Source organism: Chitinophagaceae bacterium, assembly GCA_016717285.1.
In the GTDB taxonomy this organism is placed as follows: Bacteria; Bacteroidota; Bacteroidia; order Chitinophagales; family UBA10324; genus JACCZZ01.
This window is the reverse complement of record JADKFU010000004.1, coordinates 346,030-807,402: the sequence shown is the minus strand read 5'-3', so window position 1 is coordinate 807,402 and position 461,373 is coordinate 346,030. Positions and strand designations below refer to the sequence as shown.

The following is a 461,373-nucleotide window of genomic DNA, read 5'->3' as shown; positions in this document are numbered from 1 at the left end:
AACCCATACCTATTCACAGATAGGTACTTACCAGGTGTGTTACACTTTCGGAGGAAATGGGCCTTGTGATCCGGGAGCAACAGCATGTACTAGTATTACAGTGCCTGTAGCTGCTAACTTCAGCACTTTGGTGAATTGTAACATGGTACAATTTACCGATCTCACCAACTTCTTTTCCGGCTCTATCAGTGGTTGGCTCTGGCAATTCGGAGATCCGGCAAACAGCACTTCAACCTTACAAAATCCTTCCTTCACGTATTTAAATGGTGGCACTTACAATGTTACACTTACTGCAACTGTTGGTCTGTGTCAGGCAAAAATTACAATTCCCGTAACCGTTGTAGGACCAATTATCACAACAAGCATAGTAACAAGTGCCTGCAATGCGCCTGTGCAATTTACCGCGGCTGACAACGGTTCAAATCCACCTGTGGTAAGCTGGAGCTGGAATTTCGGTGACGGAACATTTTCAACCGATTCAAGTCCATCACACACCTTCCCTCCTCCCGGCCCGCTTTCTTACACTGTAACAGTAACAGCAACAAGCGGAGCAGGATGCAGCACAACTGCTTCCGGAACGGTGACTATTAATCCGCCACCAGCACCCTTCAACCTCATTTACACTTCACCGGGTTGTGGTAATGTACTGCTTGATGCAGGTGCAGGATATACTTCCTATCAATGGTACATGAGCGGAACAGCGATCAGTGGACAAACCAATCAAACATACACTGCTATTGCTTCAGGAAATTACTATTGCGTGGTAACAGACCTCAATGGTTGTATCATACAAAGCAATACGGCAAGTATTGTCGTGAATCCACTACCCGTTATTGTTCTTACGGCAAGTCCACAGCCCTTATGTACGGGCCAGGTAATTACACTCAACTCGGGACTTGGTGCTGGTTACAATGTTAAGTGGTTTGATAATTTGTTTGCACTTCTGTTTACCGGTTCCACTTATTCACCTGGCATGCTGCCTGCGGGAACCTATACTTACAATGTTATTGCCGTGGACAATGCAACAGGATGCCAGTCAAATGCTGCAATAACTATCACCATCAATCCTGCACCTACAGTTACCATTTCCAATTCAAATCCAGCCGGCATTTGCGCGCCGAGTGCGGTAACACTTACCGCTACAGGTCTTCCGGCATCTGTAACTTATGCTTGGAGCAATGGAGCGATCACACCGGTGATCAATGTGTACAGCAGCGGTCTTTATACGGTCGTTGTTACCGATCCTGCCAGCGGTTGTACTGCATCAGCAGTTGATAATGTGATCATCTTCCCATTGCCTGATCTTAGCTTGTTGCCCATTGGTTGCGACTCAGGTTGTATCAATCCGTTAGCTGATACGATTCATGGTCCTCCCGGAATGAGCATGTATGACTGGCAAATCAACGGCGTGAATGTCAGCAATCTTCAGGATCTTGGATTGAATCCAGGCAACTTGCCCAACTACGGAGTGGCTTACGTAATAAAACTGATTGCCACTACCGTGAATGGATGTGTAGACAGCACCACCTTTGAATACACGCCGAGAAGCTGCGACTCCTCAGATTGTTATACCATGACGGATACCATCTGGTGTAATCTGGATGGCACCTATTCCTTTCAGATTTCAGTTGAGAATATGAATGCAGTACAGTCAGCATCCATCATGCTCAATAATTTTACTTCACCCTTCATGGTAAATGGGTTGAGCTATTATTACCAGTTTCTTAACCTTCCACCAAATAGCTCGAGTGGATGGTTCCCGGCAACACCATTGATATTAAGTTTACCACCAAACACACCGGTGCCAACTGAATTCTGTTTGCATTCGATTGTAATCTATGGCGATACCTGTTGCTATGATTCCATCTGCATACCTATTCCGAATTGTGTGCCATGCGATAACATCAGCATCAGTTCTACAGCAGAAGATTCTTCCTGTTGCAAAACTGTTTCGTTGTACAACAATTACAATGGCGGTTATTTTTCAGGAATACAGGTTACTCCTATTACGGTGGGTGCAACCATCGGTTCTACTTACTTAGGTGGTGCCTATACAGGATCATGGAATTCACCGCTGAACAATGCATCAACGGTAATTTATAAACCCAATGCAGGATTCATTCCTACCGGGAATACTACCGGACTCTTTACGATGTGTCTTTCCCTTGCACCGGGAACTCCATCACCACAGATTGTTGTGTTGAACTGGCTGACGCCAAATGCTCTGGGAGATGACAGCATCGCCTGTACTGACACGTTGAAATTCTACTGCATATCAGAACCAATTAATCCATGTGGTACGGTAGAAGACACCATTATCTGCCTTGGTAATGGTACGTATCAATATAGTTTCACGCTTACTAATAACAGTGCGAATGCAATCAGCCAGGCAGTGATTGATTATCTGAATCCAACAGGAGTACTCAACAGCTTCCCATTGGTATTCAACTATCCGCCACTTGCACCAGGCGGCACTTACACGCAAACATTTACATTCAACACAGCGTTGCCTGCAGGTTCTGTTGTTTGCTTTCATATCACATTGCTTGATAGCATAGGATGTTGCTGCCACGCCGTAGATACTGTGTGCTTCACTATTCCCGATTGCGAAGTTACCTGTGCCTGTGGCCATTGGGATGATATTTTTGATATCCATCTGTCTCCTGTTCCTGCAGGTTCTCCAAGTGATTTACTCATTGAATGTGGTGCTGCACTCACCAACCTCGAACCGGGAGTTACCATCAGCTTTACTTCACCAATGTATTTCTGCACTGGAAATGACGCGACGTGTACTTCCAATATCACCTGGAACATTCCAGGCGCATCTCCTTCTTCGGGAACAGGATTGCCTGTCTTCACATTAAATACTGCAGGCACTTATACACTAAAATTGTATGCGTCCTGCGGTGGAAGTGTTTGCGATTCCTGTACCATCAGTTTTGTTGTAACTAATCCTTGTTCTTGCGGTCAATGGCTGCCATTTACTTCTGACGTTACCGTAAATGGAAGCACCAGCACAGGATTGAGCATGGCTTGCGGTGCTCACTTTGATGGAGTGCTTACTGGAAGCACTTATAACTTCACCTCAGGTGGATTTAGTTGTAATGGTGTGGCGGCAGTTTGCCAATCGCAAGTTACCTGGAGTATGCCGGGAGCCTCACCTTCTTCGGGAACCGGACTTCCTGTATTCACATTTAACACTGCAGGCACTTACACGCTTACGATGTATGGTTATTGCGGCGGTAATTTGTGCGACAGTTGCTCGATGACTTTCTTTGTATCTGAAAATTGCAACTGCGGTTCGTGGAATCCGTTTACAATCACCACCAGCAATGTTTCCTATATCAACCAGCCGTGCGGTGGCATCTACAATTCCAAGTTAGGATTTCCAATTACTGTCAATGGCAATTACGCCTGTCAGGGTGGAGCCGATTGTTCCGCAACATACAGTTGGGTAATAAACAAAGGAGCAGTGTTTTTCATGAGTGGCACTTCAATGCCAATCGTATTTAATCCATCTGCCGCAGGAAGTTACACTGTTACGATCAACGCAACGTGCAATGGTGTGAGTTGTGGAAGTTGCACATTTACGTTTAAATTGAAGAGTCCGGCGCCTTCACCTCAAATCGGTGCTCTATCGAACAGTGAAAAAGAGGCTCCCGCGATTGTGCAGTTGAAAGCAACGCCTAATCCGACAAGAGGGGCAGTCACTTTACATTTTGTCTCACCTGCCTCTGAAAGTGGCACTATTAGCTGGTTCGATGAATTGGGAAATATCCGGAAGCAATTGATCACATCATGGGAAGGTACCGAAACGGATATTGAGATGAACGTGAGTGATCTTGCAGAAGGAATTTATTTAGTGCGGTTCAACGGAACCAGTAGCAGCGGATTTACCAAGGTGGTAGTCTTCCGTTGAAATAAGTGATTGGCTTTTTTGAAACCCTCCTGTTGATTTTCGGCAGGAGGGTTTTTTTGTATCGCGACTTTTAAGTTTCACTAAAAAACCCACCGTCGACAAATGGGTTTCTTTACCGATTCATCATGGATCAAGTTCCTTATCAAAAAAAGGGCGCGCAAAAAACTCGCCCCCAATGTCGGGCTACATTGATTATCCATACAATTCAACCCGAACTGATTTGCTATCGTAACCCATTGCTGTTATGCGTTCGCGTGCTTCATCCACCATGTTTCTCCAACCACATAAATAAAATTTCGCTGGTCGTTTGTCGGCAAACAGTTCTTCGTACAAAGGATGTACATATCCTTTATGTCCGTTGAATTCCGGTGATGTTTCCCTGCTAAGGGAAAAAAGGAATTTGAATCGGGGCAATTTATTTTCCATCGCTGCAAGTTCTTCGTGGTAAAGTAAATCTTTCAGATAACGTGATCCGAAGATCAAATAGATATTTCTATAAGGACGAGGATTACGTACAAGATCCAGTAACATAGAACGATACGGTGCTATGCCAGTACCTGTTGCGATCAAACAAATTTCTTCTGTAATTTCATTGGGAAGTATGAAACTTCCTGATGGGCCTTTGAATAATAAAGCAGAGCCTGCACGCAGTTCTTTCCAAATATAATTGGTACCAAGGCCATGTGGCGCATGTACGATTACCAATTCAAATTGATTTGTGCCATCCGGTGCTGATGCAATGGAATAACTGCGCCAGCGATGATTCTTCTTGTGGTGAATCGGCAAATCAACAGTAATAAACTGACCGGGAATAAAATGGAAAATTTCCAATTCAGGAACCTTGAAAAAAAACCGTTTGGTATTTTCCGTCACATCGATAATATCTGTCACTACAGCGGTGAACCATTTTTCCAATGCCATACACACTCAATTTTAAAACAATACCTGATAACTCTTACTGGCGAAAGAATGTTCAGAATTTATAAAAAACATGTTTGCCGAACCTGCTAATGCAATTTGTTTTCATAGTAAGGAATCTCATCATGAGGCTGATCGTCTTGTTGTTCCCAATAAGCAAGCGTAACAATATGTCCGCTTTTTGTCTTTAACTGTCTTCCGAAAATTGCATTGGTGGAATTGAACATGACATCCGTAACACCAATCGTGTAAGTTTCAGGCGGTGGAGGAGTTTCGACAATTGCCTGAGTTGATGCAACGGGAGTTTCTGCTGTTGTTGCAGTTACCGGAATCACTTTGGGAGCAACAACTTTTGGTGGCGGTGATTTTACCACCATAACAGTATAACCATTGAACTCCAATATTTTTTGCAGGAAATCTGCACGGGCAGGAGTTACATTCTTTTCTACTATCGCACACTTCACACCTTCAAGATCTTCAAACTCATGATTTTTGTTGATCGCCATTTTTAATTGAATTTAAAATGAAGGGCTCAGGGAGAAAATATAATCATACAACAGTGAAGTAAAACCGATAATGATTATTCCTGCCATGCAGGCAAGCAGCGATATTTTTGGGAAAAGCGTGATACTAATTTTTTCCATCGGTGTATCCTGTTGATCCATAAACATCACTTTCACAATGCGCAGGTAATAATACAATGATACTACCATGTTGAGCGCTGCAATCGTGATCAAGAGAAAGTTCCCTTTTCCCGCACCCGACATCAAGAGAAAAAATTTTCCGAAGAACCCTGCTGTTGGTGGAATGCCTGCAAGAGAAAACAAAGAAAGCGTAAATAGGAGTGCAAGCATTGGATTTGATTGATAAAACCCTTTGTAATCATCTACGTCTTCTTTTCCTGTTCGGGAACTTACCAAAGCAACTACCCCAAACGCTCCAAGATTGGAGAAGATGTAAATCAGTACAAAATAAATGATGGATGCTGTGGCAACCGGTGAACTGCCTGACATACCAATCAGGATAAAGCCAACCTGCGCAATGGAAGAAAATGCAAGAAATCGCTTCAGGTTATTCTGCCGGATGGCGAAAAGATTTCCGATCACCATTGTTAAAACCGAAAGCAGGAAGAGCATGTTGTACCATGCATCCGCTAAAGGCTTGAAAACAGTAAATAACACAGAAGCCATCACAAACAGAATCGCGCCCTTTGAAATTACGGAGAGATAGGAAGTAACCGCAACAGGCGAACCTTCATATACATCGGCCGTCCACAAGTGAAATGGAACGGCTGATATTTTAAAACCAAACCCGGCGATCAATAAAATGAATGAAAAAATCTCTAAGGGACTTCCTGTTAATAATGGAGTCAATTCAGAAAAACTCAGCGTGCCGGTAGTTCCATACAGCATTGAAATACCAAAGAGTAATAAACCGGAAGAGAAGGCCGACGACATGATAAACTTCATCGCTGCTTCAGAAGAACGCCGCTTTTCTAAATCAAAATTGGAAAGTGCTGCGAGCGGAATAGTAGAGAGTTCCAACCCAAGATAAAACATAAGCAGGTTGTGGCTGGAGATCATAAAATACATTCCCAACAGGGTTGATAACAACAACAGATAAAATTCTATTGCATGTAAATGCTTCTTCAGCCAGTCATAAGCCTGTAGTGAAATGAGTAAAGTGCCCAGGTTGATTATATTTTTTTCAAGCGCAATTAATGAATTGGTAACGAACATATCTCCGAACAATGTCCCTTCCCGGTTGAAAAAAAATCCTGCAGCGAAGTTTAGGAGCAACAGAAAGTTCACAAGGTTGAGCATGCTTTCCTGCTTCACTTCTTCCCATCCAATTTTCAGAAAGAGCAATATAAAGATGATGACCGTTAAGATCAGCTCTGATTTCATCAAAAGAAAAATCTCATTCATCAATTGGATTTCTTTAAACTTTTTAACTGCCTGTTTTTTATGACGCAAATAAAAAAGGAACGCGGATTTTTATGATTGTCAGGATTTACACGGATTATTTTTTATTGCAAAAAAATTATGATCAGTATTCTTTCCATTTCATTTCAAATTTAAGTGCTGGTTTCAATGACTATTAAAATTTACACAAATTCTCTTTGATCATAAAAATCTGCGCTCCCATCACTTCAACATCACCGTTCGTCCCAAACTATTCATTATAGCTTCGGCTCCAGGATGAATCAAATCATTCAACCAAAACGGCGCAACACCAATCGCCACAATTCCGGCAAGTAACACTACTGCTGCCAGCTTTTCATTCCAGCTTGCATCGTTCAATGTTAAAAATTCTTTATTGACTACAGGACCCATGATGGCTGATCCTACGGCTCGCAAAATGTACACAGCAGTTACAACGATGGAAGCACAGGCAAGTATCGTTGCAATCCTGTAAAACGTTTCTGCACGCTGCCATGATCCCATGAATACTGTCATCTCCGCTACAAATCCGCTGAAACCGGGCAATCCGAGTGAACACAATCCTGTTAACACAAAAACTGTAGAAATGAAAGGCATGATTTTCATCACGCCGCCCAATTGCGAAACCATCCTGGTATGTGTTCTTGAATAGATCATGCCGATAGCAGCAAAGAAAAGTGCTGTCATTAATCCGTGAGAAACCATCTGCATTACTGCCCCGGTGATGGATGTTTGCGTAAGCATTCCGATGCCTAACAAAACAAAACCGCAGTGACTCACCGAAGAATACGCATTGATATATTTAAGATCAGTTTGCATCATAGTGGCAAATGCTCCGTAAATAATAGCAATAGTTGCAAGCAGTACAATAAGCCATGAATATTCCTGTGCGGCCTGAGGCATCAGATAGGTAGCCATTCTTAAACACCCGTATCCGCCCAGCTTCATAGAAATACCCGCGAGAAACATGGAAGCGGCAGTAGGTGCTGAAGAGTGACCATCTGGCACCCATGTGTGAAATGGAAACAAGGCCGTGAAGATTCCAAAACCGACAAATGCAAACGGAAAGAAAATCCTTTGGGCTTCCATTGGAATATTCATCTGTGAAATCTGCAGGAGATCGAAAGTATGTGCTCCGTTTCCTGTATCTGTATTAAAATATAAGCCCAACAAACCGACCAGCACTAATGCTGAACCGCCCATGAGCATGAGTGCCAGTTTCATGGCGCTGTATTCCTTTTTGCCGCTGCCCCAGATACCGATCAATAAAAATTTAGGAATCACAGCAACCTCCAGGAAGAAAAACATGGTGAAGAGATCAAGCGAAATAAAAAATCCATACGCGCCGAGTGCAAGAAAAGTAAGCAGGAAAAAGAATTCTTTGCTCATGCGTTCTTCTTTCCAGGAAACAAGAATGCCGGCAAACACAACGAATGCGGTGAGCAAAATCATGGCGATAGAAATTCCATCTACGCCAAGATGAAAATTGATATTGAGTGGTGCGAACCAGGAATAGCTTGACTGAAAAAGCATTTGATCTGTGTTGCCTGAGGCTCTTTCTTGCCAATAGAAAAACAATAAGATTTTTGCGGCAGCAAGTTGTAAGGTGGCACCTGTTAAAGCAATGATGCGAACTTGATTCAGTCCTTTGGAAAACAGGATTCCAAGACAGGTGAGCAGGGGAAATAGGATCAGCAGTGAAAGGTTCATTGGAAGAGCATCGAAATTGCTCTGGCAAAATAAGAAAGGTGGGTTGAATTTGAGGGATTAATTTCTGAAGCGTTAGCTGTGAATGATCCTTAGTATGTCAGGTTTGTTCAAGCATCTTCATACTCCACTTTTATCGGTGACGACATTTTGGTGGAAGCATTGAGGATTTCAATACCAACAATGTGTTGCGCCGCAGAATAGTCAATGATGATTCCCGGTTTTCCTTCATCACTCTCTACAATAGGTTCATTGCTGAGTTTGATGTAAAGAACATCCACTTCTTTATCGTATTTCACCTTCATAATATTTCCTGATTTTTGAGGTCTTATAAACTGTTATGATGTTATTAGGTTCCACTAAGAGATTTACGAAGATACGGATTAAGTAATGTTTATTATTTTCAAAAGTCAATCCATGAAAAATTGAATGCTCTTCCTCGTAAACTATTTCCAATGGATACTCAAGAATTTTTTCAACTGACTCTTTCGAAATACTTCGCTCCTGCATCTGCTCAATCGCGTGTTTTGAAAAAGTAAAGTCCATCCCATTTTTATTTCCACCAATAAACAAAAATCAAAACCATCATCATTATTCCTCCGAAAAAGTAAATAGCGTAGCCCTGTACTTTTCCAGATTGCAATCCTTTGATAGTGGCTGAAACCTGACCGGTAGTCCATGCAATGCCATTCATCGTTCCATCTACAATGTTGCGGTCGAACCATGCAGCAGGCATTGCAACTAAATTGAAAACAATTTTTTTGGTGATGAAAATATAGACCTCATCAATATAAAATTTTGAATAGACAGCTTTGTAAATGCCTCCGAGTGAAGAAGCAATTTTTTCTGAACGCCCATTTTGTTTTTGATACAGCAGAAAAGCAATGGCAATTCCTGATAAGGCAAATAGCACAGGCAGGATGGAGAAATTCAGATTGAAGTGCGTTTGAAACGGAGTTCCATCTGATGTTACAAATTCTGAGAACGGAGTAAAGCCAACGATCAAAGTACAAACGGTCAGGATGATCAATGGAATTTTCATAGACCAGGTTCCTTCACCATGTGTCGCTTCCTGATTATCGTCCTGATGTGATGATGGCATAGCATGCGCATCAGACTTATTCCAGAAAATGGAAAAATACAACCGGAACATATAAAATGCCGTGATGCCTGAAGTGATGAGCGCAATCCAGTAAACAGGCAAACTCGAATTGAATGCAGCATGCAGAATTTCTTCTTTGCTGAAAAAACCTGCAAATGGAGGAACACCTGAAATTGCGAGACAGGCAATCAAAAAGCTAAAATGAGTGACAGGCATTGATTTTCTCAAGCCTCCCATATCATTCATTTCATTGCTGTGGACCATGTGGATCACCGCACCAGCACCCAGAAACAACAACGACTTGAAGAATGCGTGTGTAAACAAATGAAACATGGAAGCCATAAAACCTAATCCGTGTTCGCCACCGTAACTTGCCACTCCCAGTGCAAACATCATGTAGCCGATCTGTGACATGGTTGAATAAGCCAATACTCTTTTGATATCGGTTTGTGTGCAGGCAATTACCGCTGCAAACAAAGCGGAAAATACACCCACGTCTGCAACAAGATGTAATGCTACAGGATCTGACATGGCAAATACAGGAAATAACCTGGCCACTAAAAACACACCAGCAACCACCATGGTTGCAGCATGTATCAAAGCAGAAACAGGAGTCGGGCCTTCCATGGCATCAGGCAACCAGATGTGCAATGGAAACATCGCTGACTTTCCTGCACCGCCAATAAACACCAAAACCAAACCCCAGCTAAGTGCGGAAATACCCATGAATGACGCAGAGATAATTGAAGACAGTTGCGCCGTTGGCGTCGTAAGTCTTTGAATGAGTGTGTTGAAATCCAACGTCTCCGAATAAAATGCAAGAATGAGAATCCCGACCAGAAATCCGAAATCTGCAAAACGTGTTACAATGAATGCTTTTTTTGAAGCAGCCACTGCAGACGGACGATCGTAATAATATCCAATAAGTAAGTAAGAAGAAACACCAACGAGCTCCCAAAAAATGTAGATCTGGAATATATTGCCGGCCATCACCAGTCCAAGCATAGAGAAAGTAAACAGTTGCAGGAATGAATAATACGTGCTGAAACGCTCTTCGCCTTTCATATAACCAAGCGAATAAATGTGCACCATCAGTGAAACAAACGTAACCACTACAAGCATCATCACCGCAATGGGATCGAGGTTGATACCCATATTGATGCTGAGTGAATCTGAAAATTTAAGCCACGTTATGTCAACCGGAATAACTGTTTGATAAACTCCATCTGCTTTCCCATTCACAAAAAAATAAGTGTAAGCTGTTTGCAGGGAAAGCGCCGCTGAAACAAACAGCAGGAGACTCGCGATGATACCGGACACATTCCCGATGTATCTTCTTCCAAACAAACCGAGCACAAGAAACCCAGCGAGCGGCAAGAGCGGAATCAGTGCTGTGTATTGATAGTTCATTGTTGTTTCAGATTTCAGCATTCGGGTTGACTTCACAAACATTTCAAACCCGAGACCCTTCAAACATTTTAACTTTTTAAAACTTCATCTCTGATGCATCCTCTACATCAATCGAATGATGACTTCTGTAAAGGTTGATGATGATGGCAATGGCAACAGCCGCTTCAGCAGCGGCAATGGCAATGATGAAAATTGTAAAGAAAACGCCTGTCATCTTTTCCGGATACAGGTATTTGTTGAAGGCAACGAAATTGATGTTGACACTGTTAAGGATCAGTTCGATAGCCATCAGCATGGTAATCATGTTGCGGCGCGTAAAAAATCCGTAGACACCAATGAAAAACAATGCCGTGCTTACAAACAGAATATGATTCAAGGGAACACTGCTCATACTGAAATCTTTTTTCTACACATCATGATTCAATCATTTTTTCACTTTCAATGCTGCCTTTGCTCTTTATTGCAATCACTATACAACCGACCATGGCTGCCAGTAGCAAAATGCTGATAACTTCAAAAGGGAGTGCATAACCATTGACTCCGGTATTCAGCAATTGTGAACCGATCATTCCCATGTTCCATTCAAACTTCTTTTCTGTCGCTTGAAAACCGTGCTGATAGATGAGCAGGTATGTTAGCGCAAACCCAAACAGCGCTGCAAAAGCTGAAGCAACAGTCCTGGTGAAACCGGGTTTGGGCATTTCGCTGCCTGCATGCTGTGTAAGGAAAATGGAAAAGATGATCAGCACTACAATGCCGCCTACGTAAACAACGATTTGAACGGCTGCAACAAATTCCACTTCCATCCAGAAATACAATGCTGCAATGCCTATCAGTGAAAACAATAAAAAGATGGCTGCGCGAAATACTTTCAGCGAAGTAACTGCAAGCAGTCCTGAACCGAGGATGAAAGCTGCGATGAGATAAAAAATAATTTGCGATGCGGTCATTTACATTCTTGTTACGGTCCTTAACTAAAAAAAGTACTCATTCAACTCCTTCCCTGATCTTAGATCCGGGATTATTAAGTTTCTTGATTAAAAGATTTCTGTCAAAAACACTGTGCTCAAAAGTCTGCGCCATTTTAATGGCATCAGTCGGACAAGCTACAATGCACAAATTACACATCGTGCACAATTCAAGGTGATAAACAAATGTGTCGAGTGCCTTTTTCTTTTTGCCGTCTGCACCTACTTCCTGCTTCGTAATGATCTTGATCGTTCCGTTCGGGCAAGCCAACTCACAGGCAGTACAACCGGTACAGGCGTGTTCATTATTTTCATCATGTGTCAACACCACTTCGCCTTTAAAACGCTCGGGCAATTGCGGTCGTTCTTCAGGATATTGCTGTGTGATAATTTCCTTGTGGTGTGTGAAGTAATACCCTGTACGGCGCATTCCTTTCAGCAAGGATTTTACTGCGGAGAAAACTTCCTTTATGTAATTGAGTAGAAACATTTTTTTCTTTAGTACTTCTGCCTGAACTTTCTAAGCTATTTATTAATTTTTTCTCAATCAACGCTCTTCAAAAAATTTCATCCTTGTATTTCCAAATCTTGTTTTAAGTTATGCTCCTGCGTTAACACTTCAAACAACCTGAACTTTACAAACAATTCAAACGCTCTTTTAAAAATACCAACCCATTATTGCTATCAGTGTAGTCAATAAGAGGTTGAACATACTAATCGGCAATAAATATTTCCATTCAAGATTCAGCAACTGATCGATCCGCAATCTTGGAAATGTCCAACGGAACCACATGATCAGGAAAATCAGGAAAAATGTTTTTCCAAAAAACCACAACGAGGATGGAATATAATCCATCACGTGATTAAACGCTGCCCAGTTGCCGATGTGAAAGGGCATCCATCCTCCGAAAAACAAAGTAGCACCGATAGCACAGACAATGAAAATATTCACATATTCAGCCAGGAAAAACAGAGCGAACTTCATTCCTGAATACTCTGTATGAAAACCGGCGGTCAGCTCTGATTCCGCTTCTGCCATATCAAAAGGCGCCCTGTTGGTTTCTGCTGTTACGGCAATGATAAATATGACGAATGATATAACGACAGGAATATGTCCTTTAAAAATCCACCAGCCATTTTGTTGTGATGCAATGATATCCGAAATGCTGAGACTTCCTGAAAGAATCACAATTGAAAGCACTGCCAGTCCTGCCGATAATTCATAGCTCACAATCTGAGCGCCGCTTCGCATGGCGCCCAGCAATGAATATTTGTTATTGCTTGCCCAGCCCGCCATCAAAACACCGATTACAGAAATGGAGGAAACGGCAGACAAATAAAGCACACCGATATTGATGTCCCACATCTGGAATCCTTTGGCAAAGGCGATGGGAGCAAGAATCAACATGGCCACAATCATTACTACATAAGGGGCAAGATTGAAAAGAAATTTATCAGCGCCATCAGGAGTCAGTCCTTCTTTCATCACCAGTTTTAAAGTATCGGCAAGGGTTTGAAAAATACCCTGCGGTCCCACTCTATTCGGACCTAAGCGAATCTGCATGTAGGCAGAAACTTTTCTTTCCATAAAAACCAATACCAATCCCAGTACCGCAAACAAGGCGATGGCAAGCACACCAACAATTACGAATTGAAACAATAATGCAAGCACCGGATTAAAGGTTGCATTCAACCAGTTACTCACCCAATTAGTAATCCCTTCTAAACTCAACATACTCGATTCCTGTATTAAGTACAATCGGGTTAAACCCAAAACCATTAAACTTTTCAAACCCCATAAACTTTCTAAACCTTAGCTTTTGACATGTTTCAGGTTTGAAGAGTTTAGCTCGCCAACCGGAAACACTTCAAACACATCAAACATTTCAAACATTTCAAACATTTCAAACCCTTCATCTGTCTATATCCGGAATTACCAGATCCAATGTTCCCATTGTCGCAACCAGATCACCAATCTTGCTTCCCCTCACCATATGATCCAATGCAGAAAGATTAGAGAAGCCCGGTGAACGGAATTTGATCCTGTAAGGCGTTGTGCCGCCTTCACTCACAATGTATACACCGAATTCTCCACGGGCAGTTTCCACTCTTGAATAAAATTCACCTTTCGGCAATTTCAAAACCGCTTTTGTCTTTGCCTGGAAATCTCCTTCAGGAATGTTATCAATCAACTGTTCAACTATGCTGATGGACTGATTCATTTCCTTCAACCGTACAAGATATCTTGCAAAAGAATCGCCGGCTGTTTCAATCACTTCTTCAAATTGAACTTTATCATACACTTCATAAGGATAAAGTTTCCGGATATCACAACTTACACCGCTGCCTCTTGCCACGGGCCCGCTGCAACCATAAGAGATGGCATCTTCTTTTGAAAGCACACCCACATTCTTCATCCTGTTTTGAAAAATGATATTGCCCGTAATCAGGTCGTCATACTCTCCGATTTTCAACTTGTACAATTTCATAAAGTCCTTCACGCGCTTTTGAAAATCCGGATGAAGGTCATACATCACACCGCCGGGCACCACGTAATTCATGGTGAGTCGTGCGCCGCAGGTTTCTTCCATGATGTCATTTATGGTTTCGCGTTCGCGGAAAGCATGAAAGAAAGGTGTGAAGGCGCCGAGATCCATCGACATCGCGCCCCACCACAATTCATGAGAAGCAATGCGTGTGAGTTCATCCATTAATACGCGGATAACCTGTGCGCGGGACGGAATTTCAAGTTGCAACCCTTTCTCCACACACAAAGCACAACCGTGATTATTGATGTGTGCAGAGAGATAATCCATTCTGCTCGTTACATAAATAAACTGTCGATACGTAAGCGACTCGCACATTTTTTCAATGGAGCGATGAATATAGCCCAGGTGCGGTTCTACTTTCTTAATCGTTTCACCTTTCAGCGTTACTACCAAATGAAGCACACCATGGGTAGAAGGATGTTGCGGGCCAATATTTATTACCAGATCGCCTTCTGCTGTGGTGCCTATTTCTTCAATCATTTTTTTTGTTTCGGGTTTGAAATGTTTTGTGTTTGAAGGGTTAGTTCGCCAACCCGAAACTCTTCAAACGGTATCAACTTTTCAAACTATAAACGAATCATGTTTACCGTATCTTCAAAATCTTTGCGCAATGGAAATCCTTCAAAATCATCGGTAAGTATCAGTTTACGCAAATCAGGATGATTCAGAAATGTGACACCAAACAATTCAAACACTTCGCGTTCGTGAAACTCTGCCGTCCGCCAGATATCGCATACTGTTTCAATCACCGGTATGCTGCGATCCATCTTGGCTTTCACTACGAGATTGTGACGAAAAGCAGTGGAAGAAAGATGATACACCATCGTGAGGTGTGTTTTCCAGTCGATGCACGTGAGGCAAAAAAGATAATTGCATTGAAGTGCATCATCGAAACGAATTTGTTGTGCAAACGGCTTCCATTCTTTTGGATCCATCAGCACCGTCAGCCATTCACCACCTTCCTCGAAAGTTGCAGATGGGAGCAGCGCAGTGATATTCGTTTTAAGTTCTTCGTTGGTCATATTTGTTATTAGCGTTTGAAATGCTTCGGGTTTGTAGGGTTAGTTCACCAACCAGAAACTCTTCAAACAATATAAACTCTTCAAATTTTTAAACTCCACTCTTGATTTGTTCTCTCGTTTTTCCACTCTTAATCTTTTCCTGCAAAGTGATGAGTGCATTGAGCAATGCTTCCGGACGTGGCGGACAACCGGCAATGTAAACATCCACGGGAATTACATGATCGGCACCTTTCACCACTGAATACGTATTGTAAAAAAAAGGACCGCCACTGATGGCACAGGCACCCATGGCAATCACGTATTTTGGATCCGCCATCTGATCATACAGTCTTTTTAAAACAGGTGCCATTTTATTCACGATGGTTCCTGCAATAATGATTACATCCGCTTGCCTTGGTGTAGCTCGGGCCACTTCAAATCCGAACCTGGAGAAATCATATTTGGCACCTGCCACGGACATCATTTCTATGCCACAACAACTGGTTGCAAAGGTGAGTGGCCACAATGAATTGGAACGGGCCCAGTTGATTACATCTTCCAGCTTACTCAAAACAATTCCACCTCCCGGGGTTTCGTGAATTTGGCCGGGAAACGTTTCTTCTTTTGGCTGCACTTTAACTTGTTCCAACTGTCGGGTTACTATTAAATGTTTGAAATGTTTAGGGTTAAAGGGGTTTGCCTTGTTATCAGTTCTGAAAAAGTGAACTGATTACATCCACTTCAGCGCTCCTTTTTTATGTGCGTAAAGAAATCCCATGAAGAGTATGAAAAGAAAAATTACAATTTCAACAAATGCCGGCCATCCGATTTGCTTCACCACTACAGCCCACGGATAAAGAAAAATTAACTCCACATCAAAAATCAAAAAGATGAGTGCAAAAAGATAGTAACCAACGTTGAACTGATCCCATGGCGTTCCTTTTGAAGGAATACCGCATTCATAGGCTTCTCCTTTTGCAGCATTCTTTGTTCCCTTCACCATAAATTTTGCAACGGCCATTCCACCTGCTGAAAAAGCTATAGCCGCACAAACAAGAACGATCAATGAAGAAGCACCCATAAGAAAGAATTAGCGATGGACGAATATAGTGTGTTGGAACAATATCGGACCACTACGGAGAAGTTTATTTGCAAATTACTTCCGGCAGCACTCCGATGCATTTTGTAAAAATGAATCAGGCGATTGATTTCGTGAGCCATATTCCGGCAAACGTGGCTGCAATTCCTGCTGCAACACTTACGGAAGCGTAAATAGCGAGGTACAGATAATCCTTGTTGTTAATCAATTGTACACTTTCATACGTAAACGCGGAAAAAGTGGTGAATCCGCCACAAAATCCTGTGGTTAGAAACATGCGCCAATCGGGTGATAGCACGTTTCCTCTTTCAGACAATGCATAAAAAATACCAATGAGAAAGCAACCCGTGATGTTCACAACCAACGTTCCATAAGGAAACACCACCGGGTAAAGTTTATAGACAAGTTGTTGCGAAAGAAATCTTGCAACCGTTCCAAGGAAACCACCCAGACCAACAATGATTAGAAGTTTGTTCAATTACAAATTACTGATTAGTGCTTTGTGATGAAGAGCCATCCCGATACTTTGAAAATTCTGATGATGCTGCAATTCAGACAGGTGTTTCAATGAGGTCTAATCCAAATCGTTCAGCGAAAAAAATTCACCTTCCATGTCTTTGCGAAAATCGGCACGCACGAGCTCTCCGTTTTTGAGCACAGGCACCACATCGGTAAGATCCGGGCGAAGACAATACTTGATATCGTTGATGACGCCCAAATGTGCCAGCCTTCGGTAGTGTGAAGATTGCTTCATGAAATGAAACATGTTGCGACGTGAATTGAGGTACAGTTTTTCAGCAGCAAATGCAGAATCAGAATCCACGAGAAAAAATTCTTTGATGTGATGAATTAATGCGCCGGCAAATACCGTGTCTTCTAAATTAAACTTATCGCGCCAGCCTGAACACAACAGTAAGGTGTCCTTTCCTTCGCTGATGAGCCATTTTGCGAGAGCTGAGAAATTCAAAAACCCACCAATCACCACCTGGTGTGAATTTTCGGCCATTTTAATAGCGCGTGTTCCGTTAGTAGTGGTAAGCACAAGAATCTTTCCTTTCACCACGCCATTCATAAACTCGAATGGCGAATTTCCAAAATGAAATCCTTCCACCTTTCTCCCATTGCGTTCCCCGGCGAGTATGTATCCTTCTCTTCCTTTGTAGCTCAGGCATTCATCAATGGTTTCCACCGGAATAACTTTATCAGCACCCTGATCAAGCGCTACGCACATGGTAGTAGTTGCCCGCAAAACATCAATCACCACTACCACTTTTCCGGTAATGGGATAGAGTGGCAGAAGACCGGGCGTAAGGCAAACTTCAAGTGTGGATTTGTCGGGCAAAATTCTTTGATTTAAGTTGTCGAAAGGTAGAGAGTTTTTTTATCTTTACGAATCACATAATTGAACAATTATGAAGAAGTCATTATGTGTCTGTGCTCTTTTATTATGTTGCGCTTGCGGTATTGCTCAATTGGTTCCCAACAATGGTTTTTATAACTCAATGATGGTTCCATGTCCGGGAAATCCATCTGTTCAGGTGCAGGGTTACCAGGAATGGGAATTCTACCAGACTTATAACGATGAATGGGATGGCGTGAAAGATTCAGATAATTGTATCAGTATTATTCCGGGAAACCTGGGCTGTAAAATTCCACTTGTTCAAATCGATACTTTAAGGCGATTTTTTATTGCCAGCAAACCTATTAATAATTCCTACCTGGCTCCTCATGTGGTTTACAATTTACCACTCGATGTTGGTTTTATTGGAACATTCAACATTCAAGGAGGATTGGATAGCGCCGGTCAAACCAAGTCATTCATTTTGTCTGTTACAAGAATTCCTGATGTGACTGGTCTTGACACTACTTATCTATTACAGAAAGTCGCATTGGATCCTGTAGATACGCCTTCATGGGAATATTTTACTTACAACACCTGCATGGCTTCAACAAAATTTGATGATCAATATTTAAAGCGTGTGGTTTCAGGCATTAAGTTTTCTCAAGCTAATACTGGCGATACGCTTGTCCTTAAAACTTTCGGATCTTATTTCTATACCTATGCAGAGACATACTCTGAAATTCAGGTACCTCAATTCTCCGGAAATTTTGAAACAACTATCGGAGGTGGCTTTGATCCTTCCCTAATCATTTATGATGCTTCAGGGTACCCGTCGGTAACAAATATTGATGCTGCCTTGGTCACGCCTTTTCCTGATCCCGGCATTCCTGTTAATATGGTTATACAGGTGAATGCGGTTGGTGAGCTGATTTTTGAACCCTATACGAAGCTGCAAGCCGCAGAAGTAAGTGGACAGCCTGGCGTATTTCACACATTCACCCTGATTAATTCGGGTGGCGAGGTTTGCGCAAATTTTGTGGAACTGATTTTTCAACATGGCGATGAATTCCGGTATCAATCGGGTGGCATCAATTTAAATGGAAGTCCTTCCTGCTTTCGTTTTATGAATGGCGCGAAAATGCATGTGATGTCAGGCAGTGAATTGAATTATGGAACAGCCAATCAATCGGGAATTCTCCTTATGAATGACGCAGCAGAACTGATTATTGATCCCGGAGGAACATTGAATATCTGGAACAGGATGATGTTGCGCGAGGAGCATCCGGAATACGGTGCCAAACAGTTATATATGACTTTGAATACCGGTGCTACGCTTCGTTTCATGCCGGGTTCGCACCTGCTCAACCTTTATTCCGCAGATAATTCTATCCACTTAAACGTATTTATGCGTGGTGGAATATTGGATGACAGCGGTTTGCCTGAATCGGAAAAATTATTGATCAACAGAATTTATGACGAGACTGTAAATGCTGCCAATCCAATGCAGCTTTTTCCCAATCCTGCTCGTGATTACGTAGATGTACATTGTATGGGATCACTGATTAACGATATCATCATTTCGGATATAATGGGTCGCACGGTATATGAATCAGATGAAAGCGGATACCAGATTCATATTAAGATAAATAACCCGGAAGCGGGTACCTATTTTATTAAGTGCATTACCAATGAAGGGACTTACATAAAGCAATTGGCAATTCAATAAATTGCAATTACTTTTTCAAAAAAGGCATCTTCACCACTTTCGCTTCTAAATTCTTTTCCCGGATGGAAATATGAATGGTATTTCCTTCTGAAGCCAGTGCTGTGGGAACGTATCCCATTCCTATTGCCTTTTGCAAAGTGGGTGATTGTGTTCCGCTCGTAACCACACCAATTATTTTTCCATCCGCATCCACAATACTATGTCCGTGACGGGCTATTCCTTTATCCATCATTTCGAAGCCCACCAGTTTGCGTGTTACACCCTTCTTCTTTTGAGTTTCAATAATATCCTTCGCAACAAAATCCTTGGTGAATTTAGTGATCCAACCCAAGCCTGCTTCGATAGGTGATGTGGAATCGTCAATATCATTTCCATACAAGCAAAATCCCATTTCAAGACGCAGCGTATCTCTTGCGCCTAATCCGATTGGTTGAATACCAAATTCTTTTCCCGCTTCAAAAATTTTGTACCATAAATCGCCTGCATCAGCCGTATCAAAATAAATTTCAAAACCGCCGGCACCTGTATAACCGGTGTTCGACATCAATACATTTTTTACCCCACCAAAAACACCGCGTGCGAATTTGTAATACGGAATAGCCGACAGATCAGTATCCGTTAATTTTTGCAGTACCCTAATGGCATTGGGTCCCTGGATGGCGAGCAATCCTGCACGGTCACTTATATTGTTCATCTCCACGTCAAAAGTATTGTGCTTCGATATCCAGTCCCAGTCTTTCTCGATATTAGAAGCATTTACCACCAGCATGTAAGAATTTTCCTGCAGGTGATAAACCAACAGGTCATCAATAATTCCTCCTTTGTCATTCGGCAAACAGGAATACTGCACATCGCCTACTTTTAATTTTGATGCATCGTTTGAAGTGACCAGTTGAACCAGATCAAGCGCTCTTGAACCTTTGATAACAAATTCGCCCATGTGCGAAACATCAAACACGCCTACATTTTCACGCACGCACTGATGCTCTGCATTGATGCCTGCATAGGAAATCGGCATGTTGTAACCTGCAAACTCAGCCATCTTCGCACCGAGTTTTATATGTGTATCTGTTAAGAGTGTAGTTTTCATGGGTGGAAGTACAATAACATTGCGTTTGCGCAAAGATAGATTTTATAGTATCATTTTGTTTTTTGTGTGGCGACATTTAAGTCGCGTGGATCACGCCTTTTAGGTCATGATACATCAAGCAACAGCATTCCTTATTTTTACAGCCTTTTAATTCTTAATCCGGTTTACACCCGGTTTACTGCTATGAAACCATTCAGCACACTGCTTTATTACAAGTATGTCCGCATTCCTGACGCGGAACAATTCGCGCATACGCACCTTCAATACTGCAAATCAATAGGCATCAAAGGTCGGATCCTTGTTGCAGATGAAGGGTTGAACGGAACTGCTTCCGGCACTGTAGAACAATGCAGGCAGTACATGGATCATTTACACGCAGATCCTCGATTTGCTGATATGGCTTTTAAAATAGATGAAGAGGATGCTCCTTCATTCGCCAAAATTTTTGTGCGTTATAAAAAGGAGATCGTCAATTTTAACAGGCCGGAAGTAAATGTATGGGAGCATTCAGGAAAATACCTTGAACCCGAAGCGTTTCGAAAAGCCAAAGATGATCCGGACACAGTAGTAATCGATGTACGTAACAAGGTAGAATGGGAAGTGGGAAAGTTTAAAAATGCCATTGCGCTGCCAATAGATCACTTCCGCGATCTTCCGCATTTTTTACCGGAACTCGAACAATACAAAGACAAAAAAATACTCGCTTATTGTACCGGAGGTATCCGTTGTGAGAAAGCAACAGCGTTTTTACTGGAGAATGGTTTTAAAGATGTCTATCATCTTCATGGTGGCATTATCGAATACGGCAAACAAACAGGAGGCGAAGATTTCGACGGTAAGTGTTATGTTTTTGACGAACGCATAACTGTTGATGTGAACGAAGTGAATCCAACCATCATATCTCATTGTCTTCGTTGCGGAACTTCGTCAGCACGAATGGTAAACTGCGCCAATCCTGAATGCAACAATCATTTTGCGATGTGTGAAGCCTGCGGATGGAAATATGAGGGTACCTGCAGCGAAACATGTCAGCAACATCCACGCAAACGTATGTATGATGGAACGGGATATTATGTGAAAGGAAAACAGGTAGTGAATAACGCATAGTAACAGATCTGTTTCTTCCTCCTGAAATTTCTGAACTCACATTTATAATGAAAATGGTTAATGCTATTTTAGAAACAGGCTTTCTGTTTTGAATTTTTTAATCGTTCGATAAAAACCGGACAGACGGATCAGTGATTAATGAACATGAAGCGAAAAACTAATTTCCCGACATTGCCGGTTTGGGAATTCAACAGTATTTTTCTATTGCTGAGCTATCCGATCTATCGCAGCAAGCAGGTTACGAACTGTCTCATTTTTCAGAAAACATTCCACTTGTTCAGGAGTCATGTTTTTAGTGAGCTGTGCCCGTGCTTTAAAAAGGTAATCAACACCCCATAGTTCCTTTTCAGCAGTGGACATTTTAGCAACTGATTTTAATAATTTAATTAAGTTAATATTTAAACTATTGATAAAATCATCGGTTACATCACTTGATTCATAGAGCGTCCAACGTTTAACAGCGTTGAAATAATTAGGAAAGGAAACATAGAAGCTTCCAAAGCCAATGTATTTTTCAAGTGTAATAACCCGGTGAGCGAAATTTCCGGGCATAAATAAAGTCCTGTTTTCCGATACAATAAACCAGTGCGCGCTGCTGAGGGATAAAAATTTATCAATGCTGAATTTCGCCTGCTCATCAACCGGATCATACGTACAATCTTCAAGGCCCATTTTTCTTCCCTCCTCTCTGTCCCAGGCAAACCATAATTTTTTTCCTGTAAAACAATGGTTGCTTCCATCACCGTCATCAGAATGTGAATCGCTGAATATGCCTTTTGCACTGATTACCAATGTAAGCATTTCAAGAAATGAAACTTCTGCGGAAAATCGCGGCAACAAATTAAAATGACTGATTGCATCTGCATCAATTTTATCAAATAAACGGGTGCCTCTGAAATGCAGATCGGTAACACCAAATCTCGATCGTCCTCTTGTCCAGCGCGCCAATGTTTCCCTTACCGTTACTTTAATTATTCGATGCTTTGTGCCGGTTCTGATTTTTATAATTTCTTTTTGAGGTATATAAGCCTGTAGCAGTCCTGACAGAAAACTAATCTTATCTGCACCCTGGGGCACTTTTAACGATATGGGATAGTCAGTGAAGACAATTGTTTTGCCTTCAAACATGCTCTGGTAGAGTTTATTTCTTGTGTAGCGCCGCGGCGCAAGGTATTTTTCAGCCAACCCCTTTTCTGTCGCTTTAGTAAGCAGCAAGGTATTGTCATAAGGCATCGCTTCTCTTATTGCATGAATGGGTACCATATTCCTTCAATCGTAGGTAAATATAATCGTAACTAATAATAACATGGTTGTTCATTGATCATTTTTATCAGGTGTTTTTGTTTTAATGAAGTGGTCATCAGTTATTGTTTCATGGCATTTCATTTTTACGCTCCTTCAGAAATTAGCCACCATTATGATATTTAATTAGATTTACAAACCATCCCGAAAAATCTATTACAATGAGAAACATTTTCCTCTTATGCATGTTCCTGATTTCATTTGCTGCCGGCGCACAAACCCCGGCACAACCACCAATAAATTTCTACACACTGCAGGCGCAGTTTTATGCAACGCATCCGGAAGTATCACGATTGCACCGGCAAAACACTGAGGAAAGTAACACAGCGGAAGAAGAAAACAATGAGGAGGAGAAATACAAAGACGATGAAGTGGCCCGCTTTAAACGGTGGGAAGCTTTTATGGAACCACGTGTATATCCGTCAGGTAATTTTATTGATCCGGGAATTCTGTTGCGTGAATTCAAAAAATATCAGCAAGTACATCCTTCAGCCGTACGCACTGCCAACTGGCAGGGAATCGGTCCTGATCTGGTACCAACCGGTGTTCCGTTAGCAGGCATCGGCCGGATCAATACCATTGCCATCAATCCGGTGGACACCAATATTATTTTTGCCGGCACACCTTGCGGTGGTCTTTGGAAGTCAACAAATGGTGGTCTGAACTGGAACACCAATAATTCTGATTTGCTTCCGAACATCAGCATCGGTGATATTGCGATTAATCCGATTCATCCCGATACCATGTACGCCGCAACCGGTGATAGTTATGGGTATGAAATTTACGCCTTCGCGATAGGTTACTTTTGGGGCGGAACGTATTCGGCAGGTTTGATGAAGTCGACAGATGGCGGACAAAGCTGGAATTCCACCGGATTAAGTTATGATCAAACAGACGGGCAGTTAATTTATCGTGTTGTTGTGAGTCCGGCAAACCCAAATTTATTGTTCGCTGCAACACGTGGCGGATTGTATAAGTCCGCCGATGCTGCTGCTACCTGGACAAAAGTTGTTAACGGTTTCTTTTTCGATGTTGAATTCAATGCCGCTAATCCAAACACCGTGTATGCTGTTGACGATCATCATTGTTTTGTAAGCACGAATGGAGGCAGCACCTGGACACAGTCAATCGCGATGCTTCAGGATGCAGGCACCGGCTCCAGGATTTCTATAGCCGTAACACCTGCCAATTCAAACCTGATTTATGTGTGGACACAAGCCGGAAGTTTCTATGTTTCTCCGGATGGTGGAATTTCATTTAACGAAATGAGTACACCTACTTCTTTGGCTTCTTCTCAGGGAGTATATGATATTGTGCTCGCCGCTTCACCCACTAATGCAAATATGGTAGTGGCTGGTGGTGTTAATCTTGTACGCTCTGTTAATGGCGGACAAAGCTGGGACATTATCGGTGGCGGTTATTCTTTTGGAGCAGATAAAATTCACCCTGATTTTCATGCCGCGGTGTATTATCCGAATGATGGCACACGACTGCTGGCAGGAAATGATGGCGGTATATTCCGGAGCACGCAGGGAAGTTTTCCATGGACAGACATCAGTAAAGGAATGGCCATCAAACAATATTACCGCATTGGCAATTCTGTAGTTGATCATGATTATATTCTTGCCGGCGCTCAGGATAATGGAACAGATAAATTTGACGGCGTCAGTTGGACACATGTCTATAGCGGAGATGGTATGCAACCGCTTGTGGATTATGAAAACGACCAGGTTAATTACGCGAGCGCTCAATATGGTTCAGTGGGAAGAAGCAGCAATGGCTCAGCCGGTTATTCTTCGATCTATCCTGTTGATCCGGGCGGCGAATATTATTATTATGGCGACTGGGTTACACCTTATGTTCTTGATCCGCTGAATCATCATGTAATCTACTACGGCGGCGCGGCGTATTCGACGAGCAATAACGCTTATTTCGGTACGATCTTAAAATCAGAAAATGATGGCGCCTCCTGGGCGCAGATACTGACGGCAGACGTCGGCGTGCAAAGCATCATTTATCGTGTTCGCATAGCGCCATCCGATCCCAATACTATTTATGCTACCACTATCAACCAGGTTTTTTATACCTCAAATGGTGGCAACACCTGGTCAGAAATTACGGGTTCGTTGCCTGCAATAACAGGTGGCATTACCGACCTTGTTATCAGTAATGATGATCCGAAAAAAATCTGGCTGACATTTTCAGGTTATACTGCAGGAGAAAAAATTTATCACAGCACAAATGCAGGAGCCAACTGGTCTAACCTATCGGGAAGTTTACCCAACATTCCGGCAAATTGTATTGCTTATCAGCGAAATGCCAATGATATGCTGTATGCCGGTACTGATTTTGGTGTTTTCTATCGCGACAATAATATGAGTGACTGGGAACCCTTTAATGATGGATTGCCTAATGTAATTGTAACACAGCTTGACGTATTATACTCTTTCAATAAGTTACGTGCAGCCACTTATGGCAGAGGAATCTGGGAGAGTGATCTTGCAGTTTCGGCTGTAACAGCTAACGATGCCGGTATTCTAACACTCTTGACTCCAGCAGGATTTAGCTGCGAAACAGAAGGCGACATCACTGCAAGAATTAAAAACTTCGGCACCACGACTCTCACGAGTGTAACGCTGCACATGAGCGTTGACAATGGCGCTGAACAAACCGTTGACTGGACAGGAAACCTGGCATCAGGAGATACACTGACTATTGATTTCGGCATGGTAAACTTTGCTGATGGGAACCATGAGATTGTTGTTTATACTTCCAATCCGAATGGAGCAGCGGATGAAAATACTGACAACGACCGGAGGTCTGGATTTTATCAGGTTACCATTTCAGCATCAACCTTGCCGATAGCAGAAGGATTTGAATCGGGTTTCCCGCCAGCATTGTGGCATCAGAACGGAAGCATGTGGACATTAGCCAATGTGGGCGGACTAATGCTTTCAGCACATTCAACAGTGGTGCCTTTCTTTGACATACCTGCCGGCACAAGCGAATTGGTTACACCACAACTGAGCCTGTTCACCTCACTGCCAGCACTTGCCATGACCTTTTACCGTTCCTATGCGCCGTATACCGATCCCGGATATATTGATACCATGAGAATACTGATCACCACTGATTGCTTTAGTACTTACACGATTGCTTATGAGAAAACTACGCCTGATCTTAAAACTGCTTCACCCACGCAGAATCCGTTTGTACCACAAAATCAGGCACAATGGAAAAAAGATTCCATTGACCTCACTGCATATATTGGCATGACGGATGTTCAGATCGCTATGCAGGCATTGAGTGGTTATGGAAATAATTTGTACATCGATGACATTAATATCAACCCGATTTTTACAGGCACTATTGATCCCGAATCCGTACAGTTTGAAATGTTTCCCAATCCGACCCATGGTGTGTGTAACATCATTCTTCCGTCCAATCATGAGGTACATTCCATTCAGATTACCAATGCAATCGGAAGTTTGATCTGGCAGGTAAATGAAAAGGTTACGCATGCCTCCACAATTGCGGTTGATCTTTCCGGATACGCAGCAGGAGTTTATTTTGTAAAGCTGGATACTAAAAACGGACCGGTGATAAAGCCGTTGGTGTTGGAGTGAGTAGTGAGTAGTGACTAACGAGTAGATAGTCGTGAGTCGATAGTCCTTAGTAGGCTGTCTTTTAACTTCTATTGGTAGAAAAGAAACAGACTTGATACAGGAGCGTTTGACCTTGATTTTTCCAAAGAAAAAATCCACTACGCTGCGGCATAGAAATGCAAGGGGTTGCAAATGATTTTCAACAAGAAATGTTTTGCAAACCTGAGCAGTGGCTGCCTATGATCCCATTCTTGATTTAAGTTCTTCCACTTTACCGGTTATTTTATTTACTACTGCCTTCTTAACAAAAGCAAGAATAACCATTACAATTCCTGAAAGAAGTACCTGGAATCCTAACAGTGCGCTGATGCCGATTGCCCCGGCTCCGATGTTAGTGATCATCACTACTCCTGCAATAAATGAAAGTATGCCCACGATCACGAGCAGCCAGCCAAGCCAGCCTTCGTTGCGAATCGGCCAGCCGGAAGAAAAAAGATTGTAACCTGTCAATAACATCCAGATGCCAAAAATGATGGTGAGCATTTTCATAGTGGCAAAAAGGTGCATCAGCATTAATACGCCAAACAAGCCTGTAAGCAGACTCCAGATGAGTGATCCTGTTTCACGTTCAGATGATGTGGATGCAAGCCATGAGATAACACCCACCACGCCGGTAAGCAGTACAATAACACCAAACCATATAGAGATGCCGGCCAGTACTGCATCAGCATTGTTAAAAATGAAGATGCTCAGGATAATCATGAGAATGCCTTGCACTAAAATCAGCCACCATTTTTTCAGCATTGTTTGTAACATGTTTATTGGGTTTGGGTTTGTGGAAAAATTATCAAAATTATCATCAGATATCATTTAAAAAGATTCATGCGGGAATAAGGATTTTATTAAGATAAAAAAATGAAGACAGCGAGCTATCAAATGTAATTAAATTGTAATCTTCTTGTTATAATTCCTTATATCTTTAATAAGCATTGCAAACAATAGTGTTGCGTTAAATTCATTTAGAACATAGGCGCCCACAATATTTTCTGCTCTTTAAACTGGTTTAACGACTTGATGCGTAATCCCGATTTCAAGCACACCGTAGTGGAATTTGCTCCTTCGCTTGTTATTCACTATGATTGTGATCCAGGTAATTCCCTTGCTATTCGAAAAATCATCAGCGGACATTCCAACATTAATTTTTGCGCATCTCATGAACAATGGTTAGCGGTTGACGAAAATTACCCGTCTGCAATTGTTGTTGCTTCATTGCCTGTTAATCAAATTACAATATGAAAAATTTCGTAATCAGCATCCTGAAATTACTAGGCCTGTACAAAACATTTATCATTCCTCCGGAAGTAGTTGCAAATTATATTGAATTGAATACTGAAGAAAGCTCAGTGATGAAACAAATCATTACCGGCTTCTGCAAAGAAGAAAAATATGATTCCAAAGAGTCGAGGTTATTTGATATTGATGCGCTGTTCAGCGGACGCCTCCTGGAGTTCAGGCAAACCCATATTCCCTTCCTGACTGAAAAGACAGGATTAAAGAATAAAAAAGTATTGGAAATAGGTTGCGGCACCGGCGCATCAACAATTGCATTGAGTGAACAAGGTGCGCTGGTTACAGGAATTGATATTGATGAAAGCGCTATAGAAATTGCGCAAAAGAGAGCGGATATTTATAGATTACATCCTTCCTTTCTGAAGCTTAATGCAACACAGATCGAAACGCTTGGTGATTCAGATTGGGATATTATCATGTTCGTAGCGTCACTTGAACACATGACTCCCAAAGAAAGGCAGGCATCTTTGAAGCAGGCTTTTTCATTACTAAAACCAGGTGGCCATCTTTGTGTGTTTGGAACACCGAACCGATTGTGGCCTTATGATTTGCATACTTCCCTTTTGCCGTTTTATATGTGGCTTCAGGATGAATTAGCTATGGATTACGCAAGGTTCAGTCCGAGAACAGAATTTAGCCAAATACATACTGGCAATTTTGAAAATAAATATGAAGAGCTCTATCGTTGGGGAAGAGGTGTTAGTTTTCATGAAATCGAATTAGCGCTGGGAAGAATCACGGATTTAAAAGTTACAGGCAGTTTACCGATTTACCTGAGAAAATATGGCTTCATTCAAAAAATCAGCTACAGAAGATCTGATGAGTTTTTTTTGAAAAGAACATTATCGAGGTTCGGTCCCAAAAATATGCATCCCGGATTTTATGAATGTTATTTAGACATCATAATAGAAAAATAAATACACATTCAACTGCCTGTAATAAGTTATGTTAAAAGGAGTATCCCGGAATGTTAATTTGCTTTAACAGCTATGATGTATTGCCTCCCTCAGCGCTGTTCAGCGTTGGCTCATTCGAAGCAGGTACTTTAGCAGAGCGGAAGGATATCTGATCGGGATTTATTTCATTTAAAAATGCAAACCTGATAACCATGCTAAATCATAATTTTACGAATTGCAAAAGTGCTGAGAGCAACAACTTATACATTAACAATCGCTGAGTAAAAAACCAGATGAATCTAAAATCAAAATACGGCAACACGGCTTTGGTCGCCGGTGCATCGGAAGGCATGGGTGCAGCATTCAGCAGGTATTTGGCCGCTGAGGGAATGGATCTGATAATCGTAGCCAGACGCGGCGGGCCGTTACAACAATTGGCAGATTTAATAATGAAGGAGTTTGCGGTACATGTTACCTGCATCATTTGTGATTTATCGGAAGCAACCGCTGCGCAACAGTTGCAATCGGCTGTATACGGCCGGGAAATTAATTTGCTCGTTTATAACGCGGGGCTTTCTTATATCGGTGCGTTTGAAAAAAACAATCCCGCGCATAACCTTCAGATCACAACAACAAACATTGTTACACCGATAAACCTGATGCAATTATTTAGCGAACAAATGATTCAGAAAAAATTGCGGGCAGTGATCTTTATGTCTTCTTTGGCCGGATTTCAGGGCAGTGGTAACCTGGCAGTCTATGCAGGCACAAAAGCATTTACCCGTGTTTTCGCAGAAAGCCTTTGGTATGAATGGAAAAACCGCGGCGTGGATATTATTGCCTGTTGTGCAGGTGCCACTTCCACACCCAATTTTATAAATACCAACCCGGAAAAATCCAATCTATTTGCACCGAAAGTGCAAACACCAGAGGAAGTGGTGAAAGAATGTTTTAAGAAGTTAGGAAAACAACCTTCTGTAATAACAGGTACAGGTAACAAAGTGGCATCCTTTATCATGCAAAAAATATTACCGCGCAAAATGGCGATCAATATCATGGGTGATGCTACAAAAAAATTGTACCGGCTTTAAGAAGCAGTTTCTGAAAATTGGCATTTCCCTCTCCCTTTGAAGAGGAACTAAGGGTGAGGAAAATGAACTCAATTTTTAAAACAACCAAATTTCAATAGACATAAGGAATAATCCGGTAAGGCACTTTCTCTTTATAAGTGTTCCACAAAGCGCCGTATTTCTGAGCGCAACGTTTATCGTCATCCATTTGCCGGGGAAATAGCAATGCGATATAATAGATGGGATAAAGCCACGGCCAGATCAGTGCCGGATGACCGACGCAAAGAATTATTCCTGTCGCCATCAATATTTCACCTAAATAATTGATGTGTCTGCTGAGTCCCCAAAAACCATTTACCAGCAAAGTTTTGTTGCCATTGGTTATTGCTTCTGGAACAATTCCTAAAAAAGCTTTTTGCGGATTTTTTTTGAAATGATATTTCTGAAGGTTTGCGCCACGTGATAATATCCATCCCGAAAAAAACATCAAAGTATAGAGTGCCAATAACAAGGCTGGTGTACGCTGATCAGGTAAATCAACTGTTGACCATAACGCGATGGAATAAAAGAACGGATAAAAAACAAGACAGCCCCAGCCAAGCTTAAATCCCACTTTTTCCGCGAACAAATCGTACGTGTACAAATGCACTTCTTCAAAAGTGAGATAATCAATCACAAAAAAAGTAAGCAGTGCCGCGGAAAGAAAAATGCCACACGATGCGTCTGACTGATACAACAGCCAGTGATGCGCGGCAAAACTTAGTACATTAAGTTCGAGCATTACCGCACCAAGAAGATACAACCACATTTTTGCATCAATGCGTCCGTTCCAAAGCTGAGGGTTATCCAATCTTCCTAAAAATAAATCTGCCAGTAAAGATTTTTTAACCGGAGGATAAGGCAACACAATCACCATTGTAAAAATTATTCCAATGCAAAATGCTCCTGCAAGTGCATACCATCTGTTCAGGTATAACCAGTTCCATGGCAAGAGGCCGGTATAGCCTAACAAAAACCAGGTTGCCATTACAAGGAGTAAAACATATTTTCCATTCAGATAGTACTTTAGTTTTTCATTCGCACTTACCTTGGTGGCATAACCAATCACCCATCGTCCGGGAAGTATCACATTTAAAACCGAAATGATTACATAGATAATAATTGGAGACAGGAAGCCAATAAAAATTTGCATGTTGGTGTAAGTTTAGGAGACTGATTGATACAGTAATTAATTTTTTCTAAAAATAGGTAAAGGAAAATAGCCTGCATATCAGATGCTCCATTCAAGACAGCGAATCGCCGGATGCCTGTTGAATCGTTAATTGTAGTCTTTGTTAAAACGGATAGTATATCTTTAACAATCACTATTAGTTTCCTGAAGAAAAATTTGCATTAACAAAGCGACTACCCTTTCATCTCAAAAAAAACGAATCATGAAGATTGCAATTTTCACCAATGAATTTCCGCCTAATATTTATGGTGGTGCCGGCGTACACGTTGACTTTCTCTCGCAGGAACTTGCAAAACTGGGTAAAGTGGAAGTTCGGTGTTATGGCGATCAGTTTGAAGACAATGATAACATGCATGTGCGCGGCGTGGAAACAACTCTCATGACTCCTGAGATGAAAGACAGTCAGCGTGATAAGATGTACATGAACCTTTATCGTGATGTGGAGATGGCACGTGCTACTCCGCAGGCAGATATCGTCCATTGTCATACCTGGTACACGCATCTTGCCGGTATCTTTTCACGCGAACTTTTACAAGTGCCACTCATACTCACCACGCACAGTCTCGAAACGCACCGGCCGTGGAAAGTGGAACAATTAGGTAACGGATATTTTCTTTCGCGGTGGATTGAGCGACATGCCTATCAATCAGCTGATGGCATTATCGCAGTAAGTGAACAGATGCGGGATGATGTGATCGAAGCATATGAAGTGAATCCGGATAAAGTGACTGTTATACACAATGGCATCGATCCTGAATTTTACCAGCCTACTTTCGACAATGAAGTGCTTATTGAATACGGTATTGATCCTAAAGTTCCTTTTGTACTTTTTGTTGGACGTATCACCCGGCAGAAAGGTATCTCACAATTGATTGGCGCGGCCCGGCATTTTCACAGAAACTCCCAGGTGGTATTTTGTGCCGGAGCTCCTGATACAAAAGAAATTGCGGAAGAAACAGAAGAGTTGATGGCGAGTCTGCGTGCAGACAGAGAAGGCGTCATTTTAATTTCAGAAATGCTTCCAAGGGAAAAAGTAAAAGTGCTTTACAGTCATGCCCGTGTGTTCGCATGTCCTTCTCTTTATGAACCCTTTGGCATCATCAACCTCGAAGCGATGGCTTGTCAAACGCCGGTGGTGGGTTCTCATGTTGGTGGCATACCGGAAATTATTGTGGATGGAACAACCGGCTATCTGATTCCGCTAAAAAGTGTGAGCAGAACTGATTTTAATCCGGCAGACCCTGAAGCATTTCAGCAAGACTTTGCGGAAAAAATCAACTTGTTTCTGGAAGATGAAGTGATGGCCAATAGCATGGGCAAAGCCGGCCGGGAAAGAGTTTTAGAAAAATTCAGTTGGGAGTCCATTGCCAAGACCACCTTTGAATATTATGAAGAGGTGATTAATAAGTTTGAAAGGGAGAAGGCGTGAAAAGTCGTTAGTCGTTAGTCCTGAGTCGTTAGTAGTGGTTATGGATAATTCAAATATGAATATGTTCAGGAACAAGTAACGCTTTGTCATGCTGACGAAGGAAGCATCTGAATCCACATTGAAGTAATTGTTTTGCAATCAACCCCTTTCAATGTCAGCATTGCAAATAATTCAGCAACACAATTATTTTATTCTTGTCGCTTCCATTTGGTTACCATCACGTTTGATCAGCATTTGGCCTTGCGTAAATTCAATGGTCTTGTCGACATTATCGGCATAAAAAGTATTGGGCGTTTGTTGCTCAAAGATTTTCTCTAAGTCAGCTTGTTGAAACCAGTCATCAATGACTTCCCCTTTCCAGACAAAAATGAAATACCTCGCACCCTTTTCAAAGTTCACCGCAACAAATGTCAGATAAGCATCCATTCTTTTTCTTGCTACACTTCCAATCACTTTTACACCGGTCACTTTTCCTGATTGCTGCTTCATCTTGTTCCATTGAGCGCCGGCATTTTGTGTTACCACTTCCAGGGGTATCCGGCGTGCTGTGGCAAAACCGGTTAAGTCATCCTGCAGGAAAGCCGCTGCAACAATTTTTTCCGTGCTTTCATTGTAATTCTTTGCCTTTGCTGCATCCTCTGTTCCGTCAGAGCTTATAGCCATCAATCCGTTTTGTGAATTGAAAGAAAGATGCAACCGGTCAGTTTCATCAATAGCGGAATGTACAATGTCGCCTGATTGGAGCCTGTAATCTCCTTCAAATTGTGCAATAACTTTTTGATCCAAGGGCTGGTAATTTCCTGATAAGATCTTACGAACGATAACAGCATAATCATCCGCGATCTTCTGATTGTTGTTGCTGGAAATAATGATCGTGTAATCATTTTTCAAACTAAAACCCATATATGTATTGAATGCACCATTGCCTCCATTGTGCCAGATGATGGTATCTCCATCCTGTTGTGGTTCAATCACCCAACCATATCCATAGAAAGAGATGCCTTCAGGTTGCTCCTTCACATGCGGCGTAAGATATTGCTTTACAGAAGCGGCATTCAATACAGTTTTATTGCGCAGGGCTATGTACCACATCTGCATATCATCCAATGTAGAGAGTATTCCGCCGTTGGCTTTCAAATGCCATCCGGGTCCGTCTGCTGCCCAGGGATGTTCGAGCATCGTGCCCCACCGTTCACCGTCGCGATAAGCAACAGCGAGTTGTGCATTATCAAAATGAGGAAGGAGGTAACCGGTGTGCAACATGCCTGCCGGAACAAACAGTTCATCATGAAGATATTGTTCGTAGTTCTTTCCCGATAACTTTTCAACGAGAATACCGAGAATGCTATACCCCACATTGGAGTATTCATATTGCTCGCCCGGTTTAGCATCAAGTGGCGTGTTGAAAGCAAGCTTCATGAAATCAGTAGCTGAAATCAGTTCGTAGTCGTCACCAATTGCACCTGGAAAACCGGCAGTGTGTGTCAGCAACTGATGAATCGTGATGCCGGCTTTATCCTGAGGAACATCTTTAAAATATTTTGTGATTGGATCATTCACTGAAATTTTTTTCTGTTCCTGCAATTTCAAAATCGCCGCTCCGGTGAATTGCTTGGTAACAGAACCGATATCAAAAACTGTTGCCGCTGTTTCCTTCACTTTCTGCTCCGGATCCTGCCAGCCATAGCCATTGCGCAATAATATCTTTCCTTTTTGTGCAACCAACACATTTCCGTTGTAGCCATTCAAAGCTGCACGTTGAAAAAAAAGATCAGCCTGTGTGCCCTGATCAGGAGTTGCTACAGCAACAGCGGTAATGAATAGTATAGCCAGAAAAGTCAATAAATAAAATTTCAATTGCATAACAAGGGATTTAGATTGGAAGATGTGTAAATAAATGCAGTCGTTGCAAAATGAAAAGTTAAACTCAATCTTTTCAATGTAAAGGGAAATTACATTTAAACAATCCTGCTTTGTTAAGGTTTGCAGAAGCTTTGGGTTGGTGAATAAATCTTATTATAATGATTCTGTCTATCGCGGAATTATTTTTGATCGCCTCGCTTCCCAACTGCTTTTAAAAAATTTCCGCTCGATATATTTCCAGGTAAAACGTTCCTTCCAGTTTCCCCATCCATGATGCACACCCAGCGATTGTCCGTTGTTCTTTATTTTCAAATATCCTTTTTTAGTATGCGGACTTGGTGGATGGTACAAAATTCTTTCAGGCACATAAATATCCGGGTAGGAATTGGCGTAATAAACTTTTGTCAGCAATCCGGGACCGGTGGCATCAGCTACATCATATTCATCTCTAACCTTCGGAGGATTACGTATTAACTCCTCAATCACATCACTCCAGAACTTATGTTGTGGCACGGAGGCAAAAAAAGCATTTCCAATCCAGTCATAGCCATCACCAAAAGCTATGCTTCTTTCACGTGGCAGCACCACCGGCGCCTGGTCAACATTAAACGGCACCAGTAATTCATAATCCAAATCGAGGTACAATCCGCCCAATTCATACATCAACAGGTACCGGATAACATCGGCACGCATAATAACATATCTGTAATTTACAAATGAAGTATAAACGTCAGGAAATTTATTCTTTACAAATTCCATCATCATTTCATCAGACCACAATCTGTAGTCAAATCCTGGCGACAATGAAAGATTGTGTTGCTGCATTTTACTCCAGCGCTGAGGAATCGTAGAAGTTTTCCAGGTCTGGTGAATAATTTTCGGAATAGCCATTGTTTACAAATATCTAAAAAATAGAATTTTCCCTGTTACAAACTGATTTCAAATGAAAGACCTGAATGGAGGTACTTTTTTCAGTAACAGATTAACGTTGATTCTTAACGACGCAGGACGAACTGCTTTTTCTTATTCCGACGAAGGAAATAGCTACTTGATTAATAAAAGATGCTTCCTTCGTCATCATGAAACACCGCTACCATTTCTTACTTCCTCAGTAAAGTATTCACAGTAAATACCCACAAGACCAACTAACGACTCAGGACTAACGACTCACTACTCACTACTCAAATTGTTGAAAATTAACGCTAAACTATTCTGCTCCATATTCTAATTTTGAAGCGATGAATTATCTTGATGAATTGAACGATGTACAACGGCAGGCAGTAATGGCTACCGAAGGACCTGTGATGATTGTGGCAGGACCCGGCTCCGGGAAAACACGTGTACTTACTTACAGGATTGCTTACCTGATGGAACTAAAAGTGGATCCATTCCGGATCCTCGCGCTCACCTTCACCAACAAAGCCGCCGCAGCCATGCGCGAACGCATTTCAAAAATTATGGGTAATGAAGCACGCAATCTTTATATCGGTACTTTTCATTCTGTGTTTGCAAGGATTCTACGTTATGAAGCAGGCCGGCTCGGCTATCCTTCCAACTTCACCATTTATGATACGGACGATTCCAAGAGCTTATTGAAAACGATTATCAAAGAACAGGGATTGAACGATTCCCTGTACAAACCCAATATTGTTCTCAACAGAATTTCCGCAGCCAAAAACAGCCTGATCAGTCCCCGGGAATATCAAAGCGATATTAATGTAACAGCCGATGATACTGCTGCCGGCCGTCCGAAAATAGGGATGCTTTATGAGCAATATGCAAAACGCTGTTTCATGTCGGGCGCGATGGATTTCGACGACCTGTTATACAAAATGTATTACCTGCTCGATAAATTTCCGGACGCCTTGCATAAATACCAGCAGCGATTCCGCTATATCATGATTGATGAGTTTCAGGATACCAACGGCGCGCAATATGCTATCGTGAAAAAATTAGGTGATGTGCATCAGAACATTTGTGTGGTAGGAGATGATGCACAAAGCATCTATTCCTTTCGTGGTGCCACGATTGCCAATATTCTGAATTTTGAAAAAGATTATCCGGAGCTACAGGTGTTTAAGCTGGAACAGAATTACCGGTCTACCAAACACATTGTGCATGCAGCCAACAAAGTGATCGGCAACAATACCATGCAAATTACAAAGCAGATATGGACCGATAATCACGTGGGCGAAAAAATAAAATTGCTGAAAGCAGGCAGTGATAACGATGAAGGCAGAATGGTGGTGGATGGAATTTTTGAAGAGAAGATGCGCAACCAGCGCATGAATAAGGATTTTGTGATCCTCTATCGAACACATGCACAATCACGTGCTTTTGAGGAAGCGTTGAGGCGTCTTAATATTCCGTATGTAGTGTATGGTGGCATTTCATTTTATCAGCGTAAGGAAGTCAAGGATCTCGTCGCCTACCTTCGGTTAGCCGTCAATCATTTCGATGAAGAATCATTGAAACGTATCGTTAATTATCCAACGCGCGGCATCGGACAAACCACTATTGAAAAATGTTTACTGGTGGCCAATGAAAAAGGAATGCGTCTTTGGGAAGTGCTCGAACATTATAATGAGCTCATGCCCGGGAACCGCGCTGCAAATGCCATCAGCGAATTTGTAACAAAGATCAAAAGCTTTGCAATCATGCTGAAAACGCACAATGCGTTTGATCTCGCATCACACATTGCAAAGGCTTCCGGTTTGCTGAATGAATTGTACAACGACAAAACGATTGAAGGATTGAGCCGCTATGAAAACATGCAGGGTTTATTAAATGGAATAAAAGAATTTACGGAACGAGCGCCGTTTGAAGAAGGCAAAGATCCAATAGAGCAGGAATGGGTAACCCTTGACGGCGAAATACTGAATGAAAAAAACCTCGACAAAAGCCTGGGCGCTTACCTGCAGGAAATCACCTTGCTTACGGATGCCGACAAAGACAATGGATCGGAAGACCGTGTGAAGCTGATGACCATTCACTCCGCTAAAGGACTGGAATTTTCGTGCGTGTATGTGGTGGGATTGGAAGAGAATCTTTTCCCGAATCAGATGTCGATGGGCAGCCGCGATGAATTGGAAGAAGAGCGGCGTTTGTTTTATGTAGCTATCACACGTGCGGAAGACAAACTGACATTGACCTTTGCCACATCACGATATCGTTATGGCAATCTCACCTATTCTGAACCGAGTCGCTTTATTGAAGAGATTGATCAGCGCTTAATAGAAAAACAATTCTCACACCGCGATATGAATGCTTCTTCTCATGAAGAGAAATTCAGCAAAGCAACGGTGCCTGTTATTAAGCCACCGCAATATGTACATAAAACCACTACAGATTTTGTAGCAGTGGACTTCAATCGTATCCAGGTTGGGATGGAAGTAGAACACCAACGGTTTGGTATCGGCAAGGTATTGCAACTCGAAGGCAATACAAAGGATAAGATGGCCACCATCTTTTTCCAGAACAATGTGGGCCAGAAAAAAATTATGTTGCGGTATGCGAAGCTGCGCATTGTGGAGAAGAACATGATGCAGGAAGGGTGATTTCTGTATCAAAGTTATTGCGACTATCGATGAAATTTATTCAATGTCAACAGTTGTCTGACGCTGTTTGCGATCCAAGATCATTTTTCCCCTTCTCTTACTCATATTTGGCAGTTACGCAAAATTGAAATTTCTTTACGCCCTCGTTTGTACCCATCTGCCTGCCACTGATCATTCCCACAATTTATAATTCCATTCTGAACCCCCAATTAAATTCAAAATCCATGAGAAAAAATCAACTACTTACCTGTATCATGACTGCCTTGTTTTTGATGGTCGGCAGCAACCTGTTGCACGCGCAAAGCCTTCCCGGAAGGCCAATTGCCCAACAGGTGAGCAACCTGAAAAACAGCGGTCTTGCATTCAAGCCCGTTAGTCTTTTCAGCATTAATACAGCGCGTTCAGCTGAATTGCAACCTTCCATTAAGAAAGCAGTGGCCGTTACATTAGACATGAACGCGCTTGCCGCAATGAAGGCCGCCAATGAAGATGTTATCGCTTTCAACTTCCCGTATGATGACAAAACCATCACGCTGGAATTGTACAAAGTGAATATTTTAACGGAGGATTTCACGGTAGTAACTGACCAGTCAAATGGTGAAGCCATTTCTTACAGTCCCGGAATCTATTACCGTGGTATTGTAAAGGGTGATGAGACGTCAGTTGCCGCACTCAGTTTCTTTGATGGTGAAATGATGGGCATTGTTTCTTCTGATCAATACCTGAATATCAATATTGGAAAAAGCATGAAAGCAGAAGCCAAAAATTATGATTATGTAATCTATTCTGATAAAAACCTGCCGCTGAAAGAAACCGGTTGTGCCACAGTTGATGATCCTGATTATGCAACTAAGTTACAGGAGTATGCTACTAATGGAGCCACATTGCGCACTGCCAATTGTGTGAGAATTTATTATGAGATGGATAATAACCTGTATACCAACAATGGAAGTTCAACCACTACTACTACCAATTGGATGACTGCCGTTCATAATAATGTTGCAACACTTTACAGTAATGATGCTGTTACCACCTCCATTTCTGAAATCTTTATCTGGACAACAGGCGATCCCTATAATGGTACCAATTCCTCCTCTCAATTGAGTAAGTTTAAAACGAATCGCCCGACTTTTAATGGCGACCTGGGAGAACTGGTGGGTATTGATCCGGGAGGATTAGGCGGAGTGGCTTCCACCATCAATGGCTTATGTTCTTCCACAAACAAGTATTGTTATTCTGATGTAGATTTTGGATACAATAATGTGCCTACTTACTCCTGGACTGTTATGGTTTGTACACACGAATTGGGTCACCTGATGGGATCTTATCACACGCATAATTGTTCCTGGCCAGGAGGAGCGATTGACAACTGTTACACTACTGAAGGTGGTTGTCCTCAGGGGCCCGCACCAATAGGCGGTGGTACGATCATGAGTTATTGTCATCTCACCTCTTACGGAATCAATTTCACGAAAGGATTCGGACCATTGCCTTCAGCAGCCATTCAAGGCGCTGTAGATGCCGTAGGTTGTCTTTCTTCCGGCTGTACTGGTCCATGTGTAATACCTTTTGGTCTCAGCGCTTCCTCTATAACTGGTTCTTCCGCTACCTTAAACTGGTCTTCCGCCTCTGGTGCCAATAGTTACAATATTCAATACCGTGCTACTGGAAGCGTTACGTGGATTTCAACAACCTCTGCAGTCACTTCACTTGCACTCTCAGGTTTAACAGCGGGAACACAATATGAATTTCAGGTACAGAGCGTGTGCACTGCCGGTTCGAGTGGGTATAGCGCATCAGTTACTTTTATCACTTCCCCTCCTGCCTGCGCTGACAATTATGAACCTAATGAAACCAAGAACACCGCAAAGGCGATAACTGCAAACACTGTGGTGTATGGATTGCTTAATACTTCCACAGACATCGATTTTTTTAGTTTCAGCAATACATCTGCACAGAAAAATATCAAGGTAACACTCACCACGCTGCCTGCTAATTATGATCTTGATTTCTATGATCCGAGCGGAACTAAAATATTGGCCTCCAAATATACCGGTACTACCAGTGAGATCATCACCTACAACACCAGCGTTGTAGGCACTTCACCCCCCCCATTTTCTCCACCCCCCCCACGCCCCCCCGCCTGTTTTGTTTTTTTTTTTTTTTTCCCTTCCCCGGGCGGGGGGTTTTGGTTGTTTTTTTCTGCCCGCAAAACCCCCCCCCCCCCGCCCCCCCTTCCCCCTCCCCGGCTCCCCTTTTTTTTTAAAATTCCCCCATGGTACACCAGCCATCAGCATGTTGTTTGGTCCCGAACATTTCCTCCGGTAATTCTATCTGAATAAAATTGCTGATAGATTCGGGACAACATTTATTCAAATGCACCTGAAATTTATTATTTGTTTTGCTATGGCCGGGCAAAACTCCCGGATAGGATGGCAATTGCGCAGGGTCATTTAAAACCGGATGTCCACCGATTGCATTCAGAATATTACACGCCATAGCAAGATGAAGCATTTCTTCCTGAATTACGGAAAGAAGAATCTTTTTGGCCCGTTCTGCATAGTCGGAGTTACCATGAATACTCCAATAGGCGCACAAATAAGGAGGCAATGTGGAACACTCCAGCAAAATGGCTGTTTGCAGGTGTTTCTTGAGCACGATGAGTACTTCGTGTCTGGTCATTTCAGGTAATTACCAATTAGGTCATTTATTAATGCACAATGGTTAATTTTTGAGAGGTTATTCCGCTGGTGCTTTTCAGATTCACCATATACACTCCAACCGGCCATGATCTGCAATTAATACTGATTGAAAAATTCTGATCTGCAACTTGTTGCGAGTAAACTGATTCACCCAAAACATTTACAATGGTAATTTCTGCTTGCCGCTGATCGCTTTTTGCACATTGCAAATTGAAACTGTTTACAGCCGGATTTGGCAACAGCGTCAACAATGCTGTTGTTAATTCCTGATCAGATGGTGCCGATGCTTTTGCAATCGTAGGATTCAACAAAGAACAACCAATGTTGATGGGCTCATAATCTTCAAAGCTTGTTCTTAAACTGTCGAGCTTTTCACGATAGGTCTGAATCAATCCGCTGTAAACCGGATTGCCGATGAGGTTTTCGTTTTCTGAAGGATCATTCACCAAATCAAAAAATTCTTCAGCAGTACTGTTGCAATAGTAATAGGTGTATTTGTATTGAAGAGTACGCACTGATCGCAGTGCGGGAATCAAATTTCCTGTGCCGCCAAATTCATAGAAAAACTCTTTGCGTGAAACATCGTGGGTAAAAAGTTTGTGCAGTGATGTGCCATCCATTCCAAACGTATCGGGAATGCCCGCCAGTTCAAGCATAGTGGGCGCAATGTCGAAATTAGCAGCGAGTTCATTGGTGATTACAGAACCCGCCGGAAACCATTTCGGATAGCGGATAAACAATGGTAAACGGATCGATTCATCCTGGGCCAGTCCTTTGCCCTGCAACAGGTGCTCACCTTTACTATAACCATTGTCGCTGGTGTACATCAGAAAAGTTTTGTCGAGCATATTCTTTGACTCGAGCCAGTCAGTAAGCGTATCAGTATTGTCTTCCACGCCTGCAACAGCCTGGTATTCGAGCAATTTTGCAGTGTCGGTTTCTAAAGAATCGTAAGGCCATTTGTAAACAGATGAATAAAAGAAGGAAGGATAATCATGGTTGTATTTGTAAAAGTTGGAAGGAAACGGAATGGTATCCGTGGTATAAAGCAAAGCATCTTCAGGGCGTGGAATGGTGGGACCATGTGGCGCACGGTGAAAATAAAACAATGCGAATGGCTGACCTTCCGGAACCTGGTTGAGAAATGTAAGCGCCAGTTGCGGATAAATGTCGGATATGTGTCCGGCAATAAAAGTATCTGCACCATTGATGGTATACACCACATCTACATAGTTGTCGGATTGTGAAATAGCGTACCAGTCGAAGCCCTGCGGCAGGCCCAGGTTTTGACCATACTTACCTACGAAACCTGTATAGTATCCATTGTCTTTCAGAATCTGTTGAATCAGTGGCAATGAATCATTCATGTGATTTCCATTCACGATGCAGCCATGCTTGTGCGGATACAAACCGGTATAGAATGTCGCCCGGCTTGGTGCACATTGTGAAGTGGCCGGAAAAGTTAGCTGAAAGTTCACGCCTTCATTGGCAATGCGGTTGATGGCAGGTGTCTCAAACCAGGAAGGACCTCCATTGGGTTGATAAATATCATAACGTCCGTCATCTACCATGATGGCGAGGATATTCGGTTTGGCTTCAGGCGTTCCCGTTGTAGTAGTAAATGTTTGAATGGCGGTGAATGAAGAGTTGACACTGCTGCAATTGGTCTGTACCTGAAATTCATAAGAAGTGCCCGGAGCAAGTTGAGTAAGTTGAAAACTGGTGGCGGCAATATTTGAAATGGTCGTCCAGACGGTGGTCCCTACAACCCTGTATTGTAGATTAAAAATGGAACCATTGCAAACCGGTTGCCATTGAAGGGTAGCTTTATGTTTGTTGATCGCACTTACTGCCACCGAGATTGGCGCAGCGCAATTCAGTGTCTTACTTTTTATTGAATTTGAATAACCCTTGGTCTGAGCATTTATACAAAAACTTGCAATGCTGAAGGTGTAATTTTTATTGGCAAGTAGTCCATCGATTTGCCAGGTAATATTGGTGCCGGTATTAACGTAAATAAATGCGCCGTTACCTTGCTTGTAACGGATCTGGTAATAAGCGGCCCCACTCACTTTTTTCCACGAAAGCACAGCACTGCAACTCGTAATGGAGTTAACCGCCAGGTTTTTGGGCTTCGCGAGATTGCATTGGCTAAAGGCAGTTGTAACAACCAGGTTGCAAATAAGCAGAACAAATAAAATTGTTTGTATTAAAAATTTTATCATGATGTTAAATGGAGGTTGGAATACATTAATTGCGAAATGTAGGAAGTGCAGCGGTGGGATGCAAACTTATTTTTGGTTGGAAGGTACGGGGGAAGTTCTTCTAACGGGATGGATGACAATTACTATTTATCCGGATGAATAAGCCAGTTTGCTCAACAAGCGATTTTCAATCTTGCCTTTTATTTTGTTTTCTATCTTTAAAATAAAACTGACCCTATAACAACAAGCAGACAGTTTAAATGAATGGATAACAGACTCCCAGATCACATTAACCGGATAAAGGCCATTGCCGATACAGGCCTGCTCTATTCCAATAATGAATTTGATAAAGAACGCTATTCAGAACTAAAGGAAATAAGCCTTCAGCTTATGAGCGAAGTTAGCGGACAAGATATCAATAGCTTAAAGGAATATTTTCCTTTGGTTAAGGATTATCCCACTGCAAAAGTTGATATCAGGGGCATGGTGCTTTCGCCGGATAAAAAAATATTGTTGGTAAAAGAAAGTTTGGATGGCAGGTGGTCATTGCCGGGCGGTTGGGCTGATGTAGGTTACAGCCCGAAAGAAAATATCATCCGGGAATTTAAAGAGGAAACAGGACTGGATATCGTTCCGGAAAAGTTGCTCGCTGTGTTTGACAAAAAAATGCATCCGCATCCGCCACAACCCTTTTACATTTATAAAATGGTTTTTTATTGCACAGTCATTTCATCTAAAATAGAAAAGGGCTTTGATGTGCTGGATGTTCAATATTTTGATATTGCCGATATTCCAACCCTTTCTGAAGACAGGATTTTGAAAAGCCAGATCGAACTGCTGTACAGGAAAATACTTGGTGCTGATTTTACAACGTATGTTGATTGATCATCCGTCACGATCTTTCATTTTACTGCCACCATTCCACTGTGGATCTATGGCAGAAAATGGATCAGGTCAGGTAAACAAACTGACTCCTGATAAGCTACTCAAATTCCACATTTCCGAAATAAAACCTACATTTGCCGCTCTCCTTAAATTTTTTGAATGCAATACAACACACAACGTCCCAAGCTGTTGATCAGCGAATATGGACGTATTATACAGAACATGGCCCGGGAAGCCGCCAAAATTGAAGACCGCGAACAGCGGAATGCCACGGCTAAAGTGATCATCGAACTCATGAGTCAGGCAAGCCCTGCATTTAAAAGCATCGAAGAATACAAACACAAGCTTTGGGATCACCTGATCATGATCAGCGATTTTAAACTGGTCGTGGATTCACCTTATCCGTTTCCTGAACGCACCTCTATCGTGGTGAAATCAGATACTCCTCTTCCTTATCCAAAACATAAAATCCGTCACCGTCACTATGGCAAGAACCTGGAAACGCTGGTGGCAAAGGCAAAAGACATGGATGAAGATAAGCGTCGGGGTCTTGCGCACGTGGTGGCCAATTACATGAAACTTGTGTACGCCAACTGGAACAAAGAAACCGTAAGTGATGAATCTATTCGCCAGGACCTTGAACTGATTTCCGGAGGTTTGTTGCAACTCGATAAAAATATTATGCTTGATAATCCTGTTGCAGCGGCACCGCAACGTCCGATGGGTTATATTCCGCCCCGCAAGCCCTTCAACAAAGGATTCAAGAAGAACCGCCCTTTCAATGCCGGACAGGGAAATGGTAATAACAACAGATTCATTAAACGGAAAAAGAGTTTTTAATAATTCCTTTTTTTTACTTGTGTTTGAACCCTTCCTGTTAAGCCGGGAAGGGTTTTTTTATTGGGAGTAACCAGCCCGTTCGAAAATATACAAGATATTATTACCGAGCTCCATTCCACTGAAAAACATGATGCATGCTATGGCAAGTATTTGTCTGAGGTCAGGTTGCAAAAGGGATTAGCTGTTTCGGTTGGTGGCCTATTTTGTTTGGAATGGACAATATCCAAGTTGTTATTGGTAAAAGAAATTCCAGGGTGAAAAATTATCTTCTAATATGATTCAATTCATGTTCCTTATGGTTAAGGGATATTCGTTTTTGAATTCCCTATTTGCGAACAGGAAACAAATGAAGCCAGCGTGTGTGACTTCTCACACGTTGGCTTCAGGAAAGATTTTCGTGTGTGAAGACACACACGAGGACAATAAAACATTAGATGATTGTTCACTTAAAAACGAAGAGCGGCACCGATCTATAGTGCTCATATTGTAAATTCAGACTTGCACTGATAAACGCAATGATCCGTTTATTCCTTTTTCTTACCTGCAAATATAGAGGAGACAGGTAATCTGATACAGGCTCTTATTCCAATATTTTTCTGATAATTAGTCTGATCAAAGAAAGCTGTTATCACATAGTCGTGATGCTGAGTATTAAAAAGATATCCTGCATAAAAAACTCTTGAAAAGTTGGCATCAGAAACGCCGGTATTAAATGTAAGTCCCAGGCCACCGCTAAAGCCAAGCAGCATTTTAAAATCAAAGAGGTAATAGACATCGGCCATCGCATTGAACAAGCCGAGGTTGTAGTCTTCACCTTCAATGCTTCCCTTTCCAAAGAAGTAAGTGTAGTTCATCCGTCCACCTCCGTAAAGCCGGTCAATAATGCCCCTGTTAGCGGCAACATCTGCCCCTATTCCAAAGACTGTAAAATAATGCATGTAACGTATAGGTACCGAGAGAATCGGTCCTGCTTCAGCATTCCAGTTTGCGTCGACAGTAGTCTTTTGTGCATTGGTAAATGCCGGAATTAAAAGCAAGAGCAGGAGCCAACTATTTTTTTTCATACGACAGGAATTAAATCATGAAGAATTGGAGCTCAGCCAAAAATTATTTTGTTGGTTGAAATCTTCATAAATTTATTAAATAAATCTTTTAAAAAAATCAATGTGATGTATCCCTCTGAAAAAATGGTATTTTCCATTCCAACATTACCCTCGCATGAAACATATAAAACCATTGCTCCTTTTCACAGCGTTGCTGTTGCCTGATGGTATAGCGGCACAATCATCAGCACAGGAACGGAAAATTTGCAAGTCAGTTGACAGCAGAACCGCTGACGCGCTAACCCTTTTAAAAAATGCAGTGAACATCAACAGCGGCACGATGAATTTTGACGGCGTACGGAAAGTGGGCGAGCTGTTTATGGAAGAATTGAAAAAACTTGGTTTTGAAACCAGGTGGTCGTCGGGAGATGCATTCAATCGTGCAGGACATTTAATAGCAGTTCATAAAGGAAAAGGAAAAGGAAAAAAATTTCTGCTGATTGGCCATCTCGATACAGTGTTTGAATCAGACAATACATTTCAAACGGGAACCATGCTGAACGATTCAATCCTGCAGGGTCCTGGCGCTTCTGACATGAAAGGTGGTGATGTGATTATTATTCTTGCCATGCAGGCACTTAATGATGCAGGATTGCTGGATGATCTTTCGATTGAAATCGTCATGACCGGCGATGAAGAGCTGAATGGTGATCCGATTGCATTGTCAAAAAAAGAAATTAAAGACGCCGCACTAAGAGCTGATATTGCATTGGGTTTTGAAGACGGAGACGGCCTTCCGAATAGCGCATTGGTATCGAGAAGAGGTTCTTCAGAATGGACACTGACGGTAAAAGGCACACCTGCACATTCATCACAAATATTTACTGAGGCCGTGGGCAGCGGCGCCATCTTTGAAGCAGCACGGATTCTGCATTCATTTTATGAAGCACTCAGCAAAGAGGAAAACCTGACATTCAATCCGGGCATCATTGCAGGAGGTTCGGAAGTTTCATTCGATGAAAAAACAAATACAGCCACTGCATTCGGGAAAAATAATATTGTGTCAGGCGATGTGATAGTACGAGGTGATTTGCGTGCTGTTTCTACTGAGCAGTTGAAGAAATCGCGGCAAATAATGTCTGACATCATCCAACAAAATTATCCGCACACTTCCGCAACCATAGATTTTGGCGATGATGGTTATCCGCCAATGACTTTAACAGATGGAAATAAAAAGTTGTTGGAGGAATATAGCAAGGTGAGTGTTGATTTAGGGTTTGGCGTTGTTAACGCAGTCCCGCCGCGCAATGCCGGTGCTGCCGATATTTCTTTTGCCTGCGATTACGTGCAAATGGCGCTTGATGGATTAGGTATTGCAGGAACAGGTGGACATACTTCTAATGAAACTGCGAACCTGAATTATTTAGCTATTGATGCGAAACGGGCAGCGGTGTTGATTGCGAGGTTGGGGAGGTGAAAAGTTGAATGGTTGAATGGTTGAATGGTTAAATGGTTAAATGGTTAAATGGTTGCGGCGAAGCCGGAGAATAGTTTACCATCAGGCAACTACTGAATCCAATTAATATAAATTCTTACCTGCTTTGAATCGCAACCGGCACTTCCAGGTTTTCCCAGAATAATGCGATGCCCTTATCATTTACAGTATAAAGAAGACGTTCATTGCTCTTTTCTGATTTGCGTGGTTTTACGGTTACACGCAATGCATCCTGTGATTCATCATATTTAAAAGCGCCCCACTGATCAGGCACTTTGTTGAAAATCACCACCCATTCTTTTTCCCCGGGAATAGTGAAAAATCCATACTTGCCTGCAGGCAGCACTTTTCCTTCCACTTTAATGTCTTTATCTGTTTCAAAGGTGGTGGCTTCGTTTGCGCCGGAACGCCACACTTTTCCATAAGGTACTAACTCACCCCAAATCTTTCGCTCTTTCACTGATGGACTTCCATAATTAATGGTGATGGTTGCTACGCCAACTTTTCCCGTAGCCGTCGCCGGAGGACTGGGCCGATTGGCAGGATCGTCTTGTGCAAAAACCGAAATGGAAAAAAGAACAATGATTACAGGTGTTAATAGTTGCTTCAGAATGGTTGTGGTTTTCATAATTTATTTTTAGTGGAATGGTTGCTGTATGATTAAGTTCATATCATGAATCCTGTTACATCCAAAATAATAACTAATTCTCCGCATCATCATCATCGAAATTTATTTTATCACCATTCATCCGGCAGCATAACTTTAGAATGAGCCAGGTTAAAAAAAGTGACAAACCATTTCTCTGTTTACTTTACAATTACAACCGGATAGGAATAAGTGCGCTGCGCGGAAATGCAGCGCAGATAATAACTTCCGGGAGGTAATCTATGCACATCAATGGAATTTTGAGTACCGGTTAGATAAATGTCAGATACTATTATTCCTGCTACCGAAAAGAGTGTTGCATGAATATCCTCTCCTTGCAAGTTATCCCTGTTAATATGTATTTCATCTTTTGCGGGAACAGGATAAATAAGTGGTACTTCCGAAGTTGGACTTTTTGAAATGCCAGTTGCAATATCTATGCAATCTGAAAAACCTTTCCTTCCGTAAAAAGAAAAATCATCGAGGTAAGTAGTGCCTCCATACGTTGCCGCAGAAATGGAAACCTGGATGGAAGTGTCCATTGCCAGCACCTCATCATTAACAGTTCCGCTGCTTGAATTCACCAGTGATGGAGTCGCTGAACCGTTCATTCCAAGATCAAATACTTCCGCTTTTATTTTTACTTGCAATGAATTAATAAAGATCACCGTCAGCACATAGTGATACCAGTGATTGCTGTGCAAAGCAAGCAATGGATATGGATTGTTGGACCAGGAATACGTAAGCAACTCAATTTTTTTATCTCCCGAAACAGATGCAATCACATAATGGTTGAAATCCGCCTGTGGCTTTAACCAAACGGAAAGAGCGCGCTGATAACTGCCGGGATGAACCAGCGCAGAATCATATTTAAAACCGACAGCAGCAACAAGCGTATCGCCTGCAAGTGGCTTAAAACGCGTGCAATAAATTGCATTGTCATTTCCCCAGGAGATGGAATCAGGAACCGTTAAACAACCACCTGTGATGCCATTGGTTTGTATTTGCGACAACCCATAACCGCCACTGAAATGATTTTTAAAATCATTGTTGGTTGCATCAAGGTAATAGTCAAAGTTTACCTGCTGATTTACTATTTGTGCACGTACGGAGGTGACACTTAGAAGAAATGTAAGGAGAAAAATAATTCTGGATTGCATGGTGGAGAGATTGATTGGGACATTTATCGTTTTGTTAGTTGTAGTGCTGCTATGTCCACGAAGCACAACTATTTCAAGGCTGCACAATAGTTTGTAGAAGCGATGATAAAATTATTCATTTTTTCGATTTCCTTTTATTGTAGTTACCATCATTTCTTCCAGAATCTTGATGTCAATGTCGTCCAGCTTATTGATGTATAAGCAACCAACGGCAGGCTTATGCTTACCTAATTTTTTCAGAGCGGCAGCATGAATCCTGAGATTCATGAGGTAAATGGTGAGGTTCGCTTTACGGGGAGAAAAACCAATTTTGAACCATTCAACTTCCCGACCGCTTGCAGGGCTTTTTATTATTTCCTTTCCAAAACCAATAATTGAACTGCCCCACATTTTGGGTTCTTCCTTGCTTGTCCTTTTCATTAATTTGAGTAAACGAAAACTGTCTTCTCGCTTTTGTTCGTCTTTCACATCATTAATAAAATCTTCTACACTCGATGAGTTTTCTGTCGTTTTTACTTTTGCTAATTTTCCCATATCAGTTTTAAATTAGTTGTTTTCGTTTCTTACGCTTCAAAAAAGCGAAACCTAAAGTAACAATTATGATTGATGCAAGCAGGTTTGAAAAAACCACTTCAATTGGTAGTTCTCAACCAAATTTACTCAACCACATCCTTACATATTCTTATTGCCAACATTTACAAAATTCTATTTCATATGAAAAATCTAATCACATTTTCAATGGCCCTTCTTTGTTTTTCTTTTTCCATTAACTTACTCAACAACATCCTCCCGTTCGCCCGGATTTTGAACATTTGTACTTACAAAAACGGATTTATCCAAAAAGGAAATTCTGAAATTTATTTTTGACCGAATGATAAAAAGGATATTCAGATTTTGATGTCGCTTGATTAGTGCCTGCCTTTTAAGCAGCGCTTCAATTTGATACCTTTGCTCCGGGTTGAGCTGTTTGAATTTGTTTATCGCAACACAAAGTTGAATCTCTCAACTTTTGAATTGGTTGGTTCGCCAACCAATTCTTGGTCACATTGTGTTGCATTTACTACTTGAACTTAGGCAATATTGAATTGTTGAATCAACGAAAAATAATATCTGGCAATCTGCATCAGACAAACCAGCACCGCAAGGGCAATTTCCGGATCTGTAAAGGCAATCCTCACGATCCGTAACTTGATAAAAATTTTAAAGATGAAAAATAAGTTACGGGTCAGTTGTCCAATCCTTTTCATTATCCTGTTTTTGTCCTTTACTGCTTCTGCACAATGGCAATGGCAAAATCCTTTGCCGGATGGCAGCTACTGGAATGCGGTATTTTTTGAATCTGCATCACAAGGATGGATCACCGGAAATACAGGAACAATTTTACATACTACCGATGCCGGAAATTCATGGTCATTTCAAAACAGCAATACCTGTGTATCACTTGATGCTATACAATTTGTGAGTTCTGTGGAAGGATGGATAGCTGGCGGAAATGGAACCATCCTGCATACCACAGACGGCGGTACAAACTGGATCCCTCAAAACAGTGGTGTGACAGCGGAGATTATTTCTATCAGCTTTATCAATCAAAATGAAGGTTGGGCATTAGAGAATAATGGTGTGCTACATACTGTAAATGGTGGCAATACCTGGCTTGTGCAAAGCAACATTACTTCCGGATTCAGCATTCATTTCACGAGTGCATTGAATGGTTGGATATCCAGTTTCTTCGGCACTATCTACCACACAACCAGCGGTGGCTTAACCTGGACACCACAGGAGAGCAGCGTATCTGAAAACCTGTTGGCCATTTCAGCCATCAATGATAATGAAGCCTGGATGGCAGGCGTACCCGGAATTATTCATACATCAGATGGTGGAAATACCTGGGCTTCACAAACAGGAAGCTGTTGTCTTTTTCTGCAATCCGTTTGCTTCATCAACGAACTGATGGGTTGGACTGTGGGAGGAGATTTGTTTATGCGCACTACGGATGGTGGAGTAACATGGACTTCGCAAACGCTGACCAACAGTGTGAGCGCAGTCCATTTTTCTGACGCATCAAATGGCTGGCTGGTAGGAAATGCTGCGGTGCTCAATACGACCGATAGCGGCAATACCCTGATCAATAAAGTGAGCACTGTATCGAATGCATCATTAAAGTCCGTTCATTTTTATGATGCAGCATACGGTTGGACTGTTGGTTCAGAAGGCGCCATCCTGCATACTGAAAACGGCGGAACAATTTGGTCAACGCAAAGCAGTGGAACCATTGCAGATCTTAACGGTGTATTTGCTGTAAGCGCAACCGAAGCGTGGGCAGTTGGTGCTCTGCCTGATAAAATCCTGCATACTAACAATACCGGTAATACATGGACAACAGCATCAAGTGGCACTTCTGAATTTCTTACTTCAGTTTTTTTCGTGGATGCGCTTCACGGTTGGGCTTCAGGTGATAACGGAACTATTATTCATACAGTTGACGGTGGCACGAATTGGAATGTGCAGCCAACAAACAGCCAGATGAATCTCTCCTCGATATCTTTTGCAAACGAAAACACCGGATGGGCAGTTGGATCTGCCGGAACAATTTTATTTACTGAAAACGGAGGCATTTCTTATTCGACTCAAAACAGTAATTCAGGCATTGACCTTTTAAGTGTACAATGTATTTCTCCCGCTGAAGCATGGGCCGTTGGAACCGGGACATTGCTGCACACTACGGATGGTGGCCAAAGCTGGTCCTCACAATTCATCGGTGAACCATTTACTGATGTATTCTTTACAAGTGCTGATACGGGTTGGACAACCGGTCTCTATCAAGGTGTAAGTCTCACAACCGATGGTGGAAATTCATGGACTGTTCAATCGTGTGCTCCGAATATCCAACCTTCCTCCATTCATGTTTCTGAGAGCGGTGATATCTGGGTAGTGGGAATTAATGGCAATATCATTCATTCATCAGGTGATGGATTGACGCTCTCTGCATCTCAGTACTTATTGCCCAAAGAAATTCAGGTGAGTGTTTATCCCAACCCTTCAGCAAATGATTTCAATGTATCCATTCAACCTACCGGGAAAGGCGAGATCTCTTTTCAGGTTTATAACTCAACAGGGCAATTAGTTGAATCCTTTACCAATGAAATTATAAATCAATCATCCATCAAGCTTGGACAAAATTTAAGGCCTGGATGCTATTTTCTGTTAATTCAATCAACCAATATTTCTATCTGCGAAAAGATTTTCAAGCAGTAAAGAATTCATCAGTTGCTGTGACTGTTAGTTCTGACAGAAGCACATGCTGCCAAATATCTTTGTTTTTGTATTTCAATAGCATGAAACATTATTCGTAAATCATAAGCATTGACCCACAGATCCTTTTCGGAAATCCGCGTAAAAAGGAATGAGCATTACTGTGTATTATATTCCTGTTGATTCGGGAGCAGTTCGTGACCGGATTATTATGACCTCTGCTGACTTCTGATAAAATCCATGGCTGCTCTTTGTTCCAACAACAGTTGTTGCTTGGTTATTGCTAACTACCGCTCAAAAAAAATCCCCCGAAAAAGCCGGAGGATTTTTTCAAAACAAAGGAAAATTTTATCGATGCAGCATCAACTTCTTAACAAAGTTTTCTCCGTTACTTGTTTCAAGTCTCAGGAAATAAATTCCCTGCGGAAAGCTGCTTCCATCAAAAGTTAAAGTATACGTTTCGTCACCATTGGCTTTCCCATCGAACAGTACCAACAGTTCTTTTCCGGTGATATCATAAATACTGATAGCAGCATCTTCGTCCTGAGAAGGCATAAATGTTACGGTTGTTTTGTCAGTAAAGGGATTGGGAAAAACATTCAGATCCAAAATAGTTTCTGAGATATCAATACTCTCATCACGACAAGGCATTGCAACTGCAACAGATTTTATTGTTCCAGAACCGCATGCATTAACAGGAGTAACAGTAACATTGCCCGCTGAATTTCCGAAACGGACTTTAATACTGGTTGTACCCTGACCGGTTCTGATGGTAGTTCCTGCCGGAACAGTCCACGTATAAGAAGTGGCACCTGTTACCGCAGCAATGGAATAAACAATATTACTTTGATTGTGACATACAGAAACAGGCCCTGTTATGGTTCCGGGTTGCGCCGGAACTCCTGCCACTGTAATGGCTGATGCACCACTGTTTCCACAGGTATTACCTGCAACTACAGAAATATTTCCGCTGCTGAAACTACTTGTAAAAGATGCACTGAGGTTTACTGTTCCTTGTCCGCTGCTTATGGATGCTCCTGCAGGAACCGACCAGGTATAGCTTGTTGCACCAGCAACTGCGGCAATGGAATAAGATTTTGTGGAAGAACAAACTCCTGACAATTGACCGGTGATGGTTCCAGGGGTTACAGGTATGGTGCAATTGGTAACCGTAGTTTGTTGTGAAGCAGTATTGCTGCAACCATTTCCATTATCATAGAAATAGGTGATGGTGTACGGGCCACCTAATCCCGCAATTGCGGGACTGAAAGTATTTCCGGAAATACCTGTTCCACTGAAAATTCCACCCGCAGGTGAACCAGTTAATGTAACCGGAGCAGCACCGATGTTGTAGCTTGCTGCTAAACCACTGAATGAAACTACAGGAGGAGCAACAGTGATGTTTGCAGCAGCGCTTGTATTGGCGCATCCGTTACCATCAGTAAAAGTATGTGTGTAAGTTGTGCTGGTTCCGGTATAAGGATTTGCAACACTCCACGTTCCACCGGCAGGTGTTCCTGATAAAGCAATGGAATTTCCGGGACAACCACTCACATTGTCCGCTGTAACTACAGGCAATGGATTTATGGTCATTGTTATTCCATTTGATGTTGCAGTTAATGCTGCAGCAGCAGTGAAGGTCATATTAGGTCTTACTGAACCGGTTCCGGGTCCTGTTGCTTGTGAACAGGCTGCTGCACCACCGCTTCCATCGGCCTGATAATAGGTGGTTGAAACGAAAGAACTGGTAGTCTGGTAAGATTGATAAGCGATAGTTCCTGTAACCTGGTTAGAGAAACAAATCTCCACTAAGATATTTGAAGTGCCATTCCAGGAAAAGGGTGTTGAAAAGGAATGCGTGTTTACTGTATTCAGTACAGGAGCATAATTTGAAGGGCCGAAGACGGTTGTAAAGGTTGGTGACTGGAACGTACTTGTTAATGCAGTTACACTTGTTGCAGCCATTTTGATAGTGTAGCCAAACAGTGTAGCAGGATCTCCTGTGGTACCATTAATTTTAAATCCAACAGCAGTAATATTGCCGGCAATCAATCCGAGTGCTGTAAGTTCAGACGCTTTGATCAGATATTGCTGTCTTCCGTTTCCATAGTAAGTCGGATAAGCTGCACCTAAATCGCTGTTAGTTGCATTCGTATTTGTTCCTGTGCCAAGTGATGCAGTTACCGCACAAACAGAACTTGAATTTAAAACACAGGATACAACCTGACCATTAGAGAGACTGGTGCTTGAATAGGTTGGGCTATTCGTTCCACTGTTAACACCATCCACTTTCCATTGATAGACAGGTGTGAGACCTGCATTAACCGGTGTTGCAGTAAATGTTACCTGTGTTCCGGCACATACGAGAGTGGAAGTTGCGGCAATAGTTACAGATGGAGTACTGTTGGTGCTAACTGTTATAGCAACAGCATTGGATGTTGCAATTGATGATGTTACGCAGGTTGAATTAGATATCATATCGCACGTAACTACTTGTCCGTTGGTTAAAGTGGATGTTACAAACGTTGAACTGTTTGTACCTGCATTCACGCCGTCAACTTTCCATTGATAAGATGGTGAGGATCCACCATTGGTTGGAGTGGCAGTGAACGTAACAGCAGTTCCTGAACAAATGGTAGTTGTGCTGGCAGCAATACTTACGCTTGCCGGTGAAGGAGCATTAATAACCATGGTAATGCCTGTTGAGGTAGCAGGGTTTCCTAAAACACCTGCGAGATTCGACGTCATCACACAGGTTACGATTTGTCCATTGGTTAGAGTTGATGTAGAATAAACTGAACTGTTAGTGCCGGCATCAGTGCCATTTACTTTCCATTGATAAGCAGGTAGGGTACCACCATTAATGCTTGTAGCCGTAAACGTTACAGATGAACCATCACATGATGGATTTGAGCCGGAGGTTATTGCAATGGTAACACCGGCAGTTGGAGAAAGTGAGAATGGAAACGCATCAGAAGCAATACCATTCGCAACTACATACAATGAATACGGAACATTGGCCAGGCCTGAGGGAATGGTGAATGTGGCCGTGTCGGCTGCGGTTCCTCTTCTTACGCCTGTGCTGTTCCAGTTAGAGGTGCGTGCATAGTAAACGTTGGTGCCGGAAGTGAGACGTATAATTGGATAATTAGTATTCATCTGCCAGTCATCGCCATAAGTGGAACCCTGCGAAATACCATTAAACTGGGTACCTGTAATTTTATACGTATTCGTACCGGTTTGGACTATGTTGCTGACAACCGGTTTTCCTGCGGCTATCGGTGAACCATCAGACACGTAAACATAATACTGATTGGAACCCTGTTTTGAATAAAGAATATTGCCATCCGGCAAATTGAGGAAGCAGGTTACATAAGTGGAAACATTTAAAGTTGCACCACCACCCGGAGCATTGATGGCGGTAAAAATATTAGTGGTGGGATCGAATTCATAAAAGGTGGTTGGGGTTGGAAAATGATTGGATGAAGTGGGAACCGGCGAAGCATTACACAACACTTTTCCATTCACCATCATGGCGGCAGGAGCATCGGGCGTTCCCTTAGCATTGGGGAAATCGGGAGCAGCCAGCCATGTTCCCGGAGTTGTGCTTCCGGATGGAGTATAATATGCATTGTGTCCGGCGGAGCCGAGAAAGAGCGCGCGTCCATCAGGTAAAAGTAATGCGCCACCGGTTTCATCACCAAAAGCATCATACAATTGAACAGGAACGGTTGCATCTGCAATCCATGTGTTGGTGGCAGGTATATATCTTTCTGAACTGGTGTTGAGTCTGTTTACATACAATATGCTGTTATCAGGTAATTTAACCCATGCCGACTCATTATGAATTCCGAGTGCAGTAGGTCCTGTGATGTAAGTATTGGAAACAGGATCATAAATTTTTGTTCCGGTTAAACTACCGGAAACCAAAGCCTGAAGAATTCTTCCATCTTCAAGAATTTCCGAATTGGCATCACTTACCGTTGATCCGGGCGCCGGCGTACTGGTCCAGGTATTGGTTAAAGGGTTATATACTTCACCCGAAGAACCTCCTGTACCATATTCACCACCGGCAACATACACACGGCCATCCTTAAGCACTTGTGAGGAATAATAAAGACGTGTCTTCGCCATGGACGCAATGGACGACCAGGTACCGTTGATATAACTTCCACTACTGTTCGGTGTTAGTTTATCGTAGGTGCTGCCGATGCCATCCGTGCCTCCTGATGTTGATTTTACCAAAACAGTTCCATCAGAAAGTAACAGCATTCCGCCACCGCTCGAGTGAGGCGCTAAAGCGGTAATAGCGGTCCAGGTGCCCTGTGAAAAAGCAGCACCTGCAAGGAGCACGCCTACCAGAATTGTAAAAAGAGGTTTCATTTTTTTTGTCGGTGATTAATGTGCTGACGCCGCACGTTTTTGGGGGGAATGCAATGTACTTTTTTTCGATATTATTTACAATCAGGGTGATCACCCATACGAATTTCAGTATTCCGGAGGAGCTTCACTTTAAAACCTTTTGCCAGGCAAGTGAAAAATAGCGACGGTTTCAAGCCACCTCCGTTACTATGCTAAATGTATAGATTGAAAATTCAACTTTTCTATATGGTGCTTCTTTTATGCGAAAATTCTTCTTTCGCGAATATGTTTATACCGGGTGACATAGCCGGTTTTCGTTTCAATCATAGTTACGCCTGTCATTGAAGAACCCAATGCATACAATAGATTTCTCATTAGTTCTATCATAAAAAAATCCGCTCCCAAAAATGAGAGCGGATTTACTTCTTTATTAAGAATCCATTTCCTTGCGGGAAGGATAAAAGGAAATACTATTTCACGGAAGCCACAATCGCCTTAAACGCAGGCATATCATTCATGGCCAGATCAGCAAGGGTTTTACGGTTGAGCATCACATTGCCGTTTTTCAACTTAGAGATGAATACGGAATAGCTCATTCCTTCTTCACGAATAGCTGCATTAATGCGGGCAATCCAAAGTGCACGGTAATCGCGTTTTTTCTGCTTTCTTCCCTGATAAGCATACACCATTGATTTTTCAACGGCATTCTTGGCTACAGAGGTTACGTTTTTCCTTTTACCGAAATATCCTTTTGCCTGGGCAAACATCCGCTTACGGCGGGCGCGGGAGGCAACACTATTTACTGAACGGGGCATGTTTCAATTTTTTAAAAAAAGTCAGATAAGGAGCATTTTCTTCACGTTACCCATATTGGTAGAATCAACCAATCCGGATTTTCCGAGTTGCTTCTTCCTGTCATGAGCCTTCTTGGTGAGAATATGGCGCTTGAAAGCTTTCTTACGTTTTACTTTTCCGGTACCTGTAAGCTTAAATCGCTTTTTGGCACTGGAATTTGTCTTCATTTTAGGCATTACTGCAAAATTAGGGACGGCAAAGATAGTAATATTCTCTTCACAAGGAAAAAATCTGCAAATATTCCTTAAAAATGCTTTTGGAAGTCAGGTAGCACAATACTTTAAGAGGGCATCAGGAATAGGTTTGGAAAAGTTTTTAGATAATCAACGCCGGGCCGACAGTTTTACAAATTTTTCCAAACCTTATTAAATGGAATCGTGCTTACTTTCCCTTTTGTGATTTAGGGTTGATGAGGATAGACATCCGGTTGCCTTCCAGCTTAGGAAGTTGCTCCAGGGTGCCTACTTCCGTTAGCCGCTCTACAAATTTGAGCAGCAGCAACTCTCCACGTTCCTTGAAAAAGAATGTTTCTGCCGCGAAATTGCACATACGCCTTCACTTTGGCACCTTCCTGTAGAAACCTTTCAGCATGACGGGTTTTAAACTCAAAATCATGTTCATCGGTATTGGAAGTGAAGCGGATTTCCTTCAGCACGCTTTTCACGGCTTTGGCTTTCATCTCTTTTTCCTTCCGCTTTTTGTCGTAGAGAAATTTGTTGTAGTCAATAATGCGGCAAACAGGCGGACTTGCAGTAGCGGCAATTTCCACAAGGTCAAGACCTTGTTCTTCGGCCATGGTTAATGCTTCGCGGGAAGTGAATACGCCGTTGGGAACATTGTCTCCCACCAGTCTTACCTGTGGGGCGTGCACAAGGCGATTAATGCGGTGTTCGAGTTCTCTGGGTTTTCTTCTGTCTAATGCCAATCGATTAATGTTTATGTTAAAAAATGATGAATACAATATTCATAAGCAACGAAGGTACTAAGTTCCGATTTACTATACACGTTTGCAATGAAATCTTTGGTTATCTAAAAATGATACTTAGCTGAACACCTCTCACTCTTAAAGGTTCCTGCATTAAAGCAGTGATTCATTATACTATTTCTGATTCTCTCTTTACTTGTTCAATAAATGATTCGATAGACATCTCACCTTTGTCACCTTCGCCGTGCCTTCTAACGCTAACCTTGCTTTCCTGTTCTTCTTTGTCGCCGATTACCAGCATGTAAGGAATCTTTTTCATCTCCGCATCCCTGATTTTTCTGCCGATCTTTTCACTCCGCTCATCAAGTTCCATGCGGATGTGTTGCTTTCTGAAAAGACTTTCCAGCCGTTTGGCATAGTCAATATGACGGTCGCTGATGGGTAAAATTGCAACCTGTTTCGGTGCCAGCCATACCGGAAAATTGCCGGCATAATGTTCAATCAGGAAACCGATAAAACGTTCATGTGTTCCTAATGGGGCACGGTGAATTACCAAAGGCGTTTCATCCTGGTTGTTTTTATTTTTGAAAGTCAAGCCAAAACGCAATGGCTGACCAAAGTCAACCTGGTTGGTAGCCAACGTAAATTCCCTGCCAATCACACTCCAGATCTGTACATCAATCTTGGGTCCGTAGAAAGCCGCTTCATCAGGCACTTCGATATAGGGAATCTTTGAATCAATTAAAACCTTGCGCACCATATCTTCGGTCTTCTTCCACAATTCGGGGAGGTCAAGATATTTCTGTCCGCGCTTAGCAGGATCATGCGTAGAAAAACGCATCACGTATTTTTCAATTCCAAAAATTTTGAAATACTTGAGATACATCTCATTCACGGCCTGGAACTCCTGTTCAAATTGTTCTTCCGTGCAATAGATATGCGCATCATTCATGTTCAAGGCACGCACACGCATGAGTCCGAATAATTCACCGGATTGCTCATATCGATAGCATGTCGCATACTCCGCCAGTCGCAACGGAAGGTCTTTATAACTCTTCGGCGAAGCTGAAAATATTTTGTGATGGTGCGGACAATTCATGGCCCTCAGGTAATACTTGGTACCATCCAATTCCATGGGTGGAAACATGGAATCGGCATAATAAGGCAAGTGTCCGCTGGTGATGTATAGGGATTCCTTTGCAATGTGAGGTGACTTTACGCGATAATATCCTGCTTCCTCTTCTGTCTTCTTGGCCAGTGTTTCCAATTGCTCAATGATGGCACCGCCGTTGGGAAGCCAAAGCGCTAATCCCGGACCTACATCATCATCAAAAACAAAGATCTCCATCTCCTTTCCGATCTTACGGTGATCTCTTTTTTTCGCTTCCTCTATTTGTTGCAGGTACTCCTCTAATTCCTTTTGTTTGGGAAAAGTGATACCGTAAATCCTGGTCAGTTGTTTATTTTTTTCATTCCCTTTCCAGTAGGCGCCTGCAATATTCATGAGTTTGGTGGCCTTGATAAACCCTGTGTTCGGTATGTGCGGCCCACGGCAGAGATCTGTAAAATTGCCTTGCTTATAAAAAGTGATTTCACCGTCATTCAACTCCTGAACGGTTTCAATTTTATACTCGTCACCTTTCTCCGTGAAATACTTCAATGCTTCTTCCTTCGGAACTTCAGTGCGTACATACTCGCTGTTTTTCGCAGCCAGCTCCGCCATTTTTTTCTCAATCTTCAGAAGGTCATCAGCACCGATTTCTCTTCCCCCCAAATCAACATCGTAATAAAATCCATTGTCAACCGGTGGTCCGTAACCGAATTTTATTCCCGGATAAGAAGCTTCAAGCGCTTCTGCCATCAGGTGTGCTGATGAATGCCAGAAAGTTTCTTTGCCTTCGCGGTCGTCCCATGTTAACAGCGTCAGGCTTGCATCTTCTTCAATAGGACGAAAAGCATCCACCACTTTTCCGTTCACTTTAGCCGCGAGTACTTTTCTCGCCAATCCTTCACTGATGGATTTAGCGATGCCCAGTGCGCTGGTTCCTTTTTCGAATTGACGGATGGTTCCATCGGGGAAAGAAATATTGATCATAATGTAATTGACGAATTAATCAGTAGCAGAATTTTATATGAATTGAGTAGCCTTTGGCAGGTTTTGTTTCGACCGGTTTGCTTACGGCTATTTCTTTCAAAACAGCCTAAAGATAATGGCATTCGCGTACAGTTTATTTTGATGATTGCGTTAAGGTATTCAATTCTTTTTGAGCCAACTCATAGCCGGGCTTTAAAGTTAACGCCTGACGAAAATCGGAGATGGCTTGTTCCTTATTTCCCTTTTCTTCAGCGCACAATCCACGGTAGTAATAGGCTTCAGCATAAGCGGGTTTCACTTTTATTGCAAAATCAAACATGCGATATGCTTTATCAATTGAATCCTGTTTGATGTAGATATAGCCAAGATTAAAGTACGAAGATTCAAATTGAGGATTCACAGTGATCAGTGCTTCATAAGTTGACTTTGCTTTTTCATTTTCGCCATGTTCCTGGTAATACATGGCCTTGGCATAATACGCTTCAGCCGTTGTACTGTCAATGCGAATGGCATTATCGAAATACTGTGCAGCAGGAGAATTTTTTTTATGGCCGGTGATTAAACCAAGTTGCATATAGCCGTCATAGAAATCAGGTTTTATCTGCACCGATTTCTGAAAAGAAGTAATCGCCCTGCTGGTATCACCTGTCTCTTTAAAATTAAGCCCGCGGATAAACCAGGTTTCAAAATTGTCCTTGTCAAGTTCTTGTACCCTTGCAAGTTGTTGCATGGAATTTTTATAATCTTTTTGATAGAAGTACACCTTACTTAATTTAATCAGTGCTTCCGTATTTTCCGGATCAGTTCGAATGATGTGATTAAAAGCATCAATCGCACCATCGGCGGAACCACCTTTCAGATAAATATCAGCTATCGCGAAATAGTATTTTATGTTAGCGGAATCCAGCGCAATGGCAGCGGACATGTCGCTGAAAGAAGCCGGAATGTTTCCATGTTGGAGGAAAATATTGCTGCGAAGAAAATACAGTTCGGGATTTTTCGGAGTTGATTTAATTTTTTCACTGAGGGCATTGATCTGCGGATCTGTTGAATCTTTTCCAACCAGCGAGTCCATGTTATTTTTCTGCACTGCTTCATTCGGATGATTGCAGGAAGTTGCAACGAATACAGCAATTGAAAACATGGCTATCCATAAAAAGTTCATATGCAGCATTTTGGAAGAAAGAAGTATGGAAGGCGGATTATTATAACGAAGTGAAAAACGCATCAGTTGAATACCATCTTTGGCATCAGCCCGAGTGCATTTTCGAAGATGAAAAGCTGATCAATATCGTACGTATAATAGTCACTGATGGGGAATGATTCAATAATCAGGGTCACTTCATCTTCGTCCTTTGCATTCATGGTGATCCAGCCTTTGGTGCGTTCCATATTTACGCCATAAGTTTCAATCACTTCCCTCAATAAAAAATCATTTACCATTTCGCGGTGCTGCGGTATCATCTTCCAGAATTCTTCATCCAGATCGAGCAGGTAAAATGTGATGAGGTATTTATTCATTCAGCAGTGCTTACTGCAAATATATTTCAGATAATTGTGTTTATGAAATCTAATCACCGTTTGGGAGGGAAGGAAATTTGGCTGATTGTCAATGACATTTAGTTAACGAGATTAGTGTTCGAAATTATTCGGGTTTTTATCTTTAAAAATTCCATTTCTAAAATCAAAACAAAGAAGGCGGTCCCCATTACCGAACTTTTTTAGTTCTCTAATTAAAGTTCGTTTATCGATGTTCGATACGCATTGTAAATCAGTTTACCAACCGGCATTGGGTTGATGGTTAAATCATACTCGGGCCGGTTCCCTATTTTTTAGAAGGCGTTTTATTTTTTGAACGTTTGCTGTCTGTCAATGCCTTCTGCAACAAATATTCAATTTGTCCATTCACACTTCGGAAATCATCTGCAGCCCACTTCTCCAGTTCTTTGAGCGTGTCAGGATTGATACGTAATACAAAAGCTTTTTTATCAGGAGGCATGAGATAATTGTGGATCTGAAATGGAGTATCTGATAAATGGAATGAACTCCTGTTGAGTTCATTCCACGCTATTCCCTGCAATTTTCTAAGCGTAAAGCGTGCCTGTATTTAATATCGGACTTACATTCTTATCACCACACAGTACTACCAACAGGTTGCTTACCATCGCGGCTTTACGCTCTTCATCAAGATGGACGATTTCTTTTTCTGAAAGTTTTGCCAACGCCATTTCCACCATTCCAACGGCACCTTCCACAATCAGCTTGCGGGCGGAAACCACCGCTGAAGCTTGTTGACGTTGCAACATCGCGCCGGCAATTTCCGGCGCATACGCCAAATGGCTGATGCGAGCTTCGCTCACAATTATTCCCGCCTGCGATAAACGTTCATTCAATTCGTTTACCAGCATCTCATTCACTTTGTCGCCACCGCCGCGAAGCGTAACAGTTGCCGTTTCATCTTCTGAAAAGTCATACGGACAGGTGCCTGCCAGATGTCGCACTGCAGCTTCGCTCTGAATGGCAACAAACTGTTCGAAACTATTTACTTCGTACAATGCTTTTGCAGTATCTACTACATTCCATACAATCACGGCTGCAATTTCTATCGGGTTTCCGATTTTGTCGTTCACTTTCAGTGCCTGACCATTCTGGTTACGGGCACGAAGTGAAACGTGCTGGCGCGCATAAAACGGATTCGCCCACATCAACCCGTTCTGTTTTACCGTGCCGGAATATTTTCCGAAAAGCGTGAGGGCCTTCGCTTCATTGGGGTTTACTATAAAAATTCCTCTTACAATAAAGGGAAAAGCGATGGCAAACGGAATTGCCGGGTAAGGCATATCATTTACCATAAAAATAATTACTGCAATAGCGCAAACTATTGCGAGGCCAATCATGAGAAATCCTGAGATGGCGGTAAAATTTTTTTCCTGGATCATGGTTTTTGAGTTTGATATTAAATTGATATCACAAAGATAGCATGTCTTTTTTATTAAATGCAAGTATTTATAAAAAATATTTTTATGTGTATGAAATGCCCGGGATTGAGCAAGAGCGTCAGGAGAACAGATTCTTTATTGCAACTATTGTACAGCTTCGCCGAAACAATTTAATCATTCAACCATTTAACAATCCAACCATTGAATGATCAAATGAAACAGTAAGTTTGATCACGCTTTTGAACAACAATGTTTGCACTCACCGATAAATTGTGGTTTCCCGATCCGGATCAGGCAGAGGAAGATGGCTTGCTTGCTATTGGAGGTGATCTTTCGCCTCACCGTTTATTGCTTGCATATAGAAGCGGCATTTTTCCCTGGTTTATGGATGAGGACGTTATCTTCTGGTTCTCCCCGCCCCAACGGATGGTTTTATTTCCTGAAGAATTACATATCAGCAAAAGCATGAAACAGGTAATACGTTCCAACAGATTTCAGACCACCAAAAATCAGGCATTTGAAAAGGTGATTCAATTGTGCGCTCAAGTTCACCAACAGCAACAATCAGCAACATGGATCAGTAAAGAATTCGTTCAGGCCTACACCAGGCTGCATGAGCTTGGTCATGCTGATTCAATAGAATGCTGGGAACAGCATGAACTGGTGGGTGGATTGTATGGAATTTCTATTGCTAAAATATTTTTCGGAGAAAGCATGTTCTCGATTCGGCCCAATGCTTCAAAAGCTGCGTTGATTGCACTTTGTGAAAGCGAAAATTATTCATTGATTGATTGCCAGGTGAAAACCGATCACCTTGCCAGCATGGGCGCAAAAAATATCACCCGGAATAATTATTTAAAGTTGTTGCAGGAAAATATTTATTGAAACCGTAACGACAAACAAGTAAGTCCGCCATCCATTTTTTCAAATTCAGTCATGTCAAGTTCCACCGGATTATAACCTGCTAGTTGCAAGGCACGGTTTACATTACTGAATCCTGCAGGCATAATCAACGTACCATTGATGAAAAGACAATTGGCAGCGTACAAATCTTTTTCATCCACTGTTATTATTTTGAAATCGCGGAACGCATCATGTACCGCCATCTCTGCTGAAGCAAGCAGGTAATTATTCCCGATATAATTTACCACCGTTTTTAAATGCAATGCTGAACTCATCGGAATAAGTTGGAATGAATATCCGTATCGTTCCAGTATTTCACCAAGTTGTTGAGCACCAGCGCTATTTGTTCTATCAGTAATTCCAATATAGAAGTGCTGATTCACCTGCAACACGTCTCCTCCTTCCAATGTGCCGGGTGATTGAATGAATTCCAGTTTTCTGATATGTTCTAAAGCCGATTGCATCGTTTTTACTTCCTCTCTTCTTGAAGGAGCCCCCGGACGGGTGATGATGGCAGCCTCAGCAATCATCACTGCCGTATCTTCCACAAAACAACTATCTGGAAATGATTCATCGGCATCCAGTACAGTAACCTGAAGTCCACAGTTTTCCAATGCATTAACATACCGCTGATGCTGCTTCAGCGCAAGATGAATATCCGGCTGGCCCAAATTGGCGGTAGTAATTCCGTTGATATAATTAGAACAAGGTGTGCGGGTAATGGCATAGGTAAACATGTGGTAAAGATATACGGAAACGGGTAAGGTTTAAATGTTTACAGCCAGGTGTTCTTTAGAAATCGTCTGCGCTGTTTTTGGTATTAACAATGGTGTTTCCACCATTTATCTTTGTAGTCGAATGGTCATTCAGTCTAAACAACTTAATTCCCCTACTTTCCTGATAAAACAAATAAAGCTTTAAAACCGTATAAAACATTTGCAATTGGAGAGGAGTTCTTTTTTCAGGGCAACCCCTTTCAGACATTCAGCAGTACATTTTTTTAAATACCAAATTATATTAATATGGATACGCCAACAAAATCTTTGCATTGCGATGTCTTTCGTGCGGCCAGCTTTTCAATAAACTGGAGAATGCTTTATATTTGCCGCCTTTTCAATAAACGCTATGAAGCATTAGACATCCGGAAAGTTCTCTGTGACCTGAACCATTCACATCAACATTAGTATAGTCCTCCATTAACCATACACAATAGCAACTTTTTCAATAAATAATAATTCAATGATCAATCAATATACACTTCTTGGAAGGCAGATTGCCGCAATTACCACTTTGCCGTTTTCATCCTATAGTAAAATGACGCTGTTTTTTTGTGCAAGTTTTCTTTCCTCCTTTTCAATTTCTTTTGGTCAGTCGGTACCGGTGAAAGAATGGGACAAAAGTTTCGGTGGTGCAAAGCATGATGAGATGTACACCATCATTCAAACGAACGACGGCGGTTACCTGCTTGGCGGTGATTCCGATTCTCCGATAGGTGGTGAAAAGTCTCAAGGTACGCAGGGACTCAACGATTTTTGGGTCGTAAAGACAGATGCATCAGGCAACAAAGAATGGGATAAACGTTTTGGCGGAAACTCCAAAGAAGAAATGTTTACACTGCTGCAAACCCCTGATAACGGTTACATTCTTGGTGGCTGGTCGATGTCGAATATTAACGGCGATCAGACACAGGCAAGCCGCGGCAGCAGTGACTATTGGATTGTTAAAATTGATGAAAATGGTAACAAGCTCTGGGACAAACGTTATGGCGGACCCGGTGAAGATGAATTAAGGTCTATGGCACCAACAAGCGATGGAGGATTCATCTTTGCGGGAGAATCAACTTCCGGTATCGGAGGCGAGAAGACAGGAACCAATCGCGGAGGATATGATGTATGGATCGTAAAAGCGGACGGTGATGGCAACCTGCAGTGGGAGGCATCTTATGGCGGTGTTTTAGACGACCGGTTAAATGCTATTCAGCAAACGGCAGATGGCGGTTATATTATTGGTTCATGGACTATTTCCCCTGCAGGATTTGATGTAACACAATCGGGCAGAGGTTCCACCGACATGTGGCTTATCAAGACTGATGTAAATGGCGTGAAGCAATGGGACGGCCGATATGGTGGTAACGATAATGAATATTTATATGCATTAGATCAGACAAATGACGGTGGATTTGTATTAGGCGGATATACACGTTCGAATGTAAGCGGGGAAGTTACAATACCTGGTAAGGGTGGTTTTGATTTTTGGATTGTTAAAACGGATGCCAATGGCGTAAAACAATGGGACAAACGTTACGGAGGAACAAAGGATGAAAAAGGAAAATCAATTTACACCACCACTGATGGCGGATTTATTATGGGAGGATGGTCTGAATCAGACATCAATGAAGATAAAACGCAGAACACAAAAGGATCGGTTGATTATTGGGTAATGAAAATGGATATGAATGGCAATAAGCTCTGGGATCTTGATTTTGGCGCCAACAATGAAGAGCGGTTGCATGATATTCCTCAGACCAGTGATGGAGGTTTTATTATTGGTGGTCACTCCTATTCAGGCAAAGGAGGTGATAAAACACAACCAAATTTTGGCATCGATGATTTTTGGATTGTTAAACTTTCCGGTACCGCTGCTAACGACACTTTTTATGCAGATACTGATGGCGACGGATTTGGAAATGTTGCTGCAGATACGATTGCTTTAATTGCACCAGCAGGTTTTGTAAGCAACAGCACGGACTGTAACGATGCTGATGCTGCGATTAATCCTGATGCGATTGAAAAATGTAACGCGAATATCGACGACAACTGTAACGGACTTGCCGATGATTCAGACCTTACTGTAACAGGTCAGATCAGTTATTATATTGACAACGATCTGGATTCCTTTGGGTCAGGTATGGCATTGCATGCCTGCATTCAACCAGAAGGTACCGCTTTGGAAAACGACGATTGTAATAACAACAATGCTGCGATTTATCCTGGTGCAGTTGAAATATGTAATGCCGGTGTGGATGACAACTGTGATGGATTGTCAGATGATGCTGATCCGTCCATTACCGGACAAGGAACTTATTATACTGATAACGATCAGGATGCATATGGAACCGGCGAAATCATTCTTGCTTGTGTGCAACCTGCCGGAACTGCTGTGTCTGCCGGCGACTGCAACGATGGCAATGCAGCTATTAATCCCGGCGCATTTGATCTTTGCAATGGCATTGATGACAATTGTGACACTGTTACCGATGAGAATCCAATGGCTGTACCCATTGTAGAGCCCTCAGGCACTATTAATGCCTGCACCGGCGTGGAGGTGATATTAACCACCGCTTTAAGTTCTTCTTTAACCTATCAATGGTACAGGAATGTTACACCACAGGAAGGTGCAACCAACAATACTTTTTCAACCACTAAGTCAGGCAGTTTCCTCGTGAAGGTAAGCACCATTCCGGGGTGCGAAGCATCCTCAGCATTCACGATTATTAACCGTTTCAATTTCCCTAATGCGAAGATTACAGCACTTGGCAATCTGAATATTTGCGAAACAGGTTCGGTAGATCTGCAGGCAAATTCAGGAACAGGCCTTTCCTATCAATGGATAAAGGGCAGCAAGCTTGTAGATGGTGCCACCAATATAATTTATACCGCTACCGCGAAAGGCAACTATAAAGTTACGGTAACGAATGAAGCAGGCTGTAGTAAGACATCCGGCACTACCAAGGTCACGAAAGCCTGCAAAGAAGCAACACCACTTGATGTTGCCGCTGAAGGTTCCATGTCCATCTATCCGAATCCTGCAGATAATCATATGGTGATTGATCTTAAACTTCAACAGGCACTCAACGAAGAAGCAACTATTGAATTGATAGATCTGTTGGGACGTGTTGTGCAATCAACGAAAACAATGGTGGCTGATGGTAGTTTACAATATGATTTACTGCTCAATAGCAAAATAGTGGCAGGTACATATCTGGTAAAAGTAATCATCAGTGATCAGTTGCTGGTGAAGACGGTGGTGGTAAAGTAGAACAAATTGTTACATTGTTAAATGGCTAAATGGTAGCGGCGAAGCCGGTGAAAATTCCGACTCACGCACCTGATTATTCAGTGGGGCAACTTGCTAAAAGATTGAATACAATTAACCCGCGTATAAAACAGCAATGAATGTATAAGCTGCATTGGCTTTACTAAAGCAGTTCATCACGCTCTTTCTTTAGTGCGCGCATCATTTCTGAAAAACTTTGCTTACGGAGAAAGGCATTGATGGCCTGCGCAATTCGCTTTTCTTTAGTAGGTGCTGCCCTTGCTTCTTCAATCCATTTAGAATAGTAATGCTGATGAGAAGGAGCCAAGGTTTTGAAATAACTCATGGCATCCGGATCATCCGCAAGACAACTCATGAGTGCAGGTGAAAGACGCAAAGGTTTTTCATCCACTTCTAATTGCACCCTCAGCTTTTCACCTTTGCGCACACCGAGTTGCTTTCGCATGGTTCCATTCAACGGCAGAATAAAATTACCGTTGCCCATCGGAAGCAATGCCGCCTGCTTAATAGCATACTCATTCAGCTTGCCTTTTACACGGAATGATTTCTTATTACCGGGTTTCAGTTTGCCTGCTTTGGCAGCAGGAATTTCAATATACGTCCAACCGGTTTTTTCACCTTGCTGATCAAACTTTAATACGATGGCCGTGAATTGAATCATCTTGTTTTGCTGCAAATTTTAGCAATACAATCGGGTCGTGCAAGTGGTGGGGAATTGTTGCATTGTTAAATGGCTAAATGGTTGCGGCGAAGCAGGAGAACAACCTCATCAAACAATCAAAACGTATAAATTTCACATCTTAAATTATTACCTTGTAAAAACATTCTACGTACGCAACATGTCACTAAAAATTATCGGTACCGGCCTTGGGCGCACCGGAACACATTCTCTGAAACTGGCACTCGAAGAACTCGGTTTTTCAAAATGCTATCACATGGAAAACCTGATGGAGCAACCTGATGATATTTATTACTGGGAAGATGCAAGGGCAGGGAAACCTGTGGATTGGGATACACTGTTTACCGGTTATCAGGCAGCAGTAGACATTCCTGCTTTTATTTATCACAAGGAGTTGCTTCAGAAATATCCTGACGCAAAAATGATTCACACCACGCGTGATCCGGAAAGCTGGTATAAAAGTTTCGGTGACACCATCATCAGAGCAACCCGTCCTTCTTTCGGACGCATCCTCGGCATGATGGTGAGAATGCCTTTCTCACCAAAGCTTCGCGGACAACTGCGTGTATTTAAGTTCGCGGGTAAATTTATGAAAACCCTTTTCCCTGCCGGTTTTGATAACAAAGAAAAAACCATTGCAGCATTTCATGAATGGAACCGCAATGTGCTTGCTTCCATTCCGAAAGAAAAAATACTGGTGTTTGATGCCAGGCAGGGTTGGGAGCCGTTGTGTCGGTTTTTAAATGTGCCGGTTCCGGATAAACCTTTTCCGCATTCAAATACTACAGTGGATTTCAATAGCAGGAAGATTTGAACACGTAACAATTCCGGTTATGCTACTCAACCCGGACGTTTTGCTGAGAAAGCATTTTTTTAATTTGAATGACTTCACTATTTCCAAAGTTAATTTTATTTCTTCTCAGCCATGGACTTCGCTTCCATCTTGTCCACTACATTTCCTCCATTTGGTTTTTCCCGCAAAGAAGCAAAACACGCAAAGTTAAATGCCCTTCTTTCCTTTGCGACGCTACGACGCTGCGAGCGTCACTTTTTTAAACATTTTGGTAGTGAATTCAGTCCTGTGATCAGTAAACAAACCGTGGTGATCTGTCTTTGTATTTTGCTAATCGTTAAGATAGCCTGAACAGTTATTTTAATAATGTGTCATGCGCCTCTTCTATCCAAATGTCAGATGCTCCTGATAAAAGAGCGCTTGAAAGCGATTAAAATTTCACCATGCGCAACTCCTCCGGTTTGTTTCCCATCGTATAATGGAGCAAATAAATTCCAGCCTTTAAATCCTCCGCATTAATTATGGTAGCACCCTCCATTGTTTCCTGACGATACACTTCTTTCCCCATTACATCATATACTATCAGCAGCCCACCGGTTTTTGTGCCCTGGATCGTAAGCTCATTATTGAACGGATTGGGATAGGCAGTGATCGCAAGCGGGTCTGTTCTGAAATCAACTGCTTCAATGTTTGAATACGAATGCTGACCATCATAATCAGTTTGTTTCAGCCGGTAATAATTAATGCCTGCACCAGGATGTTCATCGGTGAAGAAATAATTCAGGATCTCTTTTGAAGTGCCCGCGCCGTTTACGTCACCGATGCTTTCGAAGTCAATGGCATTGCTGCTTCTTTCCAGAGAAAAATAATCGTTGTTGACTTCAGAGGCCGTGCTCCATGCTAACAATACTTCTTTGGATTGCTGCTTTGCCGTAAATGAAAAAAGTTCAATCGGCAGTGTGAGGCACGTATTCATGAGAATAGAAACCGTGCTGCCACTGTTGGTAACGGCAATATCAGGACGCCCGTCACCATCAAAATCATCAATGCCCAAATCGTAGGAAATGCCGGCGGATAGGTCAACCCTGGTGGCAAAGGAGATAGCGCCTGACGCACTTGTGTTTTTAAATACACTGGTTTTATTCAGTGTATAATTTCCAACCGCGATATCCGGCTTGCCATCTCCGTCGAGGTCACCAAAGGCAACACCATAGTGCGTCATGGTGCCGGCCATGGTAGCGAAATCCTGTTTGGTGGCGAATGAAATTGTTCCGGGCAATGACGTATTGCGATAAACGGCCAGTGTGGCAACATCACGGTTTACCACTGCAATATCTGCCTTGCCATCACCATCAAGGTCGCCGATGTGCACGAAATACGGAACGGTGCCCGGCGCAAAATCCTGACGTGTTGCAAAAGAAATCGCTCCGGGCGAACTGGTATTCCTGAACACCGACATCGTATTGCTGGTGAAAGCCGTAATCACCACATCAGGTTTTCCATCGCCATCCAAATCACCCACATCAATTTTATGTGGTTGTGAAGTAGTGGTAAAACTTACACCGGCGGCAAAAGAAATATTTCCAACACCGCTACTTGTATTTCTTAAAACCCAAAGACAGTTGCCGGACCAATGCACAGAAAGCAGATCCGGTTTACCATCACCATCAATGTCAATCACTTTGTTTCCGTTTCCCTGTCCGGATGATGCGGTGAAATCAACCCGTGTGGCAAAAGAGATTGCGCCGGGCGTGCTGGTGTTGCGATAGACAGAAACAAAAGTGCCGCCGCCATTGCCTCCCAATGCAACATCCGGTTTGCCGTCGCCATCAAAATCACCGATGGAAACTTCATTAGGTTGTCCGCCCGAAGCCCACGGAAAAGTAACCTTCGCAGCAAACGAAATGGTGCCGGGCGTGCTGGTGTTCCTGGTGACCGCTAGTACATTGTTGAAATAATCAGGAATGATCAGGTCGGGCTTTCCGTCAAGATCCATGTCGCAGATTTCGACATTCTGTGAACCACCTTGTACTACTACCGCCGCCGCAAACGTGGAGGCCGTGCTGCACAGTGTAGTCACATTAAACGGTTTCGCGGAATACGCGGTGAGGTTGGTGCTGAGATTTGTAACCGTGATATACTGATAGTTGACACCGTATGGAACAGTTACCGTAAGCGACGTGGCTGTTGCAGCCGATACACTTGCCATCGTTGCGCCGAAGAATACAATGTTGCTGGTAGTAGTGGTATTGAATCCTGTGCCCGTGATGGTAACGGTGGTGCCCACAGAACCTGACGTTGGGGAAAAGGAACTGATCGTTTGTGCATTCAACCTGAAACCACACAGCATGACAACAAGTAGCAATACCATGCTTTTCAAAAAAGCAGTATGGATTGTTGTCATGATTTTTACTTTAAATACTGCAACAAAATTAATCCGGAGCGTAGTGTGAAATACTGATGAATGTCATGGTTTGAGATAGGGTTGGGGCGATAAGCCGTAAGGACTTTCAATCGGATTGAACGCCATCATTTAATCAATGCTCAAATGCACTTGATTTAATTTCCCCGTTGCTGATGACTACCTGTGAATTTTCGGGAAGGAGATCCCATTCTTCCTGGTAGTTGCCAATGGGTTCGGAGACGAGACAGGAAGCGAAGTCGCCGAGTTTTCTTTCTATGGCCGGATTCAACTGTTTGAGTTCTTCCACGCTGGGGCTTATGTACAAGGTGGGTCCTTTCCCATTGCTTCCATAACGGAATCCCCAGAGTGTTTTACCGTCGGAAATACCGAGCGTCATCCACACGGCTTCTTCCACGCCCTGTTTTTTGGCAGTGGACTCCACCACCCGCACCATTTTTGAAATGGCACCCACAGTATCTGTCTCCAATCCGTAAGTGAGCGCGAGGTGAAACATCAGCTCCGAATCAGTAGTGCCTAAAATGTTTTCAAAATATTTTTCACCCACCATTGCCATCAAAGCCTGCCGGATCTTCCCAAATTCCGCAATCTGACCATTGTGCAAAAACAACCATTGCTTATAGCGGAAAGGATGACAGTTGGTTTCCTGAATAGTGGCGAGTGACGTAGCACGCACATGCGCCATGAACAACGGCGATTCAATGTGCGCTGCCAGATCAAGCAGGTTGGTATCGTTCCAGGCAGGACGAATGCTGCGGAAGAGTCCGGGAAAAGGTTGCTTGTCGTACCAGCCCATGCCAAAGCCATCGCCGTTGGTGGGAGTACGTGGTGCCCGTGCATGCAAACTCTGATGGATGAGATTGTCTTTGGGCTTGATGATCAGATCACCCATCAGTATCGGAGCTCCGGTGTATGCCAGCCATCTGCACATGATTCGGAAAGTTACTGATTAATTTGTCCATTAAGGAATCAGGCATTGCTAAAGCAACCGGCAATTGATGAAAAATAGTTTGAAAAGATAATTTAGCTGTAGGGAACAATGGTAATTTGAAACCACCGCACAGGATCTTTTACTTTTAAAATCACCTTGTGAAATTCAATCTGTCATGCAAGGTATTCTTCGGCGAAACAGGTACTTTTGCTACCCTTTTACAACTATGAACAACTTCTCCTACATTTCCAATGCCGAGCCGGCATATATTGAATCGCTTTACGAGGATTTCAAAAAAGATCCCTCCACTGTTGAGGTGGAATGGAAAAAATTTTTCGAAGGATTTGACTTCGCCGTAAGCAATTTTTCTTCGAATGGAAATACTGCTGTTGCAGAAGTGTTGACAGCGCAACCGTTGGAAAGCAAGACTGCCGCTGAAACTCTTTCTTCAGCGCAAAAAGAAATTCCTGTTCCTGCCGCGTCACCATCAGCAAGTGCCGCCACAGATATGGCCCGTGAGTTCGGTGTGTACCAGCTCATCAATGCCTACCGTGAAAAAGCACATTTGATCAGCAATACCAATCCGATCCGCAAACGGAAAGACCGCCACGCCAACCTTGAACTTCATTTTTTCGGATTGTCTGATGCTGACCTGCAACAGGAATATTTTGCCGGAGAATTTATCGGGCTTGGTAAAACCACCTTGCAAAAGATACTTGATCAATTGCAGAAAATTTACTGCCGCTCCATCGGCATCGAATACACTTACCTCGTTGAACCGGATGAACTCAAGTGGCTGAAAGAAAGATTTGAAAGCGGCTATGCCAACCTGCGTTTTTCACCCGATCAGAAAAAAAGAATCCTGGAGAAACTGAATGATGCCGTGGTGTTTGAAAAATTTCTGGGTACAAAATATGTAGGCCAGAAACGGTTTTCACTGGAAGGTGGTGAAACAACTATTGCGGCATTGGATGCCATCATCAATAAAGCGGCTGCTTCAGGAGTGCATGAAATCACGATGGGAATGGCACATCGCGGAAGACTGAATGTGCTGGCCAACATCATGGGAAAAACGTATGAAAATATTTTTAATGAATTTGAAGGCAATGTAAATCCCGACACTACGATGGGCGACGGTGATGTGAAATATCATCTCGGTTATTCTTCCGAAGTCGACACCACCGCGGGAAAGAAAATTTATTTAAAACTTTCTCCGAATCCATCCCACCTCGAAGCGGTAAATCCGGTGGTGAGCGGATTTACGCGTGCCAAAGCGGATACGCTGTATGGCGGAGAATATGATTCTATCATGCCGGTAATCATTCATGGTGATGCCGCAGTGGCAGGACAAGGGGTGGTGTATGAATGTTTGCAGATGTCGTTACTGAATGGCTATTCTACGGGCGGATCCGTACACTTCGTGATCAACAACCAGATTGGATTCACTACCGACTTCGATGATGCGCGCACTTCAAACTATTGCACCAGTTATGCGGCAACGGTAATGGCGCCGGTGATGCATGTGAATGGCGATGATCCGGAAGCAGTGGTGTTTGCCGTAGAGCTGGCCGTTGAATACCGGCAACGCTTCAACAAAGATATTTTTGTTGACATGGTGTGCTACCGCCGGTATGGACACAATGAAGGTGATGATCCAAAATTCACGCAACCAAAAATGTATGAGGCTATTTCAAAACATCAGAATCCGCGGGAAGTGTATACAAAAATACTGATGGACCGTGGTGATATTGATGCTGAGATGGCGAAGGAAATGGACAAGAGTTTCTGGAAGCAACTGCAGGATCGTTTGGATTTTGTGAAGCAAAACCCATTGCCGTATACTTACCAGGAACCGGAATTGGCCTGGAAAAAACTGCGCAAATCGAAGCCGGAAGATTTTGATGCTTCACCTGAAACTGCTGTAACAGCAGAAACACTTTCGTTGATTGCAAAAAAGATCACACATATTCCGGAAGGATTTGATCCGTTGAAAAAGATTGAACAAATTTTACAACGGGGCAAAGATTTTTTTGACAAGGATCATAAAATTGACTGGGCCTGGGGAGAGCTGATGGCGTACGCTTCTTTATTGCTCGAAGGTCATGATGTACGGCTCAGCGGACAAGATACCATCCGTGGCACGTTTTCACATCGTCATGCAATAATTTATGATGAAACAAATAACAAAGGTTACAACCGGTTAAGTGAATTGAATGAAAAGCAGGGAAAATTCATGATCTATAATTCGCTGCTTTCTGAATTTGCAGTGTTGGGTTTTGAATTCGGTTATGCATTGGCGAATCCGCAAACGCTTACCATCTGGGAAGCACAATTCGGTGATTTCAGCAATGGCGCGCAAACGATTATTGATCAGTTCATTATTGCTTCCGAAAGCAAATGGCAACGCATGAGCGGGCTCACGATGTTGCTGCCACATGGTTATGAAGGGCAGGGACCGGAACACTCGAGCGCACGGCTGGAAAGATTTCTGCAGCAATCGGCAGAATACAACATGGCGGTGGTAAATATTTCAACACCTGCTAATTTCTTTCATGCGTTGCGCCGGCAGTTGTACCGGCCATTCCGCAAGCCGTTGATTGTAATGAGTCCGAAGAGTTTGCTGCGCCATCCGAAATGTGTGAGTGACTGGAGTGAAATGACGAAAGGCGGATTTCGTGAATTGATAGACGATGCAACAATTACCGATGCAGGCAAAGTGCGCCGTGTATTGCTATGCTCCGGAAAAATTTATTACGATTTGCTGGAAAGACAGGAAAAAGAAAAGCGCGATGATATTGCTATTGTGCGCATTGAACAACTGGCGCCGCTACCTCAAAAACAATTAGATGCTATTACTGCAAAATATAAACCGGCCCGTTTCATCTGGGTGCAGGAAGAACCTTACAATATGGGCGCTTATGCATTTCTGAAAATGAACTGGAAGAATACAGAGTTGTTCGGCATCACGCGAAAAGCAAGCGCATCACCCGCCACCGGCTTTTCGAAATTGCATGCAAAGGAGCAGTTGGAAATTATTGATAAGGCGTTTGAAAAGGGATAATGTTATTTATCTCTGCATCCTTTCAAGCAGCTTTACTACTTCCTCCGCGCATCCCCACGAAACAGTAAATCCTGATCCGCCATGTCCGTAATTGTGAATGAGTGATTTATCCTTTTCAATTTCCACACGCATATCTGCACGAAAAGGACGCAAACCGGCCCAGCTATCTATGAGTGTGGCTGATTGCAAGTGCGGTTCGAGGGCCATGCAGCGTTCAAGAACTTTTTGAAGCATTGCCGGTTCAGTAACTTCTTCCGCACAATTCATTTCATAAGTTCCGCCACAGATACAACCATCGTCACGGTACACAATGTAGGTTGGTGAAAAATCTTCCAGTATAATCCGGTGCAGGTTTTCTGTTTTCAATAATGCGATTTGTCCGCGGACAGGAATTAGCTGTTCATCATTTGCCAATTCACGGGATGCCAGGCCCGTGCAATTGATAACAATGGTTGCGTTATCCATCAATTCATTGAGTGATGTAATGGAGTGCTGCATAATTTTTCCGCCACCCGAAATGAATGCATCCAATAAATAAGGCAGATACAGCGGTGTTTCAATCAATGGAACCTGAATGTACCAGCCACTGTCAAAGCCACCACGCAGTTCTTCTTTCCGCAAGGGTCGAAATCTTTCTGCACGCAATGTTGTCCTGATGCGCTGTTCAATGTCATTTACTTCATTTCCAAGTTTAATAATGGGTGCCATATGAACACCACTGCTTTCCACTTCGGCAAGTGCTTCAAATTTTTTATAGGAAAACATGCTCCAGTCAAGTATCTGTTCACTGTCGCGCACATGATAAGGAAACCAGAAAGCAGCGGCTTTGTTAGAAGTAGTTTGTTGCGGTAAATCACGCGTTATGATTTTTACGCGGTATCCTTCTTCCAACAATCGAATGCCGGTTGTTAGTCCGATCACTCCGCAGCCCGCGATGGTGATATTTTTTTTCATGATAAGAAAATCTGTTAAAAATATATTTCGACTTGCCCTTCGACAGGCTCAGGGTACACCTTCGACAGGCTCAGGGTACACCTTCGACAAGTGCAGGGAACGGCCAATGCTCCCTGAGCCATTCGAAGGGCATGATGACCGCTCAGAAATTATCAAACATTCATTTCATTTTTTTTCTTCTACTAAATCATCTCCCAATTCAATCACCTTATTGATCAGCACATCAAAATCTTCTCTTTGTGTTCTGTGATTGGTGTTGGCCACACGCAGTGCATATTTTCCATGCAACACTGTATAAGAAGGAACCGCAACACCACTTTCATGCAATCGAAGCAGCAATTCTTTGTTCAACGCATTCAACTGCTCCTCATTTTTTGAAGCAATGATATAGCGAAAGCAGAGTATGTTCATAGGCGCCGGCGCAAGTAATTCCAGCTTTTTGTTTGCCACTACCAACGCTTTGAGGTATTGCACCTGTTCCACATTCTGCGTCACCAGTCTGCCGAATTTTTTAATGCCATGTTCCTTCATGCTCATCCAGATCTTCAGTGCTTTAAATCCGCGTGAAAGCTCTACTCCATAATCACTGAACCAGATGTCGCCGGCAGCAACACCACGATCTTCATGCGCCAGGTAATCAGCATGCATGGAGAAGGTCTGATAATGCTGCATTCCTTTTCTTACCAATATGCAACCGGCTTCATACGGAATATACATCCACTTGTGTAAATCGAATGCGATGGAATCAGCACGCTCCATTCCTTTTATAACATGATGATATTTTTCGGATAGCGCCAGCATCGCGCCAATGGCACCATCCACATGAAACCATAGATTTTCTTTTTCACAGATGTCAGCAATGGCATTCAGATCATCCACTGCGCCCGTATTAACCGTGACAGCATTTCCAACAATACAAAACGGTTGCATTCCCGACTCACGATCTTTTTTAATTTGAACAGCAAGCGCATCCAGATCCATTTCATACTGATCATTCACCGGAATCAACCGAAGCGAATCACTTCCCAATCCCAATAACTCGACTGCCTTATTTGTACAGTTATGCACTTCTGAAGATGCATACACCAGCATTCTTTTCTTCGAACCATAAACTCCTTCCTTTCTCAAATCAAAATCCGCCTTTACAAACCGTGCTACTGTAATACCAATGAGGTTGGCCATCGATCCGCCGCTGACCACCAGCCCGCTTGCTGCATCTGGAAATCCAAAAAGTTTTTTGAACCAGTTGATCACCTGCGTCTCCACCCGGCCACCCATCTGATTTCCGCCACCCTGATTAAGATTGATCCCAGATGCAAGCATGTCGGCGAGCATTGCAGAAGAAGATCCATTTCCCATCACCCAACCCCAAAAACGCGGGTGAATATTCCCGGTAGGAAACGGAAGGATGTATTGTTTGAATTCATCGTACACCTTTTCAAGTGCCATACCATCGAACGGAATGCCGGCATTAAAATGTTGTTTGGCCCGTTCAGAAGGTGGTTGCCAGGTTGCACGGTCGCGGACTGTTTGCAGAAACTGCATCATATCGTTTACCATTTCAACACCCAGCGCTTTATTGGCCGACCAATCTGAAGGATCGAGTGTTTCTTCAGTGTAAGTTAAAGAGTCGCGTTGCATACCGCTTTATTTTGTGCAACGTAAAAATATTGATATTCAGGAGGAGACAAAAAAAAGGATGCACGTTAACACGCACACCCTTGCAGATTGAAATAAATATTCTGTCAGAAGCCGAAGAGCAAGCCGGCATTCAAGGAAAGATTACCATTGTGGTTTTTGGTATCATCGAATTCACTTTGTGTAACATCTGATAATCCCTGGTAGTAGGTGACGTCAGTATTCAACCAGAGTTTTTCAATCAACCTGATGTTCAAACCTAAACCACCATGCACCCCTGCATCAAAACTATTGGTGAGGTCTTTAACATCGGTGCCTTCGGATTTGGATGCAAGTAATACACCAATGGTGGGGCCGAGAAATATTTTAGGACGAATGGCATGACCATATTCACCAAAGAAATAGATGAGGCGAAAAGGAAGACGGATATAGCTGGTGTTCCAATCAGTCACCGTTTTTACATTGTTAGATTCCGTTTGGATGGAAGTGCCTTCCATCGAATATTTTAAATCTGCGCCCAGGCCCAAATGTGATTCAGTAGAATAAACGAAGGAAGCTCCTATATTAAATCCGCCATGAAAAGTATGCATGGTTGAATCCGGTAAATCGCCACTGATCCAGGAATGCTGAAAACCAACTGAAGGACCTATAGAAATATTTTGCGCATTTGCGCCGGTAATGAAAGCAAGTAAGGCAAAGGTGATGGTGATGATAAATTTCATTTTTGATTTGTTTAGTGAGTAATAACTGCTGCTCACTTTACAAAGCAAGTGCCATCGCTAAAATGATTGTAACTACATTAAATGTTCAGTATTCAGCATTCAGATGCATGATTCGTATAAAAAACACTGAGCAAATTATACTCAGGTTGAGGAGAATTTTGCCCCGTATGAAGGAAATCTGAAAATTATTCTTTCACAATTTTTTTAACTGCTTGCAAAACTCCGTTAGAAGTTATGGTTAAAAAATAAACGCCTTTTGGCAGGAATGAACCCAATTCAATAGTGGTGGGCGGCGATTGAACAAACAACATTTGCTGCCCTAATAAATTAGTGATGCACAGGTCGTATTGGTTTTCCGTTGAAAGCTTAAGCGTAAATGCATTTGTAAAAGGATTGGGGAAAACATCGTATGAAGCGGCTGAATCATTCATAGCAGTTGCCGCCTCTTTACACGTTATGGTCACCGTGGTGGCCGCAGAGGTTTTGAAACAACCCGTTGAATTTTTGGTAACCTTCACTTTATAATTTCCTGAAAGTGTTGCAGCGTAAGTAATATTGGTTGCACCGCTGAGATTGCTTCCATTCCTGGTCCATTGATAAGTGAAACCGCTTCCTGAATTCGCAGTCAACAGTGTGCTACCTCCGGCGCACATAGTCACGGTACCTGCAGGACTGATCGTGGCAACAGGATTTGAATTTTGTGTGACAACAATTGTGTTTGAAGTTGATGTGCCGCATAATCCAACAACTGTTACATTATAATTTCCTGTTGTGGAAGCAATGTATGTGGCCGTTGTTGCACTGCTGATATTCACATTGTTTTTCTTCCACTGGTAGGTTACGCTGCCGACTGAAGATGCAGTTAACACAACGCTTCCTCCTTTACAAAAAGTAACAGGTCCTCCCGCAGAAACGGTTACCGAAGGTGCGACACATGCACTTCCCACCCGCATACCGTGACCAAAACTGGTAACCCATACTTCACCTGTAACAAATGGATTGAAGTAAACACGTTCGGGTTGCCGGAAAGGATAGCTTGCAACCTGACTGAACAATGGTGTGGCATCGTTCACATTGTCGCAAGACCAAAGTCCTTGTGTTTCTGTTGTCATGTAAATACGGTTTGCATTTGCAGGATCGAACGTGATGGAAGTAACACGGTCTGTTGAATTTATTTTTGTCCAGTTGGCTCCTCTGTTGGTGGTTTTATACAAACCGCCTCCTGCATTATTCACCGCAGTGCTGCCCCATCCTTTGAACACCCCGACATACCAGGTGTTTTGATTCGCATCATTCGGATCGAGCACGATGTCCTTGCACCAATAAAACATTCCTGGATTAACGCTCAAATCTGTCCATGAATTTCCATCATACATAAATACACCGGAACTGGGCGTGAAGGCACCGGCAGCATCTCTTCTTGCTGAATACGTACACAACACTTTTCCATCATTCAATGCAATCACCGTGGCAGGATGACCTTCTGTTCTGGGTGGTGCCGGAAGTTGCGTCCAGGTGGAAGCAGCATTGTTTTGCAGGTTGATGCATTTATAAATTCCGCCAAGGTTACTGGCGTGATTGATCACACTTGCATATATCGTATTGGGATTGTTGGGATCCAGCGACAACCAGAAAACAGGATGACTGAAATCATGCAGCAGTAACCACGTCAATCCATTGTCTGTTGAATAAATAATTTTTCCGGAATTCGAAACATCCAATGTTGCATCCTGCAAGCGGGTACTTTGATACATGTCGTGAATAGTGGAAAGTGCTGCATACAAATATCCGTTGGAAGGATTGCGCACAATGCGATAGGTGCTGTTTTGATCATTGCCTGTATAATTGAAATTCCAGGAAGCACCGCCGTCGTTGCTGCGCACACCTTTGATATCAGAAAATCCTGCCCACAAATTATTCTGATCAACCCACATCACCTGCCAGCAGGTTGTGTTTTCCAATCCGATACCATGATAACTTTTCCCTTTGGGCGTGGAAACTCCGGCGGCATTCTGATCGGCGGCATTTACGTAAGCCTGTTTCCAGGTAACACCAGCATCGCCGGATTTATGAACGTAACCGAAATCAGTGCAAATAATTTTAGACGCATCATACTTTGCAACGCTGAGTCCGAAAAATACTTCCGCATAACCCCAATCGCGATCACCGCTGCTGCCACACCAACCTGTGTTGATGCTGATATTTCCTTGTGCATTGAACACATGTGTCCATGCATTTCCGCCGTCAGCGGTTTTTAATACATTGGGATAACCAGAAGTATTGCTTCCCGACAAGTAACAAGTATTGATGTCATTTTCCGCCATGCCCACGACCATCGGAAAGTCCACATTCAGATTGAGGCCTGTTTGCTTTTGAATCCAATTACCAGCACCGTAATCAAGTGCATATACGCCTTTTGCAAACTGCCAGTAGTCATAACCGGGAAATCCTGCATAGATGTTTCCTTTGGTGGCAGTCAATACAAAAAAACGAGTGGTGCTTCCCACTTTTGCTCCTGCGAAAGAATACATCGCATTGGTAGTGGGAATACCGGTGGCTGTATTCAATGAAAAGGAAGTTCCACCATTTGTTGAAACATACAATCCATCATTGGTGCCGATATAAATGTTGTTGCCATCGAAAAATGCACCGGCCAGCACAATCCCGCTTCCACTGTTGTTAGCATTGTGGATGAGTGTGAAGCTGCTTCCTCCATTTAGAGTTATATAAAGTTGGCTGTAATAACTCATCACCATTATGTCAGGGTTATCATAATTTGCATAGAGATAATAGACATATTCGGAGTTGTCCGGATTACCTGACAAAGTATTCCATGTTTGTCCGCCGTCCGTACTTTTCACAGGCACCGCAAGATCATCTGCATCCTGAATGCTATACAGAATGCTTGCATTATTCGTGAAGCGGATCACACCGTTTGGTCCGCTTTGAATTTTTTTATAATCAAGAATAGAATAGCTGTTTCCAAAATCTGTGGTGTGAAAATATTCACTCATGTCGCAGGCTACGTAATATTCATTTGTATTTGCAGGATTGATGGAAGGATTAAAAAGCGCACCACCACCACCCGGACCTACACTGTTCCAGGAAGCAGGAATTTGGGAGAAAGAGGCCGCGGAAAGCAGCATCAGGAGGAGGAGGAGTTGGTTTTTCATAAAATTATTTTTTTGATGAAAGAAGATAAAGTCATACAAAGAATGTTTACGGCAATTTTCGTGGCGTTACGTGCTAAATGGTTGTTGCATGCATTGCCACGGAGGCATGAAAATGCACGGAGATTAACAGGATGCGTAAATTTTGTCGTGGAGCTCACTAGAAACAAAATGCTGAATGCTCTTACGCAAAAGAACAGCCGGTGTTACAACAACGATTGCTGAAGGAAACGGATGATCTGAAGGAAATCGCGGTTGTCAATTCCGTGTGGTTCCGAGCAACCTGAAACATTTGAGGAACAACTCAGCATCGTGCGAGGTGGTATAATCTTTTGCATACAACAGGTTGATGCGGGAAATAGCCGCATCATTGAGGTGTGTTGCTCTCAACTCGTCAAGCGGTGTGAGCACTCCGTCCCGCAAGAGCGGAAGCTGGAACTGTTGGTGTGTTCCGCCGGCATAACCAACCCAGCCTTTTTTTCCGCCAAGCACTTTGAAAATATTACCGATCAATCCAAGTGGATTTTTAATAATAAAAACATTGAGGGGCAAAGTGAGCAGCAGAAAAAGTGCAGTAGCCAGATCAAATAACCGTTTACTTCTTTTGTTAAAAGGGGTTGCGATAGCCAGTTTGATATCAATGGTGTATAATTCTCCCGGCGCATCTTTTGAATTGCTGCCAATGATGCTGAGTGAATCTTCCGGAACAATCTTGTATTCAAGATCAGGTCCGATGTTGGTCATCCATTCAATAATTTTTTGTGAAGAAATATCTTTCGAACAAAAAATCAGTTCTTCAATTTTATAGATGCGTGTAATCTCCGTCAACTGGTGCACCTCACCGAGGTGATGAGGGTTGTGATGATTTTCTGACTGAATAGAAACATAACCAATGTAATCGTTTTTAATTTTTGCCTGATTAAGCAACATTTCAACGCGTGATGTTTCTTCCCTGTTTCCCACAATAATCAGCTTCTTCTCCCGTGCTTCACCTAATCGCAAATTTTTGAACTTCACAAAGTGAATAAGCAACCGCAGTCCGATCATAGAGAACAGACCAAAGATGAATCCGAGGATGATCATGGCACGTGAGAAACGCATGGTCTCCGGCAGAAAGCCGTAGATTGCTGCTATCACAATGGTGCCGAAGAACAGTCCACGGATGATGCGCGCAGGCCTTGCATTTTTTTCATAGCCGCCACTGAAAAATACGGAGAGCTGCCAAATCAAAATATAACCGGGAATAATGAAGTAGATATATTCTTCCGGGTACGTAAGTCCTTCTGCCACCTTAACATTGTATTGCCAGTAGTTCTTGAGCAGTACCATGCCGCCATACATTGTAAGTGCGTCAACAATTGGCAGTACCCATCGTTTTATAAAAGAAGAGACGACAGATAATATAGCCCGAAGGTAAATGGCCACTTTTAACATCAGGATATAAATTCCTGCACCGCTGCTGCTGAAATGCTTCTGTGCAAAAATGATCATGGCCTGGTAAAACATACGGACATAATTCATCGTGCCCTTCTTCGTGCTTTCTCCCTTGTAATGAATGATACGCGTATCGGCGAAGTAATAATTTTTATAGCCTGCTTTCACAATACGATACGAAAGATCAATGTCTTCGCCATACATAAAGAAAGATTCATCGAGCCAGCCTGCTTTATCCAGCGCTGTTTTGCGGATGAACATGAAGGCACCAGCGAGCACATCCACTTCATGCGTTTCATTTTCTGAAAGATAACCGAGGTGATAGCCACCGAATATTTTTGAGTTTGGAAACAACCTTGATAATCCAAAGGCTTTATAAAATCCGACAGACGGCGATGGAAATCCGCGCTTCGATTCGGGAAGAAAATTTCCTTTGCCATCGAGCATCTTCACGCCGAGTGCTCCTGCCTCTTGATGCTCCTCCATAAACTGAAAGCATTTTTCAAAAGTGTCTTCTTCTACAATAGTATCGGGATTCAATAATAAAACATATTGACTTTTTGCTATCGCGATGCCCTGGTTGTTGGCTTTTGCAAACCCGACATTCTCACAGTTTTCTATGTAAATAACATCGGGAAATTTCTCCCGCATCATGTCGCCGGAACCATCAACAGAATTGTTATCGACCACAATAATTTCTGCTGATAAATGTCGCACAGCCTTCTTCACAGACAATAAAGCCTGTTCCAGAAAGAACCGGACATTGTAATTGACAATGATTACGGAAAGCTGAAGCATTGGCGAAAGTTAGCTGTAAACTTTTCCATACCAAAACAGCGCGCTTGAAAAGATATTGTTGCGCTTCTCTTATACTGATTGTTACATCAACGCTGCTTACAAAATGGGGCAATGGCTAAATAGTTAAATGGTTGCGCGAAGCGGGAATAGTCGTACAAAACAACAAACGACTAAGGACTCACGACTAACTACTCGCTACTCTTTACGCACTATTCCCCACTCCTCACCAGATAATTCTCATACGGCATCCTTGTAGCAATAGACCGTGCCAGCGTAATATCATCTACATATTCCAGCTCGCCACCAAATGAAATGCCGCGTGCTATGCTGGTGATCTTAACAGGAAGTGACTGTAGTTTTTTCGAGAGATAGAAAATAGTTGTGTCGCCTTCAATGGTAGGATTCAATGCCATAATTACTTCTTTGATCTCACCTGCTTTGCACCTTTCGCCCAGGGAATCAATATTCAATTCTTCCGGTCCGATTCCTTCCAGCGGACTTATTACACCACCTAAAACATGATACAAGCCATTATATTGATTGGTGGATTCAATCGCAATCACATCGCGGATATTTTCTACTACACATACCAGCGAATGATTACGTTTCGGGCTTTCACAAATGCTGCACAACTCATGATCTGAAATGTTGTGGCAGTTTTTACAGAACCGAATCTCCTTGCGCATGCGCACAATCGCATCACCGAATTGCTCTACAGCAGCTACATCCTGTTTCAACAGGTGCAACACCAATCGTAAGGCCGTCTTTTTTCCAATGCCCGGCAATTTCTCAAATGCGGTAACGGCTTGCTCTATAAGTTTAGAAGGAAAATTCATGGGCTTCAAAAATAGAATTTATCATCAAAAGGTTGGTGTTTCCAACATGCCTTCGTTAAAAGCCCTCAACTCGTTCCTTTATTTCAAGATTTCGTTTTCGCTATTTCAGAGATAAAATTTAGTTTTGAGAAACTAAAATCCAAAATCATGAGAAAAACTTTACTTTTTTTAATTGCCACTTTTTTCCTTGCAGCGAATGTTTCTGCGCAATGGATTGAACAAGTTACCGGCCTCTCTGTAAATAGGGCAGTTAACCAGATTGTAATTACAAGTCAGAATACTGCCTGGGTTTCTGCTTTTGATGCTGCAGCAGGCGCTAATGTGCGTGACTATTCAAGAACGACAGATGGTGGAGCAACATGGACGGCAGGTACAGTTTCTGCAGCACCAACCTCTTACAATTGGTCTTGCCTTGCTGCTGTTGATGCAAATACTGCATGGGCGATGTTCTTCAAAAATACTGCAACCGCGACTGGGCGCATTTATAAAACAACTGACGGAGGAACAACCTGGACGCAGCAAGGTACAGGTGTCATTTTTAACACAAGTGGTGTATCTTTTCCAGACGTATTACATTTTTGGGATGCGAATATCGGTGTCGCAGTTGGTGATCCTGTTAATGGAGAATTTGAAATTTATACTACTACTGATGGTGGAACAACCTGGACTCCAGTGCCCGGAGCAAACATACCTGATCCTACTGCCGGCGAATATGGACTTACCAGATCTTTTGCTGCCAGAGGAAATACCTTTTGGTTTGGTACGAATGCTGGTCGGGTTTTTAGATCCACAGATTACGGTGCTACCTGGACTGTATATTCAACAGGAACCACTAATGCAGTGGTATCACTTGATTTTGCCGACGACATGACAGGTTGGATTGAAATGAGCGATCCCTCTACGTTTGCATTTCTTTCCTTGTACCGTACTTATGATGGAGGCGATACATGGACAGATATTACTCCCTCAGATTATTTCTACAATGCAAGCGGCCCAGGCGATATTTCTTTCGTGCCAAATACAACCAGTACTATCGTTGCGGCTGGTTATGATACCAATAGTGCTTTATTTGGATCTGAATATAGTTTAGATGGTGGAGATACCTGGGTGGAAATTGACAACGATGTAATTCATCTTACTGTTGAATTTTACGATAATATAACCGCATGGAGTGGCGGCCTAAGTGTTGATCAATCTACCGGAGGAATCTCAAAATACGACGGCGGATTTGTAGCAACCGGTATTGCACCCGTTGTTTCTGATTATACTTTTAAACTTTACCCTAACCCTTCCGACGGATTATTTTATATCTCTTTTGACGCGGAAAATAATCTGCCCATCAACCTGCAGATTACAGATGCCATGGGAAAATTGGTGATGCAAACATCTTACAAAGACAAATCACAACTCTGGCTCAAATCTATCGACATGAGAAAATTCCAGAACGGCGTTTACTTTTTGAAAATAGAAAACAATGGAGTTGAAACCATGCGGAAATTGATCGTACAGTAGTTGATCTCATTCAGAAAAGGTAAGAGCGCAATGAATCACCTTTCATTGCGCTCTCTTTTTTTGGTATTGCAATTTTCTCGCAAAGGCGCAAACACGCAAAGAAAAATTACAGCATACCATCTTTGCGAGCTTAGCGCCTTTGCGAGTAGTGAACCTTTTCTGAAGGGAAAAAATAGTAGTGACGTTAATATAAGTACTACCAGTTCTCACTGCAAACTTGTCGATTTTCAATCTTTTTGCAGGACGCCATTGTAAGGTACAAAGCACTCAAAGATATACAGCCTACCATCTTTGCGTGCTTAGCGCCTTTGCGAGTAGTAAACCTTTCGGAAGGAAAAAATAGTGGTGATGTTCAAAGAACTACCAGTTCTCACTACAAACTTGTCAATTTTTAATCTTTTTGCAGGACGCCATTGTAAGTTGCAAAGCACTCAATGATTTACAGCTTACCATCTTTGCGAATTTTGCGCCTTTTCAGTAGTGAACCTTTCGGAAGGAAAAAATAGTAGTGACGTTAATATAAGAACTACCAGTTCTCACTGCAAACTTGTCGATTTTCAATCTTTTTGCAGGTCGCCATTGTAAGGTGCAAAGCACTCAAAGATATACAGCCGACCATCTTTGCGTGCTTAGCGCCTTTGCGAGTAGTGAACCTTTCGGAAGGAAAAAATAGTGGTGATGTTCAAAGAACTACCAGTTCTCACTGCAAACTTGTCGATTTTCAATCTTTTTGCAGGACGCCATTGTAAGGTACAAAGCACTCAAAGATATACAGCCTACCATCTTTGCGTGCTTAGCGCCTTTGCGAGTAGTAAACCTTTCGGAAGGAAAAATAGTGGTGATGTTCAAAGAACTACCAGTTCTCACTACAAACTTGTCAATTTTTAATCTTTTTGCAGGACGCCATTGTAAGTTGCAAAGCACTCAATGATTTACAGCTTACCATCTTTGCGTGCTTAGCGCCTTTGCGAGTAGTGAACCTTTCGGAAGGAAAAAATAGTGGTGATGTTCAAACAACTACCAGTTCTCATTGCAAACTTGTCGATTTTTAATCTTTTTGCAGGACGCCATTGTAAGGTGCAAAGCACTCAATGATCTACAGCCTGCCATCTTTGCGTGCTTAGCGCCTTTGCGAGCACCTTTTTTCGCCGTCCTGTATTAATAACTCCTCTTTATATATTCATTGTATTTTAGCTTTTCGATCCATCACCGCTAATTCTCTTTTTTATTTTTAATTCCTCCGTATGAAAAAGCTTCTCCTCATTTTGATCCTCTTTAATTTGAAAGTTGCGGAAGCACAATTCGAGAACATCAAAATTGACGACAGCGGTGGTCCCGAAGAACCCAGCATCTGCATCAATCCTAAAAACACCAATAATATGGTAGCCGGTGCCAACATCAATTATGTTTATCAATCACTTGATGGTGGACAAACCTGGCAGAAAGATGAACTCGAATCTCCCTATGGTGTTTGGGGCGACCCGTGCATCTTTGCCGATACAGCCGGAAATTTTTATTTCATCCACCTTTCCAATCCTTCCAATGGAAACTGGATCGATCGCATTGTATGTCAGCGTTCCATTAATCAGGGCGCATCGTGGTCTGTAGGAACCTATACCGGTTTGAATGGAACAAAGGCTCAGGATAAAGCGTGGACTACAGTAGATCAGGTCACCAATACGATTTATGTAACATGGACACAATTTGATCAGTACGGGAGCGGCAACCCAAACGACAGCTCTATCATTCTTTTTTCAAAATCTACCGATCATGCATCAACATGGAGCGCTCCGGTTCGCATCAATCGTCTCGCAGGTGATTGTCTTGATGGAGATAATACTACGGAAGGAGCGGTTCCGGCTATTGGTGCGAATGGCGAAGTGTATGTGTGCTGGTCTAATCGTGACACCTTATTCTTTGATAAATCATTTGATGGTGGTGTCACCTGGCTAAATGATGACATCATAGTTTCAGATCAACCCGGTGGTTGGGATTATGATATTCCCGGCATGTTGCGTTGCAATGGTTTGCCGGTTACAAAAACGGATTTGAGTAACGGTCCTAATCATGGAACTATTTATGTAAACTGGACCGACCAGCGCAATGGTTCCGACAATACCGATGTGTGGCTTGCTAAATCCGCTGATGGTGGAACTACCTGGAGCGCTCCTTCAAAAGTGAATGATGATGGATTTGCCAAGCATCAGTTTTTGACGTGGATGGATATTGATCAGACTACCGGTTATATCTACATCCTTTTTTATGACCGGCGTAATTATATTGATCAATCAACCGATGTTTACCTGGCCTATTCCATTGATGGTGGCGTTACTTTTACCAATCAAAAAATAAGCGAACAACCTTTTCAACTCACCACGGATGTATTCTTTGGCGATTATACCAACATTAGTGTATATGATGGAAAAATCGCTCCCATCTGGACAAGGCAGGATGGAACTTCCACTTCCGTCTGGACAGCTTTGGTTGACATTGCAACATTGACTGAAACAACTCCGGGTCCCGGGCCCGAACATTTCACACTGTATCAGAATTATCCGAATCCATTCAGTAATCAAACATCATTCGAAATCAACATTACGCAACCGGGAAATTATTCCCTCACCTTATATGATCTTTTAGGAAAAGAAGTAACAAAAATCATTGCAAACGAATTTCTAAGAAAGGGCTGGCACACATTTACCATTGATGCAAAAAAATTACAGCTTTCCTCCAACACTTATTATTACGCGTTGCAAAATGGAAGTGAAATGCAAAGCAAGAAGTTGTTGGTGTTGTATTGAAATGATATAGCATGATTGGTTGACAGGTTCGTCCGTACACCCGATAATTTATCTGTCATTGCTCAAAGCCAATTTTTTCAGCGCTGAAATCTTCTGAAAGGTTTGGTTCCCTTAAATTCAATATCCTACCCTATTTGTAATTGCATCCAAATGCTCCTGTCAAATACAATAATAAAAGTGATGTTGTCCATCATCGCTTTCTTCCCCATCTTGCTGTCGTTTTCACAAACTCATTCTATGCAAAGCAGCACTAAAGAATATTCCATGTTGTGCCTCGGCGATTCATATACCATCGGTGAGCGGGTAGAGGAAGCAGACAGGTTTCCTAATCAAACCATTTTGCAACTTCATTCCAAAGGAATTTATTTTGAAAATCCGCGCATCATCGCCACTACAGGCTGGACGACAGATGAATTAATGATAGCCATTCAGGATGCTGATATTCATCAAACCTATGATATCGTTACGTTACTAATTGGTGTAAACAATCAGTATCGTGGAAGAAGCGCGGAGGAATACAGGCTACAGTTTGCTGAGTTGCTGGAACTGGCAATTACATTTTCAGGCCATCAAAAAAATAAAGTCATCGTGCTATCCATTCCTGATTGGGGCGCCACACCATTTGCAGAAGGTCGTAACCGGGAAGCAATTGCAAAAGAAATAGACCAATTTAATGACATCAATAAAGAAGAAAGTGAAAAGCGAGGCGTCCATTATCTTGACATCACTGCTATTTCAAGAAAGGGAATGAATGACTCTTCCTTGATAGCTGATGATGGCTTACATCCTTCCGGGAAAATGTATGCGGCCTGGGCGGAGCTGGTAACGCAGGTGATTAAAGATGAAATGAAATAATTTTGAATGGTAGCTCTTCAATGATGAATGATAATGCCGCCCTTACAGGGCTTCCTTTCTGTTTTAATTTAATTTCTACCATAATTTCTCCCCGCTGGGTCTTACAACAAAAATGGCATTATGAGGAATGAATCAACCAGTTAATATAACCCCGGCGGGGTGATTGTATGGTAGAAACAAAATCAGAAGAACAACAAAGCCCCATCATGGCAACATTATGGTAGAAACATGAAGAAGGAAACGATCACAAAGACCTGTAAGGGCGAAATTATCGTAACATAACGCAACAATCCCAACCCAAATAAAATCATGTCCAACACCATTTTCATCACCGGCGGCACCTCAGGATTCGGCCACGCCATTGCCCGCATTTTTGCAAAAAACAAATATCGCATCATCATCACCGGACGCAGAACCGAACGACTAAGAGAAGTCGCTGATGAATTAAGAAATGAATTCAATGCTGAAGTGCTTTCCTTAAATTTCGATGTATGCGACAAGGAGGCAGTAACCAATGCTGTTACATCAATGCCTGATGGATGGAAAAATGAAATTTCCATTCTCGTCAATAATGCCGGACTTGCAGCAGGATTGGATTTAATTCAGGATGGCAACACCGACGACTGGGATCAGATGATTGACACGAATGTGAAAGGATTGTTGTACGTAACAAAAGCAATTGTTCCGTTCCTGATTGCAAAGCAACAGGGACATATTTTTAACATGGGTTCGCTTGCCGCTAAACATGTTTATGAAAAAGGAAACGTGTACTGCGCTTCCAAATTTGCTGTAGATGCACTTTCTCAAAGCATGCGTATTGATTTGCTCAAACATCGCATAAAAGTAACCACCATTCATCCGGGCGCAGTGGAAACGGAATTTTCAAATGTACGTTTCAAGGGAGATAACGAAAGAGCAAAAGCTGTGTACAATGGCTATCAGCCATTGATAGCAGAAGATATCGCAAACGTGGTTTTTTATTGCGCAACCTTACCACCTCATGTTTGCATCAATGAATTGCAGATTTCTCCTACTGCGCAGGCAAGTCCATTTTACCTCGACCGCAAACAATAAAATGCAGTATCTTCAAATTGTATATTCTACAGCACCAACCTTACATGCGCATCCTTCATACTGCTGACTGGCACCTTGGCAAACGTCTTGAAAATTTTTCCCGCTTAGCGGAACAGGAAGAAGTGCTCGAAGAGATCTGCAATATTGCACAAGAACAACAGGTAGATGCAGTTTTGATTGCCGGTGATCTCTTCGATACCTTCAATCCTTCCACAGAAGCCGTTGAATTATTTTACAGGACCGTAAAACGATTGGCCAACAACGGAGCACGTGCAGTAGTTGCTATCGCAGGAAATCACGATTCCCCGGAACGCATCGAAGCACCTGATCCATTGGCACGCGAATGCGGGATCATCTTCGCCGGTTTTCCGAATTCAATAGTTAAGCCTTTTTCATTGCAGGATGGAATAGCAGTAACAAAAAGTGACACAGGTTTTTTAGAACTGAAACTTCCACATATTGATTTCCCGCTTCGGTTATTGCTTACGCCCTATGCAAGTGAATTGCGTTTGAAAACATTTCTCGGATCAGAAGATCAGGATGCAGCATTGCGAACATTGCTGCAACAGCATTGGGAAATTCTTGCCGCGACTTATTGCGATCAACAGGGAGTAAACTTGATGCTTGCACATCTTTACTTCATGAAAAAGGACGGAACACCTCCTGAAGAACCTGAAGATGAAAAACCCATTTTACATTTGGGCGGTGCACAGGCGATCTATTCAGAAAATATTCCTGCACAAATGCAGTATGTCGCACTTGGGCATTTACACCGCAAACAACAAATTGATCCTGTTCCATGTCCGGTCATTTACAGCAGTAGTCCGCTGGCATACAGTTTCAGTGAAGTGAATCAACAGAAGTATGTGATGATTGTTGATGCTTTGCCCGGAAAACCGGTTGTAGTTACTGACGTTCCTTTGCAAAAGGGAAAACGCTTATTGCGCTATCGTGCCGAAAATATTTCTATTGCCATCGAATGGCTGAAAGATCATGCAGAAGCATTGGTGGAAATCACGATGGTTACAGAAGATTTTCTGACTGCCGGAGAAAGAAAACAATTGTCTGCTGCTCATTCATTTATCATCAATATTATTCCTGAAGTGAAGAATAAAAGCAGTTCATCAAATATGTTAACGGTTGGTCCCGACATCACCAAAACCATGAGTGAATTATTTGAAGATTATTTCGAACACCGGCATGGACAACGACCCAATGAAAACGTGCTGAATTTATTTAAAGAGCTGCTGGCAGTGGAGGAACTTTCATGATACCTGTTAGTCTCACCATTGGTGGCATTTATTCCTACCGGGAAAAACAAACCATCGATTTCCAACCGCTCACCAATGCAGGCATCTTCGGCATTTTCGGATCTGTTGGCAGCGGAAAGTCAACGATTCTGGAAGCCATCTCATTTGCATTGTATGGTGAAACCGAACGGCTGAACAAACGGGACGATCGTGCTTATAATATGATGAACCTGAAATCCAAAGAACTGTTTATTGATTTCATTTTTAAAACCGGTGCTGATGAACAGGAATACCGTTTCCTGGTAAAAGGAAAACGCAACAATAAGAATTTTGAAAAAGTAGCAACACTTGATCGCTCAGCTTATAAGAAAGTGAACGAAGCGTGGGAACCGGTTGAGGTAGAAGCCATCACTTCCATTTTGCAATTAAGCTATGAAAATTTCAGGCGCACCATCATTATTCCGCAAGGCAAGTTTCAGGAATTTCTGGAACTCACCGATACTGAACGTACGAGAATGATGAAAGAGCTTTTTCACTTGCAGCGGTTCGAGCTGTACGATAACATATCAGTGCTCGAACAAAAGAACAATGAACAACGCATCAGATTAGAAGAGCGCATTCAGCAAACAGGATTAATTACTGCAGAAGAAATAGCTGCAAAAGAAAATGAATCATTACTGTTGCAGCAACAATTAAAAAGCAATCAGTTATTAATTGCTGAGAAAAAAGCAGCAGAGCAACTGTTTCTTCAATTGAAAAAGCTTTTTATCCGCATTGCCGAACAAAAAGCGTTGCAGCTTGCTCTTCAGCTGCAACAACCTGGTATGAAGCTATTGGAACAACGAATCAAGAGTTATGAATACTGCCTATTGCATTTCAAACCCCTTTTCGATCGCAGAACAGAACTTCAAAAACAACAAGACGATCAGGTCGCAATGTTAAGTCTGCAAACAAAAGAATTGCAGCAAATTGAAAAAACACTCACAGAAAAGGAAAAGCAATTTCCGGAAATAAAAAATGCTTTTGAAAACCGGCAACAGCTGAAAGCGAGAAGTGAGGAGCTTCAAAAAATTATTCAGCTGAATGAACTGCACGCTGCTTTGCAAAAGGTCAACCTGCGACTTGAAAAAGGAAACATCTTTTTACAAACTACAGATGCGGAACTTTTAACCCTTCAACAGCAAAAAGATTCTATTTCGATACAAGTAAAAGAACTGAAAGAAAGCCTGCCCGACTTTTTATTGCTTTCTGAAATCAAAAGCTGGTTCATACACAAGAATTCCTTCGCAACAACAGTTCAAAATACAATCAATGAACAGCAAAGCATATCAATGAAAACAAATGCGCTGTCTGCTGATAAGAATGCTTTGTTTACACCGGTCATAAAAAAAATATTGCCGGGAATAATAATCGATGAAACATCAGGCGAACTCATCGGCCAATTTAAAATCCGGTTGAACGAAATTGCGGAAACACTTCAATCAAATGAAAATGAATTGCAACATCTTTTGCTGCAACAGCAGTTGGAAGAATATGCTACACAAATAAAACCCGGTGAACCTTGTCCTTTGTGCGGAGCCATTGAACATCCACAAATCCTGTCAGCTACGGAAGTTAAAGTATCCATAAAAAAAATTAACCTTGAAAAGGAAATTGCGCAGAAGAATATCGCCTTGCTACAAAAAGATAATTCAGGAACTTGAAATCATCCGGAGCCGCGAAGCGTCAACCGCGGAGCAATTAGCCGCTCTGCAGCAACGACTGAAGAAAGAAAAATCCTTATTGAAGAAGCACGATGATAAATTCATTTGGACATCCTGGCAAAAAGAAGATGAGCAGGAATTGAACAAGCAATTTTCATTGGCGGATCAACAAAAAAAGTCAATTGCTAAAGCGGAAGCAGCGTTTGAAAAAATTGAAAAACAACGAAAGGAAAAAGAAACTCAAAAAGAAACGGGCAGAACTACACTTGAGAATTTAAAAAATGAATCCTCTGCCTTGCAGGCGCAGGTAAGTTTATTGCAAGAACAGTTTAAGCTGTTAAACGCCGATGAGTATACCGAAGCGGAAACAAAAACATCAACCAGGAAATTCTCCAACTGAAGAATGCTTACGACAAAGCGGAAGAAAACTTCCGGTCACTGGAACTGCAACTGCAACAGTTGCGCAAAATTACCGGCGAGTTAACAGGATCGATAACCACCGGAAAAAGCAACCTCGAAACGCTGACGCGTCTATTAAAAGAAACAGCAGACAATTTATTTGATCTCGAAAAGAATTCCGGTATCGACATCCTCACAGCAACCACCTTGCTTGCATCACAATTGAATGTTCCTGCATCCAGAAACTCTCTTCAACAATTCCAACTAAAATTACACACAGCAACCCAACTGCTGGAAGAGAGTGAAAAAAATACAGCAGGAAAAACTTATGATGCAACACTGCATGATCAGCTGCTTCAGGAGCTTACAGCATGTTCTTCTTTGATCGAACAACAGCAACAACAGTCTGCAACGCTTTCAGCATCAATTAACCAGGCGAAGCAACAAGTGGAGCAACGTATTCTTTTAACACAAGAGTTAAATACAGTGCAATTACGAGGCGAAGATATTTCCACGCTGAAGAATTTATTCAAAGCAAGTGGCTTTGTTAATTATGTTTCTTCCGTTCATTTGCAACAGTTGTGCAATGCTGCCAATGATCGTTTTTATAAACTCACGCGACAGAAGCTGAGACTGGAAGTAAGTGAAAGCAATAATTTCCTGGTTCGTGATTTCATGAACAACGGTCAACTGCGCAGCGTGAAAACACTTTCCGGCGGACAGAAATTTCAGGCCGCTTTGTCGCTCGCACTGGCATTGGCAGATAGCATACAAATTCATTCCCAATCAAAGCAGAATTTCTTTTTTCTTGATGAAGGTTTCGGCTCTCTCGATAGTGACTCACTCGACATGGTATTTGAAACGCTTCGCTCGCTAAGAAAGGAAAACCGGATTGTCGGCATCATCTCACACGTAAAAGAAATGCAACAGGAAATTGATACGTGCCTTACCATTGTGAATGATGAAGAGAAAGGCAGCGAGATCGTCGCGAATTGGTAACCCGCATGTACAACGAACTTTAGTTCGTTCATCAACCTCCGCATTCACCCATACGATGCGGTTTTCACTCAATAGCTCAGCAACGCATCGGAGGGGTTAACTTCCAGATATAACGAACTTTAGTCCGTTAAAGCCTTTCACCTTAAGAAACCCTCGTTCCAATTTGCTCACCCTGCAGCAACCGCAGTAAATTTCCCGGCGTATTCACATCAAATACAATTATGGGCAAATTGTTTTCCCGACAAAGCGTAAACGCTGTCATGTCCATCACGCTGAGTTTTCTTTCATATGCTTCATTGAAAGTTAGCGTGTCATATTTGGTAGCGGTGGGATCTTTCTCGGGATCAGCCGTATAAATTCCATCCACACGTGTTCCTTTTAACAATACATCGGCACCGGTTTCAATAGCGCGCAGTGAAGCGGCGGTATCGGTTGTGAAAAAGGGGTTTCCTGTACCTGCACCAAAATTACCACTCTTCCTTTTTCAAGATGTCGCATGGCCCGGCGACGAATGTAAGGCTCGCAGATCTGCTCCATCTTTATAGCTGACATCAGGCGTGTATTGATACCATATTTTTCCAGCACACTTTGTAAAGCCATTCCATTCATTACAGTAGCAAGCATTCCCATATAATCGCCCTGCGCGCGCTCAATGCCAGCTTCCTCTGCATCCATGCCACGGTAAATATTTCCGCCGCCAATTACAATGGCCACCTGTACTCCCGCATCTACAGCCGATTTTATTTCCCGCGCATAGAGGTTAGTCATGTCTGGATCAATTCCGAATTCCTGTTTGCCCATCAGCGATTCGCCGGACAGTTTGAGCATGATGCGTTTAAATTTATTCATGTGGTGGTGGCTTGAAAGCAAAATAATAAGGGAATGGAAAGCAGGTGCTCATTCATTTTACTGATTGAAACCGAAACCGGTAATTCAAGAAAATGTAGTGGTCGGTTTTAATCTTATCTGTATCAAGGGAAGTCGCAATTTTCAATTTTCGTTTTAATTGAAACATACAAACATAAAAAAAGGAGAGAATGAATTTCTCTCCTTTTCTTTTTTAGTTCGAAAGCGACACCCGCTTAAAGGCTATTACTCTCAGTTCTTTATCAATTCCTTTGAGCACATCCGTCACGGTCTTTTTATTATCCTTCACAAATTCCTGGCTCAGCAGTGTGTTCTCTTTAAAATATTTCTGTAAAGCGCCAGCTGCTATTTTATCTATCATTGCATCAGGCTTGCCGTCTGCTTTTGCTTTTTCACGCGCAATGTCCAACTCGCGATCGACTACATTTTGTGGCACCGTAGTTTGATCTACCGAAACAGGATTCATGGCCGCAACCTGCATCGCAAGATCTTTTCCAATAGCTGTTACAGCATCGGAAGCAGGCTGGTTGAAAGCAACCAAAACACCCAATTTATAATTAGAATGAATGTAGGGAACGACGCACTCACCTTCCAGGCGTTCTACACGACGCACTTCAATCTTCTCACCAATCTTGCCTACCATTTCAATTACCTTTTCGCCGATGGTAACACCCTGGTAAGGAAGCGAGGCTATTTGCTCTGCGGATTCAATACCGTTATCCAATGCAAGTTGCGCGGCGGCTCTTGCAAATGCCATGAAATCTTCATTCTTGGCTACAAAATCAGTTTCGCAACTCAGGTTCAGCACAACGCCTTGTGTCATGGAGCCATTCGCGATCGCGATCACTACGCCTTCTTTTGCTTCGCGGTCAGAACGAAGGGCTGAAACCTTCTGTCCTTTCTTACGGAGATAATCGATGGCTTTTTCAAAATCACCTTCAGATTCTACAAGTGCTTTCTTACAATCCATCAGTCCTGCACCGGTTTGCTGACGAAGTTTGTTTACGTCTGCTGCTTTTATTTCTACCATTTTTTTTAATTGAATTGATGATTAAAAATTGTTTCGGTTCCCACCAATAAGGTGTTCGTTCCATCTCACCAGCAACTGAATGTTGAGCCGCTGATCCTTTCCCGATTGGTTTGTTTTGATGAAGGAAGAAATGCTCCTTCCGGTTATTTACTTCGGCCGCTGCTGTGGTCGCTGAGCAGGACGTGCCGGACCACGACGGCGATTCGGACCACCTGCGGGAGTTTTTCCTCCTGCCGGAGTCCTTCCTCCACCACCACCACCGGCAGTTCTACCACCTTTCTTCGGTCCACCACGTTTTTCGCGTTCTTCCTCATCTTCACCCATGTTAAATTCGCGTCTCAATTCTGCACTCTCGTCGTCATCTTGTGCAGCGTCAAGTGCTTCTTTGTCCTTCTGGCGTTCTTCCAATCCTTCGATAAGCGCCTGGGTGAGATAATTGGTTACAATGGCGATGGATTTGGTAGCATCGTCATTGGCGGGAATAGCAAAGTCAACCTGCGTAGGATCGCTGTTGGTGTCTACCATTCCGATGGTTTGAATATTAAGCTTCTTGGCTTCAGCCAGAGAGATATGTTCGTGCATGATATCTACAAGGTAGATGGCAGCAGGCAAACGGTTGAGGCCGGCGATACCACCGAGCACTTTTTCCAGCTTGGCTTTATCGCGCATCAAACGGAGGCGTTCTTTCTTAGTGATATTTTCCAGTGTGCCATCCGTCAGCATCTTTTCGATGCCCTGCATCTTCTTGATAGATTTGCGGATCGTGGAAAAATTGGTCAACATTCCTCCCAACCAACGTTCCGTTACATAAGGCATTCCGGCGCGCTGTGCTGCTTCGGCTACAATTTCCTTTGCCTGCTTTTAGTGGCAACAAAAAGAATTTTCTTACCGCTGCGGGCAATCTGACGCATGGCCGCTGCTGTTTCTTCCAGCGATTCGAGTGTTTTATTCAGGTCGATGATATGAATCCCTTTGCGCTCCATAAAAATGTAGGGCATCATCTTAGGGTTCCATTTTTTCTTCAGGTGACCAAAGTGTACACCTGCTTCAAGCAATTGTTTATATTGAATTTGTTCCATGATGCGGATTCGGAATTTTGTACGGTGATGAGATTAACGTTTGCTGAACTGGAAGCGTTTGCGGGCCTTTTGCGTCCCGGCTTTTGCGTTCCACAGCTCTCGGATCGCGTGTTAGCAATTTCAATGGTTTCAGTGTCGCCTTGTATTCAGGATTTATTTTAACCAGCGATCGGGAGATGCCAAGGCGAATGGCTTCGGCCTGGCCTTTAACACCACCGCCGGCAACATTTACAATTACATCGTACTTGCCGTTAAGGTCAAGCAATTTGAAGGGCTGTTCTACAACCTGCTGAAAGATGCGTTGCGGGAAATAGTCGGTATAATCTTTACCGTTCACCACAATTTTAGAATCACCGGTAGCGGGCATGATGTACACGCGGGCCGACGCTTCTTTTCTTCTGCCTATGGAGTTAATTTTTTCCACTTTGTATGAATGATTATTGATGAGTGAGAATGGGAATTATTTAGAAAGCTTGGGTTTTAGTGCTTCGTGGTCATGTTTTTCACCGGCAAACACATGCAGTTTGCTAAACATGGCGCGACCGAGACGCGTTTTTGGCAGCATGCCGCGAACAGCTTCCTCGAGCAGGTAAGTAGGTTTTAACCAGTAATTGTTCAGGTGTTGTTTCTCTTTTTCCACCAGGATAACCGGTATAGGTAACAAGCACCTTATCAGTCATCTTTTTGCCGGTAAGGCGAACTTTTTCTGCATTGATCACTACTACGTGATCGCCACAATCCACGTGCGTAGTGAAGTAGGGCTTGTGTTTGCCAATTAATAAAGAGGCGATCTTGGTGGATACGCGGCCGAGTGTCTGGCCATTGGCATCAATCAGGATCCAATCGTGCTTCACGGTTTGATCGTTGGCATGTTTGGTACGGTAACTTAACGTATTCACAGAGTCAGGTTTTTATGCGGGTTAAAAATTGGGATCGCAAAGGTAGGTGGTTAAGTGAGAGAAACAAGGAAAAGGGGAGAAATTTTTGAAGGCGGCTGCATAACCTGTTGATAATGAAGGTCACTTTCGCACGCTTATCCCATCAGGACACAAGTGCAGAGAAGTAAAATTAGAAATAATACATAAGTGATTGAGTGAGTTTTAGCCCTCATAAAAAATAGCCATTTCGTTTATTTTTTAAACAAATTGTATATTTCGGTATAACTTTGGGATATGACCAAAAAGGTAAAACGAAAACAGGTAAGGAAGTCAATTGAAGAACTTACCGAGGGCTATGAAAAATATATTAATGGGAAGGAATTAAATCCTAATCACAAAGAAGATTTCGAAAGAATAGCGAAGGGAGAGCGTTCTAAACGAGTTTCTCCAAAAGAATATCGAACATCTCAGTAGGACGTTTGCGGTATGAATATCTGAAGCAAGCTTCATCTGCGGGAACCGTTCCCTAAACTGTGCTATTGTAATTGTATCTTTCATTTCTTCCCTTTTTGAGATTCAACAAGTCTTTCAAGTTGTATTCTTACATAATCACTTAACTTTCTATGGTCTGAAACGGCTAATTTTTGGAGAGATTTTTTTAGATCGTTTGAGATTCTAATAGCTAAGGTTGTTTCCATGTTTACAATGTTAGACAACAAATATACAACGTCAAACATTGGAAAACAAATATTTCGTCGAAAATGCTAAAAATATTTAGCCCAATACTATAAAAACAAAGGGCTGTAATCTTACAGCCCTTTGTTACTATATTTTTTTACTTTTGTTAAAAGGGAATAGTTCCCGCTATTCTCTTTTATTTCTTTTTCTTATCAAGTTTCCTTTGCTTTTTTGCCAGAATAAGCAAATATAGGAATTTTTTGCCTTTATCCAAATAATCTTGAATACTAATCTTTTACCCGTATGTTCCAATTCTCGTTAGATATAAATACATGGAGGAAAAAGCTTGGCTATTTTCCTCAATCCCTTTTTCAAAAAAAACATCAACACGAGAAATATGTTTTATTGAATGGGAAAGGAGGAAATTTTTGCGTTGATTATACAGAAGAAGACCCGATTAACTGTCGCTCATATGCTTGGTCTGCTAATGTTGGACACTACATCTCCATCAAAGGGAGTAAATTGAAACTTTTTCGGTGGGATAAATTTTCAGCGACAGATGAGTTAGAGGTTAGCAGGGTTGTCAATGATATTGAATCGTTCAATGATTACATCGCTAAACAAAGGGTAGATACTACTAAAGACAGCATAAATTTATCGCTTAGCTTATATAGACAAATCAGAGCTTCTCTTAGAGATAAAAAGGGAGAGGAATCATTGAACGCTCTTTTGTGTGTATTTGCCTCTTATGAGGATAATGCTTCTCTCACTAACATCAATAAAATGAAATGGGGATTAAGTGATAAAGCTATAAGTAGTGCCAAAGAACTAAACAGGACTATATGGAACCAAATTATGGATCAAATAGATGAAGGGATACCCTCTCTTAAAATCAAACCGAAGATTGAAATTTTACTTCGTCATGCTGCGGGTCAAATTTTTCAAGAAGCACATTTTGAATCTGTTTTTCCATCACAACTACAATTCCCGGAATTTATGCCATCTGCTATCAAGGGACATAAGTTTTCTCCTACATTTAGTTCTCATTATACTCCGACTTCTATAGTTAGATCAATCGTGGAGGAGGTGCTAAGAGGATTTGAATTAAAGGAAAAACATCAAATAACTATTCTTGACCCCGCTGTAGGCTCTGGAGAATTTCTAAAAGAAATATTGCGTCAACTAAACTTAACAGGATATAGCGGGAAGATAAAACTAATTGGATGGGATATTTCACAGGCGGCAATCGACTTAGCTAACTTTTCTATATGCTTTGAAAAGCAAGCTGCAATAAATCCATCTCGAATCACAGTTGAACTATTCAAAAAAAACGCCCTGACTAAAAGTGATTCTTGGGACGTTTCTTCCGATATTATCTTAATGAATCCACCTTTTATTTCATGGGAAAACATGGGAGAAAGTGAGAAAGAAGCAGTGATCGAAATACTTCAAGATAATTTTAAAGGGCGACCTAATATGGCCGGTGCATTTTTATGGAAGGCTGCAAATAGTTTGAATTACGGTGGCCGGATAGGATGTATTGTACCAAGCTCCATCTTAGAGGCCGATTCATTTATTAAATTAAGAAATGAATTGTCCGTCCGAATGCATATCGATTTCTTAGGAAAATTAGGAGACCACTCTGTATTTGAAGAAGCAATATCAGCGCCATCCATTTTAATATCCACTTCACTAAACACTGATAAACCCATTCAATTGATGTGGAGTGATAATTCGCCAGATGGCTATGCTTCCGGACTGAGGGAACTAAGAAAAATTACTTCAATTTTATCAGCGCCACAACCATTTATTTTACCTGGGAATAATTTCAGTTTTTATTATATACCCCAACTTAATAACAAAAATTGGACTCCGATAGACTTTGCTGCATACCAATTAATTGAAAAGCTAAATGGGATGCCAAAAGTTAAAGATTTATTTGAAATAAAACAAGGAGTCAGGACTGGTCTAAATAAGGCATTTATTATCGATAAAATATTCTACGAATCGCTGCTAAAGCGAGAACAGAAATATTTTCGTCCAGTAATTACTAATGATTCTATTCATTTTGGCTCTCTTAATGATAATGCTTACATTTTTTACGCGGAAGGAAAAAACGCAATCAAAAACGAAAACGAACTAAAAAGTGCAGTACCCACTTTTTATAGTATAAAATTTTCAGAATACGTAGACAGGCTTTCCACGCGTGCTCGTAAATCTATTCTAAATTACTGGCGGTTAAGTGAACATCGAAATTGGCAATTGGATTCTTCTCCCAAAATTGTATCAAAGGAATTTGGATTAGCTGGTTCATTTGCTTTTGATGTAGAGGGTATCTTTGTTGCAGAGCGAAGTCATGCTTGGCTATCCAAAGAGCTCGCTCAATCAATAAATATCGGACACGCCTATATTGCTGTTCTTTCCATGAATATAGTTAATGATCTATTAAAGGGTGTTTCGAAGCAAATTATGAGTGGGAGTTACTATCTATCTTCTAAATTTATCAATGACATGCCATTACCAAATCTTTTTGACAATTCGATTAACCCAAAAGTTAAAGGTGAACTTATAGATATTGGCAAATTGCTTTCTTTAGGAGACTATGGAAATGATGTACGTGGTCGGTTAGAAAAATTAACAGATAAAGTTTTCTATGGCTAATAGGTATCCCACCTTCTTATTAACCGAGTTTGAAAAATTTTTGCGTAATATCTTGTCGGATATTTACGATTCTTCTGAATTAAAATTTGAGGCGTCTGGCAACTTTTATTCAATTGCTCACTCGCAATTTGCTCTTAGATATAATAATGCTGAATGGATAGTTCCCTTTTTCATTAAAAAGTTTGAGCAGCAAACCGATAAGCGATGGATTTATTGGATTGGTGTTACTATGAAATTTTCATCAACAAAAGAGGCAGAACCACATGATGTTTCTTTAAGATTTTTCTTAGGAGAAAGAGAGGATCAAATTACCATGATTTTTCGTGCAGAATATTCCTTGAAAGTCCAAAATCATGGTCAACCGCATTGGCATTTTCACTTAATTGATGAGATTGAAAAAACGCCTGATACATATGAAGCTTTCACTGCAACGACCACAGAATCTTTTGAGGTTAAACCTGAACTTTCATTTTCTTCCAAATTCAAAGATATTCACTTTTCAATGGCATGGAGAATTAAAGAGGGTCAATTTCTTGACTTGTCAGGAAATACAATGAAGTGGATGCAGGAAACGCTTAAATATCTGAAAAAGGAAATTCAAGAGGTCCATTCATGATTTTATAGATTATCGTTTCTTCTATCTATCGCATTTGTGTTCTGATGGTATAAGCACCCACTTTCGCATAATATTTTTTATCGCCTGCGGAGTAAGGAGATTGCGTGGCTATAATCGAATTGTTTTAGGTATTTTGGAAAGGATAGGTCAAGACTTGGTTTGCTGGTAATTCAATACAGCAGACTTGTAGGGTTATCAAATCATCGCTTTCCAAATACTAAGGAATATGCAAATAAATGTAATCAGGCAAGTCACCATCGCTGCCATGATCCAATTTCCAGATTCTTTTTTAAAGTATGCTATGATATCCATCACGATCGCAATGGTTACCCCGATGCCTATTATGTATTTATAAATCTCATTCTCTAATTCTATAATTCCAAACAAGGCTTGTGTCTTACCGTCTGCATTAACATAAACTGATGCTAAGTAGAAATTCAGGGTTAATAGTCCCAAAAGACCAATCAATCCTAAAAGAAGAGAAACCTTAGCATGGAGATTATTGGTTAAGCCTTTCAAAATTATGGGGGATTTGATTGCTTAACATAGAATAATTTAATCAATTAGAATCAACGCTGCCTCCATTTGCTTTCTAAACCCATGAAATCTTCAAGATGATAAATAGAAGGTGATCGAAAATGAATGAACGAAATTACTGCATTTGATGATCAGCACTTTTAAACCGGCTTCGGTAAAATAGAAAAACCGCTGAATCTTCATCAGTCATCAACCTTTTTCTCGCTATCATGTTAACTATCATCCTCTCACTTTCATTTATCTTGCACCCATGAAAAAGTACGACTTCCTCATTATCGGTTCCGGAATCGCCGGACTCACCTATGCGTTAAAAGTTGCGAAGTATGGAACCGTCTGTATCATCACCAAAGCATCGGAAGATGAGTCAAATACCAAATATGCACAGGGTGGTGTGGCGGCAGTCTGGGACTTTGAAGAAGATTCTTATAAAAAACACATCGCCGATACATTGGACGCCGGCGCAGGATTGTGTGATAAAAAGATTGTGGAGATTGTAGTGAAGGAAGGTCCGCTGCGTGTGAAGGAAGTGATTGACTGGGGCGCGCATTTCGATAAGAATGAAGAGGGCGAATATGATTTGGGAAGGGAAGGCGGACACAGCGAGCACCGTGTATTGCACCATAAAGACAACACCGGTTTTGAAATTGAACGCACATTGCTGAAACAGATTCAACGGCATCCGAATATTGAATTGTTCACACATTATTTTGCCATTGACATCATCACGCAACATCACCTCGGCATTGAGGTAACGCGCCGCACTAAAAACATTGAATGCTATGGCGTGTATGTATTGAATACAAAAACTAAAAAAACAGAGACGCTGCTTTCACGCATCACCTTGCTTGCTACCGGTGGTGCCGGACATGTGTACCGGAACACTACGAATCCGATTATTGCAACAGGTGATGGCATCGCCATGCTCTACCGTGCAAAAGGAAAAGTACAGGACATGGAATTCTACCAGTTTCATCCGACGGCTTTGTATCATCCCGGAGAATATCCTTCCTATCTGATCACGGAAGCCATTCGCGGATTTGGTGCGATACTGAGAACGGTAGATGGAAAAGAATTCATGCAGAAATATGACAAGCGTAAATCACTGGCGCCACGCGATATCGTAGCCCGCGCTATCGACAATGAAATGAAAAAGCGCGGCGATGATTATGTGATGCTCGACTGCCGGCATCTTGATAAGAAAAAATTCATTGAGCACTTCCCGAATATTTATGAGAAATGCCTTTCGATCGGCATTGATATTATGAAAGATATGATTCCGGTAGTGCCTGCCGCGCACTATTTATGCGGTGGCATAAAAACGGATGAATGGGGAAGAAGCTCTATCAAAAATTTATATGCCTGCGGTGAATGCGCCTGCACCGGATTGCATGGCGCCAACAGACTTGCTTCCAACTCCTTGCTTGAAGCAATGGTTTTTTCTCATCGTGCCTATTTGGATGCGGTGAAAAAGTTGCTAAAATTCCTTTCAAAGAAAAAATTCCGAAGTGGAATGCGGAAGGCACTTTCAATCCTGAAGAAATGGTATTGATCACTTTCACACGGCAGGAAGTGCAGGACATGATGAGCAATTATGTTGGCATTGTACGTTCGAACTTACGACTGAAGCGTGCCTTTGAAAGATTGGAATTGATCTACCGTGAAACAGAAGAACTCTATCAACGTACGGTGGTATCTCCCGAACTCTGCGAGTTGCGTAACCTGGTTAATATTGGTTACCTGATCATCCGCTCTTCCATTGCACGCAAAGAAAGTCGTGGATTGAATTACAATACAGATTATCCGAAGAAATTGAAGGTAGCGAAGAATACAATGTTATAAATTCATATCCTCACAAATATAGTAGTGTAAATCACTTCACCATTCAGCAAATCCTCGCTGCGGACAATGGCTTTCGGATAAGATCCTGTGCAGAACAAAAGAGAGATGGTAAACCATTCATCGATAAAAAAATTCCTCTACCTTGTTGATATGAAAAACTTCATCTTTCTTTTCACTGCAATTATTTTTCTTGCTTCCTGCACATCAAAAAAATATGACCTCATTATCCGCAATGGAATCATCTATGATGGAAGCGGCGAAGAACCTGTTCGCGCCGACATCGCAGTAAATGCCGACACAATTGCTTTCATCGGCGATCTCAGCAATGCTACGGGAACGAAAGAAATTGATGCCAAAAGCAGAGCAGTTACTCCCGGCTTCATCAACATGCTCAGTTGGGCAAACGAATCCTTGATAAAAAATGGCCATTCAAAAAGTGATATCCTGCAGGGCGTTACGACTGAAATAATGGGAGAAGGTTGGAGCATGGGACCACTCAATGATTCCATGAAGGCGCAAAATCTGAGAGAAGAAGCAGACATCAAATATCCTATTGAATGGACTACGCTCGGTGAATACCTGAATTTTCTGGAGAAGAAAGGTATTGCCTGCAATGTGTCTTCATTTATTGGTGCTACTACTGTCCGAATTCACGAAGTAGGTTTTACCGATCGGGCAGCAACACCTGAAGAACTTAACCGCATGCGCGATCTTGTTCGGGAAGCGATGCGCGAAGGAGCATTGGGTGTCGGTTCATCACTTATTTATTCACCTGCCACTTATGCCAGTACGGAAGAACTGATTGCGCTTTGCAAAGCTGCCGGCGAATACAATGGCATGTATATTTCTCACATGCGCAACGAAGGCAATACGATTGACAGCGCAGTGAATGAATTGATTCGTATTGCGCGCGAAGCGAATGTGCCCGCAGAAATCTATCACTTCAAACAAGCGGGTTATAATAACTGGAATAAATGTGACGCCATAATTAAAAAGGTGGAGGATGCACGTGCTGCAGGATTACAAATCACAGCCGACATGTATAATTATACCGCCGGGGGAACAGGACTTTATGCCTGTCTTCCTCCATGGGTACAATCAGGCGGAGTTGATTCACTGATCCTGCGACTGAAAGACGCCAAACTAAGGTCAAGGGTGATTAAGGAAATGAATACACCCACCAATGAATGGGATAATTTTTATCAGAATGTAAAATCACCTGATTCAATTTTGCTGGCATCGTTTTCAAATGATTCATTAAAAAAATTTCAGGGAAAATCACTCTCCGAAGTGGCACATATCAGAAATAAAACACCGCAGGAAACATTGCTTGACCTGGTTATTGAAGACCGTGATGCAACCGGTGCCATCTTTTTTGTAATGAGTGAAGACAATTTGCGTAAAGAAGCGGTGATGCCCTGGATGAGTTTCGGCAGTGATGAAGCAAGTTATTCTGATGATTCTGTTTTCTTCAAATCAAATTGCCATCCGCGTGCTTACGGGAATTTTACGCGGGTGATCACGAAATGGTCGCGCGATCAAAAATTGTTTTCACTTCAGGAAGCAATACGTAAAATGACTTCATTGCCTGCGCAAAACCTGAAACTGCAAAAGCGTGGAATGCTTGCAGTGGGTTACTACGCCGATATTTTAATCTTCGATCCTAATGCTATTCAGGATCATGCAACCTTTCAAAACCCGCGGCAATATGCAACGGGTATGGACGATGTTTTTGTAAACGGAAAACCCGTATTGGAAGAAGGAAAATTTACCGATGCATTGCCCGGCAGGTTTGTAAAAGGTCCGGGATTCGGAAAGAAGTGATCAGCAAAAGAATTTCTGAAAAGGGAAATCATTGACCCTATAAAATGTATCGTGCAACGCTGTTCGTTTAAGAAATGTCATTAGGCTGAAAAATGATGTATGAAACAACTGCTCCTCATTGTGCCATTACTATTCTTATTGCTTTCCTGCAAGAAAGATGAAGTTATCATGAACGACTCCACCGAACTTCAACAGCAATCCGCCTGGAAATCTGAAAAGTTCAAATGGGATTATACCATTCAGTTTCCCCGTTATTATGATGGTGGATATATGCAGGGTTTTGAAGGTGGAACGTTTGATAAGTTAAGAGACGATACACGCACTCATTTCTTCTATTCCTATACCAACGGACTTCAATATTTTGATTTTGGTGATACTCTTGTTGATGAAACCATTGATTCCATTTCTGTAGGCGATATGCTGACCATTCTTCCCTTTCGTCTTGATTTCACCCAAAACGGACAAACAGTTGGTATTTTATTTTACAATGATGTATGGTCCGTCAGTTCCGGTATTTTGTATTGGAAAGACGACGGCGTTTTTAAAAATGCGCTTCGCGTATCATATGCCAATGATAGGAAGGATGAAATGCTGACCATCCTGAAAACTATACAGCACAATTAGTCCTGTATCTGAGCTCCTTGCATGACAGGCCTTGATTTACTACCGGCAACATAGAAATGGTGCTGTTGCATGAGTTCTTGCGCCTGATAAAAATCATATCAGCTAATTACAAATGTCATTTATCGGAACTTCCCTTTCTCCGAATTTTGCGGGGGAATGCCACTTTCAGGGTGTTCGCAATTATTTCACTAAAAAATGAAAAAATGAAACCGTACCTGTTTCTCCTCCTCCTTTTGCTGCCATTCAATTCAATCAGCCAGGTAACTGTTGCTTGGGAACAGCCTACTCGCGGCAATGCCATCGCAGTGGACGCCAGCAATAATGTTTACACCGTAGATTATGAATCCAACCTCGGTGATGAAATGAAAATCACCAAGCGTGATGCAGATGGTAATTTTATCTGGGTAACCAGTTACAATCAAACCGACAACACCAAGTGGGAGCGTGCTTCCTGGATCACCTGCGACAACAATGGCAACATCATTGTAACAGGCACTTCCATGTCAGGTTTTTCAAATCCGGTTGAAGCAGCGAGTATCGTAATGAAGTTTAACGCTGCCGGCAATTTACTGTGGCGCAATGTGTATGAAAGCAGCTTCGACGGTTCTTCCACCAGGAAATGCCTGGTAGATGCAAACAATAACATCTACGTTTTAGGAATGGGAAGCGGTCCCGCGGGTTATGTAACCAAGGTGAAAAAATTTAAACCCAACGGCACAGCATTATGGTCTTACTTCGACTCAGACGGAATTGGTGTTGCCATCAATTTCAAGTTTTCGCCTGATAATAAAATTGTGATTGCAGGACGTTCCGCCTTTGGAAGTGTAAACGGCTATTCAAAAATTGATCTTGACGGAAATAAAATCTGGAGCCTGCCGCTTGTATTCAGCCTGACAGTGGGCGATGTAGCCGGCGACACATTTGGAAACTCTTATGTGGTGCACACTGAATATGTTTTCAATGGAACTACAGAAATTAAAAAGCTCGACAATGCAGGAAATATACTCTGGGACCATGTTTATGGAATGTCCGGAAACAAGATTGAAGTCGGCACAGATAATAAAGCAGTTATCAGCGGCTACCCGAACGCAGGTGCAGGTGCTGCCTTTTTCAAGATTGATGAAAACGGCAATCAATTGTGGATCAATTTAGATGCTGACGGCCCACAGGCATTATTTCTTCATGCTTTGTTATTGCTGGATAACAACAACAACGCTTATCTCGCAGCAGGAACACTGTTTAACATGGCCGTTTGCAAAGTGAATAATGATGGCACCAACGGCTGGACGGCTCTCACGAATTCCGGTGGTTATGCTAATTCGATGGTATTTGGAAAGAATCTCAACAGCATCTTTGTAGTAGGCGGCATTACAGCCCGATTGAATGATGAAACAGTGCCTGTATGTGAACCTTCCGCAAATATTTTCTTCAATAGTATAACTCCTGCTTCGATTAAAGTAAGCTGGGACGCTGTACCGGGCGCAGTCCAATATGAACTGTGGCGGAAAAAATCATCGGCAGCCAGCAATTGGAAAGTCGTATTTGTAGCCGGTGACAAAACCTCAAAGAATATTAAGAACCTCGCATGCAATACAAGTTTTGATTTTAAGATCAGAACCGTTTGTGATGTTGCAGGAACCGTAGTCTCCGCATTTTCTCCGGTTTTTACAGCAACCACTTCGCCATGCAAACTTGAAAGTGAAATGGTAACGGAAAACCCTTTAAAAGTTTATCCGAATCCGGCAAGCGATCAAATTTCTGTGGAACTGATGCTGCCGGATGCTGTAAGCAATGGAAGAATAGAACTGATGGATGTGAACGGTCGTATAGTAATTTCGCAAGGCATTGCTGATTTGCAAAGCACGGTTGTTAATCTGGATGTAAGATCATTGACGGCTGGCATATATTTCGTCAGAATCATTGGCGGTCAAAACATCCTTACGCAAAAATTGGTGATTGAATAATCTTCATTGATAACAAACACGAAGCCGGCCCTGAGAATGCCGGCTTCGAATTTAATATTTGCTTGAGTAATCAGGCAGGCAAAATGAAAATCCCCTACAAGTTCCATTCCTGCAAAGGATGATTTTGTTTCGCTGATTTTATTTGTTTAAAATCATCTGCCTCGTTTCAAATATTTTTCCATCAATGTACAAGGTGTATTGATAACCGCCCGAAACCAATGAACCCGCATCAATCAAAACATGCGACTGATCGCAACTTACGGGAATAGCTATCGCAATTTTTCCGGTTGCTGATGCGGTAATCACAATCGATGCACTGTTACATCCTTTCGGAATTCTGAATGGAATCACCGTGCTGTTATCAAATGGATTGGGAATATTCTGGCCGAGCAGTGGTGAAGCATTTTCTGTTTCGAATGAAATTTTTGCGGCGCCATCAATTGTTGTTGAAGTGGACGGCAGAGCGGAAAGTAATTGGCCCACCTGGGTTTTTAATTCATCAATTTGTTTTTGCTGTGCATCAATTTTTGAATGGAGATTAGTATTCTCCACCTGTAATCCGTTCTGCACCAAATTCAACTCCTGCACTGCTTTGGTCAAGGGCACAACAAACTCCGCATAACGCAGTCCCATCACCATTCCGCTTTTATCAACGCCACTGAAATCATAACCAATTTTTTGCGCTGCGGCATCTACATCCTGTGCAATAAATCCTGTGAAAGCAATTTTTTCAATATCATTCTTACCTTCCCATTGTGCATCGTCTGTAATGCCCATCAATTTATTTTGCTTAGAAACATTGTAATGAAAGGTAACAGGGCGCAATGCTGCTATGAATGCTAAGCCGGGCACATTTTCCTGTACATTATCCTTTATACGTGCATCGCTTCCGGAAGTCCAGTCAACCTGGCAACTATAACTTGAAACGGACGCATCGCCAATGCGAACTTTGTCACTGGCATCTACAATAGCTCCATTTCCAATTGCTGTTGCATTGGTTAATTCATCAACTCCTACGTCTGCGCCAAAGCCTACTGCGGTGTTCCCGTTTCCGCTTTTGTTGGAACCCAGAGCAGCGTATCCATAAGCTGAATTGTTTTTTCCGGTCGTATTGATTGCCAGCGCATAATATCCTGAAGCGGTAAGTCCAGCTCCGGTGGTATTCGACAGCAATGCATTGTATCCGTTCGCTACATTTGAATTTCCGGTCGTGTTGGAAAAAAGCGCCTTGTATCCAACTGCCGTATTAGAAACTTCGCCATTACCACCCAGTCCAACTGATATTCCGTTAAGGAAACCACTGATTTTTGCATCGCCTGTTACATCCAGTTTAGCAGCAGGAGCAACCGTTCCGATGCCTACATTGCCACCGAAATATCCGTTTCTCCATACAAGTGCAGCAGAACCAAGATCGATAGCATTGTTATTCTTCGGTATCAGCGATTGATTAACGGCGACATTACTTAAGTTATCAAGTTTTTTGGTAGATCCTCCGGTAACCCAACTCAATACACCAACTCCATTGGTGGAAAGTACCTGACCTGACGATCCATCTTTGTTAGGCAATGTCCATATCGCCGTATTGCTGTTACCGATAGCATCCGGTGCTTTAAAGCCCACGTAATTCGTGCCATTGGCAGGTAATTCTGTAAATCGTAATTCACCGGTATTACCTGCTGCGGCTCCATAGTTTCCAATCTGAACAGCATTCGCCTGGCTGGGTTTTATTTGCAGGTTAGCGGATGGTGTAGCAGTTCCAATTCCTACATTACCGTTTGCAGGAAAAGTATTTTGTGCCCTCATCGAAAGTGGCATCGATAAAGTAATGGCAATAAATAATTTTGAAATGTTTCTGCATGGCATCGCAGCTTTAATATTGGACGCTGTCACATTTTGGAGCAGGGTAGTTTTGTTTCTCATTGGATGAGTTTGGGTTTTAATTTGGAAAGTGATTTAGATCTTCCGGGTTCAACCGGATTTGCACGAAAACTATTTTGAAGTTAGGTGGCTTTAGCGAATAAAAAAAACAAATATTCCTGAAAACAAATTAAAGCGTCGGTTGCTATTATTTTGATGGTGAATCAGATGATGTTTGAATAGAAAATAAATTTTAATTCTTTTTCTTCTATTGACTGTTTACAAACTAACCCTCCATAATTTGAAAGCATTTTGTTAGCATGTTAAACAAGTGCTGATGTTGATTTTGGTAATTTCGCCATACGTAAAAACTGTAGTTAACTAAATTTCAAATGCATGCAGCAGCAATTCAATTCACAAAACGAAAACATTTTAATTTCCATCAACGGAAAATTATTGCCGCGCAAGGATGCTAAAGTTTCCGTGTTCGATTCTTCAGTGCAGGGTGGTGATGCGGTATGGGAAGGCATTCGTGTATATGATGGAAAAATTTTCTGTCTGAACGAACATCTTACACGTCTGCAGGAAAGTGCCCATTCGATGTTGTTTCAAAATATTCCTTCCAAAGAACAAATCAAGCAAGCCCTTTTTGAAACCCTGCAGGCAAATGGCATGCGCGATGGAGCACACATCCGGCTTACGCTCACTCGCGGCGAAAAAATTACCAGCGGTATGGATCCCCGGTTAAATCAAAAAGGATGCACGCTGATTGTGCTGGCTGAATGGAAAAAACCGGTGTACGGAAATGAAGCAATCTCGCTTGTTACGGCTTCCATTCGCAGAAATTCACCCATGAATATTGATTCAAAAATTCATCATAATAATCTCATCAATAACATCCTCGCAAAAATTGAAGCGAACATCGCGGGCGCAGATGATGCGTTGATGCTCGACAACTATGGTTTTGTTTCGGAAACTAATTCCTGCAACATTTTCATGATAAAAAATGGCGTGCTGCTTACACCGTGTGCTGATGCCTGTCTTCCGGGAATTACACGCGGAAAAGTGTTGCAGCTTGCTATCCAAATGCAAATTCCTGTTAAGGAGAAAAACATTTCTGTTACTGAATTGTACAATGCAGATATTGTATTCACTTCCGGAACGATGGGAGAACTCACGCTCGTGAATAAGCTGGATGGAAGAATGATCATCAATAAAAGCGCTGACACGCTCTTTGAAAAAATTCTTCAGACATTCAGAAATCTCACGCAGACAGAAGGGGAACAATTGCCTTTTTGATCGACATTGCAGGGTTTATTTGGAAACAAATAGAGCGGAAGTCTTTTATGACTGATCGAAATAATTATGACTGCTATTAAAAAACCATTTCAATAACCGCAATTTCAAAATTATTTTGCCAACCGTTTCTCCAGTATCTTTTTTAACTGATAAGGTAATAGATTACTTCCGATAATCATTCCATCCTGGTCAATCAATATGTTGGCGGGAATCGAACGCACACCAAACCGTTGTGCCACTTCAGAATTCCAGCCTTGCAAAGTGCTTACATGATTCGGCCACAATAAACCATCCTGCTGAATGGCTTGCAGCCAATAACCTCTGTTGTAATCAAGCGAAATGCTATAGATATCAAAGCCATTCGCCTTCGCAAATTTCGCGGTGTGATATTGATGGTACATCTCCACCAGCTCACGGTTCTCCATTCTGCAAGGCCCGCACCATGCCGCCCAAAACTGCACCAGCACAACCTTTCCTTTCAGCGATGAAAGTGCCAATGGTTTTCCATCCGGATCCGGATAAATCAATTCCCCGATCTGATCGCCATTACTGAAATCAAGAATTTTATAATAATCGTAAATCTTGTATACTACTACTGCAATGATGATTAATACAACGGCAGCGATGAGGAGATTTTTATTTTTCAATTGGGTTGAAATGGCTTTATGGTTGTATGTTTAAAGGGATTACCAGCAAGATGATTACATGGCCAAATGGTTCAGTTGCAATTAACTTTTCAATAGCACTTGCTAAATTTCCTGCATAGAAGTAAAAAGCGATCAGTACAGCCATATAACCATCCAGCCATTAAGCAATTTAGCAATGCAACAATTAAACAATGTCTACCCTATTTCACACCCGCTTAATCTTCGCTCCTAAGGCATTCAACCTTTCATCAATGCGCTGATAGCCGCGATCAATCTGGTTGATGTTGTTAATAGTGCTTACACCTTCGGCGCTCATCGCTGCAATCAGCAATGCAACGCCGGCACGAATATCCGGTGAGGTCATCGAGATGCCACGCAAGGATTGTTGACGGTTCAATCCAATCACTGCTGCACGGTGCGGATCACAAAGAATAATCTGCGCGCCCATGTCAATCAGCTTGTCGACAAAAAACAGGCGACTCTCAAACATTTTCTGGTGGATGAGCACAGTACCTTTCGCTTGCGTTGCTACAACGAGTAGCACACTCAGTAAATCCGGTGTTAATCCGGGCCATGTGGCGTCTGCAATGGTGAGCACACTGCCGTCGATGAATGGCTGAATCTTATAAGTAGCCTGTTCCGGTATAAAAATGTCCTCGCCGCGAATCTCCATCTGAATGCCGAGCTTTTCAAAAGTCTGCGGAATGATTCCGAGGTGTTCGGGTTGCGCATTTTTTATCAGCAGTTCTGATTGCGTCATGGCTGCAAGCCCAATGAAACTGCCTACTTCAATCATGTCACTGAGCATGCGGTGTTCACATCCACCCAACGATTCCACACCTCTTATCTTTAACAGGTTGCTTCCTACTCCTGCAATTTTTGCACCCATGCTGATAAGCATTTTGCAGAGTTGCTGCACATATGGTTCACAGGCTGCATTAAAAACGGTGGTCGTTCCTTTCGCAAGACATGCAGCCATCACTACGTTCGCCGTTCCTGTTACGGAAGCTTCATCCAGCACCATATAGGTTCCCTTCAGCTCTGAAGCATCTACCGTAAAGGAATTGTCCTTCACATCAAAATGAAACTTCGCCCCTAACTTTTCAAAACCAAGAAAGTGTGTATCCAATCTTCTTCTTCCAATCTTATCACCGCCGGGACGCGGGATGAACGCCTTCTTAAATCTTGCCAGCAAAGGACCGAGAATCATAATCGATCCGCGTAGCTTCGATGCTTTCTTTGCATATTCTTTCGTGTAAAGAAAATCGAGGTTGATATTTTTTGCACGGAAAGAATATTTTCCTTCACTAATCGATTTCACTTCCACACCAAAATCAGCCAGCAAAGCGATCAGCAGGTTTACATCGCTGATATCAGGAATGTTGGAGATCACTACTTTCTGATCGGTGAGCAGTGTTGCGCATAATATCTGCAACGCTTCATTCTTTGCGCCTTGCGGAACAATCGTGCCGTTTAGCCTGGCACCGCCTTCAATTTTAAATGCGTCCATATTTTATTGTAGAATATTTGGTGTTGATTTTTGTTTGAATAAATAAGAAATGGCGTTCCGATATTTTTAAAAATGAATGGCGGAAAGATACTACTTCGGAAATAATATTAAGGACGCCTGCGATTATAATGCATAAGCGGTTGTTTAAAAAATAGTATTCCGGATTATCATCGCCGTGTAAGGGTTTTTTTAAATGAAAATTCCGGTAAAACAAATGGCACTATTCACCAACCTGATCCTGCATGAATTATCTACCTTTATCATTGCTCTTAAAAAAATAATTCATGTTGAAAAGCACAATGTCTGTCATTACCGGATTCACCATTTATTGCTGCATCATCTTCCTGTTTTTATTTTCATGCAATGCGCCACAAGAAAAGGTGACAACAGATAAATCAGGTTTATCATTCGATGCATTCAGCACTCGCTTTTTAGATGCTTACTGGAAACAAAATCCGGCAGCAGCCATCAGCATCGGCTATGGCAAATATTATGAATTGCTGAAAGTTCCGGATAACGCGGCATTTGCCGGCGATGTGCTGTTTTCAAAACAGTATCTCGATTCATTGAAGCAATTCAACTATGACCGGCTTTCCGATAAAAACAAGATTGATTTCAAGATCATCGAAAACCAGCTCCGCAGCACCATCTGGTACATTGATACTTTCAAAATGCAGCAATGGGATCCTTCATCTTACAATCTCAGCAATGAATGTTATGAAATCATCCACCAGGATTATGCGCCGCTGAATGAACGGATGAAAATATTGTCCCAACACCTGCAACATGCTGATCAATATTTTGATGCTGCTTTACAAATGATCCATCAACCGACCAGAGAATATACGGAACTCGCTATCCATCAGAATTCCGGAGGACAAGATATTTTCGGAGCCTCACTCACCGATTCCATCAATGTATCAACACTTGCACAAACGGAAAAGGATACGCTACAGAAACGCGTTGATCGTACGCTTGCAGCTATTAAAAATTATGTTGCTGCATTGAATGGTATGCTCGCAGATAAAAATATGCAGTTCAGAAGTTTCCGGATTGGGGAGGATTTATTCAACCGAAAATTTAAATACGACATCGTAACTGATTATTCACCGAAGGAAATTTTTCAGCAGGCAATGGCCGCAAAAAACAATTATCACCATGCGATGTTTGACATTGCCAATCAACTCTGGTCAAAATACTGTGGAACGAAAGAGAAACCTGCTGACAGTTTATTGTTGATAAAAACAGTGATTGATGCCGTTTCACTGCACCATGCCGCGCCGGAACATTTTGTAGACACAATCAAAATGCAAATCAATGCGCTCGAACGATTCATTATCCGGCAAGACTTATTCAATTACGATACTGCTTATCCTTTGCAGGTTCGCATCATGCCGGCTTACATGAGCGGCGTTTCATTGGCCAGCGCCAGTCAGACTCCTCCCTATCAAAAAAATGCGGTCACCTACTACAACATTGCTGATCTTACTGCTGTGCCTCGTGAACATGCTGAAAGCCAGTTGCGCGAAAACAATGATTGGATGCTTTCCATTTTATCTATTCACGAAGGAATTCCCGGTCATTGCCTGCAAGGAGTTTACAACAGCAAGTCACCGGATATATTAAAAGCAGTTTTTGCCAATGGCGCCATGGTGGAAGGATGGGCCGTATACACTGAACGCATGATGCTGGACAACGGCTGGAAAAACGACGACCCTGAAATGTGGCTCATGTTTTACAAGTGGAGCTTGCGCGAATGCTGCAACGTGATCATTGACTACAACATGCAATGCACCGATTATTCAAAAGAAGATTTTGTGAACCTGCTTACGAAAGAAGCATTTCAGGAAAGTGCGCAGGTGGAAGAAAAATATCATCGTGCAAAGGTTTCGCAGGTTCAGTTGTGTTCCTATTTTACCGGCAGCACAGAGATCAATGCACTGCGTGAAAAGTACAAACAACAGCAGGGAAGTGCTTATTCATTAAAAGATTTTCACGAAAAATTTCTGAGTTATGGAAGCGCGCCGGTGAAGTTTATCGGCGAGCTGATGATTAAGAAATGAAGGGAGAAAGATTTTCGGAAAATTTCCTTCAACGTTTTTCTTCATTCATGATTTTTTTAAAATTCTGCTTATGAAACCACTTTCCGTTTCCATACTGTTTGTCCTCCTTACCGCATTTTCATTTGCACAATCCTGGACACAAAAATTAGATTTTGGTGGAACCGCCAGAAGATCATCCATGGCATTTTCGATTGGCAGCAAAGGATACATGGGCCTGGGTTATAACAATAACTTTTACAAAGATCTCTGGGAATACGATCCTGCGGCTGATGTATGGACACAGAAAGCAGACTTTGGTGGTACCGCACGATTTGCAGGTGTTGCCTTCGCTGTCGGTGATAAAGGATTTGTCGGAACCGGTTATGATGTAAACAATAATTTCAACACTGCAGATTTCTGGTCTTATGATCCGCAAAACAATTCGTGGACGCAGGTTGCATCAATGCCGGTAGCAAGAAGATACGCTGCGGGCTTTTCCGTTGCCAATACCGGTTACGTTGGAACAGGTGTGGGTGATGCAGGTTACCTGAATGATTTCTGGGCGTATAATCCGATGACAGATACGTGGTCGCAAAAACCAGATTTCCCCGGCGAACCACGCTATGAATGTGTGGCTTTTGCTGTTTCCGGATACGGATATATTGGTGTGGGTTCTTTTGCAGCAACATTGTATTCCGACTTCTACGAATACAATCCTGAGTCGGAAATATGGACGCAGAAAGCAGATTATCCCGGCAATGGCCAGGATGCCTGTTCGGGTTTCGGATTGAAAGACAAAGGATATATTGGCGGAGGAAGTAATCAGCAAACATGGTTCAGTGATTTCTGGGAATGGGATCAACTCAGCGATGTATGGACAGCGAAGGAAGATTTCCCGGGTGCGCCACGCGCATTCGGAACAGGATTGGATATTCTGACGAAGGGCTACATGGGAATGGGTGAAGCCGTTGGCTACTATCACGATTGGTGGGAATATACGCCCGACAGTACTTTCAGCACAGGCACTGCCACTGCTGTTCAAAATGATTGCTTTATTATTCCTGCGTTGATAATGAATGAACCAATAATTATTCAATATCAAATGCAGCAACCTTCTCAACTGATCCTTACAAATCTGAATGGAACCATCAGCCGTTGCTATTCAATATTGAAAGGAAATAACAAACTCATTTTGCCGGTGCGTGATTTTGAAAGTGGTGTTTATTGTTACACAGTAAGAAATTTCAACGCTACCATTGCTTCAGGAAAGGTGGTAGTGATGAGATGATGGTATCAATTTATTTCTCCAACCAATGTTGTTCATCTTTTTTTTAATCGGGCATCTGCTCCATTGCAGCAGCAATCTTTTTGAACATGCTTTCCTTCGGAACAGCTAACTTTACTATCTTATTCCCATTCACTTGAGATCTCCTTCCATCTTTTTACTGCTGTTCCTTGCAGCAATTACCTCACAATCGCAGTCACTGCCATTCAATCCATTATTTGATGAATCAAAAGTGAACAGCATATTCATTACCATGAATACGGATTCGCTTTTGGAATTGTACACCGATGTGGAAAGCAACCATGAATACAATGTGCAATTTATTTATGATGACGGTGTACAACGTGACACTTTGGAAAATACCGGCTTCCGCCTGCGTGGAAATTCATCCCGTTATTCAGCCAAAAAATCTTTCAAAATATCTTTCAACACTTACGATCCGGGCAGAAAATATGAGAATCATGAAAAAATAAACCTGAATGGTTCTCACAATGATCCCAGCATGGTGCGTGAAAAATTGTATTATGATGCCTGGAATAAATTCGACCTTCCGGCCAGAAGAAGTTCATTTGTCCGGCTCTATATCAACAATGATTACTATGGTCTGTACACCAACATCGAAGAGATGGATGAGATCTGGTGTAAAGAACGTTTCGGTGATAACAGCGGCAACCTTTACAAGTGCACCTATCCATCGGATCTCACTTACGAAGGAGCTGATCAGGATGATTATAAATCCATTGAATCTTCAGCAGTAACCGGAGGCAGGGCGTATGACCTGCAAAACAATCCATCAGCCGATGATTATACTGACCTTGTAAACTTCATCACGATTCTCAACCAAACGCCGTTAGCTGATCTGCCTTGTGAATTAGAAAAAGTCTTTGATGTGGAAGCTTTTCTTCGCGCTTATTGCATGGATGTGGCGTCAGGAAACTGGGACGATTATGCTTTCAACAAAAACAATTATTACCTCTATCACAATCCATTTACTGATCAGATGGAATTTATTGCTTACGATTGCGACAACACTTTTGGTGTGGATTGGATTGGCATCGACTGGACGGCACGTTCCATTTACGAATGGGAAAATGCTGCCGAAAGACCATTGGTAACACGGTTGCTTGATGTTCCTGAATATAAAGACCGGTATAGTTATTATCTCAACCTGCTGGTCAATACGGTTTTAAATCCTGTTACTATCGGTCCTCACATCGATAGCATGAAAAATCTTATTACTGATGCTGCATTGGAAGATGAGTTTAAAGTATTCGATTATGGTTATACAGATGAAGATTTTTTGAATTCGTTTAATACCAACGATATTGATGGACATACTCCTTATGGTGTTAAGAATTTTATTACTGCTTTTAAAAGCAATGCACAAACTCAACTGGTATTGAACAACATCGCTCCTGTATTGCGTGAGGAACATCATCTTCCGCAGTTACCTGAAGTGGGTGAAGATATTTTTGTGATGGTTACTTCATTTGATGATGTAGCGATGAGCAATGTAAAAATCTATTCCAGCTTTGATTCGCTGACATTCACACAAGCTACTTTATATGATGACGGATTACATAATGACGGCGAAGCAGACGATGCAATATTCGGCGTGCAATTGCCACCCGCAACAGCCAATGGTTATTTGTACTATCATTTTCAGGCAACGGATAACAATAGTCTTGTTTCACGTTTTCCGGTTTGCGGCGACTTCAGTATGAAAATAGGATTTGAACCTCCTGCTATTTTCATCAATGAATTTCTTGCAGCAAATAACACGGTGATAGGTGATAATGCAGGTGAGTTTGATGATTATGTTGAATTGTATAATGCCGGAACGGAATCAGTTTATCTCGGTAACAAATACATCAGTGATGATCTTCAGAATCCTTCCAAGTGGAGGTTACCGGCAGTTACTCTTGATGGTGATCATTACATCCTGTTATGGACCGACAATGATCCGGAACAGGGAGCTTATCATGCAGATTTCAGTTTGAATGCTGATGGAGAACAAATTGGTTTATTCGCGTCAGCAGAAGAATACTTTGCCGCAATTGATACCTATAGTTTTGGATTGCAGACAGCAGACATTTCTGTTGGCAGATTACCCAACGGAACAGGGCCTTTTGGTATTCTACCCGGGCCAACACCCGGATTCAATAATTATTCGGTGGGAATTGCAGATTCAAATACAGATCATAATTCACTGCTGCTGCTTTCTAATCCTTCATCCGGAACTACTGTAGCTCAGTTGTTTTTGACTGTGCCTTCACCACTTACTACACTTCAATTGTGTTCCATGCAAGGAGTCACGATCAGGGAATTATCTTTTTCCAGCCTTCACGAAGGAACACATACTTTTTCGATCAATACAACAGCTCTTCCTTCCGGACTTTATTTTGTGAAAGTTACTTTCAATGGAACTATGCTTGTGGAAAAATTGGCGGTGCAATAACCTCAGCGGTATCGTTTCAAGTTCCGCTTTGCAGTTTTCTTATCATGAAAATACTTTCGTGATATCGGATCGAACAATACGAATAGCTCTCCATATCTCTCGTTGGCTGTTTAATTTTATACTATTCCTTCTTTTGCTTCTTCTTAATTTTCTTATTTGTAGAATCGTCTTCGTCGGTGGATTCATCCATTGCATTTTTTATGCTGTCAGTTGATAACCCTTTGTCTTTATAATAATGCTTCAACGGATCATAGGCAATCTGAATCTTCCCATCTGAATCTTCACGTGCGCGAAGAAAAATACTGGCGCCTAATTTTGTATCTGCCGCAACATTGGTGGGCTTGTAGTCTTTATCACGCTTCTTCAGGTTGCTCAATGGAATCTGAACGCTGATATCCGTGCCGCCATCAAAACCATAAGTGCCTTCGGTATATAGCGTTGCTACATTAGATTGAATTTGCATGCGCGAATAGGTTAATTGCTGCCCTTTTAACCAGATGGTATCTTTTAGTTGCGCAAATTCGATGTGGTTGAAATCACGGTTTTTAAAAACATATTCTGAAATCCTATCAAGACCGTCGATATTGATGAGTGCTCCGTTTTTGATTGAAAGCACGACTTTTCCATTCATTGATTTCGGATCTATTGAATAATTTTTCTTCAACTGGCTGCTGAAAGTGACGTTGCTCGTAAGCCGTCCTTTCAGATTTTCATGTGTAATAACTTTTTGATTGAAATTGTTGAAGGAATAAAATAAGCTGCTGATATCTGCATTGTCAACAGAAGCAGCGATCGCCATCTGATAGGGTGCCTGTTGCAAACCGGTAATGCTTCCGTTCAAACCAAAAACACCTTCAGATGCAGTCATCTTAATATCTTTGAATTTGAGATAATCATCTGAAAGCAGAATATGACCTCCGAGATTAGTTGCCGTAAATTTTCCTGAAACAATTTTTTCTGCACTCAGAAGAACATCAGCTTCCATCGTGCCTATGATATTATCAATTGATTGGTTTATCTGTTTTTGTGAAGACTTCTTTTGGGCAGTAGTTTTCTTCCGTGTATGCCCCGCCTTTTTGTTCGCGTCCGTGAAATTGCTGAAATCAATCGATCCCGCGTTCACTATCAGATTTGCAAACAGTGATCGTCCGGGAACAAATAAGAAGGGGATAAATTGAATAATCTGCCCCGTTACACTGATTGCATTGTCGTTGATCTTCATTCGAAGCTCGTCGATATTTAACAGCGAATCTCCGAAAGTCATGTTTGCATTCACAGCTGAAAATTCAAACCCATGAGGCACATACAATAAATTTGCATCACTCAACTTTACCCGGCCTTTAACTTTGGCCAGGAAAAGGTGATTCACAGTATCAACATAATCCACCAGCTTGCCATCATAATTAAATGAAACATCAAGCTGTCCGCTGCTAAAAACAAACTTTGATGTATCCACAATTCCGTTTATATCTTCCAACGCCATATTTACCTTTGCTTCCATCAGCAAGTGCGGTTTTATAAGATCTGTAATGGTAACCTGCGATCGTAAGGGAATGCCATATAGAGATGCGTTAAATCTCGACAAAATAACCTGTGAATTATGATCATCATTAATCTGCGTGGAATCCACATGATTCAGAAACCAACCTAAAGCACTCACCTCCGTAAATGTTTTGGTTTTCATAATCAATACATTCTCATCTGTTTTGAAGAATACATCTACGGCAGGTTTACTGCCCGGATATAACCTTCCATTAATTCTGATAGCGGCTGTCAGTGGCTTTTCAAAATTAAATGCAAGCAGCTTAGAAGCTATGTGTTGAGTTACAATAGAATTGGCCTGCTTCACGGTAATACTTGGCGCATCTATTTCAAGGTGCATTTGTGACGTATCGCCGAAAGCAAAACTGCCACGGACTAATAGATTGTTTTTATCAATTTCCAGCGTAGAGGATTTAATCTGCAATTGCTTTTCAGGAATATTAAAGTCAAGGAATAATTTAACGTGAACCGTTTTGTTCGTTAAGTAACTTCCCTTATCTGCATTAAATGCCAGTCCTCCGAAATAGATCGTTCCAATCAACTTTGATTTAACATGTTCCGGCGTTATGTTTAAAGTCTGACCCACATCTTTAAAACCAATCCTGAACCATTTATTCTTTGTGGAATCCACCATGCTGAACTCAACATTTTTCAGAAACACTTTATCAATGGTAGCGGTGAGTGATGACTTAGTATCCGTTTCTTTAGGTGCTGTATTTTTCCTGATAATGCTGGTATTGCTGTAACCATTCTTCATTTTAACCAGCGAAACCGTCGCATTCGTGATAGTGATACTTCGCAGATTCACTTCACCTCTCAGGAGTTTGCTTAACTCGATTTCAAGAACAATTTTTTCTGCATGAAATAATTCCACTCCATGAACAGGATACATAGAGTCACGGAGTACAGCTTCTTCCAGTGTCAGTGAAAAACTGGGAAAGTGATTGAATATGGCGAATTCAATATCCTTAATCTCAAGTTTCCCGCTGATTTTTTCATTCACCGATTTATTTACGGCTTCCAGGATTTCTTTCTTGTAAACCTGTGCAAGCACATACCCTCCTGCAACAGACAATAGCAATAAAGCAATAATCGCCAGCACTACATTTCTGATACGCCGTTTTGTTTTTTTGCTCATGAAATATTATTCTTTGCATAAGATACAAAAGTCCAGGGCAACCTACATCAATTCATAAGAATTGAACGCATGACAAATCTCTTTGGGAATACGACAACGAGAAGTGAATTTATAACCCGATATTAATTCGGGTAAATATCAGGAGACAGAAAATTTGGGCAATTCAATTGCAACGTCTGTTTTGGAAATTGCCTGCCAGCCTCCTGTAATATTTTTCAGTTGATGATAACCCTTCCGTTTGAGCAGCGATGCCGCAATCATAGAACGATAACCACCGAGGCAGTGAACATACAGGGCTTCTTCTTTATCCTCCAGCTTGCTTACCTGTTCGTCCAGTTGTTGGAGCACAACATTCACAGCACCTGCAACATGACCGGACTCATATTCACTTTCTTTACGCACATCAACTACGCGTAAATCATCATGTTTATAGTCGAGGTTAAACTCATCTGCATCTATTGAAATCACCATGTCAAATTCTTTACCCGCGTCCTTCCATGCATCAAACCCGCCTTCCAGAAAGCCAATTACATTGTCGTATCCCACTCTTGCCATGCGAATAATGGTTTCCTCTTCTTTGCCTGTTTCTGTTACCAGTAAAACAGGTTCATCCATACTGATTAAGGTACCTACCCATTCTGCAAACCTTCCATTCAATCCGATAAATATTGAACCGGGAACAAATCCCTTTTCAAAAATATTTTCGTGGCGCGTATCGATCACCAGCGTTCCTTTTTTCATTTCAACGGCAAATTCTTCTGCAGTCATTGGGCGCATGCTTTTTTGTAAAACATCATCCAGCGATGAATAGCCCAGCCTGTTGATCCTGGCATTCAATGGAAAATATTGCGGCGGCTTCGAGAGACCTGAAGTAATTGCTTTTATAAACTCGTCCCTTGACAGATCCTGCAATGCGTAATTCAACTTTTTCTGAACTCCTATTGTGCTCCAGGTTTCTTTTCCAATATTTTTTCCGCAGGACGAGCCTGGCCCGTGAGCCGGATACACAATTACATGATCGGGTAATTTTTTCACTTCATTCAGCGAATCAAACATACGTGAAGCCATCTCTTCTTTGGTAATAGTGGCGCCAAATAAATCCGGCCTTCCTACATCACCAACAAATAATGTGTCTCCTGTAAAAATGCAATGCGGTTCTCCGGATTCATCGCGCAACAAATAGCAGGTAGATTCAGGAGTATGTCCTGGTGTATGCATCACTTCAATTTCAATTGCTCCAATCTTAAAATGTTGGTGATTTGCCGCAACGGTAACCGGATAGTTCGTTACAGTTTCAGGTCCGTATATTATTGGAGCTCCTGTTTTGTTAGCAAGGTCTATATGACCAGAAACGAAGTCGGCATGAAAGTGCGTTTCGAAAATATACTTAATGGTAACTCCCTTTTGAGCGGCCAATGCAATATAAGCCTGATAATCCCTTAAAGGATCAATTACAGCAGCTTCGCCATTTGATTCAATAAAATAAGCCGCTTCAGAAAGGCAATTGGTGTAAAGTTGCTCAACTGTCATGAGATCGCAGGATGACAGGTATTTTAAAGCCTGTTTTCCTGCGCGAAGATATCACTTTTTCTAATCGAACTTTCTGACGATGTTCATGAGTTGCTTAATATTAGCGTAATGAATTGAATAGAAAATACGCTTGCCATCCCTACGATATTTTACAAGTTCAGCAGTACGAAGTATTTTCAGATGTTGCGAAGTAATAGATTGTTCCAGTCTCAGCGAGCGGTAAATCTTATTTACATTGATCTCTCCATTCTTATCGATAAAGGCAATAATGGAAAGTCGTAAAGGATGTGCCAATGCCTTAATCCTGCTCAATCCCTTTTTTGCTAATGCGTAATCAAGCAATAATGTTTCAGCCATTTGTCTTTTTGGTTTTTGAAATTCACACGTATAACGAAAAGAATCATAAATAGTTTAGGTAAAATACTATCAATTTTCAATCGTCGGCTGAAAGGTAGTAAAAAAACATATTTTTTACCTTTTGGTGAGTCATAATAAACAAAATCGGCCGGCCCGAATATGGGGACAGCCGATTTTTGTTAATCCGTTATCAGTTAATTCGCAAGTTCTTCTACAAGATCAGCCAGTTCAGCAATGCGATCCTCATTTAATGAATAGTAGATAAACTTACCGTCGCGTTCTGTTTGAACAACATCAGCATTACGCAGAATGGCAAGATGTTGTGATGCTACTGACTGTTCAAGGCGTAACTTAACATAGATTTCAGTTACCGTCATTTTTCCCTGATCTTCTAACATCTTGATCATCGATTGACGGAGTTTATGATTTACTGCGCGAAGTACGCCAGCGGCCTTTTTCAGGGCGCTATAATCTATTTTTACGGGTGATTTTGAACTTCCGTTTTTTGAAACGAGAGTTAGTTCAGGAACTGCTTTAGCCATGTTTAAAAAAGTTTAATTAGGTTGAGAAAAAATAAAGGCACATATGGTTAACAAATTCAATGCCGAAGGGTTTTAATATTTTCTTTAAAAATGCAAATAACGGTGTTGTGAATATATATTAGATCTGAAATTGATTTAATTAATGTTCAATAGGCAAATTTAGAGGCTGAACAGGCTACAGTTAACGATCATCAAGTGATATGATAATATTATAGTTGTGACAGGATTACAGGTAAAATGGCTATTTGAATTACAGAATAACCCTGGAGCTTGAAATAAATGCTGGTTTTATATAATTCGGTTCAAAGTAAACAGGATCACTGAAATTCCCCATCACAAATTGCTTTTCTGCCAGCCTTATCATCCATGTTGCAGAAGGAGTGGTTGAAAGATCAATTTGAAAAAGACGATCCGTTGCAATCTTCTTGCACTTTATTGCCCCGCTTCCTCCTATTACAATTGTTTTATCTACCAATTGACGCTTCATGAAATCAGCAGTAAGAATAATGTTTGTGGAGGACTGCATTACAGTGCCGTCTTGAAGGTATAAACCATAATATATTTCATCTCTCCTGGCATCTATGGTTGGGCAAAATACCAGTGTTGAATTCTTTTGGATACTGCTCATGCCAACCGCCAGAGACTGTAAAGAATCAACGGCAATTAACGGCTTATCAAGGGCGAAACAAAGTCCCTTTGCTGTGGCAGCTCCAATGCGTAGTCCGGTATAGGAACCGGGACCGGCACTCAAAGCAATACCGTCCAATGCTTTCATTTCAATCTTTGACTCATTCATTAACTGATCTATTATCATGGTAAGCATGGCGGCATGATTGGCATTGCCTGCTAACTCTTTCAATGCAATCAATGTCCCGCTTCTGCTAAGGGCAACAGAACAAACAGGAGACGATGTTTCAATATGTAATAGTAATGTTGATGCCATGATTGTCCGCTAACCTTTGTTAATGGAGAATGATTTTGATTCTTTGAGCCTGATGGATAAACCATAAAGCGACTGAAAAATCAATTTATAAAAAACAGAAAGATAAAATAATACCCACTTGTATAATTATAAACTGAAATTGTGAATGCCCTTAAAAAGTAGCTTTTAATTCCACATTCACATCTCCCCGCTTTACAATAATAGTAGTAATGTCACCTTTTTGAAAAGCAGCAAGCGCTTTCATATATGCCATGATGTCAGCGACCTGATAATCTCCAATTGCGAGAATGATGTCTCCCTTCTTGATTCCTGCCATCGCTGCCGTTTTTCCTTCATCAACTCCATCAACACGCAAGCCTGTTCCATCATAAAGATAGTCAGGAATAATCCCCAGCCTCACCTTAAACTGTGGAATATCGCTGTTGTCTGTTTCCTTTGTTTTTAAAAAAGGAAGTGGCCCTGTATTGTCCAGGTCAAGCACAATAGACTCAATGAGTTGTACAATTGACGCCTCGGCCGTATAATTAATTTTGTCTGCGTCATCTGTGGGTTTATGATAATCTTCATGTGTGCCGGTGAAAAAATTTAACACCGGGATATTTGCATAATAGAAAGAAGTATGATCAGATGGTCCGGTTCCGTTTTCTCCCAATTTGAATTTAAGATCCTTGAACGCAAGCGTTCTGATAAAATTAAATGCATCAGGAGAAGTGCCCAGGCCACTTATCTCCATTCCCTTTTCACCATTGTAACGTCCTATCATATCCATATTTACCATATACGTTATTGATGAGGTATCAATCGTGGAATGTTGCACCCAATACTTAGACCCAACCAATCCCAGTTCCTCTCCTGAAAAATTCAAAAACAAATAATTGCTTTTTTCTTTAACGCCATTGGTTTGAAAATACCTGGCGAGTTCCAATACACCGGCCGTTCCACTTGCGTTATCATCAGCCCCGTTATGAATGGCGGGCTCGCCACGATAAAGTGAATTGCCATATTCTCCATATCCTAAATGATCGAAATGCGCTCCAATCACTACTGTTTGAGGAGCGTCGTTGTCAATAAATGCCGCTACGTTATGACCAGTAATTGTCAGCCTGTCTAAATTTGTTGAAAGTTCAGCAACATTAAATTCCGCGCGCCAGTTGCTTTTAAGCGCTGTTGATTTGATAAAGATCACAGGAAGATCCGCTGTTGGAGAATTGATATCAAGATTGGCTTTCAGATCTTCAGCATTCGAAAGCGTATTCGTCAAGATTACCGCGATTGCGCCTTTGCTCTTCGCATTTTCGATCCTCGTTTTCAAATCTGAAAAAGGACCATATTTTGAATGTGCATCGTCACCATCTGGTGTGCTGCATTCCATCAGATAAATGCTGCCTTTAAGATTGGAGAGATTTTTATAACTGTCATATCCTATAGCAGGAGCAACAATTCCAAACCCGACATCCACAATTTTACCTTCAGCTTTGCCATTACCGGATGCATTAACAGGATAAAAATCTTCATTCAACTTCATGGTTACTCCGTTGATCGCCAATTGATTTTTGCCGCTCATTTTTTCCCATACGTAAAGTTGAATGACTGCAGGTATCCTTGTTCACCTTTGGGCAGCAGACCCCATGATTTGTATTGACGTATCAGATACTTGTACGCTTCCTGCTCTCCTTTGGAACCGGTATTTCGTCCTTCAAGTTTGTCGGAAGCGAGAAAGTAAATGTGTTCTTTAAGATGATTCTCCAATAGGGAGTCTGACGGTCCGGCAAATATTGAATTGAATGAAAAAGATAGTAAAAACAGTAGGATGACCGTGTTTTTTTGCATGGCAATGGATCGTTTATTTTTAGTTAAAAGACAATTATTTTTTCAGGCAAATCAAATAATACAACACAAAATTAAATTATCACTGACAGAACGGGCAGAAATTTAAAAAAACAGTAGTTGCTATCAATAAAAAAGCTGCTGAAAAATTTCAGCAGCTTTTTAAAAAAAACTACTTCTCATTTATTTTTGTGCAGTGAGGGCCTTGTTATATTCATCTTGATTGGTCAGCACTTCAATAGCTTTTTTCACATCAGGATCACTCTTCAGCCCTGCTTCAAGGCGTCCGTTTTTGTAATAATAACGGCTGGCAATTTCTTCTTCCAGCAATTCAATGATTTGTGCTTTGTTTTTTTGCAAATCATGTTCTTTGTCATGCATCATTGAATTTTTCAGCGCTGAAAACTGATCATGAATTCCTTCCCAATAATCTTCCTTTTCCGCTGCCTCCTGCAAGGCTTTCAATTTTTCCTCTGTCTTGGTAGAGTAATCATATTCTTTATCGCTGATATAAGCGATGAATTCATTAAAGTCCGCATCCGTAAGATGAAACTCCATTGGTTTTGCAAGCGTCTGATGCTTTAAACGGTACTGAGTGGCAAAGTCAAACACAAGACCTTTGTCAACAAGACTAAAAGCAATCGGGGCAAGTTTTTCAGCCTCGGTCTTAAAATCAGGATCCACACCGCCACCATCATAAACAGTTCTGCCGCTTTTTGTTTTAAATGCTGTTTTAAGGGAATCCGGTATTTTACCAACACTGCCATCTTCATTCCGGTGCGCATAGTCAAGCGCCTGAATGCAACGTCCGCTGGGAGTGAAATAATGGGCTGTTGTAACTTTTAGCTGTGTTCCATAACTCAGAGGACGCGTTGTTTGAACCAATCCTTTGCCAAATGTTTTTTGTCCTACTATTACGCCGCGATCATAATCCTGAATGGTTCCTGAAACAATTTCTGAAGCTGAAGCAGAACCACTATTGGTGAGAATAGCGAGCGGTATCTTAATATCCACCGCTGCATCTATCGCATAAAATACTTTATCCCACTCCTTCACTTTGCCACGGGTGCTTACGATTTCATTTCCCTTATCAATAAATATGTTGGATACGTTTACTGCTTCATTCAACAAGCCACCCGGATTTCCTCTCAGATCCAGCACGATGGCTTTCAATTGATTTTTTGTTTTAAGTTCCTTTAATGCATTTTCCACTTCCTGGCCACAACCTTCAGTAAACTGATCGAGACGTATATAGCCGATATCGCTATTGAGCATGCCTGAATAAGAAACACTGCTGATTTTGATTTCTTCCCGTTCCAGTGTTTTTAGTATTTCACTTTTTTCTCCCGGACGCTGAATCAACAGTTTAACTTCTGTTCCCGGAGTTCCTTTCAGAATTTTACTGATATCATCCACATCTTTTCCTTTGGTAGTTTTTCCATCTACTTCAATAATCACATCGCCAGCCAGCAGACCTGCTTTGTTGGCCGGATAATTCTGATAGGGTTCTGAAATAACTATCAGGTCACCTGATTTTCGGATCAATGCTCCTATCCCACCGTATTTGCCGGTGGTTTGAAAGCGGTATCCTTCAATATCAGCCTCAGAAATATAATTGGTATAAGGGTCAAGAGTTTCAAGCATGGCGTCGATACCTGTACGCATAAACTTGGCAGGTTCCACATCATCTACATAGTAAGTGTTGACTTCTTTATAAAGTGTGGCGAAAATGTCGAGGTTCTTAGAGATCTCAAAGTAGCTATTGGTAGTTGCCGCAATGGGAACTATTGCGGTTAATGCAATGGCAGCAATCAGCAGTGGTTTTTTCAGTTTCTTTAACATGGTTCCAATTAAATTTGAAATTATAACCGGACATCAGATTACCGGCAAGACACCTAAAAATTTACGAGAAACGAAATTATGCGAAAAATATTTAACCTCCGGCGCATTTAGACGAAAGAGCCCATGTCAACGACAAGTGATATTCATTTATCATAGCAGAAAGTCAGGAGAGGATAATTTTCACGGTACAGGATCATGGCCATGTCCACCCCAGGGATTACAACTTACGATTCGTTTTATCGCCAACCAGCCACCTTTGAACGGGCCATATTTAATGATAGCTTGTACCGCATATTCGGAACAGGTGGGTGTATAACGGCAGACCGGCATCAGCCACGGTGAAATGATACGCTGATAAAACCGCACAACGGCAATTAAAAAACTACTTAGTATTTTTTCCAACAGGTGCATTGCTTTGAGAAAGACGAATAAGTATAGCAGTCATTTTTTGATGAATCAGTTCAAAGGACTCCATTTTCTTACCGGTATAGATAAAGGCCACCAACAGTTTCTTTTGTGGGATATTTTGAGCTTCATGAAGCAGACTTTTATTTAACCGGTATGCCTCTCTGGTAATTCGTTTAAGACGGTTGCGGTCGACTGCCTTTGGAAAATTTTTGGAAGAAACAGCCATCAGCACCTGTACGGGAGAATTAACGGATGCTGAAGTAGTGAGTGAGAGCACTTTGAAAGGGTACAAATAAAAAGACGAACCGCTATTAAACAGTTCGTCGATCAGTTTCTTGCTGGAAAGCCGCTCTTCCTTTTTGAAGGTAAATCGAAGTGGAGATGACGCTTCGTCTTTCACATTGCTGCAGGAAAGATATCTTCCAAAGTTTTGAACTTTAGAAAATCTCCGGGATTATTTCAGGCGTTTTTCGTCGGAAACCGTCAGTTTCTTACGGCCTTGCTTTCTGCGGCTGCTTAATACGGCTCTGCCGTCTTTGCTTTTCATGCGCTCGCGGAAACCGTGTTTGTTTTTGCGCTTGGTGGTGGACGGTTGATACGTTCTCTTCATGACTCGGTTATTTCTTTTAAGGGGTGCGAAAATAGCACCTTATTCTCAAATTATGGAATCAAATTCCGGAAAATTAAACTAAGTGATCATTTAAAAGCTAATCGACCCACTGTTAACTGTCTAAGAATAAAAGACTTAAGACGAAAAGACGAAAGACCAACTACCCGCTACTCACTTCTCACTTCTCTTTAAGCATTCATCGAAATCAGGAACTCTTCATTCGACTTTGTACCTTTCATCCTATCGAGCAGGAATTTCATCGCTTCTTCACTCGTCATATCGGCCAGGTGATTACGAAGGATCCACATGCGCTGCAACATTTCACGATCAAGCAACAAATCTTCGCGCCGTGTGCTGGAAGCAGTAACATCTACCGCAGGGAAAATCCGTTTGTTCGAAAGTTTACGGTCAAGCTGCAGCTCCATGTTACCTGTTCCTTTGAATTCTTCAAAGATCACTTCATCCATTTTTGAACCTGTATCAATAAGGGCTGTTGCCAGAATGGTTAAGGAACCTCCATTCTCAATATTTCTTGCTGCGCCAAAAAACTGCTTGGGCTTGTGCAAAGCATTGGCTTCCACACCACCGGATAATACTTTACCGGAAGCTGGAGAAACGGTATTGTGAGCGCGTGCAAGACGTGTAATGGAATCCAGCAAAATCACCACATCGTTTCCACATTCCACCATTCTCTTGGCTTTTTCCAAAACTATGGCGGCAACTTTTACATGCTTTTCTGCAGGTTCATCGAAGGTGGATGCAATTACTTCAGCACGCACACTCCGTTCCATGTCTGTTACTTCCTCTGGTCGCTCATCTACGAGTAACACGATGAGATACACTTCAGGGTGATTCTTCGCTATGGCATTGGCCACCGCTTTTAACAGCATGGTTTTACCGGTTTTCGGTTGCGAAACAATCAAGCCGCGCTGTCCCTTTCCAATAGGCGTGAAAAGATCAATCACCCTGGTTGAGTAATCGTTTGGTTCAAGAAAGAGGTCTAATTTCTCATTCGGGAAAAGTGGTGTCAGATAATCAAACGGCACTCTGTCGCGAACTTCTTCAGGTTTCTTTCCATTGATGGACTCAACCTTCAGGAGAGCAAAATATTTCTCCCCTTCTTTTGGCGGACGAACAGAACCCGTAACCGTGTCACCGGTTTTGATACCGAATAGTTTTATCTGAGATGGAGAAACATAAATATCATCAGGTGAAGAAAGATAGTTGTAGTCTGATGAACGAAGAAATCCATAGCCATCACTCATGATTTCCAAAACACCTTCACCATCTACCATTCCATCCAGGTCAACATTAAAAGCGGCTTCTTTTCGGAAAGGAAGGCGCTGGAATTGCCCATTCTTTTCATAACGGATCGCTTCTTCCATTTTTTCTTCCTTGGACAATGGCGACTCTTCTGTTTCAGCAACTGTAACAGGAGCTTCCGGTACAGGATCCGGCATCGTAATTACTTCAGGTTCCCGGGAAACAGGTTCCTCTGAAGCAACATTTATTTTTCTTTTACGCACTTTGGGTTTTGCCTCTTCTGATGCTTCTTTGGCAACTTCAGGAGCAATGGCCTGTTTATCCAGGATCTTATAGACAAGTTCCTGCTTGGGGAGCTTGTGATAATTTTCAATCTTCAGACTCTCGGCAACGTCTTTGAGTTCTGGAACGAGCATCTCGTTCAATTGCAGAATGTCGTACATAAATAAAGTTGAATGATGTGAGCGATTACGTTAAATGCAGGGGTTTTGCATTAAGAGCAAGAAAGTCAGCCTTGTCCTGCGTGAATGAATGGTTAAGAAATAAATGTTTGTTTTGATAAATCGAAATCTCGGAACGGAGAAAAACGAAGAGATGGGGCAAATGTAGGTAAAGAATTGTAAACTGCAAATTTGAATCACATTTACAATGATCGCTGATTTACCTGTCACTGATTTTTCATGACCTCTTTTTTTAATGTTGATAGGGTAAGCATAATTCATTTTCACATTGCGGCCATATAAAAACAATTATACATTTACTTGATATAAAAGTACTTCTTTAAATGCGGCAGCAAAGGAAACTTACCAGGAAGGAAAAGAATGCACAGATAAAGCAAGGTGTTGCAATTGCAGGCAGCGGAAAGAAACAATCGATATCAGGCAATGCAATATCATTGAAATTTTTACTCGGATTAATGTGCGCTGCTTTCGGGTTTTTACTTTACCTGCAAACCATCAGTTACGAATACACACTGGACGATGATGCTGTCATTCAAAACAATTACATCGTTCATAAGGGCGTAAATGGAATCGGAACACTATTACAAACTTCTTACCTGTCCGGATCGAATTCGGGTCAGGATGTTTTGTATCGTCCTTTATCACTCATCATGTTTGCAATCGAATGGCAAATCAGTCCCGATTCGCCGGCGCTCAGTCATTTGGTGAACGTATTGCTTTTCGCCATTACAGGATTTCTTTTATTTAACCTGCTCTGCAAACTGTTTAACCGGAACCTTGTCTTTTCTTTTGCTGCCACCTTACTTTTCATGGCCCATCCTGTGCATACTGAAGTAGTCGCTAATATCAAAAGTCGTGATGAGATCCTTTCTTTTCTTTTCTGCATCATTAGCATAAGCTGCCTGGTGGATTACCTTCAGTCAAACAAAACACGGACTTTAATTTTACTTTCTTTTTCATTCTTTCTGGCACTGCTTTCAAAAGAAAGCGCTGTTACATTGTTAGCGGTAGTTCCGTTGTTATTGTTTACCTGCAAGAATACTTCGCTTCGCAAAACCATCTCGTTAGTAGTTCCTTTTTTGATAGCCACATTTGTGTATTTCCTGATAAGATTTTCTGTTCTGAATGGAATCCTGGACAATGGAAAAATTTCCGTGCTGGATAATATCCTGGTTTCGGCTGCTGATTTTTCCAGCCGGCTTGCAACAGAAATTTATGTACTCGGCAGATATATGCTATTGTTGATTTTTCCCCTCAACCTTTCCAATGATTATTCATTTGCCTCCATCAAGCTTCTTGAAATTACTGATTATCGTGTGTTGATTTCATTACTGAGCTTATTACTCATCACCGGCTATGCAATTTTCAGCATACGAAGAAAGGATACAATCGCGGTAGCCATTCTTTACTTCCTGCTTACTATTTCAGTTGCATCAAATATGGTAATTACCATCGGAACGGTTATGGGGGAACGTTTACTTTACGCACCATCTCTTGCGATCTGCATTGTGATTACAACGTTATTGGTTCGGATTTTTAAGAACGGGCAAACAGAACCGAATGACGGGATTGCTGAACAGAATGTTATGGATTTTTTCAGCAGGCATGCCCGTCTTTTCATAGTCCTTGGCTTTATAGTCGCTTTATATTCCTTTAAGACCCTAAACAGAAATCAGGTTTGGAAAAATAATTATTCGCTGGCGCAGGCAGGAGTTCAGGATGCGCCGAACAGTTCAAGGGCTCATTATTTTTTAGGGGGCGAACTCGTGCATGTAGTTGCTAAGAATGAAACCGATTCGGCAAAACGTCACGCACTTTACGAACAAGCCCTTGAAGAACTTACCAAGGCCGTTACCATTGCTCCACAAAATTCCGCTGTTTACACCGACATTGGCCTCACCTACTTTGCAATGAAGGATACGGTAAACGCCATAAAGTATTACGACATCGCTTTGGTGCATGATAAATTTGACAAGCGGGCGATGAACAACAAAGGGATTTTGCTCGTGAAAAAAGATAATAAAGAAGCAATGTCATTATTTACGGAAGCAGTTCGCATTGATCCGCACTATGCTGATGCGCTGAAAAATCTCGGTAACCTCTACGGGTTTTTAGGTGATCTCGATAATGCAATGGTGTATTTCGAAAGATCAATTCCGTATCAGAACGACAAAGCAGCACTGGCGGAAACGTACCGTTTTATGGGAATGATCAGCGATCACCGGAGAGATAAAGTGAAAACGGAATACTATAATGCAAAAGCAAGAGAAAACGCAGGACAATAACTCATGCAATAATATACTTTCCATGCAATTCAAAAACTTACGGTTAGTCTTTTAAATTACTATTTATTTTTGCCCGGCATTTAACATACATGAAACAATATAAACACGTATTCTTCGACCTTGATGAAACCCTGTGGGATTTTAAATCCAATTCGCACGAAACACTTAGTGAAGTATTTGGAATTTACCATTTGGAAGAAAGAGGTATCACCGAAGAGGCGTTTTACAAACACTATTATCATCACAACAATATCTACTGGGACTTATTCAGAAAAGGTGCCATTGGAAGAGAAGACCTGCGGTTGATCCGTTTCATAAAAACTTTATCTGAATTTAATGTAACCGATGAGGTGCTGGCAAAAAACCTTTCGGTATCTTACCTGGAGATTCTTCCGACAAAAACCAGGTTACTCGATCATGCTATTGATGTGCTGACTTACCTGAAGAAAAAATATTCGCTCCACATCATTACCAACGGATTTGAGGAAGTGCAATTCATGAAGTTGCGCCATTCGGGCATTATCTCTTATTTTAAATATGTGATAACCTCCGAAATGGCCGGCAGCCAGAAACCGAACCGTGAAATTTTTAAGTATGCTTTTAACGTGACCAACGCATCCGCAATCGACAGTATTTTTATAGGTGACAGCATTGAAGCAGATATTCACGGTGCAAAATCTATAGGTATGGATCATGTGTTATTCAACCCGGAAAAGCTATCGCACAATGAAATTGTGTTGCATGAGATTGCTGCGTTAAACGAATTGAAGTTATTGCTGTAAATTTCTGCAACAGTGTAATAAGTCCGCGGTCCGGAGTTCTTTGTAGTCATTGGTCATCGTTACCGAAGTGAATTTGCTGCCTAACTTAACTATTCCCTAGTCTTCAAACACTTCGATCTCTTTATGCGCTTTCACCAATTCACCAAACTTACCAATATAACGTGTAGCTCTCACAATGTGGTTATCGATCCAGTGATAGTTTCCGCCACGCGGTTTCCCCAATAAGATTCCATGATATTTGAAACCATGCTTATTCAACCAGTCTTCAGTGATTGCACGCAGACTTTCTGTTCGGGAAGAAAAGAAATAAATAATATGGCCTTCATCATACCATTTGTTGATGGTTTCGAGCGCATCGGCAAAAGGCACTGCGGTAATCATCCGTTCGGGCTCTTCGTTGGGAACATCTTCTGTTATAGTTCCGTCAATGTCAATCAGGAAATTCTTTTTTTCTTCCACTAATACCGGACTTATCTTATGTCCCTGTTCGTCAAATGCCTGCTTCAGGACTTCTGCTGGTTCATTCATGTGCAAGTGTTTTGGCAAAATTATAAACTTTGAGATTGAATAAAGTAAAAGGGAGCAACTTTGCTGTTAATTGATTGTTACCAGCTCGGGTTTTTATAGCAACTAGCGGTTATGAAAATAGCTATTGTTTTTTCGTGAAGGTTGAAAGTGGCAGACGCCTTAATTTAACCTTTTATTGCATTTGAATAATAATTAATATAAAAATAGAAGATTGATTCGATAGGTCAAATAATTCCCGGAATTATCTACGGATGAATAATTTCAATAAAAAAAACTTCGCAATGGAATACCCATTTGTTACTTACCGTAAAGAAATTTTTGATGCTGAAGAGATGCTCAAACGCAGCTTTAATTTTTATAAATTCATGAACAAGCGGCGCACGGTGCGAGAATTTTCAAACCGTAGTGTGCCGCTTGAAGTGATGGAACAACTCATTCTAACAGCATCAACGGCACCTTCCGGCGCTCATAAACAGCCCTGGACATTTTGCCTGGTTGGAAATGCCGAGATTAAAAAGCAAATCCGCATCGCCGCAGAAAAAGAAGAGTATGAAAGCTATCAGCATCGTATGACCGATGAATGGTTGCAGGATCTTGCACCATTGGGCACCGACTGGCACAAACCCTTTTTGGAAATTGCACCATGGTTAGTTATTGTTTTCAAACGTGCCTACGAAGACGTGAATGGGAAGAAAAAAAACAATTACTATGTAACCGAATCTGTGGGATTGGCGACAGGCTTCTTATTGGCTGCCATTCATCATGCAGGCCTTGTAGCGCTCACGCACACACCAAGTCCGATGAATTTTTTGACTACAGTTTTGAACCGGCCCGACAATGAACGTCCCTTTTTGCTGATACCGGTTGGCTATCCTGCGGAAAACTGTACAGTTCCTGATTTGAAAAGAAAACAACAATCAGAGATCATGATACAATATTGAGAACGCTCTGATAGGATCTGTGGCGAAACCGGTTTTCAATGCCTCTCAAATTAGTATTAGTTCTTGGCTACCTTTGGCGCTCAACATTTTCTCATGGACTTAGCTTCTCCTGTACGACTTGCAGTTATCAATGCTCTTATCAGGACAAAATTAAGGGGCGATGAAAACTATGCGTTGAAAGGCATCAATGAAATTCACATGGTACGTGAAGGCGATCTCACGTTTGTTGATCATCCGAAGTATTACGATAAGGCCCTAACCTCTGCAGCGTCTGTTATCCTTATCAATAAAGAAGTTGCTGCACCTAAAGGCAAACACCTTCTTATTTCCGATGATCCTTTTCGCGATTATAATTTGTTAACCAATTATTATAGTCCATTTGAAAAGGCAACGCAAATAATCAGCGAAAGCGCTACAATTGGAGCGGGAACAGTTATTCAACCTGGTTCATTTATTGGCCATCATGTTGCTATCGGAAAAAATTGCCTCATTCATTCCAATGTGAGTATTTATGATCATTGTATAATAGGCGATGATTGTGTGATCCATGCCAATACTGTAATCGGAAGCGATGCTTTTTATTTTAAGAAGTATCCTGAAAGGGGCTATGTAAAGATGCATTCCTGCGGCCGGGTGGTGATTCATGATCGCGTGGAAATTGGCGCTTGTTGCACTATTGATAAAGGTGTTTCCGGCGATACGGTTATTGGTGAAGGCACCAAGCTCGACAATCATGTTCATATCGGTCACGATACGGTTGTTGGTAAACATTGTCTTTTCGCAGCGCAGGTCGGTATTGCCGGAGTTACTAAAATTGAAGACAACGTTATTTTGTGGGGACAGGTTGGCGTGAATAAAGACCTTGTAATCGGCAAAGGCGCTGTTGTATATGCGCAGTCAGGCGTTCCATCGAGCATTGAAGGTGGAAAGATTTACTTCGGTTCGCCGGTGCAGGAAGCGAAAGAAACCATGAAACAGATTGCTTTGCTGAAGCGGCTGAAAGAATTGTTTGTGAACAGGATTGATTGAAAACGTTTAGCATGTAGCCAAATAGATTTCACTTTTCTTATACCAGCAGCATCCATCATACCTCAATCAATAAACTATCAAAATGAAAAAGATAACTGTTCTCGGCGCCGGCATGGTCGGTCGTGCTATGGCTATTGACCTCGCAAAAAATTATGCAGTTACTTCTGTTGACGTAAGTACGTCAAGTCTGGAACTATTGCCTTCCAACATTAAAAAAGTGAAAGCAGATCTTTCTGATCAGAAAAATATCCGTCAGGTTATTGCCCGTGCTGATCTGGTGATAGGTGCGGTTCCGGGATTTATGGGTTTTGAAATGGTGCAGACAGTAATTCGCAGCAATAAAAACATCGTAGACATTTCGTTTTTTCCTGAAGATCCCTTCATCCTTGATAAGCTGGCGAAAGAAAATGGCGTTACTGCAATTGTGGATTGTGGTGTTGCGCCAGGCATGGACAACGTGATTCTTGGTTATCACAACGAGAGGATGGAGGTTGAGAATTTTACTTGCCTGGTCGGCGGACTTCCATTTAAGAGAACATTGCCTTTTCAGTATAAAGCTCCGTTTTCTCCTATTGATGTTTTGGAAGAATACACACGTCCTGCACGCATCGTTGAAAATGGAAAGGTGGTGATAAGAAAAGCACTTTCAGAAATTGAAGAAGTTCAGTTTGAGCAGATCGGAACACTGGAATCATTTAACTCCGATGGATTGCGATCGTTGGTGAAAACGATGAAGCACATCCCGAATATGAAAGAAAAAACACTGCGTTACCCGGGACATGCCAGGCTTATGGAAGCTCTGAGAGAAATGGGATTATTCAATAAAGAAGAGGTAGAAGTGCGTGGAAAAAAAGTGAGTCCGCTGGATGTAGCCGCCTCATTATTATTTCCGAAATGGAAATATGAAAAGGGTGAAGAAGAATTTACCGTGATGCGGGTAGTGGTGGAAGGAAAAGAAAACGGACGGAAGATATCTTATTCATACGACCTTCTTGACAGATACGATTTATCAACCCACACTTCATCGATGGCGCGTACAACCGGATACACCTGTACGGCTGCTGCAGTAATGGTGCTGGAAGATTTGTATAAACGAAAGGGAATTATTCCGCCGGAGTATTTAGGGAAGGACGAAAAATGCTTCTGGTTCCTGCTTTCTTACCTTGAAGAGCGCGGAGTGGTTTACCATAAAAATCCATAGCGACATAGGGAAGATACTGAAATTGAATGTTAGCTTAAACAAGTTACCTTTTCACTTCAGTACTTACTATTTTTTGATTTACCCATGAAACAAAATCAAAAGAATGAAAAAACTGTTTCACGCAAAGGTTATCGCTTGTTGATAGTTTTTTCAGATCAATACTCAGTTTAACCAGCATGATTCTCATGCTTTTTTGCACTGCTGCCTCACTGTTTATTTTCTGAAAGTGTTTAATGAATGTTTTTTCCAAAAGGTATTCTTTCGTATTTCTTTTCCGGATAAATCCATTCAATTGCCGGCACTGATATTCCAGTTCATCAAATTTTCGTGATTCAAACAATACCAGAAGAAACAGAATTCTTGTAAGATCATACAATTCCTTTCTGGGAGCATTTGCACTGCTGTTAAGAATCACACGACAGTAATCCCATGTTGTTAAAAAATCCCCGCGCGAAAAAAACAGGAGCATCAATAAATAATTCAGCGCCCTACCCTCGCCACCTTCATCCAATATCGCCTGATTTTTTTCATAAAACTCCTGTACTTCCTTAATTATCCCTGCTTTGCCTTTGGCCCCGGTTTCCAGATAGTGATGTGCCAGGAACAATGAATAATATTTACCGCCAACCACCGGATTACCTTTGTAGTTGTCTAACCATAATTTCCTGAATTCCGTCAACCATTTCTTGCTTTCAGAAAGTCGCTTCGTATCAATGCAAGCCGCGAGATAAACAATAAAAGCAATCAGGTATTCCTGGGGCCTCCTTTTTGAAAAATCCACTGAGGCATCATTCATCAATATCCAGCACTGTTTCGCTTCTGCATATGCCTTTTCATAGTCCGCTTGTAGTTTGTACAGGTAATAAAGTGAAAGGTGTAAAAAGCCCTTTGATGAAACAGGCAGATGGGTCAAATCCTTATTATATACCGGTGACTCAAGAAGTTCTTTAATACTTTGGACTTCGTGATTCGAACGCATCAGGAAACTATTGCGTGTAATTTTTGCAACCTCTACATACTGGCGATAGATTTCGGCCGTGTGAAGAATATTTTGAGCGTTACTGACCATGCTATCACCTATGGTAGAAAAATTAATATTGTGATTTTTGTAGAGTCCGGTATTCGCGAAAAAAGTCTTGTACTGAAGAATGACACCATGTATATAAGGCTGATTCTGACTTTTTGCCCATTCTTCCACTTCCGTCAACAGGGTAATTGCTTCGGGAAACAGTTTCCGGTAGTGAAGCATGGCCGCCCAGCGCAGCTTCCCAAGCATTAAAACCGCAAGGTTCACCGTTTCTCTGTCGGCCAGGCTGCGGAGAATGGTTTCATACAATTCATTTTTTCGAACAGAAAGATTGGGAATCCTGGCGGCAAGTTTCCTTTCATCATATTCATCCGGCGAGAAGCTCTCTAATAACTTAAATAATTGTACTAATATATTCTTTCCACCTTTACGATAGTGAATTGCAGTTCTCATTATATAGCTGCGTTCTTCTTTTGTAAGTACTTTAATCAGGGTGAATAATGATTTCGAACTTGTTTTCATAAGCAAGTGGATCGCTGCAAATAATATTTGATACTATGTATAAAGGTTTCAATTCCGAAACCTGTGTAAATTAAATATTTCAACCTTAAAAATGCATTTTCGGAGGCTAAAATTTAATTTATGCAAGGCATTGCCAGCAGTTAAAGCAGAGAATTTACGAATGAATAACCAGCACTTAAATTTTAAGTTATTCCTGGAAATGGGCCTTCAATTATAAATTAAGACCTGTATGTTTGAAGTCCTACCTGTTTACCCAGTTAATAAAGGCTATATGATCCCCGGAGATATGGGGATCTTTTTTTTGAACCGTGATAAAAGGGAAGTATGGTGTTTGACAACTCAATTCCCATATAATTTCAAGTTGTCGAATTCGTTTGATGCTCTGTGGAATAATTTATAATTTGACACCTTGCCCTATTAACAAGAAATTGAAATAAAAAAACTTTATCGTGCTGACCGACAATTATCAATTGCTGCTTCAAAAAGTGGATGAGTTTACAAGGAAGTTTTATGTAAACCAGCTCATCCGTGGCGTCATCTACACCGTGGCACTATTACTTGCTGCCTTTTTGGTAATCGACGTACTTGAATATTTCGTTTATTTTCCTTCTTCCATCCGGACCATTTTCTTTTTTGGCTTCCTTGGTGGTGGAACCCTTATTATCCTTCGCTGGATTGCACTTCCGCTGCTACATTATTTTCGTCTTGGTAAAATAATATCGCACGAAAAAGCAGCCGCTATCATCGGCCAGCACTTTAACGAAGTGCAGGACAGGCTGTTGAATATCCTGCAGCTTCGGCGTCAGGCAACAAGTGCAGCAGATGCCTCATTAATAGAGGCCAGCATCAATCAGAAAATTGAGGGGATCAAACCCATTCCTTTTGCCGCAGCCATCAACCTGAAAGTGAACCAAAAGCACCTTCGTTATCTCGTGCTTCCGGTATTAGCATTGGCTTTCATTCTTTTCTCTTCTCCTGATATTATCAAGGACAGTACATTGCGACTGATTCACCACAGCGAATATTTTGAAAGGCAATCGCCGTTTCAGTTTTCTGTTATAAACGCGTCGCTTCAAACTATACAATATCAGGACTTCGAACTTAAGATTAAAGTGGCTGGAAAAATTTTACCTGACCAGGCAACGATAGAGATCAACGGATTTGATTACCCGCTTACCAGGAAATCGCCAACGGAGTATGCTTATAATTTTGTAAAACCTCAAAAAGATATTGACTTCTACTTTGCTGCCGGTGGTTTCAGATCAAAGGATTTTGTGCTGAAAGTTTTGCCTAAGCCTATCATTATTAAATTCAATACCGACCTGAGTTATCCTTCTTACCTCGGGAAAAAAAATGAAACGGTTCAGAATATCGGTGATGTAACCGTTCCTGAAGGAACCAAAATTGACTGGCGATTTTTTTCTCAAAACACTTCTGATATCCGGATTTCATTGGGGGACTCGCTCTATAAAGCACAACCGCAGGGTGAAGATGAATTCACTTTTTCAAAACGATTGAAGCAAGATTCTCATTATACCGTTTTTGTTTCCAGCGAGAATTTGCCAAATGCTGATTCTATCCGTTACTCTGTTACTGTGGTTCCTGACCGTTATCCTGCTATCCAGGTTTCCCAGGTTAATGACAGCGTCGATAAAAAATACCTCTACTTTATTGGTGAAGCTTCCGATGACTATGGATTAAATCACCTGCAATTAAAATATCATCTGAAAAAAGCAGGTGATGAAGACAAGGCAACAAATTTTGAGACTATTCCGGTGAAAATTCCTTCAGGAAAATATACGCAGTTCTCACATTTCTGGGATTTAAATACACTGAATCTTGAGCCTGGCGATCAGCTCATGTACTATTTCGAAGTATGGGACAATGATGGTGTAAACGGAAGTAAATCCACGCATTCTGCCTATCTGACTTATGAAATGCCAACCGCCTCGGAGATGGATCAAAAGACAGAAGAGAACAATGAAAAAATAAAGGAAGATCTTGAATCTTCTATCAAAGAAACCAAACAATTGAAGGATGAATTTGACAAAATGCAACGTGACTTGCTGAATAAAAAGAATCCTACCTGGGAAGACAAAAAGAAAATTGATGACCTCCTGCAGCGTCAAAAAGAATTGAATAATAAAATTGAAAGCATGCAGGAAACGTTTAAGGAAAATCTGCAGAACCAATCTGATTATAAACAATACAGTCCTGAGCTGCAGGAAAAGCAGCAGGACCTGAAAAAATTGTTCGATGATGTTTTAAGTCCTGAAATGAAAGAGATGATTGATAAAATGCAGAAGATGATGGAGCAAATGAACAAGGATAAAACGCTTGACCAGTTGGAGAACAATAAACTTTCAAATCAGGATCTGGAGAAAGAATTGGATAGAATGCTGGCTTTGTTTAAACAGTTGGAATTTGAGCAAAAACTAAATGACACCAAGGAACAGCTTGATAAGTTGGCGGAAAAACAGGAAGATCTTTCGAAAGAAACCACTGGTCAAAAGGATAACGGCAACAATAAAGATTCATTAATGCAAAAACAAGAGGATGTTAAAAAGGAATTTAATGACATTCAAAAGGATCTTGAAAAGCTGGATTCACTTAATAAAGAATTAGAGCAGCCGAATGAGATGCCGAAAATGGACGATGAGCAGCAGCAAGCCGAACAGCAAATGAACGACGCCAGCCAAAACATGCAAAAGAACAGCATGAAGAAAGCCGGTGAAAATCAAAAGAAAGCTGCGGATAAAATGAAGGAAATGTCGCAAAAAATGCAGGAGTCCATGCAAAGCAGCGAGATGCAGCAAATGGAGATGGACATGCAGTCTACCCGGCAAATACTGGAAAACCTGATCAAGGTTTCCTTTGATCAGGAAGACCTGCTCAACAGGTCGAAAGGAGTTAATATTTACAATCCACAGTATTTACAATTGATGAAAGATCAATTCAAGCTGATAGATGATTTAAAAATGGTGGAAGACAGTATTCAGGAATTGAGCAAGCGTGTTTTCCAGATTCAAAGTTTTGTGAATGAACAACTAAGTGATATCAATAAAAACCTTGATCAGGCTGTTACCTCTTTGGAACAACGACAACCTGCTGCGGCAGCCTCAGCTCAGCAATATGTAATGACTTCTGTAAACAATCTAGCCTTGATGTTCCAGGAAATTATGCAACAAATGCAACAACAGATGGCCCAGCAAATGCCGGGAAATCAAAGTTGCCAGAAGCCGGGAGGAAAGAAGCAAAGCATGAATTCGTTGCGGCAAATGCAGCAGCAGCTGAATGATAAAATGTCGGAAATGAGCCAGCAGATGAAAGATGGTAAAAATCCACGTGGCGAAAATGGTATGAGCCAGGAATTAGCTCAGGTGGCAGCAAGACAGGCAGCAGTGCGCGAAGCTTTGAGAAAACTGAATGACGAGTTAAATAAGGATGGAAAGAATTCGTTTGGCAATCTCGATGAGCTTCAAAAACAAATGGAAAAAACGGAAACTGAATTGGTTAATAAGCAATTCACTGACGAAATGCTCAAAAGACAGCAGGAAATTCTTACCCGTTTGTTAGAAGCTGAAAAAGCGGAGCGCCAGCGCGAAATTGATAATAAACGGGAATCGAATACAGGCAATGACATGGTGAAACAAGTTCCTCCTGAAATCGAAGAGTATCTGCGAAAGAAGCAGGCCGAACTAGAACTTTACAAAACTGTGCCTCCTAATTTGAAACCTTTTTACCGTGATTTGGTAGAAGAGTATTTCAAGTCACTTCAGCAATAATAAACACCAATCCTTATTGCTTATGGTTGAGTTAGTAACGCTACGCGATATGGAATTCGCATCGCTGCCCGAGAATATTAATCTTATTGAAGTTTTGGTAGAAGAACTAAAATCAGAACTTGATTTAAGTGAGGAGGCAGAGGCTAATATTCTCGTGTCATTAAGTGAAGCAGTCAATAATGCTATTTTTCACGGAAACAACTCTGATCCCGCAAAGAAAGTACGGGTTTGCGTGGAAAAATTGGATAAAGAAATCGTGTTTTCTATTGAGGACCAAGGATTTGGATTTAATCTTTCTGAAGTAAAAGATCCTACGGCTATCGAAAATCTTGACCGACCTACCGGCCGGGGAATCTTCCTGATGCGAAATCTTTCCGACCGTATGGAGTATGCTGAAGGAGGTAGAAAAGTCGTGATCACATTTTTCAGAAACTGATATGGGAATTTCCTTCAGTTATCAGGTGAGGAAATTCCGTCTTCCCAAACAGAGTAAAGTGGTTGATTGGATCTTGCTTGTTTCCTTTCTTGAAAAGCGGATAGTGGAAGATATTAGTTATATTTTTTGTGATGATCCATTTCTCTTAAAACTTAATAAGCAATACTTATATCATTCCACCTACACAGATATTATAACTTTTGACTATTCTTCCAATAAAAAACTTGCCGGGGAAATTTATATTAGTACAGAACGTGTCCGTAATAATGCTGCAAGTTTCGAATCGACATTCGAAGAGGAACTGCGGCGTGTCATGATTCATGGAGTATTGCATTGCATCGGTTATTCAGATAAAACAAAACGCGACCAATTGAAGATGCGAAAAAAGGAAAGCGAATATCTTACTCTTTTTATTGAAATGGACTGATGTTTCACGGGAAACGGCATCTTTTTATAGCAGGAACTATCACAGATTGCAGAAATATGTTAAACCGTAAAATTGAAGCTAACTTAGAAAGCGCTGTTGAAACAAATTTTATTTTATTCAGGTAAGCACCAGCCAGCTTCGATCAAAGCACTCAACTTTGAGTCGCCATCTCTAAATTCATTGACATTTATTCATTTCTTATCTTTGCATAATAAAAATGCAAATAGTTTCAATAGAATAAATTCCTTTGCTTTCCTAACCTACCATTTTCACTTTGTTTTCTAAGTATAACGTCATTGTAGTTGGTGCAGGACATGCCGGTTGTGAAGCCGCTGCTGCTGCTGCAAACATGGGTTCCAAAGTATTGTTGGTTACCATGAATTTGCAAACCATTGCACAAATGAGTTGTAATCCTGCTATGGGTGGAGTTGCAAAAGGACAAATTGTTAGAGAGATTGATGCTTTGGGAGGTTATTCTGGTATTGTTACCGATAAAAGTGCGATCCAATTTCGAATGCTCAACCGGTCTAAGGGTCCGGCAATGTGGAGCCCCCGAACACAAAATGACCGGATGTTATTTGCACATGAATGGAGAATGATGCTGGAAAAAACTTCCAATGTAGATTTCTTTCAGGATATGGTGAAAGCATTAATTGTAAAAGACGGCCATGTAACAGGAATAATCACAGGAATGGGATTGGAGATTGAATCCGAAGCAGTTGTACTGACAAATGGAACTTTCCTGAATGGAATAATTCATATTGGTGAGAAACAATTTGGTGGGGGAAGAATGGCAGAAAAAGCCTCTTCAGGAATAACTGAACAACTATTAGGATTAGGTTTTGAGAGTGGCAGAATGAAAACAGGTACACCCCCCAGAGTTGATGGAAGATCTCTTGATTATTCCAGAATGGAAGAACAGAAAGGTGATGAAAATCCAGGAAAATTCTCTTATACTGACACTAAGCCTCTTATAAATCAGAAGTCATGCTTTATTACTTACACAGATCAGGTGGTACATGATATTTTGAAAACCGGTTTTGAGCAATCACCTATGTTTTCCGGTCGAATTAAAGGGATAGGTCCAAGATATTGTCCGTCTATTGAAGACAAGATCAATCGCTTTTCGGATAAAGAACGCCACCAACTTTTTGTTGAACCGGAAGGGTGGGAGACCATTGAAATCTACTTGAACGGTTTCTCAACTTCATTACCTGAAGAAGTACAATATAAGGCGTTGACAAGGATTTCCGGATTTGAAAAAGTGAAAATGTTCCGTCCCGGCTATGCCATAGAATACGATTATTTTCCGCCTCATCAATTGAAGCTTAGCTTAGAAACTCAGTTGATAGAAAACCTCTTTTTCGCCGGACAAATCAATGGTACCACCGGTTATGAAGAAGCTGCCTGCCAAGGGCTCATGGCAGGTATCAACGCACATCGCAAAGTCAACCAATTGGATGCCGTAGTTTTAAAAAGGTCGGAAGCTTACATTGGAGTATTGATTGATGACCTTGTAAATAAAGGCACTGATGAGCCGTACAGAATGTTTACCTCGAGGGCAGAATACCGCATTTTATTGCGACAAGACAATGCTGATTTACGGCTAACTGCCTTGGGGCATTCCATTGGATTGGCCAGTGAGCAAAGAATGTTTCGCGTGGAACATAAAACAGATGCCGTTAAGTCTATTATTGAAGAATTCAAAAAAGTAAAGGTGGAACCAACGGAAATTAACGAATATCTGGTTTCACGTGGAACATCAACTTTAAAAGAAAGAAACAATCTGTTTTCGGTATTGAGTCGTCCGCAGGTTGATTTGAATTCATTTGCTCTTGCGTCAGTTAATGTTCAATCAATTCTGAAAAATTTCAATAAAGAGATAACCGAGGAAGCAGAGATACTCATGAAATATGAAGGTTATATTGAAAAGGAAAAGGAAATGGTTTCTAAAATCAGCCGTTTGGAAGATGTTCCCATCATTGCCCATTTCGATTATTCATCTATTAAATCGCTTTCATTAGAAGCAAGACAAAAACTCGCTAAAATAAAGCCGACCTCCCTCGGACAAGCCAGCAGAATAAGTGGGGTCTCTCCCAGCGACATTTCCGTTTTAATGGTTTACTTGGGAAGATAATGTAAAAAGAAAGGCAGATTTTACATTCACAAAATGCAGTATATGAATGTTTTAATTGATTTTGTACAATGTTATGAATTTTTTTTACTATATATTTTACAGCAGTAATTTTCTCATTATAATTCCCCTTCCCTGAAATATGAAAGACTTTAAACTAAAGGTGCCACTTTCAATCCGCTTTGTTGATTTCGATATTTTGGGTCATGTAAACAACGCCAATTATCTTACTTATTTCGAAAATGCCCGCATTCGTTATTTTGAAGAGATCATCGCAGAAGGCAAGGTGAACTGGAAAAAGGAAGGAATTATATTGGCCAAAGCAGTGATTGACTTCCGTCAACCTATCAATAGTTATAATAACTACTATGTTTCCGTGAGGTGTTCACGCATTGGAAAAAAAAGTTTCGACATCAATTACCTTATTACCAAAGAAGAAAATGGAAATGTGACTACCATGGCAGAAGGAACTACCGTAATGGTTTGCTTTAACTATGAAACACAAGAAACGATATCTATGAAAAACGAATGGCGCCAATCCATTTCAAAATTTGAAGGAAAGGAATTAACATGATGGACAAACTTATTAACCAGGATAATCAATATTGACTTTCTATTCTAATTAAATTGCCTCAGAATTTTGGTAATCAAGCGATATGTATTAATATTTGATACAGTTTTAGCGAAGCAAATACTATCTTCAAATTCGATAGTGAATACTTAAATAAAAATGAAAATGAAAACGCTCCTTTCAATCCTTTTTATTACAGCAGCTTTAATTTCAGGTTGTGCAAAAATACCGGTTGAATCGGTTCAATTAAGCGATGCTGTAATGCAGGAAGGAGCCCGCATGCATAACATCAATATCAGTATGATCAATGATATATTCAACGAAAAGAAAAAAAATGTGAGTGATTTCATAGAACAGGATTACATGCCCGAATACGTCAAAAATTTTATGGAAGGTTTAATAATTAAAAATTATAATGCAGACAGTATACAGGAAATTCTGCTTGCTATTATTCCGGAAATCAATCAGCGACGCGATGCCATGATACAGGCATTGGATGAACAGCGTGTAAAACTCATCAATCAATTGGATAGTGAATACGATGCGTATTACACTGCTTCCAGTGCCATTCACAACTTGTTACAATCTGCCGCTAAAGTAGATGCGGAAAGAGCGGCGCTCGAAGACCATATCAAACAACTCAGCAGTGATAAAATTGATTTAAACAAAGTGGAACATTCAGTCGATGTCTTTATTGCCAAAGCCGGAGGCTCAGGTAATATTGACGGCGCTATTAATGAACTTGATAATTCTGTGAACGAGATTCTTAATAAACAAAAATGATATAATGACTGACTTTAAAAAAATAGCGAAAAGTGCTGCTATTAAAACTGACGCACATTTCTCCGATAAAATTGCATCGCTCACGCGTTTGCAGGGTCCTGAACTTCAGGCCATCATGGATAAATCGGGTATCGACAAAGATGCTTTATCCGAACTTCTTAATGTGGTTAATAAATCCTCTCTCTCCAATCAACAAAAAGCTGCAGCAATCGCGAAAGTGAACAATGGACTGGGCTTCTTAATTGGAGTTGCCGAAAAACTACTTATTTAGTTTGTTGTGTTGAAAACATTTAATGTGCGTACCTCCACATAAAAAACTAAACAACTCCGGTAATAATTGGTTTTTTATGGTTGTTTCGTAAACAATCAGCATTTTAACCTGCTATCATCAGGTGATTATGTACATATTGAATAGCAATGCAAAGCGAATTATGTATAAAACAAGCTCAAAGAAATCAAGATGGGAAAAGGGAGAATAGAAGCATTTAGTGATGGTGTAATAGCCATCATCATCACCATCATGGTTTTGGAAATGAAAGTGCCTCACGGTGATGAGTGGCAAAATCTGACACCGCTTCTACCAGTGTTTATCAGTTATATTCTGAGTTTTACAAATGTTGCCATTTACTGGAACAACCACCACCATCTGCTTCATGCTGCACATAAAGTAAATACAAAGGTGTTGTGGGCCAACACTCACCTGCTCTTCTGGCTCTCTCTTTTTCCATTCGTTACAGGTTGGATGGGTGAAAATCATTTTACAACTTTACCTATTATATTGTATGGTGTGGTATTATTAATGGCAGGTACAGCTTATTATATCCTGTCTCAGGCACTCATACAACTACATGGGAAAAACTCTACTTTGGCGATTGCAGTAGGCAGAGATAAAAAAGGAATTGCTTCTGTTGTGATTTATCTGCTGGCAATTCCACTGTCATTTATCAGTGGTTATTTTGGATTGGCGCTGTATGCAATTGTAGCTGCCATCTGGCTGATTCCGGATCAAAGGATTGAGAAGAAGATTGTTGAACAACAGAACAACCAAGCATAAATACTCTTGTGAAATACTTCCAGCTACTCACTGAATTGTTAATTCCTTAAATCCGGTAGCATTATCCCATTCACGCAGAAATTCATACCCGGATAAAACACCCACTATTATTTCTACTGTAGTATTTACCAGTGAACCTTCTTTCAGATGGCCTCCCATTACGTTTCCGCTTTCATCTGCAACAGCAATATGTAAATGACTGCCATGTTTCGAAAGTGTACCACCCAATGAAATGACTTCAAATTTCTGTTTCAGGATGGTGATATCTTCCCTTCCTGCAAAACGGATGCTTAGACATCGCAAACTTCCGACACAAGCAAGAATGCATGCGGCATTTACTTGTTGTTCCTTGGTAAAGCTATCTAACCATTTTTTAATGTCTTCATTTGGTAGTAATCGGAAAGCTTTTACTTCCATTATTTTATTTATTCAATTTAATGATCACAACTACTTTTCTGAATTATGTTAATAAAGGACCAGCATTAACAGACAACTGTCTTAAAACCTTTTTACCTCTCGATATAAAAGCCGGTTTCGAGTATTCCATTTGTTCCTCCAATATAGCTTTTAATTCGTGCCGAAGGTCAGGTTGTTGCAGTGTGATGTTATAAAGCACAGTCATAGAAAAAACTCTGATAGCAACAGGAAGGTCGGGTGCAGCAAGAAAATCAAAACAAATAGTAGCAGCAATTCCCTGAATGTTTTCAGGCAATATTATAAACTGCATGATGTTCATTATGTTTCTTTTCACAGCATCATGAACCGGCTGTTTACAATAAAGCAACATCTTTTTAAGATAAGGTCTGATCCACTCCGGATGTTGTTCAGCAACTTGTTTAACAATCCATGCACTACGCTGAACCACTCTGTATTCTCCATGAAAGAATAGATACATCAGTTTATTAAACCGCACTCTGTTTTTACAAACCCATGCAGCAATTTTATCTGTTTGTTTCTTTGAATGCTCTTTTAATATTTCTTCTTGCAAATGCATCAGATACCAACAGAAATTGGATTTCAATAATCAGTTTTACATATTCCAGGCAATTCAAATAAAAATGCAATTTCAAATTTACAGCCCGTGCTGCGCTGAAATTTCAAGCATACGGTCAATGGATTTTTTAGCTTGCACTCTTATTTCTTCCGGAACAATAATTTCCGGCAATTCATATTTCATGCACAGATACAATTTCTCAAGTGTATTGCGCTTCATATAGGGACAATCATTGCAGGCGCAGCCATTATCCGGAGGAGCCGGAATGAACACTTTATCAGGCGAATCCTTTTGCATCTGGTGAATAATGCCCGATTCCGTAGCCACAATAAATTTTTGCGAAATATTATTTTTTGTGTATTTCAGCAATCCGGTGGTGGATGCGATATAATCAGCTAACTCCAGCACCTGAAATTCACATTCAGGATGTGCAATTACTTTTGCATCCGGATGCCGGCTTTTCAGCTTCCAAATTTTCTCGGCAGAAAAAATTTCATGCACAATACATGCGCCTTCCCACAATACCATATCACGACCTGTTTTCACGATCAGGTACTTGCCGAGATTTTTATCAGGTGCAAAAATTATTTTTTTATCCGCAGGAACAGATTCAATTATTTTTTGAGCATTGGATGACGTGCAGATAATATCACTAAGTGCTTTTATTTCAGCGGAGCAATTGATATAGGTGATTACCATATGATCAGGATGCCGTGCTTTGAAGCGAGCAAACAATTCGGCAGGGCATGCATCTGCCAAAGAACAACCTGCTTTAAGATCAGGCAACAATACTTTCTTTTGGGGCGAAAGTATTTTTGCCGTTTCAGCCATAAAATGCACACCGGCAAAAACAATCATATCTGCATTTGTTTTAGCTGCCTGTTGGGATAAGCCAAGGCTGTCGCCGATGTAGTCTGCCACATCCTGAATATCAGGCTCCTGGTAATAATGTGCAATCACCACGGCATTTTTTTCCTTTTTCAGTTTTTCGATTTCGGAAAATAAATCAAGCGACGGATCAATTTCCAAATCAAGAAACCCGTTTTCATTCAATTTTTCTTCAGCTTCAACAAGTAATGCACTCATATAATTTAATTTAAAAGAAATTGAAAGTTACTATTACAAATTATTAAGGGTGTGGAAAGGTTCACAACTATTCTACAGATTGAAAGCAATTGTGTTTATCCATATTCTGTCAACATACAAAGTTAATGAATTCACATTGGTGTAAGGTGAAGATCAGGGAGTTGAGTGTTTTTCAACATCCTGTTGATTAACTGAGATGGGTAAAGAATTTTTGAAACTTGTTAAGGTTATCACTTTTCTTGCGTTCGTAACCGGCTTAAAATGTTGTGTGCTATAAACATTTTATGGAGGTTATACAGTTAGTCTTAAATATGCCTGTTTGTACACATGTTGTTCACGTCAGGCTAACGTTAATTGAAGGAGGATGTGCGTACTATTTTTTCGAATCCACAATTTACAAGAGTTGTTATTCACAACTGTTAATAGTGATTGCACTGACAGTGATGTTTTGTTTGCAGTTTTATTAGTTCAAACAAAAATGGTCTTTTATTTTTTTCCGCACTTTGTATCGATTGCCAGGTTCTGAAACAATGTTACTTTTGAATAATGCCGGCATTACAGTTTTCTGATAGTATCAATTTACTTTCTAAACTTACTTACTCCAGAGTTGTGAATGGAGGTAAAGTGCTGGGATCTTATTATTATTCACGGCTGACGGGAAATGCAATTCAAATCGGCTTACCCGTTAGCGTTTCCATAGAACCTACTACCTCCTGTAATCTTCGATGTCCTGAGTGTCCGAGCGGATTGCGATCGTTCACCAGGGAGACAGGCATGTTGGAACCGGATTTTTTCAGAAAGACGATAGATGAATTAAGCAACCACTTGTGTTACCTGTTATTTTATTTCCAGGGAGAGCCTTATCTCCATCCTGATTTTTTAAGCATGGTGCATTATGCTTCGGAAAAAGGAATTTATACAGCTACTTCTACCAACGCGCATTTTTTAAATGATGAAAGTGCGCGAAAAACAGTGGAATCGGGACTGGACCGTTTAATCATCTCGATAGACGGCACCACACAGGAAGTTTATGAGTCTTACCGGATTGGTGGCCAATTACAGAAGGTGTTGGAAGGAACCAGAAATATTATTAAATGGAAAAAACAGTTGCAATCAAAAACTCCACACCTGATTTTTCAGTTTTTAGTAGTATCAAAGAATGAACATCAAATTAATGCGGTTAAAAAATTAGCTAAAGAAACCGGTGTAAATGAAGTACGGTTTAAGACCGCACAACTCTATGATTTCAAAAATGGAAATGAGCTGATTCCTGTGAACGAGAAATTTTCAAGGTATAGAAAACAACAGGATGGATCGTTTGCTATCAAGAACAAACTGATGAATCATTGCTGGAAGCTCTGGCATTCAAGTGTGATAACCTGGGATGGAAAAGTAGTACCGTGTTGTTTTGATAAAGATGCAAAGTATCGCCTGGGAGATTTGAACTCGGAATCGTTTGCATCCATTTGGCAAAGTGACGGTTATCAACGGTTCAGAAGTGCAGTGCTTCGTTCACGAAAAGAAATTGATATCTGTGCCAACTGCTCAGAAGGAACAACGGTATGGGGATGAAAAAATACAGTCTCCCCCACTCTAAATCCCTATTCATAGGAGCGGGAAATGCCTGCTTAAAACAAGTAAGCGGCACCCAGCGTGAAAGCTAATTCATTAAAATTATCATTTATCTCTATAGAATTTCCGCCTGTAGTTGAGGTGGCGTAGAGACTGTTGAAAGTGTACTTTGCTGATGTATTAAGTGCGAAATGATCAGACAGTAAATACTGAAAGGTGAGGCCGGAAGCAATATCGAATCCTTTCGGGGACTTTCCGGGTTCATAGTTATATAAATTGGAGGCCTTTATAGCAGCATAACCGGCTGCAAGGCCAATTTGTAGTTTCAATTTCTCTGCAAGATTGATATGATATGCTGAGAGCACTTCCCAATGCGTAAGAATAGAAGTATAGTAATCGTCGCGGACCACCTGGCCATTCTCATCTGTAAACTGAACCTTATCTCCATAAATGTTTGCACGCACTGAAGGGCCCAATGAAATTTTTCCGGATACGGGAAATTGTGCATTCACATCCATAGCAAACAAGGAAGTGGCGTTTTCCAATAAGGTTGAACCAAAGGAAACGGGATAGCCGATCTCAGCGGAAATTGTTACTGGCAATTTAGCTTGCGCATGGAGAGCATTGGAAGAAAGTACACTTGAGAGCACAAGTACAGAGAGCGTTTTTGAAATCATAGTTTTAATTTTTCACATGAACGCAGTCAAAACAGGAAATATTACTTTTTTCCTAAAATAAGTAATCCTGATGCCTGATAGTGATGGTTACTTTCTTACAGTTTATTGCAATCAAGCTATTTAATACGAACTATTTTTAGATGTACCAGATTCAAATTCCGTTATAAAAAAGGTGCAGTAAAGCTTATTTTTGAGACAAATCAATTCAGCTATGAAAAAGTTTTTGCTTATTACTTTGCTAATCGTGGTAGTAGCTGTTGCCGGTTATCTGCTGGCCTGCAACTATACTTATGGTGAAGGCAGCCGCACAGGTTACCTGATCAAGTTTGCGAAAACCGGCTATGTATTTAAAACCTATGAAGGGGAAATGAATTTAGGTGGCATGAATGCAAACAATAACTCAGTTGCAAATTACCTGTGGGATTTTTCGGTGCTGGGCTCTGAAAAGGAGGTATTGAAATCGCTAAGTAACTATGAAGGAAAAATAATTACCGTTTCTTACAAAGAAAAATTAAAAAACATGCCCTGGCAGGGTAACACTAAATATTTTGTTTACAAGGTTGTAGAAGCCAAGCCATAATTAATATTTATACGGTCATAATCTCTTTCTCTTTCAACTCTACGTGTTTATCAACCTGGGCAATAAATTTATTAGTCAGGTTTTGCATATCTGCTTCTGCATCTTTGATCTGATCTTCCGATACATGTTCTTTCCCTAATTTTTTAATCTGATCTACAGCATCCCGGCGGATGTTACGGATACTTACACGTGCGGTTTCCGCAACGGAATACGCTTTTTTCACATATTCCTTGCGTCGTTCTTCGGTAAGTGGCGGCTGGTAAAGTTTGATAGCCACACCATCGTTGTGAGGCGTAATGCCAATATTGGCAGCCAGGATTGCCTTCTCGATTATCTCCAGCATTTTGCGCTCCCATGGTTGAATGCTGAGTGTGCGAGCATCCAGCACTGAAACATTTGCTGCCTGATTAACCGGTATGTGAGAACCATAATAATCCACTGTGATGCCATCAAGCATTCCCGGAGATATTTTTCCCGCCCGAACCTTGGTCAATTCTGCTTCAAGATGCTGAATGGTTTTTTCCATATGGCTCTTGGTTTCATTAATAATTTGTTCAGGCGTCATACCGGTTTTTATTTTCGGAAGCAAACGTACATGTTTGTAAATAAATTTTCAAGTGGTTGAAGGAAGGAAAGTTTAATTGATCAATTAAATGTTGTTAAAAAGCAGTTTAAATGTTTTGAGAATCATTGAAGCACTTAGGCGGTTTGGGGTGTATTGCATAACCGGCGTCTGGCATATTACCGCATCATTTTCGGATCCATCGCATCCCGCAATCCTTCGCCAATCAGGTTGTAAGCGGTTACGGTGATAAAGATGCAAAGTCCGGGAAACACCACAAGCCACCATGCACTGAAGTTTCCATGTCCTGCGCTCAGCAACGAACCCCAGGTAGTTACGTCCTGCGGCACCCCGATTCCCAGAAATGAAAGAGATGATTCAATAAGTATTGCATTGGCAATACCGAACGAAACGGAAATGAGTGCCGGTGCAAGTGCATTTGGCAATGCATGACGAAGCATGATGCGGAACGGACTGTATCCAAGTGCCTGGGCAGATTGAATGAATTCCTGTTGTCGCACCCGCAGCATTTCGGCACGGGTGAGGCGAGCAATGCCGGTCCAATTTGTTAATCCGATAATCACCATCACATTATAGATGGAAGGTTTTGAAATGGCTGCAATGGTAAGTATGAGTATGAACAATGGTAAGGAGACCATAATTTCAATGAGCCTGGAAATGAGTCCATCGATGTGAATGTGTATTTTTCTATTCAGCCATTTGAACATGGTTACATATTTTCCGAGAAAAGAAAAAATTATAACCACTAAAAAGAAGATCAGCATACGCAACAGGAATTCAGATAGTAAACTGTTTGCTGTATTGTCACTTCCTCCACTCACTGTTTCACCCCGTAGTTGAGAGGCGTAAAACCAACCGAAAAAAATTCCGATGATAGTGAATACCAATCTTCCCCGTGTGATAGTTAATGTGTGATCGCCGAAGAAGCCGGCAAACGCACCTAATAAAATCCCAATCAGGGTGGCTATACCCATGGAAAGAAAACCAATTGTAAGTGAAATACGTGAACCATGAATAAGACCTGTTAACAGATCGTCGCCACGATTTCCGGTGCCCAACCAATGCCTGAACCGGCCAGGCATTTCTATTTCACTTCCATTGCTGTCGATAAATTTTTGATCACAGGTGGGGCATTTGTAGTTCGCATTATTGTAATCACTTTTCCCCGGAGAATACACGACCGGCGCCCAGATGATTTTTTCTGCGGGAATTTTTTTCCAGTCCGTTATATCGAGCTGCAGTTTTTCTGACGAACCATCCTGATGTTTTACGATATAGTTTTTCTTCCATGAAAAAGCAGGAAAATAATTTTCGCCTTCGTATTTAATGTACCATGGCAGCTCATTTGCCAGTAAAGGCGCGAACATTGCAAGCACAGCGAGCAGCACCAGCACATACAATGAAATCACAGCCGGTATATTCTTGTGAAACTGTTGCGCTGTATGTGTGCGAAACCGGAATGGTGGCGATTGCTTGCTCTTCATCCCTTATTTTTTCAATAATGAAATACGTGGATCAACAAAGGCGTACAGCATATCAGCAAGAAGGTAACCGATGAGCGTAAGTAGACCGGTAAGGGTGAATACACCGATTATTACCGGGTAATTTTGTGTAAGAATGGCCTGGTAGGTTTCCAATCCCATTCCGGGAATAGAAAAAATTGTTTCAAGGATTACAGAACCGCCGATTGCTGCCGGAAAAATATTTGCGAATACAGTAATGATGGGAAGCAATGCGTTTTTGAAAACATGTTTATAGATGACGGTGTTTTCCGAAAGACCTTTTGCGCGTGCTGTACGAATGTAATCCTGGTTCGCTACTTCAAGCACCGACACACGCATCATCCTGCTAAGAAAGGCAAGGGAGCTATAAGTGTACGCAATTAATGGAAGGATGATATACGGCAACGATAGCTTTATTTTTTCGAAGAAGCCGGCAGTATCAGGATATCCCGTAACCGGTTTTATTCCCGAGGAAGGAAACCACGGCAGCACATCAGAGTTGGCAAAAATCATCAACAATAAAGTGGCCACCCAAAAAGCAGGCATAGAATGAAGCATGAAAAGTAGTACCGATGAGGTCCGATCGAAGAAGGATCCCTGTTTTACCGCAGCTCTAATGCCAATCGGAACGCTGATGAGATAAGCAAGTATTACAGATAACAGCGTAAAGAATAATGACCAGCCAATGCGCTTTGAAATTATTTCATTCACCGGCATTTTTGTGGTGTATGACATTCCAAGGTCACCACGAATCAATCCTTTGGAGAAGGTGCTTCCTTTACCTGTCAGCCAGTTGCCATCTCCAAAAATCCAACGGTGATATTGATTTTGCGGATGAAATTGAATGATGGGAATGTAATTGCGCCATCGTTGCGGAGATGCCCTCATCTCATCATGCGCTTTGATTACCTGTTGCAACGCTGCCTCTTGATTTTTAAAAAACGGATGCTTGTTGTAAAGTATGCTGAGCTCATTCATTTTTGAACGAATCACTTTTTCGTTACTAATATCCAGCAGCGAATGCGAAGTAAATTCAGATTGATTTATTGCCTCCCTGATTTCATTTTGATGGTATGATGACATAAGCACTGAGTCTTTGGACAGTTGCGAATGTGTTGCACAAAGTTGTAACACGCTTGAATGATATGACTCAATCGTAAGCCAGTTGCCATAACTGTTGAGCATGACAGTAAGCGCATGCTGTTCTTTTTTATCAATGATTCTGAACAATGTATCCGGATACGAAAGTGGCGCAATGCTGAAATAAAAAACGGGAAGATCGAGGCCGAGCCGGTGTGTCCAGTATTGCTTCTCCTCCAGCATGGATGAGGTGGCTGTGTTTGCTACGTCACCGGATTCTGCAGCAGTTACCAAACGGTCAACAGGATCGCCGGGTGCATTCACACTGATCACAAATGCCAGCAGGGAGATGACAATGAGTGTGGGAATAAAAAGCAGGATGCGTCGTAAGAGATATCTTATCATTTTCGCCGGGTAGGGGAAAGATAAAAAATTAAATGGACGAGCGGCTTTTGTGGAAGTGTCGGGTATTTGCTGTGGAGGGCAAATTCAGGAAGGTAGAGTAATGACAACAAACAATTGCCGTGATATAAATGTCACAGTACATTGGATGTTGATGGCGACTTGAAAGTCGCGGACATCGGCTATTTCACTTTCATTTGCTTGCCTTCTTTCATAAACATGCGAACGTCTTTCACCGGACGATCGCTGGAAGCAGTGGCAACGTGGGCAATAGAGTCAATAATATTCAAACCTTCATATACTTCACCATATACAGTATATCCCTGATCAAGTTGAGGAGTGCCGCCAATTGTTTTGTAGGCTTCGCGTTGTTCGGGAGTGTACTTTATGCCGCTTCGTTGTTCGATGTTATCGAGTTCGGCATCGGAATATTTTTTTCCTTCTACAATATAAAACTGGCAACCGGAAGAACGTTTTTCAGGATTGTTGTTGCGTGCTGCTGCGAGCGCTCCCTTTTTGTGAAACAGTGCAGGATTAAATTCTGCAGGAATGGTATAACCAATATCACCGCTTCCCAGCATAGCACCTGCTACTGCATGCTTTGAATCAGGGTCTCCGCCCTGGATCATAAAATCCTTAATTATACGGTGAAACAATAAGCTGTCGTAAAAATGTTCGTTCACCAGTTTCAGCATGTTATCGCGGTGCTGTGGTGTTTCATTGTACAGCATCAACTTAATTACGCCATATTCAGTCGTGATTTCAACTGTGTGGCGTTTTTCTTTGGCTTTAAAAGAAAAGAGGATTAGAATGGGAAGGAGGAGCAGTAGTTTCTTCATAGAGAATGTAAAGTTCAAATTTTGGCAAAGTAAATGAAAAGGTATTGGATTGCAAGTAGCAACTTAAAGTATGAAACACGGAACGGTTAGAATAGCAGACTGGAAGAAGCAGGCAAAATAGTGCCGTGCTATCATTAGAATTGTCAGGTTATGAATTGGAGTGCAAAGCAAGCCGGTTGCCTTCACTGTCATTGAAGATAGCCATAAACCCGAACTGAGGAGAAATCTGTCGTTTTGTAATCACTATTTTTCCACCTGCTTTTTCAATCCGATGCTGCATGATTTCAAGATCCGGATTTGCATTCAGATAAATCAGTACACCTTCAGTGGATGATGGCTTGTATGAATTAGTATTCCACACGATGGCACCTCCAACGGCCGCTGCATCCGCAGGCAACAATCCCATTTTGAAGTTTTCTTCATTGATGATGACAGGCATTTGAAATTCAAAAACTGTTTCATAAAAATTTTGAGCCCGTTGAAAATCCAAAGCAGGAATCTCGAACCAGTTTAACGCATTTTTCATGGTAAAGAATTTTATTCGCCGAAATTACCACTCACAGCAATAACAAAGTGCTTCACTAAAAAGGAAATCAGCAATTATTTATGACAGCAATTATTGGTCTGCTGCGCACTCATAGAGAGATCGGGACTCAGATATGGAATACCAAGGTTGAGGCCGCGCAATATTAAAAGCATACCTACCAACATCGCTATGTGCGGCATCAGGCGATTAATGCGGAACCGAAATTTTGGCGTGGCAAATCTCCGGCTGACAGAAAGCAACATCATCATTGGAAATGTTCCTAATCCAAACAACAACATGAAGAGTGCACCATTAATGACGGTTCCGGCGAGAAGTGCGCCTGCAATTCCCATGTAAACAAATCCACAGGGCAGTAATCCATTTAGCAATCCGATGAAATATAAATTGGAAGCGGATGTTTTTAAAAAAAGCGGAGCGAGTAGTTTTTTTAGTTTGCCTGAAAAACCAAACTGCCAACGGTTTTTAAATTCTGTAAAAACAGGAATGGCACTAAAGAGCAACAATAGTCCAATGGTGATACTCATGCCTTGCTGAATGCCGGAAAAATAAAATCCAAATCCAATGAGTCCGAAAAATGCGCCCATCAATGCATAAGAAGTTGCACGTCCGAGGTTGTATAAGATTCTTCCCCAAATAAAGCGGGCATTGGATGCATTTGAATCAGGTAATGCCATCGCAAGTGGTCCACACATGCCCACGCAGTGAAAGCTACCCAATAAACCGAGCATGAAACCGCCCCAAATCATAATATTTTTTTAATTATTTGATTACAATACTTGCTTCCTGGTAGAAACTATTTTCATCCGATTTCCAATCGGCCTTAATGTGCCATAACCCATTCTTCATTTTACCAGCGTCTACGAGTTGACCTAATGATTGGTCAGGATGAACCGGTATCTCAAAATCCAATGCCGCATTGTCGGGTTTGAAAAACTGAAGTGCACCACTTAAAGATTTGCCTTTCATTTCAGGCGGAAATAAAATGATTACCGAGTGCGTTGCAGCATCGTAATTGAACTGGAGCGGTTGCAACAGTTCAAGTGTATTCGAGGTTTTATTGATTTGCTGTTGAAAAGCGATTTCGCGGTTGTAGTAATCAACACTTACAAGATCCTGTGGCTGTTGAACACATAACCAAACGAGTGACAACATGCCTGCAGCAAACAACGAAAATGTAATGGTAATGCCGGTTCCCCAGTTAATTCTCATGTTAATAGATTTTCAGTGTTCCTTTTCCGTTTCATTTTCCAGCTCCTTCTTTTCCGTGTGTTCTTCACTACCAGATTGTTTATAAACAGGACCGATAAATGTAGTTTCCAGCTGATCAATTTTATTTCCATTTGAATAGACAGCAATCTGCACTTTGGTTTTAATGTTGGTAATATCGCTTTGCGGGAGTTGGATAAAAAATGTTCCATCTGTAATTTCTTCACTTTTTGTGAAGAGGTTTTTGCCTACCATTGAAAGCGACGAATGTTCGGGTGACATTACTTTCAGTTCAATGTTGTGATCGTGAAAAGATTTATTTACCAGGTTGACGGTGTATAGGTTCGAAATGAAATCATGTTCCTGTTTTTGAAACAGTTGCCCTGGTGCCCGAAGAATGGTGGTTTGAACTTCCGGCCTTGATACAACAAGATAACCGAGCACTGTAATTAAAACTGTCCAAAGGCAGGCATAGCCGATCATGCGTTGGGTGATGGTGAATTTTTTCTTTGTTAAAATCTGACGGTGCGAAGCTACACGTATCAGTCCTTCGGGACGATGCACTTTTTGCATGATGGAATTGCAGGCATCAATACAGGCAGCACAATTGATGCATTCGAGTTGTGTTCCGTTGCGGATATCAATTCCGGTAGGACAAACAGCCACACACAAATGGCAGTCAATACAATCGCCGGTACCGGCAGTATTTAGTTTACCTCTCGGTTCTCCTCTCACATGATCGTAGGAAACTACCATCGAATCTTTATCGAGCAAAACGCCCTGCAGTCTTCCGTAGGGACAAACACCAATACAAACCTGTTCGCGCAGAAAGGCAAACACCACATAAAACACACCTGAAAAAACGATGATGGCGACAAAGCCGATGAAATGTTCTGTTATCGGTTCGGTCATGATTTTCTGCAACTCATCCATACCGATGATGTAAGCGAGAAAGATATTTGAAATGAGAAATGAGATGAAGAAGAAGAGAATGTGCTTACTGCTCTTCTTCCAGATTTTTTCTGCGTTCCATTCAGCTTTATCAAGCTGTCTCCGTTGTTGCGCATCTCCTTCTATCGCGTACTCAATTCTCCGGAAAATAAATTCCATGAAAATGGTTTGCGGGCAGGCGTAGCCGCACCACCATCTGCCAAAGACAGATGTGAATAGGATAATGAAAACAAAAAAAGTAAGCATGGCAAGGCCGAAAAGAAAAAAGTCCTGCGGGAAGAATGCAATTCCCCAGACAATGAATTTACGTTCGAGCACATTGAAGAGAAATACCGGATGACCATCAATCTTCAAAAAAGGCCCCATCACTAAAAGTGCGAGCATGAGATACGCAAAAATATTTCTGCGGGTAAATACTTTTCCTGCCTGGAATCTTGGATAGATCCACCTGCGCTTTCCTTTCTCATCAAGAATGGAAAGGTGGTCGCGAAAAGATTCGGGTTCTATAATTGCGTGAGTCATTGTATGTTGAAATCATCTTTCATAATCGCAGCACAATTACTGCGTCATTTTATGATTTCACTTTGGTAGTATCTATAACAACGGCCACTGTATCACTCGCCACAATTACCTGCGGTACAAATTTATCACCCTGAGGCGCTTTCGGATTCGGCGGATTGGTTCCATGCAATGACATGATAAAGCTGGAAACTGTTTCCATTTCTTCCGCTTTCAGGATACCACTCCAGCTTACCATTCCTTTGGCAGGAATACCATACTTCACTGTTTTGAATACATCACCAATGGCGCCTCCATGTAACCAATAATCATCCGTGAGATTCGGGCCTACACCACCTTCACCTTTTTGGCCATGGCAAGGAGAGCAGCGTGCGATGAAGATTGTTTTTCCTGCAGCAATTGACGACACATCTGTTAACAGTTTTACTGTCGATTCATCAATGGAAGAACCGGCTGTTTGCAACATCATCGCTTTTTGTGTTTCTGCCTGGTTCAATTCTGCAGCATATTCTTCGAGAGGAAGTTTTCCGATATGGTAAACATGAAAAACAAATAAGTAAGTAATTGCTGTGGCAACAGAAACAATAAAAATGTACTGTAACCACGGAGGCATCCGATTATCCAGTTCACGTATACCGTCATAATTATGGTCAAGCATCACATCTTTCTCAACTCCTTTTGGAACGGAGGCGGTCAGTTTCTTCCAGGCAGTTGTAAACCAGTCTTCCTTTGTTTTTTGAGCAGCCAGTTCCGATGCCGTTTCCATTGGCTTACCATGAATGATATGGTATTGTTGTTCACCAATCAGCTTTGCAAGTTTTAACATCGTGAGCATCATAAAGAACATCACCAGCAACAATCCTGCGATTACGTAATAAAATGATTGATACGTAGCGAAGGAAGAAGCTACTGTGGAAGAAGCGGTTCCGGTCTGCTGTGCCGCCACAGGTAAAGAGAAAAGCAAAGCATAAGCTGCGATGAAGAGGGTGATCTTATTTTTTTTCATGGCGAATTTTTAAAAAGGTCTGCTGCAATTATTAAGCGTTATGATTTTGCTGTTCCGTAATTACATCATCGTGCAATGGCATTTCGCTGATTTTTTTTATTTCCTGCTTATCCTGCATAAAAGCGTAAACACTTACAGCGGCAAAGAACAGGAAGAAAGCCACAAACGAAATCAACGGATAGATAGCAATACCGGTGATGGAAGCGAGATTATTTTGAAACATGGTTAGTTGTTGTTTGCTGTAGGTGATTTTTTAATGTCGGTTCCAAGTCGTTGCAGGTAAGAGATGATGGCAATGATTTCTTCATCACCATTAACCGGCACGCCATTATCGTTGAGGTCTTTGGCAATTATCGCAGCCTGTTTTTTCAAATCAGCTTCAGCCTGTTCTTCATAGCCATCCGGATAAGGAACACCTAATTTTCTCATCGCATGAATTTTATCAGCGGTGTGATAAGTGCTCAGTTTATTTTCTCCGAACCATGCATAAGAAGGCATGATGCTTCCGGGCGACATGCTTCCTGGATCCATCAGGTGATTGTAGTGCCATGCATTAGGATATTTATTGCCTTCACGTTGCAAGTCAGGCCCGGTACGTTTCGATCCCCAGAGAAATGGATGGTCATAAACAAATTCTCCTGCTTTTGAATATTCGCCATAACGTTCTGTTTCTGAGCGGAACGGTCGGATCATTTGGGAATGACAGGTGTTGCAACCTTCACGGATGTAAAGATCGCGGCCTTCCAGTTCCAGCGGCGTATATGGCATCACGCTGGATATGGTTGGAATATTTGACTTAATCATAAATGTTGGAATCATTTCAATCAAGCCACCAATCATAATTACAATGAGTGCGATGAAGGCGAAGCGGATAGGTTTACGTTCCAGTTTGCGGTGCCAGTGGGTTTGACCGGCAGGTAATTCCTGTGATTTTAAAGAGGCGGCTTCAGCAGTTTCATCCCCAATAAATTTTCCTTGCCGTGCTGTCATCCACAGATTATAAATCATCATGAACATTCCAACCAAATATATCAGACCGCCAATGGCACGGGCATCATACATCGGAATAATATTTTTTACTGTTTCCAGGAAATTCGGATAGCGGAGGAAACCTTCAGGTGTAAATTCCTTCCACATAGAACTTTCTGCAAAACCAGCCCAATACATTGGAATAGCATAAAACAGGATGCCGATCGTACCGATCCAGAAATGGTTGTTTGCCAGTTTTTTCGAATAAATGGAAGTGCCATACAATCGTGGAATGAGCCAATACAGCATACCAAAAGTGAGAAAGCCATTCCAACCCAAAGCGCCAACATGCACATGTGCAATCGTCCAATCGGTATAGTGTGAAATAGCGTTCACACTTTTTATGGAGAGCAACGGTCCTTCGAAAGTTGCCATCCCGTAAGCCGTAACGGCAACCACCATAAACTTTAAAACAGGATCTTCACGCACTTTGTCCCATGCTCCGCGTAGTGTAAGTAATCCGTTTACCATTCCGCCCCATGATGGTGCGAGCAACATGATGGAGAAAACAGTTCCCAGCGATTGTGCCCAATCAGGCAAAGCAGTATATAACAAATGATGTGGCCCGGCCCAGATATAAAGAAAGATCAACGCCCAGAAGTGTACAATAGAAAGTCGGTATGAATACACAGGACGGTTAGCGGCTTTCGGTAGAAAATAATACATCAGTCCGAGATATGGAGTAGTAAGAAAGAATGCGACGGCATTGTGTCCGTACCACCATTGTACCAGCGCATCCTGAACACCGGCATATATTGAATAACTCTTCATGAAAGAAACCGGAATCGCGAGAGAATTTACGATGTGCAGGACGGCTACTGTTACCACTGTTGCGATATAAAACCAAATGGCTACATACATGTGTCGTTCGCGACGGCGAATAATAGTTCCGAACATGTTGATAGCAAAGATGACCCAGACCAAAGCGATGAGAATATCAATCGGCCATTCGAGTTCCGCATATTCTTTACTGGTGGTTAAGCCTAATGGAAGTGTGACAGCAGCCAGCACAATAATGAGTTGCCATCCCCAGAAATGCAATTGACTGAGCAGGTCGCTGAACATGCGGGCTTTCAGTAAACGCTGCAATGAATAATAAACACCCATGAAAATGCCGTTCCCGACAAAGGCAAAGATTACAGCATTGGTGTGGAGTGGTCGTATACGACCAAAACTTATCCAGGGAATGCCACCATTAAGCCATGGGAATGGGAGTTCCAGAGCAGCCAGTAATCCCACCAACATTCCTACGGCGCCCCATAAGATTGTAGCGATTAAAAATTTGCGGACAATTTTATTGTCGTATTCAAAGCGCTCCAGTTGAATAGATTGATTCACGGGTGAAGTTGTTTTTTTGTAGGTGATTGACTGTATGATTCGTGATTTTCTTTTGTGGTATCAGGTCTTGCTTCCTGATCATTTTTTAGTTCATTCTCAAAAAGCATTCGAATGGAAGGGGTATAGATATCGTCATACTGGCCACTGCTTACCGACCAGAGAAAACCAATCAGAAAAGCTACCGCAACAATTAAACTACAGGAGATCAGGAGGATGAGTGCAATCATAATCTGGGCATAAAAGTATCTGGGGGCATTGTGCAAAGAACATGACCAATATCAAATGAAATCATGACTTTTATCAGGTATTAAATGATGGAGCATTGCGAATAGAGAGCGGTTGACTGAAAAGAATAAGTTTTTCCTTTTAGAGAATAGTCAGGTCTGACTTCTTATCAGAGTTTAAGTTTTGCCGCTTTCCATTTTGTTGAAACCGTTGTGATCAGTATAACACTGATAGAACTTAAGGGCATCAGAATGGCCGCTACCATTGGCGACAATTCACCTCGTACGGCAAAAGAAATTCCAACTACATTGTATAATAAAGAAATGCCGAAAGTGAGCCAGATAATATGAATAGCTGATTTGCAAAACTGGAGGAAGGAGGAAAGCTTTTTAAATTCACTGCCTTTAAGAATTGCATCGCAGGCAGGAGAAAATTGCAAAAGATCATCACTTACTGCAATGCCGGTGTCGCTTTGTTGCAAAGCGCCGGCATCATTCAATCCATCCCCAATCATCATCACCTTATTTTTCATTTGCCGGAGGTTGTCTATAAAATGTAGTTTATCGGTGGGCGACTGCTGAAAGTACAGTTGTTCTTTATCCGGAAAAATATCTTCCATTAGTTTACGGTCTCCTTCCTTGTCACCACTTAGCAGGAAAAGTTGAAAATCTTTTTGCAGCAGGTGCACCTGTTCCTTTAATCCTTCGCGAAGCATATTGGAAAAACAAAAAGTACCGGCAAATTTGTTATTGATGGAAACATACACACGTGTATCACCATTCAAAAATGAGTGCATAGGACACATCGCCGATGAAATGAAATCCGCGGAACCCACCCGAATCATTGTTTCATTAATTTCTCCCGCAATTCCTGCTCCCGGTGTTTCTGTGAAATGTTCAACTTTCATTGCGTTGAAGCCGGATAAATAGGCCGTAATCTTTTTGCTGAGCGGATGAATGGATTGGGTAGTGAGACTTTTAATCATCCTCCATTCTTCTGAAGTGAGTGCTTCGCCTTCGAACAGGAGCTGTTTTGTCTGCTGTACGGTAACTGTTCCGGTTTTGTCAAAAACAATACTATTTGTTTTGGAAATGGATTCCACCACCGCAGCATTCTTCAGGTAAAAATTATTTCTGCCAAGTATGCGGATCACATTGCCAAAAGTAAAGGGGACGGTTATAGCCAATGCACAAGGACATGCGATGATGAGAATAGCAGTGCAGGCAAGAATACCGCGATGCATATCTTTTGGAAACCAATAGATCGCCGTAAGCAAGGCGATCATTAAAATAGCAAGTGTGAAATACTTGCTGATTTTATCAGAAAGGGTTGAAAGCGTGGCATGTTTGTTTTTTAGAAAGCTATCGTGATTCCACAATTGAGTGAGGTAGCTTTGTTCCACTGTTTTCTGCACCAGCAATTCTATCGCAGGTCCTTTTTGTTTTGCGCCGGCATAAATCAAATCACCGGTATTTTTATTTACCGGCACCGCTTCACCGGTTACGAAACTGTAATCAATGTTTGCTGCACCGTTCAGCAGCACTGCATCGGCAGGAATTAATTCTTCACTGTGAATAATTATTTTATCACCGGGTTTCAGATTGGAAATAGGCGTTGAAATTTCAATTCCGTTTTTTTTCACGGTAGCAGCAATCGGAAAATAGGATTTATAATCGCGCTCAAAAGACAGGTTTTTATAAGTAAGCTCCTGAAAATATCTTCCTGCAAGAAGAAAAAACACGAGTCCGGTCATTGAATCAAAATAGCCGGCACCGTCACCTGAAATTATTTCATAAGTGCTGCGAATCAGCATTGCCGCAAGTCCGAGTGCAATGGGTAAATCAATGCTGAAATATTTCTGTCTGGCCGCTTTCCAGCTATTGATGAAGTAGTCTCCTGCGCTGTAAAAAAAAACCGGTAGCGCAAGCAGGAGGTTAAGAAAACCAAAAAAATGCCGCAGCGCCGGTTCAATACTTGTAACGCCAGTCAGGTATTCCGGAAAACTCAGCATCATGATGTTTCCAAAACAAAAGCCGGCTACTCCAATTTTATAAAGTAATGTTCTGTTAGTGTTTGCTGCATTTTTCCTGTGCAGATCACTTAGCCGAAGGTCCGGTTCATAGCCTATTTCCGCCAGCGTTTCCACCACCTGCCGGAGAGAAATCAGTCGATTGTTAAAAGTAACCGAAGCTTCCTTCTTCAGAAAGTCGGTATGCACATGAATAATTCCGGGTTTAATGTTGTGGAGATTTTCCAGGAGCCAGATGCACGAGGTGCAATGAATCTGAGGCAGCGAAAATTTTACCGCAGCAATATCTTTTTCTGAAAAGGTAAGTAATTGACTCACTACTGTTTCATCATCGAGCCATGCGAACCGTTTGTTCGTTCCACTATAGGGTTTGTGTCCGGGATATTGCTCTAATTGATAGTAAGTGCAAAGATTATTTTCGCTTAGCAATTCATACACGAGCCTGCAGCCGTCGCAGCAAAATATTTTATCACCACTGCTGATGGACTCACCAACACACTCATCTCCGCAGTGAAAGCAGGCCAGTATTGGGGAAGTCTGAGGTATATGCAACTGAACAGGGTTTACTGCAAACATGCAACAGGAGTATTCAACAAATAATGACTTTTGTCATTTTATCATTGAAGATCTTTTGTTCAGACCATAAACTATTAATAAGTCGGTTGATGGGTTATTCCGTTTGAACTGGTTAAAGAATATGATGTATGTTAGGGTAAAACATGATTTAAATCATAAATCACTATTTTGAGACGCAGGATATTTGTCACCAATTAATTCCATCCCTATGAAAAAATACCTTCTCGCGATCTCGGTGCTGGCCTTTGCTTTTTCCTGTTCAAACGATTCACAGAATAGCAATGCAGACCAAAATGAATCAGGTGATACCTATCAGCCGGAAAACAAAACCACAGATCATCCTGAATTAAATGATGAAGCTGAAAACAAAAGAGGCATCGGCAAATTCACGCATGTTGACCTTCCTGCAACACTTGATGTTCCATTGGCAACAGCCGGCAAAACAGTGTTTGAATTGAAATGCTACAGTTGCCATAAACTGACTGATGAACGGCTGGTAGGTCCTGGCTGGAAGGGTGTGACAACAAGAAGAGCACCTGAGTGGATCATGAATTTTGCGACCAATACCGATGAAATGTTGAATAAAGATGCTGCGGCACAAGCGATGCTGGAGACCTGCCTTATCAGAATGCCAAATCAAAACCTTAATGATGATGACGCCAGAAAAGTACTTGAATTTATGCGTCAGAATGATGGTGTTAAATAATATTATAAATACTCTTAAACCTTAAAGTAAATTGACAGATATGAAAACTTCCATTAAATACCTGCTGGTGATAACCACAGTGATAGCCATGGCTTTTTTGCTGAAGTCATGCAAAACTAAAAATGCCGCACAGGCCATTTCAGGTGATGCCGCACAAGAAGTGTATGTAGCACCAGGAAAGTATGATGAATTCTACAACTTTGTTTCGGGTGGTTTCAACGGGCAAATGGGAGTGTATGGATTGCCTTCCGGCAGGTTGCTGCGTATCATTCCGGTATTTACACAATCTGCCGAAAGCGGATATGGCTTCAATGAAAATACTTCCCCAATGCTGAATACTTCTCACGGCTTTGTGCCCTGGGATGATTTGCATCACACTGAGTTATCGCAAACGAATGGTGAAATAGATGGAAGATGGGTTTTTGGAAATGGCAACAACACTCCACGCATCGCGCGCATCAATCTTGCCACTTTCCGTACGGATGAGATCATTGAAATACCCAACAGCGCAGGCAACCACTCTTCACCCTTTATAACAGAAAATACCGAGTATGTAATTGCCGGAACAAGGTTCAGTATTCCCATGGGAAAAGAACGCGATGTGCCAATCAATACCTATAAAAAGAATTTCCATGGCACCGTAAGTTTCATCAGTGTTGATCAGACGAACGGAAGAATGAAGATTGCTTTTCAGTTATTGCTGCCCGGAGTAAATTTTGATTTGAGTCACGCCGGAAAAGGACCGTCGCATGGTTGGTTTTTCTTTTCCTGTTACAATACAGAACAGGCCAATACTTTGCTCGAAGTAAATGCATCGCAAAAAGATAAAGATTTTATCATGGCTGTAAACTGGAAAAAAGCGGAAGAATATCTGAAAGCCGGAAAAGGAAGGGTGGAAAAAGTGCAGTATGCGCACAATGTTTACAGTGACGAAACACATATGGCCACTTCAACTATTGAAAATGAAGTTACCGTGCTTGACCCCACAGGGCTTGAAGGGATTGTATATTTCATCCCATGTCCCAAGTCGCCGCATGGATGCGATGTGGATCCAACCGGCGAATACATTGTCGGCAGCGGAAAGCTCGCCGCAGTAATACCGGTGTTCTCCTTTACAAAGATGATGGATGCCATTGCTAAAAAGGATTTCATTGGCAATTACGACAGCATTCCTGTTCTTAAGTATGAATCAGTATTGTATGGTGAAGTGAAAAAACCCGGCCTTGGTCCGTTACATACTGAGTTTGATGGAAAAGGAAATGCGTACACTTCATTTTTCGTTTCGTCAGAAATAGTGAAATGGAATATCAAAGATCTCACCGTTCTTGACAGGGCTCCGACTTACTATTCCATTGGTCACCTTTGTATTCCCGGTGGCGATTCCCGTAAGCCCAATCCGAAATATGTAATTGCTTATAATAAGATTACAAAAGACCGGTACCTGCCAACCGGACCGGAATTGGCACAGAGCGCACAGTTGTATGATATTTCGGGTGACAAAATGAGATTGATTCTTGATTTTCCAACCGTGGGTGAACCGCATTATGCACAGGCCGTTGCTGCGGATGTGATTTCCAAAAACTCCGTTAAATTTTTCAAGATTGAAGAAAACAAAAACCCTTTTGTTGCAAAAGGTGAAAAGGAAGCGAGGGTAGAGCGCAAGGGAAACAGAATTGACGTGTATGCAACTGCTATTCGCTCACACTTTGTACCCGACAACATTGAAGGAGTAAGATTGGGGGATGAAGTTTATTTCCATGTCACCAATCTCGAACAGGACTGGGATGTGCCGCATGGCTTCGCAATAAAAGGTGCGAATACCGCGGAAATTCTCATTATGCCCGGCGAAACGCAAACACTGAAATTTGTACCAGATCAGGTCGGTATAGTTCCATTCTATTGCACTGACTTTTGCAGCGCTTTGCATCAGGAAATGCAAGGTTACATGAGAGTATCTCCTGCGGGAAGTACGCTTCCGATCAGTTTCAGCACAGGGCAGCAAGCGCCGCCGCTGAATCCGTAATAGACTATTTAGTTCTGTTGTACCGGAGCAGCGAGCTAAGATCCGCTGCTCCTTTTTACGATAGGACTGAACCAAAAAACAGCAGATCAATTTTAATGCGTTGAAACTGAATTTTATGAAGCATAAGTTATCGTTTGTGTTCAGAGTAATTGTTCTCATTGCTTCCCTTGCAATGGCAACGGTACTTTTTCTTCCTATATGGAAAATATCACTGGTAGCACCACAATATCCCGAAGGTTTGACGATGAAGATCTGGGCAACCAAACTCACGGGTGATGTTGCCATCATTAATGGACTGAATCACTACATTGGCATGAAAACACTTCACGATGAGGATTTCATTGAATTTAAAATACTGCCCTTTGTAATCATTGGTTATGCACTGCTTGGCTTGCTGGTTTTATTTCTTAACAGAAGAATCTTTCTTCGGCTATATGCAATACTGTTCGTGATCATTGCGGCTGTTTCACTAACCGATTTCTACTTTTGGGAATACGCCTATGGACACAATCTTGATCCGTCTGCACCGATACAGGTTCCCGGCATGGCTTATCAACCACCTCTTATCGGATATAAGCAATTGTTGAATTTCAGCGCGTTTTCATTTCCTGATATCGGTGGATTTATTTTTGCCATCTGCGGCGCCTTAATTATTGGATCAGCCCTGTGGGATTTTTTTCAGGAGAGAAAGATTGCAAAGAAAAGCAGTAAGCTGACATTGATGTTTGTGATTCCCTTTTTTGCTTTTATTTCACTGTCATTGAGTAGTTGCAGTCAGTCGCCGCAACCCATAAAATACGGTGCGGATAATTGCGACAATTGTAAGATGACTATAATGGATGCAAAGTTTGCCGGTGAACTAATAACTGCAAAAGGGAAAGTGATGCGTTTTGACGATGCACATTGCCTGCTGGCTTATCTGCAGTCTGAAGCATTTAAAAATCAAAAGGCAGCGGCCGCTTATCTCACTGATTTTTCCGGCGATCATAAATTTGTAAACACTGAAAACGCATTTTTTTTGTCAAGCCCAAAGCTGGGTTCGCCCATGAACGGCAATGTGGCAACTTTTGCAGTCACAGACAGTCTGAAAAAAATTCAGCAGCAATTGGGTGGTGAAGTAATAACCTGGAAACAACTTTCGAAGCAGTAAAAAAATCGCGCAATATATCTGCATGAAAATGGTGGCAAAGTTCATCTTGGTAGTTTCCTTTCTGTTTATCAGTCCGGCAATTCATGCAACGGTTTGGAAAGTGGGTGAGCAGGGTAAATTAAAATCAATAAAGGAAGCGCTTCGGATTGCGAAAGCAAAAGATACGATCCTGGTTTCGAAGGGAACCTATCAGGAAAAAAACATCGTAATAGAAAAAGCAATTGTGTTACTCGGCAACAATATGCCGGTGCTGGATGGTGAAGACCGGTTTGAGATCATTTCCGTGAAATCAAATGACGTGGTGATTGATGGATTTCACCTCATCCGTTCCGGGTATTCAGATATTGCGGAAATGTCAGCCATCAAAATTTATTATGTCCATCATGTTGTAATCAGGCATAATTTCTTTGACGACACTTACTTCGGAGTTTACAATCTCAGCGCCACTAAATGTTTTATCATCAACAATCGTTTTCTGGCAAAGGGTGCTGACGAAATGAAGTCAGGCAATGGAATTCACTGCTGGCATTGCGACAGCATGATAATATCAGGCAATACGATTACCGGACACCGTGATGGAATTTATTTCGAGTTTGTATCCAATTCGGTTATATCAGAAAACAGGAGTATACACAACGTGCGTTATGGATTGCATTTCATGTTTTCACACAGTAACATTTTCGATAAGAATTTTTTTACAGGAAATGGCTCCGGCTGCGCCGTAATGTTTTCGCATAATGTTACCATGACCAACAATACGTTTTCTGAAAACTGGGGCAGTGCATCCTACGGAATTCTGATGAAGGAAATTTCTGACAGCTACGTGAAAGGAAACCAATTCAGCCAGAATACGTCAGGCATTTACATGGAAGGAACCAACCGGATTGAAGTTTTGAACAACGACTTTTCAAAAAACGGAACAGCAATGCGTATGCAGGCAAGTTGCAGTGGCAACACGATCCGCGCGAATAATTTTATGTCGAATACCTTTGATGTTGCTACCAACGGATCGTTGGTGCTTAATGTGCTTGCCGGAAATTATTGGGATAAATACCTGGGATATGATCTTGACCGCAACGGCGTGGGAGATGTTCCGTTTCATCCCATTACATTCTACAGCATGTTAACCGAACAGGTGCCTGAAGCCATGATGCTGTTGCATAGTTTTATGGTAACGTTGCTCGACAATGTGGAGAAAATTATTCCGACGATAACACCGGAAAATTTTTTGGATGCAACTCCGGCGATGAAACCATTGACGACATGATTACTGTAAATAATCTTACTAAATCATTTGGAGGATTGAAAGCGCTGGATGGAATTTCCATCTGGTGTAAACGTGGTGAATGCGTTGCACTGATTGGTCCAAACGGTTCAGGCAAAACCACTTTGATCAAATGTATCCTGGGAATGGTGGTTCCTGGCGGAGGAGAGATTTTTTTTGATGAAAAGAATATTGCAAAGGACTGGAAGTACCGGAGAAAAGTAGGTTACATGCCACAAAGCGGTCGCTTTCCAGATAACATGACCATGAAACAGGTATTTGCTATGATGAGAGACTTGCGAAAGGATGATGTGGTTTCCTTTGATGAAGAGTTGATGGAGCAATTCGGGCTGTATGCGCTGATGGAAAAAAGAATGCGGACGCTTTCAGGCGGCACGCGGCAGAAAGTAAGTGCTGCACTTGCGTTTCTCTTTAACCCTGATGTAATGATTCTTGATGAGCCAACTGCAGGTCTTGATCCATTGTCGTCTGAAATACTGAAAGAAAAAATCCGGAAAGAAAAAGAACAGGGCAAACTCATTCTGATTACTTCACATATTCTCAGCGATCTGGATGAGGTGGTGACACAGGTGATTTACCTGCAGGACGGAAAATTAAAATTTCACAAATCAGTAGAAGAGTTGAGAAATGATACTGCTGAAACAAAACTATCTAAAGCCATCGCAGCAGTGATGAGAGAAGAATAATCAAATGCAGAAAATCATCAAATACGTAATTATTGATATCATGCGAAACCGCATCATGATTGCGTACACTTTTTTATTGTTGCTGATCTCCTTCAGTGTTTTTAACCTGGAAGATAATCCGGATAAGGGATTGCTTTCCCTGCTTTATATAATCCTGATCATCGTTCCGCTCATCAGTATCGTGTTTGCCACCATTTACATTTACAATGCTGCGGAGTTTATAGAATTGCTTTTGGCGCAACCTATTCGCAGAACCAATTTGCTCGTGAGTATTTTCTCGGGGTTGTGTTTTTCACTCCTGCTTTCATTTTTTATTGGTGTTGGAATTCCGGTGCTGGTTTTTGATGGAACATTAGCCGGAGTTTTTCTGCTCTTAACAGGAAGTGCGCTTACCGCAATTTTTGTTTCGCTTGCAGTGCTCGCCTCCGTTGTTACCCGTGACAAAGCAAAAGGAATCGGCGTGTCGATCATGCTTTGGTTTTATTTTGCACTCATCTATGATGGCATTCTCTTGTTTTTGCTTTTTCAATTCACTGAGTATCCGCTGGAGCAACCCATGATCATCTTGAGTTCGCTTAATCCAATTGATCTCGGTAGAATTTTAATATTATTGAAACTGGATGTTGCTGCATTGATGGGATATACAGGAGCAGTATTCAAACAGTTCTTTGGCAATGGCTTCGGCATTATTTATTCTGTTTTTATCATGTTGCTTTGGATAGTGATTCCTTTTGGCCTGGCATTGCGAAAATTCAACCATAAAGACTTATGATAATTGTTAGTGCTCTGTTACGTAAACTTTAGCAGGGTTCATATCGGGTAAAATCATTGCAATAGATATTCATAAGTATACCCCTCCAGATAACCGCTGCTAAATTTTATTTCACAAAGGCAACCTAAAATTTCAATCATGACTTTTGTCATTCACTCTTGTGATTGAAGTCATGTTTTCTGGTTTGAGGTGGTTTTAATTTTATCCATTTCAGAATGCGCCAAATAGAAAGGCTGGCGTGAACCGGGCTTTCTAAGAAATCTGGTGAGAGATGTTGCACTTTCCAAATTTTCAGGTTACCCATTTTTCTAACAATCCAACCTTATCTTTGTATATCGGTCAGCCAAATACAAGCAATACTGTGGAGCAGTCTCCTTTTTTACAATCAGCAATGCTGGAAACTATTCTCGACACTGCTCCAAACTTTATTGGAGTGGTAGCGAATGGTTTATTTACCATGGTGAATGATGCAGGCCTGAAGATGTTCGAGACGAAGAACCTCCAGGAATTGTCTACGATTTCACCCTCACCGTTTTCGAAAATAACATCTTTGATACTGGAAAACGGAAGCAGGATGCCGGAACAGAAGCCGGTATTTGCTCAAAGCGAACTAAAGGAATTTTTTACCATGAAAGGCCGGGCTTTTTGGGGAGAAATGAAGATCATTCCTTTCAGGCAGGATGAACAGGAATTATACCTTGTGAGTATTGCTAATATTGACCAATTGGTCCGCAACAGTGAAGTCAGCTTACTTGAAAAGCAAAAGTTTGAAGCATTGTTCAATCATGCAACTGTTGGCGTAGTGGTGGCGCGTGCCAATGGAGAGATTACAATGGTTAATTCCATGGCCGAAAAATTATTCGGGTATTCGGCCGAAAAATTAGTCGGTGAAAAAGTTGAAAAGCTCATCCCTTCAAAGTTCCACGCGCGCCATGTTCACCATCGCCATTCGTTTATGGAACATCCTTCTCCGAGGCCGATGGGTGAAGACCGGAACCTGTTTGCACAAAAAAGTGATGGAACAAAATTTCCTGTTGAAATCAGCCTGAGCAGTTATAAGATAGAGAACGAACTCTTTGTGATTGCTTTTGTAATCGATATCACCATCCGCAAACAAAATGAAGACTCCATTCGGAAACAGCGGGATGAGTTGGAAAAATTTGCCAATGAAATCAGGCAGTTGAATGTTCAGCTTGAAAGAAGAGTGGAAGAGCGTACACTTGCTTTGCGGGAAACATTGCGCCAATTGGAACTAAGCCGCGAGGAGCTTCGCCTGGCATTGGAGAAGGAAAGAGAGTTGGGAGATTTGAAATCCAGGTTTGTTTCCATGGCATCACATGAATTCAGAACACCACTTAGCAGTATCCTGTCTTCCGCGGCGCTCATTGAACGGTATATAAACACAGGAGAACAGGAAAACAGATCGAAACACGTGAACAGAATAAAGGAGAATGTCAGAAACCTCACGGATATACTGGAAGATTTTCTGTCGCTCGGAAAAATTGAGGAAGGAGTGGTGCTCATGAAACGGGAGGAATTGAATATTCCGGATTTCTTTGCAGAAGTTATTCATGAATTTGATAACATTCAAAGAGAAGGGCAGAAAATAGTGTATGTGCATGAGGGCGAACATTTGATGTTAACCGATAAACATTTGCTGAAGAATATCCTGATCAACCTGATTACCAATGCCATCAAATTTTCTGATGAAGACAGCATCGTTACGGTCACCTCTGCATTGAACAAAGAGTATTTCCGCTTTTCAGTAAAAGACAGTGGCATCGGCATTTCAAAAGAAGACCAGGAACATCTTTTCGGCAGGTTTTTCAGGGGGAGAAATGCAGCGAACATAAAAGGAACAGGTCTCGGATTACACATTGTTTCTAAATATCTTGAATTGCTCAATGGAAAAATCAGTTGCAGGAGCCGTCTGAATGAAGGAACAGAATTCATAGTCATCTTAAATTTACCCAGGTCATGAAAACGATTTTGTTAATAGAAGACAACAAGGATGTCCGTGAGAATACGGCAGAAATATTAAGTCTTTCCAACTTTAATGTCATCACCGCTGAGAATGGAAAAACGGGTGTCGACCTTGCCTTGAAAGAACACCCTGATCTTATTATTTGTGACATAATGATGCCCGTGATGGATGGCTACAGTGTTTTACATACACTCAGCAGAAACAAGGAGACTTCCACTATTCCTTTTATTTTTCTTACCGCCAAAACAGAACGCAATGATTTGCGAAAAGGCATGGAGATGGGAGCCGATGACTACATCACCAAACCATTTGATGATATTGAATTGCTGAACGCTGTTGAAGCCCGGCTTCACAAAGCAGAGGCATTGAAAAAAGATTTTGCCACCAGCATTGAAGGATTCAACGAGTTTATTTCCGCAGCAAAAAAAGTACAGCAACTCAACCTTTTATCGGAGGAGCATGAGGTGCGCCACTATAAGAAGAAGCAACTGATTTACGAAGCTGGAGGCAGGCCGATGAGCATGTTTTTCACCGTTCAAGGGAAACTTAAAAATTTCCGGACCAACGATGATGGAAAAGAACTGATCACCACCATTTTTAAAGAAGGGGATTATTTTGGATACACTCCTTTGTTGGAAGAAAGATCATACCAGGATACGGTAGAGGCATTGGAAGATTGTGAAGTGATGCTGATTCCGAAAGAAGAATTTTTTGAACTTATAAGTAATGACTCCACTGTGGCAAGCCGGTTTATCCGCATGCTGGCAGACAATCTTTCAGAGCGGGAAGATCAACTCCTGCAACTCGCTTATAACTCAGTGCGTAAGCGTGTGGCAAACAGCCTGCTTCGTGTGCAAGGCAGTTATCAGAAAGCTGATCAGGCAAATCCTGTTCTTCATTTCACGCGGGAAGACCTTGCTAATGTTGTAGGTACTGCTACAGAGTCACTTATCCGTACGCTGAGCGAATTTAAAAGCGAGCGATTGATTGAAATAAAAGACGGAAAAATATCAATCCTTAATGAAGAGAAACTTAGAAAGATGGTTAATTGATGCTTATCGAATTAAAATGCCGCTAGTGTATTACGATGCAGCAACCATACACCGCCATCTGAGGTTATTTAAAAATAGTTTACAGGATGAAAGGTTTGTGACGACGCAATCAATGGCGCTTCACGGTCTACATGATTTTTCATTTAATAATCCTGCGGTGCTTCCTACTTATTCGCCGGAGTTGGGATCGATATCGAAAAGTGAAAATGATTTTCCGGAGCCCTTGCTTATTTCATATCCTTCGCTATTCTGAAGGGAGAGTGACCATTTATCCGTTAAGCTTGTTTCAATCCATAACGATCCTGATTTACGGAAAACCTGGACGTTAAGACCGAATTTTTTTTCAAACTCCTCTTCAATTTCAAAAACAGTTTTGGAAGCCTCAAGCACCATAGTGCCTGCATTGCGATTTTTACGGAAGGAACCCAATAACCGTTCTTTGGGAAGCATATCCTTCAGCGACGATAGTTGATTTTTATTATGAGCCACCGTAAAGAATTCAATCTTCAGAAAAGGATAGACCTCGTTGAACTCCTTTTGTAAATCAGCTATTTTTCTTCCATCATTAATAATAATTTCCATTGGCTGACCTCATTTTGGGAGTTTGTAAAAATCAAAATGTGTCATTAGTCTATAAGTAACACACCTAACTCCGACAAAACTAACACGCGGCCAGAAGTTTATTTTATGATGAAAATCATGGACTAAATTGAGATAAGTCAATATATCGACCCGGAAATCAACTGCTTTTCTGCCAAATTATTTTTATCAGGCACCTATAATGTTGATTTGAATTCTTCTTTCTCTCCTGATGAGTATGAAAATGAAAGATATTCATCCGGCGATAAATCAATTACTGTTTTGAATTGAAAAATTCAAGGTTAATATTCCATCTCCTGAAAATAACGGAGCACATGATCTTTAAGAAAATCCTCTTGCTCCAACAGGTCCATCACAGGAAGTTTTTTCTTTGGAATCCAATGTGGCCAACCATCCTGATCGAGTCCCTGCAATTCATAATACCCTGAATGACTCAGCAGGCTGCAGGTCGCGATGTGCATGAGATCCTGTTTTTCTTCCTTTGAAAATTTCTTTTTGTATTTACCGAGCTCCCTGATACCTATCAGGAATAAGATCGCATTCAGGTCAGGTGCTTTGCCAAACTGATCTTTGAGCTTGCGGCGCAACTCCAGCCAGTTTTGTTCGCGTGCAAGCAAAAGTTCTTTTTCGTAGGGAGTCATGCGGCCATTTAAATGTTGTAAACGCTATTTTATTATCGACGATTCTGCTGCAGATCATTAAGTAAACGCTGATAACGATCATTTATGAATAGAAGGAGGAAATCATTAGCTGCTGTGTTGTTTTATTTTATCTCAAAAGCATCAGCGTCCTTTAAAAAGGGTAACGATTCGCGAATCTTATAAAGGTGTTGATGCGATAAAGAAAAAGTTTTTACCACTTCATGATGTGATTCGCGGATCAGTACCTCGCCTTTCGGATCAATAACTGAACTTTCGCCGGGATAATAGACTTCAGGACTTTCATTTCCGACTCTGTTTACTCCCACAACATAACACTGATTTTCAATCGCTCTTGCTTCCAGTAAAGTCTTCCAGGCATTGATGCGCCGTTCAGGCCAGTTCGCAACATACAACAGCACATCATAAGCATTATCATTTCTTGCCCACACCGGAAAACGCAAATCATAACAGATAAGCGGGCGAAATTTCCATCCTTTCAGTTCTACCAAGATCTTCTTATCACCAGCAGTATAATGTTGATGTTCCTCTCCTAAACCAAAGAGGTGCCTTTTGTCATAAGATGCATGCGTTCCATCAGGTCGCATCCAGATTAAACGGTTGTAGTATTTATTGCCGTCTTTCATCATGAGGCTTCCACAGATCACTGCATGCTGTGCGGCGGCGATCTGTCTCATCCAGTTAATGGCGTCACCTTCCATGGTTTCAGCAAACAATTCAGGTCGCATTGAAAAACCGGTCGTGAACATTTCAGGCAATAAGATAAGATCCACCTGCTCCCGGATGGAAATGATTTTTTCGGAAAACCCGGCCAGGTTTGCAGCGCTGTTTTCCCAGTGCAGTGCGCTTTGAATGAAAGATATTTTCAGGTCAGGGTTCATGTGCCGGCCTTCAAATATCGTGTAAACAAAATATATCGCTTCCCAAGATTTTCCAGCCGCTGTTTGGCATTCACTTTCTTCTCATCGGCGAGGTTGTATAATTCAGGAAGCAATTTAATTTGCTCAATGTGGTGACGGATTTTGCGCATGTAAGCCTCGCAATCGTAGCCGATGTATTTTTTAAGAAAAGGATTATCACCGGTCATTTCAAGATCGATCTTTCCCTTCTTCATCTTCCTGAAATCAAATCCCTCATCGATGGCTTTTGCCAGTTGTTCAATCTTCAGTTTCTCAATCACTTTCTCGAGTGGAATTTCTTTTTCCAGGTAATGATCAAAGATCAGGTCAATGTTGAATTCAATCTCGGTGAGTATCCTGTTTTTAACTCCACGTGCTTTTGATTTCTCATCCTGAACATCTTTCACCAGGCCGCGTGAGTCCTTGGCAAATCCAAACAGATCTTTTATAAATTCGAGCATGTGATGGGTTCCGTCCTGCTAAAAATAAAATAATAAATGTAAACGCGCGTCTTACTGTGCTTGTGAAGAGACTGAAATGATGAATGGTCAAATTGTTAAATGGCTAAATGGTTGCGGCAATACCGTAGAATAGCCTCAACTGAAAGTAAAAAGTGATATTGGCATTGACAGGTGTAAGTCTGCAAGATCATGATTCGTCGGTTCCGGAATCAGCCGGCGGTTGGTATTTGAAGCAAACGTAATGAAATGTAACTTTATCTTTTTGCTGTCAATAAAAAATGTTCATGCTAAAAATATTCAAACGCCGTCGTACCTGGATGATCATTCTCCTTTTGCTCATCATTTTACCTATTGCGGCATTTAAAATTATGGAAGCGAGCTTTGAAATTACGCCATCAGAAATGACCGACTACTTTAAAGAAAAACCGCAGCAACCTAAATTTATTAATTACACTGCTGAAAATCATGAGATGTTTTATGCTGAAACAGGAAGTGATACCAATCAACTGGTGTTGTTTATTCACGGTGCTCCGGGCTCATGGGATGCCTACATGAAATACCTTGGCGACACTTCTTTGATGCACCGCGCGCAATTGGTTTCCGTTGACCGTCCGGGATATGGTAAATCAGGATTTGGGCAATCGGTAACTTCTATTGAAGCACAGGCGGCGATGATAAAACCGATTTTAGATGCGAACAAATCGGGCAAGCCTGCCATACTTGTTGGCCATTCACTTGGTGGTCCGGTGATTGCGCGACTTGCCATGGATTATCCGGATAAGGTAGGTGCGTTGATTTTTCTGGCACCCGCAATTGATCCGGAACATGAAAAGATTTATGCGATCAGCTATCCTGCCAACTGGAAAATATTCCGTTGGATGGTGCCGGTAGTCTGGCAGGTTACGAACGATGAAAAGCTTTCACACGTAGAAGAGTTAAAAAAGATGGTGCCGTTGTGGGCTAATATCACCATTCCATGTACCTATATGTATGGTTTAAAGGATGGCATTGTGCCACCGGTTAATGTTGAATTTGCGAAGAAGATGCTGGTGAATGCGAATTTAAAGATCACCGCTTTTCCGGAGGAGAATCATTTTATACCGTGGACGCAGGAGGATTCGATTACTAAAGTTATTTTGAACTACCTGAAGCCCCCGCACTGATATTTTTTTGAAAAGCGGGCTATGGGATTGAGCTTCGATCTTTGCTTTTTGCTCCAATTATTTTCGCATAAGATCTGCGTATTTTATATTGCTTTGAATCCTGGTAATTCTTGTCAATACGACTATCGTGCGAACCTCTTCTATAATATTTATAAAAACTTTGCCCCCAGCCACTTCCATGCATTTTCCCACAGCATCTTATTTTTGATTTCTTCAGAAAAACTGCCCGACTCAATTAATCTTCCCGGTTCCAATTCACCTAACGGGAAAGGATAATCGCTTCCCATGCATATTTTATCTTCCCCCATAAGTTTTACAATGAATTGCAACATATCAGCATCATGCACCAATGAATCGAGCCAGAACTTGCCGAGGTAATTTCTTGGATTGATCGCATTGTCTATCGCAACAAGATCGGGCCGTTCATTAAAGCCATGTTCAATTCTTCCAAGTGTTGCAGGAAAGGAACCTCCGCCATGCGCAAAGGCGACACGAAGTTTTGGTAACCTTTCGAGCACACCACCAAAGATCATCGAACAGATTGCACGAGATGTTTCCGCTGGCATTCCCACCAGCCAGGGCAACCAGTATTTTTGCATGTGTTCACGACCCATCATTTCCCATGGATGAATGAAGATGCAGGCACTGAGTTTTTCGGCTTCTTCAAAAAACGGAAAGAACTCCGGCTCACTTAGATTCTTCTGATTTACATTCGAACCAATCTGTACACCGGCCATTCCCAATTCTTTCACACAACGATGCAATTCAGCAATCGCAAGATCAGGATCCTGCAGTGGCACCGTTCCTATTCCCACGAATCGTTGCGGATAATCTTTAGAAATGGCAGCAATGTGATCGTTTAAAAATTTAGCGACCTCCAACCCATCTTTCGGTTGCGCCCAATAGGAAAACATCACAGGGATGGTGCTGAGCACCTGCACATCAACATGATGGTGATCGCATTCCTTCATGCGCACCTTCGGATCCCAGCAGTTGTCCTGTATCTCCCGGAAGAATTTATCATCCACCATCATATTCGCGCAGCAAGGTTTGTGATGTTCGAGGTGAACGAAACCACCATAGCCAAATTTATAAGACCACCGTGGCATTTGTTCAGGAATGATGTGTGTATGAATATCGATCTTACGCATAAAGTCAAAAGTAAGAAGTATATGCAATGTGGCTTATGTTAAAATATTACAACGGCTATGAATGGCAGACGGTTGACATAGCACAGGAATTTTGATTGGCATAATTAGAGGAGAGCACAGCTACGTGAAAGGGTAACCTGCAAGGTTATGGAGTCAAACTGATAGAATTGACTACGTCATCCAGCCAGCTATCATTACTTACTTCAGGAAAGGAACCGGATATGATGATGAAATCATTTTGTCGTTTAATAATATAGAACTTCTCAAAATGTCGATGAACATCTGTTAAAATTTCCATTTTGGAAGTGAAAAATGTAAAACCATTGCGGGTATTGAATGCTGTGGGCACGGTAAATTGCGTCACATTAATTCCTTGTTGCCGCATATATCCGATTCCCTGAAGCAGGTATTCTTTTGTCGACCGGTCTTTCGAATCTTCCGTAAATTTTTCACTTATAACCTGAACTGTATATTCCGGATCCATTCTTTTTTCAAGCGCAATAGCAATAATTGCAATGTCGTCTTCATAAGTTCTTGTGCCGGAGTCAAGATTCACTTCTGATACGGTAAAATTACTGAGCATTGCTATTTCCTTGCTGTTAAGCACCTGCCAGCCAGCGGGAAAATTCAAAGTAATTCCAAAAGGTTTGTTTGAATATACAATAGACTGTCCACGGGCAACAGGTGCAATAATGCTGACCTGAAAAAAAAAGCAGAACATTAAAAAACGCTTTCGCATAGTATAGGAGATTATGAACTTGTGAGATAAGAAAATAAAGAGCTTTGTTTTTCGTGGTAATTTTTCCTCATAATGAGAAATTGACATGCTCTTTTTAACACACTGCCCGGCAAGAAAGGCTATTGCTGCAAACAGTAAATAAACAGTTTGTTGAAGTAGGCTCTCCATGAAATATTTAGGCTTCGCTGAAAGGAACAGGTTGCGACTGGCAGGTGACATTTGTAAGAGTGACATTTGAATAATGGATCCAATAGGAATATAAATCCCGTGCCTCTTTTAATAGCGTGATTTCGTATTCCTGGTCTATGCTTCCTTTGGAAATGGCCGTCTACAGATTTGCCATAGCCCTCCGAAATGAGGGTTAAAAAAATAATTTTTTCATGGAAGACAATCTTACTACGGAAATCGCATTATATTTCTCTGCTATTAAAACCTTCTTCTATGAAACATATTCAAAAAGACCTGGTTACACTGCTAACAGGCATTGTCTTATTCGCCATCATAATGGCCGGATGTACACAAAATGGTAACGTGCTTAAGTTAGAGCACAGCAACTTCACCGGTGAAATTGCCACCGATCAGAACCTCGTTTTCACTTTTGCGGAAAACCTGGTCCCGGATTCATTGCTCAATCAATGGGACTCCACTGCATATCTCACTTTTAATCCCGCTGTGCATGGCAAATTTAAATGGAGCGCACCCAATGAACTCACCTTTTCTCCATCGTTACCGTTTGCGCCAAGTACCGATTTTGAGGCTACGCTTACAGATAACCTAACGAAATATGTGCTGAATAAACCATCGTTGCCCAAAGAGAAAAGTCTGAAATTCCATACGCCCTATCTGTTGCTTTCAACGGCGCAGGTTTTTTATGCTCTTTCGCAGCAATCTGCCGGCGCAGTGGAAGTGAGGATCAACCTGAACTTTAATTGCAAGGTAAACCCTGCGGAACTCAACAAGCGACTGCATCTTTTTGTGAATGAAAAGGAAGTTCCTTTCAATGTGCTGAGTGGTGATGCCGATTTTTCAATCGGTGTTTCCATCGCCGATGTGCGTGGGGATTCAAAAGAAAGCATGCCGTTAAAAATTATTCTTGAGGAAGGCCTTCCATGTGTTGGAAGCACTTATACAACTAAGGAAAAAATGGAGTTCCTTTCAGAAATTCCTGTCAAGGAAAAAATCATGATCACGGAAATGACGGCCAGCTTTATTGATGGGGCAGGACTGGTGACTGTATTTACCAACCAACCCATCGTGAATGAAAACCTGAAGAGCATCATCACCATTTCTCCAGCGCTCACTTTTACGGCAACATTAATTGACAATGGCTTCAACCTGAAAGGAGATTTTGAACCAGGAAAAACTTATGACATAACTATTTCAAAAGAGTTGAAAGGAGTGTTTGGTTACACGCTGGAAGAAAATTATTCGCAAACTGTTTCTTTCGGTGAGCTGGAACCTGCTTTGGCTTTTGCAGGAAATAATTCAATCTACCTCTCTTCAAAAGGAGCGCGCAATGTAGGCATCAATATCGTCAACATCAATAAAGTAAAAGTCTCCATCATCAGGATTTATGAAAACAACATCCTGAATTTTATGCGCGCAGGAAATGAATGGGGATATTATTATGAAGAAGAAGAAGGAGACAATTATGAATATCATAACTATGAATACTATGACTATAACCATTATGGTGACCTGGTAAAGGAAAAGGTGATTGATGTGCAATCACTTCCCAAACAGGGTAATATGAGATTGCTGAATATGAATCTTGAAGAAGTAGGATATAACGATCAGTTCAAAGGATTGTATGTAGTGAAAGTGGAAGATGTGGATCATCAGTATCTGCAGGAATCGAAATTTATTTCGCTCTCCGACATCGGACTGATTGTTCGCGGCAGTGAAGATGAGGTGGTGGTATTTGCCAATTCCATCATGACGGCTGATCCTTTGACAAATGTAAAAGTGAATTTCATCAGTACGAATAATCAAACCATTCAGTCTGTAACTACAGACAGCAAAGGAGTTGCCGTTTTAAAAAATGCGAAAGCCATACTCGGTAAGTTTCATATTGGCATGATCACCTGTACGCAGGGAGACGATTTTAATTTTATGATTCTCGACAACACTTCTGTGCAGACTTCCAGGTTTGAAGTGGGTGGAAAATATAGTAACGATGCGCATCTCGATGCCTTTCTCTATGGTGACCGAGATATTTACCGGCCCGGTGACAGTATACATGTAAATGCCGTGATCAGAACCGCTGATTGGAAAATTCAAAAGGAGGTGCCGATGAAAATAAAATTGTTGTTGCCTTCCGGAAAAGAATATCAGTCGTATAAAAAAACACCGGACGATCAGGGCGCATTTGAGACTTCATTTTATTTGCCAACTTCTATTGTAACAGGATTGTATACTATTGAGTTGTACACCGGCAACGATGTGCTTATTCAATCGCGCAGTATCAGTGTGGAAGAATTCGTTCCCGACAGGATAAAAGTAACCACCACACTGGATAAGCTAACCGCGAAGCCAAAGGATGAAATAAAAGCCGAAGTAGTTGCTGCTAACCTGTTTGGTCCGCCTGCCGCCAACCGGAATTATGAATTACAGATGACATTGAACAGGAAATCTTTCAGTGCAAAAAAATTTAATGATTATAATTTCAGCATTACTACAGGAAATGAAATTTTCTTTGAAAACATTTTGCGCCAGGGAAAAACAGACAATGATGGAAAAGCAATAGAAGTATTCACCATTCCTGAATACAATGATGTCGGCGTGCTGGCAGGAAAAGTAATCACTACTGTATTTGATGAATCAGGACGTCCGGTAAACAGGCTCTCCGAGTTTTCAGTGAATACGCAGGATGTATTTTATGGCATTAAATATTTCGACCGTTGGCTCAGCACAAAACAACCGCTCAGTTTTCAATTCGTCGCATTGAACATCGCCGGTCAACCTGTGAATGCAACGGCCCAGGTTGAAATTTACCGATACACCTGGGAGAATGTGGTTACAAAGCAGGGAGGAAGATATGTGTACGATGCGCAACGCAAAGACCAATTGCTATCGCGACAAGCAATCAACCTTGCTGCTGATGGTGGAAAGATCAACTTTACGCCAATCAATTCGGGGGAATATGAGATCAGGATTCACCGCGCCGGTGCGACAACTTTTGTGCAACAGAATTTTTATGCTTATGGCTGGGGCGATACGCAGAACACTTCTTTCGAGGTAAGTACAGAAGGTGAAGTGGAGATGCAAACAGATAAAGAAAATTATCAGCCCGGTGACAATGCTGAAATTTTATTGAAGGCACCCTTTAACGGAAAGATCCTGGTGACCGTGGAACGCGATCATGTGTTCGACTATTTTTATGTGAATACCGATAAGAAAGCGGCCAGCATTTCCATTCCTGTTAAAGAAGAATACCTGCCGAATGTTTACATCACGGCAACAGCCATCAGAAAGATTGCAGACAACCAGGTGCCACTGACTGTTGCAAGAGGTTATATACCGTTGCAGGTGGAGAAAACAGAGAATAAAATTGCGGTGAATATTTCTGCCAATGAAAAAACAAGATCGAAAACCAATCAAACCATCAGTGTTAAAACAGTTCCCAATGCAGAACTCACCATTGCAGTGGTTGATGAAGGAATTCTTCAATTGAAGAATTTTAAGACGCCGGATCCTTATCAATATTTCTATCAGCAACGCGCATTGGAAGTGCGTTCATATGATTTGTATCCATTCCTGTTTCCCGAATGGCAAACCTCTTATTCATCACTTGGTGGTGATCTGGCGGAAATGGGAAAACGGGTAAATCCATTTACTGCAAAGCGGTTCAATCTCGTTGCTTTATGGAGTGGAATTTTAAAAGCGGATGGAAATGGAAATGCTTCCTTTACTGTAAATGTGCCGCAGTTTTCAGGAGCATTAAGAGTGATGGCCGTTGCTTATAAAGACAATACGTTCGGTGCTTCCGAAAAAATAATTAAAGTGGCCGATCCGATTGTGATCAGCACTTCATTGCCGAGGTTTCTTTCTCCAAAAGATACGATCAGTGTTCCGGTTACACTTACGAACACTACCGCGAAAAATGCGCAGGTGACTGCACAGCTTGCCATTACAGGCGCCATGAAAATTGTAGGAGCTGATCAGCAATCCATCAGTATACCGGCAAACAGTGAAGCGCGTGTTGAATTTGCAGTGGTTACAGAACCTGCAATTGGCGTGGGTTCCGTTGCAGTGAATGTGAGCGGACTTGGTGAAAAATTTTCAGATAAGACTGAAATTTCTATTCGTCCGCCATCTACGCTCACTAAAGTTTCCGGCAATGGCATGGTGAAAGGTGGTGCAGCAGAGTCGGTGGCATTGAAATCAAACATGATTCCAGCCACGGTTGCAGCAAAGCTGATTGTAAGTAAATCACCACTCGTTCAGTTTTCGAGCGACTTGCGCTACCTGTTGCAATATCCTTATGGTTGCATTGAGCAAACAGTGTCTGCTGCTTTTCCGCAATTGTACTATCGTGATCTTGCCAAAGCGATTGGTCAGGATAAAAAAGCGATACGTTACAATCCTGATTACAATGTGAACGAAGCGATTAAAAAAATTGAAAGCATGCAGTTGTACAATGGCGCCATGAGTTACTGGCCCGGCGGCGATTATGAGAGCTGGTGGGGAACTGCTTATGCAACACATTTTTTGTACGAAGCGAAGAAAGCCGGGTTTGAAGTGAATGGAAAATACTCGACAAGATGTATGGCTACCTGCAAACAAAAATGAAGTCGAGAGAAGTGGAAGAATATTATTATTGGGATGAGCAAGGCATTGCGCGTTCAAAGACGATCGTAAAAAGGGAAATTCCCTATTCGATTTTTGTATTGGCACTTGCAGGCAAGTATGATCAGACGGCGATGAATTACTACAAAGCCCATCCGGAGCTGCTTTCAATAGACAGTAAATATTTATTGTCGTGTGCGTATGCGCTGTCGGGTAACCAGGCGGCGTTTACCAATTTATTACCTGCTGCATTCAGTGGCGAGATATCAAAGCGTGCTTTTGGCGGAAGTTTTTATTCGCCGGTGCGTGATGAAGCATTGGCATTGTATGTTTTGATGGAAGTTGCTCCAGACAATCCGCAGGTAGGCATTATGAGCAGGCATTTGTCGGAGAAGCTTAAAAATGAACGATGGCTTTCTACTCAGGATCGTTCCTTTGCATTTCTTGCTTTGGGCAAAGTAGCAAAGCGTGCGCAGCAAAGTAATGTAACAGCGAAAGTGATGGTGAATGGAAAGGAGGTTGGTTCCTTTACAGGTACTGACCTTGTGATTGCACAAGGCATTGCTGATCAATCCATAAATATTCAGGCTGCTGGAACAGGCAACTTGTATTATTTCTGGGAACAGGAAGGCATTCCTGCAGATGGATCTTACAAGCAGGAAGATAGTTATCTGAAAGTGCGGAAAACATTCTATGACCGTTTTGGGCAGCCCATCAACGGCACCTCATTTAAACAGAATGATTTGGTAGTAGTGAAGATTTCATTGCAGGCGTTGGATTATAAGACCAGTGTGGAGAATGTTGCAGTAACCGATATTTTACCTGCAGGACTCGAAATTGAAAATCCGCGCATCGGTTCCATTCCTGAATTATCGTGGATAAAAGATGCTGCGGGCTACGATTATTTAGACGTGCGTGATGACCGCATAACGTTTTTCACAACTGCTACCGGAACGACTAAAAATTATTATTACGTAGTGCGTGCTGTTTCAAAAGGATTGTTTCACATGGGCCCGGTGAGTGCTGATGCGATGTATAATGGAGAATATCATAGCTATTGGGGAGCGGGGAAGGTGGTGGTGAAGTGAGGAAAAAGTCGTTAGTAGTGAGTCCTGAGTCGTTAGTAAAACAGGGGCATTCTAATTAGGTGCGAATAACAATTTTGAAAAATCCTCACAGGTTTTTGGGACCTGTGAGGACTGCGCTTGAATAAAACACTATTTTATCACCGACATCCGAATTGTTTGTGATTGCGTTGATGTTTGCATTTTCAAAAAATAAATTCTTTTAAGCAGTGCTTTCATTTTACCGCACATGTTCCAATGCAATTGATGATCGCCTGCAGTCATTGGCAAATCAGCAAAGACCATTTTTTATTTATCGAAAGGGTTATGAAATCATCAGCCACATTGCCACATTTTTACACCAGGACAGAATATACCACCCGAATTTGCCTCACAATTAATATCAGCGACAGATCCCTCACCTTTCCCCATTGCTGTTATACTGCCATAAACCTTAAGAGAAATATCGGAATCTTTTGACAGGTAAACCGGTTTAACGTCGTTAACAAAAAGGTCTGTAACTAAAGCGAATGTATCCATCCTATTAATATCACTCCCGGTATCATAAAAAGTAAACGCGTTGTTTTCATTCAAATATGACTCTTTCCAGCCACTGTCGGTATTATATAACTGGTAAATTTCCTGTCCACCTAAAAATATTGGATTATTATACTGTTGAGTAATATATCCGTTAGCCCGAGCCGCGCAACTGGCTTCCTTAGAATTACAGTGACCGTTATCAGCAATCAAATAATACTGACCAACAATCATAATAGGAACGTCAATAAGATAAAATCCACTTACGGGAACTCTTAAATTAGGAAACAGAAATTCAGCGCCTGCACTTTTGGTTTGATCGTCATTCCCATAATAATGACTAGTAAGTAATCCGGTTCCATTGCCTTCTGCATGAGCCGAAGCATGCTGCAAAAAATTCTTTTGTTCTACATTAACCAAAGGAGTGTTTCCGGGAGGTGGAAAAGGACACCAAAGAGGCACAATACTATTTGGCCAATCCTTATGTTCAATCATATGATGAAGCATATTTACAATATCCTTATTTCCTTGCTCAGATAACTTTGAATATTTACTTGCCATTGAACGAGTGAACGATAGTGATTTTTTATTAATAGTTTTCAATTCATCTTCCGTAATACCCAGTTTCTTAAAAAATAAATTCATTCCTTCATTGTGTAAAATGCCATGTTTCGAATTAAAGGATGAAATTTTTTTCTTTTTAAATAATATCTTGAATGGATCAGGATTGCGTGAGTTTTTCTTTTCATTTTTGGAGTCTTCCATTTTAGTAAGGTTTAACTGTTAAAAAAATTGACGGATGAAATAACTGAGTGCAATGATCATATTGGAGCTGGGTAATTTTTTTTCATTTGGGTTTTTTGTTTGGATAAGAAAAAATTAATGACGCAAATATGCTGCTCACTCAAAGTCAAATCAACAACATAAACATGCAGGGACTCAATGCGAATTCTTATCCTTTTCCCAGAGCACCCACCCATATATGCAGGTGATATACTTTTGGAAATCCTGAAAAGAAAAATCTGCGCAGCGATTTGATTGGGCTGCGCAATATGAAATTTTATCTCACCACAATCAACCGAACTGTTTCACCTGCAGTTTCGGTTTCCATTCTCAAAAAATAGATTCCCGCATTTTCATCCATTACTTTCCATTCAATTTTATTTTCTCTTTCTGCAAGCATTCCATCTGCAAGGGTTTTTACCAATCTTCCGGTCACATCATAAATTTTGAGAGAAACCTTTTCTGATTGAGGAAGTGAAATTGAAATGGAAGTTGATTCAGAAAATGGATTTGGATAGCAATTCATTGTTGCATTCACTTCCGCTACCGTTAATCGTTCGCCCGAACATTCTCCCAATGAGCCGCCATTTTTCAAAACCCCTTTAATGTTATTATGCGCAATGCAAAGCGACTCTCCGTTGAAACAGATTTGAGTCAGGTCATCACCGCAGGAATAACCAAGTGCAGCTCCGTTGTATTTATAAATTCCACCTTTTGCACTATTGGTATTCAGACCGCCTGTAAAACCTGTGTGATTACCATTGCAAGCGAAAGATGCTCAACACCTGTATCTAAAGTAATCCAGGTATCGCCATCATCAAGACTATATGAAGAACCCGTTCCACGAAGTGCGCCTAGCCATCAAAATCATGTCCGCCAGTGCTTACGAATGTAGCTGCAGTTCCGGGAACATAAGCAAGGTCATTAGTAAACCAATTGCCGGTTGGAGATACTTCATCCCAGGTAATACCGCCGTCAGTTGTTCGGTAAAGTTCGTCATGCACTCCCCATAAGCCATGCAAAGCATCACGCATTTTTAAATTGCTGTAATCTATTAATGTTTCGGATGTTTGATAAGCATTCCAATGCAATCCTTTGTCGGTTGTTTTCCAAACGCGGCCCAATGTACTCACCGTCCAGAAAGTACTGCCTATTCCCTCGGCGGAATAAATGTAACTTGCTTCATCTGCAGAAATTGCGCAGGCATATTTGCCTCGGGTACCCTCGTCCAACTATTGCCACCATCGCTGGTAGTAAAAATTGTAAAGTAACCATCGCTTTGGTCACCATAGGCGAGTCCTTCATTTGCATTGAAGAAATAAATATCAGCGAAGAAACTGAATGATTCCCCGAAATCATAACTGAGTTTTTCCGTCCAGGTTGCTCCTCCATCACTTGTCTTCACAATTTTTGCGATGCTGTTGTCGAGACTAAACATGGTTCCATAACACTTAGTTGCGCTAACCGGAGCAATACCGACTAAAATATAATCAGGAAAGGCAGAGATGCTTCCTGCAATCCAATGTTTGCCGCCATCTGTTGAACGGGTGAACTCATTGAGGGGGAACAATGGATTAGTGGCATCATAAGCTATTGCCACACCACATTGCTGTTTACAGCAATCATCTCTTGAATTCCTCTTCGGGGTGTTTCAAGGCCGCTGGCTTTTGTGAGCCATTGTGCGTTTGACATTTGATTCATTGCGAGAGTGCGAGAATCAGGAAAATTGTTTTGATTGTTTTCATTTGTTTTGTTTATATTGTCCGGTGCAAAGTTGATTCGAATAACAGCGCTTGTCAATAACTGGAACAAGGTGATTTATTATTTAAAACCCCTTATTTAAGGGGGCATAAAACACTTATTATGTTTTCCTTTGCAGTATGAAATACAGGGATGCTGTCTTAATTCTTTTTCCCATATTTTTTTTCTCTTTTGATTGCCTCAGAGCACAGGATTCTTCATTTCACCTGAAACCTGTTCAGCATATCACCACAGACCAGGGGCTTTCAAACAATAAGGTTTTCGGAATTCTGCAGGATAAAAAAGGGTTTATGTGGTTTCTTACCTGGACGGGTTTAGACCGTTATGACGGACACACTTTTAAAACTTACCGATACAGCCCTGAACACACCGATTACATCCGTCCGGGTTTCTTCACGCCAATGGTGCAGGACAGCAGCGGCATTATCTGGATTAACAACACCATGACGGGGGTTTATTCATTCAATCCTGCAACTGAAAAATTTATTTTTTACAATCATAATCCTTCTGATACAAATTCTTTAAGCGATGACCAGAATTTCGGAACGGTTCCGGGCAGCAACGGCATAGTATGGATTCCTACATTCAAAGGTTTGAACAAGCTAGATACCCGCACAGGAAAATTTTCTCATTTCCAGCACCGCGATGGAGACTCCACTACCATCAGCAACAATTTTGTTACTAGCGTTTGCAGTGATGAAGACGGGAATCTTTGGATTGCCACCGCATCTCCGGGAGTTGATTATTTTAATCCTTCAACAGGAAAAGTGATGAAGCATTTTGATTATGGCACAAGGAAATCCGTGACCACCGATGCTAACTCTGGAATATACGAAGTAAGCCGGGGACACAACGGCAATATCTGGATTAACAGCAGCGACAACGGAATCATGTGTTACAATACAAGAGCAAAAAAAATTACGGAACATCTGCATCCTCCACAACTGCCTTTTGCAAACGGAGGCAACGGATTATGTACGTATTTGAAGACAGCAAAAATAATCTGTGGGCAGCATCGAATGATGGCGGCATGATTATTACGACAGGGCTCAGAAAGAAATATTTCATATCACTTCTTTCGGCTCAGAAAACTTCTTAGGCTTAACATCATTTTGCGAAGATAAAAGCGGTGCATTGTGGTTCGCAACTGATAAAGGGGTTTATATGACAGATACAAAAACCAAAAAGTTTCAGTCTTATCGACATGATGCGGCAGACCAAAATTCTATCAGCGACAATTTTGTTTTTCATTTTGCGAGACAGCCGGGGAGACTTTTATATCGGCTCTACAGGAGTGGATATAGAGCCGGAATTTTGAGAAGTTTAACCATCTTCATCTTATGGTTAAAGGAAAGTTGTTTTGAGAACAACATAGTATGGCAGTGCTTGAGGACAGCAAAGGAATATCTGGTTTGCAACCATGAAAGGCTTGGCAGGTTACAATCCCGATACAAAGGAAACTAAGTGGTATCAATATGACCCGCATGATTCAACAACAGTAAGTGCTCAATCGGTAACAGGAATTTTGAGGACAACAAAGAAAGATTCTGGTGTACTACATCCGGAGGCGGATTCAATTCATTTAATCCTGAGAGCGGAACATTTCATGCATTCAAAAAAAATGAGAGTAAAAACGCTGTAAGCGCCAACTCTCTTAATAATTTATTTGAGGACTCGCGCGGAATCATTTACATGGGAAGCTGGAATGGTGGTATGATTACTTTTAATCCTGACAGCGAAACATTCAAAGTTTACAAGCATGATGATAAAAATAGTTTTTCAATCAGTGACGATATTGTACATGACTTTGTGGAAGATAAAAATGGATATATATGGGTTACTACAATGGCAGGAGGGATAAATGCATTTGACCCACGCGCTAAAAAGTTTCGCACCTTCAGCACCAGGGATGGATTAATAAGCAATATGGTCATGAGCATTGTCGCAGATAATAATGGTAATTACTGGCTAGGCGCTGACAACGGCATTAGTTGTTTCACTCCTCCTGAAAATCCGTTTGACGAAAAAATCAAAATCCGTTTCCGTAATTACACACAAAGCGAGGGTGTGCCTGCAAGAGAAACTAACGGGTTCAATGCATTTAAAGATAAAAATGGAGTTCTATTCTTCGCAACAGAGAATTCAGGATTTTTTTCATTTCGACCTGAAGAATTAGTGGATAATAGTTTTATTCCTCCGGTTTACATTACCGGCTTCAAGCTATTTAACAAATCAGTTGAACCGAAGACAAAGGATTCTATACTTAAATTACCAATAGAACTGAGTAAAGAAATTAAACTTGCATACAATCAGAATGTAATTGCATTTGAATTTGCTGCACTTAACCTTTTTCATCCTGAAAGAAACCAATATGCATACATGCTGAAGGTTATGACAAGGACTGGATTTATACAGATGCCGGCAAGGCATTTGCAAATTATACCAACCTGGAGCCGCGGGAATATATTTTCAAGGTAAAAGGAAGCAATAATGATGGTGTATGGAATGATATTCCAGCCACTATCAAATTAATTATTACTCCTCCTTTTTGGCAGACATGGTGGTTCAGAGTTTTAATAGTGTTGGCTGTTGCGGTTGTTGCTTATGGCTTTTACCGCAACCGCATTAACCAGATTCTGTTTCTTCAGAAAATCAGGAATAAAATTGCTGCCGACCTGCACGATGACATCGGCTCAACACTTAACAGCATTTCTGTTTACAGCGAAGTGGCAAAGAAAGACCCGTCACAGCAAAATTTTGCATTGGATATGATTGGAGAGAGTTCACGAAAAGTAATCGAGAGCATGAGTGATATTGTTTGGTCTATCAATCCCGAAAATGACGGGTTTGATAAAATAATTCTGCGCATGCGCTCGCTGAGTTATAACCTGATGAAAGCAAAAAAAATAGAATTCATTTTCCGCACTGATGAAACATTGCACGAAATAAAATTGCCGATGGAAATGCGCAGAAATTTTTATCTGATCTTCAAAGAGGCAATGAATAATCTTGTAAAATATTCCCGTGCGCAACGGGCTTCTGTACTACTTACCCGCAACAACCGCGAGATAACCTGTGTCATCCATGATGACGGAATCGGTTTTGATGTTTCGGCAAAATTCAATGGCAACGGATTAAACAATATCAGGAGACGCGCAATGGAAATTGATGCGCGGCTGAATATTGAATCAAAAAAAGGAATGGGAACCAGCATAGGACTAATAATGAATATATGAAAGATATTCGCGTTGCAATATTTGAAGATAACACACAGCTTCGTCAGGGCTTGTATAAACTGATTGAGGCAAGCAATGGGTTTACCTGTGTCGGTGCGTTTGCAAACGGAGAAGATATTGTACGCATAACGTCTTCTGTGCAGCCGGATGTGATTCTGATGGATATTGAAATGCCCGTGGTGAACGGAATTGAAGCCGTGCGTATGTTGAAAGCGCATTTTCCCGAAATAAAAATCCTGATGGAAACCATTTTTGAAGATGATGAAAAAATATTTCAGTCAATATGCAATGGCGCACAGGGTTATATTTTAAAGAGCATGCCTCCTGAAGAAATACTTACTTCCATCAGGGAAATTTACGAAGGCGGTGCGCCCATGTCTCCTATTGTGGCAACCAAGGTTTTGAAAATGTTTAAAAGCAATCTTACAACAGAAGCGGATGATAGTTTTAATCTTTCTGTGCGTGAAAAAGAAATGCTGAAATGTCTTGTAGAAGGAATGAGTTACAAGCTTATTGCCGACACTTGCTTCGTCAGCGTGGATACGGTAAATGGTCATATCAAGAATATTTACCGCAAGCTACAGGTGCATTCCAAAGGTGAAGCAATTACAAAAGCGCTACGGGGGAAGATTGTTTGAGCAATCGGCGTCATTGCGATGAGCGAAGCAATCCCTTCAACATAGCAGCGTGTTTCGTCGCTTCGCTCTTTGCAATGATGTTAAATTATTCACGCAAATTTTTTCGCGAAGCGGTAGATATTAAAATCACTGTGAGATAGTTCGTGCTTCAATGAATTTAATAATTGCTTCCTGTCAATATTATTCATCCTTTCCATCTGAATGATCCGCCATGCTTTTTCCGCCAGCAACATTAATTTGCGCGTATTGGAAAGCCGTGCATCGTGGTGCAATTGTATTTGCTGAAGCAATTCATCAATACCCTCATCATTGGTCGCTACGGTTTTTAAAACGGGGATCATCCATTCTTTGGTCATGCCAGATGCTGAAAGTGTACGAAGATTTTTAGCGAAGCGATCGGCATCGGCACGGTCGGCTTTATTGACTACGAAGATATCGGCGATTTCCATCAGGCCGGCTTTCATCGTTTGAATTTCATCGCCTGCTTCCGGTACCATCACAACGATTGTTGTATCAGCTAATCCGGCAATCTCTACTTCCGATTGTCCGACGCCAACAGTTTCAATAAAAATATAATCGAATGGAAAAGCCCGCATCACATCTGTTACTTCCATGATCTTCTCTGATAAGCCACCGAGCGAACCGCGTGTGGCCATAGAACGGATATACACATTGGGATGATTAAAATGATCCGCTAAACGGATGCGATCACCCAACAAAGAGCCGAAGTTAAAAGGGGAGGAAGGATCAACGGCCACCACTCCGATCTTACAATTTTTTTTCAGCAAGTGATGAACAAGTGCATTTACTAATGAACTTTTTCCGGCACCTGGCGGTCCTGTGATGCCGATGAGCGGAATTTCGCGGACATGAATTTTTTCAAGAAGCTCGGCACTTCCTTTCATGTCATTTTCAACAAGGGTAATGGCACGGGCAAGTGATTTTATATCGCCGTATTCAAGTTTTTGCAGCAGGGAGGAAGTTGCCATCATGTAAGGGGTCAGTGGTCAGCTTTACCCAGGATACGGGAACGGATCTGATCGACTAATTGACCGGGAATCGGATGACGCGAAATTTTTTCGGTAAGAAATTGTTTGAACGTTTTTTCAATCTCATATTTTTCAAGGCAACGCGAGCAATGATTGATGTGCGAAAGAAATGCTTTCTCTTCATCAGCAGAAAGTTCGCCATCAAGCGCCAACATCACGTGCTTCATGGTCTCTTTACAATTATAAACTTTTGCATTGCTTTTTGCTTTAAGTCCTAAAGCTTCAGCGATTCTCTTTATACCCCATTTTTTTTGCATATTCCCGTAATTTTTCTTTCATGAGGTTGCGTGCACGGTGCAGTCGTGAACGAACAGTGCCGATTGGTATGTCAATTATTTTTGCAATTTCTTCGTATGTAAATCCTTCGACATCGCTCAACAAGATCACCGTTCTGAAATCTACGGGCAATCCATTCACTGCTTTGGTAACTTCATCGCCAATGAGTCCCCGGAAAACATCTTCCCGCAAATCCATGTTGCCAACACCGGCAGCGATATCACTTTCCTGGTAAGCAACAAAATCTTCAAAGTCAACTTCATTTGGCTGGCGTGATTTGCGACGGTATTCGTTGATGAATCCATTCTTGAGAATTTTGAACAACCACGCCTTGCCATTCGTTCCGCGCTCATAGGAATCAATAAAGCGAAAAGCCTTTAAAAAGGTGTCCTGAACAAGATCGTTGGCATCATCTTCATCATAGGTAAGGTGAAAAGCGAAGTTGTACAATGCTTCTGCATGAGGAAGGAATTCCTTTTCAAACAGGTCGCTGTTGCTTTTCATAATGGTATTCAACTCTTCCGCCACGCCTTAAAAATAAGTGAATAAATATTTCTACAAAAGTTATTAGCGTTTACCTTTGAAGCATTGGAGCATCAAAAGCAATATTCAGCGCTTAAAGGCTATCTGCAAATCATTCCGTTTCTTGCGCTCGCCGCAGGTATTGCCGGCATGTTTATGTCGCGTGCGATGGTCAGCATCAGCATGATGGTGATGATCGGTTACGCGGTGGTGCTGGTTGATCCGCGCAAAACATTCCGCACATTTTTTAACGATCGTGTGCTGGTTGCGCTTTCCCTGCTATTTTTTCTTTATGCCTTCAGTTGTTTCAATTCGACGGAAGACCCTGCTTTTTTTCTTGAAAGAGTGCGGCTTAAATTGCCATTCCTCGCCCTTCCGATCGCTTTCGCCGCTTTAAAAAATACGATTACAGAAAGGCGCTTCAGCTTTTTGCTTTATTTCTTTTTTTATATGGTGGTATTCACCACACTCATTATTACCCTCCATTTTGCAGCCGACTTTGAAGAAATCAACAATGCCTATAAGCAGGGCCGGGTAATTGATACGCCCTTCAGCCATATCCGGTATTCACTCATGGTTGCATTCGCCATTTTCACCGGCTATTTTATCATCGTAAAGAAAATGGAGATCCGGTATTCCTGGGAACGATGGCTGATCGCCATTTTTAGCGCCTACCTGATTTTTTTCATCCACCTGTTAGCGGTGCGAAGTGGCCTGGTGGCGTTTTATGCTTGTGTGGTGTACCTGATCTTTAATTTTATTTTTCGTGGCAGACAATTGAAATCGGCATTATTCCTTGCCGCAACGGTAGTACTGTTGCCCGTGTTAGCGTACCTGATTTTACCGTCGGTAAAGGCAAAGGTGAACTACATGAAATATGATCTCCAGCAATTATTTCAATTCAATAATGCTTCGGGCCTGTCAGATGGCGGACGTATTTTATCTATTGAAAAGGGAATGGAATTGTTCAGGGACCATCCAGTCGCAGGTGTTGGAATTGGTGATCTGAAACAAGAGATGACGAGAAGACTGGAGGAAGCACCTGAGCATCCGCGTGAAAACCTGTTGCCTCACAACCAGTTTGTGTTTGTTGCGGCAGGTACCGGCACAATCGGATTGCTTGTCTTTTGCTTAGGTGTTTTGCTGCCGCTCTTTAACAGGAGAAACCTGCAAAATATCCTGTTCATCTGTTTTCATATCATAGTACTTTCTTCGTTTTTAACTGAAGCAACTGTAGAAGAACAAATGGGAACAGCCTTCTACCTCCAGTTTCTTTTGCTGATCTATGTATTCCTTCAATCGGAAAAATCATGACACCGCTTTCTGTGGTCATCATCACGTTTAATGAAGAAAAGAATATTGGAAAGTGTCTGGATTCAGTTACAGCAGTGGCGGATGAAATAGTGGTGGTGGATGGCTTTTCAACGGATCGAACAAAGGAAATTTGTGAAAGCTATTCCGTAAGATTTGTGGAGCATATTTTTGAAGGGCACAAGGAGCAGAAAAATTTTGCGGTGTCGCTTTCCACTCATCAGCTTGTATTGTCACTTGATGCAGATGAATGCTTATCTCCGGAATTGCGTCAATCCATTCTCAGCGTAAAAAACAACGGACGGCATGACGGATATTTCATGAATCGCCTCACCTGTTTTTGCGGTCAATGGGTGCATCACAGTGGTTGGTATCCTGATAGAAAGCTGAGGTTGTTCAACAAATACAAAGGCACATTTGGTGGTACCAATCCGCACGATAAATTTGAATTGCTGCCGAAAACAAGTTCGGGATGGATTAGCGGCGACCTGCTGCATTATACAGCGGAATCAGAAAGTGCCTACCGGGAAAAAATGAAACGGTATGCAGCTATCGCCGCTGATGAAATGTATCTGCAAAAAAGAAAAATAACCCTACTGATGGTGTATGTGAAAACGCTGGCAGCGTTTCTTCGCAATTATATTATACGTTTCGGATTTCTGGATGGTGCTACAGGATGGAAAGTTTGCAGTATCAGCGCCGGATACACTTATCAGAAATATGTGGCGCTAAGGAGTCTGAACAGAAGAAATCGTTCACAATAAAGGCGTGTTACGGAATGCATTATTATTTCGGATCATCATCGTTTCATTCGCCAGCAACGAATTAAAAAAAGCAAAAAATACCACGCCGGCTTCTGTTTCCAGCATGCATTCTGTGATAATGCAAAACAGAAACAACGACAGGAACAAGAGGTAAATATAATACCGTGCAACGATCGCCGACTTTAGGGAAGTAATCAATGAAAAGAGAAAAAGAAGCAAGCCCGGAAGACCCAATCCAATAGTTAACTGAAGATATTGGTTGTGCGCATTCAGGTTTTCGCTCAGCGGCCAAAGCAGATTTTTTTCCAGGTATTTCTCTTTTAATACATCATTTACATCTCCTGTGCCTACACCCAATGGATGTTCGCGTATGATTTCAAGGGCACTTTGCCAAATCACCTTTCTCATCGTTACACTATTGGGTGCAGTATTAGTATAAGGTTCTTCCAACTGCGATTGCATTTTCTGTAGCCGCATTTTTGCTTCAGGCACCAACAGAATTAATAATAGCAGACCTCCGGCCAAAGTGGCACTGATGGCAATACCAGTTAACAATTTTTTTCTTCTGAAAAAATAATACAGGAATGATGCAGGCAATAACAGCAATAGCGCGATGATTTCTTGCCGGGCCGACAACAAAAATATCATCAGCATAAAAAAAGCAATACCTGCCATGGAAAGGAATGCGCTGCCAAAAAGGTGATTTACCTTACTTTCTAAAAAAGGAAGCAGCAGTGAAAAGATGCAAAAGATGAAATACATCGAGATAAATGCCGGATGAATAGTAAGTGGTTCTGTGAGCGACGTGTAGGTAAAGTGGCTTTTGCCGGTTGAAAAATAAACGTAAGCGGCAAGGGAGAGCAGTATGATGGAACATAGCAGACATCCAAGAATAAAAAAACGCAGTACCACTCGAACAGGCGGTAAATGAAGTTTTCCGGGAGCAAAAAAAATCAATGGAAAGACCAACAGCGAAATTTTTAAAACCAGGTTGTGCAGACCATTAGAAAGATTTGCAGTTGGTATCATCCAAAGCAGGCAGGCAATGTAAACGGCAATAAACACCAACGCCAGCGGCTGCCATGCGAGCAGCCGCAATTTTGCAATCAGGTGGCCATCAACCAACCACACCAACGTGAGCAAAGCAATAAAGAAACCAGTGGTACGCGGGAATGCAGGCAACAAAAAGGCAATTGCAATTACCGAGAAGGAAAAGATGTGGTAGAGAATATTTCTTATGGAAGGCATCTTGAAGCCGGTAAATGAAATGCTGGTGTTTCAAACGTAATGAGAGAAAGCGAAATAACTAAAATCAGTTGACAAAATGGGAGATTGTTTGCATGCAGGTGCACCTCAAATTGTCGCGCTGCTTCTGATTATTAAATATTAGCTGATCCTGAATCGTAACCAAAATGAAAAACTTTCGTAATAGATATTTTCGCGCAAAGTTTCGAAATGCAGAAGATCATACGCTTCAGTTTTTCTTTTCGGGCTTTGCGTAATTGCCTGACTGATTTCAAAAGCCACTTTTCGGAAACCATTTTCAATGCTCGTTTGATGGGCATCATTTCGATACCAGCGCGTATAAAATAGAAGCGTTAGTGGTTGAAATAATATTTCTATCCTGGCTTTCAGATTGGTCGTGAAATAAAAATCGATGAAATAAATACTCCATTAATCCATCCATTATTCTTTTTACCGGTTACTACACCAGTTATGCGACATAATTTATTTTACTGTCCGGCCACATTCCTGAGATCTGACAGAAAGCAAGTCGCGCATGTTTGAAATAGCCTTCACTTTTAAGTCGTGTTCAAATACAAATCCAATTCAAAAGGATTTTCTGTTGAATAAAAACCTAATAAGCAACCTGTGCTTTCGAAACCGGTTGCTATTAGCTTGCATGGTAATATTTGCAGTGGTTCCGCAATTACTGTCAGCCAGCCATGTTACAGGCCTGAATGGTTTTTACAGGAATGGACAGGTGTTTTTAACATGGACAAATCAAAGCAATCAGAATAACTACTATAAAGTATACCGCTCCCAATCACCGATAACACATGGCTGGCAATTGTCCGCGTGCGAATACCTCGGCTGGACGGTTCAGAAAAGTGCGTTGGATTTTGATCTCACTGCTCATTACAATCAGAACAATTACCTATGCATTGATTCGGGCGGAACGCCGCTCCCTCCTTCAAAGGGTCTCATGGTAGCTACCACACTTGCCAGTGGAAATTATTATTATGCAGTAACTATTAAATCAAATAACTCAGAAGATACGACCTTGCTGTATGGTGTCAATTCTCTTATGCAGCCAATTGTCGAATTGGTAAAAACACCGCAACCGGTTTTTCAAAAAACAATTCTGATCAGTGGGAGAACCACAGAATTATACACCAGTTTTGTAAGCTTTAAAAGAGAAATCACACAGGCATCCATGATGGCCGCGGGATTTATGGCATCTGATTTCTTATTGTATCGAAATAACAATTCCGGCAATCAACCGCTAACAGTGAAATTTCATGGAGGAGGATCTGATTTATTCTCGGGTATTACGACTGTTAGTTCCAATGAAATGAATTTGAATCTTGAGTTTCTGTTTCCTAACGGAGACAATGGAGGATTCTGGGGAGCCAATTCCACTTATGATATTTACAAAAAGCAAAATACAGTTCCCGCTTCAGGTATCAATAATAATTTTTTTCAACAAATGTATAAAGCTACTATCGACTGGGCCATTCAGCATCTGTCGATTGATTCTAACCGTATTTATCTCTCAGGTTCATCTGCCGGCGCCTGTGGTGCAGTGTTATATGCGCTCACGTATCCTGAAAAAATTGCGGCGGTACATGCATCTGTTCCCTGCTTTAATATTGGATTTCAAAATGATTCTGTAGCGTTTAATTCCTTGAATCCGGGACAGAAAAACCGCAAGGATGTGGATGCATTGTTGGGCAAAATGTCCACCAACTTACCATGTAATCTGGGATACAATACAGTTGATGCTGTAAATTGTGCCTGGCTGCTACACCATTTTAAAAACAGGGACCTGCCACCTATATATGCCATTAATGGAAAATCAGACGTCACGTTGGGCTGGACAGAGAAACCAATGTATTATGACTCTTTAAATGCAAACGATGCCGGTGGCTATTATTTCTGGGATGAGCGCGAACACGACGGCACGGGTGGTTTTTGGACGGACAACAATTTTGATGTGCTCAGGTATAGCAGAAACAAGTCTTACCCTGCCTTCAGCAACTGTAGTCTGAATGAATATTATGGAGTGGGCATTAAAAGCAGTGGAGCACCATATGGATCAGTAAATGGTTCAATGGATTGGGTGGACAATGTTACTGACAGCGCATTTGTCTGGAAAGCGAATTGCCTGATTCGCGGTTTAAATGCCATGAACGATCTGATCGTTGTGTATCCCGACTCCGGAACAGTGGATATTACACCTCGCCGGCGCCAGCAATTTCTTCCACCACCGCATGCGATTATTTATTGGAGTGTGATTCACAAGGGACAGACCATTCAATCCGGGGATCAGGTATTTGAAGACGGTATCATCACGCTTTCTCAAATCAAAATTTTTAAAGACACGAGTCAGTTACAGTTGCGATATTCCACAACAGATACTTTCTATAAAGACAATGATTATGACGGCTTCGGAAATCACAGTGTGTGGGTAATGGGAAGTTCTTCTGTATCAGGTTATGTTTCGAATGATCTGGATTGTAATGATGCAACCGGAACCATTCATCCCGGAGCACAGGAAACCTGCAATAATATCGATGACAACTGCAACGGCGAAACCGATGAAATCGCGGGAACTGCTTTCTACGCCGATGCTGATATGGACGGATTTGGAAATCCAGGTGCCGCTTTAACTGCTTGTGCTGCTCCGTCAGGTTACGTTGCAGACAATAGTGATTGTAATGATGTTGAGTCGCACATTTATCCGGGAGCAACAGAAGTATGCAATGGCTTAGATGATAATTGTGATGCACAAATTGATGATGGCGTGCAATCACTTTTTTATCCGGACGCGGATGGTGACGGATATGGCGATGCTGAAGGTGGCATTTTATCCTGTGTCGAACCTGTTGGTTTTGTGGAAAGTGCTACTGACTGTAATGATGATCCTGCTTCCGGTGGGTTTGCTATTCATCCGGATGCAACAGAAGCCTGTAATGGTATTGATGACGATTGTGACACGCAAACAGACGAAGGAGGAAACTCATTCACTTATTACCGGGATGATGACTCAGACGGTTACGGAAATGCGGCAGTGTACATCAACTCTTGCGATGCAGTATCGCCGTCAGGATATGTTTTAAATTCTTCGGATTGCAATGATGATGAACCCGGCATACATCCGGGCACTGCGGAAGTTTGCAACAGTTTAGATGATGATTGTGATACTCAAATTGATGAAGGTGTGGTAACCGCAACCGTTGTTCCTTCCGGTTCAATTACTATCTGTACAGGTACTTCTATTCTACTGCAGGCCAACACGGGAGCAAATCTTATTTATCAATGGAAAAAAGACGGGATAAATATTTCAGGTGCTACTTTATCCACTTACAATGCGTCAAGTGAAGCGGTCTATTCAGTAGCGGTGGCTATTGGAGTCTGCAGTGTTATTTCAGCTAATACAACAGTTAATACGAAGGCATTGCCAAAATCAAGCATCACTCCATCTGGCACCATTAAAGTTTGTCCGGGCGCAACTGCTACACTTGAGGCAAATACCGGAACCGGCTTACAGTACCAATGGAAGAATGGTGGGGCGAGCATCGCGGGCGCCACAGCGAGCAGCTATAGCACTATGATTGAAGGTAGCTACACCGTAATCGTGACGAATGGCACAGGATGCACCAAATTGTCACCAACTTCCACAATAGAGAATTTTGCCGGCGCTACTGCTAAAATTACAGCAGTCGGCAAATTGAATATCTGTGAAGCTGGCTTCGTGGTGCTGAATGCGAAAGTGACTGCCGGTTATACTTATATATGGTATAAGGATGATCTTGTAATCAGCGGAGTAACCGGAACTGTTTATACGGCTATTATACCGGGAACCTATAAATATCTTGCCACCACACAAAATGGATGCACTCAATTGTCGGGCGGCAAAATCGTAACAGGATGCAAGCTTGAAAATGTTGATGCAGAAAATGACGTGAGCATGAATGTCTATCCCAATCCTTCTGACGGATCATTCCATCTTGATTTTCAAACAGACCCTTCATACGTTGGTGAAGTAACAATTTGTATGATCAATGCGATCGGACAAAAAGTGTACACAGAAAACACGGAAGTTGTTGATGGAATGCTGAGCAAATCCATTTCGTTAAAGTCAGACACTCCAACGGGAATCTATTGGTTGAGAATTATTACAGATGAAGTGGTATTTAACCGTCCGGTTTCAATTGTGAATTGAAGGAAATGAAAAACATGCTTTTGAACGGCAATAATTTTTTTCCTGAAAAGGAGCTCTGCTTTTCATTTCATCTTTTGATTGGGAACTGGTCACCCGGCAAATAAACGGACACATCAATATCTCTTGCTCCCACTAAATGATGTGGGCCCTTTCGAATTTCATCTGGTGTTTCAATTACCATTACTTCACTCACTCCCGCAACAGTTGCAGAATCGTTGTGAATGATAATGGCGGTGGTTTCATCAATACCAATGCACTGATATTCCGGATGTTCAACGATGGCGGAGAATAAACGGTTGTAACGGCTTCGTGCAATAAAGTGCATGTCAACAATCACGCTGTCCAATAAACCCAATCCTTCTTTTAACTCGAGGTTCGAATCGAGCAGTACCGGAAAAGTGGATGCATAAACGGTGTCCATCAGTTGGTTTCCTGTTATCATCAGGCTACTCATAACAGCAGCGCCGGCGCTGGTACCGCCAATGGTTGCGCCTTCCCGGTAGGCTTGCTGAATAATCTTTTTTACTTCACTGCCTTCTATCAATTGCATCATACGCAACTGATCGCCGCCGCCTATAAAAATGATTTTTGACTGAGACAGTGAGTCCAGTTTTTTTTCATCGTGTATGGCCGCTGAATCAAACTTTACACAGGCCTGACCCGTCATCTGTTGCAGTTGATGGTTGATCCAATAGTAGGAGCTGTCATAAGTGCTTGGAAGTGTAATGGCAGTGATGACATCTCCTTTTTTCCATCCCGAAACATCAATCATCTGCTGCATGAGCGTATCATCACGATCTCCACCACCGATTATGAAAAGAGTGCCGGTGTTGCTTTCATTGTGGGTTGGCTGTTGATTGGATGGGTAATTACAAGCGATTATTAAAAACAAGGACGCGGTAATTGCTGTGTAAAACGTTTGTTTCATTTTACTTTCAAAATTAAAGGTGACTGATTTTTATCCGGTACGGGAGCATACCGTTTTAAATGAAGTGCGTTTACGTTGGGATAACGCTAAGGTATCATTCTGCAGACTCCTTCAGAATATTTTTTACATCATCCCATTTTCTTCTTGATACTTCCACTTCTGTATTATCCTCCATCAATAAATGGTGTGTGTTCAGAATACGTCTTACATAGCGCCTGTTGACAAGGTGCGATTTATGAACGCGGATAAAACGTTGCTCATCCAGCAGATCGGCAAAATCTTTAAGCGTACGTGAGGCCAGCAGTTTTTTATTTTCCCGAAGGTGAAATAAGGTATAACTGCCATCGGCCTCCAACCGGATAATCTCCTGTATTGGAAGAAACAAGGTTCCTTGTGTGGTGGAAATAGCCAGCTTAAAATCATCCGGTGTTTTTGCGTTAAGATTACTGATGAAATTTTGCAGCAGCGGAACAGGTGCGGACGATGCGCTTTTTTTTTCTTTGAAACGATCAATCGCAATTTTCAACTCCACGGGATCAATCGGTTTCAGCAAATAATCAAGCGCGCTGTAACGGATGGCTTTAATTGCATAGTGATCGAAGGAAGTGATAAAAATGATTTCAAATTGAATCGGATTGATCTTGTTCAACATCTCAAATCCGCTGAGGCCGGGCATTTCAATATCCAGAAAAACAAGATGGGGCTGATGCTGCTCTATGGCTTTCAATCCTGAAAAAGCATCACTGCAAATGGCGACGATGTTTAATTCCGGAAACGAATATTGCAGGTAATCCTGCAGCGATTTGCGGATGAACGCATCGTCGTCAATAATAATGGATTTATAAATGCTCATAACCAGGTTGCTGCATTCTCCAAACCGGCATGCTGTTAAATGCAGTGTGTTTTAAATCTTGTTTTGGCTGCTCCGTTTTATGATCAGGAAATACGGTGCAGCTCCGTTTCAATTTCCCTTACTGCCAAATTACAACCTTCTTCCAGTTGGTCAATCAACGTTTGTAATTCGATTGCAGAAAGATCCTTTGCCCTGATTTCAATGGCATTGGCAATCAGTTCTTCCTTTTTCATTCCAAAAAATCCCAGTTGTGGTTTTAAGCGGTGAGCTGCCTGGTAGATTCCTTCGTGGTTTTTTTCATCTGCTACCACTTTTAATTGCTGAATTCTCTGCGGTACTATTGCGATGAACTGCCTGAAATATTCCCGTATTTTTTCGCGGTCGTTGTCATACAGGCTCTTTAAGCGGGAGAGATCTGTAACGGTGGAATTTGATTGAGCAGACTGCCTTTCAGCGTTTGCTTCCGCTTTATTTCCTGCTAAGAAATTATTTGTGTGAAGGATAACCTGCTTTTCACTTCGCTGCAATACTTTTCCAATTTCCCGCAGCAATTCCTCTTTACTGAAAGGCTTAACGACATAACTGTTCATACCGGCTTCCATACATTTTTTAAGATCGCTGCGGACAACGCTGGCGGTAAGTGCAATGATGGGTATTTGTGAAATGGGATCCGGAAATTCAGCTCTGATGATGCGCGTTGCTTCAAAGCCATTCATTTCCGGCATTTGAATATCCATCAGGATGAGATCAAAACGAGCACTGGATTTTTCACCTGCATTTTTATCGGGCTGTTCTTTTCTTAAAAGTTCAATCACCCCGGTGCCATTATTCACGACTTCAATCTCCACTTCAGCAATCATTTTTTTCAACGTGTCCACTGCCACCAGTTGATTGTGCTCATTGTCTTCCGCGAGCAGAATTTTTAGTCCGAACAAATCATCCGCGGAATAACCTTCATGCCGGAGTTGAAAATTATTAAGTTGTTCGCTTGTGCCGACTTCCGTTGATAACACAAAAGAAAATACAGATCCCGCATGCAGCTCACTTTCCACTTCTAATTTTCCACCCAGCAATTCCACCAGATTTTTGGAGATGGTGAGTCCCAATCCTGTTCCGCCGAATTTCCGGGTGTCTGAAGCATTTGCCTGCGTAAAACTTTCAAATATTTTGGTAAGCTTTTCCTTTTCAATGCCGATGCCTGTGTCTGAAACGGAGAAGCGCAATGCAATAATTTTATTATTGATATCCTGAATTGTATCCTGCTGTACTGCAGCAATTTCAATGGTTACGCTGCCTTGCTCTGTGAACTTTAAAGCGTTGCCTGCAAGGTTTAATAATACCTGGGAAAGCCGTGAAGGATCGCCCATTACAACAGCAGGAACATTTTTGCCAATGCCTGTAGTGAATATTAAGCCGTTCTCATCCGCCTTCATCTGCAACGTATCACGGACACTCGTTACAACATCCTGCAATGCAAACGGAATTTTTTCAGCTACCATCATGCCTGCTTCGAGTTTCGAGAGATCAAGAATATCATTGATGATTACCAGCAGGTTTTCGGAAGCATGTTTGATGACAGACAGATAACGGGTATTTTTTTCATTCTGCGGTTCGTCCAATAAAAGATTCGTCATGCCCATTACTGCATTCATAGGCGTGCGTATTTCATGACTCATGTTTGCAAGAAACTGCGACTTGAATTGTTCGCTTTTTTCAGCACGTTGCTTTGCCTGTTCTACCAGGATATTTTTTTCTCCGAGTTCTTTGGCTGCACGCTGTTTAATATAGTAACGGTTCCACAACAGTCCGGCAATCAGCAGCAAGAGCACTGCGCCGCCAATAAAAAAATTTTTCAGTTCACGCTGCAGCTTCACTTCTGCCGTTTGAAGCATTTTCTCTTTGTTCAGCAGCACAATGGCTTTGTCTTTTTGTTCCGTTTCAAATTGTGTTTGCAACTCCAGCAGTTTTTTATTCTGCAGGCGGTTATTCACTGAATCTTTCAATACCACATACTTTGACAATGCCTGGTATGCATCCTGGTAATCATTCAGCTTAAAATAAGTTTTAGAGAGTCCTTCATAATTTATTGACTGCTCATATTCCATCTCTTTCATTTCTTTCACCGCATTGATTCCGGTGGAATAAGATTGAAGCGCTTTGTTAAATTCATTGTTGAGGTAATAGGCGTTGCCTAAATTGTAACTCGCAATTGCCAGCAAATTCACATTCTCCATTTGCATGGAGGCTGTCACTGCTTTTTTCAGGTAATTGATGGCGGCTGCATTGTTCCCTGATTCCTGGTAAGCATCTGAAAGTGACATGGAAGCATTTGCGATGATGGAGTTATCTGCCAGACTATCCCCAATGTTTAATGCTTCCAATAATGTTTTTTCCGCTGCAGTATATTTCTTCTGTTTTAAATAGAGGCCACCTAAATTAACCTTGCAAATTGCTATTTGCTGAATATTTCCCAACCCGGTTTGCAGTGCCAATGCCTTCTCCGTCCAGGGAAGTGCCGCCTCCCAGTTTTCCTGGTACATATAGAGCTGCGAAAGAGAGATACTTGCTCTCGCTAAACGATCATTATTATTCGCTTCTTCACTCAATTGCACTGCTTGCTTCAGGTCGGCAAGCGCTGCTTCATATTTGGATGTAATGGTGAGCAGTGTACCTCTGTTGATATAAATCAGTGCGAGGCGATTCTTGTCATTCATTTTCAACGCTGCTTCAAGCGCAAGGTTAGTGTATGCAAATGCACTGTCGAAGCTCGTGCTGTTCTGGTAATAGACGCCCAGATTAAGACTGCATTGTGCAATACCTTTTGACCATCCTGCTTTTTTTGCGGCGGCAAGTGCAAGTTTTGTAAAGATGATAGCACTGTCAGGATTTGAATTCGTGAAGGTGGTGCCCATTTTCCGGAGCGCATTGATACGGCTTGTATCATCGGTAGCATGTTGATATTCCAAACGGTATTTTTCTGCGTCCGTCATCTCCTGCGCGGTTACTGCGGAAAATTTTAGTAAGAGTAGGAATAGAAAAAGGAGTCTGCCCACGAACAGTGTTTGAAATATGAAGGTGTTTTTCTTAAAAAGAAACAGCCGTTTCAGCTCCTGCAACTTAATACATTTCGTTGGTATGGATTCTCCCATGCAAGATTGTTTACAGGGTATTTCCATATGTAAGTCACCCCGTGAAGGGCCACGGGGTGACTCTTCGAACTTGAATATTCACAGCAAAAAAAGGAGTCATCCGGATGACTTCTAATCAGTTTGTTTCATTTTAAAATTTGGTTCAAGTCATCCGATGACTGGCCATTCTTTTCAAATTGAACACAAATTACATGCAACGCCACGGGCCAGAAGGCGGCCCCGGGGGGCCCGCCGCCCCCCGCTCTTAACAAAAAAGGAGAAGGCGGGGACAGGGGAAATATTTTTTTTTTTTTTATTTTTATGTTTTGGGTCGCCCCCCGGCGGGCCGGGCCCCCCCCCCTCCCCGACGTGGCGGCGGCGGCCCCCCCCCTTCCTTCCTGCCTTTTCAAATTGAACACACACTACATTCACTGCCACAGAAAGGCACCGGAGAAAGGTGCCCCTTGAGGGCCACGAGGGTGATGTGATTTTCAATAAACCGCAGCACCTTTCTTATAAAGGATTTATTTCAAACAATCATTGGCCGGAGTTTTTTGAACAATGAAAAATGGCATTGCATAAATCCCATCGCACAGCAGAGGAGTCCTCCTGAATGACTCCATGAAAAATTGCGCCTAAACAAAGAAAAGCAAAGGCGATCAAAAGTCACACCTTGCATCATTTTAATCGGGTGAAACAGCCCATTCAAATTAGCACCCAAACAAGCACAGAAAGGCACCGGAGAAAGGTGCCCCTTGAGGGGCCACGGGGTGACCGTTCAAATCTGAATATTATTCCTTCCCTCAAATTCCCGATCTTTCACCGCATTCAAACAGCACTGCATGAAACTTCACCTACTCTGGCCGCTCTCGTTCATGCTCGCCTGTACTCACCCTTCAAAAGAAATTCCATTGCAGGAAAAAGATTTTTGTTCCGCCATTCACCGCAACGATTCCCTTACACTTTCGAAAGCGCTCGAACCTGTCGCCGACAGTATGAAAAATAAAACCGGCGTGTATGTGCTGGAAGATGGTGATGGTTCTATGGTGGCCCGTGCCTGGCTCACTGAATACGCCGAAAAAACAATCGACATACAATACTTCATCTTTTCCACCGACAATGTGGGACTGATTGCCTGCGATTACCTCGTGCGCGCCGCAGACCGTGGCGTAAAAATCAGGATCATCGTGGACGATATCATGGTGGACGCTGATGTGCATGATATCTTAATGATGGATTCGCATGAAAATATTTCCATCAAAATCTACAACCCGGGCACCAACCTGGGCAAGAACTTTTACAGCAAGCTGAAAAAATTTACCACTGATTTCAGGAGTGCCAACCAACGCATGCACAACAAAACATTTGTGGCAGATCAGCAGGTGGTTATTACCGGCGGCCGCAATATTGCCGATGAATATTTCGACTACGATCATGAATACAATTTCCGCGACCGCGATGTATTGCTCATCGGAAAGGTGGCGGAACAGGTGCAGCATTCATTTGATGCATTCTGGAACAGCCCGTTGTCTGTGCCGGTAGCGGAGATTGTAGAAGAACCATCGGCTGAGTTTGTCAAAGACTCGTTGCATAAACCTGCCGAAGACCCGCACCGTTTCGACCGCCTCCACCAATACGCCTGCAATCCCGAAAACTTCTGGCCGCAGGTGCGCGAGAAAATACAACAACTGCCACAGGCCTTCACCGCCATGCAGCAATCCGGCGACCTGGTGTGGACCGACAGCGTGCAATTTGTTTCCGACGTACCCGGAAAAAATGACGGCACACAGGGATTGGGCGGCGGCGGGGTGAGCACTTCCGCATTAATTGCACTGGTGCAGCAGGCCCGGACATCGCTCGATATTCAGACACCTTACCTGATCACCACTTCGCTGAGCCGGGATCTTTTTCGCGAAGCGGTAAACCGCGGCGTAAAAATCAGGATACTCACCAACAGTCTTGCCTCCACCGATAATGCCGAAGCTTTCAGCGGCTATCAGCGCGACCGGAAAACATTGCTCGAAACGGGCGTAAAGATTTATGAGTTCAGGCCGGATGCGGCCGAGAGGTTCAGGGTGATGACAGGCGCTTTGCAACAAACGCTCGACTTCAAGCCCATCTTCGGGCTGCATGCAAAATCGATGGTGATAGATGGAAACATTACAGTCATCGGCACCTTCAACCTCGATCCGCGCAGTGCCAACCTGAATACGGAATGTGTAACCATCATACATTCCGGAAAAATTGCAGCGGGTGTGCTGCGCGGCATGGAAGAAGAATTCAAACCGGAAAATTCGTGGCAAACCACCCTCACCTTCCATCCCGATTCCATGGCCGGCATTAAAAAGCAGGTGAAGGCGTGGACGAGAAGGGCGATTCCGAAAGAGATATTGTAGCGGTTGAATAGTTCGAAGGGTTTGTATTGTTTGAAATGTTTCGTGGGGTTAACCGCGAATTTTTCAGTTCAAAATATAGAAGAGCATAACGAATACCTGGCCGGATGAAAAATCGTAGCGTGATCTTTATGTATGGGAGCATCTTCCGGCGTTTTTAACCTGCATTGCATTTCCTCTTAATTTAAAATAGTTGCGTACATCTCTATATATTGGTGTGATATACGCAAGATGAGTGCGTATATATAATTGTTATGGGCAACCCTAAATGACGACAGTGAAACAAATATTAATACTCATTGGACTGACACTTTCTCTCTGTGCAACTGGACAACAGTTGACATATAAGGGTGAATTTGTTGACACTATTAAAATAATTTCCAATTCCAGCTATTATCATTTTGACGATAAAGGAACAACAACCGGGGTTTATGACGAGTATATTGTTGTTTTCGACAAGTTAAAAAACAATTACATTTTAAATCCCTATCGAAGAACTGACTATAAATACACATTTAAGCCTGACACTTCCTTCAACAAGGAGAAAGTCCTAAAACAAGGCGAAGTTGTTGACGGACTTCTTATTTCAAACCTATTGAAACAATTTGAAGTATCGTACATCAAACCAGCCTTTGACAATATCGGGATGAGCAATGAACAGTTTCTAAACCTGACAGACGAGAAACATATTGTTCAAGTCGCTAAATGGCATAAAGAAGACTGGCACTTCAAAAAATCATATTCAACTAAGGAACAAAACAAAACTATTTTCAAAGGTTGTCAAAATGTTGACAGTTTAAATTTGTATTTAGCGACAGCTTTTGACACTTCGGGATATATTGTGGTAACTGACGTTGATCAGCATTTTGATGTCGTAATATTGACATCTAAAAGCAAATATCGCTTTGAAGGTAAATATCCAAACTCGTTCAAACAACCCTGGTACAATCATTCGACCACTAACATACATAGTACAAATTCAGTTTTGAATCTTTCAATCAATAGTGCGTTAGTTGCTATCTTGCCAGACAAGTTTTCCAGACTTGAAACATTGAAATTTGAAGCGTTGACAAATGAATATATTGAATGGTACTTAAAAAGACGTGGAATTATATTTTGACAATGGACAGAAGGGCAGCCCATAACAGCACATTTGCAATAGGCGGGGTTTCGTGCTCCGCAGACAGTTTAGTGGTAGCCGAAAGTTTTGTGCTCCGCATAAAGTTCAGTGGTAAAAATCCCGCCCATCGCAAATCTGCAAACCGTTAGTCGGAATTTGTAATCCCGTCCGTTTAAGTTTCGGATTTTTAATTCGATAATAAACCAATGCGCCTGGTTAAACACGGGATTAAAAATCCCTTACGCAATAAGACCGGATTGCAAATCACAAGCGTTCGAAACATTGTGTGACGAGAGTAGTAAAAAAAATGTCATGCTGAGCGGAGTCGAAGCATGGTATTTTTTCTGAAGAACTGACCACGAAAGCAATGTCTCACTTCGACTGAGTTTTTACTGAGCGTAGTCGAAGTGCTGCTAATGACACATAGTTTAATCATTTGATTTTCTGGATGTGAAAAAAGAGGGAGTTTGAAAGAAATCGATTTGCAAAATAGTTTGCACTCGTGATGAGGCGACGATTGGACGATGGTTGATTCTTGATGAAGGGTGATGGAGCGTTTCTCGCTACGGGGCTGTCATGCCGAATTTATTTCGGCATCCCATCCAATTTGAACTTCGTATCCAAAGGCCTGGATTGTTTTTTTTGAGTTGCAGTTTTTAGATTCATAGTGACATCGTTTCTACTTATTGGAGATCCCGAAATAAATTCGGGATGACGCTTTGATTGGACGATGCGTTGATTGGACGATGCATTGCTAATGACATTTGGTTTGATCAATTAATTTTGAAGATGTGTTAAAAGTGTCATTCTCAAAGAACTCGATATAAAATAATTTGCGCTCAGTGTGACATTGCTTTTGTTCCCCTCTCATGGCCGTCGTCCGTGTAAATTTCAAACTTGAATTTCTTTGAATTATTCAGCGAAGCTGAAAGCTAATAAGGTTTCGAACACCTGTGATTGCAAATCCGGACTAACGGAAGAACGATGCAGCATTTTTCCATCTTCAAAGCCCAGGTATACGAATTGGCTGTCACAATAAATTGCAGTGATATTCCATGAACTGTTATCGCGAAATGTGAGATAGCTGAATTCACTGCAAATGAGCAATTCATCGCTGTGCAAAAAAATGCAGTATGTTTTCCTTATTTGTGATTTTATGGAGCGTGAAATTTCCCCTCTTCAAAAACTGTAAAGTGTAGTGTTTACTTCTCACATGCTATTATTATGACCCGAAGCAAAGTGCAGCTTGCTAAGCGGGTATATTTCAACATTGAAAATACTTAATACTTAAAATAAAAGCCACTGCCCGCACTTTCAGGCAATGGCTTACTTTCAATGGCCGGCTTCTTATTGAACGAGAAATTTCCCGGTAGTTAAAGATTGATCTTTGAATATCACCTGATAGATATACATTCCTTTTTCAAAATCTGTAGAGATATGGGCAACAGATTCACCGTTTACATTAAATGAACCGATGAGGGTTCCGGCGAGATCAAAAATCCGGATGCGTTCTGCATTTTTCAGTTGAAAATCAATCGCGCGCTGTTGCTGCAAAACAGGATTAGGAAATACCTGTGCCATATTATTATTTTTTGATGGAGCCGACAGTCCCGTGAAAACAACATTGGATTTAAAATAATCATCAACACAGGCCGCTGCATCAATGATGGTTGAATAGGATGGACATGGATATACCGAGTTATCATCCCACACTACTGAGAAATCAAACGTCTGAACTTCTCCCGCATCAAATCTGAATGGGCCTGAGCTCATGATAAACCTGAAATCAGAGGGCAACCCATTTTCTGTACACAACGACCATCCTGCAGGGTCGGACGGATCACCCGGATAAGCAAAATCAGTTTCAACACCACCCGGATTCACCAAATGAGAACCACCGGAAAAAACAGATTGCAGGTAACCATAGTAATCTTCTTTGTTCTGTGGATTTCCAGCAATACCAAAATCATTTAAGTAGTACATGAAATGATCCATATAATGTAGTATGCCTTCATCATCCTTAATACCTTTTAAAAGATCGATGGCAAGAACAGGTGGATCGTTACCATAATTAAAAGTGCACCCTGAACCAGCATCCACTGAATCTATATTGTACACGATGCCCAGGTTATTCAATGTATCGGATCCGAAGTAATCATTAAAGGCACATCCCAAATCAGGATCAGTCCACAATCCAACAAAGGAGGAATCCAGTGAAAGAGAAGACTTATTAATTATTTTATAATGATAAAATGTCGTGTTGTTCAAACAAGTTCCTGTTCCTTGAAAAGCATATACCATACATTGAACTTCAATACCAAGTGGCAGTGCGCCTGTTTCACTGTGAGTATTTCCTTTGTCATTGAAAACAAACCACAATGCCTGGTCACCCGGAATTTCAGGATAATCTCCATCGGCAGGATTATACATTCCGTTTCCATTTACATCTGCAAACGGTGCGAGGTCTTGATCAGGCAAAAAAGAAAGATTCGGATTTCCTTTTCCTGGCCATTGCGCAATGGATGAAGGAGGCACTGCAAACTGACCAGCAATAAATGAATCGATGGCAGATTTATTGACCTTCCAGATACGGTCAAAATTCTGGCAGGCAGTGGTGGAAACATTTCCAGTTTGATCGAGCGGACCCGGAAAGAAATCATTCCCGGTCTGTCGGTAGGTTTGTGCGGCCACGTGTAGTTCTCCGTTGGCATCAATGCCTCCAATCCACAATCCACCTGCAAACAAAGCGGAAGTATTGCCGGTTTTAGGAACTAAGTATTTGGCATCATGGTCAAGGTCCCACCACATATCGCCTCCATTGTTGATGCGAGCTTTTACATTGTTGATATCAAGGTATTCATACGCTGTTGCCGGTGGGCAATTTTGTGCAAGCGCAGCATTTGCCAGCAAGACAATTGCTGTAGTGTAAAATAAATTTTTCATGGTTGATTGGTTTTATAATATCAAATATAACTATGTACTATACTGAATGCAAGTTTAAAAACACCTATAGATAATGTATTACGAAGCAGTGACAATAGGCATTCGTATTGTCACAGAAGGTTCAGGAAATGTCAGGACCGCTGATGCGCTTGATTAAATGATGTTTATGATTCGGTTTCAACGAGACTAAATTACTATGATTCGCTTTCCGCGAGACTAAATTACTTCAATGTCAGGACCGCTAATGCGCTTGATTAAATGATGTTTATGATTCGGTTTCAACGAGACTAAATTACTAGGATTTGCTTTCCGCGAGACTAAATTACTTCAATGTCAGGACCGCTGATGCGCTTGATTAAATGATGTTTATGATTCGGTTTCAACGAGACTAAATTACTAGGATTTGCTTTCCGCGAGACTAAATTACTTCAATGTCAGGACCGCTGATGCGCTTGATTAAATGATGTTTATGATTCGGTTTCCTTGAAGCAAACTTACTTTCAATAGTATTGTTTATTATTCCATTCGCATCTTAACCTTCTAAATAAACGTGCGTCTGAGGCATATGAGCTTTTTGCAGTTGCATTAAATCTTTCAGATGATACGATTGATAAATTGATAATTATGATTTGTTTTCCTGTGCTAATTTTCTCTGCAAAGTTAATCTTTTGAATTCCAGTCTCGTATTGCCAAAATTGATTAATAATCCAATTTCCATCTTATATGCTTCCAAATAATTGAGTGCCTGAGCCAGATGAACTTTCTCCAATTGCGTTAAAGCTTTCAATTCAACCATAATTTTACTTTCAACAAAAAAATCAACCCGTCTTGTGCCGATTGGTTCGCTTTCATAAAATATGGGCATTTCCATTTCACGAACAAATTCCAAACTTTGTTTACCCATCTCAATAGCCAATGCCCTTTGATAAATTACTTCCTGAAAACCGTTACCCAAAGTGCTGTGCACTTTCATAGCACAACCAATTATCTTTTGAGTAATATCAGAATATTTATACTCTTCCTTAATCATACAATTGATTTTACCTTATACACTGCATATTTACAAAATCATTTATCAAAATAATCATCTTATCAAAGTAATTATTTTATCAAAACAATCATTTTTATCATATCCACCTGCCTATTTGCACAAACATTTATCAAATAATCATTCTATCATATTCATCTGCGGTTCCGACATTTTCAACGCGGTTTGCGGGATGATGCTATTTGTGAATTATAAAAACATTTAGCAACAGCGGAAAAAATTCCATCACACTTCCCGCTTCACAATTACCTACGGGAATTTATATCATCAGGATGCAATCCGGAAACCAATCAGCTACAGTAAAAACGGTGAAGTTGCAATGAAAACAGGTGATGGATCGCCCGGCCCGGCAGTTTTGTGAACAGGCTTTTATTGTTTGAAATGAAGTGCATTTTTTTCAATAATTTTTTTGAATAATTGATAAATACTATTAAGTTTATAGTTACAAATAACCCTTATGAAAAACAAATCAATTATCAATCTCTCCGGATATTCCGCTTTAGCTGCGGCTACATTAAGTATAATTAACGCAAATGCTCAAATTGTATATACTGACATCGATGATATAAAAGTTGATTGGCCGGCTTCACGCCCCGGTTTTATCGATCTAAACAATGATGGCAAATTTGACTATGGTTTTGGGGTAAAGAAAATAGAAGGCATTTACTGGGCTTCGGTGGTGGATGTCTGGAATGACCAGACTATTAATGAAGTAGCAGGGCTGGGTGATGGATTTCAGTTCCATCCGTTCAAGTTAAATGCCATGAGCGACATAGATGAAGATGTGAACTGGATTGAAATAAAACATTTGTTTTATAATCCCCTGGCAGCTTATTCCTGGAGCAGCTTTCATTTCGGTTTCTGGAAGGAAGGAGTCAGAGATGGATTTCTGGGAACACGTTTTATGATTGATGGCCAAAGGCATTATGGATGGGTGCGCCTTGCTGTTGCAAAAGATGCTGCTACTATCGTTGTAAAGGACTATGCTTATAATAGTGTACCGGAAATGCCTTTGGTGGCAGGCCAAGCTTTTAAAGAAGAATTGGATTTCATGAGTGCATCTGATCCATCCATTAATTTATATCCAAATCCGGCCAGCGAATATGTAATGTTGTCTTTTCCAGGTCAGGAGCAAGTAAATTCACAATGCAGCATTTATGATATGTCTGGAGAATTGCTATTGCGGGTTGATAAGTTAGAAGGCAATAAAATTGACATTCGTCAACTAAGCAATGGAAGTTATATTCTGCATTTGCAAAATGAAAATGGAGTATTCATTACTAAACTTAATATTCAAAGGTGACGAATCATTATCGTGTTGCTGGATAAATTATGACTTAATCCGTTGGTCGGGATTTGTAATCCCGTACGTTTAAGTTTCAGATTTTTTATCCGATAATAAACCATTACGTCTTGTTCTAAATGAGATTAAAAATCCCTTACTCAATAAGATCGATTGCAAATCCGGACTAACGGAACTAACGGAAAGAACAAAGAGCCGGTAGCTACAACTGCTATAAATTGGCGGTTCCGTTTTTACTGGTAGCTATTCAATAATAAATTTGTAACCCCTGCCATGTACGTTAATAAATTTAATGGAGTTATCGTCGCTTAATTTCTTACGTAATTTAGACACCAATACATCAACATTTCTACTGATTACAATTATGCCTTTATCTTCCCAAATCTCTTTCATCAGCTTTTCCCTTTCTACGATTTGGTTTATATTTTCTGCAAATATTTTTAGTGCTTTTGTTTCTTTTTCTGAAAGTGTAATATTTTTATTCTCAATGGTAAGAATATTATTAGCTGTATAAAATCTAAAGTTACCTAATGGTATGTGATCATTCTTCTCGCCGATTGATGCTGGCACTTCTTTTTTGCGAAACTTATTTTTCACATAAAAACCAACAAAACTCAAAGGAATAATCAATAGTGTCAACAAAAGGAAATTGAGCTTATTTTTCTTCAAAAACTCAATTTCAATAACATAACAATCAACCTCCAGCGTACGACCTCTGCAAGGTGTTAAATCACCTGCCTGGCTATTTATTTCGAATGCAAAGACAGTTTCATTTTGTTTACAATTCCTCAAATTCACTATATAATCGTTTGCCAGCGCATTTTTCTGAAATGTTCGTTGAACAATATTGATGAGTGTATCTGAAATAAAACTAAAGTTATTTTGAAAGGAAATCTGGTAGGTGGTTTCATTTAATTTCTTAACCGGCAGCACTCTGGAGGTAGAATCTTTAGCTGCAAGCAAAAGCTGGTGTCCTAAATCACGCAATACAATTTCTAAATGATCCTCAGGAGCTTCATTTTTTTTATTGATAGCTGCAACAGCAGCAAGCAAAATAACAATGATCATGATGGAAAATCCGAACAGAATAAATGGCTTCATGCGCGCAAAATAATCTATTAAACCTTCGTTGCCGGTGATTTACAAACGTTTTACATATCCTTTACAGCTTTTTACTATTAAAAAGCTTCCCGGTAGTTGACGCGCAATATCTTTATTTAATTGTTTCACCAAATCAATTACCGTCATGAATAACTATAAACTTGCTTTTTTGTGGTACATCCCGATTATTTCGGGACTCCTTTTTTCATTTCTCTTTTCCTGTAACCAGGCGGTAGAAATTCCAAAGACATCTCTACTCACGGATAATCTGCACACTCAACAAACAGATAGCACCGGAACTGCAAACATCGTTCTTAGATCTGCTGATGGCGGACAAACCTGGCAGGATATAAGCAACGGGTTGCCCCAACCTGTGCAAGATGACTATGGTATGGGCAGAAATGTTTTTTACGCAGATGATAATGGGCTCTATTTAACGGATGCAAATTGGATTTATCACACCAACACAAATTCCACGGCTCCTTTTTGGACCAAAGATATTTTCCCTGACCCACACAGCAACATCGCCCCTGGTAAGACCGGGATATTTGCATACAATTACTATGGTCCCATTTTACAAAAACTTAACGGAACCGATGTATGGTCGCCTGTATTCACAGATTTGCAGAAGAAAAAAGTACGCACTGTTTATGAATCTGCCGGAGGCATCCTTTTCATCGGCACCGACGAGGGCCTTTTCAGATCTGCAAACAATGGAAAAACATGGAATCATATCCATGCCTGGGGCCTGTTAGGGAAATTGGCAGAGTCGGATGGTGTAATAGTGGCTACTTCCACTAGAGGGATAATCAGATCGGCCGATGAAGGTGAACACTGGGAGTTGGTGATCAGTGAGGGCGGCGTGGGCATCGATGTAGCGAAAATCGAAGATGGATTTGCTGCAATCAATTACAGTACAGCGTCCGGGACCAGGAGAATACGGGCATCCTACGACGGCGGAAAAACCTGGCAGCCCATTGATGCAGGAATGCCTGGGCAAGTTATTATGGACGCACCCCTGCGACCCATTATTGCGGACAATCCGGCGCAAGGCAACGCTGACTCAATGTGGCATCCTAATCAAACTTCTCTTTCGGCACCTCTCTATATTACCTCCATTATCCAGGTTGGTGAAAACTTCTTTTGTGGCTGTTCTGACGGCATTTACAGGTCATCAGACAAGGGGAAAACATGGCAATGTATGCGTTGTATTAAAGAGGGAAAGATGTTCAAATTGTCTGTTTCCGGCAACGTGATTTATGCCATACAGATGGAGAATCATTGTTAAACCTGTCCGATAGTAAAAGATAAATGAAGATGAAAAAATTTATAGAATTATTTCCGCTGTTCGAAATGCCTGTTTTTCACACACACAATTATTAAAGGAAGCATGAGCCGGGATATAATTATTGCATATTCTGTCACCACCTTCATCGTTGGACTTGTATTGAAGTTGAAAGAGACTAAAATAAAATCACAAGACAATCAAATTACGACATGAAGAACTGCGTGCAAAATTTTAAAATGAAAGTTTTTGATGGGTTATTGAATGGAATAGCTCTAATGAATAGTTGTGGTAATTCCAGATCATTACATTTTGACAAAACTTCATAAATTTGATAGATGCAAGTACACGTAGAAATTGGCTTTGAACAGTTACTGAAAATTGTGAAAGCACTACCAGCAGGCAAGTTGAGACAGTTGTAAGCTGAAATTGAAAATGGAGTCAAGGATGAAAAATCACTAATAGATTTGAGACTTTACTCTTGAACGGCCTAACTGCGTCTAATAAACAGTTGGAAACCATAAAAAAACACAAAAGCTATCAACCAATGGCGAACAAAGTAAGCAAGAGTAGTTCCTAAACCGCACACGGAAGAAAAGAAAAATTATTACTCAAAATTCTATCGCTATTTTAATAACCCGGAGATAAAACAAGTTCGACCCTGATTATCGACAACTTTTTGCAGTTGCCAAATTTATAGCGATAATTTTCAACCACCTTTTAAATTAACAAAATGATTTCAAGATTACTGTTTAAGGATAGAGATAAGCGAAAGCGGTTTGCTCATATCGGGGCAGGGATTGTCATCCTTATTCATGCATATGAAAAATATGAAAGTGGTCACGAATCCTACATCTTTTTTGGAATTGCGGCACTTGTATTCTTAACCATTGCACTGCTTCATCCCGTTATTGAAAAAAAAGTTCCCTGGGTTGATGGGGTATTTTTAATTATTGAAGGAATTTTATCGGTAATTGTAGCGATTGACTATTATCATTTAGGAAAGAAAGCCTTGCCTTTCACCTATCTGGCTTTAGCAATTTTTCAATTTTTTATGGCATTCAGAAGAGGTAAAAAGGGAATGGAACATCATAAATCAACTCATTAATCCGGCAGTTGGGAAAAGTAACGCAGCATAATTTATCGCAGCATTACTTATGTTGACGTTACTGAATTTGTTGGATGAAGTGAAATTTTTTCATCCGATGCTTTTGAATAAACAGCGGCTTCCCTTCTTTTTAATGGATAAGCAATCAAACCAGTTGGAGTATTTCCATCTGCTAATTTTTCCAATTTTATTTAAGGCGGCTGACGACCACTCTTTACCAGAGTTTTGTAAATTTTTTAGGGTGATATTTATTTAAAGTTGTTTAATATTCTTTGCTTGTCCTCATGCTCTTTATTGTTCTTATGATAAAGTTCAATGAAGGTTATTTTTTGTTCCGCTTCAAAGTGAGCATAAATTAATCTCAACCCAGAATTTACTCCACGACCTTTTAATGCTTTACAGGCAATCTTCTTTACTTTAATGACACAGGTTTCCAAACCCAAATTATCAATACGAAAACTAAACGGTGGTCTTTCTTGTGGTGTTACTTCCAACACTTTTTCACCACTTCCAAATCTTCGTTCAACGTTCTGTATTTTTCAAAAGGTTTTTCAAATCCTTCTTAAATTCTATAAGTTCATCAAAGGTCATTGTTGTTCAATTTCGTCACCATAGTTTCTGACCGAGAAAGGAGCATCTCTATAAAAAACTAATTCGTAATTTATTTCTTCTCCTTCTTTTGAAGCCAACCAAGGCATATCCTTATGAGAATAATTACTGATGGCAGCGGCGCTCCAATCACTCATTTGTTGAATCACTCTATCAATTACTTCCTTCTCACTTGCTTTCAATGCTGTTAAATCGGCTTTTACTAAAGGCAAGTAACGGGTTTGAGGATAACCATGATATTCGGTTTTCACTCTTTGCAACTGACCTTTATCAATCATTTGTAAAACGATTGTATCTAACTTTTGTGGAACCGGACCATAAGGCAACTTGCGATATTTTGCACCAGTCAAATGTTCTTCATACAATTCGTAATAATTGAAGTCGGAGAAATAAAGAAGTTTGTAAAGGACAGTTTCGCCAACATTCGGTTTGCCTGCACAGCGTTCAAGAATATACAACAACACATTTTTAAACTTGCTGACTTGCAATGATGGAACAGAAATCCGTTCATCCGTTTTCTTTGACTTTGTTTCGGCTTTGCCTTCCAGATCTTGATTAGCGAAAAAATCTTTGGACACAAAATCATCCAAAGAAAATCCTAGCACCATTGACAATTTTTGAAATTCAAGAACATCAACAGTTCTGTTTCCCAACTCTATTTGAGCCAAGGACGGTCTTGAAATCTTGATACTTTTCGCCAAATCTTCTTGAGACAACCCCTTCACTTTACGAAGTTCAGTTATCCGCTGACCTATTTGCTTTTGTGACAGATGTATGTTCATATAAATTTTATTACGGTTCAACGAGGCAAAGATAAACATTGTTTCAAAACAAAACAATCAATTGTTCTAATATTATCATCAGCCCGACTTCCAACCTCTGACAACTACCGGACAAAGGAATTTTATTTTTCCAACGCATATACAAACTATCATTAAAACCTATGATTTAACTTCTACGTATCAATATTATATATTTGCACGTATAACATTTTACACATGGACACTAAACTGACATTAAAACTTAACAGCGATGTTATCGAACAGGCAAAGACGTATGCCAAAAGAAAAAATACCAGTCTTTCGAAATTAATAGAATCTTACCTTGGCTTACTCATTAGCCCTGATGACACGCAAGAGGTTACGCCATTAGTTAAAAGCTTATCCGGTGTGATTAATTTAACCAAAGACTTCGACTACAAAAAGGAATATAAGAAGCATTTACTTAACAAATACGCTAAATAGGATGACCAAAGTATTTATCGACACGGATGTTTGTATAGACTTATTGGCCGGGCGCAAGCCATTTAACAAAACGGCGGAAATACTATTTTCACTTGCAGACACAGGTAAAATTAAAGTCTGTGTTTCATCGCTTGCTTTTGCCACTATAGACTATGTTTTACGATCACAATATTCGACCACACATTCAAGACAAATAATTGCCAAATTTAAAACGATTGTCAATGTATTGTCGGTTGACAGCAAAACAATTGATTTGGCTATAGCATCTGATTTCACCGACTTTGAGGATGCTATACAATATTGTTGTGCTATAGAGAACAACCTGACAACAATAATTACCAGAAATATTAAAGATTATAAAAAAGCAACAATTAAAGTTTTAACTCCTGAAACCTTTATTTCCAAACCTAATTAGAAAAGCCCGACTGCATATAACAATCAGCCAGCAAACAGGAAAGCCCACGTTGGTAGGGATGTGTAATCCCGTCCGTTTAAGTTTCGGATTTTTAGCCCGATAATAAACCAATGCGCCTGGTTAAACACGGGATTAAAAATCCCTTACTCAATAAGACCGGATTCCAATCCGCACTAACGGGTTCGGCAGACTGATAACAAACCCTGAATGAAAGCTGAAATTTTGACTTTCAAACTGACATTTTTTTAGCGGTTTGCGACAAAATTTTATTTTCCATAGCTCAGAAATACAGTGGTAAAAAATTTGATTTTCCTCTTTTAAAACAATTTCTTAACCATTAAAAAAAGGAGGTAACCAATGACACACTTAAAAAGAAACGGAAGCCTGCTGCATCAAATGCCAGTGCTTTTTGACGATTTTTTTAACCGGGATTTATTCAATTGGGGCAACCAGAACTTCTCAGACACCAACACCACCGTTCCTGCAGTAAACATTAAAGAAACTGCTGAGCATTACGAGGTGGAAGTGGCTGCACCCGGCATGTCGAAAAAAGATTTTAAAGTGGAACTGGACGGAAATTCCCTCACCATCAGTTCCGAAAGAAGCAGTGAAAAAGTGGAGCATGAGGATGAGCGCTATTCCCGTAAAGAATTCAGCTATCAATCTTTCCAAAGGACTTTTTCGTTGCAGAAAGAGGTAATGGACACAGATAAGATCCAGGCGAAGTATGAGAATGGCTTATTGCACCTGCTGATTCCCAAAAAAGAGGAAGCAAAACAAAAGCCACCAAAGCTGATCCAGATTTCGTAATCAAACAGCTTCCTGATCGCAAGAGTTGCCTCGCAAAAGGAGGCAACTCTTGTTATTTTTAAAGGGTTACCGGATCACTGTTTTCATTCATAAATGTTGAGGAATTACTGAAGCGCATGGTAACAATGCCGCTCACTATTTTATTGGCCTGCGTATAACAATCAGACAGCTAAACGGAAAGCAGGTTAAAAAAAATGCTGGAAGATATACACCCTTTCTTTCCTGATTTTTTTATGGCCACAATAAGAACTTCTAACGGTTATGCTTTGACCAGGCAGCCAGATAATAATTGAGTGTTTTATTTAGAGATTAGAAAAATCAGCCTTTTTGGGTATTGACAAGGTTGCAATCAGCTATTACTTTTGATTAATCAATTGCAATGGACTCGTTACTCCAAAAAAACATATACACGGCATTTTATTAAAAGAGATTTTATCAGCATAGTTTATAGAGTAATAAAGAAGGGCATTTATTTCCGATAGCATACCAGGATACGCCTCATTTCATGGAGATCACCAAGTGAAACATATTTTATGTCAGTATCAACTGTTCACATTAATGAACCAATACTTTTTATCATCACTATTACGTGTTCAATTTTAATTCCTCGCATTGTTATGGGACAAATTTTATTAACGCATGCAGGAATACAAAAAATAACCGATAGTCTTTTGATTGAAAACAGTGATACGATGATCGATTTCGCTTCTAAATCAACAGAAAGATTTATTGCGATCAATAATGCTCCTGATATTCATAAGTCGCCGGTAAAATTTCAAATTAAACCTACAGGATCATTTGACATTTCACAAAGTGTAAATCACGACAGCTATCAGATAGACCCTTTGGCTTTGAATATTAACTGCAATCTTTCGCAGTCTGTTTTATCAGTGCCGATTAATGTTATGGCAGGTATAACTTCTTTTGGACCCTCAATCAACCCACTTCAAACAAACTTTGCTATTTCATTTGACAGAAATCTTTTTCTGGAAGAAATGCAAAAACTATTGCTGCACCATGGCGAGGAAAAGTATAGAAGCGTGTTTGACAGTTTGCAAAAAATAAAAGTTGGACTGCATGCTTTTGATAGCGTAAGAAATCTGTTAAATGACGAAGATTTTCTGGATTCAGTTCATTATGCTTATCAAAGTATGGATCGTTTAGAATCACTAATCACAGACACTGCAACATCAGCGGAATTAAATACTCGTATTGATTCCGCTTTATTTGAATTGTATTCGAAAACTATTGCGCGGTATCAGTCATTACAACATTCTTACAATGATTTATTGTCGTTGAGCAAGGGAATAGCAAATCAATATCAAACACTTGACCTATCTACAATTGCATCCATTTTTGACTTTCCAATATCACCCGATAAACTGAACGAGGAGCAACTTTTAAATGAGGTAAAAAAAGCGGGTGCGAATAAGTTAAATCAAGTACTTGCTGGTTTGAAAGAATTCACTATCGGCCAGGTTTTATTAAATCAATCACCGCTGACGCTCAATAGTAAGATTGCAAACGGTTGTTCATTTTACTATGCACTTAATTTTCTCTACTTCGGTGCTACACTTGCGCGGGAAAAGATGAATGATTTGCCATATGGCGGAAGCAATGATATCATCCAACCACTCTATAATGCCAAACAATTCAATGTGATTACCCAGGCTTTGGTAGGTACGGGATCCCGCGACAAAGAATTTATAGAACTGTCAGTAACCAATTTTAAAACTTCTGATCCTTTTGCGATATCATCAAACACGCCGTTTACGAATACGCTGGTTTCTATGTCGGGTGGCGTTTCTAATGCAAGTGGCCTTCATTCTGCTTTGGAAATTTCGGGGTCCACAAGTTCTTATATGGCTTCCGGTTTGGCAATCGAGACAGGAATTCATTCAAACACTTCCCAGCATTTAGGAATTCATTTTCAACTTGAAAAACAATTTTTGAAATCAGGAAGCGCTTTCAGTGTTGAATATCTTTCAGCAGGACCATTATACAAAACAAACGGCAACAACTATCTTATTAGTGATGCACGTTCCATAAAAGGTGCATTCTCACAAAGCGCGTTTAAACACAAGTTGAATTTTTTAACAAGCATATATTACCTGCAACACAATGTCACCTCTGTTTTCCAATTCCCCTTTTTTCAATTAAATTTTTCAATTGATCTTCGATACGATATCAGGAATGGCTTTTTATTATTCCGCTATACTCCTGTCGTTTCCTCTGCGCCGAATAGCAGCCAAAAAAACAAACAGGAGATGGTACAGTTTCAATTTTCGAAATCCTATGCGATATTCAGTCATTCTGCTTCCAGCATGATTTGTATTTATAGCACATCATTCAGCAACGTAAACACATTGGATACCTTTCATAATAGTATGATGCTGCGAAGCGACTTTCAGCAAAAGATTTCTATTACTCCAAAATTTTCATTGAACGCATTGGTATCTGCGCAAAGTCCGAAAGAAAATCCTGTAAAACCCAATTATTATTTCTTGTCAGTAACGGGGAATTTACAATTGGGAACAAAATTAATGGCAACTGTCAATTTCAATATGAATGGAATCGGAGATGCAGCATATTACGGAGCAGGCGTAGCTGCAGGATGGAAAATTCTAAAAAGGGGAAAGCTCAATATCTACGGCGATGTAAAATTGAAAACCGGAGCAGGCCAGGCATTGCTGCCCACGTTTTATCATAGTTCTATTTCTTATTCACAATCCTTTTAATTATTCATATGAAAAAGGGCATCGTTGTTATACTCCTTGTGACGGCCTTCAGATTGCCGGCAATCAGCCAGGTAATTATTTCCTGGAATACAATGCTTCCGGATCATTTCATGATTGATGATCTATGGAATCTCACAATTTCTAAAACAAGTCCTGGTTCTACAGTATGTTTTCTTGAATTGAAAATTGAGACTAACAATCATATTCCGGTGATTAATTTATCCACGGAATCATTTCTGTTGCACCAAGGCATCACTGATGTGAAAGTGATAAAGACAAATGTTAAATCAACTGTTCAGTATGGCAACAATAACTTTACTTCCACACTTCGCCAAACGGGCTCATTACCCATGGGAAAATATATTTTTTGTGCAACGCTGACTTCTGCCGACAAAAGTATGTTATTGGGATTGTCATGTGAAGAACGCCAACTATCGGGATCGTCTCCTCCCTTTCTAATTTACCCTCATAACACACAAGAGATCTATACTGTCCATCCATTGCTTTCGTGGCATGGCCCGGCACCTGAAGATGAATCTAAGACAAGTTATTCATTAGTCCTCACAAAGATCAAAGACCATCAGGCGCCTGAGCAGGCGATCAGGAATAATGTACCGCTTGTATTTCAAAAAAACATAGCGGGAACTTCGCTTGATTATACTTCCTTATTTCCTTCATTGGAAGAAGGGTCTTCTTATGCGTGGAAAGTGGATGTGTTTTATGACCAGCAATTTCTTGGAAGCACAGAGACCTGGCAATTTGTTATCGCAACACCAGTCTCAGTTCCGCAAGTAAATACTTCAGGCAGTTATAATCTGATCAATAATGTAGCCGCTGATGGTTTTTATCTCTCCAAAGGAGTTTTACGAATAGGCTATGATAACAGAAGCAATGATCCTGAATTGAAGTATAGAATTGTGCAGGCGGATACACGAAAGACGATAAATTTTCATCCGGAAATTTTATTGCAGCATGGCATTAATACGATTGATGTGGACCTGCGCAATGAAGGCTTCAGAGAAGGAATTGCTTATCTGATGCTGATTGAGGATGGAAATGGTAGCAGGTACCAGGCTGTATTTTATTTTATCAAATCATAGAATGATAAACTTTATGTTCAAGAAACTACTATTGTTTTCGTTTACCGGTCTATGCTATTGTTCATTGCAATCCTGCAGAACAAATGCATTAAGTCCACGTGAGTATATAGGTTATGTTACCGACAGCTCAAACGGCTTAAAGAGAACTCTTCAACACGACAGGCTGTATTTCTCTGCACAATATCAACCCATTGATTATGTATGTCTGCTGGAAACATCCGGCCATGTTGAAACCGACGAATTCCATGAACTGCAAAGCAAATTTGAAGGATTAACTCATTTTTCTTTTTCTATCGGCAGCAATGATCATGAAACCGATCCTTTGAAATTGATGATGAATGGAATGAACTATGAAGATGCCATTGTTTATTTTGCGTTTGAAGTCAAAAATGATTTTTTTATTGTTAGCGCTGGAGATACACTACCATGTGTGATCCACCATTTTGAACGAAGCTATGGTTTGCATCCCAGTATTGACCTCGTGCTTGGTTTCAGGCAGCAATCAACAATGAATCTGAAGGAGGATGCTCCCTTGACATTGTATTTTAACGACCGTTTATATGGTAGTGGCTATAATTCATTTGTATTTCATAAAAAAGATCTGGTTAATCTTCCGGAACTTAAGAAGGTATCCTTATGAAAAAATATCTTATACGTCCGTTCGCATTATTCATGGCAACAATAATGTTGTTGGAAACAATACTGCCCTTATCCGCATTTGCACTCACGGGTGGTCCATCACAACCGGAAACGCAAAACTTTATGCCTGTGGGCACAACTGAAATGGTAGATGCATTTACCGGAGATTTCAGCTACAATATTCCTTTGCTTGATGTTGGGGGCTATCCAATTAATCTCAGTTATCATTCAGGTATTACCATGGATGAGGAAGCAACGTGGGTAGGCCTTGGGTGGAACATTAATCCCGGCAGCATTACACGCGACATGCGTGGATTGCCGGACGATTTTAATGGTGATGAAGTAAAGAAAGAATTCAACATTAAAGAAAACACAACATGGGGTGTTAACCTTTCTCCCGGAAATGAAATTGCCGGAGTAGATATCCTGAATCTGCTTAGTGCCGGCATTGGATCAGTAGGCATTTATAATAATAATTACAAAGGACTTGGCTTAACAGTGGGAATATCTTCAGCAATCTCCCTTTCAAAATTGGGAGGCTTTCCGGGAAATCTCCATCTCGGTTTACAACTTAACTCGCAGGAAGGTGTGGATATAGCGCCATCTATTGGTTTCTCTCCACACACCAGTAGTTCAATACTATCAATTTTGAATCAGAACACTTATGTGGGATTAACCATAAACTCAAGAGCAGGTCTGCGATCGTTACAAACCAATCTGATAACAAATTATCTGCGGTCGGTAGCAGGATTAATGCCGGGTTACTTAGGAGCATTGGCATCACATTCATTTGGCGATACACATCTGTCTTTTGTAAATCCTACTTACTTTCCCTCCATCACACTTCCATATGAATCTGAATCTGTTTCATTTCACGCAACTTTAGGTGGTGAGGTAATAGTTGATCATCTGAACGGAACAATTGACGGATACTATTCTAATCAGAAGTTAAGAGTCAACTCTCAAAGCAATCCTGCTTTTGGCTACTTTAATTGTGAAGCAGGGAATAATAATCCGGATGCATTACTGGATTTCAATAGAGAGAAAGATGGTCCTTTCCGTGAAAGTACTGTTGCCCTTGCCATTCCAAATGGAACCTATGATCTCTTCACGCTGAATGGAGAAGGCCTTGGCGGTCAGTTCAGAGCTTATAGAACTGATGTGGGTATTTTTCATGATCCCTATGTTTACAATTCCAGCACAGGCAATTCTTTTGGTGGTGAATTGGGCTTGGGAGAGTTGATTCATGGCGGAGTTGATATTTCGGTAAATACAGGAACATCATCTTCCGGACCATGGACATCCGATAACCTCACGCCATCTGTCTGCACTTTTACAGGAATCAGCAATTACGATAATCATGAAGCTTACAGCTTGCGGAATGCGGGAGAATGGTCGCCCTATGAACATAATTTTTATGGTTATTGGGGAGGTGAATTTCCAGCGAGAACAAATATTGAAGAACTTTCAAAAACGGTTGCGATATCACTGCCAAAATTCAATGTTAAATTAGGCGCAACAGATACAGTTGATACAACACCTTCAGAACTGCAAAAGCCTTTACGTGATCGTCGCACACAGGCTATTTCATTTCTTACAGCTAAAGAAGCAGCATTATTTGGTCTCGATAAGTCAATACTTAATTATCCGCTTAATGTCTTAAGCTATAACGGTTGTCAGAGTAATGCAAATGCAAGCGAGATTTCGCGGAATAATTTTCCATCGCAGCATGTTTCGGAAATCACAACGGTGAATCCCGATGGAAGAAGATATGTCTTTGGGGTTCCCGCTTACAACACCTTACAAAAGCAGGTCACCTTCAATGTAAATCATTCGGATGCAAATCCTGGATCAGGACATGTAGGTTATAAAAGCATCGGAACAGATGCTTACAACAGCATTGGAAATAAAATAGGTATTGACCATTACTTTGAATCAACCACTATTCCACAGTATGCGCATTCATTCCTGCTCACAGCTATCCTTTCACCGGATTATGAAGATGTGGATCAAAATGGCATTTCCGACAATGACCTTGGAGAAGCAATTAAATTTAATTATTCGTTGCTTCCCTTTTCTTATAAATGGCGATTGCCATTTGCAAAAGACAGCGCGCATTATTTAGAAGGATTCAACTCCATAGATAATGATGGAAAGGGAAATTATGAATATGGTGAAAAGCAGATCTGGTACCTGCATTCCATTGAATCAAAAAACTATGTTGCGCAATTTATATTGGAAGACAGGGCGGATGCAATTGGAGTAAAAGATGAAAATGGAGGTGGCGATTTTGATCATGCGCTTAAACGGCTGAAAGAGATTCGGTTGTATTCCAAAGAAGAACTTGTAAAACATGGGAGCGAAGCCATTCCAATAAAAGCGGTGCACTTTGAATACAATTATTCATTATGCAAGGCTTTGCCCAACAGCAATAACGGATCAGGAAAACTGACGCTGAAAAAGGTTTGGTTTTCTTATCAGGATAACGGAAAGGGATTATTGAACAGTTATGCTTTTAATTATAACGCGTACAATCCCAACTACCATCTCAAAAAATATGACCGGTGGGGCAATTATCAAAACAATGATACCGTACCCGGAATGTTGCCCAACAGGGATTTTCCATACACTTTACAGGATACATCACTGGCTAATCTTTTTAGTTCAGCATGGACCTTAACAGATATAACGCTTCCTTCGGGAGCGCGCATCCATGTGAAGTTTGAATCAGATGATTATGCATATGTTCAGGATGAACGTGCTATGCAAATGTTTGTGATCAAGGGATTTGCCAGTGATAAAACAACTGTGACAAAAAATTTTCTTTACGACAAAGACAATGATTACAATTACCTGATGGTTGATTTGCCGGAGAATGTTGCGAACGGCGAGGAGTTTAAGCGGAAATATCTCGAAGGAATAAATGACCTGTATTTTAAATGCAAGATTGATATTGCTAATGACGGAAGGTATGAATGGGTGAGTGGCTATTGTAATTATGATGAAGCGGGAATGGTTACTGACGACAGCAACCATGCTTACCTTAAATTGAAATTGGTGTATGCTGAAAATGTTGATCATTATGTTCATCCGTTTGCGCTCGCTGCCTGGCAATTTTTACGTGTTAACATTCCTGAGAAAGCTTTTCCGGGAAGCGATCCTGATGGCACACCTGTAGGACAATTACTGGATGGATTAGTTGGTATGGCCACGGAGTTTATAAATATCATAGCCGGTTTTAACTCACATGCCAGGCTTAGTTTCTGGGGGAAAATGACATTGAACAATGAGAGTTGGATTCGTTTGCGTAATCCAACCTATAAGAAGTTAGGCGGTGGATGTCGCGTGAAGCAATTGACCATTTCTGATAACTGGAATGAAATGAGTGATGGCGATGCAACTACTTACGGTCAGCAGTACGAATATACAATGCCATTTTTTGATGGAAAAGACACGATTGTAATTAGTTCCGGAGTTGCATCATATGAACCAATGGCCGGAGGAGATGAGATTCCATTACGATTGCCGCTAACCTATGACGAAAAAATAAAGTTGGCGCCCAACAATGAATATTATATAGAAAAACCATTGGGCGAATCTTTGTATCCGGGAGCAACAGTGGGTTACCGCAAGGTGACTGTTTCGAATATTACTCCAGAAGGAATAGAACGAACCAAAACAGGAAAGACCGTTCATGAATATTATACAGCGTATGATTTTCCGGTGATCAATGATTTCACCAATATCAATCCCGTACCTCAAAAACATAAACCTCTCTTCCAGATATTCAATACGAGTTCAGAAGATTTCATGACGGTCTCTCAAGGTTTCACGGTAGAATGCAATGATATGCATGGAAAACTATTTCGAACAAGTTCATATGATGCCAATGATGCAGTAATAACAAGCACGGAATATCAGTATTTCACCCAACAAGGTTTTGGCGTCAATATGTTACGAAATGAAAATTTGCCGGTATTGGATTCAAAAGGCAATACCGGTATTTCTACGATTGGAGAAGATATAGACATCTGGCAGGATATGATGGAACAAGCCACGCTTTCAGAAGAGGAATCCACTTACTTCAACCTCGAAACATTTGCAATTTTGGGTATATTCTCTTTGCCATTTACGTTTCCCGGCGGAAGTTTTGAACGTACCCGTTTCCGCTCTGCAGCCACTACAAAATATGTTTTCAGAAAAGGAATTGTAGATAAAGTAATAACGCAGGAAAATGGATCAACTGTAGTTACTTCTAATGTTTACTTTGATAAGGAAACAGGACAATCCTTAATCAGTGCTACTACTAACGAATTCAGCGATCCGGTTTATACCTATAACATGCCTGCACATTGGGTGTACAATGGAATGGCAGGAGCCTACAAAAATATTTCGATGCAGGTTAAGGATCTGCAGGTTACTAACGGGAAGATTACCAGCCCTGACGCCTATACACAGTTTTTCTTTGCCGGTGACGAGGTAATGATTACGGACAATAACAATCAATTGCTTTCAAAACATTATTGGTTAGCAAAGGAAGGAACTGATTTTTATGTTTTGGATGAAGCCGGTGTTCCGTTTAACAGTGCTGATCCCGTTACTATCAAAGTGCTTCAATCCGGAAGAAAGAATATGACGGATGAAAAAGTGGGACAGGTTGTTTCGCTTTCAGATCCAATTTTTAACAACCGAATCGCTTTTGGATATCCCAACTGTTATTTAAAAAATGGCGAGAAATCAGGAGGAGGAGGGCCTTTACCCGAATGGATTTGTTATGGAGGCAAAGTGATTTCCGCTAACGCAAATGAATATAAAAATAAATGGAAGATTAATTGTCACATGCCTTTATCTGCCCCATCCCTATATAATGGATATGAATGTCAGAACCTTACTAAAAACCAAACTATCAACCCTTATCATCTGGGTATTCTTGGCAACTGGAGAATGTGGAAGAACCTGGTAAATTATAGCGAACGGACCACTGCTCCTGCTATCGTAGCAACCGACACCAGGAATGATGGAATTTTCAGGACGTTTGACTGGTATTGGAAATTTAATACGGGCCTGAATCAATGGGAACGGAATACGGATACGCTTACCTGGATTAGAACAGATGAAAACACTTTATACAATTCAAATGGTACAGCAATTGAAAGCAAGGATGCATTAAATTTATTTACTACAGCAATCTACGGATACCTCGGATCACAACCTGTTGCAGTAGCTGCCAATGCTACGTACAGAAGTATCGCTTATGATGGATTTGAAGAGTATGACTTTGCAAACAGTTGCAGTGATCCATGTTATAAATCGCATTGGAGTTTTATTGATGCACTCAATGGAAATAATGTGAATGTATCCAGCATTGCAGCTCACAGCGGATTGCGTTCTTTGTTCATAAAAGCAAATAAAACGGCTGAGGTAATCAGTCCGTTAAATGTGATTGCAGACACCACGCTATTTTCATTTTCGAATAACATATACTTGATGAAAGAAGGAGGATGTCTTCCCGACTTTGCACCCTTAGCAGGAGAATATCTGATCTCCGCATGGGTGAAGGAAAAGCAGAATTACGATACAGCAACCAACTATTCTAAAAACCTTCTAAAGCTCAACATTGATGGTGGCACAAATGTCAGCACTGTACCTAACGGACCGGTGATTGATGGCTGGCAACGCTATGAAACAAGATTCACCATTTCTGCCACTGCAAGCGCGTTGCATGTAATATTGAAATCAACCGGCGCGGATCTATATGTTGATGATGTGCGTATTCACCCTTTTAATGCAACCATGAAATGCTTTGTCTATCATCCGTTTAATCTTCGGTTGATGGCCACGCTTGATGAAAATAATTACGCCACCTTTTATGAATATGATGATGAAGGCATCCTTGTAAGATTGAAAAAGGAAACAGAACGCGGCATTGTTACAATAAATGAAAACAGGTCATACACTACCAACAAGCTATGAGAAAGTATATCCGGATTTTTGTGCTATTGTGCGTTCATAATTTTTCTGCTGAAGCACAGAATTATCGTACTGAATTGCTCAATTTAATTCAGCAGCTTACAAGTGCTGATAAGTTGATTTCATCAGAGCTGTTCTTCTCCAGCTATCCGCATCACGACAGTAAAACGCTAACTGATACCATGACAATCCGGCTTCATGCGCAGGGTAATAATTTCTGTTATATTCTTGGCGATCATGAGTACATCAACAATGAGCGTTATTCATTAACTATCGATAATACTGGAAAACAGATCTATATCAGCAAGAGCCGGATCCCGAAAGTGTTTTCATTCAGCTTGCCGCAAATGGATTCGATTTTAAAGAATGCCACAACAACGGTTCAATGGCTGGGAATCAAAGCAGGATGTCGCGGCTATAGGATTACGTTTAGCAAAGGAGAAGTAGCATCTGAAGAATGTTGGTTTAACCAGAACAATTCACAACCGGTGAAATTGATTTTATACTATGGCAAAAAAATGGTTGATGGCGAAGCGCAGGAACCAAGGGTGGAAATGCTGTTCAGGCATTTTAGAATGGAAAGCAGAAAAGAAACGGCTTCCGTATTTTCTGAAAATAAATACCTGGTCGTAGATGGAAAGCAACTAAAGCCAATTGATGCATTCAGAAGTTATTCGTTGATCAATAATATTAAATAAGCAGCGTGAAGAGAGCTTTGCTATTAATATTTTCTTTATTAATCTATATGACTACAAGAAATGGTTATTGGTTTCCGCTGTTGCGGTAATCTTGAATGTGTGCCAACTTTGGCAGGATTTGGAGCAGAAAGTAAAAAGAAGGCTAATCGAATTGAACTCTGCAAGTTTACTTAATAACGCAGAACACACCGAAAAAGATAGTAAGCTATTGTAATTGATATTTATTCAGATGACTTATAATTCATCAACTATGAGATTACCTTATATAACACTTGTCATTTTCATACTGGTTTGCAACTTTGCATGCGCTGCAAATGAAGATTATATCAAGAACTTAACCGGAAGTGCTGTGCACATCAACAGTGTTTTGGATGTGGCGGATGAAAAGTTTCAAACTTCCTATTGGGCATTAATTGAAAAGAATATTACTGTAAATGACCTGGTGATTTTTGAGATCAATGATGAAGCAACCATACCGCTCACCCAACCTTTTAACTGTAAAGTAGACTTACAGATCATAGCTTATAACAGCAATAATGTTCCAACTACTCTTCTCAAAACACTTCGATTGTCTTATGACCCTGCAATGGGAAAAACATACCTTTCACGACAGGCATTTGAATTTACAAAGGGACATCACCTGAACATTACTATTCAATCCATTACCTATTCAGTGAACAATATTCCGCAGACTCCTCCTCCCATTTTTAAGCTTACAGCAGAAATACAAATCTCCCGCATCTATAAATTTGACTGTACCCTCGTTCCTGACCCGATGCATACAGATACTGCACAAGGATTTCTGGAAATCAGTTGGATGAAACAAATCGGCGCGGAGGAATACGACCTGGAATGGACTTTTCTTGACGACAGTAGTAAACTGGTGATGGCGAATTCATCTGTATTGTTCAGTGACCTTTTCAAGCTGAATGCTACACGAATAACCACTTCATCAAATTCTTACAGGTTGCGCCGCGCTTATCCGATCGGATATATTTATTACCGCATTAGAGGAGTGCACTATGATAAATACCATCGCCGGCAAAACGGGGCCTGGTCAGGTTATGGAATCAATGGTGCTGTTACTTCTTTCACTGATGCCTGCCGGAATATTGGCTGGAGCAAAACGCTTAATTGGCAGTACAACGCAGCTTTTGCAGAGGATGGAAAGAAAAGTGAAGGACTCTCTTACTTTGATGGCACTTTAAGAAACCGTCAGACACTCGGCTACAACAATTCGAAACGACAGACCATTGTTGGTGAAACGTTCTACGATCATATTGGACGAGCTGCCGTGCAGTCAATGCCCGTTCCGGTTAATGATACCTCGCTGTCACTGAAATATCCTTTCAATACTACTTCCGGCAAGTCTTATAATTTTATGAATTGGGAAACCGGAAGTTGTTCCACCAATCCCATGGCTATGGATACCAGCAATGGCGCGGCCTTTTATTACAGCTCCGGTAACACAGATACACTCACCTTTCAAAAATTCCTGCCGAAGGCATTTGGATATCCTTTTTCCGTAACTGAATATACGCCTGATAACACAGGCAGAATAAGCCGGCAGAGCGGCGTTGGAAGAGATCATCAGCTTGGCCTGCACGACACAAAGTATTATTATGCCAAGCCCGAACAGTCAGACCTCGATCGCCTGTTTGGAAATGAAGCCGGTTACAGCGCGCACTACCTTAAAAATATGGTGGTGGATCCCAACGGACAAATCAGTGTCACTTACATTGATGCACATGGACGAACGATAGCTACTGCATTGGCCGGAGAAGTGCCGCCCAATCTTTCTTCCTTATCATCCAATGCCGGTGCTGCTTCCATCACCTACAACCTGCTTGATAACAATCTTCCTTTCAACTATGGAAAACGGAACTCCCATAAAATTCTCGGCACCAATAGCGGAACGTATAAATTCAATTATGAAGCAACACCGCCGATCTTAAAGCTTACCTGCGAAAATGAGACGCTCTGCTATGATGGATATTATGACCTGAAAATCATGATTACCGATGACTGCATGAACGCAGGAATGCCAAATGATCAGCCTTTTGTTTTTATAGCTTCCAACTATTTGGACAATGGTGTTTTTGTTTTCGACACTTTGTGTTCAACCGGTTCGCCGGAATTTAGCGCAACTTTCGATCTTACAAACCTTCCACCAGGCGGATACAATATCGAAAAGACATTGACGGTGAGTGAAGTCGCAGTAAATTTTTATACCGGTCATTATCTCCGCAACAATCATTGTCTTATAGATTCCGAAACATTTATTCAACAAGCCATCGCCAACATTGATTTTTCCGGTTGCAATATTTCCTGCGAAGAATGTTTTGCATCCATCGGCGAACAGGATACGTTTATTAAAAATTATCTGTCATTACTCGCCATCACCGATAGCGTATTGGATGAAGAGGACATGCAGAAAGCAATTGCTGCTTATAATGCTGCGCTAAAAGGTTGCGAAGAAGCCTGCAACGGAAATGGCGTTTGTAATGCTTTGTTAAGCACTCTGTTGAGTGATGTAATTCCCGGCCATCAATGGGCGCAATATAGCATCGACAACAATGGTAACTATCAGCCTAAGGACAATCTTTCCGCGCTGTATTATTTTCAAAACGTAACGTATTATGATGATGATGGAAGTATTTCTTCTGTGTATTACAATGGCGACATGGTTGCTGCCAACACGTTGCCGTTAAAGAATTTTGTATTGAGCTTTCGACCTTCGTGGGTAAATTCTTTAGTGATTTATCATCCTGAATATTGTTACTATTCCTTTTGCAGTGCGAATGCAACCAGCAATGCTTATGATGATCAGATGATGCGTATCACTTCTTTTGAACAGGCAAATGCTGAAGGTTACTTAGTGCCTGTTCCGGGAAATACGAATCCATATTTTCTGAATGTGAATGAAGATCCTTTCTTTTTATCAGGTGCTTTAGGCGAGCAATACAGCACGCAGATTCAAAATGATTTGCTTCATTACATTAATTTCGGTAGCAACGCGCCTTTTGAAATGTCGGCCTGGGATTTTGCAATGGCTGCTGTAAACAGCATCAATAATCCGGATGGTTTTGCTACAGCAAGCACCAGCTATACTGCCGGCTGCAGCGGAAATAAGGATGCGGCGTGGAGTATTTTCAGATCCATTTATCAATCACTCAAATTCAAATACAAAGATTTCGCACGCGAAACGTATGTGATGGATGATAACAACGGTCCCGGAAATGGTTTGGGTTGTCATTCCAACTTGTGCATGACGCTGAAGTATAATGCTGACTGGCTCGGATCTTTATGGAGCAACAGTATAACTGATGCAAACTGTGCCAATGATCCGTATTATCTGGATGGATACGTGCCACGCGTGCTTCATTATGAAGCAGGCCTTTCTTTTAATTCAACTGCTGATCCTGATTCCCTTCTATATTATGCACAGCAATATGCAACGGAAGGAATGGATTCGCTTTGCAAGCAATCCTGCGAACAGCAGGCCGATTTCTGGATGCAACAACTTTCCGGTTGCATGATGGATGCAACACAACAGGCCGCAGTCCGCTCAGGTTTGATTGAAGTTTGTATAGCAGGTTGCGATCTCAGTCATCCTTATGGCGCGAGCACCACACCGGAAGGCATTGTTTCTTCACCAAACGGATATGATAGTTTTGAAGATGTCTTGCAGCAGGTGTTGAATGTTTCCACCAATGATGAAGGAGCCTGCAATGCCCTGATGATTGGATCGCCGGGACCTTATAATTCTTCCACCCAAAACAATGGATATGTTTTGTACAGTAAGGATGAATGTGTGTGTTCAAAATTTAAAGCACTGGAAGATTCATTTCTGATAATGGGTGGTTTTCCTGATCTCGTTTCATTTATCAATGCACATTATAACAGTAACCTTAGTGAAGATGAATTAACTGCTATTCTTTCCATGTGCTACGATCCGGAATGTAATTTTCTGTCATTGCCGATTACAATTAATATGGCATTGAGCTGCGATACATCAGGTTGTAAAACCTGCGAGGATTATGAGGCCGCGAAATTTATATTCTCCTTACAGTATCCGGAAAATGATTTCAGCAACTACGAAACCTTCTTCACCAATTACATGAATCAGCAGTTTGGATTTCAACTGCTTTACAACGACTATATGACTTTTGAAGCAGCATGCAACGACACTGCCAAGAAAAACTATATGGTGACGGATACTTCTTCCAATATTGTTACCACCGTAACTGCACTTGAAGGATTTAACGGTGGTGTTACTATTTACTTCAGCGGAACACAGGAAAATAGTTTGCTTCTGAATACCATATCAGAAGTTACCGCAACCGGTTCTGTAATAAATCTTGATACTGTTTTTCTCGAGAGCGGAATTAATTATCATGTCATTGATTCGGTAATGATCGATTCTGTATTTATTGATTCAACAGGTAAAGCAATCAGTATAAATATCAGGAATAAAGTTTTTCAGAACGGATTACTCACCGCTAATACGAATATCATAAATGTGGTTCCGTGTAACTGTGATCCCGTGGAACCTTTCCCTTTGTTGCCGGTATATGGTCCTAAATTATGCGGTGATCAGTATTTAACTGTTTCATTAGACACTATAAGTTGTCACGATCAGTTAATCAACATGGCCATTACGTATGCCATCGAATCTTATCATGACTACCGTGATAGTGTTGTGCAATCTTTTGCAACGCTCTACCGGAAAAAGGCGATGGACGCCGTGGAAATTTTCACGATTACAAAACCTTTCAATGAATATCACTACACCTTATACTATTACGATCAGGCAGGAAATTTAGTAAAGACTGTTCCTCCAGCCGGTGTTACGTTTTTGAATGATGCGCAAATTGCTGCGGTGGAAGATCACCGGATTGATCCTGTTAAAGTTGCTGTATATCCGGCGCATACACTTGCATCGCGTTATTGGTACAATACCTTGAATGTTCCCATCAAGCAGTTTACGCCTGATGCTGACAGCGCGCGTTACTGGTACGACCGTCTCGGACGGTTGGTTGTCAGTCAGAGTGCATGGCAGCGACCGCTCACTCAGTACAGTTATACTTTGTATGATGCATTAGGCAGAATTACGGAAGTCGGACAATTAGTGCAGTCAACATCTATTACGAATGCTATCGTGAAAAATCCTGCATCGCTTGCTTCATGGATTTCCGGTAATACACATTTTCAGGTAACGCATACAAGTTACGATGCTTCACCGGTGGTTTTTGAACTGTTCCCGCAATCGAATTTGCGAAACAGGGTTGCCTGCACTACCTATGAAGAAAAGGATGACGGCATCAACAGTACTTATCAATGCGCAACCTATTATGATTACGATATTTCAGGAAATGTAAAATCTATGCGCTACGACATTCAGGAGCTCACTAATTTTAAGGAACGCTTTAAGCGCATTGATTACGATTATGATTTAATAAGCGGTAAAGTAAACCGTGTATATTATCAAAGAGATTCCGCTGATCAGTTCATCTATCAATATCGGTACGATGCTATGAACAGGGTGATTGCCGCATTAACCAGTAAAGATGGTTTCATCTGGGAAACCGATGCCGGTTATCAATACTACGATCACGGACCATTGGCGCGTGTTGAATTGGGCGACCGGCAAGTGCAGGGCGTTGATTACGCTTATACTATTCAGGGTTGGATCAAAGGCATTAATGGCATGGACCTGAACAACAATAAAGACATGGGCACTGATGCATTGAAAGCAGGAAATCACAATCACGTTGCCAAAGATGTCTTCGGCATGGTGCTCAGTTATTTTAGTGGCGACTATTCTCCTATCGGGAAAAGCAACTTCGAACCTGCTTATTCAGGTAGTACATTCAGTAATGGAAGTCCATCATTATACAATGGCAATATCCGCAACATGAGTGTTTCCGTTTCGAACCTGCCGGAACAAACCATTGGTTATGCTTATAAATATGATCAGCTGAACAGGCTAATGGGAATGGATGCTTATAAAGATTTCAATGCAACCGATTACAAATGGAAGGACAATGGAAGCGAATTGAATGACTGGAAAGAAAAAGTGAATTACGATGCAAATGGAAATATTCTTACTTATATTCGGCATGGCAACGGTTCAATAATTCCTATGGACTCCATGACTTATTCCTATAACGCGTTATCCAACCAGTTGAATCATGTTGATGACGGCGTAGCTGCCACTAATTATACCGTTGATATTGATGATCAGGCAACGAATAATTATTCCTACGACAAAAGTGGCAACCTGATTAAGGATTTGCAGGAAGGATTAACCATCAACTGGAATGCGTATGGAAAGATCGCGCAGGTGTACGATGCCGACAGCAAACAAACCATCAACTTCCGGTATGATGCTTCCGGCAACAGGATGGTAAAACAAGTGATCGCTTTTAAGCAGCCTGTCATCAACACCTATTACATCCGCGATGCGCAGGGAAATATCCTCGCCACATATAAATTGAAACATCCCATCAGCAATATCATAGGTCAACCACCGAAAGATACCCTCTGGTGGGGCGAACAACACCTCTATGGATCAAGCCGAATCGGCATCGCACGTCCCGGAAAAGTCACCTTTCCATCGCCAGCTTTGATGAGCGACACTGCTACGTTAACTTACTACTCTGGTTTAAAAAACTACGAGCTCACTAATCACTTAGGTAACGTGATGGCAGTGGTGAATGATAAACGAATTGGAGTTGATAATGGCAGTGGTGAGATTGGGTATTATAAAGCGGAGGTGGTGAGTGCGGGGGATTATTATCCGTTTGGGATGGGGATGGTGGGGAGGAGTTATAGTTTGGGGAGTTATAAATTTGGGTTTAATGGGCAAGAGAAAGATGAAGAGATAAAAGGATTGAGTATTAGCTATGATTTTGAGTTTAGATTTTATGATTCTCGATTAGGAAGGTTTTTGAGTAGGGATCCATTGTCATCAAGCTACCCTGGATGGTCGACTTATGCTTTTGCTCAAAATGATGTCATAAGAGCAATTGATTTAGAAGGGCTAGAGAAATGGATTACAAATAGCGGAACTTTATCACCGTCCTCAACAGAAGATGGGGTGCCATTAAAAGATTTGCAAGGGCCCTATGATCCTAAGTATGCACAAGATTTGGGTTATACGAAAGTGCAAATAGGTAATATTTTTGACCCTAAAAATGAAATTGAATTTAGTAACCTGCATGCAAGCGAGGACCTAAAGTCCTATACAAAAAAGGTTGAAGTCATGAAATTGAATATGTATGATAATGATGGAGGTAGGCAGAGTATTACATATCACTACATTGATAAAGACAAAACTATTAAGCAAGCAACTCTTTGTTGTGGGAATGCGACAATTGGATATGGACATTTAATTCATAATGGCCCAATAGTTCCAGATAATGCTTTAGATCTCCAAAACTTAAAAAATTTCGAATTTATATATAAAAACGGAATTAGCGAAGAAACGGCAGTTTCATTGTTTAATAGAGATTTATTATCGAAAGAAAATGCAATAAAACCATGGATTAAAGTACCAATTAATCAGAATCAGTTTGATGCATTAGCAGATTTTGCATTCAATGCTGGACAAGGAAATGCTAGACCAATTATTAACTTGATAAATGCAAACGATTTTAATGGTGCCGCTCAATATATGCGAACGCACAACTTATCGGGAGGTCAATCGAGGCGAAACTATGAATCGAAACTATTCTTGACACCGGTTATTTTTGATATTTCTCAATTCCTTAACGATTGAATTATGAAAAAAAATAAATTGTTCCTTTTAATTTCGCTATTCTTATTAGGTAATGCCATGGCAAAAGCGCAATTTATCTCTCCTTCTTCCATTGATTTTAGATTATCAAATTTAGATACTCTTGAGAAATATGTCCCTTGCTATTATAGCTTAGACTGGAGTAGAGCAACCTGTGATGAGATAACGGTTGTAGAATTAAATGAGCAATTAAATTTTCTTGATAGTCTCACGATAAGAATGATTGATCAGATTGAAAAATACTATCAGAAGAATGGGCAAAGCGGCAGCGATATTGAGATCAAAGGACTTTACGATCAATGGTTAGTAAGTCGCAAAACAATGTCAAATTTATATATGCGTGAAAATGACGGTTCAGGTAGAGGTGGAACTGAAGTTGCCTATTTGAGAGATATAACTAAGTTATTCCTGATAAGTATACTGCCAATCTTAAGTGCCACTTCTGAATAGGAATAAGGTTTATCACGTCCTGTTAGTCCGGATTAGCAATCACAGGTGTTCGAAACATCATCAAAGCTTTATCCAATATACATCCTAGCTCTTTTCACAGGAACTTATTTTGAAGTAAGTGTTCCGTTCTGATGATGACGCTGATTATTTTGCAGAGTGAAAAACATTTAAAGAACAATTCATGTAATTTAACCTTCAATTTTATTCGTTGAAAGGATCATTGTAATGCAATGCCAGTAAAGGTTTCAAAGGTTTCGAACACTTTTGATTAGCAATCCGGTCTTATTGAGTAAGGGATTTTTAATCCAGTTTTTAACAAAGCGTATTCATTACCGGATTAAAAATCCGAAACTTAAACGGACGGGATTACAAATCCCGACCAACGTGAAATACACAGAGCCAAGAGTTGAACAATACCTGGCATAATGGAATTGGGCCTGATCGAAAAAATTTAAATACTGACCCTAATCAAGAACCATGATTAAAATGAAAACTAAAAGCATTCTCGTGTGCGCTTTATTGATAATTCAAGTGTTAACTTCTTCTGCTCAAGAAAATTTTAACTTGTGTGAAAAGGAGACATGTCTTTCTAATTTGCCTGTTGTACAAAAAAATGCCAAATCACTTTTAAAAAATTCAGAGGATAATTGCGTACTTGGATTTTTAGATACTCTTACAAATGGCTTTATAGTTTGTGGCAGTACCAAATATATCATTACGCTTAACTCGATTTGTCAAGTAAGTGATGGCTATGTTGCAGAATATTTTGAGGAGATAGTTGAGAAGCTCGCAAAAAAATCTTTTAGAAACTTTTCTGAGTATATGGCTGAAAACAAGGCGAGCTGTTTAGAACAATTTTTATTGGAGATTCTCTATACTGAGAAGGACAGAAACGATATTATACAACGTATTGATGATGAACTAAAAGAGAGTATTTCACATTCAAAAAGAATATTTTTGAATGATTTAAGACTCAAACTGGTCCGTTAGTCCGGATTTGCAAACCGGTCTTATTGAGTAGGGGATTTTTAATCCCGTTTTTAACAAAGCGTATTCATTACCGGATTAAAAAATCCGGAACTTAAACGGACGTGATTACAAATCCCGACCAACGTGATTAGATCCGATAATGGCATATTTGCAGATGGTAATACGGGACATTTTGCATTTGTTGTTGGAAAGGTTGGAGGCGGATGGAACATGAAAACGTTACTCCCCAATCCGATTTCATATGCTCAGTTAGGAGGGAACCAAGCCGTTCCAGGTAGTAGCTCAGGTACAACCGTAAATGTGGTTTTGAGAGGACCTGCTTCAAATGTCAAATATTATCATTATACCTTTTTGCCAAAAGTTTCACTAATGGGCTCATTATTTCCAACGGCAACAACAGAAGCTCAACAGCAACTTGGAACAGACAGATAAACCGCTTATCTATGAAAAAAGCTTCTTTTATATTGCTGATTGTTTTTTTAGCAAATTTAGCACGGGCCCAAAGCCCTCTTGAAATCGTTAATGAATTCAAGAAAGGAAACATGTCATTCGTTGCAAATTGCTCAACTGTTCCTTTTACAATTCAATATGTTAGCGCGAAAGCAGATACCTGCCTGGCACGTAATTTAGATATATTAGAAGAAAAACTAAACATAATATTAAACGGGATTGGTTTAGAAAGATTGAATGAAAGTGAAAGTGTAGAACTATCAGATGCGAATGTTATACTAGAATTCAGATCATTTAATAATGATGGAGACCTTGAATCTGAGTCAACATTAAGTTTTGATTTTAAACTTGATAAAAAATCAAAAAAAATGAAACTCTACAAAATTAGCTTAGCCGGGTAGACGATAATGTTATAAAAGTAATTCCGTTAGTCCGGATCTGCAAACCGGCCTTATTGAGTAAGGGACTTTTAATCCCATTTTTAACAAAGCGTATTCATTACCGGATTAAAAATCCCGACCAACGTGAAAATTTTGAAGTAGTTTGTTGAAGAATAATCCACTACTGACAAACCCTCAGGGTTTTTACATAACCACGTCAAAGCAGCCCTGCAAAAGCGATACTCACTACTGTATATTCACAGAGCGCTTGCAAATGTATTTTCAGGTTATTACTTTTAGTTTTTAAATATTCAAGTATGAAGCATATCTCAATGCTGATTCGCATCCTGTTGATCGTTTTTTCTCTGCAATTAGTCTTTACCAATTCAAATGCACAATTATTTGCTCCCGGAAACTATGAGTTTACCATATCGTCGGGGATGCCACTGGAAAATATGAGCGGCAGCACCATGGCCTGTGAATATCCTGATACCGACACACCCACTGCATTGATTGACTTTGGTTCTGCCTTCGAATTTTATTTTGCAGGTAAATATTACGGAGGCTTTTCCGTATCTCTAAACGGGTGGATCAGGCTTGGAAATGAAGGATCAGTGCAAACCTCAGGGGATCTGGCCTTATATCAAAACAATCCTTTTATAGCACCTTATCTGGAGAACTTCGAAGGAATGACTGCGAATGTGAAATATAAAATGACAGGAACAGCGCCCAACAGGAAGTTTGTAATTCAATGGTATGGCTACATTAGTGGTTCCTCTTTCACCTACAGAACATTGCAGCTATGGCTTTATGAAGGAACAGGAAAGATAGAGATGGTGTATGATTATATTGATGGCAATAGTACAGACTACTCGATTGGTTTTACAGATGCTATAAGCGGAATCAATGATGTGGTTAGCATTTCGGCAGCTTTACCTATCGGTGCCAGCACAGTGAACTACGGATATGCAGAAAACGAAAATTTTTATGGAATAAGTGATGGTACCCTGTTTCGCTTCGAACCTGATATCACCCAACCTACGACGCCTTTATCGTTTTCAATCAGCGATGTGCATGCGGCTTGTCTTACACTTAACTGGTTAGATAATTCAACCAATGAAAGCCATTTCGATGTCCTTCGCTCGGAGGATGGCATTGACTATTCAAAAATTTCATCTGTCGTCTCGAACACCGTAGATGCTGCCGGAGCTTCCTACCTCTATACAGATACCAGCCTTACACCAGGTACTCATTACTATTACAAACTAACTGCTAATAACCTTAATAATTCTTCAGCGCCGGAACAAGCTGATGTATCAACTTTATTTCCTGAAGTCTCCGGTATGAAGACCATTCCGGGTGACTATGCTACTATCACTGAGGCACTCAGGGATCTGGAGTGCAGACTACTTGCAGGTGCTGCTTACTTTGAATTGCAACCGGGATACAACAGCACGTCAGAAGAATTTCCCCTGGTATTCAGAAATAAGTTTCTCTCTTCTGCAACGAATACATTAACCATACGACCTGCTACAAATGCAACTGATCTGATTATCAGCTCAGATGATTCTATTGCTACTATCGATTTGAATGGCGCTGCGTATATAACTTTTGATGGGAGGCCAGGAGGTATCGGAAGTACATCAGAACTTACCATTTCCAATACTGATGACTGGGGAAGTGCTGTTCGTTTTGTGAATGATGCCTCACACAACCAGTTGTCGTATTGCTTAATTACCGGAGAAAATGACACCACCACTTCAGGTGTTATTTATTTTGGCGGTACAAACAAAGCTACCGGTAATGATTTCAACACCATCGATCATTGTAATATTCATGAAGGAAATGTTACATCACGGTACATGATTTATGCTTCCGGTTCACCGGGAAAATTCAATGATCACATCACCATATCCGATAATAACATCTATAACTTCTATGCTACAAACCAGACTTCTGCCGGTATTGCAGTAATGAAGGGGAATACGGATTGGAACATTTCGAAAAACAGTTTCTATCAAACAGCTCCCCGTTCTGCGCCGTCTTTCTTCTATGGAATCCAGATCAACGATCCTAATGCTGACAATTTTGTGATCGACAGCAACTATTTTGGAGGAACCGGCCCACAGGCAACGGGATCCATGATGACCATTTCCGGAAACGGTCCCCTGAGAATGATCGATGCAAAATTATCTTCAGCAACAACCAGTCACATTACGGGAAATATTTTTACAAACTACAAGCTGGATGATCTTGATATTTTTTCCAGCGCTGCAATATATATTGATAGCGGAAGAACTGTTGTCTCTAATAACCTTGTTGGCACAAATGATTCTACTTATGGAATTACTGTTTACAATTCCCACTTTACCGGCATCTGGAATGATTCGCACGGAAGTCATGTCATCTCCGGAAATCGGATTGGCGGTCTTTTAATAACGGGAGGTTCAACGCGGGAGATGATTGGTATTTATTCAGATAGGCAGGATACAGTGGTTATTGAAGACAATGTTGTAGGGCACGAGACGCTATACAGCAGCATCTACTGCGATGCACCGGTCAGTTGCAGAGGCATTAGTATTAACTTCAATTACGCCAAAGCAACTATTCGAAATAACATCATTGCAAATTTTACGTGTATTACCAGTTCGGTTACGGATAACAACTGGATAACCGGTATTGAGGTAGCAGTTACCGTTTTACAACCTGATTGTGAAATCACCGGCAATAAAATCTATAACCATGTTACGGGTTCAGATCCGTCTTTAGTAGGTGGTGATGTTATCGGGATAGATTTTGGAAGTAATGGGGGTTCGCATGTAATTTCTGACAATGAAGTATACAATCTTGTAAATATGAATGATGGGTATCCATATGCCGTTGGTATCGGTATGGAAGACAAGGAAAATTCCTCCTCCTATGTACTTGCAGCAAATAACTATGTGCATCATTTATGGTATTCCCATGCGAATTGCTACGGAACAGCTACAGGTATTGGATTTATGATCGATTCGATAGATCTGATCAATAACAGGGTGGCACTGGGCGTTGATTCAGCAGGCAATACATTCAACTCAAATAAACCTTCTGATATCTATGGAATAGGTAGAGGTAGTCAGGATGGTAATGACAAGGGCAACAATATCGTCAATAACTCTGTTTTCATTGGCGGATCGGAAGTAAATGGAACTTCAAATTCAGTTTGCCTTTTAGTTTACAATGAGTATTACGATGATGAATTAATTACTATCACAAACAACATTCTTTCCAATAACCGAATGTATAAGGATAATGTTTTTATATCCGGAGGGCGATACTGTGTTATTTTTTCTGACGATGAATCCACCCCCGAATGTGATTATAATCTTTTTTATGCACCGGGTACCGGTGGCTGGATCTCTGCTTTCGATTCTTCACTTGCTGAATGGAAACAATCTTCAGGCAATGACATCCACAGTCTTTATGGTGATCCCTTGTACATTGCGCCATCAGGCACCGGCAGCACAGTCGATCTGCATGTCGATGTCAATTCACCAATAAAAAAATCAGGACTTTACCTTCCAACAGTAGTACAGGATTTTGAAGGACAGTTGCGGAGTAATTATAAATCTGATATCGGTGCTGATGCAATCTGCCAGTTGCAGCCATTAACCATTACCGCTCAGGATACTACGACCATTATTAATGGTCAGTCTGTAACATTGGTTGCAAGCGGTTCGGCAACTTACACATGGCTTCCCGCAAGCAGCCTCAATACTACAAGCGGCAATACTGTAATCGCTTCTCCTTCAGCAACCACAATATATACTGTGACAGGGACCGATATTAATGGATGTATGGATACTTCCAAAATAAAGATTAATGTAGATTATGCAACAGCAATATTACAGTCCGTATTAACCTGCTTCATTTTTCCGAATCCGTCAACAGATATGTTTACGGTTTCATGTCCGGTAGCATCTCAGTATCATTTATCTGTTTTTGATTTGAATGGTAAGTTATTGGAGGAATATGATGAAATAGTTTCTCCAATAGAAATCGGGAAATCGCTTCATTCAGGAGTATACGTTTTAAGAGCTGAAGATAAATCAGGTCATGCCTTTTATGGTAAGCTGCTGAAAACGGATCGATAAGTTATTAGCGTTAAAAAAATGAATATCGGGTAGTATTTTTTGCACGAACATTACCCTGTATTGAATAATCCCGTTAGTCCGGATTTGCAATTATAAGTGTTCGAAACATTGTGTGACGAGAGTAGTAAAAAAAATGTCATGCTGAGCGGAGTCGAAGCATGGTATTTTTTCTGAAGAACTGACCACGAAAGCAATGTCTCACTTCGACTGAGTTTATTCTGAGCGTAGTCGAAGTGCTGCTAATGACACATAGTTTAATCATTTGATTTTCTGGATGTGAAAAAAGAGGGAGTTTGAAAGAAATCGATTTGCAAAATAGTTTGCACTCGTGATGAGGCGACGATTGGACGATGGTTGATTCTTGATGAAGGGTGATGGAGCGTTTCTCGCTACGGGGCTGTCATGCCGAATTTATTTCGGCATCCCATCCAATTTGAACTTCGTATCCAAAGGCCTGGATTGTTTTTTTTGAGTTGCAGTTTTTAGATTCATAGTGACATCGTTTCTACTTATTGGGGATCCCGAAATAAATTCGGGATGACGCTTTGATTGGACGATGCTTTGATTGGACGATGCATTGCTAATGACATTTGGTTTGATCAATTAATTTTCAAGATGTATTAAAAGTGTCATTCTCGAAGAACTCGATATAAAATAATTTGCGCTCAGTGTGACATTGCTTTTGTTCCCCTCTCATGGCCGTCGTCCGTGTAAATCTCAAAATTGAATTTCTTTGAATTATTTAGCGAAGCTGAAAGCTAGTAAGGTTTCGAACACCTGTGATTTGCAATCCGGTCTTTTTGAGTAAGGGATTTTTAATCCCGTTTTTAACAAAGCGTATTCATTACCGGATTAAAAATCCGGAACTTAAACGGGCGGGATTACAAATCCCGACCAACGTGATGGTAAAAAGAAAAGAAGCCATTTCAGCCAGATGGCTGAAACGGCTTCTCTTAAAACAGTAAGCAGTGATACGATAATTACTGCACGATCAATTTTTGATTGTTTATTCCGGAATCCGAAATCATTTTCACGAAGTACACTCCTTTCGTAAAATGATCCGTATTGATCTGAACTGAATATGCTCCCTGTTCCATATTCTCATCAAGCAATGTTTCCATTTCTCTTCCGCTCACATCAAACACTCTTATTTGCACATGAGATGGCTGATTAACGGTAAACTGAATAGTTGCGTGATCAGCGACAGGGTTGGGGTAAATTTGAAGTATCGCTTGCGAAATTAATTCATCACTGATCTTTAAAGCAACTGTAACGAACTTTTGTTTCGCAGACCAATCAGATGATACAACAGGATTTGATGCGCAAATATTTTTGACCTGCCAGGTATATGTTGTGGTTGGTGAAAGTCCGTTCACAATTAATGATGTACCTGCTGTACTCTTAATGATCCAGGCACCGGTACCGGAAGCTTTATACCTGATTTTATATTTTATGGAACCAGCCGCTGCATCCCAGCTTAAATTTGCGGATGAAGGGGTAATATCAGATGCAGATAAATTTGCAGGAATTGCGCAGGTAGAAATTCCGGGAGTATATGCCCAAAAGCTTTTAGTATAACTCTCTCCAGTACCCATGTATCCACTGCCGCCAATGGAAAAACCAACTGCAGTCCATGTTGCAGAACCGCCGTAGTTAGCTTGCTGCGACCAGTTATCATTAGCAGGATTGTATGCCCAGAAATCATTGGTAAAGTTGGTGCCATCGTAGCCCGTTCCGATATATCCTGTGGTGCCCAATGAAAATCCGGCAGCACTTCTTCTGGCTGTTCCACTGAAGTCAGCTTTCTGAGTCCAGCTATCAGTAGCAGGATCATACTCCCAGAAATCTTTTTTATTTCCCTCAGCAGCATTGTAACCGGTACCAACATATCCTTTGTTGCCGATGGTAAATGCGGTTGCCGCATACCTTCCCGCTGCGCCAAAATTTGCTTTCTGTGTCCACGTGTCGGTAGCAGGATCATATTCCCAGAAATCATATTTATAATAAGGGGAGACGAAAAAATTGGCGCCGCTTCCTACGTACCCTTTGCTGCCGATAGAAAAGCCAACTGCAAGAAATCTTCCCGCTCCGCCAACACTGGCTTTCTGTGTCCAGCTGTTGTTGGCAGGATCATATTCCCAGAAGTCTTTTAAATAAGGTCCTGCAAAGGAATAACCGGTACCGATGTATCCTTTATTTCCAATAGAAAATCCCACTGCATTCCTTCTTACACTTCCCCCGAAGTCAGCTTTCTGCGCCCATGCATTGGTGGTAGCATCATATTCCCAAAAATCATTTACAAGACCTCCAAGCGTATTGCCCGTTCCTATATATCCTTTACTGCCGATTGAAAATCCGGAAGCGCCGCCTCTTGCTGTTCCTCCGAAGTCTGCTTTTTGAGTCCAGGTATCCTGTGCATGGCCATCGGATAATGTTGTTAAAAGAATGATGGTAATAAATCCACATGCTCTTAGACCTCGATTGATAAAAGGGGTAATCTTTTTCATTGTATTTGTTTTTTAATTGAATGATTATTATTTGTTTAACAGCAGCCGCTGCTTATTAATATGGAAAGCAATTAGACTCACGAAGCGAAGGATGCATTTCGTCTGATTTTAAAAATGAATTGATTGTTAGAATTTCAATCAACCATCACTTTCTTAGTCATCACTCCCTGATCGGTATTAAGCTGCACGAAGTAAATCCCGGCAGCAAGTGTTCCTGCCGGAAAATTCACTGTATGATTTCCTTCAGAAAAATTCTCATTCGCTATCTCCATCAATTCTTTTCCTTCAACAGAGAATAATCTGATCAAAACATTTCCGGGTTGATGCAGCGTGAAGGTGATAGTTGCAAATGATGTAACAGGATTGGGATAAACATTAAAGCTGATCTCTTCCTCTGAAGAAAGCCGCAGCGCATTGGTGGTGAAGTTTTGCATGGAACTCCAGGTGGATATTCCGAGTCCCAGCGTATTGCAGATGGATTCAACCTGCCAGTCGTATGGTGTGGCTGCTGAAAGGGCAGTTAGTTTTTTTAAATTGTTGTTTGCTGAAATTTTTGTCCACGTAGTAGTGCCGGTAACTCTGTAGCGAACCTTGTATTTGTTTGCTGCTGTTTTTGCATTCCAGTATAGTTTGGCGGAAGACGAAGTGATGTTGGAAGCTGATTGTCCGTCAGGAACATCACAGGTGAGCGCATTGATTGTGATGTTCTGGCCATTATCTGTTCCGGAAATATTAGGATTAGCACTTACTACCCTGATTCGATATGCAGATCCCGGAGGAGTTGTAAGTGGAATTATCCCATTGATGATTCCTGATAAGGTTGATGAAAGCGATCCGATTGCTGTTGGAGATGAAAAACTTCCTGATGCATCAGAGAGTTGTGCAGTGAAAATATTTCCGGCGTTAAATGTACCGGTCGCGGTGTAGGGAATACTAACGGTACCATTTTGAAAATAATTAAGCGGAGTGATGGCGTTAGTGACAATTGAGTTTAGAGGAGTTGTACCATATAGTTTGACGATCCAGTAATCATTAAAAGCACCACCACCTGTAACAGCTTCAGTTTTATCTCCGGAAATTCCTGAATAGGAATGACCGCCAAGAATAAATCCACCATCCCCTGTTTGTTGAATGGAATTCAGGTAATCGCCGCTGCTGCCGCCAATAGTATTTTGCCATTGTACAATACCAGCAGCATTCAGCTTAAGTACCCAATAGTCATAATTACCCAATGATGCTTCGGACTTATCTCCGGAAATTCCTGAAGTGGAATAACCGCCAATAATATATCCCCCATCCGATGTTTGCCCGATAGCACCAACTGCATCATCACCGATGGCACCAATCGCATTCTGCCATTGCACATTTCCATTGCTGTTTAGTTTCACGACCCAATAATCCTTGAATTCACCGCCATCAAAATTGGCTTCGGTTTTATCACCACCCACACCTGAATAAGATGACCCGCCGAGAATATAACCACCGTCAGAGGTTTGCTGAATGGAGCGCAGGTATTCCGTTGAATTGCCGCCGATGGTATTTTGCCACAGGATACTACCCGTAGCATTTAGTTTTAACACCCAGAAATCATAAACACCAATGGTAGCTTCTGTCTTATCACCTGAAATGGTGGAAATAGAATATCCACCCAATATGTATCCTCCATCTGCTATCTGATGAATTGCAACCAAATAATCCGTATTGCTGCCACCGATTGTATTTTGCCATTCAATGTTTCCGATGTTGTCCAGTTTCACTACCCAGTAATCCGCTGCACCAATGGATGCTTCCGTTTTATCACCTGAAATACCTGACGTAGAATATCCGCCAAGTATGTAGCCACCATCTGCAGTTTCTTCAGCAGACCATAAGTTATCATCACCACTTCCTCCAATGGCATTCTGCCATTCAATGTCACCTGCGCTATTCAACTTCACCACCCAATAATCCCAACCGCCTGCTGACGCTTCCGTTTTATCACCTGATAATCCGGAATAAGATCGTCCACCGAGAATGTATCCATCATCTGATGTTTGTTGAACGGAATACAACTCGTCATAGCTGTTGCCACCGATTGTATTTTGCCATTCGATGTTCCCTGTGGAATTTATCTTCACCACCCAGAAATCATCTGTACCTATTAGCGCTTCTGTTTTATCACCTGAAAGATCTGAATAGGAAAACCCACCCATAATGTAACCGCCATCAGCAGTTTGTTGAATGGTTTGTAAATAATCGTTGTAGTTGCCACCAATCGTATTCTGCCATTCAATTTCCGGTGCCTGTGAAAAAGCTTTTGTGGCAAAAAAAACTGAGATAAATACCGACATGAAGAATGTATAAATCGTTTTCATTTTCTGAATTTTTCCAGGCAAAATTATACGCTATGATTTCTGGCAACTATGACAATACTCATAATAGTCCATGACTTTGAAGTTGCAAGGTTGATTTCTCCGGCATTGTAAGTGTTACACAATTCTGGATTTATATTACAGGATTTATTCTTTTATAGTGAGAGCAAATAAAAAAAGCCGTTTTAGCAAATTAGCTGAAACGGCTTCTCTTCAATACACAGGAAATAAAGTGCTTTGATTGAAAGTCTAAAGAGTGGAATGATTATGATCTGTCATTTTTTTTGACAACTATTCAAGATCTAACGCAAACGATTGCTGTTGTTACCTAATCAAAATGATTTCAACTGAATGATCCGCTACCTGTTACTTCTTTCCATTTGATCATCCTCAGTCCTGGCTCCTGGTTCCTGGAGTACTGAACGTATTGTCCAATAAAGGCTGTGCATTGATTTCAAATGAGAATGTAACTGACAGGGTAATTACCGCTGTGAGTCGCCATAATATTTTTTTCATGTGCAATTATTTTAGTACTTGCAATCAATTATTCCATTGTCCTACCCTTAATTTCTTCCGCGCAAAAAGAAGCAGGTTCAGGAAATGAACAATGATAAGATTGCGATTGATACACTGATTGTTCCTAATACTGGTTCATGCTTCTTTAATTGATCACTGTATCAACATTCGTTTAGTAATCACCTTTTCTCCGTTTCTGATTGTCACAAAATAAATTCCATCTTCCACAGCAACACTTAAAGAAACAGGTTGCTTCATTTGATTTTCCACTGAAGAAAGTTTATTTTCATAGACAACCTGTCCCATCAGATTCGTGATCGTAATGGAAGTGTTATCAAACAGTAGATTTGAAACTTCAACAACAAACTCGCCATTGTTTGGATTTGGATAGATGTTGAATTGGGAGTCCGGATCAACAGGAATTGCTGATTGCTTCGCCAATGCAACAGAATTGGTGTACCTGGCGGTAAGGAAGTAACCATCCATTCCAACATAGCGATAGCCGGCAATCACAATTTTATTGTCGGTTTGTAAGGCAATGTCACTGCACCCTTGAGTAAAGGTTCCGTAAAATGAAGTATCTATGCCATTATCGCCGAAAGAGGCATCCGGCGATCCGTTACTCAATAATTTTACCAATACAATAGCCTGATTGGAAGCCCCTGCATAGATGTAAGCAAGACCTGCCATGATGATATCATCATCAGGTTCAGTCACCATCGCTGAACATCCTGCATTACTTCCATAGATGTCGGAGAAACTCCATCCGCCTGTTCCGAAGGAGGTGTCAAATGAACCATCCGGTAAAAGACACAATGCGGTAAACCTGTTGTTGACCAGATAGTTTGAACTTCCACCAAGAATAATTCTGCCATCAGTCAATACTGAAACTGAAGAAGCAATGTCTGAAGATCCTTTGTCCGCTCTTACGACGCCTCCGGTTCCAAAGGTGTTGTCAAGTGTCCCGTTTATATTGAGTCGCAGAGCGCCGATGTCATACCTGAAAAACGAAAATACAATGAGTGTGTCTATATGTCCGCAGGCGATGATCTTGCCATCCGGTTGAAGAGCGAGTTGATTGCACTCAGAACTTTTATTGCTGGGTAAGAATTTAAATATTCCTGCTGTTGCAAAGCTGTTGTCAAGACTTCCATTTGCTTTTAAACGTGCAATGATCATGTTGTGATGACCGCCAGATCCGTCATCTGCATATCCGGCCAACAATATTTTTCCATCAGGCTGAATGAGCACATCATAGCAGATCATGTTCTTGCCGGGCATATTCACTTTGGCTGAACCGTTATTACCAAAGGTGTTATCAATCACACCGTTTTTTGTCAGCCGGTAAACAATAAAATTGTTCACGTTGGTCGGACCGACACCACTTCCGGCTACAATTATTTTACCACTTGAGGTTAATGCCATGTCACAGAAAAAACCACCGATAATACGGGTGACTCCTGCTGTTCCGAATGTATTGTCAGGACTACCGTTGGCTTTTGTACGAGTGATGGAGATATCTGAATAACCATAATTGCCGAAACTGTTTCCACCGGTGAGAATACGGCCATTACTTTGAATCACTACTGACCTTGCAAAATCGTCTCCACCGGAATTGGTTAATAAATATCCGTCACCACTAAAGGTATTGTCTAATACCGGTTGTGCATTTATTCCAAATGAAATGGCAACTGACAGTGCAATAGTAACTGTAAGTTGAAGTAAAATGTTTTTCATGTTTTTGAGTTGAACGGATTAAAAATTCTCCCGGATTGATTTGGAAGCCTTAACTGTTTTAAAATCTTTAAGCGGGTATTCAATTAATTTCCTTAGTCAAAGTCACGCTGATCACACTTATTAGCAGGTGCCTTTTCCTGATAAGAAAATCCAGGTAGTAAAATTAGGCTGTCTATTAAAGTTGAGCTATGACTGTTGTCATGATTGACGAAGACCTCTTAGTACTGGAACTTTTAATAAGTGCCAAAAAAAAGAAGCTGATTCAACAGATGAATCAGCTTCTCTGATATTAAAATCTCAGATACCTGCTACTCTTTTATCCACTTCGTTGCCGCATTGTTTCCTTTCTCATCCATTACACGAAGAATATACATGCCATTCACGAGGGAATTAATATCAATGTGTGATTGATCCATTGCAACTGCGTTCTGTACATACATCAATTTTCCGGAGAGATCAAACACCTGAATCGTAACTTTTCCTTCAAAGCCCTTTAAGTCAATCGTAAGCAGGTTAGTTGCAGGATTCGGATAGATGTTTAGTTGAAGCGGAGCCGTGTTCTCACTGGTATTATTTCCGGTGTCAGATCCGAGTTTAGGCGGAAGAATATTCACCGAATAATCTTCTACTTCACCTTTAGCGAAAATTTCGCAGGGAGTTTGGGCCGGTCCGCCTTTTTTCAACGAAACACGCATTCGTGTTATTCCGGATAATACATTGTTAGGAATTTTTAAAGTTTTGTTATTCCATCCGCTAAAGCTTGATTTAAAGTCTACTTTCTTTTCACCATTATCAAGAAAATCACCATCATGGTTAAAATCTATCCAGATCCGCCATGTTTGATTATAGGATCCACCTATGATGGAGCTAAGTATGATGCTATTCGTAGAACCTTTAATCAGGTCGGTTGATAAGGCAGTATAGTCGGCATAACCGTCGATATCCAATGTTTGATTCTGTATGCCACCTATCCAGACAAAATTAATCCTGTCATTAGCGGGATTAAGACCATATGATGTACAATAGGGCACTCCCGTAGTAGTGAATTGCTGAATGGCACTGAAACCGGAAGGGCCGTTGTTGCAAACGGCTTCCACTTTAACATCATACATTGCACCCGGTGATAGCCCGCTTATTAAAATTGTGGTTTGGTCTGTTGAAACCTCGGCCCATATAGCTGACGCGGAGGACTTGTATTGAATGTGATAAGTGATTGCATTTGCAATTGGATTCCATGAAATGGTAGCGGCATTATTATTAATTCCACTGACTGTAATATTTGCAGGGATGCCACACGTTCCTCCTGAAGTTATGTTGAGGTAGTGCAGAATGGTCCACCAGTTAAGTCCGACCACGAAAACACTTCCATCACTTGCAATTGCCAATCCCATTCCTCTCGTAGCGGTAGAGTCATACTTTGCAACCCATGATTCATTCCCTGCCGAATCATATTTTATCGTTAAGATGCTTGCAGGATTTCCTGAAATTGAAGTTGTGCCTGTTAAAAATACATCACCTGTAACCGCATTGGTAGTCATAAAATATAACTGAGGGATGTCGGAGAATGGCGTGATATAAAACGCATCCCAAATTAATAATCCTGTTGACGAAAGTTTGAAAGTTTCAAGTCCTGTACTCGGTGAGGTACCTACGCCTGAAATTACCAGATTGCCATCAGGTTGAAGATTGATTCTTGATGGAGCTTCGTGTTGGCTGTTGTTGTCGTAGTAATAAGCAAATAGCAAAGTACCCGTAACACTATATTTGGTCACCACCATATCATCATCTAACCCTGATGCATAACCTTTATTCACAACATAAACATTCCCACCATTATCTACCTCCACATCAATTCCCGCATAGATGCTGTTAGAAACAACTCCCCATAAATAATTTCCATTTGCATCAAACAAAGCTGTTGTCATATTAAAACTAAATCCTTGCACTGAAGTAATACCGGTAATAGCAATATAGCCATTTCGGTAACGCATGTTATTCACACCAAAATAACTTCCGAAATTATGTATAGCTGTAAAAAGTGTATTTCCGTTCGGAGCAAGCTTTATCAAATTAAAACCATAATCTGGCTCCCCTGAAAGAGTTGCCGCTATCCCAATGTAAATATTTCCTGAAGGGTCAAGTTCGCATCGCGACGGAATCCCCACTACACCTTCAATAGTTCTCTTGAATATCAAATTTCCGGTGGGCGAATATTTCAAAACTACAATGGCATTTGGCTGTTGATAGCTTGTTCCGTAATAGCGATAGCCAAGGGTAATAATGTTATTGGAGGCATCCGTAGCAATCCATGTAGGCCGTTCGCGGTAGTTAAAAATTTCTGATGTGTCTTGCTTCTCCCATAGGAAGTTCCCGAATTGATCCCACTTGCGCGTAAACATTCTGTCGTTGATGGTGTAGCCACAGGATACCACATTGTCGAGCGCATCCCTTGCTATCATTGCGCCTTGCCTGGCAGTACTGCCGGTTGTTCGAACCCAATCAAGTTCCTGTGCTGTAGCTTTTTGACTAGCTATGAAGAACAAAAAAGCAAATAAAACTGCGGAGAAGCGGCGAATTTTTTTCATGATTAAAAATTTGGACTTAAAGGTAGCTGTTGGAGGTGCGGATAAATATGACTTGCGTTATGTCGGTTGTTTATTTGAAAGTAACGAAGGTAAGCCCCTCATCTCCTGAACTGTTGCATATTTCCAGAAATGTGTTGCATCATTCATGTTTTTATATGCTGAAATATTCCGTATAAATTTTCGAAGCACTGATTTATTGAGCAATGTTAAAGCGCGCAGCAGACTTCATTAACGCGGCTTATCGCAACTATTAACCGGAGCCTTTCTCTGAAGGGAAACAGCTCCTGGAATTCATTGGAAACTTTGTAAAGCTTTTTTATCCATTTAATCAGCCCTCTTACAAACCGGAAGCTTTTGTTCTAAACTCCCGCTAGTCCGGATTTGCAATCACAAGGTTCGAAACCTTTGAACCCCTTTACTGGCATGGATTACTATGATCCTTTCAACGAATAAAATTGAAGGTTAAATTAAACATGAATTGTTCTTTAAATGTTTTTCACTCTGCAAAATAATCAGCGTCATAATCAGAACGGAACACTTACTTCAAAATAAGTTCCTGTGAAAAGAGCTACGATGTATATTGGATAAGGCTTTGATGATGTTGCGAACACATGTGATTTGCAATCCGGTCTTATTGAGTAAGGGATTTTTAATCCCGTTTTTTAACAAAACGTATTGGTATATTATCGGATTAAAATCCGAAACTCAAACGGACGGAATTACAAATCACAAGTGCTCGGATATTTCAAAACTGGCAAGTGGAATTTATTTTGTGAAAATCTACACGATCAATGATATGGTTATAGAGAAATTTGTAAAGCAGTGATGCAATGAATTTATTCTCAGTTCCCATTCTACCGTGTCGCCGTTGTGTGACATGATGGGATGGGAAAAATTTTCTGGTGGCAACTCCTACATCAGTTTATTACAATGATTGTTTCTTCATATTGGTGCAGTCGTCCTTAATTGAGCGTCCGCTTTTTAAAATGACATCTAAGAATTAAAAGATCCTTTTGTAATCGGACGCCAAATAGGAGGATAATCAAAGCAATCACTATTGTATTTGTCCGTTGGAGAAGGATTAAATTCCAATCCCTTCATCAGCGAGCTATGAAAAACAAAACCTTACTCCTTTTTTGCGTCTTCTTTTTCTATTCTTTTATTACTTATGCTCAGGCAGGTATTTTAGATTCTTCCTTCGCAAATAATGGAATAGCCACTTATTTTGGATTTGAATTTAATAATAGCACTTCCTCAGCAATGCAAACTGATGGTAAAATCATCTTTTCGGGACTTTCGAACCAGGATTGTGCAGTAACACGTTTTCTAAGCTCGGGCATTCCTGATAGCTCTTTTGGCACTAATGGTATAAGCATCCACAAAATGAATCAGATAAATGCTACTGAAACGGTGGCAGAATGTGCTCTTCAACCGGATGGCAAGATAGTGGTTGCGGGTGCAACGAAGCAATGGAATGGTACCGACTATTTCTGGGATGTTGCTGTTCTCCGGTTCAACTCCGATGGGTCAATTGATAATTCTTTTGGCTACAATGGAAAATTTGCAACTGACATTTCAGACAATTTGGACTATGAAACAAAGGCTATGAAAATTCAACCTGATGGTAAGATTCTTATCACCGGATATTTTTCTTCCTCATTTGGCCCGTCAGATGTTTTCTTAATACGGCTAAATACAGAAGGATCGCCGGACTCAGAATTTGGTTTAAATGGAATCGTTAAAACGAATGTTGATCCCATACTCAATGATGTTCCTGAAGAAATTGCGTTACAACCTGGCGGCAAAATTTTAGTAACAGGTGCGCAGAATTATTACTTGTTTAGCATAAGATACCTCAGCAATGGATCGATTGATGGTGCTTTTGGCATTGATGGTATAACAAAAACCGATTTTAGTGATTATACATCAGATTGGTTAAGTGCAAGATCAATAGCGATAACACAAGATGGTAAAGTTCTTATTGGAGTAAATTTCAGTAATGGAGAAGATGTGGACGTAATGATACTTCAGTACACCAGCGAAGGGATTCTGGATTCATCATTTGGAAATGACGGCACTATCATTTATTCATCTCCTGACGCTTTTGAATTTTGTTCCTCAATAATCATTCAACCGGACGGAAGAATTATTTTAGCTGGAGTAAGAGGTGAATCATACAATCAGTATCCCGACCAACTTTTATTATTGCGCTATGAAAATTCAGGTCTTGTGGATGAATCTTTTGGTGTAAACGGAATAACTACTACTTCAATCGGCTTTTCAACCGGCTGTAATGGAGCTATAATAAATAACGAGGGAAAAATCATCCTCACGGGTAGCACACAACTTTCTCAGGGTTCAGAAGTGGGCTGTCTAATAGCACGCTATACGACAGGTCTCAATGTGGGGATTCATGATTTAAACGTCGATAAATTGAATGTTCATGTTTACCCCAATCCGCTATCAGATCATTCGATAATAGAATTTAGTATCCAAAAAAATTCTGAAACCACCATTAATCTAGTCGACCTATATGGCAGGAAAATAAAAATAATAGCAGCAGGAAAATTTTCAGAGGGAAATCATAGCCTACCGATTTCGGGAAACGGACTTGTTTCAGGAATCTATTTTATTGAGTTGGAATGCGGAAGAGAAGTGGCTTTTGAGAAAGTGGTAATTAATAAATAGAATGTAGCTGTTAGAATGGTGATCCCTATTTTATGTAATGCTGAGAATATTCTTGCTCTCCCGCTAGTCCGGATTTGCAACCGGTCTTATTGAGTAAGGGATTTTTAATCCCGTTTTTTAACAAAACGTATTGGTATATCATCGGATTAAAATCCGAAACTTAAACGGACGGGATTACAAATTATAAGTGTTCGAAACATTGTGTGACGAGAGTAATAAAAAAAATGTCATGCTGAGCGGAGTCGAAGCATGGTATTTTTTCTGAAGAACTGACCACGAAAGCAATGTCTCACTTCGACTGAGTTTATACTGAGCGTAGTCGAAGTGCTGCTAATGACACATAGTTTAATCATTTGATTTTCTGGATGTGAAAAAAGAGGGAGTTTGAAAGAAATCGATTTGCAAAATAGTTTGTATTCGTGATGAGGCGACGATTGGACGATGGTTGATTCTTGATGAAGGGTTGATAGAGCGTTTCTCGCTACGGGGCTGTCATGCCGAATTTATTTCGGCATCCCATCCAATTTGAACTTCGTATCCAAAGGCCTGGATTGTTTTTTTTGAGTTGCAGTTTTTAGATACATAGTGACATCGTTTCTACTTATTGGGGATCCCGAAATAAATTCGGGATGACGCTTTGATTGGACGATGCGTTGATTGGACGATGCATTGCTAATGACATTTGGTTTGATCAATTAATTTTCAAGATGTATTAAAAGTGTCATTCTCAAAGAACTCGATATAAAATAATTTGCGCTCAGTGTGACATTGCTTTTGTTCCTCTATCATGGCCGTCGTCCGTGTAAATCTCAAACTTGAATTTCTTTGAATTATTCAGCGAAGCTGAAAGCTAGTAAGGTTTCGAACACTTGTGATTTGCAATCCTGTCTTATTGAGTAAGGGATTTTTAATCCCGTTTTTTAACAAAACGTATTGATATATTATCGGATTAAAATCCGAAACTTAAACGGAAGGGATTACAAATCCCGACCACCGTGAATTTTAGTTTTAGCGTTTTACAACAGCTTGACAAACCAGTATGATTTAATAGAAAGAAGCAATTCATTTATTCTCAACCACGACAACACAACGATGGACGAACTGAAAACTCTCAAATCATTTACAGAACCGTTTACCTATGAAGTGGAAAAGGATTTTTGCCTCTGACACAGTTTCGTGCGGACCTTAAACGAAAACTTTACGCGTCAGCATAAAAGACGACATTGCAAACTTGAAACCGGCTGTAAAAAAATGATTTAGCAAATTTAAAAACGGAGAAAGCTGAAAACCGAATAGAGTAAGCGAACAAATAACGAACGACACAATGAATAAATTTATGATTGACATCCTTTTACAAGGAATAGACAAAGAAACAAGAATGAAATTATTACCCGGAGAGCAAGCAATAATTAAAGAATGGGAGGACAACGGAACACTTTTGGCTTCCTACATAAAAGGCGAAACTGCCGGTATTTACCTGGTATTAATGGCCGATGATAAATCAGACGCGGATAAAAAGCTTTCAACGCTACCATACTATCCGTATATGAAAATTGAAATCATTCCGCTAAGGTAACGGGACCAAATACGTTCTTGGTTGCTTTGCTCTCCGCATCAGGTTTGATGATGGCAGACAGTTTAATGCTTAGATCCAGACAGTTTTCGGGACGCCAGCTTCTTGTAGCGGCCAAGCATTAGCGGTACTTGTAAAAACTACACACGAATTTAGATGAAGAAAAACTTAAAAATATGAGAAAAGTAATTGCAGCAATCAATATGACGCTTGACGGATTTTGCGACCATACAGCAGGAATTCCGGATGAAGAAATACATCAACATTATGCCGAACTATTAAATGAAGGAGATGTAATTCTATACGGTAGAATAACCTATCAACTTATGGAATATTGGCGACCGCTGGTGAAGAATCCTTCAGGTGAAAAAACAATGGACGACTTTGCTGTGGCGATAGATAAAATTCCGAAAATAGTTTTTTCCCACACGTTGAAAAATGTAGCATGGGAAAGTGCAACAGTAGCAAACCGGGCCCTTGATGAAGAAGTTTCAGCACTCAGGCAACAACCAGGTAAAGACATTTTGGTTGGCAGCCGGAGTTTAATTATACAGCTAATGAAACTTAATTTGATTGATGAATACCAGCTTTGTATTCATCCTGTTGTTGCAGGATTTGGTTTGCCATTATTTGAAAATATAAACGACAGAACTATTCTTAAGCTCATAAAGACTAAAACATTTGGTGGTGGTGCTGTAACGCTTTACTATGAGCCGGCAAGCGAAAAAACAACGTTCCGCTAACAAGGTTGTGTGAAACAAAAACGAACAGCATGAACGCAATAAAAAAAGCGATATTTAATTGGAGCGGAGGAAAGGACGCTGCTTTAGCGCTTCATAAGACATTACAAGACCATGAGTTTGACGTTGTTTCATTATTGACGACCATTAATGAAGAAACACTGACATCTTCCATTCATTGTATTCCTGTTGAAATACTATCAAGGCAAGCAGACAGTATTGGTATTCCACTTTACACAGTATTAGTTGCGAAAGACCTGGCAAACTATGACAAAAAAATGCGGGAGACCGTTGACCATTTCAGGAAACAAGGCGTAACTCATTTCATTTTTGGCGACATTTTTTTAGCTGACGTAAAAGCATATAGAGAAAGTAAACTAAACCCATTGGGAATTAAGGTAGTAGAACCGCTTTGGAACAAAACATCGGCTGAAATCATAGACGATTTCATAAAGTCAGGGATTAAATCGAAAATTATTGTGACACAGGCAGACAAATTAGACGCGACCTATATCGGAAAAGACTTAGATCAAAATACTTTAAAATCCTTTCCTCACGACGTTGACATCTGCGGTGAAAACGGAGAATACCACACTTTTGCATATGCAGGTGGTTGTTTCAAAAAGCCAATTGAGTTTTCAATATCTCAGACACATAAAATTTCATACGACATTAAATTGAACGACGGACAAACCAAAACTTTTGAATATTGGCAAGCTGAAATAATTGTATAAAGTCACGAAAACCGAACACATACCATCACTTAAACCGGAGAAAAATGGCAGATGCAGTCCAAAGGATCCTTCGGAAAATAAATTAAACAGGAGGCATGTATTTTTTAAGATGGCTTCTAATCTTAAGCTGAAAAGTGCACACTTAATTCACTGCGTAAAAATCGATCTCCATTCCAAACACAAAACATTAACCGGTAAACGATGTTTTCGAAATGTTCTACGATCAGGAAAAGTATAAGAAAAATGAAATAAGAAATCCACTCTTTTCTGTCTTAACTCTTATTCGCAGCAATTTTTTCTTTTAAAGCTTCAAAGGAAATAGAATCGCGGCTAACCAATTCATTAACATTGAATGTGTCCCTGTCCGGCCATGCATCTTCCTCCTTATTTTCAAGTAAAATATCGCGTAATTTTTTCCCGAAAGGAGAATAGAACAGTCCAAGGATTACACCTGCCGTAAAAGCAGGAAAAAAAGTCTTCATCACTTTATTCATCTCGTGAGGTTTAAGAATTAAAAAACTAAAAAAGAGCCGCCTTGGCAGACGGCTCTTTCAGTTACATTTCTTCCGCTCTGCCTTTGAATTCATCCACTAATTTTTTCCCTTTACTGATTCCATTGCTCACCATGTCGCGTGCCTTGGATGCAGAGTCTTTAATGTTATCTAACAATTCTTCTTTGTCGTCTGTTGCGAGGTAATATCCAATTCCTATTCCAACAGCAATTCCAAAAAATAATGCAGTCGATTTCATACTTGAAAAATTTTAAGAGTTAAGAATAACCAACCTTTGCATCTTTCATGCCTAAGCGATTATAGGAGGAATTACCAGCAAATAGCCTTATCCGGTGTAGAAATTATGACACAATGCGGGTAATGCACCATCGTCGCTTTATTTAATTAATCATCAATCAACTTGCTGCCTTAATTATATATGAGGGATTAAAAAAAACCGCAGGCATTGTATGCCTTGGTAATTACTGAAAAGGTGATGGAGCATAAGGATATGCTTTGATCAATAAAAATTGCAAGACAATACCTTTTCTTTTTTTTGCCGGCACGACGCTGACAAAATAGCGTAACAGAAACAAAATCATTTCTCTTTTAATAACCATCTGTGAATACACAAGCGGCGGCTGCTTCATCCGTTGGCTGTTTCTTTACAGCCAACTCAAGTAACCACGCTCAACTGATCAAATGATGTTAAACAACTTCTTAAACAAAAATCAAAGTTGTTCTATAATTGAGAAATGACAATAACTCCTTCGTCATTTCTTGTCATTATTGCTACCAGGCATTGTCACACTAACTTCCACTTCATTTGATGCACTCACATGAACGCCATCACTGGCCATCACTTTTATTTTGTATAAGCCTGGTTCCAACGACGTTGTTGATAGCAATGTCTTTCTATCGCTTTGCCAATATTCAGCAGGGAACCACCCTTCTTCTTTTGCATTGCGCGCAAGTGTAAAATATTCCAGCTTATCGTGATCCTGATCATGACCGCAATGATCCAGCTCAATCTTTTCGCCTTGAGCAGTGGTAAATGCAGAGCGCAGCTTCAACTTTACCGTGGGTTTGTGAAGACTTATTTTTTTTGTTGCCAGCACCTTTCCTGACATACGGTTTATAATTTCCAGATTTTTTGAAGCAGGAGGATATTCAACATTGAGTGCAAAAAAAGTGACCGGTCTTGGCTGTGAATCAATGTCAGAAGAATTCCAATTGACCGGAAGACCCACTTCCTTCAATGTTTTTCCATACTCATCAAGAAGGCGAATGGCATAGGTGCCGAAGCTGCTATCACGATCAGGGATTCCTTCTCCGATATGTTGCACGGAACCGAGATACATTTGGTCGTTCCAGGCAATGATGCCGGATATATAAATTATTTCAGGATCAGGTTTACTCTGCAGCTTATTCACTAGCTGATCGTAGTCGGCCGCATCAATCCATTTCTTTTTGTTTTCCCAATCCAAATGTGCATTGGCCGGTGATCCTCCCATGAAGCAGAATGAATTGCATTGTTCATGGTTGAGCAATGTGTCAATCTCAACAGGCTCACCACCCTGCGCAATCCAAAAGCCATTGGATGGATTTCCTTTGGGATACGTTGCGCTTTTGTATTCATCAAATCCTCCGGCAAAACCACAAGCGGAATGGCCTAGGACGGGCCAATCAATATCACATACCCACGAATCCTTGAGTGTTGGATCAGTGCTTAATCCGAAGGTGTGACCAACTTCATGTGCAGGCAATGTTATAGCAGGACCTAAATTCGCACCTTCTCCGTATTGCGGTAAAAAAATTACTGCGCGGGGCGCGAACTCACCAAGCGATAGTCCGGTCACATCATCCAACCAGGTGTAATCAAATCTTTCAAACCAATCCTTATTCGGCAACACACCCATTAACCTGTCGCAACCTGCGATGTTAGCTACACCGTTTAATTCAAATACCAAAGCGTAAGGAGTCACATTGTCTAAAGGAATATAGAAGACACTCAAAATCGTGGCGAGAAAATCATACGCTCCTGTAATGGGAGGCAGGATGTCGATAGAAGACTTGTAATGATCAGGACTTGATAAAGGATATACGCCATTAATGTAGGCGCCACCAAGTTGCATATTAGACTTCAGGAGTTCATCACTCGTGAAGTTAAATGCGTCCATCACTGTTCCGACTTTCGCCCACATGAATTCATAATTTCGTGGCGTTTGTACCGTCTTCCATTTGATCTGATTGGAGTTGGCGTTATTGACCACCAGGCAATTCTTGGGATTTATATCCGCATTGCCCGCATCTTCTACAAATACTCTCAGACCAACTTGTTGTCCTGCTTCCGGAAAAATGATCGGATCGTCGAGGTAATAATATTCCTTCTTCACTTCACCGGCTCCAATCGTCATAGGGAAAATATCGTCTTTACTAACGCCTGCTCCCGTTACGATCACGCGTACATTTGTGTTGATGGTGGTCGCATAGTTATTGGCCACGCGTGCCATCACGATAGTTGGTTTTCCCGAGATTAATTTTTGCGTGTGAAAGAGCACCTGCAACATATCTGTTTCTACAAGTGCGAGATCGTTGGTCGTCATTGGTCTGCCATCAGCCGTTTCTATTTTCAGGCGGATGGTACCCTGATTCCAACCGGTACCTGATTTAATCTCAATCACTCCCTGGCTTGAATAGTTGGTGCCATCAATAATAACCGTCATGGCACACAAATCGAATTCAGCATCAAGACCACTCGAACCTGCATTGGGATTGATATCAACGTTATCATTACTGCCCGTTAGTCCGTTATCATTCTCCCACATCTCAATATGTATGTTGACCGGACTTGCAGAAACCTGTTTTTCGAAAGCCACTTCCCAATGCGGGAAATCACTGTCTTCTACTTCCGGAAGATCAAATGATTCACCGTCAATCTTTATTTTACCAAAGATGTCGGCATGGTTATCATAAAAAGGAATGTAGTCGTCATCACCTTCCATGTCAGAGTTTGGTTTGAAGGAAAGTACCTGCACACGTACGATAGAAGCAGGTGGATCAGATGATGGTGCAGTGGCTATGGGGCACTGGGCGAAGGATAACTGCGAAATAATAACACTTAAAGCAAAACTGATGCAAACAAACCGGAGGAAATGTTTCATTGAATAATGATTTAATTAGTTAAAAGATAAAGGAGCATCATTCTCTTTCATTGGAAGGTTATCTATTTTCTTAATGTAATTTTAAAACAAAGTTCTTTACACATAATGTCATTGCCGGTTGTGACAAATAAAATACTTTGCAAAAGTAAGAACCGCCAGGGTGAAGCGCAATCCCAAAAAGGGGGACAAGGGAACTAATACTGGTAACGGTTATTATCTTATTCCAAACCTGCGACTACAGATTGATCTTAAATGAGCATTCGTTGCCAGAATTTGGAAGTTGTTCAAAAATCACTTCCCAAAATTTAAATAGACCACTAAGAAGCTGGCGGATCGGATGAGGGCGCGGTGACTGCAGGACACTGGCTGAATGATAATTCCGATACATTAACACCAAAAGAAAAACTGATATAAAGAAACAGAAGGAAATGTCTCATTGAATAATGATTTAAGTAGTTAAAAAAATTGTTCAGGAAATATAAGAGTCTGTTTAAAAAGAGTTTCCCGGTTTATCATAACCGTTTGTGAAGACACAAACGGCGGCGGCTTTGCCATTGGCTGTGTCTTCACGGCCAACTTTAGAAACCAATCTCCACTTATAAAATCATTTTTAAACAGACCTCTTATATCTAACCTGTATTTTTTAACTCAGGTCAACGATGCTGATAGCTAAGTTCATTAAGTCTGAAATACCCTCCATTAATCCGTGTATTGCAATTAACAGAGAATATTATCTTTGATATCATATGAGAAATATTTGTCTTGTAAATAAAATTGTTGTTGCGCTTGTGCTCTTAACAGGAAAAGTTTTTAGCCAGGGCACTTCGCATCTCGTAATGCATGTGTTTCCTGCAAACGCTATTGTTATTCTTGACACTGCACATGTTCCATTGAAAGGAATTATAGATGTTCCCGCAGGAACACATATCATAAAATCATGGGCACCTCAGAGAATACTCAGCGTGGACACGATTGAAACATTTGCCGACAGCACACAAGTGTATATCAATAACATTCCCTATGATCCGGCTTACCTCGCAGTTTTAAAGGCAAAAAGTGCACAAAAAGCAAAAGCAGTGGTGCCGCTCATTTCCACGGGAGCAGTGCTGCTTGTTTCCAGTGCTTCACTGATTGCGATGAACAGCCAAATCAATAAATATTATGATCAGGCTGAAACCGCGAGAACGAATTATGAAGCAGCCATTACTCCTTCACAACTGCAATATTACCAGGATCAGTATAATGAATATGCGCATCAGTACGAGCAGATGGTGGACGTTAGCAATTTGGCAGCAGCTACTTCCGCAGTATTGGTGGCGGGTGGAATCGCAACAACTTTGTATATATTATTTAAGAACAGGCCGGATTATGTGGAAGAACAACTGCTGTCAAGAATCAACCCGGGATTCATGATCGGTTCAACAGGGATGGTCGGTTCAATCGTTTATAAATTCTGATGCGATGAAACACTGGAGTCTTCTTGTGGTCACAGTAATTCTTACAGTATTTTTTTCCTGTAGAAAAGATAATCTTGAAACACCTCTGTTTGACAGTCCTTATGAAGAAGACTCCGGAATTGAAATCTTCAACATTGATAAATTCTATTTCAGTTTCGACCATAAAATTCTTTATGTCTATTTTATAAATGACAGCATTATGCTCCATGCAAGAGAGCTTGCTGACAGCCTTCTGATTTATCGCGATGGAGAAATTTATATTACTGATGCGCCAAAAGATCATTTTGCTGATCTCAATATTTCACAGGATACTTTTTATACTTATGAATTTGCTTTCCGCGATACTGCAGGTGCCCTCACGAAAATATCAGCGGAGCATGTGATTGACATTCCCTGAATAGTCCTGTTTAATTGGGAATTAGAATAAGGGATAGTGATCGATAGAGGCCTCGCTTCGAAGATTCGGGGTAGTGGGGCTTCCATTTTGCCGGCATGTCTCATCGTCTTTGTTCCGGATTATTACTCATAGCTAAGACTCAATTTCTGGCCCCATTCATAGGTAATTTCAACAGGAAATCCATCTAAGTTGTATTTGTAGGTGACACTGCATGGATTGCAAATCGCATCTATTAAACCGGTATAGTCATTAAAACTTTCTTGAAGCATATTGCTTTCACTCCAATTTACAGGGTCTGTGATGTACGATGGTATTTCCTTTTTATAATTTAATTGATCGTCATAAGCGTAAAAAAATTCGGAATTCAATACTCCGTTTCCGTCATATTTTTCCACTTTTTCAACATTATTTCCATCCCAATAATATTGGTCAATATTTGTATAGGCCTCAATAACCTTGAAATAGGTTAGTCTCTTTGATAACTTACCCTCGCTATCATACTGAAATTCATAAATCCATGTCAGGGGCACCTCTTCCAACTTTTTAGAATATTTATTGATTGTCAGAATTCTTCCCTCTGAATCACGGAGAATGGAATCTCTGAATATTAACGTGTTTCCAATGATATTAAAGGTTTTAATTTCTCTGATGAGGTTGCTATCATATTCAAATTCATACCTTCTCCCCGTTGAGTCGAGGTCTTCAAATGATTTCAAGACACCATATTCATCGTAATTGTATTTCTCCTGCCAGTAGCGGTTATTTTGAGTGTATGCGATTGAAATCAGCTTTGTTCCATGTATGGCAACTATACTATCTTCTTTTGCACAGCTAATGATCAGAACTGTAAGGAGTGTAAATTTTAGATGCTTCATCATTAAGTTTAGATTGGAAACGGAAATGTTCAGGTATTTGCGAAGACAAGGAATTCAATTACTGGTGCTGTGTGGTGATAATGCTAAATAGAAAGTTGAAGTTAACGGCTAAAGTTCAAAATTAAAAGTCCAACCCTGAACCAAAAATAGCAATGTTGCTGATGAACAAGTTTCACGGTCCGTCCCTGATTTTTGTCGGTGAATTGTTGTGCTTTTAGTACTACAGTAACTGCAAATTTGCACGTAGCTTACTATCTCTTATTTATGTAATCTAATTATATTTGTTTGCATGACAAAGCACTGCCTCAATTGTGGAAATATTGTCACTGAAAAATTCTGTCCCAACTGCGGACAGGACACCGGCGTGCGAAAAATTACCTGGAAATCTTTCAGTGAAGAATTTATTCATGCGCTTACGCATGGAGAAAAAAGTATTCTGGGAACAACGGTTCAACTACTTAGTCACCCGGGAAAAGTGCTTGATGAATACATAGCAGGCAAGCGCAGGAAATATCATTCACCTGTTGGTTATTTCCTGATCCTGTTAGCGCTATCGGTAATTTTTCAGCGACTGGCGATCGCCAAACTTGGTTTTCATCCGGTGATTCGGGAAGGGTTGACATTTAGTAATATCGAAAGTATCGAGGTGTTCATAAAACACGGCACCTGGCTTTATATTTTTACTTTCCCATTCAGTGCAGCGGTATTTTATTTTGTTCTTGCCAGGCCGACATACAGCTATATTGAATCACTCGTGATTACGATGTATGCGTTTTCATTCACGTATGTTTTGTTTGTGCTTTGTTACATCATCGGAGGATTAATTTTTTCTATTAATGTGCTTCACTGGAAGTTTTATCTTTTTCAAATTACCCTTGCGTTGTCGTATACCGTATGGGTATGCTTTGATATATATAGGAATAAAAAGAAAAAAATGTTGTGGCTTCGCATTTCCTTTTATTTGATAATTAATACTGTTATAGTTTTAAAACTGCTTGAATTTTTGAGCAATGCATGGGTATTTCTGGAACATTATTTTTCAGTTGCATGATGCACAACCATTTGCGAAATGGTTCATTTTTAATGCATGCTGATAAGTTCCATCAAGCCTTTCATGGGTAACCGGCCCATGGAAATACTGTAACCAATTACAAGCACATCGTTAACTTTTTTTAAGGAATCTTTTTCCGGCAAGAAATTGTGAAAACCCAACCCTGCTTAGTTCCATTTTTTTGTCGTAAAGTGATAAGTTTTTGATGAGACACTGCCCTTCGGAAACAGTTTACAGATTCATTCTATTGAATGTAGCATGTATCGTGTCTGGTGTTGCATTCAACATCAATTCACTAAAACCAAATGTGAGTTCAGCTTTGCCTTCCTTCATTTGCTGAAAGACCGTTTCTACAAAATCACTTACTGATGGTTGTCCATCGTGTAAACCTTTGCCGCCAAGGTCAGTGTTTAGGGCCGGTGGTATCATTTCTATTACCTCAATGTTTCTTGCTTTTAGTAAATGCCTGAGAGAAAGTGTAAAGGAGTGGAAAAACGCTTTTGTCGCGCAATAGACGGGCACTTTTGATAACTGCACAAACGCTAAACCGGAGGTCACGTTAATAATGGTGTCTAAGGATTGTAAGTTGGTGAATAAGGTTGTCAAATGAACCGGTGCCAAAATATTTGTGGTGATTTCGTCCTTTGCTTTCTGATAAAAATCCGTATCTGAAATGTTCATCCAGTTTTGAATTCCGGCATTATTTACAAGCACATTCAGGTCATCATGATTTTCTGAAATCCAGTTAAAAAGCTCAACTCTCTCCGCTTCCTGCGATAAATCACAGACCCTGGTAATTACCCCGGGAAATTTTCCGGATACTTCTTCAAGCACGGACTTTCGTCTTCCGCAAATAATTACCTGGTTGTTCTCTTTGATGAATCGCTCAGTTAAGCCAAGTCCGATTCCGCTTGCGCCACCGGTAATTAGAATTTTATTGCCTGTAAGTTTCATACTGTTTTTTTAATAGTTTATTGAGTTATTTTTCGTCCGTTACCTTGTCCATTGCTGTTTTCGTGTTTTGCGATGCCCGGAAAATCCATTCACAAAGATCAGGGATATACATAAAGTACTTCATCAGCCATAATTTAAAATTTTACGCCATGCCCGCCATAGCTCCTGACATAGAAGCTATAAAATAATTTGAAGCATAGATACCAAGTAAAACAAATAAAATGTCTTGCGGTTTTTTGTCGTAGGTGATGGAGTAATTATAGTCGAATTTGCTCCAATTAAAAGCAGGGTCAAATTGAATCAGTTTTTCTCCGTCTTTGTTTTCAATGATGTATTTATTGAAGAACGTACCTTTTGCTTTTAAAATGAATTCTTGTTCGTCCTGAAAAGTAAACACAATATGTCCGCGCCAGTTCATTTTTAAGTTTGCTATTTCAATTCCCTTTTTTGTCACGCTAATGCTTGTTCGAAAAATACCAACCGGTTTAATTTTATACTCATCACCAATTGCCAACCTGATTTCAGCTTCAAGTACAAACAAACTTTCGTAAATCAGTTCGCCTAACTGTTTTCCGTTTTCTGTGAGTTGCAGTCTCTTTCTATCTGTCGATTTTGCTTCCATTTATATGTTGTACTACAGGGTTTACTTTTCATTTTGATTAGTTCGTGCTTTCAGTTAATGAAAGAGCTAAAGTGTTCATATTACTGTGCCGTTTCAATTATGTTCAACAATTATTTTTTCACAGTATTGCGTTTCTCCGTCAAACACTTTCACAAAATAAATTCCCTCTGAAATATTTATTAGATTGATTTCATTTTTTTCTTCATTTAAAACATTTTTTGTAAAAACGTTTTCTCCGAGGCTATTCAATATTACGATATTGCCTGACTTAATTATTCTTTCAAAGGAAATAGTAAAATTACCTGCCGATGGATTTGGCGAGATAAGAAATAATTCATTTGAAGTTATTTTACTTATGCCGACAGTTGCGCAAGGTGTAGTAATTATTCCTCCACTGCCAACCATTGTTGCGGGAATGGTTACAATAGTGTTTGGAGAAGTAACAATAGTTGGTGGATTTGTTGACTGTGATAAAGGAGTGCTAACAATAGTTGTAGTCTTACCAGTGAAACAACCATCGTTTCCAGAAGCATCGGCCCTGATCAAATAAATATCACTATTGCCTGCACCGAAACTGTTAGTTTTTCCGGCAATAATATATCCTTGATCTGCAGTTTGTTGAACGGAAGAGCTGAAATCATTACTTGCTCCGCCAACAGTTCTTGTCCACAACGTATCTCCGTTGGCATCTGCCCTGATTAAATAAACATCCGTATTACCGGCACCAAAGCTTGAGGTTACTCCACAAACAATAAATCCTCCATCAGCAGTTTGCTGAACAGAGGAATAATAATCCATATTTGTTCCGCCAAATGTTTTTGTCCAAAGTATATTTCCAATGCTATCACTTTTGATTAAATACGCATCTGTATTACCTGCACCGAAACCATCTGTTGCTCCGGCAATGATATAGCCGGCATCAGTGGTTTGTTGAACTGAAACAGCATTATCGTATCCTGAACCACCAAAAGTTTTTGTCCAAAGCGTATCTCCATTGGGATTGGTCCTGATTAAATAAACATCATCGTTACCTGCACCGAAACTTGAAGTTTTTCCTGCAATGATATATCCACCATCTGCAGTTTCCTGAACCGACTTTGCTTCATCATTAGATGCTCCTCCAAAGGTTTTCGTCCAAAGTGGATCTCCGTTGAGGTTGGTCTTCATTAAGTAAATATCATAACTACCCGCACCAAAACTTGTAGTTGTTGCGGCAAGGATAAAGCCGCCATCGGCAGTTTGTTGAACTGAATAAAATTTATCCAGACCTGTTCCTCCAAAAGTTTTTGTCCAAATGGTATCTCCGTCAGCATCTGTACGGATTAAATAAAAATCCAAACTGCCTGCACCGGTTATATAACCCGCAATAATATATCCTCCATCAAAAGTTTGTTGAACGCTATAGCTATAGTCATCTAATCCTTTCCCGAATGTTTTTGTCCAAAGCGTATCACCAGTTGAATTTGTCTTGATTAGATATACATCGAGGTTGCCTGCACCGTAACTGAGGGTATAACCTGAAATAACAAATCCACCATCCTCCGTTTGCGTAACCGCACTGGCAACGTCATCGGACGTTCCGCCAATGGTTTTTTGAAACGTTATCTGCCCGATGGAGTAGTTGATGGAGATAATAAATACAACACCTGCCATAAAAAAGAGTCTTCTCATTTTAGTCATAATCAATGTTGTTTATTTCCTGCGCAAACGCAAGACACTGTATTTAATCAAATGATTCAACTATTCGGGTTTTCACCTCATTTCTAAAAGCGATTGTGACAAATCACTTTTTTTGCTTTTAACACGAGTGATGTACAGCAAAACCTAATCCCGTGTTATCTCCTGGTTATGGTGTTTTTCAAGTTCAGTCATCACTATTGAGGAGTAAGTTTCAGTTTGGTTAAATCAAATTGCTTTTCCTTAAGCCTTAGGAGAATCTGATTATAAATTTCATCACTCATTTTTGAGGTTCTTGAAAGTATCCAGAGGTATTTTCTGTTGGGATGACTTACCACGGCATAGCTATAATCATCAGCCAAATCAATGATCCAATATTTACCCTTTAATGGCCAGAAGAACTGCACTTTCAATTTAGCGTTGCCCGAATTTTTTTCCACAAACGCTTTGCCTTTTATATATGATTGCTTGCCATTCAAACTATCTTTATTACACCTGTTTTCTACAATCACATAGCCTTTGTCGCTTAATGTATATTCGGCTGTTGTGCAATGACAACCTTTCTGAAATCTTTGGGGATATGAGGCAATTTCATACCATTTGCCAGCATATTTATCCAGGTCAACCTTTGAAACTGTTTGCAATGTTTGTGCTTTCATGCTTGACGTTGTTATTAAAATTAACAGAAAAAGGTGGAAACGGATTTGGTTTGTTTTAACATTTCTATTCATAAACTGACTGTTAATAAATGCTGTTAATGTTTGAACTTTGAAAGTGGGCTTTTGAAATTTGCTTCGTTGTCTTTGAAACCTGAATTAGCAGTTCGATGCTTTTGTTTCACTTTTATCTGTTGGAGATTTTCTTTGCTAGTTCATTGCTGGCTGGTGTTGATATTCCGAATAAGCAATAAATGTTTTTCCATCATAAAGGTAGAGACCTGTTCCTCTCGTGCCCACCCAAAGATTTCCGGTTTTATCTTCCAAAATAGACCAAACCCCCGGATTGGCCAATCCGTCTTTAGTTGTAAATCGGGTGAAAGAGTTTCCATTGTAGCGGCTGATTCCGTCACCACCCAACCAAATGGTTCCGTTGTTGTCTTCTATAATTCGCATTACTTCACCGGTCAAGCCATCTTTGTTTGTAAAGCTTGTAAATGACTTGCCATCATACCGGTAAGCTCCTCCCCAATTGCTGAACCAAATATTCCCGTTTTTGTCTTGCACTTGCGGCCAGGCCCAATTATGCGCTTTTGGCTTTGGTCCATTTTGAAATAATTCCTCCAGTTTAAAGTTGGTTATAGATTTACCATCATAACGGAAAACGCCTTCGTTGGTTCTACCACCAAACCAAATGTTACCGGCATCATCTTCTAAAATACGTTCCGCCTTATCGTTAGCGGTCAAAACTCCATTTGCGGCCTTATCAATTATAAACGGTGTAAATGATTTGCCATCGTATATATAAACACCATCTATTGTTGCGAACCATAGTTTTCCGCTTTTCGCCTGTATGATGCTATAAACCCAATGAGAGTCGCGATAGTTTTCATTCTTGTTGGGCGGCAGGTTTTTTGGCAACGGAATCCGCATTTCCGTAAATGTTTTACCATCATACAGACAAAGGCCCGCCACGGTACCTATCCAAATTTTACCATCTTTATCTTCCAAAAGGGAATAAATATTATTACTGTTGAGTCCGTCAGCCGTCAAAAATCGACGGAACGATTTCCCGTCATATTTATAAAGACCATTTTGTGTGGTTCCGAACCAAAGGTTACCTTCTCTGTCTTGCATACTACATTGAACATTGCCATAGCCGGGATCGCCAATAGTTTTTACAAGTTTTGGATGTTCCTTTTCTGTTGGTAAATTTTTTTTAACGGGTCCGTTGCAGGCAGCACTCAAAAGCAGTATTGCCAGGAAAGTAAAACTTGCATTTGCAAGAAATTTTTTCTCATTGTTCAAATTGGAATTGGGGTTTTGATAGCTGTTTGTCGGATGGTTTTGCTGCGATGGGTGTTAACGTTTTGGCGCTTGGTGAAGGTGGCGATTTTCACCACAAATGTTGTTGTGGAGAACCAAACTTTGAACAACTACAAAATTGTCTTCGGGCCTCAAGGAATTAATGTTTTGGAATCCCCGTTCTCACCCTAGTGCGTATATATTTCGAACAACTATCAATTTCTAATTTGAATTCGCAATGCTCATTATTTCACGCCATTGACCGACACATATGCCAAAGCACTCACCAGTTTATCAAGTTCTTTCAACGAAGTGTACACATTTGGTGTAACGCGCACGCATTTGATATTTTCCCATTCAATATTTACAGTGTGGATTTTATAACGGGCAAAAAGAAAATCCGCTAACGCTGCTGTTGTAATTCCGTCTACAGAAACGCCGCAGATGGCACAGGAAAAAGCATCTTTCAGGGAAGTGTGCAGCTTCACTTTGGGAATATCTTTCGCTTTTTCTGCCCAGTAATTTTTAAGGTAGCGAAGCCGTGCTTCTTTGCGTTGTGATCCAATGGCATTGTGAAAATCAAGCGCGTATCCTATTGCCTGTTCAGCGGGAAAAGAACGCGTGCCCTGGGCTTCAAACTTTTTGATGTCAGCACTTTGCGGATCGCCATTCGCAAACAGCGGCCAGATAGAAGGGATTTTTTCTTTCTTCACCCACAACAAACCGGTACCGAAAGGAGCACACAACCACTTGTGCAGACTCGTACCCCAGTAATCGCAGCCGAGTTCAGGAATCTTATAGTCAAAATGCGCGAAGGTGTGAGCAGAGTCGGAGATCACTTCAATCGCCGGATTTTTTTTCTTCACGGCATCTGAAATTTTTTTCACCGGCTGAATCTGTCCCATCCAATTGATCATGTGTGTTACGTGCACTACTTTTGTTTTATCAGTAACCGCATTGGAAAATTGTGAGACGAAATAATCATCGTCTTCTTTTGGCACTTCAAGATTGAGCCATACGAGTTTGATGCCGTCGCGCTTTTCACGTTGTTCCCATGCATGCACCATGTTGGGATAATCCTGTTTGGTGAGAATCACTTCATCGCCGGCTTTCAGGTTAAGTCCGAAAATGACGGTTTCCAATGCTTCCGTTGCATTGCGGTTGATCGCTATTTCTTCAGCGCTGCATCCTGCGAGGTCCGCTAATTTTAGTCGCAAAGGTTCGCGGCCCTGGTCGAGCACATGCCACATATAATAGCTCGGTGCTTCATTGCTCATCTGAATGTATTTGTATTGCATCTCCTGCACGTGCATGGTTTGCGGACTAACGCCGCCATTGTTCAGGTTGATGATGGCCGGAGAAACAGAATATGCCTCGCGGATCATGGACCAGAAATCTTCCTCCATCGCAAATGCAGCAGCGGACAAATGCGCTTTCGGTTTTGCTGCAGCTTCGATTTCGCTGATGGTTACTTTAGATGAAAAGGCCGGAACACTTGCTGTAGCAAGTAATGCAGCACCTGAGTGTTTGATAAAACTACGGCGTGATGGCATATAAAATCGGATAGTTGAGATTAAAAAAGGAATGTCTGTATAAAAATAGACAAAACATCTTTATTTTATTCTTCTGTGCATTTCCGTAATTACATGGCAAATTATTTCTGAATTTATTGTCGCGCAGGTCAGCAGCAAACTGAAATTTATCAGGCCCATTAAACTTTTTACTAACTTTCTATGTTGTCTGCGGTTGTATTTTGCACTGCAATAAAAAGGCAAGCTCATTCGTCATTGTCATACTTTTATTTGCATACTAATTTTTAAACGCTCATTTTTTAAAATATGAAGATCGGAATCGTCTGTTATCCAACGTATGGAGGAAGTGGCGTAGTAGCTACAGAGCTCGGCAAAGCACTTGCACAGAAAGGACATAAAATACATTTCATCACCTACCGTTCACCGGCGCGGCTCGATTCATTTGTAGAAAATGTTTTTTACCATGAGGTAAGTTTTGCCGACTATCCTTTGTTTGAGCGCGCACCTTATGAAACAGCACTTTCGAGCAAGATTGTGGATGTGGCTAAGTTTGAACAGCTTGACCTGTTGCATGTGCACTATGCCATTCCACACGCTGCCACGGCCTACATGGCGAAACAGATTTTAAAGACACAGGGAATTGACCTTCCTTACATCACCACCTTGCATGGAACGGACATCACACTTGTTGGAAAAGATCCAACGTATGCGCCGGTAGTTACATTCTCCATCAATCAATCAGATGGTGTGACGGCAGTTTCAGAAGACCTGAAAAATCAGACCTACCATAATTTTAAGATCACTACCCATATTGAAGTGATTCCCAATTTTGTAGATCTCAACCGTTTTCGCAAAGCGAAGAAAGAGCATTTCAAAAAAGCCATTGCGCCGAATGATGAAAAGATTCTGATTCATACATCCAACTTCCGGAAAGTAAAACGCACTCAGGATGTGGTGATGATCTTTCAGAAAGTGTGCGAATTGATCCCGAGTAAATTGTTGCTTGTAGGTGATGGACCAGAACGTCAGAACCTGGAGATACTTTGTCGCGATCTGAATATAAGTGAAGATGTCCGCTTTCTCGGCAAGCAGGATCCGGTGGAAGAGTTGCTTGCTGTGAGTGATTTGTTTTTGATGCCTTCGGAAACCGAAAGCTTCGGGTTGGCAGCATTAGAAGCAATGGCTTGCCAGGTACCTGTGATTGCCACCAACGGCGGTGGTATTCCCGAAATTATGGTGCAGGGTGTTACGGGATTTATGAGCAATGTAGGTGATATTGAAGACATGGCAAAAAACGCAGTAACTATTTTGTCAGATGATGCAATGCACAATCGATTCAAAATGCAGGCGCTGGAACATGCAAAGAAATATGATCTTGAAAAAATTCTGCCGCTGTATGAATCTTTTTATGAAAGAGTGCTTCAGCAATCAGTTGTTGCAGCGGGATAAATTGCTCATTCGCGACGTACCCTGAGCTTTCCGGAGAAAACGAACAACGCGATCTTTTACTTTCATAAAACTACAAACTCAAAACGGCAAGTCATCCTTCATCTCCGGAGGTGCCTGGCTATAATTTGCTTCGCGATCGGGCGGATAATCACCAGATGAATTTTTTCCGCTTCCACCTGTTACCGGTTCTACCTTCCATGCTTTCACATCGGTGTACCACTTGCCGTTGTATTCGCGCGATTCGATATTGATGGCCACCTTTAATTCATCGCCGGTTTTTAATTGCTTCAAAGCTTCCACTTTATCATTCCAGCAAACGATGCAGACTTTCTTGGGAAATTGCTCCTGTGTTTCAATCACAAAATTTTGTTTGGTCCAGGGGCCGTTTTGTCCCGAGCCGGTTTGTTCGGGAAGTATCTGTACTAATTTTCCGATGATTTCTAATGCCATGTTAGTTATTGTAAAGGGTTAAAATGAGAGTTTTAATTTCCTGATGGAGTCGCTTTTCAGTCTTGATGAAACCTGCTGCTTTTAAGAAGCTACCGTTGACTATTTCTTCCTGCTAAGCGACACAAAACAATTGCCCAAAGATACCGAATATTCGAAGTGATTTTCAGTAGATGAAAATTAACATCCGATTTTAAATTTTTGCGGCGTTTGTAGCTAACTTCGTTTCACGATTTTCAAAACACATTCAGCATGATTACCCGATTGGTTAAGATTACCCTTCAGCCCGATAAGATTGATGCATTCCTGGAAATATTCAAAGATGTAAAGCAAACCATTGCTTCTTTTGATGGCTGTCACCATGTAGAATTGTTGCAGGATTTACATGCTCCTCATATTTTCTTCACCTACAGCACCTGGGAGGATGAACATTTCCTCGATCATTATCGCTTCTCTGACTTCTTTAAATCTACGTGGACAAGATCTAAACTTTTGTTTTCAGAAAAAGCAGAGGCGTGGAGCGTGGGATTGATTGAACGTGCGCAATCAGATCATTTCTAGGCAGGTAATATTGCATTTCAGAAAATTGAACTTGCAAATTATTGAACTATAAACTTCCGCGAATGGCGGATTATTCCATCCTGCGTTAATGTTATTATATAAGTTCCTGCAGAAAGATCATTTGATTGGAGACTAACAGCAGCATCACGAGTGACAATGGAAGATTCCAATATGCCGTATACATTAAAAATGCGAAGCTCAGCGAGTTCATTATTATCATTCTCAAAATAACACATTGAGCTTAGAGTAACCGGATTCGGAAATATCAACAGGCTATTGCCATAATTCACGTAGAAAACTTTGATGTGATCCGTAACTCCTAATTGACCCAAAACCAACCGGTAAAAGTTGTGCTGATTGGTCAGTGGATTTTCATCTGTAAAAGTGTACGTTTCATCTTTATCATTACTTCCGCAAATGCCGGCAATCATGCCAATAGTTTCGAAATGAATACTATCAGGCGATCTTTGAATTTCAGTTCCAAGACAGGTATTTCCACCTTTAATAGTAAAAGACAATTGAATAGTTGCGTCTTGCTGAATTCCGGTGAACTGCGTTAATACAGTGGTTTGCGCACAGGTATTCTGAACGATAAGAAATGTAAGCAATGCAAAAAACCAGTTCTTCAATTCCATTCAATTTGTACTAATTGTACTAAAACTATTGAAAAAGCAGGACATCTGTCAGATAACAGCTGCAGTTAAATGGATTAATAATGCAAAAAGTTCAGGCCATTTGACCCAAACTGTTTTGCAGTAATCTGTTGGAATGAATGTTTTGTTACCTATCCTGAGGTTCTTTCTTTTCGAAGAAGTAACTCGTAATTAATCCCAGGCCTCCGAAGATGGAGATCGAACCGAAGTAGATGGGTACTGCTTCGCCTTGCATGGTGTGAAGCACATAGGAAGTAAGCCAGTATGCGATTACTAATCCGAGGCCAACACCTAATAATACCAGTCCCCATTTAAGTGAGGCCAGCGGACTTACAGGCTTTCTGCGGCGAAGGCCCGGATCCATACCTTTTTCTATCATCGACATGCGCTCTTTGTTGTCAAAATAGCGAAGCCCAAAGATCATTGCGAAAGCGCCAAGCGGAATTAAAATGGGAATCATTACCGGATCCATGATTAAATTGATTTAAGGTTAAAAGAAGTTGTTTACGTTTGTAATACCACATACGACTACCTGTTTTCAAATGAGGTTACACCTGTTTTGAAAAAAAATCATTTCCAGGGGAATTGCTCTTTATATATAGGAGCACGAGCGCCGCAAAATTAATCTCCGGGTTTTACCATGCTCTCTGGTAATTGCTTATCTTCAAATATTAAATGCTTTTAGGATTATTCTGATTCGAGGTGTAACCTGTGAGGTGCATGTGTAGTCTAATCGTTAGCTCATGAGAGATAACCAAACCGATTTAGAGCTTATAGACGAGGTGCTGTCGGGAACGGCAGCGGCGTTTTCTGAATTGGTGAGCCGTCATCAGCGCTATGTTTTTTCATTGGCCCTGCGTTTTACAAAAAGCCGTGAAGACGCGGAAGAAATAGCGCAGGATTGTTTTGTAAAAGCGTACCGTTCATTGGCAGCATTTCAGCGGACTTCGAAGTTTACAACCTGGTTGTATGGCATTGTGTACCATACTTCCATGACTTTTTTGAGGAAGAAGAAACTGGAGGTAAGTTCGATTGATGATGAAACAACTTATTTACAGGTGGAAGACACGGCATCGGATATGAAAGCAAATCTGGTGGAAGAAAAATCAAGATCTGAATACCTTGAAAAGGCTATTGACATGTTATTGCCGGATGATGCCGTTATCATAACTTTGTTTTACAAGGGCGAACAATCGCTGGAAGAAATTGCAACGGCCACCGGTTATGAAGCGAATACCGTTAAAGTTAAATTGCATCGCGCCAGGCAACGGCTGCGCGGCAAGCTGGAATTGATTTTAAAACATGAAGTAAAAGATCTGGTAAGATGATGAACATGGAAGATCGTTTGTGGGATTACATTGATGGCCTTTGTTCGCCGGAAGAGCGCAACACCATCAGCCAGTTGTTGCAATCAGATACAACTATCAGGAGAAAATATGATGAGTTACTCTCCTTGCATCAGCAACTAAAGTCTGTTGAATTGGATGAACCGGGAATGGGTTTTAAGAACCGTGTGATGGAACAGGTGCTCGCCGGGCCACATCCATCCACTTTAAAAACAAAAGTGGACCACCGGATTATTTACTCGATCGCGGCATTTTTCGTACTCACTATCGGAGGAATGCTGGCTTATGCAATCAGCAAAATGGACTGGAGCGCTTCTCAAAGTTTTGAGCTTCCTGAAATGTCCATGCCTGCAGTCAATTGGTCGTTTTTAGAAAATCCTGCATTTACATTATTCTTCTTAGCAGTGAATGTGGTGTTGGGATTGGTGTTGATTGATAAATTGGTGACTGCCAGGAGAAAGAACGCGGCAAAGGTTGATTGACCTGTTTAATTGTTACATGGCTAAACTGCTGAATTGTTGCGGCGAAGCCGGAGTTGATGGGCATCCATCAAAGTCATCTGTTGAATCGCGAAATCGCTCCAATCTACCGTCCTCCTATGTTTGCGAACGCACTTCAAACAATGCTGTCATTGATTGACCTCAATAGCCAAATCCACGGCTTCGCCGCAACAATTAAACAATTAAGTAATGAAGCAATGCAACACTTAGCTCCTCAACCCCAAACACTCCCGAATCACTTCACCCACCGTTTCACATCCTGATAATCCAGATAATATTTGATGCGGATGGAAATATTATTATTGCGCGGAAAATCAAAAGTATGATCGAGGTTTTCGATATAATTTAAGGTGGCCTGATCGTCGAAGCCGATGATGGAATTTTTCCAGACAATATTAATTTCACTTCCCGGAAGGAACCACCACGTGAAATTTAAATCGATGTTCCACGCATTGAAATTGTAATCACTGTTTTCATGATAATTACTTGTTCCGAGTGAACCATCCTGCTCCAGTGTATAGAATTGATCATACGTTCCTTTTTGAGAATAATACCGGAATTTCAATCCGACGGACATATTGCTGTTGAAGATGTAATTGCCAGTAAGGTTGGTATCATATTCTTTGATATCTCTTCTTCCGAAAATAATATTGCCGGCAGAATCAATATCAACAAAGCCAACATCATTGTAATACAAATGTGTTTCGTTTTGCGGAATCAATAAAATTTTATCGCCGATGCGGATACGTGGCGTTACCTGCCAGCGGTATTTGATGCGGCCCGGTTCATTCCCGATCGCAGGGCCACCTTCTATGTCGAGTGCAAAATGTTTCCTGTAATCAGTGCTGATGCCTGCGCCCAATTCATAGATGGAAGGAACAGCGTAATAGCGGTCCTGCACACGAGGTTCATAATAATCGTGCAACCCAAAGGGGGCTAAATAGTAATAAGAGAAAAATCCAAAGTATTTCCTGGTAAGCATGAAATAACTGCCATGGAAGGCTGCTTCCGTATAGGCACCATCGTTGTTCCGGTAGCTGTAGCTCAACTGGTTTTCTGTATGCAATTCAAGAAACTTCCCGAAGGGTTTGTAGATATCGTAATTCAAATAAGCCTCTTCCGCATTCTGATTGCTGATGGCAAGGTAGCCGAGATCGTTGGGATCATACTCCTTGCTGATGGCGATGTGAGAAAGTTCGTAAGTGAAGTTGCCGGAAATTTTTTTGAAGGATAAGCGGTATAAATAGCCATTGGTGAAATCAATATCACTATTGTCTGCATTTTTATTCATCAATGTGCTGACTGCAAGATATCCGAAGCCGGCATAGTGCTGTTTTTTATCAGCGATGTAGGTCATCACATTGGCGACGTTGGCATTTCTTCCTTTTGAGTCACGCAGTACATTGGTATTTGTAAAAGTTAGATAGCTGTTGTTTTTAAGTGCCTGGTCAAAAACCAGCACATTAAAATTAGTGAGCGGGTCATACAAAACATCTTTCGTTTCGCCTTCGATGTTGGTGGCGGGTGCATAGGTATTTCCGGTTACGGCATTGAACACACCAATGCCTAAACCATGATTATTGCGTCCGGAGATTTTGGTTGCATTCAGCAAACGTGAATTAAGGGGAGGATTTTCTACCGTTACGGAAGTGTCTTCATGTGTTGAATAGTAGTCGGAAACAAAACCAATACGCCTGGAGTAAAACAATTCCGCCTTCGCGAACAATTCAGTTCCTTCTGTAAAGAAAGAACGGTTTTCATCATACTGCACTTCCAGGGCAGAGAGGTTATAGATGATATTATCTGATTGCACTTGTCCGAAATCAGGAATCAGCGTGGCATCAAGCGTAAAGCTTTCATTGATGCCCCACTTCAGATCCATGCCTCCTTTGAAGTCGAGGTTGCTTTGCGAAATGTTATTGAGTTTATCTTTGTAAAGATTTGCATACAGTGTTGCATATGGCGATAGTGACAGACGTAATGGCGGCTCAATATCAGCAACGCCGACTAGTGGTTGAAACTGCGATACGATGCCGTTTTCTTCAGGATTAATGCCTGCGGAATGATATTCATACCGGGTGCTGCGGACAATGCGGTAAAAATCTACGGTCCAATCCTGAATATTCACTTTAGGAAAGCGCAATGCTGAATACGGAATTTTCATTTCCGAATACCAACCGTCATCTGCTATATACACCTTGCTGTCCCATACTGCATCCCAGGAAAAATCATCGTCTGAATTCAGGATCAACTTAAAATCTCCCTGCACATTTCGAGGTGTGACGCCAAAGCCAAGGGCATTCTGACCATCATGGTAAGTATCAAAAGCAAAAGCGATGGCGTCGGTGGATTCAAAGATGTCGTCGCGTTGTGTAAGTTGCATCCAGATACTGTCGCGTGGCATAAAACATCTGGCAGCAACGTAGATGGCTTCGTTGTCATACACCACCATTACTTCCGTGCGATTTTTGGCGGGTGCACCGAAAGCGGGAGTGCCCTCAATAAAATCCGAAAACGGGATGGCTTTATCCCAGCATTCATCATGCAATTGTCCGTCGATTTTTGGAGCTGCAGTTATTCGTGTAGCAACAATGGGTTTACGATCCTGTGCCTGTAACAAAGTGATCAACAGTATTGATAAAACTGTGACAAGAAGGAATGTTTTTTTCAGGAGCATTGGAGAAATCGACAAAGTTAATTTTTTGTCAGGAAGCATGATTGCTTCACACCCGTGCTATTATTCTACCGATAAGAATTACAAGATACAATGCACCAAGTACTGCTTCAAGCGCGGCAATATCCCGAATGAAATGACTGACTTCAGAGAAATCGGGAACACCACCGGAAATAGTTACCACGCTGAAATAAAGTGATTCTGAAAAGCTGGGAAAGCCGGGTTCAAGGGCAATGCCGAAACTGCCTGGCTGCAGTATACTAAGGATATCATAGATACTTGCAAATGCAATGGCCATCATGATGAACAAACTGACAGAACCCCAAAGTTTGCCATAGCTGACTTCATCTTTGCGGAAAACATCCCTGAAAGCATGATACATCACAAATATTTCGGTGAGAAACAGCAATGTATGCACTGTAATAAGATAAGATGACGGGTCATTCACAATTTTTCCAAATGGAAATTCCGCTATAAAAAGTGTGAGGAAGCCAAACAGCATTAATAGCAGAATTCCATACACAAGGACGGGTTGTTGCACAAAATTTCTCACAAGGTCCCATAACATATAGTAGTAAACCGCTCCCAACATCAAAAATACGGAATAGAACATCTGACGTTCAGCTCCCATACCGAAAAGGTTCACCATATCTTCCAGCAATAAAGCAATGGATACGAGGATAGCTTGTGTGATCACAACATTGCGATAGTCGCGCTGTTTGGATGATTCGCCGGACTTGTGATAGGCAATGATACTTTTCAAGGAAGGGTTGCGTTTGGAAATCCATCGAAAGATAAAAAAAACAATGTGTTCGTTATCTTTCGACCTTCAACAATGGTGAATGATTTGGTGGTTAAGTCGGTTACAGTAACTTTAGCCCTCCTTTTGAAATTCAAATAATAAAGGGACTCAACTTATTTTTCGATATGATTCCGATGCGTATTTCACTTTTGTTGTTGGTGGTGATGCAACTTTTTGTCGCTCCGGATGCCGGTGCACAGGATGTGATCCGGTGCGCAACTCAGGAAATGCTGGAGCAATATGAAATACAGCAGCCTGGTACCAAACAGGCTATTAAGCAAACAGCTCTTGAAATGCGTGAATGGATCAAAAATAATCCGGGTGGTACGCGATCCATTATTACTATTCCCGTTGTGGTACATGTAATTTATAAAACCAATTCGCAGAATATTTCTGATGAACAGATACAATCGCAGATTGATGTGTTGAATGAAGATTTCCTGCTTGGTAACGCGGATACATCAAATATTCCTGATGATTTTAAACCATTGGCTGCTAACTGTCAGATTCAGTTCTGCCTGGCAGCGTATGATCCGAACGGCGATTCTACGAGCGGCATTGTCCGCACCAACACGACCGTCAGTTTGTTTTCGACAAGCGACAGCATGAAGTTTACCAATAAAGGTGGTGACGATGCCTGGCCCGCGAAACATTATCTCAATATCTGGACTTGTAATTTGGGAGGTGGTGTATTAGGCTATGCTACCCTTCCGCAAGGCAATTCGGGCAACTCAAAAACGGATGGTGTGGTGGTGCTGTACCGGGCTTTTGGACGACAAGGCACTGTTGTTTATCCATACAATGAAGGCCGTACATGTACACATGAGGTCGGTCATTGGCTTGGATTGTCACATATCTGGGGCGATGATGGTGGTGACTGTGGTGGCAGTGATGATATAGATGACACCCCGAACCAGGCAGATGCCAATTATGGCTGCCCTGATTATCCGTTGACGGATATCTGTTCTCCCCTTGCTCCCGGCGTGATGTTTATGAATTACATGGATTATACAGATGACCGTTGCATGTATATGTTTACGAAAGATCAGGCTTCAGTGATGACCGCTTCGCTGAATGGGCCACGCCTGAGTATTCTCACTTCACCGGCTGGTTGTCAGGGTGTTTATTTTGCCAATGATGCTTCCGTTTCGAAAATCAATTATGCGAGTGATACTATTGATTATCTCTCTTTTAAACCCGGCGTTGTGCTTGCCAATCGTGGAACGAACTTACTGACGAGCGCTGATGTGTATTACCAGGTTGACGGCCAGGATCCGGCAGTGTATCATTTTAACGGCAGTCTTCCAACAGGTCAGTCAACTCCGGTTTATTTTGACGACTTATATTTTACCAGTGAAGGTGATCATATTGGAATTGCGTGGAGTTCACTTCCCAATAATCAGCAGGATGAATTTATTTTTAATGATACAGCCGACAATAGTTTTACCGTTATCAGCACTATTACCAAAAATTCATTTACTATTTCACCAATTCCTACAGACGGACCGCTCACAATTCTTATTCAAAATCCTACTGATGGCGATATGGATTTGCGTGTGGTGAATATGCTGGGACAGATCGTGCAGCACCATTTTGTTACTCTTGATTCGCAATCAACTCTTGACATTGATCTTTCTGATTTATCGCCCGGAGTGTATGTTTTGTTTTCAAAAATTGGCTATGATTATGTGCGGGAAAAAATAATGGTAAGAAGGTGATGGGTGTCTTTTCACGGTAGCAGTTTGAGTTCCGAAAGTTTTTTGAAGTGTCATCACTACTCATTTCCTAAAATCTGTATTTTCCAAATCATTTCAAGGGGGATATAAGTCCATGCTTACGAAAGCTTCCTTTATCGCGGATTTTCTCAAAAGAAAAATTCTATTCTGTTTTGATTAGCCTTCACATTGTTCCAATTTGCTCTGCAACAATTTTTTTTCCGCGGGAGCATGCGTAAGTGACAAGGCTTGTAAGAGGTTTTTTTTTGCCTCCTCTTTATTTCCCGCTCTTAGGTATAAATCACCTAATGTGGCCGGCAGCAGGTAATAAGTGCTGAGTTTTTCTTTTCCCGGCAGGTTGTTTATTTCTTCGATCCCACACAGTGGTCCATCAATCTGCGCAAGCACAATTGCACGATTGAGAAAAGCCACCGGCGAAGGAAACAAGCTGCAAATGATAGTGTACAATGCAAGAATGGTTGACCAGTCTGTATGTTCAAAAGAAGGGGCAACAGCATGTTGTAATGCGATGCCTGCCTGTAATTGATAAAAATTATAGGGTTCCTCCTGCATCGACTTTTCAAAATACCGAACGCCCGCTTCAATCAGGTCGCGGTCCCATTGCGTACGATCCTGATCGGCAAGTAAAAGAATGTTGTGCTGATCATCGAGTCTGGTATTGATGCGTGAAGCGTGAAACAACATGAGCGAAAGCAAGGCATTAACTTTTGGCGAATCTGTAATCTTATTTTGAGTCAGCAAAAAACAAAGTCTTGACGCTTCCACCACCAGGTCTTTACGAACCAGTTGGTCATTGCTGGTGGAATTGTAACCTTCATTAAATAAAAGGTACAGCGCAGTGAGCACGTTTTCCAGCCGCGCTTCCAATTGATGCGGTTGTGGAATTTCAAACTTCACTTCCCCTTCGCGAAATTGCTGGCGCGCACGGTACAATCGTTTGTTGATGGTTTCCGGATTGGTGAGAAACGCTTTTGCAATTTCTTCGATGCTGAATCCGCAAAGTGTTTTCAATATCAGCGCTACCTGCGATTCTGACGGAATAGCAGGCTGGCAGCATGCGAACATCATCCGGAGCACATCGTCCTGAACCTCGTTTTCGTTGAACAATTCTTTAATGGTGGGAACGAGCGTATATTCAGATTGAAGCAATGGCGCAACATCTGCAGCAAATTTCCGGTGGCGTTTTTCACGGCGTATTACATCAATGGCTTTGTTTTTTGCCACTTTGTAAAACCATGCAGAAGGATTTTCAGGCATGCCGGAGAAACGCCATTGCTCGAGTGCTTTCAGCAAAGTATCATGCACAATGTCCTCTGCCAGTTCGAGGTTGTGCATGCCGAAGATGCGCGTAAGCACGGAAACAATTTTGCCGTATTCATGGCGGAAAAGGTGATCAATTGTTTCGGTGATCGATAGTGAACCTTTCACGCGGAAAGCTTTGGTGAATTAGAAAAGGAAACAGGCAATATAGCTACAACCTGTCCAGCGTATTGATCCGCTACCGGAATATCACATTTGTATTTCCTGGATTTGACGGATTTCCACCGAACCGTCCAATTCCAAACCCGGACAATCTTTAGAAATTTCAACAGCTTCGTCATAATTATCAGCATGTACGAGCAGGTAACCACCGATCAATTCTTTTCCCTCAGCATATGGGCCATCAGTTATTTTTTTGTTTTTTCCTGTCAGCACTTTGCCATCTGTACTTAATGGCTGTCCGCCAATCATCTTGCCATCAGCAGCTAATTTCTGCATCCAGTTGATCCATTTTTGGGTGTGTTGTTGCATGGCTTCGGGTGAACCTTGCAGTGCACCGGCATCACCGCCGCGAAAAATGAAGAGAAATTCTTTCATGGAAGTTTAAGGATTTAAAATGTTTGAAGGGTTTGAAGTGTTTGGTAACGTTTGACGGAACAGGTATAGGACAAATTTGGGTAAGAATTTTTAAGAATGAATACAATGAACGTATTTATACCGGAACAAGATATTTGTTGCAATTTTTTGCAGCAGTAATTTCTGCTTCGATTTATTTGTATTCAGGATGAGCAACGATAAACTTGTTGAGTGCGGTGGCTGCCTGTTTCCTGATTTTGTTTTGCAGGAATGGGCTCCATCCCAGCAAAATTCCCGGCGTGCCCAATGCCATACGTGACCATTTCCAGAGATCAAAATGATCAGTATGACGAAATATTTTTCCATCTCTGAACTCAAATGCTGCGGTTATCACATTCAATACTTTCCTGCCACTGCCTGAAAATGTATAGGCTGCTTCCCAGTAACAACTTCCAATTTTGTCGTTTGCCAATACATCATGAAAGGAAACTTGCAGGTCTTTGCTATTGAAAAGAAGCATATGCCACATGGCTTTGGCTTCTTTTCCTGCTAAGCTCTGAAACACAGCATCGGAAAAAATAATTTCTTCATGATAACAGGATTGCATAGTCCTGAAGTCTTTATCATTGAACGAGCCGTAAAATTTTTCAATCAGAGAAGCGCTCATGCTGAGAATTGATGGAGTTAACTTTTAGCAAAACAAAATGACACGGTTATTTAAACAATGCTTTCATTATTTGCAGAATGAATTGCGGAAATACAGCTTTTTTATGCAGTGTAAAGTAACATTTCTCTAACGGTATATTAAATGGAGGTACAGGGACAATTGGCGGATGAAAGGTGACCTCCGAAAATCATTTGGCCCGCCTATAAAAACAAAATCCGTCACATTTATATAGTGCCGGATTTTCAGATTGCTTATTCAATGTCAACGGCAACTGATAAGTCCGTCGTCATTCTTCTCCACCACCATCACGGTGATACGATGCACGCCATTCATATCAACAGTCTTCAGCCGGTAATAGACAACCATGCCCGGTTGTAACAGCGTTTCCGAATCAGTCACCTGATAATGTGAACCTACAGTGTATCTGTTTTTAGCAGGAACCATGGCAATCATCATGAAATCATCGCCGTCAAATGAACGCTCCAGGATGAAGCAGTGAATGTTTTTTTCCCGCTCGGTATCCCATTCGATGGTTACTTCATCATCATGAATGGTGGATTGTATTTTTGCAATTACTTCATTGGTAATCGCAGTTTTGTTTCCTTGTGCTGCAGCTGGCAGATACAGTATCAAGCTGATCAGCAAAAGAAAAAAGCAGAATTGAGTTTTCATATCAATAGTTTTTGGTGTTCAATTATCTGCACAAAAGTAGACTGGAGAACAGGTGCTTACAAGTCCACTAATGGGGGACAGCACCGACGGCGGAAATGAATTTTATTATTTCCCTATACAGAAGCGGACTAACAAAACGTGATTAAGTCAGCGCACCGGTTATTCAGCTTTTGGCCAACCTGAATTTTGTTAAAGAAACTGCATCTTAACAGGTTGAAAGCTGAGTGGAAGGAATTTTATCACAAAACCTGATTTGAAAAACTAATCTTCCATTTCACACAAAACTTCCTGTGGAAACCAAAACCTCAGTTTTTGGATGGGTGCTGTCAGTGGAGGATGTTTTATTCATTTTGTATTTTAATAATAACGTTGCCCGTTTTTTGCCCTGACTCAACATATTTGTAGGCCTCCACAATTTCTTCCAATTTATACTGCCGGTCAATAACGGGTCTAAACATTCTTTTTTCAACTAATTCTTTCAGATAAATCACATCCTCCTTATTAATGGTGGGTAGAGGAAATAATACTTTTTTCCGACCCCAAACAGGTGTCGTCAGTGCCAAAAAAACATTCTCTGCGTTCTTGCCGAATTCGGTCGAAATATATATTCCTTTCTTTTTGAGTAATGACTTGCATTTTCCGAATGAACTTTTACCTACGGCGTCAAAAATAAAATCGAATCGCTTTTCTGTTTTTGAAAAGTCTTCTGTTTGATAATCAATTATGATATCTGCACCGAGAGACTTTATCAATTCAATATTCTTTGTATTGCAAATGGCGGTAACATGTGCTCCAAGAACTTTTAATAATTGAACAGCAGCAGATCCAATTGCCCCTGTCGCCCCATACACCATTACGTTTTGTCCGCTTGTTACTTTGGCTGCTCTTAGATCACATAGTGCATAATGAGCACCTTCTGTTATTGCCGCGGCTTCCTCAAAATTTAGATTATCTGGTATTAATGTAAAGGCATCCGTTTCAGCAATGGTAAGATATTCTCCATGACCTCCGCAAGTTTTGTCATTGAATCCAAAAACTTTGTCACCTCTTTTGAAGGTGGTAACACTTTTCCCGGTTTCTTCAATGATACCTGAAAATTCGCAACCCAGAATAGGATGGTTGGGCTTGATAAGTCCGGTCCAAAACCGGGAAATAAAATACTCCGCACTGCGAAAACCGGCGTCTGTTCTATTAACCGTAGAAGCATATACTTTAACTAATACTTCATGGTCTTTGGGCAATGGTTTGTCAACCTCCATTAAATGAGCCACCTCAGGTGGACCATATTTATTACAAACTACTGCTTTCATTATATTATTATTTCTAAAATCATTCTCGTCTTTGATGCATTATCCGCTAACTATGCTATAAATCCTGACACATAACCGGTGCTCAGCAGAATATTAATTCTTTGCAGATGCCACCTTTGCAGACAATTTTTTCTTTGAAAACAGCAGCTAATAAAAGTTTGATGTGCACATCAACTTCTTCGTCACATTCTTTCAATTAATCATTCACTTACTTCAACTCAATGAGCACCTGGTTTTTCTCCACGGCATCCTTTGCTTTTACCTTAATGTTTTTCACGATTCCGGTGCCCGGAGACTTGATAACGTTTTCCATTTTCATGGCTTCCAGTATCAGCACAGAATCGCCGGCATTAATCTCTTGTCCTTCCGTCACGATCACTTTCAGCACCAATCCCGGCATGGGAGCTTTGATCGCATTTATTTTGTGCACGGCAGCTTCTTCCATTCCCAATTGCTTTAACAAAGCATCAAACCGGTCTTTCACCTGCACCTGGTAAACGGTACCATTTACCCGTATGGAAAACGTTTTTTTTTCTTTCACAAACTGCAATACTTCGCAGGTGTAAGAACGATTATCCTTTACAATGTGAAACCGGTGGTTACCGATGGAAATCTTATCCCACGTGCCTTGCCGGCCATTGATGGTGAAGTCGTTTCCGGATAACTCTATTTCCCGTTCCTGATCAGTATTAACTGTTACTTTGAACATGATTAATTTATTTACGCTGTTTGCTTTCACAAAGCAAATGATAAAATTGATAATTGCGAATGATGAATTAACCGGACAACAAAAAGTACTTTACAAATTGAGTCCGGCTTAAATAATAAACCATTCGACAATGGTTCAAACGGAAAAATATTCGCTGTCATGGTTTAATTATATTTTTGTTTGAACAGGAAGTGGCAGCCTGCCATCCAAAAATTTTTCAAGATGAGAAAGCTTTTTATATGTTGTTGTCTGTTTGCTGTATTATCGGTGAGCTGTTCTATGAAGCACAAGCTTGCTGGTTCCGGACAATTGGAAATGGAGTCAACAGCCATGGATGATCCATATGCACTACCGTCATCCGATTCTTTGTCGTATGAATTCGGAGATGATGCCATTGTGGTAACACCGCGGATTTACCGTGCATCTTATACCATCATCAACGATCTTGTGCACACTAAGCTGGAGGTTAGTTTTGACTGGAGTAAAACCTATCTCTACGGCAAAGCTTGGATTACACTTGCGCCTCATTTCTATCCAACAGATTCGCTGCGGCTGGATGCGAAAGGGTTTGATATTCACAAGGTGGAGTTGTCGCGGAAGTCCGGCAACGTAGCGCTGAAATATTCTTATGATTCTTCTACCATTAACATTCAGCTCGACAAAACATACATTGCCGGCGAACAGTACACTGTTTTCATTGATTACACTTCAAAGCCAAATGATCTGAAATTAAAAGGGTCAGCAGCTATCAATGAAGCAAAGGGATTGTATTTCATCAATCCGGATGGAAAAGATCCTGATAAGCCACGGCAGGTATGGACACAAGGCGAAACCGAAAGCAACTCCTGCTGGTTTCCAACCATTGACAAGCCCAATATGAAAATGACCACTGAAATTTCGATGACGGTTGAAAAGGGCTTCGTAACGCTTTCGAATGGATTAATGACTTCCTCAAAAGACAATGGTAACGGAACACATACTGATACCTGGAAGCTCGATCTTCCCTATGCACCTTATCTCGTAATGATGACAGCCGGCCCGTTTGCAATTGTGAAGGATCACTGGAAAAATATGGAAGTGAATTATTATGTAGACAAAAAATATGAGTCGTATGCAAAGGCGATTTTCGGCAATACACCGGAGATGATTGATTTTTTTTCAACGAAGCTCGGTGTTCCCTTTGCATGGCCCAAATATTCACAGGTGGTCGTGCATGATTATGTTTCCGGAGCTATGGAAAATGTAAGTGCATCCTTATTCTATGAAAGACTGCATCAGACGGCAAGGGAAATGATTGATGGAAAAAGAGAGGATATTATTTCGCATGAATTATTTCATCAATGGTTTGGCGACCTGGTAACTTGTGAATCATGGTCGAATATCACAGTGAATGAATCATTTGCTGACTATGGTGAATATTTATGGTATGAGTATAAGTATGGAAGAGATGTTGCAGACAGCCATTTGGATGATGACCTCCAACAATACATTTATATGTCGCGATCGGGAACTGAACCACTGGTAAGGTTTGATTACAGCGATAAGGAAGATGTTTTTGATGCGATCAGCTACCAGAAGGGCGGAAGAATATTGCACATGTTACGGAACTATGTAGGTGATGCTGCTTTCTTCCTGTCTTTAAATAAATACCTGACTGATCATCGTTTTGGAGCTGCTGAAGCGCATGACTTGCGGCTTGCTTTTGAGTCAGTCACCGGACAGGATTTAAACTGGTTTTTCAACCAATGGTACTTTTCAAAAGGTCATCCTGATCTTAACATTAGTTACGATTACGATAGCGATGAAAAAATGGAAATTGTTTCTATTCATCAGCTTCAGGATACGCAAGATGGAACGCCGGTATTCAGACTGCCGGTTAAAATCGATGTGTATGAAGCGGGAAAAGTAACTCGCTATTCAAAAGTAATTACAGATGCATTCCAGGAGTTTAGCTTCCCGTGTTCAGTACCACCTGATCTTGTGAATGTGGATGCTGATAAAATTTTAGTCTGTGAGAAAACGGATAACAAATCAGATTCCGCATTTGCTTTTCAATTGAAGCACGCTCCCTTGTATATGGATAGGTTTGAAGCGTTGAACTTCTTTGCGAAGAACAGTTCCAGCCCGCTTTATGAGCAAGCGATGCTGCAGGGTATGAACGATAAGTTTGCTGATATCAGAAGACTGGCGGTAGAGAGCATTCGCACAGGTGCTGAAGAAGAAAATGGTGTTGCTTTTATGAACCGAATCAAAGAGTTGGCGATGAAAGATTCGAGTTCGTATGTTCGTGCCGCTGCTATGGAGAACATGGCGGCCTGGGGCGATCCTTCTGTAGTTTCCATTCTCGAAAACGGACTGCACGATAGTTCTTACCTGGTTATTTCTACCGCTTTAAAAGCTATGGTGGAAGTGGATTCGGTGAAAGCATATGCGGCAGCAAGCGTGCTTGAAAATGATTCTTCTGAAGATGTAAGAGACGGACTGGAAACAGTTTATGCCCGCATGGCCGGTCCGGAAAAAAATGCTTTTTTTATTTCGCAGTTGACAGGTAATTCAGTTTCTTATTATACCACGGTAAATTACGGACAGTATCTTTCAAGATGGGCGGATAATGTTGAAGTAATACAGGAAGCCTTACCATTGTTGTATACTATTTCAGAAAAAAATGCAAAATGGTATGTTCGCCTTGCCGCCACTAACGCGCTGGAAAATGTATATTCAGCCATGGACGCCAATAAGGAAACATATACCAATGCATTGATGCAGGAAGAAATAAACACCGGTGAAAAACAAAAGCTGATGGAGAAGCTTGACTGGACCAATCACCAGATGACGGAAATTGAAGATAAAGTGGGTGCTATTAAAGCTGCTGAGACGAATGAACATTTGAAGATGATTTATGGAAGATGACGTATTAAGCTGTTCAATTGTTTCACTGTTCAATTGTTACATTGCTGGTGCTGCTTCCAACCATTGAGCCATTTAACCAGTTAACCCTTTTCTACCTTCATGTCTATCATTAAACCCATCAACGGCATTGCGCCTCAATTCGGAAAAAACTGTTTCCTCGCCGATAATGCTGTAGTAGCAGGCGATGTGATTATGGGCGATGATTGCACGGTCTGGTTCAATGCTGTTATACGTGGTGATGTGCATTACATACGGATTGGAAACAGGGTGAATATCCAGGATGGAGCAGTGATCCATTGCACTTATAAAAAAGCATTTACTACCATTGGTAACAATGTTTCAATTGGTCATTGTGCCATCGTTCATGGATGCACACTCGAAGATAATGTGGTGGTGGGCATGGGCGCCATTGTGATGGATCATGCTGTGGTAGAAAAAAATTCGCTCATTGCAGCAGGTTCAGTAGTACTTGAAAACACACGTGTGGAATCAGGAAGCATTTACGCAGGTGTGCCCGCAAAAAAAGTGAAAGAACTTTCACCGGAACATTTTGAACAGATTAATATGCGTATTGCGAATAATTACGTGATGTATGCTGAATGGTATAAATGATCACTTTTTTATAAGGCTTGTGAAGCAATCGGCCCCCGGCTTCCCCCCCCCTCCCCCCCCCCCCCCCCCCCCCCCCGCCGCCCCTTCCCCCCCCCCCCCCCCCCCCCGGGGCCCCCCCCCCTTTCCCCTCGCCGGGGGGGCCGGGGGCGGGGCGGCTTGCCCCGGCCGGCGGGGTTTTGCCCGGAGGCGTGCAATTTTCCTCCTTATTTTTAACATAACTGTCACGTAACTATGAATATGAATTTTGAAAACAGCCTGCCTTTTGCTCTGCAGATGGATGCAGTTGATTCGCTTCGCAAATTCCGTGATCAGTTTCATATTCCCGAAAGCAACGGGAAGCAAGTGATTTATTTAGCAGGCAATTCATTGGGATTGCTGCCTAAAAAAGCACGCGAATATGCGGAACAGGAATTTCTGGACTGGCAGCATCATGGTGTGGAAGCACACTTCGATGCAAAAAATCCATGGCTGTACTATCATCACTTTTGCGGGGAAGCTTTGGCAAGAATTGTAGGAGCCAATAAGGAGGAAGTAGTTGCCATGGGCTCACTTACGGCCAACCTGCATTTATTGATGGTATCATTTTATCGCCCGACGAAACCACGATATAAGATCATGATGGAAGCGAATGCTTTTCCTTCTGATCAGTATGCGATGGAAACACAAGTGCGTTATCATGGTCTTCATCCTGATGATGCAATTATTGAAATGAAACCACGTGAAGGAGAATTCACTTTGCGGACAGAAGATATTTTACAGGCAATCAAAGACAATGCAGATGAGCTTGCTACAATCATGTTGGGCGGTGTTAATTATCTCAGTGGTCAGTTGTTTGATATGAAAACAATTACTGAAGCCGGACACGCTGCAGGTGCGATCGTTGGATTTGACCTCGCACATGCCATTGGAAATGTTCCGGTGAAGCTGCACGACTGGCAGGTTGATTTTGCCTGCTGGTGCAGTTATAAATATATGAACAGTGGTCCTGGTGGAGTGGCCGGAATTTTTGTGCATGAAAAACATGGCAACGATCCGGAATTACCTCGCTTTGCAGGATGGTGGGGAAATGAGGAAGCCACACGTTTCAAAATGGAAAAGGGATTTCATCCGCAAAGAGGAGCTGCAGGCTGGCAGGTGAGCAATGCGCCTGTTTTTCCGATGGCCATTCATTGTGCATCGTTGGAATTGTATGATGAAGCCGGTATGGAAAGACTGCGAAGCAAAAGCATACAGCTAACGGCATATCTCGAATTTGTTATTGAAGACTTCAATAAAAATCATCCTTCAAAAACATTGCAGATCATTACACCAAAAGATGCAGCATGGCGCGGTTGTCAGTTATCATTGATTGCTTCCGCTAATGGAAAAGAGATTTTCAATCGGTTAACTGAAAGCGGAGTTATCACTGACTGGCGTGAACCGAATGTGATTCGTATGGCGCCGGTGCCGTTGTATAACTCTTTTGAGGATGTTTTCCGGGTAGGTGAAATCCTGACCACAATTTGAATCTTTCAGGAAGAGCATGATCTTTGAAATAAAGTTTCTTATATGTATTGAATCATGTAAGCAATGCTCTCCCTTCGACGATTTTTTTTTGTAATCGGGACACTCTTGTTCTTCTCAACTGAAATCACTTTTGGTCAAAGTAATTTGTTGAAACAGTGGGATTACCGGTTTGGAGGAACTCATCATGAAGAATTAACTTCATTCCAGCAAACTTTTGATAATGGGTAAGATTTCCTGAAAAATAAATTCTTGGTAGAAGAAAAAGTTTTTCTAAAATAGCTTTATTAATCTTAACCCATTAACACAATCCTTAAAATCTCCGTTTCTTTATACCATGTCAAAACAAATAACCATCCTCGGCGCCGGGCTCGTCGGTTCACTGTTAGCAGTATTACTCGCAAAGCGCGACCACACCGTTACTATTTATGAACGCCGTGCTGATATGCGCAAAGAAAAAATACAGGCAGGCCGATCTATCAATCTCGCGTTGAGCGATCGTGGCTGGAAGGCGCTGAGAGCCGCCGGACTTGAAGAGGAAATCCGAAAAATTGCGATTCCGATGCACAGCAGGATGATACATGCTGTAGACGGCACGCAAAACGAACAGCCGTATGGAAAAGAAGGGCAGGCTATTTATTCGGTTTCCCGCGGAGCGCTGAATATGGCATTGATGGATCTCGCTGAAAAGCAAACCGGAGTCAACATTCATTTCAATCAGCGTGCAGACACCATCGATCTTGAAAAACCGGAAGTAAAATTTGATGCGCATAGCGTTATACCCTATGCGGAAAGCAACCTTATTTTTGGCGCCGATGGTGCGTATTCTTCTTTGCGGCATACCATGCAGTTTCTCGATCGTTTCAATCTTTCGCAATCCTATATTGAACATGGTTACAAAGAGTTGACCATTCCCGCGGCAAAAGATGGTTCGCACCTGTTGTATAAAAATGCGCTGCATATCTGGCCGCGCAAAAATTTTATGCTGATTGCATTGCCGAATCTTGACGGTAGCTTCACCTGTACATTATTCTTTCAGTTTGATGGGCCGGTTTCTTTTTCCGAAATCAAAACAGAACAGGACACGGAGAATTTTTTCCGGGAATATTTTGCAGATGTAATTCCACTGATGCCCACTTACAAAGAGGATTTTAAAAATAATCCGACTTCTTCCATAGTTACCGTTCGCTGTTTCCCCTGGACGTATCAGGATAAGGCCTGCCTTATCGGAGATGCTGCCCACGCAATCGTTCCTTTTTTCGGACAAGGCATGAATTGCGGTTTTGAAGATTGTACCATTCTGAACGGCTTAATGGAAAAGTATTCGGATGACTGGACTAAGATTTTTCCGGCTTTTGAACAATCTAGAAAACCCAATGCCGATGCAATCGCTGAACTGGCGCTGAACAATTTTATCGAAATGCGTGACCTGGTAGCTGATCCTCATTTTTTGCACAAGAAAAAAATGGAGAAGCTGATTGCTTCCGCGTATCCCGATCGTTTCATATCACCCTACCAAATGGTTTCTTTTTCCAATATTCCATATGCGGAAGCCTTGCGAAATGGAAAAGCCATTAATGAAGTGACTGAAAAAATGACGATGATTGAAAACGTGGAAGAAAAAATTCAAACCTCAGAAATTGTTCAGCTCATTCACCCCATCTTATTTGGATGAAGACGAACAATAAAATCTTTAAATGCAGAAAAAAGTGGTGTCAATTTTCGGAGGGCGAACCAATCACATTATCTGTTGGCTGTTCGAGGTCTCTTAATTTCGGTAGGTCATTTACCGAATTGATACCAAAATAATTCATGAAGAAAGTGCTGACGCCATATAATAACGGCTTGCCGACTTCTTCACTTCTGCCCACAATGGCAATCAGTTCTTTCTCCAGTAATTTTTGAATCGTATAATCGCAGTTAACACCACGGATGCGCTCAATATCAGGCTTCGATATAGGTTGCCTATAAGCAATAATGGCAAGCGTTTCCAATGAGTTAGTAGAAAGCCGCTTATTCAACTTGCTCTTTAAAAACTCGCTTACAGTTGGCTGATAAGCGGGCTTGGTCAGAAACTGATAACCTCCGGCAATGGGTACCAACTCAAATGCAAATTCTCCATCGTGGTATTTCTGAACCAATGCTTCCACATGAGATTCAATTTCTTCCCTGTTCAATTCCAATCCGACTAAACGAATCAGGCATTCCTGTAAATCTTTAATGGAGATGGGTTGCTCTGCAACAAATATTAATGCTTCAATATGTGACTGTATTCCTTCCAAGGTTGATGCTGTTTCGCGCAAATATATGAGTTTAACACCGGTTACAAGAGGCGGCAAAATATTGTTTTCCACGTGGCAAGTCAGAAATAATGCGCTCGATCTGCAAGAAACTTCCATAAAATAATAAGCACTGTAAACCGTCCATCAATCCATTGAACAAGGAATGGTATCTTTGTGTTTACTAAACCAAACTTTTAACCAACTATGCAAATGCTCTTTTTCATTGTCATGATCGGTTTGCTGCTTGTCGGCTTTCTTGTTCAGGCACGATTGCGTTCTAAGATGTCGGAATACAGTAAATACCCTACGCCTAACGGTTGGAGTGGTGCAGACGTAGCTGAGAAAATGCTTCGCGATAATGGCATTTACGATGTTAAAATTACTTCTGTACCCGGGCACCTCACCGACCATTATAATCCTATGGATAAAACCGTGAACCTCAGCCCTGAGGTATTTGAGGGAAGAAGTGTGATGGCTGCCATGATTGCCGCGCATGAATGCGGGCATGCTGTTCAACATGCAACTGCTTATACATGGCTGAACTTACGCTCAAAACTTGTTCCTGTTGTCAGCTTCTCATCGCAGTGGATGCAATGGATTTTACTCGCAGGTATTTTAACCTTGCGTGTATTTCCGCAACTCTTACTCGTAGGCATTGTTTTATTTGCAATGACAACCCTGTTCAGTTTCATCACTTTGCCTGTGGAATTTGATGCCAGCCGTCGTGGTTTGGCCTGGATCAACAAAAGCGGATTTATGGCCGGCGCCGATAGTGAAAAAGCAAAGGATGGTTTGTGGTGGGCAGCAATGACCTATGTGGTGGCTGCGCTTTCCTCACTTGCCACACTGGTGTATTACATCATGATTTTTATGGGTGGGAGAAGAAATTAATTCCCTTTTTCTAACCTAAAAAACCCTGCTGCGAATCAATCACAGCAGGGTTTTTTTTGAAAAACATTTGAAATAAATAGCTTGTGGCAACGCTTTTCTGCTAAGGTGTACGACAAATTTACCATGCAATCACAGAAGAAATTACCGTTCAAATGATTATCAATGAATGAACTTAACCGTGGACCACGGTGTCAAGGTTTGTCCAGCTAATGTGCGCTGAAGCATAGCTTCCTATCAAATTACTTACATTTGACTGCGGGAAAAAAACTATAGTGAAAGAAAACAGATTGCTCAAATTCAGGCTGCCCTTTTTCAGTTTATTGATGGCAGTTTATATGCTGGCATTAGCTTTCATACCGTGTGCGGATTTCCATGACACGCCAACTGCCGTTTCAACAATAATAACTGCAACCAATCAAAGCCCTCATGCAGGAACAGATGCTTGTTCCCCTGTTTGTACCTGTTCCTGCTGTTCCTCTTATGCAGCAGTTGCTTCACTTTATCACGGTTCTCTCCCGTGTTATCATGCAATTGAAAATTTCACTTTCCCACATCAGCCATTTATCCGTGGATATGATGATATACATTGGCAACCGCCACGCATTTAAATTATGTAAAATCGCATAGGAGTTCTCAGATCAGCGAAGTGCCATTGATTCAGTTGTCCATGTATAAAATTGAATACAATAAACTTACAGGATAGAAACCGCCGCTGCATTCCTCATTTCAACCATTCCCCTTCTTCATTCAAATAATCAATGTATGATTCATCGCATCGTCACCTTTAGTGTGAAAAACAAACTCATTACCGGCGCTTTGCTCCTGGTATTTACCGCTTGGGGAATTTATTCAACCACGCAACTTTCCATTGATGCATTGCCCGATGTTACGAACAACCAGGTGCTGGTAAATACCTTCAGCCCCAACCTCGCAACGCAGGAGGTAGAGCAGTTCATTACCTATCCGCTCGAACTTGCTTTTAAAAATATTCCTGATGTAGCAGAGTTGCGGAGCATTTCGCGCAGCGGGCTTTCCATCATCACCATCGTATTTAAGGACAATGTGCCCGTATATCTTGCCCGGCAACTGGTAAGTGAAAAAATAAAATTGGCGGAAAGCAATATTCCTTCCGGCTATGGAACACCTGAAATTTCCCCTCCCACCACCGGATTAGGTGAAATATATCAATACACACTAACCTTGCGGTCTGGATTTGAAAATAAATTTACTGCCATGGATTTACGCACCGTGCAGGATTGGATTGTAAAAAGACAATTACTGGGAGTGCCCGGTGTGGTGGACGTAAGCAGCTTTGGTGGTTACTTAAAACAGTATGAAGTTGCAGTTGATCCGAAGAAACTGCTGAGCATGAATATCTCACTCATCGAAGTATTTGATGCGCTGCAAAACAACAATGAAAATACCGGTGGCAGTTATATTGATAAGGGTCCGAATATCTATTTCATCCGTGGCGAAGGACTTCTTCAATCTCTTGATGATATAAGGAGTGTTGTTGTTAAAAATGTAAACGGAATGCCTGTTCATATCCGCGATCTCGCTACAGTTAATTTTGGATATGCTCCCCGTTATGGTGCACTTACACGCAATGGTAAAGGAGAAACAGTTGGTGGTGTGGTGCTGATGATGAAAGGTGCGAATTCCGTTCAGGTTATTAAAGCAGTGAAAGAGCGAATGAGCCAGGTCGAAAAAAGTCTGCCCGAAGGTGTCGCCATTGATGTATTTGTAGATCGCACAAAGCTCATCAACAACACCATCCACACGGTGGAAGACAATTTACTCAAAGGTGCATTGATTGTGATTCTTGTATTGGTACTCTTACTTGGAAACTGGAGAGCCGGTATGATAGTGGCTTCTGTGATTCCTTTATCTATGCTGTTCGCCATTTCCATGATGAATGTTTTTGGTGTGAGCGCGAACCTGATGAGCATGGGCGCCCTGGACTTCGGATTGATAGTGGACGGCGCAGTGATTATTGTAGAAGGAATGATGTATGTGCTGCATCAGAAATTCAGGAATACGCAGATCACGCAACACCAGATGGACTATCATATAATAAAAAGCACTTCCGGCATCATGAACAGTGCAGTGTTCGGTCAGATCATTATCCTTATTGTGTATGTTCCCATTTTTGCACTGATTGGCATTGAAGGTAAGATGTTCCGTCCTATGGCACAGACAGTAAGCTTTGCTATTATCGGAGCTTTGCTGTTGTCGCTTACGTATGTGCCATTAATGTCTTCATTGTTTCTTTCAAAAAGAATAACCGCGAAAGAAAGCTGGTCAGACAAATTCATTCGCAGGTTACAAATCATCTATGCGCCTTTTTTACAAAAAATGTTGCAGTACCGTAAGTCAGTACTACTCGTTTCCTTGCTGCTGCTTACAGGTGCTTTCCTCGTATTTCAACAATTGGGCGGTGAATTTATTCCAGAGCTGGATGAAGGTGATTTTGCCACAAACGTAACCATCCGGCAAGGTTCTAATCTGCAACAATCCGTTTCCGTGAGCACGCAGCTTGAGAGTATACTGCTGAAAAATTTCCCTGAGGTTAATGAAGTAGTGAGCAAAATCGGAACATCGGAAGTGCCCACTGATCCAATGCCGGTTGAATCAGGAGACTTGATTATTGTGATGAAGGACAAAAAAGAATGGACTTCCACACGTGATCATGAATCGATGGTTGAAATGATGAATGAGAAGATGAGCGTGATTCCGGGTATGAATCTTTCCTTTGAACAACCCATTCAAATGCGGTTTAACGAATTGATTGCCGGCGTAAAGTCTGATATCGCGATTAAAATTTTTGGTGAGAACCTCGATCTGCTTTATAAGAAGGGAAATGAAGTGGCAGCGATCATCGGAAAAGTTCAGGGAACCTCAGATATAAAAGTCGAACAGATTGTTGGCATGCCACAATTAGTGGTGAAGTACAATCGCGATCGCATTGCTCAATACGGATTAAACATTGCGATGGTAAACAGGATACTCAATACAGCACTGGCCGGTGGAACAGCAGGTGTGATTTATGAAGGAGAAAAACGCTTCGATCTTGTAGTACGGCTTGCTGATTATCGTGACGCTGATGAAGAAAAGGTAAATAATATTTATGTGCCGCTGCCGGATGGTTCACAAATTCCTTTAGGACAACTCGCAACGGTTTCTTTTCAATCAGCACCGGCCGAAATTTCCCGTGACAACGGGGAACGAAGGATTGTGGTAGAAACCAATGTGCGCGGACGTGACATTCAATCAACAGCTATGGACATTCAAAAACAATTGTCGGATCAGTTAAAATTACCTGCAGGTTATTACCTCGATTACAGTGGCACTTTTAAAAATCTGCAAGAGGCAAAAGGAAGATTGATGATTGCGATTCCCGCAGCGCTCTTCCTGATTTTCTTCTTGTTGTTTATCACTTTTCGTTCGCTCACGGATGCGCTGATTATTTTTTCTGCTATTCCACTCGCAGCGATCGGCGGTGTGGCAGCTCTTTGGTTGTGCAACATGAATTTCAGCATCAGTGCTGGTATTGGATTTATTGCATTGTTTGGTGTGGCAGTATTAAACGGCATTGTGTTGATCAGTTATTTCAACCGCTTAAAACAGGAAGGAGAAATGGATATTACCATAAGAATTCTGAAAGGAACGGCTGCAAGACTTCGGCCTGTGCTGGCCACTGCGGCAGTTGCTTCACTTGGATTTCTGCCCATGGCTCTTAGCAACAGTACCGGAAGCGAAGTTCAAAAACCTTTGGCAACAGTGGTAATTGGCGGACTGATTTCTTCTACGCTGCTTACGTTAGTAGTGTTGCCGGTGTTGTACAGCTTGTTTCATAAAGAAGGCAAGAGGATGTTCCAACCTAAAAATCTCACGTTAGGGTTGATGATGCTGCTGACCCTTCTCTTTCCTTCGAAATTAAGTGCCCAGCAACTAACAACCGCTTCATCATTACTTCCGGAAAAATCAATCACACTGCAACAGGCCATTGAACTCGCGTTGCAACAACAGCCATCGATCAAAGGTGCGCAGTTGGTTGTGCAGCAGCAGGAAGTATTGCGAAAAACAAATTTTACACTCGACCCTTTGAATATCACGTATCAGGGCGGGCAAATCAACAGCAAGGTAAACGACTATAATGTTTCTGCTGCAACAGGCATTCAGTTTCCAACCGTGTATGCCCGCCAGTCTCAATTGCAAAATCAAAACATACAGTTTTCGCAACAGCAATTGAATGTAGCAGTGAGCGAGGTAAAAAAACAAGTGGCCGCTGTTTATTACCAGGTGTTGTATGGAAAAGAAAAAGTACGGTTGCTCTTGCGGCTCGACAGCGTTTACAGAAATTTTTCCGTGTATGCTGATAAGAAATATACTGTGGGTGAAAGCAATCAGTTGGAGAAAATATCCGCACAGGCGCAACTGAAACAAATTCAAATACAGTTGCAGCAGGCACAATCGGATGTAGTTGCCTTTCAAACCCTATTGCAACAATGGACGGGCAGTACTGAAATGCTTGTTCCTTCCGAAACTTCACTCGAAGCATTGCCTCCACCACTTTTAACTGACACTTTCCAACTCGCGTTAAACCCATTGTTACAAGTCCAACAGCAGCAATTAAATGTGCGTGTGGCACAGTGGAAACTGGAGAAAAGCAAGTGGGCTCCTGCATTGCAGGTTGGCGCATTTAATCAGAGTTTAGATAAAGCAGCTCCATTTTGGGGTTACAGTATCGGCACTTCCATTCCAATTTTTAAAACGGGCCAAAGCGGAAGAACACAGGCAGCACAATTGCAGTCGGAAATTGCTATGAATGATGTAGCACAAATGAAATGGTCGTTGAATACCGCGTATGTTAAAGCACTGCAGGAATATGAAAAATACAGCGCGAATCTTCAGTATTATCAAAACGAAGGCTTGAATCTTTCAGATCGTATTTATGCCGTAGCAGACAAAAGTTATCGCGAAGGAGCGATTGATTATGTAGAATATATTCAAAGCCTTCGACAGGTTTACCAGATGCAAAGTGAATACCTGCAAACGTTGAATGACTATAATCAGTCGGTGATTGATATCAACTATCTTCTTAACCATTAACAGAAAAAAAATGAAACCCGTACTTACGAAATACTTCCTTTATACTTTTTATCTTTTGCTTGCATCAACAACTTTTTTTTCCTGCAAACAGAAAGACAATACTGCTTCTGAAAACGCGAAACAGGAAGAACATGCTGCATCAGAAGTTCATTTAACAATCGAACAAACGAAAGCAATTGGTTTGGCAACAGATACAGTTTCGTTTCGCAATTTAAAAACAACACTCAAGGCCAATGGCAAACTGATGTTGCCTCCGCAAAATAAAGCGCAGGTGAGCGTGCTGGTGGGCGGGATTGTGAAAAACATCCTGGTAAATGAAGGGGATTTCGTAAAAAAAGGTGAATCGCTGGCAACTCTTGAAAACCTGGATTTCCTGCAGTTGCAACAGGATTTTCTCGAGAATCAATTGCAATTGCAATTGATGGAGGAAGATTACAGGCGACAAAAATCATTGCAACAGGACAACATCAATTCTTCTAAAAGCCTGCAGCAGGCAGCATCAGGCTACCAGCTTGCTGTAACAAAAGACAAAATTCTTTCAGAGAAATTAAAAGTGTTTGGAATTAATGCTGCAACACTGTCGCCGGGCAACGTGAAAGTACAGTTTAATGTCACGGCTCCCATCAGCGGGTATATAAAAATGATTGATATCAGCATCGGAAAATTTGCAGAACCAAACAAAGTGCTGTTTGATATTGTCGATAATCATTTTCTGCATATCGACCTTACAATTTTTGAGCAGGACATTGCCAAAGTAAAAGCCGGTCAGCGACTTACTTTTTCTATCGTAAACGATCCGCATCATCCGCATTCGGCAACCATCTTCAGCACAAACAAAGCATTCGAAGACAATCAGCAGGCAATTATCGCGCATGCAAAAATCTCTGAAGCTGATGATGATCTTTTGCCGGGAATGTTCATTGAAGCCCGTATTGATGTGGATGATTATCTAGCCATGTCACTGCCTGCTGAAGCTATTGTGAGCAATGGCAACGATCATTTTATATTTGTAGAAGCAGAACAGCATACCTTCAGACAATTGTCCGTTCGAACAGGCACTTCAGATATGGGATTTACAGAAATCATTCCTTTGGAAACGTTTTCAAAGGATGAACAGGTAGTTGTAAAAGGCGCATATTATCTTTTCAGCGAGTTGACCAAAGGAGAGGGAGAGCATCATGATTAAGAAAGGCGACAAATTTTTTTATGAATAAAGCACTCCTGTTTCTTTTCCTGATGCTCATTCTTGGAAACGGAAAAGTTTATGGACAGAAAACGATCCGGTACGATCTATATGTGAACGACACCATTGTAAACTATTCCGGAAAAAAAGCACATGGCATTGCCATCAACGGACAAATTCCTGCACCCACACTTGAATTTACAGAAGGTGACACCGCGGAAATTTTTGTCCATAACGCGATGAATACAACAACATCCATTCACTGGCATGGAATCATTTTACCCAACAACCAGGATGGTGTTCCCTTTCTTACCTCAGCTCCGATTGCCGCACATTCGGTGTATCGTTATTCATTTCCGATTGTGCAAAACGGAACATATTGGTATCATTCGCATACAGCATTGCAGGAACAGTCAGGATTATATGGTGCGTTCATCATTCATAAAAAAGAAAAGGCAATAATTCCTGAGTTCACCGTATTGTTGAGCGACTGGACCAATGAAAAACCACAAGAAGTATTACGCTCGCTGAAAAGCGCCAATGACTGGTATGCAATAAAAAAACATGCAACACAAAATTGGGGTGAAGCAACTCTCAATGGTCATTTCGGAACCAAGGCGAAACAGGAATGGCTGCGCATGCTTGCGATGGATGTTTCCGATGTGTACTACAATCGTTTCCTGGTGAATGGTAAAACAGAACAACAGTTAACATCATTTAAAGCAGGAGACAAAGTGCGGCTTCGTATCATCAATGGATCAGCATCTACTTACTTCTGGATTCAATTTGCAGGAAGCAAACTAAACGTGGTTGCCTCAGATGGAATGGAAGTAGTACCTGTTGATGTTGACAGGATGATTATCGCCGTAGCTGAAACGTATGATGTAATTGTTACCATTCCGGAAAACATGAGCTATCAATTAAAGGCTACGGCTGAGGACCGTACATCCTTCACGGCGCTTTGGATCGGCGATGGAATGAGAATGACTGCACCGGTGCTTCCTGCATTAAAATATTTTGACGGAATGGAAATGATGAATGGTATGATGAATTTTGATGGCAGCATGGATGATATGGGAATGAAAATGAGTGCGCAGAGCATGGATATGAATGTAGTGATGTATCCGGAAATAACAGGTGATGAAAAGGGGGAAGAAAAAAATAAAGTGGTGGAAGAAATGCAGGAAATGCAGCACAGTCATCATACAATGACCGCCGCGTCAGTTAAAGAAATAGTAACCCTGAGTTATACGATGTTGCGTGCTTCCGGAAAAACAACATTGCCCGATGCACCTTTTACAGAATTGCATTTTGAACTTACCGGCAATATGAACCGCTATCAATGGAGCATCAATAACAAAACGATTTCGGAAACAGATAAGATATTGATCCGTAAAGGTGAAAATGTGAGAATCATCATGTATAACAATTCGATGATGCGGCACCCGATGCATTTGCACGGGCAATTTTTCAGGGTGAAAAACGGGCAGGGAGAATATGCGCCATTAAAAAATGTGCTTGACGTAATGCCGATGGAAACAGATACCATAGAATTCGCGGCGCCTTATGAGGGCGACTGGTTTTTCCATTGTCATATTTTGTATCATATGATGAGTGGCATGGGAAGAGTGTTCAGCGTTGGCAGCGATTCGCCCAACATTCAAATTGATACCATCAGGCACGCCAATAGAAAATTTGAACGCGACGACAACATGATTCATTTTCATGCTGCTGTCGCCGCACATACACAAGGCGTTTTTGCAGAAGCGATGTTGATGAATAAGGATTTTGTCTTAGATGGAATGGGCATGGTAAATTATAACGGGGACTATGAGACTGAAATAACGCTCGGCCGTTATTTTGGTCGCATGCAATACTTCAAAACATATATTGGAACTGACATTCGAAAGTTAAATGATGGACACCTCGATGAAGATAATGCAGATAACCGCACCGTTGCCACGTTAGGTATTCAATATCTGCTGCCGTTTTTTCTTCAAACAGATTTGCGTATTGACCATACCGGCAAAGTTCGTTTCCAAATAAGCAGGCATGATCTTGCACTTACTTCACGGCTTCGCTTCGATGGCATGTGGAATACAGACATGGAATATGAATTAGGACTTCGGTATATACTTACAAAGCGTTGGTCCGCTTCGGCGAACTATGACAGTCATTTTGGAGCAGGGGTTGGCGTCACTTTCACCTACTAAATGTTTCTTATTCTTTTCATCTGCGCATGTATAATTCGTCAAAAGCATATTGCCTTATGACGACTTTCTTTTCCCGATCCATCCAGCAGATTTTTTATTTGCCTCATCCAAGGTCATTAGCTTTGACCGCTCAGCTCTGCGAATCATTGCACGAAAGGCAACAGGATCAATCTCCTCTTCACTCGCAGCCGCGCCAAAAGCAACTAAAAAATTGGAAGTGATGTGGATCTTGCGTTGAAAGAAAAAAGGATGAATTACGATTCAGTAGTGGCCATCAGCTATGAGTTGAATGAAGAAACCTTGATGCCGTATCATTTTAACTTGCTGAACTTTGCAGCCATCACCAATCAGGAATTGCGTGCACACATCAACTGTGTTGGAAAAAAAATTTACTGAGGGTCTGTCGCCCTATTGATGATAAACAACTGTTGCTGTCCATTTTTTGTTTTTCGATGCATCGTGCTCATCTTTCTTCTCTATCGTGAGAAAATATATTCCTTCCGGTACACTCTGATTGAATTTTATTTCTTTCAAAAATAAATTTTTGTTCACCGGCATTTTTTCTTCATATATTTTTTGACCGGTAACATTGCGTATTTCAATCGTTAGTGCTGCTGTTTCTTCCTCATTCAAATCAAGTTGAATAAAAAAACTTTCTTTCGCAGGATTTGGATAAATGCTCAACATTGATTGAACATTTTCTACTTCACTGATGCCTGTCCCAAACTCATCCACCAATCCATCGCAGTCATCATCAATGCCGTTGTTCGGAATTTCTATTGCGCCGGGATTAATGGCAGCATTTAAATCATTGCAATCATCAGGGTTGGAAACATAGCCCGCCGGCTGCACACAACTGATCACTAAATTAATTTCAGGTTGTCCGTATCCGTCATTGTCTGCATCAACGTACCAGGTAAGCGGACCATAAATAGTAGGATCGGCATCATTACAATCCGTGCTGTCACTTACATATCCAACAGGAGCCGAGCATCCGGTAACAGTAACCGCTGCATTTCCATAGCTGTCGTTGTCTGCATCAGCATAATAGACGGTATTGCAATTCGAACTGCCATAGCGCGCGATAAACATATCGGTAGCGCCTGCAAACGTGGTAAGTGTTATGTTACCTAATGTAAGTGTGCTGTTGCCAAATAAACCTGTCACATAAATATTTCCCGCGTCATCAGCTCCACAACCTCTTCCAAAAGTATAATCAGAACTCACTCCGTTGAGTGCCCATTGGGAGGTTCCTGAGGAATTGTATTTCACTACGAAGTAATCGGCATAACCGGTGGTATTGGTAAGATTAATGTTTCCGAAAGCAATATTGGAGGATTGAAAATTGCCTGTGAGGAATACGTTTCCTGCACCATCTACTGATACATCATAACCATAATCATAAGAAATGCCACCTGCTTGTTGCGCCCACAATGCTGTTCCGCTTGGATCGTATTTTACTACATAAATATCATCTCCGCCTGTATTGGTGATGGTGATGCTGCCGAAAGTGAGTTGATAAGAAGAAAAATATCCGGTAACGTAGGCATTGCCATCAGCATCCATTTCCATAGAAAAATTAAAATCATATCCGTTACCGCCTGGGTTTTTTGCCCAGACCAAATTTCCGTTTTGATCATATTTAACAATAAATATATCAAAGCCACCGCTGTTGAAAAGCGTTTGCGTTCCGAAGTTCAGTGTTCCTGAACTAAAATGACCGGTGACCACCACATCTCCCGCAGCATCGGTACCTATTCCAAAAGCTTTGTCGTTGCCTGCGCCGGAAGCATGCCTGGCCCAGATGGCATTTCCGTTGTTGTCGTATTTAGCAATAAAAAAATCTTCAAAATTTGCCTGTGAATTGGCAAGTGTTACCCCGTCAAAACTGATACTGTTAGAAATATAACTGCCGGTGATATAAACATTCCCTGCATCATCCACCGCCACTGCATTGCTCTTGTCTTCATCCGTTCCGATAGCATTCACCGCCCATACTGCATTTCCATCGGCATCATATTTTACCAGGAAAATATCTGCGCTTCCTGAATTGGTGATGGTGCTGCTTCCGAAGGTAACAGTGGAAGACCAGAACTCTCCTGAAACATATACATTTCCCACGTCATCAACTGCAACGGAGTACCCTTCTTCCGCATAATCTCCGCCAGCACTTTTTGCCCATAAAACATTCCCGTTTGTATCCATCTTTACGATGAATAAATCATCACCGCCATTATTGTTGAGCGTGATGCTGCCGAAAGTAATTTGTGGAGCTGAGAAAGTTCCAACCACAATTACATGGCCGTTATTATCAGACACAACCCGCTCACCTCTCACTTCATTAAAAATACCGCCGGCACTTTGTGCCCAAACCCATGTTTCTGTTTGTGCTGTTGCATTTTGCAAAAAAAATAAAATAAGAAAGAATGGGAAGAGCAACAAAAAACGAGACAAGTGAAATGCACATGCATTCCCTAAATTGTTGATCGTATACACAGTATTCTTGTAGAAATCTTGAATTTTCATTTGAATAAGGTTTTTAAGTAAGTGATCTTCAGAGTAGTTTTTATCAGTATGATTTTCCCGGAAGGGATAAATGATTATAGCGCAAAATCAGTTTCCCGCTGATTTTAAATTTACAAAATTGATCTGATCTCTACTATTTATCTATTTCATCTAAACTGACAATAGTAAAGTTGTGAAGCCGCAATCACAAGAAAGTTCCATGCGAAAAATAACTGTCAACAGCGATTAACCCCAGAAGCACAGATAACTAATTGTATAATCAATGCTGATAAATAACAGGCTTAATCCATTGCCTGGTTTTACCAGGGTAATTTTCACTTGAAACTGATACTTCTACAAGATAAATTCCATTGGCAGCATTTTTCCACGGATCGATTTCAGCCAAAAGCACTCCATCTGTAATGGTAAAGATGTGCGAATAAATTTCCTGTCCCATCATGTTTTTTACAGTGATGATTGCATCACACGACAACATTTCTCCAAGGGATATGTCAAGTGAAAATGCATCTTCTGCAGGATTAGGATAGAGTGTAAATATTTCAGGCAAAAGGTCTGTGCCAATCACGCTCTCTTTGCATGAATTGGTCACTTTCGCGCCATCGGATATTTTGTAGCATCCATTCGTTTTAGTTACAATCACTTTATAAGTTCCTTTAGCAGTTGCGGTGTATGTTTTTTTAGTTGCACCGATAATAAGGCTACTGCCCTTCTGCCATTGGTAGGTGAGTTCGGTTCCACTGTTGGCCTGCAATTTTACAGAACCGGTGGAACAAATATTCAGGTCATCGAGCGGAGTGATGGTTGATGCCGGTTTACTCAAAACAGACATGCTCGTTGCAGGTGACGTTGAGATACAATTGAAACTGTTGGATTCCTTCACCTGATAGGTGCCTGCTTTTGCAGTGGTATAAGTATTCTTGGTGGCGCCACTGATAACAGCACTGTTCTTGAGCCATTGATAAGTGATTCCCGAACCGGTATTGGCTGTAAAAACAACATCTGTGCTGGTGCAAACTGAAACGGATCCGACAGGCGTAATGGTCGCTACAATAGCCTGTTCATCAGTTTGCCCGTTACAGTTATCATCGATGCCGTTACAGATGTCAGATGCATTTGGATGAACGGCTGCTCCGCCGGCAGCAGGATTGTCGTTACAATCTGATTTGTCTGTAACATATCCTGCAAGCGAATCAGATGCCTGTGCAATCACTGCCGGATTTCCATAGCCATCCTGGTCGGCATCCTGGTAAAGCAATACCTCATCAATCCAGCCATTGCAGTTGTCATCAATTCCATTCATTAACTCAGGGGCATCAGGATGAATGGTGGCACCACCCATTGCAGCATTATCATTACAGTCTGTATGATCTGCAACGTATCCGGAAGGAGCAACAATTGCCTGGATGGAGACGGATGCATTTCCGAATCCGTCATGATCTGCATCTGCATAATAAGTTGACAGTTCATCAACCAATCCGTCACAATCATCATCGAAGCCATTCGCCAGTTCCGGTACACCCGGATGAATATTTGCCCCACCAGCGGTGGGATTATCATTGCAGTCGCTATTATTCATTACGTAACCCAATGGAATAATTTGTTCCCTTACAAATGATTCCGGGTTTCCAAATCCATCACCATCAGCATCGGCATAGAATTCAGATTCCAGGTTGCAGTTTTGAAGAGCGGGATAAATAGTATCATTGGAAGCATTGCGCAGACTGTCTCTCTTCAGCCTGTATTGTTGAATAACACTGGTATACGCAGGATTGTTGATCAGATTGTTATTCTGATGCGGATCTTCCGTGAGATCAAAAAATTCCTCCGTTACAGAATTGCAATAACTGTATATATAAGCATACTGTTTGGAACGCACCGCTTCCCAGTTGTTTCCATTGGCGGTATAATTCTCCAGAAAAAAATCTTTCCTGTGCACCTGGCCGGTTGCCAATTGATGCAATGACACACCATCCATATTATAGTTGTTGGGAATACCTGCGGCTTCGAGCAACGTGGGAGCAAAATCAATGTTGGCGGCAAACTCATTTTCAATGGTTGTTCCCGGAGCAAACCACGCAGGATAACGGATAAACAGCGGGAGTCTTAATGATTCATCATAGGCAAGCGTTTTCTTCTCAAGATAATGTTCACCTAATAAATATCCATTGTCGCTGGAGAAAATGACAAGTGTATTGTCGAGAGAGTTGCTTGAATCAAGATAATTTAAGATCCTGTTCACGCTGTATTCGGCAGCATGGCAGGTTTCAAAGTAATCACGGATGTTCTGATCAAGCGCTGCTGAATCTCCTTCAAACTCATGATTGGGATATAAATAACCTGGAAAATCTTTATGATAAGTTTCAAAATTATCCGGAAAATTAATGGATGCAAACTGATATAAGCTGTCTTCATTGCTCATGGCCTCATAAGGCAGATGAGGAACCCTGTGAAAAAGAAATAACGCCCAGGGTGCCGCTTCAGGCACTTTGTTCACCAGAAAATCAAGTGCAAGATTGGTATAGATCACTGCATCATGTCCTGTGTAAGTTGTAGTAGTGCCATCATTAAAATGAATGGGTGGATCAAGGTGTTCATCATCATCAGTTACCGCCCAGTAATCGAAACCAACAGGCGTGTCCGGCAGTTTTTTCCCTAAGAGCCATTTGCCCACAAAGCCGGTTGTGTAGCCGGCATCCTGAAGAATGGAGGATACATAAGTAAGGCCGGGTTTAGGCGAAGTGCCATTGTCAAGGGCTCCGTGATGGTGTGCATACAAACCGGTATACATGGAAGCACGGCTGGCAACACATACCGATGTGGTGGCGCCCATGTATTTGAAATTAATTCCTTCATTCGCAATCCTGTTAATAGAAGGTGTATTAAAAAATGCGGGGCCTCCGTTTGGCTGGAACATATCAAACCTTGCATCATCGAGCACTATCACCAGGATGTTTGGTTGTTGCGCTTTTACCATGCTGGTGCTGCATGCGATCAAAATAATGCCGGCAGCGAAAAAAGCAGTCCGGGAAATAAAATGGCAAGTGTTTTTAACAGAGCAGTTGTTCAGGACTGATTTCATGTTCAGCAGTGCTGAATAGCAGTTAGTTAGGGTCATTGAATTAGCAGGGAGTTGGTGTTCGAGTACGGTAGTACGGAATAATGGCAATTTTTGTTGCCTGAATTATAAACAGCTCATTCCACACGTATGAATTAGCTGTTGTGCCGCATTTTTATTTGTTGATGACACACAAAAATTAAAAAGGGCGTTCGCGTTTTGATTGATAGCAGGTCATGGGAAAATCAAAGAGCTCTTTAATTGCCTGCATTAGATTTTACATACATCTGTAATAAATTGAAAACTACACTTGTTATTTTCAATTAAAAAACGAATAGCTGTTACCATGCAATTATAACCTGCCTCACCCATTGCAATTGTGGAGATGGATAATTGTGGGTCATCAGGATTTTTAGCGTATAAATTCCATTTGGAGTTGAAGGTGGTAATGTAACTTCTGCATTCAGTTTTCCATTCGTTAAGGAAATAGTCGTTGCATAAATTACCTGGTTAAGCACATTCGTTACTTTTAATTCGGCTGAAATTTTATCCTGCTCTTTGCTGCCGTCCGTGTATGGTGCCACTGCTAAATTTATTTTAAATATTCCCGGAGCCGGATTCGGATATACACTCAGGGCATCATTGTAATCAACGGCTTCCCCTACAGACTGCCGGCATGATTTAACAACAGACACTGTTGCCGAAACTTTTTTGCATCCATTGTTTTTGGAAACTGTCACTTTATAATTCCCTGCTTCGGTTGCAGTATAATTTTGATTGGTGGCGCCGGCTAATAGGATTCCATCCTTCTTCCATTGGTAGCTTAAGTTATTTCCTCCGTTTGCCTGTAACAAAACAGATCCTGTTGAACAGATGTCAAGATTTCCTGCAGGAGTAATAACGGCATCAGGCTTACTGAGTGTTTTGATTGTAGTTGCCGGTGCAGTTGACAAACAGCTAAACGCATTGGTTTCATTCACCTGGTAGTCACCTTTCTTGCTCGTAGTATAACTATTGCCTGTAGCATTGCTGATGATGGCGCCATCTTTTAACCATTGATAAGAAATTCCGGGAGTAGTATTTGCAGATAAAGTGGCGTCAGTACCTTTGCAAACCTTAACAGTACCCGTTGGTGTAATAGTAGCCGTAAAACTATTTTCATCTGTTATTCCGTTGCAATTATCGTCTATTAGATTACAAATGTCAATTGCGCCGGGATTAATATGAATGTCCTGATCATTACAATCGGAAAAATCACTAACGTAACCTGCAGGTGCAACTGTTGCAAGGGTATCAATCAAAACATTTCCATATCCATCTGCATCCGCATCTGCATAAAATGTTTGTTGTGGTAAGTCCGGAGAAAGTTTCAGAATCCAGTAGTCGCTAAGCCCTTTATTGGCCTGGCTCTTATCGCCATTGTTTCCTGAGTTAGAATGTCCGCCAATTATAAATCCGCCATCAAAAGTTTGCGGAACATCGTGCAATCGTTCGTCTCCATTGCCACCTAAATCTAGATCCCACAGCATATTGCCAAATGCATCGGTTCTGAGCACCCAATAGTCCGTTGCTCCTTTGGTATCCTGCGTTTTATCACCGCTGATACCTGATTCCGACCAACCACCTAATACAAAACCACCATCGCTTGTTTCATAAATAGATTTTCCTTTATCATCTAACAATCCGCCATATCGCTTGTCCCAAAGTTTTAAACCATTCCCGTCTGTTTTCACCAACCAAAAATCATAACCACCCTTGCCGGCAACTGTTACGTCGCCATTCACATCAGATAGTGTATAGCCTCCCAAAATAAATCCACCGTCCTGCGTTTCATCCATTGCATAGAGGTATTCATTATCGTTGCCGCCGAATCGATGGTCCCACAATTTTTGTCCATTCGCATCTGTTTTTATCAACCACATATCTGTAGCACCTTTTCCTGCTTCGCTTACTTCAAAACCGATTGGTGAAATAGTCCATGCTCCTATTATAATATTCCCGCCAGGAGTTTCACGAACAATATTCGCTTGCTCTGCATCTGAGCCACCATAGGAAGCCTCCCACACCAGGTTTCCGCCAGCATTTGTCCTCACCAGCCACAAATCAAAATCGCCATGATTGCTTTGGGTTTTTTCGCCACTTATGCCGGATTTTGATTCTCCGATAAGAAGATATCCTCCATCAGCGGTTTGAAAAGTATTCCGCAATTCATCATCTGCGTCTCCGCCAAAGCGCTTGTCCCAGAGTTTGTTACCCACCGAATCAGTCTTCACAATCCAATAATCCCGGCCACCCCTGCTTACCTGGGTTTGGTCGCCACTCACGGTGGAAGCCGTATGGCCACCTAAAAGATAGCCACCGTCAGTAGTCTGAATCACCGAAAACAATTCTTCCTTCCCGTTTCCGCCATAGCGCTTGTCCCATTGTTTGATGCCAAACGCATCAGTTTTACAAATCCAGTAATCAGTGAATCCCTGCGAGCCCTGTGATTTATCATCACCGATCGGGGAATCGGAGTCACCACCAAGCAGGTATCCCCCGTCAGTAGTTGGAACAACCACAAACAAGTCATCACTTCTGGTACTACCATAACTTCTATCCCATTCCTTAACCGGCGCAACCTGGGCGAATAGATTTGCAGCAATTAAACATTGGAAAAAAAGAAGGACGGTCAGTAATTTTTGGGTATAAATTTTCATAGACAAGAATTAAAGCGGAACAGTATTTAATGAATCGGATCAACAATACAGCAGATCAGATCTTTGCAGGAATCCTCCGGGTTTCATAAATAAAAATAGTCACTTTATTTATTTTATAAGGGAAAAGATTTGGCATCTCCTCCTTGCGGGTACTGCCTTTGGAAGTTATTTTTCATTTGAAAAAATCCGGTCATATTTCATTCCGCAATCAATGAATAACACTTAATATATGATTGCTTACCCCATTATTACTCAGCAGCCGGACCAAATAACAGCCGTTTTCCCAATTGCCAACATCGAAGTGATAACCATCGGAGTCAGCTTTCTCAGCATCAATCATATCGTTATAGACAAGGTGACCAACAAGGTCATAGATGTTTAAATATATTTTATTGAATTCCAGGTTAGAAAAATCAATGTTCACCTCGCCGGAAGCAGGGCAGGGATAAAGCATCCATGAATCGCCCTTTGTCAAATTCGTCTCATTAAATAACTGATCGCGAAATGGAGTATCAATAAGTAAACAGGTCAAGCTGTAGCACATTGCATTATTATAAACATTGGCGGCACTGCTTTTCACCTTCACCAAAAAAGTTCCCACGGTGTTTGTATTGAAATTAATTTGTTCATTCAACAGACCTTTATGTTTTGAATTTGCTATTTCTGCTCCTGAAGCATTCAACAGGTAAAGATTATAATTAGCGGGGAGGTTGGTAAGAACAATACTGATGTTGGGCGACAATGCATTGTTCTCAAAAGAGAAATAATCATTGTCCTTCTTATAACTGATCAGAGCGCTGATTGTAATCGAACCGGTTTCAGCCGGAATAATCAGATGGGCCGCCTGGGATTTCGAGTTGTTGGGTTCATACTTGTCAAAACAACGATCGGCAAACTTTGCTATCATGCAGTCATGAACGGTATCAAGCACGAGGGAGTCACCCTCAACAGGAACAAACGACAATGAATCCTTATACGAACCAACAGTGGCAATGCCCGACAGGCTCGCTGTGTTGCCTGAAATATAAATAAAGTCATCCGCAGTTATCTCCATGCCGTTTCCCCTGTCATAATCCGGGCCACCGTAATAGGTAAACCAATCCAACTGACCCTGATCAAGAAACTTCGCGATAAAAGCATCTTGCTCTCCTGCGTTTTCGGATTGCCATACGCCCGGTGTTCCTAAACCTGTACTATAAGTGGAACCGAATAATAAAACTGAACTGTCAGGCTTAACACGTAAATTAATTCCGTAATCTTCTGCGACTCCTCCAAGATAGGTGCTGTAAATTAATGCGGTTCCTTCTGCGTTCAGCCTGGCAAAAAACACATCGGGCAATGGTATATTATTATAATATCCTGGTGTCCATGCCGGTTGCCATGCATTAAGTGTTGCGATATTATTCTGGCTGGTAGTAAATCCTGTGAAATAAATGCTGCCATCTTCGCCGGTTACCACTTCTCTGCCTTTATCATCACTGCTTCCTCCAAAATAGGTGCCCCATAGCCGACTTCCATTAGCATTAAACTTCACACAAAAAACATCTTCCATTCCTCCACAAACCGGCTGAAAAGATCCTATTGTTGCAATGCCGGTAGTACTTGGCGAAGTGCCTGTCATGATAACGTTGTTGTCTTTATCTACCGTAACAGAATGACCTCTGTCTGCATCTTTGCCACCATAATATGTCGACCAGATCCTTATGCCGCTGCTGTCGAATTTTGCAAGAAATGCATCCATCACCTGTGACTTTTGCGGTTGATAAGAAGTGCTTGTAGCGATCTTGTTTGTGCTCTGTGTCCAGCCGGTGAAATAAATATTTCCACCCTCATCTCCATTTATTGCTGCAATAACATCCGGCTGACTTCCTCCATAATAAGTTGCCCATCTGATAAGTCCGTTGCTGTCCAGTGAAAATAAAAAGCCGTCCTTAACACCGCCGAAAACAGGCTGAAAAGCATTATACACCGGACAATTTGTACTATAGGTAGCACCCGCTGCAAAAATATCCGATGATGCATCGGTATAAATATCAGTAGCATCTTCTGTACTGCTTCCACCGAAGTACGTACACCACATTCTTTGACCTTCAGCATTTAATTTTAAAATAAACGCATCATAGTCAGCGCCGCCATAAACAGACTGATAAGCACCCGAAGTTGTAAAATTAATTTGCGATGCTGTATTGCCAATCACTAACAGATTTCCTTCTGCATCCACCGATAATTCCTGCGGCTTATCTTCTGCATCATTTTCACCATAGTAAGTAGCCCACACAATATCAGGATCAATCACAAGTGCAGCTTCATGATCATATTTTTCAATGTTGAAAGAAACCAAATTTTCCTTCACTTGAAAGGAAGCGTTTACCGGAAGATTCTTATCAACCTGATAAGCAAATAAATTTTCTTCCCGCACTTCGCCGAAACTTCCGGGCAAAACAATTGATCCGTTCTTGATTTGAATGCCTTCCGCTGTATTATATTGCGTTCGTATGTTTTTTACATTACCTCCAGCGTGTACAATGTATTCATATCTCGGAGACACTTTGTTGTCAGCAGGAGCAATAAAAACCAAATCGATTTTTGGATAAATATTCCGGTAATAAATCCTGTTAAAATAATGAACCTGCGTTACCGCTTCTGAAATGTTTCCATGGTAATAATTTAAATAATCAGACGATGCGTCCTCCGCAACTATCAGCATGTTTTTCCCAGGATCAATAAATAAAGCATCAAATCGTTGCGTGGTCACTTTGGTCGCCTGCTGATCCGGCAAATATTCACCGGCGTTAAGATTATTGCATCCATTTGATTCTGAAACAACCGGTTGCTTTTCATATTGAAAAAGTTCGTAGCTGAATCCGTTCCTGGTAAGTGTGAGATTGAAATTCTTTCCTGAAAAAACATACAACACGTCGGGACATGCATTGTTAAACTGATTTCTAACCTGTCCTTTATTTTCAACGAATCCATTTACATTATTGCCGGCTTTAGATTTCCATGCAACACCATCCTGCGCATACGATAGTTCTGCTTTTTCGAAAATCATCAGCATAACTGCCATACTTAACAGGATACCATTGCGGAATGTATTGCTTCTTTCCTTTTTCATGACGCAGCATTTTTTTTTGACAACAGCGAAAATTTTATGGAATGGATAAATCATACGGAACTGCTCTTATCAATTGTGCTGATGAGGTGTATTATTTAGCGAAGCGTTCTTTGCCAGAAGTTGACTCCAACAATGTAGTTGAAATTTTTCTCTTATATAGTACTCGTAATAATTTTCAATGGACGTTACTGGATGGTAAGCGCTCAATAAACGCAGTTGTCTGTTGACAATCTAATTGTTGCCCATGTTGTTAATCATGCGTTGACGCAACTTTGGCAGGGTTAGCAACTATTTAATCACAATAAAGTTGCAGCATAGTAACCCTGCCAAAGTTACTTCACAGGTCAGGAGTGTATTTTTCATTTTTAGTTTTTTCATTGATATTCGTTCTTATAAAAAAATAATTTCGTCCCATGAAAATTCTTTGTGTTGGTGAAGCGCTGATTGACATGTTTTGTACAGAGCGATGCGCATCGCTTTCAGCAGGAGAACATTTTATCAAAAAGGCCGGAGGAGCGCCGACGAATGTAGCGGCTGCTATTGCTTCGCTCGGTGGCGAGGTTGATCTTGCGGCTAAAGTGGGAGCAGATCCTTTTGGGAGGCAATTGATACAGGTGATGAAAGAATTCGGTGTTTCCACAAAATGGATGTGGCAGGATGAACAGCATTTCACAACAATGGCCTATGTTTCATTAAACGAACAGGGCGAACGTGATTTTGTTTTTCACCGTGGTGCTGATCGTGAGCTCACATGCAAAGAAGTAGAAGCGATACAACTGGAAGAATATGGCATTGTGCACTTTGGAAGTGCAACAGCGTTCCTCGAAGGTCCGCTGCGTGAGGCCTATCAATCACTCATGAACCGTGCGCTGCGCCAGGATGTATTCATCAGTTTCGATCCCAATTATCGCGATGCGTTGTTTGGAAACAACCAGCCGTCCTTTATTGAACAGTCGCTGAATTTTTTAGCGAATGCCAGCTTCTTTAAGGTGAGTGAAGAAGAGGCCTTGCTCATTACCGGAAAAGCAACCCTGGAAGATGCCGCAGATTATTTCCGGAATAAATCCAAAGCCGTTTTTGCGATCACGATGGGAAGTGCAGGCACGCTCCTCGGTTTTCATAACAACAACATCACGATTCCGAGTTTGGAGGTAAAATGTGTTGACACTACCGGAGCCGGCGATGCTTTTGTAGGTGCGGTATTGTATCAGTTGAGCCGTTTTTCACAAGGCAAGTCACGCGATCTTTCTATAGAGGAATGGAAAAGCATTGTTCAAAAAGCAAACAAAGCCGGTGCCCGTACCTGCGAATCGATGGGTGCCATGGAAGCTTTCAGAAGATTAAGCAGCGAGTTATTAAATTGAATGCGCGGGAATGAACATGATCGAAGCCTGAAATGCGCATCTTGATGCCGCAATCAATTGTACAATAGCGCACCTAAAATTCAAAATTTCCAAATTCCAACTTAACCATGTACATTTGCGACCTGATTGATTAGAGGGGACCAACGTCCCCTCTTTTATTTTCTGTACCTGAACAATGATGAACCTCGAAGAACGGATCAAAGAATTGCTGGATGCACTGCTGCGGGAGAAGGACAGCTATCTCGTGGACCTGAAAGTAAGGAAGGGACAATTGGTGCAGGTTTTTGTAGACCGCGACCCGCACATTACGATTGAGGATTGTGTCTGGATCAGCCGTGGATTGCAAAAGGAACTGGACAAAGAATTTCCTTTTTCAGAACAGCATACGCTGGAAGTGTCATCACCGGGAATGGGTGAACCACTGAAAGTGCTCCGCCAATACAAAAAGTGTGTGGGACGTGAAGTGGAAGTATTGTTGCTTACAGGAATGAAGAAATCAGGCACCTTGCTGTATGCCGATGAAGAAAAGATCATCCTCGAAGAAATCATTGCCAATAAAATGAAAGATCAGGCACCTGTACAAACAGAGATTCCTTTTTTGAATATCAAATCAACCAACGTAGTGATCAAATTTTAATTTCTTAAACCGATTACCATGAACAGCCAAGGATTAGTTGAGTCATTCTCAGAATTTAAAGATTTCAAAAACATCGATCGTCCCACCATGATGAAGGTGCTGGAGGATGTGTTTCGCACGCTGCTGCGGAAAAAATACGGCACCGACGATAACTTCGACGTGATCGTAAATACCGAAAAGGGAGATCTTGAAATATGGCGCCACCGTACGATTGTGGAGGATGGCACCGTAGAAGATCCCAATGTGCAGATCGCACTCAGCGAAGCGGTTAAACTGGAGCCTGATTATTCTGTGGGGGAAGACACCATTGAAGAAATCACCTTTGAGTCATTTGGCCGCCGCGCCATTCTTACTGCCAAGCAAACGCTGGCCTCAAGGGTATCTGAACTGGAAAAGGAAGAACTCTATAAAAAATACCAGGATCGCGTAGGTGAAATTATCACCGGCGAAGTGTACCAGGTCTGGAAAAAAGAAACACTGTTGCTGGATGATGAGGGCAATGAGCTGGTGCTTTCGAAAAATGAACAGATTCCTTCTGACTTTTTCAAAAAAGGAGATAATGTTCGCGCAGTGGTGAAAGGAGTTGATATGAAGAATAACACTCCGTTGGTTATGCTATCGCGAAGCGACAATGCATTTCTTGCCAAACTTTTGGAACAGGAGGTGCCTGAAATTTTCGATGGATTGATCATGATCAAACGCATTGCGCGCGAACCCGGCGAACGTGCCAAGGTAGCGGTGGAATCATACGATGATCGTATTGATCCTGTTGGCGCCTGTGTCGGAATGAAAGGGTCACGTATACACGGCATTGTGCGCGAACTGCACAATGAAAATATTGACATCATCAATTACACCAACAATACACAACTGTTTATCACCCGTGCATTAACACCATCAAAGATTTCATCAATGGAGATTGATGAGGAAAACAAACGCGCTTATGTGTACCTGAAACCCGACCAGGTTTCATTGGCCATTGGCAAAGGAGGTTTGAATATTAAACTTGCGAGCAGAATCACCGGTTATAACATTGATGTATTCCGTGATGTACAGGACGAAGAGTATGATATTGACCTCGATGAATTTTCAGATGAAATCGATGGCTGGATCATCGATACTTTGAAAGGCATCGGTTGTGATACAGCGAAGAGTGTGCTTGAGCTGAGTCGTGATGAATTGGTGCGCCGCAGCGATCTTGAAGAAGAAACAATCAATGAGCTGCTTCGGATTTTACGTTCGGAGTTTGATCAGGAAGGGAAGAAGTAATAGTGAGTCGTGAATAAGGTAACTTTATTATAGCAGGATAGCAGTAGCATTTAACCCGTGCAAAGTGGTTTTTTAATTCGATCTTTGCCAACTAAATTTTGAGAGGAACAGCAACATAAATGGCTGAAGTAACAACATCAGAAGTACGCATACAGGCCGTAGCCAAAGAACTGAACGTTAGTTGGACGCATCTCATTGAGCACCTTCAGAAAAAAGGTTTTGCGGTGGACAGTAAACCCACCATTAAAATCAGTAAGGAGATGCACAATCTTCTCTTGAAAGATTTTTCGCAGGATCGTGCCGATAAATTACAGGCCGATAAGATCAGCCTGGGCTCAAAGATCTTTGAAAAAGAGAAAGAGAAGGAAGCGATTGCTACTGCGAAGAAAAAACCGGAATCAGAAATCGAAGTACTTGTCAAAAATCTGCCTCCAGCCGGATCTCCCCCAGCCGTTGAAAAAAAGACGCCGGTTCAGGAAGTGGCAGAGGTTGTTGAAGCTCCGGTTAAGAAAGTGGCAGAACCGGTAGCAGAAAAAGAGGTGGTAGAAGTTTCTAAAATGGTGGTGGAACAGCTCGAAGGTCCTAAAGTTGTTGGCACCATCGACCTTGATAAGTTAGATCAGAAGACGAAACCGGAAAAGAAAAAGGCAGCTAAGAAAGGAAAGGAGAAAGAGACAACTGTTGAAGAAAAGGTTGCCGAAATTCCTGTTAAGGAAGAACAACCCTTGCAGGAAGTGAATGCGATTGAAAAAACCCCGGAAGAAATTTCCACTCCCGTAGCTGAAGCACCACCGGAAACACCCACTGTTGAGCCACCTGTAAAAGCAGATGCTCCAATATCAGAAGTAAGAAAAACAGAATACGGAAAGCTGGATGGTCCAAAGGTGATCGGCAAGCTGGACCTTGATGCTATCAAAAGCAAACCGGTTGATTATTCCGATATTATTAAAGCAGGTAAAGAAAAACGCAAACGTAAACGCATTTATACTTCCGATAAACCGGATACTGCCGCAAAACCAGGCACCTCACAAACGCCGCAAGCTCCGCGCGCTGATCGTCCGATGATAAAGCGCGACGATCGCAGCAGGCCACCATTGCGCCGCGACGTAGGCAAGAGAACGCCGCTCGCTCCCAATGAACCGCAGGAAGTCTCCACCAAAGAAATACAGGAAAAGATACGCGAAACTATGGCCCGCCTCAGCGGGACCACTAAGGGAAAAAGCGCGAAGGCAAAATACCGCCGTTTAAAAAGAGAAGAAGCCTCCACAGGAACAGAAGACGTGGTGGATGGAAAGAAAATCATTCATGTTACCGAGTTCATACCGGTTGCGGAATTAGCCAACTTGTTGAATGTTCCGGTTACGGAAGTGATCAAAACCTGTCTGAATCTTGGTATCATCGTTTCCATCAATCAGCGCCTTGACGCTGAAATTATTGAATTGGTATCTCATGAATTCGGAGCTGATGTACAGTTTATCAGTGTAGAAGAACAGGATGAGTTTGATGAAGAGGAAGAAGATGATCCTGAAGATCTGAAACCACGCGCACCTATTGTAACTATCATGGGTCACGTTGATCATGGCAAAACTTCACTGCTCGATTATATCCGCCAAACGAATGTGGTGGCGGGTGAAAAAGGAGGCATCACCCAACACATTGGTGCGTATGAAGTAATTCTTCCAAACGAAAAACGCATCACATTTCTCGATACACCCGGTCACGAAGCATTTACCGCCATGCGGGCACGTGGTGCCAAAATCACTGACGTTGCGGTAATTGTAATTTCTGCTGATGACAGCGTGATGCCGCAAACAAAAGAAGCCATCAGCCATGCGCAGGCTGCCGGTGTACCGATGATTTTTGCTTTCAATAAAATGGATAAGCCGGGCGCTAATGCAGAAAAGATCCGCGAGCAACTGGCAGGCATGAATATTCTCGTGGAAGAGTGGGGTGGTAAATTCCAGTCACAGGAAATATCAGCTAAGCAAGGAACAGGTGTAGAGAGCTTGTTGGAAAAAATCCTGCTGGAAGCAGAATTGCTCGATGTGAAAGCCAATCCTGATAAGTTTTCTATCGGAACTGTAATCGAAGCAACTTTAGATAAAGGACGTGGTTATGTTGCTACGCTGCTCGTACAGGAAGGAACCTTAAATACGGGTGACCTGATTGTTGCAGGCAGTCACTTCGGAAAAATTAAAGCCATGTTCAATGAACGTGGACAAAAAATGAAAACTGCCGGACCGTCTGCGCCGGTTTTAGTACTCGGTCTTGATGGCGCGCCGCAGGCCGGAGAAAAGTTCAAGGAGTTTGATGACGAACAGGAAGCCAAACAAGCTGCATACAAACGCCAGCAGATTTTACGCGAACAAGGTATCCGTACCAAGAAGCATATTACATTGGATGAAATTGGTCGTCGGCTTGCTTTGGGTAATTTCAAAGAACTGAACGTGATTGTGAAGGCTGACTTTGACGGTTCTGTGGAAGCACTTACTGATTCATTGCAAAAATTATCTACCGCGGAAATTGTGGTGAACGTGGTTCATAAAGCCGTGGGACAAATCACAGAATCTGATGTATTGCTTGCATCTGCATCTGATGCGATCATCATCGGCTTCCAGGTACGTCCTTCAATCAGCGCACGCAAGATTGCCGAGAAAGAAAATATTGAAATACGTTTATACTCTATCATCTACGACGCTATTGATGAATTGAAAAGCGCCATGGAAGGTATGCTTGAACCGAAGATTGAAGAAAAAATCGTCGGCAATGCGGAAGTGCGAGATGTATTCAAAGTTACCAAGGTGGGAACAGTGGCGGGTTGCTTTATGACGGAAGGAAAAATCACACGACACACGAAGGTGCGCCTCATCCGCGATGGTATTGTTGTCTACTCCGGCGAACTGGCTTCACTCAAGCGTTTCAAAGATGATGTGAAAGATGTAACCAGCGGGCAGGAATGTGGTATTGCTATCAAGAACTTCAATGATATTAAAGCCGGTGACGTAATCGAAGGATATGAAGAGACAGAAGTTAAGCGGACACTATAAAGGGTTTGAAGGGATTATGTTGTTTATAATGTTTAGGCTGACTTGCTCTAAAAAAGTGGTTTAAGAGTTTGGATGGTTTATGATGTTTAGATTGTTTGGATAGGCTCGTTCGGTTTATAATTGTCTCAACAATTATTTAGCCCTCCATTGCGGATCATTCCGGAGGAAACGTCTTTGATTTCTTCATTTCATTCGATCATAAAATCAGTGTTATCAGCGTTCCATTTTCGATTGAACGCCTGTTACAATGATCATGAGGATTTCCTCAGATCTTTTTTTATCATAAAGATCAGCGTGCTATCATTTGCGCATGCCTGTTATTCAATACTTATCCCGTAATTTTCCTTTTTATACTAACACGAGGTTCAATGCAACACTTCAACTACATTATCATCGGCGGTGGCATGACGGCTGATGCTGCGGCCAAAGGAATCCGCGAAAGAGATGCACATGGCACAATTGCGATTATCAGCAAAGAAGATCATCCGCCATACAACCGGCCGCCGTTAACCAAAGGTTTATGGAAAGGAGATCATGAAGACAGCATCTGGAGAAAAACGAATGACCAAAATGTCACCATCCTGCTTTCACACGAAGCTGCTTCAGTTAACGCACCGGAAAAAACAGTTACCGATCATGCAGGCAATGTTTATGCGTATGATAAATTGTTGCTTGCTACCGGAAGCATAGTCAACCATTTACCTTTTGATATTACGGGCATCATCTATTATAGAACATTGGATGATTACACTATGCTGCGTGCATTATCGATTAAGTCGGATAATATACTCGTGATTGGGGGCGGATTCATTGGTTCAGAGATCGCAGCGGCACTTGCGATGAATGGAAAAAAAGTGACGATGATTTTTCCGGACGCAGCCATTGGTGCAAGGGTTTATCCTGCTGCGCTGGCTTCTTTTCTTAATTCCTATTATGAATCGAAAGGCGTTGCGTTAATCACCAATGATGAAGTAGTTGCGATTGAAAAGAAACTGGCCACTTATTTCGTGCAAACAAAAAGCGGAAAGACGATAAAGGCAGATGTAATTATAGCAGGTATTGGAGTGAAGCCCGATTCTTCATTAGCGTCGTTAGCGTCATTGAAAGTGGAAAACGGAATTATTGTTGATGAGCATTTGCGAACGGACGATACAAATATTTTCGCGGCCGGTGATGTAGCTAACTTTTTTTCACCTGCACTTGAAAAGCGAATACGCGTTGAACATGAAGACAACGCAAACATGATGGGAGCGATGGCGGGAAGAAACATGGCCGGCGCAAATGACAAATATGATTATCTGCCTTTCTTCTATTCCGATCTTTTCGATTTGGGTTATGAAGCAGTTGGTGAACTGAATGCCACCTATGATATTGTAGAAGATTGGAAAGAAGAGTTTAAAGAAGGGGTGATTTATTATCTACAGCAGGGACGTGTTCGCGGTGTATTGTTGTGGAACACCTGGGGACAACTTGATCATGCAAGAGCTTTGATTCAGGAAGAAGGTCCGTTTGATGAATTGAAGCTGAAGGGAAGACTGCCGAAAGTATAATTTAGTCCGCATCATAAAATCAGGCAAGGAAACATACAGGGATTTATTTTACGAAGAAAGCGGAACCAATCTGTTACGACTAATTCCGCTTTCACAATTCAAGAAACCGTAGCTTCCTGTCTTGTGCTGATCTTCGAACCCGTGCTTCATCTTGCGATGTTGCTTCTTCTTCTCTTGCGATCTGAAGGCCATCTATTGCTAAACGACCGGATGTTTTAATCAACAGATCAAACATACATCACGCAACATTCCTTTTGCAAATTTTTGTACATGTTGTTTTACACAAATTTTAAACACCGTTTATGAACAATTGTGGGTAACGTGAATTCTTTCCGAACTGTTTTACAGTAGCTGACTTGTATAGACTATATCAATCGCTGTTATTCAATGATCACTTTCTTCAACAGCACATCTGCATCAATAGTAACTTTGAGAAAATAAAAACCCGCACTCAATCCATCACGCTGTAGTTGTACTGTATGTGTTCCGGCAATCATCTTATCATTAAATATGTTCTGCAGTTTACTTCCCGTGGCGTCATACAATGCAATCATTACGTTTGCATCCTGCGGTATTGAAATCGAAATGATAGCGGAGGTTACAAGTGGATTGGGATAGACCTGCACATCACTTGACTCTTTATTGTTTGCAGACGAACTTGTTTTGCAACCTGAATACACAACAACTGGTTTCGAAGTATTAGAACATCCGAAGCTGTTAGTTACTTTCACTTTGTATTCACCTTCCTGAGTAGCATGAAATATTTGCGCGGTTGCGCCCGTGATATTTGCTCCATTGAGTTTCCATTGATAGGTTAAGTTGTTTACTGTTCCGCCCTGCAGGTTAACGTATCCGGCAGTGCAAATGTCAAGGTCCCCTAATGCTGTGATCTTTGCTTTCGGAGATGGATTTACAGTGACTTTAAAAGGTGAACAATTCTCTGAAAGGGCACAGCCTCCTTCGCCGGTAACAAAATAGGTAGTAGTAACATCAGGCGTTACAGAGATAGAAGTTCCGCTGCCTGCTGTTGTTTCACCACAACTACCGGTATACCAATTCCAACCTGCAGCATCGTTGAGTGCGCCTTCCACTTTGAGTGTGGTACTGTTACCTTTGCAAACAGGGTTAGATGATGCAGACAATGAAGTAATCACCGGAGAAATACATCCGGACGAGAAGTAAACAGACGAAGTATAACCTGATGAATCCGTTTTAGCTGCATTGCAATATTTTTGCAACTGTACTTCATATAGTGTATTTGATACATTATTCGTAAGCTTTTTATAAGTCACTGAGGCGGCAACTGAAACATATATCCAGTCAGAAGTGCCCACCGGTCTTTTCCGGATACGGAAACTGAATGCATTCGCATTTTCGCTCCAGTGAAGAATGGCTGAACCTGCAGTAATATCAGTGAGATAAAGGAAAAGCGGCAACGGACACTGCCCACTGCCTGTACTCAGCTCCGGAGCAAAATCCCAGAAATCTTTTTCAGAAGTCATAGCACTGCGACCGGTACCAATATATCCTTTGCCTGTTATAGAGAAAGCAACAGCGTTGACGCGGGCACTGCCGCCGAAATCAATTTGTTGTTTCCAGGTATTTGATTGCGGGTCATACTCCCATATGTCTTTACAATAGCCAGCCGTTCCATAACCTGTTCCGATGTATCCATTGATGATGGTAAAGCCAACAGCTCCATAACGTGCAGTTCCTTCGAAGTCTGCTTTCTTCATCCATGTATCATTCGCGGTGTCATACTCCCAGAAATCCTTTTTGTAAGTTGACCCTTCGAGCCCTGTGCCTGCATAACCTTTGCCGTTCTTAGAAAATGCTGCTGCCGAATATCTTGCACTGCCACCGAAATCAGCTTTCTGTATCCAGCTATCAGTGAGCGGATCATATTGCCAGAAATCTTTTTTTAAAGCGGCACCATCAGAACCGGTACCAATATATCCTTTACCCTCGGCAGAAAAACCAAAAGCTGCTCCGCGTGCGGTTCCACCGAAGTCAGCTTTCTGTATCCATTTATTAAATGCCGGATCATATTCCCAGAAATCTTTTCTGAAAACATTATCGGAGCCGGTGCCGATGTAGCCTTTGCTTCCGATGGAAAAGCCAACAGCAAGATGTCTTGCGGCGCCACCGAAATCTGCTTTCTGCGTCCACGTATCAGCAGCGGGATCATATTCCCAGAAATCATTGAAATAGTGTTCTGCTCCATCATACAGATAACCGGTGCCGAGATAGCCTTTGTTATTGATGGAAAAAGCAACCGCGCCGAGTCTTGCTGTTCCACCTAAATTATTTTTTTGGTTGGATGTGTTTTGTCCTGGTGCTGCAAAGGTGGTGAGTACGATCAAAAATGTAAATGGAAATTTCATGTGGATGTTTTGTGAGGTGATTAAATTGACGTGCCATGGAATGGTGTTTTTGATGGCGCAATTTTTCTTCACAAAAGTCCGATTGTTACAAGGCGAAGTCAATCCCATAATAGTGGACATAGGGTTGTTCCTTTGAGTAGGGTGTTCATTGCAAAAAATGAGGTGCCAGTATTTCCTGACACAAATTTCACAGTAACATAAAATTTAAGTCATTCACCATTTTTAATATTTGAGCTGATGCTTTCCTCCACTTGATTAATGCTACCGAAAATTTTCACATTTACTTAGTTTGACTTCTTTGTGAATGCCGATTCAAAGCATATAAATTTTGATAGAGGAATTTCTTTTACCAATAACAATTTCGATATTGCCCATTACAAACTCAAAATGCCGCCAGCCGAAACAATTATTCCCGTTCTTACACTTGACCTCATTCAGACACTTGCCATCGCAAGCATCATGTATTTTCTGGGGATGCAGCTCCGGAAAAATATCCGCATGCTCGAACGGTTGAATATTCCTTCCGCGGTAATTGGCGGATTGCTTTTCGCCGCAGTCAATCTTTTTCTTCACGACAGGTATTTGAATCTGAAGTTTGATACTTCGATGCAATCACTGTGCATGGTGCTCTTCTTCACCACCATTGGTATCAGTGCGAGTCTTCCGCTTTTGAAAAAGGGAGGCATGCAGGTGGTAATTTTTCTTTTGATGGCCACCGCTTTTTGTTTCCTGCAGAATTTTGCGGGGATGGGAATTGCCGCGCTGTTTGGTGTGAATCCTTTGTTGGGTGTAATTGCAGGATCAGTAACATTAGTCGGTGGTCCGGCAACAGGACTTGCCTTTGCGCCCGTGTTTGAAAAGGCCGGCGTAACCGGTGCATCAACGCTGGCCATTACCGCAGCTACCATTGGAATTGTATGCGGTGGCATTATAGGTGGCCCTGTGGGAACATACCTGATCAGGCGATTTAAGCTGAAAGCGCCAAAGAATACTTCAGCAGGTGAGCTTAAAGAAGAAGTTACGGATACACCACATACCGTAACGATTGATACTGAGCGCGAGGATTCCGGTTTTGTATTAACCATCATGATCGCGGCATTTGCCATGGGCTTGGGAAGCATTGTGAGCTATTATTTCCAATCTCTTGGCTGGACATTGCCAGCATATATCGGAGCCATGATCATTGGTGCTGTTCTGCGCAATATTGATGACAATACGAAGTGGTTTAAAATCAGTCAGCCCGTAATGGATTTTATCGGCAGCATCGCGCTGAATATTTTTCTGGTGGTGGCATTAATGGATCTTAAGCTCTGGGAGCTTGTGCATCTTGCCGTTCCGCTGGCAGCTATTCTGCTCGCGCAGGTGCTGGTGGTTGTTTTGTTCGCGTTAACGATATCCTTCCGTTTGATGGGCAAAGACTACGAGTCAGCCGTGATGGCCGGCGGATTCATTGGATTCGTGCTTGGCACAACAGCCAATGCAGTGGCCAATATGCGTACACTTGTTCATAAATATGGTGCTGCGCCAAGGGCCTTCCTGGTGGTTCCTATGGTCGGCGCATTTTTTATTGATTTCACCAATGCCATCATTATTACTTTCTTTTTGAATTGGGTGAAATAACTGTCAGAAGGCAAATGTATCGACATGAGGAGAACAATTTTCATTCGCCTCTAACAGGTAAGAATTCTGCCCATAAAATATTAAGAATTGTTTAACTAATCCTATAGCTTTATGCCTTGATTTTTTGCTTCTTTTGCGCCCGAAGGTTTCACTTCAATCATAAGTTACTTCTTTCCTCATTCCTAATTTTTTCACCATGAACAAAGCTTTCCACGCTCCGGTAATCCAAACAACCAAACTTAATCGCCAGACTTTCGGGTTTAACTTCCTGCTAAGAATTGCTGCCATACTGCTTTTACTGCTTTACAGCTTACCAGGGTTGTCGCAATTATCATATACCAGCGGCGTGTATTCGCAAGATTTTAATGGGTTGCCAAGTACAGGTACATTTTCGTTTACTGGTCTGGGACCTATTGATATTACCGCATCTCCATTAAATGTGAGTAGTATGACTGGTTGGCAATTTGCTAGAATTGCACCTTTGAGTGGCAATGCAAACTTCCTCGTGAATAATGGAAGCCTAGGCACCGGAGCTGCTTATAGTTATGGAACAACATCAGCCTCAGATCGTGCATTAGGGTCATTGGCATCAAGTTCCTCAACTTCGGCGGTTGGTTTAGTATTGACCAATAATTCAGGTACGGCCATTGGTTCTTTCACAATCTCTTTTAAAGGTGAGCAATGGAGGAATGGTGGAAGTAATAATGTAAATACGCTTCTTTTCGGATATAAATTTGGCGGGAATATTTCAGGTTCCGGGTTTACTGCGGAACCTCTTCTTGATTTTGCTTCTTTAAAAACATCAACTACTGCAGCTACACTGGATGGAAACGGAGCCGGCAACTTTATTACCATTACAGCCACAGTATCTAATATCGTTTGGCCGGCAGGTTCTACCATGGTTATCAGATGGGCGGATGTAGATAACACCGGAGCAGATGACGGACTAGCCATCGATGATTTCACTTTCCAGGGATTTCCCGCACCTCCAACTGTTTCTGTAGTTACCACTTCATTTACTAATAATTTCGGAAGTGTGTTTGTCGGAAGCAGCAGTGCCTCTTCTACTTTTTCTGTTTCAGGGGCTAATCTCACAGACAGCCTTATTATTACGCCACCTGCCGGCTTTGAAATAAGAACCGGGGCGAATCCATTTTCAACCAGTCATATTGCACTTGCACATACTGGCGGCACCGTAGCGTCCACTAATATTGATGTTCGTTTCACCCCAACTTCAGCCATTGGCTTCAATGGCAATATTTTGTGTGCCAGCACCGGTGCGACCACGCAATTTATACCAGTTAGCGGAACAGGGCTGGCCAGCGACTTTCCAACGAAATTGGTAATAACCAGTGTGAACGGCGGCGTTGATGCAGAGGCAACTTATCCGTTCAGTGTGGTGGTGCAGGCACAGGATAATTTGAATGTTGCTCAGAATGTTACCGCAAATACGGTGGTCACACTTTCATTAATAACAGGTGCAGGAACACTCGGTGGAACTCTTACCGATTCAATACTTGCGGGCACCAACAGCGTAACCTTTACCAATGTTACCTATAGCCAGGAAGAAACGCCGGTGGTTATCAGGGCTACAAGAACCAAGGGTGATACACTTGCCTTCGGAAACAGTGCGCCCTTCAACGTGCTCGCAAAAGCTACCTCGTTGAGATTTGTTGGCGTTCCAGGTTCAGGTGTTACCAATACAAACCTGACAACATTTACAGTAGAAGCAAGAAGGCCGGACAATTCCGTTGATAACCTGTTTACCGATACAGTTACCCTTTCGCTTTTCAGTGGAACTGGAATATTGAGTGGCACATTGAAGAAAAAAGCGGTTGCGGGAATTGCTTCCTTTTCAGATATAAAAATTGATCAGCCGGGCTATTTTGTTTTGCAGGCAACTGCTCCGGGTGTCAGTTTTGACCTAAGCATCAGCATTTATATCAGTATTCCGGCTGTATTTACGGAGCTGGTGATGCCCAAATATTTTGGCAGCAAATCGGCGGGCGGAACCAATGATACCCGTACGCCTTTTGCCGTTTGTTTCAGCATAGATAATCTTGTTCCTTCCACAAGCTACGACCTGAAAGTGGGCCTCGGCGTAACGAATGGTGCAACGCCTGATGCCAATACCAGTTATGGTGCCGGTAACAACTGGAATCAAAATGCCTTCAATGCAAACGATCTCAAAAATTATTTCACCACGGATGCTTCAGGAAGCAGCGGACCGGTTTGGGTATATGTGGAACCTACCGGGAATGCGAGCAGGTTTGATGCCGGACAGACACACAACATCAGGGTCGGATATGTTATAAATGGCAACGGTTTCCCGCCTAACACACCGAACTTTGTGGGATCAAAGTTGATGACAGCACTGGATATTGCAACTACTGCGAGAACGGTTTCCACTGCTGATGACGGTGCTTTTCTGAAAGGTTCTGCCAATGCATGCGTAAGCGGTAAGTATGTTTTGATTTATGATAACACAGCAGGAAGTGGTGACCCGTTATTTTCTTACATGGCCCGCACCGCTATACCAACGCAGCCAACACAATCGCAATTACCAGTTTCCATTAATGATATTTATATGCAGTCGGGAACTTCCGCGGTCGGAGATTTTCCTGCAGTAATTCCTATTGGAGCAAACAATGCGAATGGTGTAAGAAGAATTGAAGCACGATATGCCAATAATACAATTGCTTCGTTTGACACGAGCTCCACCGGTAACTGGAATGCAGGTGGAAACACCACTACCATTACGCGACGGAGTGTTGCCACCATTAGCAATAGCAGTGCAACTTTAAATACCATTAAAGTTTCCGCGAGCCATACGGATGTTACCTGTATGGGTTCTGATGGTGGTGCCAATGGAACAGCGACGGCTGTGGCCATCAGCACTGCAAATCCTGTTTCTTATTCTTGGAATTCAGATCCCGTTCAATCAACTGAGATTGCAACAGGACTTCCTGCCGGCAGCTATACTGTAACGGCCACTGATAATAATACCTGTACCGCAACTGCAAATGTTACCATTATTAAACCAACTCTTTCATCTTCCTATACAGCAACAACATGCGATAGCTTGTCACTACCCTGGGGTGGATCAGTTACAGTATCCGGTGCTTATATCCATACTTATATTAATGGTTTAGGTTGTGACAGTGTTGTAACCGCGAATGTTACCATCCACTATTCAAGTACTCCAACTTCCTACAATGCAACAGCTTGTGATAGTTACACATTGCCGTGGGGTGGAGTTGTAACAGTTAGCGGATCGTACAGTCATACTTATACCAATCCCGCAGGTTGCGACAGTATCGTAACGGCAAATCTTACTGTTAACACCAGTTCAGTTTATTATGCAGACGTTGACGGTGATGGCTATGGCGCAGGTGCTGAGATACATGCCTGCGGTCAACCTGCAAACACATCAACTTTCAATACAGATTGTAATGATACCGTATTCGCGATCAATCCGGGAGTGGCAGAAATTTGCGGTAACGGAATCGACGACAACTGTAACACTCAGGTTGATGAAGATTGTGCATCAGGTGTTGGGTTTGATGTTACTTTATTCATTCAGGGTTACATGGATGAGTTTAATCCGGGCTTCATGAAATCAGTTTTGCAGAATGAAATCGGAAGTTCTGATCCTTCTGAAGTGGATACCATCACCATTATTCTTCATGATGAAGTAACACTTGAACCTGTTGATACTTTCAAAGGATTGCTGCATACTGATGGCCTCATCAGTTGTGCGTTCGATAATGCTTCAGGAAGTGGTTCTTACTACATTTCTGTTCATTATAGGAACACGCTCGAAACCTGGAGTGCGGCGGCTGTTCCCATGAGTCTTGGTCATTATTATTTCAGCGCTGATGTTACACAGGCATTTCCTGATCCGTTTAACCCTAATCCTCAAATGGCATTTGTTGCCGGTGTTTGGGCGATATACAGTGGAGATGTAGATCAGAATGGTTCGATAGATGGCGGCGATTTCAATGCGATGGAACCGGACGTTACCTTTCCAAACTTTGGATATAATGTATCTGACATTACCGGCGATGGCATCCCTGACGGTCAGGATTACAATTTACTTGAGCCTAATGTAAGCTTTGGATTATTTGTAGCGCGTCCTTAAATTTTGTTGGTGGAGGAATGAAATAAAAAAACCACTTCATGTGCTAACCCTCGTTCTTCGGAACGGGGGTTTTGTTTTTGTTGCGTTTTTCTTCCTGTATTTTTTTGATTGATCGTTTCCTCCGGTGGAGATAATAGCTCACTATAAAAAGCACTCCAACGATAATAAATGGCAGGTTGATCATGGCCACTATACCCAAACTGGTTCCAACGGAATGATTCAAGTTGAAATTATGCGTGTAGATAAATGGCGACAACGCAAGGCCGATCAGCAGAAAAATAAGGCCACCGGTGAGTTCTTTTTTCAAGGTAAAAATATAAAGTGACAGCAATACAAAAGATGGAATCAGATGCATCATGAAAGATTTAAGCTGTTGGATGAATGTAAGTGCAGGATCAAAAGCATCCAATGCAAACATGCTGATGAAGAGTATGGCAATCAAACAAATTATGCTGGCAATCCAGTGAATGGCTGTTGCACCTGTTGAGTTGTTGCGTATAGTTTCCATTCTATTTTGATTATTTTGAATAATTGAATCAGGATACGAAAAATAGCAGGGAATTATTTTAATTACAATGATACTGGTCAGTTGGCCAACCATAAAAAGTGAAATTTTTTTGTTAAACATATGATAGCAGGTGCCGGGAAAATGCGGATAGATAAATGGTTGTGGGCAGTGCGACTTTTTAAGACGCGTTCATTGGCTGCTGCTGCCTGCGAGAAAGGGAAAATCCGCATAGATAATATGACGATTAAACCCTCACGGCTTATTCAGAAGGGAGATAAAATCAGTGTAAGAAGTGGTGCTTTCACGTTCCGGTACGAAGTGCTTCAAATGACAGAGAACAGAATGGCGGCAAAAATGGTAGCGGATTTTTGCGGAAACATTACGCCGGAAGAAGAGCTGGAGAAAATAAAATTACATTCTCTTGAAATGCGTGCGCTGCAATATCGTGGTGAAGGAAGACCTACAAAAAAGGACAGGAGAGAACTGGATGACTTTATTAATTCATAAAGTGCATCCGGAAAAATGTTTCCCGTCATAGTCTTCGTAATGCTATTAGATTACCTTCACCGCAAAACCAACCCAAATGAAAATAATTTGCATAATACTCATAGCATTCCTGCTTACAGGATGGCAGCAGGCAAATGCACAGAAACTTTCCATAGAAAAAACCTATGAAATTACAGGAAAAGCCAATCGAGGATACCTGGGAAACATTAACATTGATGAACCTAAAAACCTGCTTGAACTCACTTTTGTTACCAAAGCAAATGACAAACAGGCGAAATTTGAGACGTATCAATTTGATTTGGAATTTAATTTCAAAAACCTTGTAACCGATCAGATTGACTTTGATAAGGCCCATGAAAAATACAGGTGGTTCAAGTACAAGGGCGAGAGTTATGTAGTGGAAGCTGTTTCCGTAGAAAATAACCTGACAGGCACACTCATATTAAAACGGAAGCAGATCAACTATGATTGGAGCTGGTTCTGGGGCGGATATGATAAGGATGTTAAGCTACTCGAAAAACTTAAACCTAAATCAGATGAAGGCAACAAATACTCGCTTATCACGAAAGCGGAAAATGATGCGGATGGATCTGTATTATTAGTAGCAGGTACAAAAACACAAAAGGGAGATGATCCCAATTTGGTGCATAAGAAATACTTAGCCGCTCTTTATAATAACGCTCTGGATCAGGTGCACAAAACAGACTTCGATTTTCAGTACCCGCAAACACTGGTGCAATCGCAACTGGTTTGGAATCCCAACCTTGATTTTGATGCTGACGCTGATGACCTTTCTACCAGTGATCTTGCTTTGTTATTTGCACCTATGGGCGGGCCCGGCATTGGCAAAGCTGCCGACCCTGCGATCAACAATTATACTTTCATTCGTTTCGGAAATGATGCTTCACAGAAGGACAGAATCACCATCAAAAGTCCGAATACCGTTTGGAATATCAACAGCATTGCTACGGTGGACAATAATTATTTCATATTCGGACCATCAAAAGGAGATGATAAATATGTAAATCAGGCAATCACAATAGGTCAGGATCCGGATGAGATGAAATGGGAAAGTTACCAGCTTGCGAAGCTGAGCAATGGGAAAGTGGATTTTGTGAATGCTCCAAGTCTTGATGAGTTTGAATCAAAATTGCAGACACCGCCTTCTCAAAAAAAATCACCTTCCTATAAAGGCAAGAAATTCTATCTCAGCAATTTTGATGTGGATTCAAAAGGAAATATCTTTTTGTTTGGACAGAACTTCACCCTGAAAAGTGATGGATCGCATCAGTACCGTGACTTGTTGTGCTTTCATTTTGCACCTGATGGTTCACTGAAAGCGCAATATGGTTATGACAAGCAGGAAGGAAATAAATTCAGCGAGATGGCACCTGCTTATCAGGAGTTGTTAGAGACTACTGATGGTAACAATATGGATTGGCTGATTGGAGAAGTGGATGGAATGAGAACAGAGAAAGAACTGGGCAATTCTAAATATAAGACGCTCATGTATCCTGTGGTGGCTAAGCTGGATGTGGCAGGAGGAAAGATCGGTGACGCCGCAGTGTTTGGTGTGAGCAAAGAAGGAAAATATTATCTCAACAACAGGTTTCCTTTTCTACCCATTGAATTGAGTACATCAGTTGTGTTTTTCGGAGAATCATCCGGTGGAAAGAAACTGTGGTTTGGAAAAATGTTATTGTAAGAAAACTATGAAACAAATACGCTGTTGAAGAAATTAGCAGCAATTTGTTTTTCGGAGAAATAAAATTCAACGAATAGCTTTTTTTAATCCCTGCAAAACAAGGTGGTTTTGCAGGGATTTTTATTTTAGAAGTTGACAATATTTTACTACGGAAGAAGTGCTCATCACTCCTGTAAAAATCACTTCACTTATTTTCATGCATTATTCCTTTACTATCTTCTTCACAGAAGAATTCAATCCATCATTACATACAATAAGATAGATTCCGGCAGGCCATTCATTTACATTGATGTGCAGCACACCCTGATCCGGATCAAATGAATTATTGAAGTACATCACAGTGCCTACTATATTACTGATGGTAACGGATGAAAAGGTTGCGCCACTCATTTGAATATTGATCTGGTCTGATGCAGGCACCGGGTAAACATAAAAAGAGGGTGCTTGCGTAAAGTTTAAGGAAGCTGTTTTCAATGGAAGCGTTGTGAAAGTATCCAATTCGGAAAAAGCGGATTTATTATCCGGTAGACCGGTGCAATTGGTAGTAACACGCCATTCGTAAGATGTTCCGGGCAACAGGTTATTCAGCTTTAATTTAGTGGCTGAAATGGTTTTTGATTTCCATTTGGTGGTACCCAAAGGGCGCCGTTGAACTTTATAGTTGCTCGCGCCGGTAGCATCACCCCAACTGACAGTGGCTTTGTCCTGACCAATCTTTTTTGCATTCATAGTATAGCCGGTAATTTTACTACAAGGGTTCCACTCATACTTATGAATGCGATAGCATTTTTGTTTGGGTGAATCAAAGGTCATTTCCCAAACAATATTTTTGTTCGCATCCACTTCCGTGTGGTTAGGTATCCCGACATTGGGTATAATCAAACCCCAGTCAATAATGGTATTTCCATTCGGCAGACGTTGTGCATTTCCGGTGGCTCCACCATACACATGAAATCCATTTACATCCGGATGTTCGTAATACCATGCCAGCGTAGCCACTTTGTTCACTTCATCAAGTGCATATTCTTTCGCGCTTGAAATAAGTGGTGACAGATAGTTTCCATTGTTGAACAGTATAATGTGGCCATTTGGGAGGCGGCGCAAATCATGCTGGGAAGAAAAATGCTGGGGAATATTATCGCTTACGAAGGTGAACTGGTTGTTTTCGCCACCCATTCGCCAAATGATTGCTCCTGTTTCATGATTAATCTTTGTAAGTTCATCCATATTGCGTGATGAGATGAGAACATTTCCATCAAAATCGCGCTCCACTGAATTGCAATGCACATAATCTACTGTTGCATTGGTAAGGGGAGTATGCGAATTGGCATCGGTAAAAAGAAAGTGATCCCAGCTTCTCCATTCAAACACCACATCACGATTGGCATCCTGTTCCTGTATCACTAATCCTTGCACTTTCGCATTGGAAATTCCGCCATAAGCCGTCATGTTAATGGTTTGTATATTATATGCCATCAAAAATACATGACCGTCAGGATACATCATCACATCATGTCCCTGCGTTTCCAGTTCATATCCGTTTTTGCATTGCACCGAATCAATAAGATTATAATTCGAATCTAAAACCATCCACTGCGCGGTATCGGCAAAATAAGTCATATAGCCGTTTGCATTCAATTTGAAATCTGAGCCGAATTGTCCGAGATCTCTTGCCCAAAGTATGGTGCCATCGTTTTGTATAATTGTTGCAAAAGAATTGGTGCCGGGAATGTCGGTCGTTTGATCCTCTTTATTGCGGTAAAAAATCTGTCCGGGAGCAGGATTATTATTAACGTTGATCACATAAGTGGGCATTGAATCCAGCGGATAGATGTCGTCCGGATTTTTTGCGTAAGGATCGTATCCGAAATCATCCATAAAGGATTGTTGCCTCATTTCCCTGTACGCAGCTTCATCTTCCTGCGTTGGCTTACTTCTGATTTGAAAAGAGAAAGTGGTTCCTTCAATGGTTTCTCCTGGTATTTTTTTCAGTTTTGAATGAACAGTTACCGTTACTGTTTCTCCAAAATCAAAAACAGGATGGGGTTTAACCACAATGGTTTTATTATCATCCGACAATCGCGCTATCCACGAGTGAGCGCCACTTGATGATCCTGTTATTTCAAACAGGTTTTTATCAGTCACGGAAGCACGGTCGATGAAACTCCCGTTTTTCAGAATAAGTCCTGTTTGCGGGTTATGATATTGTGAACCGGGTTTTGGATTAATGTAGGTAAACTGTGCAGTTGCATATTGCAGTGTAATGCACAATACCAAAAATGTAAAAGTCAGTTTCATGATCGATTTAATGAAGGTTGATGCTGTTAATTTACCCGCTTTTGTTTGCGTTGAAATCCGTTAAATTTTTTATTTAACCACTATTTATTGCCTTAAAAAATTATGTGGGTAAATATAAAATAATTCCAATGGAGCTATTTTCCTTTGCTTTTCTTCAAGTGACATCAATCATATTATTAAATGATAAAAATCATATAATTGAGTTAAAGACCTTGCGATTTTGCGGTCACTAAAATTGAACCTGATGAAACTACTATTTCTTTTTTTACTTTCCGTATGCCTGATGACGTTTAACAGTTGCCAGAACAGTCCGGCCACTAACACTGGAAATTCAACCGAAGTTACAGCCAAAACAACCGGGCAATCAGGCGTGCAGGACGATGTTTCCATGCCCAATGTGGTAAAGGTGGCGGTGGCTTCTAAGGATCATACTACTTTGGTGACGGCGGTAACGGCTGCCGAATTGGTTGACGCTTTGTCGAATGCCGGACCCTTTACCGTGTTTGCTCCTACCAATGATGCTTTCAACCAGTTACCTGCCGGAACGGTGGAGGGTTTGTTGAAACCTGAAAAGAAAGCAGATCTTCAAAACATACTTCAATACCATGTATGGCTTGGCGTATTGAATCAGGATGCAATGCAGGATGGCCAGGTATTAAATATGGTAAATGGCGACAATGTTACATTACACGGAAAAGACGGGAAATTTATGATTGGTGATGCAAACATTGTAGCTACGGTGCATGCTTCAAATGGAATTGTATATGTGATCGATAAAGTTTTGTTACCTCCGCCGGCCGCCAGGTAAGCATTTCATACCTTTTTATCATAACTGGATTTTTCATAAGGCACTTTTGCACGAGTGCCTTTTTTATGATCAGAATAACCCGACAGGCATCTGAAGTCCCAGTGTAAAAATATATTCCGCCGACCACCAGTGCTGGCTTGCTTTACCGTCTCCGTATAAAACCACATTGCCATAATTGGCAAAACAACCCTTCATAGTAGTTTCCAGAAAAAAATGTTTCAGGAAATCATATCTCAACCCTGCTTCCATTCCTGCTACATGATAAGTATCATTCCGATGGTTGCCTGCGATGTATGATTCCGTTCGCGGCAGCACAAAACCAACGCCTGCTTTTGTAATCGCACTTAACCATTGTTTTTCATTGGCAGCATGCCAGATGTTGAAGCGTTTTACCAGATCAATCATGGCATAGTTGGCGCCATTCGTATGTTCGTAGCGGATAAAAGAACTTACGAGCGTCGTGTCCTGATCATAATATTCACCGCGTAAATTACCGGTCATGTGCACACGCTGGTTCTGTATCATCACATATTTCACGTGATCATAGTTGATCTCCAGGGCAAGATCTTTTTTATCGTTGAACCAATAACCGGCACGAAAAGAATATTGCGGAATGGTAATGTCTTCATGCAACAGATCTTCCAGTCCCGGACGGTCTTCCGCTTTTACGTTGTAAAGGATAAAGTCATAGTTATCTGTGGTATGATCCTGAAAATGAATGTCACTATTGGTAAACCAATCCAGGTTATAGCCGGCAGTTATATAAAGTGTTCCTTTTCCCGAAGGTGCCATTCCTGCACAATGGCAGGAAGTTTCCGGTTGTGCATTTGTAAGAAGCGGAAACAAGAAAATAAAAAATAATAACGGCATGCATACATTCCATTGGATATTGCTGGATTCATTTTTCATAGGGTAATTATTAATCAGCGTCCCGAGGCATTTCAAGAGATTGGAAACAATCATGTTCAATGGATGAAACAAAAAATTAAAAATTCATGGTCCTGCAATGAATGACACAAGTTTACTGAATAATCGCGGATACACTTTAAAAGATTGGACGACACAATTTCCGGGATTGATATGCTATTCATTCTAATTCCTTCACAGCAGCTATTTGTTGAATACTATCCTTCCGGTTCTTCCATCAGTTCCTGCGAACCAGGCCACTTTCCCGGTAGGTGAAAACTGAATTGTATTGTAGTTTTCCAGCAATGCTTTTCCATCATCGTCCTTTACTTCCGCCCATTTCTTTCCACCATTGTTTGAAAAATATATTCCGGGATGTGCTGCGATCAACAAAGTTTTAGCATGAGAGAATGGTTGATATTGAACACAGGAACAAAAGCCCGGCATTTCAAAATCTGCAACCGGTTTCCAGCTTTTGCCACCATTGTTGCTTATTGCTTTTGAATGCAGGCTTTCGGTTTTGTTTTCATAATCACCACCCGCGATTATTCCATGTTGCCGGTCATAAAAGTCAATAGAAAAAATTCCGGTCAGTTGCTTTCCAAACAAAAGAGGTGTCGATGTATAATGCCAGGTAGCTCCGTAATCAGTGGATGACAGTACACGTGCTTCAGCACCACCGGTGCCGATCCAGGTATAGTTTTCAATTTGTTCCGCACAAGTGTTGCCGGAAGCGAAACAGGCTTCGCCTGCCATAGCTTGTGGCAAACGGTCGCAGGAAATTTCTTTCCAGTTGTCCCCACCATCATCTGTTGTAAGTATTGTAAAACAACCATCAATGGGATCACCAACTGCCATACCATTTTTCGCATCGCGAAATTTCATGGAGTCAAAAAAGATTTCCTTTTTTTCGTTGGAATAAACAGTCTTCCATGATTCAGCATGATCCGTTGATTTCAATAAATAAGCGGGACTTCCTGCATTCAACAGCAAAACAGTTTGCTGATCTATAACCGACAGGGAGCGAAAATCCGGATAGTGACCTTCGATTTTTATTGAATCAATGTGCCAGTGTTTCCCGTCATCTTCGGTATAACCAAAACATCCGTTCGATCCGGCAAACCACATCGTGGAATCATTAAGTACAGCAATGGCGCGAATGCTTGTGTTTACGGGTAATGAAAACTGACGGAGCGATTGCGAATGACTTACAGAAGACAGCATGAAGGTGCACACGAAAAATAATTTCATCGTCCGGATCATATACCGATTCTTAAAACATTTTATCATATGTATTAATAGGAAGTCTTTTTATATAGCTTCGGATCAAAAGTGAGATTTTTTCCATTTCTAAAATAGTGATGGACTGTTGTTACTTTCTGATTTTTAAATACTCCGGATAATCCTTCATTAATTCAACTCACAGTAGTTACTTTGTAGCAGCGAACCATTTACCACATGACTACATTTGAAACAAAGGCCTTAAAATTTCTCGCAAAAATCTGCATCCCGCTTGCAAGGTTTTCATTTTTTGTTGTGTATTTCGGATTTGGTTTGTTGAAGGTATTGGGCTTAAGTCCGGCGGAAGGTTTGGTACAGGAACTCTGGTCAATGACGGTTTCCTTCATTCCGTTTCATGGCTTCATGCTCTTCTTTGCATTTTATGAAATGGCGATTGGCATTGCGTTTCTTTTTCCGGGACTTGAACGATTGGCATTGTATCTATTACTTCCGCATATGATTACTACTTTCGGGCCGCTCGTATTACTGCCGGAATATACGTGGAAAGCTTTTTTAGTTCCTACTCTTGCAGGTCATTACATCATCAAGAACCTGATATTAATTGCGCTTGGAATTGCACTCGCTGCTTATGTCGGCAACTTCGGTAACAGGAGTGAACAAAAAGAAAATGCAATTCCCCAGTAAGATTATTTGTTGAATGGTTTCTTTTCACCTTTCCTGTTTGGAAGAGGCCTGTAACCAGCCTTCGCGCGTCAGCCTGAATCGATCGAAAAACAAAAAATGAATGGTAACTTTGTGTGATAGTGCAACTTAGTGAAAATAAGATTTTGATGAGGCGATTGAAGCAGCAAAAATGGTCAGAAAGTTTTTGCAGACAGATGATTAAACCCGATAAAAAGAAAAGCAAAAGTTAAATGCAACTCGAAATCAAAGTACCTGCTGTAGGAGAATCCATCAATGAAGTTACATTGGCCAAATGGCTCAAAGCTGATGGCGACACTGTGCAGCAGGATGAGGTGATCTGTGAGCTGGAATCAGAGAAAGCCACGTTTGAATTGACGGCAGAAAAAAGCGGGCAGTTAAAAATAGTTGCGCTTGAAGGATCCCAATTAAAAGTGGGTGATGTTGTTTGCTCAATTGATACAAGTATGGTTGCGGAAGAAAAAGCAACGGTTCCTGCTAAGGAAATAAAGCAGGAAGAAAAAAAGCCTGAAGCAGTGAAAGAAGCCGTAAAGGAAACGGTATCAACAAAAGAAACCTACGCTAAAAATATTCCTTCTCCCGCAGCTGAAAAATTGATGAAAGAAAATTCTGTTGCCGTGCAAAACGGAACAGGAAAAGAGGGACGCATCACCAAGGCAGATGTGTTGAGCGCAATAAAAGACGGCCCAACCTTACCTAAAAAAGCCTTCACCCGTGAGGAGCGCAAAGTCACTTTAAGTACGCTCCGCAAAACTATCAGCAAACATCTGGTGGCGGCAAAGAATACAACTGCCATGCTCACTACCTTTAACGAAGTGGACATGAAACCGATCATGGACATTCGTACAACGTATAAGGACGTGTTCAAAGAAAAGCATGGAGTAGGACTTGGGTTCATGAGCTTCTTCGCGAAAGCAGTGTGTTATGCATTACAGGAATGGCCTTCCGTAAATGCATTTATTGAAGGTGATGACATTATCTATCATGATTTCTGCGACATCTCGATTGCAGTTTCCACGCCTAAAGGATTAGTGGTGCCTGTGATCCGGAATGCTGAATCACTTTCGTTTGCGGAAATCGAAGCGAAAGTAGCTGACCTCGCAAAACGTGGCAGGGAAAATAAATTATCGCTGGAAGAAATGAGTGGTGGCACTTTTACCATTACCAATGGTGGTGTGTTTGGTTCGCTCATGTCAACACCTATTATTAATATTCCTCAATCCGCTATTCTTGGCATGCATAAAATTCAGGAACGGCCGGTCGTGATTGGCGGACAAATTACCATTCGACCAATGATGTACCTGGCGATGAGTTATGATCACCGCACGATTGACGGACGTGAATCAGTGAGCTTCCTGGTGCGCGTTAAAGAACTTTTGGAAAATCCGGAGTTGTTGCTGATGGGCAATGATCCGGTAAAGACCATGCTTCAATTGTAGTTTAAGAATTTATCATACCATAGATTTTTCGTGATCTATCGGATGACATCTGCTATCTTTAATGAATTATTAATTTCCTGAATCCTGAACTGTGGCTTCTGAACTTCTCAAATCATTTAAAACTTCCGGTGCTGTTGCTTTCAGTTCACCGAGGCTGGTAAAAAAGATCATCAGCAATATTGATTTCTCTCATGCTACCCGCATCATCGAACTTGGCCCTGGCAATGGCCGCATTACCGATGATCTGTTGCATTTGATGCGCAAGGATGCGATGCTCTATGCTTTTGAAGTGAATCCTGCTTTTTGTAAAGACCTTGAAAAGCTGAACGATAAAAGGCTGCGTGTTTTCAATGAATCTGCCGCGCATATCAAAGATCATATTGATCATGATCCTCATAACGGGATGACTTATATTGTTTCATCCATTCCGTTTGGCATTCTTCCGGAATCGGAATGTGATAAAATCATGCGGGCCATTCATGAAGTGTCAGACAAGCAAACCATATTTATACAGTATTCCTATTCGATCATACAGTACCGCCGTTATAAAAAATACTTTCCGCATTTAAAGGTGCAGTTTGAGCTCATTAATATTCCGCCCGCATTTGTATTTATTGGCAAACAATAAAAGTTAACGCTGCACAATTGTATTTTTTTATTAGAACTTACCTGTTTTTCAACCTTTAAATGATTCAGGATGGCCGCTAAAAAGAAAATGCAAAAACCAAATGCAGGCAAACTCACAGATGGTTCGTCTTGCAGGGTTATCGGCGGTAGCCATATTGGGAAATCCGGTACAGTAAGAGATATTAATACCAGCAAAACGGGTCATGTTACTATTACTGTAGTTCAGGCCAATGGCGTAAAATTTAAAACGCTCGCTAAAAATGTTGAAACTGCTTAATCTCCGCAGCGCTACTACCCACATGAAACGTAAGAAAGTGCGGTAGTCAATGTGCAAAGGATTGTTTTCGGTAGGAAACTCCCGAAGACCTAACGAACAATAAATGATTGCGTAATCAAATCAAGTCAGCAGTGACACCTGAGCGGTACTATAATTTTTCTCAAAATATTATTTGATTTATAGGTAATAAATGCTTTGCGGTTGAAATCAAATTTGCCGTAAACCATGACTATTATCTCCGTCTCACCTGATCAAAATCATATTTTCAATTTTCTGTGCGTGGATACCTTGCATCATTCATTTAATCAATAGGCATCCATCATGAAAACCTCGGCATTATCAGCAACTGAAACACTCGTTCAACCCAAAAATACATCTGATCAGTTTGTTTACGCTTTCAAAGATGGCGATGGCAAAAACAAACAATTGCTCGGCGGTAAAGGAGCCAACCTCTGCGAAATGACACAGATTGGCCTAAATGTTCCTCCCGGATTCGTGGTAACAACAGCAGCGTGCTTAACCTACCTCGCTGAAAAAAACCATGAGTTGCCCGACGGAATGATGGATGACGTGAGGGAGAACATGTACATTTTGGAAAAAGCTACCGGAAAAAAATTCGGAGCAACGGAAAACCCACTGTTAGTTTCAGTACGGTCAGGTTCGGCGATGTCAATGCCCGGCATGATGGATACCATCCTCAACCTCGGTTTAAATTCCAAAACGCTGAGAGGGCTTATCACCCAAACTAACAATGAACGTTTCTGCTACGATGCATATCGCAGGTTTATACAACTCTTCGGAAAAGTAGCGCTTGGAGTTCCCGATGAAAAATTTGATGTTCATTTTGAAGAAGTAAAAAAGCGGGCAGGCGTATTAGTGGATGTAGGTTTGAATACCACTGATCTGCAGGAAATCACTGACCGATTTCTGGATGTGGTGCATGAACATACCGGCAAACCATTTCCAGAAGATGTATATGAGCAACTGGAAATTGCCATTAAAGCTGTTTTCAATTCATGGATGGGTAAACGTGCGGTGGATTATCGCAGAGAATTTAAAATTACTCCTGCCATGGCCAATGGAACCGCAGTGAATATCGTAACCATGGTTTTTGGAAACATGGGCAACGACTGCGCGACAGGTGTTGGCTTTACAAGAGATCCCGGAACCGGTGAGAACATCATGTTCGGTGAATATCTTACCAACGCACAAGGCGAAGATGTGGTGGCAGGCATTCGCACGCCAAAACCCGTGGCACAATTAGCTGAAGAAATGCCCGATCTGTATCTGCAACTTGAAGAGTTACGTAACAAGTTAGAATCGCATTACAAAGAAATACAGGACTTTGAATATACCATTGAAAAAGGGGTGCTGTTCTGCCTGCAAACGCGGAGTGGTAAAATGAATACGGTTGCCATGGTTCGCACTTCCGTGGAAATGGTGAAAGAAAAACTGATCACGAAAGAGCAGGCGTTATTGCGTGTTAAACCAGACATTTTAGAACAATTGCTGCATCCGCGCCTCGATCCGGCTTTTAAAGCGGAACCATTAGCACAGGGACTTCCCGCTTCGCCCGGTGCAGCATCAGGTCATGTAGTGTTTGACGCGGATCGTGCTGAGTTGCTCGGACGAGCAGGTGATAAAGTGATTCTGGTAAGAGAAGAAACCAAACCGGAAGACATTCATGGATTTTTTGCAGCGCAAGGTATTCTCACCAGTCGTGGTGGCAAAACTTCTCATGCTGCCGTAGTGGCAAGAGGAATGGGAAAACCATGTGTAGCAGGAGCGGAAGGAATTAAAGTGGATGTAAAACTTCGCCAGGCCGAGATCGGTGAAAAGATTTTACATGAAGGCGATTACATCACGATAGATGGTGGCACCGGCTTCGTTTATAAAGGCGTGATTCCAACGGTAGAACCAACTTTCTCTGATGAGCTTAAAACTTTATTGAGCTGGGCAGATGAAGTTGCAAAACTTAAAGTATTTGCCAACGCGGATACGCCTGCCGCTGCTGAAAAGGCCTTGACGTATGGAGCAATGGGAATCGGGTTGTGTCGTACAGAAAGAATGTTTAATGATGTGGATAGGTTACCTATTGTGGTGGAAATGATATTAGCAGCTACTAAAGAAGAACGCGAATCGGCACTCCATCGCCTGAAAGAAATTCAACGCAAAGACTTCCGCGAAATATTTACTGCTATGAAAGGTAAGCCCGTTACTGTTCGCTTGTTAGATCCTCCCATTCATGAATTTCTGCCTACTGCCGATGTGATAAAAGATGAGTTGGAGCATTTAAGAAATCTGAGAGGAACTGTGAGCGGCGTTACTGATTTATTCAGCAGTCTGCGATTGATCAATGCTGATCTTACTTTGGCGAATCGTGCTGCCGAACCTTTTACACTTGCAGGAGTAGAGTTGATTGAAAAAGCCATTGAGAAAAAGGTACAGATGCTTAAAAAAGTGCGCGAGCTGCATGAAGTAAATCCGATGCTCGGACACAGAGGTGTTCGTTTGGGACTGAGCTTTCCTGAAATTTATCGCATGCAGATTCAGGCTATTTTAGAAGCTACCGCTGAATGTCAGTTGGCAGGCATTGATATCAGACCCGAAATTATGGTGCCGCAGGTTTGCACTGTTGAAGAGTTAGAACAGGTAAAAGTATTTGTGGATGAAATCAGGACACAGATAGAAAAAGACAATAAGATCAAACTTCAATTTAAATATGGTACCATGATAGAAGTGGTGCGCGCATGTCTGCAGGCTGATGAACTGGCGAATGTAGCTGAGTTCTTCTCTTTCGGAACGAATGATCTTACACAGGCAGCTTTTTCCTTCTCACGGGAAGATGCCGAGAATAAATTTTTGCCTTTCTACATTTCCAATGCGGTATTGAAAGACAATCCATTTGAAATACTTGACAGGAAAGCAATGGGTAAGTTAATGCGCATGGCGGTGGACGATGGCCGCAAAAATCATAAGGATTTAAAAGTGGGCATCTGCGGTGAACATGGCGGCGAACCTTCTTCCATCATGTTCTGCCATGAAATCGGTTTGAATTATGTCTCCTGTTCCGGACCACGTGTGCCGGTTGCACGCATGGCTGCTGCACATGCGAAGTTGTTGACGAATTGAAACTGCGTGATTATATACGCTAAAAGCCATCTCAAAAGCCTAAAAGAGCAGGGTCATTCCGGACTTGTTTTCCGAAAGATCCTGTGGACGGAATCTCAGAGGAATATGGCAGATGCTGTCCAAAGGATCCTTCGGAAAATAAATTCAGCATGACGTATTAATTTTGAGATGGCTTGTAATTAAAACCAGGCAGTGTTTTAACTGCCTGGTTTTATTTTTCTAACCTCTTTTTTTTGATTAGGGTCCTTGATTATGGCAGTGGAAGAATTACACTTATAAAATCAAAATTCGTTAATCATTATTCGATATGCATGGTTCAATGGAAGTTAACATTGCGCGATTTGTTTGCAGATCCGCCAATAAGAATGAATCAATTTAATTTCTAACAACATCATTTAAAAAGAATTTGCTATGTTGATCTTTCAAAAAAAAATCTATGAATGTTAAAACAACCAATATTCTTTACTGGGTTTTTACCATAATTTTTGGCGGACTCATGCTCTTTTCCGCAATTCCCAATCTGCTGGTGAATGAAGATTCAATAAAATTAATGCATGACCAGCTAGGATACCCTGTATATATTATTTCCTTTCTCGGTATTGCCAAATTGGTGGGTGTAATCATTATTTTAATTCCGGGTTTGAATAAAATAAAAGAGTGGGCTTATGCAGGATTATTTTTTGATCTGGCAGGTGCTATTTACTCAGGTATCGCCGTGTCCGGTAAATTTGATCCCATGATGTTATTCCTGCTGCTATGGATTGTACCCGGCATATTGTCTTATGTTTTATGGAATAAAAGGATGAATGCATAAGTTGCTGCACAAATATGCATTTCAGAGAGCTGCTTAAAGCGGGTAAATATTAATGCGCACTTATTTTTTTGAGGTGTCTTATTTTATTAAAGAGCAATTCACTTAAATACATCATTGCTCACACCTTTGTTCACAGCATAACCGGAGAAGGTGAGGGTGATTCTGCCCTTATTATCACCCTGGGATGTTTTGTTATTTGCAGTATGATTGAGATCTGCTGCTAATGCTTTCGGAATTTTGAATTTTCCAACATCTACCGTGAAAAGCATCTTGTCTGGAAGCGCATACTCCTTCATGCTTCCATAAACATTTTCTACCAGGATGGTGCCCTGTGATTTGGTAGTGAGCTGGCTTTTCAGCACAAGACCTTTAACATTGTCAATCCAGAATTTCCCTAAAATCAGATCACTCGTATCTGCTGATGGTATCACATTAATTACCTGCACCTGAACACCGCCAATCATTTCCTCCCCTGTTTTTACCGCTGTAAAACTATTGGTGTCTGCCAGTGCAGTGAAATAGAAGTTAGCGTTTTGCTTAGGGAGAATCAGAATACCCGTTGACTTCACCCTGAATTTATCCGGCCGTTTATAAAATACTTTTGCATTGATGGGTTCTATCTTGATGAAGGAAATGTTGCAGGACACGTTTACATTGGCGGTATAATCATTCACTTTGCTGAACCGATTATTTACAGAGGTGATCACTTCGTTTGGTGATTGTGCTAACAGGAAATTCGCCGTTAATAAAAGCAACACCAGCATGCTACACCACTTACCATTGAAGTGAACAGCAGGCTTCGATTGACATTGAAGTAATATTTTCATAGTTTCAACTGAGCAGATCTTTCTTTTTAAAATAAGACAGTGCAATTCCCAAAAACAAAAAAATATGCAGCACCATTACCCCAATTGAAATGATTAACTGTTGTATTGGCAAAGGCTCTTCAAACATGCTGCGCCATACTATCATATGAGTGGTAAAAAGAAACGGCCGCACGAGATCGAACAGCGGAATTTCCATGGTGCCAATGATGGTGAAGAGTATTATTATCGCCATGGTAATCATAATCGGTCCGATGGAATTGTCGCTGAAACAGGAAAGCATCAACGACAATGAAGTAACCACACTCAAGCTGATGAATGCGATAAAAAATGCAGCAACAAAACGCCATACCGTATCCGATGATTGGAGTATGGCAATGTGATCACTGTTCACCACAATCAAATCACCTCTTCCAAAAAGGAGCCAGCCCATTCCCAATGCCAGCACACCGAGCCAACAGATCAACAGCATAGTATAAAAGCTGCCGGCTGCGAATTTTGAAAGAATAATATTCGCCCGTGAAACAGGCTTTGCAGCCAACAATCTGATACTACCCGTTGCTGCTTCGCCTGAAAGGAGATCGCCGCCCACCAAAGCAACAAGCAACGGCATTTGAACAATCAATGTTTGAAGAAGAATGTAAGCAACAAGGTTTCCGTTGATGATGTTTCCTTCGATCTGAAAAGATTGTTCCACCTGTTGAATAATAAATTGAACATAAGCCTTTCCATCAAGAAATAATGCCAGCTCAATCAGCAATGCGATCACTGCTATGGCGGCGAATCCGATAAAGCTGCGAGGCTTTCTGCTGATCTTATATAACTCTATTGATACGAGATTAAACATGCTGTATTTTGGAACTGGTGTGCAATTGCAATTTATTTTCTTTGCATTTTTGAAGGTTCCACACGATTTGTTTCATCATGATGATGATGCGTAAGTTTTAAAAAATAATCTTCCAATGCGCGCTTGTAGGAAACACTGTACAGGTGAAATCCTGCTTCCTGCAGAGCCGATGTCAATTGCGGAATTTCATTTTTTGCCAGATTGAAATGCAGTTCCCGGCCGGTCGTTGATTCCATCTTACTCCTCCATGCAGATGAAGTAATCCATTGTGCAGCTTTTTCATTGTCGGAAGTTTCAATAGAAACAACCAGCTCCTGCGTTGATAATAATTCCGCAACATTTCCTTGCGAAACTACTTTGCCTTTGTGAAGAATGGCCATTCTTGAAGCAATAAGTTCGATCTCACTCAAAATGTGTGAAGAGAGAAAAATGGTTTTATTAAGATCCTTTTGCAGATGAAGAATCAGGTTGCGCACATCAATGATGCCTTGTGGATCAAGTCCTGTGGTAGGCTCATCGAGTATGATGAGTTCCGGATCATGGATGAGCGTTTGTGCAATGCCAAGCCGTTGCTTCATGCCATGACTGTAACCTTTCACTTTATCCTTTTCCCGGCCACGCAACCCAACCAGTTCAAGTGTTTCATAGATTTTACTGTTAGAAGGTGTAACTCCGGAAAGCCTTGCAAACAATTCAAGATTTTTTGCAGCAGACAAATACAAATAGAAGTCGGGTTTTTCAATAATGCAACCAATGTTTCTTAAGATTTCATTGCGGTGTTCACGCAGCTTTTTTCCAAAAATAAAAATGTCACCTTCATCGGGTGTTATCAATGACAACATCATCCGGATGGTAGTACTTTTTCCAGCGCCATTCGGACCGAGAAAACCATACACGTCGCCTTGAAATACTTCCAGGTTCAAATCATTTACGGCATTCAGTGCGCCGTAACTTTTTGAGAGGTGATTGATTTGTATGATGGAAGAAAGGCTCAATTATTTAGGATGGCGGGCTTTTAAATTTGTTATGAATGGAGATGAGACCTTTCTTGAAGTTAACGTGTGTGACGACAAACATCGGCTTCAAATATTTCCTCAGTCCCGCCGCATTTGCGCAAGATTTCCTACCCATTTAACATTACCCGGATCATGTCAAATTCTCTTTTGCGAAGTATGCTCCGATAATTCTCTACTGCAATTTGCACCGCTTCACTGCGCGTTTTAAAATTCTCTTCCTTCATTAATTGTTTTAAAAGCCCGCCATCAATTTTTATGTTGTTTCGCATAAAATCAGTTCACGCAAAAGTAGGGCTGTTACGGTGAGAAACAAATCCTTCTTGTTTCTGTTCAAATAAAAAATCCGGATGCTTCTTTCGATTGCATCCGGATTAACAATTAAAACTGAAAAAGGTTATTGCACGGTAAGCGTAATGGATTTAGTGGTGATGTTTCCATCACGATCCGTAATGGTGAACGACCATATTTCCGTGCCATCCTGGTTGCGCGTTACGATGGTGTAATCCGCCGAATAACTTTCTTCCTGTGCAGAAGTCAGTGTAATGGTGGTATCGGTGGTAGTGTTGGTGGCACCGTCGTACGCATACGATACATTAAAGGTCTTTAACTCATCTTCGGTTTTAGTTGCAACAATACCTACCAATACGGAATCTCCTTGACCTACAACTGCATTTGCGGAAGTATAACCTGCACCCGTTTTAAATTCCACATCTGGAGGTGTGCGTGCGTCCTCATCTTTTTTGCAGGAAGCCATTACCGTGATCATCGCGGTAGCAATGAGCAATACTTTAAATTTCTGTTTGAATGATTGCATTGTGTTCATGTTTAATAAATGGTTTTAGTGAATTAATGAATTTAATTAAAGGGTAAATGAAGATTGAAAAAAATGTTTCTGCCCATGTTGTAAATGCCGAAGTATTTAAAACGTGAGAGGTGATCGTAATAAGTTTCATTCAGCAGGTTATTGCAACCGATGCTGAAATCCACTTCCTGCTTTTTAAAATGCAGGTGACTGCCGACGGCAATATCGAACAGGTAATAGGATGGCGTTGACGTTTCAAACTGTCCGGGATCATTTTGGGCAAGCACATAATCTATCCCGGTCTTGATAAATGTCTGTGTCCATTTCACGGAAGATTTTAATAATTCAAATTTTATTTCGCCGCGAATTTTATCAGCAGGTATGAAAGGAAGATTTTCACCTGCATCTGTTTTGCCACGCACCAGTGAATAGGACGCCGTAAAATCCATCCATTCAACTGCTTCAGGATGAAAATCAACGGATGCTTCTCCGCCCCGCAGTCTGGCATTTTCCTGCAGGTACCTGTAAATCTGGTAACCAAAATACTCGTCGTCTGTAGGTGCCAGGTAGACATAATTGAAAAAATGATTGTTGTAAGCTGCTACAGTAGCTGACCATTGCCGGCTTTCATATCCTGCAAAAAGTTCCACATTAAAGTTTTGCTCCACTTTCATCTCAGGATCACCTATTTCATAGCGGTAAGTTCCTTCGTGAACACCGTTGCTGGACAACTCCGCAAGATTTGGTGCCCGGTAACCGCTGGAGAAATTTAACTTGAAGTTCCAGTGGGCTGAAGGATTGAAACTCGCGCCCGCAGCACCATTCAATGTCCCAAACCACTTGTTGAATGGCTGCACTTCGCTGCCAGTGGTGTTGATGGTTCCTGTTTCAAATGTTTGAATATTCTTCACATCATAACGCAGTCCGCCTTCCAGCACGAGCTTATTTAATGTCTCTTTCCAGAAGGCGTACAATCCGTTTTCCCACAAATGCGCATCAGGAACAATCTGCCGTGAACCAAGATTGGTATTCACCTGATACATCGATTGCACGCCTGCATTCCACGAAGCATGATCACTTACATAATGTTCCCATTGCAGGTTGGCATTGAAAGTATTCAACACCATATTCAGACTTATCTTATTCCCGCCTTCCTGTTCCTGCCGGTTATTGATGTGTGCGCCGAGATTGATCCTGATTTTTGAATTGCCTTTAAACAAAGTATTCTCCGACGTAAACATGTTGATCAGCACTGTGTGATGTGGCCCTGAAAAATCACGGCTGAAGCGACGCTGCGAACTGTCCACTTTCATATCTGCTTCCATCAGAAAACCAAAATGATTGAGTGAAAACAAATAGTTATTTACAGAGAGCCAGTTTCCATTTCTCCAGCCCAACGATAACTTAGCCTGGTAACCATCAAAGCGTGAATTGTAAACGCGGTTGTTATTTCCATCGCTGTAATCACCATGTGACTCGGCACCGATGCGTACACGCCAGTTTAATTTTTCAGTGGCGCCTTTCACGCCGGCATCAGTAGCAAATCCAAGAGTGTTGCTGAACAATTGCATGCTCGCATCACCCTGAATTGTTCCAACAACAGCAGGTTTTTCTTCAATAATATTCAGCACACCACCCATCGCTTCTGATCCATATTCCAGCGCGGCAGGACCTTTGATCACTTCTATGCGATCGGTTCCAACATCCGTTAATCCAAGTCCGTGTTCATCCTGCCATTGCTGGTTATCGAATCGAATGCCGAGCAATACTGTCTGAATGCGGTTGCCATATAAGCCACGGATAACAGGTTTGGAAATTCCATTGCCTGTAGAAAGCTGGCTCATGCCCGGAAGTTTTGAGACCGCATCACTCAGACTCAGGGAACCATTGCTGCGCATCGTTTCCTGCGATAACGAAACAATATCCTTTGGCGTTTCTTTGATGTTGCTGTTCCGTGTGCCATATATAACTACCTCTTGTGTTTCAATATCTGTTCTCACCAATGCAACAGGCAATTGAACAATCGTGCTGCCTGCATTTACAGCAACAATTTTTGTTTCATAACCGACAAAGGAAAACTGGATATTGAAATTGCCTTGCGGAAGATGGTCAAGCCGGTAATTTCCACCATCGCCGGTCAGTGTTCCTGTATGCAACTCCGGCAGATAAACAGAAACGCTGTGCAACGCAACATGGGTGGCTGCATCCGTCACGACTCCTTCAACCTGGTATTGTGCATAGCAGGGACGGAACAATATTGACAAAATCAGCATGCAGGATGCAGGCAAATAAAATTTCAAAGCAATTGAATTAATGACAGGAGTTATTACAACTGTTGCACAAACACACGACAGGCATTCATGGGTGCATGAATGCTGTTATCTTAATAAATGATTAGATACAATTGGGAGGCTGTGTAAGAATGATACAATGAATAAGATCCGGTGGCAACTGACTATATTCTTCACAGGAAGAATTGACTTTGTGCTGATGAACATCCATCAACATTTGCATAGTAAAATATTTGTCGGTTTCCCAACGGTTCTTTTTTGATGCATTGCGTGAGGAGCAAGGATCTTTAGTGTTCTTCACATGGTCAACTAATTCTGAAACCGCGTTAGCTTCATTTACATCGTGATAACATGTATAGATGAGCAGGTTGCCGTTTTCTTTAATGGATACAACGTCATACATTTCATTTTTATACTGAAATTCATGATCATCATTCCACGAAAACTGATCTTGTGAATTTTTCGAAATGATAATGGTAACCAATTCATTTTTGCCTTCAGGCCTTTTCATCATTTTCCCGGCATCCGATTTGGCGATCAGCATTTTATTTTCAAACAGAAAATAAAACCCCAGCGAATCGAAGAGGAAAAAACAAATAAGTAATATGATGGTGAAGGTTCTCATTGAACAATGGAAGCAAAGCTATGATAAATATATTTTGTTTTCATGCCAGTGGATGACAGTCCCCATTTGAATAGACGGAGTGCAGGAAGGGATTTAGAGATAGGATCACTTTCATGGGAATTTTTATATTTCATCAACAATTTTTTTGTCGATGTTTCATAGCCTGTGAATGATGTTGCAATAGTGGTTAAAAATACAACCACAGACTAAAAGAAGCCACTTGTTTTTTTATCGGCGGGTTTGCGCTCTGCAAGAAAAAACTGCAGATTAGAAAATGCCGTGCGCCCCATCAAAATTAGCAGTCACCAATCGCTCTCTACTCTTCGCCCATTCTATACTTTTACAATAACTCTAAAGTGGTTATACCTCCAAATGTTTGGTAGCCATTACTGAAAGGATAACTTTGCCCTCACAATTTTTTACCATGAATCAATACGATGTAACAGTTATCGGCTCAGGTCCCGGAGGTTATGTTGCCGCTATACGATGTGCACAATTAGGAATGAAAACCGCCATCATTGAAAGATATCCTGCATTGGGTGGAACATGCACGAATGTGGGTTGTATTCCTTCCAAAGCCCTGTTGGATTCATCAGAGCATTATCACAATGCAGCACATCAATTTAAAGTTCATGGTATCAATCTTGAAAACCTCTCCGTAGATTTTTCGCAGATGATTAAAAGGAAAGAGGATGTGGTGAAAGCGAATACATCAGGTTTGAATTTCCTGATGAAGAAAAATAAGATTGATGTTTATTCCGGCCATGGAAGTTTTCTTTCGAAAAATAAAATCGCGATTAAAAAAGCAGATGGAACGGTAGAAGAAATCGAAACAAAGAAAATAATCATCGCTACCGGTTCCAAACCGTCATCCCTTCCAGGAATTACAATTGATAAGAAACGCATCATCACTTCTACGGAAGCATTGGTGCTGAAAGAAATTCCGAAAGAAATGATCGTGATTGGTGGTGGAGTGATCGGGTGTGAACTGGCTTCTGTTTATGCGCGCCTCGGTACAAAGGTGAAAATTGTAGAGTATTTCGATTCATTAATCGCGAACATGGATCGTGATCTCGGCAAAGAATTACAGCGTTGTCTGAAAAATTTAGGAATGGAATTTTACCTGTCCCATAAAGTAACCGGTGCCACAGCCGATGAAAAATCTGCCACAGTAACTGCTGAAAACAACAAAGGTGAACAAGTCACATTCACAGCAGATTATTGCCTGGTTGCAGTTGGAAGAAAGCCGTATACAGATGCATTGGGTTTGGAAAATGCAGGATTGCAAACGGATGAAAAGGGAAGAATTGCCGTAAATGAAAATCTTGAAACTTCTGTACCTGGAATTTATGCCATTGGCGATGTAATCCGCGGTGCCATGCTTGCACACAAAGCTGAAGAAGAAGGTGTGATGGTGGCAGAAACAATGGCCGGACAAAAACCGCACATCAACTATTTACTCATTCCCGGAGTTGTTTATACCTGGCCTGAAGTAGCTGCTGTTGGTTATACAGAACAGGAACTCACAAAAGACAATCACGCTTTTAAAAAAGGATCTTTCCCATTCAAAGCAAGTGGCCGCGCACGTGCTGCAAACGATATGGATGGCTTTATTAAAGTGCTGGCAGATAAAGAAACGGATGAGATACTTGGCGTACACATGATAGGTCCGCGTGCTGCGGATTTGATTGCTGAAGCAGTTGTTGCCATGGAATTCAGAGCGAGCGCTGAAGACATTGCACGGATCAGTCATGCGCATCCGACTTTTACAGAAGCATTCCGGGAGGCTTGTCTGATGGCTACTGAGAACAGAGCCATTCACCTCTGAGCGGCGAACTTGTTATCAAGAAAAATGGAAGAACCGCGATAACTAATAATCTCCGTGTTCATCCTTGCTTTCGCGGCAATATTTTTTTATTGCCACGGAACTACGAAATACACTGATAAAAAGAGTAGTTAAAATTTGCATTGCCTCTTTTAAATCAATTTCTTTGGTAAGTCTTCCTTACTTTTCACTTCATACTTTTTTCAATGAAAAAATATTTTTTACTCTGGTTGGCTTTGTTGCCATTACAAAGTTTTTCTCAAGAAGCTAATAAGGATTCTGTATGGTTTGCAGCGCACTATACCAAGATTGAACGCAGTATTCCGATGCGTGACGGTGTGAAACTTTTTACCGCCATTTACATTCCGAACGATGTAGCTGAAAAGCATCCGACATTGCTAAACCGCACTCCTTATTCAGTAGCTCCATACGGAGAACATCGTTATACGGAGCGTTATTCATCGCGTGGCGACAGCACTTACTTTCACAGGAACTACATCATGGTGTACCAGGATGTTCGCGGTAGATTTATGAGCGAAGGAGTTTTTGAAGATGTACGTCCTTTTCTTCCTGCTAAGAAATCGAAAACAGAAATTGACGAAGCCAGTGATGCTTATGACACGATTGACTGGCTCATGAAAAATATCAAAAATAACAATGGGAATGTTGGCGCATTCGGAATTTCTTATCCCGGATTTTATGCCACAGAAACAGCGTTGAGCAATCATCCTGCATTGAAGGCCGTGAGTCCGCAGGCGCCGGTAACAGATTGGTTTATTGGTGATGACTTTCACCACAACGGAGCTACCTTCCTCATGGACAACTTTGATTTTTACAGGAGTTTTGGTGTGCCGCGCCCGAAGCCATTGACTACCTATCCGCCTATTCCGGAAGTTACTTACCAGGATAATTATTCATTTTTTCTGGAGCATGGAACTTTTCATGAGCTAAAGGAAAAATTTATGGGCGACAGTATTAAATTCTGGAATGATGTGGCCGCTCATCCTGATTATGATGATTGGTGGAAAGCCCGCAATGCCCGCAACGGTTGCTATAATGTAAAACCTGCTATGCTTATAGTAGGTGGTTTGTTTGATGCAGAAGATTGTTTCGGCGCCTGGAATCTTTACAAAGCGATAGAATCGCAATCACCCGCTACAAATTGTAAAATCGTTGAAGGTCCGTGGATACATGGCGGATGGGCGAAAACAACAGGCGAAAAATTGGGTAACATTTGGTTTGAACAAAAAACATCTGCGTGGTACCGGTCGCAGATTGAGCTACCTTTCTTTGAATACTATCTGAATGGTAAAGGAGCTGATCAGATAAAGGAAGCCACTATTTTCATAACCGGCGAAAACAAGTGGCATGAGTTTAATGAATGGCCACCAAAAAATATTTCAGCAGTCAACCTTTATCTGCAACAGGGAGGGAAAGCACGCCTGGGTGAAAGCAATACGCAGGATACTAAAATTTCTACAACAGGTTTTGATGAGTACATGAGCGATCCCATGAAACCTGTTCCTTATACGGAACATATTCACAGTGAGCGTACGGTTGAGTACATGACAGATGATCAGCGTTTTGCATCCCGGAGACCGGACGTATTGGTATATGAAACGGAAGTACTGAAAAGTGATGTAACGCTCACAGGTGCAGTGATGGCAGATTTGTTTGTAAGCATTTCAACTACCGATGCTGACTTTGTGGTAAAATTGATTGATGTGTATCCTGATGATTTCAAATATCCTGATTCAATCAAAATCAATTACCCGATGGGCGGCTATCAAATGCTGGTACGTGGTGAAATAATGCGTGGAAGATTCCGAAACAGCTTTTCCATTCCTGAACCATTCATTCCGAACCAGGTGAGTGAAGTGAAATTTGAGTTGCCGGACGTAGCGCATACTTTTCAGAAAGGGCATCGCATCATGGTGCAAATTCAAAGCTCCTGGTATCCGTTGGCTGACCGTAACCCGCAACAATTTATTGATCCCTATCAATGCGAAACCAAAGATCTCATCAGTTCCAACATAAAAATTTATCATGATGCAGGTCATGCATCCAAAATCATTTTACCGGTTTTAAAATAGTTCAGAAACCGAAAATGACATAATTTGCGCCGTCTTTTAACCCCAAACCCCTTCTATGAAAAAACGTTTGCTCACGCTTGTGGCCATTGCATTATTTTGCAACGGCTTCGCACAGAATAATTTTCACCAACTGATTGTAAATGATCACGGGCTTTCAAAACCTTTCACGGAGCTGTCGCCATCACAGCGCGTAAGTTTTGATGCCACTAAAATTTCTTCCATACTAGGACTGAATTCAAGCAGCAACCTTGTATTGATGAGCGCTGAAAATGATCAGCTCGGCGAAGTTCATTATCGCTATTATCAAACCTACCTTGGAAATCCGGTAGAGAATTCGATGTATATCGTGCATACAAAGGATGGTATGATCAAAAGCATGAGTGGTTCTATTGTAATGAATTTTGATCCGCAGACCGCCTTAAATAAATCTGCGCCATTAAAACAGACTAAAGCGATTCAGGCTGCTGTAGAATATGTGAATGCAGAGAAATACATGTGGCAGGATCAGGTGATGGAGCAACGCTTGAAAAACCAAACCGGCAACACAGCTGCTTCCTATTACCCTACGGCTAATTTGGTTTGGTATAATGCGGGAGATGAAATTGACCCAGTCAGTCTGAAGCTCGCTTACAAAGTAGATGTGTATGCACAACAGCCGATGACCCGGGCTGATATTTATGTTGATGCACAAACCGGAAATATTCTTGGCACTTCTGATCGCCTTTATCATTCAGATGCCACCGGTACTGCAGCAACTGCTTACAGTGGAACACAAACAATTCACAGCGATTTGAATGGAAGCAGCTACAGACTGCGTGATTACACAAAAGGAAATGGTATAATTACCTTGAAAAGCAGCGGCAGCGATTATTCCTCTTCGTCAGCTAACTGGACCATTACCGGACAGGACAAATATGCGCTCGATGCCCACTACGGTGTTGCTTCCACGTATTCATTTTACCTCGCCAACTTCAATAGAAACAGTTTGAATAATGCAGGTATTGCACTGTACAGTTATGTAAATGATCCTTCTCAAAACTTCAATGCAGGATGGGATGGTTTTGAAATGTTGTTTGGAAACCTCGGAAGCGGCGGGGCAGGCATTACGGCGATTGATGTTTGCGGCCACGAATTAACACATGGAGTAACTCAATACACCTGCAATTTGAATTACAGCAATCAGTCAGGTGCCATTAATGAAAGCCTGAGCGACATCATGGGAAAAAGTGTTCAGTTCTGGGCCAAACCGACTGACATTAACTGGCTGCTGAGCAATGATATGAACTGGGGCATTCGCAACATGTCGAATCCAGGTGCATTCAATCAGCCTGATACTTACCTCGGTTCGCACTGGACTACCAGCTCAGCAGATAACGGCGGCGTTCATACCAACAGTGGTGTAGGTAATTTTATGTTTTACCTGCTGGTAACAGGCGGAAGTGGCACCAATGATATTGGCAATGCCTACACGGTTACCGGCATTGGTCTTTCAGAAGCTGATCAGATTATCTATCGCACACAAACTGTGTATCTCACCAAAACATCACAATATGCAGACTGGAGAACGGCCTGTATTAATGCAGCCACTGATCTGTATGGTTCCAGTTCAAATGAAGTGATACAGGTTAAGAATGCCTGGTATGCAGTGGGTATTGGTACTTCCGGAGGAACTTCCTGTGGAATTCCTGCGGGACTCAATGCAACTTCCATCACCAACACTTCTGCGACTCTTAACTGGACTGCTGTGAGCGGTGCAACAAGTTACAATGTTCAATATCGACCAGTAGGATCATCAACCTGGACTGCTACCACATCCACTACGGTTTCAAAGGCGGTTTCTTCATTGACAATTGCCACGCCGTATGAATTCCAGGTGCAGACGGTTTGTTCGGGAGGAACATCTTCTTTTTCCGGCTCTGTAAACTTTACTACTACAGGCGCAACTGTTTGTGCTGAAAGTCTCGAGCCAAACAATACAAAAAATACAGCGGCTGCGATTGCAGTTAATGTGGACATCAAGTCACAAATCAGCACCAGCACAGATGTTGACTGGCTTTCTTTTGCCAATAACAGTGCTGCTAAAAACATCAAAGTAACATTGACAAGCTTACCGGCTAATTATAACCTGTCACTTTACGACGCGGCGGGTACTTTAGTGGCATCGTCAAAAAAAGGTGGCCTTAACGACGAGAGCATCATATACAATACGAGCGTGATCGGGACTTACGTGGCTAAAGTTTTCGGTGCGAGTGGTGCCTTCAACAACACACAATGTTATACGCTTCATGCTTATACGAGCAGTACTGCTTTCCGGCTTGATGAAGGACAAGGATTAGTTGCAGAAGAGGCAACAACCATGTTTACGCTTTATCCGAATCCTGCATCCGACCATTTGAATATGCAATATGATGGAACAGTTGAAACGGATGCAACCATTCGCATCTTAAATATGCTCGGACAAACCATCTCGGTTAGTGTACAGCATGTAGCGCCCGGAGAAATTGTTCCACTGGATATTTCTTCGCTTGTAAACGGGAAATATCTCGTTGGGTTTACAACCAATAATCAGCAGGGTGTAAAAATGATGGAGATCATTAGATAACATCCAATTTTTTATGTTGCAGCGGCACAGGATTATTTCTGTGCCGCTGTACTTTATAAACCGCTGATTTTATTGTGGACTTTTTTTATGAAGTCACCGAATCTCCAAAGTAGATAGCTTTGTTGAATGCAACCTGTAAAGCGAATTAATTTATGGAGCGGGCCACGGAACATATCCACCGCTATGATGTATTCATTTGCACAGCGAAATGATACTGTTGTAATTGACGAACCGTTGTATGCGCATTTTTTAAATGAAACCGGATTGAATCATCCCGGAAGAGAAGAGGTGCTTGCATCACAGGAACAGGACGGAAGGAAAGTAATTTCAAATGTGATGCTGGGAAATTGCGATCATCCCATTCTTTTCTTTAAACAAATGACGCATCATTTGCTAAACCTGGAGTTGGATTTTCTATCGGAAACCTTTAACATTCTTCTTATTCGCGATCCGAAGCAAGTTTTAATATCTTATGCTAAAGTAATAACACAACCATCTTTAAACGATATCGGCATCAGGCAGAGTTATGAATTGGATCAATTCTTATCAGGAAGAAATTATCACCGGTTGATTATTGATGCAAGTGATGTGGTTAGAAATCCCGGGAAGATGCTGACAGCAATGTGTGAAAATCTGGGTATCGGGTTTCAGCCATCAATGCTTCAATGGAAAGCAGGTGCACGGCCGGAAGATGGCGTTTGGGCAAAATACTGGTATAAAAATGTGCATCAGTCCACGGGATTCACGCCCTTTGAAGAAGCAGCACAAGAATTACCACCTGACCTTCAGGAAATCTATGAACAGGCAAAACCTTATTATGATTTTCTTTCTGAAAGATCATTGAAATGATGCAACTGTTGCCTTTAATACACGAGATAGTTCCGGAGCTGGCATTGTAAGTGTTTTATGAACCTGAGTCAGTGTGCTTTGGGTATAGGAGACTTATAAAAACAATCTTGAAGTAAATCCGCTTCAGAATAAAAACCCGGAACAGCAGAAGTCTTTTCCGGGTTTTTATTGGCAGGTATTTTATTTTACAATAGAACGCAGCTCTTCATTGTAATCAACTACTACTTCATTCCAGGTAGTAAGCATATTTTTCCAACTGCCAACGCCGTATAATTTTTCATACGCCTGTTTCACGCCCCAGTCTTTCCCAAAATCAACATAGTTGGTAAAGCTGGTAACTATTCCTACATCAGCTCCTCCCTGTATGTGAACCATATTGTGATACACCATAAACGCTCTGTCACCCAACGCTACATACGTCTTGCTCAACTGCTGCAGGATTTCGTTAAAGCGATCCATTTCAGCATCTTTTACATTGATGGCCCAAACATCATAGTGATCAGATTTTAAAAAAAATTCGCGGCCGGTCGACAAATCAGCATCGTACTCATTAATGGTAGTAGCACCATACTCCTCAATGAATGGATCAACATTTTTGTTCCAGTCATCTGCATGTTCAACTTTGTCAGGCCGCGCATCAAGCCCTGCATAACCTGTAGGGCCCATCACCCACACATACCATCCTGATTTTAATCCGTAATCAATCGAACGCAAACCAGCCACATAAGGACCGCTTGGGTGATATTTTGCAACATGAGCTTTAACAGCCGCTTCCATTTTATCAGTCATTCCCTTTTTGGGTAACAGGTACATCGATTCAACTATTACTGCAGGTTTCGTTTCACCTGGCTGTGCGACAGCAATTGCCAGCATCAGCGTAAGCGCAAAACTTAGAAGCAAGTTCTTTTTCATATTATTTTGATTTTGGTTTGGAATTTAACAAGGTAGTTATTGTTTCTCTCTGAATCAATGCTTTCATTACAGGTTATTGCGCTCGCGGATGGATTGAAAAAATTTGGTGATCTGTTTAATTTTGACACAGGAGAAAGTATGAGTTTCCATCACCTGCCTGAAAAGTAAAACAGTGATTTCGGGAGATTCAATTACATTGCAATAACGATTAAATCAGCATGACTTCATCACGCCAACTTGCCGCCATCATGTTCACCGACATTGTCGGTTATACTGCTCTTATGCAGAAAAATGAAACTTTGGGCCGAAAACAATGGGAAAAGAACAAAGAGGTTTTTGAAAAGTGCCTTGCTAAATTTGAAGGGCAACTGTTGCAGTATTACGGCGATGGAACACTCAGTATTTTTAAAAGCGCTGCCAATGCCGTGCAAAGCGCCGTTGAAATGCAAACCCTCTGCCGCCAGGAAAAGGTGGATTTACGAATCGGCATTCATAGTGGTGACGTGATGTTTGACGATACCGGTATTTATGGTGACAGTGTGAATGTTGCATCACGCATTGAATCACTTGCCGTTCCCGGCAGTGTTTTTATTTCTGAAAAATTATTCGATGAAATACGCAATCAGAATATTGAGGCGCAGCCGCTCGGTTATTTTGAATTGAAGAATGTACAGCAGCCGATGCAGGTTTATGCTGTTTCTAATCCGGGCATTGTGGTTCCTTCAAGAGACGATGTGAAAGGAAAAGTGAAGCAAACACTCAATGCGGTGGCAGTGCTTCCATTTACAAGTCTGAGCTCCGATCCGGAAAATGAATTTTTTTGCGATGGTGTTACTGAAGAACTGCTGAATGTGCTGGCGAAGATTGATGGTTTGCAGGTAACTTCCAGAACTTCTTCGTTTGCCTTTAAAGGAAAAAATGAAGACATCCGCGAGATTGCCGGCAAGCTGAATGTTCAAAAAGTATTGGAAGGAAGTGTTCGCAAGGCGGGTAACAAAGTGCGCATCACTGCGCAGTTGATCAATGCGGCTGATGGTTATCATATCTGGAGTGAAACTTATGAACGCAGCATAGAAGATATTTTTGCGGTGCAGGATGAGATTGCCAGAGAGATTGCCAATAAATTCCGCATCAATCTGAGTGAAGCGGAACACACGAAAAAACTGGCCAAAGTTCCTACTGAAAACCTGGAGGCCTATAAACGGTATATACAGGCGCTGCAATTATTTGATAAAGCTGATCCCGTGTCGAGACGGCGATCCATTGAGTTATTCAATGAAGCTATTGCCCTTGATCCTTATTTTGCATACCCACATGGATGGCTCGCATCGTTATATGCATTTTACGGACAGATTGGTGCAATGCCCGCAAATAAAGCAGCAGAACTAACCAACTATCATGCAGCACAAGCCATAGCGATTGATCCTGAAAACGCGATGTCACTTATCGCTATGGCAACAATAAAATTTTATATTGAATGGGATTGGAAAGCAGGATTGGAACTAATAGAAAAAGCAATAGCGATCAATCCAAATGATCCGATGGTGTATTCAGCGCGCGCCGAATTCCGGTTTATACAAATGCAGTTTGACGAGGCCATAGAAGATGCCAAAAAGGCTCATAAACTCGATCCTTTATCTATCGATATTGTTGCAACTGTAACCCGCATTTGTGTAACTACCGGTCACTTTGAAGAAGCTGAAAAATATTGCAGAGAAGCAGAAATCCTTGATTCAAACCATATACTCGTAAATAACATGCGTGGGTATATCACCGGTTTTAATGGCGATTGGAATAAAGCACTGGAGATTTTTGAAAATGTATATAAAATTGCCGGTGATTTCCCGCTCCTGCTGCTCGCCCTTGCTTTTGCTTACTCAAAACTTGATGATAAAAATGCCTTGCAAAAATTATTTGAAAAAGTATTGGCGTTGCAGCAGAATCAACCGGAAACCCATTTTGATTTTCTGTTGCTTTCCATCTCTATGTGGCTTGGAGATCAGGAAAAAATGAAAGAGTATTTTGACCGCTGTGTGCAAAAGAAGTTGCTCTGGTCCATCCTGTTCTACGGCACTATTTTTATGAAAGGATTTGAGCACTATGAACCGATTGTGAATGAAAGGAAGAAACTTGGGTTGCCGGTAATTAAATAGGATGCTTGTATCATGAATTTTAAGTCGTGAATTCCACTACCTGCTCAACACCACATAATCATTCTGCAAAGTTTTTAAAAACGCTGCTTTATTTCCCGGCTTTTCTGAAAGCTGAAGCTGATCCGCCATTTTATCTGCCAGTAAGGTAACAGCTTCCAGATGTGAAGCATTGTTGAACCGCTTCAGCCGGTCAAGTGTCTGCTTTACAAGCAGCATATCCTGTTCGGGATAGTTTTTAATTTCTGTATAAGTGGGTTGATACGTTTGCATGGAATGAATGGAAAGAATTTCCTGCAAACTGACCGTTGCCCAGGGATTGAGTTTTATCACCGCGGTACCGGCTAACAAATCACCAAGACGTTGCTGCCGTTCCGTTGAAGTGATCAGCATCACGGCAATGGATCCGAGCGAAAACCAAATGTCAATAAACCGGAAGGCCCAGCGTATCAGGTAATCACTCATCGTCGCTTCTTTACCGGTGAGTTTCACAATCTTCAGTCCCATCAATCGCTTGCCGATACTTTGGCCGTTCAGTAATACTTCCTGCGTGAGCGAGTAAAAAAGTACAAAGGGAATGATCAGCAGGTACATCACATATCCAAATGAATCCGTTGAAATAACTGTGGTGAACAACAAAACCAGCAACATCACTGAAACAAACAATACAACAAGATCCATAAAGAACGATAGCAAACGATCACGCACCGAAGCCAATGCATATTGGATGGTTACATTTTGTGTGGTGATGATGTCAATGGTTTGCATCTGGAACAATTAGCGTCAAAATGATGACACGGTTAGGACTGTTTTCTGAAATTTTCCCATCTTACACATTCGATGCGCGAAACAAATTTCATAAAGCAAAATAAGGAAAAATGGTCGGAGTTCGAAGAGATCCTGAAGCAGGAAAAAAAGATCCTGATAAGCTCAGTAATTTATTCGTTCAGATCACTGATGACCTTTCCTTCTCCCGCACTTTTTATCCCAACCGTTATGTTCGTGTCTATCTCAACAATCTTGCACAACGCACCTTTCTTCATATTTATAAAAACAAAAAGGAAAAGCGCGGCAGGTTTTTTTATTTCTGGAAGGAAGAACTTCCTTTGCTCGTTTATCATTCACGCATTGAATTTCTGCTATCACTCTCTATTTTTCTGCTTTCCTTTTTTATCGGTGTTTTCTCCTCCATGCACGACCACGATTTTGCGGCGTTAATTCTTGGTGATAATTACGTGAACATGACGACTGAAAACATCAAGAGCGGCGATCCGATGAAAGTGTACAAGGAATCCAATGGCCTCGATATGTTTCTCGGCATCACCTTCAACAATCTGAAAGTTGCCTTCATGACTTATCTGTTCGGCATTCTTTACGCCGCCGGAACTATTGCCATCTTACTGTACAACGGAGTGATGGTTGGCACTTTTCAGTATTTCTTTATTGAACACAACTTGTTTCGCGAATCTTTTCTCACCATATGGATGCATGGCACACTTGAAATTTCCTGCATCATCATCGCCGGTGCTGCAGGATTGGTGCTGGGAAGAGGACTTGTTTTTCCGGGTACGTATTCGCGCCTGCAATCCTTACAATTCTCAGCACGTAAATCATTAAAAATCATGATTGGCATTGCACCCATTATTGTAACTGCCGCAATCATTGAGTCTTTTTTCACACGTTTTACAGATGTGCCAGACTTGCTCAGGCTCTGCATCATTTTATTTTCCCTCTTTTTTATATTGGTGTATTTTGTTTGGTATCCCATTCAAAAATCCCGTGCGTCATCGCTTCCGCCGGAAATAAAAATACCCGCAGCAAACAGTCAGCCGCTTGACATTACCATCATCCGTAACAATGGTGAAATCTTCGGCGACATTTTTATTTTTTTCAGAAGGCATTTCAGTAAGTTCATTCGACTGGCCTTTTTGATTGCATTGCCGGTAAATATTTTATTGTGGATCATTAATCCTAACGGGTGGCGTACCGATTATCTTTTTGGCCGCTGGTCATTTTTAAATCTTGGAACGTATTTTCACCATCACTCCATTATTGTTTATGCAGTCAACACCATCGCGCTTACCATTAATGGATTTTTTGTACTGTATTGGCTTATCAGGGAAATCGGACCTGATCCGGATCGTAAGCTGAAATTTTCACTTCTTCATTTTCTGCGAAGTAACTTTTACAAGGTGTTGCTTGTTTCTGCATTGCTCAACGCGCTTTTTCTATTGCCCAACGAAATTGCATTGTTCGTTTTTCCTTTGCTGTTTCCCGTCACACTTATTTGGCTATTCAGTATGGTCTACCGCGAAACAAGTCCTGTTGCTGCGATAAGGAAAACCGTTGGGTTGATAGTTGAAAGCTTCGCGCGACTCTATGGACTTTTCCTGATGCTGCTCCTCGTTTCATTCATCATTTATTTTTTTATCGACTCTCCGGTGATCTGGTTGCTGGTGAATGTTTTTAAATGGAATATATTGCTCGATCAGGAAACCGTAAACCTGCTCTATGATTTTATTCTCCGGCTCCTCACTTACTTTGTCATTCACCTGTTAATGCCAATCGCGATGGCAGGATTCAGCCTGCAGTATTTTACGCTCAAAGAAATTAAGGAGGCCACCAACCTGAAGCAGCGCATCGCAATGATTGGAACAAAAAACGGAAAATGATGAATAGTCTGCATCGCTACCGGATCGTTGAACTTTCAGTTTTCAGATTCCTGTTGATTGCTTTATTAGTAATCATTCAGTTACTGAAAATTGCAGTTGCGCAGGACTCAATAATCCAGGCAATGGAACCTGTGGATTTTGTTGATTCTGCAACTGCAGCAATTCCTGTGATAGCTGATACACAATATCTTCATCAACAAGCAATGTTGCAGGAGCAATATGTTCAGCAAAGTATTGAACAGCATTCTTTCAATACTGAAACCTGGAAAAAGGCAACGCAAGGATTGGATTATACCGACAAGCGTACAAAAGAACCTGACAAAGAAAAAAAGGAACCTTCCGTTACGCCGGTTTTCAATATCTCGCAACAAACATTGCGCGTGATTGCATTGGTCATATTATTCGCTGTGCTGCTTATTATTTTGTTAAGGGCTTTTGGCGTGAATATTTTTCTGGGAAGGAAAAAAACAAAGACGGAGAAAATATTTTCTGCCGAAGAATTTGATGAAGACTTTCCTGAAACGGAACTCGATCGCTTGCTGCGGGAAGCAATTGAAAGAAATGATTTCCGCCTGGCAGTCCGGATCTATTACCTGATGGCGATGAAAGAATTGACGAATAAAAAACTCATTCTCTGGCGAAAGGAAAAAACCAATTTCGATTACGTGCTCGAACTGCGCGAAACAGCGCAATACAAAAGTTTCAGAGAAGTTACGCTCCTTTTTGAACGTGTCTGGTATGGTGAGTTCCCTGTCAGTGAGCAACGCTTCCTCGAGCTCAGCGAAAGGTTTAAGAATTTTTTAACCACACTCAAAACCCTTTCGTGAAAAGTAACCGCACAATAGTGGTGATTGCCGTGGCAGCCATTTGTCTGCTCCTCGCTTTTGTGCTCTATCAGTTCCGCGGTAATAATCAGGTAAACTGGTATGCGATGTTTCGTGAAAAGGAAAATCAGCCGTACGATGTAAGCGTGATTTCAAAATTGCTTACAGACTATTTTCCTGGTAAGCAATTTACATCGATCAATAAACCACTGGTTGAATCGTTGCCTTTATCTTCTGCTGAAAAAAGCAGTTATGTTTTTATAGGCGCTGAATTATACTTTTCTGATACCGATAGGGTTCAGCTCCGCGACTTTGTTTACAATGGAAATGATGCCTTCATAGTTACAGAAGTCCTGCCGGAAGACCTGCTGACCAATATTTTCAAATCCTCTTCTTACAATGGGTACATATTTCATTATTTAATGGATTCAACCATTCATGTCAACTTTGTGCTTCCATCATTAATAAAGTCCGGTGATTATACTTACGACTACATTTACGCATGGAAAAAGGAAATATTTGAATGGCGTTATTTTTCAGATTCCATCAAAAACGGAGGTCCTTATTTTATTTCGCTGGGCACCATGAATGACTCACTCATGAATTTCATCAAAGTTCCATATGGAAAAGGCGCGTTCTACTTACACTCCAACCCTATTTGTTTTACTAACTATTATCTAAAAGAGCATGAAGGATTAGAATATGCGCAAAAAATTTTCTCCCATCTTTCTTCATCGGATATTTATTGGGATGAATTCAGCAAAGTGCCGCAGATGAATCCCGGCAATCGTGGTGATATTGAAACCCCACTGCGGTATATTCTTTCACAAACCAGCCTGCGTTGGTCCTGGTATGTATTATTAGTGACGTCAATAATGTTCTTATTGTTTCGTGCAAAACGCAATCAACGGATCATTCCTGTTGTAGAGCAGAATACTAATTCGTCACTCGAATTCATTCACACCATGGGCAGACTTTATCTGTTGCAACATGATCACCGTGCATTGGCATTGCAAAAGATGAAATTGTTTCTCACTTTCATCCGCAGCCGATATGGCTTGCAGACAAAAACCACCGATCATGATTTTGTGCTGAAGCTCTCTGAAAAATCGCAGGTGGAACACAACAGGATTGTGCAGCTGCTGGAAGAATATCAAACCATTGAAAACATGAATGATATCAGCGAAGCGCAGTTAACCAGCTTTCATTTGGAGTTGGAATCATTTTACGGGAATTGTAAATGACATTTGTATTTATTTCTGTACACATTGCGTGCTCAGTTAACCCATTAGAAAAAAAATACGCTTCAGGCAACATTTACCTATCTTAATGCATCCTGCCATAAAGGAGAAGTATTGTAATCGTGGAATTGCATGAACTGATTAAAGGCTGTCTTTCAGAAAACCGTAACTGCCAACAGGAGCTTTTCAACCTCTTCGCCGGCCGCATGATGACGCTGTGCATCCGCTATTGCGGCAATCGGCACGATGCAGAAGATGCCTTGCAAGAAGGATTTATTAAAGTATTTGATCACATCAGTGAATTCAGAAATGAAGGTGCCTTTGAAGGTTGGATGAGAAAAATATTTGTAAATACTTCTCTGGCTCACCTTCGTAAATCACATGTGAAATACGAAAATTCTCCGCTCGATCAGGTCGATGTGGAACCGGAAGACCATTCGCTCACCGACCATTATGCAGCACAAGAGTTGTTGGATTTTATAACAGCACTACCGACAGGCTATCGTACTGTATTTAACATGTTTGCTTTGGAAGGATATAATCACAAAGAAATCGCAACGCTCCTGCAAATAACAGAAGCAACTTCACGCACACAATTTTTTAAAGCACGCAAAGCGCTCCGCGCAATGATAAGTCACAAGGAGGTGACTACTGCATGAAAACTCCATCAAAAAGCTGGGAAGAAAAGCTCAGCGAAAAAATGGCGGCTTACGAATCACCGGTTCCTGCCGGCCTTTTTAATACTGTGATCAAAAAAAGGGAACAACGGAAATGGCTGGCCAATCTGCGGAAAAGAAGTCGTAGTCTTTGGCTGCTGCTATTGCTGTTGATCCCATTCACTTGCCATTATTTAAACAACGGAACTGTGCCGGTTGGTAAAAATAATGTTGGGCAAAAAGAGATCACTTCTGAAAATAAACATTCAGTCCTGTTACCTGAAGCGCCTCCTTTATCGTCAGATGTAATTTCTCTCAAGCAATCAACTTTTTCTTCCTCAGAGAAAAAAATCAATCAAAACAATGAAGATGCTTTCAATAAAAAGAATGTGGATGAAAAACGCAAATCAACTAAAAATCCACTGGTAGTTAATTCTTCTGAAGAAAGCGCTATTTCCGGAACTTTCTATAACACTTCTAAAATATCCCAAAAGGAAAAATCCGCAGGCGCAACACAACAGGATGATTCAATGCTGCCGGTGATTTCTACTGTTTCGCAACCGTTTCAATTGGTGGAATCTTCCAATAAAAATTTTAATGCAAATCAATCAAACTTTGAAACTGAATTTATTGCTTCCCTCCCATTAAATGCACAAAATCTCTTCTATGAAAATAATAGAACCGCCAGTAAAATATTTTCTGAAAAATCAAGCAACGAGCTAATTGATTCAACTGCAGCTATTGAAATTTCACAGACTTCCTGGAATTTACATTGGTCGTTGGAAGCATTGTTTGCTCCTGATCTTTCTTTTCAGCAATTGACGGATCAACCCAACGATTCACTCACGCTTATTGATTGGAACAAGCAGATGGAAAAATCATTTACAACAGGAGTACGCTTTTCGCTGAATTTTGATGTTGGATTATTTATGAAATCCGGTCTTCTCTATTCAACAGAGCAATCATCTTTCACCTTGCAAAAAAACTGGGAAGTAGCTGTAATTACGGACAGTACTTATTTCTACACTATCTGGTCGCCGTTTAAAGATCCGGTGCAGGTTTTTTTCAGTGATACTGTTATTTCTTCAACCGATTCACTTGCGTCATATGCATCATCCATTACTTATTCTTACTGGAATATTCCCTTGCTGATCGGTTATACCTTCGAGCTGCAGAAATTTCAGATCAGTGCACAATCGGGTGTCATACTCAATGCAAGCTTTGCCCAAAAGGGATCAAGCATTAATCCGGAAACACTGGAACCTGTTACATTGCCTGAAAGCGGGACATCTTTCTTCCGCAATCGCGCTGCACTTAGCTATTATGCCGGTATCGAAAGTGAATATCGTTTTAATGAACACATAGGAATTTTTGCAGAACCCTATTTCCAAATACAATTAAAACCCATCACCGGCGATGCTGCGCCCGTAGAACAACAACTCCATAAATTCGGATTGAATACAGGAATAAAATTTTCATTCTGATAATCGCAGGCAACATTTCAGATATTTTATGCATCAATGTGATGAACCGGTTTTATTCATTTATTCTTTCATCCATTTAAAAACAACATTTATGAAAACCATGAAATTTTCTACACTGCTTTTGTTTTTCTTTTGCATAGTATTTCATCAGCAGCTAAATGCGCAGGGCTTGCATTATAATGCTTCCGCAGTGCTGGATACCGGAAATATTACAGCCACTATAAACTCCAATGGCCTTCTTTTCAGCAAGGTTAGTATCAACGCGGCCGGCAATACTACGAACCTTCTTCCCGGATTTGAAGTGCCCAAAGGCAGTAACACGCATGCCACCTTTGCTGCCGATTTATGGATTGGTGGCTTAGATGATCTCGGTCAATTGCATGTAGCAGCTTCTACCTACCGTCAGCTCGGCGATGATTTTTTTCCGGGGCCGATTGATCAAAGTGGCACAGCGGGAGACACCGGTGTATGGGATCAGGTTTGGAAAGTTGGAAAAGCAGAAATTCAAAATCATAAAAATCATTACACAGATGCAGGATATACAGTGCCGGTAAATATTGCAAGTTGGCCGGGAAATGGTCCCGCAGGTTTTGATCCCATCATGGCTCCTTTTGTTGATTTGAATAACAATGGCATTTACGAACCGGCCTCCGGCGATTATCCTTCCATCTACGGCGACCAGGCAGTTTACTTCATCTTTAATGATCTCGCTTTGCCTCACACAGAAACCAGCACAAACGCACTTGGATTAGAAGTACATGGTATGGCGTACACTTTCAGTGAAGAAACCAACCCGTTGCTCTCCAATTGCATTCTTTTCAATTATACCCTAAAAAATAAATCAACAAGCAACTATCACGATGTATATATGGGATTGTGGAATGACTTTGATCTTGGTTGCGCCGGAGATGATTATGTAGGAACAGATGTCGCTAAGAATTCAGTTTTTGTTATCAACGGAGATTCCATTGACGGACCTAACTGTGCAGTCAATTATCAAGGTATTCCTCCTGCACTTTCTGCAACGTGGTTAAGTCATCCACTTTCAAAAACCATCGGCTACCACAATGATTTTACTCCATTGGGAAATCCTGAAAACGGTGCTGACTACTATGGATATCTGCATTCAACCTGGAAAGATGATTCTCCGCTTGCAGTGGATTCATTACATCCGGAAGGTTATGGTGGCGTTAATCTAACAGACTATTATTTCCCGGGATTTTCTGATTCTTCTGTTTCCGGTCAGCCCTCTAACTGGTGGTGGAATGCCGGTCTCGATCCTACTGATGTTCGCATGGTCGGTTCTATTGGTCCCATGAATCTCGCTTCACAGGAAGTGATCAGTCTTGACTTCGCTTACATTTATAATCCTTTGAACGGTGCTGATGAAAACGGAGTAGGTCGACTGATTCTTTCTGATGTAATTCAATCGGTGATTGATCAGTATAATAACGGAACGATATCTTCTGTAAGTGAGCCAACGGTAAAGGTTATTGATGTAAGTGTTGCTCCCAATCCTTTCCATGATTTCACTACCATCAGTTTCAAAGGTTCTTTTGATAACATTCAGGTAACGGACCTAACGGGAAGAATTGTTTTTCAGCAAAGTGTCAGCGCACAATATTCTATCAGGCTGAACAGAGATGCGTTGTCAAATGGAGTGTACCTGGTAAAACTTATTTCACAACAACAACAATTGACCACCAAAATTCTGATTCAGTAAAAAGTTAAATTTTTGGAGTTGGTATAAAAACCGCCGTTCAATCACAACGGCGGTTTTTGTTTTTAGAAACTTCTGTGATGTTAAGTATTGGGTTTTGTATTAAACACGCTATGCTTTACTCGAAACCCTTCGACAGGCTCAGGGAGCGCACTCCGAAGGCGTTCCCTGAGCTTGTCGAAGAGTGTCGAAGCTGTTCCCTGAGCCTGTCGAAGGGCGTTAAAAAGTTTTAGGAGATGAATCTTAATACCAAGTTCAGTTCTTAAAATTTTAAATACTTTGCAATTAATTATGGAAGAAACAAACATAACTCCTGAAAATCAGGATTGGAAGACAGACCAAACAGCACAGCAAAAAATCAGTGATGCGGTAATCAGCATTCGATCTGAAATCGGAAAAGTGATTGTAGGCCAGGATGATTTGGTTACGCTGCTCATCACCGGATTATTTGCCGGGGGCCACTTACTGATTGAAGGCGTTCCGGGCATTGCGAAAACACTTATTGCCAAGTTGCTCGCGAAAACATTGTCGATCAAATTTTCGCGGATACAATTTACGCCCGACCTCATGCCGTCAGATGTAACAGGCACTTCAGTTTTCAATTTCAAAAATTCTGAATTCACTTTCAACCGCGGTCCGGTGTTTTCAAATATTGTTTTGATTGATGAAATCAACCGTTCTCCTGCTAAAACGCAGGCCGCTTTGTTTGAAGTGATGGAAGAACAACAAATCACTGTTGATGGTATTACCTATAAAATGGAATTCCCCTTCATTGTGCTGGCTACGCAAAATCCGATTGAACAGGAAGGCACTTATAAGTTGCCGGAGGCACAGCTCGATCGATTTCTTTTTCGTGTGAAAATCAATTATCCATCACTGGAAGAAGAGAAAAAAATAATTCACTTATTCAAAGAAGACTTCAGCAACCGTAAATCTCTGGAAGTGCAACCTGTTTTTTCTGCAGCCGATATTGCAGCATGCAGGAGATTGACAGAACAGGTGCACATTAAAGACGAACTGGTAGCATACATTGCGCAGATTGTTTATCAAACCAGGAACCACGGCGACTTATTCCTTGGCGCTTCACCACGCGCATCACTTGCCATATTGCGTTCTTCAAAAGCACTCGCGGCCATCAAAGGCCGTGACTTTGTAACACCTGACGATATTCAATTTGTAAGTTATCCGGTTTTAAATCACCGTATCATCCTTACACCAGAACGGGAAATGGAAGGCATGGAAGTGGAAGATGTGATAAGGGAAATCATCCGCAAAATTGAAGTGCCCAGATGATGCGCATGATACGGCATCTCTTTCTTACCAATCGCCTTTTTTATGCAAGCGGCGGAATAGCAGTTTTATTTGCAGTCAGTTTTTTTCTGCCTTTTTTATTTGTGGTGGCGCAGGTGTTGCTGCTTGCCGCTTCAGCCATCCTGATCGTAGATATCGTATTGCTTTTTAATCCTTCGTTAAAAATAAGCGGCAGAAGAAACGTGCAACAGATACTTTCGTTGGGTGATGAAAACAAAATGTCTGTTGAACTTGAAAATATCAGCGTGCTATCGCTGCACATCAAACTGATTGATGAGTTGCCGGAACAATTTCAAAGGCGGGATTTTGCTTTTCAATTTAAAATATATGCGAAGGAAAAAAAGAAAATCAACTATTCACTCCGGCCTGTTACACGTGGCAGCTATCAGTTTGGCAATCTCAATTTATTTCTGAGCACCAACATTGGACTTTGCAGCCGAAGATGGATTATTCCGTCGCAAAGTGAAATTGCTGTTTATCCATCCATTATTCAGATGAAACAATTTGAATTAAAAGCGCTCGCAAGAATATCAACTCATGAAGGAATAAAAAAAATGCGTCGCCTCGGACACAGTTATGAGTTTGAAGAGATCAAGGAATATGTGCGTGGTGATGATCACCGGAGCATTAACTGGAAAGCTTCAGGCCGCAGCAATTCATTGATGGTGAATCAGTATGATGATGAAAAGGCGCAACAGGTTTATTGTGTGATTGACCGAAGCCGGACCATGCGGATGCCTTTCAATGAGCTGAGCCTTCTGGATTATGCAATAAATACATCGCTCGTGATTTCCAACATCGCTCTCTTGAAAAGCGATAAAGCCGGACTCATGACGTTTGCTGATAAATTTCAAACTTTCATTAAAGCGGAACGTAGCAGGCAACAACTGCAGAAAATTCTTGAAGCTTTATACGCACAGCGTGAAGAAACGACGGAAGCAAATTTTGAATTGCTGTACCAAAGTGCACGCTACCACATGAATGGCAGAAGCCTGGTTTTTCTCTTCACCAATTTTGAAAGCATGTATGCATTGGAAAGAGTGTTGCCCATCCTCCGGCGCATTAACCGGCTGCACCTGCTGGTAGTCGTATTCTTTCAGAATGCGGAAATTGAGGATTTCAGTAAAACGGCAGTTTCCTCGATAGGCGATATCTACGATCAAACCATCGCGCAAAAATTTCTGAATGAAAAAACCCAGCTTTCCACGGAATTGCGGCGATACGGCATTCAAAGCATACTGACGAGACCTGAAGATCTTTCCATCAATACCGTAAACAAATATCTCGAATTCAAGAGCAGGGGACTTATTTGACTGCTATATTAAAGATCAGGCTGAAAAGTTTGGTAAAACAACTGGCGCCGTTGTGTTTCCGCCATTCGTCAGTGGTCCCTTGATAAGGTCTTACGTCTGAAAGTCTTATGTCTTTTGTAACCAACCGCCAATCCCATACAGATTACCCTTCTTCGCACTACATTTTAAAAAAAATTAGGTTACGCAAAATATTGTCGTACATTTGTCGCCTTAATAATCAAAAATTTTAATTACAAAATGAAAAAAGGAAAAGTAAAATTCTTCAACACCACAAAAGGTTTTGGATTTATCAATGACAGTGCTACCGGACAAGACATTTTTGTCCATGTTACCGGATTAGCTCAGGACATTCGCGAAGGAGATGAAGTGGTATTTGAAGTAACACAAGGCAAAAAAGGCTTAAATGCAGTAAACGTTCGTTTAGCATAATCATTTAATTCCTTTCCCGGAAAAGCCTCCCTAAATCAGGGAGGCTTTTCTGCTTTATAGCGGTTTATCGCTGCTTTTTGCTGTATAATTTATGCGTTTCAATGTATTTGCCGACGTTTTCAGGAACCAGGTAACGAATTGATTGCTTTCCTGATACTAACTTCCTGATAAGCGTGGAAGAAATATTCAGATATGGCGCTTCAAAAAAGGTGAGGTGAGCATGTTGAATGGAAGCCGGTGAAGCAACTTCATTCCTTTTATAAATAAGCACCTGGTACGTATCAAGTATCTTTTGATAATCTTTCCATTGTTCTAAAATATCCAGGTTATCTGAACCCATCATGAGCGCAAATTTTTTCCGTGGAAACATTTTAGCGAGTGCTTCCAGCGTATGAATAGTGTATGAGGGTTTGGATAAATGAAACTCGATATCATTGGCCGAAAAATATTTATTGCCCTTGATCGCGAGTTTCAGCAGCTTCAACCTATCTTTTTCCGGCCACAAAGTCATTTCTTTTTTCAATGGATTTTGGGGGGAAAGAATAAACCACACCGCATCCAGTTTCGCCTGCTGTCGCATGAATTCAGCAATAATTAAATGCCCTGTATGGATTGGATTAAATGAACCGAAGAAAAGACCTGTCATGAAGGTGAAAGGGGAAAAGTGAATCGTAAACGGTGAATGGTGAAAATAAGCAGGATTGGTGAATTCTATTCGCTATTGACAATTCACTATTGACTATTTAAAGCGGCTTGAATCGTTCAAAACCCTGCCGGCAATCAAAACAAAAATGCATACTGCGGCAAAGGGTGGATCCGAATATGGAATTCATGGTGGTGTTGCTGCTGCTGCAATGTGGACATATAGAATATTCAATGTCGCTTAAATCAAATTCACCACCGTGATGAAGTGGCGTGCCCAATCCAAATTTTTCCAGTTTAATTTTTCCCGATTCCGTTATCCGGTCAGAGTTCCATGCCACGGAACCATCCACCTGCACTGCTACTTTTTTATAGCCGAGTGATAATACTTTGTCACGGATCTGTGTCTGTAGCACCCTTATGGCAGGACAAGCTGTAAAAGTCGGTAACATCATAATCGTTACGCTGTCATCTTCAATCCTTACATCTTCAATAATTCCTAAATCAACTACTGATAAAACAGGAATCTCCGGATCCATCACTTCCTGCAAGGATGTAAAGATGATTTCTTCTTCGGTGTTTAATACGTTTACCATTCTACACCTTCCTGTAATTTAAACACCTGTGCCATCTCTTCCAGCAGGTTGTGAAGATGCTCCGTGTGATAACCTTTTCTTCCGCCAAAAGGTATCTCATCTTTTGCAACTTCCGGAAAGGTAAGCCCGGCTTTTTCAAGCTGCATCCGGATACGTTCTTCCCAGAATTGTTGCAATTGTTTTTCTCCTGAAAAAACATTTTCAGAAATCAACTCTTCTTCGTTGTCACTTTCTTCAAACAATGCAAGTGCATAAGGCATGGCAAAATTCAAAGAGGATTGCATGCGTGCGTGACTCACCTCCGTTCCATGTCCTAAACGTGTCATCCACGAATTGGCATGCAGCACATGGTATTTCAATTCTCCTTTTATTTTTCTTGCCAGACGTGCCAGCGGTTCGAAGGAGGAGGAAGACAGCATTTCGAAACGGATAGCGGCAGCATGATCATATAAAAAATGACGGACCAGACTGAAGTCATATTCACCAATCGGTAACTCTACAAGATGACAACATTTGAATTCTTTGGAACTCCTCCGGAAAGCCATCTGATCCGGTTCAGCCATGGAGCCGTGTTCATGCAGAATATTATAAAGTGATAAAGCATGACCTATCTGATCCTGTGCCATCGAAGAAAACGCAATGTCTTCTTCCAGTATGGGCCCGAGTCCCGTCCACTCACTGTTGCGATGGCCCATCACCAACACATCGTCGGCCATTTTCAACATTAATTCATTTACTGCTTTCATATTTTTGTAAATGATCAGATTTCGGAATGCTGAAGTTTCTGATCCTTTTTAAATTGGTTGATTTTATCACGCAACTTGTAACCTCCGGCTTCGCGATACATTTTTTCCGGAGTGGTTTCAAACATATCAGAGTTCTCGTATCCGAGTGAATAGATGTCTGTTGATTTCACCACCCATATATTTGCGCATTTGAGCCGTCTGCCATATTGTTCTTTCGCAAATATCAACGCCATCTCCGGATCCGGCGCATGCACTACACCCACATGAATGTGCTGTTCGCCGCGTTTTTTTTGATGGAATACTTCGAAGGTTCCCCATTCCTCCATCGAATTAAGTTGCCGGAACTGGGATGATTGTTCAAGATCAAGTCGTTGAATGCGCGGATCTATAATCGGTGTCTTTGTTTTCATTTTTTAATTGTTCAAAAAACTTCATGCAAGCGGAATGGAAAACTCCTGTCGCGGATTCATCAATGCTTCGCGTACCCAGCGTCCATGCTCTTCGGCAAATTTCCGTGTGGCCAATCGTTCTGCATTACAAGGACCATCGCCGTTGATCACACGCAGAAACTCATCCCAATCCGGATCGCTGTAATCCCACTTTCCGGTTTCAAGACTTTTCTTCAAAAGCGGATCAGGAAGTTTCAATCCCAACTCCCAAATCTTCGGTACATAGGAATCGAGGAACTGTTGTCGCATCACATCATTGCTCGCCATTTTTACTTTCCATCGCATCAGCTTTTCTCCATGCTGCGAATCCTTGTCCGGCGGTCCGAAGAAATGCATGATTGGACGCCACCAGCGGTTCAGGGCTTCCTGTACCATTTCGCGCTGTTGCGGTGTTCCTAAAGCAAGTGCGACAAAAGCATCATATCCCTGTTTGATGTGAAAGGATTCTTCATAACAAATCCTTTCCAGCGCACGACAGTAAGGTCCATAGGATCCTTTTGAATTGGCTACCTGGTTTACAATGGCTGCGGCATCAATCAGAAAACCGATCACCGGAACATCAGCCCATGTTTTTGCCGGATAATTAAAAACGTTGGAGTACTTTGATTTACCACTGAGTAAATCGTTGATCATCGCTTCACGTGACTTGCCCAGTGTTTCGGCAGCATTGTATAATAGCTGTCCGTGCCCTACTTCATCCTGCACTTTCGCGATCAGCGCCATTTTACGCCGGAATCCGGGTGCACGCGTAATCCATGCACCTTCAGGAAGTGCTCCCATAACTTCGCTGTGTGCGTGTTGTTCAATCAGGCGGATCAGTTGACGGCGGTATTCATAAGGCATCCAATCTTCCGGTTCAATTTTTTCGCCGCTGTTGATCGTAGCTTCAAACGCTGCAAGCAATAAAGGATCATCTGCATGCTCTTCGAGCTCTTTTTGTGTGGGTTCTGTGAAGATGTAGCCGCCGCCGTACATGGGAAAATTTTGAAGGGTTTAAAAGGTTTAGAGTTTGAAGGGTTTTTGTAGTGGTAGTGTTGTGATAAGATTGACTTGGTGCCTGCTTTGGCACGGTTTGCAACAGACGATAACAATCATGCTACTCCGGATGTACCCTGCCAAAGGTTATTTAACAGCGCGGTAATTACTTTCTCATTCCGTCAAGGATTAGTTTGGAGAGGTTTTCCGCGATTTGTTCGGGCGTGAATTTTCCTGCAGGATCATACCACTCATACACCCAGTTAAGGGATGAAAAAATGGTAAGCACCGTAAATGTTTCATCCAGTTTATTGAACGTTCCATTACTCATTCCATCATTAATAATCTTACGGAAAATATTCTCATAGTTGCGGCGCAATGTTTTGAACTCTGTGAGAAAAGGCTCACTCATGTACCGCCAATCGTGAAAGAAAACAGCGGATGCATCTGTGTTGGCCGTTATCACGGTGATGTGTGATTTAATAGCCTTTTCCAGAATCTTGTCTGAAAGCTTTTCTTCGTTGATGACTTTTTCAATGCCTTTAAAAAATTCATCAGCCATACGAAAGCAGATTTCTTTCAGAATGCTTTCTTTGGAATCGAAATGATTGTAGAAACTTGCCGCTTCTATTCCTACATGATCGGCCAGTTCACGCATCGAAACAGCGCGATATCCTTTCTCCCTGAATTTATGCTGCGCGATCTGTGTAATCTGATCTTTCCGCTTGATCGTCTTGTCTTTAGGCATCGTAGACTAACATTTGTTAGCAAAAGTAATTGGTTCTTGCTGAAATAAAAAACGGGGAATTTACAGTGTCATAAAGCTCCGGATTTTATAGAAATGACGACAAATTCAATGCATCAATTCACTCCGGCTTTGCAGCAACTATTTGGCAATTTAGCCATGTAACCATTCAACATCTCATCAAATAGAAAAGATGAATGCCTTCAATTTTGCCGGTACCGGCTAAAAAAATGCTCCTCATTTGTAACATAAAATCATCTTTGCATGTCCTATCACCAGTTCACAATTGCCACCCGATTATCCTGATAAGGAAAAACAAATGTCAAGATCGCCGCTAGTTTCACAATGCTGATTAACCACCCATCAAATATTTTCCTGCTGTTTAAGCGACTATTCGCCTCATTAGCATTCATGTGGTTGCTGTTATACCCATCACTCACTCTGGCCGCCAATTTTCCTTTACCCAATTTATCTTACCAGGAACAATACACCCTTTCAAAACCAGAAGGAGATTTTGAAGTGCTTGTAGTACCGATTAAAAGAGCAGAAAATCTTTTGCTGGTGGAAGCTACTGTTGATTCTGTAACCGGCAACTTTATCGTTGACACCGGCGCTCCTTACCTCGTACTGAACAAAACCTATTTCCGTAAAGGAAAAAGTAAGGACGGTGCAAGTGCAGGTGGTGTAACAGGTGGAATGAACACAGCGGTTACAAAAACGGTTATTAACCGTCTAACCATACAAGAACTTTATTACAAGTCGCTACAAGCGGATATGGTGAGTCTTGGACATATCGAGGACAGCAAAGGAGTTAAGATTCTTGGGCTCTTAGGTGCCAGTTTATTCAGCGACCTTGAAATGGAAATAGATGTGAGCAGGAATGTTTTGTATTTGTACAAACTCAACAAATCGGGCGACCGGATTGCAACAACAGGTGCAACAACCTCAGTGCAGCAGCGACTCCAGATTCCATTTGTAATAGAAAACAACATCATTTTCATTAATACTTCTATCGGGGGAAATAAGTTGCGCTACTGTCTTGACACAGGTGCTGAAATAAATGTACTTGGCAACGAAGCACCAAAAAAAGTACTGCAACACTTCAAACTTTCCAGCAGAAATTCTTTAACAGGCACGAGCAATCAAAGGGTGGAAGTGTTTGGTGGTGAATTGGATGAATTGACTATCGGCGATCATGCATTTCTGAACACCCAAACCATTCTCACCGGACTTGCAGGCCTTCAGATGGTTTATAATACAAACATAGATGGCATATTAGGATACAACTTTCTGGCGGAAGGAAGGGTAATTATTAATTTCAGGAAAAAGCAATTAACAATGTATTTTTATAACATAAAACAGCAATGAGACATCTTCCGTCATATCAATGTGTGCACGCTGATGGAAAATCGAATGCTGTGAAGTTGCCTGCAGGCAGCATTGGAATACCTGAATTATTTATGCATGCAATGCGCGACTTGACGGGCTTTTTTATCGTATTGCTCTTTCTTTTGTTATTGAACCCAATGCAGGCAAGTGCACAGAACAATGAATCGTTGCGCATTGAAAACGGGATGATGATCGTGAGGTTTGATAAACAGGCAACAGAAGACCTTACCAAACTCCTAAGCTATTTTGGGTTAAAAGAAGATAGCTTATGGAATTTTCAAAACATCGGTCAGCTTGCAAAAGAAGGATGGACGATTCATCATAGCGATAAAAATGTGGTTGAAATCGCGAAGCCTCTTGACAATGGAACTTCCATTAATTGGGGGCAACAACCCATCTACATCGAACATCCGAAGGCAATTGCCGGAACGCCCGGTTACCCTGTGCCGGTAGAATATGGTGTCAACAGTTTCAAAGCTGCTCCCACGGTATTTGAAAATCCGAAAAAAGACGAAACGGTATTTCTGCTGCGCGGATATGCGCAGGCATCGCACGTCTACCTGAGTGGTAACTTCAATAACTGGAGTACGAATGGCATCAACATGCAACACACTGACAGTGGTTGGGTGGCCATACAAAAATTAAAGCCCGGAAAATATCTCTACAAATTTATTGCCGACGGCCAATGGATCTACGATGCAAATAACAACAAACGCGAAGGTGACGGCAATGGTGGTTATAACTCTGCTTATTTTCATTACAACTATGTCTTTACACTGGCTGGACATATCGATGCAAAGAAAGTGTTGCTGGTAGGAAGTTTCAATAATTGGAATGAAAAGGAACTGGTGATGCAGCGGATGGCAACAGGATGGCGACTGCCGATGTACCTGAACGAAGGCACACATGCTTATAAATTTATTGTTGACAAAGAGTGGATGCTCGATCCAAATAATAAAGTCACCCGTCCTGATGGCAAAGGCAACTTTAATTCCTTCATGAGCCTTGGTGATACCTTGTTCTTTACTTTAAAAGGTTACACCGGTGCAAAGAGTGTAATACTGAGTGGAAACTTTAATGCATGGAATACGCAGGAGCTCTCCATGACTAAAACAGCAACAGGATGGCAAATTCCTTATGTGCTGCGTCCCGGAACCTATGAATATAAATTTATCGTGGACGGACAATGGATTACGGATCCTGACAATCCGCTAAACACCGGAAGTGGCGACATCGTGAACTCTATCCGTACTGTGCAGGCCAATTATACTTTTATATTAAAGAAATATCCAAATGCAAAAGAAGTCTTCGTAAGCGGCAGCTTCAACAACTGGTTAAAGCCCGGCTATCCGATGCAAAAGAAAGATGGTGTATGGTCGAATTCCGTATTTCTTCCTGCGGGAAAATATACTTACAAGTTTGTAGTGGATGGCAACTGGATCATAGATCCCGACAACCCGCTGTATGATGAAAACGAATATGGCACCGGCAACTCTGTATTATGGATAGAGCCGAAGGAGACGTTGTATGATAATTGAGATTCAATTAAGATTAAGTTATGGTTTGTAACCGGAAAGCGCGGTTTAAATCTCCTTTTGAACGAGTACATGGTCTTTCAACGAAACTTTAGAGCTGATGAATAATAAAATTTATCTCCTGTTATGTTTCCTCCTTCTCACGCTGACTGCTCATTCTCAAGATGGAAAAATAGTAAGTCAAACACCTTACACTATTGCTGACAGTTCAATTAAAAAGTGGATAAAAAATATACCTGATCTGAACGCAATTATTAACTCAATAGATTTTTTCAGCATCACTTATTTGTCAGACGGTTTAAAAGTAAAAGGGTATTTAGCGGTTCCAAAAAAGGCCGGAAAATATCCGGCAATAATTTATAATCGTGGCGGCAACCGGGAATTTGGCGCGTTGACTGACGGACAATTGATTCGATTTCTTGCTTTGACTGCCGGCTGGGGTTACGTTTGTATTGCCAGTCAGTACAGAGGAAATGGCGGCAGCGAAGGCAAAGAAGAATTTGGCGGAAAAGATGTGAATGATATTTTGAACTTGATACCCTGCTTGTCAGCAATTGATAAAGCGGACACTTCAAGAATCGGCATGTGGGGATGGAGCCGTGGAGGAATGATGACGTATCTCGCATTGACTAAAACAAACAAAATCAAAGCAGCGATTGTTGGTTCAGGCATGGCAGATGGATTTATACAAACGAAAAAGAGGCCGGAAATGGATTCGGTATTTATGGAATTGGCTCCCGGATACCTGCAAAACAAAGACTCCGTTTTAAAAACACGCAGCGCCGTATACTGGGCAGACAGAATTTGCATGACAACACCGCTTTTATTGTTAACTGGCAGTGCAGACTGGAGAGTGTCGCCGGAAGAACAACTCGAAATGGTAAATAAATTATATGAAATAAAACATCCGCTGCGTTTTGAATTTTTTGAAGGAGGACAACATAGCCTGATAGAACATTTTGATGAAGTTAATCAGGCAGTAAAAAATTTTCTTGATAAATATGTGCGCGACGGACAGCCGATTCCCTCTTTACAACCACATGGAAAATGAGCCTCTTTCGAATGAAACAGCAAGTATTGTTTCTTGCTTTGATAAAGTGACCAATTAAACGTGAATGCATGTTCGTATAAAAATCAAAATGCCTTCCTGTATTGCAGGAAGGCATTTTCACTGAAGCGGTTAATCCTTGCTCATTTGGGTGTGGCAGCTTCTTTCGGAGTGGTCTTCTCCATCTTGTTTGAATGCAGCTTATTATACATGCTTTCCACTTTTTTGTGCTGTGTATTGATGGCGTCCCAATCCTTTTCCATCCCCTGCACATACTGGTCATGTTGTGATGCGGGTGTGCTGTCGTAACGGTCGAGCTTTGATTTGTAGTCATTCACCATTGTATTCAGCTTGTTTGCTTCCGTAGTGAGTTCCGCATTATTTTCGGTAGCTGCTTTTGCAGAGAGTTCCTTCACCTTCGTTTGTATTTCATTCAGGTGTTTCGTAAATTCTTCCTTTTTGGCATCCTTCGGTGCCGATTTTTTTACGTCCGTGGAAGTCGTTGTTTTTTGTTCCTTTGTTTTGGAAGAAGAACTCGTTTGCGCTGCTGCATTCATTGAAAGGATTCCACTTACTGCAACAGAAAGAAAGATCAATTTTACGCTTGTTGTTTTCATGGGTTTCGTTTTTTAGTTAAAAGTTATGTAAGAACAGGCGCCTGTTTTTCAATTCCTGTGCCACCGGCAGAAAGTCTTAACATATCGGAATAACTTTAACTGAATTTAACTCACTTTAACTAAGTTGAAGGCAAATGAGGATTAAGCATCAATTCATCAGATGAAATATTACTTTGGCCAAACAACAAAACACAAATCAAAATACTGATGATTAAAATAATCAGAACAGATTCTGACAATAAGGATTTCATTGAACTCGTAAAACAACTGGATGCTGATCTGGCAATAAGAGACGGAGCCGATCATGCATTTTATGCTCAGTTTAATAAGACTAATACAATTAAGAATGTGTTGGTAGCTTACAATGGTGATATTGCAGTCGGTTGCGGGGCTATTAGGGAATATGAATCCAAAGTGATGGAAGTTAAGCGAATGTATGTAATTCCTGAAGCAAGAGGAAAAGGAATTGCTTCTAATATTTTAAAGGAATTGGAAAAGTGGGTGGCTGAATTATTCAGCGAAAAATGCATTTTAGAAACCGGAAAAAATCAACCCGAGGCAATTGCACTCTATAAAAAAAACGGCTATATGATTATTCCCAACTACGGACAATATGCGCGAATGGATTACAGTGTTTGCTTTGAAAAGAAAATTCTCTGAAGTATTGAAATTTTAAATGTACTGCCTGAAAAATGAATGCGCAGTGAAGTAAACTTTCACAAGTTCATCCCGAGTAGCATTATTGTTATTTCCTGCTGCAAACGCTGCCGTTATTTTACCGCCAGTTAACACTCAAATAAAATTAGTCTCAAGCCAGCAATTATTCGTGTTCTCCACAATTGTTTATAACCTGTGTTAAAATTTTGTTCAAAACATGAACACTTAAAATTTGCATTCAGGTGCTTTTAGAATGTACATTTATTCCACTGATTAAAACATCCGGTCGGATAGCAATAGACGGCCTCCATCTGCAAAGAAGGAGCAGCAACATCGCAAGATGAAGCACGGGTTCGAAGGTCAGGGTAATGAAAGAAGCTACGGTTTCTGACATTGCGAAAGCGGAACAGATCGAACAGATCCGTTCCGCTTTCTTCGTTTAAATCTGGCTGCATAACCCGGCGGCGGAATCTGATCTTGCTGGCCCTGAGTTTGTCGAATAGTCGAATGTTTGAGGGATCGAAAGAGTCGAAGTTCTAAGCATTCTAGTTTCGCCGTTTTAATTTTCTCAATCCATCATCCACCAATATCGCTTCCTGTAAAATCTCATAGATCAATGCCTGATTGATTTCCTTTACATCAAAGAACCGGATCAGGCCAAATCGTTTACGGTTTCCCATTTCAATAATGCCCTGCTCATTCGATAACAAATTTCCCTGGCAAAAGCCCAGAAATACACCACGCTTCGGTCCGCCTTTAGCAGATGCGGGCCATAAACAGCAAACGCTCCGGTTCCGGAAATAATAGGGAACACCGTAAGAAAATTGTTCGTCGAAATCAGGAGCTGATTGCAGGACAATTTCCCGCAGGCAAAAACAGATTTCCTGTTCATGTTTTGGAAGATCGAACATAAAAAGTTCAATGGAATGCATGATGTGAATCTACTGCAGTTTCAGATGGCTGTAAAAAAAATGTGATAATGGAAACATGAATATTCATGTTAAAAGATTTTGTGCGGGTTTCCTCTTTAGTTGGGTATGCAGCGTTCAGGAGAGTACTATCTTCGTTGAAAGCAAAAAGCACTTGAAACAGGATTACAAAATTAATGCATTGGGCGAATCAGCTATTACCATTGATTTTGGAAATTTAATAGATGAAACCATCAATAAGCAGGTGATCGCGCTGTTTCATTTGCTGCAACAGCAAAGCATTTCCGGTGTACGGGATATTATTCCCTGCTACAGCTCGCTTACTATTGTTTATGATCCGTTGCATGCCGCACTGCAGGAAGATTTTTCAGGTAATTACACGTTCTTCAAAAATATTTTAGAACAATCCATCAAAAATATGCCTGTTAAAAAAGAAATGCCGGCAGCCGTTATAAAAATTCCGGTTTGTTATCACCAAACACTTGCTCCGGATTTGAATTTGGTTTCAGCAAAAACAAATTTAGCAGCAGAAGAAATCATTCAATTGCATTGCGATAAAATTTATCGTGTTTATATGATCGGTTTTTTGCCGGGCTTTGCTTACATGGGAAAAACAAATGAACGTATCGCGGTACCGAGGAAGGAAATGCCTGCTCCGCTGGTACTTAGTGGAAGCGTTGGCCTGGCAGGCATGCAAACAGGAATCTATCCGCTCGATTCGCCGGGCGGCTGGAACATCATCGGGCAAACTCCTTTAAAGATGTTTGATGCAAAAAGACAAAATGCTGTTTTACTTGAGCCGGGCGACCGTGTGCAGTTTGTCAGCATTTCATTGCAGGAATTTAATAATCGCCGCGTGGAAACAACGCATCATAGCTCATGAGTCTCCGCATCATCAGTAAAGGTATATTGGATACTGTTCAGGATACAAGGACGATATGGTTTTCAGCATCTCGGTATTAATCCCGGAGGTGTGATGGATGCACTGGCAGCACAACTCGCAAATATTGTTGCAGGAAACAAACGTGATGAAGCCGTTATCGAGATGCATTTTCCGGCAAGCACTTATTTGTTTGAAGAGGATGCCTTGTTTGCTTTGGGTGGCGCAGATTTCAGCGCAACAATAAATGATCAGCCTGTACCGCTTTATACACCGGTGGTGATCCGAAAATATTCTGCGCTGCAATTCAAAAGAAAGGTCGAAGGCGCTCGATGTTACCTGGCTGTGCATGGTGGATTTAAGCTGCAACAATGGTTGAAGAGTTACAGTACGCATCTGAAAGCGAATGCAGGAGGAATGGAAGGAAGAAGTCTGCAACTTAATGATCAACTTCATTTTAATCAGCAATACGATTACAGTTCACTGACTGGAAAAAACGATGTACGCTTACTTCCATGGCAGGCAGATCACGAAATTTTTTATACATCGAAAGACCACATCCGGATTTGTGAAGGCCCTGAATACAACCTATTGACATCAGCGTCAAAGGTTGCAATCAACGAATCATTTTTTTTCATTACCACACAAAGTGACAGAATGGGATATCGGTTGCGCGGCGCAGCATTGAGGCAACAGCAACAGGAGGAACTTGTTTCCTCTGCGGTAGTGAACGGAACTATACAGCTATTGCCAAACGGTCAGTTAATCATCCTAATGGCCGATCATCAGACAACAGGTGGATATCCGCGTATTGCAAATGTGATATCCGCCGATCTGCCATTGCTTGCTCAGCTAACTGCCAACCAAAGTGTTCAATTTCAAAAAGTTGATCATGCTGTCGCCGAACAAATATTAGTGCACCAAAATCTTTGTTTAGAAAAAGTGCAAAACGCATGTACATTGCGTTGGTCAGAATTTTTTCACCGGTAAATTTTCTGCTTTGATTCCGTTGCATTGAAGTTTTGCAGAAAGTTTCCGGCAGCAAGAAAATTAATCTTTAGCAGAACAATAAGAAGCAACTGTATTAAAATGCACAATACTATTGATCTGAATTGCGACATGGGTGAAGGAATGATGCAGGATGCGGAATTGATGCAGCATATCAGCAGCGCGAACATTGCCTGCGGTTATCATGCAGGTGATGAAGATACCATGAAGAAAACCATTGAACTGGCGATTGAAAATAAGGTGGCGATTGGTGCGCATCCCGGATTTCCTGATAAGGAATATTTTGGCCGGAGAATTATGCCAATATCTACCATTGAAATTTATGATATTGTAACCTCACAAATTGAGAGCATAAAAAAAATTGCAGACTGCTTTAAAATAAAACTTCATCATGTTAAGCCACATGGTGCCTTGTATAATTTGGGTGCAAAAGATCGCAGCATCGCTCATGCTATTGCACGTGCAGTGAAGGATGCTGACCCAACTTTAATATTGTATGGTTTAAGCGGCAGCTTTCTGGTGAGTGAAGCGCAAACCATTGGTTTGATGACGGCAAGTGAAGTATTTGCAGACAGAACTTATCAGGATGATGGAACGCTTACCCCACGCGCAGATGCAAATGCATTAATTGACACAGAAGAAAAATGCATCTCTCAGGTATTGCAAATGATCGGTGAACACACTGTTACAAGCGTTCATAATGTTTGTATGCCGATTGTCGCACAAACCATCTGCCTGCACAGTGATGGAAAAAATGCGGTAGCATTTGCGAAAAAAATAGTGGAAGCACTCAAACAGCAACAGATTGAAATCACCGTCCCATAAACGATCACCTGCCATCCTGGGCGCGGCTTTTCTGATGGCTACCTCTGCTATCGGCCCCGGATTTCTGACACAGACAGCAGTATTTACGCAAGAGCTCGCAGCAAGTTTTGGATTTGTAATCCTGATTTCCGTCTTACTTGATATTGGAGCACAACTGAATACCTGGCGGGTGATTGCAGTGAGTGAAATGCATGCACAGGATCTGGTGAACAGCTTGTTGCCCGGATTGGGTTATGTACTCGCTGTATTGATTGCCTTTGGCGGATTAGTATTTAACATTGGCAACATAGGAGGTTGCGGACTCGGATGGAATGTATTATCAGGGCTTCCATATACCGAAGGTGCTTTAATCAGTTGCTTTGTCGCGCTGGGAGTTTTCTGGATGAAAGAAGCAGGAAAAGCAATGGATGTATTCACCAAAATACTTGGCGTGATCATGTTAATACTCACGTTGTATGTTGCGATCAGCGCACATCCGCCGTTAGCCGCTGCGGCAGTAAACAGTTTCTTTCCCGAAAAAATAAGCGTGATGGCTATCGTAACGTTGGTAGGAGGAACTGTTGGCGGATATATCAGTTTTGCAGGTGCGCATCGTTTGCTGGATGCAGGCATTAAAGGAAAAAATCAATTGCCTGCCGTAAGCCGCAGTGCTGTAAGCGGTATCTTAATTACCACCACCATGCGCTTGCTTTTATTTCTTGCAGTGCTGGGTGTGATTGCACGAGGAGTGATTCCTGATAAGGAAAATCCTGCGGCATCTGTTTTTAAAATGGCAGCAGGCGAAACCGGATATTATTTTTTTGGCGTAGTCATGTGGAGTGCGGCTATCACTTCAGTAGTTGGTGCTTCTTATACTTCCGTTTCCTTTCTTAAATCTTTGCATCCGTTCATTGAAAAAAATCATAGATGGTTTATCACTTTATTCATTATAGTGTCAACGATCATCTTCCTTTCCATTGGCAAGCCCGTGCAACTGTTGGTTGGAGCAGGGGCTGTTAACGGACTGATTCTTCCTTTCGCCTTGGCCTGCATACTAATCGCTTCGCACAATTCGAAGCTGATGAAAGACTATAAACATCCATTGTGGATGCAAGTGGCAGGATGGATTGTTGTAATGGCAGTTGGTTGGATGGGCATTCAGACTGTTATTGAATGGTTGGAATGAGATGACCTCTTTAATTCACAAGGGGCCTTACATTATCCGATTCAATTTTTGGCTAGACATTGAGTAATTCTCAATTCCTAATTCCGAATTTCTCCAATTCGCAATGGATGCGCTTCATTATGTACTTTTGCTCTTCTCAATTTTTCAAACATGTCAAAGTATTCAATGAGCATGAAACCTGTGGTTGTCGTAATTACAGTTGCAGCACTTGCTATCAGTGCTGTTTGTCTTTCATTTGCCTGTTTCAGGTTACCTGAAGCAAACAATAAGGAATTACTTGGATTAGTGATGGGTGGTATCAGTGCCGCACACTATGCCCCGCAACCTGTAGATGATGTTTTTTCTGAAAAAATTTTTAAAGAGTTTATCGAAAGGGTAGATTACAATAAAAAGATTTTCACCCGAAAGGATATCGATCTGTTGGCATCCTATAAGGAGCGTATTGATGATCAGTTGCAGGACAGTTCCTACGTTTTTTTTGACGCGGTGATGAAAATTTATGCGATCCGTGTTAAGCAGGCCCAACGCTATAGTGTGGCGGCGCTGGAAAATCCTTTCGATTTCACTATTGATGAAAGTCTTGAAACTGATGGCGACAAACTGTCTTTTGTTGCAGACACTAACGCCTTGAAGGAAGAATGGAGAAAATACATGAAGCTGCAGGTGTTGCAACAGTTGAATCTTTCAGAAGAACAACAACAAAAAGCTAAAGAGAAATCAGACACCGTTAAAATAAAAACGTTTGCAGAGCTGGAAAAAAGTGCGCGGGAGAAGGTGAAAAAAAACAACAAGGATTTTTTTGAGCGGGTTAATGAATTGGAAAATAATGACTGGCTGGCGATTTATATCAATACCATTTCAAACATTGAAGATCCGCACACAGAATATTTTCCACCCGTGCAAAAGCAAAATTTCGACATCCAGATGACCGGTCAACTGGAAGGTATCGGCGCACAATTACAACAACGCGATGGGGAAATCAGGGTTACCAGCATTGTTGCAGGAAGTGCATCCTGGCGGCAGGGGCAATTGAAAGCAAACGATGTAATTATAGCCGTGGCACAGGGAGCAGCAGACCCCGTAAGCATTGAAGGCATGCGGCTTGATAAAGCCATTCAGTTAATTCGTGGAAAGAAGGGAACAGAAGTGAGACTCACTGTTCGTAAACCGGATGCCTCTGTTTTGATCATTCCAATTGTCCGCGACATTGTGGTACTGGATGCCACGTATGCTAAATCTGCTATCATTAATTCAGGCGGCAAGAAAATCGGTTATATCCGTCTTCCTGAATTTTATGCACCGTTCAATCAGCAGGGAGGAAGAAGCTGTGCTGACGATGTGAAAGCAGAACTGGAGAAATTGAAAGCTGAAAATGTGGCCGGAATTATTCTTGACTTGCGCGACAATGGAGGCGGTTCGCTGCAGGAAGCAGTGAAACTCGGTGGCTTGTTTATTCCAACAGGACCCATTGTGCAGGTGCGACCGCGTGGTGCAAAACCGAATGTGCTTTATGATACAGATCCTGGTGTTGTTTATAGTGGTCCGCTCACCGTAATGGTGAATTACTACAGTGCATCGGCGTCTGAAATTGTAGCGGCAGCCATGCAGGATTACCATCGCGCTGTACTGATTGGAAGCAGCAGCACTTACGGAAAAGGAACCGTTCAGAATCTTTTCAACCTTGATGATTTCGTATCGCAATCAGAGAACAGCCCTCCTAAATTAGGCTCTCTCAAAATCACGATTCAAAAATTTTATCGCATCAATGGCGGTACAACCCAGTTACAAGGTGTAACGCCTGACATTGTGCTGCCTGATCCGTATTCGCAGATTACGAACGGGGAAAAGGAAGATCCGTATGCCATAGGATGGGATGAGATTGCTCCGGCGAAATATGAAAACTGGAATGCAACGAATAATATTGCAACATTAAAATCGCACAGCCAGCAACGCATCGCAACAAATAATTCCTTTCAGTTGATACAACAGGAAGCTTCCGATTTCAAATTAAGGAAAGACAATTCTGTTTATTCCCTCAACTACAAAAAATTCAGCGCGCAGCAAAAGGAGCTGGATGCAAAGGATAAAAAATATGATGCCATTGATGCAGACTCCATGCTGGTGGCTGTTTCCAATCTCGCTGTTGATATGACAAAAATAAATGCCGACAGTACTGCCGTCGCACGCAATCAACAGTTCCTGAAAAATCTGAAGAAGGATATTTATTTGTATGAAGCAACGCAGGTGATGGAGGAAGTGAAGTGAGCGCCTATTGGCTGGAACATATGCATTAACTTTTGATCACATCGCACTGTGAACAGTTGTTGACTTCAATAGTAAATGTTGTGAATTAACGTCACCTGAATTTTTGTGCCCAATGGGCGTTCCCTTTTTGTTCGGGTGCAGTCAGATGATAATACCTGTTCTTCTTTCTCATACCACATCCCTATTTTTGCCGTTCAAGCTTATTTCCTGAGACAACTACTTTCCTATATCATTATCATAATACTGCTGAACTCCTGTGCCAGTCAGATGGCACCAACAGGCGGTGAAAAGGATATTATTCCGCCAATACCAGTACGCACTAATCCAGAGAACCTCTCCATTCATTTCAAGGCGCAAAAAATCACCATCACCTTCAATGAATTCATACAGGCCGGAGATTTTGGGTCACAGGCATTTTTTTCTCCTGCTCTGAATATTAAACCGCTATATCGTGTGCATGGTAAAACACTCACCATTACACTTAATGATACATTGAAATCACAAACAACTTACACGATAAATTTCGGAACGGCTGTGAAGGACATCACCGAAGGAAATATTATGGTGAATTACCAATATGTTTTTTCCACCGGTGATTATATTGATTCGATGAGCATTCAGGGTGTGGTAAAAGGAGCAGAAGACGGTCTCGTCAAAGAAAATGTTATGGCAATGTTGTACAACGATCTTACTGATTCAATTGTAGCCAAAGAACGACCTGCTTATTACGCGCACACTGATAAAGACGGACATTTCGAAATCAGTCATTTGAAGGAAGGCACCTATCAACTGATTGGATTGCGTGACCTGGATGCAGATCTCCTTTTAGGACCGGGAGAAGAAGTTGCTTTCGTTGACACCGCTGTTCAGATTAATGACAGTACGGGTTTCTATACACTTCAGATGTTTAAGCCGATTGCTGAAAGTCAGAAAATACTCGGCACGCATTCCTCACAGCCGGGAAAGCTGACCATTGCTTTCGCAAAGCAGTTGGAGCAGTTAAAGGTTATTCCACTCAGTGGAAATGCCCGGGATGGCGTGTTACAATTTAATGCTGCAAGAGACACTGCGATATTTTTTCTGAATGATGTAGCATCTGACAGCATTCAGCTTCAGGTGGTAGATGGTTCTTTTACCGATACGGCCGAAGTAAGAATGAAAAAGGTGAATGAAAAGGAAAAAGTACTGTTGCCGAAGTTTACGGTAGCCTCTGTTTTAAAAAGCGGAAGAAGCAGTCAGCAGCAGGAACCGGATAAACCATTCCTGCTGCAATTTTCAACGCCTGTTATTTTTGTATCTGAAAATAAGGAACTGTTGCTTACGGATGACTCTACGAAAACCAGTGTTACCACCAAAGTTGAGCTGAAGGCAGACACCGGCACCTTGAGAAAAAACGGATCTTTCATTTTTCCATTTACGGAAAAGACGAGTTATACACTCCTGATTCCTGATTCGGTATTTAAAGATGTGTATGGCCGCTTCAACGACAGCACAACTATCAGGTTCACCACCTTTGAAAAATCTGCTACCGGAAATCTCCTGCTGAAAGTGACGACCGATTCCATCAAAAATTATTTTTATGAATTGCGCAACAGTTCAAAAGAAGTGATTGCACGTGGCAAACTGAAACATGGATTGAATGAATTGAATTTTCAGGCCATGCGCCCCGGAAATTATTCATTGAAAGTGATTGATGATTTGAATGCCAACAACCGCTGGGATACCGGCAACTATTGGAAGCATTTGCAACCGGAGAAAATCTATAACTATACGGATGATATTACGCTTCGTCCAAATTGGGATCTCGATGTGGAGATGAAGGTTGGAGTTGGGAACAAATTGACAGGTAGAAGATGACCCTGTTATTTTTATTTTATGCTTTATCACTACTCTTTCTCTCAAAGTAGCGGAAAATAATACAATCCTGGAATAAGAAAGCCCACTATTAAATCACGCTACTCAAAACCTTCCCAACCAATCCGATGGATGCAAAAAAAATCCCCGCCACCGGCAGGGATTTTAAATGCAATGATTTAGAAAATTATTACTTCGCTGCTAATGCTTCTGCCTGGAACACAGTTCGCGTTTGGTTCTTATAATCGGTGATCATCACTTTTTGGGTAAGGGATGGAATGAAGGCAATCTCTTTTGAATTCTCTGAGAGGAAACCGGAACCAAAATTCATTTCGCAACGGATCTTGCGTCCGTCTTTCAGATAGATATCAGCGTATTTATCCTGCTCGGTGTATTTCACCTTGCTGTTGTTTGCATTCAACTGGTAAGCAAACATCTTATCGTTGTTGTTGGTACCAAGAATCACAGACGTCTGATTTTTACCAACGCTGATCACTGCCAATGCTTTGGCATCTTTATCAGAGAAGAAACCACTTTCGCGGCTTGGCAGGTAAGTGAAGTTTCCTTTACCATCGCCCAGTAATATTTCTCCGATAAATGCATCGTTGCGTTCTGTCTCTGATTCCTTGTTGTAGAAATTGCCATGGTACATCAGGTCAAGGTTGCCATCACTATTCACATCATAGGTCAGCATTCCAAACATGCTTGAAACCTGTGCACGCATCGGCAAAGCACGCATCGCAAATTTACCATTGCCTAAATTTTCAATGTATGAACTGGCCAATGTGCTGGCTGTAAGATGAAAAGCTTTGTCTAAACCCTTGGGGCCATAAATTTCATTGGTGGAAGAAAGTGCAAAACCTGAATATGTTTTAAATTCTTTGGCAAGCACCGGCATTTGTTCCGCGCTGTATTGCAGGTTTTTCACAGGATAACTCTGACCGAAGTTGTAGAATGACATCACCACATCGTTGGTACCATTCTTATCAAAATCATAGGAATAAAGATCAATCGGTTCTTTCTCACTCGGTTTGTAATAACGTGTATTGAGACCTTCATTGCCGGCGATATAATCTACGTCACCATCATTATCGAAGTCGCCGGACACCATGCTGTTCCACCAGCCCGTCATGTTCTGTAAACCTGTTTGCGCTGTTACGTCATCGAACTTGCCATTGTTGTTTTTAAGGAACGTAACCGGCATCCATTCGCCACCGAGCAGGAGGTCAAGCTTTTGATCGTTGTCGAAATCTGTCCAGAGTGCTGAACAAACAAGCCCTGCTTTCTCCAGCGAAGGCGCAACACTCGCCGTTACATCCGTAAATTTTCCCTGGTCGTTTTTCAGTATCACACTTTTTGCCGGTGTAGGATAATGCTGTGGTGTTAATCGTCCACCTACAAATAAATCGAGGTCGCCATCATTGTCATAATCACCTGCCACTACACAGGAACCACTCGTAAACAAATCGGGTAATGCTTTATCAGCGGAAGAAAATTTACCGGTTCCATCATTCAGGTATAAATGATCGCGGTAGTTTTTGTCTTCCATGTTAAACTGGCTTCCGCCGGTTGCAACATACAAGTCAAGATCTTTGTCGCCATCGGCATCAAAGAAAAGTACGCCCATCTCATCTGATGCTTTATCACTTGCCCAGGGCTGTCCGGTTGAAACAGCAAATTCACCATTCGCGGTTTGCAAATACAATGCGCCCGATTGGCGCGTAGCACCTCCCACAAAAAAGTCATCAAGACCATCGCCGTTCACATCACCAATTGCCAATCCGGGACCGAAGTAGCTGTTCTTTTCAGGAAGCAACAGTTCGCGTTTAAAATCATCAAACGCGTCTTCTTCATGTTTGAAATCTATTTTCAGCTTGTCGGTTACATTGGTGAAAAGCACATTCGGCTTTGCTTGTTCGGGTGCTTTTTCATTGGCGTCAGCATACTTCAGTGTTATAATCTGGTTGGAAGCAATGCCTGAAAGTGTCTGTGTCTTTCCATCCAACCACGTCACCACTACTTTGTCAACTGTTGTTACATCACCCAATCCGAAATGCATCAGATCTTCAGAAGTAGACTGATAACCTCTTACAATGTGATTGGTTTGATATTGTAAACCGTTCTTGGTATAAATATGAACATCAGCACCAATTCCTTTTTTATTCTTTTCACTGCCACTGAAACGGAATTCAATAAAATTATGCTTGAGTGTTTGTGCTTCGTTGTTGCGATAGATGAAAGGTGATTGTTCAGTGTTACTGCTGATGATGTCAATATCGCCGTCACGATCGAAGTCAGCAAATGCAGAACCGTGTGTTATAGTTGGTTGATTGAAACCCCATTCATTGGTCATGCGCGTAAAAGTGAGATCGCCGTTGTTTTTGAATACTACGTTAGGATCTTTTAATTTTTTCTTGTTGATGATCGCGCTGATCTTGCTGAACATTGCGCTGTCGCCACGGCGTGTGGCGTCTTTCAGTCCTTGTATCAATTCACGCTCATCAATGTTGAAGGTTTTGTAATAACCATTGGATACAAAAAGATCCTGGTATCCATCATTGTCAAGATCAACAAGCAATGGAGCCCATGACCATTCTGTAGCATCCACACCGGCCATACAGGCAATTTCAGAAAAAGTACCGTTGCCATTATTCAGTTGCAGCATGTTGCGTACATACTGATAATGATAACCGCTGCTCACCATGTTGTTAAATTCTGCACGACGTTGTGCAAGCATGAAGGAGCGACGAACATAAGAATGATCGAATTTCATGTCCACCACAAAAATGTCCGGATAACCATCATTGTTGATGTCACCTACGTCAGCTCCCATTCCGAACAGCGATGTTTTTTTCAATACTTCACGTGCTGATTCTTTAAACTTACCATTGCCCTGATTGATGAAATAATAATCGTGCATGGCAAAATCATTGGCAACATACAGATCGGGCCAGGTGTCGCCATTGAAATCTGCAACGGTGCAACTGAGCCCGTAGCCATGTGTATCAATACCTGATTCTTTCGAAACATTTACAAAGTGACCATTGTCATTCCGGAAAAGTCGATCGCTTTGGTTGGTATGGTTCTCGATTTTCTCCAGGTTGTTGAAACGCATCTTCTCGATCCAGTCTGTAGGATGATTGGCAAGGAAAAGATCAAGGTCACCATCTTTATCATAGTCGAAAAAGTTGGCCATGATGGTGTAAGTGTCAGGTGCATCTATGCCATATTCTTTGGCCTTTTCGGTAAAGGTTCCATTTCCATTGTTTACATATAATAGATTAGCGAGTGAATCTTTCCAACGGGAACGGCAAACATAAATATCATCAAACCCATCATTGTTAATGTCTACAATAGACACACCAGTTGACCAGCCTTTCTTCGTTGTAAGAATACCGGCTTCAGCAGTCACATCTTTAAACTTCATGTTGCCTTCATTCAAAAACAGCTTGTCCGGAACAATATTACCAGTCATGTAAACATCCGGCAATGAGTCACCATTCAAATTCAATACTGCAACACCAGCACCATTGTAGAAGTATTGGTAGATGTTGTTGTCGTTGCGCATGCGAAAACCTACATCATTCGAAAACACAAGCCCTGTAGTAGCGCTTGAGAGAATATCGAAAAGTTTTCCGCCTGGTTTATCTATCGGGTCAAATTGAGTGCTGTCGTACGTAGGAAAATCCACTACCGTAAGATCTGCTTTCTTATACCCGCTGTTACAGGATGCCAGCAGCGCTACCGAAAAAAGTATTGCAGCTAAGTATCCTGTATTTATCATTCCTGGTTTCATTTTATAATTCATTTTAACCGTTAGCTGAAATAATTATTTAGATGCAATGGCCTGGCCCTGGAAAGCGGTGCGTTGCTCACCCTTGTAATCGGTGATCACTACTTTATCAACGAGGGTAGGAATAAAGGAGACTGTTTTAGAGCCTTCCGACAAGTAACCGGAACCGATGTTGTTTTCATGTTTTTCTTTGCGGCCATCCTTATAGAAAATTTCCGCGAAGCGATCTTTTTCGGTAAGACCAACCTTGCTTTGGGTATTAGTCGTAAAGCTGTAGGCAAACATCTTATCATTGTTGTTGGTACCGAGCAAAACAGGTGCTTCATTTTTTCCGAGATAGATGATAGCAAGCGCCTTGGCATCTTTACTGGAGAGAAATCCTGATTCCTGGATGCTCAATGGTTTAAAGTTTCCTTTTCCATCACCGAGCATTGTTAAACCAATGCATGCATCCTGTTTTTCTGTTTCTGATTCAGGGCTAAAGAAATTGCCATGTGCCAACAGATCAAGATTGCCATCGTTGTTGATATCAAAAGGAATTATTCCATATAAGCAGGAGAATTGAGCTTCCATCGGTAATGCGCGAACTACAAATTTTCCATCACCCTGGTTTTCGATATAAGAGGAAGCCAAAGTATTGGCAGTGAAATGCGTTGCTGCTGAAAGTGCTTCATTGCCAAACACTTCTTCTGTGGTTGCCAATGCAAAAGTTTTGTAGAGTTTGAATTTATCGCCGATCATCGGAATCTGTTCCGCCATTGTCATCCGTGTTTTAACAGGATAGGATTTGCCGTAGTTGTAAACAGAAAGAACAATGTCGTTGGTGCCGTTTTTATCAAAGTCGGAAGAATACAAATCAACAGGTTGTTCTTTTGAAGGAGTATAATAACGGGAGTTCAATCCTTCATTTCCGGCTACGTAGTCAACATCACCATCGTTATCGAAGTCGCCGGAGATGATGCTGTTCCACCAACCGGTTGCATCAGCCAATCCTGCGGCGGTAGTTGCATTGGAAAATTTGCCTCCGTCATTTTTATAGAGCGTCACAGGCATCCATTCGCCGATGATCATCAGGTCGAGTTTGTTATCAGCATTATAATCTGTCCAGATAGCGCCGCAAACCAATCCGCCTTTATCCAATTCAGGAGCTACTTCTTTCGTAACATCGGTAAACACTCCTTTATCATTGCGCAGGATGGTGCTCTTTGCAGGCATCGGATATTTGGTGGGCACTACACGTCCGCCAACAAATAAATCAAGGTCACCGTCATTATCATAATCTCCGGCTACTACACAGGAACCGCTTACCCGCATGTCAGGAAGTGCCTTTGTGTTTTTAGAAAAATTTCCTTTGCCATCATTTGTAAATAGTAAATCGTTGAGCAGTGGGTCCTCAGGACTGAATTCACTTCCACCTGTAGCCATATAAAGGTCTGCATCGTTATCGCCATCGGCATCAAAAAATAAAACACCTAATTGTTCAGTGGCTTTATCATTGGTCCAGGGTTGTGAAGGTGCTTTAACAAAAGTTTTGTTTGAAGTCTGCAGATACAATTCTCCGGGTGATCTAACAGCACCGCTTACAAAGAAGTCTTCAAGCCCATCGCCATTCACATCGGCAACGGCTAGACCGGGACCGAAGCGACTCATTTTATGAGGTAACAATAATTCTTTCTTGAAATCTTCATATTCATCTTCAACATGTTTGTAATCAATGCCGAGTTTTTCGGAAGCATCGGCAAACATCGGTGTGTATTTGGAATGAATGTCAATCTTTTCGTTAGTGGCATTTTTGTGATCGAGTTTCACCACCTGGTTTACGGCAAGATTTTTCAATACTTGTGTTTTTTCATCAGGCCAGATCACAATCACTTTATAAACGGTGTCGTCTTTTGCCAAACCGAAATGCGCGATGTTCTCAGAAGTTGACTGGTAACCACGCACAACGTGGTGCTGAATCATCTGCATGCCGCTTTTTGAATAGATGTAAATCTTGGTGCCGATGGCATTGATATTTTTATCGGTACCCGTGAGTTTGAAACGGATGTAATGATTGTTATCGAGCTTCTCGGAGTTGTTGCGATATACGATGGTAGATGATTCAGTAACGCTTGTAACCATGTCCATATCACCATCCATATCGAGATCAACCAATGCAGCACCATGAGTAATAGAAGGAAGGTTACAGCCCCAGTTATCAATCTCATTGGTGAAAGTGAAGTTGCCGTTGTTTTTATAAATGTAATTTGGAACAATCAGTTTTTTCTTGCTCACCAAAGTGTACAGTTTGTTATAAGCAACACTGTCTTTCCGGCGCGTGGCGTCTCTCATCGCCTGGTACAATTCACGTTCGTCAATATTCAACCAGCGGTAATAACCATTTGGGATGAACAGATCTTTCAGACCATCATTATCATAATCGCAGAACAAAGGCCCCCATGACCAATCAGTCGCGTCTACACCTGCGAGGTTGGCAATTTCAGAGTAGGTATTGTTGCCATTGTTGATGTGTAATGCATTCTTCACATATTGATAATGATAACCGCTGCTCACCATGTTGCTGAATTCATTTCTGCGAAGTCCGAGTGCAAAAGAGCGGCGCATGTAAGAATGGTCGAAACGCATGTCGCAGGTTACAATGTCCTGCCATGCATCATTGTTCACGTCAGCAATATCAACGCCCATGCTGAACATTGAGCTTTTTGAAAGCCAGTCGCCGGAGTGATCGGTGAAGGTTCCATTTCCATTGTTAATGTATAGATAATCGTACATCGCGAAGTCATTGCAACCATAGACATCCATCCATCCGTCATCATTCACATCGGCGGCACACACTGCTAATCCGTATCCGTGATTATTAATGCCGGCTTCTTTTGATACATCTGTGAATTTGCCATTGCCATCGTTGCGGAAAAATTTATCGCTTTGGTTTTTGCCCTGCTCCACCTTTTCGAGATTGTTGAAACGCATGCGTTCCACGAAATCGCTCGGATGATTTTTTACATACAGGTCAAGGTCGCCATCATTGTCGTAATCAAAAAATACTGCGCCCATCGTGTAACTGTCGGCGCATTCAATTCCATATTCTTTACCCTTTTCGGTAAAGGTTCCGTTGCCATTATTTATATAGAATAAATTCGCAAGTGAATCTTTCCAACGCGAGCGGCAGACATATACATCGTCGAAACCGTCATTGTTGATGTCTACTACTGCAACACCTGTTGACCAGCCTTTGTTAGTCTGCAGGATGCCTGAATTTTGGGAAGCATTCTTAAAATGCATGTTTCCTTCATTCACATAAATCTGATCGGCCACTTTATTGCCGGTCATATAAAGATCGGGCAAAGAGTCGCCGTTGATATTCATTACCGCTACACCGCCACCGTTGTAGTAGTTTACGTAGAGGTTATTATCATCAAGGAATTTAAAATCCATCCGGTTGGAAAAATCAATGCCGGTGGATTTATCTGTGAGCAGGTCGAACAGTTTTCCGGATGGTTCATCCAGTTTGGCAAATTTTGTACTGTCGGCAGGCGGAAAATCGAAGTTACGGGAGTACACGTGATCGAAATTCTTGCAGGACGCCATCAAGAGCGCTACTGCAGTTACAGCTACATAAGCCCTGAGGCGCGGAGAAAAATTACTCATGGTGTGTAATTTATTTGTTTGTTGATTTTTAAAGAATGGAAAAGAGCCACGAACCGTTTCAGATAGGATGTGAAAGGATTTTTTCAAACCGGTGGTTGAATGGATGATTCATGTAAGGCGGCAAATTTATCAACTTAATAGTGGCCGGAATGAGGTTTTAGTTTTCATTAACAAAATAGTAACGAGTGTCTAATAATGTTCAGCCTTGCTATGTAGAAATAGGTATGAAAACAGGTAGTGTATATACTGCTTAATCGCATGAACTATTATGATTTTCAGATTGGTTGCGTATGTTTAGTTTTCATTAACAAAAAATATATCCTTCATAAATTGAACAAAACGTTTAATAATTACTTTTGAGCCGCTTTTTAGAAATCTCACTCAACCAATCCTTCCTTTATGAAAAAATCCTTACCTGTACTGATGCTGCTTGTTGCATTGGTGGCCGGCAGTTTTTACAGTTGTGAAAACGGCGGTACCCAAAGCGGCAGCGTGTACAATGAAAAATCAAAACCCGCCACTGAATTCAATAACAGCATGGCTATTATCTGGGGTGATTTATTATTGGACCAAATCCGGTTTCAGCGTGTTGGCCCGCCACCTGCAGCACGTGCGATGGGTTATCTCGGAGCAGCAATGTATGAATCAGTGGTACATGGTATTCCGGATGGTCACTCATTAGCCGGTCAGTTAAAGGGACTCGATAAATTACCGGTGCCTGATGCGGGTATGGAATATGACTGGCCAACAGTTTTAAATAACTGTGCTTACTTAGTTTGTGATGAAGGGCTTTCCCGTTACATGGGTCCTAATACAGTAGCATTGGTGCAGCTTCGCGATAAAATGAATCATCAGTGTGATAGTATCGTTGCAAATGCTGATGTATCCGCACGATCCAAGCAATATGGACAAGATCTTGCCAATGCGTTTATTGATTACATGAAAACGGATCAGTATGATTATACGCGCGAAAACAATATTTATGAATCACCTTCACGGGCCGGAGATCCTGCGCATCCTGAATTATGGGAGCCAACCGATATTGACAAGACCGCTTTCGAACCTTACTTCGGCGGCTTGCGGCCATTAGGTTTGGATACAACGCAATTGTGCATGATGGAGCCTACTATTCCTTACAGTTCGGACTCGAGTTCAGAGTTTTGCAAGTTCTGCGAAAAATTGTATGGTATTGATACTTCATTTTCTGAGTACGACCGTATCACTTCATTGTACTGGGCTGATTGTCCTGTAGAAACCTACACTCCACCTGGTCACTGGATGAAAATCACCAAACAGCAAGTGAGAAAGAATGGTTATAACCTTGCTCAAACATGTGAGTTGTATGCTTACCTCGGCATGGCAGAATACAATGCAGCCATTTCTGTATGGAAGATCAAATACAAGGTTAACCTGTTACGTCCTAAAACCTACATAGCTGAAATGCTGAAAAAACCGGATTGGGAGCCCTATCTGGAAACACCTCCCTTCCCTGAATATCCATCAGGTCACTCAGGATTTTCCGGCGCGGCATCCACTGTTCTTACAAAATATTTCGGTGATAACGTTGAATTTACCGATAGTACCAATTTGGTAATTGGATTGTATCCGAGAAAATTTAAATCTTTTAATGCTGCTGCAAATGAGGCCGCGTATTCAAGGATGTATGGCGGTATTCACTACGAAGCTGCTATACTGGATGGCATAACTGTTGGAAGTTGTGTTGCCAATAACCTTTTGAAAAGTGTAACACTGGGAAGCGGTGGCGCTGCCGTAGCAAAAAAATAATATCGATTAATTCACGGAAAAAAGAAAATGGTCATGAAGAACGTCATAAAAATTGTATTAGTAATGGTGGCACTCACCCTTCCATTCGCCGGCAGCAGCCAGGTATTGATGAAGGAAATGCTTACCCAAAATCAAAAGGGAATGCTGGATAAGTCAGTGAACTGGCCCGGCAAAAAAATTTACTTTGAGTTAAAGTACGACAGCACTAAAACGTTTAAGTATGACGGTAAAGAGTCCGCCCGTTATTATTACACGTTGGGAATTGCCGACAATGCTGGAATGGCCAATGCCATTAAGGTACCTGCTATGATTCGCGATCTGGTGATCACCACCTACTTTGAAGTATACATGAATAATGGTACCGAAACAAAAACCTTTACGCTGGTATATGACAAGAATAACAAATGGTATCGCATCAAGTATGCACCACAGGCCGGATGCCGTCGCGAGGAATTGTGGAAACGGGTGAATGATATCAGCAGCTACAACAATTTGCTGCAATCAATGGTGGGTCAGATGGACAACAACCTGAAACTGGATTGCTACCGCGGACATGAGAAGATGGTAGTATTGGAATAGTAAGTTAGTTTTCTCTTGAAGACAAAACCCTTTCGGATTCCGGAGGGGTTTTGTTTTTTGGCGAGGTTGATACATCGATTGTTAAATATGTTGTGCAAGAAATCATACAAACGTAGAGACGCAATGCATTGCGTGAAACAAATAAAATTATAGAATATAACAGCAACACAATAAATTTCAAAGCCAGGAAAAAGAAATTTTAGAAAAATTCTGATCCTGGATTTCATCTATTCAAATCCACTAATGGATTTTTTTATTATATTTCGATTTCGCGAAAGCTGCCCAACACCAACAATTGCTCTATTTAATTCCTTCTCGGACGGCGCGTGATCAGTATTTACAGTTATTAAGGATTACGCCATGAACTCTGAAGCCGTTATTTCTAAGCAGGAAAAAAACAAACGTATTGCCAAGGAGTGGCATGAAGCCGATAAGTCAGGAGATAGCAATTTCAATTATCATCTTTATTTAGATGATGATTTTTCAGCCGATTTTTTCGGTCAGAAATTGAACAAGACTGATTATATAAGTCAGGTAAAAAAAGATGCCTCTGAATACAGCAATAATAAGATTGTTGTACACGAACAAATTGCTGAGGATGATAAAGTAGTATCGATGATGACCTGGACGGCAATTCATAAAACGGATACACTTGGAATGCCGGTAAAAGGGAAATCTATACATATTAAAGGTGTTTCTGTCGACTATTTTAAAAATGGAAAAGTAGTACGGCACTATCCTTTTTTTGATACTGCATTATTACTGAGGCGGCAGGCGGTTCGTGAAAAAGTGTATTTACGCATTGCACGTGATCTTCATGATAACATTGGTTCCACCCTTGGCAGCATTTCCTATTATAGCGAAATGGCACAGCAATTCACAGGCGAAAAACCTTCAAGGCTAAAAATGTTATTGGATAAAATTGATGCCACATCACACGAACTGGTAGAAGAAATGAGTGATATCGTTTGGGCAATCAATCCACAGAATGACAATTTTGAGAGTATCACTAACAGGATGAAAAAGTATGCGGTTGATTTATGTGCAGCACGTAATATTCATTTTATACTGGACACGAAAACAATATCCACAACGCTAAGGCTTTCAATTGATCAGCGTAAAAATATCTTTCTCATTTTCAAAGAAGCAGTTTATAATGCAATTAAATATTCCGGTTGTGATAGTTTCAGCGCATCTATCAGCAGATCGGCTAATGCGCTTATTGTTGAATTGTACGATAATGGAAAAGGGTTTGATTTAAATCAAGACGCGGGTTATAATGGAAACGGAATCCGGAACATGAAAAAGCGGGCGGAGGAAATTGGTGCTGAATTTTTCCTGCTTACCGAATCAGGAAAAGGAACGCAGATTCGCTTTGCGGTGCCGATGAGGCAAGTTTGATTACCAGGTTTATATCCGAATCTGTTTTTCCATTTTCAGCGAAGCAACAATTTATGGTCATCCCGATCCTTGCCTTCTTGATATAGGGTTGTTTTTGACATATTTCATGGTCTTTCATGAGTGCAATGATGACTCTAATAGTTTTCCAGTTGTATCACCAGAATTGGCGATTGACAACCATTTTAAATTTTGTATCGGTCTACATTTAACCAAAGGTATAATGTATGAAATCTGTACTTTCTTACAACAAATAGCAGGAACTAAGACCAAATGACTGGTTTATTGACCTATTCAGGAAGTTCCATTTTTTTAAATAACAAAGCGGGATCACCAGAATTGGCGATTGACCAGCATTGAAATTTTGTTCATATTTACAATGATGGAAGATGCTCCAATTAAAATATTACTCTTTGACGATAACAATCGTATCCGCGATTCTCTGGAAATCCTTTTTGCTTCCCATCCTGAATTCGAATGGTTGGGAGGCTATCAGGATGCCACAGACGCCAGCGTACTGGTGGAAACATTTGAGCCGGATGTAGTACTGATGGATATCGATATGCCGGGACTGAGTGGTATTGAAGCAACCACTATTATTAAAAAGAATTTTCCTGATCAGGTGATTCTCATGCTCACCACCTTTGACGATGAAGAAAAGATATTCGCGGCGATTTGTGCCGGCGCTTCAGGTTATCTCCTGAAAACCCAGTCACTGGTACACCTGATTGCCGGAGTGAAGGAAGCGCATACCGGCGGCGCACCCATGACGCCCTCCATTGCAGTGAAAGTCCTGAATCTTATTCAACAGAAAAATGCGCCTGCTAACCCGGATGCATTCAATCTGACAGATCGGGAGAAAGAGGTGCTGAAGCATCTTGTTAATGGAGATCCCTACAAAGGCATCGCTGACAAAATGCAAATCAGCTACGATACCGTACATTCTCATATAAAGCACATTTATAAAAAACTTCACGTGAATTCTGTAAGTGAAGCGGTATCAAAAGCGCTGAGGGAAAGGTTATGAGAACCTGATCCGTGGTAAAAGATTTTTCTGTATCTGTTTGCCAAAAAAATGTTGTTCCACATTTGTCAAGGATTGATTTAGTTAAGGTACTCACCTGAATTGGTGATTAACCTTCGTATTCTTATTATCAGCTATTCAACTAAATCAAAATGCAATGAAAAATAAAACAACATAATTGATTCATTGCAATTGCCGGTGCATGATCTGCTATTCATTGAATAATAAATGCAAGCGTTTTGGAAATGCTTGCATGGTTATTTTCCATAGGACAATCACGGCCATTATCCCTTCATTCAGTTTGTTTCCATCTCATAATTAATTTCTTTTGGTTGAAATGATTTGAATTGACTTCAGTAAAAAACTATCAGCACATTGATTTTGTAAGTGTTATTGATTGTTCGCCACAATTGGCGATTGACAAGGGCCTTTCTGCACTGCATCTTTACAGTGTTGAAAATGAAGTATCAGCAAATTCAATAAACACTAAACCCAAAACATACAATGAAAACCGCAACCAGCAATCACCCAATAAAAACAGCCACAACAGGCAAAAGAAATCAATGGATGGAATTATTGCAGCATGCAGGCATTGAAACGGGCGCATGGATGATGTCACTTGGATTTTTTGCTGGTTTTATATGGATGGCAATAAATATCATGTAAGCGGTAAATGTTTTAAAGAAGATCCAATGAAAAATAGAACAATCATAAACACTTATTCAGGATGGTTAATTGGTGATGCAGTAATTGATGCTGTGAAAGGAATATCAGCCTATCTGTTTGCAACCTATAATCCCACTGCCCGGCGTGAGGTTATAGACATCACCAACCGGCGGAATATGCAATCCGCAATAAGACCGTCTTATGCATATTCAGCCGCCTGTATATCAGGCGGCTATTTTTAAGTTGTGTGATCACCGGAATTGGTGATTGACAAGGCTTGATAATTTGTTGACTTTTATATCATAAAATAAAAATGCATTAATTAAATAGCATAACATGTTTCGGCACTTTGAATTTTAACCAGGCAGAAAGTGAATTTTGGATCAATGCCAGTGGTGAACGCATAGTTAAAAACGCACAGCGTAAATTATGACTGAAACGGGATTATTAGAGTCCAAAGAATTTCTACATAGGGTGCATTGGCACATTGGCAATTTGCTTGTTGCTTTCTAATGTTCGGAAGTACATCAGTAAGAAAGCACAGTTCACTTATCACAACTTTTCCCTTTTAAGAATCAAAGCGACAGGTTTGCAATGCGGACAATTGTCTGCTGTAATCAAAAGACTGATTTATCAAATACAAAAAATAAAATAGCATACAAACATTTAATAACAAAGCAGGAACGCTAAATCATTCTTTAAAGGTTTCAATCAATAATGTCTTATGCCCAATAAATTAAGAAAGAGAAAGGAAGAAGGTAATCCAAATCTTAAGGAATACAGCAGTGTTCCCATCTTTCATCATAACCACAATGATAACTCAACACGTTCAGATTTAATGGTGGTTCCTTCAGAAGATGGCGGAACATTAAAATCAATTAGGAAAATGCCATTGTCAAATTCTGCAAAGCGAAGAAATGATTTTTCAATGCTTCCACCAACACAGCAGAGTGAGAAGCACTTAACACCTTATCAAATTAATAAAGACACCTTTTTACTCATCTTTATTGCTGATAGCGAGAAAGGTGAATTCATGTCTTCCATTTTAAATAGCACAATTGGATTTTCCTGTGCCGGTGTTTTTAATGATGGGTATTACCTTATGGAAAGAATTGAAGCTACAAAGCCACAACTATTACTGATAGATGTCAGATTGCCGGATTTATATAGTGTGGAAGCTGTTAAGTTGATACACCGTTCCTATCCTAAAATAAAAATTCTTCTGCTAGCAGATCACGATGACGATGACATCGTATTTTCTGCTATTTGCGGAGGCGCTTCCGGTTATATTTTTAAAAATGATTCCTTTGAAAATATTCTCGAAAAGTTACAGGCATTCAAGCATGGAGCAACACTCATATCATATTCTATCCTGCAAAAAGTGATGGATCTATTGCATCATCAAAACGCACCTCACCAATTAAATGAATACAAGTTAACCTGCCGTGAGAATGAAGTGATAAGCCAGATGATTGAAGGTGCATCATACAAAATGATCGCGGACCACTTAGGTATCGCTTATGATACTGTTCACAATCATGTAAGAAATATTTATAGAAAGCTAAAGGTTAATTCTATGAGCGAAGCGGTTGCTAAAGTGCTGAAAAATCCAAGATGAACTTATTAATTAAAAAGATGATGGATTGAGATTTTAATTTTCACTTTGTAATAGACCTGTAGCCAGATTTGGTTATTGACAAGTGGGTATGCCACTTAATACCTTTAGATATTTCAAATTTTGATCGTGGGTGCAGATTGAATTATTTGATGTGACGTGAAGAAGTTGCAAATTCTGTACAATAGAAATATTACTGTGTAGACAACCTGGTAAACAAAACAATGGAAGCAGGTGAACATTCATTGCAAATCAATACGGCTCAATTTGAAAGAGGAATGCATTTAATACAGATGATTTCAGCAGATCGCATTCGGAATGAAAAACTGGTGGCACAATAATTTTTGTTGTGAAAGGAAAAACAGCATATCTAATTGCAACACATAATTCCGCTAGTCAGTGTGGATTTATAGGAGCAGTAACCGGAGCGAATGGTTCAATTCGCAATACTAATCTCTTTCTTATAATTTATTCAGCCACCTGCTTTCAGGCGGCTTCTTTATACTGTGCTATAACCAGAATAGGCGATTGACAAGGTCATTTAATCAGGTCATCTTTATATCATCAAAAAAATTCTTCATCAGAAACAAAGCATCATGCAACCACAAATCCTACTCAAACTTGTTGTCGTCATTTTTTTGCAACACCTCACCACCAATTTGCTTTTCGCACAAACACCAGCATCACCAACCCAACCAAATAACAGTGTTGCAAATTTTCCGGAGGCAAGTGCATACACGAATTCCAACCTCACTTACATAATCATCGATGCACCGAACAGCACCTTTTGCTATGATATATATGCAGAAGGAAAATTAATGATTCATCAAACGAGCGCCCCCGGTCTTCCGGGTAATGAAGGGTTTAAAGCAAGAGAAGATGCAGAGAAAGTAGCGCAACTGGTAATAGAGAAAATAAGAAAAGGTGAGATGCCACCGACAATTTCTATAGATGAAATGCCTGTACGCAAGTAGGCGGAAAAAAACTCGAAGTGGTAAAATGATTCAATGCTACTTTAGAAAAAACGCATCAAATTTTTTAAAACCGAATACTCATGAAAAACATTTTCACAATCCTGATTGCACTCACAGCAGTTGCATTCACATCCCAAGCACAAAACAATTGGGTACAAAAAAGTGACCTCGGGTTTGGTAGCGCGAATGTATCTGAACTAACGCCCCGATCTGGAGCAGTGGGTTTCAGCATCGGCAGCAAAGGATATGTTGGTACCGGTTCTGCAACCGATGGCATTAAAAAAGATTTCTGGGAATTTGATCCTGCTACCAATGCCTGGACGCAGAAAGCCGATTTCGGAGGCGCGGCAAGATTTTATGCCGTAGGTTTTTCCATCGGAGGGAAAGGATATATCGGCACTGGTACAGATGGTTATAACTATAAAAAGGATTTCTGGGAATATGATAATGCTACCAATTCCTGGACACAAAAATCCGATTTCGGCGGCACAGCAAGAGATTGGGCAGCAGGATTTTCTATCGGCAATAAAGGATATATCGGTACAGGTTATGCACCAGATGGCTATAAAATGGATTTTTGGGAGTATGATAATATGACCAATTCCTGGACACAGAAATCCGATTTCGGGGGTAGCGGAAGATTGGGAGCTGTAGGTTTTTCCATCAACTCCAAAGGATATATTGGTACCGGTTCTGCAACCGATGGCATCAAAAAAGATTTCTGGGAATACAATCCTTCTACCAACATCTGGAAAAAGAAATCAGATTTCGGAGGAGCGGCCAGATATGGAACCGTAGGTTTTTCCATAGGCAGCAAAGGCTATATTGGGACTGGTATCGATCCTAATTATAACTATAAAAAGGATTTTTGGGAATATGATCCTGCGACCGATGCCTGGATACAGAAAGCCGATTTCGCGGGCATGGCAAGATACTTAGACGTAGGTTTTTCCATTGGCAGCAAAGGATATATTGGAGCTGGTTTTACCTATGTTGATTATAATTACAGTTATGCAAAGGATTTCTGGGAATTCGATCCTGCTGTAAATACCTGGATTCAAAAGATCGATTTCGTGAGTATAGCAAGAATTGGAGCTGTAGGTTTTTCTATTGGCAGCAAAGGTTATATTGGTACCGGTTATACGGGTGAATTTTTCAAGGATTTCTGGGAATACAATACTACTACCAATGCATGGACACAGAACGCAGATTTCGGGGGCACGGCAAGAAAATTTGCTGTAGGTTTTTCAGTTGGTAATAAAGGATACATCGGTACCGGTTATGCAACCGATGGCTATAAAAGGGATTTCTGGGAATACAATCCAGCTACAAATACCTGGGCACAGAAAGACGATTTCGGAGGCGCGGCAAGAGACTATGCCGTAGGTTTTTCCATCGCCAGCAAAGGATATATTGGCACCGGGCATATTTACGATTATCCTTTTTATACAAAAGATTTTTGGGAATACGACCCTGATGCTGATACCTGGACACAGAAAGGGGATTTCGGGGGCACGGGAAGAGAGGGCGCTGTCGGATTTTCCATCGGCAGCAAAGGGTATATCGGAACGGGGTATGATGGAGTTGGACCTACCTTCCATACAAAGGATTTTTGGGGATATGATCCTTCTACCAATGCGTGGACACAGAAACCTGATTTCGGGGGTACGGCAAGAATTGGAGCTGTTGGTTTTGCAATTGGTAGCAAAGGGTATATAGGGACCGGTGACGATGATAATTATACCAATAAAAACGATTTCTGGGAATACGATCCAAGCGTCAATATCTGGACACACAAAGATGATTTTGGGGGCACCGGAAGGGAGGGCGCCGTCGGTTTTTCCGTCGGAAGCAAAGGATATATCGGTACCGGAAGTGATCCCTATTTTAAAAAAGATTTCTGGGAATATACTCAAGATAGTCTTGAGACTTTATCGCTCACATCGAATATAGTGCAACCTAATGATTTAGTGCTTGTGAGTTATTCTACGGTATTAACCTTTAATGCTGACAACATTTTCACTGCGCAACTTTCTGATACAAGCGGAAGTTTTTCTTCGCCAATTGATATTGGTTCTCTCACTTCGACTACATCAGGGACAATAGCTGCTGTCATTCCTGCATCAACTCCGTCCGGAACTGCTTACCGCATTCGGGTGGTAAGTTCTGATCCATCAATTATAGGAACAGACAATGGAACAAACATTAAGATTAGTTTCACCGATATCTGGTTACAGAAAGCGGATTTCGAGGGGCTTAACATCGACATAGGTTTTTCCATCGGCAGTAAAGGATATATTGGCGGTTACAAAGATTTCTGGGAATATGATCCTTCTACAAATGTATGGACACAGAAAGCCGATTTCGGAGGCACTGGTGCTGGTGTAGGTTTCTCGATCGGTAGCAAAGGGTATATTGGTTCCAATGGTTCCAAAGATTTCTGGGAATATAATCCTGGTACAAATGCATGGACTCAGAAAGCTGACTTTGGAGGCACGGCAAGATGGGGAGCCGTAGGTTTTTCGATAGGCAGCAAAGGATATATGGGTACCGGCCTCGATATTACTGGTACTTATAAAAATGATTTCTGGGAATATGATCCTGCTACCGATGTCTGGACAAAGAGAGCCACTCTTGCAGCCGGGGAAAGATGGTTGGCCGTAGGTTTTTCTATCGGGAGCAAAGGATATATCGGGACCGGTTATAATGAATGGGGATATTATCCATATTACCATGATCAGTTTTACAGTGATTTCTATGAATATGATCCTGCTACTAATAAATGGACAGGGAAAGCTAGTTTCGGCGGCACAGCAAGACAGTTAGCGGCGGGTTTTTCTATTGGCACCAAAGGATATATTGGTTGTGGTGATTATTATTATGATTATGATGAGCAGAATGATTATTATTATTACTACTACAAGGATTTTTGGGAATATGATCCAAATGTAAATACCTGGACAGAAAAAGCGGTTTACGGGGGGCCGGCTGGAAAAGGCGTTGGTCTCTCTATAGGCAGCAAAGGATATATATGCAGTGGAAAGGATTTCTGGGAATATACACCTGAAATGCTGGTCACTTGTAATGTTCCAACATTGCTCTCAACGGGTAATATTACAGCCACTAATGCAAATCTAAAATGGCAGACAGTTAGTGGTGCACTAAGTTATAAGATCCGATACAAAGTAGCAGGCACTTCAGAATGGAACAATACCAAATCCCTCGAGCATCATAAAACATTAAACGGGTTAGCAGCCAACACCGAATATGCCTGGCAGGTGAAATCATTTTGCGAAATTGATCCGGTTGTTTCTTCCGAATGGTCACCCAAAGAATTTTTTACTACGGCTCCACTGAAACTTACAGATGAGGAATCAGAACCCACCTTCTTAGAAATTTATCCCAATCCCTTCTCCGCTTCCACCACCATTTCATTTTCAATACATCAGAATTCCAGAATACAAATTGAGCTGTTGGATATCGCTGGAAGAAAACTGCGAATACTGTTAAATGAAAATGTGACTGCCGGAAATTATGAATTGAATCTCAATCGTGATCAATTGAGTGCGGGAATTTATTTCTTACGGATGAAAATTAACGCAGTCCTGATGGTGAAAAAAATGGTGGTGGAATAAAAAAGTGAAGCGTATGAAGGGTATGTAACATGTAATTTATTGATTATGAAAAACAATCATTTAATTTTTTTTGATCTTCAAAAGTTAACACTATGAGAAAAATTAATTTACTACTCCTGATTATTTTGAGAAGTTCATTTGCAGTTGCTCAAATCACAGCACCGGACATAGCATGGCAAAAAACCATTGGTGGCAATGGAACTGATCAACTGTACGCTGTTATTCAAACTATCGATGACGGTTACCTTCTTGGCGGTTACTCTTCATCCGGTATTTCCGGTGATAAAACGGAAGTCTGCCAGGGAAACAATGATTATTGGGCAATAAAGTTGGATGCCACAGGAAATATGGAGTGGCAAAATACCATTGGAGGTAGCGCCATTGATAATTTATATAATGTCATCGAATCAACAGACGGAGGATATTTTTTAGTTGGTACTTCAGGGTCAGGTATTTCAGGAGACAAAACTGAAGCGGTCCAGGGTCTTTGGGAAGTTAAGCTCGATGGTACAGGCAGCATAGCATGGCAAAAAAGCAGTAGCGTTCTATACTTTGATAAAAGTTCTGCAATTCAAACTTCGGATGGCGGTTACCTGGTTGGCTGCACTCGGATTGACTGGTCTGATTATGATACAGATTATTTCGTGGTGAAGCTGGATGCTTCGGGAAATTTTCAGTGGCAAAATACTATGGTAGGTGGCTATACTCCTGATTACCTGCATGCCATTGTTCAATCGGATGATGGCGGATATCTGCTGTGTGGATCCAGCTCAGGTGGTAACGGTCCAGACTACTATAACGACTATTTGGTAGTGAAGCTGGATGCTTCAGGTAATACGCAGTGGGAAAATTACATTGGCGGCGATTCTTATGATGAATTGTATTCTGTTGTCAAAACTGCAGACGGAGGTTACCTGCTCGGAGGATATTCCTATTCAGGTATTTCAGGCGAGAAAACCGAAGCGAGCCAGGGAAGCAATGACTATTGGGTGGTTAGACTGGATGCTGCAGGCAGTATTCAATGGCAAAACACAATTGGAGGAAGCGGAGAGGACATGCTGCATGCTGTTGTTCTAACCTCCGATAATGGTTATTTGCTTGGAGGAACTTCAGCATCAGGTATTTCAGGAGACAAAACTGAAGCAAGCAAGGGCAGTTCCGATTATTGGGTAGTGAAACTGGATGTTTCCGGTAACATAGAATGGCAAAAAACCATAGGGGGTGATTTATTGGATGACTTGAATTCTCTAGAACAATCAACTGATGGAAGTTATCTTTTGGGCGGTTATTCTTCTTCAGGCATTAGCGGTGATAAAACTGAAGTGAGTAAAGGCGGCAATGACTACTGGGTGGTGAAGCTGAATGCGTCTGTGGTATCCAGTGAATGCCAGGTGCCATCCGCTGCTTTAACAGTGAATATCACTGGCACTACCGCAAAACTAAAATGGCAAACCACCCCCGGAGCCCTCAGCTACAAAGTTCGGTACAAAGTCGCCGGCACTTCTGAATGGACAACTACTAAATGTCATAATAATAATAAAGCACTTCAAGCATTGGCAGCGGGCACTGAATACGTCTGGCAGGTGAAGTCGATTTGCGAAATTGATCTGGTTGTTTCTTCCGAATGGTCTGAAAAACAATTCTTCACTACCGATGATTTGCGATTATCCGAAATGGCCGATGACGAAATGAAGTTTTCGGTTTATCCCAATCCCATTTCCTCTTCTGCCACGGTAACGTTTTTCTTAAGTAAAGAATCAAATGTCACCATTGAAATGATGGATGTAAATGGAAGATCATTAAGAGTAATTACAAAAAAGGATTTTTCAGCAGGAAATCATGAAGTGATCTTTAATCGTGAATCATTGGTTGGAGGTATTTATTTCTTACAACTAAAAACCAATGAAGGAGTGATGAGGAAGAAACTGATCCTCCTTCACTAATTTATACAACGAAGCTTTAGCGCAGTTGGAAGTTTTTGCGGGTAAATGATGGAATAAAATTGATAGCGTGTTAAATAAACAAATCAACTCATCCTTATGAACTTTTGAAATCATGAAAAAGATTACATTTCTTATGGCAATTTTACTTGCAGCCGGTTTAACCAGAAGCCGGGCACAAGATACCTGGACTCAGAAAGCCGATTTCGTAGGAACAAGAATAGGGGCAGTTGGATTTTCCATCGGCAGCAAAGGGTATATCGGTACTGGGGATAATGGAATAGGTCTTACAAATGATTTCTGGGAATATGATCCTTCAATTAATATCTGGACTCAGAAGGCCGATTTCGGAGGTGCAAAAAGATTCAACGCAGTCGGATTCTCCATCGGCAATAAAGGGTATATAGGAACAGGTGATGCGACTGCGGCTAAAAAAGATTTTTGGGAATATGATCCTTCTAATAATACCTGGACTCAGAAAGCCGACTTTGCGGGAACAACAAGATGGTCGGCTGTGGGATTTTCGATTGGCAACAAAGGATATATCGGTACCGGTTATAATGGAAATTCTAAAAAAGATTTCTGGGAATATGATCCTTCCACTGATGCCTGGACGCAAAAAGCTGACTTTGGTGGTGGGGAAAGACAGAGAGCAGTTGGATTTTCGATCGGTGCCAGAGGGTATATCAGTACTGGCCTGGCTCCGGATGGAAACAATAAAAATGATTTCTGGGAATATGATCCTGCTACCAGTATCTGGACACAGAAAGCCAACTTCGGTGGCGCAGCAAGATCATTGGCAGTCGGATTTTCTATTGGTACCCAAGGGTATATCGGTACGGGTCAAATTTTTTTCTCCGATAGCAAGGATTTTTGGGAATATGATCAGGTTACTAATACCTGGATAGAGAAAACCGACCTCGCAGGAACGGAAAGATTTTGGGCAGTCGGATTTTCCATAGGCAGCAATGGATATATCGGAACGGGCTATAATGATAATCAAGGTTACAAAAATGATTTCTGGGAATACACTTTAGAAAATACTTCACCCACCTGCGCTATTCCCACCACCTTTTCTGCCTTCAACATCACCCCCAACACCGCAAAACTTAAATGGCTGAATATAAACGATGCACTCAGCTATAAAATAAGATATAAGACAACCGGCACTTCCGAATGGACTCTCACCAAGTCTACAGAAAATCATAAAAACCTTAACGGATTAGCAGCCAGCACTGAATACGTTTGGCAAGTAAAATCTTTTTGTGAGATTAATCCGGTTGTAGCATCTGATTGGTCAGCCAAACAATTTTTTACTACAGCTCCATTAAGAATATACAGTGTAAATGTTGAGGCAACAGTACTTGAAATTTATCCCAATCCATCTTCCGGAAATTCCACGCTTCATTTAATCCTCACACAATCCTCACTAGTCACCATTAAAATTTTTGATGTGAATGGAAAAGAAATTTCAACTGTGTCGAATGAAATCTATGAAGCGGGTGATCATTCACTGCCGATTAATACAACATCATTTGCAAAAGGAATATATCTGGTGCAAATGATTTCAGCAGATGGAATTCAAAATCAAAAACTGCTGCTCCAATAAATTTAGGACTTGAAGGAGTTTCCACTGTAATGAATGCTAACCTTTAGCCTTTAAAACAGCCTGGATTTCAGTCCATTTTACAGTATTGTTTACGCTCTCTTTTTGTGGCTGTTCTACCTATATCATACTCGCCACAATTGGCTATTGACAAGGCCTTTTAATGCCGCCATCTTTATGTCTTGATTATTAAATATTCAAAAAATAAACACCATGAAATTTATCCATCGTATTTTTTATTTGCTCCGGCTGCTAGTCGTTACCTGGCTGGTAATACCACCTGAAAACACTGCTGCGCAAACTCCCGACTGGAGCACTTCGATTGCATCTCTTTTATACAGCCATTGCACACACTGTCATCATTCGGGAGGTATCGCCCCTTTCTCTATGATGACTTATGAGGAGGCATCCAACTGGGGCTTTTCCATGTTGACTCAGGTAAATGCCAAGCGCATGCCTCCCTGGCCGCCTGATCCAAATTATTGTCATCTCAAGGATGAGAATGTGCTCACGGAAAATGAGATCAATGCAATTAATAACTGGGTAAACAATTATATGCCCATAGGTGATATTAACCTGGCTCCGCCACTACCCATCTATAACGGATCTTCTATCATGACCGATCCTGATGAAACTTTTCACCTACCGGTTTTCACACTTCCTGATGAAGGCAATGTGTACTGGCGGTTCGTGAATCAACCCGGATATACCGAACCCAAATATCTTAATGCTGTTGAGTTCGTAGCCGGAAATCCTTCCATTGTTCATCACGTAACATTGGGATTGGACAACACGGGCCTTGCGGAGATAGACGATCAAAATTATCCCGGACCCGGTTGCCCGAGAGGTTTCGGGGAGAATCCTGCAGTAAGTGTCTTCATGTCGCAGAGTGAAGGGCGGGTTTCCACGCTTCCCGCTAACATAGGATTTGAAGTGCTTGTTGGCACTGATTACGTTTCTGACATGCACTATTTTGCAGATACGTTGAATGAAATGGACAGTTCAAAAGTGAATCTGAAGTTCTGCACGGTTGCGAACCCACGTGCAGTAAAGACAGAAAAAACACTATATGGTAATCTGCCATGTCTCATTGACGGGCCGTTGGAAATTCAGGCCAATACCGTTAAAACATTTCACCTGGTATCAGCGGCGTATCCGGAAGATCGCTCACTACTGGGATTTGGTCCGCACTCACACTTGATATGCCAGTCGTGGAAGGTGTACATGGTGATTCCTGCAGGTGACACTGTTCCGCTGATCAGCATTCCTCATTGGGATTTTGACTGGCAGGGAAGCTACCTGCTTACTAAAGTGATCAAGATTCCGGCTGGTTCCATCATATATGGAACAGTAGTATATGACAATACCACTAATAATCCCGACAACCCGAGTAATCCACCGCAAACTGTTTATGGCAATGGATCAATGCTGGGTGAAATGGCGCAAGTGCATTTCTGGACGATGGACTATGAGCCCGGTGATGAAGATATAATCCTCGACAGTGCTTTTTATGGTTATCCGACGGGAAGTGCCTTTCATAAACCCGCAGGATTGCTCACATTATTTCCCAATCCGGCTTCGCAAAAAATTTCCGTAGCATTCACTGACAATAATGGTCAGGAAGTTGAATTCTCGGTATACAATCAGTTTGGTGAATGTATGTCGGTAATTAAAAAAAGATGGGTTGAAAGCAATCAAACAGTTGAACTGGATTGCAGTTCTTTCCCCGCAGGCATTTATCTTTTAACAATGCGAAACGGAGAAACAGTCAACACGAATAAGTTTGTAGTTGTGAAGTAATCTTTTCATTTTTCCGAACATGGACAACGCGAATTTCGCGGAGAGAAATAATTTCTTTCATGAGACCATACAAAGCATCGATCCGTTTTTAATCTGTACCATCCGCATCATCTTCTGTTCGATTTTACAGATCATTGCAGATTGATTCATGAAGACAAAGTGTGAATTCCTCAATTCAATATTTATTACCAGCCGTCATATTTTATTGTGGATATCTTCTAAATTGCAATTGCAATTTTTTATGATATGAGTTGCTATATTGATGTCCTGATTTCAGCCAAAAAAACATACACATGGCCACAAAAAGCAATAACACCAACCGGTCTTCAAATGAAACCGGCGTTGAATTGGGCGCCTGGATATTTTCTACCGTGTTTTTTATCAGTATAGTTTGGATAATGGCAAATATTCTTCACCGCATTTTTTTCTTCTGAACTTTTTTTCACCCTGTAAATAGTCAGGAGTTGATAAGTAGCAGCGAAGTAATAGGTGTTCCATTCTTCAGCACACGGAGAACCTTGGATTCGCGGATAAATACGGTTTGATTAAATAGAATTGTGCCGAAAGATATAAGTCATGGCAACCGTTGCTTTACAAACTATAAATCCGTTTTTAATCTGTTCAATCCGCGTGATCCGCGTTCTACTCCTAATTCACCATCAACAATTTCGCAACACAAGTTACCGAACCATCGGAGTTGGAGGCCAATACCAGGTACACACCCGTTTTTGCGCGTTGGCCATTGTAATCATTTCCATCCCAGATCACCTGTCCCCCAAGTGCATTGGTTCGATAGATCAGGTTGCCTTCCGCATCTGTAATCTTTACTTCCGCATTGTTTACCACACGACTGATAGCAATGGGACCTGTATAGCTTTCCCGCACGGGATTGGGAAAAACAACAGGTTCGCAACTCTTCACTGAACCACCGGTGGCATCGCCGCGGTAAACCATAATGCCTTTTTCAGTACCAATATAAACTTCGCCGGTAGAGTTGTCAATGTCGAGGGCAGTTATATAGTCTGATAACAGCGGACTGTTTTCCGTGGTAAAGTGCAGCAACTCTTCAGTTCCGTCTTCAGAAAAAAGCCAGATGCCATTGTCAGTGCCAAACCATTTACGATTGGCACCATCCACTACAATTCGTTTTACATTTTCCGTTCCTAACAAATACCCATTGTAACCGTCATCAGCGGTGATTACGATCTGTTGCGCATCGCATGGAAATTCAGAGAATATATCACCCGGACAATAATAAACCGTAACCCCCTGATCCGTTCCCACCCAGATATTTCCATCTTTATCTGTTGTAAGACAATTTACATTCTGAGAAGGAAGATTTCCCTGGCCCGGACCGGTGATCAGCTTTTTGTATTGATCATCCGATTGATCTTCGAGATTGGTTCCGTAGTTGAACACCATGATTCCCTGCCGTGGCAATACAAACCATGTCTGGTCATATTCATCGAACGTCATCTGTAGCACCCATTGCTGATCAATAGAAATGGTTGGCTCAAAGCTGAGCCAGGTATTATCTGGTTTCATTACACAAACAGGAGTAAGCGAACCGAAATTGGCTGCCCACATATTTCCATGCCGGTCAAATGCAATATCGGTCACTTTTACACGCGCTATATCTCCGTTCGCTCCGGTGAGCGAACTGTTCTCCTGCGTATATTGATTCACAATACCCAATTCATCATCAAACTCAAGCATACCCAGCCATAAACTGCCGAAGTAAGCGTGATTGTTTGCGGGATTTACGGATACACAAACAATATCGAAGGAGTCTTTCAGGATGGGTGTGTTATTGACATCATAAGAAAACCATTCATCATTCAAACGGGTAAAAAATCCGCTGCGGTTATAGATAAATCCGTAAGACGCATTGTAGCCGCCCGGCGCAACGTATAAATTATGGGAAGTGCTGTTTGCCGCCAGGTCAAATACGCTGGATGTATAAGGACCGTTTGGAATGAAAAACGCTGTGTTTCCATTCGAAACTTTTTTCAATCCTTCATAGAGATCCGCAATCCAGATCGCATCATCATCTTCAATGGCCTGGTAAGGTTGACCACTATAAATTGAATCCAGCGCACCGGAAGTATTTATCGTCATTACCCGTGTTCCGGAAGAACCAATTTGCGCCATCACCAATTTTGATGTTCCTGGTTCCATTTTCTTCACAGGATATCCATGGCGGATCAGTTGTGGAGTCCACAAACTGCCTTGCTGGATAAATAAAGTGTCACCTTTTGAAGCATATACTGAACCATTGAAGTATGCAATGTCAGAGAAATTACCGGTAGCAAGTCCGTCATCAGATGTAAAGGTGTACCAACTCCTGAAATCGACAAGCGTCGGGTCATTCAGCTCGGCGCGCAGCACGCCGGCAACTGTTGCTGCATATAAATAAATGCCATCGCAGGTGAGGTGATTTACCTGCAGGTTGGCGCCATTCACACCAATGTAATAAGTATCCTTGATTTCATATTTAATCAGATCAACCACCACAATGCCGAAGCCGCAACAGAGATAAGCGTAATCACCATAGAAGTACACACCGTAAATTGATTTATCACCTACAATGCTTTTTCGTTTGATATCTGAAATATTAATGATCTGGCCATTTTTCAGGATGTCGATATTACTGTTGAGGTAACAGATCATCAACTGATTGTGGGATTTATCAAAAGCCACAATGTTTGATTGTATATCCGAAAGGCCGGTTACAGTAGTTAATTCCTCCATCGAATTATCACTCTTGTCAACTGAATACACCGTTAGTTCCGTGGCACAATAAATCTTATTCTCAGAAGCGGTAACGCCGATAGCATTGCGATAAGGCAATTCCGTTTTCCACTGGCCTAAAGCGAGGGGCTGGGAAAATGCGGCAGGAAATCCAGCGACAATTAAAAAAATAGCAGGAATGAAAAATTTTCTCATGGTTGAAAGCGAAAATAGAAAGAAATGAGCAGAGCAAGTGAACGTGGAGCACGGTGGATTATTACATGATTCAAAATTGCATTCAAACTGCGTAACTTCGCCCACTTTTTGTCATCCATGTGGAACAACGTAGTAAGTAGTGAGTAGCGAGTAGCGAATGACCAATGACTATTGACCAATGAACCAATGATCAAAATGCCCAACACCTATCCCGAACATAAATCCCTCGACCTCGTTGCCATCGATCAGCAAATCCTGCAGTTCTGGAAGGAGGAGCAGATTTTTGAACAAAGTGTTTCTTCCCGCAAGGGTAAAACACCTTACATTTTCTACGATGGTCCACCGTCTGCCAATGGTCGTCCCGGCATTCACCATGTAATCTCCCGCACCATCAAAGATTTGTTTTGTCGCTACAAGACCTTGAAAGGGTTTGAAGTGAAACGCAAAGCCGGCTGGGACACGCATGGATTGCCAGTTGAACTTGCTGTAGAAAAAATGCTCGGCATCCGCAAAGACGACATCGGTAAAAAGATTTCTGTAGAGGAATACAACCGCATCTGTAAGCAAGAGGTATTAAAGTATAAAGATGTGTGGGAAGACCTTACCAGGAAAATGGGTTATTGGCTCGATCTCGAACATCCATACATCACTTTCGAAACCGATTACATTGAAACATTATGGTGGTTGCTGAAGCAGTTTCACACCAAAGGATATTTGTATGAAGGGTATTCCATACAACCTTATTCGCCTGCTGCAGGAACCGGGCTCAGCTCGCATGAACTCAATCAACCCGGCACTTACAAACCTTTGCGCGATACTTCTGTGGTGGCGCAATTCAAGATCAAACCGGAGTCACTTGTAAAAAGCCCGCTGGCAAAAATGGTGGCAGAAAACAGTGACTGCTACTTCCTTGCCTGGACTACAACACCCTGGACATTACCTTCCAACTGCGCTTTGGCAGTAGGAGAAAAAATCATCTATTCATTGGTAAAAACTTTCAATCCTTATACTTACCAGGAAGTCAGCCTGGTACTTGCAAAGGAACTGATCGGAAAATATTTTCCTGATAAGAATGCAGCATTAATATGGGAAGATTATAAACCCGGAAATAAAGACATTCCGTTCAAAGTGCTTGGCGAGTTAAAAGGAAAGGAACTGGAAGGAATAGCCTACGAACAACTGATGCCTTATGTGCAACCTGATGGCAATGCCTTTATGGTAGTGACGGGCGATTTTGTTACGACAGAAGATGGAACCGGCATCGTTCACATCGCACCCAGCTTTGGTGCAGATGATTTCCGCATTGCGAAAAAATACGATATCGGTTCGCTCACTTTGGTTGATAAGCGCGGCCGCTTTACTTCGGAAGTAACAGATTTCGCCGGTGAATTTGTGAAAGAGCAATACTTAACGGATGAAGAAAAGGAAACAGAAAAGAAAAAGCAGGGCCGGGAAAAGTACCTATCGGTTGATGAAAGAATTGCTATCAAACTGAAAGAAGAAAACAAGGCTTTTAAAGTCGAAAAATTTGAGCACAGTTATCCGCATTGCTGGCGCACCGATAAACCAATTCTGTATTATCCGCTCGATTCCTGGTTTATCAAAACAACGGCTGCCCGCGACCGGTTGATTGAGCTGAATAAAACCATCAACTGGAAACCCGAAGCCACCGGCACGGGCAGGTTTGGCAACTGGCTCGAAAACCTCCTCGACTGGAACTTGTCGCGTTCACGTTTCTGGGGTACACCACTTCCCGTCTGGACCACCGAAGACAGAACTGAAGAAATGTGCATAGGTTCCATAGACGAACTCACCAAAGAATTTGAAAAGGCGAAAGCAGCCGGCTTCAACTCAACATTGCAACTTGAAATCATAAACGGCAAGCTGCAAATTGACCTGCACAAACCGTTTGTCGATGAAATCATTTTGCTTTCAGCCTCCGGCAAACCGATGAAGCGTGTTGCAGACCTGATTGATGTTTGGTTTGATTCTGGAGCAATGCCCTATGCACAGTTGCATTACCCCTTTGAAAACAAAGAATCGCTGCATGAAAATTTTCCTGCCGATTACATTGCAGAAGGCGTTGATCAAACCCGCGGCTGGTTTTTTACGCTGCACGTAATTGCGGTCATGCTTTTCGATTCAGTGGCCTTTAAGAATGTGATTGCCAACGGACTGGTACTTGATAAGCTCGGCAATAAGATGTCGAAACGGTTGGGCAACATTGTGGAGCCTTTCGAAACACTGAATCATTATGGTGTTGATGCCACGCGCTGGTATCTCATCAGCAATGCACAACCGTGGGACAACCTTAAGTTCGACAGCAATGGAATTGACGAAGTGCGCCGGAAGCTTTTCGGTACTCTCTATAATACATATGCTTTTTTTGCGCTGTATGCGAATATTGATGGTTTCACCTACCGGGAAGCGGAAGTGCCGATGCAGAAAAGACCCGAGATTGACCGTTGGATTTTGTCGTTGCTGAACTCTCTGGTGAAGGAAGTAGAGGAATCATTTGAGGATTATGAACCCACCAAAGCGGCCAGGGCCATTCAGACCTTTATAGATGCGCACCTCAGCAACTGGTACGTCCGGTTATGCCGCCGTCGTTTCTGGAAAGGTGAATATGAAGAAGACAAAATTGCGGCTTATCAAACGTTGTATACCTGCCTCGAAACGCTTGTCCAGTTGATGTCGCCCATTTCCCCTTTCTTTCCTGACTGGCTGTTCAGGAATCTGAATGGCGTATCCGGAAGAAAACCGGAATCGTCCGTTCACCTCACTGCATTTCCGGTTTACCAGCTTCAACTGATTGATAAACCACTTGAAGAACGGATGCAACTGGCGCAGGACATTTCTTCGTTGGTACTTTCCCTTCGGAAGAAAGTCAATATCAAAGTGCGCCAGCCGCTGAGCCGGATCATGATTCCTTACTCCAATGAGTCGTTCCGTGAGCAGTTGCTCAAAGTAAGAGAGCTGATTCTTTCGGAAGTAAATGTTAAGGAACTCGACTTTGTTACCGATACGTCCGGACTCGTTACCAAAAAGGTAAAGCCCAATTTCAAACTTTTAGGTGCCCGTTTAGGAAAGAAAATGAAAGCGGTAGGCGAGCAGTTGCTTACGCTCCATCAAGATCAGATCCAGATGCTGGAACTGGAGGGATTTATCGAATTAAGATTTGATAATGAAGCAGTTGTCATCAGCCTTGGAGAGGTGGAAGTGATTTCGGAGGACATTCCGGGCTGGCAGGTTGCTAACCAGGGCGACCTTACAGTGGCACTTGATGTTACACTTACGGCCGAGCTTCAGGAAGAAGGCAATGCCAGGGAATTGGTTAACAGGATACAGAAAATAAGAAAGGATCAGGGGTTCAATGTCACCGACAGAATTACGGTTTCTATTGAGCGAAACGAGGTAATAAATTCTTCGGTAATAAATTTTAAAAACTATATTTGCGCCGAAATTTTAGCCGACACTTTAGAATTAGTTGATTCACTGATGGATGCAGCAACCGTTGATGTGAATGATATGCCGGTTAAAGTAATGGTCAAACAAAAAAAGGTATCGTGATTATGGCAAAGAGCAAAAAGAAGGTTGCCGCCAAGCCTGCAAAGAAGTCAGCAGCTCCGAAGAAAAAACCGGCCGCAAAGAAGGTAGTAAAGCCCGCTCCAGAGAAGTTGAAACCCGCTCCTAAAAAACAGGTTAAACCGGCTGCCAAAAAGGCAACGCCAGCTAAAAAGGTCGCATCTAAGCCAGCCTCCAAAGCCAGGGTAAAGCCAATGCCTAAGAAAGTGGTGAAACCAGTGGTTGTAAAGAAAGCAACCAAACCCGTCGTAAAATCTTCTGTAAAGGCAGCAATTAAACCGGCGGTGAAGCCTACGGCCAAAATTACCCCGCAAGTACAGGGAAAGGCAGTGGTAAAACCGATTGTAAAAAAATCTATTCAAGCAGCAAAAAAGAAAGAGCCCGAATTGAGAACACGTTATAGCGATGATGAACTGGAGGAGTTCAGACTTCTTATCATAGATAAATTAGATGCAGCTAAGAAGGAATTGAAATATCTTCAGGACCAGATCAACCGCAAGGGTGACAATGGCACTGACGATACTGAAAATAAATTCGCGTCAGCCGACGATGGATCGAGCAGCATGGAACGCGAATACCTGAACCAGATGGCTGCGCGACAGATCATGTATATGGATCATCTTGATAAGGCACTTGTCCGCATTCAGAATAAGACGTATGGCATTTGCCGCGTTACCGGAAAACTGATTGAGAAAGAGCGTCTTAGGTCTGTTCCTCATGCTACCCTTAGTATGGAAGCTAAGATGAGTCAGTCACACTAGCCCGCACACTTGAAGTTCCTGCGCCCGGTTATAGTTATCTTATCAGTTCTGATAATCGACCAAACCCTTAAGTTTTGGGTTAAGCTGCATTTTGCCTATACTGAAAGTCTGCGCATTACCAATTGGTTTTACCTCTATTTTATCGAAAATGAAGGAATGGCCTTTGGCTGGTCGCTGGGCGGTGAATGGGGGAAGTTGTTGCTTAGCTTATTCAGACTGGCTGCGGTTTTCCTGATTGGTTATTATCTGGTTCGGCTGGTGAAGCATAAAGCTCCTACAGGCTTTATTACGGCGATCTCCTTTATAATGGCCGGAGCCATTGGAAACATACTCGATTCTGTTTTTTATGGATTAATTTTTTCCTCGAGCACATCAACACAACCTGCTACCTTGTTTCCTGCAGGAGGTGGTTATGCCGGTTGGCTCCACGGTCGTGTTGTGGATATGCTTTACTTTCCCCTTTATGAGGGAATTATTCCAACCTGGATACCCATCTGGGGCGGTGAATATTTAATTTTCTTTCGCCCGATCTTTAATATAGCAGATGCTTCAATAACTACAGGAGTTATCCTGATTATCCTGTTCCAGAAGCGATTTTTTAAGCCGAAGCCCAAGACAGCTTCACCTTTTCCGGAAGCAGAAAATGATGGAGACTCCGTTTCAGGATGATCCGGAATGGTTAAACATCCGGATTTTGTTCATCGATATTTCCGGTTACCAATTAATCTGCTATGGTCTGCATTTACTGTTTTTCAAAATTTTGCTGAAGCTTTAAACAGTAATTGTACCTTTGAAATTCAATCCATAAATCCCAAAAAAAAACCGTCATGAAAAAAGTTTACCTGCTGATCGTAATTGTTTTTCAATGTGCAGTGAGTAACGCACAAATTCCTAAACTGGTTTTTGGAAATACCACGAATGTTTCTATCCTTAACTATGATCCGGTGGTAACAGTTGTTCAATACGGTTCAGGAACAACGTCGCATAATTTTGACCTCAACACAGATGGCACTGGTGATATCACATTGAATATTGAAAGAAAATTATCATCACTTTATGAATCAGCTTACATCACTTTCCCCAATGCCGCTGCAGAGGTTGCATTGAATATTGCGGATGACCTGACGGTGGTGGCTTTTAAAACGGGTGATTCACTTTTCACGGATAACTATTCTTTCGACTTTGATGAAAGCGCATTTGACGGTGCTTTGCTCTATGTTTCCAGTGGTGCCAACAGTTATGGACAGTTTTCCATTCCTGCCTATCGTTACATGGCTTTCCGCATTCTTGCCACAGATACTTTATACGGTTGGCTGCGCATGTCAAGAACTGCTGAATTCAATTCAGACAGTCTCGCTTACCGCGTTGATCAATTAGCTTACGAAGGACCGCTCACAGATATTTTTCCCATTAATCAGTTGGAGGATTTCAAAATTTATCCAACCATCACTCAAGATGCCGTGTTTGTTGAAAACAACGGAACGTCAGAAACACATGCAAGTATTTATAGCTTAACAGGAAAGTTGCTGTATCGCGATGTGCTTGGGCTATCAAATAACGTGATGCATCTTTCAGCATATCCGGAAGGGATGTACCTGTTGGTGATTTCTACTTCAGCAGGCAACCGTACCATTAAGGTGGTGAAGCAATAACAATTTTTTCTTGAGGTAACCAGCTGAAAGATTTCGCTTTTTGCTACCATATTTTGAAAAGACAAGGGTACATATTTGCGACTGCAATAATCACCATCATGTGGTCAGGTCAGTTTCATGCTGTTGCACAAGGATGCAGTTCTGCATCAGGCGCTGTATATAAAGGTATACTTGTTCCAACCACCACCTTTCAATCAGTAGCCGGCGCCAATGCCGGAGACTATTGGAAATTTGATGGCGCATCGTGTAATAAATATGTGTTTTCATTTTGTCCGGGCGATGGTGGCACCGTTTCATGGAATACAGAGCTGACCATAGATGACAACGCAGGAGCTGCAAACACGGGCGGTTACAATGATGATTATTGCTCCGTTAAATCTTACCTGGAATGGACACCAACTTCTAATTCCACTTATCGCATCTACATCACTAAAACAGGTTGTTCCAACATCAGCGCATCGTCAGGCACACTGGTTTATAAAGTAATTCCTCAAAATACGGTCACCTCCGAATATGCGCTGGTAGGAACAGCCGTTGCACCTTCCGGTTGCGCCACGCTTACTGCTAATGCTGTAAACAACATCGGTTGTGCATGGGATGTTAATTCTAATCTCGATTTCAGTGCAGCTTTCAGCTATGACTTTACCGTTAATCTCGGTTCGGTAGACGGTGGTGCCGATGGAATCTCCTTTGTGATGCAGAATGATCCGCTTGGCTTATGTGCCTGTGGAACCTCCGGCGGAGGCATGGGTGCAGCAGGCATCACAAAAAGCGTGATCATAGAAATGGATACGTATCTTAACTATGAAGACCGTGATGATGGAATGGCCGGCGTGGCTTGTTCCGGTGGCGCGGAACCAGATCACATTGATTTGTGGCTGAATGGAAATGTTAATCCAACAGGAGTTTGCGGAAGCATTGCCGGCGCGCGTATCATTCCCGCTGCAGTGCCTTTAATGAATGGGGCATCGCTTTACAATATTGAAAACGGCCTCGATCATACGTTGCGCATCAGTTGGATTCCTTCCGGCGTATCCGGAACGCTGACAGCCAGTTTGTTGAATGCCGGCGCCACCATCACCTATGGTACTTTTTCTTATGCATTTAATCCTACAACTGTTTTTGGTACACAAACGCCCTACTATGGTTTTACCGCCTCCACCGGCGCATTAACGAATCAACAGTCGGCCTGCCTTTCTACTTTGTTATTGCCTGTTGAAATTGCATCTTTTACGGCTTCCTGTAACCAGGGAACATCAGTAGTGTTGCAATGGAAAACCCTGAGCGAAATCAACAATCAGTATTTTTCCATTGAGCGTTCGGAAGACGGAATTCAATTCGCGGAAGTCATGAAGCTGGAGGGTGCCGGTACGTCCATGGCATCACATGAATATTCCTGGACGGATTTGCATCATATTCCGGGTACGGCTTATTACAGGTTAGTACAAAATGCCGGCAACAACGGCAAAACTTATTCGCCTGCGATAAGTGTTACTTGTGAAAATGCAAGTCAGCCTTCTATAACAGCCTATGAAGACGGGAATGGATATTTGAATATTTCCTTAGATGGACCTTCCATTTCCGAAGGCACTGTGCAGGTAGTGGACGTTAATGGAAGAGTATTGGTTACCCTTCCTTTTGATCAGTTGCAGGAAGATGAGCATGTTGCCGTAAATTTCTATACCGGAAAATTACCTTCAGGTATTTATGTGGTTACCTTAAAAAACCATGCACAATTTTATTGCACCAGGATAGCAGTGTTTTATTGATTTACGAGGAAGGATCAGTTACTTGCCTTTCTTAAAAAACTTTCAATAAGTGAAACACAAAAACTTTTATTCAATCCGCCGGTAAACGAAAATGGTTAAACCTGTCGACAGAATAGTACAGGGGAAAGACCCCTTTGAGGAGCCACGGGGGAACGACCCGCGCGCCTTTTCAGTAATGCATTGATCTGTGGCGAAACGCGTGCGCGCTCCTCCATAACTTTTCGGCACATGCCCTGGTTATGGATGACGATATTCAATCTTCATCCAATCCGGTTTGAACTTCGTATTTTTTAGAAAACTTTTTTCCGATGAAAGAATACTCCTATATAACAGTATGGAAATTAAAAAATACTTCATTAGACGAAGTCTGGAAAACAATTAAGGCGGTAGATGATTGGCCAAACTGGTGGAAAGGAGTGGTGAGGGTTCAAACTATTAAGGAAGGAGAAGCCAACGGAATCGGGAAAATATCTGAACTAACTTTTAAATCATTTTTGCCTTATACACTTTCTTTTCAATCTGAATTGCTGCAATTAAAATTTCATGAGTGTATGATTGGAAAAGCGACCGGAGAACTGGAAGGTAGTGGTGTGTGGAATTTCCGGATGGAAAATGAAACAATCAGGATTCAATATGAGTGGAATGTAAAAACAACACTCACCTGGATGAATGTGTTTGCACCTTTATTGCGACCCGTTTTCAAATGGAACCATGATTTGATTATGCAATGGGGTTTGGAAGGCCTTGCAAAGAAATTGAATGCTACTATTGTATAATGTTCAATGCTGCACAGTGATTAAAATAATACAATGAAACGACATCCTGTTTTAGCCCGATTTTCCCGCGAACATCATAAGGCATTGTTAACCGCCCAGTATATAAAAACGGATGCACCGGCTTTTCGTGGCATGCCGTTTTCCTTAGCAGGAAAACAGGAATACGTGCTTCGTTTTTTTCAGGAACATTTGAAAAATCATTTTCAGCAGGAAGAAGCCATTCTATTTTTGTGGGTTAGAAAAATGAAACCCGAAATGGCCGGTTTGATTGATGAGCTGGTTGCAGAACATCGCGCAATAGAAACATTGATTCGAAAAATTGAAAGCAACGATGACATCGAAACACAATTGGATGTCTTGGGAAGACTCATGGAATTGCACATCCGCAAAGAAGAGCGGATACTCTTTCAGCAACTGCAGGAAAAATTATCAACCGAAGAATTTGCAGCAATAGAAAATCAACTGACCTTCGACAATGGCAAATGATTATTCTTTAATCAGTTTATTATAGAGATGATTATTTCCAACTGACACTTCCATCACATAAATTCCCGCAGCAAAATTTTCAAGCGTTAGTTTGAAAACTGATGCATCTTTCTCAAATAAAGTAGTGCTCAAAATTTCACCCAATATATTTCTTACACTTACCTGTATTGAATGATCTGTTGCATAATTAAAATGATAAAATGGATTTTCAATGGTAACTGATTCCTGCGCAGGATTCGGATACATGAACAGCTCCGTCGTATTATCTGAAATTTCATTCAAGCCCGTAGCAAAGGATGTGTTAAAGCGACTTAATACAAGATCATAACCGCCTTCCGGTGCATAAGACAATCCGCCAACTATTACTTTGTCGTCAGGTTGAACGCGCAGACAATGGCTTTCATCAACATGTCCCTGCGCATCAAAAGCAGCCCAGCCATCACCGCTAAATGTATAGTCAGGATCACCGGCATTGGTGAGCATCAGTAAACACACTTCTGCCGAATCATTTGAAACTGCATCATATTCACCCGTAACAGTTATACGTCCATCAGCCAGCACACCGATTTCAGCTGCCCAGTCATCGTAATTATCATGGTTAATAAACGAAGTTCCGTTCAAACCGAAATTGATGTCAGGATCTCCATTGCTAAGAAAACGGAACAGCATATAATCCAGTGAAACATTCCCTGCAATCTGCCCTGATCCGCTTAGAACAATACTGCCATCTTGCTGCACCACTAATGAGTTGATCGAATATAATGTTGATGCAACAAAGGTGACCACACCGTTATTTCCAAATGAATTATCGAATGTTCCATTGGAAAGCAATTTAATTAATACGCCTGTAGCATCATGATATCCGCAGCAAAGAATAGAACCATCGGATAGTAAGGCAATGTCCCTCAGAACTCCCAGGCCGCTTGATGGTAATTCATACTCAGCAAGCCCATCATCGCTGAATGTGTTATCGTTGGTGCCATCACTATTTAGCCTGAATATGCAGGCTTTCCAGGTAGTGGAAGAAAAAAGGACCGCACCACAACCAACGATTTTATTATCCGGTTGCAGCAAATATTTAACAGGAACAGCAGACAGTTCACCGAGCGTGGTTTCTACTATACCATGATCTCCGAAAGCAAAATCGAGTCGACCATCCGCTTTCAGTTTAGCAACAGTGGCTTCCTGCTTTTCGTCAATGCTATCGTGCGAGTAACCGCACACAAAAAAACTACCGTCAGGATTATTCAGAATGGATTGCGCATGATCGGAAAGATCATCAATATCAATGCGAACGAAACCTGTTCCACCAAATGATTCCTCCATGGTGCCATCCGTTTTATAATGGGCAACGAGGAAATCACTGTTTACACCATAAGCGAAAGATCCGCCAATCATCATGCTCTCATCCGATTGCCATGCGATATAATTGGCGCCTTCATCAGAGGCCGCCGGAATCAGGTCGCCCCAGGTTTCTCCATTATTACCAAAGGAAAGATGCCGTGTTCCGTTGTCATTGAACTGTGCCATAAAAAAATCATTGTTGCTGATGCCATGCTTCGCGGTAGAGGTAAAATTGATTTCGTTGTTACTGTTTACATGCAGGTCAGAGTTATAGGTAAGCACTTCGGAAGAAAGTTTGGTTTGTATAAAACCATCTGCGCCAAACAGCGAGTCAATGATTCCATTCTCTTTATAACCCAGTAGTAAGAATCCATAGTCGCTGAAAAAGACATCGTTCCAGATTACGCCTGCAATAATTTTTCCGGTTGGAGAAATGCTCAGGGAAGTAGCGATACCCATGAAATTGGGAAAAGGTGTAATCACTCTTCCATTGCTGCCGAAGCTGTTATCAGGAATTCCATTTGCACTCAATCTGCAGATCGCTACACGATCCCATCCTGTTACCGGATCTTTTGAATTACCTGCCACTACTATTTTTCCATCGCTTGAAATTTTGAGAGTATATGGAATATCTGCAGCCATGTCGATATTTGCCGCAGCCAATCCATCGATGCCGAAACTGCTGTCGATTACGCCATTACTTTTATAACGTTCTACACCGAATCTGCCACCGGTAGTGGTTTGTCCGCTGATCAATATTCTGCTGGATGGATCAATGGCAAGTTTCATTGGATTCATCAGGAGGTGTCCGGATACCTGAACAAATCCGTCTCCGCCAAAAGAGGCATCAGGTGTACCATCATCTAAAAGTCGTAACAGGAGCAGCTCAGGAGTTGTGCTGGTTACTGTGCCGGCTGCAAGTATTTTTCCATCAGGCAGCACGGCAACATTGTACAGTGCTTCTCCATTGGCAGAATAATCGAAGTTATAGATTCCATCACCTGCGAAACTGCTGTCGGGTAAACCATTTGCGAGCAACCTGACTACTAATAATCTGCTATAAATACCACCTGAGATGTCCGTAAATGTTTTACCGGCCAGTACTAATTTACCATCTGACTGCAACGCCATGCTGTAAATAAAATCATTGGAATTGCTGATGTCAATCACCACGCGACCGTCATTTCCGAAAGACGGATCTATGCTTCCGTCATCATTAAAACGCAACACCGCAATGTCGTTGCTGTCTGTTGTTGAACCAATGCTGGTATATCCAGCCAGTACAGTTTTGCCATCAGGTTGAAGCACAGAAGTTTCGGCCACATCGCTGCCGCCGGCTTCATGCAGCTTATTGATTACGAAACCGTTATTACCGAATGTAGGGTCGAGCACATTTAACTGTGCGGCGGTAATACCTGGAATGGAACACGACAACACAATCAACAGAAGTTGCTTTGGGGAAAACTGAAGGCTGAATTTTTTCACGGTGTAAAAAGTAAGTGGGTTACAAGAATTTAAAGAAACAACATTTAGTCAGTCTGCCAAAAAAATTCTGATTTCGATTCAGTGAAAACTATCAGTTCTTTTGACTTTCGCTTCCGGGATTGGAAGTAAACCAGTTAATGCTTTTGATCCGAAGAACCGGCAGTTTTTTGTGGACACCGTAGAAGTTGTTTTGAAATCAATCAATATAATTGTTACATCGCTTACCCTTCGGCTGCGCTCAGGGTGCGCTTCTTGCAAAGCCGAACCCTGAGCGCAGCCAAAGGGTGTTCCAAATAGCATTGTAAAAAAATTAATTGATTTCAAAACAGATTCGTAGATGTATACTGAAAATGTACGCTTCAAAAAAATTTATAGTATGCATTCTTTTAAATCAGAAATTGATTGACTCAGTTTTCTTGCGAGCGAGAAAATACCCGTAATCAGAAATACATAGTAATTTAAAGCCGTGTCGTCATCATCAACCATGAATAAGGTGTTGCTCTTCAATCCAAGAGCCACTAATTTCAAACCACGCATTCCCAATTCTGTATTGCAGGTGGCGGCGAGTATTGATGGAATTTTCGACTACGCAATTGTAGATGGAAATATTGAAAAGGATCCGTGGCAAAAAATCTTACTGTACCTGCAAACCGATACGTTCAATTGCTTCGCGCTTTCTGTAATGCCCGGACCGCAGTTGAAACAAGCGATACCATTTTCAAAAAAAGTAAAAGCATTGTTTCCGGAAGTGATCATCATCTGGGGCGGTTACTTTGCTTCCAATCAATCAGGTGTGGTGCTGAATGCGGGATACGTTGACTATGTGGTATATGGTCCGGGTGATAAAACTTTTCCGCAACTGCTGCAATTGTTACAACGAAATGAAGGGAAGGTGGAAGCCATTAAGCAAGTCAACAATTTAATTTTCAAAGATGGTGAGCAAATTATAAAAACAGCGAAGGATGAACTCTATGATCAGGATGAGCTTCCACCGTTGCCCTATCAAAAACTGGATACATTTTATCCGATCAAAAAATACCTGGGCAAAACCTATCTCGGCAATCATACCATCGCTTATCACTCCAGTATTGGTTGTCCGTTTAAATGCGCGTTCTGCGGTATCGTTCCCATTTTTAACGCGCGGTGGAAAGGGAAATCGGCCATCAGTATTTACAACGACATCAAATACCTGAAAGAAAATTTTGGTGGAGACGCTATCGAGTTCCACGACAATAATTTTTTCGTATCCGAAAAACGCACTGTTGAATTTTCCAACCTTATCAGGAAAGAAAACGTGGTGTGGTGGGGAGAAGGCCGCATTGACACTATTGATAAATATGAAGACGCTTCCATTGCAGCCATGCGCGAAGCAGGTTGCAAAATGATTTTCTTTGGCGCGGAAACAGGCAACGACGCCATCCTCAAAAAGATGGATAAAGGCGGCACACAAACAGGCGAACAGATACGCAAGTTCGCCGCGCGTATGTCGAAGTTTGACATCATTCCCGAATACTCCTTTGTGCTGGGAACGCCGGGCGATACGGAAGAAGAGGTGAACAGGCAGATTGATGAAGACATTGCTTTTATCAGGGAAATAAAATCCATCAATCCGAAAACAGAAATTATCATCTACGTGTATTCTCCTGTGCCTACTGAAGGATCTGAATTATTTAACCGTGTGAAAGCGCAGGGATTTCATTTTCCAGAAACACTTGAAGACTGGATCTCACCGCATTGGGAAAATTTTGATCTGCGGAAAAACCCACTCACTCCATGGCTGAAACCGTACATGATCGACAAGATCAAAAATTTTGAAACCGTATTGAATGGCTATTATCCGACGGTGAGTGATGTGAAGCTCACTTCCATTAATAAAAAAATCATCAGTGGATTCTCCTCACTGCGTTATCATTTGCAATGGTATCAATTTCCGTATGAGATCAAGGCGTTGCAGAAATTCTGGCTAAAGTATAGGCAGCCGGAAGTGGAGGGGTTTTGAAGAAATCCCATGCATACTCATGGGCTTTTACAATTCATAAATAATCGTTGCTTACTTCAACCCCCAGATTTCAAGATGGGCTTTGTTCCACTGGACCGGATTGCAATCCGGTTCTACTGAGCATAAGATTTTCAATCCCTGATTTTCATGATAAGTAAACAAACATCCACAATAAAAAAGCCCATGCATACACATGGGCTTTACTATAAAAAAATAATCGTTGCTTACTTCAATCCCCAGATTTCAAGATGCGCTTTGTCATTTGCTGTGCTGGGTACCGTCTTGTAAGTGATGCGGATCTTTTTAATGGCGCGATCTTTTCCTTCGAGGTCCACTTCACGTGTCCATTCACCTTGCTTGATCAGCTTGCGCACTTCAATGTCCTGCGTGGTCTCATTTTCATACATGATTTTGATGTCCATGAGATCAAGGTTGCTGTCAGTAGCCTTTAACTTAATGGCTTTGTAATGATCTGCACCGATTACCGCAACTTCATCAAAATCTGTTTTTAAATCAGCGGTGGTTTCAACGATCTTATGCCATCCGGGAGTATTGTCCACTTCAACTACAGTCTTGGTTTGTGCAGTAGCTGAAAAGCCAAACGCAGCCAGAACCATAGTTACTATTAAAATTTGCTTTTTCATTTCTTATATTTTTTGTTTGTTAAAAGATCAACGTCATTGAGAAAATTGGGCCAAACTTTTTCCGAAAAAAATATTTTTCATAAAAAGCAAAAAACTGAGGAAGCAACTCCTCAATGAGGGGAAGCAGAGGGACGAAAAAAATTACTCCCTTAAAAAATAAATATAATATCGGTAAAGAGACGTACAGAATAAACTGATAGCTGAAATGCAACTGTCCGAATTGTAAATCAAATCCGTTACCTCAGTTTATCATAATAAAACTTTGCCTGATCCGGATGTCCGAGACCTACGAGGCAATCTCCAATCATCTTGTTATAGACTCTCAGCGATGGATTTTTTTTGTAAACGACATTCAGAAATTTAATCGCTTCTGAATAATTTCCCATGGAGTAGTAATTATATCCTGTCAATTCATAGATGTAATCCTGCTCAGGAAACAATTGATTGTAATCTGCCAGTAACTTCAGTGAGCCTTTATAGTCTGATTGTAAATAAAGTGTACATGCTTTCCAATACCAGCTCATAGTATTGGTTTTATTCGTGTTGAATGCTTTTTCTATCAGATCGGAGGCTGCTGCTAAGCTGTCTGCTTTCATCATTCTGTAAATCTGTATTTCATCCCTGCTTTCCCGTTTCACAATAAAGGAAAGCGGAACGTTGAATCGTTCAATAGTATGAATCGTACCAAACGGCGGAAACATGGCATCAATCGCTTTCTCATTCAGAAACACAGTGGAGATAACAGCATAATCCCAGTCAACGGCCCACATGTCTTTAATGGAAACATATTCAAACTTCACTTTTGCGGAATCATATTCAAGCTGCAATGCGTTTGCATTATTGCTGAGCACGGTTATTCTTTTATCTCCCACCAGTTCATTATCCAGCAACCATTTAACACCATCATGCGTGGCCAGTTGCTGATAATCAGTATCGTAATGTTTATAGATACCAGACAAGCCACCGCTTAAGTGATTGTAATAAACATAGTTGTACGGAAATGCACGAACCTGCCAAACTAATAGATCAATCATCGAAATGGTCAGCAATCCCGCCATCAAATATTTGAAGACCGGTTTCCTGATAAGCATAAGCGCTTGTGTTAATCCAAGCGACGTGATGACCACCACAAACGGATAAGCAAACAGCACATGCCGCCATCCGTTGTAAATGGGTGCATGTACGAGCATCACATACGCCACGGGGAAAACAGCAGCGTAAAACAACATCCAGTTAAATGCTTTTTTGAAGTGATGTTTGCGCGACAGCAATATGGCGGCTGAGATTACAAATCCGATCATCATCACTTCAGGCACCGTCATGTAAATTAAATGCAGCAGGTAAGAATCGGTATCTATTTTCTGCGATGACCAGATCTTGTTGTCATACAGCATTGAAATATTGTGCTGAAACTTTTTTGTGGTAGCAAGTCCTTCGGTAATATGTGCCAGTCCCTCGTGCCAGAAGTTTGGATACGTAAGCAATGCAGCCAATGTGCCCGCTGATAAAACAACCAGTAGCGGAACAAAGCATTTTTTGAGCAGTTCCGGCCTTTCTTTTTTATCGGCTGAAAAAAAATACCAGCCAAGTGTAAAAAATCCAAGATACGCTGGTAACAGTATGCCACTGATACGAATGGAAACTGCCGCCGCCACGCTCAGGGCAATTGCAAGCAATGTGGTCCTGCGTACTGCCGGAAGTGTTTCTAAAAAAAGCAGCAGGTAATAAAATCCTGCAGCGAACGCCGCAGCGAAAGGAATATCTTTTGAATTAAAAAAGGCATTACCCGAAACAACAGGTGTAAGAAAAATAAGCCACAGTGCTAACAGTCCTGAACTCCAACCCTTCAACTGTTTTGCAATCAAGCCGGTAAACAGCAATAATACGATGCCTGCCAAAGCGCATAAAATATGATGGGTGATAAATGGATTCGCAGGCCGGATAACTACATTGATAGCAGGTGCGAGCATTTCAAACAAGGCGCCATAATATTTTTGATCCGGGAAGCTTGTTTCATTTACTTTAAGTGCAGCGTAAGAAGTGTCTGCACCAAAGGTCTTAAAGTAACTGAGGGTGGCTTTTCCATAAGCATAATCAATAGGAGTATCGGCAGGAACGCCCATCCGAAAGGCACCCATCAATAAAAACAAGCTCATGGCAACGAGACTGAACCAATAAACAGGCTTCGAGGGAATCACAAATTTTCCAATGGTAATATCATCTGTCGGCGCAAATTCAGGTAATACCTTACTGACAGATGGTGGTTGCTCCTGCAATTTTTGCTTTCTGAAATTCTTTTTTGCTGAAGCTGCCATCTGAATATGCGGTAGTAATTTTTCTATGAGATTCCTGTTGAACGAATATCAATCAGGGAGTGAAACTAAAAATAATCAATATTGAATACCGGAAAATATTTGCGCATAAAAACTTGTGGTGGCTTTACTGAAACGGCTACCTTTCGGAATTAACTTTTCATGAAATCACTTCCCGGATTTATTGCGCGGTATGCCTTCCGGCCGTGGCTCGAAAGATACCTTTCAAAGCAGCGGACATATCGCTATGCAAACATTTCTATCCAGGTGCTTCCGGGAGTTTTTCATCCGGGTTTTTATTTCAGCAGTAAATACCTGATACAACATTTGTTGCAATTTAATCTGGATAAAAAGTCAGTGCTCGAACTCGGTGCAGGAACAGGCATGCTTTCTTTTATTGTTGAACAGCACGGTGCAAAAGTTACCGCATCAGATCTTGGTACAAAGGCAATTGAAAATCTCTTGCTGAATAAATCATTGCTCCATTCAAATGTTGAAGTAGTTCACAGTGATCTTTTCGATACCCTTCCGGTTTGCACCTTTGATTTCATTGTGATCAATCCACCATACTATCCAAAGCAGCCGGGCTCCGATGCGGCTCTTGCCTGGTATTGCGGAGAGCACTTTGAATATTTTGAAAAATTATTTTCAGAGCTTGCCCCGTTCATGCATGCTGCAACAAACTTATTTATGGTGTTGTCAGAGGAATGCGATTTGGTTCGGATTGAAAGCATTGCACGTGCAAATAAATTCAGGATGCAGGAAGCGAGCTGTAAAAAGTTCTGGGGAGAATCGAATTATATTTTTGAAGTAGTTAAGAATTGAATTTTTTAGAAGTGGGATAATCTGTATTGATCTGATGCTACCTACTCAAAATGACAAGCGTTTGACTTTTTTCGTTATGAAAGTGTTTATGCAATTCCTTAATTTTCCATCTTACAGTTTTAGATGCACGGCACTTTGTAATGTTAAATTTGCGATTCAATTTTTCCATGTAATTCTTTCACAATACCTCAAAAAGCGACCTATTGTCCGCCACCGCCAACATTGCTGAAAATGATGCTGTTGCTGCTGCATCACTTACGGCCTCTGCACTGAAAGTATTGTTGTATTACGACTTGTTCCGCTATCCTTTAACCGTTTCAGAAATTCTTTACCATTGCCGGCAGACAGGCTGCAATGAGCAAGAACTTACAGACCGCCTTCAGTCATTGTGTGAACAGGAATGTGTCTTTTATTGTGATGGATTTTACCTCTTAAAGGACGATCAGCAACTGATACTCCGCAGAAAAAGAGGCAATCAGATGGCCGCTCAAATGATGAATAAAGCTGCCGGAAGAGCTTCGTTGATCGCACGATTTCCCTATGTGCGAAGTGTTTGTGTGTCAGGTTCATTATCGAAAAACTATTTTGATGAAAGCACTGACATCGACTTTTTCATCATCACCGCACCCAATCGTTTGTGGGTGTGCCGTTCACTGCTTATTCTTTATAAAAAGATTTTCCTGCTGAATTCGAAAAAATATTTCTGCGTTAATTATTTCATTGACACTGAAAACCTTGAAATTCCTGATAAGAATATTTTTACTGCTACGGAAATGATCACGTTGATTCCATTCTATAACTTCAATCTTTATGAAGAATTTATTGCGGTGAATTCGTGGGTAAAGGATTTTTATCCCAATGCTTCACTGCGTAATCAAATGCTGGCGGATAAAAAGGATGGATTCTTAAAAACGATTTTTGAAAAGTTGCTTAATACTGCTTTAGGTGAATGGCTCGACCGTTATTTTTACAAAGCAACCGTAAATCATTGGAAGAAAAAATTTCCTGGCTTTAATGAAGAAGAATTTGAAGTGAACATGCGCTCGCGCAAAGATGTATCAAAACACCATCCGCAGGGGTTTCAGTTTCGGGTATTAAAATTATACCGTGAAAATTGCGAAGCGTTTGAAGCAAAGCACGGCATATCTTTGCTGTAATGGCTGCCATCCTCCTTTCCAATACTTATTTTCTTTCTTTCGATCGCAAGCAATTGTCGCAGATGCAGCCGTACCCGCCACTGGCGACTTTGTATGCCGCCGCCGTTTTGAGAGACAAAGGATATTCCGTTGCATTGCACGACACCATCTTCGCCCAATCGGTGAATGACATCATTCCTGTTTTTGAAAAGGAGCGTCCTTCATACTTTGTGATCTATGATGATGGTTTCAACTACCTCACCAAGATGTGCCTCACCAACATGCGCGAAGCCGCATTTGAAATGATTGCCATAGCGAAGCAATACGGTTGCACGATCATCATTTCCAGTTCTGATGCAACGGATCATGCGGAAGAATACCTTCGAAAAGGTGCGGATTACATCATCAAAGGGGAAGCGGAAATCACTTTGCTGGAATTGTTGGAGGCACTTTCTACCGGAAGCAGCAGTAATCAAAACATTGCCGGTTTGTCTTTCTTATCAGGAAGTGAAATCATCAACACATCGAAGCGTAACGTGCTGCAGCACCTCGACAGCATTCCGTTCCCCGCATGGGATCTTGTTGACATGAATCTTTATCAAAAAAAGTGGCGCGGGAAAAACGGATACTTCTCACTCAACCTCACTACCACACGTGGCTGTCCGTTTAAATGTAACTGGTGCGCCAAACCCATTTATGGCAACCGGTACAATTCGCGATCGCCACAAAATGTAGTGAATGAAATAAAAATGCTCTTGCAAAAATACAAGCCTGATCATTTCTGGTTTTGCGATGACATCTTTGGATTAAAACCCGGCTGGATCAAATCGTTCAGCGAACTGGTGCAGCAGGAACAGCTCCATTTCAAATTTAAAATTCAGTGCCGTGTTGATCTGTTGCTGGAAGAAAACAATATTGAATGGCTTGCAAAGGCAGGCTGCGAAACTATTTGGGTAGGTGCTGAGAGCGGATCGCAAAAAATACTGGACGCCATGGACAAAGGAACACAGGTGGAACAGATCTATACTGCTACAAGACTATTGAAGAAGCACAACATCAAGCCGGCGTTCTTTTTACAATTCGGCTATTTGGGCGAAACCAAAGAAGACATTGCTGCCACTAAAAAAATGTTGCTCGAGCTCATGCCGCATGATCTCGGCATTTCAGTTTCTTATCCGCTGCCCGGCACTAAATTTTATGAAAAGGTAAAGGAGCAGCTTCATGTAAAAGCCAACTGGACCGATTCTGATGACCTTGCGATGATGTATAAAGGAACGTATTCGCCGGCGTTTTACCGGCAATTGCATACGTATATTCACAAATTATTCCGGAGGCAACAGGGAATAGAAAGTATTGGGAATTTATTCAGGATGCCCCTTCAAATAAATAAACAACAGTTGCGAAGCATAGTACTCTTGCCGTATTTTATTACGCTAAGTTGGTGGAACTACTACAAACTGAATTTTATTGTTCGCAATTAAAACAGCAAACCTGTTGCAAATTTCAATAGCAATTTACCTTCCGTAAATCAACCACGTGTTCGTTTTTATTTTTCTCAAACCGAAACTGCATCTTTACAACCTGCCAAAATGTTTCGTTGCTGATGAAGATGGAAAAAAAATCGTGACCGTCTTTACAAGCGTAATACATTCTCTTACAGCAGATCTGCAATTACAACATGAACAACAGTCAATATCTCAAATTGCTTTCAGGTCCGTTGACTTTTCTGCTTATCCTGTTGTTCGTGGATCTTGAGCCGGGCAATTTCCATATCACACAAATGGCGGCCATCACAGCATGGGTGGCCATCTGGTGGTTAACGGAAGCGACGCATTTGTCCGTGACTGCCTTTTTACCTTTTCTGTTGATTCCAATGTTTGGCATTGCCGACTCAAAATTGGTGGCCGCGCAGTATATGGATCAAACCATCTTCCTTTTTATCGGCGGCTTTCTGCTTGCCTTCGCTATTGAACGATGGAACCTGCACAAAAGAATTGCACTCGGCATATTATCACGGCTTGGAAACAGTCCGGTCAGTTTGTTGGCCGGTGTGATGATTACCGCCTATCTTATTTCCATGTGGATCTCCAACACTGCAACTACCATGATGTTGATTTCCGCCGTACTTGCAGTGATTGCTGAAGCGGAAGAACAATCACTCATGCCCAGGCACAAAGATCATTTTGCAAAATCGGTGTTGATCGGACTTGCTTATGCTGCTTCTATCGGTGGTATGGCTACACTCGTAGGTACGCCGCCCAACATGGTATTTTATAAAACATATCTCGATACCTATCCGGATGCGGGCAACATGAGTTTCTTCCAGTGGTTTTTAGTAGGCGCGCCGGTTTCGTTTTTTTTACTGATTGCAGCATTTTTTATTTTAAAATGGCTGTTTCTTCGCGGCACAAGTGATATCCGTTTCGACAAATCTCACTTCATGAAAGAACGCAATCAACTGGGAAAAATGAGTTTTGAAGAAAAAACCGTTTCTATTGTTTTTGGCATTACCGCATTGCTTTGGTTTACGCGGACAGATATAGATTTTGGCAACTTCAGCATGCCTGGTTGGGACAGGTTGTTCGGTGGCCATGCAAAATTTATTACCGACAGCACGGTTGGAATTGCGATGGCATTTTTACTTTTTTTAGTTCCTTCTAAAAATGAAAAAGGTCAAACGTTACTCAGTTGGAAAGAAGCGGCAAAACTTCCGTTTGGCATTATTCTTTTGTTCGGAAGCGGCTTTGCACTCGCAAAAGGTTTTGAAGAATCAGGCCTGAGCAACTGGCTGGCAGGCCAATTACTTTTTCTGGAACATGCAAACACCATCGTAGTAATCGCCGGCATTTGTGTAATCGTTTGCATCATCAGTGAGTTCGCCTCCAATGTGGCCAGTATTCAATTGGTTTTGCCCATTCTTATTTCCATTCAAAAAGCAACGGGCATTTCCCCATTGATGTTACTGGTACCTGCAACATTGGCTGCTTCATTAGGATTTATGCTGCCCGTCGCTACTGCTCCCAACACGATTGTTTTTGGAAGCGGCAGAATTAATAGCGGAGCTATGCGCAACGCAGGTTCTTTGCTCGATCTCGCAGGCATTATCATTATCACTTTATTTTCTGCTTTGATAGGTACGCTGATCTGGAAATAAACATGAATTGCAGATTTATAAATGTGACATTTGAATACAATTTAGTTTCAAATAAAAGCGCTTGTTAAAATTAATGCTATGAAAAATTTTCTGCTAACCGCAACAGTATTTTTTCTGATTGTTACTGCATTGTCACAACTGGCCATGCTGCAACCCCTTTTAAAAAAAGAAAATGATGCTGAACATGAAATGGAAGCGGCAGAGAACAACGACTATTTCTTTCTCCAACACAGTTTTCCTTACGGGAAAATTGATTATGCCGCACATCATGCTGCAGCCATTTCATTTAAACAAGCGCGATCAAATGCGTTTGCATTAAAAACAACGGATATTGCTGAATGGGCATTTGCAGGACCGGTTAACATCGGCGGAAGGATTGTTGATATTGAATTTGATCCCACCAATGCAAATACTGCTTACCTCGGCGCGGCTTCAGGTGGCGTTTTTAAAACCAAAGATGGTGGCAATACCTGGTTGCCGGTATTTGATAATGAAACCACTTTGTCAATTGGCGATATTGCGGTGGCTCCTTCCAATCCGTCGGTTGTTTATGTTGGAACCGGCGAAGCAAACGGTGGCAGCGGTTCATTAACTTATGATGCAAATGGAATTTATAAATCAATTGATGCCGGTGCCACATGGACGAATGTTGGCCTTCAAAGCACACACATTACCGGTCGTGTCGCTGTTCATCCTACCAATCCTGATATTGTTTTCGCGGCTACGATGGGTGATTTATATGGACCAACTCCTGATCGTGGTTTATACAAAACAACTGATGGTGGATTAACATGGACCAATGTTTTATTTGTGAATGATTCCACCGGCGTGGTTGATGTTGTGATTAATCCTGATAGTCCGGATATCGTTTTTGCTGCTACCTGGATGAGAACACGACGCGCCAACACGAAAGATTATGCCGGCGTGGAAAGCGGTGTTTGGAGATCAACAGATGGTGGAAACACATTTATTAAACTTGGTGCGTCCAATGGATTACCACCACAAAATGTTGAGTATAGCCGCATCGGTATCGACCTTTGCAATGCATCACCCAACGTGGTGTATTGTGTTTACATCAATGATCAATATGGTTTTGGCGGGCTTTACAAGTCCGTTAACAACGGAACAAACTGGACGGAGACGAATGATCAGTTTCTTCAAAACAGCATGGGTGGTGGACAAGGCTACTGGTATGGCCGGGTGAAATGCGATCCGGTCGATCCCAACATTTTATTCCTGATAGGATTTGATATGTACAAGACGGTGAATGGCGGAAGTTCCTATTCAAACACTTTTTCCGGAGTGCACGTAGATCAGCATGCCGTGGCTATTCATCCGCTCAACCACAATTTTGTAATGCTTGGAAATGACGGCGGATTGCATGTTACAACCGACGGAGGTAATAACTGGAGTCACAATATTACAATACCCATTTCCCAAATTTATCGTACTGCGATTGATGATGGTAATCCCACTAACATTTATGCCGGCTTGCAGGACAATGGTACAGTGCGCACTCTTTCAGGATTGCCGGATGATTACCAATCTATTTTTGGTGGTGATGGATTTCAATCTCTTATACATCCAAACGATAGTTACACCATTCTTGCCGGCTACCAATATGGCAACATCTGGAAATCAACGGATGGTGGTTATAACTGGAATCCTTCTTACACCTATGGAATTTTCGGAACCGGCAACTGGAATTATCCGCTTACGATTGATCCGCTGAATAACAATACGATCTATACAGGCACACAAAATGTTTTCAGGTCTGTTGATTTCGGTGATACATGGTCGGCGATAAGTCCTGCGCTTACGCAACTCGATGGTACAGGTACACTTATCTTCGGCACTATTACTTTTATTGATGTTTCCCCGATTGACGACGATATCATTTATGCGGGAACTGACGATGGAAAAGTATGGAACACACTCAATGGTGGTGCAAGCTGGAATGAAGTTGACAATGGATTGCCTGAACGCTGGGTTACTTGTGTGAAGAATGACCCATTTGATAAACACACTGCTTATGTCACACTTTCCGGTTATCGTTTTCATGATAATGCGAATCATGTTTACAAAACAAATGATGACGGACAAACGTGGAGTGACATCGGTTCCAATCTTCCGGATGTGCCGGTCAGTTGCATTGTTGCTGATCCTGCTTATCAGGAAACACTTTATCTCGCTACAGATGTTGGCGTTTATTTTACCACCAACGGAGGAACAAGCTGGCAAACGGCAGGCACCGGAATGCCCATCGTTGCCTGTGTGGATTTGAAATTGCATCAACCCACACGCACTTTGGTAGTTGGCACTTATGGAAGAAGTGTTTATAAACTGAATCTTGACGATTTGGTGGGAATTACTGTTGCAGAAAATGTGGCTGCTGAATTTTCTGTTTTTCCCAATCCGTTAACTGACGGAGATGCGAATATAAATTATACACTCAATTCATCATCCGTTGTTTCTTTTGCTATTCAGGGTTATGATGGAAAAATCATCAGCAGGAAAAACGTAACAGGAATTGCTGGAAAAAATACGTTTGTTTTTGATATGAAAAACTTAGCTGCAGGTGTTTATTTATTGGAAATGCTAACCGGAGAAAGGTCTGTGGTGAAAAAAATCGTTGTTCAATGAATGTCAAGAGTCAACGACGATTCAAGTAGTAATTTTTTTGCTTTCGAACTTTGCGCCTTTTCGCAATCTTTCTTTTTCACGTTAGTATTGATTATTGCAACGATTTTTATTTTAATATTTGCGTGAATCAGTAAGCAGTTGTTTTTAAAACCATAGACTGCAACCGAAAGAAAACATTTCCTTCCAAATTTTACCGTTCACACATGGATTGCGATCTTTGCGCCTCCATCAAACATCCTATGATCACTTTCAACCGCCACGAATACGATAATGATACATTAGTTGCACTTTACAAAGCGCTCGTAAAGCCAAGGGTAATAGAAGAAAAAATGTTGAACCTGCTGCGACAGGGAAAAATCTCCAAATGGTTTTCAGGTATCGGTCAGGAAGCGATTGCCGTTGGCGCAACCATGGCTTTGGATGCCGATGAATACATTATGCCATTGCACCGCAACCTCGGTGTTTTCACCTCGCGCAACATGCCGTTTGTAAAACTCTTTAGTCAGTGGCAGGGAAATGAAAACGGTTTTTCAAAAGGCCGCGAACGTTCTTTTCATTTCGGCTCCAATGAGCATCACATCGTTGGGATGATCTCTCATCTGGGACCACAACTCACTATTGCGAATGGCATTTCATTAGCGCATCAGCTACGCAAAGAAAACAAGGTGTCACTTGCTTTCACCGGCGAAGGCGGCACCAGCGAAGGAGATTTTCATGAAGCATTGAATGTTGCCAGTGTCTGGAATTTGCCGGTCATCTTCTTAATTGAAAATAACGGCTACGGATTATCTACTCCCTCCTCCGATCAGTTCCGATGCGAGAAATTAGCTGACCGGGCGATTGGATATGGAATGGAAGGCATTACGATAGATGGAAATAATATTCTGGAAGTGTACGATACTATCAAAGGCGTTCGTGATTACTGCATCAAGAATCAACGGCCTTATCTTGTAGAGTGCATGACTTTTCGCATGAGAGGGCACGAAGAAGCAAGTGGTGTGAAATATGTTCCGAAAGAATTGATTGAAACATGGGCCAAAAAAGATCCGCTTGTTAACTATGAAAATTACCTGCTTGCAAATAATATTATCGGGGAAGCTTTGAAGGAAGAAGTGCGAAACGCTGTTAAGCTTGAAATAGAGGAAGGTTTACAAATAGCTTTTGCCGAACCGGAAATAACCATTGATACGGAAAAGGAGATACAGGATGTGTATGCTCCTTATGCACCGGTCATCACAACGCCTTCATCAACCGGTTCCGAAAAAAGATTGGTTGATGCCATTGCACAAGGCATGAAGCAGGCAATGGAAAGGCATCCTGAATTGATTTTGATGGGACAAGACATAGCAGATTATGGTGGTGTTTTTAAAATCACGGACGGATTGCTACAACTTTTCGGGAAAGACCGTGTGCGAAATACGCCGCTTTGTGAATCAGCCATTCTTGGCGCTGCGCTTGGATTATCAGTGAAAGGATTTAAGTCAATGGTGGAAATGCAGTTTGGCGATTTTGTGACCTGTGGCTTCAACCAGATCATCAATAACCTCGCAAAAATCCATTACCGCTGGGGACAAAATGCAGATGTGGTGATTCGCATGCCAACAGGAGCAGGTGTAGGCGCAGGACCGTTTCATTCGCAAAGCAATGAAGCATGGTTCACCCATACACCCGGCTTGAAAGTAGTATATCCTGCAACGCCTTACGATGCGAAGGGATTGTTGCTGGCAGCATTTGAAGATCCGAATCCTGTAATGTACTTCGAGCACAAAGCATTGTACCGGAGTATTTCCGGAATGGTGCCGGATGAATATTATACTGTTGAAATAGGTAAAGCCAACCTGGTGCAGGAAGGTGATGATGTATCCATCATCACGTATGGCGCCGGCGTTCATTGGGCAGCGGAAGAAATTGCGCTTCGCAAAAAGGAAAATCCGGATTTCTCTGCTGACCTTCTTGATCTGCGCACCTTGCTGCCATTTGATAAAGATGCAATTGCTACTACCGTGAAGAAGACCGGCAAAGTGATCATGCTGCATGAAGATTGTTTAACCGGTGGCATCGGCGGAGAAATCGCTGCCTTCATTTCCGAAAACTTTTTTGAACATCTTGACGCTCCGGTTATGCGTTGCGGATCTTTGGATACACCTGTTCCATTCGCCATTCCGCTGGAGAATAATTTTCTTCCGAAAGAAAGATTTAGAAAGGTGTTGGAAAAGATGTTGAAATATTAGTCAGGTCCGGAAAAATCAGGCTGTACTTTTTTAATTACTGCTTACATTATTGCTTTCTTAAAACCTGTATAACAACCCAACACCAAAGGAATACAGCAAATAATTTTCTTCCGGAACGTCTTTCTTCAGCCCCATCACATACCGTATTCCGGTATAACCCTGCAAAAATATTTTTTGTTGAATAGGATACTGCAGCGTCATTCTTCCTAATAAACTCACCACTGCGCCCGGATGGTAACTGATGAGCTGTCCTTCATTATTTAAACTATATCGCAAACCGCCACTGTACCATCCATAGGCAGCTCCTCCAGTAACCTGCAACCTGAATTTACCTATCGGGAAACGGTAGCCGAACACTACAGGAATTTCAAAATAACGACCGGATGATTTTACTTCCTCGCTGTGGCTTATGGTATCGTAAGCCACAATCTGCTGGTACGAAGTGTCATAAGAAAAATGCAACACTGAATCATACACCAGCACCGGTATGGAATCAATGACGACAAAAAAGGAATCAATCGACCACATGGAATCAACAGTCACGGTTTGCTGAAGGAAAGACTGATCAATCACGGAATCTAAAGTAGCAGTGAAATGATCTTTCACTGCAAACTGTCCAACGCCTGCTCCTGTCAACCAATTATTAATACGATAATGCAAAAGTGCATTCCATTCAAAACCTGTTTCATTGCTTTTCGTAGCGGGAACAGTGATGATCGACATTCCTCCTGTTGCTGATAATTCAAACGACCGCACTTTGCTCCAGTGATTTTTTCTCATGAACGTCGATGGACTAAATGCCCCTGCGGAGACAGGTACTGTCTGTTTCTTTGTCAACGAAAGATTGAATTCAGGGACAGAAAGATAGGGAATGAATGAGTTGCTCAATTCCTCATTCAATTGATTATAATTTGATGTTGTATAATTATTTTGGTTCAACCTTTTATCTGCTACAGATGAAGAGTTGTTTTTATTATTTTCATCCAGTTGTTCCTCCTCTGCATGGATTGAAGCAACCAATACTTTATTAGAGTCATTTTTTTCCGCTTTCATAAATGCTGCTGACAGCATTTCTTGCGAAGTTGTTTCTTTATTAGGGTCAGTAGTAGTTGCCTTCTCCTGTTTATCCGAACGGTAATTCTTTTGTGACTGTTCGTTCGTACCTGTTGATGAATCACTGGCCTTATAACCTGATGCTGAAACTTCCGCTGCAGAACCATTAACTTTCTTCTCCGTTTGAAGCGGTGTTGCTTGTTCCATTACAGATTGTGCGTGTTGTATGCTCGCTTTTTCTATACGCTGTGCTTCATGATTCAAAGTATCAATTGACACGGAAGATGAAATAATGTGTGACTGTTTATTGCCTGCTTTCTTTTGTTCCTGATAAGAAACTGTTGAAGTTGGCGATTCGTTTTTGTTAGCTTCATCTTTATATAGACCGGAATAATATCCAATGGCACCACATAGCATTACACTTACTGCAACCAGTGTAAATAATTTCCACTTCCATGAAATCCGGGAAGTTCTTTCATGTCTGTTTATCACCTGCACTGCTTCCTGCCAGTAGGCTTCATTAAATTCAGGTTCCTGCGCTTCGAGGTGCTTCCTGAACAGCTCATCAATTGGATGTTTCGCGCTCATTGGCTTTTTAATTTAAGAGTAAAGCGTTCTTCTTCTTTCAGCATCGCACTCAGTTTTTTACGTGCCTCTGACGTATGCCATTTCGAAGTGCCTTCTGAAATTCCCAGCAGTTTCGATATTTCAAAATGAGAATATCCATCAATGGCAAACATGTTAAACACGGTGCCGGTTGCTTTGGGTAACCTGCGCACCAAATCAAGCAACGCTTCAGCATCATAGTTATCACGAAGTGTTACATCCTGACCACCTACCACTTGCAAATCAGCATGTTCAGCGTGTGCGGTGTTGGTGATGTAATTTTTTTCTTTTCTGAAATGGTCAATGATCGTGTTAAGCATAATTCTTCTTATCCAGAAATTAAAGGGAACCTGCGTTGAATATTTGCTGAGGTTCAAAATGATTTTCAGAAACCCTTCATTCAACACAGCTCGACTGTCAATTTCATTTTGATGGTACCGGCTACAAATGCTCATGAGCAATGGATAGCATACACGATACAATTCGTACTGTGCTTTACGGTCATTTTTTCCGC

At 41.5% G+C, this 461,373-nt stretch carries 342 protein-coding genes and 7 pseudogenes (2 of these 349 cut by a window edge); 177 read left to right on the top strand and 172 right to left on the bottom strand.

Going from position 1 to position 461,373, the window contains the following annotated elements:
* Positions 1 to 3,919: the 3' portion of a PKD domain-containing protein gene (locus IPO83_08510; GenBank protein MBK9731314.1), read on the top strand. The gene continues 2,789 nt to the left of window position 1, outside the view; the window shows 3,919 of its 6,708 coding nt (coding positions 2,790-6,708); the start codon falls outside the window, past its left edge; its stop codon occupies positions 3,917 to 3,919.
* 192 nt (positions 3,920 to 4,111) lie between these two features.
* Here IPO83_08510 and IPO83_08505 read toward each other — a convergent pair whose 3' ends face one another.
* The 17 genes from IPO83_08505 to IPO83_08425 form a co-directional block, all read right to left on the bottom strand.
* A complete protein-coding gene (locus IPO83_08505) occupies positions 4,112 to 4,840 on the bottom strand; it encodes an oxidoreductase (GenBank protein MBK9731313.1) in 729 nt (242 codons plus the stop codon).
* 86 nt (positions 4,841 to 4,926) lie between these two features.
* On the bottom strand, positions 4,927 to 5,343 hold the full coding sequence (locus IPO83_08500) for a hypothetical protein (GenBank protein ID MBK9731312.1): 417 nt from the start codon (positions 5,341 to 5,343) through the stop codon (positions 4,927 to 4,929).
* A gap of 12 nt (positions 5,344 to 5,355) precedes the next feature.
* The gene (locus tag IPO83_08495; protein ID MBK9731311.1) at positions 5,356 to 6,765 is read right to left on the bottom strand and encodes an NADH-quinone oxidoreductase subunit N; all 1,410 of its coding nucleotides are present in this window, start codon (positions 6,763 to 6,765) and stop codon (positions 5,356 to 5,358) included.
* 219 nt (positions 6,766 to 6,984) lie between these two features.
* The gene (locus IPO83_08490; protein ID MBK9731310.1) at positions 6,985 to 8,490 is read right to left on the bottom strand and encodes an NADH-quinone oxidoreductase subunit M; all 1,506 of its coding nucleotides are present in this window, start codon (positions 8,488 to 8,490) and stop codon (positions 6,985 to 6,987) included.
* 107 nt (positions 8,491 to 8,597) lie between these two features.
* Positions 8,598 to 8,792: a DUF2283 domain-containing protein gene (locus IPO83_08485; protein MBK9731309.1), complete on the bottom strand. Its 195-nt coding sequence runs from the start codon at positions 8,790 to 8,792 to the stop codon at positions 8,598 to 8,600.
* The gene (locus IPO83_08480) at positions 8,773 to 9,033 is read right to left on the bottom strand and encodes a DUF4258 domain-containing protein (protein MBK9731308.1); all 261 of its coding nucleotides are present in this window, start codon (positions 9,031 to 9,033) and stop codon (positions 8,773 to 8,775) included. Before IPO83_08480 ends, IPO83_08485 begins: the two co-directional genes overlap by 20 nt.
* Positions 9,034 to 9,040: 7 nt before the next feature.
* Positions 9,041 to 10,999 (bottom strand): NADH-quinone oxidoreductase subunit L, encoded by a 1,959-nt coding sequence (gene nuoL / locus IPO83_08475; protein ID MBK9731307.1) that lies wholly within the window; start codon positions 10,997 to 10,999, stop codon positions 9,041 to 9,043.
* Positions 11,000 to 11,075: 76 nt separating this feature from the next.
* The gene (nuoK, locus tag IPO83_08470) at positions 11,076 to 11,390 is read right to left on the bottom strand and encodes an NADH-quinone oxidoreductase subunit NuoK (protein MBK9731306.1); all 315 of its coding nucleotides are present in this window, start codon (positions 11,388 to 11,390) and stop codon (positions 11,076 to 11,078) included.
* A gap of 22 nt (positions 11,391 to 11,412) precedes the next feature.
* Positions 11,413 to 11,949, bottom strand: a complete 537-nt coding sequence (locus tag IPO83_08465; GenBank protein ID MBK9731305.1) for an NADH-quinone oxidoreductase subunit J — start codon at positions 11,947 to 11,949, stop codon at positions 11,413 to 11,415.
* 37 nt (positions 11,950 to 11,986) lie between these two features.
* Complete coding sequence (locus IPO83_08460; protein ID MBK9731304.1) at positions 11,987 to 12,457, bottom strand: 4Fe-4S binding protein; 471 nt, start codon at positions 12,455 to 12,457, stop codon at positions 11,987 to 11,989.
* Positions 12,458 to 12,625: 168 nt separating this feature from the next.
* Positions 12,626 to 13,702: an NADH-quinone oxidoreductase subunit NuoH gene (gene nuoH, locus IPO83_08455; GenBank protein MBK9731303.1), complete on the bottom strand. Its 1,077-nt coding sequence runs from the start codon at positions 13,700 to 13,702 to the stop codon at positions 12,626 to 12,628.
* Between the two features lie 178 nt (positions 13,703 to 13,880).
* Positions 13,881 to 14,996 carry an NADH-quinone oxidoreductase subunit D gene (locus IPO83_08450; GenBank protein MBK9731302.1) on the bottom strand — a complete coding sequence of 372 codons (1,116 nt, stop codon included), beginning with the start codon at positions 14,994 to 14,996 and terminating at the stop codon, positions 13,881 to 13,883.
* An 86-nt stretch (positions 14,997 to 15,082) separates the two neighbouring features.
* Positions 15,083 to 15,538, bottom strand: coding sequence for an NADH-quinone oxidoreductase subunit C (locus IPO83_08445; GenBank protein MBK9731301.1), 456 nt, complete (start codon positions 15,536 to 15,538; stop codon positions 15,083 to 15,085).
* A gap of 88 nt (positions 15,539 to 15,626) precedes the next feature.
* Positions 15,627 to 16,181 (bottom strand): NADH-quinone oxidoreductase subunit B, encoded by a 555-nt coding sequence (locus tag IPO83_08440; protein MBK9731300.1) that lies wholly within the window; start codon positions 16,179 to 16,181, stop codon positions 15,627 to 15,629.
* A 66-nt stretch (positions 16,182 to 16,247) separates the two neighbouring features.
* The gene (locus IPO83_08435) at positions 16,248 to 16,598 is read right to left on the bottom strand and encodes an NADH-quinone oxidoreductase subunit A (GenBank protein MBK9731299.1); all 351 of its coding nucleotides are present in this window, start codon (positions 16,596 to 16,598) and stop codon (positions 16,248 to 16,250) included.
* A gap of 115 nt (positions 16,599 to 16,713) precedes the next feature.
* Positions 16,714 to 17,094 (bottom strand): fluoride efflux transporter CrcB, encoded by a 381-nt coding sequence (gene crcB, locus IPO83_08430; protein MBK9731298.1) that lies wholly within the window; start codon positions 17,092 to 17,094, stop codon positions 16,714 to 16,716.
* Between the two features lie 96 nt (positions 17,095 to 17,190).
* The gene (locus tag IPO83_08425) at positions 17,191 to 17,958 is read right to left on the bottom strand and encodes a 2-phosphosulfolactate phosphatase (GenBank protein ID MBK9731297.1); all 768 of its coding nucleotides are present in this window, start codon (positions 17,956 to 17,958) and stop codon (positions 17,191 to 17,193) included.
* A 70-nt stretch (positions 17,959 to 18,028) separates the two neighbouring features.
* Here IPO83_08425 and IPO83_08420 point away from each other — a divergent pair, with 70 nt between their 5' ends.
* Positions 18,029 to 19,684, top strand: coding sequence for a T9SS type A sorting domain-containing protein (locus IPO83_08420; protein MBK9731296.1), 1,656 nt, complete (start codon positions 18,029 to 18,031; stop codon positions 19,682 to 19,684).
* Between the two features lie 7 nt (positions 19,685 to 19,691).
* Here IPO83_08420 and gcvT read toward each other — a convergent pair whose 3' ends face one another.
* On the bottom strand, positions 19,692 to 20,774 hold the full coding sequence (gene gcvT / locus IPO83_08415) for a glycine cleavage system aminomethyltransferase GcvT (GenBank protein ID MBK9731295.1): 1,083 nt from the start codon (positions 20,772 to 20,774) through the stop codon (positions 19,692 to 19,694).
* A gap of 183 nt (positions 20,775 to 20,957) precedes the next feature.
* Here gcvT and IPO83_08410 point away from each other — a divergent pair, with 183 nt between their 5' ends.
* Positions 20,958 to 21,881 (top strand): rhodanese-related sulfurtransferase, encoded by a 924-nt coding sequence (locus tag IPO83_08410; protein ID MBK9731294.1) that lies wholly within the window; start codon positions 20,958 to 20,960, stop codon positions 21,879 to 21,881.
* Positions 21,882 to 22,082: 201 nt separating this feature from the next.
* On the opposite strand, the gene IPO83_08405 is transcribed toward IPO83_08410, so the two are convergent.
* Positions 22,083 to 23,144, bottom strand: coding sequence for a hypothetical protein (locus IPO83_08405; protein MBK9731293.1), 1,062 nt, complete (start codon positions 23,142 to 23,144; stop codon positions 22,083 to 22,085).
* Positions 23,145 to 23,344: 200 nt separating this feature from the next.
* Between IPO83_08405 and IPO83_08400 the strand changes: the two genes are divergently transcribed.
* A complete protein-coding gene (locus IPO83_08400) occupies positions 23,345 to 26,809 on the top strand; it encodes a T9SS type A sorting domain-containing protein (GenBank protein ID MBK9731292.1) in 3,465 nt (1,154 codons plus the stop codon).
* Between the two features lie 216 nt (positions 26,810 to 27,025).
* Here IPO83_08400 and IPO83_08395 read toward each other — a convergent pair whose 3' ends face one another.
* Positions 27,026 to 27,604 (bottom strand): DUF308 domain-containing protein, encoded by a 579-nt coding sequence (locus IPO83_08395; protein ID MBK9731291.1) that lies wholly within the window; start codon positions 27,602 to 27,604, stop codon positions 27,026 to 27,028.
* Between the two features lie 476 nt (positions 27,605 to 28,080).
* Here IPO83_08395 and IPO83_08390 point away from each other — a divergent pair, with 476 nt between their 5' ends.
* Positions 28,081 to 29,055, top strand: a complete 975-nt coding sequence (locus IPO83_08390) for a methyltransferase domain-containing protein (GenBank protein MBK9731290.1) — start codon at positions 28,081 to 28,083, stop codon at positions 29,053 to 29,055.
* 272 nt (positions 29,056 to 29,327) lie between these two features.
* Positions 29,328 to 30,125, top strand: a complete 798-nt coding sequence (locus tag IPO83_08385) for an SDR family NAD(P)-dependent oxidoreductase (protein ID MBK9731289.1) — start codon at positions 29,328 to 29,330, stop codon at positions 30,123 to 30,125.
* Positions 30,126 to 30,216: 91 nt separating this feature from the next.
* On the opposite strand, the gene IPO83_08380 is transcribed toward IPO83_08385, so the two are convergent.
* Positions 30,217 to 31,296 (bottom strand): DUF1295 domain-containing protein, encoded by a 1,080-nt coding sequence (locus tag IPO83_08380; protein ID MBK9731288.1) that lies wholly within the window; start codon positions 31,294 to 31,296, stop codon positions 30,217 to 30,219.
* Positions 31,297 to 31,537: 241 nt separating this feature from the next.
* Here IPO83_08380 and glgA point away from each other — a divergent pair, with 241 nt between their 5' ends.
* On the top strand, positions 31,538 to 32,764 hold the full coding sequence (glgA, locus tag IPO83_08375; GenBank protein ID MBK9731287.1) for a glycogen synthase: 1,227 nt from the start codon (positions 31,538 to 31,540) through the stop codon (positions 32,762 to 32,764).
* A gap of 183 nt (positions 32,765 to 32,947) precedes the next feature.
* Here the strand turns inward: glgA and IPO83_08370 are convergent, their stop codons facing one another.
* Both IPO83_08370 and IPO83_08365 read right to left on the bottom strand, forming a co-directional pair.
* Positions 32,948 to 34,627: a beta-lactamase family protein gene (locus tag IPO83_08370; protein ID MBK9731286.1), complete on the bottom strand. Its 1,680-nt coding sequence runs from the start codon at positions 34,625 to 34,627 to the stop codon at positions 32,948 to 32,950.
* Between the two features lie 168 nt (positions 34,628 to 34,795).
* Positions 34,796 to 35,518, bottom strand: a complete 723-nt coding sequence (locus IPO83_08365; GenBank protein ID MBK9731285.1) for a hypothetical protein — start codon at positions 35,516 to 35,518, stop codon at positions 34,796 to 34,798.
* Positions 35,519 to 35,865: 347 nt separating this feature from the next.
* Between IPO83_08365 and IPO83_08360 the strand changes: the two genes are divergently transcribed.
* Together IPO83_08360 and IPO83_08355 are read left to right on the top strand one after the other, a co-directional pair.
* Positions 35,866 to 38,184 (top strand): UvrD-helicase domain-containing protein, encoded by a 2,319-nt coding sequence (locus IPO83_08360; GenBank protein MBK9731284.1) that lies wholly within the window; start codon positions 35,866 to 35,868, stop codon positions 38,182 to 38,184.
* Positions 38,185 to 38,408: 224 nt separating this feature from the next.
* Entirely contained in the window at positions 38,409 to 40,526 is a 2,118-nt protein-coding gene (locus IPO83_08355) for a fibronectin type III domain-containing protein (GenBank protein MBK9731283.1), read from the top strand.
* On the opposite strand, the gene IPO83_08350 is transcribed toward IPO83_08355, so the two are convergent.
* Together IPO83_08350 and IPO83_08345 are read right to left on the bottom strand one after the other, a co-directional pair.
* Positions 40,447 to 40,866 (bottom strand): hypothetical protein, encoded by a 420-nt coding sequence (locus IPO83_08350; protein MBK9731282.1) that lies wholly within the window; start codon positions 40,864 to 40,866, stop codon positions 40,447 to 40,449. The two genes, IPO83_08355 and IPO83_08350, sit on opposite strands and share 80 nt — an antisense overlap.
* Positions 40,867 to 40,894: 28 nt before the next feature.
* Positions 40,895 to 43,111, bottom strand: coding sequence for a sulfatase-like hydrolase/transferase (locus tag IPO83_08345; protein ID MBK9731281.1), 2,217 nt, complete (start codon positions 43,109 to 43,111; stop codon positions 40,895 to 40,897).
* Between the two features lie 243 nt (positions 43,112 to 43,354).
* Between IPO83_08345 and IPO83_08340 the strand changes: the two genes are divergently transcribed.
* Positions 43,355 to 43,975 carry an NUDIX hydrolase gene (locus IPO83_08340; protein ID MBK9731280.1) on the top strand — a complete coding sequence of 207 codons (621 nt, stop codon included), beginning with the start codon at positions 43,355 to 43,357 and terminating at the stop codon, positions 43,973 to 43,975.
* A gap of 159 nt (positions 43,976 to 44,134) precedes the next feature.
* Entirely contained in the window at positions 44,135 to 44,815 is a 681-nt protein-coding gene (locus IPO83_08335; GenBank protein ID MBK9731279.1) for a DUF4290 domain-containing protein, read from the top strand.
* A 524-nt stretch (positions 44,816 to 45,339) separates the two neighbouring features.
* Here IPO83_08335 and IPO83_08330 read toward each other — a convergent pair.
* Entirely contained in the window at positions 45,340 to 45,879 is a 540-nt protein-coding gene (locus tag IPO83_08330; GenBank protein ID MBK9731278.1) for a hypothetical protein, read from the bottom strand.
* 154 nt (positions 45,880 to 46,033) lie between these two features.
* Between IPO83_08330 and IPO83_08325 the strand changes: the two genes are divergently transcribed.
* Complete coding sequence (locus IPO83_08325; protein MBK9731277.1) at positions 46,034 to 47,335, top strand: M20/M25/M40 family metallo-hydrolase; 1,302 nt, start codon at positions 46,034 to 46,036, stop codon at positions 47,333 to 47,335.
* 115 nt (positions 47,336 to 47,450) lie between these two features.
* Here IPO83_08325 and IPO83_08320 read toward each other — a convergent pair whose 3' ends face one another.
* From IPO83_08320 to IPO83_08310, 3 genes are all read right to left on the bottom strand, one after another.
* Positions 47,451 to 47,981: a DUF2911 domain-containing protein gene (locus tag IPO83_08320; GenBank protein MBK9731276.1), complete on the bottom strand. Its 531-nt coding sequence runs from the start codon at positions 47,979 to 47,981 to the stop codon at positions 47,451 to 47,453.
* A 179-nt stretch (positions 47,982 to 48,160) separates the two neighbouring features.
* On the bottom strand, positions 48,161 to 49,159 hold the full coding sequence (locus tag IPO83_08315; protein MBK9731275.1) for a T9SS type A sorting domain-containing protein: 999 nt from the start codon (positions 49,157 to 49,159) through the stop codon (positions 48,161 to 48,163).
* Positions 49,160 to 49,270: 111 nt separating this feature from the next.
* Positions 49,271 to 49,693, bottom strand: coding sequence for a DUF1801 domain-containing protein (locus IPO83_08310; protein ID MBK9731274.1), 423 nt, complete (start codon positions 49,691 to 49,693; stop codon positions 49,271 to 49,273).
* Positions 49,694 to 50,365: 672 nt separating this feature from the next.
* Between IPO83_08310 and IPO83_08305 the strand changes: the two genes are divergently transcribed.
* Positions 50,366 to 52,414, top strand: coding sequence for a T9SS type A sorting domain-containing protein (locus IPO83_08305; GenBank protein MBK9731273.1), 2,049 nt, complete (start codon positions 50,366 to 50,368; stop codon positions 52,412 to 52,414).
* Between the two features lie 345 nt (positions 52,415 to 52,759).
* Here the strand turns inward: IPO83_08305 and IPO83_08300 are convergent, their stop codons facing one another.
* The 9 genes and pseudogenes from IPO83_08300 to IPO83_08260 all read right to left on the bottom strand — a co-directional run bounded on the left by IPO83_08300 (position 52,760) and on the right by IPO83_08260 (position 63,587).
* The gene (locus IPO83_08300; GenBank protein ID MBK9731272.1) at positions 52,760 to 56,794 is read right to left on the bottom strand and encodes a T9SS type A sorting domain-containing protein; all 4,035 of its coding nucleotides are present in this window, start codon (positions 56,792 to 56,794) and stop codon (positions 52,760 to 52,762) included.
* A gap of 449 nt (positions 56,795 to 57,243) precedes the next feature.
* Entirely contained in the window at positions 57,244 to 57,588 is a 345-nt protein-coding gene (gene rplT, locus IPO83_08295) for a 50S ribosomal protein L20 (GenBank protein MBK9731271.1), read from the bottom strand.
* Positions 57,589 to 57,609: 21 nt separating this feature from the next.
* Positions 57,610 to 57,804: a 50S ribosomal protein L35 gene (gene rpmI / locus IPO83_08290; protein MBK9731270.1), complete on the bottom strand. Its 195-nt coding sequence runs from the start codon at positions 57,802 to 57,804 to the stop codon at positions 57,610 to 57,612.
* A gap of 205 nt (positions 57,805 to 58,009) precedes the next feature.
* Positions 58,010 to 58,511: pseudogene (locus IPO83_08285) on the bottom strand (translation initiation factor IF-3).
* A 211-nt stretch (positions 58,512 to 58,722) separates the two neighbouring features.
* On the bottom strand, positions 58,723 to 60,648 hold the full coding sequence (thrS, locus tag IPO83_08280) for a threonine--tRNA ligase (protein ID MBK9731269.1): 1,926 nt from the start codon (positions 60,646 to 60,648) through the stop codon (positions 58,723 to 58,725).
* 133 nt (positions 60,649 to 60,781) lie between these two features.
* Positions 60,782 to 61,876: a tetratricopeptide repeat protein gene (locus IPO83_08275; protein ID MBK9731268.1), complete on the bottom strand. Its 1,095-nt coding sequence runs from the start codon at positions 61,874 to 61,876 to the stop codon at positions 60,782 to 60,784.
* Positions 61,876 to 62,169 carry a hypothetical protein gene (locus IPO83_08270; GenBank protein ID MBK9731267.1) on the bottom strand — a complete coding sequence of 98 codons (294 nt, stop codon included), beginning with the start codon at positions 62,167 to 62,169 and terminating at the stop codon, positions 61,876 to 61,878. The genes IPO83_08275 and IPO83_08270 overlap by 1 nt, the downstream gene beginning before the upstream one ends.
* A gap of 304 nt (positions 62,170 to 62,473) precedes the next feature.
* Positions 62,474 to 62,647 carry an Arc family DNA binding domain-containing protein gene (locus tag IPO83_08265; GenBank protein MBK9731266.1) on the bottom strand — a complete coding sequence of 58 codons (174 nt, stop codon included), beginning with the start codon at positions 62,645 to 62,647 and terminating at the stop codon, positions 62,474 to 62,476.
* Positions 62,648 to 62,732: 85 nt separating this feature from the next.
* Positions 62,733 to 63,587 (bottom strand): SPFH domain-containing protein, encoded by an 855-nt coding sequence (locus IPO83_08260; protein MBK9731265.1) that lies wholly within the window; start codon positions 63,585 to 63,587, stop codon positions 62,733 to 62,735.
* A gap of 249 nt (positions 63,588 to 63,836) precedes the next feature.
* Between IPO83_08260 and IPO83_08255 the strand changes: the two genes are divergently transcribed.
* Positions 63,837 to 64,472, top strand: coding sequence for a leucyl/phenylalanyl-tRNA--protein transferase (locus IPO83_08255; protein MBK9731264.1), 636 nt, complete (start codon positions 63,837 to 63,839; stop codon positions 64,470 to 64,472).
* Here IPO83_08255 and IPO83_08250 read toward each other — a convergent pair.
* Positions 64,466 to 65,227, bottom strand: a complete 762-nt coding sequence (locus tag IPO83_08250) for a hypothetical protein (protein ID MBK9731263.1) — start codon at positions 65,225 to 65,227, stop codon at positions 64,466 to 64,468. The two genes, IPO83_08255 and IPO83_08250, sit on opposite strands and share 7 nt — an antisense overlap.
* 502 nt (positions 65,228 to 65,729) lie before the next feature.
* Between IPO83_08250 and IPO83_08245 the strand changes: the two genes are divergently transcribed.
* Positions 65,730 to 68,528 carry a T9SS type A sorting domain-containing protein gene (locus tag IPO83_08245; protein MBK9731262.1) on the top strand — a complete coding sequence of 933 codons (2,799 nt, stop codon included), beginning with the start codon at positions 65,730 to 65,732 and terminating at the stop codon, positions 68,526 to 68,528.
* A 160-nt stretch (positions 68,529 to 68,688) separates the two neighbouring features.
* On the opposite strand, the gene IPO83_08240 is transcribed toward IPO83_08245, so the two are convergent.
* Positions 68,689 to 69,207, bottom strand: a complete 519-nt coding sequence (locus IPO83_08240) for a DUF1905 domain-containing protein (GenBank protein ID MBK9731261.1) — start codon at positions 69,205 to 69,207, stop codon at positions 68,689 to 68,691.
* Positions 69,208 to 69,385: 178 nt separating this feature from the next.
* On the opposite strand from IPO83_08240, the gene IPO83_08235 reads away from it, so the two are divergent.
* Positions 69,386 to 70,039 carry a sulfotransferase family protein gene (locus tag IPO83_08235; protein MBK9731260.1) on the top strand — a complete coding sequence of 218 codons (654 nt, stop codon included), beginning with the start codon at positions 69,386 to 69,388 and terminating at the stop codon, positions 70,037 to 70,039.
* A 409-nt stretch (positions 70,040 to 70,448) separates the two neighbouring features.
* On the opposite strand, the gene IPO83_08230 is transcribed toward IPO83_08235, so the two are convergent.
* Together IPO83_08230 and IPO83_08225 are read right to left on the bottom strand one after the other, a co-directional pair.
* Positions 70,449 to 72,422 (bottom strand): T9SS type A sorting domain-containing protein, encoded by a 1,974-nt coding sequence (locus tag IPO83_08230; GenBank protein MBK9731259.1) that lies wholly within the window; start codon positions 72,420 to 72,422, stop codon positions 70,449 to 70,451.
* A 133-nt stretch (positions 72,423 to 72,555) separates the two neighbouring features.
* A complete protein-coding gene (locus tag IPO83_08225; protein MBK9731258.1) occupies positions 72,556 to 73,371 on the bottom strand; it encodes a class II glutamine amidotransferase in 816 nt (271 codons plus the stop codon).
* Between the two features lie 226 nt (positions 73,372 to 73,597).
* Here IPO83_08225 and IPO83_08220 point away from each other — a divergent pair, with 226 nt between their 5' ends.
* Complete coding sequence (locus IPO83_08220) at positions 73,598 to 76,432, top strand: 2-oxoglutarate dehydrogenase E1 component (GenBank protein ID MBK9731257.1); 2,835 nt, start codon at positions 73,598 to 73,600, stop codon at positions 76,430 to 76,432.
* A 6-nt stretch (positions 76,433 to 76,438) separates the two neighbouring features.
* On the opposite strand, the gene IPO83_08215 is transcribed toward IPO83_08220, so the two are convergent.
* From IPO83_08215 to recR, 6 genes are all read right to left on the bottom strand, one after another.
* Positions 76,439 to 77,386: an FAD-dependent oxidoreductase gene (locus tag IPO83_08215; protein ID MBK9731256.1), complete on the bottom strand. Its 948-nt coding sequence runs from the start codon at positions 77,384 to 77,386 to the stop codon at positions 76,439 to 76,441.
* A 165-nt stretch (positions 77,387 to 77,551) separates the two neighbouring features.
* Positions 77,552 to 79,027, bottom strand: a complete 1,476-nt coding sequence (locus tag IPO83_08210; protein ID MBK9731255.1) for an aminotransferase class V-fold PLP-dependent enzyme — start codon at positions 79,025 to 79,027, stop codon at positions 77,552 to 77,554.
* Between the two features lie 104 nt (positions 79,028 to 79,131).
* A complete protein-coding gene (locus IPO83_08205) occupies positions 79,132 to 79,746 on the bottom strand; it encodes a PorT family protein (GenBank protein ID MBK9731254.1) in 615 nt (204 codons plus the stop codon).
* 185 nt (positions 79,747 to 79,931) lie between these two features.
* Positions 79,932 to 82,919: a T9SS type A sorting domain-containing protein gene (locus IPO83_08200; protein MBK9731253.1), complete on the bottom strand. Its 2,988-nt coding sequence runs from the start codon at positions 82,917 to 82,919 to the stop codon at positions 79,932 to 79,934.
* Between the two features lie 255 nt (positions 82,920 to 83,174).
* Positions 83,175 to 85,148 carry a glycosyltransferase gene (locus tag IPO83_08195; GenBank protein MBK9731252.1) on the bottom strand — a complete coding sequence of 658 codons (1,974 nt, stop codon included), beginning with the start codon at positions 85,146 to 85,148 and terminating at the stop codon, positions 83,175 to 83,177.
* 209 nt (positions 85,149 to 85,357) lie between these two features.
* On the bottom strand, positions 85,358 to 85,984 hold the full coding sequence (recR, locus tag IPO83_08190) for a recombination protein RecR (protein MBK9731251.1): 627 nt from the start codon (positions 85,982 to 85,984) through the stop codon (positions 85,358 to 85,360).
* Positions 85,985 to 86,131: 147 nt separating this feature from the next.
* Here recR and IPO83_08185 point away from each other — a divergent pair, with 147 nt between their 5' ends.
* From IPO83_08185 to IPO83_08150, 8 genes are all read left to right on the top strand, one after another.
* Entirely contained in the window at positions 86,132 to 87,496 is a 1,365-nt protein-coding gene (locus tag IPO83_08185; protein ID MBK9731250.1) for a T9SS type A sorting domain-containing protein, read from the top strand.
* Positions 87,497 to 88,740: 1,244 nt separating this feature from the next.
* Positions 88,741 to 90,297: a T9SS type A sorting domain-containing protein gene (locus IPO83_08180; protein ID MBK9731249.1), complete on the top strand. Its 1,557-nt coding sequence runs from the start codon at positions 88,741 to 88,743 to the stop codon at positions 90,295 to 90,297.
* 237 nt (positions 90,298 to 90,534) lie between these two features.
* Positions 90,535 to 91,152, top strand: coding sequence for an SGNH/GDSL hydrolase family protein (locus tag IPO83_08175; GenBank protein ID MBK9731248.1), 618 nt, complete (start codon positions 90,535 to 90,537; stop codon positions 91,150 to 91,152).
* 309 nt (positions 91,153 to 91,461) lie between these two features.
* A complete protein-coding gene (locus IPO83_08170; protein MBK9731247.1) occupies positions 91,462 to 92,226 on the top strand; it encodes an SDR family NAD(P)-dependent oxidoreductase in 765 nt (254 codons plus the stop codon).
* Between the two features lie 44 nt (positions 92,227 to 92,270).
* A complete protein-coding gene (gene sbcD, locus IPO83_08165; protein MBK9731246.1) occupies positions 92,271 to 93,497 on the top strand; it encodes an exonuclease subunit SbcD in 1,227 nt (408 codons plus the stop codon).
* Positions 93,494 to 95,179, top strand: coding sequence for an AAA family ATPase (locus IPO83_08160; protein MBK9731245.1), 1,686 nt, complete (start codon positions 93,494 to 93,496; stop codon positions 95,177 to 95,179). The genes sbcD and IPO83_08160 overlap by 4 nt, the downstream gene beginning before the upstream one ends.
* The gene (locus tag IPO83_08155) at positions 95,118 to 95,579 is read left to right on the top strand and encodes a hypothetical protein (GenBank protein ID MBK9731244.1); all 462 of its coding nucleotides are present in this window, start codon (positions 95,118 to 95,120) and stop codon (positions 95,577 to 95,579) included. Before IPO83_08160 ends, IPO83_08155 begins: the two co-directional genes overlap by 62 nt.
* Positions 95,555 to 96,577 carry a hypothetical protein gene (locus IPO83_08150; protein MBK9731243.1) on the top strand — a complete coding sequence of 341 codons (1,023 nt, stop codon included), beginning with the start codon at positions 95,555 to 95,557 and terminating at the stop codon, positions 96,575 to 96,577. The genes IPO83_08155 and IPO83_08150 overlap by 25 nt, the downstream gene beginning before the upstream one ends.
* 142 nt (positions 96,578 to 96,719) lie before the next feature.
* Here the strand turns inward: IPO83_08150 and IPO83_08145 are convergent.
* From IPO83_08145 to IPO83_08120, 6 genes and pseudogenes are all read right to left on the bottom strand, one after another.
* A pseudogene (locus IPO83_08145) lies at positions 96,720 to 97,426 on the bottom strand (UMP kinase).
* A gap of 211 nt (positions 97,427 to 97,637) precedes the next feature.
* Positions 97,638 to 98,474: an elongation factor Ts gene (locus IPO83_08140; protein ID MBK9731242.1), complete on the bottom strand. Its 837-nt coding sequence runs from the start codon at positions 98,472 to 98,474 to the stop codon at positions 97,638 to 97,640.
* Positions 98,475 to 98,621: 147 nt separating this feature from the next.
* Positions 98,622 to 99,553: pseudogene (rpsB, locus tag IPO83_08135) on the bottom strand (30S ribosomal protein S2).
* A gap of 33 nt (positions 99,554 to 99,586) precedes the next feature.
* Positions 99,587 to 99,977: pseudogene (rpsI, locus tag IPO83_08130) on the bottom strand (30S ribosomal protein S9).
* Positions 99,978 to 100,013: 36 nt separating this feature from the next.
* Positions 100,014 to 100,452 (bottom strand): annotated as a pseudogene (gene rplM, locus IPO83_08125) (50S ribosomal protein L13).
* A 533-nt stretch (positions 100,453 to 100,985) separates the two neighbouring features.
* The gene (locus IPO83_08120) at positions 100,986 to 101,129 is read right to left on the bottom strand and encodes a hypothetical protein (GenBank protein ID MBK9731241.1); all 144 of its coding nucleotides are present in this window, start codon (positions 101,127 to 101,129) and stop codon (positions 100,986 to 100,988) included.
* A gap of 283 nt (positions 101,130 to 101,412) precedes the next feature.
* Between IPO83_08120 and IPO83_08115 the strand changes: the two genes are divergently transcribed.
* Positions 101,413 to 103,770, top strand: a complete 2,358-nt coding sequence (locus IPO83_08115) for an N-6 DNA methylase (GenBank protein ID MBK9731240.1) — start codon at positions 101,413 to 101,415, stop codon at positions 103,768 to 103,770.
* Positions 103,763 to 104,386 carry a hypothetical protein gene (locus IPO83_08110; protein ID MBK9731239.1) on the top strand — a complete coding sequence of 208 codons (624 nt, stop codon included), beginning with the start codon at positions 103,763 to 103,765 and terminating at the stop codon, positions 104,384 to 104,386. The genes IPO83_08115 and IPO83_08110 overlap by 8 nt, the downstream gene beginning before the upstream one ends.
* A 195-nt stretch (positions 104,387 to 104,581) precedes the next feature.
* On the opposite strand, the gene IPO83_08105 is transcribed toward IPO83_08110, so the two are convergent.
* Positions 104,582 to 104,905, bottom strand: a complete 324-nt coding sequence (locus tag IPO83_08105; protein MBK9731238.1) for a hypothetical protein — start codon at positions 104,903 to 104,905, stop codon at positions 104,582 to 104,584.
* 268 nt (positions 104,906 to 105,173) lie between these two features.
* Here IPO83_08105 and nadB point away from each other — a divergent pair.
* The 4 genes and pseudogenes from nadB (at position 105,174) to IPO83_08085 (ending at position 111,174) form a co-directional block, all read left to right on the top strand.
* Positions 105,174 to 106,762 (top strand): annotated as a pseudogene (gene nadB, locus IPO83_08100) (L-aspartate oxidase).
* 150 nt (positions 106,763 to 106,912) lie between these two features.
* Entirely contained in the window at positions 106,913 to 108,586 is a 1,674-nt protein-coding gene (locus IPO83_08095) for a D-aminoacylase (GenBank protein ID MBK9731237.1), read from the top strand.
* Positions 108,587 to 108,685: 99 nt separating this feature from the next.
* The gene (locus tag IPO83_08090) at positions 108,686 to 109,210 is read left to right on the top strand and encodes a hypothetical protein (protein ID MBK9731236.1); all 525 of its coding nucleotides are present in this window, start codon (positions 108,686 to 108,688) and stop codon (positions 109,208 to 109,210) included.
* Positions 109,211 to 109,413: 203 nt separating this feature from the next.
* Positions 109,414 to 111,174, top strand: coding sequence for a T9SS type A sorting domain-containing protein (locus IPO83_08085; protein MBK9731235.1), 1,761 nt, complete (start codon positions 109,414 to 109,416; stop codon positions 111,172 to 111,174).
* Positions 111,175 to 111,312: 138 nt separating this feature from the next.
* Here the strand turns inward: IPO83_08085 and IPO83_08080 are convergent, their stop codons facing one another.
* The gene (locus IPO83_08080; protein ID MBK9731234.1) at positions 111,313 to 113,094 is read right to left on the bottom strand and encodes a tail fiber domain-containing protein; all 1,782 of its coding nucleotides are present in this window, start codon (positions 113,092 to 113,094) and stop codon (positions 111,313 to 111,315) included.
* Between the two features lie 333 nt (positions 113,095 to 113,427).
* Here IPO83_08080 and IPO83_08075 point away from each other — a divergent pair, with 333 nt between their 5' ends.
* Complete coding sequence (locus IPO83_08075) at positions 113,428 to 114,330, top strand: aminotransferase class IV (protein MBK9731233.1); 903 nt, start codon at positions 113,428 to 113,430, stop codon at positions 114,328 to 114,330.
* Between the two features lie 110 nt (positions 114,331 to 114,440).
* Here IPO83_08075 and IPO83_08070 read toward each other — a convergent pair whose 3' ends face one another.
* Complete coding sequence (locus IPO83_08070; protein ID MBK9731232.1) at positions 114,441 to 114,977, bottom strand: TlpA family protein disulfide reductase; 537 nt, start codon at positions 114,975 to 114,977, stop codon at positions 114,441 to 114,443.
* Between the two features lie 205 nt (positions 114,978 to 115,182).
* The gene (murA, locus tag IPO83_08065) at positions 115,183 to 116,487 is read right to left on the bottom strand and encodes a UDP-N-acetylglucosamine 1-carboxyvinyltransferase (GenBank protein MBK9731231.1); all 1,305 of its coding nucleotides are present in this window, start codon (positions 116,485 to 116,487) and stop codon (positions 115,183 to 115,185) included.
* Between the two features lie 284 nt (positions 116,488 to 116,771).
* Between murA and IPO83_08060 the strand changes: the two genes are divergently transcribed.
* From IPO83_08060 to IPO83_08050, 3 genes are all read left to right on the top strand, one after another.
* On the top strand, positions 116,772 to 118,550 hold the full coding sequence (locus IPO83_08060; GenBank protein MBK9731230.1) for a DUF885 domain-containing protein: 1,779 nt from the start codon (positions 116,772 to 116,774) through the stop codon (positions 118,548 to 118,550).
* Between the two features lie 70 nt (positions 118,551 to 118,620).
* Positions 118,621 to 119,817 (top strand): galactose oxidase, encoded by a 1,197-nt coding sequence (locus IPO83_08055; protein ID MBK9731229.1) that lies wholly within the window; start codon positions 118,621 to 118,623, stop codon positions 119,815 to 119,817.
* 133 nt (positions 119,818 to 119,950) lie between these two features.
* A complete protein-coding gene (locus tag IPO83_08050) occupies positions 119,951 to 122,272 on the top strand; it encodes a CotH kinase family protein (protein MBK9731228.1) in 2,322 nt (773 codons plus the stop codon).
* 121 nt (positions 122,273 to 122,393) lie between these two features.
* On the opposite strand, the gene IPO83_08045 is transcribed toward IPO83_08050, so the two are convergent.
* The 12 genes from IPO83_08045 to rho all read right to left on the bottom strand — a co-directional run bounded on the left by IPO83_08045 (position 122,394) and on the right by rho (position 134,717).
* Entirely contained in the window at positions 122,394 to 124,952 is a 2,559-nt protein-coding gene (locus IPO83_08045) for a hypothetical protein (GenBank protein MBK9731227.1), read from the bottom strand.
* A gap of 138 nt (positions 124,953 to 125,090) precedes the next feature.
* Positions 125,091 to 126,482, bottom strand: a complete 1,392-nt coding sequence (locus IPO83_08040) for an MBL fold metallo-hydrolase (GenBank protein ID MBK9731226.1) — start codon at positions 126,480 to 126,482, stop codon at positions 125,091 to 125,093.
* A 60-nt stretch (positions 126,483 to 126,542) separates the two neighbouring features.
* Positions 126,543 to 126,839, bottom strand: a complete 297-nt coding sequence (locus IPO83_08035) for a helix-turn-helix transcriptional regulator (GenBank protein MBK9731225.1) — start codon at positions 126,837 to 126,839, stop codon at positions 126,543 to 126,545.
* 194 nt (positions 126,840 to 127,033) lie between these two features.
* Positions 127,034 to 127,381, bottom strand: a complete 348-nt coding sequence (locus tag IPO83_08030; GenBank protein MBK9731224.1) for a helix-turn-helix transcriptional regulator — start codon at positions 127,379 to 127,381, stop codon at positions 127,034 to 127,036.
* A gap of 250 nt (positions 127,382 to 127,631) precedes the next feature.
* Positions 127,632 to 128,324 carry a tRNA (adenosine(37)-N6)-threonylcarbamoyltransferase complex dimerization subunit type 1 TsaB gene (gene tsaB / locus IPO83_08025; GenBank protein MBK9731223.1) on the bottom strand — a complete coding sequence of 231 codons (693 nt, stop codon included), beginning with the start codon at positions 128,322 to 128,324 and terminating at the stop codon, positions 127,632 to 127,634.
* A gap of 151 nt (positions 128,325 to 128,475) precedes the next feature.
* Positions 128,476 to 129,888 carry a M28 family peptidase gene (locus tag IPO83_08020; GenBank protein MBK9731222.1) on the bottom strand — a complete coding sequence of 471 codons (1,413 nt, stop codon included), beginning with the start codon at positions 129,886 to 129,888 and terminating at the stop codon, positions 128,476 to 128,478.
* Positions 129,885 to 130,154, bottom strand: coding sequence for a hypothetical protein (locus IPO83_08015; protein MBK9731221.1), 270 nt, complete (start codon positions 130,152 to 130,154; stop codon positions 129,885 to 129,887). Before IPO83_08015 ends, IPO83_08020 begins: the two co-directional genes overlap by 4 nt.
* 180 nt (positions 130,155 to 130,334) lie before the next feature.
* The gene (locus IPO83_08010) at positions 130,335 to 131,993 is read right to left on the bottom strand and encodes a PDZ domain-containing protein (GenBank protein MBK9731220.1); all 1,659 of its coding nucleotides are present in this window, start codon (positions 131,991 to 131,993) and stop codon (positions 130,335 to 130,337) included.
* Positions 131,994 to 132,173: 180 nt separating this feature from the next.
* A complete protein-coding gene (yidD, locus tag IPO83_08005; protein ID MBK9731219.1) occupies positions 132,174 to 132,395 on the bottom strand; it encodes a membrane protein insertion efficiency factor YidD in 222 nt (73 codons plus the stop codon).
* Complete coding sequence (locus IPO83_08000; protein ID MBK9731218.1) at positions 132,376 to 132,801, bottom strand: ribonuclease P protein component; 426 nt, start codon at positions 132,799 to 132,801, stop codon at positions 132,376 to 132,378. The genes yidD and IPO83_08000 overlap by 20 nt, the downstream gene beginning before the upstream one ends.
* A 54-nt stretch (positions 132,802 to 132,855) precedes the next feature.
* Complete coding sequence (rpmH, locus tag IPO83_07995) at positions 132,856 to 133,011, bottom strand: 50S ribosomal protein L34 (protein ID MBK9731217.1); 156 nt, start codon at positions 133,009 to 133,011, stop codon at positions 132,856 to 132,858.
* Positions 133,012 to 133,199: 188 nt separating this feature from the next.
* The gene (gene rho, locus IPO83_07990) at positions 133,200 to 134,717 is read right to left on the bottom strand and encodes a transcription termination factor Rho (GenBank protein ID MBK9731216.1); all 1,518 of its coding nucleotides are present in this window, start codon (positions 134,715 to 134,717) and stop codon (positions 133,200 to 133,202) included.
* Positions 134,718 to 135,058: 341 nt separating this feature from the next.
* Between rho and IPO83_07985 the strand changes: the two genes are divergently transcribed.
* The gene (locus tag IPO83_07985) at positions 135,059 to 137,020 is read left to right on the top strand and encodes a DUF1736 domain-containing protein (protein ID MBK9731215.1); all 1,962 of its coding nucleotides are present in this window, start codon (positions 135,059 to 135,061) and stop codon (positions 137,018 to 137,020) included.
* Positions 137,021 to 137,109: 89 nt separating this feature from the next.
* Complete coding sequence (locus IPO83_07980) at positions 137,110 to 137,802, top strand: noncanonical pyrimidine nucleotidase, YjjG family (GenBank protein ID MBK9731214.1); 693 nt, start codon at positions 137,110 to 137,112, stop codon at positions 137,800 to 137,802.
* Positions 137,803 to 137,898: 96 nt separating this feature from the next.
* Here IPO83_07980 and IPO83_07975 read toward each other — a convergent pair whose 3' ends face one another.
* On the bottom strand, positions 137,899 to 138,330 hold the full coding sequence (locus IPO83_07975; protein MBK9731213.1) for a phosphoheptose isomerase: 432 nt from the start codon (positions 138,328 to 138,330) through the stop codon (positions 137,899 to 137,901).
* 281 nt (positions 138,331 to 138,611) lie between these two features.
* On the opposite strand from IPO83_07975, the gene IPO83_07970 reads away from it, so the two are divergent.
* The 3 genes from IPO83_07970 to IPO83_07960 all read left to right on the top strand — a co-directional run bounded on the left by IPO83_07970 (position 138,612) and on the right by IPO83_07960 (position 141,501).
* Positions 138,612 to 139,271, top strand: a complete 660-nt coding sequence (locus IPO83_07970; GenBank protein ID MBK9731212.1) for a nitroreductase family protein — start codon at positions 138,612 to 138,614, stop codon at positions 139,269 to 139,271.
* Between the two features lie 93 nt (positions 139,272 to 139,364).
* Complete coding sequence (locus tag IPO83_07965) at positions 139,365 to 140,300, top strand: UDP-3-O-(3-hydroxymyristoyl)glucosamine N-acyltransferase (protein MBK9731211.1); 936 nt, start codon at positions 139,365 to 139,367, stop codon at positions 140,298 to 140,300.
* An 82-nt stretch (positions 140,301 to 140,382) separates the two neighbouring features.
* Positions 140,383 to 141,501, top strand: coding sequence for a saccharopine dehydrogenase NADP-binding domain-containing protein (locus IPO83_07960; protein ID MBK9731210.1), 1,119 nt, complete (start codon positions 140,383 to 140,385; stop codon positions 141,499 to 141,501).
* A 43-nt stretch (positions 141,502 to 141,544) separates the two neighbouring features.
* On the opposite strand, the gene IPO83_07955 is transcribed toward IPO83_07960, so the two are convergent.
* Positions 141,545 to 143,050 carry a hypothetical protein gene (locus IPO83_07955; protein ID MBK9731209.1) on the bottom strand — a complete coding sequence of 502 codons (1,506 nt, stop codon included), beginning with the start codon at positions 143,048 to 143,050 and terminating at the stop codon, positions 141,545 to 141,547.
* A gap of 449 nt (positions 143,051 to 143,499) precedes the next feature.
* Between IPO83_07955 and IPO83_07950 the strand changes: the two genes are divergently transcribed.
* The 8 genes from IPO83_07950 to IPO83_07915 all read left to right on the top strand — a co-directional run bounded on the left by IPO83_07950 (position 143,500) and on the right by IPO83_07915 (position 152,240).
* Positions 143,500 to 146,835, top strand: coding sequence for a DUF4175 domain-containing protein (locus IPO83_07950; protein MBK9731208.1), 3,336 nt, complete (start codon positions 143,500 to 143,502; stop codon positions 146,833 to 146,835).
* A 22-nt stretch (positions 146,836 to 146,857) separates the two neighbouring features.
* The gene (locus IPO83_07945; protein MBK9731207.1) at positions 146,858 to 147,271 is read left to right on the top strand and encodes an ATP-binding protein; all 414 of its coding nucleotides are present in this window, start codon (positions 146,858 to 146,860) and stop codon (positions 147,269 to 147,271) included.
* Position 147,272: 1 nt separating this feature from the next.
* Positions 147,273 to 147,698 carry an rRNA maturation RNase YbeY gene (ybeY, locus tag IPO83_07940; GenBank protein MBK9731206.1) on the top strand — a complete coding sequence of 142 codons (426 nt, stop codon included), beginning with the start codon at positions 147,273 to 147,275 and terminating at the stop codon, positions 147,696 to 147,698.
* Between the two features lie 274 nt (positions 147,699 to 147,972).
* Positions 147,973 to 149,835 (top strand): tRNA uridine-5-carboxymethylaminomethyl(34) synthesis enzyme MnmG, encoded by a 1,863-nt coding sequence (gene mnmG / locus IPO83_07935; GenBank protein ID MBK9731205.1) that lies wholly within the window; start codon positions 147,973 to 147,975, stop codon positions 149,833 to 149,835.
* Positions 149,836 to 149,974: 139 nt separating this feature from the next.
* Complete coding sequence (locus IPO83_07930) at positions 149,975 to 150,406, top strand: acyl-CoA thioesterase (GenBank protein MBK9731204.1); 432 nt, start codon at positions 149,975 to 149,977, stop codon at positions 150,404 to 150,406.
* Positions 150,407 to 150,568: 162 nt separating this feature from the next.
* Entirely contained in the window at positions 150,569 to 151,186 is a 618-nt protein-coding gene (locus IPO83_07925) for a hypothetical protein (protein MBK9731203.1), read from the top strand.
* A gap of 4 nt (positions 151,187 to 151,190) precedes the next feature.
* Positions 151,191 to 151,457, top strand: a complete 267-nt coding sequence (locus tag IPO83_07920) for a hypothetical protein (protein MBK9731202.1) — start codon at positions 151,191 to 151,193, stop codon at positions 151,455 to 151,457.
* Positions 151,458 to 151,646: 189 nt separating this feature from the next.
* On the top strand, positions 151,647 to 152,240 hold the full coding sequence (locus IPO83_07915; GenBank protein MBK9731201.1) for a DUF1211 domain-containing protein: 594 nt from the start codon (positions 151,647 to 151,649) through the stop codon (positions 152,238 to 152,240).
* A 27-nt stretch (positions 152,241 to 152,267) separates the two neighbouring features.
* Here the strand turns inward: IPO83_07915 and IPO83_07910 are convergent, their stop codons facing one another.
* From IPO83_07910 to nadA, 3 genes are all read right to left on the bottom strand, one after another.
* Positions 152,268 to 152,657 carry a DNA-binding protein gene (locus IPO83_07910; GenBank protein MBK9731200.1) on the bottom strand — a complete coding sequence of 130 codons (390 nt, stop codon included), beginning with the start codon at positions 152,655 to 152,657 and terminating at the stop codon, positions 152,268 to 152,270.
* A gap of 43 nt (positions 152,658 to 152,700) precedes the next feature.
* Entirely contained in the window at positions 152,701 to 153,234 is a 534-nt protein-coding gene (locus tag IPO83_07905) for a hypothetical protein (protein MBK9731199.1), read from the bottom strand.
* A gap of 78 nt (positions 153,235 to 153,312) precedes the next feature.
* Entirely contained in the window at positions 153,313 to 154,320 is a 1,008-nt protein-coding gene (gene nadA / locus IPO83_07900; protein ID MBK9731198.1) for a quinolinate synthase NadA, read from the bottom strand.
* Between the two features lie 546 nt (positions 154,321 to 154,866).
* Between nadA and IPO83_07895 the strand changes: the two genes are divergently transcribed.
* Positions 154,867 to 155,892, top strand: coding sequence for an SPASM domain-containing protein (locus IPO83_07895; protein MBK9731197.1), 1,026 nt, complete (start codon positions 154,867 to 154,869; stop codon positions 155,890 to 155,892).
* 56 nt (positions 155,893 to 155,948) lie between these two features.
* On the opposite strand, the gene IPO83_07890 is transcribed toward IPO83_07895, so the two are convergent.
* Positions 155,949 to 156,569, bottom strand: a complete 621-nt coding sequence (locus IPO83_07890; protein MBK9731196.1) for a hypothetical protein — start codon at positions 156,567 to 156,569, stop codon at positions 155,949 to 155,951.
* A 211-nt stretch (positions 156,570 to 156,780) separates the two neighbouring features.
* Here IPO83_07890 and IPO83_07885 point away from each other — a divergent pair, with 211 nt between their 5' ends.
* Positions 156,781 to 157,149, top strand: a complete 369-nt coding sequence (locus IPO83_07885; GenBank protein MBK9731195.1) for a 6-phosphogluconate dehydrogenase — start codon at positions 156,781 to 156,783, stop codon at positions 157,147 to 157,149.
* A gap of 7 nt (positions 157,150 to 157,156) precedes the next feature.
* Here IPO83_07885 and frr read toward each other — a convergent pair whose 3' ends face one another.
* From frr to IPO83_07820, 13 genes are all read right to left on the bottom strand, one after another.
* Positions 157,157 to 157,714, bottom strand: coding sequence for a ribosome recycling factor (gene frr / locus IPO83_07880; GenBank protein ID MBK9731194.1), 558 nt, complete (start codon positions 157,712 to 157,714; stop codon positions 157,157 to 157,159).
* Between the two features lie 176 nt (positions 157,715 to 157,890).
* Positions 157,891 to 159,216, bottom strand: coding sequence for an ABC transporter permease (locus tag IPO83_07875; GenBank protein MBK9731193.1), 1,326 nt, complete (start codon positions 159,214 to 159,216; stop codon positions 157,891 to 157,893).
* Between the two features lie 3 nt (positions 159,217 to 159,219).
* On the bottom strand, positions 159,220 to 160,719 hold the full coding sequence (locus tag IPO83_07870) for an ABC transporter permease (protein ID MBK9731192.1): 1,500 nt from the start codon (positions 160,717 to 160,719) through the stop codon (positions 159,220 to 159,222).
* Between the two features lie 179 nt (positions 160,720 to 160,898).
* On the bottom strand, positions 160,899 to 161,555 hold the full coding sequence (locus tag IPO83_07865; GenBank protein MBK9731191.1) for a peptidylprolyl isomerase: 657 nt from the start codon (positions 161,553 to 161,555) through the stop codon (positions 160,899 to 160,901).
* A gap of 148 nt (positions 161,556 to 161,703) precedes the next feature.
* Complete coding sequence (locus IPO83_07860) at positions 161,704 to 162,081, bottom strand: VOC family protein (GenBank protein ID MBK9731190.1); 378 nt, start codon at positions 162,079 to 162,081, stop codon at positions 161,704 to 161,706.
* A gap of 74 nt (positions 162,082 to 162,155) precedes the next feature.
* Positions 162,156 to 162,848, bottom strand: a complete 693-nt coding sequence (locus IPO83_07855; GenBank protein ID MBK9731189.1) for a sulfite exporter TauE/SafE family protein — start codon at positions 162,846 to 162,848, stop codon at positions 162,156 to 162,158.
* Between the two features lie 13 nt (positions 162,849 to 162,861).
* On the bottom strand, positions 162,862 to 163,311 hold the full coding sequence (locus IPO83_07850; GenBank protein MBK9731188.1) for a FixH family protein: 450 nt from the start codon (positions 163,309 to 163,311) through the stop codon (positions 162,862 to 162,864).
* Positions 163,312 to 163,323: 12 nt separating this feature from the next.
* Complete coding sequence (gene ccoG / locus IPO83_07845; protein MBK9731187.1) at positions 163,324 to 164,781, bottom strand: cytochrome c oxidase accessory protein CcoG; 1,458 nt, start codon at positions 164,779 to 164,781, stop codon at positions 163,324 to 163,326.
* A gap of 49 nt (positions 164,782 to 164,830) precedes the next feature.
* Entirely contained in the window at positions 164,831 to 165,784 is a 954-nt protein-coding gene (locus IPO83_07840) for a c-type cytochrome (protein MBK9731186.1), read from the bottom strand.
* A gap of 31 nt (positions 165,785 to 165,815) precedes the next feature.
* Entirely contained in the window at positions 165,816 to 166,007 is a 192-nt protein-coding gene (locus IPO83_07835) for a CcoQ/FixQ family Cbb3-type cytochrome c oxidase assembly chaperone (protein MBK9731185.1), read from the bottom strand.
* A 2-nt stretch (positions 166,008 to 166,009) separates the two neighbouring features.
* Positions 166,010 to 168,139 (bottom strand): cytochrome-c oxidase, cbb3-type subunit I, encoded by a 2,130-nt coding sequence (gene ccoN, locus IPO83_07830; GenBank protein ID MBK9731184.1) that lies wholly within the window; start codon positions 168,137 to 168,139, stop codon positions 166,010 to 166,012.
* 8 nt (positions 168,140 to 168,147) lie between these two features.
* Positions 168,148 to 168,378, bottom strand: coding sequence for a cbb3-type cytochrome oxidase assembly protein CcoS (ccoS, locus tag IPO83_07825; protein MBK9731183.1), 231 nt, complete (start codon positions 168,376 to 168,378; stop codon positions 168,148 to 168,150).
* A 167-nt stretch (positions 168,379 to 168,545) separates the two neighbouring features.
* Positions 168,546 to 170,981 carry a heavy metal translocating P-type ATPase metal-binding domain-containing protein gene (locus IPO83_07820; protein MBK9731182.1) on the bottom strand — a complete coding sequence of 812 codons (2,436 nt, stop codon included), beginning with the start codon at positions 170,979 to 170,981 and terminating at the stop codon, positions 168,546 to 168,548.
* A gap of 208 nt (positions 170,982 to 171,189) precedes the next feature.
* Here IPO83_07820 and IPO83_07815 point away from each other — a divergent pair, with 208 nt between their 5' ends.
* The 8 genes from IPO83_07815 to IPO83_07780 all read left to right on the top strand — a co-directional run bounded on the left by IPO83_07815 (position 171,190) and on the right by IPO83_07780 (position 180,639).
* Positions 171,190 to 171,687 (top strand): cytochrome c, encoded by a 498-nt coding sequence (locus IPO83_07815; protein MBK9731181.1) that lies wholly within the window; start codon positions 171,190 to 171,192, stop codon positions 171,685 to 171,687.
* 40 nt (positions 171,688 to 171,727) lie between these two features.
* The gene (gene nosZ, locus IPO83_07810; GenBank protein ID MBK9731180.1) at positions 171,728 to 173,710 is read left to right on the top strand and encodes a Sec-dependent nitrous-oxide reductase; all 1,983 of its coding nucleotides are present in this window, start codon (positions 171,728 to 171,730) and stop codon (positions 173,708 to 173,710) included.
* Between the two features lie 115 nt (positions 173,711 to 173,825).
* The gene (locus IPO83_07805) at positions 173,826 to 174,860 is read left to right on the top strand and encodes a nitrous oxide reductase accessory protein NosL (protein ID MBK9731179.1); all 1,035 of its coding nucleotides are present in this window, start codon (positions 173,826 to 173,828) and stop codon (positions 174,858 to 174,860) included.
* A gap of 28 nt (positions 174,861 to 174,888) precedes the next feature.
* Positions 174,889 to 176,127 (top strand): nitrous oxide reductase family maturation protein NosD, encoded by a 1,239-nt coding sequence (gene nosD, locus IPO83_07800; GenBank protein MBK9731178.1) that lies wholly within the window; start codon positions 174,889 to 174,891, stop codon positions 176,125 to 176,127.
* Positions 176,124 to 176,831, top strand: coding sequence for an ABC transporter ATP-binding protein (locus IPO83_07795; protein ID MBK9731177.1), 708 nt, complete (start codon positions 176,124 to 176,126; stop codon positions 176,829 to 176,831). Before nosD ends, IPO83_07795 begins: the two co-directional genes overlap by 4 nt.
* 4 nt (positions 176,832 to 176,835) lie before the next feature.
* Entirely contained in the window at positions 176,836 to 177,603 is a 768-nt protein-coding gene (locus IPO83_07790) for an ABC transporter permease subunit (GenBank protein MBK9731176.1), read from the top strand.
* 655 nt (positions 177,604 to 178,258) lie between these two features.
* On the top strand, positions 178,259 to 179,584 hold the full coding sequence (locus IPO83_07785) for a PAS domain S-box protein (GenBank protein MBK9731175.1): 1,326 nt from the start codon (positions 178,259 to 178,261) through the stop codon (positions 179,582 to 179,584).
* Positions 179,581 to 180,639 carry a response regulator gene (locus IPO83_07780; protein ID MBK9731174.1) on the top strand — a complete coding sequence of 353 codons (1,059 nt, stop codon included), beginning with the start codon at positions 179,581 to 179,583 and terminating at the stop codon, positions 180,637 to 180,639. Before IPO83_07785 ends, IPO83_07780 begins: the two co-directional genes overlap by 4 nt.
* Positions 180,640 to 180,807: 168 nt before the next feature.
* Here the strand turns inward: IPO83_07780 and IPO83_07775 are convergent, their stop codons facing one another.
* The 4 genes from IPO83_07775 to IPO83_07760 form a co-directional block, all read right to left on the bottom strand.
* Positions 180,808 to 181,221, bottom strand: coding sequence for a hypothetical protein (locus tag IPO83_07775; protein MBK9731173.1), 414 nt, complete (start codon positions 181,219 to 181,221; stop codon positions 180,808 to 180,810).
* Between the two features lie 299 nt (positions 181,222 to 181,520).
* Positions 181,521 to 181,880, bottom strand: coding sequence for a hypothetical protein (locus IPO83_07770; protein MBK9731172.1), 360 nt, complete (start codon positions 181,878 to 181,880; stop codon positions 181,521 to 181,523).
* A 122-nt stretch (positions 181,881 to 182,002) separates the two neighbouring features.
* The gene (locus IPO83_07765; protein ID MBK9731171.1) at positions 182,003 to 182,779 is read right to left on the bottom strand and encodes an amidohydrolase; all 777 of its coding nucleotides are present in this window, start codon (positions 182,777 to 182,779) and stop codon (positions 182,003 to 182,005) included.
* Positions 182,776 to 183,258 carry a hypothetical protein gene (locus IPO83_07760; protein ID MBK9731170.1) on the bottom strand — a complete coding sequence of 161 codons (483 nt, stop codon included), beginning with the start codon at positions 183,256 to 183,258 and terminating at the stop codon, positions 182,776 to 182,778. The genes IPO83_07765 and IPO83_07760 overlap by 4 nt, the downstream gene beginning before the upstream one ends.
* Before the next feature lie 401 nt (positions 183,259 to 183,659).
* Between IPO83_07760 and IPO83_07755 the strand changes: the two genes are divergently transcribed.
* Entirely contained in the window at positions 183,660 to 184,421 is a 762-nt protein-coding gene (locus IPO83_07755; GenBank protein MBK9731169.1) for an alpha/beta hydrolase, read from the top strand.
* A 149-nt stretch (positions 184,422 to 184,570) separates the two neighbouring features.
* Here the strand turns inward: IPO83_07755 and IPO83_07750 are convergent, their stop codons facing one another.
* Both IPO83_07750 and IPO83_07745 read right to left on the bottom strand, forming a co-directional pair.
* Positions 184,571 to 185,572 (bottom strand): amidohydrolase family protein, encoded by a 1,002-nt coding sequence (locus IPO83_07750; GenBank protein MBK9731168.1) that lies wholly within the window; start codon positions 185,570 to 185,572, stop codon positions 184,571 to 184,573.
* Positions 185,573 to 185,717: 145 nt separating this feature from the next.
* Positions 185,718 to 186,311, bottom strand: coding sequence for a hypothetical protein (locus IPO83_07745; GenBank protein ID MBK9731167.1), 594 nt, complete (start codon positions 186,309 to 186,311; stop codon positions 185,718 to 185,720).
* A gap of 441 nt (positions 186,312 to 186,752) precedes the next feature.
* Here IPO83_07745 and IPO83_07740 point away from each other — a divergent pair, with 441 nt between their 5' ends.
* Together IPO83_07740 and IPO83_07735 are read left to right on the top strand one after the other, a co-directional pair.
* Entirely contained in the window at positions 186,753 to 191,102 is a 4,350-nt protein-coding gene (locus tag IPO83_07740) for an alpha-2-macroglobulin family protein (GenBank protein ID MBK9731166.1), read from the top strand.
* Complete coding sequence (locus IPO83_07735) at positions 191,075 to 192,187, top strand: hypothetical protein (GenBank protein ID MBK9731165.1); 1,113 nt, start codon at positions 191,075 to 191,077, stop codon at positions 192,185 to 192,187. Before IPO83_07740 ends, IPO83_07735 begins: the two co-directional genes overlap by 28 nt.
* Positions 192,188 to 192,499: 312 nt before the next feature.
* Here the strand turns inward: IPO83_07735 and IPO83_07730 are convergent, their stop codons facing one another.
* The 4 genes from IPO83_07730 to IPO83_07715 form a co-directional block, all read right to left on the bottom strand.
* A complete protein-coding gene (locus IPO83_07730; GenBank protein ID MBK9731164.1) occupies positions 192,500 to 193,465 on the bottom strand; it encodes a hypothetical protein in 966 nt (321 codons plus the stop codon).
* A 295-nt stretch (positions 193,466 to 193,760) separates the two neighbouring features.
* Positions 193,761 to 194,060 (bottom strand): T9SS type A sorting domain-containing protein, encoded by a 300-nt coding sequence (locus IPO83_07725; GenBank protein MBK9731163.1) that lies wholly within the window; start codon positions 194,058 to 194,060, stop codon positions 193,761 to 193,763.
* Positions 194,061 to 194,337: 277 nt separating this feature from the next.
* Complete coding sequence (locus IPO83_07720; protein MBK9731162.1) at positions 194,338 to 194,616, bottom strand: hypothetical protein; 279 nt, start codon at positions 194,614 to 194,616, stop codon at positions 194,338 to 194,340.
* A 17-nt stretch (positions 194,617 to 194,633) separates the two neighbouring features.
* Complete coding sequence (locus IPO83_07715; protein ID MBK9731161.1) at positions 194,634 to 195,083, bottom strand: hypothetical protein; 450 nt, start codon at positions 195,081 to 195,083, stop codon at positions 194,634 to 194,636.
* A gap of 280 nt (positions 195,084 to 195,363) precedes the next feature.
* Between IPO83_07715 and IPO83_07710 the strand changes: the two genes are divergently transcribed.
* The 4 genes from IPO83_07710 to IPO83_07695 all read left to right on the top strand — a co-directional run bounded on the left by IPO83_07710 (position 195,364) and on the right by IPO83_07695 (position 199,118).
* Entirely contained in the window at positions 195,364 to 196,278 is a 915-nt protein-coding gene (locus tag IPO83_07710) for a hypothetical protein (protein ID MBK9731160.1), read from the top strand.
* A 658-nt stretch (positions 196,279 to 196,936) separates the two neighbouring features.
* The gene (locus tag IPO83_07705) at positions 196,937 to 197,722 is read left to right on the top strand and encodes a hypothetical protein (GenBank protein ID MBK9731159.1); all 786 of its coding nucleotides are present in this window, start codon (positions 196,937 to 196,939) and stop codon (positions 197,720 to 197,722) included.
* Positions 197,723 to 197,823: 101 nt separating this feature from the next.
* Positions 197,824 to 198,480 carry a hypothetical protein gene (locus IPO83_07700; GenBank protein MBK9731158.1) on the top strand — a complete coding sequence of 219 codons (657 nt, stop codon included), beginning with the start codon at positions 197,824 to 197,826 and terminating at the stop codon, positions 198,478 to 198,480.
* Complete coding sequence (locus IPO83_07695; GenBank protein ID MBK9731157.1) at positions 198,477 to 199,118, top strand: response regulator transcription factor; 642 nt, start codon at positions 198,477 to 198,479, stop codon at positions 199,116 to 199,118. The genes IPO83_07700 and IPO83_07695 overlap by 4 nt, the downstream gene beginning before the upstream one ends.
* A gap of 89 nt (positions 199,119 to 199,207) precedes the next feature.
* On the opposite strand, the gene meaB is transcribed toward IPO83_07695, so the two are convergent.
* Genes meaB through IPO83_07680 form a run of 3 tightly spaced genes read right to left on the bottom strand, consistent with a single transcriptional unit; the run spans position 199,208 to position 200,947 of the window.
* Entirely contained in the window at positions 199,208 to 200,107 is a 900-nt protein-coding gene (gene meaB / locus IPO83_07690; protein ID MBK9731156.1) for a methylmalonyl Co-A mutase-associated GTPase MeaB, read from the bottom strand.
* A gap of 11 nt (positions 200,108 to 200,118) precedes the next feature.
* The gene (locus tag IPO83_07685) at positions 200,119 to 200,424 is read right to left on the bottom strand and encodes a zf-HC2 domain-containing protein (protein MBK9731155.1); all 306 of its coding nucleotides are present in this window, start codon (positions 200,422 to 200,424) and stop codon (positions 200,119 to 200,121) included.
* Complete coding sequence (locus IPO83_07680; GenBank protein ID MBK9731154.1) at positions 200,390 to 200,947, bottom strand: sigma-70 family RNA polymerase sigma factor; 558 nt, start codon at positions 200,945 to 200,947, stop codon at positions 200,390 to 200,392. Before IPO83_07680 ends, IPO83_07685 begins: the two co-directional genes overlap by 35 nt.
* Positions 200,948 to 201,031: 84 nt before the next feature.
* Between IPO83_07680 and IPO83_07675 the strand changes: the two genes are divergently transcribed.
* Together IPO83_07675 and IPO83_07670 are read left to right on the top strand one after the other, a co-directional pair.
* Positions 201,032 to 202,279, top strand: coding sequence for an O-antigen ligase family protein (locus IPO83_07675; GenBank protein ID MBK9731153.1), 1,248 nt, complete (start codon positions 201,032 to 201,034; stop codon positions 202,277 to 202,279).
* The gene (locus IPO83_07670; protein MBK9731152.1) at positions 202,276 to 203,040 is read left to right on the top strand and encodes a glycosyltransferase family 2 protein; all 765 of its coding nucleotides are present in this window, start codon (positions 202,276 to 202,278) and stop codon (positions 203,038 to 203,040) included. The genes IPO83_07675 and IPO83_07670 overlap by 4 nt, the downstream gene beginning before the upstream one ends.
* Here IPO83_07670 and IPO83_07665 read toward each other — a convergent pair.
* Positions 203,032 to 204,288: an O-antigen ligase family protein gene (locus IPO83_07665; GenBank protein MBK9731151.1), complete on the bottom strand. Its 1,257-nt coding sequence runs from the start codon at positions 204,286 to 204,288 to the stop codon at positions 203,032 to 203,034. The two genes, IPO83_07670 and IPO83_07665, sit on opposite strands and share 9 nt — an antisense overlap.
* A gap of 655 nt (positions 204,289 to 204,943) precedes the next feature.
* Between IPO83_07665 and IPO83_07660 the strand changes: the two genes are divergently transcribed.
* Positions 204,944 to 208,489, top strand: coding sequence for a T9SS type A sorting domain-containing protein (locus tag IPO83_07660; protein MBK9731150.1), 3,546 nt, complete (start codon positions 204,944 to 204,946; stop codon positions 208,487 to 208,489).
* A 67-nt stretch (positions 208,490 to 208,556) separates the two neighbouring features.
* Here the strand turns inward: IPO83_07660 and IPO83_07655 are convergent, their stop codons facing one another.
* The 3 genes from IPO83_07655 to IPO83_07645 form a co-directional block, all read right to left on the bottom strand.
* Positions 208,557 to 209,417 (bottom strand): cyanophycinase, encoded by an 861-nt coding sequence (locus tag IPO83_07655; protein ID MBK9731149.1) that lies wholly within the window; start codon positions 209,415 to 209,417, stop codon positions 208,557 to 208,559.
* Between the two features lie 94 nt (positions 209,418 to 209,511).
* A complete protein-coding gene (locus IPO83_07650) occupies positions 209,512 to 210,270 on the bottom strand; it encodes a response regulator transcription factor (protein MBK9731148.1) in 759 nt (252 codons plus the stop codon).
* An 83-nt stretch (positions 210,271 to 210,353) separates the two neighbouring features.
* Complete coding sequence (locus tag IPO83_07645; protein ID MBK9731147.1) at positions 210,354 to 213,419, bottom strand: tetratricopeptide repeat protein; 3,066 nt, start codon at positions 213,417 to 213,419, stop codon at positions 210,354 to 210,356.
* Between the two features lie 821 nt (positions 213,420 to 214,240).
* On the opposite strand from IPO83_07645, the gene IPO83_07640 reads away from it, so the two are divergent.
* On the top strand, positions 214,241 to 215,794 hold the full coding sequence (locus IPO83_07640) for a phospholipase D family protein (GenBank protein MBK9731146.1): 1,554 nt from the start codon (positions 214,241 to 214,243) through the stop codon (positions 215,792 to 215,794).
* 274 nt (positions 215,795 to 216,068) lie between these two features.
* Positions 216,069 to 216,911, top strand: coding sequence for a hypothetical protein (locus tag IPO83_07635; GenBank protein ID MBK9731145.1), 843 nt, complete (start codon positions 216,069 to 216,071; stop codon positions 216,909 to 216,911).
* A gap of 1,347 nt (positions 216,912 to 218,258) precedes the next feature.
* Here IPO83_07635 and IPO83_07630 read toward each other — a convergent pair.
* Positions 218,259 to 219,854, bottom strand: coding sequence for a T9SS type A sorting domain-containing protein (locus IPO83_07630; protein ID MBK9731144.1), 1,596 nt, complete (start codon positions 219,852 to 219,854; stop codon positions 218,259 to 218,261).
* A gap of 622 nt (positions 219,855 to 220,476) precedes the next feature.
* Positions 220,477 to 220,884 (bottom strand): GxxExxY protein, encoded by a 408-nt coding sequence (locus tag IPO83_07625; protein MBK9731143.1) that lies wholly within the window; start codon positions 220,882 to 220,884, stop codon positions 220,477 to 220,479.
* Positions 220,885 to 221,090: 206 nt separating this feature from the next.
* Between IPO83_07625 and IPO83_07620 the strand changes: the two genes are divergently transcribed.
* Together IPO83_07620 and IPO83_07615 are read left to right on the top strand one after the other, a co-directional pair.
* Positions 221,091 to 221,225, top strand: coding sequence for a T9SS type A sorting domain-containing protein (locus IPO83_07620; GenBank protein MBK9731142.1), 135 nt, complete (start codon positions 221,091 to 221,093; stop codon positions 221,223 to 221,225).
* A gap of 134 nt (positions 221,226 to 221,359) precedes the next feature.
* Positions 221,360 to 222,205 (top strand): T9SS type A sorting domain-containing protein, encoded by an 846-nt coding sequence (locus IPO83_07615; GenBank protein MBK9731141.1) that lies wholly within the window; start codon positions 221,360 to 221,362, stop codon positions 222,203 to 222,205.
* 243 nt (positions 222,206 to 222,448) lie between these two features.
* Here the strand turns inward: IPO83_07615 and IPO83_07610 are convergent, their stop codons facing one another.
* Positions 222,449 to 223,306, bottom strand: a complete 858-nt coding sequence (locus tag IPO83_07610; GenBank protein MBK9731140.1) for a winged helix-turn-helix transcriptional regulator — start codon at positions 223,304 to 223,306, stop codon at positions 222,449 to 222,451.
* Positions 223,307 to 223,451: 145 nt separating this feature from the next.
* Here IPO83_07610 and IPO83_07605 point away from each other — a divergent pair, with 145 nt between their 5' ends.
* Both IPO83_07605 and IPO83_07600 read left to right on the top strand, forming a co-directional pair.
* A complete protein-coding gene (locus IPO83_07605) occupies positions 223,452 to 224,594 on the top strand; it encodes an exo-alpha-sialidase (protein MBK9731139.1) in 1,143 nt (380 codons plus the stop codon).
* Positions 224,595 to 225,324: 730 nt separating this feature from the next.
* Entirely contained in the window at positions 225,325 to 225,699 is a 375-nt protein-coding gene (locus IPO83_07600; protein ID MBK9731138.1) for a hypothetical protein, read from the top strand.
* Between the two features lie 47 nt (positions 225,700 to 225,746).
* On the opposite strand, the gene IPO83_07595 is transcribed toward IPO83_07600, so the two are convergent.
* From IPO83_07595 to IPO83_07585, 3 genes are all read right to left on the bottom strand, one after another.
* Entirely contained in the window at positions 225,747 to 225,884 is a 138-nt protein-coding gene (locus tag IPO83_07595) for a hypothetical protein (protein ID MBK9731137.1), read from the bottom strand.
* A gap of 63 nt (positions 225,885 to 225,947) precedes the next feature.
* Positions 225,948 to 226,196, bottom strand: a complete 249-nt coding sequence (locus tag IPO83_07590) for a hypothetical protein (GenBank protein ID MBK9731136.1) — start codon at positions 226,194 to 226,196, stop codon at positions 225,948 to 225,950.
* Positions 226,197 to 226,286: 90 nt separating this feature from the next.
* Entirely contained in the window at positions 226,287 to 227,090 is an 804-nt protein-coding gene (locus IPO83_07585; protein ID MBK9731135.1) for a DUF4065 domain-containing protein, read from the bottom strand.
* Between the two features lie 216 nt (positions 227,091 to 227,306).
* Between IPO83_07585 and IPO83_07580 the strand changes: the two genes are divergently transcribed.
* The 14 genes from IPO83_07580 (at position 227,307) to IPO83_07515 (ending at position 254,126) form a co-directional block, all read left to right on the top strand.
* Complete coding sequence (locus IPO83_07580; protein ID MBK9731134.1) at positions 227,307 to 227,552, top strand: hypothetical protein; 246 nt, start codon at positions 227,307 to 227,309, stop codon at positions 227,550 to 227,552.
* A 1-nt stretch (position 227,553) separates the two neighbouring features.
* Complete coding sequence (locus IPO83_07575) at positions 227,554 to 227,967, top strand: PIN domain-containing protein (protein MBK9731133.1); 414 nt, start codon at positions 227,554 to 227,556, stop codon at positions 227,965 to 227,967.
* 357 nt (positions 227,968 to 228,324) lie between these two features.
* Positions 228,325 to 228,777 carry an Hsp20/alpha crystallin family protein gene (locus IPO83_07570; protein ID MBK9731132.1) on the top strand — a complete coding sequence of 151 codons (453 nt, stop codon included), beginning with the start codon at positions 228,325 to 228,327 and terminating at the stop codon, positions 228,775 to 228,777.
* A gap of 617 nt (positions 228,778 to 229,394) precedes the next feature.
* Entirely contained in the window at positions 229,395 to 231,515 is a 2,121-nt protein-coding gene (locus tag IPO83_07565) for a hypothetical protein (protein ID MBK9731131.1), read from the top strand.
* Between the two features lie 8 nt (positions 231,516 to 231,523).
* Positions 231,524 to 232,615 (top strand): hypothetical protein, encoded by a 1,092-nt coding sequence (locus tag IPO83_07560; GenBank protein MBK9731130.1) that lies wholly within the window; start codon positions 231,524 to 231,526, stop codon positions 232,613 to 232,615.
* Between the two features lie 13 nt (positions 232,616 to 232,628).
* On the top strand, positions 232,629 to 233,255 hold the full coding sequence (locus IPO83_07555) for a hypothetical protein (protein MBK9731129.1): 627 nt from the start codon (positions 232,629 to 232,631) through the stop codon (positions 233,253 to 233,255).
* A complete protein-coding gene (locus IPO83_07550; GenBank protein MBK9731128.1) occupies positions 233,252 to 239,227 on the top strand; it encodes a hypothetical protein in 5,976 nt (1,991 codons plus the stop codon). Before IPO83_07555 ends, IPO83_07550 begins: the two co-directional genes overlap by 4 nt.
* Complete coding sequence (locus IPO83_07545; protein MBK9731127.1) at positions 239,224 to 239,922, top strand: hypothetical protein; 699 nt, start codon at positions 239,224 to 239,226, stop codon at positions 239,920 to 239,922. Before IPO83_07550 ends, IPO83_07545 begins: the two co-directional genes overlap by 4 nt.
* Positions 239,923 to 240,172: 250 nt before the next feature.
* Positions 240,173 to 247,705 carry a glycoside hydrolase family protein gene (locus tag IPO83_07540; protein ID MBK9731126.1) on the top strand — a complete coding sequence of 2,511 codons (7,533 nt, stop codon included), beginning with the start codon at positions 240,173 to 240,175 and terminating at the stop codon, positions 247,703 to 247,705.
* 3 nt (positions 247,706 to 247,708) lie between these two features.
* The gene (locus IPO83_07535; protein MBK9731125.1) at positions 247,709 to 248,173 is read left to right on the top strand and encodes a hypothetical protein; all 465 of its coding nucleotides are present in this window, start codon (positions 247,709 to 247,711) and stop codon (positions 248,171 to 248,173) included.
* 477 nt (positions 248,174 to 248,650) lie between these two features.
* Positions 248,651 to 249,163, top strand: a complete 513-nt coding sequence (locus IPO83_07530) for a hypothetical protein (protein ID MBK9731124.1) — start codon at positions 248,651 to 248,653, stop codon at positions 249,161 to 249,163.
* Positions 249,164 to 249,286: 123 nt separating this feature from the next.
* The gene (locus tag IPO83_07525) at positions 249,287 to 249,595 is read left to right on the top strand and encodes a hypothetical protein (protein MBK9731123.1); all 309 of its coding nucleotides are present in this window, start codon (positions 249,287 to 249,289) and stop codon (positions 249,593 to 249,595) included.
* A gap of 11 nt (positions 249,596 to 249,606) precedes the next feature.
* A complete protein-coding gene (locus tag IPO83_07520; protein ID MBK9731122.1) occupies positions 249,607 to 250,014 on the top strand; it encodes a hypothetical protein in 408 nt (135 codons plus the stop codon).
* 296 nt (positions 250,015 to 250,310) lie between these two features.
* Positions 250,311 to 254,126, top strand: a complete 3,816-nt coding sequence (locus tag IPO83_07515) for a T9SS type A sorting domain-containing protein (protein ID MBK9731121.1) — start codon at positions 250,311 to 250,313, stop codon at positions 254,124 to 254,126.
* A gap of 980 nt (positions 254,127 to 255,106) precedes the next feature.
* Here the strand turns inward: IPO83_07515 and IPO83_07510 are convergent.
* The 4 genes from IPO83_07510 to IPO83_07495 all read right to left on the bottom strand — a co-directional run bounded on the left by IPO83_07510 (position 255,107) and on the right by IPO83_07495 (position 263,822).
* Positions 255,107 to 256,633, bottom strand: a complete 1,527-nt coding sequence (locus IPO83_07510; GenBank protein ID MBK9731120.1) for a T9SS type A sorting domain-containing protein — start codon at positions 256,631 to 256,633, stop codon at positions 255,107 to 255,109.
* 134 nt (positions 256,634 to 256,767) lie between these two features.
* Entirely contained in the window at positions 256,768 to 258,987 is a 2,220-nt protein-coding gene (locus tag IPO83_07505; protein MBK9731119.1) for a T9SS type A sorting domain-containing protein, read from the bottom strand.
* A gap of 666 nt (positions 258,988 to 259,653) precedes the next feature.
* Entirely contained in the window at positions 259,654 to 261,237 is a 1,584-nt protein-coding gene (locus tag IPO83_07500) for a T9SS type A sorting domain-containing protein (protein ID MBK9731118.1), read from the bottom strand.
* 308 nt (positions 261,238 to 261,545) lie between these two features.
* Entirely contained in the window at positions 261,546 to 263,822 is a 2,277-nt protein-coding gene (locus IPO83_07495; protein ID MBK9731117.1) for a T9SS type A sorting domain-containing protein, read from the bottom strand.
* 634 nt (positions 263,823 to 264,456) lie between these two features.
* On the opposite strand from IPO83_07495, the gene IPO83_07490 reads away from it, so the two are divergent.
* The 5 genes from IPO83_07490 to IPO83_07470 all read left to right on the top strand — a co-directional run bounded on the left by IPO83_07490 (position 264,457) and on the right by IPO83_07470 (position 269,557).
* Positions 264,457 to 264,648 (top strand): T9SS type A sorting domain-containing protein, encoded by a 192-nt coding sequence (locus IPO83_07490; GenBank protein MBK9731116.1) that lies wholly within the window; start codon positions 264,457 to 264,459, stop codon positions 264,646 to 264,648.
* Positions 264,649 to 264,932: 284 nt separating this feature from the next.
* Positions 264,933 to 266,510 carry a T9SS type A sorting domain-containing protein gene (locus IPO83_07485; GenBank protein MBK9731115.1) on the top strand — a complete coding sequence of 526 codons (1,578 nt, stop codon included), beginning with the start codon at positions 264,933 to 264,935 and terminating at the stop codon, positions 266,508 to 266,510.
* A 1,336-nt stretch (positions 266,511 to 267,846) separates the two neighbouring features.
* Entirely contained in the window at positions 267,847 to 268,086 is a 240-nt protein-coding gene (locus IPO83_07480) for a hypothetical protein (GenBank protein MBK9731114.1), read from the top strand.
* A 173-nt stretch (positions 268,087 to 268,259) separates the two neighbouring features.
* A complete protein-coding gene (locus IPO83_07475) occupies positions 268,260 to 268,826 on the top strand; it encodes a dihydrofolate reductase family protein (protein ID MBK9731113.1) in 567 nt (188 codons plus the stop codon).
* A gap of 29 nt (positions 268,827 to 268,855) precedes the next feature.
* Positions 268,856 to 269,557 (top strand): adenine nucleotide alpha hydrolase, encoded by a 702-nt coding sequence (locus IPO83_07470; GenBank protein MBK9731112.1) that lies wholly within the window; start codon positions 268,856 to 268,858, stop codon positions 269,555 to 269,557.
* 272 nt (positions 269,558 to 269,829) lie between these two features.
* On the opposite strand, the gene IPO83_07465 is transcribed toward IPO83_07470, so the two are convergent.
* The 3 genes from IPO83_07465 to IPO83_07455 form a co-directional block, all read right to left on the bottom strand.
* Entirely contained in the window at positions 269,830 to 270,051 is a 222-nt protein-coding gene (locus tag IPO83_07465) for a hypothetical protein (GenBank protein MBK9731111.1), read from the bottom strand.
* Between the two features lie 61 nt (positions 270,052 to 270,112).
* The gene (locus IPO83_07460; GenBank protein ID MBK9731110.1) at positions 270,113 to 270,307 is read right to left on the bottom strand and encodes a YtxH domain-containing protein; all 195 of its coding nucleotides are present in this window, start codon (positions 270,305 to 270,307) and stop codon (positions 270,113 to 270,115) included.
* A 514-nt stretch (positions 270,308 to 270,821) separates the two neighbouring features.
* Positions 270,822 to 273,212, bottom strand: coding sequence for a hypothetical protein (locus IPO83_07455; protein ID MBK9731109.1), 2,391 nt, complete (start codon positions 273,210 to 273,212; stop codon positions 270,822 to 270,824).
* Between the two features lie 746 nt (positions 273,213 to 273,958).
* Here IPO83_07455 and IPO83_07450 point away from each other — a divergent pair.
* Positions 273,959 to 274,669, top strand: coding sequence for a hypothetical protein (locus IPO83_07450; protein MBK9731108.1), 711 nt, complete (start codon positions 273,959 to 273,961; stop codon positions 274,667 to 274,669).
* Between the two features lie 4 nt (positions 274,670 to 274,673).
* Positions 274,674 to 275,066 (top strand): hypothetical protein, encoded by a 393-nt coding sequence (locus IPO83_07445; protein ID MBK9731107.1) that lies wholly within the window; start codon positions 274,674 to 274,676, stop codon positions 275,064 to 275,066.
* A gap of 122 nt (positions 275,067 to 275,188) precedes the next feature.
* Here the strand turns inward: IPO83_07445 and IPO83_07440 are convergent, their stop codons facing one another.
* Positions 275,189 to 275,944: a hypothetical protein gene (locus tag IPO83_07440; GenBank protein ID MBK9731106.1), complete on the bottom strand. Its 756-nt coding sequence runs from the start codon at positions 275,942 to 275,944 to the stop codon at positions 275,189 to 275,191.
* 286 nt (positions 275,945 to 276,230) lie between these two features.
* On the opposite strand from IPO83_07440, the gene IPO83_07435 reads away from it, so the two are divergent.
* Positions 276,231 to 276,992 (top strand): DUF3667 domain-containing protein, encoded by a 762-nt coding sequence (locus IPO83_07435; protein MBK9731105.1) that lies wholly within the window; start codon positions 276,231 to 276,233, stop codon positions 276,990 to 276,992.
* 231 nt (positions 276,993 to 277,223) lie between these two features.
* Here IPO83_07435 and IPO83_07430 read toward each other — a convergent pair whose 3' ends face one another.
* The 6 genes from IPO83_07430 to IPO83_07405 form a co-directional block, all read right to left on the bottom strand.
* Complete coding sequence (locus IPO83_07430) at positions 277,224 to 277,946, bottom strand: SDR family NAD(P)-dependent oxidoreductase (GenBank protein MBK9731104.1); 723 nt, start codon at positions 277,944 to 277,946, stop codon at positions 277,224 to 277,226.
* Positions 277,947 to 278,088: 142 nt separating this feature from the next.
* A complete protein-coding gene (locus tag IPO83_07425; GenBank protein MBK9731103.1) occupies positions 278,089 to 278,568 on the bottom strand; it encodes a hypothetical protein in 480 nt (159 codons plus the stop codon).
* A gap of 93 nt (positions 278,569 to 278,661) precedes the next feature.
* Positions 278,662 to 280,248 carry a T9SS type A sorting domain-containing protein gene (locus tag IPO83_07420; protein ID MBK9731102.1) on the bottom strand — a complete coding sequence of 529 codons (1,587 nt, stop codon included), beginning with the start codon at positions 280,246 to 280,248 and terminating at the stop codon, positions 278,662 to 278,664.
* A gap of 194 nt (positions 280,249 to 280,442) precedes the next feature.
* Positions 280,443 to 280,976, bottom strand: coding sequence for a lipocalin family protein (locus IPO83_07415; protein MBK9731101.1), 534 nt, complete (start codon positions 280,974 to 280,976; stop codon positions 280,443 to 280,445).
* 135 nt (positions 280,977 to 281,111) lie between these two features.
* Positions 281,112 to 282,209 carry a hypothetical protein gene (locus IPO83_07410; protein MBK9731100.1) on the bottom strand — a complete coding sequence of 366 codons (1,098 nt, stop codon included), beginning with the start codon at positions 282,207 to 282,209 and terminating at the stop codon, positions 281,112 to 281,114.
* Positions 282,210 to 282,451: 242 nt separating this feature from the next.
* Positions 282,452 to 283,759, bottom strand: coding sequence for an aminotransferase class V-fold PLP-dependent enzyme (locus tag IPO83_07405; GenBank protein MBK9731099.1), 1,308 nt, complete (start codon positions 283,757 to 283,759; stop codon positions 282,452 to 282,454).
* A 285-nt stretch (positions 283,760 to 284,044) separates the two neighbouring features.
* Here IPO83_07405 and bshA point away from each other — a divergent pair, with 285 nt between their 5' ends.
* Positions 284,045 to 285,187, top strand: a complete 1,143-nt coding sequence (gene bshA, locus IPO83_07400; protein ID MBK9731098.1) for an N-acetyl-alpha-D-glucosaminyl L-malate synthase BshA — start codon at positions 284,045 to 284,047, stop codon at positions 285,185 to 285,187.
* A gap of 78 nt (positions 285,188 to 285,265) precedes the next feature.
* On the opposite strand, the gene IPO83_07395 is transcribed toward bshA, so the two are convergent.
* Positions 285,266 to 285,637, bottom strand: coding sequence for a DUF3127 domain-containing protein (locus tag IPO83_07395; GenBank protein MBK9731097.1), 372 nt, complete (start codon positions 285,635 to 285,637; stop codon positions 285,266 to 285,268).
* A gap of 249 nt (positions 285,638 to 285,886) precedes the next feature.
* On the opposite strand from IPO83_07395, the gene IPO83_07390 reads away from it, so the two are divergent.
* Positions 285,887 to 286,195 (top strand): antibiotic biosynthesis monooxygenase, encoded by a 309-nt coding sequence (locus IPO83_07390; GenBank protein MBK9731096.1) that lies wholly within the window; start codon positions 285,887 to 285,889, stop codon positions 286,193 to 286,195.
* Positions 286,196 to 286,233: 38 nt separating this feature from the next.
* Here IPO83_07390 and IPO83_07385 read toward each other — a convergent pair whose 3' ends face one another.
* Both IPO83_07385 and IPO83_07380 read right to left on the bottom strand, forming a co-directional pair.
* Positions 286,234 to 286,824, bottom strand: a complete 591-nt coding sequence (locus IPO83_07385; GenBank protein ID MBK9731095.1) for a T9SS type A sorting domain-containing protein — start codon at positions 286,822 to 286,824, stop codon at positions 286,234 to 286,236.
* 151 nt (positions 286,825 to 286,975) lie between these two features.
* Positions 286,976 to 287,320 carry a hypothetical protein gene (locus IPO83_07380; GenBank protein ID MBK9731094.1) on the bottom strand — a complete coding sequence of 115 codons (345 nt, stop codon included), beginning with the start codon at positions 287,318 to 287,320 and terminating at the stop codon, positions 286,976 to 286,978.
* Between the two features lie 271 nt (positions 287,321 to 287,591).
* Here IPO83_07380 and IPO83_07375 point away from each other — a divergent pair, with 271 nt between their 5' ends.
* Together IPO83_07375 and IPO83_07370 are read left to right on the top strand one after the other, a co-directional pair.
* The gene (locus IPO83_07375; protein MBK9731093.1) at positions 287,592 to 288,176 is read left to right on the top strand and encodes an RNA polymerase sigma factor; all 585 of its coding nucleotides are present in this window, start codon (positions 287,592 to 287,594) and stop codon (positions 288,174 to 288,176) included.
* Entirely contained in the window at positions 288,173 to 288,676 is a 504-nt protein-coding gene (locus tag IPO83_07370) for a hypothetical protein (protein ID MBK9731092.1), read from the top strand. Before IPO83_07375 ends, IPO83_07370 begins: the two co-directional genes overlap by 4 nt.
* 253 nt (positions 288,677 to 288,929) lie before the next feature.
* On the opposite strand, the gene IPO83_07365 is transcribed toward IPO83_07370, so the two are convergent.
* Positions 288,930 to 291,371, bottom strand: coding sequence for a carbohydrate binding family 9 domain-containing protein (locus tag IPO83_07365; GenBank protein ID MBK9731091.1), 2,442 nt, complete (start codon positions 291,369 to 291,371; stop codon positions 288,930 to 288,932).
* A 46-nt stretch (positions 291,372 to 291,417) separates the two neighbouring features.
* Positions 291,418 to 292,131 carry a hypothetical protein gene (locus tag IPO83_07360; protein MBK9731090.1) on the bottom strand — a complete coding sequence of 238 codons (714 nt, stop codon included), beginning with the start codon at positions 292,129 to 292,131 and terminating at the stop codon, positions 291,418 to 291,420.
* Between the two features lie 173 nt (positions 292,132 to 292,304).
* Here IPO83_07360 and IPO83_07355 point away from each other — a divergent pair, with 173 nt between their 5' ends.
* A complete protein-coding gene (locus IPO83_07355) occupies positions 292,305 to 293,888 on the top strand; it encodes a T9SS type A sorting domain-containing protein (protein MBK9731089.1) in 1,584 nt (527 codons plus the stop codon).
* Between the two features lie 174 nt (positions 293,889 to 294,062).
* Here IPO83_07355 and IPO83_07350 read toward each other — a convergent pair whose 3' ends face one another.
* From IPO83_07350 to IPO83_07325, 6 genes are all read right to left on the bottom strand, one after another.
* Positions 294,063 to 295,334, bottom strand: a complete 1,272-nt coding sequence (locus IPO83_07350; GenBank protein ID MBK9731088.1) for a sigma-70 family RNA polymerase sigma factor — start codon at positions 295,332 to 295,334, stop codon at positions 294,063 to 294,065.
* A gap of 81 nt (positions 295,335 to 295,415) precedes the next feature.
* Entirely contained in the window at positions 295,416 to 295,763 is a 348-nt protein-coding gene (locus IPO83_07345) for a hypothetical protein (GenBank protein MBK9731087.1), read from the bottom strand.
* A 172-nt stretch (positions 295,764 to 295,935) separates the two neighbouring features.
* Positions 295,936 to 296,409 carry a nuclear transport factor 2 family protein gene (locus tag IPO83_07340; protein MBK9731086.1) on the bottom strand — a complete coding sequence of 158 codons (474 nt, stop codon included), beginning with the start codon at positions 296,407 to 296,409 and terminating at the stop codon, positions 295,936 to 295,938.
* A 261-nt stretch (positions 296,410 to 296,670) separates the two neighbouring features.
* Positions 296,671 to 297,081, bottom strand: a complete 411-nt coding sequence (locus IPO83_07335) for a hypothetical protein (protein ID MBK9731085.1) — start codon at positions 297,079 to 297,081, stop codon at positions 296,671 to 296,673.
* Positions 297,082 to 297,422: 341 nt separating this feature from the next.
* Entirely contained in the window at positions 297,423 to 298,391 is a 969-nt protein-coding gene (locus tag IPO83_07330; protein ID MBK9731084.1) for an NAD(P)-dependent alcohol dehydrogenase, read from the bottom strand.
* 208 nt (positions 298,392 to 298,599) lie between these two features.
* Positions 298,600 to 299,100 carry an acetyl-CoA carboxylase biotin carboxyl carrier protein subunit gene (locus tag IPO83_07325; protein MBK9731083.1) on the bottom strand — a complete coding sequence of 167 codons (501 nt, stop codon included), beginning with the start codon at positions 299,098 to 299,100 and terminating at the stop codon, positions 298,600 to 298,602.
* A 222-nt stretch (positions 299,101 to 299,322) separates the two neighbouring features.
* Between IPO83_07325 and IPO83_07320 the strand changes: the two genes are divergently transcribed.
* The 4 genes from IPO83_07320 to IPO83_07305 all read left to right on the top strand — a co-directional run bounded on the left by IPO83_07320 (position 299,323) and on the right by IPO83_07305 (position 305,800).
* Positions 299,323 to 302,010 carry a M1 family metallopeptidase gene (locus IPO83_07320; protein ID MBK9731082.1) on the top strand — a complete coding sequence of 896 codons (2,688 nt, stop codon included), beginning with the start codon at positions 299,323 to 299,325 and terminating at the stop codon, positions 302,008 to 302,010.
* A 99-nt stretch (positions 302,011 to 302,109) separates the two neighbouring features.
* Positions 302,110 to 302,622: a gamma carbonic anhydrase family protein gene (locus IPO83_07315; GenBank protein ID MBK9731081.1), complete on the top strand. Its 513-nt coding sequence runs from the start codon at positions 302,110 to 302,112 to the stop codon at positions 302,620 to 302,622.
* A gap of 237 nt (positions 302,623 to 302,859) precedes the next feature.
* Positions 302,860 to 304,128: a kynureninase gene (gene kynU / locus IPO83_07310; protein MBK9731080.1), complete on the top strand. Its 1,269-nt coding sequence runs from the start codon at positions 302,860 to 302,862 to the stop codon at positions 304,126 to 304,128.
* A 334-nt stretch (positions 304,129 to 304,462) separates the two neighbouring features.
* Positions 304,463 to 305,800, top strand: coding sequence for an FAD-dependent monooxygenase (locus tag IPO83_07305; protein ID MBK9731079.1), 1,338 nt, complete (start codon positions 304,463 to 304,465; stop codon positions 305,798 to 305,800).
* A gap of 40 nt (positions 305,801 to 305,840) precedes the next feature.
* On the opposite strand, the gene scpB is transcribed toward IPO83_07305, so the two are convergent.
* Positions 305,841 to 306,407, bottom strand: a complete 567-nt coding sequence (gene scpB, locus IPO83_07300; protein MBK9731078.1) for an SMC-Scp complex subunit ScpB — start codon at positions 306,405 to 306,407, stop codon at positions 305,841 to 305,843.
* A 204-nt stretch (positions 306,408 to 306,611) separates the two neighbouring features.
* Here scpB and IPO83_07295 point away from each other — a divergent pair, with 204 nt between their 5' ends.
* The 5 genes from IPO83_07295 (at position 306,612) to IPO83_07275 (ending at position 316,202) form a co-directional block, all read left to right on the top strand.
* Positions 306,612 to 307,298 (top strand): zinc metallopeptidase, encoded by a 687-nt coding sequence (locus IPO83_07295; GenBank protein MBK9731077.1) that lies wholly within the window; start codon positions 306,612 to 306,614, stop codon positions 307,296 to 307,298.
* Between the two features lie 762 nt (positions 307,299 to 308,060).
* Positions 308,061 to 312,410: a CusA/CzcA family heavy metal efflux RND transporter gene (locus tag IPO83_07290; GenBank protein ID MBK9731076.1), complete on the top strand. Its 4,350-nt coding sequence runs from the start codon at positions 308,061 to 308,063 to the stop codon at positions 312,408 to 312,410.
* Between the two features lie 10 nt (positions 312,411 to 312,420).
* Positions 312,421 to 313,596, top strand: coding sequence for an efflux RND transporter periplasmic adaptor subunit (locus IPO83_07285; protein MBK9731075.1), 1,176 nt, complete (start codon positions 312,421 to 312,423; stop codon positions 313,594 to 313,596).
* 20 nt (positions 313,597 to 313,616) lie between these two features.
* Positions 313,617 to 315,806: a multicopper oxidase domain-containing protein gene (locus IPO83_07280; GenBank protein ID MBK9731074.1), complete on the top strand. Its 2,190-nt coding sequence runs from the start codon at positions 313,617 to 313,619 to the stop codon at positions 315,804 to 315,806.
* A 249-nt stretch (positions 315,807 to 316,055) separates the two neighbouring features.
* Positions 316,056 to 316,202 carry a hypothetical protein gene (locus IPO83_07275; protein MBK9731073.1) on the top strand — a complete coding sequence of 49 codons (147 nt, stop codon included), beginning with the start codon at positions 316,056 to 316,058 and terminating at the stop codon, positions 316,200 to 316,202.
* A 12-nt stretch (positions 316,203 to 316,214) separates the two neighbouring features.
* Here the strand turns inward: IPO83_07275 and IPO83_07270 are convergent, their stop codons facing one another.
* From IPO83_07270 to IPO83_07255, 4 genes are all read right to left on the bottom strand, one after another.
* Complete coding sequence (locus IPO83_07270; protein MBK9731072.1) at positions 316,215 to 318,332, bottom strand: SBBP repeat-containing protein; 2,118 nt, start codon at positions 318,330 to 318,332, stop codon at positions 316,215 to 316,217.
* Positions 318,333 to 318,591: 259 nt separating this feature from the next.
* Positions 318,592 to 321,411, bottom strand: coding sequence for a sulfatase-like hydrolase/transferase (locus IPO83_07265; GenBank protein MBK9731071.1), 2,820 nt, complete (start codon positions 321,409 to 321,411; stop codon positions 318,592 to 318,594).
* A 317-nt stretch (positions 321,412 to 321,728) separates the two neighbouring features.
* Positions 321,729 to 324,086 (bottom strand): putative metal-binding motif-containing protein, encoded by a 2,358-nt coding sequence (locus IPO83_07260; GenBank protein MBK9731070.1) that lies wholly within the window; start codon positions 324,084 to 324,086, stop codon positions 321,729 to 321,731.
* 208 nt (positions 324,087 to 324,294) lie between these two features.
* The gene (locus tag IPO83_07255) at positions 324,295 to 327,201 is read right to left on the bottom strand and encodes a T9SS type A sorting domain-containing protein (GenBank protein ID MBK9731069.1); all 2,907 of its coding nucleotides are present in this window, start codon (positions 327,199 to 327,201) and stop codon (positions 324,295 to 324,297) included.
* Positions 327,202 to 327,614: 413 nt separating this feature from the next.
* On the opposite strand from IPO83_07255, the gene IPO83_07250 reads away from it, so the two are divergent.
* The 5 genes from IPO83_07250 (at position 327,615) to IPO83_07230 (ending at position 335,068) form a co-directional block, all read left to right on the top strand.
* The gene (locus tag IPO83_07250; GenBank protein ID MBK9731068.1) at positions 327,615 to 328,565 is read left to right on the top strand and encodes a carbohydrate kinase; all 951 of its coding nucleotides are present in this window, start codon (positions 327,615 to 327,617) and stop codon (positions 328,563 to 328,565) included.
* Between the two features lie 175 nt (positions 328,566 to 328,740).
* Positions 328,741 to 329,202, top strand: a complete 462-nt coding sequence (locus IPO83_07245) for a ribosome maturation factor (protein ID MBK9731067.1) — start codon at positions 328,741 to 328,743, stop codon at positions 329,200 to 329,202.
* Positions 329,203 to 329,220: 18 nt separating this feature from the next.
* Positions 329,221 to 330,471, top strand: a complete 1,251-nt coding sequence (nusA, locus tag IPO83_07240) for a transcription termination/antitermination protein NusA (protein MBK9731066.1) — start codon at positions 329,221 to 329,223, stop codon at positions 330,469 to 330,471.
* 119 nt (positions 330,472 to 330,590) lie between these two features.
* Entirely contained in the window at positions 330,591 to 333,518 is a 2,928-nt protein-coding gene (gene infB / locus IPO83_07235; GenBank protein ID MBK9731065.1) for a translation initiation factor IF-2, read from the top strand.
* Positions 333,519 to 333,886: 368 nt separating this feature from the next.
* Positions 333,887 to 335,068 carry an NAD(P)/FAD-dependent oxidoreductase gene (locus tag IPO83_07230; protein MBK9731064.1) on the top strand — a complete coding sequence of 394 codons (1,182 nt, stop codon included), beginning with the start codon at positions 333,887 to 333,889 and terminating at the stop codon, positions 335,066 to 335,068.
* A gap of 380 nt (positions 335,069 to 335,448) precedes the next feature.
* Here the strand turns inward: IPO83_07230 and IPO83_07225 are convergent, their stop codons facing one another.
* On the bottom strand, positions 335,449 to 337,452 hold the full coding sequence (locus IPO83_07225) for a T9SS type A sorting domain-containing protein (protein MBK9731063.1): 2,004 nt from the start codon (positions 337,450 to 337,452) through the stop codon (positions 335,449 to 335,451).
* A 387-nt stretch (positions 337,453 to 337,839) separates the two neighbouring features.
* Here IPO83_07225 and gltS point away from each other — a divergent pair, with 387 nt between their 5' ends.
* Together gltS and IPO83_07215 are read left to right on the top strand one after the other, a co-directional pair.
* Entirely contained in the window at positions 337,840 to 339,072 is a 1,233-nt protein-coding gene (gene gltS / locus IPO83_07220) for a sodium/glutamate symporter (protein MBK9731062.1), read from the top strand.
* A 196-nt stretch (positions 339,073 to 339,268) separates the two neighbouring features.
* Positions 339,269 to 343,213 (top strand): hypothetical protein, encoded by a 3,945-nt coding sequence (locus IPO83_07215; protein MBK9731061.1) that lies wholly within the window; start codon positions 339,269 to 339,271, stop codon positions 343,211 to 343,213.
* Positions 343,214 to 343,256: 43 nt separating this feature from the next.
* Here the strand turns inward: IPO83_07215 and IPO83_07210 are convergent, their stop codons facing one another.
* Complete coding sequence (locus IPO83_07210) at positions 343,257 to 343,721, bottom strand: hypothetical protein (protein ID MBK9731060.1); 465 nt, start codon at positions 343,719 to 343,721, stop codon at positions 343,257 to 343,259.
* 120 nt (positions 343,722 to 343,841) lie between these two features.
* Between IPO83_07210 and IPO83_07205 the strand changes: the two genes are divergently transcribed.
* Positions 343,842 to 344,228 carry an RNA-binding S4 domain-containing protein gene (locus tag IPO83_07205; GenBank protein ID MBK9731059.1) on the top strand — a complete coding sequence of 129 codons (387 nt, stop codon included), beginning with the start codon at positions 343,842 to 343,844 and terminating at the stop codon, positions 344,226 to 344,228.
* 76 nt (positions 344,229 to 344,304) lie between these two features.
* Positions 344,305 to 345,933, top strand: a complete 1,629-nt coding sequence (locus IPO83_07200; GenBank protein MBK9731058.1) for a hypothetical protein — start codon at positions 344,305 to 344,307, stop codon at positions 345,931 to 345,933.
* A gap of 201 nt (positions 345,934 to 346,134) precedes the next feature.
* Here IPO83_07200 and IPO83_07195 read toward each other — a convergent pair whose 3' ends face one another.
* On the bottom strand, positions 346,135 to 348,231 hold the full coding sequence (locus IPO83_07195) for an aryl-sulfate sulfotransferase (GenBank protein MBK9731057.1): 2,097 nt from the start codon (positions 348,229 to 348,231) through the stop codon (positions 346,135 to 346,137).
* Positions 348,232 to 348,475: 244 nt separating this feature from the next.
* On the opposite strand from IPO83_07195, the gene IPO83_07190 reads away from it, so the two are divergent.
* A complete protein-coding gene (locus IPO83_07190; GenBank protein ID MBK9731056.1) occupies positions 348,476 to 349,039 on the top strand; it encodes a fasciclin domain-containing protein in 564 nt (187 codons plus the stop codon).
* 69 nt (positions 349,040 to 349,108) lie between these two features.
* Here the strand turns inward: IPO83_07190 and IPO83_07185 are convergent, their stop codons facing one another.
* Together IPO83_07185 and IPO83_07180 are read right to left on the bottom strand one after the other, a co-directional pair.
* Entirely contained in the window at positions 349,109 to 349,948 is an 840-nt protein-coding gene (locus IPO83_07185; protein ID MBK9731055.1) for a hypothetical protein, read from the bottom strand.
* 201 nt (positions 349,949 to 350,149) lie between these two features.
* On the bottom strand, positions 350,150 to 351,181 hold the full coding sequence (locus IPO83_07180) for an oxidoreductase (GenBank protein MBK9731054.1): 1,032 nt from the start codon (positions 351,179 to 351,181) through the stop codon (positions 350,150 to 350,152).
* A 222-nt stretch (positions 351,182 to 351,403) separates the two neighbouring features.
* Here IPO83_07180 and IPO83_07175 point away from each other — a divergent pair, with 222 nt between their 5' ends.
* The 6 genes from IPO83_07175 (at position 351,404) to IPO83_07150 (ending at position 358,178) form a co-directional block, all read left to right on the top strand.
* Positions 351,404 to 351,871 (top strand): hypothetical protein, encoded by a 468-nt coding sequence (locus IPO83_07175; protein MBK9731053.1) that lies wholly within the window; start codon positions 351,404 to 351,406, stop codon positions 351,869 to 351,871.
* A gap of 230 nt (positions 351,872 to 352,101) precedes the next feature.
* The gene (gene odhB, locus IPO83_07170; GenBank protein ID MBK9731052.1) at positions 352,102 to 353,328 is read left to right on the top strand and encodes a 2-oxoglutarate dehydrogenase complex dihydrolipoyllysine-residue succinyltransferase; all 1,227 of its coding nucleotides are present in this window, start codon (positions 352,102 to 352,104) and stop codon (positions 353,326 to 353,328) included.
* 91 nt (positions 353,329 to 353,419) lie between these two features.
* Positions 353,420 to 353,956, top strand: a complete 537-nt coding sequence (locus IPO83_07165; GenBank protein MBK9731051.1) for a hypothetical protein — start codon at positions 353,420 to 353,422, stop codon at positions 353,954 to 353,956.
* Positions 353,957 to 354,043: 87 nt separating this feature from the next.
* Complete coding sequence (locus IPO83_07160) at positions 354,044 to 354,232, top strand: RNA-binding protein (protein ID MBK9731050.1); 189 nt, start codon at positions 354,044 to 354,046, stop codon at positions 354,230 to 354,232.
* A 321-nt stretch (positions 354,233 to 354,553) separates the two neighbouring features.
* Positions 354,554 to 357,364: a pyruvate, phosphate dikinase gene (locus IPO83_07155; GenBank protein ID MBK9731049.1), complete on the top strand. Its 2,811-nt coding sequence runs from the start codon at positions 354,554 to 354,556 to the stop codon at positions 357,362 to 357,364.
* A gap of 436 nt (positions 357,365 to 357,800) precedes the next feature.
* Positions 357,801 to 358,178, top strand: a complete 378-nt coding sequence (locus tag IPO83_07150) for a DoxX family protein (protein ID MBK9731048.1) — start codon at positions 357,801 to 357,803, stop codon at positions 358,176 to 358,178.
* 98 nt (positions 358,179 to 358,276) lie between these two features.
* Here the strand turns inward: IPO83_07150 and IPO83_07145 are convergent, their stop codons facing one another.
* The 6 genes from IPO83_07145 to IPO83_07120 form a co-directional block, all read right to left on the bottom strand.
* On the bottom strand, positions 358,277 to 359,005 hold the full coding sequence (locus IPO83_07145) for a hypothetical protein (protein ID MBK9731047.1): 729 nt from the start codon (positions 359,003 to 359,005) through the stop codon (positions 358,277 to 358,279).
* A gap of 4 nt (positions 359,006 to 359,009) precedes the next feature.
* Complete coding sequence (locus tag IPO83_07140) at positions 359,010 to 359,849, bottom strand: ABC transporter permease subunit (GenBank protein ID MBK9731046.1); 840 nt, start codon at positions 359,847 to 359,849, stop codon at positions 359,010 to 359,012.
* Between the two features lie 32 nt (positions 359,850 to 359,881).
* Positions 359,882 to 360,844 (bottom strand): ABC transporter ATP-binding protein, encoded by a 963-nt coding sequence (locus IPO83_07135; protein MBK9731045.1) that lies wholly within the window; start codon positions 360,842 to 360,844, stop codon positions 359,882 to 359,884.
* A gap of 415 nt (positions 360,845 to 361,259) precedes the next feature.
* On the bottom strand, positions 361,260 to 361,688 hold the full coding sequence (locus tag IPO83_07130; protein ID MBK9731044.1) for a hypothetical protein: 429 nt from the start codon (positions 361,686 to 361,688) through the stop codon (positions 361,260 to 361,262).
* 32 nt (positions 361,689 to 361,720) lie between these two features.
* Complete coding sequence (locus IPO83_07125; protein ID MBK9731043.1) at positions 361,721 to 363,967, bottom strand: TonB-dependent receptor; 2,247 nt, start codon at positions 363,965 to 363,967, stop codon at positions 361,721 to 361,723.
* 94 nt (positions 363,968 to 364,061) lie between these two features.
* On the bottom strand, positions 364,062 to 364,583 hold the full coding sequence (locus IPO83_07120; protein ID MBK9731042.1) for a hypothetical protein: 522 nt from the start codon (positions 364,581 to 364,583) through the stop codon (positions 364,062 to 364,064).
* A 424-nt stretch (positions 364,584 to 365,007) separates the two neighbouring features.
* Here IPO83_07120 and lpdA point away from each other — a divergent pair, with 424 nt between their 5' ends.
* From lpdA to IPO83_07100, 4 genes are all read left to right on the top strand, one after another.
* On the top strand, positions 365,008 to 366,411 hold the full coding sequence (lpdA, locus tag IPO83_07115) for a dihydrolipoyl dehydrogenase (GenBank protein ID MBK9731041.1): 1,404 nt from the start codon (positions 365,008 to 365,010) through the stop codon (positions 366,409 to 366,411).
* 203 nt (positions 366,412 to 366,614) lie between these two features.
* Entirely contained in the window at positions 366,615 to 368,501 is a 1,887-nt protein-coding gene (locus IPO83_07110; protein MBK9731040.1) for a CocE/NonD family hydrolase, read from the top strand.
* A 55-nt stretch (positions 368,502 to 368,556) separates the two neighbouring features.
* On the top strand, positions 368,557 to 371,103 hold the full coding sequence (locus IPO83_07105) for a M4 family metallopeptidase (GenBank protein ID MBK9731039.1): 2,547 nt from the start codon (positions 368,557 to 368,559) through the stop codon (positions 371,101 to 371,103).
* A 126-nt stretch (positions 371,104 to 371,229) separates the two neighbouring features.
* Positions 371,230 to 371,952 (top strand): sulfotransferase family protein, encoded by a 723-nt coding sequence (locus IPO83_07100; protein MBK9731038.1) that lies wholly within the window; start codon positions 371,230 to 371,232, stop codon positions 371,950 to 371,952.
* 180 nt (positions 371,953 to 372,132) lie between these two features.
* On the opposite strand, the gene IPO83_07095 is transcribed toward IPO83_07100, so the two are convergent.
* The gene (locus IPO83_07095; GenBank protein MBK9731037.1) at positions 372,133 to 372,864 is read right to left on the bottom strand and encodes a hypothetical protein; all 732 of its coding nucleotides are present in this window, start codon (positions 372,862 to 372,864) and stop codon (positions 372,133 to 372,135) included.
* Positions 372,865 to 373,082: 218 nt separating this feature from the next.
* On the opposite strand from IPO83_07095, the gene IPO83_07090 reads away from it, so the two are divergent.
* Positions 373,083 to 375,017, top strand: coding sequence for a guanylate cyclase (locus tag IPO83_07090; protein ID MBK9731036.1), 1,935 nt, complete (start codon positions 373,083 to 373,085; stop codon positions 375,015 to 375,017).
* 36 nt (positions 375,018 to 375,053) lie between these two features.
* Here IPO83_07090 and IPO83_07085 read toward each other — a convergent pair whose 3' ends face one another.
* A complete protein-coding gene (locus IPO83_07085; GenBank protein ID MBK9731035.1) occupies positions 375,054 to 375,782 on the bottom strand; it encodes an RDD family protein in 729 nt (242 codons plus the stop codon).
* Positions 375,783 to 375,854: 72 nt separating this feature from the next.
* On the opposite strand from IPO83_07085, the pseudogene IPO83_07080 reads away from it, so the two are divergent.
* From IPO83_07080 to IPO83_07040, 9 genes and pseudogenes are all read left to right on the top strand, one after another.
* Positions 375,855 to 377,686: pseudogene (locus tag IPO83_07080) on the top strand (stage II sporulation protein M).
* Positions 377,683 to 378,513: a DUF4129 domain-containing protein gene (locus IPO83_07075; GenBank protein MBK9731034.1), complete on the top strand. Its 831-nt coding sequence runs from the start codon at positions 377,683 to 377,685 to the stop codon at positions 378,511 to 378,513. The pseudogene IPO83_07080 and the gene IPO83_07075 overlap by 4 nt, the downstream one beginning before the upstream one ends.
* Positions 378,510 to 379,754: a hypothetical protein gene (locus tag IPO83_07070; GenBank protein ID MBK9731033.1), complete on the top strand. Its 1,245-nt coding sequence runs from the start codon at positions 378,510 to 378,512 to the stop codon at positions 379,752 to 379,754. Before IPO83_07075 ends, IPO83_07070 begins: the two co-directional genes overlap by 4 nt.
* A 119-nt stretch (positions 379,755 to 379,873) precedes the next feature.
* The gene (locus IPO83_07065) at positions 379,874 to 380,410 is read left to right on the top strand and encodes a sigma-70 family RNA polymerase sigma factor (protein MBK9731032.1); all 537 of its coding nucleotides are present in this window, start codon (positions 379,874 to 379,876) and stop codon (positions 380,408 to 380,410) included.
* A complete protein-coding gene (locus IPO83_07060; protein ID MBK9731031.1) occupies positions 380,407 to 381,891 on the top strand; it encodes a hypothetical protein in 1,485 nt (494 codons plus the stop codon). Before IPO83_07065 ends, IPO83_07060 begins: the two co-directional genes overlap by 4 nt.
* Before the next feature lie 91 nt (positions 381,892 to 381,982).
* Positions 381,983 to 383,614 carry a T9SS type A sorting domain-containing protein gene (locus tag IPO83_07055; GenBank protein ID MBK9731030.1) on the top strand — a complete coding sequence of 544 codons (1,632 nt, stop codon included), beginning with the start codon at positions 381,983 to 381,985 and terminating at the stop codon, positions 383,612 to 383,614.
* 288 nt (positions 383,615 to 383,902) lie between these two features.
* On the top strand, positions 383,903 to 384,904 hold the full coding sequence (locus IPO83_07050) for a MoxR family ATPase (GenBank protein MBK9731029.1): 1,002 nt from the start codon (positions 383,903 to 383,905) through the stop codon (positions 384,902 to 384,904).
* The gene (locus IPO83_07045; protein ID MBK9731028.1) at positions 384,901 to 386,235 is read left to right on the top strand and encodes a DUF58 domain-containing protein; all 1,335 of its coding nucleotides are present in this window, start codon (positions 384,901 to 384,903) and stop codon (positions 386,233 to 386,235) included. Before IPO83_07050 ends, IPO83_07045 begins: the two co-directional genes overlap by 4 nt.
* Positions 386,236 to 386,472: 237 nt before the next feature.
* A complete protein-coding gene (locus tag IPO83_07040) occupies positions 386,473 to 386,664 on the top strand; it encodes a cold shock domain-containing protein (protein MBK9731027.1) in 192 nt (63 codons plus the stop codon).
* Positions 386,665 to 386,728: 64 nt separating this feature from the next.
* On the opposite strand, the gene IPO83_07035 is transcribed toward IPO83_07040, so the two are convergent.
* The 6 genes from IPO83_07035 to IPO83_07010 all read right to left on the bottom strand — a co-directional run bounded on the left by IPO83_07035 (position 386,729) and on the right by IPO83_07010 (position 390,802).
* Entirely contained in the window at positions 386,729 to 387,310 is a 582-nt protein-coding gene (locus tag IPO83_07035; GenBank protein ID MBK9731026.1) for a nicotinate-nucleotide adenylyltransferase, read from the bottom strand.
* Positions 387,311 to 387,407: 97 nt separating this feature from the next.
* Positions 387,408 to 387,902, bottom strand: coding sequence for a phenylacetate-CoA oxygenase subunit PaaJ (gene paaJ / locus IPO83_07030; GenBank protein MBK9731025.1), 495 nt, complete (start codon positions 387,900 to 387,902; stop codon positions 387,408 to 387,410).
* Positions 387,896 to 388,648, bottom strand: coding sequence for a phenylacetate-CoA oxygenase subunit PaaC (paaC, locus tag IPO83_07025; GenBank protein ID MBK9731024.1), 753 nt, complete (start codon positions 388,646 to 388,648; stop codon positions 387,896 to 387,898). Before paaC ends, paaJ begins: the two co-directional genes overlap by 7 nt.
* A 14-nt stretch (positions 388,649 to 388,662) precedes the next feature.
* On the bottom strand, positions 388,663 to 389,058 hold the full coding sequence (gene paaB / locus IPO83_07020) for a 1,2-phenylacetyl-CoA epoxidase subunit B (protein MBK9731023.1): 396 nt from the start codon (positions 389,056 to 389,058) through the stop codon (positions 388,663 to 388,665).
* Positions 389,059 to 389,079: 21 nt separating this feature from the next.
* Positions 389,080 to 390,072, bottom strand: coding sequence for a 1,2-phenylacetyl-CoA epoxidase subunit A (gene paaA / locus IPO83_07015; protein MBK9731022.1), 993 nt, complete (start codon positions 390,070 to 390,072; stop codon positions 389,080 to 389,082).
* Between the two features lie 166 nt (positions 390,073 to 390,238).
* On the bottom strand, positions 390,239 to 390,802 hold the full coding sequence (locus IPO83_07010) for a TetR family transcriptional regulator (protein ID MBK9731021.1): 564 nt from the start codon (positions 390,800 to 390,802) through the stop codon (positions 390,239 to 390,241).
* A gap of 426 nt (positions 390,803 to 391,228) precedes the next feature.
* Here IPO83_07010 and IPO83_07005 point away from each other — a divergent pair, with 426 nt between their 5' ends.
* The 3 genes from IPO83_07005 (at position 391,229) to IPO83_06995 (ending at position 394,792) form a co-directional block, all read left to right on the top strand.
* Complete coding sequence (locus tag IPO83_07005; protein MBK9731020.1) at positions 391,229 to 392,185, top strand: aspartyl protease family protein; 957 nt, start codon at positions 391,229 to 391,231, stop codon at positions 392,183 to 392,185.
* Entirely contained in the window at positions 392,182 to 393,744 is a 1,563-nt protein-coding gene (locus tag IPO83_07000) for a glycogen-binding domain-containing protein (protein ID MBK9731019.1), read from the top strand. Before IPO83_07005 ends, IPO83_07000 begins: the two co-directional genes overlap by 4 nt.
* Before the next feature lie 97 nt (positions 393,745 to 393,841).
* Positions 393,842 to 394,792 carry a prolyl oligopeptidase family serine peptidase gene (locus IPO83_06995; GenBank protein ID MBK9731018.1) on the top strand — a complete coding sequence of 317 codons (951 nt, stop codon included), beginning with the start codon at positions 393,842 to 393,844 and terminating at the stop codon, positions 394,790 to 394,792.
* A gap of 140 nt (positions 394,793 to 394,932) precedes the next feature.
* Here IPO83_06995 and IPO83_06990 read toward each other — a convergent pair whose 3' ends face one another.
* Positions 394,933 to 395,406 carry a hypothetical protein gene (locus IPO83_06990; protein MBK9731017.1) on the bottom strand — a complete coding sequence of 158 codons (474 nt, stop codon included), beginning with the start codon at positions 395,404 to 395,406 and terminating at the stop codon, positions 394,933 to 394,935.
* 207 nt (positions 395,407 to 395,613) lie between these two features.
* Between IPO83_06990 and IPO83_06985 the strand changes: the two genes are divergently transcribed.
* Positions 395,614 to 396,066, top strand: a complete 453-nt coding sequence (locus IPO83_06985) for a GNAT family N-acetyltransferase (protein ID MBK9731016.1) — start codon at positions 395,614 to 395,616, stop codon at positions 396,064 to 396,066.
* Positions 396,067 to 396,608: 542 nt separating this feature from the next.
* Here IPO83_06985 and IPO83_06980 read toward each other — a convergent pair.
* Positions 396,609 to 396,995, bottom strand: a complete 387-nt coding sequence (locus IPO83_06980; protein MBK9731015.1) for a DUF1801 domain-containing protein — start codon at positions 396,993 to 396,995, stop codon at positions 396,609 to 396,611.
* Positions 396,996 to 397,146: 151 nt separating this feature from the next.
* Here IPO83_06980 and pxpB point away from each other — a divergent pair, with 151 nt between their 5' ends.
* The 6 genes from pxpB to IPO83_06950 all read left to right on the top strand — a co-directional run bounded on the left by pxpB (position 397,147) and on the right by IPO83_06950 (position 404,992).
* Positions 397,147 to 397,875 (top strand): 5-oxoprolinase subunit PxpB, encoded by a 729-nt coding sequence (pxpB, locus tag IPO83_06975; protein ID MBK9731014.1) that lies wholly within the window; start codon positions 397,147 to 397,149, stop codon positions 397,873 to 397,875.
* Positions 397,876 to 397,905: 30 nt separating this feature from the next.
* The gene (locus tag IPO83_06970; protein ID MBK9731013.1) at positions 397,906 to 398,862 is read left to right on the top strand and encodes a biotin-dependent carboxyltransferase; all 957 of its coding nucleotides are present in this window, start codon (positions 397,906 to 397,908) and stop codon (positions 398,860 to 398,862) included.
* Between the two features lie 99 nt (positions 398,863 to 398,961).
* Positions 398,962 to 399,705 (top strand): LamB/YcsF family protein, encoded by a 744-nt coding sequence (locus IPO83_06965; GenBank protein ID MBK9731012.1) that lies wholly within the window; start codon positions 398,962 to 398,964, stop codon positions 399,703 to 399,705.
* 34 nt (positions 399,706 to 399,739) lie between these two features.
* Positions 399,740 to 400,870, top strand: a complete 1,131-nt coding sequence (locus tag IPO83_06960; protein ID MBK9731011.1) for a divalent metal cation transporter — start codon at positions 399,740 to 399,742, stop codon at positions 400,868 to 400,870.
* A gap of 150 nt (positions 400,871 to 401,020) precedes the next feature.
* Entirely contained in the window at positions 401,021 to 403,135 is a 2,115-nt protein-coding gene (locus tag IPO83_06955; protein ID MBK9731010.1) for a carboxy terminal-processing peptidase, read from the top strand.
* Positions 403,136 to 403,402: 267 nt separating this feature from the next.
* Positions 403,403 to 404,992: an Ig-like domain-containing protein gene (locus tag IPO83_06950; protein MBK9731009.1), complete on the top strand. Its 1,590-nt coding sequence runs from the start codon at positions 403,403 to 403,405 to the stop codon at positions 404,990 to 404,992.
* Between the two features lie 187 nt (positions 404,993 to 405,179).
* On the opposite strand, the gene IPO83_06945 is transcribed toward IPO83_06950, so the two are convergent.
* Positions 405,180 to 408,785, bottom strand: coding sequence for a VCBS repeat-containing protein (locus IPO83_06945; GenBank protein ID MBK9731008.1), 3,606 nt, complete (start codon positions 408,783 to 408,785; stop codon positions 405,180 to 405,182).
* Between the two features lie 33 nt (positions 408,786 to 408,818).
* A complete protein-coding gene (locus IPO83_06940) occupies positions 408,819 to 412,430 on the bottom strand; it encodes a VCBS repeat-containing protein (GenBank protein ID MBK9731007.1) in 3,612 nt (1,203 codons plus the stop codon).
* A 399-nt stretch (positions 412,431 to 412,829) separates the two neighbouring features.
* Here IPO83_06940 and IPO83_06935 point away from each other — a divergent pair, with 399 nt between their 5' ends.
* From IPO83_06935 to IPO83_06875, 13 genes are all read left to right on the top strand, one after another.
* Complete coding sequence (locus tag IPO83_06935) at positions 412,830 to 414,215, top strand: vanadium-dependent haloperoxidase (GenBank protein ID MBK9731006.1); 1,386 nt, start codon at positions 412,830 to 412,832, stop codon at positions 414,213 to 414,215.
* Between the two features lie 33 nt (positions 414,216 to 414,248).
* Complete coding sequence (locus IPO83_06930; protein MBK9731005.1) at positions 414,249 to 414,794, top strand: hypothetical protein; 546 nt, start codon at positions 414,249 to 414,251, stop codon at positions 414,792 to 414,794.
* Positions 414,795 to 415,154: 360 nt separating this feature from the next.
* A complete protein-coding gene (locus tag IPO83_06925) occupies positions 415,155 to 416,195 on the top strand; it encodes an ester cyclase (protein ID MBK9731004.1) in 1,041 nt (346 codons plus the stop codon).
* A gap of 379 nt (positions 416,196 to 416,574) precedes the next feature.
* Positions 416,575 to 417,219 (top strand): response regulator transcription factor, encoded by a 645-nt coding sequence (locus tag IPO83_06920; GenBank protein ID MBK9731003.1) that lies wholly within the window; start codon positions 416,575 to 416,577, stop codon positions 417,217 to 417,219.
* 344 nt (positions 417,220 to 417,563) lie between these two features.
* Positions 417,564 to 417,812: a hypothetical protein gene (locus IPO83_06915; GenBank protein ID MBK9731002.1), complete on the top strand. Its 249-nt coding sequence runs from the start codon at positions 417,564 to 417,566 to the stop codon at positions 417,810 to 417,812.
* 9 nt (positions 417,813 to 417,821) lie between these two features.
* Positions 417,822 to 418,124: a hypothetical protein gene (locus tag IPO83_06910; protein ID MBK9731001.1), complete on the top strand. Its 303-nt coding sequence runs from the start codon at positions 417,822 to 417,824 to the stop codon at positions 418,122 to 418,124.
* 482 nt (positions 418,125 to 418,606) lie between these two features.
* Entirely contained in the window at positions 418,607 to 419,500 is an 894-nt protein-coding gene (locus IPO83_06905) for a response regulator transcription factor (GenBank protein MBK9731000.1), read from the top strand.
* Between the two features lie 593 nt (positions 419,501 to 420,093).
* Positions 420,094 to 420,471, top strand: coding sequence for a DUF4907 domain-containing protein (locus IPO83_06900; GenBank protein MBK9730999.1), 378 nt, complete (start codon positions 420,094 to 420,096; stop codon positions 420,469 to 420,471).
* A gap of 80 nt (positions 420,472 to 420,551) precedes the next feature.
* Positions 420,552 to 424,106 (top strand): T9SS type A sorting domain-containing protein, encoded by a 3,555-nt coding sequence (locus IPO83_06895; GenBank protein ID MBK9730998.1) that lies wholly within the window; start codon positions 420,552 to 420,554, stop codon positions 424,104 to 424,106.
* 92 nt (positions 424,107 to 424,198) lie between these two features.
* Positions 424,199 to 426,049: a T9SS type A sorting domain-containing protein gene (locus tag IPO83_06890; GenBank protein MBK9730997.1), complete on the top strand. Its 1,851-nt coding sequence runs from the start codon at positions 424,199 to 424,201 to the stop codon at positions 426,047 to 426,049.
* Between the two features lie 112 nt (positions 426,050 to 426,161).
* Positions 426,162 to 427,655, top strand: coding sequence for a T9SS type A sorting domain-containing protein (locus tag IPO83_06885; GenBank protein MBK9730996.1), 1,494 nt, complete (start codon positions 426,162 to 426,164; stop codon positions 427,653 to 427,655).
* Positions 427,656 to 427,865: 210 nt separating this feature from the next.
* Positions 427,866 to 429,452 (top strand): T9SS type A sorting domain-containing protein, encoded by a 1,587-nt coding sequence (locus tag IPO83_06880; GenBank protein MBK9730995.1) that lies wholly within the window; start codon positions 427,866 to 427,868, stop codon positions 429,450 to 429,452.
* 293 nt (positions 429,453 to 429,745) lie between these two features.
* On the top strand, positions 429,746 to 429,886 hold the full coding sequence (locus IPO83_06875; GenBank protein ID MBK9730994.1) for a hypothetical protein: 141 nt from the start codon (positions 429,746 to 429,748) through the stop codon (positions 429,884 to 429,886).
* A gap of 214 nt (positions 429,887 to 430,100) precedes the next feature.
* Here the strand turns inward: IPO83_06875 and IPO83_06870 are convergent, their stop codons facing one another.
* Positions 430,101 to 432,398: a hypothetical protein gene (locus IPO83_06870; protein MBK9730993.1), complete on the bottom strand. Its 2,298-nt coding sequence runs from the start codon at positions 432,396 to 432,398 to the stop codon at positions 430,101 to 430,103.
* A gap of 195 nt (positions 432,399 to 432,593) precedes the next feature.
* Here IPO83_06870 and IPO83_06865 point away from each other — a divergent pair, with 195 nt between their 5' ends.
* Positions 432,594 to 435,968 carry an isoleucine--tRNA ligase gene (locus tag IPO83_06865; protein ID MBK9730992.1) on the top strand — a complete coding sequence of 1,125 codons (3,375 nt, stop codon included), beginning with the start codon at positions 432,594 to 432,596 and terminating at the stop codon, positions 435,966 to 435,968.
* On the opposite strand, the gene IPO83_06860 is transcribed toward IPO83_06865, so the two are convergent.
* Positions 435,946 to 436,284, bottom strand: a complete 339-nt coding sequence (locus tag IPO83_06860) for a hypothetical protein (GenBank protein ID MBK9730991.1) — start codon at positions 436,282 to 436,284, stop codon at positions 435,946 to 435,948. The two genes, IPO83_06865 and IPO83_06860, sit on opposite strands and share 23 nt — an antisense overlap.
* 85 nt (positions 436,285 to 436,369) lie before the next feature.
* Here IPO83_06860 and IPO83_06855 point away from each other — a divergent pair, with 85 nt between their 5' ends.
* The 6 genes from IPO83_06855 (at position 436,370) to IPO83_06830 (ending at position 441,427) form a co-directional block, all read left to right on the top strand.
* On the top strand, positions 436,370 to 436,744 hold the full coding sequence (locus IPO83_06855) for a TraR/DksA family transcriptional regulator (protein MBK9730990.1): 375 nt from the start codon (positions 436,370 to 436,372) through the stop codon (positions 436,742 to 436,744).
* A 9-nt stretch (positions 436,745 to 436,753) separates the two neighbouring features.
* On the top strand, positions 436,754 to 437,413 hold the full coding sequence (locus IPO83_06850) for a lipoprotein signal peptidase (GenBank protein MBK9730989.1): 660 nt from the start codon (positions 436,754 to 436,756) through the stop codon (positions 437,411 to 437,413).
* A gap of 158 nt (positions 437,414 to 437,571) precedes the next feature.
* Positions 437,572 to 438,396: a T9SS type A sorting domain-containing protein gene (locus IPO83_06845; protein ID MBK9730988.1), complete on the top strand. Its 825-nt coding sequence runs from the start codon at positions 437,572 to 437,574 to the stop codon at positions 438,394 to 438,396.
* A 98-nt stretch (positions 438,397 to 438,494) separates the two neighbouring features.
* Positions 438,495 to 440,165, top strand: coding sequence for a hypothetical protein (locus tag IPO83_06840; protein MBK9730987.1), 1,671 nt, complete (start codon positions 438,495 to 438,497; stop codon positions 440,163 to 440,165).
* Positions 440,166 to 440,473: 308 nt separating this feature from the next.
* Entirely contained in the window at positions 440,474 to 440,941 is a 468-nt protein-coding gene (locus IPO83_06835) for a polyketide cyclase (GenBank protein MBK9730986.1), read from the top strand.
* Between the two features lie 33 nt (positions 440,942 to 440,974).
* A complete protein-coding gene (locus tag IPO83_06830) occupies positions 440,975 to 441,427 on the top strand; it encodes a hemerythrin domain-containing protein (protein MBK9730985.1) in 453 nt (150 codons plus the stop codon).
* Here the strand turns inward: IPO83_06830 and IPO83_06825 are convergent, their stop codons facing one another.
* Positions 441,428 to 444,256 (bottom strand): T9SS type A sorting domain-containing protein, encoded by a 2,829-nt coding sequence (locus tag IPO83_06825; protein ID MBK9730984.1) that lies wholly within the window; start codon positions 444,254 to 444,256, stop codon positions 441,428 to 441,430.
* Between the two features lie 484 nt (positions 444,257 to 444,740).
* Here IPO83_06825 and IPO83_06820 point away from each other — a divergent pair, with 484 nt between their 5' ends.
* Positions 444,741 to 446,255, top strand: coding sequence for a B12-binding domain-containing radical SAM protein (locus IPO83_06820; GenBank protein ID MBK9730983.1), 1,515 nt, complete (start codon positions 444,741 to 444,743; stop codon positions 446,253 to 446,255).
* A gap of 224 nt (positions 446,256 to 446,479) precedes the next feature.
* On the opposite strand, the gene IPO83_06815 is transcribed toward IPO83_06820, so the two are convergent.
* Both IPO83_06815 and IPO83_06810 read right to left on the bottom strand, forming a co-directional pair.
* Positions 446,480 to 446,899 carry a DUF2541 family protein gene (locus IPO83_06815; protein ID MBK9730982.1) on the bottom strand — a complete coding sequence of 140 codons (420 nt, stop codon included), beginning with the start codon at positions 446,897 to 446,899 and terminating at the stop codon, positions 446,480 to 446,482.
* Between the two features lie 236 nt (positions 446,900 to 447,135).
* On the bottom strand, positions 447,136 to 449,214 hold the full coding sequence (locus IPO83_06810; GenBank protein ID MBK9730981.1) for a hypothetical protein: 2,079 nt from the start codon (positions 449,212 to 449,214) through the stop codon (positions 447,136 to 447,138).
* A gap of 159 nt (positions 449,215 to 449,373) precedes the next feature.
* On the opposite strand from IPO83_06810, the gene IPO83_06805 reads away from it, so the two are divergent.
* The 6 genes from IPO83_06805 (at position 449,374) to IPO83_06780 (ending at position 459,200) form a co-directional block, all read left to right on the top strand.
* Entirely contained in the window at positions 449,374 to 450,036 is a 663-nt protein-coding gene (locus IPO83_06805; GenBank protein ID MBK9730980.1) for a methyltransferase, read from the top strand.
* A gap of 203 nt (positions 450,037 to 450,239) precedes the next feature.
* Entirely contained in the window at positions 450,240 to 451,193 is a 954-nt protein-coding gene (locus tag IPO83_06800) for a nucleotidyltransferase domain-containing protein (GenBank protein ID MBK9730979.1), read from the top strand.
* On the top strand, positions 451,193 to 452,653 hold the full coding sequence (locus tag IPO83_06795; GenBank protein MBK9730978.1) for a B12-binding domain-containing radical SAM protein: 1,461 nt from the start codon (positions 451,193 to 451,195) through the stop codon (positions 452,651 to 452,653). The genes IPO83_06800 and IPO83_06795 overlap by 1 nt, the downstream gene beginning before the upstream one ends.
* Before the next feature lie 197 nt (positions 452,654 to 452,850).
* Positions 452,851 to 454,326, top strand: coding sequence for an SLC13/DASS family transporter (locus IPO83_06790; protein ID MBK9730977.1), 1,476 nt, complete (start codon positions 452,851 to 452,853; stop codon positions 454,324 to 454,326).
* A gap of 78 nt (positions 454,327 to 454,404) precedes the next feature.
* On the top strand, positions 454,405 to 456,969 hold the full coding sequence (locus IPO83_06785) for a T9SS type A sorting domain-containing protein (GenBank protein MBK9730976.1): 2,565 nt from the start codon (positions 454,405 to 454,407) through the stop codon (positions 456,967 to 456,969).
* 239 nt (positions 456,970 to 457,208) lie between these two features.
* Complete coding sequence (locus IPO83_06780) at positions 457,209 to 459,200, top strand: dehydrogenase E1 component subunit alpha/beta (protein ID MBK9730975.1); 1,992 nt, start codon at positions 457,209 to 457,211, stop codon at positions 459,198 to 459,200.
* Positions 459,201 to 459,257: 57 nt separating this feature from the next.
* On the opposite strand, the gene IPO83_06775 is transcribed toward IPO83_06780, so the two are convergent.
* On the bottom strand, positions 459,258 to 460,841 hold the full coding sequence (locus tag IPO83_06775; GenBank protein MBK9730974.1) for a hypothetical protein: 1,584 nt from the start codon (positions 460,839 to 460,841) through the stop codon (positions 459,258 to 459,260).
* Positions 460,838 to 461,373, bottom strand: the 3' portion of a protein-coding gene (locus IPO83_06770) for a sigma-70 family RNA polymerase sigma factor (GenBank protein ID MBK9730973.1). Its footprint extends 31 nt past the window's final position; 536 of the gene's 567 nt are visible here — the last part of the coding sequence; its start codon lies off the right edge, out of view; the stop codon is at positions 460,838 to 460,840. The genes IPO83_06775 and IPO83_06770 overlap by 4 nt, the downstream gene beginning before the upstream one ends.

Excerpts from the sequence above, each read along its gene's own strand:
- rho (MBK9731216.1), bottom strand. The coding sequence starts at position 134,717 with ATGTACGACATTCTGCAATTGAACGAGATGCTCGTTCCAGAACTCAAA.
- nosD (MBK9731178.1), top strand. The coding sequence starts at position 174,889 with ATGGTGGCAAAGTTCATCTTGGTAGTTTCCTTTCTGTTTATCAGTCCG.
- IPO83_07745 (MBK9731167.1), bottom strand. The coding sequence starts at position 186,311 with ATGCGAAAGCGTTTTTTAATGTTCTGCTTTTTTTTTCAGGTCAGCATT.
- IPO83_07660 (MBK9731150.1), top strand. The coding sequence starts at position 204,944 with ATGGTAATATTTGCAGTGGTTCCGCAATTACTGTCAGCCAGCCATGTT.
- IPO83_07230 (MBK9731064.1), top strand. The coding sequence starts at position 333,887 with ATGCAACACTTCAACTACATTATCATCGGCGGTGGCATGACGGCTGAT.
- IPO83_07760 (MBK9731170.1), bottom strand. The coding sequence starts at position 183,258 with ATGCTCGAATTTATAAAAGATCTGTTTGGATTTGCCAAGGACTCACGC.
- IPO83_06930 (MBK9731005.1), top strand. The coding sequence starts at position 414,249 with ATGAAGAACGTCATAAAAATTGTATTAGTAATGGTGGCACTCACCCTT.
- IPO83_06950 (MBK9731009.1), top strand. The coding sequence starts at position 403,403 with ATGGCACCAACAGGCGGTGAAAAGGATATTATTCCGCCAATACCAGTA.
- IPO83_07965 (MBK9731211.1), top strand. The coding sequence starts at position 139,365 with ATGGACTTAGCTTCTCCTGTACGACTTGCAGTTATCAATGCTCTTATC.
- IPO83_07105 (MBK9731039.1), top strand. The coding sequence starts at position 368,557 with ATGAAAAAACGTTTGCTCACGCTTGTGGCCATTGCATTATTTTGCAAC.
- tsaB (MBK9731223.1), bottom strand. The coding sequence starts at position 128,324 with ATGGCATCAACATTACTATTACATATTGAAACATCGTCTCCTGTTTGT.
- IPO83_08405 (MBK9731293.1), bottom strand. The coding sequence starts at position 23,144 with ATGGTACCCATTCATGCAATAAGAGAAGCGATGCCTTATGACAATACC.
- IPO83_08365 (MBK9731285.1), bottom strand. The coding sequence starts at position 35,518 with ATGGCTATTCCGAAAATTATTCACCAGACCTGGAAAACTTCTACGATT.
- IPO83_08245 (MBK9731262.1), top strand. The coding sequence starts at position 65,730 with ATGATCAATCAATATACACTTCTTGGAAGGCAGATTGCCGCAATTACC.
- IPO83_08240 (MBK9731261.1), bottom strand. The coding sequence starts at position 69,207 with ATGATTCAATTCACGGCCATCGTATTAAAGTTTGATCAGCAAGGTGAA.
- IPO83_07855 (MBK9731189.1), bottom strand. The coding sequence starts at position 162,848 with ATGATTTGGGGCGGTTTCATGCTCGGTTTATTGGGTAGCTTTCACTGC.
- IPO83_07920 (MBK9731202.1), top strand. The coding sequence starts at position 151,191 with ATGACTGACTTTAAAAAAATAGCGAAAAGTGCTGCTATTAAAACTGAC.
- IPO83_07250 (MBK9731068.1), top strand. The coding sequence starts at position 327,615 with ATGAAAATTCTTTGTGTTGGTGAAGCGCTGATTGACATGTTTTGTACA.
- paaB (MBK9731023.1), bottom strand. The coding sequence starts at position 389,058 with ATGAAAACAAAGACACCGATTATAGATCCGCGCATTCAACGACTTGAT.
- IPO83_08210 (MBK9731255.1), bottom strand. The coding sequence starts at position 79,027 with ATGCAACGCGACTCTTTAACTTACACTGAAGAAACACTCGATCCTTCA.
- IPO83_07680 (MBK9731154.1), bottom strand. The coding sequence starts at position 200,947 with ATGAAAAGCAACAGCGACCTGTTTGAAAAGGAATTCCTTCCTCATGCA.
- IPO83_07875 (MBK9731193.1), bottom strand. The coding sequence starts at position 159,216 with ATGAAGAGCAAGCAATCGCCACCATTCCGGTTTCGCACACATACAGCG.
- IPO83_07780 (MBK9731174.1), top strand. The coding sequence starts at position 179,581 with ATGAAAACGATTTTGTTAATAGAAGACAACAAGGATGTCCGTGAGAAT.
- IPO83_07530 (MBK9731124.1), top strand. The coding sequence starts at position 248,651 with ATGATTAAAATGAAAACTAAAAGCATTCTCGTGTGCGCTTTATTGATA.
- IPO83_06955 (MBK9731010.1), top strand. The coding sequence starts at position 401,021 with ATGTCAAAGTATTCAATGAGCATGAAACCTGTGGTTGTCGTAATTACA.
- IPO83_07605 (MBK9731139.1), top strand. The coding sequence starts at position 223,452 with ATGAATAACTATAAACTTGCTTTTTTGTGGTACATCCCGATTATTTCG.
- IPO83_08115 (MBK9731240.1), top strand. The coding sequence starts at position 101,413 with ATGTTCCAATTCTCGTTAGATATAAATACATGGAGGAAAAAGCTTGGC.
- rpmH (MBK9731217.1), bottom strand. The coding sequence starts at position 133,011 with ATGAAGAGAACGTATCAACCGTCCACCACCAAGCGCAAAAACAAACAC.
- IPO83_07100 (MBK9731038.1), top strand. The coding sequence starts at position 371,230 with ATGCAACCTGTAAAGCGAATTAATTTATGGAGCGGGCCACGGAACATA.
- IPO83_08040 (MBK9731226.1), bottom strand. The coding sequence starts at position 126,482 with ATGACAGTTGAGCAACTTTACACCAATTGCCTTTCTGAAGCGGCTTAT.
- IPO83_07820 (MBK9731182.1), bottom strand. The coding sequence starts at position 170,981 with ATGTTTGCAGTAAACCCTGTTCAGTTGCATATACCTCAGACTTCCCCA.
- IPO83_07205 (MBK9731059.1), top strand. The coding sequence starts at position 343,842 with ATGATAGCAGGTGCCGGGAAAATGCGGATAGATAAATGGTTGTGGGCA.
- ccoS (MBK9731183.1), bottom strand. The coding sequence starts at position 168,378 with ATGATTGCACTCATCCTCCTGATCTCCTGTAGTTTAATTGTTGCGGTA.
- IPO83_07765 (MBK9731171.1), bottom strand. The coding sequence starts at position 182,779 with ATGAACCCTGACCTGAAAATATCTTTCATTCAAAGCGCACTGCACTGG.
- IPO83_06775 (MBK9730974.1), bottom strand. The coding sequence starts at position 460,841 with ATGAGCGCGAAACATCCAATTGATGAGCTGTTCAGGAAGCACCTCGAA.
- IPO83_07970 (MBK9731212.1), top strand. The coding sequence starts at position 138,612 with ATGGAATACCCATTTGTTACTTACCGTAAAGAAATTTTTGATGCTGAA.
- nusA (MBK9731066.1), top strand. The coding sequence starts at position 329,221 with ATGAACAGCCAAGGATTAGTTGAGTCATTCTCAGAATTTAAAGATTTC.
- IPO83_08395 (MBK9731291.1), bottom strand. The coding sequence starts at position 27,604 with ATGTTACAAACAATGCTGAAAAAATGGTGGCTGATTTTAGTGCAAGGC.
- IPO83_07260 (MBK9731070.1), bottom strand. The coding sequence starts at position 324,086 with ATGAAAATTTATACCCAAAAATTACTGACCGTCCTTCTTTTTTTCCAA.
- IPO83_08495 (MBK9731311.1), bottom strand. The coding sequence starts at position 6,765 with ATGAATGAGATTTTTCTTTTGATGAAATCAGAGCTGATCTTAACGGTC.
- IPO83_08435 (MBK9731299.1), bottom strand. The coding sequence starts at position 16,598 with ATGGGTGCTTCTTCATTGATCGTTCTTGTTTGTGCGGCTATAGCTTTT.
- IPO83_06875 (MBK9730994.1), top strand. The coding sequence starts at position 429,746 with ATGGCCACAAAAAGCAATAACACCAACCGGTCTTCAAATGAAACCGGC.
- IPO83_07570 (MBK9731132.1), top strand. The coding sequence starts at position 228,325 with ATGACACACTTAAAAAGAAACGGAAGCCTGCTGCATCAAATGCCAGTG.
- nuoK (MBK9731306.1), bottom strand. The coding sequence starts at position 11,390 with ATGAGCAGTGTTCCCTTGAATCATATTCTGTTTGTAAGCACGGCATTG.
- IPO83_06795 (MBK9730978.1), top strand. The coding sequence starts at position 451,193 with ATGGCTGCCATCCTCCTTTCCAATACTTATTTTCTTTCTTTCGATCGC.
- IPO83_07090 (MBK9731036.1), top strand. The coding sequence starts at position 373,083 with ATGACTTCATCACGCCAACTTGCCGCCATCATGTTCACCGACATTGTC.
- IPO83_06830 (MBK9730985.1), top strand. The coding sequence starts at position 440,975 with ATGAAACGACATCCTGTTTTAGCCCGATTTTCCCGCGAACATCATAAG.
- IPO83_07645 (MBK9731147.1), bottom strand. The coding sequence starts at position 213,419 with ATGGGAGAATCCATACCAACGAAATGTATTAAGTTGCAGGAGCTGAAA.
- IPO83_06845 (MBK9730988.1), top strand. The coding sequence starts at position 437,572 with ATGAAAAAAGTTTACCTGCTGATCGTAATTGTTTTTCAATGTGCAGTG.
- IPO83_07610 (MBK9731140.1), bottom strand. The coding sequence starts at position 223,306 with ATGAAGCCATTTATTCTGTTCGGATTTTCCATCATGATCATTGTTATT.
- IPO83_07735 (MBK9731165.1), top strand. The coding sequence starts at position 191,075 with ATGTATGGCTACCTGCAAACAAAAATGAAGTCGAGAGAAGTGGAAGAA.
- IPO83_07905 (MBK9731199.1), bottom strand. The coding sequence starts at position 153,234 with ATGCATTTGCAAGAAGAAATATTAAAAGAGCATTCAAAGAAACAAACA.
- IPO83_07775 (MBK9731173.1), bottom strand. The coding sequence starts at position 181,221 with ATGGAAATTATTATTAATGATGGAAGAAAAATAGCTGATTTACAAAAG.
- IPO83_08275 (MBK9731268.1), bottom strand. The coding sequence starts at position 61,876 with ATGCGTTTTTCACTTCGTTATAATAATCCGCCTTCCATACTTCTTTCT.
- IPO83_08090 (MBK9731236.1), top strand. The coding sequence starts at position 108,686 with ATGAAACAACTGCTCCTCATTGTGCCATTACTATTCTTATTGCTTTCC.
- IPO83_08235 (MBK9731260.1), top strand. The coding sequence starts at position 69,386 with ATGTCACTAAAAATTATCGGTACCGGCCTTGGGCGCACCGGAACACAT.
- IPO83_08110 (MBK9731239.1), top strand. The coding sequence starts at position 103,763 with ATGGCTAATAGGTATCCCACCTTCTTATTAACCGAGTTTGAAAAATTT.
- IPO83_07465 (MBK9731111.1), bottom strand. The coding sequence starts at position 270,051 with ATGAATAAAGTGATGAAGACTTTTTTTCCTGCTTTTACGGCAGGTGTA.
- IPO83_07475 (MBK9731113.1), top strand. The coding sequence starts at position 268,260 with ATGAGAAAAGTAATTGCAGCAATCAATATGACGCTTGACGGATTTTGC.
- IPO83_07650 (MBK9731148.1), bottom strand. The coding sequence starts at position 210,270 with ATGAGCATTTATAAATCCATTATTATTGACGACGATGCGTTCATCCGC.
- IPO83_07755 (MBK9731169.1), top strand. The coding sequence starts at position 183,660 with ATGACCGACTACTTTAAAGAAAAACCGCAGCAACCTAAATTTATTAAT.
- IPO83_08255 (MBK9731264.1), top strand. The coding sequence starts at position 63,837 with ATGTTTGCACTCACCGATAAATTGTGGTTTCCCGATCCGGATCAGGCA.
- IPO83_07850 (MBK9731188.1), bottom strand. The coding sequence starts at position 163,311 with ATGAGAATTAACTGGGGAACCGGCATTACCATTACATTTTCGTTGTTT.
- IPO83_08080 (MBK9731234.1), bottom strand. The coding sequence starts at position 113,094 with ATGAGAAACAAAACTACCCTGCTCCAAAATGTGACAGCGTCCAATATT.
- odhB (MBK9731052.1), top strand. The coding sequence starts at position 352,102 with ATGCAACTCGAAATCAAAGTACCTGCTGTAGGAGAATCCATCAATGAA.
- IPO83_07370 (MBK9731092.1), top strand. The coding sequence starts at position 288,173 with ATGATGAACATGGAAGATCGTTTGTGGGATTACATTGATGGCCTTTGT.
- IPO83_07150 (MBK9731048.1), top strand. The coding sequence starts at position 357,801 with ATGAATGTTAAAACAACCAATATTCTTTACTGGGTTTTTACCATAATT.
- IPO83_07895 (MBK9731197.1), top strand. The coding sequence starts at position 154,867 with ATGCCGGCATTACAGTTTTCTGATAGTATCAATTTACTTTCTAAACTT.
- IPO83_07120 (MBK9731042.1), bottom strand. The coding sequence starts at position 364,583 with ATGAGAACCTTCACCATCATATTACTTATTTGTTTTTTCCTCTTCGAT.
- IPO83_07305 (MBK9731079.1), top strand. The coding sequence starts at position 304,463 with ATGTCAAAACAAATAACCATCCTCGGCGCCGGGCTCGTCGGTTCACTG.
- IPO83_07815 (MBK9731181.1), top strand. The coding sequence starts at position 171,190 with ATGAAAAAATACCTTCTCGCGATCTCGGTGCTGGCCTTTGCTTTTTCC.
- IPO83_07395 (MBK9731097.1), bottom strand. The coding sequence starts at position 285,637 with ATGGCATTAGAAATCATCGGAAAATTAGTACAGATACTTCCCGAACAA.
- IPO83_06965 (MBK9731012.1), top strand. The coding sequence starts at position 398,962 with ATGCACAATACTATTGATCTGAATTGCGACATGGGTGAAGGAATGATG.
- IPO83_07425 (MBK9731103.1), bottom strand. The coding sequence starts at position 278,568 with ATGGAAGCAAAATCGACAGATAGAAAGAGACTGCAACTCACAGAAAAC.
- IPO83_08390 (MBK9731290.1), top strand. The coding sequence starts at position 28,081 with ATGAAAAATTTCGTAATCAGCATCCTGAAATTACTAGGCCTGTACAAA.
- IPO83_07545 (MBK9731127.1), top strand. The coding sequence starts at position 239,224 with ATGAGAAAGTATATCCGGATTTTTGTGCTATTGTGCGTTCATAATTTT.
- IPO83_06985 (MBK9731016.1), top strand. The coding sequence starts at position 395,614 with ATGATTAAAATAATCAGAACAGATTCTGACAATAAGGATTTCATTGAA.
- IPO83_06820 (MBK9730983.1), top strand. The coding sequence starts at position 444,741 with ATGAATAAGGTGTTGCTCTTCAATCCAAGAGCCACTAATTTCAAACCA.
- IPO83_07750 (MBK9731168.1), bottom strand. The coding sequence starts at position 185,572 with ATGCGTAAGATCGATATTCATACACACATCATTCCTGAACAAATGCCA.
- IPO83_07550 (MBK9731128.1), top strand. The coding sequence starts at position 233,252 with ATGAAAAAATATCTTATACGTCCGTTCGCATTATTCATGGCAACAATA.
- IPO83_07455 (MBK9731109.1), bottom strand. The coding sequence starts at position 273,212 with ATGAAACATTTCCTCCGGTTTGTTTGCATCAGTTTTGCTTTAAGTGTT.
- IPO83_08220 (MBK9731257.1), top strand. The coding sequence starts at position 73,598 with ATGAACAACTTCTCCTACATTTCCAATGCCGAGCCGGCATATATTGAA.
- IPO83_07345 (MBK9731087.1), bottom strand. The coding sequence starts at position 295,763 with ATGAAAGAATTTCTCTTCATTTTTCGCGGCGGTGATGCCGGTGCACTG.
- IPO83_08250 (MBK9731263.1), bottom strand. The coding sequence starts at position 65,227 with ATGTTTACCTATGCCATTACCCGCACACCTTGTTCTAATTATATCAAC.
- IPO83_07600 (MBK9731138.1), top strand. The coding sequence starts at position 225,325 with ATGATTTCAAGATTACTGTTTAAGGATAGAGATAAGCGAAAGCGGTTT.
- IPO83_07785 (MBK9731175.1), top strand. The coding sequence starts at position 178,259 with ATGAAGATCATTCCTTTCAGGCAGGATGAACAGGAATTATACCTTGTG.
- IPO83_07470 (MBK9731112.1), top strand. The coding sequence starts at position 268,856 with ATGAACGCAATAAAAAAAGCGATATTTAATTGGAGCGGAGGAAAGGAC.
- IPO83_07390 (MBK9731096.1), top strand. The coding sequence starts at position 285,887 with ATGATTACCCGATTGGTTAAGATTACCCTTCAGCCCGATAAGATTGAT.
- IPO83_07175 (MBK9731053.1), top strand. The coding sequence starts at position 351,404 with ATGACTACATTTGAAACAAAGGCCTTAAAATTTCTCGCAAAAATCTGC.
- IPO83_07255 (MBK9731069.1), bottom strand. The coding sequence starts at position 327,201 with ATGAAAAAGGAAAGAAGCAATACATTCCGCAATGGTATCCTGTTAAGT.
- IPO83_06910 (MBK9731001.1), top strand. The coding sequence starts at position 417,822 with ATGGATGATGTCACTTGGATTTTTTGCTGGTTTTATATGGATGGCAAT.
- IPO83_07275 (MBK9731073.1), top strand. The coding sequence starts at position 316,056 with ATGAATTACGATTCAGTAGTGGCCATCAGCTATGAGTTGAATGAAGAA.
- IPO83_08490 (MBK9731310.1), bottom strand. The coding sequence starts at position 8,490 with ATGAACCTTTCACTGCTGATCCTATTTCCCCTGCTCACCTGTCTTGGA.
- IPO83_07485 (MBK9731115.1), top strand. The coding sequence starts at position 264,933 with ATGAAAAACAAAACCTTACTCCTTTTTTGCGTCTTCTTTTTCTATTCT.
- IPO83_07325 (MBK9731083.1), bottom strand. The coding sequence starts at position 299,100 with ATGTTCAAAGTAACAGTTAATACTGATCAGGAACGGGAAATAGAGTTA.
- IPO83_08300 (MBK9731272.1), bottom strand. The coding sequence starts at position 56,794 with ATGAAACCTCTTTTTACAATTCTGGTAGGCGTGCTCCTTGCAGGTGCT.
- recR (MBK9731251.1), bottom strand. The coding sequence starts at position 85,984 with ATGAATTTTCCTTCTAAACTTATAGAGCAAGCCGTTACCGCATTTGAG.
- IPO83_08160 (MBK9731245.1), top strand. The coding sequence starts at position 93,494 with ATGATACCTGTTAGTCTCACCATTGGTGGCATTTATTCCTACCGGGAA.
- IPO83_08445 (MBK9731301.1), bottom strand. The coding sequence starts at position 15,538 with ATGACCAACGAAGAACTTAAAACGAATATCACTGCGCTGCTCCCATCT.
- IPO83_06995 (MBK9731018.1), top strand. The coding sequence starts at position 393,842 with ATGAATAATAAAATTTATCTCCTGTTATGTTTCCTCCTTCTCACGCTG.
- nadA (MBK9731198.1), bottom strand. The coding sequence starts at position 154,320 with ATGAGTGCATTACTTGTTGAAGCTGAAGAAAAATTGAATGAAAACGGG.
- IPO83_08200 (MBK9731253.1), bottom strand. The coding sequence starts at position 82,919 with ATGAAAAACCAACTCCTCCTCCTCCTGATGCTGCTTTCCGCGGCCTCT.
- gltS (MBK9731062.1), top strand. The coding sequence starts at position 337,840 with ATGCCGCCAGCCGAAACAATTATTCCCGTTCTTACACTTGACCTCATT.
- rplT (MBK9731271.1), bottom strand. The coding sequence starts at position 57,588 with ATGCCCCGTTCAGTAAATAGTGTTGCCTCCCGCGCCCGCCGTAAGCGG.
- IPO83_07315 (MBK9731081.1), top strand. The coding sequence starts at position 302,110 with ATGTCTATCATTAAACCCATCAACGGCATTGCGCCTCAATTCGGAAAA.
- IPO83_08355 (MBK9731283.1), top strand. The coding sequence starts at position 38,409 with ATGAGAAAAAATCAACTACTTACCTGTATCATGACTGCCTTGTTTTTG.
- IPO83_08410 (MBK9731294.1), top strand. The coding sequence starts at position 20,958 with ATGAAACCATTCAGCACACTGCTTTATTACAAGTATGTCCGCATTCCT.
- IPO83_07575 (MBK9731133.1), top strand. The coding sequence starts at position 227,554 with ATGACCAAAGTATTTATCGACACGGATGTTTGTATAGACTTATTGGCC.
- paaC (MBK9731024.1), bottom strand. The coding sequence starts at position 388,648 with ATGAAAGCAGTAAATGAATTAATGTTGAAAATGGCCGACGATGTGTTG.
- IPO83_07340 (MBK9731086.1), bottom strand. The coding sequence starts at position 296,409 with ATGAGCGCTTCTCTGATTGAAAAATTTTACGGCTCGTTCAATGATAAA.
- IPO83_08310 (MBK9731274.1), bottom strand. The coding sequence starts at position 49,693 with ATGGGAAAATTAGCAAAAGTAAAAACGACAGAAAACTCATCGAGTGTA.
- IPO83_07005 (MBK9731020.1), top strand. The coding sequence starts at position 391,229 with ATGTGGTTGCTGTTATACCCATCACTCACTCTGGCCGCCAATTTTCCT.
- IPO83_08265 (MBK9731266.1), bottom strand. The coding sequence starts at position 62,647 with ATGCCTCCTGATAAAAAAGCTTTTGTATTACGTATCAATCCTGACACG.
- IPO83_07510 (MBK9731120.1), bottom strand. The coding sequence starts at position 256,633 with ATGAAAAAGATTACCCCTTTTATCAATCGAGGTCTAAGAGCATGTGGA.
- IPO83_07910 (MBK9731200.1), bottom strand. The coding sequence starts at position 152,657 with ATGGAAGTAAAAGCTTTCCGATTACTACCAAATGAAGACATTAAAAAA.
- IPO83_07955 (MBK9731209.1), bottom strand. The coding sequence starts at position 143,050 with ATGAAAACAAGTTCGAAATCATTATTCACCCTGATTAAAGTACTTACA.
- IPO83_07480 (MBK9731114.1), top strand. The coding sequence starts at position 267,847 with ATGATTGACATCCTTTTACAAGGAATAGACAAAGAAACAAGAATGAAA.
- IPO83_06790 (MBK9730977.1), top strand. The coding sequence starts at position 452,851 with ATGAACAACAGTCAATATCTCAAATTGCTTTCAGGTCCGTTGACTTTT.
- IPO83_08335 (MBK9731279.1), top strand. The coding sequence starts at position 44,135 with ATGCAATACAACACACAACGTCCCAAGCTGTTGATCAGCGAATATGGA.
- IPO83_07155 (MBK9731049.1), top strand. The coding sequence starts at position 354,554 with ATGAAAACCTCGGCATTATCAGCAACTGAAACACTCGTTCAACCCAAA.
- IPO83_08480 (MBK9731308.1), bottom strand. The coding sequence starts at position 9,033 with ATGGACTTTACTTTTTCAAAACACGCGATTGAGCAGATGCAGGAGCGA.
- IPO83_07050 (MBK9731029.1), top strand. The coding sequence starts at position 383,903 with ATGGAAGAAACAAACATAACTCCTGAAAATCAGGATTGGAAGACAGAC.
- IPO83_07495 (MBK9731117.1), bottom strand. The coding sequence starts at position 263,822 with ATGAAAAAAATTCGCCGCTTCTCCGCAGTTTTATTTGCTTTTTTGTTC.
- IPO83_06960 (MBK9731011.1), top strand. The coding sequence starts at position 399,740 with ATGGCTACCTCTGCTATCGGCCCCGGATTTCTGACACAGACAGCAGTA.
- frr (MBK9731194.1), bottom strand. The coding sequence starts at position 157,714 with ATGACGCCTGAACAAATTATTAATGAAACCAAGAGCCATATGGAAAAA.
- IPO83_06780 (MBK9730975.1), top strand. The coding sequence starts at position 457,209 with ATGATCACTTTCAACCGCCACGAATACGATAATGATACATTAGTTGCA.
- IPO83_07460 (MBK9731110.1), bottom strand. The coding sequence starts at position 270,307 with ATGAAATCGACTGCATTATTTTTTGGAATTGCTGTTGGAATAGGAATT.
- IPO83_07665 (MBK9731151.1), bottom strand. The coding sequence starts at position 204,288 with ATGCCTTCCATAAGAAATATTCTCTACCACATCTTTTCCTTCTCGGTA.
- IPO83_06890 (MBK9730997.1), top strand. The coding sequence starts at position 424,199 with ATGAGAAAAATTAATTTACTACTCCTGATTATTTTGAGAAGTTCATTT.
- IPO83_08120 (MBK9731241.1), bottom strand. The coding sequence starts at position 101,129 with ATGGAAACAACCTTAGCTATTAGAATCTCAAACGATCTAAAAAAATCT.
- IPO83_07440 (MBK9731106.1), bottom strand. The coding sequence starts at position 275,944 with ATGATGAAGCATCTAAAATTTACACTCCTTACAGTTCTGATCATTAGC.
- IPO83_07280 (MBK9731074.1), top strand. The coding sequence starts at position 313,617 with ATGAATAAAGCACTCCTGTTTCTTTTCCTGATGCTCATTCTTGGAAAC.
- IPO83_07795 (MBK9731177.1), top strand. The coding sequence starts at position 176,124 with ATGATTACTGTAAATAATCTTACTAAATCATTTGGAGGATTGAAAGCG.
- IPO83_07435 (MBK9731105.1), top strand. The coding sequence starts at position 276,231 with ATGACAAAGCACTGCCTCAATTGTGGAAATATTGTCACTGAAAAATTC.
- IPO83_07980 (MBK9731214.1), top strand. The coding sequence starts at position 137,110 with ATGAAACAATATAAACACGTATTCTTCGACCTTGATGAAACCCTGTGG.
- bshA (MBK9731098.1), top strand. The coding sequence starts at position 284,045 with ATGAAGATCGGAATCGTCTGTTATCCAACGTATGGAGGAAGTGGCGTA.
- IPO83_06840 (MBK9730987.1), top strand. The coding sequence starts at position 438,495 with ATGTGGTCAGGTCAGTTTCATGCTGTTGCACAAGGATGCAGTTCTGCA.
- kynU (MBK9731080.1), top strand. The coding sequence starts at position 302,860 with ATGAATTTTGAAAACAGCCTGCCTTTTGCTCTGCAGATGGATGCAGTT.
- lpdA (MBK9731041.1), top strand. The coding sequence starts at position 365,008 with ATGAATCAATACGATGTAACAGTTATCGGCTCAGGTCCCGGAGGTTAT.
- IPO83_08180 (MBK9731249.1), top strand. The coding sequence starts at position 88,741 with ATGAAAAAGCTTCTCCTCATTTTGATCCTCTTTAATTTGAAAGTTGCG.
- IPO83_07500 (MBK9731118.1), bottom strand. The coding sequence starts at position 261,237 with ATGAAAAACATTTTACTTCAACTTACAGTTACTATTGCACTGTCAGTT.
- IPO83_07035 (MBK9731026.1), bottom strand. The coding sequence starts at position 387,310 with ATGACAGGTCTTTTCTTCGGTTCATTTAATCCAATCCATACAGGGCAT.
- IPO83_08195 (MBK9731252.1), bottom strand. The coding sequence starts at position 85,148 with ATGCTTCAGCTTTCCGTAATCATTGTCAATTACAATGTCCGGTTCTTT.
- IPO83_07515 (MBK9731121.1), top strand. The coding sequence starts at position 250,311 with ATGAAGCATATCTCAATGCTGATTCGCATCCTGTTGATCGTTTTTTCT.
- IPO83_08260 (MBK9731265.1), bottom strand. The coding sequence starts at position 63,587 with ATGATCCAGGAAAAAAATTTTACCGCCATCTCAGGATTTCTCATGATT.
- IPO83_07960 (MBK9731210.1), top strand. The coding sequence starts at position 140,383 with ATGAAAAAGATAACTGTTCTCGGCGCCGGCATGGTCGGTCGTGCTATG.
- IPO83_07140 (MBK9731046.1), bottom strand. The coding sequence starts at position 359,849 with ATGTTTAATCTCGTATCAATAGAGTTATATAAGATCAGCAGAAAGCCT.
- IPO83_07615 (MBK9731141.1), top strand. The coding sequence starts at position 221,360 with ATGAAAAACAAATCAATTATCAATCTCTCCGGATATTCCGCTTTAGCT.
- IPO83_08400 (MBK9731292.1), top strand. The coding sequence starts at position 23,345 with ATGAGAAACATTTTCCTCTTATGCATGTTCCTGATTTCATTTGCTGCC.
- IPO83_07625 (MBK9731143.1), bottom strand. The coding sequence starts at position 220,884 with ATGATTAAGGAAGAGTATAAATATTCTGATATTACTCAAAAGATAATT.
- IPO83_07770 (MBK9731172.1), bottom strand. The coding sequence starts at position 181,880 with ATGACTCCCTACGAAAAAGAACTTTTGCTTGCACGCGAACAAAACTGG.
- IPO83_07320 (MBK9731082.1), top strand. The coding sequence starts at position 299,323 with ATGAGAAAGCTTTTTATATGTTGTTGTCTGTTTGCTGTATTATCGGTG.
- IPO83_08465 (MBK9731305.1), bottom strand. The coding sequence starts at position 11,949 with ATGACCGCATCGCAAATTATTTTTTATCTCATCGCAGCTTTCATCCTC.
- gcvT (MBK9731295.1), bottom strand. The coding sequence starts at position 20,774 with ATGAAAACTACACTCTTAACAGATACACATATAAAACTCGGTGCGAAG.
- IPO83_07095 (MBK9731037.1), bottom strand. The coding sequence starts at position 372,864 with ATGAAAAAGAACTTGCTTCTAAGTTTTGCGCTTACGCTGATGCTGGCA.
- IPO83_07145 (MBK9731047.1), bottom strand. The coding sequence starts at position 359,005 with ATGAAAATATTACTTCAATGTCAATCGAAGCCTGCTGTTCACTTCAAT.
- IPO83_07520 (MBK9731122.1), top strand. The coding sequence starts at position 249,607 with ATGAAAAAAGCTTCTTTTATATTGCTGATTGTTTTTTTAGCAAATTTA.
- IPO83_06940 (MBK9731007.1), bottom strand. The coding sequence starts at position 412,430 with ATGAGTAATTTTTCTCCGCGCCTCAGGGCTTATGTAGCTGTAACTGCA.
- IPO83_07365 (MBK9731091.1), bottom strand. The coding sequence starts at position 291,371 with ATGCTCCTGAAAAAAACATTCCTTCTTGTCACAGTTTTATCAATACTG.
- IPO83_07790 (MBK9731176.1), top strand. The coding sequence starts at position 176,836 with ATGCAGAAAATCATCAAATACGTAATTATTGATATCATGCGAAACCGC.
- IPO83_07130 (MBK9731044.1), bottom strand. The coding sequence starts at position 361,688 with ATGAACACAATGCAATCATTCAAACAGAAATTTAAAGTATTGCTCATT.
- rpmI (MBK9731270.1), bottom strand. The coding sequence starts at position 57,804 with ATGCCTAAAATGAAGACAAATTCCAGTGCCAAAAAGCGATTTAAGCTT.
- thrS (MBK9731269.1), bottom strand. The coding sequence starts at position 60,648 with ATGATCAATATTTCTTTCCCCGATGGAACCATCCGTCAATTCGAAAAA.
- IPO83_08370 (MBK9731286.1), bottom strand. The coding sequence starts at position 34,627 with ATGCAATTGAAATTTTATTTATTGACTTTTCTGGCTATACTATTCATT.
- IPO83_07415 (MBK9731101.1), bottom strand. The coding sequence starts at position 280,976 with ATGAATAGAAATGTTAAAACAAACCAAATCCGTTTCCACCTTTTTCTG.
- IPO83_08060 (MBK9731230.1), top strand. The coding sequence starts at position 116,772 with ATGTTGAAAAGCACAATGTCTGTCATTACCGGATTCACCATTTATTGC.
- IPO83_07430 (MBK9731104.1), bottom strand. The coding sequence starts at position 277,946 with ATGAAACTTACAGGCAATAAAATTCTAATTACCGGTGGCGCAAGCGGA.
- IPO83_08015 (MBK9731221.1), bottom strand. The coding sequence starts at position 130,154 with ATGCAAAAAAACACGGTCATCCTACTGTTTTTACTATCTTTTTCATTC.
- IPO83_07450 (MBK9731108.1), top strand. The coding sequence starts at position 273,959 with ATGAGAAATATTTGTCTTGTAAATAAAATTGTTGTTGCGCTTGTGCTC.
- ybeY (MBK9731206.1), top strand. The coding sequence starts at position 147,273 with ATGGGAATTTCCTTCAGTTATCAGGTGAGGAAATTCCGTCTTCCCAAA.
- IPO83_07040 (MBK9731027.1), top strand. The coding sequence starts at position 386,473 with ATGAAAAAAGGAAAAGTAAAATTCTTCAACACCACAAAAGGTTTTGGA.
- IPO83_07445 (MBK9731107.1), top strand. The coding sequence starts at position 274,674 with ATGAAACACTGGAGTCTTCTTGTGGTCACAGTAATTCTTACAGTATTT.
- IPO83_08420 (MBK9731296.1), top strand. The coding sequence starts at position 18,029 with ATGAAGAAGTCATTATGTGTCTGTGCTCTTTTATTATGTTGCGCTTGC.
- IPO83_08230 (MBK9731259.1), bottom strand. The coding sequence starts at position 72,422 with ATGACAACAATCCATACTGCTTTTTTGAAAAGCATGGTATTGCTACTT.
- IPO83_08170 (MBK9731247.1), top strand. The coding sequence starts at position 91,462 with ATGTCCAACACCATTTTCATCACCGGCGGCACCTCAGGATTCGGCCAC.
- IPO83_08485 (MBK9731309.1), bottom strand. The coding sequence starts at position 8,792 with ATGAAGGTGAAATACGATAAAGAAGTGGATGTTCTTTACATCAAACTC.
- IPO83_07245 (MBK9731067.1), top strand. The coding sequence starts at position 328,741 with ATGATGAACCTCGAAGAACGGATCAAAGAATTGCTGGATGCACTGCTG.
- glgA (MBK9731287.1), top strand. The coding sequence starts at position 31,538 with ATGAAGATTGCAATTTTCACCAATGAATTTCCGCCTAATATTTATGGT.
- IPO83_07685 (MBK9731155.1), bottom strand. The coding sequence starts at position 200,424 with ATGCAAAAAAAATGGGGTATAAAGAGAATCGCTGAAGCTTTAGGACTT.
- IPO83_07640 (MBK9731146.1), top strand. The coding sequence starts at position 214,241 with ATGAAACTTCACCTACTCTGGCCGCTCTCGTTCATGCTCGCCTGTACT.
- IPO83_08175 (MBK9731248.1), top strand. The coding sequence starts at position 90,535 with ATGCAAAGCAGCACTAAAGAATATTCCATGTTGTGCCTCGGCGATTCA.
- IPO83_07710 (MBK9731160.1), top strand. The coding sequence starts at position 195,364 with ATGAAATACAGGGATGCTGTCTTAATTCTTTTTCCCATATTTTTTTTC.
- IPO83_08345 (MBK9731281.1), bottom strand. The coding sequence starts at position 43,111 with ATGATAAAATTTTTAATACAAACAATTTTATTTGTTCTGCTTATTTGC.
- IPO83_07190 (MBK9731056.1), top strand. The coding sequence starts at position 348,476 with ATGAAACTACTATTTCTTTTTTTACTTTCCGTATGCCTGATGACGTTT.
- IPO83_07330 (MBK9731084.1), bottom strand. The coding sequence starts at position 298,391 with ATGAAAGCAGTAGTTTGTAATAAATATGGTCCACCTGAGGTGGCTCAT.
- IPO83_07195 (MBK9731057.1), bottom strand. The coding sequence starts at position 348,231 with ATGAAACTGACTTTTACATTTTTGGTATTGTGCATTACACTGCAATAT.
- IPO83_08140 (MBK9731242.1), bottom strand. The coding sequence starts at position 98,474 with ATGGTAGAAATAAAAGCAGCAGACGTAAACAAACTTCGTCAGCAAACC.
- IPO83_06805 (MBK9730980.1), top strand. The coding sequence starts at position 449,374 with ATGAAATCACTTCCCGGATTTATTGCGCGGTATGCCTTCCGGCCGTGG.
- paaJ (MBK9731025.1), bottom strand. The coding sequence starts at position 387,902 with ATGGTAAACGTATTAAACACCGAAGAAGAAATCATCTTTACATCCTTG.
- IPO83_07945 (MBK9731207.1), top strand. The coding sequence starts at position 146,858 with ATGGTTGAGTTAGTAACGCTACGCGATATGGAATTCGCATCGCTGCCC.
- IPO83_07295 (MBK9731077.1), top strand. The coding sequence starts at position 306,612 with ATGCAAATGCTCTTTTTCATTGTCATGATCGGTTTGCTGCTTGTCGGC.
- IPO83_07505 (MBK9731119.1), bottom strand. The coding sequence starts at position 258,987 with ATGAAAACGATTTATACATTCTTCATGTCGGTATTTATCTCAGTTTTT.
- IPO83_07420 (MBK9731102.1), bottom strand. The coding sequence starts at position 280,248 with ATGACTAAAATGAGAAGACTCTTTTTTATGGCAGGTGTTGTATTTATT.
- IPO83_08380 (MBK9731288.1), bottom strand. The coding sequence starts at position 31,296 with ATGCAAATTTTTATTGGCTTCCTGTCTCCAATTATTATCTATGTAATC.
- IPO83_07110 (MBK9731040.1), top strand. The coding sequence starts at position 366,615 with ATGAAAAAATATTTTTTACTCTGGTTGGCTTTGTTGCCATTACAAAGT.
- IPO83_07560 (MBK9731130.1), top strand. The coding sequence starts at position 231,524 with ATGAAAAAGGGCATCGTTGTTATACTCCTTGTGACGGCCTTCAGATTG.
- IPO83_07655 (MBK9731149.1), bottom strand. The coding sequence starts at position 209,417 with ATGAAACAAACGTTTTACACAGCAATTACCGCGTCCTTGTTTTTAATA.
- IPO83_08045 (MBK9731227.1), bottom strand. The coding sequence starts at position 124,952 with ATGAGCAAAAAAACAAAACGGCGTATCAGAAATGTAGTGCTGGCGATT.
- IPO83_07565 (MBK9731131.1), top strand. The coding sequence starts at position 229,395 with ATGGGACAAATTTTATTAACGCATGCAGGAATACAAAAAATAACCGAT.
- ccoG (MBK9731187.1), bottom strand. The coding sequence starts at position 164,781 with ATGACTCACGCAATTATAGAACCCGAATCTTTTCGCGACCACCTTTCC.
- IPO83_08305 (MBK9731273.1), top strand. The coding sequence starts at position 50,366 with ATGAAAAATAAGTTACGGGTCAGTTGTCCAATCCTTTTCATTATCCTG.
- IPO83_07405 (MBK9731099.1), bottom strand. The coding sequence starts at position 283,759 with ATGCCATCACGCCGTAGTTTTATCAAACACTCAGGTGCTGCATTACTT.
- IPO83_08315 (MBK9731275.1), bottom strand. The coding sequence starts at position 49,159 with ATGCAATCCAGAATTATTTTTCTCCTTACATTTCTTCTAAGTGTCACC.
- IPO83_08035 (MBK9731225.1), bottom strand. The coding sequence starts at position 126,839 with ATGGCTGAAACATTATTGCTTGATTACGCATTAGCAAAAAAGGGATTG.
- IPO83_06920 (MBK9731003.1), top strand. The coding sequence starts at position 416,575 with ATGGAAGATGCTCCAATTAAAATATTACTCTTTGACGATAACAATCGT.
- IPO83_06935 (MBK9731006.1), top strand. The coding sequence starts at position 412,830 with ATGAAAAAATCCTTACCTGTACTGATGCTGCTTGTTGCATTGGTGGCC.
- nuoH (MBK9731303.1), bottom strand. The coding sequence starts at position 13,702 with ATGTTGAGTTTAGAAGGGATTACTAATTGGGTGAGTAACTGGTTGAAT.
- IPO83_07985 (MBK9731215.1), top strand. The coding sequence starts at position 135,059 with ATGCGGCAGCAAAGGAAACTTACCAGGAAGGAAAAGAATGCACAGATA.
- IPO83_08350 (MBK9731282.1), bottom strand. The coding sequence starts at position 40,866 with ATGACCAGACACGAAGTACTCATCGTGCTCAAGAAACACCTGCAAACA.
- IPO83_06945 (MBK9731008.1), bottom strand. The coding sequence starts at position 408,785 with ATGAAACCAGGAATGATAAATACAGGATACTTAGCTGCAATACTTTTT.
- IPO83_06865 (MBK9730992.1), top strand. The coding sequence starts at position 432,594 with ATGCCCAACACCTATCCCGAACATAAATCCCTCGACCTCGTTGCCATC.
- IPO83_07835 (MBK9731185.1), bottom strand. The coding sequence starts at position 166,007 with ATGTTTCAAAATAATCTCGCTTCCATCACCGGTATTGCTATCTATCCG.
- nosZ (MBK9731180.1), top strand. The coding sequence starts at position 171,728 with ATGAAAACTTCCATTAAATACCTGCTGGTGATAACCACAGTGATAGCC.
- IPO83_06980 (MBK9731015.1), bottom strand. The coding sequence starts at position 396,995 with ATGCATTCCATTGAACTTTTTATGTTCGATCTTCCAAAACATGAACAG.
- IPO83_07060 (MBK9731031.1), top strand. The coding sequence starts at position 380,407 with ATGAAAACTCCATCAAAAAGCTGGGAAGAAAAGCTCAGCGAAAAAATG.
- IPO83_07840 (MBK9731186.1), bottom strand. The coding sequence starts at position 165,784 with ATGAAAAAAAATAAGATCACCCTCTTCATCGCAGCTTATGCTTTGCTT.
- IPO83_07540 (MBK9731126.1), top strand. The coding sequence starts at position 240,173 with ATGAGATTACCTTATATAACACTTGTCATTTTCATACTGGTTTGCAAC.
- IPO83_07915 (MBK9731201.1), top strand. The coding sequence starts at position 151,647 with ATGGGAAAAGGGAGAATAGAAGCATTTAGTGATGGTGTAATAGCCATC.
- IPO83_06810 (MBK9730981.1), bottom strand. The coding sequence starts at position 449,214 with ATGGCAGCTTCAGCAAAAAAGAATTTCAGAAAGCAAAAATTGCAGGAG.
- IPO83_07580 (MBK9731134.1), top strand. The coding sequence starts at position 227,307 with ATGGACACTAAACTGACATTAAAACTTAACAGCGATGTTATCGAACAG.
- IPO83_07185 (MBK9731055.1), bottom strand. The coding sequence starts at position 349,948 with ATGAAAAATGAATCCAGCAATATCCAATGGAATGTATGCATGCCGTTA.
- IPO83_07290 (MBK9731076.1), top strand. The coding sequence starts at position 308,061 with ATGATTCATCGCATCGTCACCTTTAGTGTGAAAAACAAACTCATTACC.
- IPO83_07870 (MBK9731192.1), bottom strand. The coding sequence starts at position 160,719 with ATGATAAGATATCTCTTACGACGCATCCTGCTTTTTATTCCCACACTC.
- IPO83_07930 (MBK9731204.1), top strand. The coding sequence starts at position 149,975 with ATGAAAGACTTTAAACTAAAGGTGCCACTTTCAATCCGCTTTGTTGAT.
- IPO83_07270 (MBK9731072.1), bottom strand. The coding sequence starts at position 318,332 with ATGAAAATTCAAGATTTCTACAAGAATACTGTGTATACGATCAACAAT.
- IPO83_08030 (MBK9731224.1), bottom strand. The coding sequence starts at position 127,381 with ATGGCTAAAGCAGTTCCTGAACTAACTCTCGTTTCAAAAAACGGAAGT.
- IPO83_06880 (MBK9730995.1), top strand. The coding sequence starts at position 427,866 with ATGAAATTTATCCATCGTATTTTTTATTTGCTCCGGCTGCTAGTCGTT.
- IPO83_07225 (MBK9731063.1), bottom strand. The coding sequence starts at position 337,452 with ATGAAATTTCCATTTACATTTTTGATCGTACTCACCACCTTTGCAGCA.
- meaB (MBK9731156.1), bottom strand. The coding sequence starts at position 200,107 with ATGGCAACTTCCTCCCTGCTGCAAAAACTTGAATACGGCGATATAAAA.
- IPO83_08225 (MBK9731258.1), bottom strand. The coding sequence starts at position 73,371 with ATGTGCAGATGGCTGGCATACACCGGAGCTCCGATACTGATGGGTGAT.
- IPO83_08385 (MBK9731289.1), top strand. The coding sequence starts at position 29,328 with ATGAATCTAAAATCAAAATACGGCAACACGGCTTTGGTCGCCGGTGCA.
- IPO83_08020 (MBK9731222.1), bottom strand. The coding sequence starts at position 129,888 with ATGAGCGGCAAAAATCAATTGGCGATCAACGGAGTAACCATGAAGTTG.
- IPO83_07335 (MBK9731085.1), bottom strand. The coding sequence starts at position 297,081 with ATGAAAACTCAATTCTGCTTTTTTCTTTTGCTGATCAGCTTGATACTG.
- IPO83_07705 (MBK9731159.1), top strand. The coding sequence starts at position 196,937 with ATGGGAAGCTGGAATGGTGGTATGATTACTTTTAATCCTGACAGCGAA.
- IPO83_06885 (MBK9730996.1), top strand. The coding sequence starts at position 426,162 with ATGAAAAAGATTACATTTCTTATGGCAATTTTACTTGCAGCCGGTTTA.
- IPO83_08460 (MBK9731304.1), bottom strand. The coding sequence starts at position 12,457 with ATGTTTCTACTCAATTACATAAAGGAAGTTTTCTCCGCAGTAAAATCC.
- infB (MBK9731065.1), top strand. The coding sequence starts at position 330,591 with ATGGCTGAAGTAACAACATCAGAAGTACGCATACAGGCCGTAGCCAAA.
- murA (MBK9731231.1), bottom strand. The coding sequence starts at position 116,487 with ATGGACGCATTTAAAATTGAAGGCGGTGCCAGGCTAAACGGCACGATT.
- IPO83_07670 (MBK9731152.1), top strand. The coding sequence starts at position 202,276 with ATGACACCGCTTTCTGTGGTCATCATCACGTTTAATGAAGAAAAGAAT.
- nuoL (MBK9731307.1), bottom strand. The coding sequence starts at position 10,999 with ATGAACTATCAATACACAGCACTGATTCCGCTCTTGCCGCTCGCTGGG.
- IPO83_06925 (MBK9731004.1), top strand. The coding sequence starts at position 415,155 with ATGAACTCTGAAGCCGTTATTTCTAAGCAGGAAAAAAACAAACGTATT.
- IPO83_07805 (MBK9731179.1), top strand. The coding sequence starts at position 173,826 with ATGAAGCATAAGTTATCGTTTGTGTTCAGAGTAATTGTTCTCATTGCT.
- IPO83_08055 (MBK9731229.1), top strand. The coding sequence starts at position 118,621 with ATGAAACCACTTTCCGTTTCCATACTGTTTGTCCTCCTTACCGCATTT.
- IPO83_06785 (MBK9730976.1), top strand. The coding sequence starts at position 454,405 with ATGAAAAATTTTCTGCTAACCGCAACAGTATTTTTTCTGATTGTTACT.
- IPO83_07730 (MBK9731164.1), bottom strand. The coding sequence starts at position 193,465 with ATGGAAGACTCCAAAAATGAAAAGAAAAACTCACGCAATCCTGATCCA.
- IPO83_08505 (MBK9731313.1), bottom strand. The coding sequence starts at position 4,840 with ATGGCATTGGAAAAATGGTTCACCGCTGTAGTGACAGATATTATCGAT.
- IPO83_07215 (MBK9731061.1), top strand. The coding sequence starts at position 339,269 with ATGAACAAAGCTTTCCACGCTCCGGTAATCCAAACAACCAAACTTAAT.
- IPO83_07085 (MBK9731035.1), bottom strand. The coding sequence starts at position 375,782 with ATGCAAACCATTGACATCATCACCACACAAAATGTAACCATCCAATAT.
- IPO83_08340 (MBK9731280.1), top strand. The coding sequence starts at position 43,355 with ATGGATAACAGACTCCCAGATCACATTAACCGGATAAAGGCCATTGCC.
- IPO83_08185 (MBK9731250.1), top strand. The coding sequence starts at position 86,132 with ATGAGAAAAACTTTACTTTTTTTAATTGCCACTTTTTTCCTTGCAGCG.
- paaA (MBK9731022.1), bottom strand. The coding sequence starts at position 390,072 with ATGTACGGCGGCGGCTACATCTTCACAGAACCCACACAAAAAGAGCTC.
- IPO83_08320 (MBK9731276.1), bottom strand. The coding sequence starts at position 47,981 with ATGAAAACCACAACCATTCTGAAGCAACTATTAACACCTGTAATCATT.
- IPO83_08360 (MBK9731284.1), top strand. The coding sequence starts at position 35,866 with ATGAATTATCTTGATGAATTGAACGATGTACAACGGCAGGCAGTAATG.
- IPO83_08450 (MBK9731302.1), bottom strand. The coding sequence starts at position 14,996 with ATGATTGAAGAAATAGGCACCACAGCAGAAGGCGATCTGGTAATAAAT.
- IPO83_07265 (MBK9731071.1), bottom strand. The coding sequence starts at position 321,411 with ATGAAATCAGTCCTGAACAACTGCTCTGTTAAAAACACTTGCCATTTT.
- IPO83_08330 (MBK9731278.1), bottom strand. The coding sequence starts at position 45,879 with ATGAAAAAAAATAGTTGGCTCCTGCTCTTGCTTTTAATTCCGGCATTT.
- IPO83_07075 (MBK9731034.1), top strand. The coding sequence starts at position 377,683 with ATGATGAATAGTCTGCATCGCTACCGGATCGTTGAACTTTCAGTTTTC.
- IPO83_06905 (MBK9731000.1), top strand. The coding sequence starts at position 418,607 with ATGCCCAATAAATTAAGAAAGAGAAAGGAAGAAGGTAATCCAAATCTT.
- IPO83_07630 (MBK9731144.1), bottom strand. The coding sequence starts at position 219,854 with ATGAAAAATTTATTTTACACTACAGCAATTGTCTTGCTGGCAAATGCT.
- IPO83_07045 (MBK9731028.1), top strand. The coding sequence starts at position 384,901 with ATGATGCGCATGATACGGCATCTCTTTCTTACCAATCGCCTTTTTTAT.
- IPO83_06815 (MBK9730982.1), bottom strand. The coding sequence starts at position 446,899 with ATGAAAAAGCAAATTTTAATAGTAACTATGGTTCTGGCTGCGTTTGGC.
- IPO83_07585 (MBK9731135.1), bottom strand. The coding sequence starts at position 227,090 with ATGAACATACATCTGTCACAAAAGCAAATAGGTCAGCGGATAACTGAA.
- IPO83_07975 (MBK9731213.1), bottom strand. The coding sequence starts at position 138,330 with ATGAATGAACCAGCAGAAGTCCTGAAGCAGGCATTTGACGAACAGGGA.
- IPO83_06990 (MBK9731017.1), bottom strand. The coding sequence starts at position 395,406 with ATGAAAACAACAAGCGTAAAATTGATCTTTCTTTCTGTTGCAGTAAGT.
- IPO83_08010 (MBK9731220.1), bottom strand. The coding sequence starts at position 131,993 with ATGTTAAAGAAACTGAAAAAACCACTGCTGATTGCTGCCATTGCATTA.
- IPO83_06835 (MBK9730986.1), top strand. The coding sequence starts at position 440,474 with ATGAAAGAATACTCCTATATAACAGTATGGAAATTAAAAAATACTTCA.
- IPO83_07160 (MBK9731050.1), top strand. The coding sequence starts at position 354,044 with ATGCAAAAACCAAATGCAGGCAAACTCACAGATGGTTCGTCTTGCAGG.
- IPO83_08205 (MBK9731254.1), bottom strand. The coding sequence starts at position 79,746 with ATGAAATTTATCATCACCATCACCTTTGCCTTACTTGCTTTCATTACC.
- IPO83_06870 (MBK9730993.1), bottom strand. The coding sequence starts at position 432,398 with ATGAGAAAATTTTTCATTCCTGCTATTTTTTTAATTGTCGCTGGATTT.
- IPO83_07380 (MBK9731094.1), bottom strand. The coding sequence starts at position 287,320 with ATGGATCCGGTAATGATTCCCATTTTAATTCCGCTTGGCGCTTTCGCA.
- sbcD (MBK9731246.1), top strand. The coding sequence starts at position 92,271 with ATGCGCATCCTTCATACTGCTGACTGGCACCTTGGCAAACGTCTTGAA.
- IPO83_07865 (MBK9731191.1), bottom strand. The coding sequence starts at position 161,555 with ATGAAGAAACTACTGCTCCTCCTTCCCATTCTAATCCTCTTTTCTTTT.
- IPO83_07375 (MBK9731093.1), top strand. The coding sequence starts at position 287,592 with ATGAGAGATAACCAAACCGATTTAGAGCTTATAGACGAGGTGCTGTCG.
- IPO83_07740 (MBK9731166.1), top strand. The coding sequence starts at position 186,753 with ATGAAACATATTCAAAAAGACCTGGTTACACTGCTAACAGGCATTGTC.
- IPO83_07695 (MBK9731157.1), top strand. The coding sequence starts at position 198,477 with ATGAAAGATATTCGCGTTGCAATATTTGAAGATAACACACAGCTTCGT.
- IPO83_07000 (MBK9731019.1), top strand. The coding sequence starts at position 392,182 with ATGAGACATCTTCCGTCATATCAATGTGTGCACGCTGATGGAAAATCG.
- IPO83_08075 (MBK9731233.1), top strand. The coding sequence starts at position 113,428 with ATGCAGCAGCAATTCAATTCACAAAACGAAAACATTTTAATTTCCATC.
- IPO83_07890 (MBK9731196.1), bottom strand. The coding sequence starts at position 156,569 with ATGATTTCAAAAACGCTCTCTGTACTTGTGCTCTCAAGTGTACTTTCT.
- IPO83_08095 (MBK9731237.1), top strand. The coding sequence starts at position 106,913 with ATGAAAAACTTCATCTTTCTTTTCACTGCAATTATTTTTCTTGCTTCC.
- IPO83_06895 (MBK9730998.1), top strand. The coding sequence starts at position 420,552 with ATGAAAAACATTTTCACAATCCTGATTGCACTCACAGCAGTTGCATTC.
- IPO83_07555 (MBK9731129.1), top strand. The coding sequence starts at position 232,629 with ATGTTCAAGAAACTACTATTGTTTTCGTTTACCGGTCTATGCTATTGT.
- IPO83_07535 (MBK9731125.1), top strand. The coding sequence starts at position 247,709 with ATGAAAAAAAATAAATTGTTCCTTTTAATTTCGCTATTCTTATTAGGT.
- IPO83_08325 (MBK9731277.1), top strand. The coding sequence starts at position 46,034 with ATGAAACATATAAAACCATTGCTCCTTTTCACAGCGTTGCTGTTGCCT.
- IPO83_07860 (MBK9731190.1), bottom strand. The coding sequence starts at position 162,081 with ATGAAAAATGCGTTAAACTGGTTCGAGATTCCTGCTTTGGATTTTCAA.
- IPO83_07885 (MBK9731195.1), top strand. The coding sequence starts at position 156,781 with ATGAAAAAGTTTTTGCTTATTACTTTGCTAATCGTGGTAGTAGCTGTT.
- IPO83_07355 (MBK9731089.1), top strand. The coding sequence starts at position 292,305 with ATGCGTATTTCACTTTTGTTGTTGGTGGTGATGCAACTTTTTGTCGCT.
- IPO83_08500 (MBK9731312.1), bottom strand. The coding sequence starts at position 5,343 with ATGGCGATCAACAAAAATCATGAGTTTGAAGATCTTGAAGGTGTGAAG.
- IPO83_08215 (MBK9731256.1), bottom strand. The coding sequence starts at position 77,386 with ATGAAAAAAAATATCACCATCGCGGGCTGCGGAGTGATCGGACTAACA.
- IPO83_08085 (MBK9731235.1), top strand. The coding sequence starts at position 109,414 with ATGAAACCGTACCTGTTTCTCCTCCTCCTTTTGCTGCCATTCAATTCA.
- IPO83_07055 (MBK9731030.1), top strand. The coding sequence starts at position 381,983 with ATGAAAACCATGAAATTTTCTACACTGCTTTTGTTTTTCTTTTGCATA.
- IPO83_07925 (MBK9731203.1), top strand. The coding sequence starts at position 150,569 with ATGAAAACGCTCCTTTCAATCCTTTTTATTACAGCAGCTTTAATTTCA.
- IPO83_06900 (MBK9730999.1), top strand. The coding sequence starts at position 420,094 with ATGCAACCACAAATCCTACTCAAACTTGTTGTCGTCATTTTTTTGCAA.
- IPO83_08270 (MBK9731267.1), bottom strand. The coding sequence starts at position 62,169 with ATGAATAAATACCTCATCACATTTTACCTGCTCGATCTGGATGAAGAA.
- IPO83_07200 (MBK9731058.1), top strand. The coding sequence starts at position 344,305 with ATGAAAATAATTTGCATAATACTCATAGCATTCCTGCTTACAGGATGG.
- IPO83_07285 (MBK9731075.1), top strand. The coding sequence starts at position 312,421 with ATGAAACCCGTACTTACGAAATACTTCCTTTATACTTTTTATCTTTTG.
- IPO83_07210 (MBK9731060.1), bottom strand. The coding sequence starts at position 343,721 with ATGGAAACTATACGCAACAACTCAACAGGTGCAACAGCCATTCACTGG.